Below are 429,856 nucleotides of genomic sequence, written 5' to 3'. Positions count from 1 at the left end.
GCACCGGAAGCGCGGAAAATCGCCATTTGCAGGCCGGCATGGGCTGAATGTCGATTGGTCCTAACCAGCCCGCCGCATGAACGGCTTGGTACGTGAGCACCGGAAGCGCGGAAAATCGCCATTTGCAGGCCGGCATGGGCTGAATGTCGATTGGTCCTAACCAGCCCGCCGCATAAACGGTTTCGGCTTCGGCAGCGGCGCCATGGCGAAGACGGCTTCGTAGAGCCGCGCCATGATGTTCTTGCGGTCGCCCGCATCGAGTTCCGCCCAGGGAATGACGCCGCCGATGCGCGCGGCGATCGTCGAGCCGGAGAGTTTCTGGAACTCGCGGATCAGGAGCGACAGGCGCAGCGTCATCGAGACCTTGCTCGCCAGGTGGAAGAGCCGGCCGTTCTGCCCCTCGAAGAAGACGGGAATGACGTTTGCCTGCGCCGACTGGATGAGCTTTGCCGGGAACATCTTCCACGGCAGGTCTTCCGCGCGGCCGAAAACCTTCTTTGCCGTCGCCACACCGCCCGCCGGGAACACGATCACGGTCGTGCCCTCCTTCAAGAGCCGCACGGCTTCCGCCCGCGTCTTCATGTTGAGCGCAAGCGCCTCCTTGGTTTCCTCGAAGGAGACCGGCAGCGCATAGGGCTGCATTTCCGGCACTTTCAAGAGGTCGTTGTGGATCATCACCTTGAACGGCCGGCCGAGCTGTTCGGCAAGCGCCAGCACCGCGATGCCGTCGCCGATTCCGAACGGGTGGTTGGCGACGATGACGACGGGGCCTTGCGGCAGGTCCGGCGGCGGCCAGGAGCCCTGCACGCGCAGCCGCACATTGATGAGTTCCAGCATGTCGCCGAAAACCCGCGCACTGTGCCCGACGATGGATTTGCGCCAGATGTCATAGAGCCGGGCGTAGCGGTTACGACCGGCGAGACCTTCCATGGAGCGGATGAACCATCGTTTGAGGCGCGGATCGTTTTCGTTGGCGTAGGAGAGTTCCTTGAACCGCACGGTATTCCCCAAAAAGATAATCCCGCACTAGCTAGCACGGGATCATTACAGTTTTCCGACAATCCGCGTAAACGCTCACGCCTTGCCGAGCTTGCGCTTCAGATCCGGGGCCATGGCTTCCAGCGTCAGCGCGGCGATCGCCTCGTCGAGCGACATCGCCGTCTGGTTCTGCGAACCCAGGCGGCGGATGTTGACCGAACGTTCCTCCGCCTCCCGCTTGCCGCAGACCACGATGACCGGAACCTTGCTGACCGAGTGCTCGCGGACCTTGTAGTTGATCTTCTCGTTGCGGAAGTCGGTCTCGACCGTCAGGCCCGCCTCGCGCAGAAGATCCGCCACCTCGCGGCCATAGTCGTCGGCGTCCGAGGTGATGGTCGCGACCACCACCTGCATCGGCGCGATCCACAGCGGCATGTGGCCGGCAAAGTTCTCGATGAGAATGCCGAGGAAGCGCTCCATCGAGCCGCAGATGGCGCGGTGGATCATCACCGGCTGCTTCTTGTCGGAGTTCTGGTCAATGTAGAAGGCGCCGAACCGTTCCGGCAGGTTGAAGTCCACCTGCGTGGTGCCGCACTGCCATTCACGGCCGATGGCGTCCTTCAGCGTATATTCGAACTTCGGCCCGTAGAACGCACCCTCGCCCGGCAGGATGCCGGTCTTGATGTTGTTCGACTGCTGCTGGATCGTGTCCAGCACCTGCTTCATCACGCCCTCGGCCCGATCCCACAAGTCGTCGGAACCGACGCGCTTTTCCGGACGCGTGGAGAGCTTGATCGTCACCTCCTCGAACCCGAAATCCTTGTAGACCGAGAGGATGAGGTCGTTGATGCGCAGGCATTCCGCCGCCATCTGCTCGTCGGTGCAGAAGACATGCGCATCGTCCTGCGTGAAGCCGCGCACGCGCATCAGCCCGTGCAGCGCGCCGGAAGGCTCGTAGCGATGCACGTTGCCGAATTCCGCAAGGCGAACAGGCAGTTCGCGATAGGACTTCAAGCCATGCTTGAAGATCTGCACATGCCCCGGGCAGTTCATCGGCTTCAGCGCGAAGACGCGCTCGTCGTCGGTCTCGTCGCCGGCGACGGTCACCTTGAACATGTTGTCGCGATACCAGCCCCAGTGGCCGGAGGTTTCCCAGAGCGACTTGTCGAGCACCTGCGGCGCATTCACCTCTTCATAGGTGCCGGAAAGACGACGGCGCATATAGGCGACGAGCGTCTGGAACATGCGCCAGCCCTTGCCGTGCCAGAAGACGACGCCCGGCCCTTCCTCCTGGAAATGGAACAGGTCCATTTCGCGGCCGAGCCGGCGATGGTCGCGCTTTTCGGCTTCGGCGAGGATGTGCAGGTAGCTGTCGAGCTCCTCCTGCGTGCGCCAGGCGGTGCCGTAGATGCGCGTCAGCATCGGGTTGTTGCTGTCGCCGCGCCAATAGGCGCCCGCGACCTTCATCAGCTTGAAGGCCGTGCCGATCTGGCCGGTCGCGGCCATGTGCGGGCCACGACACAGGTCGAACCAGTCGCCCTGGTAATAGATCTTGAGGTCCTGCCCCTCGGGGATCGCATCGACCAGCTCGACCTTGTATTTCTCGCCCTTGGCGGCAAAGACGTCCTTGGCCTTGTCGCGCGACCACACTTCCCGGGTGAACGGCTTGTTGCGCTGGATAATCTCCTTCATGCGCTTTTCGATCTTCGGCAGATCGTCCGGCGTGAAGGGCTCGTCCTTGGCGAAGTCGTAATAGAAGCCGTTGTCGATGACCGGACCGATGGTCACCTGCGTGCCCGGCCAAAGCTCCTGCACCGCCTCCGCCATCACATGGGCGGCATCGTGACGGATCAGCTCCAGCGCGCGATCGTCCTCGCGGGTGACGATCTCGATCCGGCCGTTCGAAACGGTCTCCGAGAGATCGCGCAGCTCGCCATCGAGCGCAATCGCAATCGCCTTCTTCGCGAGCGACTTGGAAATCGCTTCGGCAACATCACGCCCGGTCGAGCCCGCGGGATATTCGCGGACGGAACCATCGGGAAACGTGAGGGAAACGGGTGCAGACATCAAAAAATCTCCTATCCAGTCCCGCCAACGAATGCGGGTGGTATGCGAGGGTAATAGCCGGAATGCCGGCGCGTGCGTCGCGCGGTATAAGGGGAAAATGGGGGGATTGGAAGGGGTGGCTGACTTTACGCGCCAGACCTCACTGAGGATGGCGGCTAACCGATAGCCTAATCGTTGATAGTCAGCAGGTTTCCTTGGAAGTATAAGCCCGGCACACACAGATCGACAGACTCACCCTGAATCAACTATGACTAGAGCGCGCCGAGTGCTTCAAACCATACTGGTGGCGAGGCGCGAAGCTATCTTCATCGCGTATCTATCATACTTTAATTGAGGAGGTCGGGAATTGCGTAAGCTCTTGAAGCTGCTTTTTGGTGCCGCGATACCTGCTCCCTGGGATATTTACAGTTTAATAATCACGGCGATGCCGATCATCTCAACGATAGCTGCTGTATCGGCGGGCTATCTTGAGGGAATCCAATGGTCTTGGTTAATCATGATTGCTGCGGTTACATTTGGCGGGACTGGAAATGGGTTATTTCACTACTCGCTTTGGAGGCAACGCCAGAACGCAAATGACAAGTTAGCGTTTTCTTCGGGCAGGATAGCTGCACGGGCTTCGCCAGCAGATACAAGAGAGATCTCTATCGGATTCGAATTGAGAAGCACCTATGACTACCCTCTAGAATGCACAGTTTTAAGGGTCTCCACACGAATTGCTGATCGCGTCCCTCAGAACGAAGCGAAGTTACCCCAAGTATTTGAGATACCACCTCATGGAGTCATGTGGTTCGATGATTGCCTGATCGCCCTGGACGCGCCGCGTGACGGCGCGCTGCAAGGCATAATTAATTTTGAAGTAATTTACGGCAGAAAAGGAGGCCGTAAATACGAATTCTCCACAAAGAAGCTAATCCATATTGGCTTTGATAATGATGGAAAAATAAGCGGGGCGAATTGGACCAACGCCGCATAGGTTGGAAAATATTTCCTCCTTATAGTTGAAAAGCCTCCCATTACCTAGAAGGCGGAACTCTACAGAAAATTCGCACGCCGATTTTCCCCACCCCCAAAACCTCGCATATCCTAAACCTCCTTCCGCCGCCGGACGGATCGCGTGACGTGTCGATGCGGGCGGGAGGAGGCGCTTTCGTTTTCTGCCGGGACGTGCGGCAGGGGCGGAAGAGGCGCGAAACGCTGCGGGAATGCGAATTTCCGTTGTGACAGGCTTCCCCCTTCCCCGGGTTCGTGGGGTCGGTTTGGGTCCGCCATGCAAGCGGTTCTGCCCCGCAAGGCCCCGGCAAGTGCGTGAAAGCGCCTTTCGGATGGCCAAGAGGACGGCAGGCCGCGCAGCGAAGCAGTTTTGCGCCTGAAGGAGACCGGACCGTCTCCGAAGAACGCCTGGGGCCGCGCGAAAGCGATGCCACACATCCCATATCCCGAGGCAACGCTTTCGCGCGGTTCTCCGGACAGTTTTCAAACCCGACGGCACGCCCGCGGGACCCTTTGGCGTGCCCGAAACAGACGGAGAAAGGGCCATGGACGAGGCCAGGGAAAAACTCTCGCAAGAGGAAATCCGCCTTCGCCGCGTCACGCGGCGCCTGCAACCGCTGTTTCGCGATGCGGCGACCCATGCCGGCCATTTCCGCACCTGCCACTTGCCGAAATGCCGGCGCGCCAAGCGCTGCGTCGGCTGCCACCCGGCCGACGAGATCGGCACGACGCATTACAAGCAATTTCCGCCCTGCGTGGTGGACGACGCCACCCAGACCGCGGTCAACCGCGCCACCGAAGAGCTTTTCGACCTCGAACGGCAAGAATTTCTCGCTAGAGGCTACAGTCCCGAGCAGCTCGACCGCTGGAGCGAGGCGGATTCGCGGGCGATGGAAGAGAGCGACGACTGGCCGGACGATCCGCTCTGCCCCGTCAGCCGAGCATCGCCGCGAGGCCGTTGACGGTGTTGGCGTTGCGCAGCGTGCCGATGCCGAGTTTTTTGGTCGTCAGGTGCGAGAGCAGTTTCGTTTCGCTCGGCTTGCCGCGAAAGTCGATCCAGAGGTCGCCGTCAACGAGGGCGAGGCGCAGTTCCGGGGCGGCCAGCGTTTCGAGTTTTTCGAGGGCCGCGGGGCCGAGCGGTTCGCGCATCACGCGCACGCAGACATTGGCGCCGTCATCGCCCGGAAAGGGATTGCCGGCGGCGAGCCGTTTCCAGGCGTCGGCGCGGCGCAGGATGATATCGACATGTTTGCCGAAGGTTTCGCGGAACGCCGTTTCCAGCCGGTTTTCGAGCGTGGCGAGGTCCGCGTGCTGCGCATCGAAGACGAGGTTGCCGGTCGCGACCAGCGTGCGGGGATTGGCAAAGCCAAGCGTCTCGGCCATCGCCTTCAGCTCCGCCATCACGACGCGGCGGCCGGGGCCGAGCACGATCGAGTGCAGGAGGGCGACATGGCTCGTCATGCGCGCCAGAAATCCTGCGGCGCGGCGTGCGCGGCGTGGCGAAAATCCATCGGCACGGTCACGGCCTTGCCCCTTCCCGGCTTTTTGCCACGCGCCACAGCCGCCACGGCGCCCACCAGCGAAACCGCTTCTCCAGTGCCTCCGGCACGGGATCGAACCCATGCGTGCCGCCGGGGCCGCAGCGGGCGACGCGGAACAGCGCCAAAAACCCGCCCTGCCACAGGCCGTGGCGGGCGATCGCCTCATAGCCATATTCCGAGCAGGTCGGCAGGTGACGGCAGCCATGGCCGATAAAGCCGGAGAGCGTGAGCTGGTAGAGCCGGATGAAGCCCATGCCGGCAAGGCGGCCCGGCGTGCGGCGGAACGGCCCCGGCCAGTTGCGGCCCCTATAAGCGAGCCGCGCGCCGGCATGCCGGCAATCCGGGGCGTCGCACACCGCGCCTCACCCTGCCTTTTCCAGCCGCTTCGCCTCGATCTGGCCGATGGCATCCACCACGGCATCGAAGGTCAGCATGGTGGAGGCGTGGCGGGCCTTGTAGTCCTTGACGGGTTTCAGGAAACGCATGTCCTCGAAGCGGCCGTCCGGCCCCTCGCCGTCCGCCTTCAGCATGGCCAGCATTTTTTCGCGCGCGTCGCGGATTTCCGCGCTCGTCGCGCCGATGACGTGGCGCGCCATGATCGAGGAGGACGCCTGGCCGAGCGCGCAGGCCTTCACCTCATGGGCGAAATCGGTGACGCGGTCGCCATCGAGCTTCAGGTAGATCTTGACGCGCGAGCCGCAGAGCTTGGAATGGGCGCCGGCCTCGGCATCCGCATCGGGGAGCGTGCCGATGCGCGGGATATTGCCGGCGAATTCCAGGATGCGGCTGTTGTAGATATCGTCCATCATGGCCCTGTTTTTCGCATTTTTTGCGGAATCTTCAATGATCCGAGGAGATTATTCCGGTGTCGTCGGTAAAAAAGCATGCCGCGTCGCATCACGCCTCTTTCGCAGCCGTCGTTCGATACTATATGATAACTCGTATTGGGGTGAGCGTTTTGCAAGATGCGAGGCGACCACCTGTTGTTTGGGAAACCGTGCCGGACGGTCTAGTGCACTGAGAAGCCGAGACCCGAAAGCCCCGGAGCCCGCCGACGGAACCCAAGCCTGCAGGGTTAGGCGAATGGCCAGTGGCGAGTCCGATATACAGGTCAGGTAGCCTGCAGAAAGGTCATTGGGTCCATGGACGCCATAGTCACCAATTTTCCGCGTGTCGACGATCCGTCTGGCCGCCCCTCGCAGAAAGAGGCGGAGGATGCCGTTCGCGTCCTGCTTCGCTGGGCGGGCGACGATCCGGAGCGCGAGGGGCTGCTCGACACCCCTGCCCGCGTCGCAAAATCCTATCGCGAGCTGTTTTCCGGCTATGACCTCGCCGCCGAGGACGTGCTGGGCCGCACCTTCGAGGAGGTTGCCGGCTATGACGACATGGTGCTGGTGAAGGACATCCCGTTCTTCTCGCATTGCGAACACCATATGGTGCCGATCATCGGCAAGGCGCATGTCGCCTATCTGCCGAATGGCCGGGTGCTGGGTCTGTCGAAGATCGCACGAGTCGTCGAAATCTTCGGCCGCCGCCTGCAGACGCAGGAAACCATGACGGCGCAGATCGCGCGTTCGATCGACGAGACGCTGAACCCGCGTGGGGTGGCCGTGATGATCGAGGCCGAGCATATGTGCATGGCGATGCGCGGCATTCAGAAACAGGGCTCGACAACGCTCACCACCACCTTTACCGGTGCCTTCAAGACCGAACCGACCGAACAGGTGCGGTTCATGACGATGATCCGGAGCTAGGCGACAAGCCGGCTCCGCGCGACGGAGCCGACCGCATGACGATCACCTTCAAATCCCCGTCCAAGGACAAGGCCGAACTCGAAACCGGCCCGGACTTCACGCCGCGCTTCGACGAACACGGCCTGGTGACGGCCGTGGTGACGGACGCGAAGGACGGCGAATTGCTGATGGTCGCCCACATGAACGCGCAATCGCTGGCGCTGACCGTGGAGACCGGCATCGCGCATTACTGGAGCCGCTCGCGCAACTCGCTCTGGAAGAAGGGGGAAACCTCCGGCAACCTCCAGACGGTCGTGGAGCTGCGCACCGATTGCGACCAGGATGCCGTGTGGCTGAAGGTCTCGGTCGCCGGCCATGACGCGACCTGCCACACCGGGCGCCGCTCGTGCTTCTACCGCACGGTTTCGACCGGCCCGGAGGGCGCGGTGCTGACGATTACCGGCGGCGAACCGCAGTTCGATCCGGCGGCGATCTACGGTAAAAATTAAGCATCTGCGCGGATTCCGTTCAGTTCCGGCACGGATTCACCAATTGGCAACCGGTCGGGAGGCCTAATGCACGCCATGGCGGCCGTTATCCCCGCCACGGATCAGGACCATGGAACCCAATCGCTGTAGTGCGTCACGACCGGTTTCCAACGCCGCCCCGCAGGGGACGACGATCCGACGGGCAAGCGCTCGCCTTCCGTTTCGACAGGACGCACACGGGGAACTCCGCAGACGGGTTTTTCTCGCCAAAGTTCCCCGCGTCACAGTCTGCATCTATCCTGTCATTTATTGTGTAGCGGATAGGCCCGAGGCTCTGGAACTGATTGCTTCGGCGCGAATTCCTCTTCGTAACGGAGGCCCGGCATGCTGAACTGGAGTTTCAATCGTAGTCTCGTAACGGCGGATGCATCAGATCCGGGCGGCCCTTCCATGAACGATATGTCTCACATTCCCGCGCCGGCCCAGCCGCGCAAACCCAAGATCGCTCTTGCGCTGGGCGGCGGTGCTGCCCGAGGCTGGGCCCATATCGGCGTGCTGCGGGCGCTCGACGAGGAAGGCATCCCCGTCGGCATGATCGCCGGGACCTCGATCGGCGCTCTGGTCGGCGGCTGCTACCTCGCCGGCAAGCTCGACGAGCTGGAGGCCTTCGCCCGCTCGCTCACCATGCGGCGCATCGCGAGCCTGCTCGATTTCACCATTCGCGGTTCCGGCCTGTTCGGCGGCATGCGGCTGACGAAGCGCATGCAGGAGCATCTGGAAAACCTGTCGATCGAAGACCTCGACCGCCCCTTCGTGGCGGTCGCCACCGAGGTCAACAGCGGCCATGAGGTGTGGATCAACAGCGGCTCGCTGATCACTGCCATCCGCGCCTCCTATGCGCTCCCCGGCATTTTCGAGCCGATCAAGTGCAACAACCGCACGCTGGTCGATGGCGCGCTGGTCAATCCCGTGCCGGTCTCGGTCTGTCGCGCGCATGAGGAGCCGCTGGTCGTCGCCGTCAACCTCAACTACGACCTCTATGGCCGCTCTGCTGTCATCAAGCACAGCGCGAGCCAACAGAAGATCGACGATCACAAGCAGGAAGACAGTGCTGCGCGCCTCGGGCTTACGAGCGTCATGGTGCAGTCCTTCAACATCATTCAGGACCGCATTTCCCGCGCACGCCTTGCCGGAGACCCGCCGGATCTGTCGCTGCATCCCAAGCTGTCGGATATCGGCCTGTCGGAATTCCACCGCGCCGGCGAAGCGATCGACCGCGGCTACCTGGAAGCCAAGGCGCGGATTTTCGAGATCAAGCGCATGCAGGAAGCCGTGCTGATGCGCTGAGCGCGGTCATCAGGCAAAACACGAGCGGGCGGAGCGATTGACATCGGTCCGCCCGAAATCGTTCAGGATCTGGCGATTAGCCGGAAATATAGGCCTTGATGGCCTCCGCTTCGTGCTTGATCGCCCGTATATGGGACTTCACCACGTCGCCGATCGAGATGATGCCGACAAGGCGCCCTTCCTTTTCCACCGGGATATGGCGGGCACGCAGCTTGCTCATCATTTCCATGAGGCCTTCGACGGTCTGGTTCTCGTCGCAGCGATGGACGTTGCCCCACATGATGGAGGAAATGGGTTTGTCCAGGCATTCCGCCCCGTTGCGGGCGACGGCGGCAACGATGTCACGCTCGGTCACGATGCCGGCGATGCGGTCGTTGCGATCGACGATGACGATGGCGCCGATATGGTTTTCATGCAGATAGACGGCAGCCTGCTTGACTGTGAGCTGCGGGCCGCCGGTCACGACGTTGCGGCCTTTTTCGTCCAATATCGTCTTTACATACATGCGTACCTCCCGTGTGCATCATAACGCAGAGAGGCGGGACACCCGCGCAGGGATGCCCTGCCAGTAACCGGCGCGATATCCGCTTCCTCCCGCGTGATACCGCTCCCGTTCCGGTGTGCATGTGCGAACCGGAACACGTCCATGGTGCGCCACGATAGAGGCGATTGCAAGACCGCTAATGGACTATCGTTAATCCCGGCGGCTTTCGGCGACCGCGACGTCGAACAGCGGGAAGAACAGGAAGCCGAACAGGAAGCCGCCGATATGCGCTTCCCAGGCGATCGCGCCGCCAGCAACCGAGCCGAAAATCTGGCCGAAGCCGATCAAAAAGTTCGTCAGGAACCAGATGCCGGAAAAGACCAGCACGGAGCGGTTGGAAAGCGCTTCGGGGATGGTCAGGCGGCGGTTGAGATGGGCGAACTGCCGGCTGATGCGGCCGCTCGGCGAGAAGACGAAGCGCGCCGCCGCTCCCATCAGGCCGGACACCACGCCGGACGCGCCGACGACGAGAATCATCGCCCCCCAATGCAGCGCCGCGTGAAAGGCGACGGCGGCGATGGCGGAGAGGCACCAGAAGAGAAAGAAGCGCCAAAGGCCGATGCGCCGCACGACCGGCGCACCGAAGGCGACCATCCAGAAGGCGTTGAAGATCAGGTGTTCCCAGCTGCCATGCAGCAGCGAATAGGTGATCGGGCTCCACAGCCAGCCGAGATCCTGCTCGGAAAAGGGAATGGAGTAGCGACCGGGAATGAAGGCGAAGTGCAGGAGGACCAGCTCGTCCGCCTGGGCCGAGATCAGATAGGTGCGCACCACATGGATAACGGTGAGCAGGGCCAGGATCGCGACGAGGCTGCCCGGCAGGTTGAATGCCGGCTCCCGCTTGCGGAGGTCCATCCCGCCGCCCTGCACTCCACCGCCGTCATCCGTCATGACCGATCCACCAAATTCATAAAATACGAGTCGCGCTTATACAGAGAAAAGAAAGGCCGTGCAGCTTTCGCTGACGGCCGGTGCCCCCAATCCCCGGGGCTGAAATGATGTGCAGTAAACCATTCCCTCGTGGAGGGATGACCGGATGTTCCCCCAAGCCGGCCGACGATGCAATCGAAAGCATTGGTTAACCTTAACGGCGCTCTGGCACGAAACTCGCTCCTCTTTTCGAAAAACCACCGTACGCACGGCCTTTCGTGCCGGAACGGAACAGAATCGATTGGAAGCGCGCATGCAGACGAAGGCCGTCACGGCACTTTATGATTACTGGACACGGCAGCGGGGCGAGCGCGCCGTGCCGCTGCGCAGCGCCATAGAGCCCGCCGACATTGCGCCCATCCTGCCCGATGTCTTCATTCTGGAACACAACAGGCTGGACGATCCCCGCTTCCGCCTCGCCGGCACGCGTCTTTGTGCGCAGTTCGGGCGGGAGCTCAAGGGGTCCGGCTTCGACAAACTCTTTGCGCCGGACCTGCGCAACCGCGTCGCCCGGATCACGGAAAATGTGATGGCGCATGCGGCACCCGCCGTCATGCAGATCGCGCTCGTCGACGGCAGCCTGGACACGACGGAGGCGGAAGTCGTGCTGTTGCCGCTCGCCACCAAGGGCAAGGCGGCAGACCGCATCATCGGTGCCTTCGCGCCCCTGCCCGGCCAGCGGCAGCCGCTTTCGGCCTTCCGCTATGCGACGCTGGGCGCGCTTTCGGTCATCGACCCGAGCCGGGCGAAGAATCTTGGTGGCAACCGGCCGGCCGTGCCTATGCCCACCTCGATCATGGCGGTCCGGCCGGCCGGCCTCGGCCAGACGATGAGCCGCGTGCTGCATCTGAGGATCTTCGAGGGCGGTCGCCAGGGTGACGATGGGTGAGGCAGAAACGCCGGACCACAACCAGAAACGCCTCTAAGTTGTCGAAATGCACGCGTGTAACGACTTTTCAATGTGTGGGAAAACCTTCTGTTAACCCCGAAAGATTAAGAGTTGGAAAGAGATAAGATCATCAGGCACGCGCGCACATGTATTCATTCCAGCAAGCATCGCCCGCCGTCCGGAAACCGCAGCCCGATCAGCGCAGCTTCCAGCGCGTCTCGGTGAACCTGCCCGGCCGCCTGATGCTGGCCAATCACGAAGAATATGAATGCACGGTGCTCGACATGTCGCCGGGCGATGCCAGCTTCATCTGCTTGGGCCGCCCGCGCATGGGCGAACGCATCATCGCCTATGTCGATCATCTCGGCCGCATCGAGGGCACCGTCGCCGCGCTCAGCGACGCCGGCTTCGCGATCCTGCTCAACGCAACGGACCGCAAGCGCGAAAAGCTGGCGGCACAGCTCACCTGGATCGCCAACAAACACGAGCTGGGCCTGCCGGAAGACCGCCGCCACAACCGCCTGACGCCGCGCAACACCAGCACCGACCTGACGCTCGACGACGGCCGGCGCTATCCCTGCCGCATCATCGACCTTTCGATGTCCGGTGCGGCGGTCGACATCGACGTGCGGCCGGCGCTCGGTACGCCCGTACAGCTCGGCCACATGAAGGGCCGCGTCGTGCGCCATTTCCAGGAAGGCGTCGCCATCGAGTTTTCGTCCGTGCAGTCGAAGGATGCGCTGACCGCATTCCTGTAGCATTTCGGGACGACCACAGGTCGTATTGTACCATGAGGGTCCTGCGGGGCCCTTTGCTGTTTCAGGACGAGACAGCGCGCCCTTCTCAAAAATAATCGCAAAAATATTTTTGGCCGCCAAAAGCGCCTTCAGGCCCCCTCGCACGGCGAAAGGGCCTTTGTAGCCCCGTTGCCCATAGCAATGCCGGCCCTCGTCCGATGTGCTCCAACGGCATCGCTCCCCATGATCGCACCCGATATCGCGTTGATCCCGGTCGGAAATTTCTTTGGAATCAACATATTGCGCTGATCGAACCGGGATCGGTCCAAGCAAAAATTCATTCAAATTTTAATCAAATGCATTTCAAGTACAACTCAAATTCATCTCGAATTTTATTCTTGTTTTATACTTATACCACCTTGATTTGAACTAAGTTATACTTCCGGTTTTCGCGCAAGTTCAAAACATCCCTGTCATTGTGACCTCATCGAACGGGGACACACACAATGAAAAAAACGATCAAGACAGGGACGTTTGCCTTTCTCTTCTCTCTGGCTGCCGCAGGCGCCGCGATGGCGCTGCCGGCCAACATTCCGCTGGCGGGCAGCACCAACCAGCCCATCGGCCACTACGAATTCTGCAAGCAGTACAGCGACGAATGCGGCCCGACCGGCAAGGACAAGGGACCTTTGGCGCTGACGCAGGAAAGCTGGAAGACGATCCTGAACGTCAACTACACGGTCAACACGGACGTGCAGCCGCTGACCGACATGGAGATTTACGGCGTCGAGGAACAGTGGACCTATCCTGACACTGTCGGCGACTGCGAGGACTATGTTCTTCTGAAGCGCAAGCGCCTGATCGAAGCCGGCATTTCGCCGTCGAACCTTCTGATCACCGTCGTGCTCCAGCCGAACGGCGAAGGCCATGCGGTGCTGACCGTGCGCACCGACCGCGGCGACTTCGTGCTCGACAACATGCGCAACAAGGTCCTGCTCTGGTCGCAAACCGAATACCGCTTCCTGAAGCGCCAGTCCTCGGCGAATGCCGGCAAGTGGGTGAAACTGCAAGACGGTCGTGCCGACGCCGTCGGTAGCGTCAAGTAATCCCCGGCGCCAGCGCGGCGCCGCATGACGAGATTGCCCGGCGGCCCCGCCGGGCAATAAAGGGCCCGGTCAGTCCCCCAATCCCCGTCCCGACCATGGCCCTGCGGCCGGTTCTGCTGTCCCGGAACCGGCCGCTTTCTTTTTCAGCACCCCACCCCTGCCCGATCTCAACCGAAAATTAACCCTGTTGGCAGACGCTCCGACAAAGGTCGCCGTCCCTTAAAACCGGCCCCGACCAGGCACAGCGAGGGATGCGAGATGACAGTGGCAGCGACCGGCAGTGACGAACACGCCCCCCTGTTTTCCAACCGCCTGCTGACGCGCCTGACGATTTCCGTCGCGGTTCTTGCCGGCGTGACCGTCGCCATCAGCCTTGCCGGCCGCATGCTCGGCGAACGCATCGCGCTTGCCGGCCATACGGAAAGCGCCCAGCCGGTGGATATCGTCATCGGCCAGGACCAGATCCGGCTTCCCGCCAACACGATCCGCTTCGAGGAACAGCGCCAGACCGGCCGCGCCGAACGGGTCGATCTCTACCTGACCTGGCCCGAAATGAAGGGCTATTCCAATGCCGAGCGCGCAAAATTCAACGATGCCGGCCGCCCCGAAAGCCTGATTTTCCTCAATCTTTCGCAAAGCACCATGTCGAAGGACATGTCCGGCCGGCTCGGACCGATCTATAGCCACCTGTTCGACGACCGGCCCGAGCCCGGTCCGGCGGGCCTGACCCTGCAGCCCCTGAAGGACACGTCCGGTTATGGCGGCGAGGTCTTCTTCACCGGCATGCTCCCGGATGGGTCCGACTATGCAGTGCGCTGCATGATGCCTGCCGACCCGTCGCAATCGACGAGCGCCGACTGCCAGCGGGATATCCACATCGGCCGCGATCTTTCTGTGCTTTATCGTTTTTCGAGCAGACTTTTGCCGCAGTGGCAGGCCATGGAGGCGCGCGTTCGCGACTATCTCGGCCAGTCCTTCATCGAGGACGGCCATCCTTCGTCCGCCCGCCTGAACCGATAAACCCCGTCGATAAAACCCGGCCAATCTCAGAAACCAATGATTCATCATAAACCGATTGGTAACGCTATCCCACTACTGTGCTGGGAACGGTCGTTCCGGGAAGTCCACCTCCGGATCACATGTGCAATCCAAGCATGAAGAGTAGCCTAGTGTCCCGCTCCGTATTCCTCGATTTTCTCCCCCGCTCTTGTCAGGCAATTGCCACTGCGGCGAAAGGTCTGGTGATCGTGGGGATGGTCGCCACCGTAGCCGTCGCGACCCCGGCCGAGGCCAATCCGAAATATTCCGGCATCGTCATCGACGCGAAAACCGGCAAGGTACTCTACAGCGAAGACGCCGACGCACTGCGTTATCCCGCTTCGCTCACCAAGATGATGACGCTGTACCTCACCTTCGAGGCGCTGGAGGCCGGAAAGATCCGCCTCAACACCCGCGTTCCCTTCTCGAAGAATGCTTCCAGCGAGCCGCCGACCAAGCTGGGCGTGGGCACCGGCAATTCCATCACCGTCGAGCAGGCCATGCTCGGCCTCATTACCCGTTCGGCGAATGACGCCTCCACGGCGCTTGCCGAATTCCTCGGCGGCTCGGAAGAGCGTTTTGCCCGCATCATGACGCAGAAGGCGCGTGCGCTCGGCATGACCCGCACTGTCTACCGCAATGCGAACGGCCTTCCCAATACGGCACAGGTGACGACCGCGCGCGACCAGGCCCGCCTCGGCATCGCGCTGCGCCAGCATTTTCCGCAATACTATTCCTATTTCTCGGTGCGCAGCTTCCGCTTCGGCAAGCAGACCATCAACGGCCATAACCGTCTGCTCGGCAGCGTGCGCGGCGTTGACGGTATCAAGACCGGTTACACCCGCGCTTCTGGTTACAATCTCGTGACCTCGGCTGTCGCCGATGGCCGCAGCGTCGTCGGCGTCGTCATCGGCGGCCGTTCGGGTGCAGCCCGCGACCAGCAGATGCGCAAGCTGATCGCCACCTATATGCCGAAGGCCTCGCGCCGCGGCGGTGGCGACCTGATCGCCGAAACCAAGGATGCGCCGACGCTGACCGCCGAAGCCGTGACGAAGAAAACGGCGACCGCGTCGCTCGCCGGCGGCCTCGACCTGCCGGAAAATGGCCCGATCCCGACTTATCGCTACAACGAAGCCCGCATCGAGACGGCCTATGCCGCAACGGCGGACGAAGGCTCGGAAGTCGTCGGCAAGCGGGCGCTCGCCGCCACGCTGAAGATCCAGCGAGACAGCGCCGTTCCGCCGGAAGACTTGACGGAACAGGGCGATACCGGCGGCGACGTCGACAAGCTGACCACCTCCTCCACCGTTGCCGCCGTCGCATCGGAATCCGTGCCCTCGGGCTGGGTGATCCAGATCGGCGCAACGCCGGACCGCGGCCAGGCGCAGGACCTGCTTTCCAAGGCGAAGGACCAGGGCGGCAAGGCGCTCTCCAGCGCGCAGCCCTTCACGGTTGCCGTTAACAGCGGCAGCCAGCAGCTCTACCGCGCCCGCTTCGGCGGCTTCGACGGCCAGGATCGCGCTGCCGCAGCCTGCAAGGTGCTGAAGCGCAAGGGTTTCGCCTGCTGGGCCAGCCAGCAGTAAAGACGATTGGAGCGCGCCAGCGTGTTCGGCGCGTTCTCAAAAGACTACCGCCTTGCGCCCGCAACGGCCACCGGACAGGTTTTGCATACCGGAGGCTGCGGGGCGAAGGCAGGCGGATACCGTGAAGACGGTTCTGCCATCCTCGATTTGGTATTGCGTACGAGGCAGATCATGGCGATGAACGAAAACCAGTTCGATGTCCCCCCGGAAGCGCGCGACGAAAAGCGCAAGTCGCTGAAGGGAACGCTTCACCCGCTGCACGAGGCGGCGATGCGGATCGCGGATATCGGGCTCGGCCGTTCACGCAACAAGACGAAGGATCTCGTCGGCATGCTGCTTGCGCACGGCGCCCGCGCCTGGCGCTCCGGGCAGCCCGCCGCCGGGATTCATCTCCATGTCGGCGTCAGCGGACGTCGCCATCCGGTGCGCCTGCGCATCCGCTGATCGCCCAAATTCCTTAGAGAAGTCCGAGTTCGGCCAGTTCGCGCCGAAGCTCCAGCGGAAGGTCGGCGGTGCCGTCGCCCATGTTCTTCAGATCACGCGGCGCATCGTCATCGGTGAGGTAGCGCCAGCCCTGGAAGGCACGACGCGGCTGGTATTCGGTCTCGATGACCTCCGGTCCCAGCACCAGTTCGCAGCGTGAAATGCCATCCACATCGGTAAAACTCTTCAGGCCGAGTAGCGGCTGGCGCGCTTGCACCTGGCCCTTGATCACCCAATAGAGCGAGCCGCCGTCCAGCAGCTCCTGGTCGCGCTTGGGGATCATGCGCGTGATATGGCTGGAATGCGGCTCCATGCCCGCGGCAATCGCGATCAGCGAGCGTTCGGACACCCATTCGCGCAGATCCTCGATCGAGTCCGCGCCGACACAGAGTTTGATGAGATGCAGGGCCATGGCTCTTTGAACGCTCTTGCGGCGGCCGGGTCAAGGGGCCGCCGCGTCGCACTCCACAGGGAAGAAGCGGGAAGCCTCAGCACTCCACCACGTTGACGGCGAGGCCGCCGGTGGAGGTTTCCTTGTACTTCTCGTTCATGTCGACGCCGGTCTGGCGCATCGTCTCGATACAGGCATCGAGCGGCACGAAATGCACGCCGTCGCCCTTCAGCGCCAGCGACGCCGCAGTCACGGCCTTGACGGCGCCCAGCGCATTGCGCTCGATGCAGGGCACCTGCACGAGGCCGGCAATGGGATCGCAGGTCATGCCGAGATGGTGTTCCAGCGCGATTTCCGCAGCATTCTCCACCTGTTCCGGCGTGCCGCCCATGACGGCGGCAAGGCCGGCGGCGGCCATGGCGGAGGCGGAACCCACCTCCCCCTGACAGCCGACTTCGGCGCCCGAGATCGAGGCATTGTGCTTGATGATGCCGCCGACGGCCGCTGCCGTCAGCAGGTAGTCGCGAATGCCATCCTGGTCGGCATCCTCATGGAAGTGCAGGTAGTAGCGGATCGTGGCGGGCACGACGCCGGCCGCACCATTGGTCGGCGAGGTGACAACGCGGCCGCCGGCCGCATTCTCCTCGTTGACGGCCATGGCGTAGACGGAAAGCCAGTCGTTGGCGAGCAGCGGGTTCGCCTTGTTGGAGCGCCACTCCTCCTGCAGCTTGTCATGGATCGAGCGGGCGCGCCGGCGCACCTTCAGGCCGCCCGGCATGATGCCCTCGTTTTTCAGGCCGCGGTCGATGCAACTCTTCATCGCGCCCCAGATGCGGTCGAGGCCGGAATCCAGCTCCGTGCGCGACATGGTCGCTTCCTCGTTCGCCCGCTTCATCTGGGCTATCGTCATGCCGGAGCGCCCGGCCATTTCCAGCATCTGCTTGGCGGAGGCGAAGGGGAACGGCACCTTCTTGTCGCCCGCCCGCGCCTTGCTGGCGCGCATCTGTTCGAGTTCGGTGTCGGTGACAACGAAGCCGCCGCCGACGGAATAATAGATGCGCTTCAGGAGCAGCCGGTCGTCGCGGTCGTAGGCGGAGAAGGTCATGCCGTTGGCATGGCCCGGCAGCGGGTTCTTCTTGTCGAAGATCAGGTCGGTCTTTGGCTGGAAGGCGTAGCCGGGATGGCCGGGCGGCGTGATGCGGCCGGTGCGCTCCACCTCGCCGATGATGGCGTCCATCCGGTCCGGATCGACCGAATCGGGCCGTTCGCCCATCAGGCCGAGCACGACGGCGCGGTCGGACCCATGGCCGACGCCGGTATAGGCGAGCGAGCCGTGCAGGCTCATGCGGATGGTCGCGACCTGCGCGCCGGCCGGGCGCGGCCAGTCGGACGAGAGGATGAGGTCGAGAAAGCGGTTCGCCGCCGACATCGGCCCCATCGTGTGGGAGCTCGAAGGCCCGATACCAATCTTGAAGACATCAAATACCGAAAGAAACATTCCCGGACTTCTCCTTGCCGCGGCAGGCCACGCTTTGATCCTTGAAGCTACGTTATCATGCGCCGCGCATAAGGCGATCTCCCGACATCGGGTTTTACGTGCGCGACATTGCCTTCAGGATCGGACGATAAAAACAAAAACAGCGCGCCTGGGAGAGCGCGCTGTTTATGTAAGGACGATGGCCCGGTGTTTTCAGATGCCGCCGAAGAGATAGGCGATAACCAGGACTGCGCCAAAACCAAGGACTGCACGGGCGGTGACGCCCCAGCAGGATTTCTGAACAGTGCTTTCCATGATTTCCCCGATTGGAAGAATGTCGCGATGGCGTGTTCGGCCCCGCATGGCGCCCTGTTTAATGAAGATTTCATGAAACCGCAATCGCGAAAAATGGCGAAACCAAGGCTCCGGGCACATAGGAGCCCCGCGCAAATTGCATGACCTGTCGCAAAATCAGACAGTTATCGTTTCGTGCGGGCTTTTGAGGCCGCCGTCATTCCGCCCAAGGTCTAAACAGGCCTGCGGCGGCGCTTGCAAAATGCGCGATCCATGGCAAAACGCTGAGCCATGAGCACACCCGATCTCGTCGCCCTCGCCATCTTCATCCTCCTGTGGACGGGATATTCCTGGATCACGGAACGGGCAAAGCTGTTCGACCGCGTCAGCCTCACAAGGGCGATGAGTTCGCAGCGCGCGGTTTGGATCCGCAATGCCATGCACCGCGACCTGCGCATGATCGACACGCAGATCATGGCCGGCCTGCAGAACGGCACGGCCTTCTTCGCCTCCACCTCGATCTTCGCGCTCGGCGGCTGCTTTGCGCTGCTCGGCGCCACGGAGCAGGTCTTTGCCATTTTCAGCGACCTGCCGCTGGTGTTCCAGGGCAGCCGCGCCGGCTTCGAGCTGAAGGTCGGCGGGCTTGCGGTGATCTTCGGCTACGCCTTCTTCAAGTTCGGCTGGTCCTATCGGCTGTTCAACTATTGCACGATCCTGCTCGGCGCCATCCCGATGAGCGGCGACGTGCACAAGGACCCGGCCGGCGCGGACCTCGCCGCCGACAAGGTGATCCGCATGAACATCCTTGCGGCGAAACATTTCAACATGGGCCTGCGCGCCATCTTCCTGTCGATCGGTTATCTCGGCTGGTTCATCAGCCCCTATCTGTTCATCGCGACGACCTTCGGCATCATCATCGTGCTCGTCCGCCGGCAGTTCTATTCGGAAGCGCGCCTCGCCGTGCTGGAACGCCTGGACTGACAAGGACCTTCCGCCGGCCACCTTTCGGCCATCCGCCCGGCGCAAGCTTGGCGTGACATTCTCCCATGGACCAAAGCAATGCAGCGACCCCGAACCATGACGACGACGGTGATTGACGGCAATTTGGCAGAAAGAGGCGCCGCCACGCGCCGCCTGCCACGCATCCCGTTGATCGACCAGCTCCGCGCCATCGCGCTGATCGCCATGGCGATCTACCATTTCACCTGGGATCTCGGCTTTTTCGGCTATATCGCGCCGGAGACCGCCACGACCGGCGGCTGGAAGATTTTTGCGCGGGTGATCGCCGGCAGCTTCTTGTTCCTCGCCGGTTTCAGCCTCGTGCTCGGTCACGCGCAGGGTTTTCGCCCAAGGGCGTTTTTCATCCGGTTCGCCAAGATCGGGCTGGCGGCGGCAATCATCAGCGTCGCCACCTGGTTCGCCTTCCCCGACACCTTCATCTTCTTCGGCATCCTGCACGCCATCGCGGCCGCGAGCCTTATAGGCCTTCTGTTCGTGCGCCTGCCGGTCGTCGTCACGCTGCTGGTCGCCGCGGCGGCCGTCGCCGCTCCCTTTTACCTGCGCGCACCGCTGTTCGATCATCCGGCGCTCTGGTGGGTCGGGCTCTCGGTCAACGTGCCGCGCTCGAACGACTATGTGCCGCTGCTGCCGTGGCTGGCGCCTGTGCTGCTCGGCATCGCGATGGCCCGGCTTTTCATCGCCAGCCCGCTGCCGGAACGGTTGGCGGGCTATGGCGCTACGACCAAAGTCTGGTGGAAAAGCCTGCTGGAAAAAGCGGGCCGCCACAGTCTCGCCATCTATCTTATTCACCAGCCCGTGCTGATCGCGCTCGTCTACGGCTTTTCCCTCGTGGTGCCGGCGCCTGCGGCCGACCCCGTCGAGAGCTACACCAAGAGCTGCGTCAGCGCCTGCGAGAACGAGCGCGGCGCCGGCTTCTGCCAGAGTTTTTGCGGCTGCACGCTCACCCGGCTGATGGAGCAGAACCTCTTCGCCGACCTGAACCGCGGCGCGATCGACGTGACGAAGGACGAGCGCATCGGCGCGATCTCGTCGCAATGCACGGCAAATGCCGAAACGGAAACCGAGCTGAAGGAATAGGATCATGAATGCCTATCGCATGAAGCCTCTCGCCTTTCCCTGGCCGCCGCTGATCTACGGCGCGGCCATAGCGGCGGCCTTCCTGCTGCAGGCGTGGTTTCCGCTGGCGGTGTCCGACACGAATATCTGGATTGCACGCGCGGCCGGCGGCACGTTGATCGTCACGGCGATCGTGCTGGATGTCTGGGCCATGCGCACGCTGCTCGACAGCCACACGACGATCATGCCGAACCGCTGTTCGACCCATCTCGTGACCTCCGGCCCCTACCGCTTCACACGCAACCCGATCTATCTCGGCTATACGCTGGCGACGGCCGGCATGGGCCTTGCCATGCTCAATCCCTGGTGCCTCGTCACGGCGACCGTTGCCGCCGTCATCACCAGCATCGTGGCGATCAAGCGTGAGGAACTGCACCTGCTCTCGCGCTTCGGCATCGATTTCGAGCGCTATTGCACCGGCACGTCGCGCTGGATCTGAATGGGGATTAAGTGCCGACGCCGATCTCGGCCAGGCGCGTCAGACACGCTTCCTCGACATTGTCGAGTTCGGTCAGCGTTTCCTCGATGTCACGCCGCTTCTGGCGCAACTCCTCGCGCTTTTCACTGACCTTGGCCATCAGCAATTCGAGCTGCCCGACTTCGCCCGGCGGGTCCTTGTAGACGCGGATGATGTCGCGGATTTCCGCAATGGTGAAGCCGATACGGCGCCCGCGCAGGATTTCCTGGATCAGACGACGGTCGGCCGGACGGAAGAGACGCGTGCGGCCACGGCGCTCGGGATGGATCAGCCCCTCGTCCTCGTAGAAGCGCAGGGTACGGGTGGAAACCCCGAATTCGCGCGTCAGCTCGGTTATGGTATAAAACTTGTCCACGCCTGCTCCGATCTCGTCTGAGCGGGCATTTTATTGACTTTTACGTATAAGTCAATTTTTTGCCTATCTTATCGCAAACCACCATGTTGCGAGGCCCAGAAACGCAAAGAACCCGACGATATCGGTGACCGCCGTCACGAAGACGCTGGAGGAGACTGCCGGGTCGGCGCCGGCGCGGTCGAGCAGCATGGGGATCGTAATGCCGGCGAGCGCTGCGGCGCACATGTTGATCAGCATGGCGACCGCGATGACGCCGCCGATATTGATGTCGTGGAACCACAGTGCCGCCACACAGCCGATCACGATACCGAAAGCGACGCCATGAAGCAGGCCGACGCCGGCCTCGCGGCGCACGACGCGCCAGGCATTGTGGATGTCGAGGTCGCGGGTGGCGAGCGCGCGCACCGTTACGGTCATCGTCTGCGAGCCCGCATTGCCGCCCATGCCGGCGACGATCGGCATCAGCACGGCAAGCGCCACGATCTCCTCAATGGTCGCCTCGAACAGCGAAATGACGGAGGCGGCGAGGAAGGCGGTCAACAGGTTGACCAGCAGCCACGGCGCGCGCGAGCGCACGGTCTCGATGGTCTTGTCCGACAGTTCTTCGTCGCCGACGCCGCCGAGGCGCATCAGGTCTTCCTCGGCCTCTTCCTGGATGACGTCGACCACGTCGTCGATGGTCAGCACGCCGACCAGGCGGCCGTTCTCGTCGACGACGGCGGCGGAGAGAAGGTCGTACTGCTCGAAGAGCTGGGCGGCCTCTTCCTGGTCCATCTCGGCCGGAATCGGGTGGTTCGTCTCGCGCATGATCGCTTCGATCTTCGTGTTGCGCGAGGTGCGCAGCACGCGGTCGAGATCGATGGCGCCGAGCAGGCGGAAGGTCGGGTCGATGACGAAGATCTGCGAAAAGCTCTCCGGCAGGTCGGCATCCTCGCGCAGGTAGTCGATCGTCTGGCCGATCGTCCAGAAGGGCGGCACGGCGACGAACTCGGTCTGCATGCGCCGGCCGGCCGTGCTTTCCGGATAGTCGAGCGAGCGGCGGAGCCGAATCCGTTCGGTGAACGGCAGCTTGGAGAGGATTTCCTCCTGGTCCTCCTGGTCGAGGTCTTCCAGAATGTAGACGGCGTCGTCCGAATCCATCTCGCCGAGCGCCGCGGCGATCTGGTCGTTCGGCATGTGCTCGACGATGTCGAGACGGATCGCCTCGTCGACCTCGGTCAGGGCCGCAAGGTCGAAGTCGTCGCCGAGCAGCGAGACGAGCTGGCGGCGTTGTTCGGGCTGGATCGCCTCCAAGAGGTCGCCCATTTCCGATTCATGCAGGCGCGCGACGTGGCGGCGCAGGAAGAGCAGGTCGCGATCGGCAATCGCCGCGCCGACATACATCAGGAAATCCGAGCGGATCGAACCGTCCTCGGCGTAGATGTCCTCGCCGTCGAAGGTACTGTGTTCTGCCTGTCCCTTATGGATGCGGTGGTCGTCGCCGGTGTTTTCCATCGGGCCGCTCCTTGCGTCGGGATCGTCCCACCTGGCGCGCCGGCCGAGCAGAAACGACAGGGATTACGTGCAGGGTTTCCTCGAAGCGCCCCTCGCCGGGGGCGCCGCTCATCATCGTGCTAAAGCAAAGCGCGCGGCCGGTCCATCACCGAAAGCGGCAAAAGCCGGCGTGGCGCAAAAATTTCGCAAGCTGTTGCAATTTCATGAAAATCACACGATTCGCGGCGCCCGGAAGCGGCCCGGGATTTCCCGCCTGCCGCAAACAGGCTAGGGATGGGAGCCGAGAGACAGCCGGAGAAACCATGGCGATCCTTCCCATCCTGCGCTACCCCGATCCGCATCTGCGTTCGCCCTGCCGCAAGGTGGAGCTGTTCGATGCACGGCTGGAGACGCTCGCCGACGATCTCGCCGCCACGATGCGTGCCGCCCCCGGCATCGGCATCACCGCCGCCCACGTCGGCGTGCTCGAACGGCTGACGGTGATCGAGCTCGAAGGACCGGGCTCGCTTCGCGTCTACGTGAACCCGGAAATCGAATGGTTTTCGCCGGAGCTGCAACGCCATACGGAGGGCAGCGTTTCCATGCCCGGCATGACGGACGAGGTGGAGCGCCCTGCCCGCATCCGCCTCACCTATCAGGACCTCGCGGGCGGCACGCACAGCGAGGAAGCCGACGGCCTGCTCTCCGTCTGCCTGCAGCACGAAATCGACCAGCTCGACGGCATTTTCTGGATCGACCGCCTCTCCCGCCTGAAACGCGAACGCCTCGTCAAGAAATACAACAAAAACAAAGGCTGAATCGGACACGGGAAACCGGCGTCGATAGAGTTCGGGCGGGCCTTGAAACGGCCCCAATTGATTCCTTGTCAATGTGCGACAACAAGCCCAGTGTGATGGCTCCAGCAGCCATTGCCACGGGCGCTGTTGTTTGAGGGTTGGTTACCCTGGCCCCAAAAGGAAGGAGGACGTCATGTCTTCCGATGCCAAACTTGCCGCTATTTCCGAAACAGACATGCAGACGATCCAGTCGGTCCTCTTCCGCGCCGGTTACGACCTCGGCTCCGGAATCGGCGACGACTACAAATTTAGCGCCGCCGCACTTCTCTTGATGCAGAAGGTTCGCACCGAAGAGACATCGGCGGTGGCGCTCGAAGCCTATCTCGACGACCGGTTCGGCCGCTCCACCAAATACAAGGTGCTCTTTGCGCCGCTCCTCCCGCGCTACGCGATCCAGGGCTTGCCGGTGGTCGCCAAGGCGCTGATGCGTCCGATCGAAAAGCGCCGCCGCACCAATCTCAAAGAGCTGAAAAGCTGGGAGAACGAAGGCGGGTCGACCAGCGGAGCATAGACATGTCTTCCCGTTTGACGATGTCGATCCTGCTCGTCGTGTTCTCGATCGGCCTCATCTGGTCCTATCGCCCGGACCAAAGCAGATATGAACGACTGAACCCCGCGGCGCTTCGCCAGCCGATTTCCGCGCAACAGGAAAGCGATGACGGAAATGACGGAACGAACGACTGAAACGGAAATTACCTTCGCCCACGCCTTCACGCTGGATTCCCTCGTGGAAGCGTTGCAGGCGGGAACCTATCGCCTCGTCGTCGACGAAGAACTGATCGAAGGCCTCAGCTTCCCGGCCTACAGGCGGGTCGCCACGCATCTGGAAATCCCCGCGATCGCCATCGCCACCGGAAAGCGCCAGTTCCTGCAGGTCACGTCGAAAGAGATCGACGAGGCGCTTGCCGCCGATGCCGGACGACCGCCGGATGGCCCGCGCTTCGTTCCCTGATGGAAGGCGCCAATCAGCAGCAAAGGCCCCAAACAAAAAAGACCCGCCGAAGCGGGTCTCTTTTTTTGGTGCGGTCGAGAAGACTCGAACTTCCACGGGTTGCCCCACAGCGACCTCAACGCTGCGCGTCTACCAATTCCGCCACGACCGCATCGTGGTAGGCGTCGTCTTGCGGCGACGGAGGTGCATGTAGCAAAAGCATTTGGGGTGCACAAGGCTGTGTGACAAGAAAAATGGCGGAAAGCGAAACAATTTCAACAGGTCCTGTGCAAAGCCCCGGAAACCCCTGAAATCCTTGCATGATCGCCCCTATATCTGGCAGAACGGAACGAAAAGGACGGGCCTCATGCAGCGGCAGGACATCTCCATTTCCCTTCTCGCGGTTCCCGGCTCGCCGCCGGTGCGCTGGCGCATCGCGCCGGACCTTGTTCCCTACGATGTCGCCGTCGAAACCATGGAAAAAGAGGCTGCCGCCATCGCCAATGGCGAGGCCGACGAACTCGTCTGGCTGGTCGAACACCCGCCCCTCTACACCGCCGGCACGAGCGCGAACGCCACCGATCTCATGGCGCCGGATCGCTTCCCGGTGTTTTCCACAGGTCGCGGCGGCGAATATACCTATCATGGCCCCGGCCAGCGGGTCGTCTATGTCATGCTCGACCTGAAACGCCGCCGGCAGGACGTGCGCGCCTTCGTGGCGGCGCTGGAGGCGGTGGTGATCGATGCGCTCGATTCGATGAACGTGCGCGGCGAGCGGCGCGAGGATCGCGTCGGTGTCTGGGTGCGCCGGCCGGAGCGCCCGGCCTTGGCCGATGGTTCACCCGCAGAGGACAAGATCGCGGCGATCGGCATCCGGCTGCGCCGCTGGGTGAGTTTTCACGGCTTTTCGCTCAACGTCGATCCCGAGCTCGAACATTTCTCCGGCATCGTGCCCTGCGGCATCCGCGGCTACGGCGTGACGAGCCTCGTCGATCTCGGCCTGCCGGTCATGATGAGCGACGTCGACATGCGCATCCGCGATTCGTTCGAGCGGGTGTTTGGCGAAACCGTTTCAGAAACGGACTGTCAGCCGAGGAGCCTTTCGCAGGCATAGATGATCGCATAGCCGTGCAGCACGATGGCGGCGTAGAGGCCGAAGCCGGCCAGCAGGCGCTGCGGCGCCGTCATCGGATCGAGCGCCCGGCGCGGTTTGACGCCGCCGGCGCCGATCAGGCTCAGCGCGGTGAAGACGGCGAGGCCAGCAGTCAGGAGCTGGAGCGGCAAGCCGATCCGCCAGCCGACCCACAGGATCGCCAGCGTCACGAGGAAACTTGCGACAAGCAGGCCGCGGCGTGTCGAGAAGACCTGGCGCAGCAGCTGGCCGCCGTCGAACCGGTGCATCGGCAGCAGGTTCAGCAGGTTAAAGGCGCCGAGGATCAACAGGAAGACGACCAGCACGCCGCTCGCCGCGTGGCCCGAGGCATCGTGCAACGCCACCAGCGGCGGCACGAGAAAGGCCGACATGCCGGCGCCCATCAGGGCGCAGACCGCCACCTCGAAGGTCGAATTGTAGGGCCGTCCGCCCACGGCGATGCCGCCGAGTAGCGGCACGAAGATCATGCGCACCCGCTGGTGCCCGAAAGCCCGGTAGGCCGCCATGTGGCCGAGCTCGTGCAGCACGATCACCACGGTGAGCATGGTGGACAGCAGCAATCCGCGCGGGCCGAGCCCGAAGAATGGCCAGAGTAATAGTGTCGAAAGCACCGCTAGGCCCACCTGCGTTAGCGGGTGTTCAAGAACCCCGTGCACCTCGCCCTTGCCCGTTGCCAGCCATCGGTCGAGCGCCTTCATTTCCCGGCGCAGCTGGATATAGCGGAACAGCAGAAAGGCGATGCCGCGATAGCGGTCGGTCTGCTCGACGGTGAGCGCCGTGCCGCCCGGAACAGCGCGCAGAAAACGCCGCTCCACATAATTCCGCCAGAAGGAGGCATCGAGCGCGCTGTCTTCGACCACCCGCGTCTCGCAGGCGATGCCGTCGGCATCCGTCGCCTCGCTGACCGAAAGGGTGCGCGTAATCGGATCGCCGCGGCGGTCGGGATAGGAAAAGGTCTGCTTCACGCGGTCACCCGCCAGCCGCTCGCTGGAGACGACCGAGGGATGCCAGTCCGCCTCCGCACCGAGCGGGCTGACAAGGGATGCGATACGGCCGGGCGGCGCGTGGAAGACGCGGGTGAGATGGAGGGTGCGCCTGCCGACCGGTGCTGCGATCAACAGCCAGATCAGCCCGAGATTGATCGTTAGAAGCAGGATCACCGAAAACGATGTCGACATGCCGTCCTCCCCGACCGTCATGGCAGGCAGAAACGACGCTAACGGCAAAGTCCTAACAAATGTTAAGAACCGGCCTCACGCAAAATCCATGATGACCGCATCGACCGCGAGGCTCTCGCCCGGCTTGGCGCGGATCGCGCCGACCGTCAGGTCACGCTCGGCCCGCAGCACGTTTTCCATCTTCATCGCCTCGACGACGGCCAGCGTCTCGCCGGCCTTCACCTCCTGCCCCTCGCTGACGGCGATCGACACGACGAGGCCCGGCATGGGGCAGAGCAGCATCTTCGACGTGTCCGGCGGCAGTTTTTTCGGCATCAGCGCATCGAGTTCGGCAAGGCGCGGCGTGAAGACGCGGGTGCGCACGGAAAGCCCCTGCCAGTCGATACGCAGGCCGTTCGCGAAAGGCCGGAGCTGCGCCGTCACGCGACGTCCGTCGATCGTGCCGCGCCAGACCGGTGCGCCGGGACGCCAGTCGGTGGCGACGGCATCGTCGGCGGTGAGCGAATAATATGTATCGCCGATCTTCACCACCCAGTCCTTGCGCGCCGGCATTGTCGGGCGCAGCCGGTCCCCATGGTTTGCGCGGCGCTCGGCATCGACGAGATGGGCCGACAGCGCGACGCGGGCGAGGATGCCCGCCTCCTCCGCGTCCGGCGCCATGGGCGCAAAACCGTCCGGATATTCCTCGGCGATGAAGCCTGTGGAAAGCCGGCCTTCCCGCCAGCGCGGATGGCGCATCAGGGCCGCGAGGAAGGGCACGTTGTGCTCGATGCCATCGACCGTGAAACCATCCAGCGCATCGCTCATCGCGTCGATTGCCTGAAGCCGCGTCGGCGCCCAGGTGCAGAGCTTGGCGACCATCGGGTCGTAATACATCGAAATCTCGGCGCCTTCGTAGACGCCCGTGTCGTTGCGCACGATCGCCTCGCCGCTCTTGCCCTCAACGGGCGGGCGGTAGCGGGTGAGCCGGCCGATCGAGGGCAGGAAGTTGCGATAGGGGTCCTCCGCGTAGAGCCGGCTTTCCACCGCCCAGCCGTTCAGCGTGATGCCGGCCTGCGCCAGCGCCAGCTTTTCACCGGCGGCGACGCGGATCATCTGCTCCACGAGGTCGATGCCGGTGACGAGTTCGGTCACCGGATGCTCGACCTGCAGGCGCGTGTTCATTTCGAGGAAGTAGAAATTGCGCTGGCGGTCGACGATGAACTCCACCGTGCCGGCGCTCTGGTAGTCGACGGCCTTGGCGAGTGCCACCGACTGCTCGCCCATCGCGCGGCGCGTCGCCGCGTCGAGGAAGGGCGACGGCGCCTCTTCCACGACCTTCTGGTTTCGCCGCTGGATGGAGCACTCACGCTCACCGAGATAGAGCGTCGTGCCATGGGCATCGGCCAGCACCTGGATTTCGATATGGCGCGGATCGACGATGTATTTCTCGATGAACACGCGGTCATCGCCGAAGGAATTCTTCGCTTCCGAGCGGGCCCGCTCGAAGCCGTCGCGCACCTCGGTTTCGTCCCAGGCGATGCGCATGCCCTTGCCGCCACCGCCGGCGGACGCCTTGATCATCACGGGATAGCCGATCTCGCCGGCGATGCGCTCGGCATGCGCGCCATCCTCGATGACACCGAGGAAACCGGGCACGGTCGTGACCTTTGCTGCATTGGCGAATTTCTTCGATTCGATCTTGTCGCCCATGGCGCGGATCGCCTTTGGCTTGGGGCCGATGAAGACGATGCCCTCTGCCTCCAGCGCCTCGCAGAAGCTGGCACGCTCGGAAAGGAAGCCGTAGCCCGGATGCACGGCCTCCGCACCCGTCTCCTTGCAGGCGGCGATGATCTTGTCCGCGACGAGGTAACTGTCAGCGGCCGGCGCCGGGCCGATATGCACGGCTTCGTCCGCCATCTCGACATGCAGCGCGTCACGGTCGGCATCGGAATAGACGGCGACGGTGGCGATGCCCATCCTGCGTGCCGTCTTGATCACGCGGCAGGCGATCTCGCCGCGATTGGCAATCAGGATTTTCTTGAACATGCTTTCCTCCGGCAGTCTCTAAAGCGAGTCTTAGCCACTCAACAGGAAGCGCTCAAGGCACCTCAGTCGAAGGCGATGTCCGCGGTGACCTTGCGGGTCCGGTGCTCGCGCCAGATGATGAAGAGGCCGGAGGCGACGATGACCGCGATGCCGAGCCATTTCGACGGCGTCGGGAAATCGCCGAAGATCGCATAACCGAGCACCGTCGCGGAAATGATCTCGAAATATTGGAAGGGGGCGAGCAGCGAGAGCGGCGCCATGCGGAAGGCGCGCACGACCAGCATATGCGCATAACCCGACAGCGCGCCGAGGATGACGAGCAGCACGAGCGCAAAGGCGGATGCCGGCAGCGACGGCGCGAAATCGGCGATACCGGCCGAATGGCCGGCGAACAGCGCCACGCCCATGAAGATCGTGCCGCCGAAGCCAGCGATCGTCTGCATGGTCAGCGGTGAATCGGCGTCGCCGATGGCGCGGTTCATGAAGAGGTAGATCGAGTAGAGGAAGGCGCAGGCGACCGGCAGCAGCGCGGTCCAGCCGAAGAGCACGAAGCTCGGCTGGATGACGATGAGCGCGCCGCCGAAACCGACCACGATGGCCAGCCAGCGCCGCCAGCCGACCTTGTCGCCCAGGAAGGCCGCGGACATGGCGGTGAGGATGAAGGGCTCGACGAAATAGATCGCGAACACATCGGCAAGCGGCATGTATTTGACGGCCGCGAAGAACAGCAGGCTCGCAGCGCCGTGGATGACGCCGCGCAGCAGGTTCAGCCAGGGGCGTTTCGGCCGCAGCGTGGCGCTGCCGGCGGCCGTGAAGATCAGCGGGATCGTGCAGACGACCTGGAAGAAGAAGCGATAGAAGGTCACCTGCCCAGGCGACATGTCGGCGAAGGTTGCCATGTATTTGGCGATCGCATCCATGCAGGGAAGCAGCAGCATGGCGACCGCCATGAGCATCACGCCCTGCATGGTGCCTCCGCCCGCCTGCTGGTTGGTGCCGGTTGCAGCGTTCATGATGCGACTCCCTCGTTCTCCCCTGCATAGCTCTTTTCCACCGGCAGGCAATGCCGGAAATCCAGCCCCGGAAGGCCGGCGTGCGGGCGGCGCGAAGCGGCGCATTTGAGGTAGAATGCAATCCCGCATTGCCTGTAAACTCGCCTGATAAGAAATGGAGGCCGTGATGACCTTTCCCGGCGAAAACAACACCATCCCCTTCCCCTCGGGCCGCGCCGACGGTGATACGCTCGGCGGGCGGATCTGGCGCGCGCGCGATGCGCTGGCTCTGTCGCTCGAAGGCCTCGCCTCCCGCCTCGGCCTGCCGGAAGACACGGTCAGCGGCTGGGAACGCGACCACGCCGAGCCCGACACCAAGGCGATGTTCATGCTGGCCGGCGTGCTCTCCGTCTCGCCCTCCTGGCTGATCGCGGGCATCGGCGAGGCACCGGCGGACCCCTCCGGCGACGAGCACCTGCATCCGCTGCTGCGCCAGCTCAACGAGGTCCACCGGCTTCACGACCAGACCGGCAAGGCCATCGCCGCGCTGGAGGCGGAGATCGCCAATTTGATCAAAAAAGATCAAGGCTGACTTTTTTCCATTTGCCGCACTTGAGGCCTCGGGCCGGCTCTGCAATGGTCCGCCCGAAAAGAATCCGCATGAGGAGAGACGAAGATGGACGTACGCGCCGCCGTTGCCGTTCAGGCCGGAAAACCGCTGGAAGTCATGACCGTGCAGCTCGACGGCCCGAAGGCCGGCGAAGTGCTGGTCGAGGTCAAGGCCACCGGCATCTGCCACACGGACGAATTCACCCTGTCGGGCGCCGACCCGGAAGGCCTCTTTCCGGCGATCCTCGGCCATGAGGGCGCCGGCATCGTCGTCGATGTCGGGCCGGGCGTCACCTCGCTCAAGAAGGGCGACCACGTCATTCCGCTCTACACGCCGGAATGCCGCGAATGTTACTCCTGCCTGTCGCGCAAGACCAACCTCTGCACGTCCATCCGCGCCACCCAGGGCCAGGGCCTGATGCCCGACGGCACCTCGCGCTTCTCGATCGGCAAGGACAAGATTTTTCATTACATGGGCTGCTCGACCTTCGCGAACTATACGGTGCTGCCGGAGATCGCGCTCGCCAAGGTCAACCCGGACGCGCCCTTCGACAAGATCTGCTACATCGGCTGCGGCGTGACGACCGGCATCGGCGCCGTCATCAACACGGCCAAGGTAGAGGTCGGATCGACGGCGATCGTCTTCGGGCTTGGCGGTATCGGCCTCAACGTGCTGCAGGGCCTGCGCCTTGCCGGCGCCGACATGATCATCGGCGTCGACATCAACAACGACCGCAAGGCCTGGGGCGAGAAGTTCGGCATGACGCATTTCGTCAATCCGAAGGAGGTCGGCGACGATATCGTGCCCTATCTCGTCAACCTGACGAAGCGCAACGGCGACACGATCGGCGGCGCCGACTACACGTTCGACTGCACGGGCAACACCAAGGTGATGCGCCAGGCGCTGGAATCCTCGCATCGCGGCTGGGGCAAGTCGGTGATCATCGGCGTTGCGGGTGCCGGCCAGGAGATCTCCACCCGTCCGTTCCAGCTCGTCACCGGTCGCAACTGGATGGGCACCGCCTTCGGCGGCGCGCGCGGCCGCACCGACGTGCCGAAGATCGTCGAATGGTACATGGAGGGCAAGATCCAGATCGACCCGATGATCACCCACACCATGCCGCTCGAAGACATCAACAAGGGTTTCGACCTGATGCACGAAGGCAAGTCGATCCGCAGCGTTGTGGTATACTGACAAGAACACCGCTTTTGCTGTTCTTGCCTGCCGGGAGTTGCTAGACTTCCGGCAGCATCGTTTCAGGAAGCCACCATGTCGCAGGGCATTGCCGTATCGCTGACCTTTAATGACTGACGCCATGCCCACCATTTACGTTGACGCCGACGCATGCCCGGTGAAGCCGGAAATCCTGAAGGTTGCCGAGCGCCATGGCATGCCGGTGACTTTTGTCGCCAATTCCGGCCTGCGGCCCTCGCGCGATCCCATGGTCAAGAACGTCATCGTTTCCGGCGCTTTCGATGCCGCGGACAACTGGATCGCTGACAATGTCGGCGCGGACGATATCGTGGTGACGGCCGACGTGCCGCTGGCGGTGCGTTGCGTCGAGAAGGGCGCGCATGTGACCGGGCCGACAGGGCGCCTCTTCGACAAGGCGAATATCGGCATGGCGAGCGCCATGCGCGATCTCGGCGCGCACCTGCGCGAGACCGGCGAAAGCAAGGGCTACAACGCCGCTTTTTCGCCGCGCGACCGCTCCGCCTTCCTCGAAACGCTCGACCGCCTCTGCCGCCGGGCGAAAAATGCCAAGGCGGGGCCTGTGGCATGAAGGAAGGGCCTGGACCCAGGATCTACGGGCGCCATGTGCCCTTCTATGTCGGCATCGGCGCCGCCGCCTTCAGCCTGGGCGCGGCACTCTGGCTGAAGCCGGATTTCGCCATCGATATCGGGGCCGTCGCCTTCTTCCTCTGCTACCTGCTGCTGACGGGCTGGCGCGTGCCGCGCCTGACGGCCGCCCATCTCGAACATTACGCGACGGACAGCGACGAGCCGGTGGCGATCATCTTCGCCGTGACCTTCGCGGCCGTCGCCGTCTCGATGGGCTCGCTCTTCGTCGTGCTGAACCGTCCGGCTGCTTCGGGAGCCGAATTCGTCCTCGCCTTCGCCTCCGTGGCGCTCGGCTGGCTCACCATCCACACGATGGCGGCCATGCACTATGCCCATCTCTACTGGCGGCCCGGCAGCACGGAAACCAGCCCCGACGTCGGGAAAAGCCTGGATTTCCCGGGCGATGCCGCGCCCGGCGCCTATGATTTTCTCTATTTCGCCTTCGTGATCGGCATGACGGCGCAGACCTCCGACGTCGCGATCACCTCGACGCCAATGCGAAAGGTCAACCTGCTGCACGCGATCGTCTCCTTCTTCTTCAACACCGTGCTGGTCGCCGCCGCCGTCAATGCGGCCGTGGCGCTCGCCTCCTGACACAACCGGAGTTTCCTGATGAAAGTGCTTTCCCAGAACACTGCCTTCGGCGGCATGCAGGGCGTGTTCGCCCATGATTCCGAAGCCTGCAATTGCGAAATGACCTTCGCGGTCTTCGTGCCGCCGCAGGCGATCCGCGAGCCGCGCCCGGTGCTCTGGTATCTGTCCGGCCTCACTTGCAGCCATGCCAATGTGATGGAAAAGGGCGAATACCGCCGCATGGCCGCCGAGCTCGGCCTCATCATCGTCTGCCCGGATACCAGCCCGCGCGGCAACGACGTGCCCGACGAAATGACCAACTGGCAGATGGGCAAGGGCGCCGGCTTCTACCTCGACGCCACGGAAGCGCCGTGGGCAGAACACTACCAGATGTACAGCTACGTCACGGAGGAACTGCCGAACTTCGCAAGCCAGCACTTCCGTATGGATATGTCGCGCCAGGGCATCTTCGGCCATTCCATGGGCGGCCACGGCGCCATGACGATCGCGCTCCGCAACCCGGAACGCTTCAAGAGCTGCTCGGCCTTCGCGCCGATCGTCGGACCATCGACCGCCGACTGGTCGGCCCCCGCCTTCGAAAAATACCTCGGCACCGACAAGACGACCTGGCGCCAGTATGACGCCTGCGCGCTCGTCGAGGATGGCGCCCGGTTCCCGGAATTCCTGATCGACCAGGGCAAGGCGGACGGTTTTCTGGAAAACGGCCTGCGCCCCTGGCTCTTCGAAGAGGCGATCAAGGGCACCGATATCGGCCTGACGCTGCGCTTGCAGGAGCGTTACGACCACTCCTACTACTTCATCTCGACCTTCATGGACGATCACCTGAAGTGGCATGCCGAACGCCTCGGCTAAGATCATGGTATGGCGGGGGTGCATGGCTGACATGCCACCCCTGCCCTTGCCCTTGCCGTGCGGATCGGCAATATTCCACCCGGTAGACGGCTACCGCCGGACGTTTCGTCCGGTCACGATCGCGGGGACGGCCTCGCTCCTTTGAAACGGAGTGGCACCATGCCCTGGATTCTTCTGACACTCGCCGGCCTTTTTGAAATCGGCTGGGCGATCGGCCTCAAATATACCGACGGCTTCACCAAACCCCTGCCCACGGCGCTCACCGCCGGCTCGATGGTCATTTCCATCGTGCTGCTCGGCCTTGCCGTGAAGACGCTGCCGATCGGCACGGCCTATGCCATCTGGACCGGCATCGGCACGGTCGGCACGGTGATGCTCGGCATCTTCCTTTTTGCCGAACCGGTGACGGCGATCCGCATGGGCTGCATCGCGCTCATCGTCACCGGCATTCTTGGCCTGAAGTTCGCTGCCTAACGCCGGTTGTCGAGGGCGAAAGCGCCCGGGCCTGCTGTCGTCAAATAGAGGAAGACGAAGCAGAACAGCACCGCGGCGTCGCCACGGTTGTTGATCGGGAAGAAGCTGTCCGGCGCATGTTTCATGAAGTAGGCGACGGCCATGAAGCCGCAGAGCACGAAGGCCACCGGCCGCGTGAAGAGCCCGACGAGGATCAGCAGACCGCCGACGACCTCCAGCAGGCCCGCAGCGCCGATGAGGTTCATCAGGTCGCCGAAGGGCTGCTCCGCGGGCGGGAAATTGAAGAATTTTTGCGTGCCATGCTCGATGAAAAGCAATGCTGCCATGATCCTGAGTGCTGCAAGCGCCTGCGGCTGGTAAGCGGAGAACCGATCGAACATGCGTGGACGTCCCTTCCGTTTCAGTCAGAGCGGAATGTTATCGTGTTTCTTCCAGGGATTTTCCAGATTCTTGTTGCGCAGCAAACGCAGGGCGCGCGCGATGCGCTTGCGCGTCGAATGCGGCATGATCACCTCATCGATGTAACCGCGCTCCGCCGCCACGAAGGGCGAGAGGAACCGGTCCTCATACATCTTGGTGTGCGCCGCGATCTTTTCCGGATCGGCGATATCCTTGCGGAAGATGATCTCGACCGCGCCCTTGGCGCCCATCACCGCGATCTGCGCCGTCGGCCAGGCATAGTTGAAGTCGCCGCGCAGGTGTTTTGAGGACATGACGTCGTAAGCGCCGCCATAGGCCTTTCGCGTGATCAGCGTGACCTTCGGCACGGTCGCCTCGGCGAAGGCGAAGAGCAGCTTGGCGCCATGCTTGATGAGCCCACCATATTCCTGCGCCGTGCCCGGCAGGAAGCCCGGCACATCAACGAAGGTGACGACCGGGATACCGAAGCAGTCACAGAAGCGCACGAAGCGCGCTGCCTTGCGGCTGGCGTCCGAATCGAGCACGCCGGCCAGCACCATCGGCTGGTTGGCGACGAAACCGACCGTCGAGCCTTCGATGCGCCCGAAGCCGCAGACGATGTTCTTGGCGAAATTTTCCTGGATCTCGAAGAAATCGCCCTCGTCGACGGTCTTGAGGATCAGTTCCTTGATGTCATAGGGCTTGTTGGCATTGGCCGGGATGAGCGTGTCGAGCGATTCGTCGATCTCCTCGACCGACTGGAAGCACTCGATCTCCGGCACGGGCGACGTATTGGACTGCGGCAGGAAATCGATGAGGCGGCGGACCTGCAACAGCGTATCGACGTCGTTGTCGTAAGCGCCATCGGCGATCGAGGATTTCGTCGTGTGCACGGAGGCGCCGCCGAGTTGCTCGGACGTCACCGTCTCGTTCGTGACGGTCTTCACCACGTCCGGGCCGGTCACGAACATGTAGGACGTGTCGCGCACCATGAAGATGAAGTCGGTCATGGCCGGCGAATAGACGTCGCCGCCGGCGCACGGCCCCATGATCACGGAAATCTGCGGGATGACGCCGGAGGCGAGCACATTGCGCTGGAACACTTCCGCATAACCGCCGAGTGCTGCCACGCCCTCCTGGATGCGCGCGCCACCCGCATCGTAAAGGCCGATGATCGGCGCGCGGTTCTTCAGCGCCATATCCTGGACCTTCATGATCTTCTGGGCATGGGTTTCGGAGAGCGAGCCACCGAAGACCGTAAAATCCTTGGCGAAAACGAAGACGGTGCGGCCGTTGACCGTGCCCCAGCCGGTAACGACGCCGTCGCCGGCAATCTTCGTCTTCTCCATGCCGAAATCGGTCGAGCGGTGCTCGACGAACATGTCGAACTCCTCGAACGAGCCCTCGTCGAGAAACACCTCGAGGCGCTCGCGCGCCGTCAGCTTGCCGCGCTTGTGCTGCGCATCGATGCGCGCCGCACCGCCGCCCATGCGGGCGCGCTCGCGCCGGACTTCGAGCTCGTGGAGAATTTCCTTCATGATGCCTCGGTTCCTCCCGTGTCACCAAGGACTTAGCACGCGGAACCGGGGGCTTTGAAGAGGCGTTCTCCAGATCGATGGTCTATAGGATCAATCGCAGCTGATCGTCTGGGTCACGACGCAGGGCGCGACCTTCTTCGTCGAGCCTTCGGCCAGCGCGCGCGACCGCACCGTCAGCGCCGCCTCGGACGGAATGACGAGCGCGCGCTTCGGCGCGCCGGAATAGGCCTGGACGGAGCGCACCGTCGCCGTGCGACGCTTGCCGCCGGCATATTTGCGGCCCTTGCCGGGCCGCTTGGCATAGGAGGCCTTGCCCGCAGCGACTGGCGCCAGATGGTAGGCGAGCGCCACGCGCTTGGCGATCGCATCGCCGAGCGCCGCCTCGCGGCCTTTACGGGCCGGCATGAAGCTGTTGACCGTCAGCGTTTTGCGCGACGAGGCGCCGCCGCCGAGATCGGCGAGCGTCACCGTGACCTTTGCGGAACTGTGCCCGTCGCTCGCCTGTTTCACGCCGGAAACGCGGATATCCATGGCAGCGCGATCGATCTGCACCGGGCGGCGGGTCGCCTTGGCGGCGCGCTTCAGGTGTTCGCCGGTGCGCTTCAGCACCGTGTTGGGCACGCTGTCGTCGCCGCTCACCACGACCTTGCGGATATCGCGGACGGGATAGCCGTCATCGGCATGGGCGGTGGTGGAAACGAAGAGGCAGGCGGAGAGGAGAGCGCGGACAAGGAACTGCATGAAACTACCGGTATGCGATGTCGGATTTCGGCCGCGTGCCAAAATGGTGCGGAAATCTTAACAAAGTCTTTTCAGCGCGGGATTTCCACAAGCACGGAGGCGGCCACGTCCATCTCCTCGCGGCGCAGTTCGCGGCGGCGGAAGGCTTCGTCGTCCATGCCCCAATGTTCGATCTGCCAGTCCTCGTCGACATGGGCGAGCGACCAGGCCTTGTCGGTGTCGATCACGCCTTCGGCAAGCGCCAGCGCCAGCAGTGCCGAGCCGGTAAGCGTGGTGACCGTGTGCAGGCAGGCCAGCGCCAGCGGATGGCGCCAGGCGGAAAGGGCTGCGGAAAACGCCGCGATCGCCGGCGCCGGCTGTTCCTGATGGATCACGCCTTCGACGAGGATGAAGCGTGCGCCCTTGGCCTCGGCGGCCCAGCGGATGACCGGATCCCAGCCGTCGCGCTGACGCTCGACGAGGCCTTCGGGCGAATCGGCGCGATAGCAGAGAAGGTCCGTGCCGGCGAAACGCACGATCTCCTCGAAGACGGCATCGAAATTGTCGGCAACGCCATCGACGGCGGTGTTGACGAGGCGGGTCACCGGCATCTTCGCCGGATCGATTTCCTCGCCCTGCCCGTCCCACTCCGCCTTCAGGCGATCGGCGATCGGCTGCGCCGGCACCGCGAGCAGTTTCTTGGCCGGCGTGCGCACCGGGCGGCCGTCGAGCAGGATGCGGAAGCCTTCTTCCGCCAAATCGGTGGAAACGTCCTTGTAGAAACGCTTCGGCAGCGGGCGCTTCATCTGGATCTGCGCGCGGCGCACCGGATCGGGGTCGCTCATCGCGTCGGAAAGGTCGCTCAGGATGTCACGCATCGGAAATCTCCAACCAGTCGAGGAGGTCGGCGGGCGTGCGCAGGATATGGTCCGCCCCCGCCTCCACCAGTTCGGGCACGCTGGCATAACCCCAGGCGACGCCCACGGCCTTGGCGCCCGCCGCCTTGGCCATCTGCATATCGTAGATCGCATCGCCGACGACAATGGTCGCCGCCGCATCGATGCCCGCTTCGCTGCAGCATTCCGTCACCATGCCCGGATGCGGCTTGGAGGGGCAATCGTCCGCCGTGCGCGAGACGAAGAAAGTCTTTTCGAAGCCATGCGAGGCGCGGATGAGATCGAGGCCGCGGCGCGACTTGCCGGTGACGGCGCCGAGGATCAGGTCGTCCTGCCGCTCCAGTCGCGCCATCAGGTCGGCGATGCCGGGGAAAAGCGGCTCCTGGAAACCGGGCTCATTGCGCACGCCCCCATAGATCGCCTTGTAATGCGCGGTCATCGCCAGCGCCTCGTCGTCGACATGCGGCTTGCCCTGCATGCGGGCGATCGCGATGTCGAGCGTCAGGCCGATGATCGCCTTGGTCTCGGCAACGTCCGGCCGCGCATAACCGAAATCGGCGAAGGTGCGCGCCATGACCTCATGGATCAGCCCGACGCTGTCCACCAGCGTGCCGTCGCAATCGAAGAGAACGAGCCGCATCAGTCGTCGTCCCCTTCCGCAGCACTCAGGTCGAAACCGAAGAGGTTCCAGGTCTGCACCATGTGCGGCGGCAGCGGCGCGGTGATCTTGAGGCGCCCGCCGGACGGATGCGGAATGTCGATCTGGCGCGCGTGGAGGTGCAGCTTGTTCTGCACGCCGCCTGGGAAGTTCCAGTTGACGTCCGCGTCGAAATATTTCGGGTCACCCAGGATCGGATGACCGATATGGGCGGCGTGCACGCGTAGCTGGTGCGTGCGGCCGGTATAGGGCTCCATCTCCAGCCAGGCGAAGTTCTGCGCGGCCTGCTCGATAATGCGGTAGAAGGACACCGCGTGGTCGGCGCCGTCCTCGCCGTGCTTGGCGATGCGCATGCGGTCGCCGTCGGGCGTCTGCTCCTTGACGAGCCAGGTGGAAATCTTGTCCTCGCGCTTCTTCGGCACGCCCATCACCAGCGACCAGTAGGTCTTCTTGGTGTCGCGCTCGCGGAAGGCGGCAGTGAGTTTTTGCGCGGCGCCGCGCGTGCGGGCGACGACGAGCACGCCGGAGGTGTCGCGGTCGAGGCGGTGCACGAGGCGCGGCTTCTCGCCCTTCTGGCTCGTCCAGGCTTCCAGCATCTGGTCGATGTGCCGGTTGACGCCGGAACCGCCCTGCACGGCGATGCCGGCCGGCTTGTTCAGCACGATGACCTTGTCGTCCTCATGCAGCAGCATGCGCGACAGGAGTTCGCCATCCGGCGAATGCCTGAGGTCGCGACCGGCGATCGGCCCGGACTTCACCTTGGCATCGACTTCCATCGGGGGCACGCGGACCACCTGCCCCGGCTGGATGCGGGTGTCGCTCTTCACGCGCCCGCCATCGACGCGCACCTGGCCGGAGCGCAGCAATTTCTGGAGCTGGCCGAAGCCGAGGCCCGGATAGTGGACCTTGAACCATCGGTCGAGGCGCATGCCCGCCTCGTCGTTGTCCACCTGCCTGTGTTCGATGCCTGCCATCTTCGCCTTCTTTCGTTGCGCCGTGCTTTAGCGCAAGAACGGGCGGAGGGGAACAGCTTAGAAAGCGCGGAAAGTCAGCGTGGTCAGCGAGCGCACGATGCCGGGAATGGAGGCAACGTGGTCGTTGATAAACTTGCCGATCTCTTCCTCGCTGTCGACATAGATCTTCAGGAGCAGATCGTACTCGCCGCTGGTGGAATAAAGCTCCGAGATGAGTTCCGTAGCGTAAAGCGCATCCGCGACCTCGTAGGTCTTGCCCGGAGCGCATTGCAATTGCACGAAAATCGGCTTCATCGGTCCTCCCGCGCCATTGGCGGCATGTTTTTGTCTTGACGCAGTTTCGGGTGCAAAACCGCTTCACACTTTTGCTGAAACCGCTTTGTCCGCCCGATTCCGGCGGCATTCTGCGCCTGTTATGGCGGAATTGCCCCGCCGATGGCAAGGCCGACCGAAAGTCGCACAGACTGTTAAAATTCGATGAAAATACAACCATGAAGTTTTACATGCAGGAAAGGCGCAACTGATAAATTGCACCAACTCAAACCAACCTCGTTGAACGCCATGACTCAGATCGTGACAGTCTCGCCCGCCACCGCCGCCTATGCCTCGCAGGGAATGCGACCGCAGGTGCGTGCGAACACGCTGTTCGAGGAGCGCATCCACCACTGGAGCGAGGACGCCAAGATCCGCGGCGATGCCCGTGTGCTTGCGGTGCTCAACGTCATTCATCCGCCGGCGCTCGCGCTGGCACTCATCACGGCGCCCGGCAGCACGCCGCAGGTGACCGTCGCCGAGGCGCAGCGCCTCTATGGCGAAAACGGATCGCCCCCGCTGCCGGAAACCGTCTGATCCTCCCTCAGAAAAATCAGCCGTCCTCCAATCTTCTTGAAGGCCCCCGCCCCGGGGCCTTTTCTTTGCTCCTTTCCCCCTACGACAAAAAATTGCTCGGCAGCGACGCAGCGCTCTTGCCAAAGCGCAGGCAAGGTCGTTATCTGGGGCCGACCTCGCTGGGAGAAACCGGTCGCCTTTTACTAGGCAAGACCGGTGCCGAAGGAGCAACCGCCCCGGAAACTCTCAGGCAAAAGGACCAGCAAGGTGCCGTCGGAACTCTGGAGAGAAGCGTGAAAACGCTCGCCGAAGGGATAACAATCTCAGGCGAAGGGACAGAGGGGGCTCAGGAGAACGGCGCAGATGCGCCTGGATTGTGAGCCGGCGCCCGGAAGAATCATGGGCGCCCAAAGACTGGGAGGGCGCCTTTTGGACGTATCGTCAGACCTCAAGAAAACCCCGCTTCATGCGCTGAACCTGTCGCTCGGCGCCCGCATGGTGCCGTTCGCCGGCTATGAAATGCCGGTGCAATATGCGGCGGGCGTGATGAAGGAACATCTCCACACCCGCGCGGCGGCCGGCCTGTTCGACGTGTCCCATATGGGCCAGGTCACGGTGCGCGCCCGCTCCGGCGACAATGCGGATGCCGCGCGCGCGCTCGAAACGCTGGTGCCGGTCGATGTGCTCGGCCTTGGCGAAGGCCGCCAGCGCTATGCGCTCTTCACCAATGACGACGGCGGCATTCTCGACGACCTGATGATCGCCAACCGCGGCGACCATTTCTACGTCGTCGTCAACGCCGCCTGCAAGGAGGCGGATTTCGCCCATATGCAGGCGAAGATCGGCGATACCTGCGAGCTGACGCTGCATGACGACCGTGCGCTGGTCGCGCTCCAGGGGCCGCATGCGGAATCGGTGCTCGCCGAGCTCTGGGCCGATATCTCCTCTATGCGCTTCATGGACGTGCGCGCCTGCGACCTGCACGACGCCGACTGCATCGTCTCGCGTTCGGGCTATACCGGCGAGGACGGGTTCGAGATTTCCATTCCGGCAAACCTTGCCGAAGCCGTCTGTCGCCGCCTGCTCGACCATCCAGACGTGCTGCCGATCGGTCTTGGCGCCCGCGATTCGCTGCGCCTCGAAGCCGGCCTCTGCCTCTACGGCAACGACATCGACACCGGCACGACGCCGGTGGAAGCGGCGCTCGAATGGGCGATGCAGAAGGTCCGCCGCAAGGGCGGCGAGCGTGCCGGCGGGTTCCCGGGTGCCGATATCATCCTCAACCAGCTCGAAAACGGCACGGACCGCCGCCGCGTCGGCCTGAAGCCGGAAGGCCGTGCACCCGTGCGCGGCGGCGCCGTGCTCGCCACCGATGCCGAGGGTGAAGACGTCGTCGGCACCGTCACCTCCGGCGGCTTCGGCCCGAATGCCGATGGCCCCGTCGCCATGGGCTACGTCACCAAGGCTGCATCCGCGCCTGGCACCCAGCTTTATGCCGGCGTGCGCGGAAAATTTCTGCCGATCACCGTATCGGCCCTGCCCTTCGTCAAGAACACCTTCAAACGCTGACCAGAAAGGTTCGTCCATGCTGAAATTTACCGAAGAACACGAGTGGCTGAAGATCGAAGCCGGCGTTGCGACCGTGGGCATCACCACGCACGCCGCTGAACAGCTCGGCGACCTCGTCTTCGTCGAACTGCCCGAGGTCGGCTCCACCTTCGAAAAGGGCGGCGATGCGGCCACCGTCGAAAGCGTCAAGGCGGCCTCCGACGTCTATTGTCCACTTGACGGGGAAATCGTCGAAGTCAACGAGGCGATCGTTGCCGATCCCTCCCTCGTCAACAGCGACCCACAGGGTGCCGGCTGGTTCTTCAAGCTGAAACTCGCCAACGCGTCTGATGCCGACGGCCTGCTGGACGAAGCCGCCTACAAGGAGCTTGTCGGCTGATGTCTCTTCCCAAGGATTTCGCCTTTACCGATTACCAGCCCTACGACTTCGCCAACCGTCGCCATATCGGCCCTTCGCCGAAGGAGATGGAAGCCATGCTGGCGGTGATCGGCTATCCCACCCTCGATGCGCTGATCGACGACACCGTGCCGAAATCGATCCGCCAGGAAAAGCCACTCGAATGGGGCGCCGCGATGACCGAGCGCGAGGCGCTCGACAAGCTGCGCGAGACCGCCAACCGCAACAAGAAGCTCGTCTCGCTGATCGGCCAGGGTTATTACGGCACGATCACGCCGCCGGTGATCCAGCGCAACATCCTGGAAAACCCCGCCTGGTACACGGCCTATACGCCCTATCAGCCGGAAATCAGCCAGGGGCGCCTCGAAGCGCTGATCAACTACCAGACCATGGTCTGCGACCTGACCGGCCTCGACGTGGCGAACGCCTCGCTGCTTGATGAAGCGACGGCCGCCGCCGAAGCGATGGCCATGGCGCAGCGCGTGGCGAAATCCAAGGCGAACGCCTTCTTCGTCGACGAGAACTGCCACCCGCAGACGATCGCGCTTTTGAAGACCCGCTCCGAGCCGCTCGGCTGGCAGATCATCGTCGGCGATCCCTTCACCGATCTCGATCCCGTCGACGTCTTCGGCGCGATCTTCCAGTATCCCGGCACCTACGGCCATGTGCGCGATTTCACCGGCCTGATCGCCCGCCTGCACCAGACCGGCGCGATCGCCGTCATGGCGGCCGATCCGCTGGCGCTGGCGCTTTTGAAGTCGCCCGGCGACATGGACGCGGATATTGCCATCGGCTGCACCCAGCGTTTCGGCGTGCCGGTCGGTTATGGCGGGCCGCATGCGGCCTATATGGCCGTCAAAGACGCCTATAAGCGCTCCATGCCCGGCCGCCTCGTCGGCGTCTCCATCGATGCCCGCGGCAACCGCGCCTACCGCCTGTCGCTCCAGACCCGCGAGCAGCACATCCGCCGCGAAAAGGCGACGTCGAACATCTGCACCGCGCAGGTCCTGCTCGCCGTCATGGCCTCGATGTATGCCGTCTTCCATGGTCCGCAGGGCCTGAAGGCGATTTCGCAGAATGTGCACCAGAAGACCGTGCGCCTCGCCATGGGCCTGGAAAAACTCGGCTACACCGTTGAACCGGAAGTCTTCTTCGACACGATCACCGTGCATGTCGGCAAACTCCAGGGCATCATCCTGAAGACCGCCGTCGCCGAAGAGGTGAACCTTCGCAAGATCGGTGACGACCGCATCGGCATCAGCCTCGACGAGCGCTCGCGCCCCGTCACGCTGGAAGCCGTCTGGCGTGCCTTCGGCGGTGATTTCGAAGTGGCGGAGTTCGAGCCGGATTACCGCCTGCCGGAAGACCTGCTGCGCACCAGCGAATACCTGACGCACCCGATCTTCCACATGAACCGGGCGGAAAGCGAGATGACGCGCTACATCCGCCGCCTCTCCGACCGCGACCTCGCGCTCGACCGTTCGATGATCCCGCTCGGCTCCTGCACGATGAAGCTGAACGCGACGGCGGAAATGCTGCCGATCACCTGGCCGGAATTTGCGGAGATCCACCCGTTCGTGCCCGCCGACCAGGCGCAGGGCTACCGCTACCTGATCGAGGACCTGTCGCAGAAACTCTGCGACATTACCGGCTACGACGCCGTCTCCATGCAGCCGAATTCGGGTGCGCAGGGCGAATATGCCGGCCTCCTGACGATCCGCGCCTATCACCTCGCCAATGGCGACACGCATCGCGACGTCTGCCTCATCCCGACCTCCGCGCACGGCACCAACCCGGCATCGGCGCAGATGGTCGGCATGAAGGTCGTCGTCGTGAAAGTGTCCGACAATGGCGACATCGACATGGAGGATTTTCGCGCGAAAGCCGAGCAGCATGCGGACAACCTGTCCTGCTGCATGATCACGTATCCCTCCACGCACGGCGTCTTTGAAGAGAACGTGCGCGAGATCTGCGAGATCGTTCACAAGCACGGCGGCCAGGTCTATATCGATGGTGCCAACATGAACGCCATGGTGGGTCTGGCCCGTCCCGGCGATATCGGCGGCGACGTCAGCCACCTCAACCTGCACAAGACCTTCTGCATCCCGCATGGCGGCGGCGGTCCCGGCATGGGTCCGATCGGCGTCAAGGCGCATCTGGCGCCCTACCTGCCGGCGAACCCGACAACCGGCGAGGCCGGTGCGGTCTCGGCGGCCCCCTTCGGCTCGGCCTCCATCCTGCCGATCTCCTGGAGCTACTGCCTGATGATGGGTGGCGCCGGCCTGACGCAGGCGACGAAGGTGGCGATCCTCAACGCCAACTACATCGCCGCTCGCCTCAAGGGTGCCTATGACGTGCTCTACAAGTCCGCCAAGGGCCGCGTGGCGCATGAATGCATCATCGACACGCGCCCGCTCGTCGACAGCGCGGGCGTGACGGTCGACGACGTCGCCAAGCGCCTCATCGACAGCGGCTTCCACGCGCCGACCATGAGCTGGCCGGTCGCAGGCACCCTGATGATCGAGCCGACCGAATCGGAGACCAAGGCCGAGATCGACCGCTTCTGCGATGCGATGCTGTCGATCCGCGAGGAAGCCCGGGCCATCGAGGAAGGCAAGATGGACCGGGTCAACAACCCGCTGAAGAACGCCCCGCACACGGTGGAAGACCTCGTCGGCGAATGGGACCGCCCCTATTCGCGCGAGCAGGCCTGCTACCCGCCGGGCGCCTTCCGCGTCGACAAATACTGGTCGCCGGTCAACCGCGTCGACAATGTCTACGGCGACCGCAACCTCGTCTGCTCCTGCCCGCCGCTGGAGGACTACGCGCAGGCGGCCGAGTAATCGACCAACCTCTCCACCGTCATGGTCGGGCTTGACCCGACCATCCATCCCGCTGGCACGCCGCGGAAGGTGGATCCTCGCGTCAATCCTCGGGTTTAACCCGAGGACGAGGATGACGAAGGTGGGTGGGGCGAGGTTTGTCCTCAACCTGATGAGCCCCGGCCGATCCATCGGCCGGGGCTTTTTCATTTCGGGCAGGGAGGGAAAGGCTCAGGGCGAGACGGCGACGTCCACCCAGAAGCGGGTAAAACCTTCCGCGAAATCGCGGTAGCCGCTGAGCGTCGAGGGTTTGACCGCATAGGCATTGGCGCCGTTCTCGTAGGCGCTGTTGACGTCGGAGGTGTTCGAGGACGAGGACAGCATGATGACCGGCGTCACCGCCGTGCGCGTGCGCCCGCGCAGCCGCTTGAGCAGATCCATGCCGTTGGTGCCGGGCATGTTGATGTCGAGCAGGATATAATCGAAGGCTTCCGTCGCGAGCCGGTCGCTGGCGACCTCCGCATCGGCGACATGGGTGATCTCGATGGGGCTGCCGGCATCGCTGAAGGCGCGCATCACGAAGCGCACATCCACGGGGTCGTCATCGACGACGATCAGCTTCCTAAGCAGGCTTGCCACGATCGTTCCCCCTTGATTTCACCGGATGTGGAAACGTCACGATGAAGCGTGCGCCCGGAGCATAGCTCGTGTCAAGCGCTATCACGCCATTGTGGCTCTCGACGATCCGGCGCGCCAGCGCGAGGCCGACGCCGGTGCCCTGGTAGACCGATTCGTCACGGTGAAGCCGTTGAAACACCTCGAAAATCCGCCCCACATGCTGCGGGTCGATGCCGATGCCGTCATCCTCCACGACGAAGTCGATGGCGCCGTCATTGTCCCGGCTATAGACGCGAACGACGGGTGCCTCGCCGGGCCGGCAATATTTCAGCGCATTGCCGATGAGGTTCTGCGCCAGCCGCTTCAGAAGCTCCGGATCGCCCTGGATGTCCGGAAGGGCCGCGACCTCGATCCTGCCGCCGCTTTCCTGCACATGGCCTTCCAGCAGCACCAGAGCGTCGCGCACCACATCGGAGAGCGCGACCGGCTTCGGCGCGGTGATGCGATAGGCGATCTGCGAGAATTCGAGCAGGCTGTCGATGATGCGGCGCATGCGCACGGCACTCTTGCGCACATGATCGGCATAGTGCTGCAGTTCCGCGAACTCGCCGCGGTGAAGGTCTTCGGAAATCATCTCGGCGAACATGGAGAGATGGCGCAGCGGCGCCTTCAGGTCATGCGAGACCGTGGCGGTGAACTGGTCGAGCGCCTCGTTCTTGCGGCGCAGCTCGTTCGTCTGCGCCTCCACCTGCTGCTGCTGGCGCTTCGCCTCGGTAATGTCGCGCCCGACGCTGACAACCTCGCTGACGCTTTCCCCGTCGAAGCTCGCGACGGCCGTCCAGTGCATCCACATCTCGTGGCCGTCATGGTTGTCGATGCAGATTTCCAGGGTCTTGATGGGGTGCTCGGGCGTATAGTTCGCGATGTTCATCAGCTCGGCCGTCTGCTCCGGCGCGCAGGCGACGTCCGGCAGATAGCGGCCGATCAGGGCATCGGTCGTCGAGCCGACATGGCTGGCATATTTGTCATTGGCAAAACGCACCATAAGCTTCTTGTCGAAGCGCAGGATCATGTCCGGCAGGATCTGCAACAGCGAGAGATAGTCGCGGCGCTTCTCCTCCAGCGCCGCCTCGGCGCGCTTGAGGTCCGTGACGTCGACGCGCAACGCGACGATATCGCCGGTTTCCGTGACGTGGCTCTCCGAACGCATCCACCGGTCGCCGCCATAGGCAAAGACCGCACCGCCCGAATCAGGCGTGCGGTGATCGCGCAGGCGCGCCTCCACCAGCGCCTCTGCCTCCGGCGTGCCTTCCTCGATATTCGTATAGACGCCTGCCCTGATATTGGCGCGAATGATGCTTTCGAGGCTGGCGCCCACCCGCACATTCTCCTTGGCGGGGCCGCAACGCTCCTTGAAGGTCCGGTTGAACATCATCAGCCGCTCTTCCTGGTCGAAGACGGCAAAGCCTTCCGGCATGGTGTCGAGGGCTGCATCGAAGCGCTGGCCAAGCAGGATCTGCTCGCCATGGCTGCCGCCGGAGAGCAGGCTGCGCAGGAGAAGCGCGTAACAGGAGCCGGTGCCCTCGTCCGGCACGGCGATCACATGCGCGGTCGCATCGAAGAGCGAACCATTGTCGTGGTGGAAGGAAAAGGCGTGTGCATTCTCGCGCCCGGCAGACGCGTAGCGGGCGAGGATCGCGGCGGGGGCCGGCCCGTCGATGACGGCCGATTCGGCGGGCTTCCGGCCATCGCGATTCCAGCCGAAAGTGCGCGCAGCCGCCTCATTGAACGAGACGACACGCGCCTCGGCATCGACGATCAGGGCCGGAAAGGGCAGGTTCTGGTAAAGTGCCGCGGCAAAGCCGGTCATCGCGCGCGTCCCCTCCCTGGCGATCCGCCGGTACCCGATCCGGGTGCCGCGCGTCGGAGACTAGGCAAATCCGGCGGCGAAGGAAAGTCGTGAGGTTTTGCAGTCCTGCACCCCCGGCATTCCGGGTTCAGCCGGCGCGCACCGTGGGCTGGCCGGCGGCAGCAAGCGCTGCAAGGTCGGCGGGCTTCAGCTCGACCGATTCGCCGCAGCCGCAGGCAGACGTCTGGTTCGGGTTGTGGAAGGTGAAGCCGGAACGCAGCGTCGTTACCTCGAAATCCATCTCGGTGCCGAGCAGATAGAGCACGGCTTCCGGCGCGACCCAGACGCGCGCACCGTTGCGCTCGATCAGGTCGTCCTTGGCGTTTGCTTCGGTCACGAGGTCAATGGAATATTCCATGCCCGCGCAACCGCCCTTCTTGATGCCGACGCGTATACCCTTGGCGTCACCGCCGGCATTGTCGACGATCGCCTTGACGCGGTCTGCCGCCGCATCGGTGAGCTTCATAACTGCAAAGGCCATGGGCCGTTTCTCCTTCGCCGACCGGGTTCAAGGCCCGGCGGTTTCCGAATCTAAATCTAGTGACCCCGCGTTAAGGGATCAATACCAGCCAACAGCAACCTGCGCCTCTTCCGACATGCGGTCCGGCGTCCACGGCGGATCGAAGGTCATCCGGACCTCAACGCCGGACACGCCCTCGACCGCGCCGACGGCATTCTCCACCCAGCCGGGCATCTCGCCGGCCACGGGGCAACCGGGCGCCGTCAGCGTCATGTCGATCTTGACCATGCGGTCGTCTTCGATGTCGATCTTGTAGATCAGGCCGAGCTCGAAGATGTCGGCCGGGATTTCCGGGTCGTAGACCGTCTTCAGCGCGGAAATGACGTCGTCGCTGAGGCGCGCCAGTTCGTCGGCCGGGATCGCCGAATGCACGATGCCGTCGCGGACGTCGATCTTGTCTTCCGTTGCGTCGAGGGACATGGGTCCACCTCCTCAGGCAAAAAACTTGCGGGCATGATCAAGCGCATCGGCGAGAGCATCCACCTCGGCGCGCGTATTGTACAGGCCGAACGATGCACGGCATGTGGAGGTGACGCCGAAGCGTTTCAAGAGCGGCTGCGCACAATGGGTGCCGGCACGCACCGCCACACCCGCCCGGTCGATGACCATCGAGACGTCATGCGCGTGGATGCCTTCGAGCTCGAAGGAGAAGATCGAGCCCTTGCCCGGCGCCGTGCCGAAGATCTTGAGCGAATTGATCGCCGAGAGCCGCTCATGCGCATAGTCGCGCAGATCCGCCTCGTGCGTCGAGATTGCCGCGCGGCCGATCTTTTCCATATAGTCGAGCGCATGGCCGAGGCCGATCGCCTGCACGATCGGCGGCGTACCGGCTTCAAAACGGTGCGGCGGGTCGTTGTAGGTGACGATGTCTTCCGTCACGTCGACGATCATCTCGCCGCCGCCCTGGAAGGGACGCATCTCCTTGAGGCGGCCCATCTTGCCGTAGAGCACGCCGATGCCGGAGGGGCCGTAGAGCTTGTGGCCGGTCATCACGTACCAGTCGCAATCGATGTCGCGCACATCGACCGGCATGTGCACGGCGCCCTGCGAGCCATCGACCAGCACCGGAATGCCTCGCTCGCGGGCGATGCGGCAGATTTCCTTGACCGGCACGATCGTGCCGAGCGCATTCGACATATGCGTGATCGCAATGAGCTTGGTGCGCTCCGTCAGGCATTTTTCGAAGTCTTCGATGTGGAACGCACCCGCATCGTCCACCGGCGCCCAGACCAGCTTGGCGCCCTGCCGTTCACGGATGAAATGCCACGGCACGATGTTGGAGTGGTGCTCCATGATCGAGAGCACGATCTCGTCGCCCTCGCCAATCTTCGGCATGCCGTAGCCGTAGGCGACCGTGTTGATCGCCTCGGTCGAGGATTTGGTAAAGATGATCTCGTCGACCGAAGAGGCATTCAGGAAACGGCGCACCTTTTCGCGCGCCGCCTCGTAGGCGTCCGTCGCCGCATTGGACAGGAAATGCAGGCCGCGATGCACGTTTGCATATTCGTTCGAATAGGCATGCGAAATCGCGTCGATCACCGACTGCGGCTTCTGCGCCGAGGCGCCGTTGTCGAGATAGACCAGCGGCTTGCCATAGACCGTCTTCGACAGGATCGGGAAATCCTTGCGGATCGCCTCGACGTCATAGCCTGCTGTGGGCAAAGCGTGTTCCATCTCATTCGTCCTTTATCAGGCGTGCTTTTCGAGCCAGGCGGCGATGACGCCTTCCAGCGCCTCGACCAGCGGCTCGTCTTCCAGCTCCTCGACGATCTCGGCGACGAAGGCGTTGACCAGCATGGCGCGCGCCTTGTTCTCCGGAATGCCGCGGGCCATCAGGTAGAAGAGCTGGACGTGGTCGATGTCGATCACGGTCGCACCATGGCCGCACTGCACGTCGTCGGCGAAGATTTCGAGCTCCGGCTTGGCCGAGAAATCCGCTTCGTCCGACAGGAGCAGCGTGTTGCACGACATCTTCGCGTCGGTCTTCTGGGCATCGGGCGCAACGCGGATCTGACCCTGGAAGACGCCGCGGGCGCGATCGAAGATCACGTTGCGGATGACTTCCGTCGACGTGGTGTTCGGCACGTTATGCCCAACCGTGAAGGTCACGTCGTTGTGCGTCTCGCCGCCGAGCAGGTTGATGCCGCGCAGGATCAGGTCCGAGCCCTCGCCCGCCACCACGACGTGGATTTCCTGCCGAACGAGCTTGCCGCCGGCATTGATGACATAAAGGCGCAGTTTCGCATCGGTGCCGAGCGTGATGCGGATCTGACCGAGATGGGTATCGGCAAGACCCTGGCCCTGGAAGATGATCCAGGTGATTTCCGCGCCGTCGGCAAGCGAAATGTCGCTGACAGACGTCACCAGGGCCGCGTTGTCGCTGACGGCCAGGTAGCGCTCGATGACGGTCGCCTTGGTGTTTGCGCCGAAGGTTGCCGGGAAGCGCGTATGCGTCTGGCCGGCATTCTGGATCGCCTGGATTTCGAGCGGGGCTTCAAGCTCGGTCCCGGCCGGGAAATCGAGCACGAAACCATCGCGCACGAAGGCGCCGTTGATGCGGCCGATCGTGTCGTCGCTGTCGCGGGCGGTCAGGCCTTCCGCGGCGGTGCCGTCGGCGAGCGCATCGGCGAAGGTGCGCAGCGTTACGCCATCGGCGGAAGCGCGGCTATCGGCAACGCCGTTGACGACCGAAAGCACCGTCGAGCCCTCGACCAGCGGGCCGACCTTGGCGGCAGATGCCGCCGGATCGAAGGCCGGCACGGCGCGCAGCAGCGCCTTGAGGTCCGTATAGTGCCAGGCCTCGACGCGGCGCGTCGGAAGGCCGGCATCCTTGAAGTCGCTGATCAGCACGTCGCGGGCCGCGAGCACGGCGCCATCGCCCGGCAGTTCGCCGATCGCATGGTCGTAGGCTTCGCAGAGCGCCGTTTCGGCGACGGACAGCTTCATGCCTGTCTGCATGTTCATGAGATCACTCCTTCACCGTGCTCAGGCAGCAGCATCGATGATGTCGGCATAGCCGTTTGCTTCCAGCTCATGGGCCAGCGTCTTGTCGCCGGACTTGATGACCTGGCCCTTGTAGAGGACGTGGACCGTATCCGGCACGATGTAGTCGAGCAGGCGCTGGTAGTGCGTGATGACGACGACGGCGCGGTCGGGCGAACGCAGCGCGTTTACGCCGTCTGCAACGATCTTCAGCGCGTCGATGTCGAGGCCGGAATCCGTTTCGTCGAGGATGCACAGCTTCGGTTCCAGCAGCGACATCTGCAGGATTTCCGCACGCTTCTTCTCACCGCCGGAGAAGCCGACGTTGAGCGGACGGCGCAGCATTTCCGGCGCGATCTTCAGTTCGGCGGCCGATTCCTTGACGCGGCGCATGAAGTCCGGCGTCGTCAGTTCCGCCTCGCCACGCGCCTTGCGCTGCTCGTTCATCGCGACCTTGAGGAACTGCATGGTGGCGACGCCCGGGATTTCGACCGGGTACTGGAAGGCCAGGAAGATGCCCTTGGCGGCGCGCTCGGACGGGTCGAGTTCCAGGATGCTCTCGCCGTTATAGAGGATCTCGCCCTCGGTGACTTCGTAGTCTTCGCGGCCGGCGAGGATATAGGAGAGCGTCGACTTGCCGGAGCCGTTCGGACCCATGATGGCGGCGACTTCGCCCGCCTTCACGGTGAGGTTCAGGCCGCGGATGATCTCGGTGCCGTCTTCGGCGATGCGGGCGTGCAGATTCTTGATTTCAAGCATGGTTTCTCGGTCCTGCGTTCGGAGCGCTCAAACGCTCCCGTCTTGGTTTCAGAAGCCGAGGAAAAAATGGACCACCGGAAGCATCATGGCGGAGAAACCGCCGAGGCCAAGCCCCACTACCGTGCGTACCGCCAAATTCCGAACATTGGGCGCATACGCTGCCAGTCCACCGCAAACCACGGCATAATACGTCAGATTGACCGGATCCATGTCGTCTTCTCCCGATGAGAACCGCACCGTCTAATATAACGGATCACGCGGGAACTTCATCGAAAGACCTGCCCGGTCGCCCGGCGGAAATCCGCCGGGATATTCCTTACCCGGTCAGCCGACCGAGCCTTCCAGCGAGATGCCGATCAGCTTCTGCGCCTCGACGGCGAATTCCATCGGCAGTTCCTGGATGACTTCCTTGACGAAGCCGTTGACGATCAGCGCGATCGCCGCTTCGGTCGGGATGCCGCGCTGGAGGCAATAGAAGAGCTGGTCTTCCGAGATCTTCGAGGTGGTCGCCTCGTGCTCGAACTGCGCCGTCGCGTTCTTCGCCTCGATATAGGGCACGGTATGCGCGCCGCACTTGTCGCCGATCAGGAGCGAATCGCACTGGGTGAAGTTGCGCGCGTTCTCCGCCTTGCGGTGGGCCGAAACCTGGCCGCGATAGGTGTTGTTGGAGAAGCCGGCGGAAATGCCCTTCGAGACGATGCGGCTCGACGTGTTCTTGCCGAGGTGGATCATCTTGGTGCCGCTGTCGATCTGCTGGTGGCCGTTCGACACGGCGATCGAGTAGAACTCGCCGCGCGAACCATCGCCGCGCAGGATGCAGGACGGGTACTTCCAGGTGATGGCGGAGCCGGTTTCGACCTGCGTCCACGAGATCTTGGAATTCTTGCCCCGGCAATCGCCGCGCTTGGTGACGAAGTTGTAGATGCCGCCCTTGCCGTCCTTGTCGCCCGGATACCAGTTCTGGACGGTGGAATATTTGATCTCGGCATCGTCCAACGCAACGAGCTCGACGACGGCAGCATGCAGCTGGTTTTCGTCGCGCTGCGGCGCGGTGCAGCCTTCGAGGTAGGACACGTAGGCGCCCTCTTCCGCGATGATCAGCGTGCGCTCGAACTGGCCGGTGTTCTTCTCGTTGATGCGGAAGTAGGTCGACAGTTCCATCGGGCAGCGAACGCCCTTCGGCACGAAGACGAAGGAGCCGTCGGTGAAGACAGCCGAGTTCAGCGTCGCGTAGAAATTGTCGGACGTCGGCACGACGGTGCCGAGATACTTCTTCACGAGATCGGGATATTCGCGGATGGCTTCCGAGATCGACATGAAGATCACGCCGGCCTTCTTCAGCTCTTCCTTGAAGGTCGTGACGACCGAGACCGAATCGAACACGGCGTCGACGGCGATCTTCGAGGTCTGCACGCCGGCCAGGATTTCCTGCTCGCGCAGCGGAATGCCGAGTTTTTCGTACATTTTCAGAAGTTCGGGATCGACTTCGTCAATGGACTTCGGGCCGCTCTGGTTCTTCGGAGCCGCGTAATAATAGAGGTCGTTGAAGTCGATCTTGGGATATTCGACGCGCGCCCAGGTCGGCTCTTCGAGCGTCAGCCAGCGCTGATAGGCCGCAAGACGCCATTCGAGCATCCAGTCGGGCTCGCCCTTCTTGGCCGAGATGAAACGGATGATCTCCTCGGAAAGCCCCTTCGGAGCCTTCTCCATTTCGATCGTCGTCTCGAAACCGTATTTGTACTGGTCGACGTCAATCTGACGGACCTGATCGATCGTTTCCTGCACCGCAGGCATATCGTTCTCCAATCTTGCCGGATACAAGGTCCGGCAGTTTGTCAACGTCTGGCGGGACCTCCCGCCGCTTATGTAGGCGCCAAAGGCGGACTTTCCCACCTTTTGGCAAGCGAAAACTTGAGTTTCCGCAAGATTCCCCTCAGGCCGCGCGCCGCCGTGAGACGACACGCGAAAAGGCCGCGAGAAAGCGGTCCACATCCGCCTGCGTAGACCCCGCACCGAGCGACACGCGCAAGGCGCCAAGGGCCGCATCGAAACCCATGGCCGTCAGCACATGGCTCTGCCCGACCTTGCCGGAGGAGCAGGCTGAACCGGCGGAGAGCGCAATACCTTCGAGATCGAAGGCGATCTGCCCCGTTTCCGACTTCAGGCCCGGCAGGCTGAAGAACGAGGTGTTGGCGACACGCTCGATATCCGCGCCGTGGATGATGATGTCGTTGGTCGCCATGCGCATGCCGGCCTCCAGCGCATCGCGCAGGCCGGCGATCCGGGCGTTGCGATCCGCAAAATCGGCAGCGGCAGCACGCGCCGCCGCGGCGAAACCGGCGAGTGCGGCCGGGTTTTCCGTGCCCGAGCGATGCCCCTTCTCCTGCCCGCCGCCGCGGATCAGCGGCACGGGCATCAGCACCTCGCCCCGCGAGACGAGCGCGCCGGCACCCTTCGGGCCGCCGAGCTTGTGCGAGGAGAGGATCAAAAAGTCCGCTTCCAGCGCCTCGATATCGACCGGGATACGGCCAGCGGCCTGCACCGCGTCCACGACGAGCAGTCCGCCATGGCGGTGCACGATTTCGGCCGCCGATTTCACCGGCTGAACGATGCCCGTCTCGTTGTTGACGAGCATGACGGCGACCATCGGCAGGCCCTTTGCCTTGTCGTGGCCTTTAAGAAGCGTTTCCAGCGCGGCGAGATCGACGAGACCGGCAGGCGTCACCGGAATCGAGGTCAGCTTGTCGCGCGAAAATCGTCCGCCTTCGCGGATCGCCGGATGTTCGATCTCCGAATGGTAGAGATGACTGATGGCAAGCGGCGTGCGGCCCATGCGGTAATCGGGCGTCAGGACGAGGTTCGCAGCCTCCGTCGCACCGCTCGTGAAGATCACATGCGCCGGGGCGGCGTGGACCAGGGCGGCGACGTCGCGGCGCGCGGCTTCCACCAGCATGCGCAGCGCCCGGCCCTCGCCATGCACGGAGGACGGATTGCCGACCGTATCGAGCGCAGCAAGAACGGCCTCGCGCGCCGCAGCCGAAAGCGGCGCGGTGGCGTTCCAGTCCAGATATGTGCGCTCCGTCTTCGTCATTCTTTATCCGTACTCGCCGGGCATCTCACAAAGCGGCGTGCATTTTTCTTGAAATTTCCGTCGGGCTTGCCTTATGACACCAATCTCACGGCGCCCGATGCGCCCATACAGTTTCGAATGGTTCTAAACTAGGTTCTAGAAAAGCTGACTGGTTTCGTCAAGACTTCAGTTGACAAGAATCCGTTTTGGAATCCGAACTTGCCGGAGTGAGAATGCCCGAAATCATCTTCAACGGACCCGCCGGTCGCCTCGAAGGCCGTTACCAGCCGTCCAAGCAGAAGAACGCCCCCATCGCCATCGTGTTGCATCCGCACCCGCAGTTCGGCGGCACGATGAACAACCAGATCGTCTACCAGCTCTTCTACATGTTCCAGAAGCGCGGCTTTACGACGCTGCGCTTCAATTTCCGCGGCATCGGCCGCAGCCAGGGCGAATTCGACCATGGCGCGGGCGAACTGTCGGATGCGGCCTCCGCGCTCGACTGGGTGCAGAGCCTGCACCCCGACTCGAAAAGCTGCTGGGTCGCCGGCTATTCCTTCGGCGCCTGGATCGGCATGCAGCTCCTGATGCGCCGCCCGGAGATCGAAGGTTTCATGTCGATCGCCCCGCAGCCGAACATCTACGACTTCTCGTTCCTCGCCCCCTGCCCGTCGTCCGGCCTCATCATCAACGGTGATGCGGACAAGGTGGCACCGGAGAAGGACGTCAACGGCCTCGTCGAAAAACTGAAGACGCAGAAGGGCATCCTGATCACGCACCGCCTGGTGCCAGGTGCCAACCACTTCTTCAACAGCCAGACGGAAACCCTGATGGCGGAGTGCGAAGACTATCTCGACCGCCGCCTCGCTGGCGAACTGACGCCCGAACCGGCCGCCAAGCGCATCCGCTGAGCGGCCGAAAGGTCCCAACACAAGAGCCCGATGGTCCGCCACCGGGCTTTTTTCATGCCGTCAATTTGCCAGCTTGAAAACGTCGAGCACCACGGCCGGCGGCTCCGCCTCGCGCACGCAATCGCGCCCGGCATTCTTGGCGGCGTAGAGTGCATCGTCCGCCCGGCGCATGGCAAAACGCAGCGGCTCGTTCGGGCCGATTTCCGCAACACCGAAGCTTGAGGTGACGCGAAGCGCCTCCGGCAGGCCGGGAACCGGCGACACCGCTCTTGCGGCCCGGAGAGCATGCGCGAAGAGAAGGGCCGCATCCTTGCCGGTGAACGGCAGAAAAATCACGAACTCCTCTCCGCCGATGCGCGCGACGAGGGCGCCCGTCGGCGCCGCCGCCTTCAGCATCTCCCCGAACGCGCGGATCACGGCGTCGCCGCCCTGGTGCCCATAGGTATCGTTTACCGACTTGAAGCGATCGAGGTCGCAAAGAACGATGCTATGCGGCCCTTGCCGTGCGATCAACGCATCGACGCGACTGTCGAAGCCGCGACGGTTCAGGACGCCGGAGAGAACATCGACTTCCGCATTGGCCTTTTCATCCGCCATGATTTCCAGCACCAGCACACATAACAGAACGAGGCCGATAGTGACGATGAGAACGGCTCCGATGCTCTGCGAGTACAGCGCGAACCGGCTGGAAAGGTAGTCACTGGCCACGCTGCCTGACCCGGCATGGACCGCGATCGCAGCCTTCAGCGGAAAATGTACGCTTGTCATGACCAGCAGAACGACGAGCATCCGGTCAACGAAGGCCGCGGCGAGTGCGCGCGACACGGCCCAAGCGCTCATGGCGACCGCGATCGCCAGCGGTGCCTGATACGTCAAAGCATGGACCAGCGTTCCACGCGGCAGATCGTAGATCACGTAGTTGAAAATCACGAAGCCGGAAAAGAGCGCGGCCAGATGCCTACGATTGGCCTGCAAGCCGTAAAGATGACCGATGCCGACCCGAAGCATGAACGCTCCGCCGAGGATCGATGCGAAGGCCAGGACCGTCCAGAGCCTCGGTGGGGGAAAATTGGCAAGAAGAAACTCGAAAACAATGGAAAGCGACGAGACAGCAAAGGTGCCGGCAAACCATCGCGCGGCAATGCGATTGCGGCTCCTGACGGAAACCGCGAGAAAGAAAAAGCAGAAACATTGCGCGATGAAAAAGTTCGCCGCCATCAGGAAGCCCGCGCCACTCATCGGTCACCTTACGCAAGACACATTGGATAAGCATCCCGTGCGGAAAACGCGGAATGGTCCGCCACGATGCTAAGAGGCCGCCGCCAAAAAAGCGTTAATCTTCAAGGGTCGGTTTCTGCAATACGCCGCCGCTGACGGGCGCCTTGACGCCGGTCGTGCCCGGGAAAGTGAGCGGCAGGCCGCGAAGCGAGCGCACGGCGAGATAGGCCCAGGCCTCCGCCTCCATGCTGTCGCCGTTGAGATCGACCGCTTCGGCGACGACAACCTCCGCCCCTTCGACCTCGGCGAGGGCTGCGAGATCGCCCATGATCACCCGGTTCAGCCGGCCGCCGCCGCAGACGACGTAGAGTTTCGGCCGCTCCGGCAGATGGCGGGCGGAGCGCAGGATGGCTGCCGCCGTGACATGGGCCAGCGTGCGCGCACCGTCTTCGAGGCTGGCATCCGCGCCTTCCGGCGGGCGAAAATCGTTGCGGTCGAGCGAGCGGCGCACCGGAGAGGTGAAGAAGGCGTGGCTGAGGTAGCGGTTGGCGAGGTCGGGATCGACACGGCCCTCCGAGGCGATCATGCCGCCCTGGTCATAGGGAATGCCGGCATGAGCCTCGACCCACTGGTCGATCAGCGTGTTGCCGGGGCCGCTGTCGAAGGCGACGATCTCGCCGCCGCTGCCGATGAACGTGATGTTGGAAATACCGCCGATATTGACGAAGACGACCGCCCGGCCGGTGGAACGGGAAAGGCCGGCGGCCAAGGCTGCGTGATAGACGGGAATGAGCGGCGCGCCCTGCCCGCCATGCGCCATGTCGTTCGCCCGCATATCGTAGACGACGGCGATGCCGGTCTCGCGTGCCAAAAGCCCGCCGTCGCCGAGCTGCACCGTCAGGCCTGCATCGGGCCGGTGCAGCACGGTCTGGCCGTGGAAGCCGATGACATCGACATCAAATGCCTTCAGGTTGTTTTCGGCGAGGAAGGCATTGACGGCCTCCGCGTGACGGAGCGTCAGCTCACGCTCGATTTCCGTAAGGTCACCCGGCCGCTCTTCGCGGCTGCCGATCGCCTTGGCGGTCTCCAAGGCACCTTGCAGGCGGCGGCGGAAGGCGGCATCGTAGGGGCGCCCCATGGATGGCCCGCGCTCGACGACGGCCTCGCCATCCGTGCGCAGCAGCGCGACATCGATGCCGTCCAGGCTCGTGCCGCTCATCAGACCGATTGCCGTCCGCAGTGCCGTCATCTCGTGCGCTCCAGAATCACTTTTGGAGTGATTATGCGGTGAAACAGTGATAAACGCCCGGCGGTCCGCCGGAAAATTGCATCCGGCCAAAAAACATCCCGTCCATAGCATTCCCGCCGAGAGAGACAGGCCATGTCCGAATTCAAGTCAGATTTCCTTCGCACGCTGAAAGAGCGCGGTTTCATCCACCAGATCTCCGATGAAACCGGCCTCGACGACCTTCTCGCCAAGGAAACCGTGACCGCCTATATCGGCTTCGACCCGACGGCGCCGAGCCTGCATGCCGGCGGCCTCATCCAGATCATGCTGCTGCACTGGTTCCAGAAGACCGGCCACCGTCCGATCTCGCTGATGGGCGGCGGCACCGGCATGGTCGGCGACCCGTCCTTCAAGGACGATGCGCGCCAGCTGATGACGCCGGAAACCATCAACAGCAACATCGCCAGCATCAAGAAGGTCTTTTCGAGCTACCTGACCTACGGTGATGGTCCGAAGGACGCGCTGATGATCAACAATGCCGACTGGCTGCTCGGCATCAACTATCTCGAATTCCTGCGCGATGTCGGCCGGCATTTTTCCGTCAACCGGATGCTCTCCTTCGACAGCGTGAAGACGCGCCTCGACCGCGAGCAGTCGCTGTCCTTCCTCGAATTCAACTACATGATCCTGCAGGCTTACGATTTCGTCGAGCTCAACAAGCGTTACGACGTGCGCCTGCAGATGGGCGGCTCCGACCAGTGGGGCAACATCATCAACGGCATCGACCTCGGCCACCGCATGGGCACGCCGCAGCTCTACGCGATGACCTCGCCGCTGCTGACGACCGCGTCGGGCGCGAAGATGGGCAAGTCGCTCTCCGGCGCCGTCTGGCTCAACCCGGACATGCTGTCGGCCTATGATTTCTGGCAATACTGGCGCAACACGGAAGACGCCGACGTCTCGCGCTTCCTGAAGCTCTACACGACGCTGCCGATGGACGAGATCGCCCGGCTCTCCGCGCTCGGCGGTGCCGAGATCAACGAGGTGAAGAAGATCCTTGCCACGGAAGTGACGGCGATGCTGCATGGCCGCGAGGCCGCCGAACAGGCCGCCGAAACCGCGCGCAAGACTTTCGAAGAAGGCGCGATTGCCGAGAACCTGCCGACGATCGACGTCACCGCAAGCGAACTCACAGCCGGCATCGGCCTCCTGAACCTCATCGTCAAGGCCGGCCTTGCCGCCTCCAACGGCGAAGCGCGCCGCCACGTCCAGGGCGGCGCGGTGCGCATCAACGACGCCGCGGTTTCCGAAGAGCGCCGCATGATCGGCTCCTCGGACGTCTCCGCCGATGGCGTCGTGAAACTGTCGCTCGGCAAGAAGAAGCACATCCTCATCCGCCCGGCTTGATCGGCCGCGCAGCACCCCAGATCAAGGCCGCCTCCGGGCGGCCTTTTTCATTGGAATTCGAAGATGTTGCGGAAGACGCCGGGCGCGATGATCGACAGCGGGTTGATGGTGAGTTTCGGCTTGTCGAAGGGGCCTGCCAGCTTGAAGGTGATGCCGATGAGGCCGCGGTCGTTGCCGTTGCCGAGGATGATGCCGATGAGCGGCAGCTCGGCGAAGAGCCGGTTGAGGCCATAGGCGGGCATGAAGGTGCCGGTCATGTCGATCCGGCCGTTGGCGTCGCGCACCGTGCCCTGGAAGGTGGCGCCCACCGCCTCGCCTCGTACCACGCCGTTTTCCAGGCTGAGCGAGCCGCCGCCGGTGCGCACCTGCGCAAAGCCGCGGGAGAAGCGCACGGCGCTGACGTCGATTTCGCGGCGCACCGCCTGGTTGAGGCTGCGCCCGTCTTCGCCGGCCGGCGTGGAGACGAGCGAGCGCAGGCGCTCTTCGCCGACGAGCGAGAAATTGCGGATGTCGACGGAGCCGCGCCAGCCGCTGTTGGAGGTTTCCCGCAAGCGGACGTTCAGCAGGCCGCCGCGCATATGGCTGTAGACATCGGCGAAGCGCGCCACAGCGCCGGCGTCGCCGCTGGTGAGCTGGATGGCGTCCGAGCCGCCGTTGCGGGCAAGCTGCGCCACCACGGGCGCGCCGCCGGCCGTCACCGCCGAAAGGTCGACGCCGGAAATGCGGCTGCCTGTCGTGGCATAGCGCAGGCTGACATTGGAAAGGCTTTCGCCATTGAAACCGACGGCCCGCGACAGGTTGGCCTGCACGGTGATGCCCTGCTTGTCGCCACCCCCTTCGCCGCTGCCGGCGTTCTTGAGGCGCGCCAGCACGGAGCGCACGTCGGCAGCCTCGCCGTCCGCCACGACGGAATAGCCGGATTTGCCGCGCTCCAGCTTCAGCCGGAACCGATCGTCGGCCGAAAGTCGGACCGTCGAGAAGTTTGCCGCGTCCAGCCTTGCGCCGCGGAAGGTGAGATCGCCCGCGACATTGAACCCGTCGCCGGCAAAGCGGAAATCGGAAACCCGGGTGACGCCCTCCTTGGTGTCCGCCGTCAGCGTGACCTTGCCGCCGATGCCGGCACCCTTGGTCCAGCCGATCCAGGGAATGGAGACCGCGGCAGCACCCACATCCGCCTCCACCTGGCGCGGCCCGTCGCCGTCCTGCTCCATCCGCATGGCGATCGCGCCATCCAGCACATCCTCCAGGCCCGGCAGCAGCTTGCGCCGGTCCTTGTTGTCGAGCGTGCCGGACAGGATCGTCTTGCGCTTGATCGTGCTCGCCTTGCCGACGGGCTCGAGCAGTTCGAGATCGAGCGTCACGCCGTCTATATCGGCCTTGGCCTTGAGGTCGGCCTGCTTGGGATCGATCGCCAGCAGGCCGTGAAGGCCGGTGACCTCGCGCCCGGCGATCGGCTTGGCGACATCCACGTCGTTGAGGGTGAGCGCGGCAGTCCATTCCGGTGGCGGCGGATTGTGCGAGGAGATGACGCCGAAATGCGCCTTCACCTTCGCCTCGACCTGCCCGCTGAAATCATCCGGCGCAAAACCGGTCGCCGGCAGTGCGCGGATCGGCCGATAGGTCACGAGTTCCGCAATCGCATCGGCATTGCCGGCGACGTCGATGTCCATGTCGGCCATCAGCGGCTTGGTGTAGTTATCCGGCAAAACGAAGGTGCCGCCCTTCAGCGCAACCGAGCGGCCGGACGGGAAATAGGCAGCACCGCCGGTGATCTGGATTTCGGTGCGCGGCCCGCGCAGGCGAAACTTCCCGGACGTATCGCGCAAGGGCGGGATCTCGCCCGCCACGTTCATGCGCGCGCCCTCGATGTCGAAGTCGATCTTGAGCTCGTCCGGACCGAGATGCATCGGCACGCCCGGCAGACGCTCGCGGCCTTCGGCGAGGTAGAATTCGATGCGGCCATTGGTGACGGTGCCGCCAAAGATGTTCTTGATCACCCAGCTTCGCGCGGTCTTGGCCATCCAGAACGGCCAGAACTGCTTGACGGCCGCCGATTCCAGCTCGCTGGCGATCATCACGAAGCTGACTTCCGGCGCACGGTCGCTGAAGCGCATGGCAAGGGAGCCCGCGACATTGCCCTTCTCGCTGGAAACGGCCATCTGCTCGAACAGCAGGTTCTTCGTCTTCGGCAGATAGTAGCCGTTGACCTTGGCGTCGAAGCGGATCGGCGCCTCGGTGGAATCGACCGGCCGGCTGATCGCGTTGCTGAAGACCAGATCGATGGCAAAGCCCTTGTCCGCCCGGTCGGAGACGCGGTCGAGGTCGATGAGGCCGCCGGTGAAGGGGAAATGCGACTGGCCGACGCTCGCATCCGGCGAGGCAAGCTCGATCGATCCCTTGTCGAAATTATAGACGGCCTTGAGGGTGGAGGGGCGCAGCTCCGCCGCGATTCCATCGCCATAGACCGCGCCGGCGGCGACGTTGATGGTCAGGCCCAGCACCGGTTTCGTGCCGGCAATCTCGCGCACGGAATTGACCGAGACATCCGCCGTCGTATCGATGCCGGCATGCACATTGCCGTTGACGTCGTTACCGAGCAGGAATTTTGCCAGCGCCACGTTGCGGATCGAGCCGTCCAGCGTGCGGATCGCCCCTTCCGTGCCCGAGGCGGTGAGGTCGATCTCGCCTTCCGAACCGTCCAGCGAAAAATGACCGTCGATCGACATGGTGCCGTCGCCGTCGCGGGTGAATTGCAGGCTGGCGATGGCGAGCGTGATCGGCTTGCCGTCCGGCCCCTGGAATGTCGCACCGAGGTCGGAGATGCTGACGGTCTGCATGCCGTTGGCGTCGATCAGGCGGTTGACGCCGTCGAGCCGCTCGAAGGTGGTTTCGAGATAGTCCGGCACGTCGGAAATGCGCAGCGCCGCGAGATCGAGCGGCTTGCTCTTGGGCAGCAGCGCCGCGTTGAACATGACGCCGTCGACATCGAGCCGCGAGACGGCAAGGCGGCCGGAGGCAAGCCCCAGCGGATCGAGCACGATGCCAATCGAATCGGTCGTCGCCAGCTCCTTGTCCGATTGCAGCTCGATGATGCGGACGTTTTCCGCCTTAAGTGCAAACCCGTTGAAGCCGGCGAGGCGCAGCACGGTGTGATCGACCGACGCGCGGTAGCGGGGGCCGAGCGCCTGGTTGAGGGCAGCGACGGCGCGGGCATTCAACGTGCTGTCGAAAAGCCCGGTCTCGACCAAGCCGATGAGCACCGCGCCGAGAAACAGCACGAGAGCGACGGTCGCGGCGACGATACGGCAGGCGATGCCCGTGCGGCTTGCCTGCGCCGCATGCAGGACGATGGGTTCGTGCGCCTGCGCGGACGGCAATTCATGCAGCGGAACGATGTCCTGCTTGCGGAACACGACTCTCTCGCCGCGGATATCTCCCATCTCGCGCTTGTTTCCTTTGCCCCTGCGCGCAACCTATCCCACGGAATCGGTGCGCATCGTCCAGTGGCCGTTGGACGATTCTGTCTGCCACTATATATGCGGGAGGCCGGGTCCTTGACTCAAAAAGCCGGCCAAAGAAAGGAAATCCCATGGCAGAACTCGTCCCAGGCGCTGCGGCCCCGGACTTCACCCTCCCGCGTGACGGCGGCGGCACCATTTCGCTCTCCGCATTGCGCGGCCGGCCCGTCGTGCTGTTCTTCTATCCGAAAGATGACACGGAAGCCTGCACGACGGAAGCGAAGGATTTTACCGCCGCCAAGGCGGATTTCGAGGCCGCCGGCGTCGCCCTCGTCGGCCTTTCGCCGGATCCGGTGAAGAAACACGACAAGTTCGTCAAGAAACACGAACTCGACGTGCCGCTCGCCTCCGACGAAAGCCTGGAGACGCTGCAAGCCTATGGCGTGTGGAAGGAAAAGAGCATGTATGGCCGCACCTATATGGGCGTCGAGCGCACGACCGTGCTCGTCGATGCCGAAGGCAAGATTGCGGAAATCTGGCCGAAGGTGAAGGTCAAGGACCATGTCGCGGCCGTGCTCGACGCCGCCAGGAAACTTTAAAACCCCGCATAAGGCATTGGAATGATAAAACTTCCGCATATCGAAAGCCTACGCGGCGGCACCACGGCGGCAATCTCTGCCGCCGATCTCGACCTGAAGACGGAGCTCGCGCAGGAGACCGCGCGCCGCTGGTTCGCCCGTACGCTTTCGATGCGCTCGCCGCGCGATCCGGTGCTGCCCTCGCGGCCCGGCCGGCCGGAAAAGCCGGAGCTCATTCCGCCCAAGCACATGAAGAAGCGCTCGCTGCACACCGAGAAGGGCCGCATCGCGCTGCTCCATGCGCTCGCCCATATCGAGCTCAACGCCGTCGACCTCGCGCTCGACATCGTCGCCCGCTTCACCACCGAGCGCGTGCCGCATTCCTTCTTTGACGGCTGGATGCAGGTGGCCTTCGAGGAGGCGAAACATTTTCGCCTCATCCGCGATCGCCTGCGCGATCTCGGCGCGGACTATGGCGACCTGCCGGCGCATGACGGGCTGTGGCAGGCCGCGCACGACACGCGCAACGACCTGGCGGCCCGCCTCGCCGTGGTGCCGCTGATCCTCGAAGCGCGCGGCCTCGACGTGACGCCGACGCTCCAGGCCAAGATGCGCGAGACCGGCGACGACGCGAGCGCCGACATCCTCGACATCATCTACAACGACGAGAAGGGCCATGTGGCGGTCGGCGCGAAATGGTTCCGCTTCCTCTGCGCCCGCGAGAAGAAGGACCCGTCGGCCACCTTCAAGGAGCTGGTGCGCACCAATTTCCGCGGGCCGCTGAAGCCGCCGTTCAACGACGTGGCGCGCGCCGAGGCCGGCCTCACGCCGTCGTTCTACCGCTCGCTCGTTTCCGTCAGCCAAAGCTGATAATTGGCGCCAAAACGACGCCGGGAAAGGCTTTATTAACCCTAACAATGTGTAATTCCCCGCACGAGACCAGCACAACCGGTCGGGGGTATCAACTGTGGCGGAGCGTCCTGAAAACCGCATCTTCGGAAAGCGCGCGAAGCAGCACGTCGTGATCTTTGCGAGCGGCGACAAGATCCGCCACATGACCATCCGTCCCTGGATGGCCGCCGTCACGTTCTGTTTCGCCGGCATGTTCACCGTCGGCTATCTCGCCGCCACCTCCTATCTCGTGCTGCGCGACGACCTGATCGGCGCCACCATGGCACGCCAGGCGCGCATGCAGCATGACTACGAGGACCGCATTTCCGCCCTCCGCGCGCAGGTCGACCGCGTCACCAGCCGCCAGCTCCTCGACCAGCAGGTCGTGGAGGAGAAGGTGGAGAAGCTGATGCAGCAGCAGTCGGCCCTCTCCGCCCGTCACGGCAAGCTCGACGCGCTTCTGAGCCGCGCCGAAAGCAGCGGCGTGGAGGCAACCGCTCCCCTTACCGAAGAGACGCCGGTGATCGACGGCCGCCGGGCGGACGCCGCCGGCGCCATCGATGCCATCATGGGTGGCGCGGGCGCGGCGCCGCTGAAGACGACGCAACTTGCCTATGCCGCCACCAGCGAATCGGTTGCCGACCGCGCGGACCGCCTGTTTTCGAAGGTCACGCTCTCGCTGAAGGATCTCGAACACGAGCAGATCAACCGCATTCAGTCGCTGACCGCCGGGGCTTCGGAAACCGCCGACGCGATCCAGACCATCCTGCGCCGCACCGGTTTCGATGTCGCCGAGGAAACGGCCGAGAAGCCGGCTACCGATTCGGATCTCGCCATCGGCGGCCCGTTCGTCGAGCCCGTCGCCTTCACCGATCCGTTCGAAGAATCCATAAACGACCTCGACGATGCGCTGGAACGTCTCGATAGCGCCCGCCGCACCGCGCGAAAACTGCCCTTCGGCAACCCCTCGCCCCAAAGCAGCATCACCAGCCGCTTCGGCAATCGCACGGATCCGTTCCTTGGCCGGCTGGCGCTGCATGCCGGCATCGATTTTCGCGCCCGCACCGGCACGGACATCCACGCCACCGGTGCCGGCACGGTCGTGGTCGCCGGCCGCAACGGCGGTTACGGCAACATGGTGGAAATCGACCATGGCGACGGCCTGACGACCCGCTACGCACACCTTTCCCGCGTTCTCGTCAAGGTCGGCGACCATGTGGACGAGGCGGATCCGGTCGGCCTTTCCGGCACGACGGGCCGCTCCACAGGCCCGCACCTGCATTACGAAGTGCGCCGCGACGGCAAGGCCATAGACCCCATGCGCTTCCTCACCGCGGGCATGAAGTTGACCACCTATATGGATTGACGTAACGCAAGGCCGAGGGCTTGCGGATGGCAAAAGCATCCGCCACACAGTTCAAATTGCTTGGTGATTCACCAAATTCGCTGATTTCCTTGACTTTCCGGCACTTTCGGCATATCTGCGCTGCATCCTAGCGGCGTGTCGACCGCTGAAACCCATTGCGTTCGCAAGAACCGGAACGGAAATAGTTTTCCCTTTGACCACTTTTGCTGATCTTGGCCTGAGCCCGAAAGTCCTGTCTGCCGTCACGGATTCGGGCTATACGATCCCGACTCCCATCCAGGCGGGCGCCATTCCGCCGGCTCTGGCACGGCGCGACATCCTCGGAATCGCCCAGACGGGCACCGGCAAGACTGCCTCTTTCGTTCTGCCGATGCTGACGCTTCTGGAAAAAGGCCGCGCCCGGGCACGCATGCCCCGCACGCTCATTCTGGAGCCGACGCGCGAACTCGCAGCGCAGGTTGCGGAAAACTTCGAGAAATACGGCAAGAACCACAAGCTGAATGTCGCGCTGCTCATCGGCGGCGTGTCCTTCGACGAACAGGACCGCAAGCTGGAGCGCGGCGCGGACGTCCTGATCTGCACGCCCGGCCGCCTGCTCGACCACTGCGAGCGCGGCAAGCTTTTGATGACCGGCGTCGAAATCCTCGTCATCGACGAAGCCGACCGGATGCTCGACATGGGCTTCATCCCCGATATCGAGCGCATCGCCAAGCTGATCCCCTTCACGCGCCAGACGCTGTTCTTCTCGGCCACCATGCCGCCGGAAATCCAGAAGCTGGCCGACCGCTTCCTGCAGAACCCGGAGCGCGTCGAAGTCTCGGTCCGCTCCTCGACCGCGACGACCGTGACGCAGCGCCTCGTCGCCACGCACAGCAAGGATTACGAGAAGCGCGCGACGCTGCGCGATCTCATCCGCGCCCAGGAAGACCTGAAGAACGCCATCATCTTCTGCAACCGCAAGGTCGACGTTGCCGACCTCTTCCGTTCGCTCGACCGCCACGGCTTTTCCGTCGGCGCGCTGCACGGCGACATGGACCAGCGCTCGCGCACCACGATGCTGGCCAATTTCAAGGAAAACAAGCTTACCCTCCTCGTGGCATCCGACGTCGCGGCCCGCGGCCTCGACATTCCGGATGTGAGCCACGTCTTCAACTTCGACGTCCCGATCCATGCCGAGGACTATGTCCACCGCATCGGCCGCACCGGCCGGGCTGGCCGCTCGGGCGCCGCTTTCACCCTGGTATCCAAGCGCGACGGTAAGTTCGTCGACGCCATCGAGAAGCTGATCGACCGCAAGGTCGAGTGGCTGAACGGCGGCCTCGATGCCCTGCCGCCGCAGGCCGAAGGCGAGGAGCGTGAACAGCGCTCGCGTGGCGGCCGCGAACGTGGCGGTCGTGATCGCGACCGCTCCCGTGGCCGCAAGGGCGAAGCCCGCGTGACCGAGACACGTCCCGAGGCACGCCCCGCGCCCGGCATTGAGACCAGCGAGACCGAAGAGAAGGTGGAAGCCGTGAAAGCTGAACGCAAGACGGAAGGGCGGCCGCAGACTCCCGCTCGCAACCCGCGGGCCGCGAACCATGCCGCCCCGCGTCCGGCCAACGACGACAACCGTGATCGTCGCAACCGCTACCGCCGCGACGACGATGACGGCCCGACGCCGCTCGGCTTCGGCGACGAGATCCCCGCCTTCATGCTGATCGCCGGCAAGGCCTGATCTCCTAGCATGTCCATTCCAGGCATCGATGTGCCAGGCCTCGGTTGCGGCCTGGCCATTTTGCGTGAGGGTAGGCTCCTGCTCTACCGGCGCCTTCGTGCACCCGAAGCCGGCTCATGGAACATCGTCGGCGGCAAGGTCGACCATATGGAACGCGCCGTCGATTCCGCCCGCCGCGAGGCGGAGGAAGAATCGGGGCTGGCGATCGGCGCCGTCGAGCTTCTCTGCATTTCCGAACAGATCATCGCGGAAGAACGCCAGCACTGGCTGTCGCTCATCTATGTGACGGAGGATTTTGCCGGCGAGCCGCGCGTCATGGAGCCGGAGAAACTGCCGGAATTCGGCTGGTTCGCCCTCGACGCCCTGCCCTCGCCGCTCTCGCGCTTCGCTGCCGATGCGGTGAAGGCGCTACGCAGCCAGATTTAGAACCGCGCCGTAGCACCAATGATGAAGGTGCGGCCGCGGCCGTTCTTGACGCCGCCGTAACTGTCCATCAGGCCGGCATTCGCCTTCATGTAGCTCTCGTCGAAGACGTTCTCGATATTGACGAACACCTTGGCGTTCTCGTTTATCTGCCAGGAGGCATGCGCGTCGAACAGCGTATAGGCGTCGAGTTCGAAGGCCATCTCCTGGTTGATATAGGCCTGCTTGCTCTTGCCGACATAACGCATGCGCCCGCCGACGGTGAGCGCTTCGTCCAGGAAGCGCATGCCGACGTCGATCGTCGCAAAGTCGTCCGGCAGCCGGCCCGTATCGCCGCCGACGCCGGCAGCAGCACCCTCCGGCTGGTTGGTGTCGGCGAGCGTCAGCGAGAAGCCGGCATAATAACGGCCGACATCGTAGCCACCTTCGACCTCAAGCCCCTTCATGACCGTCGTTCCATCGACGTTGACCCAGCGCGCGGCGCCATCCTCGCCGATGTCATAGGTGATGTAGTCGCGGATGCGGTTGTGGAAGTAGCCGACCTTCAGCCAGGCGGTATCGCCGGGCGTGAGCAGATCATCCGTCGTCATGTTGACGCCGAATTCCCAGCCGCGGCTCTTTTCCGGCAAGAGGTTGGGGTTGTTATTGACCGGGTCCGAGGAGCCGTCGAAGCTGTGGCCGCCCGGGTAGAACATCTCGGCCGCCGTCGGCGGGCGCGATGTGTGGGCATAGGTCACGTAGGGCTGCAGCCAGTCGAGCGGGCGCGCGGCAAGGGTGATCTTCGGGTTGACGTCGCCGCCGTCGCGCGACAGTTCTTCCATCGGGCACGGCTGGCCATCGGGCGCGCAACCATTGGTGCCCGGCGCGTCATAGCCGCTGATGCCTTCCAGCGACCAGTAATCGTAGCGCAGGCCGCCGGTCAGGTCGAAAATGCCGTGCGTGATCGTCGCTTCGCTGAAGACGCCGGCCTTGACCAGCGTTCCATCCGGATTGGCGCCGCGCTTGGCGTTCCCCTCATATTTATCGCGGCTGTAAGCTCCGCCATAGGTGAGCTTCAGTTCGGTCTCGTCGCTGAGGTCGAAGCGCATGCGGTTGGAAATGTCGAAGCCGGTCGTTGTGTTGGTGCCCTTGCGGCCGTCAAAGGTGGTGACATTGCCATTGCTGCCGTCGAATTCGAGATCGGTGATGTTGAGATAGGCGTTGATGCTGAGATCGATCAGGTCGCTGCCCGGCTGGTAGGTGTATTTCGCCGTATAGGTCTGGTTCTCGATCTGCCAGTTGTAGCCGGAGCTGCCCGGCAGGAAGTCGTTGCCGTACCAGATGGCGCCGAGCGCAAGCTTGTGATCGGAATCCGGCGAAAGGTTGATCTTGAACAGGCCGGATTTCGGATGCTGGTCGCCGGCAAACGGATAGGTCACGCCGTCGCCATTGTCGTAGGGGCTCTTCTTCGTGTCGCTGAGCGCGCCGACGATGCCGATCTCGCCCTCGCCGCCGACATCGGTGCGCGCTGCGCCCGTCAGCAGGCGAGAATAGTCGAAACCGTTCGTGCCGGCGCGCACCGAGGTCATCACGCCATAGTTGAGGCCGGGCAGCAGCACGTCGTCAACATCGAGCGTGCGAAAATTGGCAGCACCCGCCAGCGTGCCCATGCCCTCGGCACCGGAGACGGCGCCGCGCGTCACGTCGACGCCGACCAGCATGTTCTGCTCGACATAGAGCATGTTGTCGAAGGTGCCGCCGTGGCCGGAGAGGTTACGAAAGGTCTGCGGCACGCCGTCGATCATGCTGTTGACGCGGCCCATGCCTTGCAGGCCGCGGATATTGACGGTGATGCCCGGCTGGTCCGACGGTTCGCGGGTGAAGGTGCCCGGCGCGGAACGCAGCACCTGCGCGACGTCGCCGGCGTAATCCTCCTGGATCTTGACGCGATCGGCCTTCGAAACGGCGGCCGGGATATCGATGATGCCGTCCCCGTCGCTGTCGCCCTCGATGTTGATCTGCTGGAGGTCCGTGGCGGCCGCATCCTGCGCCTTGACGGGTGCCGCGGTGGCCAGGAGCGCAAGCGCCATGGCCGTGCCCGCAAGAAGCGTCGACGCGGAAGAACGATCGTATGTCATGGAAACCTCACCGGACATTTCGTCCACGCAAACTCAGGCGTGAACTGTCCGGTAATGGACAACATGACAATATAAGTCAAGTTTGATTGCGGCGTTTTCCGGGCGGGTTTTTATCGCGCGCGCAACGCCGCCTCGTAGGCCCGACGCACCCAGATCGCCATGACGTCGGGATCGTCGAGCGCCTCGTCGGGAATGGACCAATAGGGCATCTTCACCGGCTTGCCGCTCTTGCCGTCGTAATACCATTGCCGGCTGCCGGCGGCGGCAAAATCCGGCGCGCTTTCCTCGTCGGCCTTCAGCAGTATCTCGTCCTGCACCTCCAGCGCCAGGATGCGGCCCTCGTGATAGATGCCCTTGCCGCCGAACATGCGCTTGATCGTCACCGGCCCCAGCGCTTGGAACATCTCTTCGATCCCGTCACGATCCATGCTCTACCCCTTTAGAACGCCGCCGGCGGCCAGCACCGCCTCCGGCGTGTCGACATCGATATGCGCGGCCTCGCCGATCTCCACGTCGACGATGTCGAGCCCGGCGCTCTCGACGATATGCCGCGCGCCGACATCACCTTCCAGAGCGCGAATGGCGGCAAAGGTCGCGCGCGGCAGCACGACGGGATTGCCACGCTTGCCGCCGGAGACGGCCCGCACGATGGCGTGCCCGCCGGCCGCAGCGAAGGCATCGAGCAGCAGGCGCACATCGGCGCCGGCGACATGCGGCATGTCCGCCAGCATGACCACGACGCCGTCGCAGCCCGGCCCAAGCGCGGAAATGCCGGCGCGAAGAGAGGTCGACATGCCCTGCGCGTGGTCCGGATTGCGCACGATATCGATTCTCAGCCCCGCAAGCTCCGCCTCGATCTCCTCCGCCCGGTGTCCCGTGACGACCAAGACCCGCGCCGGCTTTGCCTCCAGGGCCGCCTCCGTCGAGCGGCGCACCAACGCCTCGCCGTCGAAGGCGGCCAGCAGTTTGTGGCTGCCGTTCATTCGGCTGGCCCGGCCGGCGGCCAACACCAGAGCTGCGACGGAGAGAGGCTGCTCCGGTCCGCGCAGGTCGCGCGGCTGCGGGCGGGTCGGGATTTCCGCGAGAAGGCCGCCGACGCCCATTCCCGTTATCTCCATCGGCCCCGGATTCTCCCCGGCGAAAATACGCGCGAGGATCCAGTCGAAGCCGTTTTCCTTCGGGCTGCGGGCGCAGCCCGGTGCGCCGATCACCGGCACCGTGCCCACGCGGCCGAGAACCAGCAGGTTGCCCGGATCGACCGGCATGCCGACATGGTCGACCACGCCGCCCGCGGCGCGGATCGCGGCCGGGATCACGTCGTTCTGGTCGGTGACGGCGGAGGCGCCGAAGACGAGGACGAGGTCGTTGTCCGCGGCCGAGCGATGGATCGCCTCTGCAAGCACGCCCGCCCGGTGCGGCACCCGCACCTCGCCCGTGAGCCGGCTACCGGACGGCTGCAGGCGCTGTTCGACGAGGCGGCGCGTCTTGTCCATCACCGAGACCTTGAGCGTCGGAAGTTCGGTCGCGACGAGGCCGACGCGGTGCGCGGCGAAGGGTTTGACCTCCAGCGCCCGGCTGGTCGCCATGACGGCCGCGGCCTTTCGTGCAAGATCGCCGGAAACGGCAAGCGGAATGATCTTGATCGTCGCCACCATGTCGCCGGCCGCGACGCTGGCGTGGTCCGGCAGGGTGGCGACGGTGATTGCCGGATCGACCCGGTTGAACCGGTCGATCGCCGCCCGGTCAGCGACAAAAAGCCCGTTTGCCGTCGCATGCAGGTTGATGCGGCCGGTCGCGGGCGGGGTGAAGGTCAGATGATCTGGAGGGATTGCCGCGGCAATCAGCGATGCCGCCTCGTCCTCGCCGATGTCGCCCGTTTCGAGCCGCACGGCGATGACGGTCTCGACACCGGCCGTGGTCAGGGCGTGCCGGTCCTGCGCAGTCACCACATGTCCCTTGTGCAGCGACAGGCCCTCGACCCGCACGCCATGCGCCAGGCGCGCGCCGACAGAATCGGCAACCGGGACTTCGCCGAAAATCATGGCCCGGCCCCGAGCAAGGGCCGGCGGCGCAGATGCGCGACGATATCCGCCAGGATGGCGACGGCGATCTCCGCGGGGCTGGCGGCACCGATATCGAGGCCGATGGGGGCGGAGATGCGGGCGATCGCCGCCTCGCCGTGTCCGAGCGTCGTCAGGCGCTCGATACGCTTGGCATGGGTCTTACGGCTGCCGAGCGCGCCGACATAGAAGCAGCCGGTGGCCAGCGCCTGCGACAGCGGGACATCGTCGATCTTCGGATCATGCGTGACGGCGACGAGCGCCGTATAGGCATCGAGTGGCCGCGCCTTCAGCACATCCTCCGGCCAGTCGGCGACGAGGTCGATGCCGGCAAAACGCTCTTCGGTGGCAAAGGCCGTGCGCGGATCGATGATCGTGATATCGAAACCGGCAATCCTCGCCATCTGCGCCAGCGCCTGGCTGATATGGACCGCGCCGATGACAACGATGCGCGCCGGCGGCAGATGCACGTTGAGGAAGAATTTTCGCTCTTCCGCCTCCACCACGCCGGATTTTCCGGAGCGCAGGGCACTTGCGATCGCTTCGCCGAGCGGTCCCGCAACCGGATCGCCCTCGCGAATGACCCGGTCGCGCCCGTCGCCGAGATCCGTCAGGTGGATGACGGCGCGCCGCGCCGTGCGTTCCGCATTCAGCTTGCGCAGCAGGTAGGGATCCATCAGCCGATACGCTCCACATAGACGCGGATGCGCCCGCCGCAGGAGAGGCCGACGCGCCAGGCGGTCTCGTCGGCGACGCCGAATTCCAGCATGCGCGGCTCGCCCTCGGAAATGACCTCCATCGCCTCGCCGATCACCGCACCCTCGACGCAACCGCCGGACACGGAGCCATGGAAGTTGCCCTCGCCATCGATGACCAGATGGCTGCCGACAGGGCGCGGTGCCGAGCCCCAGGTCTCCACCACGGTGGCGAGCGCCACCATGCGCCCGTCGTCCATCCAGCGTTCCGCGATGGTCAGCGGGTCGAGCATGTCGTTTGCGGTCGCGTCCATTTTCACCTCCTCATACCGCCGGCAGGAAACGCCGCGGGTCGCCGGCACCGCGCGGGGCGGCACCGGAAAGTGCTGCGACCAGATCGGCCATGGCATCCAGATTGTGCACCGGCCGCAGGTCGTCGACATGCGGCAGCATGGCACGCACCCCGCGCGCCCTTGCTTCAAACCCTTCGAAACGTAGCAGCGGGTTGAGCCAGATCAGCCGCCGGCAGGAGCGGTGCAGCCGGTCCATTTCCGTTTCCAGCAGTTGGATGCCCTCGCGCTCCAGCCCATCGGTGATGAGCAGCACGACGGCGCCCTGCCCCAGCACGCGGCGCGACCACAGCCGGTTGAATTCCTTCAGCGTCTCGCCGATGCGCGTGCCGCCGGACCAGTCGCTGACCGTCTGGCTGCACGCCTCAACGGCGAGATCGGGATCGCGATGGCGCATCGCGCGGGTGACGTTGCTGAGCCGCGTGCCGAACAGGAAGGCATGCATGCGGCGGCGATGTTCGGCGAGCGCATGCAGGAAATGCAGGAAGATGCGCGTGTACTGGCTCATGGAGCCGGAAATATCAGCGAGCACGACGAGCGGCGGATGAACCGTCTTCGGTTCGCGATGGCGCGGCAGGATCAGCGCGCCGCCGGTGCGCATGGCGTGGCGCATCGTGGCGCGGGCATCGATCGCCACCGGCCGGGTGGAGCGGCGGAAACGGCGCGTGCGCACCTCGTCCATCGGCAACACGAGGTTGGATATGGCGCGCTTGGCCTCGGCAAGCTCCGCCGCAGTCATCTGCGCGAAATCTGTCCGGCGCAGCACCTCACTGCCGGAAGCGGTGAAGCGGGCGTCGATCTCGATATCCGGCTCGTCGCGAAGGCGCTGCTCCTGCCGTCCGAACAGCGCATCGGACACGCGGGTCTCGCCCGCCTTGCGCTTCTCCCGCTCCTCATGCCGCGTGACGACCGGCGACATCAGCGCGATCATCTTCCCCACGAGGTCGCGCGCACGCCAGAACAGCCGGAAGGCCTCGTCGAAGACGGCGTCGTCCTCATGGCGCTTGACGAGCGTCGCATGCAGCGCAGTATAGAATTCCTCGCGGTCGCCGATGCCGATCGCCTGCACGGCCTCGATGGCGTCCGTCACGGCCGCCGGCCCGATGCGCAGGCCGGCCTTGCGCAGCACGCGGGCGAAAAACACGATATTGTCGGCAAGCCGTCCATCCACGGCATTCGAAACATCGCTTTCCGCCGCCATCACCATCGCTCAGCCCGCCGCCGCCAGACCGGCCTTGACGTCGTCGAGCAGCTTGCGGCCCTCAGCGCCATCGATGCGCGCAATGTCGTCCTGGTATTTGAGCAATGTGCCGAGCGTGTCGGCGACCGTCTCCGGATCGAGCGCCACTCTGTCGAGTTCGGTGAGCGCCGTCGCCCAGTCGATGGTTTCGGCGACACCGGGATTCTTGAAGAGATCGAGTTTGCGCAGCTTCTGCACATAGGCGACGACCTGGCGCGACAGCGTGTCGTTGCAGCCGGGCACCTTGCGGCGGATGATTTCCAGCTCCTGGGCGGCCTGCGGATAATCGACCCAATGATAGAGACAGCGCCGCTTCAAGGCGTCATGCACCTCGCGCGTGCGGTTCGTCGTGATGATGACGATGGGCGGCTCGGCGGCACGGATCGTGCCGAGCTCCGGCACTGTCACCTGGAAATCGGACAGCACTTCCAAGAGGAACGCCTCGAAGGCCTCGTCGGTGCGGTCCAGCTCATCGATCAGGAAAATTGGCGCACGGCCGTCCGGCGCGGAAAGCGCCTGGAGCACCGGGCGGCGGATCAGGTAGCGCTCGGAGAAGATATCGGCCTCGATGCGGCCGCGGTCGGTGGTGCCGGAGGCTTCGGCGAGGCGGATCTCCAGCATCTGCGCCGGGTAGTTCCACTCGTAGACCGCCGAGGAGATATCGAGGCCTTCGTAACATTGCAGGCGGATCAGCGGGCGATCGAGCGAGGCGGCCAGCACCTTGGCGATCTCCGTCTTGCCGACGCCGGCCTCGCCTTCCAGGAACAGCGGCCGCTTCATGCGCAGCGCGAGAAACAGCACGGTGGCGAGCGAGCGCCCGGCGAGATAGTTGCCGGCCGAAAGCATCTCCACGGTTTCGTCGATCGATTGCGGGATGTGTCCGCGCTGGTAAACCACGCCGCTCCTCCGTTCTGGAGGTCGAACTTATAGCGTGTGGTAGCCCCGGTCCATATAGAGAAGCGCCGGTTTGTGCTCGCCGGTGGAAATGCCCATCACCTCGCCGATGAGGATCATGTGCGTCGCCATGACCTTCAATTCGACGAGCCGGCAATCGAAGGCGGCGCGCGCATCCATCAAGACTGGGGCGCCGGTCACCAGTTCTCCCCAATTGCCCATGGCGAAGCGCTTTTCCGACGTCATGGCCGGGTCGCGGCCCGAAAAAGCATTGGCGAGTTCGACTTGGTCGGCGGACAGCGAGTTCAGTGCGAAATGGCCGCTCTTGGAGAAGATCGCATTGTTTGGATTGGAGGCGTTGAGGCAGGCAAGGACCATGGCCGGATTGTCCGACACCGAGCAGGCGGCGGTGATCGTCACGCCGCGCTTCTCGCCCTCGTGCGCCGTCGTCACGATCTGCACATGGCCGGCATAGCGGCTCATCGCATCGCGGTAGAGCGACGGGTCCAGCATCAATCTGTCCAACACGGCATTCTCCTTCAACACAGGAGATACATGGCGAAAGTGAAGAAAAATGTAAGCCCCGTCGTCGAATTTTCCTGTCCTGCCAGAGACAAGCGGGGAATTGCGACGATATTTTCTTTGACCCCGCCGGTGCGGCCCTTACAAAGGGCATCATCGCGATCCATGGATTGAGAATGAAGACCTTTTTCTTCGCCAGCCTCATCGGCGCCTCGGTATTTACGGCCCTGCCGGCGACGGCCGCCGGCCTCACCTTCGCGGTCGTCGCGCCCGCGGACGGGCCGCTTGCGATCCTCGGCCAGCAGGTGCGCGACGGCGCGCGCTTTGCGGCGGAGGCGAATGGCGACACGGTCGTGGAGATCGCGGAAGCCTGCGACGAGACCGACGGCGACGGGATCGCCAAGCAGATCCTGGCCGCGGACGCCGTCGCCGCCGTCGGCTTCCTCTGCACGGAAGGGCTTGCGGCGTCCTTGCCGGCGCTCGCGGAAGCAAAGGTGCCGGCCATCACGCTTTCCGTGCGCTCGGGCATCCTGATGGAAGACGCGCTGAAGAAGAACTGGCCGCTCTTCCGCCTGGCACCCGGCCCGAAGGCGGAGGCCGACAAGGCGGTGGAGGTCATCACTCGCGACTGGAAATCCGAGCCCTTTGCCCTCATCGACGACGGCACGATCCATGCCCGCGAGCTGGTCGAGGCCATCCGGCTGCGGCTGGAGGAGGTCGGCATGAAGGCCGTTTTCGTCGATACCTATCGCCCGGCGCAGGAACAGCAGCTCACCCTCGTGCGCCGCCTTTCCCAGACCGGCGTGACCCATGTCTTCGTCGGCGGCGACCGCACGGACATTGCGGTAATCGCGCGGGATGCAAAGGCGGAAAAGGTGTCGCTGGCGCTGCTCGGTGGCGAGGCGCTGCTGGGTGCCGATCCCAGCGTGCCGATGACCGACGGCGTGGAGGCGATCGCGCTGCCGGACTATGGCGCGCTGCCGGAGGGCGAACCTGTCGCAGCGGCACTGAAGGCGAAGGGCATTTTTGCGGAAGGTTACGTGCTGCCCGCCCACGCCGCCATTACCGCGCTTGCAACCGCGGCTGCTACGGGTCGAGACCTTCCGCAAAAACTCGCCGGCGGCAGTTTCGCGACGGCGATCGGCACGGTCGCTTTTGGCGCGGACCATGAACTCGGCGACAATCCCTATCGCCTGCTTGTCTGGCGCGGGGGTGCCTTTGTGCCGGCCGGGACCGCGCCTGAGAGCGAATAGATGAAGCCTGGCGCGAAAAACAGCATCACCGATGTCGCCGGCCTCAAGGTCGGCAATGCGACGGATCATGACCTGCGCTCCGGCGTCACCGTCGTCGTCTGCGAAGACCCCACCACCGCCGCGGTGCAGGTGCTCGGCGGCGCGCCGGGGACGCGCGAGACCGATCTTCTGGAGCCCCACAACACCGTACAGACGGTTGACGCCATCGTGCTTGCCGGCGGCTCGGCCTTCGGGCTGGATGCCGCGTCCGGCGTGCAGGCGGGCCTGCGCGAGGCGGGGCGCGGCTTTGCCGTCGGACCCTTTCGCGTGCCGATCGTGCCTGCCGCCATCCTGTTCGACCTGATGAACGGCGGCGACAAGGACTGGGGGCGCTACCCGCCCTATCGCGAACTTGGCTATGCGGCGCTCGCTGATGCGGCCGCCGATTTCGAGACCGGCAGCGTTGGCGCCGGCACCGGCGCGCTCACCGCGACCGTCAAGGGCGGTCTCGGCTCGGCCTCCAGCGTGCTGGAGGGTGGCTTCACCATCGGCGCGCTGGTGGCGGTCAATGCGCTGGGCTCCGCGACTATCGGCGATACACGGCATTTCTGGGCGGCGCCCTTCGAAGAAGCCGACGAGTTCGGCGGCCTCGGCATGCCCACGCCCTTCCCCGCAGACGCCCGCATGCCGCGCACCAAACTGTCGCGACGCCCGACGGGCATGGAAAATACCACCATCGCCGTCATCGCCACCGATGCGGTGCTGAGCAAGGCGGAGGCCAAGCGGCTGGCGATCGCCGCCCATGACGGCTTTGCCCGCGCGCTGTGGCCGGCGCACACGCCGCTCGATGGCGACCTCGTCTTCGGGCTCGCCACCGGCAGGAGCGGCCGCACGCCGGCACCGGAGGATTTCATCGCGCTCTGCGCGGCCGCCGCCTCCACCATGGCCCGCGCCATCGCCCGCGGCGTGCACGATGCGGTGCCGATGCCCGGCGATGTCATGCCAAGCTGGTCGATGCGGTAAATTCGCCCGTTGTTCGCCCCTGCCGGGGATGGTATGGCGACGCCAAAATCCGTGCCCCACATCCTTGTCCAAGGAACCTGACATGACCCTTCCCATCCGAATCGCGCCCTCCATCCTCGCCGCCGACTACGCCAAGCTCGGCCAGGAAGTGCGCGACGTCGTCGCGGCCGGGGCGGACTGGATCCACCTCGACATCATGGACGGCCATTTCGTGCCGAACATTTCCTTCGGCCCGGATGTCATCAAGGCGCTGCGCCCGCACACCGACGCCTTCTTCGACTGCCACCTGATGATCGCGCCTGCCGACCCCTATCTCGAAGCCTTTGCCAAGGCCGGCTGCGACAGCATCACGGTGCATGCCGAGGCCGGCCCGCATCTCGACCGCTCGCTGCAGGCGATCAAGGCGCTGGGCAAACGCGCTGGCGTGTCTATCAATCCCGCGACGTCGGAAAGCGTGCTCGACTATCTTCTCGACAAGATCGACCTCATCCTCGTCATGACGGTCAACCCCGGATTCGGCGGCCAGAAATACATTCCGTCGATGCAGGAGAAGCTGCGCCGCGTGCGAAAAATGGTCGGCGACCGGCCGATCGACATCCAGGTCGATGGCGGCATCGCGGTCGATACGATCGCGCTGCCCGCCGCGGCCGGCGCCAATGTCTTCGTCGCCGGCTCCGCCATCTTCAGCGGCGGCCATGTTGACGCCTATCGCAAAACCATCGACACTCTGCGCAGCAATGCGGAGGGTGCGCGGGCGTGACGGTTTTCGGAAGGGCGGCGATCGCGCTGCTCGCCTCCCTGCTGGCTGCGGCCGGCGCATCGGCCGGCGACTTCGCGAGCTACCAGACGCTCGGCTTCTCGCCGGATGGAAAGGTCTTCGCCTACGAGGAATTCGGTGTCCAGGACGGCTCGGGCTTTCCCTATTCCAACCTCTATTTCATCGACACGGAGAAGGATTCCTTTCTCTCCGGCACGCCGATCCGCGTGCGCATCGATGACGAGGAGGCGGACCTCGCCAAGGCGCGCGCCGAAAGCCTCGGCAAGGCGAAAAGCCTGATCGAACAGCACAAGGTGCTCTCCAATCCCGGCGTGCTGGCCGCCTTCAACCCGGTGGGCGAAGTGGGCGTCGATCGCAAGCGCCTCGAATATCTGCAATATGCCATCGAACCCACGCCCGGCGGCAGCTTTGCGCTGGCAATAGACGATATCCCGCTGGAGGTATCGGACCGATGCCGGGACCTCGTGATCGAGGGCGGCAAGGGTTTTCGCCTGAAGCTCGTCACGCGCGACGGTGCGGCGGCCGACGAGGTGCTCCACGAGGACACGCGCGTTCCGGACAGCCGCAACTGCCCCCATTCCTACCAGATCTCCGGCGCCGTGACCTTCAGCCCGCTCGGCGCCGATCCGGTCCATGTCGCGCTGGTGCTCGTGCGCAGCTTCGGCTTCGAGGGCAGCGACGGCCGCTGGATCGCCGTTCCCTTCCGGCCTTGAGCATGGAACTTGCGGCGAGCACGACGGGCGCAGCTTTCCGTGAGCCCACGCCGATCCTGCCCGCCCTGCCGCTGCATCTCGGCGGCGCCGTGGGCTGGGGCCTGCTGATGGCCGCCTGTGCCTATGTCTCGCTTGCGATGCAGGGGCGCGCTGAGACCTTTCACCTCGATACGATCCTCTCCATCTATGCCGCAGGGGGCTTTGCCGCCTGGCTCATCGCGTTGCCGATGGCCCGCCTGCTGACGCGCCGCCGCAACGTCGAGACGCGTTTTGCCGCGCATTTCGCGCTGCTCGGCCTCGGCACCGTCGCCTTGACCGCCTTCTTCTTCGCCATGGATTACCGGCTGTTCTATGCGCAATGGCACCAGCCCTTCGGCACGCGCATCTGGGCCTACCAGTTCGTGTTCACGTCGCTCGGCGCCTGCTACCAGTTTCTCGTCATGGGCCTCGGGCTCTACCTGCCGGCGGGATTGCCGCTGCTTGCGGGCGCCAGCCTGTGGCTCGCGCGATGCATGCCCGCATACATGCGTTGAGCTTGCCGGCCATCTTTGCTAAAGCGGCGGCAACGCCCACCTGAGAAAGTCTTGAGCCGATGATCCCCCGCTATTCCCGACCGGACATGGTCGCCATCTGGTCGCCCGAAACGAAGTTCCGCATCTGGTTCGAGATCGAGGCGCATGCCTGCGACGCGCTGGCGGAGCTGGGCGTCATCCCGAAATCGGCGGCCGAGACCATCTGGGAAAAGGGCGGTAAGGCGGAATTCGACGTCGCCCGCATCGACGAGATCGAAGCCGTCACCAAGCATGACGTCATCGCCTTCCTGACGCATCTTGCCGAATTCGTCGGCCCCGACAGCCGCTTCGTGCACCAGGGCATGACGTCGTCCGACGTGCTCGACACGACCTTCAACATCCAGCTCGTGCGCGCCGCCGATATCCTGCTCGCCGACATGGACCGCGTGCTGGCCGCGCTGAAGGCCCGCGCCTTCGAGCACAAGGACACGATCCGCATCGGCCGCAGCCACGGCATCCATGCCGAGCCCACGACGATGGGCCTGACGCTCGCCCGCTTCTACGCCGAGATGGACCGCAACCGCGCGCGCCTCGTCGCAGCCCGCGCCGAAATCGCCACCGGCGCGATCTCCGGCGCCGTCGGCACCTTCGCCAATATCGATCCGCGCGTCGAAGAGCATGTCTGCGAAAAGCTCGGCCTGACGCCGGAGCCGGTCTCCACGCAGGTCATCCCACGCGACCGTCATGCCATGTTCTTCGCCGTGCTCGGCGTCATCGCCTCGTCGATCGAGAACGTCGCGATCGAGATCCGCCACATGCAGCGCACGGAAGTGCTGGAAGCCGAAGAGTTCTTCTCGCCGGGCCAGAAGGGCTCGTCCGCCATGCCGCACAAGCGCAATCCGGTGCTGACGGAAAACCTGACGGGCCTTGCCCGCCTCGTGCGCATGGCCGTGACGCCGGCGATGGAAAACGTGGCACTCTGGCACGAGCGCGACATTTCCCACTCCAGCGTCGAGCGCGCCATCGGCCCGGATACGACGGTGACGCTCGACTTCGCGCTGAACCGGCTTGCCGGCGTCATCGAGAAGCTGGTGATCTATCCGGACAACATGCTGAAGAATCTCAACAAATTCCGCGGCCTGGTTCATTCGCAGCGCGTTTTGCTTGCCCTTACGCAAGCCGGCGTTTCGCGCGAGGACGCCTACCGCCTCGTGCAGCGCAATGCGATGCGGGTCTGGGAACAGGGCAAGGATTTCCTGGAAGAGCTGCTCGCCGACACGGAGGTGCGCGCCGCCTTGTCCGAAGAGCAGATCCGCGAAAAGTTCGACCTCGGCTACCACACCAAGCATGTCGACACGATCTTCCGCCGCGTCTTCGGCACCGTCTGAAATCGATCCCCAAACGTGCCGGCGAAGCCCCTTCGCCGGCCGGAAACTCTGTATTAGACTTCCCTTGCGTGCAATGCCGCACGCAATCTGGGGGCTGAACATGAAGTTTCTTGCTGCCGCATTCCTTGCCATAGGCTTGAGCCTGTCGTTCGTCGGTACGAGTTCCGCGCAAACGACACCGGAAACGATTCCGCAAGACCAGATCCCACAATCTATAGTCTCTCTACTGAGATCAGACTTCGACATCATCAATGTGGCGCCAATTTCCGAAAGCTACGCCGTCTTCCTCAAAAAAGAGGAACTCGTCATTATCTGCCAAATGGGCTTCAAAGACGACGCTTTCTCGACCGACAAATGCTATCTACTGAGGAAGTAAGGGCCAGAAACGGCGATGGCGCCAATGGCGCCATCGCCCCCCTCTGACGGGCGGCCTTGCGCCCTCCTCCTGGCGCTCGTTCCACCCGCGAACGTTCTATTGCGGCTCGTCGACCACGATCTTGCGGTAGAGATGCCAGGTGGCATGGCCGAGGATCGGCATGACCACGGCAAGGCCGACGAAAAGCGGCACGGTGCCGATGATGAGCAGCGCCGCGACGATCAGGCCCCAGCAGGCGATCGGCACGGGGTTGACCAATGTCGCGCGCAGCGACGTTTCCATCGCCGAGACGGCGCCGACATCCCGGTCGAGCAGCATCGGAAAGGCGATGACGGTCGTCGCCAGCACGACGAGGGCGAAGCAGAAGCCGATGGCATTGCCCGCCAGCATCAGCAGCAGCCCGTTTTCGGAGCTGAAGATGGAGGCGAGGAACAGCGCGAGCGACTGCGGCGGCTCCGGCCCGAACAGGTTGGTGTAGAGGATCTGCGCGAAGACGAGCCAGGCGACGAAAAGCGCCATCAGCATGGCGCCGACGGCAAGGATCGAAGGGAGTGCCGGCGAATGGCGCACCTCCAGCGCATGGCGCCAGGACGTGTCCATCCCGCGCTCGCGCCGCCGGCTGATCTCGTAGAGGCCGATGGCGAAGAAGGGACCGAGCAGCGCGAAACCGGCGATCAGCGGAAAGATCAGCGGCAACAGGTTGGCGCCGGAACTCCAGGTGACCAGCACCACGCCCGAGATCGGATAGATCAGGCTGAGGAAGACATAGTGCGAGGGTTTTGCGCGAAAATCGTCAAAACCGCGCGCCAATGCATCCCACACGTCGGACAGCCCGATCCGGCGGATCGCCGGACGCGCCACCACGCTGTCTGGGCCTGCCATCACATGAAAAGTCGCCATGATCACGCCTCCTTGCCGGTTTGAAACCGTCACGGCCCGTGCGCGCGTGGAGGGCAATCGTCCGCCAGTACGGCCGGCCGTCATTGCATCGAAGATGGCGGATTATACACCCGGGCGGCGATTTGTCCTCCCCTCTTGACTTCAGGACTTCGTGAACGCACATGCGACCGCATGAAAGCGTCAGAAGCAGAAATCCTCATCGTTCCCGGCTACACCAATTCCGGGCCGGAACACTGGCAGAGCCGCTGGCAGAACAAGCTCGGCTCGGCGCGCCGCGTCGAGCAGGCCGAGTGGTCGAAGCCCGTACGGGAAGACTGGGTCCAGCGCGTGGTCGAGGAAGTGGCGGCCGCGACGAAGCCCGTCGTCCTCGTCGCCCATTCGCTCGGCGTCGCCGCCGCCATCCATGCCGCGCCCCATTTCGGTAACAAGGTCGCCGGCGCCTTCCTTGTCGCACCGCCGGATGTCGCCAACCCGGACATCCGCCCGAAACACCTGACGACCTTCGGGCCTTATCCGCGCGAGCCGCTGACCTTCCCGTCGCTGGTGGTCGCGAGCCGCAACGACCCGTTCGGCACCTATGAACATGCCGACGACGTCGCGGCCGCATGGGGCTCGCTGCTGCTCGATGCCGGCGAGGCCGGGCATATCAACACGGAATCCGGCCACGGTCCCTGGCCGGAAGGCACGATGGTCTTTGCGCAGTTCCTGAGCCGCCTCCAGGCCCCCGAATGACGCTTCTATGACGAAGGTGGTATTTCGTCATTAAGAGGAATTTCATAGAAATCCTGCACGCTCTGGCTGTTTAGTTCAAGCAGGCGCCGCGTTTCATGGCCAAACCTTTCGGTTCGACCTCCATTGCCGTGCGAGAAGCGGAGCCCGAGCCGTTTTATCGCCAGCTTTTTGCGCGCTCCGGCTTCGGTTTTGCGGCGCTCGACGCCGACGGCCGCATCATCGATGCGAATGCCAGCCTGCTGCGCGCATTCGGCGTCGCGTCCTTCGCGGATCTCCCGCCTTTCACGGATTGCGTCTCGCCCAAGGATCGCCCGGCCATCGCCTTCGCCATGCGCCCGCACCTCGCCGAACAGGCGCCCTGGGAAGTGCGCCTGCTGCGGGCGGACGGCAGCGAATTCTGGGTGCTCGCCTCCTTCATCGAACCGCCGGCCCTTCCCAGCGAGGCGCTGAGCCCGGCAATGATCGTCCAGACGATCGATGTCGATGAACGCAAGCGCAACGCGCTCGAACTGGCGGAACGGGAAAGCCGCTGGAACCATGCGCTGGAATCCGCCGGCCAGGGTGTCTGGGACCATGATTTCGCGCGCGGCGACCTTTTCTATTCCCGCCAGTGGCGCACCATCCGCGGCCTGCGCCCTGACGATCCGATCGACACCTCGCTCGACACCTGGATCCAGACCGTGCATCCCGACGACCGAGCGCATGTGCTGGCCGAAATCGCCAAGCAGGAAAGCGGCGAAGCATCCTTCAACGTCTTCAGCTACCGCGAACGGCACAAGGACGGGCACTGGATCTGGATCGAGAGCCGTGGTGCGGTCGTCGAATACGGCCCAGACGGCAAGCCGAGCCGTATCGCCGGCACGGACACGGACATCACCGAGCACAAGGAAGCGGAAGAACGGCTCGCGCAGATGTCCCGTCGCCTGGAACTGGCCCTCGATATCTCGCGCATCGGCGTTTTCGAGATCAACCTCAAGACGTCCGACGTGCGCTGGGACGACCGCATGATCGGGATTTACGGCCTGGACGGAGATCCGGATTCCGAGACCTGGGAGCGCGCCCTTCATCCCGACGATCGCCTCAAGGCGACGATGACGGTCGCCGACGGCATCTTCCGCGGCCAGGACTTCGTCAACGAGTTCCGCATCATCCGCGGCGATGGCGAGATCCGTCATGTGCGCGGCCGCGCCGCCCCCTATGTCGACCTCACCGGCGTGCCCCGCCTCATCGGCGCGAACTGGGACGTCACCGACGACGTGCGCCTGCAAGAGGAGCTGAAGCGCGCCAAGACTCTCGCCGAGGCCCGCAACGACGAATTGGAAGCGGCACGGGCGCGCATTGAATATACCGCCCTGCACGACCACCTGACCGGCCTGCCGAACCGCCGCTATCTCGACGCGACCATCCAGGCGGCCGCGAAGGAGGCTCAGGAGACCGGCAGCCGGCTCGCGGTGCTGCATATCGACCTCGACCGCTTCAAGGAAATCAACGACACGCTCGGCCACCTCGCCGGCGACCAGATGCTGGTGCATGCCGCGGGCCTGCTGAACGCATTGAAGGGGCCGGACGATTTTGTCGCGCGCATCGGCGGCGACGAGTTCGTCTTCCTCTCCACCGGCTCCGGTGGGCGCAACCTTGCGACGCTTGCCGAAGCGATCGTCGACGCCATGCGCAAGCCCGTGACCTTCAACGGCCATATCTGCCGCTTCGGCGCTAGCGTCGGCATTGCCAGCCTTTCGGGCGCGGCGATCGATGCCAAGCAGCTGCTCGTCAATGCCGACCTCGCCCTCTACCGCGCCAAGAACCGCGGCCGCAGCCGGCATGAATTCTTCACCAGCGATTTCCAGGCGCAGATCATCGTCAACAAGCAGACGGCCGACGAGATCCTCTCCGGCATCGAGCAGCGGCGCTTCCTGCCCTATTACCAGCCGCAGTTCTGCGCCCGCACGCTCGATATCGTCGGCGTCGAGACGCTGGCCCGCTGGGATCACCCCACACGCGGCATTCTCGCGCCCGATGCCTTCCTGAAGATCGCGGAAGACCTCGACTGCGTGGCGACGATCGACCGCATCGTGCTGGAACAGTCGCTTGCCGATTTTGCGCGATGGGAAACACAGGGGCTGGGCATCGCCAAGATCTCGGCCAATGTCTCGTCGAAACGCCTGCACGACCCGGAGCTTGCCCATTCGCTGCGCACGCTCGACATCCGCCCCAAATCGCTCTCCTTCGAACTGCTGGAATCGATCTTCCTCGACGATTGCGACCGCACGGTGCTGGAGAACCTCGCCGAGATGCGCAGGCTCGGCATCGATATCGAGATCGACGATTTCGGCACCGGCCATGCCTCCATCGTCAGCCTGATGAAGCTGAGCCCCCGGCGCCTCAAGATCGACCGCCAGCTCGTCAAGCCGGTCAGCCGCTCGCCGGGCCAGCGCAAGCTCGTCGCCACCATTGTGGAAATCGGCCGCTCGCTGAACATCGAGGTCGTCGCCGAGGGCGTCGAGACGCCGGCGCATGTCGCCATCATGCGCGATCTCGGCTGCGATATCCTGCAGGGTTACGCGCTCGCCCGCCCCATGCCGGCCGACACCATACCGGATTTCGTGCAGCGGCAGGAATGGCGCGCGCAGGCCGGCACCGTGCGCGACCTGCAGAACGAAGTCCGCCGCGCCGTCATTCGCTAGAAACGAAAAAGCCGCCCGGCATCACCGGACGGCTTTTCCTATAGGTGATTGCAGCCGCTGATCAGCTGGCTTCGACCTGGGCGATAGCGACGGCGAGAAGCTCCAGCATCTGGACGCGGATTTCGTCTTCGCTGCGGGCAACACCGGCAGCGTCGAAATCGGCCTTGATCTTGCGCACGACATCCTCATGGCCGACTTCCTCGAAATCGGCGGCGACGACGTCCCTCGCATAGCTGTCCGCGTCGGCGTCCGTCTTGCCGAGCAGGCCGGCAGCCCAGAGGCCGACGAGCTTGTTGCGGCGTGCCTCGGCCCTGAAGCGCAGCTCCTCGTCCAGCGCGAACTTGGCCTCGAAGGCCTTTTCCCGATCCTGCATGTTGGTCATCCGTGACTCCCGTAGATTCTTTTGCCCGTTGGGTTCCCCGCCCATAAATCAAAACGACGGCAAAAGTGCAACGCGAACTTTCGTGAGTTCGGAAGTTCCGGGAAGGCCGGAAAACGGGGGATCGGGCGAGACGCCGATTGTTAAAGTGCAGCATTTCGTTTATGGGAGCGCAAACGAACGACACCTGCGCGGCCCCCAAGCGCGCCAACAACAGAGAAAAATCCATGAACCGTCGCCGCCGTATTTACGAGGGCAAGGGCAAGATTCTTTATGAAGGCCCTGAGCCAGGCACGCTGATCCAGTTCTTCAAGGACGATGCGACCGCCTTCAACAAGAAGAAACACGATGTGATCGACGGAAAGGGCGTGCTGAACAACCGCATCTCCGAGTTCCTCTTCACGCAGCTCAACAAGATGGGTATTCCGACCCATTTCATCCGCCGCCTCAACATGCGCGAGCAGCTGATCAAGGAAGTCGAGATCATCCCGCTCGAAGTGGTCGTGCGCAACGTCGCCGCCGGCTCACTGTCCAAGCGCCTCGGCATCGAGGAAGGCACGGTCCTTCCGCGCTCCATCATCGAATTTTATTTCAAGGCCGATGCGCTCGAAGACCCGATGGTCTCCGAAGAGCACATCACCGCCTTCGGCTGGGCGAGCCCGCAGGAACTCGACGACATCATGGCGCTCGCCATCCGCGTCAACGACTTCCTATCCGGCCTCTTCCTCGGCGTGGGCATCCAGCTCGTCGATTTCAAGATCGAGTGCGGCCGCCTCTATGAAGGCGACATGATGCGCATCATCATCGCCGACGAGATTTCGCCGGACAGCTGCCGCCTGTGGGACATCGCGACCCAGGAGAAGATGGACAAGGACCGCTTCCGCCGTGATCTCGGCGGGCTACTGGAAGCCTACCAGGAAGTCGCCCGGCGCCTGGGCATCATCAACGAAAACGAGCCCGTGCGCGGCACCGGTCCGGTCCTGGTGAAGTAACCCTTCACCGGCCAGCCGAACATATTTGGTTTGAAGAGGAAGACATGATCAAGGCACGCGTAACGGTGACGCTCAAGAACGGTGTTCTGGACCCGCAGGGCAAGGCGATTGAAGGCGCGCTCGACAGCCTCGGCTTCGAGGGCGTCGGCGCTATCCGCCAGGGCAAGGTTTTCGACCTGGAACTCGCCACCGCCGACCGCGCCAAGGCCGAATCCGACCTCAAGGCGATGTGCGACAAGCTGCTGGCCAACACGGTAATCGAGAATTATACTATCGCCCTCGCCTGACGGTTGAAGGACATAGGCAATGGCAGAGGTCACGAACGAACTGCTCTACGAGGTGCTGAAAAGCATCCATGCCCGAATGGACAAATTGGACACGGGGCTTTCCGACCTTCGTAGCGAGATGATCACGATGCGCGGAGCAATCGTGACCGTGCAGCAGGACGTTCATCACATCTATTCGCGGCTAGAGCGCGTCGACCAGCGCCTCGACCGTATCGAAAACCGCCTCGAACTGCGTGAACTCGCCGAGGCCCAGGCAAGGTTTGAACCACACCCATGAAGTCCGCCGTCGTCCAACTTCCCGGCCTCAACCGTGACCGCGACATGATCGCGGCGCTGACCAAGATTTCCGGCGTAGCACCGGTCACCGTCTGGCAGACGGAAACGGACCTGCCGGATGTCGACCTCATCGTCATCCCGGGCGGCTTCTCCTACGGCGATTACCTGCGCTGCGGCGCGATTGCCGCCCGCATGCCCGTCATGCAGGCGATCAAGGCGAAGGCGGAAGCCGGCGTGAAGGTTCTGGGCGTGTGCAACGGCTTCCAGATCCTGCTCGAAGCGGGCCTGCTGCCCGGCGCGCTGATGCGCAATGCCTCGCTGAAATTCGTCTGCCGCGAAGTGAAGCTGGAAGTGGCGAATGCCGAGACCGACTTCACCCGCGCCTATGACAAGGGCCAGATCATCCGCTGCCCTGTTGCCCACCACGACGGCAACTTCTTTGCCGATGCCGAGACGCTTGCCGCGATCGAAGGCAATGGCCAGGTCGTGTTCCGCTACGCGGAAGGCACCAACCCGAACGGCTCGCTGAACGACATTGCCGGCGTCATCAACGCGAAGGGCAACGTGCTCGGGCTGATGCCGCATCCGGAAAACCTCATCGAGGCCGCGCATGGCGGTTCGGACGGTCGCGGCCTCTTCGCATCGGTGCTCGACGTAATCGCTGCTTAACGCACGCTTGTTATCAAGGGCGCATGTCCATTCCCGAAAGGCTTTTCATGCGCCCTCTTCTCCCAGCCAAGCTTCTCCTGCCGCTTGCCGCTATCGCGGCTCTGGCCGCTTGCCAGACGAAGACCCCGGCGCCGAAGGTCAATGGCGGCGCGCTGCCGACCATGGAGCGCGTGGCGCTTGCCGCAAACAGTTGCTGGTTCAAGTCGGGCGACCCGGCCTTCAAGGCCTATCGCCTCGCGCCGGAGCTGAATTCCTTCTCCGGCCGCCCGCGCATCCTCGTCGTGCACCGCAATTCGCCGGAATCCCGTCCGCTGCTCGTCGTGCAGGCGGAAGGCAACCCGGCAAAGCTCGATGCCTTCGGCCCGATGATGGGAGAAGCCGTCGGCGCGCGCATCGCGAGCGATGTCCAGCGCTGGGCCGGCGGCGGCAAGGGCTGCTGAGCGTTAAAACTCAATCCCAGTAGAACGATTTCCGGACCTCGCGGTGTGCCTCGGTGCGGGTGATGCCGATGTCGCGCAGCTCCTCGTCGGTGAGTTCCAGCAGGGCATGGCGTGTGCGCCGCTTCAGGCAATGGGCGCGCAAGGCGAGCCAGGTGCGATAGGCAATTGCGCGCACGGATTTCCTGGGCTCAAGGCCGGATTCGGCGAAGATTGTATCAATTGTCATTGTCAATTCTCCTGAAAAGCCACTGCAATAGTAGCAATCGATACATTCAAGAGATAATTGACTCTATCGGCGGTGCAATATAAGAATTGCCACCATGACAAATTGGCTTCCCGATCTCCAGGCCTCCGACGGGCCGCTTTATGTCCGCATTGCCGACCAGATCGAGCAGGCAATCAATGCCGGCGCGCTCGCATCGGGCAGCAAGCTGCCGCCGCAGCGCAACCTCGCCTATGATATCGGCGTCACCATCGGCACCGTCAGCCGCGCCTACAGCATGGTGCGCGAACGCGGCCTCGTCAGCGGCGAAGTGGGGCGCGGCACCTATGTGCTGGGCACATCGGAGCACAATCCCTCCCCTGCCGTCGATCCGGTCAGCGCGAGGCTCGCCGGCACGCGCGCGGCCAATGCACCGCCTGGAAAACTGCGCTTCGACACGACCGCGGCGACTGACATCGGGCAATCCGCCGCCGTCACTGATATTCTGGCGGCGATCTGCCGGGAGCAGCCGAACGAGATCGCGAGCTACACCCGCAATTTCCCCCGTCACTGGCTGGAGGCCGGCCAACGCTGGCTCGGCAGCGGCGGCTGGCAGCCCGGCATCGACAGCATCGTGCCGACGCTTGGCGCGCATGCGGGCATCATCGCCGCCGTCTCCGTCATCACCGCGCCCGGCGACCGTATCGTCTTCGAGCACCTCACCTATTCCCAGGTCAGCCGCGGCACCGCCCTGCTCGGCCGCCAGACGGCGCTCGTCGAATCGGATGCCTATGGCGTGATCCCGGACGATTTCGAGCGCGTCTGCGTGCAGCAGCACCCCAAGCTCGCCTTCCTGATGAGCGCCGCGCAGAACCCGACGCTCGCCACCATGCCCGAGGACCGCCGCCGCGCCATCGCGGCCATCGCCAAGCGGCACAATGTCTGGCTGATCGAGGACAATCTCTACGGCGCCACCGTGGACAATGGCATTCCGCTGCTTGCCGAAATCGCACCCGACCGGACCTTCCTCGTCGGCGGCCTTTCGAAAAGCGTGGCTGCCGGTGTGCGCGGCGGCTGGATCGCCTGCCCGCCGCACCTGGCGCAGCGCGTGCGCATTGCCCACAAGATGGTGAGCGGCGGCCTGCCCTTCCTGCTGGCCGAAGTTGCCGCCCGCCTCGTGCTTTCAGGCACGGCCGATGCCATCCGCAGCGCCGTCGCCGACGAGGTGCAGGCGCGCGAGGCCATTGCGCGGGAGATTTTGGCAGGGCTGGACTTCGCGTCGCATCCGCGCGTGCCGTTCCTCTGGCTGAAACTGCCCGATCCCTGGCTTTCCGGCACGTTCCGCCAGGCCGCCTTTGCCGAAGATATCCTCATCGACGACGAGGACGAGTTCAAGGCCGGCCGCTCGGAGAAGACGTTTCACCGCGTCCGCATTGGCTTCTCGCCGCCGGAAAACCGCGAGGATGTCGCGTCCGGCCTGACGCGTCTTCGCCGGCTGCTCGTCCATGGCCCGACGGGTTACGACAGCCTCGCCTGACGGCCTCGTTCGCCTGTGATTGCAGGTCATTTTCCTGTCGCACTGCAAAGCAGCATGAGGTAAAGAGACCGCAAAGCTGCCCTCCACCGACAAGACGAGCGACGATGACCATTTCGAACACCCGCCCGATCACCCCGGAGCTGATTGCCGCCCATGGGCTGAAGCCGGATGAATATGACCGCATCCTCTCGCTGATCGGCCGCGAACCGACCTTCACAGAACTCGGCATTTTCTCCGCCATGTGGAACGAGCACTGCTCGTACAAGTCCTCCAAGCGCTGGCTGCGCACGCTGCCGACCAAGGGTCCGCGCGTCATCCAGGGCCCGGGCGAAAATGCCGGCGTGGTGGATATCGACGATGGCGACTGCGTGGTCTTCAAGATGGAGAGCCACAACCACCCCTCCTATATCGAGCCCTACCAGGGTGCTGCGACCGGCGTCGGCGGCATCCTGCGCGACGTCTTCACCATGGGCGCACGCCCGGTCGCGGCGATGAACGCGCTGCGCTTCGGCGCGCCGGACCATCCGAAGACCCGCCACCTCGTGTCCGGCGTCGTTGCCGGCGTGGGCGGCTACGGCAACTCCTTCGGCGTCCCGACGGTCGGCGGCGAAGTCGAGTTCGACGAGCGCTACAATGGCAATATCCTCGTCAATGCCTTTGCGGCGGGCCTTGCCAAGTCCAACGCGATCTTCCTTTCGGAAGCCAAGGGCGTGGGCCTGCCCGTCGTCTATCTCGGCGCCAAGACCGGCCGTGATGGCGTCGGCGGCGCGACCATGGCCTCCGCCGAATTTGACGAGTCGATCGAGGAAAAGCGCCCGACCGTGCAGGTCGGCGACCCCTTCACCGAAAAGTGCCTGCTGGAAGCCTGCCTCGAACTCATGCAGACCGGCGCTGTCATCGCCATCCAGGACATGGGTGCCGCCGGCCTCACCTGCTCCGCCGTTGAAATGGGCGCCAAGGGCGACCTCGGCATCGAGCTGAACCTCGATCTGGTGCCGGTGCGCGAAGAGCAGATGACTGCCTATGAGATGATGCTGTCGGAAAGCCAGGAGCGCATGCTCATGGTTCTGGAGCCCGCGAAGGAAGAAGTCGCCAAGGCGATCTTCGTCAAGTGGGGCCTCGACTTCGCCATCGTCGGCTACACGACGGACGACCTGCGCTTCCGCATCCTGCACCAGGGCGAGGAAGTCGCCAACCTGCCGATCAAGGACCTGGGCGACCAGGCGCCGGAATATGACCGCCCCTGGCGCGAGCCCGGCAAGCCCTCGCCGCTGCCGGCAAGCCTGGTGGCCGAGCCTGCCGACTACAATGAGGCCGTGCTGAAGCTCGTTGGTTCGCCGAACCAGTCGAGCCGCCGCTGGGTCTACGAGCAGTATGACACGCTGATCCAGGGCAATTCGCTGCAGATCCCCGGCGGCGATGCCGGCGTCGTGCGCGTCGAAGGCCATGCCACCAAGGCGCTCGCCTTCTCCTCCGACGTCACCCCGCGTTATGTCGAGGCCGATCCGTTCGAAGGCGGCAAGCAGGCCGTCGCCGAATGCTGGCGCAACATCACGGCGACCGGCGCCGAGCCGCTGGCCTCAACCGACAACCTCAACTTCGGCAACCCGGAAAAGCCGGAAATCATGGGCCAGTTCGTCAAGGCCATCCAGGGCATCGGCGAAGCCTGCCGCGCGCTCGATTTCCCGATCGTCTCCGGCAATGTCTCGCTCTACAACGAGACGAACGGCATCGCGATCCTGCCGACCCCCACCATTGCCGGCGTCGGCCTGCTGCCGGACTGGTCCACCATGGCCAAGATCGGCGGCGCGAAGGACGGCGACCAGCTGATCCTCATCGGTGTCGACGGCAGCCATCTCGGCCAGTCGGTCTATCTGCGCGACGTGCTCGGCATCGTCGATGGCCCGGCACCGGAAGTCGACCTGCATGCCGAACGCCGCAACGGTGATTTCGTGCGCTCGGCCATCCGCAACGGCCAGGTCACCGCCTGCCACGACATTTCCTCGGGCGGCCTCGTGGTCGCACTTGCCGAAATGGCGATGTCGTCCGGCAAGGGCGCCACGGTGGATCTTTCGGGTTCCAACGGCCCGGCCCATGCGCTGCTCTTCGGCGAAGATCAGGCGCGTTACGTCATCGCCGTCCCGTCCGATCTCGCCAACTTCCTCAGCGCCAATGCCGAGGGTGCGGGCGTGCCGTTCCGCCGTCTCGGCACGGTGGGCGGCGATGCGCTCGTCGTGGAGGGCCGCCTGTCGCTCGCCATTGAGCAATTGCGCAACACCCATGAATCGTGGTTCCCTGACTTCATGGATGGCAACGGCAACGCCGCTGCCGCCGCGGAATAATTATAAGGGAGCAGTACCGATGCCTATGTCACCCGGCGATATCGAAGACATGATCAAGTCCGGCATTCCCGGTGCGAAGGTTGTCATCCGCGATCTTGCCGGCGACGGGGATCACTATGCGGCCGAGGTCGTCGCGGAAGCGTTTCGCGGCAAGACCCGCGTGCAGCAGCACCAGATGGTCTATGACGCCCTGAAGGGCAATATGGGCGGGGTGCTGCATGCGCTCGCCCTCCAGACCTCCATTCCGGAGTAATCCACGATGGCCGGTCTCCTCGATGAACTCGTCTCCGGCGTGGTCGATGCGGCTCTCAAGGAGGTGCTGAAGAAGACCGGCGTGCGCAAGACAACGGCCAAGCGCACGCGCCGCAGGACGACGACGCGCAAGAAGACCTCCGGCGGGCTGCTCAGCGACATCCTCGAAGCGGCGCTGAAGCCGGCGGCGAAGAAGCCGGCCCGGCGCCCGCGCAAGCAGGTAAGCCGCCGTCGCACCGCCGCCAGCCGCTCGCGCCAGCGCGGCCGGTAGGGCGCGACCATCGCGCAACAGCCCAGGAAATCGTAAGGGAGCCCCTTGCGTTTTTTCTGAGGGCCTTCTGGCAATTGTCATCCGAGATTGTTATCTAGGGCGGACGGTTCATCGCATCGGCCCTTGAAGCCGATTTGCCAAGGAATACTGCAATGAGCATCCACGATTTCATCGCAAACGAAGTAAAGAACAACGACGTCGTCGTCTTCATGAAGGGCACGCCGGAATTCCCGCAGTGTGGGTTCTCCGGTCAGGTCGTGCAGATCCTCGACTATGTGGGTGTGGACTACAAGGGCATCAACGTGCTCGCCGACGCCGACATCCGCCAGGGCATCAAGGACTATTCCAACTGGCCGACCATTCCCCAGCTTTATGTGAAGGGTGAGTTCGTCGGCGGTTGCGACATCGTGCGCGAGATGTTCCAGTCGGGCGAATTGCAGTCCCATCTTCAGGAACAGGGTATTTCGATCAAGGGCGCTGCCTGACGCTTAACGGTCCTTCCGGCCGGCCAAGCTTTTAAAGGCGCCGCATTCCCAGCGGCGCCTTCTCTCTTTTATGGAATAAATTCTTATGTCCGGACTATCCCCCGAATCGGCCCAGCGCCTCAAAGGCATGGGCAAGATAGAATTCATTGCGCTCATGGCGCTGCTGATGGCGCTCAATGCTCTCGCCATCGACATCATGCTGCCCGGCCTGCAGGAAATCGGCGCCAGCCTTGGCGTCGAGAACGAGAACCACCGGCAATATGTCATTTCCGCCTACCTGATCGGCTTCGCCTTCGCGCAGCTGCTCTACGGCCCGATATCGGACCGGTTCGGCCGCCGCGCGCCGATGTTCTTCGGCCTCGGCGTCTATGTCGTGTCGTCGCTGGCGGCGATCTTCGTGCCGAGCTTCGCAGCACTGCTGGCGCTGCGCTTCATCCAGGGCATCGGCTCGGCCGCCATGCGCGTCATCACCATCTCCATCGTGCGCGACATTTTCGGCGGCCGCACGATGGCGGAGGTCATGTCGCTGATCATGATGGTCTTCATGGTCGTGCCGGTGCTGGCCCCGGGCACGGGCCAGGTCGTCATGCTGTTTGGCGACTGGCACCTGATCTTCGTCTTCATGGCCGTCATGGCCTCGGTCGTCTGGGCGTGGATGTACTTTCGCCTGCCGGAAACCCTGCATGCCGATGACGTGCGCCCCTTCACGGTGCGCTCGGTGCTGCAAGGTTTCCGCATCGTGCTGACCAACCGCGTGGCGCTCTGCTACACGCTGGCGAGCACCTTCATCTTCGGCGCGCTGTTCGGCTTCATCAACTCCGCACAGCAGATCTATGTCGGCATCTACGGGCTTGGCGTCTGGTTCCCGGTCGCCTTTGCCGGCGTCGCGGCCTTCATGGCGCTGTCGTCCTTCGTCAATGCGCGGCTCGTCGGCCAGTTCGGCATGCGCCGGCTGTCGCATGGTGCATTGCTCGGCTTCCTCGCCGTCAACACGCTGTGGCTGCTTCTGACGCTCGTCTGGGCGCCGCATGTGCCGTTCGCCATCTTCATCGTGCTCTTCGCGCTGTCGATGTTCCAGTTCGGCTGGATCGGCTCGAACTTCAACTCGCTCGCCATGGAGCCGCTCGGCCACGTCGCCGGCACGGCCTCCTCCGTGCTCGGCTTCATGGGCACGGCCGGCGGCACGATCCTCGGCGCGATCATCGGCCAGGCTTTCAACGGTACCGCCCTGCCGCTCGTCATGGGCTTCTTCTCGCTGTCGATCATCGGCCTGATCTTCGTGCTGATCGCCGAACACGGGATGCTGTTCCAGCCGCATAACCAGCCGGTCTGACGAGCTCCATACCTCTCCGCCGTCATGGTCGGGCTAGACCCGACCATCCACGCCGCGGGTGCAGATGGATCCTCGGGTCAAGCCCGAGGATGACGGGAGGAGAAGTTGCAGGCAAAGAAAAGCCCGGCTACCATTGGCAGCCGGGCCTTTTTGTTGGGCCGAAAGCCCCCTCAGTCGACGAAGACCTCGCGGCGCAGCATCTCCCAGCTGTCCTTGTCCGGCGCCACCAGCAGGCCGCCCTCGACATGGTGCGGCTGATAGGGCGAGCCGTCGAAGCGGGCGGCATAGGCGCCGGCTTCCTGGGCGATCAGCGTGCCGGCCAGGTGATCCCAGGGCATCAGCTTGTTGTACATCAGGTAATGCAGGTGGCCGCCGGCGAAGGTGCGGTATTCGTGCGCCGCGCAGCGATAGTTCGAAACGAAGGCCACCTTGGCGAGGTTCGACAGGATGCGGGCGCGCCGCTCGCGATCGAGAAAGCTGGTGGAGGCCATGCCGGTCATGGCTTCGAGCGGTGCCGCACCGCGCGTTTTCAGCTTGACGGCCGGGCGGTGATCGCCGGTCTGCCAGGCGCCGCCGCCCTTTTCCGCCATCACGAAATCGTCGCCCATCGGGTCGTAGATGATGCCGCCGACGGTCTCGCCGCCGGAGACGATCGCCGCCATGACGCCGAAGAGCGGCACGCCGGAGGCGAAGTTGAACGTGCCGTCGATCGGGTCGACGACGATGGCAAGCTCGGCATCGGCCAGTTTCGGCAGCAGCGCCGGATCGGCCGCAACCGATTCCTCGCCGACGAAGAGCACGCCCGGAAACTGCGCAGCGACCTCTTTCTTGATGAAGCGTTCGGCCGCTTCGTCGGCCTCCGTCACCAGGTCGTTGGCGTCCGCCTTGGTGCGGATGTCGCTCTTGGCGAGCGCGCGAAAGCGCGGGCGGATTTCGGCCTCGGCGGCCTGTGCAAGCACCAGCGCCAGGGCATTGATGTCAATCGTCGTCATTCGTGTCTTACCGTTTCGAGGGAGGAGAAATCGAAAAGTTTCGGGTCGAGGAGATGGGACGGGTTGGTGTGGCCGAGTGCCCGCAGCATGGCATCCTTGCGGCCCGGCATGCGCGTCTCGATATCGGCCAGCATCGCCTTCATCGCATTGCGCTGGAGGCCGTCCTGCGAGCCGCAGAGATCGCAGGGAATGATCGGAAACTGCATGGCGGCGGCGAATTTCGCGAGATCCTCCTCCGCCGCATAGGCGAGCGGGCGCAGCACCATGAGGTCGCCTTCGTCATTGAGCAGCTTCGGCGGCATGGCGGCGAGCCGGCCACCGTGGAAGAAGTTCATGAAGAAGGTTTCGAGAATGTCTTCCCGGTGGTGGCCGAGCACCAGCGCATCGCAGCCCTCTTCGCGCGCGATGCGATAGAGATTGCCACGCCGCAGTCGCGAGCACAGCGAACAATAGGTCGCGCCCGCCGGCACCTTCTCCTTCACGATGGAATAGGTGTCGCGGTATTCGATGCGGTGCTTGATGCCGATCGAGGACAGGTATTCCGGCAGGATATGTTTTGGAAAATTCGGCTGGCCCTGGTCGAGATTGCAGGCGATGAGCTCCACCGGCAGCAGGCCGCGCCATTGCAGGTCCATCAACAGCGCCAGCAGGCCATAACTGTCCTTGCCGCCGGAGACGCCAACGAGCCAGCGCTTCTGGCCCTTCAGCATGGAAAAGTCGTCCATCGCCTGGCGCACTTGGCGAAGCAAGCGCTTGCGCAGCTTGTTGAAGGAGACGCTCCTGGGGGCATCCACAAAGAGCGGATGACGGCCGTCGTCCGGTGCGTCGTCGTCGGTATCTGCAAATGCGAGGGTCATGGGTTTGCAATGCCCCGAACGCGGCTCACAATCAAGCCCCGAAGACCGACCAGCCCGTCCGCGCCGCCAGCATTTCCAGCGCCAGCGAGCCGAGCAGCGAGTTGCCGTTGTCGTTCAGCCCCGGCGACCAGACCGCTACCGAGGCCTTGCCCGGTGCCACGGCGAGGATGCCGCCACCCACGCCGCTCTTGCCCGGCAAGCCGACGCGATAGGCGAAGTCGCCGGAACCGTCATAGTGGCCGCAGGTCAGCATCAGCGCGTTGATGCGGCGCGCGCGCATATGCGAGACGACGCGGTGGCCGGTCAGCGGGTTGGTACCGCTGTTGGCGAGGAACAGCCCCGTCTTGGCGAGCTGCCGGCAGCTCATCGCCAGCGCGCATTGATGGAAATAGACGCCGAGCACCAGTTCGGCCGCGTGGTCGAGCTTGCCGAAGGAGCGCATGAAATTGGCGAGCGCGAAATTCCGAAACCCCGTCGCCTGCTCGGACCGCGCCACGGCCTGGTCGATGATGATGTCGTCCTCATCCGCAAGGTAGCGCAGGAATCGCACGATCTCGCCGATCGCCTCCTTCGGCGTATGCCCGGCCAGAATGAGGTCCGTGATGGCGATGGCGCCGGCATTGATGAAGGGATTGCGCGGAATGCCGCCCTCGTGCTCCAGCTGGACGATGGAGTTGAAGGCAGATCCCGAAGGTTCCCGCCCGACCCGCTTCCAGATCGCCTCGCCATGTTTGCCGAGCGCCAGCGTCAGCGTGAAAACCTTGGAAATGCTCTGGATCGAGAAGGCTTCTTCCGCGTCGCCCGCGAGATACGTCGTGCCATCGACGCTGACGACGGCCATGCCGAACTTCTGCGGGTCCACATGCGCAAGCTGCGGAATGTAATTCGCCACCCTGCCCTCGCCACGCCGTGGCGACAGCGTCGCATGGATCTCGTCGACGATAGCCTGCAAATCCGTCATGCCGTTTCCCCCAAAAGAAAAAGCCGCCAATCTCTTGGCGGCTTTTCCAGATTTCGCAAGGTGTCGACCGCGATTAACGCGAGTAGAATTCGACGACCAGGTGCGGTTCCATGACGACGGCGTAGGGCACGTCGGAGAGAACCGGGATGCGGACGAAGGTGGCGACCATCTTGTTGTGATCGACTTCGATATAGTCCGGAACGTCGCGTTCAGCGAGGCCAACGGATTCCAGAACCGTGACGAGCTGCTTGGACTTGTCCTTGACTTCGATGACGTCGCCCGGCTTGCAACGGTAGGAACCGATGTTGACGCGAACGCCGTTGACCTTGACGTGGCCGTGGTTGACGAACTGACGGGCAGCGAAGACCGTCGGGACGAACTTGGCGCGGTACACGATCGCGTCGAGGCGCGATTCGAGCAGGCCGATCAGGTTTTCCGGGGTGTCGCCCTTGCGGCGCTCGGCTTCAGCGAAGATCGCGCGGAACTGCTTCTCGCGGATGTCGCCATAGTAGCCCTTCAGCTTCTGCTTGGCGCGGAGCTGAACACCGAAGTCCGAAAGCTTGGACTTGCGGCGCTGGCCGTGCTGGCCGGGGCCGTATTCGCGGCGGTTGACCGGGGACTTCGGACGGCCCCAGATGTTTTCGCCCATGCGGCGGTCGATTTTGTACTTGGATGCAGCGCGCTTGCTCATCGCATTTCCTCTAGTCTTGTTATTGCCTGCCCGTTGCCGGACCGGCTGAAGGAAACACGCCCTCCTCTGAACCTTTTCGAGGCTCCGACAGGTTTCTCACGATCGCGACCGGAGAATCCACGGGACATGTCAAATGAAACACCGGACATTGCTGCCCGGCGTTGGCGGGTCATTAGGCGGGTTTCACAAATTTGTCAACGCGCGGCGCCCGGAAAATCCGACTATTCCGCCGCATCCTGCCGGGAATCCGTCAGGTCCGGCCCGTTAGCGTCGCCAGGCTTCGTCTCGCAGCCGAGATCCGGGAAGGCGACGATGCGGTGGCCGGCGAGATCGCTGTGCACCACGACCAGCCCCTGTTCCTCGAAATAACCGAGCAAACGCCGCGCACGGCGGGCGGAATGGGTGCCGTAGGCGCGCGCGATCATCGCATCCGAGGGGCAGGCAAGGCCGCGCACGGCGGCTTGCGCGACGAGCAGGAAGACGCCCTGCAGGTCCTCGGTGACGCTGCGGGACAGATCGAGCGCCCTCGCCCAGATTTCCGTTCCCGCCGTCTCGGCATCGACGCCGGATCGCGCGACCGCCATCTTGCGCCGGAAGGCCGGCAGCGAGAGCGGCGCGCCGGGCACGCGGCGGATGCGGCAGCGCACGAGGAAATCCTGGAACAGTTCAGCATCCGCCCTAAAGGCCGCATCGGGATGGCCGAGGATTTCGGCCAGCGTGCGGTCGAGCAGGTCTTCGCGTTCCTCGGCGGTGATTTCAGGCGCCGCAGCCTTCGCCGGCTCCGCCACCGGCTCCGGCCGGGCGCGGGAGAGTTCGGCGAGGATATCCGTCGTCGGCCGCGGCGCCGGCGGTGCGCGGCGAACGAGCGGGCGCGAAAACTCTTCCGGATCGGGCGTGAAGATCAGGTCTTCGACATCCTGGGGTGCGTCCGGCAGCGGCATCAGCTTGGGACTGGTCGAGCGCGCGGAGGTTTCCACGGCGCCGATCTCCACCGGCAGCGGGCGGCGCGACAGCGCCGGCCCGAGCGCCACGAAGGAGCCGCGCGGCAGGTCGCGGAACATTTCCGCCTGCCGGCGGTCAAGGCCGAGCAGGTCGGCGGCGCGTGCCATGTCGATGTCGAGGAAGGTGCGGCCCATCAGGAAGTTAGAGGCCTCGGCCGCGACGTTCTTGGCGAGCTTGGCGAGGCGCTGCGTGGCGATGACACCGGCCAGGCCGCGCTTGCGGCCGCGGCACATCAGGTTGGTCATCGCGCCGAGCGAGAGTTTTCGCGCTTCTTCCGACACTTCACCGCCGGAGGCCGGCGCAAAGAGCTGCGCCTCGTCGACGACGACGAGCACCGGATACCAGAAGTCCCGGTCCGCATCGAAGAGCGCATTGAGGAAGATGCCGGCCGCGCGCATCTGCTCGTCGGCCTCAAGTCCTTCGAGCGAGAGCACGCAGGAGACGCGGTGCTGGCGGATGCGGTTGGCGATGCCGACGAGTTCGGCTTCCGTGCGCTCGCCGTCGACGACGACATGGCCGAATCGGTCCGACAGCGTGACGAAGTCGCCTTCGGGATCGATGATGACCTGCTGCACCCATTGCGCGGACTGTTCGAGCAGGCGGCGCAGCAGATGCGACTTTCCCGAGCCCGAATTGCCCTGCACCAGCAGGCGGGTCGCCAGCAGTTCCTCGATATCGAGCCTGGCCGGTGCACCGCCCTGCACCGTTCCCATGTCGATGCCGACCTTCATGCCATTCCTCGTTTCCGTCCGAAAGACAGCCGCGGTTCTATTGGACCGCGCGCATGGCGGGAGGTCTATCACCGATCCGCGCGATTTGTCCGCAACAACGCGCAAAACCCACAGTTTTGCGGCAGACCCCAGATGAGGGTCAGACGAAGAAATCGACCTTTCCTTCATCGAGGTCGTAACGGGCTCCGACGATCTTCAGCTTACCGGCCTCAAGTTTGCTGGTGATGACGTCGGTGGAAATCCGCAAGCGCTCAACCACGCGCTTGACGTTTTCCCGAACGGAATTGTCCAGCAAATCCCCCTCCAGCCTGGTGGAATGCAGGACGGAGGGCAGGATCGGCGCCACCATGGCTTCGATCGCGCTGTCGTAGTCCGCACCATCCTTCACCGCCGCGACAGCCGCGGCCACCGCACCACAGCGTTCGTGGCCAAGAACCACGACCAGCGGCACGCCGAGATGCTCGACCGCATATTCGATGCTGCCGAGTCCGACCATGTCGACCGTGTTTCCGGCGACGCGCACGATGAACAGGTCGCCCAATCCGCACGCAAACAGCAGTTCCGGCGGAACGCGCGAATCGGAGCATCCCACAAGCACGGCAAAGGGGTGCTGCGCTTCGGCAATTTCCAGCCGGCGCTTGCGGTCGATGTGGAGAACCGGAACACGATCGGCGACGAAATCGTCATTCCCTTTTTTCAAGAGCGCCAGCGCCTCTTCCGGCGAGAGACCGGTCGGCGCGGGCGCATGCGCAACGACCGTATTGTCTGCGGCGGAGGCAGACGCTGCAACGCCGGTGCCGAGCACAGCCGCACCGCAGCAGGCGCCCTTCAGGAAAAGACGCTTCGAAAGTTTCATTTCCATGTGTTCCTCTTCACGGAGCCGATGGCAATAACCGCACATCCCGGACAAAGACGCCAAGATGCCCCTCAACGCCGACATCCCGTAAATTCAGGCGCCTCAACGGTTTGTGCGTGAGTTCGATTCGATTTGCAATCCAAAGCCCTGCATCAGGCGACGGGTGGAGAAATCGGGGTTGCCGGAGGTGAAGACGGCGATGTCCTCGCCCGGCGCCAGCGTTTCGAGCGGCGGAACGAGGCGGCGGGCCTGGCGGGCGATGGCTTCCGCCGGATCAAGCCAGTCAACCGGCCAGGGGGCAAGCTTGCGGAAGAGGTTCGCCATGAAGGGATAATGCGTACAGGCGAGCACGACGATATCCGTCTTGCGGCCGTCCTGTTCGATGAAACATTGCGCGATCTCGGCGCGCACCGAGTCGTCAGCGAGCGTGTCGCCGCGGATATAAGCCTCCGCCATCGGCGCAAGCCGCTCCGAGCCGACGAGGCGCACGTCGCACTGGCTGGCAAAGGACTGGATGAGGTCGCGCGTATAGGCGCGCTTGACCGTGCCCGGGGTGGCGAGCACCGAGACGAGGCCGGAGCGCGTGCGCTCGGCGGCGGGCTTGATGGCGGGCACGGTGCCGACGAAGGGCATGGCCGGAAAGGCGGCGCGCAGATCCGCCCCCACAAGCGTGAAGGCGGTGTTGCAGGCGATGACGCAGATTTCCGGGTCATGTTCTGCGAGCAATCTGTCGAAGAGCGCGATGACATGCGCCTTTAGCGCCGGCTCCTCCCAGGGACCGTAGGGAAACCCGGCATCGTCCGCGACGTAGATAAAGTGCCGCTCGGGCATCAGCACGCGCGCCTCGCGCAGAACGGTCAGCCCGCCGATGCCGCTATCGAAGACGAGGATGGGTTTCGCACTATTCGTCGTCGTCACGGGGCACCTTGGGCCGGCGGTTGCGTGTGCGGTTCGGGTTCGTCGCGCCGCGCGGTGATTCCGGGGTGAAACGGTCGAGGCAGGAGATGATGCCGCGCAGCACCTGGATCTCCGTGCCGGTGAAGGAAGGACGCGTCAGGATGGCGCGCAGGTTCTCCACCAGTTTGGGCTTTTTTTCGGCAGGCCGGAAATAGCCGCGCGCATCGAGCGTCTCCTCGACATGGTCGAACAGGCCCTGCAACTCTTCCTTCTTGGCCGGGCGCTGCGGCAGCGCGTCGAACGGCGTGTCCTCGACGGAGGCAAGGCCGCTCTTCATCCACTCGTAGCTCATCAGCAGCACGGCCTGGGCGAGATTGAGCGAGGCGAAGGCGGGGTTGACCGGGAAAGTCACCAGTTCGTCGGCAAGCGCGATTTCCTCGTTGGTGAGCCCGGTGCGCTCGCGACCGAAAAGGATGCCGGTCTTTTCGCCGGCCCGGAAACGCACGCGCAGGTCATCGGCGGCAACGACGGGGGACCGCACTTCCTTGTAGCCGTAGCGGTCGCGCGCGGTCGTCGCATAGACGAATTCGAGATCGGCGACGGCCGCTTCCAGCGAGGGATAGACCTTGGCCGCCTCGATGACATGGTCGGCCTTGCTGGCGGCGGAGATCGCCTTCTCGCTCGGCCAGCCGTCGCGCGGATTGACCAGGCGCAATTCGGCAAGGCCGAAATTCGCCATGGCGCGTGCCACCATGCCGATGTTTTCGCCCAGTTGCGGATGAACGAGGATGATCGCCGGTCCTTCGGCGATCAGCGTGCGTTCGCTGTTCGTGCCTGCCATACCCATATTTCCCTAGAAAAGTCGGGCTTCACTGGCACAATTGGCTGAAAATGAAAAGCGGCAGCCGCTTATTCCGGGTTTTCCTCTGCCGTGCCGCTTCCGCCATTGGCGCCCTCCTGGGCAATGTCCTGCAACTCCTTCTTAAGCGACGCGGCCTCCTCGAAGCTCGGGCGCTCGATATCGTTGATGACGGCCCGGCCGTCCTCGTCGATGACCTTGAAGACGAGTTTTTCCGGCTCCCAGTCCGCGGCGCGCTCGCCGAAGCAGTGGCTGTTGTCGAAGGTCACCGTGACGTCCTCCGCGCCGCCCGCCGGCTGGCCTTCCGTCACCGTGATGTCCTTGAGCGCGCAGCCGTCCTGGCCGCCGATGATGGGATCGTAGTCGAAGGGCGAGCCGCCGTCGTCATAGGCGGGGTACTTCGCGGCTTCCTTGTACTTGGCCACGAAATCCTTGCTGTAGAGCCGCGTCAGAAAATCCTCGGAAAAGTAGTCGGTATAGGGCGGCGGGGTGTCGCTGTCGGTGCCCATGTCCTGCCAGTTGGTGGTCGCCGCGGACATGATTTCCGAGACCGGCGCCTTGTAGTCGGCCGCCTCGACGGAAACGGGAAGCAGAAGGACGAGCGCAACGAGACCGAAACGCGACATGACATTCTCCATTGGGTGACGGCAGGCCCGGATGGGCGCCGTGAGCGAACTTTCCTGGAACGGAATTTTGGCGAAACTTATTCCGTCCGCCGGCGAAAATAAACCGCCTCATCCGATCGTTGGCTTTGCCTTGCCGGCCTTGAATGCTATAGGGCCAAACGGTTCTTTCAAGTCCACGATCCGGGGCGCCCAGCCCCTACAAAACACGAGGCTCTCCATGGCAAAGATCAAGGTCGCCAACCCCGTCGTCGAGCTCGACGGCGACGAGATGACGCGCATCATCTGGCAGTTCATCAAGGACAAGCTGATCCATCCCTACCTGGACGTCGACCTCGAATATTACGACCTCGGCATGGAAAACCGCGACGCCACCGACGACCAGGTGACGATCGACGCGGCCAACGCCATCAAGAAGCATGGCGTCGGCGTCAAGTGCGCGACGATCACTCCGGACGAAGCCCGCGTCGAGGAATTCAAGCTGAAGAAGATGTGGAAGTCGCCGAACGGCACGATCCGCAACATCCTGGGCGGCGTCATCTTCCGCGAGCCGATCATCTGCAAGAACGTGCCGCGCCTCGTGCCCGGCTGGACCAAGCCGATCATCGTCGGCCGCCACGCCTTCGGCGACCAGTACCGCGCCACCGATTTCAAGTTCCCCGGCAAGGGCAAGCTGACGATGAAGTTCGTCGGCGAGGACGGCAAGGAAATCGAGTACGACGTGTTCGACGCCCCGTCCGCCGGCGTCGCCATGGGCATGTACAACCTCGACGATTCGATCACCGAATTCGCCCGCGCCTCGCTGAACTACGGCCTGCAGCGCAAGGTGCCGGTCTATCTCTCGACCAAGAACACCATCCTGAAAGTCTATGACGGCCGCTTCAAGGACATCTTCCAGGAGGTCTTCGACAAGGAATTCGCCGAAAAGTTCAAGGAAGCGAAGATCTGGTACGAACACCGCCTGATCGACGACATGGTCGCCTCGGCGCTGAAGTGGTCCGGCGGTTACGTCTGGGCCTGCAAGAACTACGACGGCGACGTGCAGTCGGACATCGTGGCCCAGGGCTTCGGCTCGCTGGGTCTCATGACCTCGGTTCTGATGACGCCGGATGGCCAGACGGTGGAAGCGGAAGCCGCGCACGGCACGGTGACGCGCCACTATCGCCAGCACCAGAAGGGCGAGGAAACCTCGACCAACTCGATCGCCTCGATCTTCGCCTGGACGCGCGGCCTCGCGCACCGCGCCAAGCTGGACAACAATGCCGAGCTCGCGCGCTTTGCCGACACGCTGGAAAAGGTCTGCGTCGACACGGTCGAATCCGGCTTCATGACGAAGGACCTGGCGCTGCTCATCGGCCCCGACCAGCCTTGGCTCTCCACCACCGGCTTCCTCGACAAGATCGACGAAAACCTCCGCAAGGCCATGGCGGCCTGAGCCAGACGATCTCCCGAAAGCCCGGCCTCGCGCCGGGCTTTTTCTTTGTCCGCTCTTGCGGCGGCAACCCCGCGCCCTATCCTCCCGTCCACCATTTGTGAGAGGAGAACAGCATGGCCGAGGACCTGATCTTCTATGCCAATCCCATGTCGCGCGCGCGCATTGCCCGCTGGATGCTGGAGGAAGTCGGCGCGCCCTATCGCACGGAATGGCTGACCTTCGACGGATCGATGAAATCGCCCGACTATCTGGCGATCAACCCCATGGGCAAGGTGCCCTGCATCCGCCACGGCAAGACCATCGTGACGGAAGCCGCCGCGATCTGCGCCTATCTCGCCGATGCCTTTCCGGAGGCCGGCCTCGCGCCGCCGACCGACCAGCGCGGCGACTATTACCGCTGGCTGTTCTTCGCCGCCGGGCCGCTGGAGATGGCGGTTTCGATCAAGGCTTTCGGGCTGGAGGTGCCGAAGGAGCGTCACCGCAGCATCGGCTGCGGCAGCTACGAATCGGTGATGGACACCCTCGCCTATGCCGTAACGCAGCATCCCTACATCACCGGCGACAGCTTCACCGCCGCCGATGTCTATGTCGGCGCCCATATCAGCTGGGGCCTCCAGTTCGGCTCGCTGGAGCCCCGGCCGGAATTCAAGGCCTATTGGGACCGGCTGAAGGAACGCCCGGCGAGCAAACGCGCCACCGCCATCGACGACGAGGAAATGCACCGCCAGCTTGCGGCAGCGAAGGCCGGCTAGGGCGGGTTATCACCCGCCCCGCCTTCATCAGACCGGCTGAAGCGGCAGGTGGATTTCCGTCAAGAGTTCGCTTGGCGGCACCTCGCGCGGATTGTTGAGATAGGTCTCGAACATCACCTCGTCGCGGATGGAGCGGCCGGAGGCCGGCAGCCAGGTGGCGTAGAGCCACCGGTAGGCCGCGCCCATATTGGCATACGGCCCCTGGTGGCGCAGCACCGCATAATCGCCGCCTGCAAGCGTTCGGCGAACCAGCGGGGCTTCGGCGGGAACGGCGCCGTCCGCCGTAACGCAGGCGAAGGAGCGCAGCTTGTCCTCCGCCACGAGATCCGGATCGTCGAGAAAGACCCCGACCATGCGCATGTCCGGCCGGAAGATGTTGCGGGAGAACAGCGCGCCGTAAAGCGCCTCGAAGGCCTTGCCGATGCCCATATAGGACCCGGCATGGGGAACGCCGAGCAGCGTCTGTTCAGGTAGGGTGCGGATGGTGATGTCGTACATGCGGGTCGGCTCCTTGCCGCTTTGGGGTTCGAAGGCGCGATGGCTCCCCTCCCGCCGGTAGCGCGCCGGCGGCATGCCATAGGCAGCCGCGAAGGTGCGCGTGAACGACTGGAGATTGCGGTAGCCCCATCGCGCGGCGATGTCCCGTACGGTTTGGTCGGACCGCACCAGGTCTCCCGCGGCCCGGTGCAGACGAAGCCGGCGGACGGTCGCCGCCAGCGTTTCGTTGTGCACGGCCCGGTAGACGCGGTGCCAGTGATGCGCCGAAAGGCAGGCGATCTCCGCCAGCCGGTCGAGGTCGATATCCTCGTCCAGATGATCGTAGATATAGGCGGATACGCGCGACAGACGCTTCTCGTAGCTCGCCCAGATTTCATTCTCGCCCATGCCGCACCTCTTTCGTCGGGACCCATTCAACCAAGCATGCGGCGATTTCACAAATCCTGCGCTTCTGCCTTGCCTTGCAATTTTCACAAGGCTTTGACGTCCGTCATTGCAAAAACGGGCGACTCGGCGTGAGATGCGCTCGCCGGCCAGCCTTTCCCCTTCCACCGGCCTCCTGAGGCGCCCCATGACCGATACCCTGATGCCGAAGCTCGCCAGCGTTTTCGCGGAGGGTTACGGGCCGGCGCGACTGAAGGCGGACGTGCTGTCCGGCCTCACCGTCGCCATCGTCGCGTTGCCGCTGTCCATGGCGATCGCGATTGCCTCCGGCGTCACGCCCGACCGCGGCCTCTATACGGCGATCGTCGGCGGCTTCCTCGTCTCCGCACTCGGCGGCAGCCGCTTCCAGGTGGGCGGACCGGCCGGCGCCTTCATCGTGCTCGTCGCCGCGACGGTCGCGCGACACGGCGTCGAAGGCCTGCTGCTTGCGACATTTCTCTCCGGCATCATTCTCGCGCTCGCCGGCTACCTGCGGCTCGGCAAATTCATCAAGTTCATTCCCTATCCGGTGACGGTCGGCTTCACCGCCGGCATCGCCGTCATCATCTTCGCCAGCCAGATCGGCGAGCTCCTCGGCCTGAAGCTTGGCGGACAGGAGCCGGGACCGATCCTCGAAAAGCTCGCGGCACTCTGGGCGGCGCGGCCGACCTTCAGCCCCGCCGCCTTCGGCGTTGCCGGCGTCACCATCGCCATCATCCTGCTGCTGCGGCGCTTCCGTCCCGCCTGGCCCAATCTCCTCATCGCCGTCGCCATCGCATCCGCGGCAACCGCCCTTCTCTCCTTGCCGGCCGATACGATCGGCACCCGCTTCGGCGGCATTCCGCGCGGCCTGCCGGTTCCGGCGCTGCCGTCCTTCTCGCCGGACCTCGTCATCGCCGTGCTGCCCGATGCGGTCGCCTTCGCGCTGCTTGGCGCCATCGAATCGCTGCTCTCCGCGGTCGTCGCAGACGGCATGACGGGGCGGCGCCACCGCTCCAGCATGGAGCTTATCGCGCAGGGATTCGCCAATATCGGCTCGGCGCTGTTCGGCGGCATCTGCGTGACGGGCACGATCGCCCGCACGGCGACGAATGTGCGTTCCGGCGCCACCAGCCCGGTTTCCGGCATGCTGCATTCGGTTTTCCTGCTGCTCTTCATGCTCGTCGCCGCACCGCTCGCAAGCTACATTCCGCTCGCGGCGCTTGCCGGCGTGCTGGCGGTCGTGTCGTTCAACATGGTCGAACGGCCCGCTATCGCCGCCCTCTTCCGCTCGTCGCGCGGGGATGCTGCGGTGCTCGCCGTCACCTTCCTGCTCGTCGTGTTCCGCGACCTGACGGAAGGCATCGTCGTCGGCTTCCTGCTCGGCGCCGTGCTGTTCATCGACCGCATGGGCAAGGCGGTGAACATCCGCGAGGAGACGGTGCCGCAGATCGTGCGGGCCATCGAAAATGCTGGGGAAGACACCGGCCTGCCGGAGCGGCCCGTCATCGCGAACGATCCGGATACGGTGATCTACCGCATCAGCGGCGTGTTCTTCTTCGGTGCTGCGGCCAGCGTCGGCTCCGTGCTCGACCGCATCGCCGACCAGCGCCGCAACTTCGTGCTCGATTGCGCGGACGTGCCGCTGCTGGATTCGACGGCGGCGAGCGTGATCGAAGGCCTCGTGCGCAAGGCGGAACGCGCCGGCGTGCGCGTGTTCATCACCGGGCTCAAGCCCGACATGCGCCGCATGCTGGAAGCCCACGAGCTGCACCCGCCGCGGGTCACCTTCACCGCCACGGTGGACGCGGCCATGAACGAGATTGCCGCACGTTAGCCGATGGCGATGCCGACGGGGGAAATGACGGGTGCGCGCATGCGCTCCGCGAGATCGGCAAGGCCGGCCGCGGGCACCGCGCGCATGACCTGGTTGCGCCCGCCCGCCTTCGCTGCATAGAGCGCAGAATCGGCCGCCGAATGCAGGCGGTCGAAATCCGTGCCGAAGGTGGCGACATCGGCAAGCCCGATACTGACGGAAACCGCGATGTCGCGGCCCTCGTTGCTGATCGCGAGCGACTCGACCTCGCGCCGCAGCCCTTCCGCGAACTGTTCGGCGCGCGCGATGTCATGCCCCGGCGCGTAAAGCGCGAACTCTTCCCCGCCGAAGCGGCAGAACAGCATGTTCGCCTCCAGCCCGGCGGAAATGCGGGCGGAAAACCGTTTCAGCACGATATCGCCCGCGACATGACCATGCGTGTCGTTGATCGCCTTGAAGCGATCGAGGTCGAAGATCATCAGCGTGCCGGGCGAGCGGTCGGCCAGCCGCTTCTGCATGTCGTCCAGGAAAGAGCCGCGATTGGCGATGCCCGTCAGCGCATCGGTGCGGGACGCCTGGCGATAGAGCGCCTCGCCGCGCTCTTTGATGAGCACCAGCATGGCGACGGCGGCGAGAATCGTGTGGGCGAAAAGCTCCAACGTGAAGACCGCGAACCAGGTGGAATAGGCGGTGCCATGCGCCAGCGGCGCCGGCACAAGCAACGCCATGGGGATGCGCAGCGAATAGATGATGCCGTGCGTCAGGAAAAAGAACGCGGCGATCGTGCGGGTCGGCAGCGGCTCGGCGCGACGCTCGCGCCAGATATCAGCGGCGATCCACAGCGAATAGGCGGTGATGATTACCGAAATCACGACGATGCGGTTGTTGACATCAGCCGTCACCGGCGGCACCAGCAGGTAGATGAGGGACCAGGCAAGCGGCCCGGCCAGCAGCACGACGGGATAGACGCGGCGGCGATCGAAAACGCGAAAACCGGCCCACATGAAAGCGTAGCCGCAGGCTGCAAGCGCGTTGCCGAGACCGACGGTCAGGAGCGGCGGCCCGATTGGGCGCAGTGCGAAGAGCAAGGTGCAGAGCGATCCGATCCACATGGAAAGGCACCAGTACCCGGCCGCTGCCGCATGCCGGCGGTCGGTGAGCCAGACCTGCAGCAGGAAAATCCCGATGACCGTCGTCGCCAGGAAGGTGCAGATCATCAAGGTCGATATGCTGATGACATCTTCAATCAAAACAAACACTCCGCGCGCGGACAGGCTAGGCGGAAACGTTGAAGACTTCGCAAACGAAAACGGCGGGCAAGGCCCGCCGTTCTACCGTCAAAAATGTCTTCGTCAGCCGGCTATGGCACGGGCGACCGCCTCGATCGCTTCGGCCGCCTTCGCGCCGTCCGGTCCGCCGGCCTGCGCCATGTCGGGCCGTCCACCACCGCCCTTGCCGCCGAGCGCCTCGGAGGCGCGGCGCACCAGATCGACCGCGCTGAAGCGGCCGGTCAGGTCGTCCGTCACGGCGACCACGGCGCTCGCCTTGCCGTCCGGCGAAACGCCGACGAAGGTGACCACGCCGGAACCGAGGCTCTTCTTGCCCTCGTCCGCCAGGCTTTTCAGGTCCTTCGGCTCGACGCCGGTGACGACCTTGCCGAGATATTTGACGCCCGCGACCTCGCGCACGCCATCGTCGCCGCCACTCGTGCCGCCGCCGCCAAGCGCCAGCTTCTTCTTCGCCTCGGTCAGTTCACGCTCCAGCTTGCGGCGCTCATCGACCAGCGCCTCGACGCGGGCGAGCACTTCGCCGGGCTGGGCCTTCAGCGTGGTGGCAAGCGCCTTCACGCGTTCGTCCTGCTCGGCGAGATAGGCGCGGGCCGCCTCGCCCGTCAGCGCTTCGAGGCGGCGGATGCCGGAGCCGACGGCGCTGTCTGACAGGATGCGCACGAGGCCGATCTCGCCGGTGGCCGCGACATGCGTGCCGCCGCAGAGCTCGACCGAATAGGGCCGGTTGGCCTTCGCGCCGCGCACGCCGGTGCCCATGGCGACCACGCGCACCTCGTCGCCGTATTTTTCGCCGAACAGCGCCATGGCGCCTTCCGCGATCGCGTCGTCCACCGTCATCAGGCGGGTCGTGACCGGCGAATTCTGCACGATGATCTCGTTGGCCATGTCCTCGATGACGCGCAGTTCCTCCGCCGACATCGGCTTGGGGTGCGAGACGTCGAAGCGCAGGCGTTCAGGCGCGACCAGCGAGCCCTTCTGGGCGACGTGGGTGCCGAGGACTTCGCGCAGCGCCTCATGCAGCAGGTGCGTTGCCGAATGGTTGGCGCGCAGGCGCGAGCGGCGGGCGTGATCGACGGTGAGCGCTACCGCGTCGCCGACCTTCAGCGTGCCGTCCTTGACGGTCGCGACATGGACGAAAACGCCCTCGCCCTTCTTCTGCGTGTCCGACACGTCGAGCTTGGCATTGTCCGCGGAAATGACGCCCGTGTCGCCCATCTGGCCGCCGGATTCCCCGTAGAACGGCGTCTGGTTGACGACGAGCTGCACCTCGTCGCCGGCCGAGGCGGCATCGACCGCCTTGCCATCACGCACGATGGCCTGGACGACGCCTTCGGCGGTCTCGGTGTCGTAGCCGAGGAATTCGGTCGCGCCGAACTTCTCCTTGAGCTCGAACCAGATCGTCTCGGTCGCCTTGTCGCCGGAACCGGCCCAGTGCGAGCGGGCTTCCGCCTTCTGGCGCTCCATCGCATCGGTGAAGCCGGACAGATCGACACCGATCTCGCGGGCGCGCAGCGCGTCCTGCGTCAGGTCGAGCGGGAAGCCATAGGTGTCGTAAAGCTTGAAGGCGGTCTCGCCATCCAGCATGTCGCCCTTGCCGAGCGTGGTCGTTGCGTCGGAAAGCAGCGTCAGGCCACGTTCCAGCGTCGTGCGGAAACGGGTCTCTTCCAGCTTCAGCGTCTCGGAGATCAGCGCTTCGGCGCGCTGGAGTTCCGGATAGGCACGGCCCATCTCGCCGACGAGCGTCGGCAGCAGCTTCCACATCAGCGGGTCCTTGGCACCGAGGAGCTGCGCGTGGCGCATGGCGCGGCGCATGATGCGGCGCAGCACGTAGCCGCGGCCGTCCTTTGCCGGCAGCACGCCGTCGGCGATCAGGAAGGCGGAGGAGCGCAGGTGATCGGCAATGACGCGGTGGCTGGCGCGCGCCTCGCCCTCGGCCTTCACGCCGGTCGCCTCGACGGAGGCGTCGATCAGCGCGCGGAAGAGGTCGATGTCGTAGTTGTCATGCTTGCCCTGAAGGAGAGCCGCGACGCGCTCCAGGCCCATGCCGGTATCGATCGACGGGCGCGGCAGGTCGACGCGCTCTTCCTTGGTGATCTGCTCGAACTGCATGAAGACGAGGTTCCAGATCTCGATGAACCGGTCGCCATCCTCTTCCGGCGAGCCGGGCGGGCCGCCCCAGATATGATCGCCATGGTCGTAGAAAATCTCGGAACAGGGACCGCAGGGGCCGGTATCGCCCATGGCCCAGAAATTGTCGCTGGTCGCGATGCGGATGATGCGGTCGTCGGAAAGGCCGGCGATCTTCTTCCAGAGGCCGAAGGCCTGGTCGTCGGTGTGGTAGACGGTGACGAGCAGGCGGTTCCTGTCGATGCCGAATTCCTTGGTGATCAGGTTCCAGGCAAGCTCGATCGCGCGCTCCTTGAAATAGTCGCCGAAGGAAAAATTGCCGAGCATCTCGAAGAAGGTGTGGTGGCGCGCGGTGTAACCGACATTGTCGAGGTCGTTGTGCTTGCCGCCGGCGCGCACGCATTTCTGCGCGGAGACCGCCGTCGAATAGGGACGCGATTCCAGGCCGGTGAAGACGTTCTTGAACTGCACCATGCCGGCATTGGTGAACATCAGCGTCGGGTCGTTGCGCGGCACGAGCGGGCTGGACGGCACGACCTCGTGTCCGTTCTTTCGGAAATAGTCGAGGAAAGTCGACCGGATTTCATTCACGCCGTTCATATCGCGTCCTTCATCTCTGCACCGTCTGCACCTGAAAACCGGCGCATTACCCACCCAATTGTCCCGCAACGACGGCGCAACCGCCTCGCCGGCTGCTGCCTATTTCCCAAACCGCACCCGATTTGGGAAATAGGCAGCGAATTCAAAATCCTACGGCGTCCTTGCGCGTCCTGTTCGACGCGCGACGCCGCAGAGTGCCCGCCCGGAAGGTCCGTGAAGGCCATCCACCCACGAATTCCGTCGAAACTGCGCGCCTGCCGCCTGTCTTGCGGAAGGCCGGAAACCTTTGGTCGCGCGCGAGAACTGAAGGCTTTTATCGCCCGCCTCGGCACCTGTCCAGACATCAAAAAACCGGCCCTTCACGAAGAAGAGGCCGGTTTTTCGATATTCTTGCGGGCGTTGCGCGGCGATTACATCGCCGCAGCGTCGTCGTCGCTGGAATCGTTCGGATCAGGGCCACCGTTTTCCAGGAAGCGGTCGGCGATGAGGCCGGCATTCTGGCGCAGTGACGTCTCGATCTCGTTGGCAAGATCCGGATTGTCGCGCAGGAACGTCTTGGCGTTCTCGCGGCCCTGGCCGAGGCGCTGGCTGTTATAGGAGAACCAGGAGCCCGACTTTTCGACGATGCCGGCCTTGACGCCGAGGTCGATGAGCTCGCCCGTCTTGGAGACGCCCTCGCCATACATGATGTCGAACTCGACCTGCTTGAAGGGCGGCGCCATCTTGTTCTTGACGACCTTGACGCGGGTCTGGTTGCCGATGACCTCGTCACGCTCCTTGACCGCGCCGATGCGGCGGATGTCGAGGCGGACGGAGGCGTAGAACTTCAGCGCGTTGCCGCCCGTCGTCACCTCCGGCGAACCGTAGACGACGCCGATCTTCATGCGGATCTGGTTGATGAAGATCACCATCGTGTTCGACTTGGAGATCGACGCTGTCAGCTTGCGCAGCGCCTGGCTCATCAGGCGGGCCTGGAGGCCGGGCAGGCTCTCGCCCATCTCGCCTTCGATTTCGGCGCGCGGCGTGAGCGCGGCGACCGAGTCGATCACGAGCACGTCGATTGCGCCGGAGCGCACCAGCGTGTCGGTGATTTCCAGCGCCTGCTCGCCGGTGTCGGGCTGCGAAATCAGGAGGTTTTCCAGATCGACGCCAAGCTTGCGGGCATAGACCGGGTCGAGCGCGTGTTCGGCGTCGACGAAGGCGCAGATGCCGCCCTTCTTCTGGGCTTCCGCAATGGTCTGCAGCGCCAGCGTCGTCTTGCCCGAGCTTTCCGGGCCGTAGATCTCGATGATGCGGCCCTTGGGCAGGCCGCCGACGCCGAGCGCGATGTCGAGGCTCAGCGAACCGGTCGGGATCGTCTCGATCTCGATGACGCTGTCCTTGCCGCCGAGTTTCATGATGGAGCCCTTGCCGAAGGAGCGCTCGATCTGGGAGAGTGCCGCCTCGAGTGCCTTGCTTTTATCCACTGCTTTATCCTCTACGAGCCGCAAAGTGTTCTGTGCCATTCCGTCCACCTTTAGGTTATTGAAGCAAGACAGGCAACGAACCCGCCGATGAAAGCTATGTACACATTTTGTTCTCATTTCGCAAGGTGCATTTATCCTTTTGAATGTTTTTGTGAATCGGGGGCGTGTTCTATTTTCGTTTCGGTGGGATAAAGCCACGCAGGAACAAGGGTATACCCGCCTTGGTGCCGGGCCTTCGGGGCCGAATCGGGCGGGTGCGAAGGAAGACGATGACGGGAAAGACGATACTGGTGATGGGCGGCGCCCATGTGGACAGGCGCGGACGCATTGCCGGCGAGACGACGCCGGGAGCGAGCAATCCCGGCGGCTGGTTCGTGGAAGCGGGCGGCGGCGCCTTCAATGCGGCGCGCAACCTCGCGCGGCTGGGGCATGCGGTGCGGCTCGTCTCGCCGCGCGGCGGCGATGCGGACGGCGATATCGTCGCGGCGGCCGCAGCGGCGGCGGGCATCGAGGACACCCCCTTCACCTTCCTCGACCGGGCGACGCCGAGTTATACCGCGATCATCGAACGCGACGGCAACCTCGTCATCGCGCTCGCCGACATGGACCTCTACCGGCTGTTCTCGCCGCGGCGCTTGCAGCAGCGGGCCATGCGCGAGGCGGTCGCGGCGGCGGGCATGATCCTCACGGATGCCAACCTGCCGGCCGAAACGCTCGGCGCGATGGCGAAGGCCGCGGCGGCCGCCGGCGTGCCGATCGCCGGCATCGCCATCTCGCCGGCCAAGGTCGTGCGGTTCGAACAAACCCTCTCCGCCCTCGCCTTCCTGTTCATGAACGAGGCGGAGGCGCGCACGCTGACGGGGGCTGCACCGGAAAACCCGGCCGACTGGCCGAAGGCCTTGCGCGCCGCAGGCCTTGCCGCGGGCGTGGTGACGCGCGGCGGGCGGGGCGTCATCGCCTTCGATGCGAAGCGCGCGGTCCTGGTCACGCCACCGGAAATCCCGGCGCTCGCCGATGTTACCGGTGCGGGCGATTCGCTGGCCTCCGGTTTCGTCAGCGCCTGGCTTGCCGGGCGCGATCTCGGCGAGGCGCTGCGCCACGGGGCGGCAGCCGCCGCGATCACCGTGCGCTCGCCGCTGGCCGTGGCCGAAGAAATGTCGCAGGCGGCCCTTGCCGCCGCACTTTCTCTTGTGCCCCGGGCCGAATGGATGGCATGAGACTTTCTTGCCGAAAATTCCGCCTGAAAATTCGACCAGATTTCCGCAAGGATCCAGCATGACCAGACCCGCCTCCGCCCTCCTGCCGATGCAGTATTCGGAAGAAGTCGCCGCCGCCAAGGCGCGCGGCGCGCCGATCGTCGCGCTCGAATCGACGATCATCACCCATGGCATGCCCTATCCGGGCAACCTGGACATGGCCCGCAGCGTCGAGCGCATCATCCGCGAGGAAGGCGCCGTACCGGCGACGATCGCCGTCATCGATGGCGTGCTGCATATCGGCCTCGACGATGCGACGCTCGAAACGCTCGCGAAGACCGAAGGCGCCATGAAGCTGTCACGCGCCGACCTCGCCTTCGCGATCGCGGAGCGGCGCACGGGCGCCACCACCGTCGCCGCGACGATGATCGGTGCCGCGCGCGCCGGCATCCGGGTTTTCGCCACCGGCGGCATCGGCGGCGTGCACCGCAAGGCGGAAGAGACCTTCGACATTTCCGCCGACCTCGACGAGCTGTCGCGCACGGGCGTCATCGTCGTGTGCGCCGGCGCCAAGGCGATCCTCGACATTCCGAAGACGCTGGAAGTGCTCGAAACACGCGGCGTACCGGTCGTCACCTATGACAGCCCGGTCTTCCCCGCCTTCTGGTCGCGCGATTCGGGGCTGAAGAGCCCGCTGACGCTGAACAGCCCGGCGGCCATCGCCAATTTCCAGACGGTGCGCGACCAGCTCGGCGTCGACGGCGGCATGCTGATCGCCAATCCGGTGCCGGAAGCCGAGGAAATCCCGCGCGAGGAAATGGAGATCTACATCGCCCGCGCGCTCGACAATGCCGAACGCGACGAGATCGCCGGCAAGGCCGTGACACCCTACCTGCTCGACAGCCTCTTCCGCCTGACCGACGGCCGCAGCCTGAAGACGAACGTCGCGCTGGTGGAGAACAACGCACGACTGGCGGCGGAAATCGCCGTGGCGCTGGTGGATTGACGATCCGGAGGTGGCCGGTTTGCGCCGGCCGCCTCCTCCGCTTTTATCCGACCTGGATCAACCCGCGCGTTTTAACACCCATTGGAAACTGCTCTGCCAGAGCGTGGTCGGGATTTCCTGCTCCAGTGTCTGGACGAGTGCCGCGAGGCTGACGCTGCGCAGCTTTGCGCGCCATGCCTCGTCGGCATCCCACATGACACGGGCAACCGCGCAGGGGCCGGCTTCGCAATAACCTTCGGGACGGCAGGGATTGTTGGCGCGGATATTGCTGCAGGCGAAGGTCCGTTCCTTGCCTTCGACAGCCTCCACGACATCGAGAAAGGTTATTTCCGCGGTCGGGCGGGCAAGGCGATAACCGCCGCTCGGCCCCAGCGTCGATTCGACCAGCTTCGCCTGGGAAAGGCTTTGCAACGCCTTGGAGAGATATTCCTTCGGCAAGCCGTGGAACTCGGCGAGAGCCTTGGTGGAAAGATAACGCCCGTCTGGAAGTCCGGCGAGAATGGCACAACAGTGCAGTGCCCATTCGACTTGGCTCTTGAGGATCATCAAACCCATCCGCGCAATAAGGATATTTATTATCCGTATTCTATGCTTTTTGTAAACGGCGGGGTGAGGAGATTTCTCAGGCGAGGCGCAACGGCAGATTCGTTATCCTGGGCACGGAAGCCCACGAATAGCTAACGAGTAAAATTTGCGTTGAAAGGAGAATGCCGGAAGCCTGAAAGCTCAGGCCTTGCCGATGGTCGGAGTGGAGAGATTCGAACTCCCGACCCTCTGGTCCCAAACCAGATGCGCTACCAGACTGCGCTACACTCCGTCCGTCCCGGCGAAGGGGAGATACACGCATCCGCCGGCTGCCGCAACAGCTAATAGGCGCTTTCGGGCGCTTGTAGCGAGAAATGCGGGGATGGTCTATTGCGCCTTGCGCTGGGATTCCAGGAGTTCATTCTGAACGCGGTTGCCGGCGCGGATGCCGAGGCGTTTGACGGTGCCGCCGTTGAGTTCCAGCACGTAGTCGATCGGTCCCTGCGAATCGATGATCGCTTCGGAAAGCGGCTCGGCGTTTTCCTTGATGGCGCGCACCTTGCCGTCCTTGGCGATGAACAGCATGTCGAGCGGCAGGTAGGTGTTCTTCATCCACATGAAGACCTGCCGGGTTTCGCCGAAGGCGAAGAGCATGCCGTGGTCATCGGCCATTTCGCGTCGGTTCATAAGGCCTTGCTCGCGCTGGCGCGGCGTGACGGCGAGTTCGACCGTGAAGACGTGGCTCTTGCCATCCTTGGTCACGATCGTCAGCGGCTGCTTATCAAAGGTTTCCGCGGCATGGGCTACGAGCGAGAAACAGAAAAAAAGCGCCATGACGGCGCTCGCCAGGCGCGCGAAGCCGAACGTCCGCGCGAGACACACCATCAGTGCGCCCTGTTGCCGGGAACCGGCATGTCCGGGTGGATTTCCGCGGCCATCAGGCCCTTTTCACCATCGCCGAAGCGCACGAGCACGACCTGGCCAGGACGAAGCTCGGTGAGGCCGAAGCGGCGCAGCGTCTCCATGTGGATGAAGATATCCTCGGTGCCCTCGCCGCGCGTCAGGAAGCCGAAGCCCTTGGTGCGGTTGAACCACTTGACCAGCACGCGCTCCAGCCCGCTCGACGGCGTGACCTGGACGTGGGTCTTCACCGGCGGCATTTGCGAGGGATGCACGGCGGTCGACTGGTCCATGGAAAGAATGCGGAAGGCCTGGTAGCCGCGGTCGCGCTTCTGGATCAGCGCGACGACGCGCGTTCCTTCCAGAACCGTCTGGTAGCCATCGCGCCTGAGGCAGGTGACGTGCAGCAGGACATCCTGCATGCCACTGTCCGGCACGATGAAGCCGAAGCCCTTGGCGACGTCGAACCATTTGATGATGCCGGTGATCTCGATCAGATCGACGGCGTCATTGCTCTGGTCATCACGGGTCGTGATTTCCTTTGAAGACACCCTGTCCACCATGACCTGCCAGCCCCTCGTTTACGCGTCACATGAGTTTACGGTTAACTGATTCTTGATAACCAGAATAACATTGTCCCGATGCGAATGCGCAAGCCCCTTTGAAAGTTTTGCCGGCCCTATTGGTAGGCTGCAAGGCTTGCCTGAGGCTGACAAAACCCTACTCTTTCGGACGACCCCACATTCAGAGGATTTTCCAATGCGTTATCTCCACACGATGGTCCGCGTCAAAGACGTCGACCAGTCCCTCAACTTCTACTCGACGCTGTTCGGCCTCAAGGAAGTGCGCCGCTACGAGAACGAAAAGGGCCGCTTCACGCTGATCTTCCTGGCGGCCGCCGAGGATGTCGACGCCGCGCGCGAAAATGCGGCGCCGTGCCTGGAGCTCACCTACAACTGGGACACCGAGGATTATGCCGGCGGGCGCAATTTCGGTCACCTCGCCTATGAGGTCGACGATATCTATGCGCTCTGCCAGAAGCTGATGGACAACGGCATCACCATCAACCGCCCGCCGCGTGAAGGCCACATGGCCTTCGTGCGCTCGCCGGACGGCATTTCCATCGAGATCCTGCAGAAGGGCGAAAACCTGGCGCCAGCCGAGCCCTGGGCCTCGATGGGCAATACCGGCGTCTGGTAGGACCGGCCCGGCAAGTCCTGCGGGACGCAAGCTCCGGGCAAAGCTTGCGTCCTATAGCTTTGTCACAAGACCATCGTTTCGCCGTATTTGGCCGGGATTTCTTGCCTTCCGGTCGATCGCCAGCGAGAGGGGCGCCTTGGCCGATTCCGGCCGGTTTGCTTCCCGTATTGCGTTCTCGGCTCCACACGCTTCGGCCTTTACACTTTTGGCCGAAACGGTAACATCGCGGCAACCGCAGCCTGGCCCTTCGGCTTTTTTCGCTTGCGGTTGCGACTGTTTGAAGAAATGGCCCGATCGGCGGCAAGACCGAGGGCGCGAACGTCGAAAGCGGGGGAAAGCCTTTGCAGGATATGCAGGGAAAGTGGCCAGGCCTGAAGGCGCTGCGGTATGGATTGCTGCTGGCCGTGTCGGTCGCCACGCTCTCGGGCTGCGTTTCCGCAGTCTCCACGGATATGCGCGCGGAAAACAAGGCCGTGCAGGAAAATGAAGAGACGGTCGCCGAGGGCAGCACCGACGACACCACCACGCCGGTGGTGACCGCCGACGCCGCTCAAGGCACGGCGAAGGATCCATCCGTCACGGCCGACGCCGGAGCGACGGCGGGCGGCCAGGTCGCCGGCGAAGAGGCCGGGCGCGACATGGCGGGCCTCGTCATGCAGCAGACCACGCTGAATGCCGGCCAGTCGAGCATCTATGCGAATGGCGGGCAGACGAGCACCGCCTATGCGACGCAGACGTCGGGCACGAATGCCTCCGTCAAGAGCCTCTATGCCGGTTCCGGCGAGGCGCAGGGCGCGGACCAGTCCGGCCGCTTGCCGGTCGAGGACATGCCGCAGGTCGAATCGAACGGGCAGCAGCCGCTCGAAACGCTCGGCGACGAGCAGGCCGAAGTGGTGCTGCCGGACAACGTGCCGATCCCGAAGACCGCGCGCACGGCGCTCGTCGCGGAGGCAGCGGCCGGCAATGCCGCCGATCTCGCCCTCACGACACCCGCGGAAGACAGCGTGACGCTGCCGGAAACGACGGCTCAGGTCGCTCTTGCCGAGACGCAGACGAAGAAGGACCAGCCGCGCAAGACGGTGACGCTCGCCTCGCTCTTCGCCAGCAAGCGCGAAGCGAAAGACCAGTTCGACGGCGATCGTTTTGCCGAGCAGCCGCGCCGTGTCCTCAACCGCGACAGCGCAAATGCGACGCGCAAGGCGTCGCTCGGCACGCTCCCCGGCGTTTCGACCGCCAATGCGCTGTTTTCGACCGATCACTCGGAATCCGAGGAGGTCGAGGACGACGCACCGCAGTTCAAGGAAGTGGCCTCGCTTGCAGGCCTTGCGCGGCTCGCGCCGAACGGGTTGTGGCTGCAAACCGAAAAGGTGAAGACCGGCTGTTTCAAGCCGGAATTGCTGCAGGTGCTGAAGACGATCGAAACGCATTATGACAAGCCGATCATCGTTACCTCGGGCCTGCGCGATCTGAAACGCAACCGCGCGAAACAATCGCTGCATACGCGCTGCGAGGCCGCCGATATCCAGATCGCGGGCGTCACCAAATGGGAGCTTGCGGAATATCTGCGCAGCATGCCCGGTCGCGGCGGCGTGGGCACCTATTGCCACACCGAATCCGTGCATATCGACGTCGGCCCGGAACGCGACTGGAACTGGCGCTGCCGCCGGCGCAAATAGGCTTTCGACCTAAGCTCCTGTAATTGGTGCACTTTCCCGCATCCGAAGCCGCCCCCAGGGCGGCTTTTCATTTTTTTGTCACAACGGCTTTTTCCCGCTTGCGGAAGCCAAAGCGCCCTTCTATAAGACGCCCACCGCACGCGCCCTTCGTCTATCGGTTAGGACGTCAGATTTTCATTCTGAAAAGAGGGGTTCGACTCCCCTAGGGCGTGCCACCTCCCCCACCAAAATCCATACCTTTCTCCATTGAGACCATTTTGCTGTCTCGGTGAATGCATCGGGTTTTAGCTTCGATTATCTCAATTTTTCGGCGCAATAGGATAGCGCTGTCAATCTGAAATCTTGGGGAAGATGCCTTCTGCGGCATAGACACAGTAGAATGAAGACGCGCGCTCGTTCGAAACAAGTCCCGACAGCACTACCAAACCCAACGGAATCATGGATGTGCACAATGGAAAGTTTGGAAGCAGCCATCACAGAAGTCGTAGAAGGAAACATAAATTGCCTCGCTGTCGTTCTGGCCGCTAGCCATCCCGAGCTACAGGATGCGGCTGCGAAAATTCCCCGACTAAAAGTATCCCGCTTCGCGTTAATAAGAGTATTGGAGGAGTGGCGCAGTGGCCACTGCAGTGCTGATGCCGTCCATCAGTGGGCGTCATTTGTACGACGTGGCTATATTTCCGGTAACACCAACGGAGCGCTTCATCCCATTGATATCGCGTACGATGCAGGTGACGAGGAAATGATCGTAGAAATCATCGGAAGGTTCGATGAGATCGGAGATTTAATTGATGGGGACATTGACGATAGTGAGCAGGAAGAAATGTTGAGAATCCTGAAGGCATAGCCAACAGTTTTATATCGCTCGCCGGTCAATCAGACGGCTACGCCGCCTATGACGAGCGCCGCGGTAACTCAATGATTTTATTCGAGTCCTTTACCCCGCGCGTCCCACTTCCCCACCACATCACGTATTCATGACCGCCCGAAGCTTTTCGTGCTCGCTCCGGCGTGGAACGACATATGGTTAAGGATCGTTGAGGATTTACGGCTGCGATCTTACGCGGTCGGGAGAGAGGCCCCGTCGAGTATGGCCCAGCGCTCCGGGGTCTCGATCCGCTCAGTCGCACCGCTCGTCCGGCCCAGCATGCCGGACGAGCGGCTGCGTGTTGCCGACAACGGCAACGGAGCTGAGCCAACGGGCACCGCCGGGAGGGTCAACGGCGGCAACCTCAGGACCTTCAGCAAGGATTATATGGGAAGGCTCCCGCGAAATTGCCAGTCGTCAATTCAACGACGGCGCCCTGCCCTGTGGGTTCCGGTTTCCACCGATGAAAAAGTTGCGATTTTCGCGATTTTCCGTCTTGCGCATCCGGCCGGTCCTGATTAGAAGACGCCCACCGCACGCGCCCTTCGTCTATCGGTTAGGACGTCAGATTTTCATTCTGAAAAGAGGGGTTCGACTCCCCTAGGGCGTGCCACTTTCCCTCCCCGAATACAGTCTCGACCTCTTTGGACCGGCTCGTCGATCGAGCGGGAAAAAAGAGAAAAATCCTGCCTTTAGGGCTTGCGCAAATCAATAGGCCCGACTAGAAGTCGCCCACCGCACGCGCCCTTCGTCTATCGGTTAGGACGTCAGATTTTCATTCTGAAAAGAGGGGTTCGACTCCCCTAGGGCGTGCCACTTCCCCCGTCGAATTCTCCCAAAACACATCCGTCAGAACGCCTTTGCCGCGTCCAGCACGCGGAACTGCATGCGCCGGCTGCCCTGCCAGCTATCGGCCGAAAGCGTGCCCGCGAAGTGCACCGCCTGGCCGCGCTCCTTCATCAGGAACATGCCGAGATCGGCCTCCGCCGCGCGGAACGCCATGGCATCGATCCGCCCGCCATCGGGACCTTCAAGCGCGATGCGCAGGTGGTTGACGCCGACAGGGCGCACATCGCGGACACGGTGTGCCGGCAGCGCGAAGATCGGTTGCGGATGGCCGGAGCCGTAGGGGCCGGCCTGTTCGAGCTGGTCGGCGAGCGCCAGGGTGGCGCCGCTGGCGCTCATCGCGCCGTCGATCTTCAGCGTTTCCACGGCCACGAGATCGCGCACGGTGCGCTCGGCGCGTTCCTCGAAGAAGGTGCGCAGGCGGCCGAGATTGGCCCGCTCCACCGTCAGGCCGGCCGCCATGGCGTGGCCACCGCCCTTCACCAGGATGCCCTCGTCCACAGCGGCGCGCACCATGCGCCCGAGATCGAAGCCGCTGATCGAGCGGCCGGAGCCGGTGCCCTTGCCGGAGGGATCGAAGGCGATGGCGAAGGCGGGACGGCGGAAGCGGTCCTTCAGCCGCGAGGCGAGCAGGCCGACGACGCCTGGATGCCAGCCCTCACGGGCCGTCAGGATCACCGAGGCGCTTTCGCCGGTGCCGTATTCCGCCTGCGCTTCGGCTTCCGCCTCGGCGAGCATGGCGGCTTCCATGGCCTGGCGCTCGCGGTTGAGCTCGTCGAGCTGCTTGGCGATGCGTTCCGCCTCGCCGGGCTCGTCGATGGTCAGCAGGCGGCTGCCCAGCGCCGCATCGCCGATGCGCCCTCCGGCATTGATGCGCGGGCCGACGAGGAAACCGAGATGGTAGGGCGTCACCGGCCCGCCGATGCCCGCCTGCTTCAGGAGCGCCGTCAGGCCGGCATTGCCGAGATGGCGCGCGGCGACGAGCCCCTTCACCACATAGGCGCGGTTGAGCCCCTTCAGCGGAACAACGTCGCAGACCGTGGAGAGCGCCACGAGATCGAGAATGGATAGGAGATCGAAGCCGGCGGCCCGCATATCGCCCCGCGCGCGCAAAACGCGCTGCAAGGCCACCAGCACGAGGAAGACGACGCCGGCGGCGGAGAGGTGCCCCTGCCCCGACAGATCGTCTTCGCGATTGGGATTGACCAGGGCATGGGCTGGCGGCAGGTCCTCGCCGACCTGATGGTGGTCGATCACCACGACATCGATGCCGCGATCGCGCGCGACCGCCAGCGATTCGTGGCTGGTCGAGCCACAATCGACGGTGACGATCAGCTGCGCGCCGCGCTCGATGAGCTGGGCGATGGCGTTGGGATTCGGGCCATAGCCCTCGAAAATGCGGTCGGGAATGTAGATTTCCGCCTGCACGCCGAAATGCACGAGGAAACGGTAGAGCAGTGCCGAGGAGGACGCGCCGTCGACGTCGTAATCGCCGAAGATCGCCACGCGCTCGCCGCGCTCCACGGCGCGCGCCAGCCGCTCCGTCGCCGCCTCGCAGTCCATCAGGCTGTAGGGCTCGGGCATCAGGCGGCGCAGCGTCGGATCGAGGAATTCGAGCGCGGTCTCAAAAGGCACGCCGCGGCCGGCCAGTACGCGCGAGATCAGGTCCGGCAGGCCATGCGTCTGGCTCATCGCCAGCGCGCGGTTTTCCCCCGCCTGGTCGAGCCGCGCCACCCAGCGCTGGCCCGTCGCCGAGCGCTCGACGCCGAGAAAGGCGCGGCTGACGGGATCTGCGTTTTCCAGCATGCTCATGGCCGCTCCTGCCTGCCGACCCCCCTCTGCCCTGCCGGGCATCTCCCCCTTAAGGGGGGAGATTGGATGGGGCGATGTCTTGCCCATCACCAACGATGCGATTTGAGCACAATTCCCGCCGCTTGCCGATCTCCCCCCTTGAGGGGGAGATGCCCGGCAGGGCAGAGGGGGGTAGCGCCAGATCGCGACGGCAGAGAATCAAGCCGTCTTCGGCCGCTCGATGCGGATCACCTGCGGTTCGCCGACGAGATAGCCTTCGCCCTTGATGGAGGCGACCGCCTTGCGGACCGAATCTTCCATCGTCGCATGGGTGACGAGGATGATGGTCTTCGGATCGGTCGATTCGGTCGTGGACTGCGCGCGCTGGACGATCGATTCGAGCGAGATGCCGTTTGCCGCCATGTGCTTGGCGATGCTGGCGAAAACGCCGGTGCGGTCTTCCACCGAGAGGCGGATGAAGTAGCCGCCGTGGTGCTTGCGGATCTGCGCGCGCTTGTAGGGCGCAAGGGACGCGGCCGGGCGGCCGAGCGCCGGGACGGTTTGCGCGCCGGGGCGGCTTTTCGCGATGTCGGCGATGTCGCCGAGCACGGCGGACGCCGTTGCGTTGCCGCCCGCACCGGGGCCGACCATCAACAGCTCGCCGAGAATGTCCGATTCGATTGCAACGGCATTCGTCACGCCATCGACTTGCGCGATGACCGAATCGAGCGGCACCATGGTCGGGTGCACGCGCTGTTCGACACCGGTATCGGTCTTCTGCGCCACGCCGAGCAGCTTGATACGGTAGCCGAGGTCGGCTGCGGCACGGATGTCGTCGATCGAAATGTTGGTAATGCCTTCGAGATAGATATCGTCGGCCGAGATTTTCGTGCCGAAGGCGAGCGTCGTCAGGATCGACAGCTTGTGCGCCGTGTCGTTGCCCTCGATGTCGAAGGCCGGATCCGCTTCCGCATAACCCAGGCGCTGGGCTTCCTTCAGGCAGGCCTCAAAGGACAGGCCTTCCTTCTCCATCTTGGTCAGGATGTAGTTGCAGGTGCCGTTCATGATGCCGTAGACGCGGGAAATCGTGTTGCCAGTGAGCGACTCACGCAGCGCCTTGATGACCGGGATGCCGCCGGCAACAGCCGCCTCGTAGTTGAGGATGCAGCCGTTTTTCTCCGCGATGCCGGCAAGCTCGACGCCATGCGCGGCAAGCAGCGCCTTGTTGGCGGTCACCACATGCACGCCGCGCGACAATGCCGCCTTGACTGCTGAATAGGCCGGATCGCCCGCCCCGCCCATCAACTCGACGAAGACGTCGATCTTCGCCTCGCGGGCGAGCGCGACGGAATCGTCGAACCATTCGATGGCGGAAAGATCGACGCCGCGATCGCGGCCCTTGGTGCGCGCAGTGACGGCGACAATCTCGATCGGCCGGCCGCACGTCGTCGTGAGCATGTCCCTGCGTTCGACGAGAATCTTCGCGAGCGAAGCACCAACGGTGCCCAAGCCCGCAATGCCGATCTTCAGGGCATCAGCCATGGTCATGTCCTAACGTTTTGGAAAAAGCCCTCCGCCTGGCGCGGAGGGCGGATGGTGTCAGCGATGGGCGTTCAGCGAGATGACGTTGTGCATCGTCTCGTCGGCCGTGGAGAGGAACTTCTTGATGTTGCGCGCCGCCTGGCGGATGCGGTGCTCGTTCTCGACCAGCGCGAGGCGAACGTAATCGTCGCCCATCTCGCCGAAGCCGATGCCCGGGGCAACCGCGACGTCGGCCTTCTCGACGAGAAGCTTGGAGAATTCCAGCGAGCCGAGATGGCGGAACTTTTCCGGGATCTTGGCCCAGGCAAACATGGTTGCCGCCGGTGGCGGAACCTCGAAGCCGGCCTTGCCGAAGGTATCGACCATGACGTCGCGGCGGCGCTTGTAGATGCTGCGCACTTCCGCAATGTCCGCACCGTCGCCGTTCAGCGCATGCGTCGCCGCCACCTGGATCGGCGTGAAGGCGCCGTAGTCCAGATAGGATTTCACGCGGGTGAGTGCCGCGATCAGGCGTTCGTTGCCGACGGCAAAGCCCATGCGCCAGCCGGGCATGGAGAAGGTCTTCGACATCGAGGTGAACTCGACGGTGATGTCGATGGCGCCCGGAACTTCCAGCACGGACGGCGGCGGCGCGTCGTCGAAGTAGATTTCCGAATAGGCAAGGTCGGACAGCACGATGATGTCGTGCTTCTTCGCAAACGCGATGACGTCTTTGTAGAAATCGAGCGTCGCGACATGCGCCGTCGGGTTCGACGGATAGTTGATGATCAGCGCGAGCGGCTTCGGGATCGAGTGGCGCACGGCGCGCTCAAGCGGCGGGAAGAAGCTCTCGTCCGGCTCGACCGACATCGAGCGGATCACGCCGCCGGCCATCAGGAAGCCGAAGGCGTGGATCGGATAGGTGGGGTTCGGGCAGAGGATGACGTCGCCAGGCGCAGTGATCGCCTGCGCCATGTTGGCGAAGCCTTCCTTCGAGCCCAGCGTCGCGACGACCTGCGTCTCCGGGTTCAGCTTCACGCCGAAACGGCGGGCGTAATAGGCGGCCTGGGCGCGGCGCAGACCGGGAATGCCCTTGGACGAGGAATAACGATGGGTGCGCGGGTCCTGGACGACTTCGCAGAGCTTGTCGACGATCGCCTTGGGGGTCGGCAGATCGGGATTGCCCATGCCAAGGTCGATGATATCGGCGCCACCCGCTCGCGCGCTTGCTTTCAAACGGTTGACCTGTTCGAAAACATACGGCGGCAGACGCCGGACCTTGTGAAACTCTTCCATCTTTTACCCCGTTGAGCGCGGAGCCCCTCCGGCGGCTCTGCCGGAAGACGCAAAACTCCACGCGAATCAAGTGACCGGATAAGGGCGAAAGCGTTCAAAATGAAGGCGCTTCGCCTGCGCCGGCGGTCCAGGGGACCGCCCATCGCTTTGCTGCCAAACGGCAAGAAAGGCAAGTGCTAATTCGTGCCCTGGATCTCAGAAAGTGTCGCCGCGCCGTGTCCGTCGCGCAGAGCCTGCAATTCGGCGAGCTGGCGACGGTATTCCGCCTCCGAAATCACGCCGGAACTGCGGCGGCGCGACAGTGACGACAGGCGCGCCGAGTAGCTGGCTGCCTCCTCGTCGCTCATCTGCTTCGTCTCGGCGCTGACGATCGCGGTGATGTCCGGATAGACATCGGCGCGGTTGGCGCCGCTGTTGACCGTCGAGGGCGTCTCGCTGGAAGCGCAGGCGGCAAGGACGACCGGCATGGCGGCCATGAGAAAGGCGGCGCTCAAGCGCCTGAATTCGAACGCCATGTGGCAGTATGCTCCTGTCGAAACGACCGGTTCCGTATCTTTCCGTGAAAGGCTGTCAGGCCCTTGTAATCTGTTTCGCAGAGAATGTAAAAATACAAAAGTAACAATAAAATCGGGAGGGAACGATGGCCGAGGACAGCAAAGCGAACGACCGCGATGCAGCCGGAAACAAGCCCGGTTTTCAGCCCTTCGACCCCGCCGCGATCGAACCCTATGTCGTGAAGGACCCCGAGGCGCTGACGGTCAACCTCGCCCGCACCGTCGAGCAGCTCGGCAAGGCGGCGTCGGCCTGGCTGGCGCCGCGCGAAAGCGGCGAGAAGGTCGACACCGTCTCCGAGCCGATGGTTGACATGGTGAAAACCCTCTCCAAAGTCTCGGAATACTGGCTGACGGACCCGCGCCGCACGCTGGAAGCGCAGACCATGCTGCTCGGCAGCTACTTCAACATCTGGTCGCGCACGCTGAGCCGTCTTTCCGGCGAAGAGCCGGACGCCACGCCCGATCCGCACAGCAAGGACAAGCGTTTCAGCGACGAGGACTGGGTGAAGAACCCCTTCTTCGATTTCCTGCGCCAGGCCTATTTCGTGACCTCCGACTGGGCGGAAAAGCTGGTCGCGGACGCCGAGGGTCTCGACGAGCACACGCGCCACAAGGCGGGCTTCTATGTGAAGCAGATCGCCAGCGCGATCTCACCCAGCAATTTCGTCACCACCAATCCGCAGCTCTATCGCGAGACCGTTGCCTCCAATGGCGCCAACCTCGTGCGCGGCATGAAGATGCTGGCGGAGGACATCGCCGCCGGCCGGGGCGACCTGAAGCTGCGCCAGACCGACACGAGCAAGTTCGCCATCGGCGAGAACATGGCGCTGACGCCCGGCAAGGTCCTGGCGCAGAGCGATGTCTGCCAGGTCATCCAGTATGACGCGACGACGGAGACGGTGCTGAAGCGCCCTCTCCTCATCTGCCCGCCGTGGATCAACAAGTTCTACATCCTCGACCTCAACCCGGCGAAATCCTTCATCAAATGGGCCGTCGACCAGGGCCATACGGTCTTCGTCATCTCCTGGGTGAACCCGGACGAACGCCACGCCGCCAAGGACTGGGAGGCCTATGCGCGCGAGGGCATCGGCTTCGCGCTCGACACGATCAAGCAGGCGACCGGCGAGGAAGAGGTCAACGCCATCGGCTACTGCGTCGGCGGCACGCTTCTGGCTGCGACGCTGGCGCTGCACGGGCAGGAGGGCGACAAGCGCATCCGCACCGCGACGCTCTTCACCACGCAGGTCGATTTCACCCATGCCGGCGACCTCAAGGTCTTTGCCGACGAGGAGCAGATCGACCTCATGGAACGCGGCATGAAGGCGACCGGCTATCTCGACGGCTCGAAGATGGCGACCGCCTTCAACATGCTGCGCGCCTCCGAGCTGATCTGGCCCTATTTCGTCAACAATTACCTGAAGGGCCAGGATCCCATGCCCTTCGACCTCCTGTACTGGAATTCAGATTCCACGCGAATGCCTGCCGCCAACCATTCGTTTTACCTCAGGAATTGTTATCTGAACAATACCCTCACAAAGGGCAAGATGGTGCTCGCCGGCAAGACGCTGTCGCTGAAGGACGTCAAGATCCCAATCTACAATCTCGCGACCAAGGAGGACCACATTGCGCCGGCGAAGTCGGTCTTCGTCGGCAGCCAGTTCTTCGGCGGCAAGGTCACCTATGTCATGGCGGGCTCGGGCCATATTGCCGGCGTTGTCAATCCGCCGGACAAGATGAAATATCAATTCTGGACCGGTGGCCCGGTGAAGGGTGCCTTCGAGGAATGGGTCGAGAAGGCAAACGAGACGGCCGGGTCCTGGTGGCCGCACTGGCATGCCTGGATCAAGGCCGAGGACGACCGCATGGTGCCGGCCCGCAAGACCGGCGGCGCGATGAACTCCATCGAGGAAGCCCCCGGCTCCTATGTGCGCGTGCGTGCCTGACGCGACATGAAATTCGACCCGCCGCTCGTCTCCGGCACCCTCGTGCAGCGCTACAAGCGCTTCCTGTTCGACGCCATCCTCGACGACGGATCGGCGATCACCGGCTCCTGCCCCAATACCGGCTCGATGCGCGGCCTCACCGCACCGGGCTCGCGCATCTGGATGTCGCTGAGCGACAGCCCGACGCGAAAACACCGGCATCGGCTGGAACTGGTGGAAGCGGACGACACGATCGTCGGCATCAATACCGGCCTGCCGAACCGCCTCGCCGAAGAAGCGATCCGCGCCGGCCTCGTCGCCGATCTCGGCACCTATCCGGTTCTTGAGCGCGAGAGGAAATACGGCCGTAATTCGCGCATCGACATCCTGCTCTCCGGGGACGGCCGCCCGTCGGCCTATGTCGAGGTGAAGAACGTGCATTTCCGCCGCACGCCCGGCCTTTCGGAATTCCCCGATACAGTGACGGAGCGCGGTGCGAAACATCTCGAAGAGCTCGGCGACATGGCGGAAGCCGGTTTTCGCGCCGTCATGCTCTATCTCATCCAGCGCGAGGATTGTTCGCGCTTCCGCATCTGCGCGGACCTCGATCCGGCCTATGCGACGGGCTTCCGGCGGGCGATCGCGCGCGGCGTCGAGGCCTATGCGGTCAAATGCGCGGTTACATCCCAGCAAATCCATCCTGTCGCAGCGATCGCGATGGACGAACCCGGTGTCGCTGATTTATGACGGTCTCTAAAGATTAGCGAAAGTTCGACCATGGTGACCTATATCGACGCGACCTCCGCGCCGCTGAAGAACACGGGCGTGATCCGCCTCTACGACGCGGAGGCCTTCGCCGGCATGCGCAAGGCCTGCCAGCTCACCGCGCGCTGCCTGGACGAGCTCTATCCGCTGGTGAAGCCGGGTGTCGCCACCGATGTCATCGACCGTTTCGTGTTCGAATTCGGCATGGATCACGGCGCGCTTCCGGCAACGCTGAACTATCGCGGTTATACCAAGTCGAGCTGTACCTCGATCAACCACGTCGTCTGTCACGGTATTCCGAACGACAAGCCGTTGCGCGAAGGCGATGTCGTCAATATCGACGTCACCTTCATCCTGGACGGCTGGCATGGCGATTCGAGCCGCATGTATCCGGTCGGCGAGATCAAGCGCGCCGCCGAACGGCTCCTGGAAGTCACCCATGAATGCCTGATGCGCGGCATCGCCGCCGTGAAGCCGGGCGCGCGCACCGGCGCCATCGGTGAGGCGATCCAGATCTATGCGGAAGTCGAGCGCTGCTCCGTCGTGCGCGATTTCTGCGGCCACGGCGTCGGCCGGCTTTTCCACGATGCGCCGAACATCCTGCATTACGGCCGCGCCAATGAGGGGCCGGAAATGAAGGAGGGCATGATCTTCACCATCGAGCCGATGATCAATCTCGGCCGCCCGCATGTGAAAGTGCTGTCCGACGGCTGGACGGCGGTCACGCGCGACCGCTCGCTCTCCGCCCAATACGAGCACACCGTCGGCGTGACGGCGGACGGCTGCGAGATCTTTACGCTTTCGCCCGGCGGCCTCGACCGCCCCGGCCTTCCGGCATAGGTCGCCCATGGCAGGATCGCGCGGACGAAAGGACACGGCATCCTCCACCACGACGGTGGACGAGCCCGCGACCGCCGACGATCTTTTCGACCCGATAGACGAGCGCGGTCATTTCTATGAGCGCCCTGCCCGCACGACGAACGCCAAGGCGATCCCGGCTGTTGAGGAAAAACACTATCACGGCCACCGCGAGAGGCTGCGCCTGCGCTTCCGCGACAGTGGCGACGGCGCGCTTGCGGACTACGAAATCCTTGAACTTCTGCTGTTCCGCCTCATTCCCCGGCGCGACACAAAGCCGGTGGCGAAGGCGCTACTCGACCGCTTCGGCACGCTTTCCGGCGTATTCGGCGCCACGCCCGCGCTATTGCAGGAGGTGAAGGGCATCGGCGAGGCAGTGGCACTCGACCTCAAGCTCATTTCCGCCGTCGCACAGCGCACGCTGAAAAGCGAGATCCGCAACAAGACCGTGCTCGCCTCCTGGTCCTCCGTCATCCAATATTGCCACGCCGCCATGGCGCACGAGCCGCGCGAACAGTTCCGCATCCTCTTCCTCGACAAGCGCAACACGCTGATCGCCGACGAGGTGCAGGGGCACGGCACGGTCGACCATACGCCGGTCTATCCGCGCGAGGTGGTGCGCCGGGCGCTCGAACTGTCGTCGACGGCGATTATTTTGGTCCATAACCACCCCTCCGGTGACCCGACCCCGTCGCGGGCGGACATCGACATGACGAAGACGATCGTGGAAACGGCGCGCCCGCTTGGTATCACGGTGCATGACCACATCATCATCGGCAAGGATGGGCATGCCAGTCTCAAGGGACTGAGACTTATGTGAAATCCCAAAATCGGGTGAACCGGCTTTCATCCGATTGAAACGGTTCGCTGTCACATTCGGTTGACGTAAAAATGCGAGGCGAAGACAATTGCTGCAACGCAATATGATTCTTCCCGCAAAAGACTGGGGCACCCTCACATGCAGGAATTCGATCTCGTCGTCGTGGGCAGCGGCCCCGCAGGCCGCCGTGGCGCCATCCAGGCCGCCAAGCTCGGGCGCAAGGTTCTCGTCATCGAACAGGGCAAGCGCGTCGGCGGTGTTTCCGTGCACACCGGCACGATCCCGTCGAAGACGCTGCGCGAGACCGCGCTGAACCTCTCCGGCTGGCGCGAGCGCGGCTTTTACGGCCGCTCCTATCGCGTGAAACAGGAAATCAGCGCCGACGACCTGCGGCGCCGCCTGCTCATCACGCTCGACCACGAGGTCGACGTGCTGGAGCACCAGTTCGCGCGCAACCGCGTGCAGCACATCCGCGGCAAGGCGAAGTTCGTCACGCCCGATACGATGGAAATCGCCAAGGACGACGGCGAGACCGTGCATGTGAAGGGCGCCGGCATCATGCTTGCGGTCGGCACCAAGCCCTATCGCCCGAGCAGCATTCCGTTCGACGGCGTCAGCGTGCTCGACAGCGACGAGCTGCTCGACATCCAGAGCCTGCCGCGCTCCATGGCCGTCATCGGGGCCGGCGTTATCGGCATCGAATATGCCACGATCTTCAGCGCGCTCGACACGCAGGTAACGGTTATCGATCCCAAGGCGACGATCCTCGATTTCATCGACAAGGAAATTATCGAGGAGTTCACCCATGATCTGCGCGACCGCAACATGAAGCTGATCCTCGGCCAGAAGGCCGACAAGGTGGAGAAGCTCGAAAACGGCAAGTGCGAGATCACGCTGGACAACGGCCGCCACGTCACCTGCGACATGGTGCTCTATGCCGCCGGCCGCGTCGGCGCGACGGACAGCCTCAACCTTGCTGCAGCCGGCCTCACCGCCGATTCGCGCGGCCGCCTCAGCGTCAATCCGGAGACGTTCCAGACCGAAGTGCCGCATATCTTCGCCGCCGGCGATGTCGTCGGCTTCCCGGCGCTTGCCTCGACCTCGATGGAACAGGGCCGCATCGCCGCCCGCGTCGCCGTTGGCGCGATCGCCAAGGAGCCGCCGAAATATTTCCCCTACGGCATCTATGCCGTGCCGGAAATCTCGACCTGCGGCCTCACCGAGGAAGAGGTCAAGGAACGTGGCATCCCCTATGAATGCGGTATGGCGCGGTTCCGCGAGACCTCGCGCGGCCATATCATGGGCCTCAATTCCGGCCTGCTGAAGATGATCTTCTCGCTGAAGACCCGCCGCCTGCTCGGTGTGCACATCGTCGGCGAAGGCGCCACGGAACTCGTCCATATCGGCCAGGCCGTGCTGAACCTGAAGGGCACCGTCGAATATTTCGTCGAAAACACCTTCAACTACCCGACGCTCGCCGAAGCCTACAAGATCGCCGGCCTTGACGCCTGGAACCGCATGGGCGACCTGTCGCAGACGGCATGAAGATCCTGTCGCTGAACGTCTGGGGCGGTATGCTGCACGCGCCGCTCATCGACTATCTCGTAGCCGTCGATGCCGACGTCTATTGCCTGCAGGAGGTGCCGCGGGCCGTCGCCGCGCGGTCGGACTGGCTCACCTATCGCGACGGCGTGGTGGAACTCCAGCAGCGCGCCAATCTCTACCGGGACATCGACACCGCCCTTTCCGCCCATGACGGCTTCTTCGCGCCGGCCATGCGCGGCGAACTTCTGGACGGCGGCCAGGCCTGCTGGCAGGAATTCGGCCTCGCCACCTTCATCCGGCAGGACATCGCCGTCATCGGCCAGGCGCTCGATTTCGTGCACGGCGCGTTTTCCCCGCACGGTTTCGGCGCCCATCCTCGCGCCCGCAACGCCCACGCCTTCCGCCTCTACGACTACGCGGCCGATCGCGCGTTGTCCGTCGTGCAACTCCACGGCCTGCGGACGGAAGACGGCAAGGGCGATTCTCCCGTCCGCGATGCGCAGGCCGACGCCCTCGTCGCGCTCATCGAGCGCCTGCATCGCAAGGACGAAGGCCTCGTGCTCTGCGGCGACCTCAACCTGCTGCCCGACAGCCGCACCTTCAAGACACTCGAACAGCTCGGCCTCACCGACCTCGTCACGACCCGCGGCTTCACCGACACGCGAACCTCGCTCTACAAGAAGCCCGGCCGCTATGCGGACTACATGCTGGTAAACGCGGAAGTGCCGGTCGCGGAGTTCACGGTCGTGGAAACGCCCGAAGTTTCCGATCATCGGGCGCTGCTTCTCACCTTCGGCTGACGGCAGGTCGGAGGCTTGCCCGCTGCTGCCCTGATCTGTTCCGGCGCACGAGGAATTCAGCAAGAAGAAGATTGGGTATCCAGCATCCCCACGCCAGCGCGCCGGCCACCTCGTCGTAGGACAGGCCGGCCACGACGGAGAGCCCGAGGTAGATGCGAAGTGTCACAGCAGCCATTGTCAGCGCGGCGGAGCGGATCATCCAGCGGCGATGCGCGGCCAGATCTCCCGTCATCGCAAGAACGACGCCGTAGACCGTCGTGCCAACCCAGGCAATGGCTAGGCAAGCAAAGCCAGAGGCTGCAACAGCGCCCGATTCGGTGCCCACCGCCAGAACGAAGCCACCCGCTCCGGAGGCGAGAATTGAAATCGCATATACCCTCCCGAGCGTTCGGTGAAGGGTGATGCGGCGTTGCCGCAACGCCGGCCATAGTTGCACGGGCACGAGAGCAAGCGCGACCGACGCCAGCACGATATGGGCATAGAATGCGAGCGGCCGCAGGTTGGCGTGATAGACGAAGTCGGCCATCGTCACCTCGACGCCTCCGAGGAGAAAGCGAAAGGAGGCAATGGCCACCACGGGACAAAGAATCCAAAGCAGGACGAACCTGCTGATGGCGACAGTTGATTTCAACATGCAGCACACTCCGGCATTGCGGCCGCGCTATTTGCACAGCAGGCGGCGAACGCGTTTTCGACACGGTCATCACTGGCATAATCGAGCGTATTGGCGGGTTTCGTTGTGCTGCGCTTTGTTGCGGAGGCCGCGTGTGGCTGCCCGGTCTACGCGGAAGCATTCTGTCCAAACGCAAAAAGGCCGCCCAACGGGCGGCCTCTTCGTATTCAATGGGGTCGATCCGATTACTCGGCGTCGCCTTCAGCGGCCTTCTTCTTGGCCGGGGCCTTCTTCTTCGGAGCGGCTTCTTCGCCGTCCGTTGCTTCGGCCTTGGCGGCAGCCTTCTTCTTCGGCGCGGCCTTCTTGGTTTCCTTTTCGGAACCCTCTTCGTCTTCAGCCATCAGCTCGTCCTTGGACACGGCCTTGTCCGTCACCTTGATCTCGCTGAGCAGGTGATCGACGACCTTTTCTTCGAAGATCGGCGCGCGCAGCGAGGCGGCGGCACCCGGGGTCTTCTGGAAGTATTCGAGGATCTGCTTTTCCTGGCCCGGGAACTGGCGGAGCTGCTGATAAAGCGACTGCTGCATCTCTTCGTCGGTCACCTGGACGCCGGCCTTTTCGCCGATTTCCGAGAGAACGAGGCCGAGGCGGACGCGGCGTTCGGCAAGCTTGCGGTATTCTTCGCGAGCGGCTTCTTCCGTCGTGTCTTCGTCAGCGAACGTCTTGCCGGACTGCTGGAGGTCCGTGTTGATCTGGCGCCAGATGTTTTCGAATTCGGCGTCGACCAGGCGTTCCGGCGAATCGAACTTGTACATCTCGTCGAGCTGGTCGAGGATCTGACGCTTGACCTTCTGGCGGGTGACCGAGCCGTACTGGCTTTCGATCTGGCCGCGGACGATTTCGCGCAGCTTGTCGGCCGATTCGAGGCCGAGCTTCTTGGCGAGGTCGTCGTTGATTTCGACGTCGGCGGCGGCAGCGACTTCCTTGACGTTGATGTCGAAGGTGGCTTCCTTGCCGGCGAGGTTTTCAGCCGGGTAATCGGCCGGGAAGGTAACGGTGATGACCTTCTCGTCGCCAGCCTTCAGGCCGATGAGCTGCTCTTCGAAACCCGGGATGAAGCGGTTGGAGCCGATGACGAGTTCCGCGTCTTCGTCCTTGCCGCCGTCGAAGGCTTCGCCATCGACCTTGCCGAGGTAATCGATCGTGACGCGGTCGCCGTCGGCGGCCTTGCCCTTCTTGGTTTCGTAGGAACGCGCGCTTTCGGCGATCTTCAGGATCTGCTCGTCGACCTCGGCAGCGTCGACTTCAACGACTTCGCGCGTGACGGCGATGCCGGAAGCGTCCTTCAGCGTGATCGCCGGGATGACTTCGTAGGACAGGGTGAATTCGAAATCGGCTTCGGCGGCAAGGATCTTTTCCGCTTCGGCCTGGTCTTCGGTCATCACGATTTCCGGCTGGGTCGCCGACTTTTCGCCACGCTCGGAAAGGATCGCCGACGGACGGTCGCGGATGATCTCGTTGACGAGCTCAGCCATGATCGACTTGCCGTACATTTTCTTGAGATGGGCGAAGGGGACCTTGCCCGGACGGAAGCCGTTGATGCGGACACGGCCCTTGGCGTCTTCAAGACGCTCGTTCATCTGAGCTTCCATGTCCTTGGCCGGGATAACGACCTTGATTTCGCGCTTCAGCCCTTCAGCGAGCGTTTCGATAACCTGCATGTTCAAACCTTCAATTTCGAGTTGGCGGTGCTCAAACCGGCCTGCCGGTTATGGCGAGCACCCCGCCGGTCCATTTGCCAGCGGTGGCTTTACTGAATTCCGTGGCCTTTTGGCAAGCAAAATGGCGCTCTCAAATGTCCACACCCCGCGGAAACCTCCATTTCCACGGTTCGTGGCTCTGGTGCGGGTAGAGAGACTTGAACTCCCACGCCTTGCGGCACCAGAACCTAAATCTGGCGTGTCTACCAATTTCACCATACCCGCGTCTCAGATACTGCAGTGCCACGGGCGGCATGGCCGCTGCCGTGGCGCCCTCCGAGCGCGGCGTCTCTATATCACCCGTTTCCGGCGGATCAAAGGAAAAATGCGGGCGGCGCGATCCAGCCCGTTCTCGTCAATAGAGCGGTTCGTCATAAATCGGCTCGCCCTTCAGGATGAGCCGGGCGATCTGCGGCGTGCCCTCCTTCGAGACGCGCGCCTCCACCTCCAGTTCCTCCTGGTTGCGGGCATCCTCCAGCACCTTGCCCTCGCCTTCCGGCACATAATAGCGCTCGATGCCGTAGCTAACGAAGATGTTCTCCGGCAGGACATTGTCCACCGACGAATAATATTCGAAGGGCAGCGTGCGCAGCACGACGCTGCCTTCCGCCGGCGCCAGGTCGCCGAAACTCGCCTCGCTCGCCGTCCACAGGCCGTCCGCGCCGGGCTTCAGCCGCACCGACATGCGCACCTGCTGGCTGTCCTTCGGTATCTCGCCCGTCACGATATCCTTCGCGATCGTCGAGATCGGATAGGACAGGATGACATAGTCGCCGCGCAGCAGGTCGCGCGGATCGACGGGCAGTGTCTTCAATTTAATGTCGGCGCCGCTGCGCAGGATCGAGGCGCGGCTTTCGACCATATAGCCGAGCACCGCGGTCTGGAGGGCCGCGGCGACGATGGCGGCGGCAAGCGGGGGCACGCGGAAGAAATTGGATATCGTCATGTTCACGCCTCCACCTTCGTTTCAGCCTTGGAAAACCGTCGCTCCAGCGCGATCACGCCCCAGGCGATCAGCGCCACCACCAGGCCGGAGACGAGGAAGAAGCCGGACGTGCCGATGATCGAGCCGATCGTTTCGGAGGCGAGATAGAGCGTCTCGGCAGCGAAAGCACCGTAGCCGAGATAGCGCACGGCCCCGTTCTCCTTGCCCGAAAGCGCGATGCCGGCAATGGCGGCGACGAGCGTGAGGATGCCGAGGAACAGCCGGTCTGCCACATTGTCGAATTCGGCATGCAGCACGAGAAGGCCGACCATCAGCACCAGGTAGGAATAGAAGGCGGGTGCGGCGCCGGCGCTGCGGGCAAAGGCATGGAGCGGCGACTGCGGCACGGCGGCCAGCAGATAGGCGACCGCGCCGAAGGCGGCAATCGCGATGGCCGTCGTCGGCGTCTCGTATTCGCTATAGATAAAGGCGAGCCAGGTGACGAGCAGCAGATAGGCGAAATGGCGGACCCGCGCGGCGCCGGTATACCGCACCAGCAGGATGATGATGACGGCCATCAGCGGCATCAGCCAGAGCAGCACGGTCTCGTTGGCGCTGTAGGATTGCGTCCAGTCCGCACCGGAAACGACGAAGGCGAGGAAACCCGCGACGGCGGTGACGGCGCCCGAGCGGAAGAGCGCAGCCGCCAGGACCGCGCCGACGAACCAGACGAGCATCGCCTGGAACGTATCGCCGGAGAGATGGTACATCTGCCCGACGAGCGCGATCGCGCCGCCGAAGGCGAGCGTGCCGAACACCAGGAAGGCGGCGGCCAGCCGCTCCGCGCCGCGCGTGATGAGCACCGCGCCGGCCAGATAGGCGCCCCAGATTAGCCCGACGATGCCGACAAGCCGCACGAGGCGCGGAATGGCATCCCAGTTGGCGGCGACCAGCAGCAGGACTGCGGCAGCGACCAGCAATGCCGCAATGATCATCAGCACGCGGCCGAGGCTGAAGGAACTGGGGCGTGAATCGTATTCCTTGAGCAGCCGCCCGACGGTTGGCGCGTCGATCAGGCCCTGCACCTCCCAGAGTTTGAGGTCGCGCTCCAGCCTGCCCCTGTACATGCGTTCCTGCTCCGTTCCAAAAATACCACTCGATCGCGCCGATTCCGGCTCTGTCAACAGGGACGATATAGGTTGCGGAGAAATTCGCAATCGGGGCGAAAACTCGAAAAATGGGCAAATCTTCGCGAGTTACGCCCTTGAATGCGGACCAATGACCACCAAGATTAACGGGAAATAAAGAAATACATGGTAATTCTAGCCCTCAAGAGCCGATCGGCTCGGCGGTTTCGGGCATGCAGCGGGCGCATATCATCCATGCCCATATTGCACTGCACAAAATCGACGGGCGCGGTTATAGTTCAGTCATCGGATCAGAGATGGTCCGGCCCGGAAATCAAGGCGCCGCGTTTCGTAAGGCGACAGAGGACCGGAAGAGCGGATTGGTCGAACGCCTGGCATGATGCCTGAAGACCCGATGTCCGGAAACGGGGATCGACATGGAATTCGGGGCGACGCACTCCTCCTCCCAGCGTCGCTTCGATACGATTGGCAACACTCCTCCTCCCAGTTGCCAGTCACCTTCAATGACGCCCGCTGGATCTCCTCCCCCAGCGGGCGTTATTATTTGCGCCAGACGCATGGCGCACCCTCCCTTTCCCGGCAAAATCCTTCGACGCTGCGTAGATCCGCGCAAAGTTTGCGCAATCCCGCGCGCCTGGCGCCGAACGCATGCAAGCGGCGCACGGGTGCCATTCCGATCGCGCTCTTTTTCACACGGCGGCGCCATCCTATATTCCTCTCATCGGTCGGGCGACGATCTCCTCCTCCCAACGTCCCCGACAGGATCGGCACCCCTCCTCCTCCCAGGTTGCCGATCGAGACCAGAAACGCCCGCCGGATCTCCTCCCCGGCGGGCGTTTCTTTTTGCACTGCACCCAACCAGAGATGCATACCGGCCTTAACCTTTGTGGCCGAAAGCCCGGATTTTGGCCAGAATTTTGCCAAAATTTCTGCTTGACATGCGTAAAACGCATGGGTGCCGTGCTGGAACAGCGCTGTTCTTTTCGGCGGCGCAGCGTATATTCCGTTTCATCAGATCAGGGCGGCGCCAAAGACGAGCGGCCGCCCAGTACGAAGCCCAAGAAAGGGGTAATCACATGAACCTGGCACGCTCTTTTAACAACTGGCGCAAGTATCGTCAGACCGTCAACGAACTCGGCCGCATGTCGGACCGCGAGCTCCGTGACCTCGGCATCGGCCGCAGCGATATCCCGTACATCGCTCGCAAGGCTTCCAACTAAGCCGAACGACCGTTAACGGTCCTTTTTCGAACGCCCTCCGGTTCCCGCCGGAGGGCGTTTTGCTGTGCGAGACTTATTGCGGCGCACAATGTCGCGATTCATCGTCTGCGACACGCCTGCTTTTCTTCTCCGAAAATGCTGAAAATCTCTATCCGCCTGGAATATCGGCACTTTCTGCCTATTCTGCTCGCACCGTTCGCAACTGCCCGATCCGTGATCGTCTTATTGCACAAATGCATAGCAGCTGCATTTTCTTTGCACTGCACATTAACAAGAGTGTCGCGTATATAAGCATCACAAACCGGTTGACAGACGTCCCGGACAACCGCTTCGAGGAGCAAAGACGATGAACCCGATCCGCATTGCAAAGAACTGGATTTCTTACCGCCGCACGATGAACGAACTCGGCAACCTGTCGAACCACACGCTGTCCGACATCGGCCTGACGCGTTACGACATCCGCGACATCGCAGCCCGTTCCTTCCGCTAAGACATCAGCCGAATTTCCGCCGCTGCGGCCGGAATAGGCGACGCGCGAGGAACGCTTCAAACGGCACCATCTGGTGCCGTTTTTGATTCAAGCTTTTGATTTCGGGGTGATGGAAAGCCGCACGCCGCCGTGGTAACGAACCGGCCATGAACAACACCTCCTCCCCAGCCCCCATCCACGTCATCGGCGGCGGTCTTGCCGGCTCCGAAGCCGCCTGGCAGATCGCCGAGCGTGGCGTGCCCGTCATCCTGCATGAAATGCGCGGCGTGCGCGGCACGGATGCCCACAAGACGGACGGCCTTGCCGAGCTCGTCTGTTCCAATTCCTTCCGCTCCGACGACGCGACCAGCAATGCGGTCGGCGTGCTGCATGCCGAAATGCGGCTGGCCAGCTCGCTGATCATGCGCTCGGCCGATGCCAACCAGGTGCCGGCCGGTGGTGCGCTCGCGGTCGATCGCGACGGCTTTTCCGTCGCCGTCACAGCCGCGCTCGAAAGCCACCCGCTGATCACCATCACGCGTGAAGAAGTCACCGGCCTGCCGCCGGAGGAATGGGACCAGGCGATCATCGCGACCGGCCCGCTGACCGCGCCGTCGCTCGCCGCAGCGATCCAGGCGCGCACCGGCGCCGATTCGCTCGCCTTCTTCGATGCCATCGCGCCGATCGTGCACACGGCGAGCATCGACATGGATATCTGCTGGTTCCAGTCGCGCTATGACAAGGTCGGCCCCGGCGGCACGGGCAAGGACTATATCAACTGCCCGATGGACGAGGCGCAATACAATGCCTTCATCGACGCGCTGATCGCCGGCGACACGACGGGCTTCAAGGAATGGGAAGGCACGCCCTATTTCGACGGCTGCCTGCCGATCGAGGTGATGGCGGAGCGCGGCCGCGAGACGCTGCGCCACGGGCCGATGAAGCCGATGGGCCTCACCAATGCGCACAACCCGACCGTCAAGGCCTATGCCGTCGTGCAGCTTCGCCAGGACAATGCGCTCGGCACGCTCTACAACATGGTCGGCTTCCAGACGAAGCTGAAATATGGCGCACAGGCAGAGATCTTCCGCCTGATTCCCGGCCTCGAAAATGCGGAATTCGCCCGGCTCGGCGGCCTGCACCGCAACACCTACATCAACTCGCCGACGCTGCTCGACCGCTCGCTGACGCTGAAGGGCCGCCCGGGCCTGCGCTTCGCCGGCCAGATCACCGGCTGCGAAGGATATGTGGAAAGCGCCAGCATCGGCCTGCTCGCCGGCCGGTTCGCCGCCGCCGAGCGGCTGGGCGAGACGCCCTCGCTGCCGCCGGAAACGACCGCCTTCGGCGCGCTGCTGAACCATATCACCGGTGGCCACATCGTTTCCGACGACGAGCTGGGAAAACGTTCCTTCCAGCCGATGAACGTCAATTTCGGCCTGTTCCCGCCGCTGGAGCCGGGCGCGGTGACCAGGCCCGAAGGCCTGAAGCGCTTTCGCGGCAAGGACAAGGCGATCGCCAAGAAGCACGCGACCGCCGCCCGCGCGCTGGAAGACTGCGCGCGCTGGTTAAGCCTGTGAATTAGTGCGGCTGGCCCGCGGCCTGCGGGTCAACGCTGGCGATACCAGGCATGAAGCTGCCCAGCAGCCACAGCGAGACTTCCGCGGCGTCCCGCTCGTCGCGGAACTCGAAGGTGCCGCCCTCATAGGCGGCATTGGCGAACTTGACATCGAGGCGCTTCGGGCCGGCGCCGTTGACGCGCACCGTGCCAGGTTCGATCAGGTGGCAAGAATAGTGGTGGCCGTGCGCATTCATGCAGCCGGCCTTGCCGTCATGCAGCCGCAGGAAAACCGTGCGGCCGTTGGCCGTGGTAATCATCTCGCGGATCGCCTCGTCGGGAAACGCCCGGCCGAATTCCAGGATCGCCAGGCCGGCATCCTCGCCCGCCAGTTCCTGCTCCTCCTCCCGGCGAAACATCTGACGAAAGACCAGGCCGGCCAAGAGCAGGCTGGCGATGGTGATGGTCCAGAGCATCGGCGCGACTCCTCCGCGAAAAACGTCCTGACGCTGTAGCCGACAAGGCTTGCGCCAGTTTTGCGTCCCATCAATTTTTTAGAAAGGCCCGCGCCGCATCGCCCGCCACATCCACCATTGCCGCCGCCACTGCGCCGGCTGGGGGGAGCGTTCCAACACCGCAGCGCCCGCCTTCTCGGCGGCGTCCAATATATGCGGAACGAGGGCGACGGGCAAAAAGGCGGGGCGATTCGCCGGTGAGACACCGCCTGCGGCCCGTGCCTTGGCCAGATGCTCCCGGCCGAGACCCACGAATGCCTGCACCGCGCGCGTTGCCGCAGCGGCATCACTGCCACCGAGAAGCGCTTCCGGCGTCAGGCCTGTCGCGGCCAGGAGATCGGCCGGCAGATAGACTTGCCCGCGGCGGCGGTGGATCGGCAGCAGCAGGAGCGTTCCGGCCACCGTCTGCGCCACGCCGCCATGGCCCGCCGCATCCGCCGATTTCGGCGCGGTAGCTGGATCGAGGATGAGGCTTGCAAGCTGTATCAGCGCGGAAGCCGTCTCGCCGGCATAGCCTTCGAAGGACGCACGGCTCTCCATCGGGTCATTGTAGACGTCGAAGATGCGCGCCTCGATCATGTCCGTCAGCACGGCGATCGGCAACCGGTGTTCCCTGACGCAGGCCATCAGGCCGGCGGCGAGCGGATTGGCCATGGCGTCGCCGTCGGCCTCGCCCTCCAGCAGGTCGCGCCACCATTGCAGGCGGATTTCGCCGGGAAGCGCCTCGCGCACCACATCGCGCACGCGGGCGATCTCGGCATTGAAGGCATAGAGCGCGGCAAGCGCGCCGCGCTTTTCCACCGGCGCCAGCAGGCAGGCGAGATAGCGATCGCGATCGGTCTCGCGAAGCACCGTCAGGCAGTGCTCGTAATGGGCGTCCGTCTTGTCGGTCACGTCGAAAAAACCGCCTTCCGCGTCACACCGCGATCAGCGCCGCGGCAACCGCCCGGCTTTCCGCCAGCATGACATTGAACGTGCGCACGGCGGCCCCCGTGCTCATCGGATCGGAGCTGATCCGGCGCTCCTTGAGCGCCGCCTTGATATCCGCCGGCAGCGGGCGGATGTCCTTGCCGGTGCCGACGAGCAGCACCTCGATATCGCCCGCCTCGTCCAGCACGCGCTGGAGGTCGGCGACCGTCAGCGCCTCACCCTCCTCCTTGTCCCAGCCGTGGATGCCGGAGGGCAGGCAGAGGATGGAGCCGCGATGCGACATGTCGGCAAAGCGGAAACCGCCATTGCCATATGCGTCGATCGGCGCACGACCGGGGAAGTGCGCCTCGCGGATTTCGATGCCTTTAGCCATTGCTTTCCGTCGCTTCCGTAACCGAAGCCTTACCGCCCTTGCCCGGGCGGTAGCGCTCCGGCTGCAGGCGGAACAGGATGAGGATCGGTCCGGCAATATAGATAGAGGAAATGGTGCCGATCGCCACCCCGAAGAGCAGCGTCAGCGCGAAGGTGCGGATCGCCTCGCCGCCGAACAGCGCAAGCGCCGAAAGCGCGATCAGCGTCGTCGCCGAGGTCAGCACGGTGCGCGACAGCGTGCGGTTGATCGCGTCGTCGATCAGGATCGGCAGCGGCATCTGCTTGAAATTCCGAAGATTTTCGCGGATCCGGTCATAGACGACCATGGTGTCGTTCAAGGAATAGCCGGCGACAGTCAGGAGGGCTGCGACGGCGGTGATGTTGAACTCGATCTTGGCGAGCGCCAGGAAGCCGAGCGTGAAAAACACGTCATGCGCCAGCGCGATGATCGCGCCGATGGCGAAGTGCCACTCGAAGCGGACCCAGATATAGGCGACGAGCGCCAGGAGGCCGACGACGAAGCCGAGCGTCGCGGTGTCGATCAGCTCGCCGGATATTGCCGGGCCGACCACCTCGACGCGGCGGAAGTCGTAATCGTCTTCGAGCTCGCCGCGGGCGATGAGCACGGAGGTCTGCTCGGCATTCTCGCCCTCGCCGGCCGACGTCAGCCGCACCAGCGCGTGGCGCGCATCGCGGTGCTTGGTGACGTTCAGCACGTCGACGCCGGCATCCGTCAGGCGCGCGGCGATATCGTCGGGATCGGCATTGCCCGCCTTCGCCTGCACTTCGAGCGCCGCGCCGCCGGTGAAATCGATACCGGGCTTGAGCTTTCCGGCAATCAGCAGGCCCGCGATGGAGAGCGAGAGCACGGCCGTCAGCAGGAAGACGACGTTGCGTACCGCCATGAAGCGCAGATTGAGGCTGTCGAAGAAGCCGGAGCGCACGCCCTTCGGCAGGTGCGTCGCGTGGCTGCGGTTAAGCCAGGCGCTGACAAGGCGGCGCGTCAGCGTGAAGGTGGTGATGAGCGTTGCCAAAAGGCCGATGCCGACGGCAAGCGCGAAGGCGCGCACTGGCGCCGCCGAGAGCAGGAAGAGCACCGCGATGGCGATGAACATGGTGATGGAGGCATCGAGCACCGTGGCGCGGGCCCGGCGGAAGCCGACCAGCACCGCGCGCGAGAGCTCGCGCCCGCCCTTCACCTCCTCGCGGATACGCTCGAAGATCAGCACGCTGGCATCCACCGTGATGCCGACGGTCAGCACAATGCCGGCGATCATGGAGAGAGACAGCGGCGCGCCGACCAACGCCAGCACGGCGAAGGTGAGGATGACGTTGAAGAACAGCGCCAGCGAGGCGATGACCCCGAGAACGCCATAGAAGAAGGTCATGAAGGCGACGACGGCCCCGACCGCGACGACGAGCGCGGCGGCCATCGTGACCCGCGACGTCGTGCCGAGCGCCGGCTCGATCGAGCGCTCCTCGATGATGGTGAGGGGTGCGGGCAGCGGGCCGCTGGCGATGATGCGCGCGAGGTTTCCCGCACCCTCCGCGTCGAAATCGCCGGAAAGCCGGCCGACGCCATCCGTAATGGCGCCCTGGATGCGCGAGGTCGAGATGATCTGGCCGTCGAGCAGGATGGCGATGGTGCGGCCGCTGTTTTCGCGTGTGAAGGCGGCCAGCCGCTCGGCCGCTTCGCCTCTCAGCACGAATTCGATGAAGGGCTCGCCATTGGCGGCCGGCTGCGCGGAGGCGACATCCGACGCGGTGAAGAGATCGTCCTGCCGGACAAGATAGCCGACTGGCGGCTCGCCGGTGGAGTAGAGCACTTCGGAGCCCGCCGGCGCGCCGTCCTCGATCGCCGTGTTGACCGGCACGCTGTCATCGACCAGCCGCGCGGTGAGCCGCCCGACCTGCGCCAGCATGTCCTTGACGCGCTGCGGGTTGGTGAGGCCCGGCATGGCGACGACGATGCGGTCATGCTCGCCGCGCCCGACGACAAGGGTCGGAATATCGAGGCTCTCGACGCGGCGGCGCACCGCATCGACGGCGCCGAGCGAGGCAGCCCGGACGGAATCGTCGATGGCTGCGGCCGACAGGACGAGGCGGAATACGTTGGTTTCGGGCTCGCTGAGCGTGCCGAGATCGAGACCTGCGAGAGTCGTGCGGGCGGCTTCCAGGCGATCGGCGGCCGTCACGGTCACGTCGATCGTGTCGTCCGCGCCGTTGAGGTCGCTATAGGGAACGCGCGCGGCGCGCAGCGCATTGCCGATCGTTTCCACGGCGGCGCGCAGCCGGTCGGCGGCGATGTCGCTGCGCGAAACCTCCAGCACGAGGCGGGAGCCGCCGGTGAGGTCGATGCCGGGCTCGAGGCGGTGCATCGTCAGCCAGCCCGGCAGAAGAGCGGCCGTGCGCGTGGGCAAAAGGCTGGGCAGAATGACAAGAAGGCTCGCCACGAGGACGAGCCAGAGGGAAACGGTCTTCCAGCGGGCGGATTGCTGCATCGCGGTCTCGCCTACGGCAATTCCAGCAAAAGGGCGGAACGCGGTCCTGCTGGCATTGCGTAAAAACAAAAACAACCCGGCACGGACGCCGGCTGAAAACCAGTCGGGCCGTCCGGCCGGGTTTTTGCCCGGCCAGGCGGCAGGCCAAGTTATTCCTTGACGGGTTCGCCCTTGACGCGAACTTCGCTGATGCCGCTGCGCACGACGCGCACCTTCATGCCCTCGGCGATTTCGACTTCAAGCTCGTGGTCGTCGACGACCTTGGTGACCTTGCCGACGATGCCACCGCCGGTGACGACCTGGTCGCCGCGACGGATGTTCTTCAGAAGCTCTTCGCGACGCTTCATGTTGGCACGCTGCGGGCGGATGATGAGGAAATACATCACCACGAAGATCAGCAGAAACGGCAGGACCGACATGAGAATGTCTGCACCGCCAGCTGCCCCGCCGGGTGCCGTCTGGGCGAAGGCCTCGGTAATGAACATCAGCTACTCCTTGAAATCTTGAATTTGTGCGGCCTGAGGGGCCATTTCGGTTGCCGGAATATAGGCAAGCAGGCCTTGAATGCAACACACGAGACTGAGAAGCCGGCTCTTTTCAAGCGCTTTCCCCCTTTTCGCCACCCGCCGCCCCATGTTACCCGGCAGGGACGCATGAGGAGAGAGAAATTGCAGGAAGACCACGTCAAGCTTTTGCTCGCCGAAATCGGCCGTATCAATGCCGCGCTGGAACGCCTCGCCGGCCCCGCGCCCGCCATCAACGACTGGAACGCCGCCGACGTCTTCGTCTGGTCGCCGGCCCGCCAGCACCTCCAGCCGGTGAAGCGGCCGAACCGCATCGACATCGAGCTCATCCGCGGCGTCGACCATGTGCGCGATATCCTCGTCGACAACACGGTGCGATTCGCCCGCGGCCTGCCGGCCAACAACGTGCTGCTCTGGGGCGCGCGCGGCATGGGCAAGTCGTCGCTGGTGAAGTCGGTGCATGCGCTTGCGGCCAAGGAGACCGGCAGCGGCCTGAAACTCGTCGAGGTGCACCGCGAGGATATTTCGACGCTGCCTGCGCTGATGGAAATCCTGAAGGACGCGCCCGCGCCGATCATCATCTTCTGCGACGACCTCTCCTTCGACCATGACGACACGTCCTACAAGTCGCTGAAGGCGGCGCTGGACGGCGGCGTGGAAGGCCGGCCGGACAATGTGCTGCTCTATGCCACCTCCAACCGCCGGCACCTCCTGCCGCGCGACATGATGGAGAACGAGCAGTCGACGGCGATCAATCCCTCCGAGGCCGTCGAGGAAAAGGTGTCGCTCTCCGACCGCTTCGGCCTCTGGCTCGGCTTCTACAAGTGCAGCCAGACCGAATATCTCGAAATGATCGACGGCTATGCCGGCCATTTCGACCTCGACCTGCCCGCGGAACAGCTCCACGCCGAAGCGCTCGAATGGGCGACGACGCGCGGCTCCCGCTCCGGCCGCGTCGCCTGGCAATATGTGCAGGACCTCGCGGGCCGGCTCGGCAAGCCGCTGGTGAAATGACGGCCGGCCGATGCGCTTCGTCAATCCGATCCCCTTCGTCCGTGATATCGGTCGCTCCCGGGATTTCTACCGCGACAGGCTCGGCCTGAAGGTTCTGGAGGATTTCGGGACCTTCGTGCTCTTCGAGACCGGCTTTGCGATCCACGACGGACGCGCGCTGGAGCAAACGGTCTGGGGAAAGGAAGCGAGCAAAGAAGAGCCCTACGGGCGAAAGAACCTGCTGCTCTATTTCGAGCACGAAGATGTCGATGCAGCGTTCGCCGCCATCGCGCCGCACGTAGAGCTGATACACCCGGTCGAACGGCAGGCCTGGGGGCAGCGTGTGTTCCGGTTTTACGATCCGGACGGGCATGCAATCGAGATCGGCGAGCCGCAGGTGAAATAAGCAAGGCGACGGGACCACCTTGCTTTGATCGGTAAACCTCGCCCCACCCTCTGTCGTCATCCTCGGCCCTGAGCCGAGGATCCACATCCGCGGCGTGGCCGTGGATGGATGGTCGGGTCAGGCCCGACCATGACGGAGGAGAGGTCGAGCGGCTTTATCAGAAACAACAAGGCCCGGTCGAACCGGGCCTTGTTGTTTTTCCTATGGACGACCAACCTATTCCAGGAAGGTCATCGGGTTGACCGGGGTGGCGTTCTTGCGCACCTCGAAGTGGACCTTCGGGCGGGTGGCGTTGCCGCTCATGCCGGACGTGGCGACCGTCTGGCCGCGCTGGATCTTCTGGCCGCGCTGGACGCTCAGGTCGCCGGCATGGCCATAGACCGTGACGGTGCCGTCATCGTGGCGCACGAGAACCGCGTTGCCGAGTTCCTTCAGGCTGCTGCCGGCATAGATGACCACGCCGTTTTCGGCGGCCTTGATCGGCGTGCCTTCCGGAACCGAGATGTCGATGCCGTCGTTGCGGTTGCCTTCGACATTCGCGCCGTAACCGGCGATGACCGCGCCTCGCACCGGCCAGCGATATTTGCCGATGCCGGTGGATTCGGGGGCATCTTCCGTCACGTCCGACTTTTCCGTCGCTTCGGTCACGGAGACGGTCTTCACCGGTGCCTTGTAGGTTTCCGGCTTCTTTTCCGTCGTCTCGACCTTCTTTTCCTTGTTGACCGAAACCGAGGCCGTCGTCGTCTTGTCCGTCGTCGTTTCGGCGCTCGCGCCGCCGGCCGGTATCGTCAGCTTCTGGCCGATGCGGATGGACGCGGTCTCAAGGCCGTTCGCCTTCTTCAGCGCATCAACGGAAACGCCGTTGCTGCGCGCGATCTTGGCAAGCGAGTCGCCCGGCTGCACTTCGTAGCCGGCCTTGCCCTTGCCTTCGCCGGCCTCGGCGACCTTGGAATTCGTCTGGCCGCTTTCCGACTTCACCTTGTCCCGCGTGGAGGTGCCGGGCAGGATGGCGACGTTCTGCTCGCCCTTGCGCTCCGGCGTCGGCAGCTTTTCGCCGACCTTCAGCGTGTGGTCCGTCGAGGCCTTGGCGGCACTTGCCGTCGTGCTAAAGGTCGGGATGACGATCTTCTGGCCGGGCTCGGCATCCGCAGCGCGCTTCAGGCCGTTGGCGGCGAGAATTTCCTTTTCCGGCACACCATAGCGGTTGGCGAGCGTCTTCACGCTTTCGCCCTGGCGCAGCATGACGACCGGTGCGTTCTTCGTCGACCAGCCGGCCTTGCCCTTGACGGTTGACGTCGTGAGCGTGTCGACTTCCTTGACCTTGCGCTCGGGAAGCTCCTGGGCCATCGCGACGTCGCGTTCGGCTTCCTGGCGGGCGCCGGCGGTCGGGTCGTTGAGTTCGCCGCGCTGGACGGTCATCGGCGTCGTGGCGAGCCGCGTGCCGGAGCCGCCGGTGGTGGATGTGTTGATCGGGTCGTAGGAGACCGTGCCCTGATCCGGGAATTCCTGGTTCAGCGCCTGGTCGCGGGTGCCCATCTGGTCGGTTGCGACGACCTGCTGGCCGTTGCCGACCGAGCCGCGCGGCACGACATTGTTGCCGAACAGCGTGCGGCGCGGGACCGAACTCGTCGTGATATTGTCTGAGCCGGAGGAAGAGAAGAGGCCGCCAAAACGGGAGACGTCCGAGCTGCACCCGGTCGCTACGCTTGCCAGCAGGGCGGCGGCCACGAGGCGGGTCGCGGTCCTACCAAAACTCGGCGATACACTCTTACGCATGAGACTACCCAATCGGTACGCTACTTGATGTAGACCGATTAAAGCGCGTTAGAGTTACTGCACGGTTAAGGACGGGCTATCCGCAACAGGTTTTTGATGAATTGATAACCATGGTGCCCCCGCACCATGGCAAAACGAGGGTGAAAAGCCTCAGAAGCCCGTCGCGTACATGCTGTCGGCGCGCGAGATGCGGCCGTTGACGCGGGCGACATTCTCGACATCGGCAGCACTCGGCTGGAAGATCGCCGAGATGGGCGTCGCGCGGCGCGTGGCCCGCTCGCCGAGGACGGCGGCGTTTTCGAGGGCGGCGTCTGGCGCCGTCATGTCGAGGGCGCTTTCATTGTAGGCGATGGCTTGCAGTGCAGCGACGGCCGGCTCGCGTGTTCCGGCATAACGCGCGCTGCGCTGGTCCTGCGCCGGCATGCTGTCGAAATATTCGACATAGGCGCGGTAATAGGCCTTGCGGTCGTCCTTCTCCAGGAAATGACCGAAGGCGGCATATTCGCGCTTTTCGAGTTCTGATGTGTCGAGGTTGTCGCGTTCGGCAGCGGTCAGTGCCGGCAGGCTGGAGGTCGTTTCTTCCCTGGCGACGCTCAGCACGAGCAGCGCATCGACCGTCAGGCCGACATGGGAGGACGGGTCGTAGCTGCCGCCGGCGAGATGCGCGGTCGATCCGGCCTCGGCATTCTCCTCGACAGCCTTGCCCGCAGCCTTGCCTGCGAGATAGGCGAGGCTGTCGCTGGTCGAACTGCTGGTGATCCTGTTCGAGACGTACATTTCCCTCTCCATCGGAACGGCCTCAAAAAACCGGCGTCCTGTGTGGAAACTTCTGCTTCGCTATCGGCCTACGCCCCGAAGCTTGCGCGAAGCTTGCGTTGGTTAACAAAAGGTTAACGCGCTGGAATCGCGACGTGAATCCGTGCGGCGCGCCGAGGCGCATGCGCTGGAAGCCCTGATTTTCCGGGAAAAACGCCACGAGACTCAGCAGGCGGATGCCTGCCAAGCCGTAAAAGCGATGGATGAGAGTTTGATTAGAGCGCCTGCGCCATCTGCGGCACGATCGGCAGATAGGGCACGTCGAAGAGGTCTTCGCGGTCGAAGCGGCTGCCGGTCTTGGTCAGCTTCAGCATGCGGCACTCGGTGTCGCTGACCATGACGGGGGCGATCAGCATGCCGCCGGAAACGAGCTGTTCGGCGAAGAAGCGCGGCAGCGCCTGGAAAGCGGCGGTGACGAGAATGCGGTCGAAGGTGCCCTCGCCCGGCATGCCGTTGCTGCCATCGGCCTGGCGCACGATGACATTGCGGATGCCGGCTTTCTCGATGGACTGCTGTGCATTGGTGGCGAGCGTGCGGTAGCGGTCGACCGTCAGCACGCGCTCCGTCAGGCGGCCCATGACGGCGGCGGTGAAGCCGCTGCCGGTGCCGACTTCGAGGATGCGCTGGCCGGCCTTGAGGCTGAGCAGATGCAGCACGCGCACCGCAAGGTCGATGCCCTCCATGAAGGAGCCGCAGTCGAGCGGCAGGACGCGGCGCGAATAGGCCTCGCCGGCAAACTGCGGCGGCACGAAGAGCGTGCGCGGCGTCTGCTCCACGGCCGTCAGGAGGTCGAGATTATTGATGCCCTGCCCGCGCAGGCGCAACGCGAGCGCGGCGAAACCTTCCTTCTCGATCACCCGTCCCGTGTTCAATCCGCATCCTCGCCGTTGAGCACGCGCTGCACGCGATCGAGCACGGTATAATCCGTGAGGTCGAGTTTCAGCGGCGTGACCGAGATCTTGTGGTTCTTGACCGCGTGGATATCGGTGCCGACGCGGAAATCGCCCTTCCGCTCGCCGAAGCGCAGCCAGTAATAGGGGAAGCCACGGCCATCGGCGCGCTCGTCGATCGTGAGGCCGAAATCGAGCTTGCCCTGGCTCGTCACCTCGACGCCATTGAGTTCGGCGGGGGTGCAGTTGGGGAAGTTCAGGTTGAAGAAGGTCCAGTCCGGCAGTTCGACGTCCATCAGCTGGCGGATGAGTTTTGGCGCGAAGGTTTCGGCCACTTCCCACGGCACGACGCGGCCGCTGGCATGGTGGTAGGCCTGGCTCAGCGCCATCGACTTGATACCCTGCAGCGTGCCCTCGATGGCGCCGGCGATCGTGCCCGAATAGGTCACGTCGTCGGCCATGTTGGCGCCGGCATTGACGCCGGAGAGAACGAGGTCCGGCTTGACGTCCAAAACTTCGCGCACGCCCATGATGACGCAGTCCGTCGGCGTGCCGCGCAGCGCGTAGCGCTTGTCGTCGATCTTGCGCAGGCGCAGCGGCTCGGAGAGCGTCAGCGAGTGGGCAAGGCCGCTCTGGTCGGTCTCGGGCGCCACGACCCAGACGTCGTCCGTCAGTTCCCGGGCGATGCGCTCGAGGGCGGCGAGACCCTCGGCGTGGATGCCGTCGTCATTGGTCAGAAGGATGCGCATCTCGTCTCCGCCCGCCGCCTCAGGCGGCCTTCTCGATCTTCTTCAGGCCGCCCATATAGGGCAGCAGGACGTCGGGCACAGTGACGGTGCCGTCCTCGTTCAGGTAGTTTTCCATGACGGCGATCAGCGCGCGGCCGACCGCCGTGCCCGAGCCGTTCAACGTGTGCACGAACTTCGTCGCCTTGTCGTCCTTGCCGCGATAGCGCGCATTCATGCGGCGCGCCTGGAAATCACCGCAAACCGAAACGGACGAGATCTCGCGGAACGTATCCTGTCCCGGCAGCCAGACTTCCAGATCGTAGGTCTTGCGGGCGCCAAAGCCCATGTCGCCGGTGCACAGCGTCATGACGCGGTAATGCAGGCCGAGGCGCTTGAGGATTTCTTCGGCGCAGGCCGTCATGCGCTCGTGTTCGTCGATCGAGCTGTCCGCATCGGTGATCGAGACGAGTTCGCACTTCATGAACTGGTGCTGGCGCAGCATGCCGCGCGTGTCGCGGCCGGCCGAACCCGCTTCCGAGCGGAAGCACGGCGTCAGCGCGGTGAAGCGCAGCGGCAGCTTGTCTTGGTCGAGGATTTCCTCGCGCACGAGGTTGGTCAGCGAGACTTCCGCCGTCGGGATCAGCCAGCGGCCGTCGGTCGTACGGAACAGGTCTTCGGCAAACTTGGGAAGCTGACCGGTGCCGTACATGGCGTCGTCACGCACCAGCAGCGGCGCATGCACCTCCGTGTAGCCGTGTTCACCCGTGTGCACGTCGATCATGAATTGGCCAAGCGCACGCTCCAGGCGGGCAAGCTGGCCCTTCAGCACGGTGAAGCGCGAGCCAGCGATCTTTGCCGCGGCCTCGAAATCCATCCAGCCGAGCGCCTCGCCGATTTCGTAGTGCTCCAGCGCCTTGTGGTTCCAGCCGGGCTTGGCTCCCCATTGCAGCTTTTCCACATTACCCGTCTCGTCGCTGCCGACCGGCACGTCGTCGAACGGGATGTTGGGAATGCGCGAGAGCTGGTCGGTAAGCTCGGCGGTGACCTGGCGCTCTTCCTCTTCCGCTGCGGGAAGCAGATCCTTGATGGCAGAGACTTCGGCCTTCAGCTTGTCGGCAAGTTCGCCGTTCTTCTGCGCCATCGCCGCGCCGATCTCCTTGGAGGCGGCGTTGCGGCGCGACTGCATGTCCTGCGCCTTCTGGATGACGCTGCGGCGCTTCTCGTCGAGGTCGATCAGCGCCTTTGCGAGGGGGCTTGCGCCGCGCTTCGCCAGGGCGGCGTCGAAGGCGTCGGCATTGTCGCGGATCCATTTGATATCAAGCATTGTCGTTCCAGGCGTTCTTTGGATGAAGGCTCACCCCGCCCGGCAGCGACCTGCGGCAATGCCGCGGGAAAAGCCTCAGTCGGCCTCGCCCGTGGTTGCTGCGACCTCGTTTTCCGCGTCCTGCGCGTTCGAGGCGTTCGCCCGCTGCCGTTCGATGAGTCGGGCCGTATAGATGGAAATCTCGTAGAGAAGGATGGCCGGCAGTGCAAGGCCGATCTGGGAAACCGGATCGGGCGGCGTCAGCACGGCCGCCACCACGAAGGCGATGACGATCGCGTATTTGCGCTTTTCCTTCAGCGTCTGCGACGTGATGAAACCGGCGCGCACCAGCAGCGACGAGATGACCGGAAGCTGGAAGACCAGGCCGAAAGCGAAGATCAGCGACATGATCAGGCTGAGATATTCGGAAACCTTCGGCAGAAGCTGGATGGAGACCTGCCCCTCGCCGCCGCCCTGCTCCATGGCAAGGAAGAACCACATGACCATGGGCGTGAAGAAGAAATAGACCAGTGCGGCGCCGATCAGGAACAGGATCGGCGAGGCGATCAGGAACGGTAGGAAGGCCGAGCGCTCGTTCTTGTAGAGGCCGGGCGCGACGAACTTGTAGACCTGCTGGGCGATCACCGGAAAGGCGATGACGAAGGCGCCGAACATGGCGACCTTGATCTGCGTGAAAAAGAACTCCTGCGGCGCGGTGTAGATCAGCTCCACATTGCGATGCGTCAGCCCCGCCCACTCCACTGCCCATTTGAACGGCAGGACGAGCAGGTTGAAGAGCTGCTTGGCGAAATAGAAGCAGACCAGGAAGGCGACGAAAAAGGCGCCGACCGCCCAGAGCAGGCGCTGGCGGAGCTCGATCAGGTGCTCGATCAGCGGCTGGGGCTTGTCTTCGATATCGCCGCTCATGCCTCGTCCTTCTTGGTCTTTGTCGTCTTGGCCTTGGCGGGAGCGGCCTTTTTGGCCGTGGCAACCTTTGCCGCCGGCTTGGCAGCGGCCTGCGTCTCGGCCTCAACCTTGGCGGCCGCCTTGCGCGGCTTCGTGGTCTTGGCGGCCGTTTCGGCAGGCTTCTTCGCCGCCGTCTTCTTCGTCGGCCCCGCCTTCAGCGGGACGGCAGCCACCGGCTCTGCCGAGGCCGGCTTGTTGGCCTCGGACGGCACGGCGAGCGGCACGCTTTCCGTCGGCGTGCTCGTGGTCGTCGACGATGTAACGGAACTGGCCGACTTCTGCAGGTCCGCCTTGATCTCGTTGCCCATCTGGCGCAGCGGATTGACCGCCTCGCGGATGGTGTTCAGCGGATTGAGCTTCTGTGCTTCGCCGATCGTCTTCTTCACATCTTCGAGATCGGCCTCGCGCAGCGCCTCGTCGAACTGCTGGCGGAAATCGCTCGCCATGCCGCGCATCTTCGACATCATACGGCCGAACGTGCGCAGCATCTGCGGCAGGTCCTTCGGACCGACCACGATGATCAAGACGATCGCGATGACGAGTATTTCGGTCCAGCCGACATCAAGCATTGGGTATTGTCCTCATGGGCCGCGAACCACCGCCCGCGGCCAAACGCCGGTCACTTGACCTCGTCAGCCTTGTGATCGACGGTCTTCGCCTTGTCAGCGGCGGCCGCTTCCTCTTCGGACATGCCCTTCTTGAAATTCTTGATGCCCTTGGCGACATCACCCATCAGTTCCGGAATCTTGCCGCGGCCGAACAGCAGCAGCACAACCACCAGAACGATCAGCCAATGCCAGATGCTGAAAGAACCCATTCCCGTAACTCCCTTTCGAACTCGAACCCCGATGTAAGACGTTCAGGCGTCTTTTTCAAACACTAGTATGTCGCGCTGGTTAGCCGAAAGCGTGACGTCGCGCAATCCGGCCGCCAATTGATCGGCCCTGACGCGCGCCCGAACCGGCCGATCGGTGCCCGGCACGGCGAGATCCAGCAGCTCGACCACGCCGAGAAAGCGCCGCGACAGGATGCGCGCCGGAATGTCGCCGCCGGTTTCCATGACGTGCAGGCCCGACAGGCGCACCGCGACATGCACCTTCTGGCCGTCCGAAAAATCCTTGCCGTCGGCATTGCCGAGCGGCGTTTCGACGACGCCGCCGCGCACATGGCCGGGAAATTCGTTGATTTCGGAGAAGAAAGCGGCTGCAAAAATGTTTTTCGGGCGAAGATAGAGCTCTTCCGCCGTGCCCACCTGCACGAGGCGGCCGTCCTTCAGAAGCGCGATCCGGTCACCCATGCGCATCGCCTCCTCGGCATCATGGGTCACCACGATGGCGCTGGCGCGCGAATGGCGCAAGATCGCCAGCGTGTCCGCGCGGATGGAATCCTTGAGGCGCGAATCGAGGCCGGAGAACGGCTCGTCCATCAGCAGGACCGACGGCCGCGGCGCAAGCGCCCGGGCAAGCGCCACGCGCTGCTGCTCGCCGCCGGACAGGACATGCGGAAATTTCTGGGCATAGTGCGACAGTCCGACGCGGTCGAGCGCCACCAGCGCTTCGGCCTCCGCTTCCATTCGCGGCAGCGCCGTCAGGCCGAAACGAACATTTTCGAGCACCGACATATGCGGGAACAACGCGAAATCCTGGAACATCAGGCCGACGCCGCGCCGCTCGGGCGGCAGGAAGGTGGTCGGGCCGGCGATCTCGCGGTCGTTGAGCAGCACGCGGCCGGCGCTCTGCGCCTCGATGCCGGCGGCGATGCGCAGCAGCGTCGTCTTGCCGGAACCGGAGGGGCCGAGCAGGCAAAGAACTTCGCCGGGTTCCGCCGTCAGCGAAATGCCGCGGATCGTCTGCTTGTTGTGGTAGCTGTGGTGTATATCCTCGAAGGACAGGCGCGCGCCGAACATCACCGCCGATGCCCGTCTCGTCTCGATACCGTTGGAGCCTGACGGGTCCGAAGCCATTTCCGAAGTTTTCCCAGTCCCTTGGCCAGTCACTGGCCTGTCGCCGGCGACCGGTGCTGGCGATAAGCTTCGTCTATTCGTCTTCTTTTCCGCCCGGTGTCAAGAGACCGAGTTCTTCGAGGTCGAGCTGGGTGATCGGGTCCTCGTCTTCCGCCAGTTCGTCCTCGCGAAGCGGCATGGGCACCTGGAAATTGGCGGGGATGCGGCCGGTCAGCAGGCCGGCACCCTTCAGCTCCTCCAGCCCCGGCAGGTCGCGCAGGTCTTCGAGGCCGAAATGATCGAGAAAATCGCGCGTCGTGCCGAAGGTAACCGGGCGTCCCGGCGAGCGACGGCGGCCGCGAAAGCGCACCCAGCCGGCCTCCATCAGCACGTCCAGCGTGCCTTTGGAGGTCTGCACGCCGCGGATATCCTCGATCTCGGCGCGCGTGACCGGCTGGTGATAGGCGATGATCGACAGCACTTCGAGGGCGGCGCGCGACAATTTGCGCAGCTCCGTCTCGTCGGTGCGGATGACGAAGGAGAGATCTGGCGCGGTGCGGAAGGCCCAGTTGTCGTCCATCTGCACGAGATTGACGCCGCGGCCGGCATAAAGCCCCTTCAACTCGCGCATCACATGCAGCACATCGACGCCGCGCGGCAGGCGCTCGGCGATATAGGCCGCGGAGACCGGGCCGGCGGAGGCGAAGACCAGGGCTTCGGCAATGCGCGCGGCCTCATGCAGCCGGCGCGGATCGACGATCGTGCCGCCATCCGCATCGTGCGGTGCGTCGTCCTCGCCTTCGATCACGCTCACGGCCCCCCGTCCTCGTCGCCTTCGGGGTTCGGCCCGCGGCGCAGGTAGATCGGCTGGAAGGCGCCGTCCTGGCGAAGCTCCAGCCGCCCTTCCCGCACCATTTCCAGCGTCGCGGCAAAGGCGCTGGCGATTGCCGTGGTGCGGTCTGCGGGGTCGGTCAGGTAGCGCAGCATGAAATGGTCGAGCGCCGTCCAGTCCTCGAACTCGCCGACCAGCAGCGACAGGATGTCCCGCGCCTCGGCGAGCGACCAGACGGTGCGCTTCTCGATGGTGACCTGCGTGATGGCATGGCGCTGGCGCAGCGAGGCATAGGCGTTGAGCAGGTCGTAGAGCGAGGCCTCGAAGGTCGAGCTCCGTTCGACCGGGATATGTTCCGGCATGCCGCGGGCAAAGACGTCGCGGCCGAGGCGGTTGCGGTTGACGAGCCGGGTCGCTGCATCGCGCATCGCCTCCAGCCGCTTCAGGCGGAAGGCGAGGCTCGCCGCCATTTCCTCGCCCGAAGGACCGTCGTCCTTTGCCTGCCGCGGGATCAGCAGTCGGGATTTGAGATAGGCGAGCCAGGCCGCCATGACGAGGTAGTCGGCCGCAAGCTCGATGCGGATCTTTCGCGCGCGGTCGATGAAGACGAGATATTGCTCTGCGAGCGCCAGCACGGAGATGCGGGTGAGATCCACCTTCTGCGTGCGGGCAAGGTGCAGGAGAAGGTCGAGCGGGCCTTCGAAGCCGGCGAGATCGACGACGAGGCTCTCCTCGGAAAGCCCCCGCTCCTCGCCGCCCTCCTGCCACAGGTCGTCCATCGGCGCATCCGCACCGCGACCCTTCTTCTGTGGCTTCGGCCCCGTTCCCTGCACGTCGCCCCTCTAGCGTTTCAGGCCACCGCGATCATCGCGTTGAACTCTTCGCGCAGCGCCTGCTCGTCCGCCCCATCCGGAGTCGGGAAGCCCGCGCGCACCGCATTCGCCCGCCGCAGGCTGTCGCCCGTGAGCGGCGGCACGTTTTCGGTCACCGCTATCATTTCGTCCATGATGCCATGGCAATGCAACACCATGTCGAGCCCAGCGGCGATGATTCCCCGGCTTCTTGCAGCAATATCGCCTTTCAGCGCGTTCATCGACACGTCGTCGGACATCAGCAGCCCATCGAAGCCGATATGGCCGCGGATGATCTCGCTCACCACCTTGGCCGACGTCGTCGCCGGATTGTCGCCGTCGATGGCGGTGAAGACGATATGGGCGGACATCGCCATCAGCTCGTCCTTCATGCGGCGGAAGGGCACGAAGTCGCAGGCCTCCAGCTCTTCGCGGCTCGCATGCACCACCGGAAGGTCGTGGTGCGAATCGACCATGGTGCGGCCGTGGCCCGGAATGTGCTTCATGATCGGCAGCAGGCCGCCGGCCTTGAGGCCTTCCGCCGCCGCCTTGCCCATCACCGAGACGATCTCCGGTTCCTGGCCGTAGGCGCGGTTGCCGATGACATCGTGCACGCCCGGTACGGCGACGTCGAGCACCGGCAGGCAATCGACATTGATGCCGAGGCGCAGAAGATCGAAGGCATGCAGGCGCGACATCAGCCAGGCGGCGCGCAGCCCCTTTTCCGCATCCGCGCGGTAGATCGCACCAAGCGCCGCGGCATTCGGATATTGTTGCACATGCGGCGGCTTGATGCGCTGGACGCGGCCCCCTTCCTGGTCGATCAGCACCGCGATGTCGCTGCCGCCGCCGATGCAGTCGCGCATCTCGGCCGTCAGGTCGGCCACCTGCGCCGGCTCGCCGATATTGCGGCCGAAGAGGATGAAGCCCCAGGGCCGCTCGCTGCGGAAGAAGGCCTTTTCGTCGGCGGTGAGGCTCAGGCCCTTGCAGCCCGAAAGGAAGGATTTCGATTCGCTCATGTCCGCAATCTTAGAGGTTCGGTTTGGAAAGACGAAGGGTTGCGCCTTCGCGGGAATCAAAGAGGCGCGGACCTGCCGCGCCTCTTCAGAAAATCTCTGCCAGCCTCAGCGGGTGACGAGGCAGCTGCCGCCCGCGCTCTTGTAGCGACTGCAGAGCGAGTTAGCCTCTTCGCGCGAGCCGACGGGGATGCGCACACGGAAGAAGGTGCCCTTGTTGGGGATTTCCGCCTTCTTGATATCCACGCCGCGGCCGCCGATGACGCTCGAGAATTTCGAGGACAGCGAGTTGTAGCTCTTCTGCGCTTCGGCTTCCGAGGGCAGCGAGGCGATCTGGATCACGTAGCTGCCGGGGGCGACGGCAGCAACCTGCGTCTGTTCCGCCGTCTGCTGGGTTTCCGCGGGCTTGGCTTCGGCGGTCTGGGTGCCCGAGACATTGCCGTTTTCGGTGACGGTGCCGACGACGGTGACCGGCTGGTCGATCGGGCGGGTTTCCGGAACCGGCGCGTTGCCGTCCGTCGAGGTATCCGTCGCACCGATCGTCGTCGTCTTCACGGTGCGCACGGGCGCGGTGTCGTCGACCTCAACATCCGCCACTTCGGCGAGCGCAGAGCGCGGCTGGCCTTCGCTTGCCGCCTGCTCGGCGCTGAGCGAGGCATCCGCATCGATCGTGGCATTCGCCGTGGCGACGGCCTCGCCCGAGGCGCTGCCAGTCGTTGCGGTGGCCTTGGCGTCGATATCGGCGGTTTCGACCACGGGCTCGGTGACGGTTTCCTCGCGGGCGACCAGCGTGCCGTCCGGCTTGACGATCATCGTCTTGACCTTGCGCGGCGAGACGAGCGGCTTGTTGCCACCTTCCGCCGTTGCGGTCTGGGGCTCGTCGACGCCCGGCAGCAGACGGTTTTCGTCGTCCGCCTGGATAACCGCTTCAACGCCGTCTTCCGGACCGTCGAACGGCAGGGTTTCCGGCGTCAGCGTGCGCTGCACGACATCGACCGGCTCTTCCGTCGAGGTGACGAGCTGTTCCTGCTGCGGCGTGGCGGCGGCATCGCCGGCCACGCGGTCGTAGACGGCCTTGTCCTGGTTCGGAACGGTCTTGCCGCCCTTTTCCTCCGGCACGATCTTCACCGGGGTCTTGTCTGCAAGGATGACGCGCGGCTCGCCGGAACCGGCGGTGCCGCCGGTAAAGGCGGTCCAGGCGTAGACGCCGCCACCACCGACCAGCACAAGGGCCGCGATGGAGGCGGCGATCAGCAGGCCGCGGCGCGGGCGCGCCTGCTCGTCGTCATACCCGTCGCCGGTATAGAGCGTGCTCGCCTGCCCGGGATCGACCGGGATCGCCATGCGCTCCGGCTGACTCAGCGAGCGGCGGAAATCCTCTTCCAGCGCGCGCTCGAAATCGTCGACATCGTTGATCTGTGCCGTCGGCTGGGCGACAGCTGCGGCAACCGCCCCGGCGGCAACGCCCGCCTGCAGGTCTTCCGTGCGCGCCTTGGTCGACGGCTCGGTGAAGAGCTGCGCCATTTCAGCATCGATGTCGAAATCATAGTCCGGCTGGTAGACCGGCGGCTTTTCCTTCTCGATGACCGGAAGCTGCGGCACGTCGAGTTCGGTCACCGGCGAGACGCCTTCGTCCGTATCGGCAATCATCGCTGGGTCGAAGGGCAGCGCGCCATCGGCCGTCTCGGTGATGACGGGCTGCGGCGCGGTATAGGTGGAGACCGGAACGGCAACGGCGGGTTCGCGGCGCACCGGCGTCACAACCTCGACCGGCCTTGCGACCTCGGCCTTGACCTCTTCCTTCACCGGCTCGTCGTCCAGCGAAAAATCGGAAAGATCCAGGTCGATGTCGGAGAGGTCGAATTCCAGGTTCTCGAAATCGAGGTCCGGCTCGGCGGCGACCGAGGTCGGCATCGCGACCGGCTCCTGGCGGGTCTCGACGACCGGGCTCTGGATGGGTTCGAAGACCGGTTCGCGAACGGTCTCGATGAACGGCGTCCGCGCCGTCTCGGCTACCGGCTGGCGGTGCGCGACGGGCGTCGCGCGGCCGAAGATGGAGGAGAGGCTGCCGGTGGTGCGCGGCGTCGCCGTCACGGCGGCAAGCGAAGAGCGGGTTTCCGGCACGGGATAACGCTCGACCTCGGCCAGCAGCGCATCGCGGTCGTAGTTCTGGCCCGGCTCGACGGATTCGACCCGGTAGTCGGGCTCGGCTTCGAGCGTTGGCTCTTCGGCCTGCCATTGCGTTTCGGCTTCCGCTACTGCACGGGCGCGGTCCTCGCGGTTTTCGAAGGGCATTTCGGCGACGAAATGCGGCTCGTCGCGGGCATAGACCGGTTCGGCATGGAACGGCTCGGCATCCTCGCGGACCGCCTCGTCTGGCATCCAGCCGTCGAAACTCGGCTCGCCATCGGCTTCCACGGTCACCGGCAGCTGCTCGACGAAGGAGGCTTCGGCGCTGTGCTCGCGCGGCGCGCGGTCGTCGGCCAAAAGATCGTCGGCAAAACCGTCGCCGATCGAAAGCTCCAGCTCGCGTTCCAGGTCGAGACCGACATCGTCGAGCGGGTTTTCATCCGCCGCGTGCGGCTGGAAGCCTAGGAAGGCCGGCTGGCGCTCATCGGCGCTGGTGCGCTCGGGAATATAGGTTTCGACGACCGGCTCGCTGCGCTGTTCGAAGCGCGGCTCCAGCCTCTCGACGAATTTCAGGCCCGCATGCGCCGTCGGCTCGGCCTCGACGGCGGGCACGTCTTCGTGCATGGCCGTTTCAAGCTCGTCGGCCAGCAACAAGGCGGGATCGAATTCCAGTTCCGGCTCAGGCTCGGCCGGCCGGACATCGGCAATGAGTTCTTCTTCAACAGGAGTCGGCTCGACCGCCGGCTCTTTAAAAGCGGGCTCGCGATAGTCGACGTCGCTGAGCGTGGCACCGTACTGCGGATCACCAACGATCAGCGCATCCTCGAAAGAGGGCTCGATCGCCTGCTCAGTGACGGACGGCTCTTCGAAGGAAGGCTCGCGGTTACCGATATCGCTCGTTGCGACGTCGCGCGTCGGCACCTCGTCGAGAACGGCACCGCTCTCTTCGGCGGCAGGCTCCGGCGCATCGAAAACGGGCTCGACATGGCGCGGGGCTGCGCGCTCGGCGACGACCGGCTCGACCGCGACGCGGCTCGGCGTGTCATATTGCTCGAAGGCGCGCATCAGCTCGTCCTCGAGGGCGAGCACCGGGTTGTCCCGTCGCGGCACAGTTTGCGCGGCGTCGGCGACCGGTTCGGAGGAAGGCTTGCGGACGTCCTGAAGCGGACGCGGCTCGTAGCCGACGAGACGGGCAAGCTCGGCCAACGGATCGTCGTCCGCCAGGAGATCCGTGTCAGCGGTTCCGCTTCGCGCGAAGTTCTTCTCTGCCATACTGCTTCCCACTCACAAGCTACAAAAACGCGTTTGCCAGCTTATTGTGGGGAAATGGTGACGTTATCGCATTTCGTCCGGGGCGGCCGTGCCTGTAATCGACAGGCCGGACTTAAGAACAGACGCGACAGCATTCACCAGCCCAAGTCTGGCAATACTCAATTCTCTATTTTTATCGTTAACAAACCGTAATTCCGGTTGCTCTTTGCCTTTATTCCAATGCGCATGGAAAGCACTGGCAAGATCATAGAGGTAAAAAGCGATGCGGTGCGGCTCGTGCGCCAGTGCCGCGCCCTCGATGACGCGGGGATATTCTGCCAGCTTTGCGAGAAGCTGCAACTCGCTAGGATCAGCGATCTTGCCCTCGATCGAGGCCGCGAGATCGAGCGAACCGATGTCGAGCCCCGGAAAGGCCTCGGCCGCCTGGCGGAACACCGACATGCAGCGCGCATGGGCATACTGCACGTAGAAGACCGGATTGTCCTTGGACTGCTCCGTCACCTTGGCGAAGTCGAAGTCGAGCGGCTCGCTGTTCTTGCGATAGAGCATCATGAAGCGCACGGAATCGCGGCCGACCTCGTCGACCACGTCGCGCAGCGTGACGAAGTCGCCGGAGCGCTTCGACATCTTGACCGGCTCGCCGTTGCGGAACAGCTTGACGAGCTGGCAGAGCAGCACCGTCAGCTTCGCCTTACCTTCGGAAACGGCACGCGCGACAGCCTCCAGGCGCTTGACGTAACCGCCATGGTCGGCGCCGAGCACATAGATCATCTCGTCGAAGCCGCGGTCGAACTTGTCCTTGAAGTAGGCGACGTCGGCGGCGAAATAGGTATAGGAGCCGTCAGACTTGATCAGCGGGCGGTCGATATCGTCGCCCACTTCCGTCGAACGAAACAGCGTCTGCTCGCGGTCTTCCCAGTCTTCCGGCAGCTGGCCCTTCGGCGGCGGCAGCACGCCCTTGTAGACATGGCCCTTGAAGGTCAGGTCGTTGATCGCCGTGCGGATCGGCGCACCGTTGCCGGCATGCAGCGAGCGTTCGGAATAGAAGACGTCGTGGTGGACGTTCAATGCGGCCAGATCCTCGCGGATCATCGCCATCATCGCGTCGATCGTCCTGTCCTTGACGAGCGGCATCCACTGGTGTTCCGGCATGGCGCGCAGCGTCGTGCCGAACTCTTCCGCCAGCGCCTCGCCGACCGGCTTCAGGTAATCGCCCGGATAGAGGCCCGACGGAATATCGCCGATCGCCTCGCCCAGCGCCTCGCGGTAGCGCAGGAACGCCGAGCGGGCCAGCACGTCGATCTGCGAGCCGGCGTCGTTGATGTAATATTCCTTTGTCACCGCATAGCCGGCAAAGCCCAGCAGGTTGGCGAGCGCGTCACCCACCACGGCACCCCGGCAATGGCCGACATGCATCGGGCCGGTCGGGTTGGCGGAGACATATTCCACATTCACCTTGCGCCCGGTGCCGAGCGAGCCGCGGCCATAGTCCGTGCCCTGCCGGATCATGCCGGCGAGCAGCGCCTGCCAATAGGCGACGGAAAGGCGCACGTTGATGAAGCCCGGCCCGGCGACGGCGACCTCGGCCACCTGCGGGTCCTTCTTCAGCTCTTCGACGATAAGGTCGGCGAGTGCGCGCGGATTGAGGCCGAGCGGCTTTGCCAGCACCATCGCGGCATTGGTCGCCACGTCGCCATGGCTCTGGTCGCGCGGCGGCTCGACGCTGATGCGGCCGAAATCCAGCTCGGCGCGCTTCTCACGGACGATTTCAAGTCCTTCGAGTACGTTTTTGATTCTGTTGTCGAAGTCTGTAAAAAGGTTCATCTCATCCATCCGCGCGAAGCGATCCGTGGGCGGCTGACTATCGCAATTCCGGGGTATGGTCAAACAGCCGGCGGTGCGTGCTGATCGCGTAGTTGTCGGTCATTCCCGCGAGATAATCACCGACATGGCGGGCGCGCGCCGATTCCGGCATGGTCGAAATGCGGTCCACCCAATAGTGCCCCTGCATGAGCTGCGGGTCGTCCATATAGGCGTGATAGAGGTCTGTCAGGATGGACGCCGCGTTGGCGCGCACGCGCATCACCTCCGGGTGGCGATAGATGCGGGAAAACAGCAGGCGCTTGATCTGCTTGTCCGTGACGGCCATCTCGTCGGTGAAGGTCGCAAGCACCCGGCGCGCCTTGCGCACATCCTCGGCACTTTCCGGGCGCTCCTCGCGGATCGCCTGCTGCGCATAGCCGATCACGTCCTCCACCATGGCGGTAATCTGGCGGCGCATGATCTCGTGGGTGAAGCGCGATGCTTCGAGGTCCGGATAGCGCTCGCGCACCTCTCGCATCAGTTTTGCCAGGAACGGCACGTCCTCCAGCATCTCGAAGGTCAGGTAGCCGGAGCGCAGGCCATCGTCGATGTCATGGGTGTTGTAGGCGATATCGTCGGCGATCGCCGCCACCTGCGCCTCCAGGCTGGCATAGCTCGCCAGTTCCAGGTCGTGCACGGCGCAATATTCGAGGATCGGCCGGGGCACGTCGTCGCCGTGCGTGCATTCGCCCGTCGGGCCGATCAACGGTCCATTGTGCTTGACGAGGCCCTCCAGGCTCTCCCAGGTGAGGTTCAGCCCGTCGAAATCGGCATAACGCCGCTCCAGCTTGGTGACGATACGCAGCGATTGCGCATTGTGGTCGAAGCCGCCGAAGGGCTCCAGCACCTCGTGCAGCGCGTCCTCGCCGGTATGGCCGAAGGGCGTGTGGCCGAAATCGTGCACCAGCGCCACCCCCTCGGCGAGATCCTCGTCGAGCTTCAGCGCCCGCGCCAGCGCACGGGCAATCTGCGCCACCTCGATCGTGTGGGTCAGCCGCGTGCGATAATGATCGCCGTCGGCGGCGATGAAGACCTGCGTCTTGTGCTTCAGGCGGCGGAAGGCCGTGGTGTGCACGATACGGTCGCGGTCGCGCTGGAAGTCCGACCGCGTGGGGCTTTCCGGCTCGGGATAAAGCCGCCCGCGGGTCGCCCAGGGGTCGGAGGCATAGATGGCGCGTTGCCCCGCGCCGAAACCCAGCGCATGTCTGTCCAGTGTCATTCGTCACCCGCATTCACGCCGCCCATTGACGCGGCCGCAATGCCTTCATACCTATAGTGTGCACAGCGGCAAGTCCGGCTGCAAGCTGAGCGTGAAATGCAAGCCTTTTCAGGGATTTGCCCAATGCGCTCCGCAGCCGCCCCTGCCGTCGGCGACGAAGTCGCCATCTGTGCGACAGAGCGATTCTCTCCGGATCTTGACCCCGGCAGGAGGCAGACATGAACGACAAGTCCGTAAGTATTTCCGACGCCGCCGCACGGCGCATTGCGTCAATCCTCAATTCCTCACCGGAAAAGCAGGCGTTGCGCGTCTCCGTGGAAGGCGGCGGCTGTTCCGGCTTTTCCTACAAATTCGACCTCGTCGAGGACCAGCAGGACGACGACCTGGTGCTCGAAAAGGACAAGGCCAAGGTGCTGATCGACCAGCTCTCCCTCGTCTACATGGACGGGTCGGAGATCGACTTCATCGACAACCTGCTCGGCCAATCCTTCCAGATCAAGAACCCCAACGCGGTTGCAAGCTGCGGCTGCGGCACCAGCTTCTCGATCTGAACTCACGAATCACAGGACTCCCGCATGCCGATGAAGATTGCCACCTGGAACATCAACGGCGTGCGGGCGCGCATCGACAACTTGGTTGCGTGGCTGAAGGAATCCAATCCCGACATCGTCGCCTTGCAGGAAATCAAGTCGGTCGACGAGGCGTTTCCGCGCGGTGAGATCGAGGCGCTCGGCTATCATGTCGAGACGCACGGCCAGAAGGGTTTCAACGGCGTCGCGCTGCTCTCGAAGATCCGCCCGGGCGAGGTGAACCGCGGCCTGCCCGGTGGCGACGGTGACGAACAGGCGCGCTTCATCGAGGGCGTGTTTTCCGTCGAGGGCGGCGTCATCCGCGTCTGCTCGATCTACCTGCCGAACGGCAACCCGCCGGACGATCCGGTGAAATATCCCTACAAGCTTTCTTGGATGGAACGGCTCATCGCCTTTGCTGAGGACCGGCTGGCGCTCGAAGAGCCGCTCATTCTCGCCGGCGACTACAATGTCATTCCCGAGCCGCACGATTGCTGGGACGTCAAGGTCTGGGAAAAGGACGCGCTCTACCTGCCGCCGACCCGCCAGGCTTTCCGCCGGCTGGAAAATCTCGGCCTGACGGATGCGGTTCGCGCCACGTCGGATGCGGTGCCGCTCTATACGTTCTGGGATTATCAGGCAGGATGCTGGCCGAAGAATTTCGGCATCCGCATCGACCATCTCATGCTGTCGGCCGAAGCCTCGGACCGCCTCGTCTCGACGGCGGTCGAAAAGCATGTGCGCGCCTGGGAAAAGCCGTCCGACCATGTGCCGGTCGTGGCCGTGCTCGATTACGCGGCCTGAGGCAAAAACCTAAAAGGTCTTATTCGTCCGGATTGAAGCGGATGCTCTGCGCGAGCGCTACGCCCTTGCGGCGGTCTTCCTCGCTTGCGACGGAAAAGGCTTCCTCCTGCGTCGCCTGCAGCCAGGCACAGTCCTTCGGCGGGCAGTGATCGAGAGCTGCGGTCATGAAGGCGAGCCCGCGGGCGGCCTGGCCTTCCTGGAAGAGGATGTTGCCGAACAGGCCCATCGCGCCGGCATGGCCGTTGTTGCGCGCCCGGTTCAGCCACTTCTTGGCCTGGTGCACGCTGGCACTGCCGCCCTCACCCGAAAGCATCATGCGACCGAGCTGGAACTGCGCTTCCGGAATGCCGAAGGCCGAGGCTGCCTGGAAATAGAGTTGGCGGGCCTGGGTCATGTCGACCTTCACGGGACTATCCGGAATGCCGCGGCGATAGTAGCTGGCGAGCGCGATCAGCGCATTGGCGAAGTAGCCGGTATCTTCCGAACCCGGCTCGACGCCGGCCTGGGCGATCTCGCTGTAGATCTTGAAAGCTTCGAGGTCGTTCTCCGGCACGCCGTCGCCATCGGCATACATATTGGCAAGCGCCCAGCGCGAGCCGGTATGGCCCTTTTCCGCCGCATAACGATAGGCCTCGATGGCGTCTTCCTTGCGCCCCTTCTTGTAGGAGAAGAAACCGAACTTGAAGAGGTCGAAGGGACCGCTTTCCCTGCTGACGCCGGACTGGGGATCGAATGCGAGGGCCTGTGATGCCGCTCCAAAGGAGAGCGAAAGGCAAAGACCCATTACCACTATTTTCATCGGCGACAACTCGGACTTGGGCATCACTTCTACAATTCCGTGCCCAGCCTGGTTCGCTGTGCCAAACCGGAATCGCACGGGTCTCGTGCGGATTTCCGGCAACTCCGGCGGCAATGACATCGGCTGGCTCATCGTTTCCTTGGGCGCGGTTTCACGCGTCTACTTGTCATTATCGCTGCGCCCCGTTTGTGGCGGGAAATGGACATCTCGTCTCTCGTCTAGGTGTGTAGCAAACTCTGGAAAAAAATGTGTTGCGATTCCGTCACATAATTTGACGCCTCGCTGTGGTTTCCCCAGAGAGGCTTAACCGGAGCAACAAAGTCTTAACCAAGAAAAAAGGCCCGGCGATGACGCCGGGCCTGATTCTGATCTCTTGATGGTCCGCCGATCAGAATTTGACCTTGAGCGAGGTCGAGATGGCGCTGAAGAAATCGGTTCCGAAATCGTATTGGGCATTGCCGCCGACAGTCTGGCCGTCGACGACCTGTGGCCTGGAGCTGCCGCTCGTCAGCAGGCCGACCGCGCCGGCGAGGCGCAATTCGACATTCTCGCTCACATTGTAGGAAACACCGGATCCGAGCGTCCAGGTATCCGTCTGGCTGCCGTAGCCATGGCTGGTGCCGCGGTCCCAGGTCAGGCTCATGGCACCGCTGAGCTTTTCGTTGAACTTGTGGCCGACGCCGCCGGTGACCGTCCAGCCGTCGCGATAGAGCAGGTCGAGCGAGGTGGGCACGTTGCGCGGATCGGTCGTGTCCTTCGCCGTCACCTTGATGATCTGCAGTTGGCTCCAGTCCGTCCACTTGACCGAGCCGAAGACGAGCCAGTCGGGGGCGACGCCGGTCTGGAATTTCAGTTCCAGCGAATCCGGCATGGAGGCAAAGCTCTCCACATTGTATTTCGTGCCGGGAATGAAGCCGCCGCCAGGCACCGGAAGCACCGAATTGCGCAGGTCGATCGTGCCGTCGAGATTATCGAGGTCGACCGCGCTGTTGTAGACCAGGCTGACGCGAAGCGCATAATCCGGAATCTCGTAGGCGACGCCGGTACGCCAGCCCCAGCCGCTGCCTTCGAGATCCAGCCGGCCGACGCCGCTGAGAGGAAGGCCCGTGCCGGAAAGGTCGGCCGTGAGACGCTCCTTGAAGCCGCCCACTTCCTGGTAGAAAGCGCCGCCGATCAGGCGAAGCTGGCCCTGACCGACATCGAACTTATAGGAGCAGGTCGCAGCGTAGTTGTCGCTCTCGATCTTGGTCTCCATATTGTCGTTGGCGCCGGCCCAGTTCGCGCCCGGATTGGTATGGGCGCCCCACGGCTGAGAATAGTCGGCGATGCAGTCGACGTCGTCGAAGATTCTCGCCTTCACGCCGACACGCGGAATCCAGTAGCCCTCGCTGTCGTCGATGCCGTTGTTCGGCCGACCGTTCAGGTCCCCGTTGAGCGGGTTGATGTCGACGACATTGTCGAGTTCGCGCTGCGGCGCGACATAGGTCGTGGCTGCCTCCGCCGCATAATCCGAAGGATCGAACAGAAGGTCGATATTGTAGCCGCCTCGCTCCAGGCCACCGGCCTGAGCCGATGTCGAGGCCAGCAATGCCATTGCGGCCATCACGCCGCGGCCGATCGTTTTCTTACCCATGCAATCCCCCTCACAAAGTCTTGCGCTAACGACAACTGCCTTTGCCGCGCGCCTCTCCGTCCTGACTATCGAAGACGCGCGCTTGCTTGGCAAACCCCAGTTCTCGCCTGTGATTTCCAATGAGTATTTAAGGAATTACGTAAGTTTTTTATGAAGACCCTCAATAACAGCGAGCCCAGGTAGATTTTTTCGGAATCGCGTGGATTTCGACAGATTCGTGGATATTCATTCCAACGCAGCGACGTTCTGTCACATTTCCGACACAGCCGGAATTTTGCAGCCCGCTTACCGAATAGAAAACCGCGCCGGGGTCTCCGGCGCGGTTTTTTCGTCTTCCCGGCAGATTTTAGGGGAATCAGCCTGCTTCGCTGACGCGGCCAAGCGCCACCGCGAGGCTTGCGAGCTGCTGTTCGAGCTCCGCGAAGCGTTCGCGCTCGGCCTCGACCACCTCGGGCTTGGCATTGGCGACGAACTTTTCGTTCGACAGCTTGCCCTCGATGCGGCCGGCTTCAGCCTTTGCCTTGTCGATCGCCTTTTCGAGGCGCGCCTTCTCAGCCGCCAGATCGATCAGGCTGCCGAGCGGCAGGCAGGCGGTCGCCTCGCCGACGACGATCTGCGCGGCACCCTTCGGCGCCGTGTCTTCAAGGCCGATCTCCGAGACGCGGGCGAGACGGCGGATGGCCGAATCGTGCGTTTCGAGGCGCGTCTTCGTCAGGGCATTGGCGCCGACGACCACGAGCGGCGCCGTGGCGCTCGGCGGCACGTTCATTTCGGCGCGGACCGAACGGATGCCGGAGACGAGATCGACCAGCCAGTTGATCTCGTCGGCGGCCGCATCGTCGGCATAGGCCGGCGACGGCCATTCGGCGTGGCAGACCAGGCTATCCCGCGTCTTGCCTTCGCCGGCGGTGTGCGCCCAGAGCTCTTCCGTCATGAAGGGCATGAACGGATGGAGGAGCTTGTAGATCTCTTCCAGGACATAGGCCGCGCAGGCCTGCGATTCCGCCTTCGCCGCCGCATCCTCGCCCATGAAGATCGGCTTCAAGAGTTCGAGATACCAGTCGCAGAACTGGTTCCAGACGAAGCGGTAGAGCGTGCCGGCCGCGTCGTTGAAGCGGTAGGTCTCGATCGCCTCGGTGACGTCGCGCGCCGTGCGGGCGAGTTCCGTCAGGATCCAGCGGTTGATCGTCAGCGACGCCGTTTCCGGCACGAACTTCGGATCGGTCGCGACCCCGTTCATCTCGGCGAAGCGCGTGGCGTTCCAGAGCTTGGTGCCGAAATTGCGGTAGCCGGCAATGCGGGCCGGGTCGAGCTTCACGTCGCGCCCCTGCGCGGCCATGATGGCCAGCGTGAAGCGCAGCGCGTCCGCACCGTATTCGTCGATCAGTTCGAGCGGATCGATGACGTTGCCCTTCGACTTCGACATCTTCTGCCCGTTCTTGTCGCGAACAAGGGCGTGGATGTAGATCGTGTGGAAGGGTTCGATCGGGTTGCCAAGCTCATCCTTCATGAAATGCAGCCCCATCTGCATCATGCGCACGACCCAGAACGGGATGATATCGAACCCTGTAACGAGAACGCTCGTTGGATAATAGCGCTCGAGCGCTGGCGTCTTTTCCGGCCAGCCGAGCGTCGAGAACGGCCACAATGCGGAAGAGAACCAGGTGTCGAGCACATCCTCGTCGCGCGTCAGGATCTCGCCCGGCTGGAAGTTCTCCAGCTTCTCCTCGACCCAGGCCTTCCAGGGGCCTTCATGCGCGATATAGTGCTGGATGGCGGCGTGCAGCGCCTCCTCCTCGCTCTTCTCGACAAAGACCTGGCCGTCAGGGCCATACCAGGCGGGAATCTGGTGACCCCACCAGAGCTGGCGGGAGATGCACCAGGGCTCGATGTTCTCAAGCCAGTTGAAATAGGTCTTTTCCCAGTTCTTGGGCACGAAGTTGGTGCGGCCTTCGCGAACGGAATCCAGTGCGGGACCTGCAAGCGCCTTGTTGTCGACGAACCACTGATCGGTCAGCATCGGCTCGATGACCACGCCGGATCGGTCGCCGAAGGGCTGCATGACCTTCTTGTTCTCGACGTAGGGAATGTCGTTGCCTTCATCGTCCTTGACGGTGACCGCAAGGCCCTCGGCATTGATCGCGTCGATGATGCGCTTGCGCGCCTCGTAACGGTCAAGGCCGCGATATTCGTCGGGAACGAGGTTGATATCATCAACCTCCGACTCGTTCGGCAGGTTGCCGGATTTTGCGATTTCCAGCGCTTGCGCCGCATAGAAGGCATAGGGCTCGCCGTCGGCGCGCATGGCGGCTTGCGTGTCCATCAGCCGGTAGAGCGGGATATTGTTGCGACGGGCGACCTGATAGTCGTTGAAGTCATGTGCGCCAGTGATCTTAACCGCACCGGAACCAAAATCCCGTTCCGGATACTCGTCCGTGATGATCGGGATGAGGCGGCGGTGCGCCTTGGGGCCGACCGGGATCTCGCAGAGCTTTCCGACGATCGGCGCATAGCGCTCGTCCAAGGGATGGACGGCGACGGCGCCATCGCCCAGCATCGTTTCGGGACGCGTGGTGGCAATCGAGATGTAGTCGCGCTCTTCCTGGAAGACGACGTTGCCGTCGGCGTCCTTCTCGACATAGGTATAGGTCTCCCCGCCGGCGAGCGGGTACTTGAAATGCCACATGTGGCCGTTGACTTCGTTGTTCTCGACCTCCATGTCCGAAATCGCCGTTTCGAACTTCGGGTCCCAGTTGACAAGCCGCTTGCCGCGATAGATCAGCCCTTCCTTGTAGAGCGAGACGAAGACTTCGAGCACGGCTTCCGAAAGCCCCTCGTCCATGGTGAAGCGTTCGCGCGACCAGTCACAGGACGCGCCGAGGCGCTTCAGCTGGTTGAAGATCAGGCCGCCGGATTCCGCCTTCCACTCCCAGACCTTCTCGATGAAGGCGTCACGGCCCATCTCGCGCCGGCCGGGCAGCTTCTCGGCGGCGAGCTTGCGTTCGACGACCATCTGAGTCGCGATGCCGGCATGGTCCATGCCCGGCTGCCACAGCACGTCCTTGCCGCGCATGCGCTCGAAGCGGACCATGATGTCCTGCAGCGTGTTGTTGAGCGCGTGGCCCATATGCAGCGAGCCCGTCACGTTCGGCGGCGGGATGACGATGGTGAAGGTCTCGGCGCCCGGTTTTGCGCCTTCGCCGGCGCGAAACGCGTCCGCATCTTCCCATGCCTTGGCAATTCGCGGCTCGACCGCTGCGGAATCATAGTTCTTTTCAAGCATTTTCGTGCGAAGCCCGCTGTTTGTCGTCAGGGTTTTCTAAACCGGATGGCCGGCGTGAAGTCAACAATATCAGAAGAAAAGCCGCGCCGGGGGTCCGGCGCGGCTCAAACCATTTTCAAGGAGAATGGCGGCGTCGGTCAGCGGCGCGGGCCGCGCGCCACCCGTTCGATCTCTTCGCGCACCAGCCGCTCGACCAGCGTCGGCAGATTGTCGTCGAGCCATTCCTGCAGCATCGGGCGCAGCATCTCTTCGGCGATCTCGTCAAAGGAGCGGCGCGGGCCGGCATCCATCGCCTGCGCCAGCGCACCAAAGGACTGCGCCACGCGCTCGCCGACCGCGGGAGAAACGAGAGCGGCGATATCACGGCCTGCCCCGACCGGTTCGGCCACGCGTGTTTCCGCGACCGGCGTCGGCTCGGCATGGGGCGTCACGCTCTCATGCTTTTCGACAAAGGGCTCGCGCTTTTCGACGGCTTCTACCGGCGGCACGAAGCGGCCGGCATTTGCCGTCATGCGGGAAGTCATCACCGGGTTTTCTTCACGCAGCGGCAGCTGCACCGGCTCGATGGAAACGGCTTCAACCTCCGGCTCCCGGTTTGCGACATGCCGCTCGGACGCGGCGCGCACGCGGGCGGCGACATCGGCGAGCGACAAAGCGGGCTGGGCGGCCTGCGCCGGTTCAGCGCGCTGGATCGGCTGGATGGCGGAGGGACGGTGTTCCTCGCTGTGGAACCGCTCGACCACGGCCGGGTGGTCCATCAGGTTGCCGGAATGGCTGTCGGTCGTGATGTGGAAACCCTCGTCGCCATCGGCATCGGGCGCAAGCTCCGGCATGGCTTCGTTGTTCTCGATGATCTTGCGGATGGACGCCAGGATTTCATCCATGGACGGTTCACGCGCTACATTTGGCTGAGCCATTTCTATCCCCGTTCTCTGCGGCGTCCACAGCCTGCCGCTCCCAGCCTGCCGGACATCCCGAAAACCCTAGGCGAGTTCGGTGGCGAACTAAATCGCCGCGAATCATGTGTTACGAGTGATGCACAGATTTGTTTGCCCTGCCAAGGGCGAGGCTTATTCGCTGTCGACGGTTCTCAAGCCGAACCACTTGTCCTTGACGGCCTCGAAATGCACCTCGGACCGGTATTCCGCCACTTCCAGGCCCTGGCTGCGGACAGTCAGGCTGCCCGTGGCGGCGAGCAGCGAATAGCTTGCGACCACAGCGTTCCGCTGCACGGCGGCGAGGTCTTCCTGCGCATCGAGGACGTTCTGCTGGGCGTTGAGCACGTCGAGCGTCGTGCGCTGGCCGACGTTTCGCTCCTCGATGACGCCGTTCAGCGCCTCGTTAGCCGCACCGATTTGCACGCGGATAGCCGCTATGGAAGCGTTTGCCGCCTCGTATTGCGCATGCGCCGAGGCAATCGTGCGCTGGACTTCCATGCGCGCGGAATCCACCAGCAACTGGCTCTCGCCGAGCCGTTCCTTCGCCTGGCGGATCTGGCCGTATTCGGCTCCACCTTGATAGATCGGAACGGTCAAGCGAGCGGATACCGCGCCCCTGAGATTGTCCTGTGGCCCATCTTCCGTATTGACGGACTTGTAGACACTACCCTGCAAGGAAACGCCCGGCAGCATAGCGCCTTCGGCCTCCTTCACATTGAAGCCGGCTGCATCGGCGCCGCGCATGGCGGCAAGGATGTTCGGATTTTCTTGCATGCCCGTCGCCACAGCATTGTCGAGTGAACGCGGCATAGCCTTCTTGGCCGACGACGGCTGCTTGATGCCTTTCGGCGTTTCGCCGACGATCTGCACATAGGCGGCCTCGCTCTGCTTTAGCGACGACACGGCTGCGGTTAGCAGCGCATTGGCGGCAGCAAGTTCGGCTTCCGCGAGGCTGACGTCCGTACGCGTACCCTCTCCGACATTCAGGCGTGCGTTGGCAGCATTAACCTGCTCTTTGAGGAAGGCGATATTCTGTTTGCGGATCGACACGATCGTCTGATCACGCGCGATATTGGCATAAGACTCGACAGCCGCCAGAAGAATGGAAATTTCCTGCGCGCGAAGCGATTCGCGGTTTGCCAGCACATTCGCCTCGGCCGCTTTAACGCGGTAGAGCGTCTGGAAGCCGTCGAAGATCTGCTGGCTGATTGTAATGCCATAACTGGAGGTGACATAATCGCTTTGCCGACTACCGCGCCGACCAAAGATGTTGAGCGTTCCCACATCAAGATTCGTGCGCTGAGCCTCCGCCTCGGCCACACCCGTCACACGCGGACGCATCCCCGCCTTCGCGATCGGCACATTCTCATCAATGGCACGCAGAGCCGCACGGGCTGCATTCAGGTCCGGATTGTTCTCGTAGGCCTTGGCCATCGCACCGGCCAGCGTTTCAGCGGATGCGCCGTACGGCACGGCGTGGAAGGCGGTGGCGAGGGCTAGCGCAAAGGCGGTTCGACGAAGAATGGACACAGTACGAAACTCCGATCCTGGCCAGCCCGGCGCATGAGCTGCCTTTACACAATTCTCACCGGCCGCAGGCCGGGCACGCTTTTGGGCGGCGTCAACCATCCAAGGACGGTGCCGCACCGACCGCGATAATGCCTCTTCGTTCATTCGGGAACAGTCAGCAGGTCCATCGGCAAGGATTTGGTAACGACAATAGGACAGGCCCGTTGCGAAAGTGCAACAAATCGGGCCTGCCCGGGATAAAGCGCCTCAGCGCTCATTCAGAAGACGAATTCCTTCGCCCTGCGGAAGCCCGGCAGCGGCTTGACGGCCGTGTTGAAGACGTTGCGCTCGGAAACCCGGCCGCCTTCCTTGATATAAAGTCGGGCCTGCGAGGCATTGCCGTAGCCCTCGACGACGACCAGGCGACCACCGTCGCGAAGCTGCGCGAAGATCGCATCCGGCACGAATTCGACGGCGCCGTGCACGAAGATCACGTCATAGGGCGCTTCCGGCGCGTAGCCGGCCTCGAGATCGCCGGTGACGACGGCGACATTGTCGTGGCCAAGGCGGGACAGCGTGTCCGTCGCGGTCGCGGCAAGATCCACGTCGCTTTCGAGCGCCACGACGGAACTGCCGAGGCGCGACAGGATCGCGGAGGCATAACCGGTGCCGCAGCCCACTTCGAGCACCACGTCGGTATTGGCGATCTCGGCGAGCTGGATCAGCTTGGCCAGCGGCGACGGCTCCATCAGGTAGCGGCCGGGCACGAGCTGGATGTCGTTGTCGATATAGGCGAGCGGCTTCACCGCCGCGGGCACGAATTCTTCGCGCGCGACGGTCAGGAAGGCGTCGAGCACCTCGTGCGACGTCACGTCCGTCGTACGGATCTGGTTGTCCACCATCTTCGTGCGCGCTGCTTTGTAGTCAATCATCTCTAGCCCTGTGAGTAAGCGGCAGACCGCGGCACGAAGGCCCGGTTGCGATGCCGGATGCGTCGCAATTCTCTTAGTGCGCTTTCGGGCCGGGTGTCCAGTGGCGGCGACGGGTTGCGCGCAAAAACCGCGGCCCGGCCGGTTCGAACCGCGTGCTCCCGGAATATCCAAGGGTTATCATGAATAAATTACTCAACATATTATTGCCTGCTCCCTGCATAATGTCGTATTGAACACTCAGGTTTTACGGATGCCAAGGCAGCCGCACCATGTCCGTTTCTGTTGAATGGGCTTCGCTTGAACTAAGATAAGTAAGAGGAATACGCCGTGCCGAAACGGTCTCGCCTGCTATTCGCGATCTTCCTGATGGCGCTTGCCGCCCCGCACGCCGCCCCGGCGCAGACCCAGGAGACACCATCGGTCCAGACGGACGGCCAGCCGGACACGACGGGCCAGTCCACGGGCGCCGCAACAGGCGGCGCTTCGACGACGGACACGACCGCGCGCCCGACGACGACCGAAGGCACTGCCGACACCGCGACGAACCCAGCGACCGCGACCGATCCGGACGCCATCGCCGCGGAGGAAGAAGCGACCGAACTCGACGCCGTCGATGACGCCGCCGGCGAGCGCCAGGCCGGCCTGCCGCATGACCTTTCCCCCTGGGGCATGTTCATGGCGGCCGATATCGTCGTCAAGGGCGTGATGATCGGCCTTGCCTTCGCCTCCGTCGTCACCTGGACCGTGCTGCTCGTGAAGCTCGCGGAGCTTGGTGCCGCGCAGCGCTCCGCCAGCCGCGCCGTGCGCCGGCTCGTTGCCGCCCGCGGCCTTGCGGATGGCGAAGAGGCGCTCGGCCGCAACCGCGGCGTGGTCGCCCGCATGACGCGTGCGGCGCGCGAGGAAATGGATGCCTCCGAGGCCGTGCTCGATCACGTATCCGACGGCGGCGTGAAGGAGCGCGTCTCCTCGCGCCTCGGCCGCATGGAGGTGCATGCCGGCCGCCGCATCGCCAAGGGCACCGGCCTGCTCGCGACGATCGGCTCGACCGCCCCCTTCGTCGGCCTGTTCGGCACCGTCTGGGGCATCATGAACTCGTTCATCGGCATCTCAAAGGCGCAGACCACCAACCTCGCCATCGTCGCGCCCGGCATCGCCGAGGCCCTGCTGGCGACGGCGATCGGCCTTGTCGCCGCCATTCCCGCCGTGGTGATCTACAACTTCCTGGCGCGCGCCATCACCGGCTACCGCCAGAACCTCGCCGACGCTTCGGCCGCGATCGAACGGCTCGCCAGCCGCGATCTCGACGTGCGCCGCGCCGTGCGTCACGCCGCCCCGCGCAGCGAGCGCGCTAGCGGCTCCGTCGTGAAGATCGGGTGAAGTCATGGCGAGCAAGATCAAGGAAGGCGGCGGCGACGACCTGGAAGAGAACAGCGAAATCAACGTGACGCCGTTCATCGACGTCATGCTGGTGCTGCTCATCATCTTCATGGTGGCGGCACCGCTCGCCACCGTCGATATCAATGTCGACCTGCCCTCCTCCGTCGCCCAGCCGACGCCCCGCGAGGACAAACCTGTCTTCATGACGCTGAAGAAGGACCTCACTGTCTCGATCGGCAATGGCGAGATCGGGCGCGATACCTTCGGCCCGCAGCTCGACGAGGTGACGGACGGCAACAAAGACACGCGCATCCTGCTGCGCGCCGACAAGGCCGTCGACTACGGCAATGTCATGGATGTCATGAACCTGCTGCGCGCCGCCGGCTATGCCAAGATCGCGCTCGTCGGCCTCGAAGGCGCGGCGCCGGCCGCGGCCCAATAAGGGCAAAGGCGCGTCTTCGGGCGCGCCGCCTCCCTCGGCCCTCATCGCTCACTACCGCTGGAAAATATCGATCTTGTGCCGGGAAAGCAGTTGCAGCGACCTGTCCGGTGCGATCCGGTAAGTCTCGACATAACGATCGCCGAAACTGTCACGGAACAGATGTTCGAACGTGCTGCCGATGGGCGCCTTCGTCAGCTTGCTCCGCGGCTGGCCATTATAGGTGATGCTGCCCGGAATGGGCTCTATGGCGTATGCGGCGGAGCTTAATACCGCAAACGTCATCGCCACCGCCGCCAGGGTCTTTATCGTGCGCATCGGGCATTCTCCTGTCTTGTCGATTTCATCAAACTGTAGATGGGGTTGGCGAAGCCTTTGTTCCATCACAGGAGCGCACGATGCAGTTGCCGGGGGGAAAAAATTCACAATCCGCCGGAAGCCCCTTGCGCCCTTTCTAAATTCGTTCTAAACGCCCGGCACCACTCGCTTTATAGCAAAACGGACGGCCTCGTGGCGGAGTGGTGACGCAGAGGACTGCAAATCCTTGCACCCGAGTTCGATTCTCGGCGAGGCCTCCAACTTCCAATTTATCATGGACTTAGATCGCTTTGTTGTGGATACTTACCCTTAAGGTAGGCCACTCCTGGGCTTCTTGCATTTCGACGCCTTATTTTGCTTGGCGGTTACTTGAGCAAGCCACTTTCCTCGGAGCAATCAGACTCCCGACTACCGTGGCACTCACCGGAATAGGTCAATTAAGCAACTGTTTTTATTACAGAAATTTAATCTTGCATTCACTTCTCGTTCATCGGCGCGGACCTAGGCTCTGCTCATCGACAACGAGGAACCACCCCCATGAAAGTCTTCATCCGCACCCTTCTCGCCGCAGTCGCCCTCTCCGTCGCGGCAGTGCCGATGGCGCAGGCCGCCCAGCAATATGGCCATGATCGCAAGCCCGGCTATTCCCAGACCTACAAGAAGAAGGTCGTGGTCAGGAAGAAGGTGAACAGGCGCGCCTGGCACAAGGGCGAGCGTTATTCCGACTGGAAGCGCCGGCCGGCTGTGCGCGACTACCATCGCTACGGCCTGCGCAAGCCCAACCGCGGTCAGCAATGGGTCAAGGTTGACAACGACTACCTGCTGCTGAGCATCGCCACAGGCGTCATCCTCGGGGTCGCTGCGGCCCGCTGAACGACAAACCCCACCGCGGACGATCTGCGGTGGGGTTCTTGCTTGTTACGCCTCAACGGATGAGCAGCGCCGTGCCGTAAAGCCCCAGCGCAAAAACAGTGTGCGCGACCAGATTGAGGATGCGCACCGTATTGGCATTCGGCAGCTTCGACGCTGCGACACCGATACCGAGCCCCGGCTGCAGCAGGAACCACCCGGCGCCGACGGTGACGATGCCGAGGATCCAGGCCGGCAGGAAGGTCGGGACGGCAAACCACGCCTCGCCGACGAGGAGCGCCAAGATCACGCCATAGAGAATGCCGACCGCATAGTGGCTGATCCAGCCGAGCGCCAGCTCGTTGGCATAGGGTGAAGCCTTGCCGATATCGTCATGAAAAACCGTGCCGTTCTTCAGGTGCCAGAACCAGCGGCCGACCGGCGCCCAGTTCGGCCGCGACTGGCGGAACCCCTTCCAGAGAACGATCGCCCAGAGATCCATGAGCACGGTCGCGCCAATGCCGATCACGACGCCCTTCAACAGCAATTCCATATGCTTCCCTCACCCTAAAAAGCCCTGCCGGGGTTTAGAGCAGGTCCGCAGCGTCGATGCAATAAAGAGAGAGGTAACGTCAGCGCGCGTTGCGGCGGGCCTTGCGGGTCGCCCACCAGACGGCCAGGCGGCGGCGCTGGCGGCGGACGAAATGGGAATCGTGCGACAATACGAGAAGGCCGAGCGGCACCATCCAGAATCCGAGGATCGGCAGGAAGCCGAGAATGCCGCCGACGATGAGGAGAACGCCGATCAGGGTGCGCAGCCAGCGCGATTCCGGCAGTTTCATACGAAAACTTCCGATCACGATCTGCCGCGTGCGCGGGTCGATCCCGAAATGCATGTTTGTTTTTCGCGTCGTCATTCGCCGTCCATTCGCTCGAAAGCCCGGTTTTCCGGGGCTCGCCTCCCCTCCAGTTGGAGACTTCTCCACAATCAATCAAGCCTCGTGCATTTTTTTGTCAAAAAGCGCTTGGCAAATCGATCCAGCATTTGTATTACGCGCTCACTCCGCAGCGAGCGGATGATCCCTGGTAGCTCAGCGGTAGAGCATTCGACTGTTAATCGACAGGTCGCCGGTTCGAATCCGGCCCGGGGAGCCAGATTTTGAGGGGCTGCGCTGAAAAGCGCGGCCCTTCTGCTTTTCCGGCATAGACGAAATTTTTCCAGCATAAACCAAATCGAGGAGCCATCCTTTCGCAGGATGTGGCTCCCCGTCAATATCCCGTGCCGCTTTCGCTATCGCACGTTCGTCGGCTGGCGCTTGATGTTCATCTGGAGTTCGTGGCGGCTGGCGAAGCGGCCGAAGAGCAGGAGAAGTTTGCGTTCCTCCGCCTTGTCCAATCCGTTCTTGCGGCAATGTTCGATAACGTCGAGCACATTGCGGGTCTGGCGGGGGCTGAACTGGCGATTGTCGATGTGGTGCGTCATGGTAGGCTCCTCGCTTCGGCATTCGGGCAGAGGAGGAATGCGCCGGGCGGCTTATTGTTCCCGGCGCTTGGTCTTTCAGGGCACCATTCCCGCGCCCGCCTGGCCGGCGCTGCGGGCGAGGCCATAGTCGCGATCCGGCGTCGCGCGGCGAAACGTCTGGCTGCGGTCGCGCGGCCGCATGGCGGCGTCGCCGAGTGGCGTTCCGATCACTCCGTCGGCGTAGGTGCCGGTCGCGATATCGTCGTCATGGTCGACCGGGTTCACCGGAAAAAGTCTGAAAAGCATCCTGATACCTCCAATTTTCCTCCAAACGAACGGGCGCGGTTTCCGTTCCCGCCGATTGCCGGATAGACGCAAAATTAACCATGTTTCCTAACAGCTCGTTAAAGCCCGACGCTTTTCCGGGCGACCTTGCGCCTCTTTGTGATCCGACCTGTCACGATTCACGTCTTGGCGTTCAGGAACATTGACGCTAGCTTACCCTTACGTCGGGTTGGCAGAGGGGCAATCGATGACGAATGATTTGATTTCAGAACAGACATTTTCAGATCGAGACATTTTGACGGCGGCCAATTTCGCCACGCGCGCGAAAGGATTGCCGTTCCGCGCGCAGATGGTGTTGCGCAGCCTGCTCGGCCTGGAAACCGGGGCGCTCGCCATAACGGTGCCAAGCGGCCAGACCTTCGTGATCCGGGGTAAGACGCCTGGCCCGAACGCCGTCGTGAAGCTCAACAACTGGAACCTTGCCTATCGCGCCGTCAGCGGCGGCACGATCGGTGTCGCCGAAAGCTACATGGATGGCGACTGGGAAAGCCCGGACGCCGGCATGTTCCTCGAACTCGTGCTGGTCAATACCAACATCGTTCGCAACTATACGAACGGCCCGCGCGGCCTGTTGCTGCTCGTCGAAAAATTCCGCCACTGGCTGAACGCCAATACGCGCCGCGGCTCGCAGCGCAACATTTCCGCGCATTACGACCTCGGCAACGAGTTCTACTCCCAATGGCTCGACCCGACGATGACCTATTCCTCCGCGCTCTATTCGCGCGGCGCAAACGACCTCACCTCCGCCCAGGTCGCGAAATACCGCGCCCTTGCGGAGGCGACCGGCATCGGCCCGAACGACCATGTGCTGGAGATCGGCTGCGGCTGGGGCGGTTTTGCGGAGTTCGCGGCCAGCGAGATCGGCTGCAAGGTCACGGGCCTGACGATCAGCCGCGAGCAGCTTGCCTTTGCCCGAGAGCGCATGGCGAAGGCCGGCCTTACCGACCGGGTCGAGCTGAAATTCCAGGATTACCGCGACGAGACCGGCACCTATGACCGCATCGTCTCGATCGAAATGTTCGAGGCGGTCGGCGAAAAATACTGGCCGGCCTATTTTTCCAAGCTGAACGAATGCCTGAAGCCCGGCGGGCGCGCCGGCCTGCAGATCATCACCATCCTGCAGGAAGCCTATGAGGAATACCGGTCGAACCCGGATTTCATCCAGAAATACGTCTTCCCCGGCGGCATGCTGCCGACCCGCGAGCACCTGGCATCGCTCGGCCGGCAATTCGGGCTGTCGACGGCCTCCGACATCGGCTTCGGCCACGACTATGCCCGCACGCTTGCCGAATGGCGCCACCGCTTCTGGGCCGCCTGGGAACGTATCGTGCCGCTCGGCTTCGACGAGCGCTTCCGGAAACTCTGGGAATTCTACTTCTACTATTGCGAGGCGGGTTTTCGGGCGCGAAACATCGACGTGCGGCAGGTGGTTTATACGCGTCCGCTCGGCTGACCCGCGCAGGTTAAAAAAAATCCCTCTGGAAGCTCGTTCTCGGGGAACACGATTTCTTGCAAAGCGCCGCTCGGCAGCCGAAAAGACGTTTCCTGATCTAGGTTTATAACGCGAGGCTCGGCTCCCATGGCAATTCTTCCGTCCGTTCTGGATGCAATCGGCAATACGCCGCTGATCCGGCTCAAGGGGGCTTCCGACGCGACGGGCTGCGAGATCCTCGGCAAGGCGGAATTCCTGAACCCCGGCCAGTCGGTCAAGGATCGCGCGGCACTCTATATCATCCGTGCGGCGGAACGCTCCGGGGCGCTGCGTCCCGGCGGCGTGATCGTCGAGGGCACGGCCGGCAATACCGGCATCGGGCTGGCGCTCGTCGCGCAGGCGCTCGGCTACCGCACCGTCATCGTCATCCCGGAAACCCAGAGCCAGGAAAAGAAGGATGCGCTGCGCCTGCTCGGCGCCGAACTCGTCGAGGTCCCGGCCGTTCCCTACAAGAACCCGAACAACTACGTAAAACTCTCCGGCCGTCTTGCCGAGCAGCTTGCGAAAACCGAGCCGAACGGCGCGATCTGGGCCAATCAGTTCGACAATGTCGCCAACCGCGATGCTCATATCGAGACGACGGCGCCGGAAATCTGGCGCGACACGGACGGCAAGGTGGACGGCTTCGTCTCGGCCGTCGGCTCCGGCGGAACACTGGCCGGGGTTGCCGCAGGCCTTCGGGCGAAAAACCCGAACGTCAAGATCGCGCTTGCCGATCCGGATGGCGCGGCACTCTACAACTATTATGCGCATGGCGAACTCAAGGCCGCCGGCAGCTCGATCACCGAAGGCATCGGCCAGGGTCGCATCACGGCGAACCTCGAAGGGTTCACGCCGGATTATTCCTACAACATTCCGGATTCCGAGGCGGTTCCGCTGGTCTTCGACCTGATCGAGAACGAAGGCATCGCGCTTGGCGGCTCGTCGGGCATCAACATTGCCGGCGCGATCCGGCTTGCCAGGGATCTCGGCCCCGGCCACACGATCGTGACGATCCTCTGCGACTATGGTAACCGCTATCAGTCCAAACTCTTCAACGCGGACTTCCTCGATTCGAAGGGCCTGCCCGTTCCGGCATGGCTGACGGCGAAATCGGGGATCAAGGTCCCTTATCAGCCGGTCGAATAGGTCTCATGTCCCTGCCAACCACTGCCCTCTTTCGCGACGATTTTTATCTTTCGACAAACGAGGCGGTGGTGACGGTGGTGCACGAGGATGGCGGCATCGAGCTCGACCAGACCTGTTTCTACGCGACATCCGGCGGCCAGCCGGGCGATACCGGTTTTCTGGAGCGCGCCGACGGTTCCCGCATCGCGCTCGGCCCGGCCGTCAATGGCGGCACGAAAGAAATCATCATCCACCGCCCGCTGGAGGGCGAGACCTCGCCGATCGTCGGCGAGACCGTCGTCGCCCATATCGACTGGGCGCGCCGCTACAAGCTGATGCGCATGCACACGGCCTGCCACCTGCTCTCCGTCGTCTGCCCCTACCCCATCACCGGTGCGGCCGTCGGCGAGGACGACAGCCGGGTCGATTTCGACATGAGCGAGACCATCGACAAGGATGAGGTGACGGCGCGGCTGATGAAGCTCGTTGAAGAAAACCATCCGATCTTCGTGCAATGGATCACCGATGAGGAACTCGCTGCCAATCCCGGCATTGTGAAGTCGAAGAACGTGCGGCCGCCGATGGGCCTCGGCCGCGTCAGCCTCGTCTGCATCGGTGAAAACTCTTCGGTCGACAGCCAGCCCTGCGGCGGCACACATGTCTCGGAGACGCAGGAAGTGGGTGCCATCCACATCGGCAAGATCGAGAAGAAGGGCAAGGAGAACCGCCGGTTCCGCATCCGCTTCGGTGCGCCCGGTTCCGAGGCGTAGCGCTTTCTGGTTTACGCAATTCCGGGCGCAAGACCGCGTTCCGCGCCTTTGCCGGAATTGCCTGAGGAGTAAAAAATGTCCAACGACAAGAGCAGGTTCGTCGTCTCGGCTGACTGGGTGGAAAAGCAGCTCGGCGCGCCGGAATTCCGAATCGTCGATGCCGCCTGGTATCTGCCCGCGCAAAACCGCAACGGCGCCCTCGAATATGCGGCCGGCCACATTCCCGGCGCCGTCTTCTTCGATCAGGACGTGATCGCCGATCATTCGAGCAACCTGCCGCATACCGTGCCCTCGCCGGCCTTCTTCGCCACCGAAGTCGGCAAGCTCGGTATTTCGGATACGGACACGATCGTGGTCTATGACGGCCCCGGCATCTTCACGGCCCCGCGCGTCTGGTGGCTGTTCCGCACGATGGGCGCCAAGAACGTCTTCGTGCTGGATGGCGGCATCGATGGCTGGAAGAAGGAAGGAAGGCCGCTTCAGACCGACCTGCCGGAACCCGCACCCGCCGTCTTCCACACCAACTTCAATCCCTATGCGGTCACGTCCTTCGAGGAGATGCGCGGCATCGTTTCGACCGGCTCCAAGCAGATCGCCGATGCCCGCGGCGCCGGCCGGTTTACCGGCGAGGAAGCGGAACCCCGCGCCGGCATGCGCTCCGGCCATATGCCGGGCGCCAAAAGCCTGCCGTCGGGCACCTTCTCCGTCGATGGCAAGTTGAAGGACCTTACGAGCCTGCGAAAACATTTCGAGGATTCGGGCATCGACCTTTCGAAGCCGGTCGTCACCAGCTGCGGCTCGGGCATCACGGCGGCGATCATCACGCTGGCGCTCACCTCGCTCGGCCATGACAACAACACGCTCTATGACGGCTCCTGGTCGCAATGGGGTGGCCGGGACGATACGCCGGTCGTGACGGGAAAAGACTGATGGCGAAGAAGGCACAGACGGCACCGATCGCCGTCCACATCACCGCGCTCGAAATGACCTCGCCGCCGAAGCAGAGCCTGCCGGTGCCGGTCAACGTGCACACCGCCATCCTCAATGCGCCGGAAATCCCGCTCGCCTTCTACCGCTTCCTCTACCGGCAGGTCGGCAGCCGCTGGCACTGGGTCGACCGGCTGCGCATGACGGACGATACGCTCGCCAAGACGCTGTACGACAAGCGCAACAGCGTCACCGTGCTTTATGTCAACGGCGCGCCGGCCGGGTTCTTCGAGCTGTTGCAGATCGATGAGGACGTGGTCGAGCTGTCGCATTTCGGCCTGTTCGAGCGCGCGCTGGGGCTGGGCATCGGCAAGTGGTTCCTGCTCCAGACGCTCTATGCCGCCTGGTCGCTCGGGCCGAAGCGCGTGACGGTCACCACCAACAATCTCGACCATCCGCGCGCGCTCCAGCTTTACCAGATGTTCGGCTTCTCGCCGGTCGGCACGCGGGATGCCGAGCTTGTTCCGCTCGCTGACGCCGAATTGTTGGCGCTCGCCAAGCGGGATTGTCTGCTGCCGCCGGAGCCGCGTTAATCAATCTGAACGGGAGCTAACAGCCGGTTCAGCTCCCTTTCAGATCGCCTATGGCAATTTCCGTTCAACAGACGATCAAACGAACAGGAAACATTGCCATGCAACGCCGCGCCTTTCTGACCGCGTTCGCCACCGCCCTTGCCGTCCCCGCCTTCTCGGGCCTCGCGCTCGCGCAGGAAACCCCGTCCTCGGAGATCATCCTGCGCCGCCTCGACGCGGCCCCCTCCCGCCGCCTGCGCGAAGAGGAACGGGTGACGGTGCGCGAATTCAAGCGCCGTCCGGACCTGCGCGGTGCCGCCCCCTCGATCAACATCCAGTCGATCAACTTCGCCTTCGCGTCCTCGGATATCCCGCGCTCGGAATACCGCAAGGTCAGCCAGATCGCGCGCGCCATGGAGCAGCTCCTCAAGCGCCGCCGTCGCGCCGTCTTCCTCATCGAAGGCCATACGGATGCCGTGGGCTCGGCCGCGTCCAACCAGGTTTTGTCGGAACGCCGCGCCGAATCGCTGAAGCGGCTGCTCGTGCAGGAATTCGGCATCCCCTACCGCGCGCTCGAAACGGTCGGCTACGGCGAGGACTATCTGCTGGTGCCGACCCAGAACGAGGAATGGCGCAACCGGCGCGTGACGCTGCGCCGCATCGACGAATTCGTGCGCTAATTCAACGCTCCAGAAGCCTCACCGCGGGTGCCCACCGGCATCCGCGGTGATGTTGTTTTTGCGGCCGACTTCGGTGCTGGAAACGACCGGGCAACTATGTCATATGACTGTCACGAGCATTTCCCGAAGGCGATGGAGCCGTGGACGGATCGATCGGCATACAAACGGAATCTTTCGCTCGCATGGACAGCCCCACCCCTGATCTTCGCGATTTGCTTGGCAAGCGGGTGCGCATCCTGCACACCAAGCGGCGCCTCAGCATCCAGAAACGCATCGTCGTCTTCGAGCAGCAGACCTATGTGCTGCATTTCTTCGTGCTGAAATCGACCAAGGACCGTTTCGAGGACGCCGTGGGGCGGCTGGAGGCGGCCGGCATTTCCGCCCAGCATGTCTGCGCCGGCACCGCCTCGTGGGGCGATGCCATCAAGGCCGGCGGCCACTGGCTGGCGCTCTCCTACCTGCCCGGCAAGCCGCTGACCCAGAAGGCGCATCCGGCGGCGCTCGCGGCGCTTGGCCGCACGCTCGCCAAGCTCAACACGATCGAAGGGGCCGCCACCGGCGCGCTCTTCGAACGCCGACGGCCGGTCCTGCCGCATGAGGGTTACCTCGCCCAGTCCGGCGCCCTGCACAGCCCGGAAGAGCGGCGCTGGATCGAGGAGAGCCTCGCGCGCATGCAACGTCTGCCGGCCACCCAGCTTACCCATGGCGACCTCTACGGCAGCAATATCATCGAGCAGGACGAGCATTCGATCGGCCTGATCGACTATGAGCTGATGACCTATGACGTGTCGGGCATCGAGCTTGCCGCAACGATGATGCGCCCGTTCTGTCGGCAGACCACGCAGCGGCGCAGCCTGCTCGACGGTTATCTCGGCACCTGCGCTGCCGACCTGCGCGCGACCTGGCTGGCGCATGCGCCGGACCTCGTCTTCACCGCCGCCACCCGCCTGCTCGCCGCGCGGCGGCAGCGCATCCGTCACCTGAAGATCCGCGACCGGCTTTTCTCCATCGCCGAGGCCGTGCCGTTGGCATCGTTGCGCAAGCGGCTGAAAGACCGGCGCGAGGCCATCGCCAGGAACATCGTGTCCGCCGAGGCGAACGAGGCCTATTACCAGAATATCGCCAAAACCATGGTCGGCCTTTGCCTCGCCGATCCGGCGATCGACCCCGTCCGGCTCCTCGAACAATGCGACAAGGCCTTCCGCAAGGCGACCTGACAGGAATCGGGTGTCGCGAGCGCGGCCAATGATGAAAGATTGCGGCACCTTGCAACCGGAGCCGCCAAAGATGTCCCTTCGTTTCCTGCCCATGCCGACCGAAACCGCGACCGCCTACTGGAGCGGCGGCAAGGATGCCTATGGCATGGTGCCGGAGCGGCATGTCTCCGAAGGCGACGGCGTGCCCTGTCGCCATTGCCTGCGGCTCGTCGGTGCCGGCGAGACCTATCTCGTCCTGGCGCACCGCCCCTTCCCGGCCGTCCAGCCCTATGCGGAAACCGGCCCGGTCTTCCTGCATGCCGAACCCTGCGCCGCCCATGTTCCGCCGGAAGACCTGCCGCCGATGCTGACCAGCCGCGACTATATCGTTCGCGGCTATTCGGCGAGAGACCGCATCCTCTACGGCACCGGCGCCGTGGTGCCGACCGGCGACATTCCCGACTATGCCGCCACGCTGCTGGCGCGCGAGGACGTCGCCTATCTCCACATCCGCTCGGCGCGCAACAATTGCTACCAGTGCCGCATCGAGCGCGCATGAAAAAGGCCCGGATCGCTCCGGGCCTTCTTTTATTGCATGCATGCCGGATCAGGCGACGTTCAGCACTGCTTCCGGGGCGTAGGCCTCGTAGCCGAGCGCCTCGGCGACCGGACGGTTGGTGACGCGGCCCCTGTGCACGTTGAGGCCGGCGCGCAGGTGCCGGTCCTCGGCAATCGCCTTCAGGCCCTTGTCGGCGAGTTGCAGGCCGTAATGCAGCGTCGCATTGTTCAGCGCATGGGCGGAGGTGACCGGCACCGCGCCCGGCATGTTGGCGACGCAATAGTGCACCACGCCGTCGACCTCGTAAGTCGGGTCGGAATGGGTGGTGGCATGCGAGGTCTCGAAGCAGCCGCCCTGGTCGATGGCGACGTCGACGATGACCGCGCCCCTCTTCATGCCCGACAGCATTTCGCGGGTGACGAGTTTCGGCGCCGCGGCACCGGGGATCAGCACGGCGCCGATGACGAGATCGGCGGAGAAGACCTCCTCTTCCAGCGCATCGATCGTCGAATAGCGCGTGTGGATACGGCCGCCGAAAATGTCGTCGAGCTGCCGCAGGCGCGGGATCGAGCGGTCGACGATCGACACGTCCGCGCCGAGACCGGCCGCCATCTTCGCCGCATGCAGGCCGACGACGCCGCCGCCGATGATCGCGACCTTGGCCGGCAGCACGCCCGGCACGCCGCCGAGCAGGATGCCGCGGCCGCCATTGGCCTTCTGCAGCGCGGTGGCGCCTGCCTGGATGGAGAGACGACCGGCAACCTCGGACATGGGTGCGAGCAGCGGCAGGCCGCCGCGCTCGTCCGTCACCGTCTCATAGGCGATGGCGGTGACGCCGGAGGCGAGCAGGCCCTTGGTCTGTTCCGGATCGGGTGCGAGATGCAGGTAGGTGTAGAGAATCTGTCCGTCGCGAAGCTGCGCCCATTCGGAGGGCTGCGGCTCCTTGACCTTCACAACCATGTCGGACTTCTGGAAGATATCCGCGGCGGTGGCCACAATCTTCGCGCCGGCGGCGCGGTAAGTGTCGTCGTCTGCGCCGATGCCGGCGCCGGCCTTGGTCTCGACGAGAACCTCATGGCCATGGGCCACATATTCGCGCACGGCCCCGGGCGTCAGGCCCACCCGATATTCGTGATTCTTGATTTCCTTCGGACAACCGATACGCATGCGCGTTCCTCTCCCAGTGCTGTTCCCGTTCATTGCCGCCGCTTGCCGGCGGGGATCACTATGGAAGCAGAGGACGCGTGCAATGTCCTTGCAAAGCGGGTTTGCGAAACGCGCCATTGTCGAATATTCTGCGAATATCAGCGGAAATTTCGAAGGAAATTCGAATGGCGCATCTGGATGCAATCGATACTGCGATCCTGAGGGTGATTCAACAGAACGGCCGGATCTCCAATGCGGAGCTTGCGGAGCGTGTCGGCCTGTCGCCGTCGGCCTGCTCGCGCCGGCTCGACATTCTGGAAAAATCGGGTGTCATCAACGGCTATCACGCCCGCGTCTCGCCCAAGGCGCTCGACTACAAGATGATCGCCATCGTGCACATCTCGCTTTCCGGCCAGTTCGCCAAGACGCTGAACGAGTTCGAATCGGCCGTGAAACTCTGCCCCAACGTGCTCGTCTGCTACCTGATGTCCGGCGAATACGACTATATCCTGCGCGTCGCCGCCAAGGATCTGGAGGATTACGAGCGCATCCACCGCGACTGGCTGTCGGCGCTGCCCCATGTGGTGAAGATCAATTCGAGCTTTGCGCTGCGCGAGATCATCGACCGGCCGAATGTCGGCATTTAGCTCGCAATGACCCGGTTTCGGCCGGCGTTCTTGGCCGCATAGAGCCGGGCATCGGCGGCCGAAAGCAGGGCGTTCAGCGTCGTGCCGTCGTTGTAGCTGTTGGCGATGCCGATGCTGACCGTCACAGGCACGCCGTCCGGCCGGCGGATTTCCGCTTCCACGGTTCGGCGCAGGGCTTCCGCACGTTCGGCGCCGGCCTGCGGCGAGACATCCTCGCAGATCACCACGAATTCCTCGCCGCCGAAGCGGAAGACGCGGTCGGTGCCGCGCAGTGCGCGTTGCAGGCAGGCGGCTGTCTCCTTCAGCACGCCGTCGCCGGCAAGATGGCCGAAGCGGTCGTTGACGTCCTTGAAATGGTCGGCATCGATGATCATCAGCGCCATCGGCTTGCCGGCCGCCAGCATCGCGGAAAGCAGGCGCGGCGCCTCGAATTCCAGACGGCTGCGGTCGTAGACGCCGGTCAGCGCATCGCGGCCGGAACGGTCCAGCAGGTCCTCGTAACGCTCGCGGAAGGTGAGATCGGCAAAGATATCCGAGATCGGCCGCGGAGAGACGGGAATGGCGGAGATGCGCGAATAGGAGAGATAGATGGTGATCAGCACCGCGTAGGCGCAGGCCGCCATCATCTTGGCGATCCAGCCGCCCCAGAAGACTTCGACCGGCGCGCCGTTGAGGAAATGCAGGGCTGCGAAGAATCCGATCTGGTCGAAGGTCAGCACCACGACGCCGGAGACGAAGAAGCGCATGGCCGTGCTTTTCTTGAACACCCGCCCGAGCCGTTCGTAGAGCAGGATGATCGCCAGCGCATCGATATAGAGCAGCGTCGTGCCCCAGAGCATCAGCCAGCCCATTTCGTCGATGAAGGCGAGGTCCGCGATGCGGCCCGGCACAGCCCCGATCGTCTGGTGATGGCGCAGGAAGAAACCGAGGCCGACCGTCAGGAAATTGCCGGCGAGCAGGCCGTAGATCGGCGCGCGCACGACGGCGGCGTCCTCCTTCACATAAAGAAGGAGAATCATCATCAGCTTGCCGGAAAACAGCACGGAGGAGCCCGGCGAGATGACGCCGAAGGGCAGCTCGATGTAGAAGACGGCCGCGAGATAGGTTTCGAGGAAGTGCATCACGCCGAGTGCGGCAATGAAGACGCCAATGCCGATCTGATGGCGCAGATGCAGGATGCCCACCATGAAGACGAAATAGAATCCGGCCTCGACAAGAAGCAGGATCAGATTTTCAGTACCCATGGGCGATCCGCAGTTTCTTCGCTTCGCCCCGCAGCTAAATACAGGGCAAGAGTCGCAACAAGTCTTTTCCTGCGGATACAGGCAATCGCGCCGGTTCTCCAGCGCGTTCACGTTCTTTTGTGTGACTTTTCACAGAACGAGGCGAGAAATCGCCCGGCGGCGGTCAGACCTGCCGGCTGTCCACGCCATCGTTGAACAGCGAAGGCCCGTGCTGGTCGACGATCTGCTTTGCCTTGCGGAAGGTCGAGGCGACCGTATCGTCCCGCGAGGAGAAGAGATCGGCGCGGATGAAGCTGCGGGTGAAGACCCGGTCGCCGTCCCGCTTCTCGATCCGCCCGGCCAGGCGATACTGCCCGCCTTCCGGAATGGGAGCCGCGACGAGGGTGAGGTCGTTATAGGCTTCGGTTTCCTCCGCGACCTTCGCGGGGGCTGCCGAGTCGCCGCCGCGACCGAAGAGTTTTGAAAAGAACGATGCCATGGCCGATTGCTAACACAGGCCGCCGCGCCCTCCAAGGGGAGAGCGCCGCCAGCCCCTGCCCCTAGATGATGAGGTTTGCGAGAATTTCGTTTTCCGTGATGTCCTGGTAACGCATGCCGGCAGCGTCGAAGGCCTTTTTCAGCGCCGCAAAATTCTCCGGCGCCTTGGTTTCGATGCCGATGAGGATGGAGCCGAAATTGCGGGCGGATTTCTTCAGGTACTCGAAGCGGGCGATGTCATCGTCCGGGCCGAGCATGTTGAGGAAATCCTTGAGCGCGCCGGGGCGCTGGGCAAGGCGCAGGATGAAGTATTTCTTCAGCCCGGCATGGCGCATGGCGCGTTCCTTGACATCCGGCAGGCGCTCGAAATCGAAATTGCCGCCGGAGACGACTGCGACGACCGTCTTGCCTTCCAGCGCCTCGCGGCCGAGTGCATCCAGCGCCGTCAGGGACAGCGCGCCCGCCGGTTCCAGCACCACGCCCTCGACGTTCAGCATGTCGATCATCGTCACGCAGATCGCGTTTTCCGACAGCAGCATGACCTGATCGGCCGAAAACCGGCTGAGGGCTGCGAAATTGAGCGCGCCGATCTGTCCGACCGCGGCCCCGTCGACGAAATTGTCGACCTGGTCGAGCGTCACCACCGCACCGCTTTCGAGGCTGCGCTTGAGGCTCGGCGCACCGGCCGGCTCGCAGAACAGGAAGCCCGACGGGCCGATCCTGTCGGCAAGATAGCCGGTCACGCCCGAGGCAAGGCCACCACCGCCGACGGGCAGCACCACGAGATCCGGCAGCTTGCCATCGGGAAGCTGTGCGACGATTTCCGCCGCCACCGTCGCCTGGCCCTCGATGATATCAGCATGGTCGAAGGGCGGCACCATCAGCGCGCCGGTCGCCTCCGCATGGTCGCGGGCGGCCTTGTAGCACTGGTCGAAGAAGTCGCCGACGAGCTTGATCGTGACGAACTCGCCGCCGAAAATGCGGGTCTTGTCGATCTTCTGCTGCGGCGTCGTCACCGGCATGAAGACCACGCCCGGCACGCCGAAATGGCGGCAGACGAAGGCGAAACCCTGCGCATGGTTGCCGGCCGAGGCGCAGACGAAGCTGCGCGCGCCGTTCTCGTCGGCGAGAACCTTGCGGAAGAAGTTGAACGCCCCCCGGATCTTGTAGGAGCGTACCGGCGAGAGGTCCTCGCGCTTCAGATAGATTTCTGCGCCGTAGCGGGCGGAGAGATGTTCGTTCAGTTGGAGCGGCGTTTCGGGAAACAACCCGCGCAAGGCCTCCATGGCCGCGTCGACGTCGGATGTCATGCTCTGGTCCATATTCGATAGGGATCTGGGTTCGATAGGATTGGGTTCAAAAAGCTGCGTGTCTCGCCTTCAGGACAAGTCTTGCCTTCAGGAAGGACAGATGCAGGGGAAGCCGATCATTCTTCAAACCTTTCCGACGCCGCGCAGCAGAACCGGTCGAAACCAAGGAGGACCGCGTCGGAAGCCATCCTTGAGTTTGGACAATGCAAAGGCTATGGCATATCGACGCGACGGATACCACCCGCCCTGGCCGCCATGGCCTCTTCCCGAGACCAGAACTTGAACGCCACCATCTTCCGATCCGCCATCAACATTGCCGCCATCAGCGGCATCTACCTGTCCGTGGCGATGCTCGTTCCGGCGTTCATCGACGTCTATTACGGCCATCCCGATTCGGAGGTCTTCTTCCTCTCCGCCTTCATGACCGGCGGCCTGTCGCTCGCGACGGCGGCCGCGACGCGCGCCGGCCCACCGCCCTTCAACAAGCGCATGGGCTTCCTCGTCGTCAACATGCTCTGGCTTTCGGGCAGCATCATCGGCGCGATCCCGCTGTGGCTCTCGTCACTGAACCTCACCTTCGCGCAGGCCTTCTTCGAATCGGTCTCGGCGATCAGCACGACCGGCTCCACCGTCATCGTCGGCCTCGACGACGCGCCGCCCGGGGTTCTGATGTGGCGCTCGCTGCTGCATTGGCTCGGTGGCGTCGGGATTCTCGCCCTCGGCCTTTTCATCATGCCCTATCTGCGCGTCGGCGGCATGTCCTTCTTCAAGCTCGAATCGTCCGATACCGCCGACAAGCCCTTCGCCCGCATCGCGAGCTATACCCGCGCCTTCCTCGCCATCTACGTGGCGATCACCCTCATCTGCGCCATAACCTATGCCGCGCTCGGCATGAGCCGCTTCGATGCACTGAACCACGCCATGTCGACCGTCGCGACTGGCGGGCTTTCGACGCACGACGCCTCCTTCGGCTATTTCAAGAGCCTGCCGCTGCTCTGGGCCGCCACCTTCTTCATGACGCTGTCCAGCCTGCCGTTCTCAGTGCTCATCCTCTTCGTCGTGCGCGGGCGCATCGATGCCTGGCGCGATCCGCAGATCCGCGTCTTCCTCGGCTATCTCGTGCTCTTCGCCATTGCCGCAAGCGTGTTCCAGCGGTTGGAAAACGGCGTCGATTTCCATGAGGCGCTGGCGCATTCCTTCTTCACCGTCTCCTCCATCCTGTCCACCACGGGCTTTGCCAGCGACGACTATACGCAATGGGGCCATTTCATCGTGGCGCTCGCCTTTGTCGCGACCTTCATGGGCGGCTGTTCGGGATCGACGGCGGGCGGCCTGAAAGCCTATCGCCTGATCATCCTGTTCAATTTCATTCGCACCGGCCTCTACCGCCTGCTCTATCCGGACGGCATCCATGCCGTGCGCTACGGCTCGATGACGGTCGATGTCGATCTCCAGCGCGGCGTCTTCCTGTTTTTTATCACCTACATCGCGATCTCGGCCATCGGGGCGATCCTGCTGGGTCTGGCGGGCTATGACATATTGACGGCGATTTCGGCTTCAGCCACTTCGCTTTCCAATGTCGGCCCCGGCGTCACTCAGGCGATCGGTCCGGCCGGCACTTTTGCCGGATTCCACGATCCCGCCCTCTACCTCCTCTCTCTCCTGATGCTGCTGGGCCGTCTCGAAATCCTGACCGTGCTCGTCATCCTGACACCACTCTTCTGGAAGAGCTGATCGCGTACCGCCTTTGGCGTTCTTGACTGTTGTCACGCTTCTCCGCATCCTGCCGCCATCCGGCTGGAGGAAGACTGAATGTTTGCGTCGAAGTCCCTGTTGCGTTTGACCTTTATCGCCGCGCTCGCGCCGGCCTTCGCCTTTGCCGGGCCGCTTGCGGATGCGGCCAAGAAGGCGGAGGAGCAGGCCGCCGCCGGCGACACGGTGGGCGCACACAACACGATCCGCGATGCCTTCGGCACCTTCGCCGCCACCCTGCCCTTCACGATCGGCAAGGCCGTCTTCGTTTCCGCCCCGCCGGAAGGCTACGGCATGTATGCGGTGCGCCCCGCCTCCGACTTCAAGGTCGGCGAGGCGCTGATCTCCTATGTCGAGCCCGTCGGCCTCACCTGGCGCCCGGGCGACGGCGGCCTGCTCGAATCGCATTTCACCGTCGACCTCGAACTTCTCGACCCCAAGGGCACGGTGCTTGCCGAGCAGAAGGCCTTCGGCTCCTTCGACTTCAAGGGCAGCGTGCGCAACCAGGAAGTCTTCGCCAAGCTGACCCTCAATCTCAGCGGCCCGCCGGCCGGCGACTACGTGCTGCGCTACCGCTTCCGCGATGCGGCAAGCGGCGCCGTAGCGATCAGCGAACAGCCGTTCAAGATCGTGCCGTAACGAGGTTTTCCACAGGCAGGCAGAGAATTGTGACAAGCTGGAATCCAAGCTTTCCAGCGGCTTGACGGTCAATTATGACAGCGGCATGACAACCCCAGCCAGGTAAGGGGCATCCATGCTTTCGCTGTTTCGCAAACTCATGCCGCGCGAAGACCGCTTCTTCGATTATTTCGAGCAGCATTCCCGCACCGTCGTCGGCGCCGCCGAAGCCCTCCGTTCGGTTCTCGCGGGCGGGCCGGATCTGGAAAAACATTGCGACCGCATCGTCGAACTGGAAAACCAGGCCGACGACATTACCCGCGAGGTGCTGCTCGCCGTGCGCCGCAGCTTCATCACGCCCTTCGACCGCGGCGACATCAAGGACCTGATCCAGTCGATGGACGACGCCATCGACATGATGCACAAGACGGTAAAAACCATCCGGCTCTACGAGCAGACGCAGTTCGAGCCCGGCATGCAGGAGATGGGCGAGACGGTCGTCAAGGCCGCGCATCTGATCGCCGAGGCCATTCCGCTGCTCGACAAGGTCGGCGTACACGCCACGCGCCTCAGCGCGATCGCCGAAGAGGTCACCCGCGTCGAGGGCCGCTCGGACGAGCTGCATGACCAGGGCCTGAAGAACCTCTTCAGGCAATACGGCAAGACCGACCCGATGGCCTATATCATCGGCAGCGAGATCTACGGCGAACTGGAAAAGGTTGTCGACCGCTTCGAGGACGTGGCGAACGAGATCAGCGGTATCGTGATCGAGAACGTCTGATGGAGGCCACCCTCGCTCTACCCCTGCTGGTCGCGCTCGTCGGCATCGCGCTGCTCTTCGACTTCCTGAACGGCCTGCACGATGCGGCGAATTCCATCGCCACCATCGTCTCGACGCGCGTGCTGCGCCCGCAATATGCCGTGATGTGGGCGGCCTTCTTCAACTTCATCGCCTTCCTGTTCTTCGGCCTGCATGTCGCCGAAACGCTCGGCAAGGGCATCATCGATCCCGGCATCGTCAGCCCCCTCGTCATTTTCGCCGCCCTGATGGGCGCGATCATCTGGAATGTCGTCACCTGGATCTTCGGCATTCCGTCGAGCTCTTCGCATGCGCTGATCGGCGGGCTTGTCGGTGCGGGCCTTGCCAAGACCGGCTTCGACGCCGTTGTCTGGAGTGGTCTCATCAAGACGGCGAGCGCCATCTTCCTGTCGCCGGCGATCGGTTTCTTCCTGGCGCTCGTCCTCGTGCTCATCGTTTCCTGGCTCTTCGTGCGCCAGACGCCGTTTGCCGTCGATCGCACGTTTCGCGTCATGCAGTTCATCTCGGCCTCGCTCTATTCGCTCGGCCATGGCGGCAACGATGCGCAGAAGACCATGGGCATCATCGCCGTGCTGCTCTTCTCGCAAGGCTATCTCGGCAGCGAGTTCCACGTCCCCTTCTGGGTCGTCATCAGCTGCCAAGCGGCCATGGCGCTCGGCACCCTGATGGGCGGCTGGCGCATCGTGCACACGATGGGCTCGAAGATCACGCGCCTCAACCCGATGCAGGGTTTCTGCGCCGAAACCGGCGGGGCGATCACCCTCTTTGCCGCCACCTGGCTCGGCATCCCCGTCTCGACGACGCACACGATCACCGGCGCCATCATCGGTGTCGGCGCCGCGCGCCGCGTCTCGGCGGTGCGCTGGGGCCTCGCCTGCAATATCGTCATCGCCTGGATCGTCACGCTGCCCTCGGCGGCCGCGATTTCGGCGCTGTTCTACCTGACATTCAGTGCTATCGGAGGCTAGGCGTTTCGCTGCGGCGATAAGAGACCAGCGATTGACGTTCCGGCACGGTCCATTAAATGAGACTGATGGAACCCGCGCGTTTTTTTCAGAACTGGCATTGGAAAGCTATGAACGACAAGGTTTTTGACACCCTGACCGGCATGTACTTCACGGTCGATGACCCCGATGGCAGCTATGGCACCGGTCAGGTCATCCGTCTTGCCGCCGAGGGGGTCTATTTCGTACGCTTCGACGGCAACGAAGTGACGTTGCCCCTGGAACTCGCCTCCATCGGCGAGATGCTGGAGACCACCGACGAAGAGTTCAAGCTCTGGCGGTTCTTCGACACGATCGAAGAGCGGGACGCGTGGATCGAGTGGCTCGATGCCCCCTCCAAGCCGCGCGTCATCTCGCTGGTGAAGCCGACCAAATAGGCTCCAGCGGCGGAAGCGTTTCCGCTCCCGCCGTTCCCCCGTTTCAGTCGCTTAGAACAGATCCGGCAGGTGCTTGATTGCGTGGACCGGCTGGCCGAAATCCTGGGTCGCCAGGAAATCGAAGCTGTCGGAATGCGTGGCGTTCGACGCATCGTCAAAGGCGGCGGCACGCGCGGCAAGACCGGCGTCGTCGTGGCCGGCATCGGGGGCCGCGAGCTTCTTGAACACGAAGCTGTCGCCGTCCGCCGGCTCGCCCGCCTTGTTCAGGCTGGTGAACTTGAGCTGCAGCTTGTTGAAGAGTTCGGCCGTCTTGCCGGATTCGAAGAAATACTTGTCGGACTTGTCGTAATAATCGCCGAAGGCCTTGAGATTGAACTTGGCCGTGCCGATCACGTCGCCGCTGCCATCCACGGCCTTGAACGTCACCACGTCGCCGGCAATCTTGGTCGAGGTGATGGTCATCTTCTCTGTGCCGAGGGCATAGACCATCTTGAACTTGCTGAAATCGCCGTCCTTCTCGAGGTTCAGGCTGTAGTTGAACTTCGTCTTGAAGCTGTCCGTATATGTGGCATTGATGGCGATGCCGTTCTTCGTCTGCGCGGTGGAATAGGCCAAGGTGCTGTTATAGCCCTCTGCCTTGATTTTTAGCGTCAGGCTCGTCGTGGTCTTGCCCACCTTCATCAGAATGTCGGTGGTGCTGTCGCCGAAGCTGCTATCGACCTCGACGGTCGCCTTCAGCGTGGTCGAGGTCTGGCTGTACTTCGTCACCTTGACCGTAAAATCACCGACGCCGATGGACCCATAGGTCTTCTGGAAATAGGCCTTGGTCAAATATTTTGGAAATTTCATTCACGCCCCCAATGGTATCCCACGTTGAAACATCGGGCGCTAAAAAAGCGAAAGCATTTTTAGCTGGCAAGGGCGCTTCTGTACTTTGCTTGCGTTCCGGCCACCAAGAAAAGCAAGTGTTGCGCGGCCGGCACATTTTCGAATGCCAGCAACGGTGGCAGGATCATAAAGCGCAGAACTCCACCCGTAAAAGTCCAACCGCCCGCCACTGCATCTGCGTCGGCAGGCGAATCAGGTGGCGGTGAAATCGTATACTTGCATCGGGAAAAGTCTGGTGCGGGCGGCGGGGATCGAACCCGCACGGCCAAGGCCGAGAGATTTTAAGTCTCTTGCGTCTACCAGTTTCGCCACGCCCGCATAGCCTGCTTTTCGAAGAGTCAGCACGCTTCGTCAATAGGGCGTTTTGCAAAGGCTTGCATCGGTCGCAAAAAGGGCGCGGCCCTCAAAGGACCGCACCCCCGTTTTTCGGTGACGCTTCAGGAAAACGTCAGGCCGAAAGCTTGCCGGCGATCTTGGCGACGTGGGCGCCCTGGTAGCGGGCGGCTTCGAGTTCGATTTCGGAAGGCTGGCGCGAGCCGTCGCCGCCGGTGATCGTGGAGGCGCCGTAGGGCGAGCCGCCCTTGACTTCTTCCACGCCCATCTGGCCCTGGAAGGCGTAGGGCAGGCCGACGACCACGAGGCCGTGGTGGAGAAGCGTCGGGATGAAGCCGAGGATGGTCGATTCCTGGCCACCGTGCTGGGTGGCCGTCGAGGTGAAGACCGAGCCGACCTTGCCGACCAGCTTGCCGGCCATCCACAGGCCGCCCGTCTGGTCCCAGAAATTGCGCATCTGCGAGGCGACCGTGCCGTAGCGCGTGCCGGCGCCGACGATGATCGCGTCGTAGTCGCCGAGTTCGGCAACCGTGGCGATCTCCGCCTTCTGGTCCGTCTTGTAGTGCGAGGCCTTGGCAACCTCGTCCGACACGAGTTCCGGAACGCGCTTGACGGTCACCTCGGCACCGGCCGATTTTGCGCCTTCGGCCACGGCATAGGCCATGGTCTCGATATGGCCGTAGGCCGAGTAGTAAAGAACCAGTACTTTCGCCATCGTGGTCTCCTCAGGTCGAAGTTGCTTTCCGCTTGATCGCGGCGTCAGCTTGGATGTAGCACTTTGGGGGATCGGCGACAGAAGCCGCACGGTCGACAGACTGTTCACCCGCCATTGACAATGGCGCCCGGCACGGTCGCCATTGCTAAACGAAATCCAGAGAGCGCCCATGAGTTCCAGCCCCATCGCTACCGCCGCCATGCTCGCCATCGGCGACGAGCTTCTCTCCGGACGCACCAAGGACAAGAATATCGGCCAGCTCGCCGACGTGCTTTTCCTCGTCGGCATCGACCTGAAGGAAGTGCGCATCGTCGGCGACGACGAAGAGGCGATCGTCGAGGCGCTGAATGCGCTGCGCGCCCGCTACACCTATGTCTTCACCTCCGGCGGCATCGGCCCGACCCATGACGACATCACGGCGGATGCCATCTCCAAGGCCTTCGGCGTGCCCTGCCTGCACGATCCGCTCGCCATGCAGCTGCTCGGCGCGATGTACGAGCGGCGCGGCGTGGAGTTCAACGAGGCCCGTAAGCGCATGGCCCGCATGCCCGAGGGTGCCGTGCACATCGAAAATCCGGTTTCCACCGCGCCGGGCTTCAACATCGGCAATGTTTATGTGATGGCCGGCGTGCCGCAGGTCTTTACCGCAATGCTGAGCGCCGTCGTGCCGACGCTTGCGGGCGGCGTGCCGATGCTGTCGCGCTCCGTCGCCTCGCCCTTCGGCGAAGGCGATATCGGCAGCGCGCTCGCCGCGATCCAGAAGAACCATCCGGAAACCAGCATCGGCTCCTATCCGCGCTTTTCCGAAAACCGCTTCTCGACGGAGATCGTCATCCGCAGCCGCGAAGAAGCACCGGCGGAAGCTGCCGAACGTGATATACTCCAGATGATCGCCGAAATTGCCGTGGCCAAGGCCGCCTCTTGATCCGGATCAAGGTTTTGCCGCGGCGACAGGCGCAGGTTTCCGACGAACCAGACAGGAGGCCGAAATGACCTACAAGACCATCGTGGCAGTGCTGAGCGCTGCCGATGACGCCGGCAAGGTGACGGACCACGCATTGGCGCTCGCGCGCAAGACCGGCGGCCACGTCATCGGCATCCATGCCGAAGCGCCGGTCGTCGTGACACTGATCGCGCCCATGGAATATCCCGATCCAAATGCCGTGCTGGACCTGCAGGAGCGGGCCCAGCGCCAGTCGCGCGAGGTCGAGCAGGCCTTTCGGTCGCGCTGCGAGCGCGACGACATTTCCTATGAATGGCGGCTTTTTACCGGCACCGCCGGTTATGCCTCCGCCGGCATCATCGACAGCGCCCGCGGTGCCGACATCGTGCTCGCCGGCCAGTTCGATCCGGACATCGACGGCCCATCGCGCGAAGACATCGAGGACCTGCTCTACGAGAGCGGCCGCCCGGTCTATCTCGTCGCCAATGCCCCGGCCGGCCCGGAAACCATCGAGCGCGTGCTTCTGGCCTGGAACGGCTCGCGCGAAGCGGCCCGCGCCGCCTTCGACGCCCTACCCTTCCTGACGGCGGCCAAGGAGGTCGAGATCTTCACCATCGACCCGCCGGAAAATTCCATGCAGTCGCGCGATTTCTGCGGTGCCGAGCTTGCGGCGACGCTCGCCCGCCACGGCATCAAGACGACGGTCGCCTCCGGCTCCTCCGACGGCCATTCTGTGGCGGATGCAATCAACCGCCGGGCGACGGAAATCGATGCCGGCCTCATCGTGATGGGCGCCTACAGCCATTCGCGGCTGCGCCAGCGCCTCTTCGGCGGCGTCACCAGCGCCATGATGCGCGGCGCGCGCGTGCCGACGCTGATGTCGAGGTAGCCCGACTTCGTTGTGGATCGCCCGGCGCCAGGGCCGGGCGGTGATTTCTTTGGGCGGCGAAGTGCTTTAAACAGAGGGAATCTCTGTTTTTCTGCCATCAGGAGCCACTCCCATGTCGTTGCCCGACAAAGCCTTCCCCGTTTCCTGGGACCAGTTCCACCGTGATGCGCGTGCGCTCGCCTGGCGGCTGGCGGATGGCGACCGCGAATGGAAGGCGATCGTCTGTATCACCCGCGGCGGCCTGGTGCCGGCGGCCATCGTCTCGCGCGAGCTCAATATCCGCGTCATCGAGACGGTCTGCGTCGCCTCCTACCACGACTATGTCTCGCAGGGCGAAATGCATGTGCTGAAGGGCATCTCGCCCGAGCTGTCGCAGCAGGGCGGCGAAGGCATCCTCATCGTCGACGACCTGACGGATACCGGCAAGACGGCCGCCGAAGTGCGCGCCATGTTGCCGAAGGCGCATTTCGCCGCCGTCTACGCCAAGCCGAAGGGCCGCCCGCTGGTCGATACCTTCGTCACCGAGGTCAGCCAGGACACCTGGATCTATTTCCCCTGGGACATGGGCTTCACCTACCAGGAGCCGATCGCCAAGGGCGCGCGCGGCTGACCTTTTTGCGAAAGCGGCTTGAAATTGATTCAATGCTGCGCCGCAACAGACTGATTTGACGATTTTTTCGTGAAAAGCCGGCGGATGGGCCAAGCCTGCCCGCCGGCTTAATCTTTCCGCAATGCCTCCAACAGATAGTGCTGATATGGCCCGCCGGCGTGGCGTGCGTCCTTTCGATCCCTTCAGGCGGTAGATGCGCGGTCTGCGAATTCCCACATCCGCATCGGCGACCCTTCTCCTCGCGGCCCTCTTCTCCCCGGGCCAGGCGGTGGCAGAAGATATCCGCACCATGGCGGTCACGGAATTCGTCGAGAACAATGTGCGGCCCTGGCTGAGCGAGCCAGCCATCCTCAATGCCGTCATCGCGCAGAACGCCGCGCATGCGGCGATCGATCAGGCAGGAATCGACGCGCTCGATGCACGCTGGCGCGCCGAGCTCTTCAACGCGGAGCGGCCGATGATCGAGGCCCAGCTGTCCAACGCGCTCTCGCTCACGCTGAAGGGCCGGCAGCGCGCGGCCGAGGGGCTGATCACCGAAATCTTCGTGATGGACAATCGCGGCCTCAATGTCGGCCAGAGCGACATCACCTCCGACTACTGGCAGGGCGACGAGGCCAAGTGGCTGAAGAGCTTTGGCACCGGCGCACTCTACATCGAGGACGCGGAGCGCGACGAGTCCACGCAGCTCATGCAGGCGCAGGCGAGCCTGCCGATCACCGACCCGCACACCGGCGCCATCATCGGCACGATCACCGTCGGCGTGAACCTCGACGCGCTTTGACGCGCACGGCAGAGAATCACTTTATCCACGGATCACAACTCGGCCGGGATCGCTATTCCCTGAAGTCGGGAGACCTTAAAGACCCCTGAATTTTACCTATTATTTTTTTCACTTGTCCACAGTTACGCATGCCGCCGCACCGCCGTTCGGGGTGAACCTGCTGGTTTTGCAGGCTTCGCAGGATGTCCCCATTTTCCACAGGGGCAGGCACAAGATATAGGGTTCAAACTTCCGTCACAAACCAGCCCTTGACGGGAATCGCCCGGATGAGGTTAATGAAATCCAAGTTGCGGCGGCGGCTGGACCGTATTGTTACGAGGTCGGTTCTCATCACGAAATCGCGTTTTCTGCGCATGTGGCCGGGTGGATGATCCGCTCGCCGCATAAGGGTTTTTGCGCCCGATTTCCTGACGCGCCATTGCAGCAGATGGGACTGGAAAAAAGAACCTGTTGATACTATATTTAGTATTTGCAGCCATACTCAGCACAAGATACAGGACACTCGAGATCATCGGGTTTCCCGCACGGACTGGAAGATTTGGGCTGGCTGCAAGAGCATTGCGGCCGGACGGGGATAATTGCGCCCTGTTTTTGAGGCAGGATGCGGCAGCAGAGGACAACGGACAATGCGCATAGAACGTCGTTTCACCAAACCCGGCCAATCGGCCTATGCGGAGATCGAATTCCGCAAGGCCATCAGCGAGATCAAGAACCCGGACGGTTCCATCGTCTTCCGGCTCGCGGATATCGACGTGCCCGCGCAGTTCTCCCAGGTCGCCGCCGATATCCTGGCCCAGAAATATTTCCGCAAGGCCGGCGTGCCCGCGCGCCTGAAGAAGGTCGAGGAAAACGACGTTCCGTCCTTCCTGTGGCGTTCCGTTGCCGATACCGACGCCCTGAAGCTGCTCCCCGAGGGTGAGCGCTACGGCTCGGAAACCGACGCGCGCCAAGTCTTCGACCGCCTCGCCGGCACCTGGACCTATTGGGGCTGGAAGGGCAAGTATTTCGCCTCCGAGGAAGACGCGAGCGCCTTCAAGGACGAGCTTGCCTATATGCTCGCCACGCAGCGCGTTGCGCCCAACAGCCCGCAGTGGTTCAACACCGGGCTGCACTGGGCCTATGGCATCGACGGCCCCGGCCAGGGCCACTTCTATGTCGACCCCTTCACCGGCAAGCTGGTGAAGTCCAAGTCGGCTTACGAACATCCCCAGCCGCATGCCTGCTTCATCCAGTCCGTGGAAGACGATCTCGTCAACGAGAACGGCATCATGGACCTGTGGGTGCGTGAAGCCCGCCTCTTCAAGTACGGCTCCGGCACCGGCTCCAACTTCTCCTATCTGCGCGGCGAAGGCGAAAAGCTTTCGGGCGGCGGCAAGTCCTCCGGCCTGATGAGCTTCCTGAAGATCGGCGACCGCGCGGCCGGCGCCATCAAGTCCGGCGGCACGACGCGCCGCGCGGCCAAGATGGTCGTGGTCGATATCGACCATCCGGATATCGAGGCCTACATCAACTGGAAGGTCAAGGAAGAGCAGAAGGTGGCGGCGCTCGTCACCGGCTCGAAGATCGTCGCCAAGCACCTCAAGGCCATCATGAAGGCCTGCATCAATTGCTCGGCCGATGGCGACCAGTGCTATGACCCGGCGGCAAACCCGGCCCTCAAGCGCGAAATCCGCGCCGCCAAGAAGGACCAGGTTCCGGAAAACTACGTCAAGCGCGTCATCCAGTTCGCCAAGCAGGGCTACAAGGACATCGAGTTCAAGACCTACGACACGGACTGGGATTCGGAAGCCTATCTCACCGTTTCGGGCCAGAACTCCAACAACTCCGTCTCGCTGAAGGACGACTTCCTTCGCGCTGTCGAGAATGACGGCGACTGGAACCTGACCGCCCGCAAGGACGGCCGCGTGATGAAGACGCTGAAGGCCCGCGACCTGTGGGAACAGATTTCGCATGCCGCCTGGGCATCGGCCGATCCGGGCCTGCACTTCAACACGACGATGAACGACTGGCACACCTCGCCGGCCGCGGGCCCGATCCGCGCCTCGAACCCGTGCTCGGAATACATGTTCCTCGACGACACGGCCTGCAACCTCGCCTCGCTGAACCTGCTTCAGTTCAAGGATGCGGCCACCAAGAACATCAACATCGCCGACTACGAACACGCCGTCCGCCTCTGGACCATCGTGCTCGAAGTCTCCGTGATGATGGCGCAGTTCCCGTCGCGCCAGATCGCTGAACGCTCCTACGAATACCGCACGCTCGGCCTCGGCTATGCCAATATCGGCGGCCTGCTGATGTCGTCCGGCATCCCGTATGACTCGACGGAAGGCCGCGCCATTGCCGGTGCGCTGACCGCCATCATGACGGGCGTCTCCTATGCGACCTCGGCCGAAATGGCGAGCGAGCTCGGCCCGTTCCTGAACTTCGCGCCGAACCGCGACAACATGCTGCGCGTCATGCGCAACCATCGCCGCGCGGCTTACGGCGAAACCACCGGCTACGAGCAGCTCTCCGTCAACCCGGTCGCCCTCATCCATGGCGATTGCCCCGACCAGACCCTCGTCATCCACGCCAAGGCTGCCTGGGACAAGGCCGTGGCACTCGGCGAGAAGCACGGCTACCGCAACGCCCAGACGACCGTGATTGCGCCGACCGGCACGATCGGCCTCGTCATGGACTGCGACACGACCGGCATCGAGCCCGACTTCGCGCTGGTGAAGTTCAAGAAGCTCGCCGGCGGCGGCTACTTCAAGATCATCAACCGCGCCGTTCCGGAAGCCCTGCGCACGCTCGGCTATTCGGAAAGCCAGATCGCCGAGATCGAGGCCTATGCCGTCGGCCACGGCAACCTGAACCAGGCGCCGGCCGTCAACCCCGGCTCGCTGAAGGCCAAGGGCTTCACCGACGAGAAGATCGAAGCGGTCAGCGCCGGCCTGAAGGCGGCCTTCGACATCAAGTTCGCCTTCAACCAATGGACGCTCGGCGCCGACTTCCTCAAGGAGACGCTGAAGGTTTCCGACGAGCAGCTCTCCGACATGTCCTTCAACTTGCTGGAGCATATCGGCTTCTCGAAGAAGGACATCGAAGCCGCCAACATCCACGTTTGTGGTGCGATGACGCTGGAAGGCGCGCCGTTCCTGAAGAACGAGCACCTCGCCGTCTTCGATTGCGCCAATCCCTGCGGCAAGATAGGCAAGCGCTACCTGTCGGTCGAAAGCCACATCCGCATGATGGCGGCCGCCCAGCCGTTCATCTCGGGCGCCATCTCCAAGACGATCAACATGCCGAACGAGGCGACCGTCGAGGATTGCAAGAACGCCTACATGCTCTCCTGGAAGCTCGCGCTGAAGGCCAATGCCCTCTACCGCGACGGCTCCAAGCTGTCGCAGCCGCTCAACTCCTCGCTGATCGAGGATGAGGACGACGAGGATGATGCCATCGAGGCCCTGATCGCAGCCCCTGCTGCCGCCCAGGCCGTCACCGTCACGGAAAAGATCGTCGAGCGAATCGTCGAACGCCTGATCCGCGACCGCGAAAAGCTGCCGAACCGCCGCCAGGGCTACACCCAGAAGGCCGTCGTCGGCGGGCACAAGGTGTATCTGCGCACCGGCGAATTCGGCGATGGCCGCCTCGGCGAGATCTTCATCGACATGCACAAGGAAGGCGCCGCCTTCCGTGCCATGATGAACAACTTCGCCATCGCCATCTCGCTCGGTCTCCAGTACGGCGTGCCGCTCGAAGAATATGTGGAGGCCTTCACCTTCACCAAGTTCGAGCCGGCCGGCATGGTGCAGGGCAACGATGCGATCAAGAACGCCACGTCGATCCTCGACTACGTGTTCCGCGAACTCGCCGTCTCCTATCTCGGCCGCCACGACCTCGCCCATGTCGACACATCGGACTTCTCCAACACGGCACTCGGCAAGGGCATCCAGGAAGGCAAGACCAACCTGATCTCCACCGGCTGGACCCGCGGCCACAAGCCGACGCTCGTCCAGGGCGGCCAGGCCGGCGAGCGTGCGCTCGGCGAACCGAAGGGTGCGGCAACCGCAGCGCCCGCCAAGGCATCGTCCGGCAGCAACGTCACCTCGTTTGCCGGCAATGCTGCGCGCAAGCTGGAGCCGGCCGTTGCCATCTCCACCTCCGAAATCGTCGCCTTCAAGCGCGATTACGAGGAGCGCGCCGCCGAAGTCGCGGACGAGGTCGCCGAGGAAGCCGCGGACGGCGCAGTCGAGAGCGTCACCGCCCTCTTCTCCGACAAGGCCGCCGCCGAAGCCGCCAGCGCCAAGGCCGACGCCAAGAAGCTGGAGGCCGAACGCCGCATGCGCTCGATCGCCCAGGGCTACACGGGCAACATGTGCTCCGAGTGCCAGAACTTCACGATGGTCCGCAACGGCACCTGCGAGAAGTGCGACACCTGCGGCGCCACGAGCGGCTGCAGCTGATCACAGCACCCATGACATTTCCTTCCGGGCAGGCAACTGCCCGGAAGGGGTTTTCGGAACAAAGCATAAACTCCACGACGACAGGGAAGCCGAGCAAGACGTGAGCGGAAAAACAAACCGCATCCGGGCAACCCGCCTGACGCTGCTCAGCCGTGGCGCGACCGCGTCCAATCAGCAGCCGCGTTTTTCCTCCGACGAGCCGCTCCTTGCCAAAGAGCTTGAACGTGCAACACGGCTAGCGCGTGCCCTTCCCGCCTTCGAAGACGTGCTGCATGCCCCCGAGATCAGCGCCGCCGAGACGGCAGCGGCCTTCTCATCGAAGCCGACGCTTTGTGAGGCGCTTCGGGATGTCGACTACGGGCGGTGGAACGGGCTGTCGGTTGCCGATGTCGCGGCCGACGATCTCCAGCGCTGGATGGCGGACCCGTCTGCGGCACCGCATGGCGGCGAAAGCTTCGAACAGGTTCGCGAACGCGTGGCCGCTTGGCTGGATGGCCTGCATGGGACGGGGGGGCGCCGATTGGCCGTCACCCATGGCATCGTCCTGAAGATCGTTCTCGCGCATGTTCTCGGCGCACCGCTGACGTCGATCTGGCGTGTCGATGTTGAGCCGCTCGGCTCGCTCTCGCTAACGAGCGATGGCCGGCGCTGGGCCTTGCGGCATTTCGGCCCGGCGGCGTAGCCGTCAGCCCGCCGCGGCCAGGGTCGCAGGATCCTGCCATTCGGCGGCGGCGTGGCCCGGTATATCCACGTCCGTCTCGGCTCCGTCCGACACACGGTCCAGAACCTCACGCCATTGCGACACCAAGCCAAGATAGGTGCGGCTTCCGAACCGTTCGGCGAGCCGATATTGCTGGCGCAGCGTTATGCGCACCGTCGCGCGGCTGAAACGGTCGGACTGGGCGGGAAATTGATCGGGCTCCATCCGTCTTGCCAGTGCGTCCAGCATCGCCTTGCGCAGGAGCGGCAGGTCCGGGCGGGCGAAGCGCTCAAACAGCGCCTGGAACCGGGCATGGGCGTCGATGTCGAATTTCAGGTCCCGGCCGAGCGTATCCATCACGGGATTGGCCGGATGGAGATAACCGAGCGGTACGTGATATTTCGGGATCGGGGTGTTGGCCGAATGGGTGCGGCCCGACCGCAGCAGATGCGGCAAGAGGTGCGTGTGCGGCCCGGCGGGCGAGACGCCGCCGGTCTCCGGCCCGCCGATCTTCTGGAAAACCTCGATGCGGCCGATCCGGGTCAGCGCGACCCGGTGGGGATGGGCCGCCATGAGCGCGGCGCTCACCGGATTGCCGGGCTCGAAGAGGCTGCGCCCGGCATGGGCGCGCAACAGGGCGATCAGGTCCGCATCCCCCGTGCGGATGCAGAAGTCGCATTGCGGCAGCGCCAGCCCGATATCGAACAGCACCGCCTTCCTTTCGGCGGGGCGCACCGCCTCCGCGTCGGCGCCGAGCTCCGTCAGAACCTTGCGCCCCTCCATCGCCGAATCCCTTTCGGGCAGGCAGAGCGCCACACCGTGGCTCCAGCGCTGCGGCTTGGCGCTGAGCGTCTCATAGGCGACCGGAACGACCTGCTCGACCATGTCGGCGTTCAGTCGCATGGCGCCGCGCGATGTCGCGCGCACGAACATCGTCGGCGCGTCGGCCTCCAGATATTCGCCCCAATCCTGGTGGAACTCGGCGACGGCGCCGAAGGAGCCCATGCTCCACCCTGCCCTCGCGTCGACGAGGTGGTCTATCAAGACATCCCGGAGATCCGCCATGGTCGTTTCATCCTTCATCCGTGATTTGCGTGCGCCGGCGGAAACACCCGCCGGCGCACCCGGCCGTCAGGCGGCCTTCAACAGGTCCCCATGCGGGTCGAGTACGAATTTCGTGGCCGCTCCCTGGTCGAAACTCTCGTAGCCCTGCACGGCATCGTCGAGCGCAATGATCTTCGCGTTGACGATGTCGGCGATCGGCAGCCGGTCGTGCAGGATCGCCTGCATGAGCTGCCGGTTGTACTTCAGCACCGGCGTCTGGCCCGTGTGGAAGGACTGCGCCTTCGCCCAGCCGAGACCGAAACGCAGCGACAGGCTGCCGACCTTTGCAGCACTATCGACCGCGCCCGGGTCCTCTGTGACATAGAGGCCCGGAATGCCGATGGAGCCGGCTGCCCGCGTGATCTCCATCATCTGGTTCAGCACGATGGCCGGCTGCTCGCCGCCCGCATGGCCGCGCGCCTCGAAGCCGACGGCATCGATGGCGCTGTCGACCTCGTCGGTGCCGACCACCTCGGCGATCATGTCGCCCAGCCGGTCGCTCTTGGAAAGGTCGATCGGCTCGAAGCCGACCCTTGCGGCATGTGCCAGGCGATCCTTGTTGAAATCGCCGATCATCACGACCGCAGCACCGAGAATGCGGGCGGAGGCGGCGGCGGCAAGCCCGACCGGGCCGGCACCGGCCACATAGACCGTGGAGCCGACGCCGACGCCCGCGCGCACCGCGCCGTGAAAGCCTGTCGGCAGGATGTCAGACAGCATGGTGAGGTCGCGGATCTTCGCCATCGCCTTGTCGCGATCGGGGAATTTCAGGAGGTTGAAATCCGCATAGGGGATAGTGACGTAGCGCGCCTGGCCGCCGATCCAGCCGCCCATGTCGACATAGCCGTAAGCGCCGCCGGCGCGCGACGGGTTCACCGTCAGGCAGACGCCGGTATCCTGCGACTTGCAGCAGCGGCAGCGCCCGCAGGCGACATTGAACGGCACGGACACGATATCGCCGACCTGCAGCATCTCGACGTCGATGCCCTTCTCGATGACCTCGCCGGTGATCTCGTGGCCCAGCACGAGGCCGGGCATGGCCGTGGTGCGGCCGCGCACCATGTGCTGGTCGGAGCCGCAGATATTGGTGGAAATCACCTTGAGTATCACGCCGTGCTCGATGCGCCGGCCATCCGGCGCCTCCAGCTTCGGGTCGTCGATGTCGCGCACTTCCACCTTGCCGGGGCGCATGTAGACGACGCCTCTGTTCCTGCTCATATCCGTCTCCTCCTCAGTTGAACGCCTTTCCGGCCCGCAGATGCGCGGGCAAGATCTGGTCGGAACGCAGACGCGCATCGCCAGAGGGCGGATGCGGACCGCGTCTTTCGACGAAAGGATGGAAAAGAGGAGGAACAGGGCGGCCCGAACGAGACGCCTATTCGCCTCTCGATCGCCCACCGCAATCGGTCGAGTCTTGGGTTCAAGGCTGGTTTCCGGGCTCCAGAACCGTCCTTCCGGACACTCTCGGCGCCTTCCCAGCCTGCTTGGCCAGTGGCATTTGCCGAGATTTTGGTTCCGCTACCGTTGCGGGGGCAGCGCCGGTTTTCGACCGGCTTCCCAATTATCCATCCCGACAAAGCCGAGATGGCACCCTGAACAGGCCCAACAAACCACGCGCAGGACGAAATGACCTTCGGGAATACGACATCCTCGATAGAAGCAACGACACGGCCCGGCCTTGCGGCCGGGCCACGCGTTGTTACTGCGCCGCCCGGCGCAGTTCGGCGGCGGCTGCCACCATGTTGACGAGGGCGGGCTTGACCTCCTCCCACTTGCGGGTCTTCAGGCCGCAATCCGGGTTGATCCAGAGCTGGCGATCCTGAAGGCGCTCGCGGGCGAGCGACAGGAGATCGGTCATCTCTTTCACCTCCGGCACCCGCGGCGAGTGGATGTCGTAGACGCCCGGGCCGATCTCGTTCGGATATTCGAAGTTCCGGAAGGCGTCGAGCAGTTCCATCTTCGAGCGCGACGTCTCGATGGAGATGACGTCGGCATCCATGGCGGCGATCGTGGAGATGATGTCGTTGAACTCCGAATAGCACATGTGGGTGTGGATCTGGGTGCCATCCGCCACGCCGCTTGCGCAAAGGCGGAAGCATTCGACGGCCCAGTCGAGATAATGCTGCCAGTCCTTGTGGCGGAGCGGCAGGCCTTCGCGAAGCGCCGCCTCGTCGATCTGGATCAGCTTCGCGCCGGCCTTTTCGAGATCGACCACCTCGTCGCGGATGGCGAGGGCGATCTGGCGGCATGTCGCGCTGCGGGCGATGTCGTCACGCACGAAGGACCAGTTGAGGATCGTCACCGGGCCGGTCAGCATGCCCTTCACCGGCTTGTCGGTGAGGGACTGCGAATAGTGCCACCAGCGCACCGTCATCGGGTTCGGCCGCGAGACGTCGCCGAAGATGATCGGCGGGCGGACATAGCGCGAGCCGTAGCTTTGCACCCAGGCATGCTGCGTGAAGGCGAAGCCGGACAGCTGCTCGCCGAAATATTGCACCATGTCGTTGCGCTCGAATTCGCCGTGCACGAGCACGTCGAGGCCGATCTCCTCCTGCCAGCGGATGGCGGTTTCCGTTTCCCTTTGCAGGAAGGCTTCGTAGTCCGCATAGCTCAGGGTGCCCTTGGCATGGGCGGAGCGCGCCTTGCGGACGTCGCTCGTCTGCGGGAACGAGCCGATCGTCGTCGTCGGGAACAGCGGCAGCGTGATCGCCTCCGACTGGATCCGGCGGCGTGCGTCGAAAGCGCTCGCGCGCGTCTTCATGCCCGCGTCGATGCCGGCAATGCGGCCCTGCACCAGAGGGTCGGTCACCTTCGGCGATGCGGCACGGGCGGCGATGGCCCGCGAGGCGTCGTCCAGGGCTTGCCGAACGGCATCCCTGCCCTGCGCCAGGCCCTTGCCGAGCGTGGCAAGCTCGCCGAGCTTCTGCGTCGCGAAGGCAAGCCAGGTCTTGAGGTCCGCGTCGAGCGCCGTTTCGAGATCGAGGTCGATCGGCACATGCAGCAGCGAGCACGAGGCGGCGATTTCGACCGCCCCGGCGCCGCGGGCGGACATGACCGGGGTTAGCCGGTCGAAGACGGATGCGAGGTCCGCCCGCCAGATGTTGCGCCCGTCGATCACGCCGAGCGACAGGACCTGATCCGCACGCACGGCCTGAGCGACCGCGTCGAGTTGCTCCGGCGCGCGCGCCAGATCCACATGAAGGCCGGCGACCGGCAGGGCGGCAACAGCCGAAAGATTGTCCGCCAGCGCGCCAAAATAGGTCGTCAGCATCAGCTTCAGTCCGGGCGCGGCCCTGGCGAAGCCTTCATAGGCGAGTTTGAAGGCATGACGCTCGCCCTCGGTGAGGTCGAGCGCGAGGATCGGTTCGTCGACCTGAACCCAGTCCGCGCCTGCCTCGGCCAAACGGCGGAACAGTTCCTCGTAGACCGGCAGAAGCCTTGCCAGGAGGTCAAACGGCTTGAAGGTGGATGGCCGCGCCTTCGCGAGCTTGAGGAAGGTGACCGGGCCGAGCACGACCGGGCGCGTGTGGATGCCGAGCGCCTTGGCCTCCAGGAAGTGGGCGACCGGCTTCTGCGTGGTGAGGCGGAAGGCCTGATCCTCGGAGACCTCAGGCACCATGTAGTGGTAGTTCGTGTCAAACCATTTGGTCATTTCGAGCGCGGGAACGCCGTGGCCGTGATGCGCATGGCCACAATCGGCAGGACCATCGCCCTGGCTACCGCGCGCCATGGCGAAATAGAGCGAAAGCGGCACGTCGCCGCCATCCCAGCCATAGGCGGCGGGAATGGCGCCGACCATCACGGCGGTATCCAGCACATGGTCGTAGAAGGAGAAATCGTTGGAGGGAATCCGCGTGATGCCCTGGTCGCGCTGAAGCGCCCAGTTTTCGGCGCGCAGCTTTTTCGCCGTTTCGAGGAGGTCGGTCTCCGTGAGCTTGCCGGACCAGAAGCCTTCGAGCGCGAACTTCAGTTCACGATGGCGGCCGATGCGCGGGAAGCCGAGGGAGGCGACCGGGAGAGTTTGTTTGGACATTGTCATACCCCATTGGTTTGTGGGGGCATGGGTTGAGCGGACGCGTGCAGGCTCTGCCGTTGCCGGCGAGATGCAGCAACCACCGGGACACCCCGCCCGTGGACGTTCTGTTGTCTTGGCAGGTCTCCTGGCTCACGGGTCGTCGCCGCTGTCCGTCTTCCCAAGGCTTTCGCCTCAGTGACATTGTTGGACAGCAACTCGCCGCTCACAGTTGCGGGGGCAGCCCCGGCTTTGCCGACGGATCGACGCACCGGATTCCCTCTTAGCCCTGGGACGGACGGACGACCCAGGGAACCACGACGACGCGACTTGGCGTGATATCGCCGGCAATGTCAAGACATATAAAGAAATCTTTATGTCTTTATTTGTCGCCCGGCTTAACGCAGCGTGCAGTCCTCGCCCATGATGTCATTGCAGCGTCGGGATGTGCGGGGTACATGCAAACCTCCCGTTACGGGAATCGACCTCCCGCGAATCCCGTGATGCAGAAGGAACAGTCGATGCCGATAGTGCCGCGCCGGGGACCGATTGCCCTTGCCTACCGTGTCCTCGTCCTGCCGGGCGTCATCGCCTATCTCTTCGCCGTCAGCATCGTCGTGCTTGCCGGGGACCGGTTCTGGCTTGTTGACCTGCTGACCTTTGCCTGGCCCTATATCGTCGCCACCGGCGCGCTGCTCGTCGTTGCGGCCGTCGTGACGCGGCGCCTGAAGGCGATCGTGATCGCGCTTGCCGGGCTCGCCATCGCCCTCATACCGGCGGCCGACGTGCCGACTGCGCGCGCCTCTGCCGCGACGAGCGGCCTGAAGGTGCTGACCGCCAATCTCTACGTGCGCAACCGCGAGGACCCGGCTGTCTTCATCGACCTGCTGCGCCGGGAAAAGCCCGACATCGTCGTGCTGGAGGAGACGACGGCACGCTGGGAGCAGGCGCTTTCCGCCTCAGGCCTGTTCGCCTATGAAAGCAGCGTCGACACCCGCATCCGCGACAGCCTGAAGGTTTTCTCCACGCTGCCGATCCGGGCGGAGACCGAGCTGAAGCGCGCCTTCACCGAGGAGCGCGCCTACAAGCAGCCGCTCCGCCTCGAGCTCGACATGGGCGGCAAGCCGATCTTCCTCTATGCCTTCCACCCGGAGACGCCGCGCCGGCTCTGGCAATGGCGCGACCGCAACGACTATCTCTCGGCCGCCGCCGACGCCGTGAAGGGCGATCTCGAAAAAGCGCCGGTCATCGTCGCCGGCGACTGGAACACGCCGACCTGGTCGCCCTTCTTCCGCAATTTTTTAAAGCAGGCCGGCCTTGCCTCCACGGCGGGCGGCTGGTTGCAGCCCGTCACGCGCTTCAGCCTGAAACTCGATGCGCTTGCCTATATCGGCGCCTCGATCGACCATGTCGCCGTCTCGCCGGATATTTCCGTGCGCGCGCGCCGCGTCGGCCCGTCTTTCGGCTCGAACCACCTGCCCGTCATTGCCGAACTCACCCTGCCTGAGACCTGATGGCCTCTCGTCTCGACGGGAAAATGCCCTATCTTGGAAGAAAGCAACACGGGAGATGACGATGCCGACCGAGAAGGACAGCCCGAAGACCTCGCTGGAAGCCGAGCGCGCCCGGCAGAAGGACAAGGATGCCAAGACCGAGCAGGACGATTATCTGGAAGAGGCGCTCGAAGAGACCTTTCCGGCAAGCGACCCGATCGCGCCCGGCGACGTGAAGGACCACGCGAAGTGAGGCAGCGATGAGCGCCCGCTTCCTGTTCACCGGCCCGGAGAACGCCCCGACCACCGTGCTTCTCGCGCATGGCAGCGGCGCGCCGATGGATTCGCCGGCGATGACCGCCGCGGCCACGGCGCTCGCGGCGGAAGGCCTGCGCGTCGCACGCTTCGAGTTTTCCTACATGGCCGCCCGGCGCAACGAGGGCAGCCGCCGGCCACCGCCGAAGGCCGAGACGCTGAACCCGGAATTTCTCGACGCCATCGCAGAGCTCGCGGCGAAGGGGCCGCTCGTCATCGGCGGCAAGTCGATGGGCGGACGCGTCGCCAGCATGGTGGCGGACGATCTTTTTGCTGAGGGCCGCATCGCCGGCCTGCTCTGCCTCGGCTATCCGTTCCATCCGCCGGAAAAACCCGCACAGCTGCGCACCGCCCACCTGATGGGCCTGAAGACGCCGGCCCTCATCTGCCAGGGCAGCCGCGATCCCTTCGGCACGAAGGACGAGGTGCCGGGTTACGGACTGCCGGACAGCATCCGCGTGCTCTGGCTGGAAGACGGCGACCACGACCTCAAGCCGCGCAAGAGCATCTCCGGCTTCTCCGCCGCCGACCACCTCGCCACCATGGCGAAGACGGTGAAGGCCTGGACGCAGACGCTCGGCTAAGCCTGTTCCATGCGGAACAGCGCGCAACACGGTCCCATGCGATTGTTCAGTCACTGGATGGAACGAACCATCCCAACCGAACCAGAAGGGACCCCACAATGCGCAACTTCATTCTCGCCGCCGCAGTCGCTCTTACCGCCGTCGCTTCCTTCGCCGCCCCTTCGCAGGCCGGCTACTACAGCTACGACTACCAGCCCTATTGCGTCATCAAGAAGATCAAGAGCTACGACTACTACGGCAACCTGATCATCAAACGCGTCCGCGTCTGCCACTGAGCGCTGCCCCGATCTGGGGTCGATTGGAGTGCGGCTGCCGCCGGCAGACGGTCTCACGGACGTGATGAAGCCCGGATGCGATCCTCGCATCCGGGCTTCTCTCTTTTGAAAATCAGTTGTTGTCGACCTGGCCAGCCCAGCTCTGTGTGTTGGTCTCGCCATTCAGGAACGGCAGAGCGGTGCTGACGAGCGCCGGGGCCGCGAACGTCTCGTAGTGGGTCAGGCCCGGCAGGATGGCGAGGCGGTTCTTCGCCATGTTCTCCCGCATCCAGCCGGCATCCCGCAATCCCCCGCCGAGCTTCTGGTAGAATTCGACGATGTGTTCCGGGCGGATCATGTCGCTGTCACCGAAGATCAGCATGACCGGCATGGACAGTTTCGCCACCGCATCGGAGGCGTCGTAGTCCCCGCGCATCGCCGCACCCATGGCATCGAGCAGTTTCGGGAATTCCGAGACATCCGGCGCGACGGCGGCGTAGGATTTGTACATCGGCGTTTCCTTCATCATCTCGGCCATGGCGCCGGAAACTGCCGCCTGCTGCGGCAGCATTTCCGGGAAGAAGCCGTTCCGGGCAAAGGGCGCGGAAGCGATGACGAGGCGGCGCACCTTGTCCGGCGCCTGCGCCGCCATCTGCAATGCGACGCCGCCGCCGAAGGAATAGCCGAGCACGTCGACCTTGTCGTAGCCCAGCTTTTCCACCAGCTCGGCCATGTCCGCGCCGATTGCCGGGATATCGATCGGCCGGTTGCCGAGCGGCGTGCGGCCGTGGCCCTGGAGATCGACGCCGATCACCTGGCGCTTGTCCTGCAAAGTTTTCAGGTTGGCGCCGAACATCTCGATCTGGCCGAGGCCGCCATGCAGCAGCAACAGCGGCTCGCCCTCGCCGCGGATCTCGTAGTAATAGTTGATGCCGTTCACCTCCAGATGGCCCGCCTTGTCCGGCACGCCGGCCTCGCCCTGCAAGGGGTTTTCCTTGATCTCCTCGGCCAGAACGGCGGCCGCCGGCACGAAGGCGGCAAGGGCGGCGGTCACCAGGGTGATGATGGTCATTTTCGGCATGTCTCTCTCCTCGGGGTTCTGACCGGCAGGCCCGCCGGTTCCATGCCTCAAGGACGACGGCCCCATGCCCGCGCCGACAGGGCGGCGTGAAATTTTTTGCAAGAAGCCTGATAAACCGAATCAAGCGGCTGCCGGATTGAATCCGGTGTCGCCCGCAATCAATTGAAAAGAATGGGCTATCAACGATAGTCCGCCACCACCGGCACGGAAGGGAACATTAACCGGCGCGTGCGAACATTAGCGCAAAACCAGATACGTCCGGGCAGGCCATGGCACACAGCTTTTCCTACACGCATTACGATCTCGACATGCAGCGCGGCGGCACGACGATCGAGATCACGCTCTCGGCGGTCGCCAATGTGCGCCTGATGAGCCACGCCAATTTCGACCTGTTCAAGAATGCCCGCCAGCACAAGTTCTTGGGCGGCGTCGCCAAACAATCGCCGATCCGGCTGAAGATACCGGAAAACGGCCATTGGCATGTGGTGGTCGATATGGAGGGGCATACGGGCAAGGCGGAATCGTCGATCAAGATCGTGCCGCTGGCACCGCAGAAGCCGGCGCCGCGCTTCAACGCCGCCTCTTAGCTTCGTTCTTTCCGCAGCTTCGCCCACCATTCCAGCCGCTTGCGCAATTCCCGCTCGAAGCCGCGCTCCGGCGGGTCGTAGAAGGTCCGGCGGCCCATCTTTTCCGGAAAATAGTCCTGGCCGGAAAAGGCGTCCGGCTCGTCGTGGTCGTAGCGATAACCGTCGCCGTAGCCCTCGCCCTTCATCAGCTTGGTCGGCGCGTTGAGGATGTGTTTGGGCGGCAGCAGCGAGCCGTTTTCCTTTGCCGCGCGCATCGCCGATTTGTAGGCGGTATAGACGGCGTTGGATTTAGGCGCCGTCGCGATGTAGATGCAGGCCTGCGCCAGCGCCAGTTCCCCCTCCGGCGAGCCGAGGAAGTCATAGGCGTCCTTCGCCGCATTGCAAACGACGAGCGCCTGCGGATCGGCGAGACCAATATCCTCGACGGCCATGCGCACCATGCGGCGGCAGAGGAACAACGGGTCCTCGCCAGCGTCCAGCATACGCGTCAGGTAATAGAGCGAGGCATCCGGGTCCGAGCCGCGCACCGCCTTGTGCAGGGCGGAAATGAGATTGTAATGGCCGTCCTGCGACTTGTCGTAGACCGGTGCCCGGCGCTGCACGATGCGAAAGAGATCGTCCTGGCCGAAGGTTTCGTCGGCGCGCGCCGCACGCCAGACTTCCTCGGCCAGCGTCAGCACCGCCCGCCCGTCGCCATCCGCCATGCGCAGCAGCGACATGCGCGCTTCCTCGTCGAGCGGCAGCGGCTTGCCCTCGCTCGCCTCGGCGCGCTTCAGAAGTTCCTCCAGGCTGGTTTCGTCATGCGGCTTGAAGGTCAGCACGCGGGCGCGGGAGAGAAGAGCGGCGTTGAGCTCGAAGGACGGGTTTTCCGTGGTGGCGCCGACGAGCACGATCGTGCCGTCCTCCATGACCGGCAGGAAACTGTCCTGCTGGGCGCGGTTGAAGCGGTGGATCTCGTCGACGAAGAGCAGCGTCTGGCGCCCGCCCATGCGGCGCGCGCGGGCGGCATCGAACAGCTTCTTGAGCTCGGCGACACCGGAGAAGATCGCCGACGTCTGCTCGAAGGCGAGACCGGTTTCGCCGGAGAGAAGGCGCGCCACCGTCGTCTTGCCGGTGCCGGGCGGCCCCCAGAAGATCATCGAGCCGAGCGAGCCCGCCTCGATCATGCGCGACAGCACGCCGTCCGGACCGGTCAGGTGTTCCTGGCCGGAGACTTCGCCGAGCGTGCGAGGGCGCAGGCGATCGGCAAGAGGCCGCTTCGCCGCCATGTCCTCCGGTTCACGCGGGGCGAAGAGGTCGCTCATCGGAAGAACTGGCGGATGCGCTGGCCGTCACGCTCGATTTCGACGCGCCAGATGGACGGGTCCTCGTTGACGAGGGAGGCGAGATTCTCGGTCGAGGCGACCTGTGTGCCGTTCAACTCGATGATGATGTCGCGCGGCTGGAGGCCGATGCGCGCGGCCGGCGAGCCGCGGTTGATCTCCGTCACGACGACGCCGGTCGTCGCCCGGTTGGTCGGCATGCGCAGCTCCTCGGCGACGCGCGGCGAAAGATTGGCGACCACGGCGCCGGAGAAGGGATTGCGGCCTTCGATCAGCCGTTCGTCGCGCGGCGTCGTTTCCGGCGCGCGGTCGAGCGAGAGCGTCAGCTCCTCTTCCTTGCCGTTGTTGACGACCGTGATTCGCGCCGTGCCACCGATGCCGACGGTGGTGAGGCGATAGCCGAGCGCATCGGGATGCTCGACGGAGACGCCGTTGACGGCGGTGACGACCTCGCCCGCCTTCATGCCGGCCTTTTCCGCCGGGCTGCCAGCCTGCACCTGCGAGATCAGCGCGCCGCGCGCCCGCTCCAGGCCGAGCGCCTCGGCGACTTCGGACGTCACCGCCTCGAAGGTCGCGCCGATGAACGGGCGATCGAAGCTGGCGCTGCCGTTTTCGGCGCTGGCGACGAAGGTTTTTACCAGATTGGCCGGGATGGCGAAGCCGACGCCGTTCGAGCCGCCGCCGCGCGAGAAGATCGCGGTGTTGATGCCGATCAGCTCGCCGTTCATGTTGATCAGGCCGCCGCCGGAATTACCGGGATTGATCGCGGCATCCGTCTGGATGAAGAAGCCGAAATCGCCGGAGCGCACCTGGTTGCGCGCGAGCGCCGAGACGATGCCGCTCGTCACCGTCTGGCCGACGCCGAACGGGTTGCCGATGGCGAGCACCAGGTCGCCGACTTGCACCGCGTCGCTGTCGCCGAGCGGCAGCGCCGTGAAATCGGCATCCGCCTTGATCTTCAGCACCGCGAGGTCGACGCGCTCGTCCTTCAGCACCACCGTGCTTTCATATTCGCGGCCATCCGCCAGCGCGATCTTGATGTCGCTGGCGCCCTCGATCACATGGTTGTTCGTCACCACGATGCCCTTGGAGCCGACGATGACGCCCGAGCCGAGCGACGACTGCTTTTCGCTGCGGTTCGGCATGCGCTGGCCGAAGAACTCCTCGAAGAAGGGATCACCTTCGAAGATCGAGCGGCGCTCGACGACACGCTCGGCATAGACATTCACGACGGCATTCTCGACCTGCTTGACGAGCGGCGCGAAGGAGAGTTGCATTTCCGTGCGCGACTGCGGCACGGTGCGCTCCTCGGCGGTTGCGGGCGTGACCAACGCGAGCGCAACGACGAGCGGGGCGGCAAGCAGGATGCGGACTTTCGGCATGGACGAGTCTCCTTCGTGTCTGCGCCACGATCAGATAGGATTTCGCAGGAAAAAAGGCAAACTGCGCCGCGTCGGACCGAATGATCGACGTCACGCGCAACGCACGAAAAAGTGGTCGCCGGAAATCTTTTGCGGCCGTTGAAACAACACGAGCCTTGTTTACGTAGGAACCAGGGAAAGCAACCAACAGATCGAGCCCCCGCCATGTCCTTCTACCGCCCGCCCCGCGTCCCCGCCTCGCAGATCACGCCCGAACACTGTTTCCTCAGCCGCCGCTCCTTTCTCGCCGCAGCGGCGGGTGGTGCGCTGGCGGCTGCGGGCTCGGCCGCTTTCGCAGCGCCTCTGACCGCGTCCAAAAGCCAGTATATGGTCGACGAGACGCTGACGCCCGAAAAGGACGTGACCAGCTACAACAATTTCTACGAATTCGGCACGGGCAAGGGCGACCCGGTGGCCAATGCGACGGACTTCAAGCCGACGCCCTGGACGGTGAAGGTCGACGGCCTTGTCGGCAAGCCGAAGGAATTCGGGCTGGAAGAGCTGCTGGCCCTGCCGCTCGAAGAGCGCGTCTACCGCATGCGCTGCGTCGAAGCCTGGTCGATGGTGATCCCCTGGATCGGTTTTCCGCTTGCCGCCCTCCTCGACAAGGTGGAACCGCTGGGCGACGCGAAATACGTCGCCTTCGAGACGGTCGTGCGGCCAGAGGAAATGCCGGGCCAGTCCGGCTTCTTCCAGCCGCTGCCCTGGCCCTATGTCGAGGGCTTGCGTCTCGACGAGGCGCGCCATCCGCTGGCGATCCTCGCCGTCGGCGTCTACGGCAAGACGCTGCCCAACCAGAACGGCGCGCCGATCCGCCTCGTCGTGCCGTGGAAATATGGCTTCAAGGGCATCAAGTCGATCGTCCGGATCACCCTCACCGACAAGCAGCCACCCTCCACCTGGAACCTCTCCGCCTCGAACGAATACGGCTTCTATGCCAACGTCAATCCGGAGGTCGACCACCCGCGCTGGAGCCAGGCAAGCGAGAACCGCATCGGCGAAGGCGGCTTCTTCGGCGCGAACCGCCGCCCGACGCTGCCCTTCAACGGCTATGCCGAGGAGGTCGCAGGCCTCTATTCCGGCATGGACCTTCGGGCGAATTTCTGATGGCCGGCCTGCCCGCCCTGCCCCGCAAATATCATGCGGCGTCGATCTGGCTGCTCTATGCCATAGGCCTCCTGCCGGCGGCCTATGGCTTCTATCTCGGCGCGACCGGCCGCCTGCCCGGCAATCCGGTCAAGGAGTTCGAACACCTGCTCGGCCTGTGGGCGCTGCGTTTCCTCGTCTTAACGCTCGCCATCTCGCCGATCCGCGATCTCTTCAGCATCAACTGGGTGCGCTATAGGCGGGCGCTCGGGCTGCTCGCCTTCTGGTACGTGCTGATGCACTTCCTGACCTATATGGTGCTCGACCAATACCTGAATTTCGCAGCTATCATCACCGACATCGCCAAACGGCCGTTCATCACCATCGGCATGGCGGCCTTCGTGATGCTGATCCCGCTGGCGCTGACCTCGAACAATTGGTCCATCCGAAAACTCGGGCCGCGCTGGGTCAGGCTGCATAAGCTCGTCTACGTGATTGCGGCCTGCGGCGCGCTGCACTTCGCCATGGCAGTGAAGGTCGTGGGGCCGGAGCAATGGCTCTATATCGTCCTCGTCCTCTTGCTTCTCGCCTATCGATTGATACGGCCGATGCTGCGCGGGAAGAAACGGGCAAGGCCGCAGGCGACCAGCGTTCGCGGGCAGGAACGCTCGGCCTAGCCGAGGCCATTCATTATACGACGAAGAGCTTCGGTCCTGCCTGCGGCGATCCCTCAGCAACGCTGCTGACGACCCGGTTTCGGCCATTGCTTTTGGCGAGATAAAGCAGCCTGTCGGCGCGGCTGATCGCATCATGGATGCTATGGTCGCCAGCCGCGGTTACGGCCACGCCGAAGCTGGCGGTGATCGAGCGGTCGATGCCGATGCCGCTCAGGTCACGCTCTGACAGCGCGATGCGGACAGTGTTCGCGAGCGTATGGGCGTCCTGCAAGCGGCAGTTCGGCAGGTGTGCGATGAACTCTTCGCCGCCGAAGCGCGCCACGGCAACGCCCGGCCAGGAGAGCGTGCGCAGCAGGGCGGCAACCTCCCGAATGGCCTCGTCGCCGGCGGCATGCCCGAATCGGTCGTTGATCGACTTGAACCAGTCGATGTCGGCGACGATGATGGCGGCCTCACCCTTTGCGGCGCGCGCATTCTGGCCGATGAACTGTTCGAAGCCACGGCGATTGAGAAGGCCGGTCAGCGGGTCTTCCTCCGCCGCCTTCCGGTGCCCCTCGACGATGCGCAGCGCGACCGATGCAAGCGCCGTCAGGGCCATCAGCAGCGCGCCGATGGTTGCCGTGATCTGCATGACGAAGGCGTAGGACGAGCCGATGAATTCGTCCATCGCCAGCGTGCCGGCCATGATGAAGAAGACGATCGTGCGCACGGAGGTCTCCAGCACCACGAACCCCACTGCGCCGAACAATGCGCGATCGATCCAGCTGCTCGACCGGCGCCACGAGGATGCCATTGCGACCAGCAGCAGGGCGCAGCAGGCGACATCACTGATGAAGAGCTCGAAGCGCAGGCTCTCTGCGGCGAGAACCGCGTAGCCGATGCCGGCATAGGCGAGCGCGGCCATGGCAAGGCGGGCGCCCACAAGGCGGGGCGCGTCGAAGTGGGTGACGAGAGCGTGGCCGTAGAGGAGGAAGGCGCTGAGGAAAGCGGCATCCGCCGTCAGCGCCACCACGAAGACCGGCGCGACGGCTTGCAGAAGCGGCGCGAGGAAGCCGATCGCGGCACAGAGATAACCCGCGCCCCAGAACAAGGCGGCGCGATTGCCGAAGCGCGCCACGACAAGAAATGCGACGCCAAACAGGGTGAGAACCATCGGCAGCAGGTATGCGAAATTCTCGGCCATCACTCAAACTCGATTAAACTCCGCCAGAACTTTAAATCGCGGGGCTAAAGACAATCCGTAGGAATATGCTTTCCAGAATGTTTCCTCCGGATTTTCACGGTGCGCCAGGCGTTAACCGCCATCGCCGCGCCTACCACCAATGAGATATTCTGGACGACGGATGGATAGCTGGCGCGAAAGAACCACGCGATCCATCCTGCCGCGATGGAAACGCTCGAAAACCAGCGCACCTTCTGGAACACCTGGAACGCCGACAACCGGGAAGACCGGATCAGCGAGGTCTCGCGGCGCCAGGCGGAAGTCGTCACCGGCTGGCTCGACGAGCAGCCGGGCCGCAATCTCGATATTCTGGAAGTCGGCTGCGGCACGGGCTGGTTCTGTCCGCAGCTCTCCCGATATGGCCGGGTCATCGGCACGGACCTTTCGGACGACGTGCTGCGACGGGCGCAGGCGCGCTGGCCCGGTGTCGGCTTCATCACCGGGGATTTCGCGACGATGCCGTTTGCGGATGCCAGCTTCGACGTCATCGTCAGCCTGGAAGTGCTCTCCCATGTCGCCGATCAGGAAGCCTTCGTCGCCCGCATCGCCCAGCTTCTGCGCCCCGGCGGCCTGCTGCTGCTTGCCACGCAGAACAGGACCGTGCTCAGCACCCATTGCAAGATACCGCCGCCTGCCCCCGGACAGCTGCGGAACTGGGTAGACCGGTGGCAGCTCGACGCGTTGCTCCGGCCGCATTTCAATGTGGAAAACCTCGTCTCGGTCACGCCCATCGCCCATAAGGGCTTTCGCCACATCCTCGCCGGCAGAAGGCTGAACGCCCTTCTGGGGCCTGCGGTGGGCCATGCGTGGCGCACCATCATGGAACGGCGCGACTGGGGCTGGACGCTGATGGCGCGGGCGCGAAAGCCGAAATAGCCGCAAAGAAAAAGGCCGGGGACATGCCCCGGCCTTTTTATTCAATCCCGTAAACCGGCGATCAGGCTGCTTCGGCCTGCGCTTCGGCTTCCGTGCGGGCGAGGTCCTTCGCGCCCTTTGCGGAAGCGTCGCGGTCAACGAATTCGATGACGGCGAGCGGAGCATTGTCGCCACGACGGTAGCCAGCCTTCATGATGCGAAGGTAGCCGCCGTTGCGGGTGGCGTAACGGGTTGCGATGGCGTCGAACAGCTTGGCGACGACGGCAACGTCACGGATCTGCGAGATCGCCTGGCGACGAGCGTGCAGGTCGCCGCGCTTGCCGAGGGTGACGAGCTTTTCGACGATCGGGCGAATTTCCTTCGCCTTCGGCAGCGTGGTGACGATCTGCTCATGTTCGATGAGCGAGGCAGCCATGTTGGCGAACATCGCCTTGCGGTGGCTGGCAGTACGGTTGAGTTTGCGGCCCGAATTCTGGTGGCGCATCTCGGTTCTCCTTCACATGCAGGCTGAAAACCTGCCGTTTGATGGTTAATATTGGTCTTCGTAACGCTTTGCGAGATCTTCGATGTTCTCAGGCGGCCATGCCGGCACTTCCATGCCGAGGTGCAGGCCCATGGAAGCGAGAACTTCCTTGATTTCGTTCAGCGACTTGCGACCAAAATTCGGGGTGCGAAGCATTTCGGCTTCGGTCTTCTGAATGAGATCGCCAATGTAGACGATGTTGTCGTTCTTCAGGCAGTTCGCCGAACGGACGGAAAGTTCCAGTTCGTCGACCTTCTTGAGGAGCGCCGGGTTGAAGGCGAGCTCGGTGACCGACTCTTCTTCGGCTTCCTTCTGCGGCTCGTCGAAGTTGACGAAGACCGAGAGCTGGTCCTGAAGAATGCGGGCCGCGAACGCGATCGCATCTTCGCCGGTGACGGAGCCGTCGGTCTCGATGGACATCGTCAGCTTGTCATAGTCGAGAACCTGGCCTTCGCGGGTGTTTTCCACCTTGTAGGACACTTTCTTGACCGGCGAGTAGAGGCTGTCGACCGGGATGAGGCCGATCGGCGCGTCTTCGGAACGGTTGCGGTCGGCGGGCACATAGCCCTTGCCGTTGTTGACCGTGAACTCCATGCGGATTTCGGCGCCCTCGTCGAGGGTGCAGATGACATGGTTGGGGTTCAGGATCTCGATGTCGCCGACCGTCTGGATGTCACCAGCCGTTACGACGCCCGGACCCTGCTTGCGCACGACCATACGCTTGGAATCGTCGCCATCCATCTTGATGGCGATTTCCTTGATGTTGAGCACGATATCGGTCACGTCTTCGCGGACACCCGGGATCGACGAGAACTCGTGCAGCACGCCGTCGATCTGCACGGCGGTAACAGCCGCACCGCGCAGCGACGACAGGAGAACGCGACGCAGCGCGTTGCCGAGCGTCAGGCCAAAGCCCCGCTCCAGCGGCTCGGCAACAAGGCTTGCCTTGGTGCGGCCGGAGGAGGAGAACTCCACCTTGTTCGGCTTGATCAGTTCCTGCCAGTTTTTCTGGATCATATGTTTTGCCTTCCGTTCGCCGCCACCATCCAATCGTGACGGCCGAGCCCTGAAGATCCGCGAAAGCCGGAAACCGGCTTCCGCAGCAATTCGAATGCGATGATCAGACGCGGCGCTTCTTGCGCGGGCGGCAACCGTTGTGCGGGATCGGGGTCACGTCGCGGATCGACGTGATCATGAAGCCGGCAGCCTGGAGGGCGCGCAGAGCCGATTCACGGCCGGAACCCGGACCGCAGACTTCGACTTCCAGCGACTTCATGCCATGTTCCTGGGCCTTCTTGGCGCAGTCTTCAGCAGCGATCTGGGCAGCGAACGGGGTCGACTTGCGCGAACCCTTGAAGCCCTTTGCACCGGCCGACGACCAGGCAATGGCGTTGCCCTGTGCATCGGTGATGGTGATCATCGTGTTGTTGAACGAAGAATTGACGTGAGCAACACCCGAGGTGATGTTCTTGCGTTCGCGACGGCGAACGCGTGCGGCTTCCTTGGCCATGGGTAGTCCTTTCGTTGATCTCGACACCGCCGTAGTTCCAGCGGCTCCACCGGGCGGGGGCTTGGCCCCTGCCCTGAATAAAATTTGCACACCGGCCCGAGGGCGTCGCGTGCGGCGATATCGTCACTGCCGTAGTGCCAGCAGCTCCACCGACCGGGACAAAGGCTTGGCGCCAAGCCCCGCTCGAAACTCAAAAGAGGCCGGCGCGACGCGCCAGCCTCCTGTTCCCCGTTTCCGGGAAATTACTTCTTCTTGCCTGCGATGGCCTTCGCCGGGCCCTTGCGGGTACGGGCGTTGGTGTGCGTGCGCTGACCGCGGACCGGAAGGCCACGACGGTGACGCAGACCACGGTAGCAACCGAGGTCCATGAGACGCTTGATGTTCATCGAGGTCTCGCGACGCAGGTCGCCTTCGACCTGGTAGTCGCGGTCGATGGCTTCGCGGATCTGCAGGATTTCTGCGTCCGTCAGCTGGTGAACGCGACGATCAGCCGGGATACCGACCTTCTCGATGATTTCCTGTGCAAACTTCGGGCCGATCCCGTGAATGTAACGCAGCGCGATGACAACGCGCTTCGCAGTCGGGATGTTGACGCCAGCGATACGTGCCACGCCTGTTCTCCTTGCTTCCAGTTGCCATCCGGCAAGTGGTCTTCTTCATTTGAAGCGGCTCCAAAGCCGCGTCGCTCAGTTGATGTCCGTGACACGTCGAAAACGACCGCACCCGGACTTCGTTCTTGGAAGTCCGCGCCGATCGCAATGGTATGTCGCGAGTTGGCGCTGTCATAAGGGGGAATCGGCTAAAAAGTCAACTCCCCGGCAGATCCTTTTTCGGATTCCAGGCTGCAAAGCAACCGCTTCACACTTTTCCCGGAATTGCTCCTATCAGGCGTTCTCCAGGATTCCGGCAATCTCTGCCGTCACAACGTCGACATTGGCCATGCCGTCGACCGTCTGGAGCTTGCCGGTCGATGCGTAGTAGTTCGACAGCGGCGCGGTCTTTTCGCGGTATTCCGTCAAGCGGCGCTTGAAAGCTTCCGGGTTGTCGTCGGAGCGAACCGTGCCGCCTGCGGCGACCGTTTCGGCCACGCGATTCTCCATGCGCTTGACCAGCGCATCCTCGTCGACCTTCAGCTCGATGACGGCGTCGAGCGCGATGCCCTTGCCGGCGAGGATCCGGTCGAGGGCTTCGGCCTGCGGAACCGTGCGCGGGTAACCGTCGAGGATGAAGCCCTTGGCACAGTCGGCCGAATCGATTCGGTCGGACACGATCTCGTTGACGATGGCGTCGGAGACGAGCTGGCCGGCGTCCATGACGGCCTTCGCGCGTTTGCCGACATCCGTGCCGGCGGCAACGGCCGCCCGCAGCATGTCACCCGTGGAAAGCTGCGGAATACCGTGCCTCTCCGTCAGGAGCTTGGCTTGCGTTCCCTTGCCAGCGCCCGGCGGCCCCAGAAAAATCAGTCTCATCGTCCCCTCTTTCCTCCACGCAGCTTCGACTTCTTGATCAGCCCCTCATACTGCTGAGCAATCAGGTGACCCTGAATCTGTGCTACAGTATCAAGGGTCACGCTGACAACAATCAAAAGCGACGTACCACCAAGGTAGAACGGCACACCTGTCTGAGCGATGAGAATTTCGGGAAGAATGCAGACGAACATCAGGTAGGCCGCGCCGATCACCGTGATGCGGGTCAGCACGTAGTCGATGTATTCCGCGGTGCGTTCGCCCGGACGGATGCCCGGAATGAAGCCGCCGTGCTTCTTCAGATTGTCGGCCGTATCCTTCGGATTGAAGACGATAGCCGTGTAGAAGAAGGCGAAGAAGGCGATCATGCCCGCGTAGAGCAGCATGTAGAGCGGCTGGCCATGGCCGAGGGCTGCGATGATGGCGGTCGCCCAGGTCGGCAGCTCGGCGGTGTTCGAGAAGCCTGCAAGCGTTGCCGGCAGCAGCAGCAGCGAGGATGCGAAGATCGCCGGGATGACGCCTGCGGTGTTGAGCTTCAGCGGCAGGTGCGACGTATCGCCCTGGAACATGCGGTTGCCCACCTGTCGCTTCGGATACTGGATCAGAAGCCGGCGCTGGGCGCGTTCCACGAAGACGATGAGCGCGATGACGACCACGGCCATGACGACCACGGCGAGAATCACGCCGATCGACAGAGCGCCGGTGCGGCCGAGTTCGAGGGTTCCGGCGAGTGCGCCCGGAAGGGCAGCGACGATGCCGGCGAAGATGATCAGCGAAATGCCGTTGCCAATGCCGCGCGAGGTGATCTGCTCACCGAGCCACATCAGGAACATCGTGCCGCCGAGCAGCGAGATGACGGTGGAGATGCGGAAGAACCAGCCCGGATCGTTGACCAGCCCTGCCCCGCTTTCCAGGCCCACCGCGATGCCATAGGCCTGCAGCGTGCCGAGCAGCACCGTGCCGTAGCGGGTGTACTGGTTGATGATCTTGCGGCCCTGTTCGCCTTCCTTCTTCAGCTGTTCCAGCGAGGGAACGACCGAGGTCATCAGCTGCACGATGATCGACGCGGAAATGTACGGCATGATGCCGAGCGCGAAGATCGCCATACGCTCGACGGCGCCGCCGGAGAACATGTTGAAGAGGCCGAGAATGCCGCTGGACTGGCCCTGGAAGGCCTGGGCGAAGGCATCGGGATTGAGGCCCGGCAATGGGATATAGGTGCCGAGGCGATAGACGAGCAGCGCGCCCAGCGTGAACCAGAGACGCTTCTTCAGATCTTCCGCCTTGGCGAAAGTCGAGAAGTTGAGATTAGAGGCAAGTTGTTCCGCTGCCGAAGCCATGCATTTCTCCGCGAAGCCGATCCGGCGGCGGGGAGCCCGGCCAGGTCCGGAATGGCTGATCCGTTTGGCACAGGCGCCCGGCCCTCCTCGGACCGTTTGCTCATGCTGAAATTCGTCGTGCCCGTCTGCCGTTGCGGCAAACTCGGCGGATGGAGCCTAAACCGGTTGAAACGCGGATTGTCAAGCAATCCCGGCCTCACCCTGGTTTTAAATTCCGGACAACAGCGGGATGGGGTTCCCGGCCGTCGTTGTGAGGCTCACATATGGGAGCAAAATCGCCCGGTGTGAAGCACACCGGGCGAAGATTTCGTCGAATTATTCAGCGGTTTCCGCAGCTGCGAGAAGCAGCTTGATCGAGCCGCCGGCCTTTTCGATCTTCTCGATGGCGGGCTTGGAGGCGCCGGCGACTTCGAAGGTCACCTTGGCCGTCAGTTCGCCGTCGGCGAGGATGCGAACGCCGTCCTTGACGCGGCGGATGACACCGGCGGCCTTGAGAGCGGCTGCGTCAACCGTTGCCTTGCCGTCAAGCTTGCCGGCGTCGATGGCGACCTGGATACGGCCCAGCGACACGATGGCGAAGTCGGACGAGAAGATGTTGTTGAAGCCGCGCTTCGGCAGGCGACGGTAGATGGGCATCTGACCGCCTTCGAAGCCGTTGATGGCCACACCCGAACGTGCCTTCTGACCCTTCACACCGCGGCCGCCGGTCTTGCCGGAGCCCGAACCGATACCGCGACCTACGCGCTTACGGTTCTTGGTAGAGCCTTCGTTGTCCTTGATTTCATTGAGCTTCATGATCTATCCCCTCACTTCTCGTCGACGACGCGGACGAGGTGCTGGACGGCACGGATCATGCCACGGACAGACGGAGTGTCTTCCAGCGTGCGAACCCGATGCATCTTGTTAAGGCCCAGGCCGACGAGCGTTGCACGCTGTACGGCCGGACGGCGGATGGGGCTGCCGATCTGCTCGACAGTCACCGTCTTCGTTGCGGTTTCTTTCTTAGCCATTGTTCAAACTCCCTTATTCTTCGGAAGCGACGCCGGCGGACGCACGACGGGCCTGCAGCGTGGCATACTTCATGCCGCGCTGTGCCGCGATGTCCTTCGGGTGCATCTGGCTCTTGAGGGCGTCGAAGGTCGCACGGATCATGTTGTACGGGTTCGACGAACCGGTCGACTTGGCAACGACGTCGTGAACGCCGAGCGTTTCGAACACGGCGCGCATCGGGCCACCGGCGATGATACCGGTACCGGCCTTGGCCGAGCGAAGCAGAACCTTGCCGGCGCCATGGCGGCCGTGCACGTCGTGGTGCAGCGTGCGGCCCGAGCGCAGCGGTACGAAGATGAGGTCGCGCTTGGCGGCTTCGGTGGCCTTCCGGATGGCTTCCGGAACTTCACGAGCCTTGCCATGGCCGAAGCCGACGCGGCCCTTCTGGTCGCCGACGACGACGAGAGCTGCGAAACCGAAACGACGGCCGCCCTTGACGACCTTCGCGACGCGGTTGATCGCGACGAGCTTGTCGACAAACTCGCTGTCGCGCTCTTCGCGGTTCTGGCGGTCATCGCGACCGCGCTTTTCCTGTGCCATTGTCCTTTTCCTTTTTCTTTTCCGGGTGCAATCGGCAGATTGACGAAAGTCGCCCCCATTCAGGGAATGGAAGCGACCAATACCCAACTGAGCTGACCGGCAGGCGCTTTACGCGCCCAGCCGAAAGATCAGAAGCTAAGACCACCTTCACGCGCAGCTTCGGCAAGAGCCTTGATGCGGCCGTGATAGATGAAGGCGCCACGGTCGAAAACGACCTCCTTGACGCCGGCCTTGGCGGCACGCTCAGCGATGAGCTTGCCGACGGCAGCGGCTGCTGCCGTGTCGGCGCCCGTCTTCAAGGACGAGCGCAGATCGGTGTCGAGCGTGGAGGCGGACGCAAGCGTCGTGCCGGCCACGTCATCGATGACCTGTACGTAGATGTTCTTCGACGAGCGATGAACCGACAGGCGCGGACGGCCGTTGGCGACCGCCTTGATGGAACGGCGCACGCGGTTGGCGCGGCGCACGAGAGCTTCTTTCCTGCTAGCCATTTCGCGTGATCCTTACTTCTTCTTGCCTTCTTTGCGGACGATCCGCTCTTCGGCATACTTGACGCCCTTGCCCTTGTAGGGCTCGGGGCCACGGTATTCGCGGATTTCCGCTGCGACCTGGCCGACCTGCTGCTTGTTGATGCCGGAGATGATGATTTCCGTCGGCTTCGGCACAGCGATCGAGATGCCTTCCGGCGTCTGGTAGACCACGTCGTGGCTGAAGCCGAGTGCGAGCTGCAGGTTCTTGCCCTGCAGCGACGCGCGGTAGCCGACGCCGTTGATTTCGAGCTTGCGCTCGTAGCCGTCCTTCACACCCTTGAAGATGTTCTCGACCATCGTGCGGGACATGCCCCACTTGGAACGAGCATCCTTGGACGTGTTGATCGGCTGAACGACAACTGCGTTGTCTTCGAGCTTCACCGAAACTTCGTCGTTTGCGACGAAGAACAGTTCGCCCTTCGGGCCCTTCGCGGTGACCGTCTGACCATCGACGGTCGCGGTGACACCAGCGGGAACCGGAACGGGCTTCTTACCGATACGAGACATTGTTTTATCCTGTCTGTTCGTTATGGAGATCCTTGCTCAGTCTTAGAAGACCGAGCAAAGAATCTCGCCACCAACGTTCTGTTCGCGTGCCTGGTGATCGGCCATCACACCCTTCGGGGTCGAAAGGATGGTGATGCCGAGGCCGTTCGCGACCTGCGGAATGGACTTGACCGAGACATAGACCCGGCGGCCCGGCTTGGAGACGCGGTCGATCTTGCGGATCACGGACGCGCCTTCGTAGTACTTGAGTTCGATGTTCAGCTCGGCCTTGCCGTTGCCGAATTCGACTTCCGAATATCCGCGGATGTAACCTTCGGACTGAAGGACGTCCAGAACGCGGGCACGCAGCTTGGAAGCCGGCGTCGAAACGCTGGACTTGCGGCGTGCGGCGCCGTTGCGGATGCGGGTGAGCATATCGCCCAGAGGATCAGTCATAGACATGTGCCCGTCTCCTTACCAGCTCGACTTGACAATGCCCGGCACCTTGCCGGAATTGCCCAGTTCACGAAGCGCAATACGCGACATTCCGAGTTTGCGATAAAAGGCGCGCGGACGGCCCGTTACTTCGCAGCGGTTGCGGATGCGGGTCTTGGAACCATTGCGCGGAAGTTCGGCAAGCTTCAAGGTCGCCTTGAAGCGCTCTTCGATCGGAAGAGCCTGGTTCTGGATGATGGCCTTCAGGCGGGCACGCTTAGCGGCCTGGCTGGCAACCAGTTTGCGGCGGCGCTTGTTCTTTTCAACTGCGCTCGTTTTCGCCATAACAGTTATCCTTCTTTACGCTTGTCGTTACGGATCAGGCGCGGAACGGGAAGTTGAACTCTTTCAGAAGAGCCCGTGCTTCGTCGTCCGTCTTTGCCGTCGTGCAAACGATGATGTCCATGCCCCACATCTGATCAACCTTGTCGTAGTTGATCTCCGGGAACACAATGTGCTCCTTGATACCCATGGCGAAGTTGCCACGGCCATCGAAGGACTTCGGGTTCAGACCACGGAAGTCGCGTACACGGGGCAGCGCGATGTTCACGAGGCGATCCAGAAATTCATACATGCGGGCGCCGCGCAGCGTGACCTTCGCGCCGATGGGCATGCCTTCGCGCAGCTTGAAGCCGGCGATGGAGTTGCGGGCGCGCGTGATGACCGGCTTCTGGCCGGCAATCGCTGCGAGGTCGCCAGCCGCTACGGACGGCTTCTTCGAATCGCCCGTCGATTCACCAACACCCATGTTGATGACGACCTTGTCGAGACGCGGGATCTGCATCTCGTTGGCGAAGGAGAACTGCTCCTGAAGCGCCTTGCGGATACGCTCGACGTATTCCTTCTTGAGGCGCGGCTCATACTTGGTGTCAGCCATCGATCGACACTCCCGAACGCTTTGCTACACGAACCTTCTTGTCGCCCTCGACCTTGAAACCGACGCGGGTCGGCTTGCCGTCCTTGGGGTCGGCGATCGCGATGTTCGACAGGTGGATCGAAGCTTCCTTGGTGATGATGCCGGCTTCCTGGGTCTGGGACTGACGCTGGTGACGCTTCACCAGGTTGATACCCTTGACGACCGCACGGTCTTCCTTCGGCATGACCTGAACAACTTCACCGGTACGGCCCTTGTCCTTGCCGGTGAGTACGACGACCTTGTCGCCCTTACGAATCTTCTGCATAGCCATCGCTCCTTAGAGTACTTCCGGAGCCAGCGAGATGATCTTCATGTGGTTCTTTGCGCGAAGTTCGCGCGGAACCGGTCCGAAGATACGGGTGCCGATGGGCTCTTTCTTATTGTCGATCAGGACGGCTGCGTTGTTGTCGAAACGGATAACGCTACCATCGGGGCGGCGGATGTCCTTGGCGGTGCGAACGACAACCGCCTTCATCACGTCACCCTTCTTCACGCGGCCGCGCGGGATGGCTTCCTTGATCGAGACGACGATAATGTCGCCGACCGAAGCGTACTTACGCTTGGAGCCGCCCAGCACCTTGATGCACATGACACGACGTGCGCCGGAATTATCCGCGACGTCGAGGTTAGTCTGCATCTGAATCATGTCAGGTCGCCTTCTTGTTTTACCGGACCGGTTGGGTGTTAGCCCCCTGTTCCAGCTTATGGAAATACGTGTTTTCGCGCGGGATGGTCTTTTGTCAGGGTGGTTTCCACTAATCGGCGAGCCGATGGGACCTTCCGTGCGCTCAAAGCAAAAGACGCTCGTGATTCCGAGCGTCCTTGCGCTGCTTCATACAGGTTTTCGCGCCGAACACAAGGGCCCGGCGCAAATTCCGATGTTTTTAGGCGTGGGCCGATACGACGGTCCAGCGCTTGTCCTTGGAGATGGGTGCGCATTCCTCGATGGAAACGACGTCACCGACCTTGTACTGGTTGTTTTCGTCATGCGCCTTGTACTTCTTGGACCGGCGAACGGTCTTCTGAAGCAGCGGGTGGGCAAAGCGGCGCTCGACGCGAACGACAACGGTCTTTTCGTTCTTGTCACTGACTACAGTGCCCTGCAGAATGCGTTTCGGCATCGTTTTCGGTCCTTAGGCCTTGGCTTCTGCCGCCTTCTGGCGGGCAATGGTCTTGACGCGCGCGATGTCCTTGCGGACTTCGTTGATGCGCGAGGTCTTCTCGAGCTGGCCAGTCGCCTTCTGGAAGCGCAGGTTGAACTGCTCCTTCTTCAGCTTGGCAAGCTCATCGTTGAGCTGGTCGGCGCTAAGCGCGCGAACGTCTACGGCTTTCATCCTACTCGCTCCTTACTCTGCAATGCGCTGTACGAAGCGCGTCTTGACCGAGAGCTTGGCCGAGCCGAGACGAAGCGCCTCGCGGGCGATCTCCTCGGAGACACCGTCGATCTCGAACATCATACGACCAGGCTTGACCTTGGCCGCCCAGTATTCGACCGAGCCCTTACCCTTACCCATGCGGACTTCGGTAGGCTTGGCGGTGACCGGCACGTCGGGGAACACACGGATCCACACACGGCCGGCACGCTTCATGTAACGCGTGATCGCGCGGCGGGCCGCTTCGATCTCGCGAGCGTTAACGCGATTCGGTTCCTGAGCCTTCAAGCCGAACTCGCCGAAAGCGAGGTCGGAGCCGCCCTTGGCGACACCCTTGATGCGGCCCTTGAACTGCTTGCGATACTTGGTACGCTTTGGCTGCAACATTTTTTTACTTCTCCGATATTGGCTGCCAAACGCGACTGTTACGCGTTTTCACGACGACGGTCGCCACGATCGCCGCGTTCACGGCTGGCGGGACCCTGGCTGTCACTTTCGCTTGCGCGACGCTCCGAAGCCATCGGGTCGTGTTCAAGGATTTCGCCCTTGAAGATCCAGACCTTGATGCCGCAGATGCCGAATGCGGTTTCGGCTTCAGCCGTACCGTAGTCGATGTCCGCACGCAGCGTGTGAAGCGGAACGCGACCTTCGCGGTACCATTCCGTACGGGCGATTTCCGCGCCGCCGAGACGGCCTGCGCAGGTGATCTTGATGCCTTCGGCGCCAAGACGCATCGCGGACTGAACAGCGCGCTTCATCGCACGGCGGAAAGCCACGCGGCGCTCGAGCTGCTGGGCGATCGACTGGGCAACGAGGGTTGCGTCGACTTCCGGCTTGCGCACTTCAACGATGTTGAGGTGCGTTTCCGAGTTCGTCATCGCGGCAAGCTTCTTGCGAAGCTTCTCGATGTCTGCACCCTTCTTGCCGATGATCAGACCCGGGCGAGCCGAGTGGATCGTGACGCGGCACTTCTTGTGCGGACGCTCGATGACGACCTTGGCGATGCCGGCCTGCTTCAGCTCTTCCATGACGAAAGCGCGGATCTTCAGGTCTTCGTGGAGCAGCTGGCCGTATTCGGCATTGTCGGCGAACCAACGGCTGTCCCAGGTGCGGTTGATGCCGAGGCGGAAACCGATTGGATTAATCTTCTGGCCCATTATGCGGCCTCCCCTTTGGCTTCGACTTCACGGACGACGATCGTGAGATGCGAGAAAGGCTTCTCGATCCGCGATGCGCGGCCGCGGCCACGAGCGTGGAAACGCTTCATGACGATCGACTTGCCGACATACGCTTCCGCGACGATCAGCGAGTCCACGTCGAGGTCGTGGTTGTTTTCTGCGTTGGCGATAGCGGATTCCAGCGTCTTCTTGACGGTCTCGGCGCTACGCTTGCGCGAGAATTCAAGTTCGGCGAGCGCCCGGTCGACCTTCTTGCCGCGGATCAGCGCAGCAAGCAGGTTGAGCTTCTGGGGGCTGACGCGGATCGTGCGCGCGATGGCCTGCGCCTCGTTATCCTTCAGCCGACGTTCGGCTTTAGCCTTGCCCATCGTTACTTCCTCTTCGCCTTCTTGTCCGCGCCGTGACCGTAATAGGTCCGGGTCGGAGCGAATTCACCAAACTTGTGGCCAACCATGTCTTCGTTGACGGCCACCGGGATATGCTTGCTGCCGTTGTAGACGCCGAAGGTGAGACCGACGAACTGCGGCAGGATCGTGGAGCGACGGCTCCAGATCTTGATCACTTCGCTGCGACCGCCTTCACGAACCTTCTCAGCCTTCTTGAGAAGATAGCCGTCAACAAACGGGCCTTTCCATACTGAACGAGCCATTCCTGACTACCTCTCTTACTTCTTCTTCAAGTGGCGCGAGCGCATGATGAACTTGTCGGTCGACTTGTTCGAGCGGGTACGCTTGCCCTTGGTGGGCTTGCCCCACGGGGATACCGGGTGACGACCACCGGAGGTGCGGCCTTCACCACCGCCGTGCGGGTGGTCGACCGGGTTCATGACGACGCCGCGGTTGTGCGGGGTCTTGCCGCGCCAACGCGTGCGACCAGCCTTGCCGTCGTTGATGTTGCCGTGATCCGGGTTGGATACGGCGCCGATCGTGGCGAGGCAGGACGAGTGAACCAGGCGCTGTTCGCCCGAGTTCAGGCGAAGGATCGCCATGCCCTGGTCGCGGCCGACGAGCTGAACGAAGGTGCCAGCGGAACGGGCGATCTGGCCGCCCTTGCCCGGCTTCATCTCGACGTTGTGAACGATCGAGCCAACCGGGATGTACTGCAGCGGCATGGTGTTGCCGGGCTTGACGTCAACGGCCTTGTCGGACGCGATGACCTTGTCGCCGGCTGCCAGGCGCTGCGGTGCCAGGATATAGGCCTGCTCGCCGTCAGCATAGTCGATCAGCGCGATGAACGCGGTGCGGTTCGGGTCGTATTCCAGACGCGCGACCGTGCCTTCGACGTCGAACTTGCGACGCTTGAAGTCGACGAGACGGTAGGTACGCTTGTGACCGCCGCCGATGAAGCGGGCAGTGATGCGACCCAGGTTGTTACGGCCGCCGCTCTTGGAGAGACCTTCGGTCAGAGCCTTTACGGGCTTGCCCTTGTAAAGGCCCGACCGGTCGACGATGACCAGCTGGCGCTGGCTCGGAGTGGTCGGGTTGTAGCTTTTCAATGCCATTTTTCTGTTTCCTCTTTAGCCGAGTGCCCGATTAGAGCCCGGTGGAGACGTCGATGGACTGACCGTCAGCGAGCGTGACGATAGCCTTCTTGACATCTCCCTGCCGGCCGGCGAAGCCGCGGAAACGCTTGATCTTGCCCTTGCGGACGAGCGTGTTCACAGCCGTGACCTTGACGCCGAAGAGTGCTTCCACTGCAGCCTTGATTTCAGGCTTGGAAGCGCGCTTGGCAACGTTGAAGACGACCTGGTTGTTTTCGGATACCAGCGTCGACTTTTCGGTGATCGAAGGAGATACGATCACATCGTAGTGGCGAAGATCCGTCATTTGAACCGCTCCTCGAGGGCTTCTACAGCAGCCTTGGAGAGCACGAGCTTGCCGCGGCGCAGGATGTCGTAAACATTGATACCCTGGATCGGAAGAACATCCACGTTCGGGATGTTGCGGGCTGCGAGCTTGAAGTTGCCGTCAAGTTCCGAGCCGCCGATGATGAGGGCATTGGTGAGGCCGAGCGAGGCGAATACGCCGGCGAGAGCCTTCGTCTTTGCTTCGGCAGCAACCAGATCGTCGATGATGATCAGGTTTTCAGCCTTCAGCTTTGCCGAGAGCGCATGGCGCAGGCCGAGCGCGCGAACCTGCTTGGGCAGGTCGTGGGCATGGCTGCGGACAACCGGGCCGTGGGCCTTGCCGCCGCCGCGGAACTGCGGTGCACGAGCCGAATGGTGACGAGCGCGGCCCGTACCCTTCTGCTTGTACATCTTGGCGCCCGTGCGGGAAACCTCGGCGCGGGTCAGCGACTTGTGGCTGCCCTGCTGCTTCTTGGCGAGCTGCCAGCGGACGACGCGGGCAATGATGTCTTCGCGCGGCTCGAGGCCGAAAATCGCGTCGGAGAGGGAGACCTTGCCGGCGTCCTTCCCCTCGAGGGTCGTGACTTTGAGATCCATGATCAGGCTCCCTTACTTGACTGCGGCGCGCACGGCGGCCGGACGCGGCGCGTCGGACGGGGTGCCGGACTTGACGGCGTCACGAACGACGATCCAGGCACCCTTGGAGCCCGGGACTGCGCCCTTAACGAGGATGAGACCACGCTCTTCGTCGGTCGAGACGACTTCGAGGTTCTGGGTGGTGACGCGCGTCTGGCCCATGTGACCAGCCATGCGCTTGCCCTTCCAGACCTTGCCCGGGTCCTGGTTGTTACCCGTCGAACCGTGCGAACGGTGCGAGACGGACACGCCGTGCGTTGCACGAAGACCACCGAAGTTGTGGCGCTTCATGGCACCGGCGAAACCCTTACCGATCGTGGTGCCGGTAACGTCGACGAGCTGACCTGCGACAAAGTGGCTCGCGGTCAGTTCCGCGCCGATGTCGATGAGGTTGTCTTCCGAAACGCGGAACTCGACGAGCTTGGCCTTCGGCTCGACGCTTGCAGCGGCGAACTGGCCGCGCAGTGCCTTTGCCGTGTTCTTCACCTTGGAGGTGCCGGCGCCGAGCTGGACGGCCGTGTAGCCGTTCTTGTCCTGCGTGCGCTGGGCCACGACCTGGACGTTGTCCAGTCGCAATACTGTTACAGGGATATGCTCACCTGCGTCATTATAGACGCGAGTCATCCCTACTTTCTGTGCAATCACACCTGAACGCATGGTTCAATCCTCTTAGAAGTCCTGTCGGGGTATTCCCAAAACGAGGGAGCCCCTTCATGCCTCTTGGTTTAAGGATTCCACTCGGGCCTCGAAGGCCGTCGGGTTTCCCGTTTTTAGAAGACGTCGGCTAATGCCACGTACCTTCCTTGTTATTTCGGCTTACGCCGGACTTAGAGCTTGATCTCTACGTCTACACCGGCCGCAAGGTCGAGCTTCATGAGAGCGTCAACGGTCTGCGGGGTCGGATCTACAATGTCGAGCAGGCGCTTGTGCGTGCGCATCTCGAACTGTTCGCGGCTCTTCTTGTCGACGTGGGGCGACCGGTTGACCGTGAACTTTTCAATACGGGTCGGGAGCGGAACGGGGCCGCGGACGCTTGCGCCGGTGCGCTTTGCCGTCGACACGATCTCGCGCGTGGAGGCATCAAGGATCCGGTGGTCAAACGCCTTGAGGCGGATGCGGATGTTCTGGCCGTTCATACGACTTTTCCTTAGTTCGTTATCCGCGCGATTCTCTTGGGAATACGCGCTTTTTGATTCTGGCGGTTCCATAAAGGAACGCACACGAAAACACAATTGCCGAAAGGCCAGTCCGCTAAATTTTCAAAGACCGGAGGGGCAGGGTTGACCCCCTGCCCTTCCTTTTTCAGCGGCCTAGGGCCTTAACGTCTTACTCGACGATCGAAGCAACGATGCCGGCGCCGACGGTGCGGCCGCCTTCGCGGATGGCGAAGCGCAGCTTTTCTTCCATCGCGATCGGAACGATCAGCTCGACGGCAACCGTGACGTTGTCGCCCGGCATGACCATTTCCGTGCCTTCCGGCAGCGAAACAATGCCCGTCACGTCCGTCGTGCGGAAGTAGAACTGCGGACGGTAGTTCGTGAAGAACGGCGTATGACGGCCGCCTTCTTCCTTCGTCAGGATGTAGGCTTCTGCCATGAACTTCTTGTGCGGCTTGACCGAACCCGGCTTGCACAGGATCTGGCCACGCTCGACGCCGTCACGGTTCACACCGCGAACGAGAGCGCCGATGTTGTCGCCGGCCTGGCCCTGGTCGAGCAGCTTGCGGAACATTTCAACGCCGGTAACCGTCGTCTTCGAGGTCGGGCGGATGCCGACGATCTCGACTTCTTCGCCGACCTTGACGATGCCGCGCTCGACGCGACCCGTCACAACCGTACCGCGGCCCGAGATCGAGAACACGTCTTCGATCGGCATCAGGAACGGCTGGTCGATCGGACGCTCCGGCGTCGGGATGTAGGCGTCGACAGCTGCCATCAGCTCGCGGATCGCGTCTTCACCGATCTTCTTGTCCGAATCTTCGAGAGCGGCCAGAGCCGAACCCTTGACGATCGGAATGTCGTCGCCCGGGAAGTCGTAGGACGACAGCAGTTCGCGCACTTCAAGCTCGACGAGCTCGAGGAGTTCGGCGTCGTCGACCTGGTCGACCTTGTTGAGGAACACGACGATCGCCGGAACGCCAACCTGGCGGGCGAGCAGGATGTGCTCGCGGGTCTGCGGCATCGGGCCGTCAGCAGCCGAGCAGACCAGGATTGCGCCGTCCATCTGGGCAGCACCGGTGATCATGTTCTTGACGTAGTCGGCGTGGCCGGGGCAGTCGACGTGGGCGTAGTGGCGGGCCGGCGTCTCGTATTCGACGTGCGCCGTCGAGATGGTGATGCCACGAGCCTTTTCTTCCGGAGCGGCGTCGATCTGGTCATACGCCTTGTATTCGCCGAAATACTTCGTGATCGCGGCCGTCAGCGACGTCTTGCCATGGTCGACGTGGCCGATCGTGCCGATGTTTACGTGAGGCTTGTTGCGCTCAAACTTGCTCTTTGCCATTTCCGGCTCTCCGTTCCTTGTCCCGCGAAGGGAAATTCATACAATTTTCTTAGGGGCGTACCCCGGTCACTTCTGACCGGAGTACTTTGCCTGGATTTCCTGCGCGACGTTCGAGGGAACCGGCGCATAGTGATCGAAGGTCATCGTGTACTGGGCGCGGCCCTGCGACATCGAGCGCAGGTTGTCCACGTACTTGAACATGTTGGCCAGCGGCACGTTGGCGGAGATCACGACGGCGACGCCGCGCGATTCCTGGCCCTGGATCTGGCCACGACGGGAGTTCAGGTCGCCGATGACGTCGCCGACATAGTCTTCCGGCGTGACGACTTCGACCTTCATCATCGGTTCCAGCAGCTGGGCGCCGGCTTCACGCGACGCTTCACGGAAGCAGGCACGCGATGCGATTTCGAAGGCGAGGACCGAGGAGTCGACATCGTGGAAGGCGCCGTCGATGAGCGTCGCCTTGACGCCGAGCATCGGGAAGCCTGCGAGCGGACCCGAGGACAGAACGCTTTCGATACCCTTCTGAACGCCCGGGATATATTCCTTCGGAACAGAACCGCCGACGATCTTGGACTCGAACAGGAAGTCTTCGCCTTCCGGGTTCGGTTCGAAAACGAGCTTCACGCGGGCGAACTGGCCGGTACCACCGGTCTGCTTCTTGTGCGTGTAGTCCTTCTCGGTCTTGCGCGTGATGGTCTCGCGGTAGGCAACCTGCGGGGCGCCGACATTGGCTTCGACCTTGAACTCGCGACGCATGCGGTCGACGATGATGTCGAGGTGAAGTTCACCCATGCCTGCGATGATCGTCTGGCCCGACTCTTCGTCGGTCTTGACGCGGAAGGACGGGTCTTCGGCGGCCAGGCGGTTGAGCGCGAGGCCCATCTTTTCCTGGTCGTTCTTGGTCTTCGGCTCGATCGCGATCTGGATGACCGGCTCGGGGAATTCCATGCGCTCGAGGATGACCGGCTTCAGGGGATCGCAGAGCGTGTCGCCCGTCGTGGTGTCCTTGAGGCCGGCGAGAGCAACGATGTCGCCGGCAAAGGCTTCTTCGATGTCTTCACGCGAGTTGGAATGCATCTGGAGCATACGGCCGACGCGCTCGCGCTTTTCCTTGACCGTGTTCATGACCGACGTGCCCTTTTCGAGCTTGCCGGAATAGATGCGGGCGAAGGTGAGCGAACCGACGAAGGGGTCGTTCATGATCTTGAACGCAAGCATGGAAAGCGGCTCGGCGTCGTCAGCGTGACGCTCGATTTCGGCTTCCGTCTTGACGTCGATGCCCTTGATCGCCGGGATGTCTGCCGGGGACGGCAGGTAATCGACGACGGCGTCGAGCAGCGGCTGGACGCCCTTGTTCTTGAACGCGGTACCGCAGAACATCGGGTGGAACTTCACGTCGATGGTGCCGCGGCGAACGAGCGCACGGATCTGTTCGTTGTCCGGGTAGTTGCCTTCGAGATAGGCTTCCATCGCGGCTTCGTCGATTTCGACGACGGTCTCGATGAGCTTCTCACGGTATTCTTCGGCCTGGGCCTTCATGTCTTCCGGGATTTCGACGACGTCCCACTGGGCGCCGAGCGATTCATCGCGCCAGACGAGAGCGTTCATCTCGATCAGGTCGACGACGCCCTTGAACTCGGTCTCGGCGCCGATCGGCAGCTGCATGACGACCGGGATCGCACCGAGGCGCGACTTGATCATGGACACCGAGCGGTAGAAGTCCGCGCCGGTCTTGTCCATCTTGTTGCAGAAGATCATGCGCGGAACGTTGTACTTCTCAGCCTGACGCCAGACGGTTTCCGTCTGCGGCTCTACACCGGCGTTGGCATCGAGAAGGGCGATCGCACCGTCGAGAACGCGCAGCGAACGCTCGACTTCGATGGTGAAGTCGACGTGGCCGGGGGTGTCGATGATGTTGAAACGGCGGGTCTTGCCGTCACGGCCCTTCCAGTAGGTCGTGGTGGCAGCGGACGTGATCGTGATGCCGCGTTCCTGCTCCTGCTCCATCCAGTCCATCGTAGCGGCGCCGTCATGGACTTCGCCGATCTTGTGGGACTTGCCGGTGTAGTAAAGGATACGCTCGGTCGTCGTCGTCTTGCCGGCGTCGATATGCGCCATGATACCGAAATTTCGGTAGTCTTCGATTTTATATTCGCGAGCCATCTGGGACTCCTTTCGAGACGTCTAGTTTCGGTTACCAGCGGTAGTGCGAGAAGGCACGGTTGGCGTCAGCCATCTTGTGCGTGTCTTCGCGCTTCTTGACGGCGCTGCCGCGATTGTTCGCTGCGTCCATGAGTTCGCCGGAGAGGCGCTCGACCATGGTCGTTTCGTTACGCTTGCGGGCAGCTGCGATCAGCCAACGGATTGCGAGAGCCTGGCGGCGCTCCGGACGAACGTCGACCGGAACCTGGTAGGTCGCACCACCAACGCGGCGCGAACGCACTTCGACATGCGGCGCAACGTTGTCCAGAGCCGAATGGAACACCGTGACCGGGTCCGCTTTAGCCTTGCCCTGAACGACATCGAAGGCGCCGTAAACGATCGTTTCGGCGACGGACTTCTTGCCGTCCAGCATGATGGCATTCATGAACTTGGTGACTACGAGATCGCCGAACTTCGGGTCCGGGTTGATCTCGCGCTTTTCTGCTCTATGGCGACGGGACATACTTTTTGTCTCTCAAACTTGTAACTGATCTGACCAGCGAAATGGCGCCGGTTGACTTATTATTTCGGACGCTTCGCGCCGTACTTGGAGCGGCGCTGCTTGCGGTTCTTGACGCCCTGGGTGTCGAGAACGCCGCGGATGATGTGGTAACGAACGCCCGGCAAGTCCTTTACGCGGCCGCCACGGATCATGACGACGGAGTGTTCCTGCAGGTTGTGGCCTTCGCCCGGAATGTAGCCAATGACTTCGAAGCCATTGGTCAGGCGGATCTTGGCGACCTTACGCAGAGCCGAGTTCGGCTTCTTCGGGGTCGTCGTGTAGACGCGGGTGCAAACGCCGCGCTTCTGGGGGTTTTCCTGCAGAGCAGGAACCTTGTTGCGCTTTACCGACGCCTGGCGCGGCTTGCGGATCAACTGGTTTACGGTAGGCATTTAACCATCCCTTGCAAATCTAGTCTCGTTTACCCTTGCGGGCGGATACATGGCCACACGCGTGTTCATGCGCAATAAAAGGCCGATCCGCTTTTGCGGATGACCTTCATAGGCAGAGGACGCGATAACCGCGTCATGCGTGCAGCATTCATGTTCTCAACGTGCGTCGAGCCCTGTTTGAGGCGAACTCCAGAACGAGTCGTTCCGAACCAGCCAGCCTCACATAGGCTCTGATAGCGGGCGGTCTACTGATTAAAGGGCGAAAGGTCAAGGGGCGGCGCGAAAGAATCCTGCCCGGGAATGCCTGCTTTGCCTGAGAAGCAGGGCTTTCAGGGTGCGCCCCTGCCCTCTTCGCGGTGATTTTCAGACAACCAGCCTTCGCCGATCTGCATTAAGAAAGCATGAAGAAGGAATCAACCGGAAGAGTCGCTCCGCGCCAATTACATCCACCGATTCTCTACCAGTAAGGCTTTTGACGGGATCGTGATTTTTGCGATTGGGTCCGACCGCCCTACCCTTTATAGAGCTTGCATCATTTCATCCCGAAAGGAGCCTGCCATGGCCAGTGCCGACAACGACAACAATACGCTCGACGACCCGATGGTCTTCATCATCATCGGCAAGGCCTATGAGCGCGACGGCGACGAGGGCATCGACATCCATGTCATGCTGCGCGCGCCGGACGACGACAGCGCCGTGCGCGAGGCGCTGAACGCCCTTTCGGAGGAAGGCTTCCTCGAAGCCGACCTCGACCAGATCGGCACGCTGAACGACGTGCCGGACGAGGAGCCGCATGCATCGGCCTATCGCGGCGCGCTCGAAGGGGAAGTGGCGATCATCCGTTTCGCGTGACGCCGCGCCCCCGCCAGCCGGATTGCTCCCCTTGGCAGAGGCGCGTCGCCCGCCTCTGCCGGCAGCACCGGGTAGTAGGCTCCTATCCGTTCAGGTGAGGTTCTACGCCCTATTGGCGGCTTATCAGCCCCCGGCGGCTCGGGCATGGTGGTCGACATGGTCGCTCAGCCTGTCCGGCCTGGCCTCACGGGGGAAAAGATGACCGTTTCCGATACAGCGACAGCGGTTGGCGAGAAAAACGACTATTACGACAAGAGCTATTTCGACAAGACGTTCGAACACCAGCGCTATGCGGCTTACTTCGATCGCCTGAAGTTCGAGAAATTCGTCGGTCCGTCGGACCGCGTGATCGATTTCGGCTGCGGTGGCGGCTACATCCTTTCCAGCCTCGATGTCAAAGAGCGCGTTGGTGTCGAGGTCAACGAGGCGGCCGCCGCGGCAGCCCGCAAGAACGGCATCCGGGTCTTCGGCAGCCTTGATCAGATCGAGGACGGCTGGGCCGACACCATCATTTCTCACCATGCCCTTGAGCATGTCGACGATCCGCTCGGCATGGTGCGGCAGATGTTCACCAAGCTCCGCAAGGGCGGCAAGGTCGTGCTCGTGACGCCGAACGAGTCCTTCAAGATAGGCTACCGCGAGGACGAGCCGAACTTCCACCTTTTCACCTGGTCGCCCAGCAACCTCGGCAACCTGCTGAAGCGTGCCGGGTTCACCGGGATCGCCGCGGCGCCGGTCCACCACCGCTGGCCGCGCTACTGGTGGATCGTCGGCCCGATCGTCGGCAAGCGAATGATGAACCTCATCTGCATCGCCTATGGCCGGGTGATGACGGGCGTCAGCCAGGTCAGGGCCATCGGCTACAAGCCCTAGGCGCCGCCCCGTCTCACATAAACAAAAAGCCGCCCGAAACGCTCGGGCGGCTTTTTCATCTTTAAAAGAACGACAGCTTATTCGGCTGCGGCGTTCTCGCCGCCGGCGAGGTCCGCCAGCATCGGGGTTGCAACACCTGCACCCGTCGACTTGCGGCGCTCGTCGAGGATCATCTCGTCGCGAGCCGTCGCGATGCGGCGGATCTGGGTCATGGTGCCACCCGTACCGGCCGGGATGAGGCGGCCGACGATGACGTTTTCCTTGAGACCCTGCAGGCCGTCGGTCTTGCCGGCGATCGCAGCTTCCGTGAGAACCTTGGTGGTCTCCTGGAAAGATGCGGCCGAGATGAACGACGGGGTCTGCAGCGACGCCTTGGTGATGCCGAGGAGGACCGGATCGCCGTAAGCCGGCTTTTTGCCTTCCTCGATCAGGCCGTCGTTGACGTCTTCGAGCTCGATACGGTCGACGTTGTCGCCGACGATGTAGGTCGAGTCGCCGGCATCCGTGATCTCGACCTTCTGCAGCATCTGGCGAACGATCACCTCGATGTGCTTGTCGTTGATCACAACGCCCTGCAGACGGTAGACTTCCTGGATTTCGTTCACGAGGTAGGAAGCGAGTGCTTCCACGCCCTTGATCGCCAGGATGTCATGCGGCGCCGGGTTGCCGTCGAGGATGTAGTCACCCTTTTCGATGTAGTCGCCGTCCTGAAGGTGGAAGGGCTTGCCCTTCGGGATCAGGTACTCGACCGGCTCGACACCGTCTTCCGCCGGCTCGATCATCACGCGACGCTTGTTCTTGTAGTCGCGGCCGAAGCGAACCGTACCATCGATCTCAGCGATGATGGCGTGGTCCTTCGGACGACGGGCTTCGAACAGTTCGGCAACGCGCGGCAGACCACCGGTGATGTCCTTGGTCTTGGCGCTTTCCAGCGGCGAGCGGGCAAGAACGTCACCCTGGGAGACCTTCTGGCCCGGTTCGACCGACAGGATCGCGTCGACCGAGAGCAGGAAGCGGGCTTCGCCACCGCGGGACAGCTTGGCAACGGCGCCATTCTTGTCCTTGATGATGATGGCAGGCTTCAGGTCCGTACCGCGCGGCGTCGAGCGCCAGTCGATGACCGAACGCTTGGTGATGCCGGTGGATTCGTCCGTCGATTCCAGAACCGAGATACCGTCGACCACGTCTTCGAAGTGAACGGTGCCCTCGACTTCCGTCATCATCGGACGGGTGTAGGGGTCCCACTCGGCGAGACGCTGGCCGCGCTTCACCTTGTCGGCATCGTCGACGAAGATCTTCGAACCGTAGGCGACGCGCTGCGAGGAGCGTTCCACGCCGCGCTCGTCGAGGATCTGGATCGCCATGTTGCGGCCCATCGCGACGAGAACGCCTTCGGAGTTCCGCAGCATGTTGCGGTTCTTGATCTGCACCGTGCCTTCATACGACGCTTCCAGGAACGACTGGTCGACCACGGTCGCCGTGCCGCCCAAGTGGAAGGTACGCATGGTGAGCTGGGTGCCCGGTTCACCGATCGACTGAGCCGCGATGACGCCGACGGCTTCGCCCATGTTGACGGGCGTGCCGCGTGCAAGGTCGCGACCGTAGCAGACGCCGCAGACGCCGGTCTGGATTTCGCAGGTCAGCGCCGAGCGGATGCGGATCGACTGGATACCAGCCTTTTCGATCTGGACGACGTCGGCCTCGAGGATCATCCGGCCCGCATCGACGATGCGCTCACCCGTGACCGGGTGATCGATATCGTCCAGCGCGGTACGGCCGAGCACGCGGGTGCCGATCGAAGCCACGACCTGGCCGGCATCGACGATCGCCGTCATCGTGAGGCCCGTTTCCGTGCCGCAGTCGACATGCGTGACGATGCAATCCTGCGCGACGTCGACGAGACGGCGGGTCAGGTAACCGGAGTTCGCGGTCTTCAAGGCGGTGTCTGCCAGACCCTTACGGGCACCGTGCGTCGAGTTGAAGTACTCGTTAACGGTCAGGCCTTCCTTGAAGTTCGAGATGATCGGCGTTTCGATGATCTCGCCCGACGGCTTGGCCATGAGGCCGCGCATGCCGCCCAGCTGACGCATCTGGCTCGGAGAACCACGGGCGCCGGAGTGCGACATCATGTAGATGGCGTTCATCGGCTTCTGGCGACCGGTCGCGGGGTCGAACTCGACGGCCTTGATGCGGGCCATCATGTCTTCCGCAACCTTCTCGGTGGCCTTGCCCCAGGCATCGACGACCTTGTTGTACTTTTCGCCCTGGGTGATCAGGCCGTCATTGTACTGCTGCTCGTATTCCTTGACCAGGTTTTCGGTATCACCGACGATCTTCACCTTGGTTTCCGGAATGACCATGTCGTCCTTGCCGAACGAAATGCCGGCGCGGCAGGCGTGGACGAAGCCGAGCTGCATGATGCGGTCGCAGAAGATGACCGTGTCTTTCTGGCCGCAGTGACGGTAGACCGAGTCGATCATCTTGGAGATGTTCTTCTTGGTCATTTCCTGGTTGCAGATGTCGAACGGAATGTTGCCGTTCTTCGGCAGCAGTTCGCCGATGATCATGCGGCCGGGCGTCGTTTCGAAGATCTTGGTGTAGGGCTTGCCTTCACCGTCGACCGACTTGTAGCGGCCCTTGATCTTGGCATGCAGCGTGACGACCTTGTTTTCCAGAGCGTGGTGCAGCTCGCCCATGTCGGAGAAGGCCATGCCTTCGCCCGGCTCGTTCTGGTTCTGGATCGACAGATAGTAGAGACCGAGAACCATGTCCTGCGAAGGAACGATGATCGGTGCACCGTTTGCCGGATGCAGGATGTTGTTCGTCGACATCATGAGCACGCGCGCTTCAAGCTGGGCTTCCAGCGAAAGCGGAACGTGAACAGCCATCTGGTCGCCGTCGAAGTCGGCGTTGAAAGCCGTGCAGACGAGCGGGTGCAGCTGGATGGCCTTGCCTTCGACCAGCGTGGGTTCGAAAGCCTGGATGCCCAGGCGGTGCAGCGTCGGTGCGCGGTTCAAGAGAACCGGATGTTCGCGGATGACCTCGTCGAGGATATCCCAGACTTCCGGCTTTTCCTTTTCAACGAGCTTCTTGGCCTGCTTGACGGTCGAGGAGTAACCCTTGGCGTCGAGGCGGGCGTAGATGAACGGCTTGAACAGTTCGAGCGCCATCTTCTTCGGCAGGCCGCACTGGTGCAGCTTGAGTTCCGGACCGGTCACGATGACCGAACGGCCGGAATAGTCGACGCGCTTGCCGAGAAGGTTCTGGCGGAAGCGGCCCTGCTTGCCCTTGAGCATGTCGGACAGCGACTTCAGCGGACGCTTGTTGGCACCCGTGATGACGCGGCCGCGGCGGCCGTTGTCGAACAGGGCGTCAACCGATTCCTGAAGCATGCGCTTCTCGTTGCGGATGATGATGCCCGGTGCGCGAAGCTCGATGAGGCGCTTCAGACGGTTGTTGCGGTTGATGACGCGGCGGTACAGATCGTTCAGGTCCGACGTCGCGAAGCGGCCGCCGTCCAGCGGAACCAGCGGACGCAGGTCCGGCGGGATCACCGGGACGACCTTCATGATCATCCATTCCGGACGGTTCCCGGATTCCATGAAGTTCTCGACGATCTTCAGGCGCTTCATCAGCTTCTTCTGCTTCAGATCCGAGGTGGTCTCGGCCAGATCCGAACGCAGATCGCCAGCGATCTTCTCGAGGTTCATCGAGGCGAGCATCTCGTAGATGGCCTCGGCGCCGATCATCGCCGTGAACTGGTCTTCACCATATTCATCGACGGCGATCATGTATTCTTCTTCGGAAAGAAGCTGGTTTTCCTTGAGCGCGGTCAGGCCCGGCTCGGTCACGATGTAGTTCTCGAAATAGAGAACGCGCTCGACATCCTTCAGCGTCATGTCGAGCAAAGTCGAGATGCGCGAGGGAAGCGACTTCAGGAACCAGATGTGGGCGACGGGCGCGGCGAGCTCGATATGGCCCATGCGCTCGCGGCGAACGCGCGACAGCGTGACTTCGACGCCGCACTTTTCGCAGATGATGCCCTTGTACTTCATGCGCTTGTACTTGCCGCACAGGCACTCGTAGTCCTTGATCGGGCCGAAGATGCGCGCGCAGAACAGACCGTCGCGTTCCGGCTTGAACGTGCGGTAGTTGATCGTTTCCGGCTTCTTGATCTCACCGTAAGACCAGGAAAGAATCTTTTCCGGAGAAGCGATCGAGATCCGGATGGAATCGAACGTCTGCGCAGGCACCTGCGGGTTGAAAAGGTTCATGACCTCTTGGTTCATGCCTATCTCCTTCGTGGGCCATTGGCCCTCTGCTTAGCAAGCGATTGCGGCGATACCCGGGTGCCGCAAGGCTGCTTGAAACGGATGAGCCGCCCCTGCCCGAGCGGGCGGGGCGGAAACGGTGCGCGCCCTGAAGGCGCGCACCCGATCATGATTATTCCGCGGCGTCCGGAAGCTGGCCGGCTTCGTTGGCTGCGTCGAGCTTGGAGTTCTCGAGTTCGACCGACAGGCCGAGCGAGCGCATTTCCTTGACGAGAACGTTGAAGCTCTCCGGAATGCCCGCTTCGAACGTGTCGTCGCCACGAACGATCGCCTCGTACACCTTGGTGCGGCCCGCGACGTCGTCCGACTTCACGGTCAGCATTTCCTGCAGCGTATAGGCGGCGCCGTAGGCTTCGAGCGCCCAGACCTCCATTTCCCCGAAGCGCTGGCCGCCGAACTGCGCCTTGCCGCCCAGCGGCTGCTGGGTAACGAGCGAGTACGGGCCGATCGAACGGGCGTGGATCTTGTCGTCCACAAGGTGGTTCAGCTTCAGCATGTAGATGTAGCCGACGGTCACCTGGCGGTCGAACTGGTCGCCGGTCCGGCCGTCATAGAGCGTCGACTGGCCGGTGACCTTGAGGCCTGCCTGTTCGAGCATCTCGTTGACGTCCTTCTCGACGGCGCCGTCGAAGACCGGGGTCGCGATCGACACACCACGACGGGTCTGTTCCGCAAGGCGGACGATGGACTCGTCGTCATACTGCTTGATCGGCTCGCCCTTCGGGCCGGAACCGATGACGCTGTCGATGACATCGCGCAGCGGCTGGATTTCGGCACCTGCCTTGTAGGCGTCGAGCATCGCGCCGATCTGCTTGCCCATGCCGGCGCAAGCCCAACCGAGATGCGTCTCCAGGATCTGGCCGACGTTCATGCGCGAAGGCACGCCCAGCGGGTTCAGAACGACGTCGACATGCGTGCCGTCTTCCAGGAACGGCATGTCCTCGATCGGAACGATGCGCGAAACCACACCCTTGTTGCCGTGACGGCCGGCCATCTTGTCGCCCGGCTGGATCTTGCGCTTCACAGCGACGAAGACCTTGACCATCTTCATGACGCCCGGGGGCATTTCGTCGCCGCGCTGGACCTTTTCGACCTTGTCCATGAAGCGCTGTTCAAGGCGCGACTTGGATTCGTCGTACTGGCCGCGGAGCGCTTCGATCTCGCCCTGAACCTTCTCGTCCTCGACGGCGAACATCCACCACTGCGAGCGGGGATATTCGGAGACGACGGCGTTCGAAAGCTCGGTGCCCTTCTTGAAGCTCTTCGGGCCGGCAACGGCGACGTTGCCGCGCAGCATGTCGATCAGGCGGCCGTAGACGTTACGGTCGAGGATCGCCTGCTCGTCGTCACGGTCCTTCGCCAGACGCTCGATCTCTTCGCGCTCGATCGCCATCGCACGTTCGTCCTTCTCCACGCCATGGCGGTTGAAGACGCGAACTTCGACGACGGTGCCGAAGGTGCCGGGCGGCATGCGCATGGAGGTGTCGCGCACGTCGGAAGCCTTTTCGCCGAAGATGGCGCGCAGAAGCTTTTCTTCCGGCGTCATCGGGCTTTCGCCCTTCGGCGTGATCTTGCCGACGAGGATATCGCCCGGCTGAACTTCCGCACCGATGTACACGATACCGGCTTCGTCGAGGTTCTTCAGCGCTTCTTCCGAGACGTTCGGAATGTCGCGCGTGATTTCTTCCGGACCGAGCTTGGTGTCGCGGGCCATGACTTCGAACTCCTCGATATGGATCGAGGTGAAGACGTCATCGCGCACGATGCGTTCGGACAGGAGGATCGAGTCCTCGTAGTTGTAGCCGTTCCAAGGCATGAACGCGACGAGCGCGTTGCGGCCGAGTGCCAGGTCGCCGAGGTCGGTCGACGGACCGTCCGCGATGATGTCGCCCTTGTTCAGAACGTCGCCGACGGTAACCAGCGGGCGCTGGTTGACGCAGGTGTTCTGGTTGGAGCGCTGGAACTTCTGCAGGCGGTAGATATCGACGCCGGACTTCGACGGATCGAGGTCTTCGGTGGCGCGGATAACGATACGGGTCGCGTCGACCTGGTCGACGACGCCGCCGCGGCGGGCCGCGATGGCAGCGCCCGAGTCACGGGCAACGACCGGTTCCATGCCCGTGCCGACGAACGGGGCTTCGGCCCTGAGGAGCGGCACGGCCTGGCGCTGCATGTTCGAGCCCATGAGCGCGCGGTTCGCGTCGTCGTTCTCAAGGAACGGGATGAGCGCGGCTGCGACCGAAACGAGCTGCTTCGGCGAAACGTCCATTAGGTTGACCGTGTCGCGCGGCGCGAGCATCACTTCGCCCGAATGACGGCAGACGACGAATTCTTCCACGAACGAACCGTCCGAGGTGAGTTCCGAGTTTGCCTGGGCGACGTAGTACTTCGCTTCTTCCATGGCCGAGAGGTAGACCACTTCGGTCGTGACCTTGCCGTCCGTGATCTTGCGGTACGGGCTTTCGATGAAGCCGTACTTGTTGACGCGGGCGAAGGTTGCGAGCGAGTTGATCAGACCGATGTTCGGGCCTTCCGGCGTTTCGATCGGGCAGATACGGCCGTAGTGGGTCGGGTGAACGTCGCGGACTTCGAAGCCGGCGCGCTCACGGGTCAGACCACCCGGGCCAAGAGCCGAAAGACGGCGCTTGTGGGTGATTTCCGAAAGCGGGTTCACCTGGTCCATGAACTGGGAGAGCTGCGAGGAACCGAAGAATTCGCGAACCGCGGCAGCAGCCGGCTTCGCGTTGATCAGGTCCTGCGGCATCACCGTGTCGATCTCGATCGAGGACATGCGTTCCTTGATCGCGCGCTCCATGCGGAGCAGGCCGAGACGGTACTGGTTCTCCATCAATTCGCCGACCGAACGAACACGGCGGTTGCCGAGGTTGTCGATGTCGTCGATCTCGCCCTTGCCGTCGCGCAGTTCGACCAGCATCCGGACCACGGCCAGGATGTCGTCCTTGCGCAGCGTACGGACCGTGTCGGCGACGTCGAGGTCGAGGCGCATGTTCATCTTCACGCGGCCGACGGCGGAGAGGTCGTAACGCTCCGCATCGAAGAACAGCGTGTTGAACATGGCTTCGGCCGAATCCATCGTCGGCGGTTCACCCGGGCGCATGACGCGGTAGATGTCGAACAGCGCGTCCTGGCGGTTCTCGTTCTTGTCCACGGCGAGCGTCGAGCGGATGTAGGCGCCGACGTTGATGTGGTCGATGTCGAGGACCGGGATCTCGTCGAAACCGGCCGACAGGATGACCGGGAGGGTCTTCTCGTCGATTTCGTCGCCGGCTTCGAGGTAGATCTCACCCGTCGAGAAGTTGACGATGTCTTCGGCGAGGTAGTTGCCGTAGAGCTCGTCATCGGTCGCCTTGAGGGCCTTGAGGCCCTTTTCGGAGAGCGTCTTCAGGAGGCGCGGGGTCAGCTTCTTGCCGATTTCCACGACGACTTCGCCGGTGTCGGCGTCCACCATGTCCGAGACGGCCTTCTGGCCTTTCAGCGCGTCCGGATTGAAGGGCACGCGCCAGCCTTCGCCGTCGCGCTGGTAGAACGACTTCGTGTAGAAGGTCGACAGGATTTCTTCACCGTCCATGCCGAGTGCCATGAGCAGCGACGTGACGGGGATCTTGCGGCGGCGGTCGATGCGCGCATGCACGATGTCCTTGGCGTCGAACTCGATGTCGAGCCAGGAACCGCGGTACGGGATGACGCGGGCAGCGAAGAGCAGCTTGCCGGAAGAATGGCTCTTGCCCTTGTCGTGGTCGAAGAACACGCCCGGGGAACGGTGCATCTGGGAGACGATGACGCGCTCGGTGCCGTTGACGATGAACGTACCGTTGTCGGTCATGAGCGGCATGTCGCCCATGTAGACGTTCTGTTCCTTGATGTCCTTGATCGACTTCGCGCCGGTATCCTCGTCGATATCGAACACGATGAGGCGCAGCGTCACCTTGAGGGGCGCTGCATAGGTCAGGTCACGCTGGCGGCATTCCTCGACGTCGAACTTCGGCTGTTCGAACTCGTAGGAGACGAATTCGAGCATGGAAGCGCCGGAGAAGTCGGTGATCGGGAAGACCGACTTGAAAACGGACTGGAGGCCCTCGTCCGGACGACCGCCGGCGGGCTCTTCAACCATCAGAAACTGGTCGTAAGATGCCTTCTGAACCTCGATGAGGTTCGGCATGACTGCGACTTCAGGGATTTTACCAAAAAACTTGCGTACGCGCCTACGACCGTTAAACGAAAGGGTCTGAGCCATCGTCGCTCCTTCAAAATTTGCATCCGGGCCTGCAACGGACGGGGTTCGCTGGCCAGTCGATCCCGTCTATCATGGGTTTGTTCAATCTCGTCTTGCCGCCTAAGCCACGGGCCGGATTGCCCGATCGCCTGGGTAGAAGACCATCCTCTTGAAGAACCCATTACCCAAAAGCCGGTTTTCGCGGCTTTTGGGTAATCAGTTCGGAGGAATCATCAATGGGAGAGGGTTTTCACCCTCCCCCATCGCATTCCGGTATTACTTAACGTCGACCTTGGCGCCGGCGTCCTCAAGCTTCTTCTTGAGGTCGGCAGCTTCGCCCTTCGACACGGCTTCCTTGACAGCCTTCGGAGCGCCTTCGACGAGGTCCTTGGCTTCCTTGAGGCCGAGGCCGGTGATGGCGCGGACTTCCTTGATGACGTTGATCTTGTTGGCGCCGGCCTCAACGAGGATGACGTCGAACTCGGTCTTTTCTTCTTCGACCACAGCAGCAGCAGCGCCACCGCCAGCAGCAGCGACGGCTACCGGTGCAGCAGCCGAAACGCCCCACTTCTCTTCGAGCAGCTTGGAAAGCTCAGCAGCTTCCAGAACGGTCAGCGAGGAGAGGTCTTCTACGATCTTTGCGAGATCAGCCATTGTCATAGTTCCTTATATTCGGTTCGAACTGGTTAGTTTGATTTACAGCGAAAAACCGCCTCAAGCGGCTTCGTCCTTCTTGGCGTAGGCGGCGAACACACGAGCAAGCTGGCTTGCCGGTGCTGCAACGACCGTGGCGACGCGCGTAGCCGGGGCTGCAAGCAGGCCCAGGAGCTTTGCACGAAGCTCGTCGAGCGAAGGCAGGGTCGCAAGCGACTTGACTGCATCAGCGTCGAGTGTGGTCGCACCCATGGCACCACCGAGAACAACGAGCTTGTCGTTGGTCTTGGCGAAATCCATGGCTACCTTGGGAGCAATCATCGGATCATTTGCGTAAGCAATGAGCGTCTGACCCTGGAAGAGATCAGACATCCCTTCCGACTCCGTACCCTGAAGGGCAATTTTGGCCAGGCGGTTCTTCGCGACCTTGACGGTACCGCCCGCTGCACGCATCTTCGTACGAAGATCGTTCATCTGTGCGACGGTGATACCGGCGTAGCGGGCCACGACAACCGAACCGGAAGCCTTGAAGACTTCGTTCAGCTCCGTGACGAATTCGCGTTTTTCCGCTCTTTCCACTGTGCCTATCTCCAGTTGACAGGACCGTGACTTCTCACGGGACCTGCCGGGTTTACCTTTGCCGCCAGGGATCCGCTTCAAAAGGGATCCCGAGCGACGCTCGAGGATCCTGTCCCCCCGCGCTCGACCGGATGGCCGCGACACAAGGTAAGGTAGGTTCGAACCGAATTTCGGCGTCATCCGACGCGGAAGAAATCCAGGTCTCACCCCGTCTCATGCAGGCTAAAGTGATTAAGGGATAACCACCTGCAATCTCGGACAGGAGTTCCGGGTTGCCCCGGAAATCCCCGGCCAGACAAGGCCGGGAATTCTGTTGCGGTTCGGCCGGAGCCGAGCCGTAAATTAGGCGACGGTTGCCGGGTCGATCTTGACGCCCGGGCCCATCGTCGAAGAGATGGCTACGCGCTTGACGTAGTTGCCCTTGGCGCCCGTCGGCTTGGCCTTGATGACCGCGTCGGCGAATGCCTTGATGTTCTCTTCCAGAGCCTTGGCGTCGAAGGAAGCCTTGCCGATGCCGGCGTGGATGATACCAGCCTTCTCGACGCGGAACTCGACAGCACCGCCCTTGGATGCCTTGACGGCGCCGGTGACGTCCATGGTCACGGTGCCGACCTTCGGGTTCGGCATCATGCCGCGCGGGCCGAGGACCTTACCGAGGCGACCGACGAGCGGCATCATGTCCGGGGTCGCGATGCAGCGATCGAAATCGATCTTGCCGCCCTGGACGATTTCGACGAGGTCCTCGGCGCCGACGATGTCTGCACCGGCAGCCTTGGCTTCGTCAGCCTTGGCGCCACGTGCGAAGACGGCGACGCGAACGTCACGGCCCGTGCCGTTCGGCAGGTTGACCACGCCGCGGACCATCTGGTCTGCGTGACGCGGGTCGACGCCGAGGTTCATGGCGACTTCGATGGTTTCGTCGAACTTGGCGACGGCACGCTCCTTGACGAGAGCGATGGCGTCGGAGAGGGCGACGAGCTTGGTCGGGTCGATGCCTTCACGGATCTTCTGGAGACGCTTTGCTACCTTGGCCATGATCAACCTACCACTTCCAGGCCCATGGCGCGGGCGGAGCCCTCAACCATTGCCATCGCGCCTTCGATATCGGCGGCGTTGAGATCCTTCATCTTGGCTTCGGCGATCGACTTGATCTGAGCCTTGGTGAGCTTGCCGACGGTGGCACCCTTGCCCGGGGTCTTCGAACCGGAGGTGATCTTGGCTTCCTTCTTGAGGAAGTAGGTCACCGGGGGCTGCTTCATCACAAATGTGAAGGACTTGTCCTGGTAATAGGTGATGACGACCGGAATCGGCATGCCCTTTTCCATTTCCTGCGTAGCCGCGTTGAACGACTTGCAGAATTCCATGATGTTAATGCCACGCTGACCAAGCGCCGGGCCGATCGGCGGGGACGGGTTTGCCGATCCTGCCTTGACCTGAAGCTTGAGCTGGCCTGCAACTTTCTTAGCCATTTCTCTCTGCCTTTCAGAATGCGACCGGTTTCCCGGTCCATGATGCCGATCCGAAGACCGGCGGCTGCGGTTGCGTGGTGCGGATTTCTGGCGCCCGGCTTATAAGGCGACTGTCCTTCCACGCGATCGGCGGAAATCTCCGCCACCAACCCTCTGACGAGGGCCGGATTTCACACAAGCAGCGCCCCGAAGGACGCCGCCGAAATCAGATTTTCTCGACCTGGGCGTATTCCAGCTCGACCGGGGTGGCGCGACCGAAGATCGACACTTCCACCTTGAGGCGCGAACGCTCCTCGTCGACGTCCTGAACGATGCCGTTGAACGACGCGAACGGACCGTCGGAAACGCGAACCTGCTCGCCGATCTCGAAGGAGACCGAGGGCTTCGGACGATCGACACCGTCCTGGACCTGCGACAGGATGCGATCCGCTTCGGAATCAGGGATCGGAACCGGCTTGTTGTCGGAACCGAGGAAACCCGTGACCTTCGGCGTATTCTTGATGAGGTGATATGCCTCGTCCGTCAGGTTCGCCCGCACCATCACGTAGCCCGGGAAGAACTTGCGCTCCGAATCGACCTTGCGGCCGCGACGCACCTCGACGACCTTTTCGGTCGGCACGATGATCTTCTCGAACAGATGCTCAAGGCCCTTCTGACGCGCCTTGTTCTCGATGTCCTCGGCGACCTTCTTTTCGAAATTCGAATAAGCGTGGACGATGTACCAACGCGCAGCCATGTTCATCTCCAACCAATCAAGCGCTAGCGCTGAGGACGAGGCCGATCAGCCAGCCCATCAACTGGTCAGCAGCAAAGAAGAACACTGCCGCAAGGAAGACCATGACAAAAACCATGATGGTCGAGATCATCGTCTCGCGCCGCGAGGGCCAAGTCACTTTCGCCGTCTCGGAGCGTACCTGCTGCAGAAACGCAATCGGATTCGTTTTCGATGCCATTGAATGTCCACGCCATTACGGCGCGTAAAGCTGAACTATCAGCCCCACGCACCGCGTGTCTGTTTTGCCCTACATAAAGCCCGATTCCCTTTTTAACAAGAGGCAACCGGGCTTTTCGCGAATTTAGACGGTCGAACGCCGTCGCGCCATCCCCTCCCCGTCGCTGCAAGTCGTCCGCGCTGTCCGGTTTGGAATGGCAGGGGCAGCAGGGCTCGAACCTGCGACCTGCGGTTTTGGAGACCGCCGCTCTACCAACTGAGCTATACCCCTAGATGCTTGCCGCTCCTGAACGAAACGCCCGTCGCCGGCAAGGCATGGCGTCTTTACGGCGCACGGATCGACTTGGCAAGCCCGAAGACGAGATTTTTTCACAGTTTAACAACGCAGCGCACCGCCTGCCGCACCTCACCAGGCGAAACGGAGGCGCGCCCGGATGGTTCCGGTCAGGCGGGCCTCCTGCCGCCGCACGGAGGCGCCGAGATCGAGCCCGTCGAAGACCTGCTGCTCGATGCCGAATTCCGTCCCGATCCGGCGATCGCCGCTCACGGCCGTGCCGGCTGCAACGAAGGAGGTTCCGGTCGGCAGCGCCTGGAGCTGCGCCTTCTGCACCATGCGCACCGAGCCGCGATAGCCATGCCGCACATTCGCATCGGCCGACACGGACGGCGTGACCACCACGTCGAAGGAGGGCGACGCCATCCAGCGGCGCGAGACGCCGGCGCTGGCGGAGACGCGCCCCGTCAGAGGGTTGTAGCCCGCCGTCGCGATGCGCTCGCTGCCGGAACGCCCCTGCCCGCGCAGTTCCGCCCAGAGCCTTGCATTGTCGCGCGTATCGCGTATCCGGCCGGTGGAGGACGTGGTGATGGAGACATCGACCCCGGCGCTCATCTCGGCAGCGGTCGCGGCCTTGGCGCCCATGCGCAGGCGATAGGCATAGCTGGAGAGTTTCGCCGGCGACCATATCAAAAGAGAATCATCAGCCTGGGCTTCGGCTGCCGGGAGAATCAAAAGAATCGTCGAAACAGCGAGCGCTGCGCGCGCCGCGCGTGCAAATGCGTTCATGGGAGTGCGGGCCTGTTTCCGGTTACCGTGATGCGCGCGGCACGACCTCGTGTCCGCCACACGCAGAGGCGCCTCCGCAAGATGCCGGATCGAAACGATCCACCGGCGCCGGACCCGGGCGTACGGCGCCCTGGCCGTGTCGCTCGAAGCGACGTGGCAAACCTACCCCCTGGTGCCCGCCGTCTCCATCCCCAGAACTGGCGAGTTATGCCCGGCGGCTAAAACAGCCCGCGCAAAAGAAAAAGCCCCGCGGTTTCCCGCGGGGCTCTCAATCAGGTCAAAGACCCGAAATTACTCGACGATCGAAGCAACGATGCCGGCGCCGACGGTGCGGCCGCCTTCGCGGATCGCGAAGCGCAGCTTTTCTTCCATCGCGATCGGAACGATCAGCTCGACGGCAACCGTGACGTTGTCGCCCGGCATGACCATTTCCGTGCCTTCCGGCAGCGAAACAATGCCCGTCACGTCCGTCGTGCGGAAGTAGAACTGCGGACGGTAGTTCGTGAAGAACGGCGTATGACGGCCGCCTTCTTCCTTCGTCAGGATGTAGGCTTCTGCCATGAACTTCTTGTGCGGCTTGACCGAACCCGGCTTGCACAGGATCTGGCCACGCTCGACGCCGTCACGGTTCACACCGCGAACGAGAGCGCCGATGTTGTCGCCGGCCTGGCCCTGGTCGAGCAGCTTGCGGAACATTTCAACGCCGGTAACCGTCGTCTTCGAGGTCGGGCGGATGCCGACGATCTCGACTTCTTCGCCGACCTTGACGATGCCGCGCTCGACGCGACCCGTCACAACCGTACCGCGGCCCGAGATCGAGAACACGTCTTCGATCGGCATCAGGAACGGCTGGTCGATCGGACGCTCCGGCGTCGGGATGTAGGCGTCGACAGCTGCCATCAGCTCGCGGATCGCGTCTTCACCGATCTTCTTGTCCGAATCTTCGAGAGCGGCCAGAGCCGAACCCTTGACGATCGGAATGTCGTCGCCCGGGAAGTCGTAGGACGACAGCAGTTCGCGCACTTCAAGCTCGACGAGCTCGAGGAGTTCGGCGTCGTCGACCTGGTCGACCTTGTTGAGGAACACGACGATCGCCGGAACGCCAACCTGGCGGGCGAGCAGGATGTGCTCGCGGGTCTGCGGCATCGGGCCGTCAGCAGCCGAGCAGACCAGGATTGCGCCGTCCATCTGGGCAGCACCGGTGATCATGTTCTTGACGTAGTCGGCGTGGCCGGGGCAGTCGACGTGGGCGTAGTGGCGGGCCGGCGTCTCGTATTCGACGTGCGCCGTCGAGATGGTGATGCCACGAGCCTTTTCTTCCGGAGCGGCGTCGATCTGGTCATACGCCTTGTATTCGCCGAAATACTTCGTGATCGCGGCCGTCAGCGACGTCTTGCCATGGTCGACGTGGCCGATCGTGCCGATGTTTACGTGAGGCTTGTTGCGCTCAAACTTGCTCTTTGCCATCTCTTTATTTCCTACTGAACGAAAGTTGGGCTAACCGGCCCGTCCGGTTTGGCAGGCGTTTAAGGCTTTCGCAACGAATGCGCAAGCGCTAAATGCACGGTAAAATCTGCCGGAAACGGGCTTGGGTGAGCCGGATAGCGGATAGATCGTGACGCGGAATCGCTTTTTCAAGGCAGGGCCTTAGGCCGCATGCCCGTTGCCCGTCCGATGCGGCGCGGGTCCGATTCGCTCCGGGGCCGCCTCCCGCCTGCGATCCGCGGAGCGACCTACCCAGCGTTACAACGACTACGCCGAACGGATGCGGCAAATATCCCCTTGCTTAGGTACGCCCCTGCATAGCGCGCGCTAAAGTTGACCGCTTATTTTCCAATCAGCGGGAGGACATAATGGCGATGATCTGGGGCGAAACTCTCGAAGTTGTCAGAGCCAAAGGCAAGAATATTAAAGGCACGGACGAAGCCGACGACCTGAAGGGCGGCGAAAATAACGATACCATCCGAGGCCTGGATGGCGACGATGTCTTGAAGGGTAAAGGTGGAAACGACGTCATCGACGGCGGCAAGGGCGACGACAAACTCAGGGGCGATGCCGGCAACGACACGCTGGCCGGCGGCGCTGGCGGGGACAAGGTCGAAGGAGGCGCAGGCAAAGATGTTGTATCGGGCAATGCCGGAAACGACAAACTGTTCGGCGACAAGGGAGCCGACACTCTTTTGGGCGGAAGCGGCGATGACGCTCTCAGGGGCGGTCAGGGCAACGATGTGCTATCCGGCGGCAACGGTGTCGATACCTTCGTGTTCGGCAAGAAGGAAGGCAATGACGTGATCCGCGATTTCAAAGACGGAACGGATTTGATCGACCTGCGCGGGCAGACTTTTGAGGTCATCGAAAACAAAAGCGGCTCCGCGGTGCTCGAACTCTCGGGCGGCGGCACCGTAACGCTAAAAGGCATCGACATGAACGATGTGGACCCAGACTGGTTTCTCTAGGCAGAAGCCGCGCATTCAGCTGGGAGGTCTTCATGCAAGTCCGTTTGCCTTCCGCCTTGAAAAGAGCCCCTCCCCGTCGCGCCTGTCGCATCATCGGCTTTTTGGCGATGATCGCGACAACACCGATCCTTGCGCAGGATTTCGATGCGAGTGGACCTACAGGCCCGCGGTCAGGCCAGGAAGACGCCCAGAAGGAAATCAACCGGCTGCACGCCATCATCCGGGAACTCGAAAGCGAGATTTCCAAACTGCGCAACGAGACCACGGAGAAACAGACTTCGGCCGGCAAGAGCGACCTGATCGGCACCTGGCTCGGCAACGTCTCCTGCGGCCGGCGCCAGTTCACCATCACCTTTTCCGTCGACGAACAGTTCGGCCGGGTCGGCAAGGGAAAATGGGCCTATAGCGGTGCAGCACGCGGAACGGACGAGGCGCAGATCAGCCCGATGGCGACGGAGGACGGCCCGAATTCCTACGCCCTCGTCACCGCGCGGTCGGACACCTACGACTATGTCGTCCAGATCGACGGAAACACCATCACCGGCAAGGCCAACAACCAGAAATGCCAGATCTACCTGGAGCGCGGGTAGGCATCGAGTCGGCGCGCAATCATTATAAAAGACGGGAAAATACTGGAGCGGGTAGCGGGAATCGAACCCGCGTATTCAGCTTGGAAGGCTGCTGCTCTACCATTGAGCTATACCCGCGGGGGTCTTGATCCATCTGACAGAATGGTGGAGGGAGTTGGATTTGAACCAACGTAGGCTGAGCCAACGGATTTACAGTCCGTCCCCTTTAACCACTCGGGCATCCCTCCATATTCCGTCGGGATCAAGCGACCAGTTCGACCGGCGGGCAGTGCCTCGCGGCGGTGCCTTCGATCTGGCGGGGTATATGACGGGCGCAATTCATCCTGTCAACAAGACGTCACGGAAAAAATTACGAAAATCGCATCGTCCCCAGGCTGCGGCCGGGCCGCGCCATTTGCGCGCCGCCCCTCCCCAGCCTATAAGACCGCATGAGCAAAGACGATACCGGCGGCAAGTCCGCGAAAGACACCCATTACGCAAATCTGCGCCGGGCGCACCGCGACCAGCGGCGCGAGCGCGGCGAAATCCCGACGCCGAAGGACGACCGGCGCCGCAAGCCCGCCGACGGCTGGAAGGCGCCGGCGCTTGCCCCCGACCAGGTCCATCTCTACGGCCTGCACACGGTGCGCGCGGCCCTCGACAATCCCGAGCGGAAGATCATCAAGCTTTCGGTGAGCCTGAACGCGGCCCAGCGGCTGGAGCTGCCGGATTTCTCCACCCTGCCCTACCCGGTCGAGACCGTGCTTCCCTCCGATCTCGACAAGGTGCTCGGCCCGGAAGCCATCCACCAGGGCGTGATGCTCGAAACGCGGCCGCTGCCGGCGCGCCGGCTGGAGGCGCTGAAGGACAGCCCGCTTTTGCTGGTGCTCGACCAGGTAACGGACCCGCACAATGTCGGCGCCATCATGCGCTCCGCCGTCGCCTTCGATGCCGGCGCCGTCATCACGACGCAGCGTCACTCGCCGACCGAATCGGGCGTGTTGGCCAAGACGGCCTCCGGTGCGCTGGAGCTCATTCCCTATATCCAGGTCACCAACCTGGCGGATGCGCTGGACGAGCTGCACAAGCTCGGCTTCCTGACGATCGGCCTCGATTCGGAAGGTCCGGAACCCCTTGAAGGCGCACTGTCCGGCGAACGCATCGCGCTGGTCATGGGCTCGGAGGGCAAGGGGTTGCGCCAGAAGACGCGCGCCACCTGCAAGGTGCTCGCCCGCCTCGACATGCCCGGCGCGATCAAATCGCTCAACGTCTCGAACGCGGCAGCGATCGCGCTCTACGCCACGCAGCGCCATCTCCTGAGCTGAACGATCATCCGGCACAAAAAGGCCCGCCGGTTTCCACCGGCGGGCCTTTGCGTTGATAATGCGTTGATAAATGGTGTGTCAGCTGGCGAGCCGCAGGTTGGCGCGGCCGGAAATCGTGCGCTCGGCTTCGGAGATCGCCTCGATCTTCGAATCGGGGCTGAGGTTCAGGCCTTCGGCGCGGACGATCTCGATATCCGTGACGCCGAGGAAGCCGAGCACGGTCTTCAGGTAGCTTTCCTGGTGATCCATCACGGCCGCCGGGCCGGCGCTGTAGTGCCCGCCGCGCGTGGAGACGATGATCACCTTCTTGCCCCCTGCAAGGCCCTTCGGACCCTCTGCGCTGTAGCTGAAGGTCTTTCCGCTGACGGCGATGCGGTCGATCCAGGCCTTGAGCTGGCTCGGCAGGGAGAAATTGTACATCGGCACGCCGAGGATGATCGTGTCGGCGGCGAGGAATTCTTCGAGCACGGCAGCACTCTCGGCGACATCGGCGGCGATCTGCGCGTCGACGTCTTCCGGCTTGGCGCTGGCGGCCATCAGGTGGGCGCCGGAAAGATGCGGCAGCGGGTTGGTGACGAGGTCACGATAGGTAATGGCGGCATCCGGCTGTTCGGCCTTGATCTGGGCGGCGACGGCGGCCGTCAGGCGGCGGGATACGGAATGATCTCCGAGAATGCCGGAGTCGATGTGGAGGACGTTCATGGTTCAGCACCTTTGTTTCGGTTGGGTGCAAAACATATGTTCTGAAAACAATCGCGTGATTAGACGGCAAAAATCCAATTGACCGTTTCAAATAGGAAACAATAATAGGGGCGATCACCGGAGATGGCATCATGCAGGACCTGAACGACCTCGCGCTCTACGCCGCCGTTGTGCGGCACAAGGGGTTTACGGCGGCCGCGAACGCGCTCTCGGTGCCGAAGTCGAAGATCAGCAAGCGCATCGCCGCGCTTGAGGAGCAGCTCGGCGTGCGCCTGATCGAACGCTCCACCCGCAAGCTCGCCGTCACCGATGTCGGCCAATCCTTCTACGAGCGCTGCGAGGCGGTGCTGTCGGGCGTCGAGGCGGCGGAAGCCGTCGTCGCCGTCGCAAAGGCCGAGCCTGCCGGCACCGTGCGCATGTCGATGCCGCCGGGCTTCGCACCGATGGTCGCCGACGTGCTGCCGAGTTTCATGAAGCGCTATCCGCAGGTGCGCCTCTCCATTCTCACCACCGGCCGCCCGGTCGATCTCATCGAGGAGCGCATCGACGTCGCACTGCGCGTGCGCGACGGCTACGACACCGACCAGTCGCTGGTGGTGCGCCGCTTCGGCGGCACGCGGCGCTATCTCGCGGCGAGCCCGCGGTTCCTGGAGCGCCACGGACCGATTGATTTCGACACGATCGCCCGCATGCCGACGCTGTCCATGCAGGAGAACTCGCCGCGCGCCATCTGGACGCTCATCCATGCCAACGGCGACGTGCGCGACATCTCCCATTCGCCGGTGCTGCTCTGCTCGGATTTCAGCGTTCTGGAGCGCGCGACGATCGAGGGCGTCGGTCTCGGCATGCTGCCGGACATGCTGGTGGAGCGCGGTTTTCGCAGCGGCGTGCTGACGCCGGTGCTGCCGGAATGGTCGAGCGCCGAATCGACCGTGCACGCCGTCTTCACCTCCCGCCACGGCATGCTGCCAGCCGTGCGCGCACTCATCGACCACCTCGCGGAAAACCTGCCCCGCTCCATGCTGCGCTGCCAGGAAATCGTGCCAAGAGCCGCCACCGACAGCAACTGGTCGATCTGACCCCGGCCTTTTTGCTTTACAGCCGCGGAAAATATGCTAACTCCCTCGCAGAGTGCCCTTATAGCTCAGTTGGTAGAGCACCTGATTTGTAATCAGGGGGTCCCGGGTTCGAGTCCTGGTGGGGGCACCAACACCTTGTCTCATGTGAGACCAAGCGGTTCAATTGAAGTCGGACATTGACCTCAAGCCATTGAAATCCCAGAGTTCCCGCTTAAATCCTTGTCTCAACCGGTTCAGCTTGTCCATTCAAGCTTAGACCGATCTGCGGTATCCGGTCACGGTATCGCGGATTTTGGATGCGGAGTCATACCGTAAATGCGCCTATCTGACACCTCTGTTCGAAAAGCCAAGCTGGCTGAAAAGCCCTACAAAATCAGCGATGAGGCGGGCCTCTACGTGCCGTGAACCCAAATGGTTCCAAGCTCTGGCGGATGGATTACCAGTTTCAGAAGAAGCGGAAGACGCTGGCCATCGGCGCATACCCGGCGATCTCCCTCGCCGATGCCCATAAGCAACGGGATACAGCTCGTGAGGCACTTCAGCGCGGCGAAGACCCCAGCACGTTGAAGAAACTCGACAAACTGCGGAAGACCGAAGACGCAGCGAACACGTTCGAGGTTATTGCTGACGAGTATGTGGCAAAACGGACAAAAGAGGGTGTCGCCCAAGCGACCCTCGACAAGTTGAAGTGGATCCTGGAACAGCATGCAAAGCCGCTGCGCAAGCGTCCGATCGCGGCAATCTCCGCGATTGAGATCCTCTCTATCCTTCAGGAAATGGATAAGAGCGACCGCCGCGAGACGGCAAAACGGTTTCGATCAACGCTAGGTCGGGTTTTCCGTTATGCCGCTGCTACCGGGCGCGCCACACAGGATCCGACCGCTTTGCTGAAGGACGCGGTCACGGCGCCGACGGTCAAAAGCCACGCTGCCATTACCGACGAAAAGCAGTTCGGCGCGCTAATGGCATGTATCGACGACTACGACGGCGCGCTGCCTGTCCGTTATGCTCTGGAGTTCATCGCCCTCGTCGCCTGTCGACCCGGGGAGCTCCGCAAAGCCGAGTGGCAGGAGTTCGATATGGTAAAACGGACATGGACGATTTCCTTCTCGTTATGTGGGAACATATGCTGAGACCATCGGCATCTTTCAGCGTTCGCATTCCAACCGGCATCGTCTCATGCTGGAAATTCACCACGCTCCATCTTGAAAGTCAACTATTTGTTGATTATCCTCACGTCAATTGAACGGAGTGAGACAACGATGATCGACGCTGCACCAACCGAGGAGAACGTTTGAATCCAGAATGAGCGATGCGACAAGCATCATTGTGCCACGAAACATCTTCAAAGCAGGCTGGAATGATAGGCATGGACTCGGCAGGGAAATCAGGGAATTCGGTTTGGAAAGACATGTGTTCGACTCCTCATTTGCTATGGTCTGACTATGGCATAACGGACAGATATAATCAACTGTTTGTTGATTTCTAAATGCCCAAAATCTCGCAAATCATCGACGATTGTGCAGGCCGATTTAGCGCCGTTGCAGCCCGTTCCCGTGCGGCCCTCTTGCGAAGCTTGTCTTTCTCAGTCTGCAAGTGCTGGCTAGCCTTGCGTGCTGCTTTGGCGCATTCCGTGCAGGCCTTTGAGGCAACATAGCGCATAGCCCCTGGATGAGCTGAGCACGGGGCGCCCTCATAGAAGCGTATACCAGCGGCCTTTGCGGCTGAGCGATTGCTAGAGTCTCTCATTTCACAGTCCCCTTTAGCAGGTTGATTTGGTGCCCGATCAACATGGCATAACGGACGCATTTATTCAACTGTCTATTGAATATATAGACACGTGGTTTTGGGCTTAACGGACACATAGCGCGCATGGGCTGAGTGGTAGGCATGGCATAACGGACATGTGAACTGCAGGGCATAACGGACACATTGATCAATCAACATGGCGTTGAAAATGGGGTGGAATATGAGCGGTTGCTTGAATGGCATAACGGACAGATCGGCTTCGGGTCCTTCCTGGGCATAACGGACACCGCGGGGGCGCTGAGACCCCGGTGCGTGACAATTTCCAGTTCAATTTCGAGTTGAAGTTGGGATAAACAGCGCAAGACAACCGTAAACTTGGCGCCGAAGTGTCCTTGTGTTGCCGATTATCCCTTTGGTTTTATTGACGAACAACGCAAGCAACAGAAAACAACAGGAATATGGGAGACTTGTCATTTGAGGGTTTGGAGGGGTCAGCCCCACGGTATGGCATAACGGACACCGTTACGGGTATGGTACGACCGCCCTACGACAAAGGTTACGGAATCCCGGTTGTTTCTGTTGTTTCTGTTGCCGAGGAGTCTAACCTATTGAATCTAAAAATCTTCAACGGCAACACAAGGCGGCAACAGAACGGTTGGCTTGTGTTGCTTGTGTTGCCGCTCTGTTGCCAGCGAACCGTATGACTTCAACACGCTGTTGACAAAATTGTCTCGAAACGACATATTTACCGGCATCCACAGTGGCCATTTAATGAAGGCCCGGTGCACACCGATCAGCATACAATAAACTGGTCACATGATGATCAAACGCTGACCAATTTATTGTATGTTACCTTGATGCCAATATCTGAACCGTGTCCGAATGGTTTAAGTGTTGCTGGAACCATGTTTCGTAATCGGGGAAACATACCGGCAAGCTTGGTGAACTATGGATACACCTCAACCTGATGGGAGCGCCATGATGGCGTTCTTGGAGCGGTCTGTGGACCGCGATGGAGTCGACGATGAACCTGAAGTTCGTCGGAGACCGTTGGTTGGGTGTGTCGGCCATAGTCGCTGCCGCAGCCTTCTTCCTGGTCTCCATTTGCTTAGCAATTCTGTCGCTTGATCCAGCAAAGTTTGTGGTCGATTTCCACGGGCTGCGCGTGGAATATGAAGCGCGTCCGATCGATCGGAAAATCGACGGGGAACCTGCTGATAAAATTTCAACGCAGGATAAGGCGGATGACTGATAAACCTCGCCTCTCTAATGGGACCTGGGCCGGCATGATCGCCATGGACCTGCGTTGCATCGTCTTCTGCGGCCCGTGTGAGCGAGAGGTAGAGATCGACATGACGAAGTTTCCGCCCGACGGCAATGCGATCGGGCGGAGGTTCAAATGTGATTTCTGCGACACGCTCTGTTACCCGATCATCAGCCCCCGTAGCGCTGAGCGAGCCCGTCCGCGGGAACGACCCCGGCCCGTGCAACGACTCGACAATCCGGAATAATTCAACTAGAACGAAAAGAGAACGAAGATCTGCACATGACGCGCCCTGTTTCCCTTTTCATGATTATGCCGCCCCGCGATTTCAATGAAGATGTCGTCGAGAAGTCGCCCTACCTCGAGCACCACTTACAGCAGACTTCCCTGGCTACGACTTCAAGGTCGTGGATTTGCGTGAGGTCAAGCCGGTTGGGCCGGAACTCAGCATGCGTTTCGGAAACGGGCTGAAGTTTTCTGCGATCCCACTGATGGGGCGCACCAGCTCTGGGCCAGATGATGGCGGCTATATATGCGATATGCCCTCGCGCAGCCTGGTGGATGACATCGTGCAGGAATGCCAGTCGTTCGACTTCGAGAACACGAAGCTGCGGATCGCTTCTTAGGGCTGCTCGCCCTTGGCTTTCTGACGGTTGCCCCAGTGCCAATGGGCACAGATACGGCATTCATACACAGCGGCAGTCGGAAGCCGGGTCTGAACGCTTTCCATGGCTTGGCGAGCCTCGTCTTCGGAGAAGTAGGCGACCTTCTCCGTGCATTGACGCATCTTTCGATACCAGGAATTGGGACCTGAGCCGGTCATATGCTGGTGATCATCTCGTATTGGCGATCAAGGCGGTCGAGCTCCGCCCAGCTATTTGCTTCTTTCGCACGCCGCCAATCGGCGCGCCACTGCCACATTGCGAGGGCCGACCAGAATTCACGATCCTTCGCTCGCTCGTCGGCCTCCCCGATGCGTTTGAAAAAGTAGCGTCTGTCGATTAGCATCGCACTCTTCAACCTCAATGATGCGACCACTCTTGCGCGTATGCTAGTTTCCCATGGTTGATTGCCCAGAGAATTGCGTAGCGATGGATGTCCTTGAACGGCGACTGGCCGCCCTCAATGTTCTGGTAGCCGCGCAGTGTTAAGCCGATCGCATCAGCGATATGAGCTTGCGTGATGCCGAGCGTATGACGCAGAGCCTTCTTTACCGCCCGGCGGTAGGCGCGTTTGATGTCGTCGTGGCGTCCGTGGCTACACCCAAGACCTCGTAGGGGTTCGTCATTGATCATTCCTCATGTTGATAACACACACTACCATCATCGTAGAATAAATTCAACTTTCTGTTGATTATGCCAAATTCAGCATCTCGCTCTTGACAACGTATGCCAAATCCTACATATTTCATGTGCCTGCTTAGAAAGAGCCGGCCTCCTCTCGTGTAGCAAACGAAAGGAGTTCCACAGCAAAGGAACCGGACCAATGACCTTACGAAAAACAACCTCGACTCGAAAAGGAAATCAGTCACATGAACAAAGTAAACTTCGTTGGCTCTTCTCTGGAAGCAATTAAAGAATTTCCAGAAGAAGTGCGGCAAGAAATTGGTTTTGCAATTTATACGGCCGAATGTGGTTCACGGGCCATCAACGTAACCCCGATGCTGGGCTTTAACGGGGCCGGCGTGCTGGAAGTGATCTCAAATTTCAACAGAGATACTTACAGAGCGGTGTACACGGTCCGGTTTGGAGAAACTATCTACGTTCTCCACGCGTTTAAAAAGAAATCGGTTCGGGGGCGGGCTACGCCAAAACACGAACTGGATTTGATCAGGCAACGCCTCAGCCAGGCTGAACAAGATTATTTAGAAACGATTCAACGGAAAACGGTGCGAAGAAATGGTCGACAACAAACTTGACGACGTGAAAATCGTCGAAGGTTCGGGCGACATTTTTGCAGACCTTGGAATCCAATTGGATTCCAAGGATCGGCTCAAAATCGATATCGCTCGCAACATTTCGGCTCGGATCAATCAACGCAAGCTTACCCAAAAGGAAGCTGCTGCCATCCTGAAAACGGATCAGGCTCGGATCTCTAAGATTACTCGTGGCAAACTCGATGAGTTCACGATTGATCGCTTGGTCAACTATCTCACTGAGCTGGGCATCGACATCGATGTTCGCCTCAGTGACTCTGAAGGCCCGCGCGGGAGTGTAACCGTAGCCGCATTTGGCTGAGTTCTCATTCCCGCACCATCAACATTTTGTTGATTTTATATTCCGAGATCATCATGCTCGCTCGGAATATTGAAGATCGGTTCCAGCGGGCCACCGATCGAACCATCTCTCCGATAGGCCCGCTGCTTCCCATAAGCCCCTACCCTCACACCGACCGGCGTCCACTCCTTGATGAGCTTCATGGCTTTCCCCAAGGTCCTAGACATGGTCTCGTTGTACTGGTCGCGCGGCTTCGCGAGGCATTCGACCCATATCTGCATGAGGGACACTTCGTTTCGGCGAACTGATGTCGATCGAATCAACGTTGCAGACGATCAGCCAAAAGCGCCTGCCGCCCGTCGGGTCTCGCAGGTATTCCGCGTCATTCGTTGAGCCGATGAAAATACACTGGCGCTTGAAGAGCTTTCCGCGCTTGTCATAGGCAAGGCGGACCTTGTCGTGGTCGGCAGAAAAAAGAGCCTTGATCGCCTGGATTTCCGCCTTGCCGAAGCCGGAGAGTTCCGGGATTTCGAGGATCCATGCACCCTGCATTTTCTCGACGAGTTGCTTGCGATCGTGCAGGTCGCCCTCGAGCTCAACGAACCAGTTCTTCGCCAGCGTCTTGATGAAGGTGGATTTCCGCTTGCCCTGGAGGCCTTCGAGAATCACCACGAAGCCCAATATTATACTTGCCGTACCCATCTGGCGAAACGGAGCTGTCTAAGCTATGACTAGGCACGAACAGTTTTGCTGGGGAGCGGAAGACATGGCTTTGGCAGGAGTAAACTTGGATGCTTTGATTCCAAGGGAGGATTTCGCTGCCGCGTCAGCACCATCTAAAGGAACCCCGACCGGTACAATCAGTTTTGGCCTGTTAAAAGACGACTTTTTTGCTCAAAGCTTGCGAAAGCCAGACTTTCAACGGGAGACTTCGAATTGGACTCCTCAAAAAATAGTCGAGCTTATAGCTGCTTTCCTAGATGGGGACCTAATCCCGGCAATTATTCTTTGGCGATCTGGGCAATATGTATTTGTGATTGACGGCGCACATCGCGTCAGTGCTTTGCTCTCTTGGATATATGATGACTATGGAGATCGCTCGCGTTCATTGAATTTTTTTCAGAACCAAATTCCCGAGGAGCAACTGAAGCTTGCTGAACAAACTAGAAGGCTGGTCGATGAACAAATTGGCACCTATGCTTCATACTTGGACGCAAATCGTACTCCTTTTTTGACGGACAAGATGAAGGAACGACTTGGAATGATGAATTCCAACTCGTTTATCGCTCAGTGGGTTCCGGCCGTCGATGCCGCAGGCGCTGAGAACTCCTTCTTCAAGATAAACCAAGCGCCAACGCCGGTTGATCCGGTCGAGAAACGCATCTTGCGTTCACGCAGTTCAGCAGTGGCTATTGCCACACGCGCAATTAACCGAGGGGGAACGGGACACAGTTATTGGGAGCGCTTCCCCAAAGAAACTCAGGAAAAAATCGTGGAGGCAGGAAAAGCCATTCACGATGCATTGTATTTGCCCCCGATGGGCGGCTTGCCAATCAAAACTTCTGACGTTCCCGTCGGTGGGCGGGGTTACAGCTCTTTGCCGTTCGTTTTCGATCTCGTCAGCCTAGTAAACAACATCGGACCTAAAGACCCGCTGCCAAAGGATGACGAAGGCAACCAAACCGTAAGCTTCATAAACGAGGTCCGAAAAAGAGTAGAAAGAATTACGACAAGCCAGCCCCAAAGCCTTGGGCTTCATCCGCTGGTATATTTTTATACAAGAGGCGGCGCGTTCCAGCCTATAGCCTTTCTCGCCGTAATGCAGGTGATAAACAGGTTAATTGATCGCAATAAGTTGGATGACTTCATAAAAGTGCGTCGTACATTCGAAGAATTCTTGGTTACCTATAAAGAAGCCTTTACCCTCATCGTGAAACGCCAAGGTGCTGGGCACAGAAGCCGCCCGGCTTTAGAAACTTTCCTAGAGACTTCGATGCAGGGACTTTTTGACGGAAAGAAAAGTGCAGAAATCATCGAAAGCTTGTCTAGCGACAACAGATTTAGCTTTTTCGCCACTCCAGCACCTATTCGAAGCGCTGAAACGAATTCCTCAGGCCGATTTAATCGACAGGTTAAGACCGCGACGTTTGTATCTGAACTGCTGCAAAATGGGGTTAGGTGCGGAATATGCGGCGGCCTCCTGCATCGAAACTCCATACAAACGGATCACATTAAACGCAGGGAAGATGGAGGTGATGCGAATCCAGGCAACGCGCAACTGTCTCACCCCTATTGCAATAGCGGCTTCAAGGCTTGATAGGTGGAATAACGGCGTTGATAGCTAGGTCGAACGATTTATCATCATGCTCTGCACCGAGCATCCGAGCGGTTTCCTTAAACCGCTCGGATTGCTCTTTATCCGTCATCTTCGAAGAGCCAGCCTTGCCGTTCTTCGCCCGATTTTTCTTCGATAGGGATGGTCGGGACTCGGACGATTGTCCGTTGTCTTGACCGATATTTGCTTGGCTTTTCGATGCCATAGGGCTTACCCCCTTGCACTAGTCGTTTCATAGGTGAGCCGCTTGCCAACTACCCCGTCAAGGATCAAGCCAGCGCGGGCCTCGTCGTTCACGCCGTGGCCAACGCGGCGGTTGTGGCGGAAATCGAACTCAGCAAGATAGCGATGCAGGTGCTTTTCGGCGCAATGTTGATAGGTGCCCCGCATACCGCGCTTGAAGACCGAGAAATAGTTCTCGATGGTGTTGGAGTGAATGGCCTTGTCGCCTTCGTAGCGGACGTATTCCTTCGCTGAATGCTTGGTTGACTGATGGTCAGAGAAGGTCTTGCCGACAACCTCATAGAGGCGGCTTTCATCGGTGTAGAGTACGCTTTCCACAGCCACGTTCTGACTAACAAGTTCCGCCACGTTTTCTTTGTTCGCCTGCGCGACATGGAAGGTGCGAACGTTGCCGCCGCGCTCGATAAGGCCAAGGATAGCGCGCTTATGTGACGGTCCAGATTTTCCTCCCTTGGTGAAGGGCTTGCCAGTGGTGGTGGCGGTCGGACTTGGGCCGGACTTCTTGCCGTAATAGGTTTCATCTGCTTCGACGGTCTTTCCTGCACCGCCAATCGGCCCAAGCTTGCCTTCGCGCATTGCCTCGCGGATGCGATGTGACATGAACCACGCGGTCTTCAGGGTGACACCCAAGGTGCGGTGAAGCTGGTTGGAGCTAATGCCCTTCTTGGAAGAAGCAATGAGGAAGATTGCCTGAAGCCACAGGTGAAGTTTGACATGGCTACTTTCGAAGATGGTGCCGACCTTTACGGTGAAGGGCTTACGGCACTGATAGCACTTATAGGTGCCGATGCGGGTGCTGTTACCCTTCATTGCGCTGATACGCTCGACACCGCCGCAATGCGGGCAAACCGGGCCATTCGGCCAAACGCGCTTTTCAACAAAACGGTAGGCTACGGCTTCATCGTGAAAGTGGCGGTCTGAAAGAATGGACATTAGCCTAACTCCTTGTGATTATTTTGTATCACAAGGATTTGGGTACGGCAAGTATAATATTAGGCCACGAAGTCGAACTTGTGACCCGGTTCGAACACGCGCGTGACGCCGCCGATCATCATCATTCTCGCGATGGCGCGGGTGTAGGCGGTGTCGGGCGCGCCCAGGTATTTGACAAAGAGCTGCTCCATGCGCGGGATGCCATCCCATTTCAGATCGCGCAGGAAGTCCCTTACCGGATGGAAGGCGCGCTTGGCGGCCGCGAGATCAATCGCCGACTTCAGGTCCCGGTCCGTCACCTTCATGCCGTATCCGGGCTTCCCCTTCCCGTGCGGCGCCTCGATCATTGCCCTCACCATATTGTCGTGCCGGTCCGTCCACATGTCGCCATTGAAGCGATCCAGCACCTCGACCCGAGGAATGATCTTCATGTTCGATCGAATGGGATGCCGCGACACCGGCTCCTGGATGAAATCGTTGAGCTCCACGACGCCCTTCAGGCGCGGGTCGTTTTGGATGATGATGGCGAGGTTGGGAAGGGTCGGCTTGATGAGGCCCGCGCTGTCGGTCTCCAGGTCAGTCAACCATTCCGCCTTCGAACTTTCTTTCGGCGTGTCGTCGAACAGGTCGTCGAACTCGCTTTTGACCGCAGATTTTGGTGTATTCGCCATATCGTCGGAGTCGTCGACGTCGTCGAAAATGGCCTCAAGGTCATACTGCGCCGCGCGCATCTGGTCGACCATCGTCTTCAAAACCGAACAGGTCTTCCAGATTCGTCATTTGGCGAAATTCTCCATGAGGTTGATGAGGCCACCGTAGCCGAGTTGGATTTCAAATTCAACAAACAGTTGACATAATCAACCCGCCGTGTTTTATTCTGCCCAACGTTACCGATGACGGAAGCGTCCAACCCTGAACGGAGACATCCATGAGCCTCGAAGCTGCAATCGAGAAACTGAACGGCAACATCGAAAACGGTCGTCACCGCCGTAGCCCTTGTAGATGTCGTAGATATCATCTCCACCTGCCATAAGGAGTTGAACGCCGATGTGCCCCGACTTCTGCAACGCGGCGAGATCTTCCAATTCAACACCGCCGTTGAAGGTTACCCTTCTCTCCTCGTTTTCGCTGTCTGAGTCCGCTCTGAAAATCCAGTTGATTTCCGTGATGGTGCCGGAGATGATACCGTTCTCATTCGTAAACGTGCCGGTATAATTAACTGTCGTGGAATTGAGAGCATTCGGGTCCGTGCCTGCCACCGAGAACGTGACCATACCGGTCGAAAATACGACGTTCTGGTAATTCGAGAGCAAGAACAGGGATAGCTCAGCGTTTGACTTGATCACGGCCATAGTAATTCCTCCAACGCGCTTCAACCCCAGCGCTACTAGCTTTGACACAAAACGGCACACGGTTGGGAAGTCAATCCGGACGGTATTATTGGTGTTTTCCGTTAATCGAACGACTAATATACCCGTCTCATTCTGAGACACATTCGGCCCACTTCAGCACAGTTGTCATAAATAAACACACGGTTTATTTATCTACTTAAAGTGTATTTCACCTATTTAGGGTTTTTTTCTTGATTTCCCCCTAATTTGTTGACATCGCGCCGAAGTCCTTATTTATATCTTCAACATCGAGTTGAATTAATTGAGGACCCCGATGATCGCGAAAGCCAGTGAGACTGCACCGCGCGTAATTCGCGACAAGGATTTCGCCATCCGCATCGAGAAGGCCTGCGAGAACCACGCGCACGCGCCATCCGGACACGGCCGCCAGAGATGGCTGCGCGATGAGCTCTTGGCTAAGTTCAACGAAAAGGTCAGCCCGGAAGCGGTGCGCAAATGGTTTGCTGGCGAGGCCCGCCCGCGTCCAAAAATCATGGCGAAGGTCGCACAAGCGCTCGAGGTCGATGAAGCCTGGCTGTCGTTGGGCATAACACCCACGCAGACAGTTCGCGAGAAGAAGCGGCAAAACGCCATGGCTCACGGCGCCGTCAACTTTATCGCCGGCCTCTTCCAGCTCTCAGGGGGCAACATCGCCTTCCCCGACACCGCCGACAAGGGATTTGATTTCCAGGCGATCGTGGGCGGCAAATCGTACCTTGTGGAAGTGAAGTATGCCCCGAAGATTGACAAGGTGAAACTCGCGCTGAATAGCCGAGCGGACCAGGATCGCCTCGTTCTGCTCGTCGCCGGCAGCGGCCTCGCTCTGAGCAATTTCGACATCTATCGGATCGACGGCGACGTCTTGCAAAAGCACGGGCACGCACGGGGTGGATTTACTGAACTCGATCTTGATTTCCAGCGCGGTGTCTTCCACGTCGGGGACGACAAGCTTCCGATAATCAAAGACTTCAGCAAGTTGTCTGGCCGCTGATCGACCTACGGTATCAAACTACGGTATCGCCCAAGATCGACGTTCTGAATTCTGACTATTTTGCGATACGTTACCGGATTTAAAGCGGGTCCTGGTGGGGGCACCATTTTCCTGAAGTTTTTAATTTTATTTCAGGCCGCTAGATTGCTTTAGATTGCATCCATTCCACCTATTGGCCACGCTGACGCTCGGCAAGAAACTCTCCTGCCTGCTCTTTAAACAATCGACCTCAGCTATAAGATTGTTGAACCGCGCCCTGTCGGGGCGCGGTTCTTTCGACTAATCAATGGAATTGATCATCGGGCCTTCAAGCCCTCGGCTGTTCCAGAGCAAGTAAGCGCTTGTCGAGTTCCGTCGCTTTGGCAATCAGATGTGGTACAAGCCGTTCATACATAACGCCTTCGGCAACCGGCGTTGCTAAGGAAACGACGATTTCCTCAACGTTGCCATCAACATCCTCGAAGACAGTTTCGTTCGTGCGCCAGTGAACAAGGCGCGGATCCACTTCCGCAACCTCTTCCGCGATCAGCCCGTAGTAGGACCACTGAGGATTGTCGCCGGCGCACTTCGAACGATACCAAACAGGGCGCAGCTTGGTGATCAGATCGCTATTCGCTTTGTCCAGGTCCTCGACATCGGTCTTGTACTTGGCCGACGAGGTGGAGCGCCCAAGAACGTTACCCGCCGTGACAGTAACGTTCGCGGATGACGCCGTAGTGTTTGCATATACGCCACCGCTCGGCACAACGAGCGAGGTTGCATTGCCGTTGGTGCGGATACGAACACCCGCACCCGCTGCGCCACGCAAATCAAGCTCGCCGGAATTCGAGTGGACGTTGCCGCCCACATTGATGCCGATGTTATCAGCGTCGATATTGCCAGCCGGAGGCGTTCCACCACCGCTCATGTAAGCAGGCGCAAAGACGTTCGACGTCGTGCCGCTGATCGACAACGGAGCCGAGCGCGCAATGGCGTTGACACCTCCGCCGATGCAGATGTCAGCCAGTGTACCCGCCGTACGTTCCAGACGGACACCGTAACCCGTCGAACCGTAGATTGCGGCGTTGTCCACCGAAACATAGCGGATCGAACCGGAGCCCGAATTACGCATTTTGACAAGTGACGTAAGGCCCGAGTTGCCGGTCACTCCGTTGATGACGATGGCGGACACAGCGGCAGCGCCCGTGTTCTCAATCGACACGCCTGCGTCGGCCGCGCTGGACGGAACGCCAATAACGTCACTAATATTCACCATGCTGATAGCGCCGACCGCCGCTTTGATCCGGACGGGTACTGCATCTTCCGTCGTCTTCACGCCGGAAACACGGATTTCCGTCATGGACGCAGCATTGCCGTTGCCGATCAGGACGACGGTTTCCGGACCATACGTGGTGCCGTCAGCGTCGATATCTTCGATGACGTGGCGGCTGCCACCAGCCAGCCAGATCAACGAGCTGCCCGCTCCGGGCGCTGCGCCATAGTTCCAAACTGCGGACACTTGCTTAGCCGTGAAGTCATTGCCCGCCGCCTTGATAATGGTATGCGTTCCCCACCCGCGAATATCTTCGACGGAGCAACCGAGGTGCTCCAGCATATCGATGAGGATGCCCGTGCGCGCGCCCTGCTCGTCGGGGTGCTGTTCGAACTGAACGCCCGTGATGCGGACGGCATCGCCTGCGGCTTCGAGGGCGGTGTAACCCTGCCCCTTCAGGTCGAAGATCGTACGGCGTGTGCCTGCACCGCGCAGATGGATGCCACGCGGAATGGTAATCTTGCCGTCAATATAGTAGCTGCCGACATCAAGTTCGAAAATGCCTTCGCGGTCCTGCCCCTGATAGATGGACAGCGCCTTGTTGAGCGCCGCCGTCACCAGTGCGCTTGAGGCCGTTGCGCCCACAGGGAACACGCCAAACCACGCCGCATGTACGATCTTGCTGTCTTCGCCAATCTCGCCGTCAATGCGGAGCTTGTAGTTGCCCGCGCCGCGGAAGGAATGCTGCTTGGGAGAGTCGATGCGATTGGTGATGGTAATCGTCTGGCCAGAACCCGTCGTCACCGCGCCGCCTGGCAGGAAGAAGATCGGTACGTCAATCGTCATCGTGCTGAGGGCATAGACGCCCTCGGGAAAGACGACATAACCGACATCCGCGGCCATGGCGGCGAAGGCCGTGTTATTGTTCGTCGTGCCGTCGCCGACGCCACTATAGTCGAGAAGAGACTTGATCAAGGGCATGTTTTAAAGTCCTTTACAAACGTGCCGAGGCACTATTGCTTCCAAATTCCAAGAGCGAGCGACGTTTGAAGATTGGTCGCTCTTAGACGCGAAAACCCACTTGCTGGCTTTTCCAGCCCAAGGTCTGATCGCTCATGAAATTTACAGCCGCCTGATGAGGCGGGGACGTTCATGCTCCGATTTTTAATGACGGGTTGAAAATTGGAGCGACGGACGAATCTCACAGGAGGGATCGTCAATAGATCGCCAAGATGTAGGTAACGCGCGTTTCAGTGCACTGCATCGGGCTAATCGCGAGCTCATTTATCGGGGCCGGGCCGAGCCACATGAGTGGGCCACCTTGCTATGGATTTTCCCCGCTGGATCTTCCTATCCCACCCGTCTTTAGGGTTCTGATGTATAACGCCGGGGCATCCATCCGAGTGCTTGCGCGGAACGAAACTCTTTAAGAGAGCGCTGTGAATTTGTTCGGCCGGCCTGCCAAACCAATCACCTTGTTGGTCGATCTTTAGAATCGCGGTCGACGCCAATTTGACGTTCGCTCCGCAACGTAAAAACGAAACTATGATTGAAAGTTGTCCTCCAACACCGCTATGCACCTGCTCCATCCTCACCTAGAAATCCGTGTGAGGCCACGCAAAGGAGAGCGCGATGGGCAATTGGAGGCCGACGGGAGGGAAGGATACGCTTCTGGATGCCCGGCTGAATACGGGGAGCTGGAACGGGAAGCCGATCTACATTCATGTTACATCGCAGGAAGGGCATACCGGCATCGATACGGCCGGCAAGATCAATGCCACGCCGAAGAAGGACCGGAGAGGACCGGCGGCCAAGAAAGGCATATATCTCAATCCGGTCCAGCAGACGCTTTGCCCGAGCGAAGCCTTCACCCTGCTTTTCTTCGAGGAAGAGAAATATCGCAACAGCGCGACCCATTGCTTCGTTTTTTCATTCCTGAAGCAACCAGGCGCCAGCTCCTTCAAGGAAGATGACATATCCAACGGCAGTTGGGTTAAGGAGCTGATCTACTTCGACAACATCACCTATTCGCAAATCGACATCCTGTATAAAGGCCCAAATCCCTTTGCCGCCCTGCGGCTCCAAAATCACCCGAACCCCAAGGTTCAAGCGGCATTCGGCTGACGCTTTGCGGGGTTTCTTGCCGCGCCGGGCGGACTGGCCTATAGGCGTTCATGACAAGGCCGGTATGCCCTAAGGGCTGGCAGCGGCGCGGCAGCATTTTGCGGAGGTATGGACGTGGCGGCAGGCAAAGACGCGGTTTCGAAGGTAACGGTCGAAAAGCGCATCGACGGAAAGTACTTCTTCACGCTCACCTTCCGCGGCGTCACCTATCCGGTCAAGGGTCCGTTCGCCAATCCGATGCTGGCGGCTGCCGCCGGCCAGGCCACGCTCAAGGCGATGGAAGCGCGGGCCGGAGCGCCCAAGGCCTGACGGGCACGCCCGTTACAACGAGACTGTCATATTTTTCAGATGCGCATGCCGTAAAGGCATGCGACAAAGACCGGCCCTGCGCGCCTGGCGCGCTCAGGGCTTCTCTAAAGGATGCGGATAGGCGGCATGGCGCGTAATTTCAATTCCCTCTCCTTCGTCGCCTCGCAGGCGCCCGAAGCGCAGGAAGCGCGCGATGAGCTGGTGTCGATCTATGGCAATGCCGATCCGGAGGAGTCCGATGTCATCGTGGCGCTCGGCGGCGATGGTTTCATGCTGCAGACGCTGCACACCACGATGAACACCGGCAAGCGGGTCTATGGCATGAACCGCGGCTCCATCGGCTTCCTGATGAACCGCTACGACCCTAAGGACCTGCTGGACCGTATCGAGGGTGCTGCGGAAAATGCCTTCCGGCCGCTGGAGATGATCACCAACGATGCGAGCGGCCTGGAGCGCCGGGCGCTGGCGATCAACGAGGTCTACCTGTTTCGCCAGTCCTACCAGGCGGCGAAGCTGCGGGTCAGCGTCGACGGGCGGGTGCGGCTGGAGGAGTTGATCTGCGACGGGCTGCTGCTGGCGACGCCGGCCGGCTCCACGGCCTACAACCTTTCCGCCCATGGCCCCATCCTGCCGCTGGAGGCGCCGCTGCTGGCGCTCACGCCCGTCAGCCCCTTCCGGCCCCGCCGCTGGCGCGGTGCGCTGCTGCCCAACAAGGTGACGGTCGACATCCAGGTGCTGGAGGCGGAGAAGCGGCCGGTCAATGCGGTCGCCGACAATACCGAGGTGAAATCCGTGACCTCGGTGCGCATCGCCGAATCGGCCGGCCTTTCCGCGCGCATCCTGTCCGATCCGGATCATTCCTGGTCCGACCGGATTCTTGCCGAACAGTTCGATTATTGACACTGTCACCCAGCTTCGGGACAGGAGTTTTGCCATGACGCGGCACGCACTTGCCACCGCCCTCACCCTGCTGTTTCTCGCCGGAGCGCCCGCCTGGGCGGAAGGCGAGCCGCCGGTCGCGGAAACCATAACCTTCGTCGTCAGCACCGGTTTCTGGGAAGAGCCGGTCGAGGACGCGGGCGAGGAAGCCGCCAAGCAGGACACCGCCGTTGCGGCAAAACCGGCCGAGATGCGCCGCGGCTACTACAAGCTGATCGCCGTGCGCCAGCCGGACGGCACGGCCGAGGTCCATCTCCAGCAAATCGAGGCGACCGCTACCGGCCCGAAGATCGCGTCCTCGACGGTACTGGAAGAGTTTTCAGCGATGAAGCCCTATGTGACGGACATCCGGCCGGAAAATTCGACAGGGATCACCACCCAGCCGGGCCTGTTTGCCACCGTCTACCTGAAGACCGACCCGAAGGCCGCCGAGCCGGAAAGCTGGACGGTGCTGATCGACGATCTCGGCGACATCAAGATCGAGCGGGCCACCAACTGAAAACGGGCGCCGAGGCACCGGCTTATTGTGATGATGACCTCTCCTCCCCACCGTCATCCTCGGGCTTGACCCGAGGATACACGCCCCATGGCACACCCTGAATTTGTGATGTGGATTCTCGGGTCAAGCCCGAGGATGACGTGGGTGGTTTTGGCGACCAAAAAAACGGGCGCCGAGGCGCCCGTTCTTATCTCATTTTCCGAAGTGCTTAGTTCAGGTCGTCCACGACGGCGTCGGCGCCGCCGTTCACGCGGTGGGCAAGGGCTGCTTCCATGAACTCGTTGAGTTCGCCGTCGAGCACATCCGAAGGCGCGGTGCTTTCGACGCCGGTGCGCAGGTCCTTGACCAACTGGTAGGGCTGCAGCACGTAGGAGCGGATCTGGTGGCCCCAGCCGATATCCGACTTAGACGCGGCTTCGGCGTTGGCGGCCTCTTCGCGCTTCTTCAGCTCGGCTTCGTACATGCGGGCACGCAGCATGTCCCACGCCTTGGCGCGGTTCTTGTGCTGCGAGCGCTCCTGCTGGCAGGCCACCACGATGCCGGTCGGGATGTGCGTGATGCGCACGGCCGAATCGGTCGTGTTGACGTGCTGGCCGCCGGCGCCCGACGAACGATAGGTGTCGATGCGGCAGTCGCTCTCGTTGATCTCGATGACGATCGAATCGTCGATGACAGGATAGACCCAGATCGACGAGAACGAGGTGTGGCGGCGCGCATTGCTGTCATAGGGCGAGATGCGGACCAGGCGGTGCACGCCCGATTCGGTCTTCAGCCAGCCATAGGCATTGTGGCCCTTGACGAGCAGCGTCGCGGACTTGATGCCCGCCTCTTCGCCGTCATGGACCTCCAACAGCTCCACCTTGTAACCCGAACGCTCCGCCCAGCGCGTGTACATGCGCAAGAGCATGTTCGCCCAGTCCTGGCTTTCCGTGCCGCCGGCGCCGGAATGCACTTCGAGATAGGTGTCGTTGCCGTCGGCCTCGCCGGAGAGCATGGCTTCGACCTGCTTGCGCGCGGCCTCGTTGCGGACAGCCTTGAGCGTGTCTTCGGCTTCCTTGACGATCGCCGCGTCGCCCTCTTCCTCACCGAGTTCGATGAGTTCGATATTGTCCTTGAGCTGCTGCTCGATGAGCTTCACGGCATTGATGCCTTCGTCCAGCTGCTGGCGCTCGCGCATCAGCTTCTGGGCTTCCTGGGCATCGTTCCAGAGGTTGGGGTCCTCTGCCTTGTTGTTCAACCAGTCCAGTCGTCTTACCGCCTGATCCCAGTCAAAGATGCCTCCTCAGCAGGCTTATGGCCTGCTTGATTTCGTCGACGACGTTCTCGATTTCCGCGCGCATGTCCGCCTTCTTCTTCGATGCTAATTCGGTGGCCGTGAAATAGAGAGGGCGGGCGCGGATGTAAAGCCCCGCGCCCGCCCCGCAAATGGATCAGCCTATGATCAGAACAGGCCGCCGCTGCCGCCGGTCACCGCCTGGTTGGCCTGCGGCGAGTTCTTCAGGATCTCTTCGGGGCTCGCGAATTCCTCGCCGCCGATGACCGAGAAGACGTCGGCCGGGCCGGTGCCGGGCTTGAAGGCTTCCATGATCGTGTCCGGCTGGCCTTCGGAGGCCTGCATGCCGGTCTTGCGGTTGACCGCGATGAACTGCATGCCTTCCGGCACAATGAACTTCGTCGGGCGCGTGCCTTCGAGGGCCGCGGTCATGAATTCGTTGAAGATCGGCGCCGAGAGCGAGCCGCCGGTGGCACCACGGCCGAGCGGTGCCGGATTGTCGAAGCCAATATAGAGGCCGGCGACGAGGTCCGGCGTGTAGCCGACGAACCAAGCGTCCTTCTCGTCGTTGGTCGTGCCGGTCTTGCCGGCCGTCGGGCGATCGAGCTTGATCTTGCCGGCGGCGGTGCCGCGCGTGACGACGCCTTCCATCATCGAGGTGATCTGGTAGGCGGTCATCGGGTCGAGCACCTGCTCGCGGTTATCGACCAGCGTCGGCTCGTCCTGCTTTTCCCAGTCGTTGGCGTTGCAGTTCTCGCAGGTGCGCTCTTCGTGGCGGAAGATCGTCTTGCCGTAGCGGTCCTGGATACGGTCGATCAGCGAGGGCTTGATCTGCTTGCCGCCATTGGCGAGCACGGAATAGGCCGAGACCATGCGCAGCACGGTCGTCTCGCCGGAGCCGAGCGACATGGAAAGCACCGGATACATCTTGTCGTAGATGCCGAAGCGCTCGGCATATTCGGCAACGAGGTTCATGCCCATGTCGTTGGCGAGCCGCACGGTCATCAGGTTGCGCGAGCGCTCGATGCCGAGGCGCAGCGTGGAGGGGCCGGCGGCGCCCCCACCGTAGTTCTGCGGGCGCCAGACCTGGCCGCCGGCGACGATCTCGATCGGCGCGTCCATGATGACGGATGCGGGCGTATAGCCGTTGTCGAGCGCCGCAGCGTAGACGAAGGGCTTGAAGGACGAGCCCGGCTGGCGCATCGCCTGCGTCGCGCGGTTGAACTCCGACTGCGCATAGGAGAAGCCGCCGACCATGGCGAGCACGCGGCCGGTATGCGGGTCCATAGCGACGAGGCCGCCCTGCACCTTCGGCGGCTGGCGCAGGCGATAGCTGCCGCCTTCCGTCGGCTCGACATAGACAACGTCGCCCACAGTGAAGACGCCGGCCGGCGATTTCGCCGTCTTGCGGTCGCCCTTGGCCGAACGATAGGCCCATTTCATGTTGTCCGCTTCGATGCGGCCGGTCACGCGCTCCTCGACGACCTTGCCGGAAGCGTCCTTGCTCGGCTGAAGGCCGATATCGGCGCCGCCATCGTCGACGGCCAACACGACCGCGAGCTTCCATTCCGGCACGTCGGCAAAAGCATCCACCTTGGCAAGCTCGATGCCCCAGTCCCCGCCGATCTCGATCGTCTTGATCGGGCCATGGAAGCCACGGCGCTCGTCATAGGTCAGGAGGCCATGCTGCAAAGCCTTGCGGGCAGCGACCTGGATGCGCGGATCGAGCGAGGTGCGCACCGAGAGACCACCCTCGTACAGCGCATTGTCGCCGTAGCGCTCGATGATCTGGCGGCGGACTTCTTCCGAGAAATATTCGGAGGCGAAGAGATAGGAACCACGGTGACGCGGCGTGACGCCGAGCGGCTGGGCCTTGGCTTCCGCGCCGTCGCTCTGGGTGACGTAGCCGTTCTCGACCATGCGGTCGATGACCCAGTTGCGGCGCTCGATGGCGGCCTCGGTGCGGCGGAAGGGATGGTAGTTCGACGGCCCCTTCGGTAGGGCCGCGAGATAAGCGGTCTCGGCGATGGTGAGCTCGGTGACGGACTTATCGAAATAGGTAAGTGCGGCGCCGGCAATGCCGTAGGAATTCAGGCCGAAGAAGATCTCGTTCAGGTAGAGTTCGAGGATGCGGTCCTTCGAATAGGCCTGCTCGATGCGGAAGGAGAGGATGGCTTCCTTGACCTTGCGGTCGATCGTCTGGTCGGAGGAGAGCAGGAAGTTCTTGGCAACCTGCTGGGTGATCGTCGAAGCGCCGACCGGGCGGCGGCCCGAGCCCATGTTCTGAACGTTCACGACGATGGCACGGAAAAGGCCCGTCACGTCGACCCCGGGATGCTGGTAGAAGTTCTTGTCTTCGGCCGACAGGAAGGCTGCCTTCACGCGATCCGGGATGGCCTGGATCGGCAGGTAGAGGCGGCGTTCGCGGGCATATTCGGCCATCAGCGCGCCGTTGCCGGCATGCATGCGCGTCGTCACCGGCGGCGCATAGCTGTTCAACACCTCATAATCGGGAAGATCCTTGGTGACACTTCCGAGATAGAGCGCGACCACAGCCGCCAGGCCGAGGAAGAAGACGGCGCCAATCCCGAAGAAATATCCAATCAGTCTGATCATGAGCCAGTTACCGATGCCTTATGTCTTAAATTTCATCGGGCAGACCCGCTGCCCGGCCTTGCGCCGCTCAGTCTTCCAGTCGAAGACGAGTCGCCCCCATTTTCTCGCTCCCGTCTAGCGATCGGAATGTGAGGAAAATAGGGCTTACAGCATGCATCCCGGCTTCGCCACCGCACAATGGCGGCTTCTGTCACTTTTCCGGCACAGGCACACTAACACGTTCCCTGCCCGCGCGCCTGCGGCATCGCGCGAAAAGCTTAACCGCCGTTGGCAACGACGGTCGTGCGGTACTCTTCCACCGCCTTGGCGACGAGGCCCGCGACCTTCTTCTGCCAGGCCGGATCGACGAGCAGTTTTTCGTCGTCCTTGTTCGACATGAAGCCGAGTTCCAGCAGGATCGACGGCACGTCGGGCGCGGTCAGCACGCGGAAGCCGGCGTGGCGGTGCGGGTTGTTGATCAGCAGCACCTCGTTCTTGAAGTTGCCGACGATGCTCTGAGCGAGATTGATGGAAAAGGCCTGCGTCTCGCGCCGCGTCAGGTCGAGCAGGATATCGGCGACCTCGGCCGGCTCGTCGACGAAGGAGATGCCGGCGATCTGGTCGGAAAGGTTTTCGCGCTCGGCGAGGCTCGCTGCGAGGCTGTCGGAGGCCTTGTCGGAGATCGTATAGACCGTCGCGCCGCGGATATCCTTCTGCCGCAGCGTATCGGCATGGATGGAGATCAGCAGGTTCGCCCCCTCGCCGCGGGCAAGCTGCACGCGCTGCGAAAGCGAGAGGAACTCGTCCTTGTCGCGCGTCAGGATCGCGCGGGTGCCCGGCAGCTTGTTGAGCGCCTCGGCAAGTTCGCGGGCGAAGGCGAGCGTGACGTGCTTCTCCTCCGTCTTGGTGACGCCGCCGCGCGCTCCATTGTCGATGCCGCCATGTCCGGCGTCGACCGCGATCACGAACGGGCCTTCCGCCTTGCTGCCGGGCAGCATGACGGGCGCCTGCTCGCTGGACGCGGTCGCGGACGCCTCCTGCCAGCTCTGCTTTTCCATGTTCGCCTGGAAGACCTGGTCGGTGACGATCGCCGTGTCGACGACCAGCCGGTAGCTTGCCGCCCCCTGCTCTTCCTGTACCTCGGCCAGCACCACGCCGATCGGCCGCGAGGCGGTCAGCACGATGCGCGAGCGGCCGGCGGCCATGGTGCCGTAGCGGATGTCGGAAAAGATGCCGCGCGCCTCCAGCTCCTCCGCCTTGATGCCGAAATCGGTTTCCGGCAGGTCGATCAGCACGCGGTAGGGATTGGAGACGTAGTGAACCTTGAACTCCGGCTTGCGGTCGAAATCGATGACGAGGCGGGTGCGCGCATCGTCGCCGGCTATGCGCGCGGCAAAGGCGAGCAGCGGCGCGGCCGAAGCGGACACGGCAAGCGCCGGCGTGACGATCGCGGCACAGAGAAAGACGGCGATCAGGCCGGCAAAAAAGCGGAACGAATGTTCAGTCAGGACGCGTAGCATCACCCGGACAGCCCTCAAACGCGTGGAGACCGCGCGATGCGGTGCAGGACAAGGCCCATAGATGCCCTCTTATGGTTAACGAAAGCTTGGCACGCCGAGAGACCGGCGGACGAAGGGGCCAAGATCACCGCAAATCCATCAAGATTATGACGCTTTTGGCTTTTCCCTTGCCATTGTGACATATCCGCCATAAAAGCAAAGTCAGGGAAAAAGATCAGACGGGATAGAATCGCCTTGAGCAGGCAGCCACTCCTTCGGGACTTGGCGCCGAACCGGGCTTTCATCCGCCGTCATACCCACTTTTTCCCGGCCGATAAGATCGCGTAAGCCGGCGGTGGCCGGAACAGTCAAGGTGGATTTCCACCAAACGCCCTTACCCAAGGGCAACTTCATCGGACCTTTCAAGGTCTATGGCACTGGCATTCTCGTTGGACGTTGATGTTGTCACAGCGGATTTTCTCAGAGGGTAACAGGCACCGGGACGCTCGCGTACCGACCTCCCTCCGTCCGCTAACCCCTCACCGGGGCCTGACGGGAACTTACATATTCGGCGCAGCCCTCTCCTCTCCCGGCACCTCCCTTTCAGGGAACGGTTCGCCGCCAGGATCGCGCATGCGCCGAGGAGCACAATTTACATGGCAGAGAAAATGCTTATCGACGCGTCTCACGCTGAGGAGACGCGCGTCGTTGTCGTACGCGGAAACCGCATAGAAGAATTCGACTTCGAATCCGAACACAAGAAGCAGATCCGCGGCAATATCTACCTTGCCAAGGTCACGCGGGTAGAACCGTCGTTGCAGGCGGCCTTCGTCGATTACGGCGGCAACCGCCACGGCTTCCTGGCCTTCGCCGAAATCCACCCGGATTATTACCAGATCCCGCTTGCTGATCGCCAGGCCCTGCTCAGGGCCGAGGCCGAAGAGCACCGTCGCGACGACGATATCGAGCAGGTCGAGACCGGAACCGACCTTTCCGATGATTCGGAAACGGAAACCACCGAGGCTGAAACCACCGAGACCGAAGCCGTCGTCGAAGCCGCTCCGGTCGAGGTTGCCGCCGAAGCCGAGGTCGTCGAGGCTGTCGCCGCTCTTGAAGAAGCTCCGGCCGAAAAGCCGAAAAAGCCGCGCCGCACCCGCAAGGCCAAGGCAAAGACCGAGGATGCGCCGGCAACCGAAGAGGCCGCCGCCCCCGCGGAAAGCACTGACGACGAGACGCCCGGCGGCGCGATGGCCATGGCCGTCGATGCCGACGAAATCTCCGAGCCCTCCGACCGCAAGCGCGGCCGTCGCCGTCGCGATGACGACGACGATGATGACGACGGTCATCCCGGCGAGGAAAAGGAAGTCATCGAATCCGTCGGCGCCGAAGACGCGATGGAAGAGGTTCCGGACCGCGTGCAGCGCAAGCCGCGCAAGCAGTACCGCATCCAGGAAGTCATCAAGCGCCGCCAGATCCTGCTTGTGCAGGTCGCCAAGGAAGAGCGCGGCAACAAGGGCGCTGCTCTCACCACCTACCTGTCGCTGGCCGGCCGCTACTCGGTTCTCATGCCGAACACGGCGCGCGGCGGCGGCATTTCCCGCAAGATCACCAACCTGCAGGACCGCAAGCGCCTGAAGGAAATCGCCCGCAGCCTGGAAGTTCCGCAGGGCATGGGCGTCATCCTGCGCACTGCCGGTGCCAACCGCACCAAGGTCGAGGTCAAGCGCGACTTCGAATATCTGATGCGCCTGTGGGAGAACGTCCGCACGCTGACGCTCGCCTCCACGGCCCCCTGCCTCGTCTATGAGGAAGGCTCGCTCATCAAGCGCTCGATCCGCGACCTTTATAACAAGGACATCAGCGAGATCGTCGTTGCCGGCGAGGAAGGCTACAAGGAAGCCAAGGGCTTCATGAAGATGCTGATGCCGAGCCACGCGAAGGTCGTCCAGCCTTACCGCGACGTGCATCCGATTTTTTCACGCTCGGGCATTGAGGCCCAGCTTGACCGTATGTTGCAGCCGCAGGTGACGCTGAAGTCCGGCGGTTACATCATCATCAACCAGACCGAGGCGCTCGTCTCGATCGACGTCAACTCCGGCCGTTCGACGCGCGAACACTCCATCGAGGAGACCGCGCTCCAGACGAACCTGGAAGCCGCCGAGGAAGTGGCGCGCCAGCTGCGCCTGCGCGACCTAGCGGGCCTAGTCGTCATCGACTTCATCGACATGGAGGAGAAGCGCAACAACCGCTCCGTCGAGAAGCGCCTCAAGGACCACCTCAAGAACGACCGCGCGCGCATCCAGGTCGGCCGCATCTCGCATTTCGGCCTGCTCGAAATGTCGCGCCAGCGCATCCGCGCGTCCGTTCTCGAATCGACCATGCAGACCTGCCCGCACTGCAACGGCACGGGCCATATCCGCTCGCAGTCGTCGGTGGCGCTGCATGTGCTGCGCGGCATCGAGGAATATCTCCTCAAGAACACCACGCACAACATCTCCGTGCGCACGACGCCGGACATCGCGCTCTACCTGCTCAACCACAAGCGCGGCACGATCATCGATTATGAAAACCGCTTCGGCGTGCAGATCATCATCGAGGCGGATGCCCATGTCGGCGCGCAGCATTTTGCGATCGACCGCGGCGAAGCTGTCGAAAACCCGGTCAAGATCGAGCAGATCCTGCATTTCGAGCCCGAGCCGGAAGACGACGACGTCGTGATCGAGGAGGAGATCGACGAGGAAGACGAGGAAGAAGCACGCCCGGCCGCGGCCGCGCAGGCGTCTGCCCCGACCGCGTCGTCCGCCGCCGCTTCCGATGATGGCCGCAAGCGCAAGCGCCGCCGCCGTCGTCGCGGTCGCCGTGAAAATGGCGAAGGCACCGACACCGCCTCCTTCGGCGGCGAACAGGCCGGCGACGAAGACGTTCTCGACGACGAGGATGCCGAGGGTGACGAAGGTGTGGATGCCGCCGATGCGGACGCCCAGGCCGGCGAAACCTCCGAGCAGCGCCGCAAGCGCCGCCGTCGTGGCAAGCGCGGCGGTCGCCGCAACCGTCCCGAGGATGGTTCGGTCGAAGCCGGTGCTGAAGATGGCGAAACCGACGACGCCGATGGCGATGCGGACGAAGCCGATGAAGTGACGAGCGTCGAGGTGGACGTGGCCGAAGTGGCTGTCGTCGCTGAAGAAGCGCCGGTCGAGGCTGTCGCAGAAGAGGCGCCCGTCAAGCCGAAGCGTGCCCGCCGCAGCCGTGCCAAGGCAACCGAGGAAGCCGTCACGGACGAGGCTGCCCGCACGGCAATCGAGGCACAGCCCGAAGCAGCACCTGCCAAGGCAGTCGAAGAGGACGTCGCTCCGGTCGAACCGGAAGTCGAGGTGGCCTCGGCCGATCTCGAAGAGCCGGCAAAGCCCGTGCGCGCCAACCGTGACCTCTCGAAGATTGCCTCCGAACCGGTGGTCAAGTCTTCGACGGCCAAGGAAAGCACGCCGGACGACGATCCGGACAAGCCCAAGAAGGGCGGCTGGTGGCAGCGCCGCGGCTTCTTCTAAGAAGCGCCCTATCTCAAGAAATCCGAAGGCCCGGCATCGTCCGGGCCTTTTTCTTGCCCGTTGGAATCGGGTGGTTCCCTGCCTGCCCATCTGCGACACCCGCGATCGTCAGAAACCAGCAAGGGAGAAACCCATGACCCGCCTTACCGACAAGGTCGCCATCATCACCGGCGCAAGTTCCGGCATCGGCCGGGCAGCCGCGCTGCTTTTCGCTGAGCAAGGCGCAAAGCTCGTGCTATCGGCCCGCGGGCGCGAACGGCTGGAAGAAGTCGCCGGCGAGATCCGTTCCAGCGGCGGCGCGGTCGTCACCGTTGCCGGCGATGTCAGCGAAGAAGCACATCACCGGGCGCTGGTCGATGCGGCGCAGCGTGAATTCGGCGGCCTCGACATCGCCTTCAACAATGCCGGCACCACCGGGCCGGTCGGGGCGCTGCCTGATCTCGCCATGGCGGACTGGCAAGACGTGCTCGGCGTCAACCTTACCAGCGGCTTCCTGGCGGCCAAATACCAGCTGCCGGCCATGGAAGCGCGCGGCGGCGGCGCCATCGTCTTCACCTCGACCTTCGTCGGCTACACGGCGGGCTTTCCGGGGCTCGCAGCCTATGCGGCATCGAAGTCGGGCCTGATCGGCCTCGTTCAGGTGCTCGCCTCCGAATACGGTCCGAAGGGCATTCGCGTGAACGCGCTGCTGCCGGGCGCCACGGATACGCCGATGGGGCGCGAGGTGGCGAATACGCCGGAAGCGCGTCAATTCATTGCCGGGTTGAACGCCTTCAAGCGCATCGCCGCCCCGGAGGAAATCGCGCAGGCCGCACTTTTCCTGTGCTCGGACGCCTCCAGCTTCACCACCGGAACGGCCATGCTCGTCGACGGTGGCGTGTCGATCAACCGGGTCTGAGAAAGCGATTCACCTGGCTGCGAGATTGAGTCCGCTCCCGGCCGCAAGACCCTGACGCGGAACCGTTTTCCGCTCTTAGGCCAGCCAACGCGCGAGGCGGTCGACCGCCTCGTTCATCTCTTCGAAGGAGCCGGCATAGGAGAAGCGCATCGTGTGCTGGCCGTCCTTCGGGTCGAAGTCGATGCCGGGCGTCGCCGCAACATCGGTTTCGGCCAGCATGCGGCGCGCAAACGCCATGCTGTCATTGGTGAAGCGGCTGACATCGACATAGGCGTAGAAGGCGCCGTCCATCGGCGAGGCGATGGAGAAGCCGAGTTCCGGCAGGCGCTTGACCAGGAAATCGCGGTTCACCCGGTAGGCATCGCGATAGACGTTGAGTTCCGCCTCGGCGCCGAGTGCGGCTTCCGCTGCGATCTGCGACAGTTCGGGCGCGGAAATGTAGAGGCTCTGGGCGATGCGCTCGACCGGGCGCACCAGCGCCTCCGGCAGCACCATCCAGCCGATGCGCCAGCCGGTCATGCAATAATATTTCGAGAACGAGTTGATGATCACCGCCTCGTCGCCGAATTCCAGCGCCGTCGCCTCTTCGCCGACGAAGGTGAGGCCGTGATAGATCTCGTCCGAGATGAAGGCGATGCCGTTGTCGCGGCAATAGGCGGAGAGCGCCGCCAGATTGGCGCGGCCGGTCACCGTACCGGTCGGGTTCGCCGGGCTTGCCAGCAACACGCCATCGATACGGCCATGGGCTTGCAGGGCTTCGGGCGTCAGCGTGAAGCCATTGTCCGCATCGACCTCGATCTCCACCGTCTCGATGCCGAGCGCCGCCAGGATGTTGCGGTAGGCCGGATAGCCCGGACGCGCGATGGCGACGCGGTCGCCGGCATCGAAGAGCGCCAGGAAGGCCAGGTTGAAGCCGGCCGAGGAGCCGGTGGTGATGGCGATTCGGCCCGGATCGACGGAAACGCCATGATGGCTCCTGTAAAAATCCGAAATGGCGCGGCGCAGTGACAGCAGGCCCAGCGCATCCGTATAGCCGATGCGCCCCACATCGAGCGCCCGGCGGGCCGCTTCACGCGCCGCTTCCGGCGCCGGATGCACTGGCTGGCCGACCGCCATGGAGATCACCGGGCGTCCGGCGGCGCGCCGCTTCGTCGCCTCGGCGAGCACGTCCATGGCGTGGAAGGGTTCGACGGCGCCGCGCGACGAGAGTTTCATGAGCCTGCCTTCCAATTCTGAGATCGTGCCTGTGTGCCGCAACACGCCCATATTCACAATCCCGCGAGGGCCGAAAATCCGCCGCTTTTGCCCTATCGTTTGCGCTTTGCCGGCCATAAGGTCGTTGAAAGCACCCACGTCCGCATTGACGCGCGGGTGCCGCCAATGGCACTCATCGGCGCATCACGACGAGGACAGCACAGACATGACATTCAAGACGAAGCTCGCGGCCACCGTCGCTCTCGCACTCGCGGTCGCAGCCCCCCTTCCCGCGCTCGCCCTCGACGATGCGCAGAAGAAGGAGATCGGCGAATTCATCAAGGAATACCTCGTCGAGAACCCGGAAATCCTGGTGGAAGTGCAGGAAGCCCTGCAGAAGAAGCAGGAAGCCCAGCAGCAGGCCAAGGCGCAAGGCGCGATCACCGACAACGAGAAGGCGATCTTCTCCTCGCCCTATGACATTGCGCTCGGCAACCCGCAGGGCGACGTCACGATCGTCGAGTTCTTCGACTACAACTGTGGCTACTGCAAGCGCGCGCTCTCCGACATGGACGCGATCCTGAAGGAGGACAAGAACGTCCGCTTCGTGCTGAAGGAACTGCCGATCCTCGGCCCCGATTCGCTGGCCGCCCACAAGGTGAGTGCTGCCGTGCGCGATCTTTCGCCGGAAAAGTACGGCGAATTCCACCGCACGCTGCTTGGCGGCGAAGGCCGGGCGACGGAGGAAAGCGCCATCGCGCTTGCCGCCGGCATGGGCCTTTCCGAGGCGGATATCCGCAAGACCATGGCCGAGAAGCCGCATGACGACGCGGTGCGCGAAGCCTATTCGCTGGCAAACGACCTCGGCATCACCGGCACGCCGTCCTACGTTCTCGGCAACGAGATGGTATTCGGCGCGGTCGGCGCGGACGACCTGCGGGCAAAAATCGCCAATGTGCGCGCCTGCGGCAAGGCGAGCTGCTGACGGACGCCATCTTCTTGCCACGCTCACCGTATTCAGCCTGTGCTGCTTGTGGACATCGCCTCTTTCGACCGGCAAAGCCCCTGCCCTTGGGGCTTTCCCTGCGGGAACCGCCGGTCTATAGGTAATCCTCTATCCAGCATGCGGAATTGCGAATGGCTTCACCCCTTTTTGTGCTCAACGGCCCCAACCTGAACGCACTCGGCAAGCGCGAGCCCGGTATCTATGGCGGGCATACGCTCGCCGATATCGAAGCGCTCTGCACGGCCGAGGGCGAGAAGCTGGGCTTTGCCGTGGATTTCCGCCAGTCCAATCACGAAGGTGACCTGGTCGACTGGATCCATGAGGCCGGCGACACGGCCGTCGGTATCGCCATCAATGCCGGTGCCTATACCCACACCTCGATCGCGCTGCATGACGCCATCCGCGCCATCAAGATCCCGGTGGTCGAGCTGCACCTTTCCAATGTGCATGCCCGCGAAGAATTCCGCCACAAATCGATGATCGCGCCCGCTGTGAAGGGCGTCATCTGCGGTTTCGGGGCGCACAGCTACATCCTCGCGCTCCACGCGCTTTCGTCCATCACGAAATAAGAAAAAACAGAGGCTCACTTCCATGGCTGACAAGAAACACGGCATCGATCAGGGTCTGATCCGCGATCTCGCCAACATCCTCAACGAGACGGACCTGACAGAGATCGAAGTGGAGCAGGACGACCTGCGCATCCGCGTCTCGCGTGCCGGCACCCCGCAATATGTCCAGGCGCCGATCGCAGCTCCGGCCGCCTATGCTGCGCCAGCGGCAGCGGCAGCCGCCCCGGTCGTCGTCGACGCGCGCAACAACAAGAACGCCGTCACGGCCCCGATGGTCGGCACCGCTTACCTCTCGCCCGCCCCGGGCTCGCGCCCCTTCATCGAGGTCGGCGCGACGGTCAAGGAAGGCCAGACCATCCTCATCATCGAAGCCATGAAGACGATGAACCAGATCCCGGCGCCGCGCTCGGGCAAGGTCACCGAAATCCTCGTGCAGGATTCGAGCCCGGTCGAGTACGGCGAACCGCTCATCGTCATCGAATAAGGTGGCTCAGATGATCTCCAAAGTCCTCATTGCCAACCGCGGCGAGATCGCGCTCCGGGTCCTTCGGGCCTGCAAGGAGTTGGGCATCGCCACGGTTGCCGTGCATTCGACGGCGGATGCCGACGCCATGCATGTCCGCCTTGCCGATGAGAGCGTGTGCATCGGCCCGCCGCCGTCACGCGAAAGCTACCTCAACATCCACCAGATCGTCGCCGCCTGCGAGATCACCGGCGCCGACGCCGTGCATCCGGGCTACGGCTTCCTGTCGGAAAACGCCAAGTTCGCGGAAATTCTTGACGCGCACGGCATCACCTTCATCGGCCCGACCGCGGAACATATCCGCATCATGGGCGACAAGATCACCGCCAAGAAGACGGCGGAGGCGCTCGGCATCCCGGTCGTTCCGGGCTCCGAAGGCGAGGTGAAGCCGGAGAACGCGCTGGAAATCGCCCGCCAGATCGGCTTCCCCGTGCTCATCAAGGCAACCGCCGGCGGCGGCGGCCGCGGCATGAAGGTCGCCAAGAACGAGGACGATCTCGAGGAAGCCGTCTCGACGGCCCGTTCCGAGGCGCTCGCCGCCTTCGGCAACGATGCCGTCTACATGGAAAAGTATCTCGGCAAGCCGCGCCACATCGAAATCCAGGTCGTCGGCGACGGCATGGGCAATGCGGTGCATCTGGGTGAACGCGACTGCTCCTTGCAGCGCCGCCACCAGAAGGTCTGGGAAGAGGCGAACTCCCCGGCCCTCAATGTCGAACAGCGCATGAAGATCGGCCAGATCTGCGCCGACGCCATGATGAAGCTGAAATATCGCGGTGCCGGCACGGTAGAGTTCCTCTACGAGAACGGCGAGTTCTACTTCATCGAAATGAACACCCGCCTCCAGGTGGAGCACCCGATCACCGAAGCGATCACCGGCATCGACCTCGTGCACGAGCAGATTCGCGTCGCCTCCGGTGCCGGCCTCTCGGTGCGCCAGGAAGACATCGTCTTCTCCGGCCATGCCATCGAATGCCGCATCAATGCGGAAGACCCGCGCACCTTCGTGCCCTCGCCAGGCACGATCACGCATTTCCATGCGCCGGGCGGCCTTGGCGTGCGCGTCGATTCGGGCGCCTATCAGGGCTACAAGATCCCGCCCTATTACGACAGCCTGATCGGCAAGCTCATCGTGCACGGCCGCACCCGCGTGGAATGCATGATGCGCCTGCGCCGCGTTCTGGACGAGTTCGTCATCGACGGCATCAAGACGACGCTGCCGCTGTTCCAGGACCTGATCGGCAACCAGGACATCGCCAACGGCGATTACGACATCCATTGGCTGGAGAATTATCTGGCCGATAAGACCGACGCCTGAGGGGCGTCGGTTATGGCAGGGCGTCGCGGACGGCACCCGGAAATCACGCCGGAACTGCTTTTGCGCGCCTATTCCATCGGGCTCTTCCCGATGGCCGATTCGGCGGACGACCCGGAGCTCTTCTGGGTCGAGCCGGACATGCGGGGCGTCATTCCGCTCGATGAGTTCCACGTCTCGCGCAGCCTTGCGAAAACCATCCGCAAAAACCCGTTCGACATCCGCTTCGACACCGCCTTCGACGCGGTGATGGCCGCCTGCGCCGAAGCCGCACCCGATCGGCCGTCGACCTGGATCAACGCAAAGATCCGCTCGCTCTACGGAACACTGCACCGCATGGGCCATGCCCATTCGGTGGAGGCATGGGAGGGCGATCGCCTCATCGGCGGCCTCTACGGCGTCTCGCTGGGCGCGGCCTTCTTCGGCGAGAGCATGTTCTCCCGCCGCACCGACGCCTCGAAAATCTGCCTCGTGCATCTGGTGGAGCGGCTGAAAGCCCGCGGCTTCCGACTGCTCGACACGCAGTTCACCACCGAGCACCTGAAGTCGTTCGGCGCAGTCGACGTGCCGAAGATCGAATACGAAGACATGCTGGCGAACGCGCTGGCGTCACCACATCTGCCGTTTTAGCATTCTTGGGAAAATCGAAGCCTACTCGGTCTTCGTCTCTGCATCTTCCGGCGGCGGTACGTCGGACTTGGCCTTGCACTCGATGAGCCAGACGTCATAGACGGGGTGCTCGACGGCGTTGAGGCCGGGGCTGTCGGCGAACATCCAGCCGGTGAAGATGCGACGGATCTTGCGGTCGAGGGTGATTTCGTCGACCTCGACGAAGGTGGTGACCTTCTGCGCCTCGGTGTCGTCGCGGCTGTAGCAGACCTTCGGCGTCACCTGGAGCGCGCCGAACTGCACCGTCTCGCCGATATAGACGTCGAAATTGGTGATGCGGCCGGTTATCTTGTCGATGCCGGAGAAGACGGCGACCGGGTTTTCCACCCGCGCGGCCTGGGACAGGGCGGGTGTCGCGACGACGCCGACGGCCGCAAGCGCGACCGAAACGAACCGCCGTCCGGCGTTTGCCCGAAAAAACCCGAATGTCATGAATGCCGTCTCCTGCGATCTGCACCGGTTTTCGCCGGCCGCTTGGAGCTACCGGCGAATTGTGGCCAAATCGGTATCAGTTGCCCGGCGTCCAGGCATCGTAGTCGCCCGTCACGCGCGGACGCTCGCCGGCAACGGCGATCGAGCCCGGCGGGCGATAGGCCTGCGCGCTGCCGGTCCCGTTCGGGCGGTGCGGCTTTTCCCATTCGCGCGCCTTGTAGGTCTCGTCGGCGGGGGAAACATCCGTGCGGTGGTGCATCCAGCCGTGCCAGCCCGGCGGGATGGCGGAGGCTTCGGCATAACCTTTGTAGATCACCCAGCGGCGCGTGCGGCCTTCGGAATCCTTGGCCGTGCCCTGATAGTAGATATTGCCCAATTCGTCTTCGCCGACCTTGGTGCCGAAGCGCCAGGTGTGAAAACGGGTGCCGATCGTCTGACCGTTCCACCAGGTGAAAATCTGCGTGAGGAGGTTCATGGGTTGGCATCCTTGGCAGGGCCATGCCGGAAGCGCGGCCCGCGACTGAATATTCTTCCGCTTATGGCGCGCGGGCGCCGGAATGTCCAGCGATTCCCACGCCTTCGCACACGCCTTTTCGCCGCACTCAGGCGCCGAGCGGCTTCTCGTAGACATGCAGCGGCACGCCCGAAACGTCGTCCGCCGTGTGTTTCGACTCGCCGACCTTGGCAAAGCCGTGCGCGTAGTAGAAGGCGATCGCCGCATCGTTGCGCGGATCGACTTCGAGGATCATCGCATTGGCATCGGGAAAGCAGGTTTCCAGCTCGGCGAACATGTCGCGGCCGATGCCCTGCCGCTGGTAGCGCGGCAGCACGTAGAGCTGGTGCAGCAGCACGGTCTTCGGCCGTTCCTTCCACATGGCCGCAAAGCCCATGCCGGCAAGTTCCTTGCCGTTGTCGGCCACGACGAATTCCGCGTCCTTGCGCTCCAGCCGGCTTTTCAGCGCCGGCACGGCATGCCAGCGCGCGGTGATCTGGCTTACCTTGTCGGCACCGTAGAGGGCGTCATAGGTCGCGTGCCACGTCTCGGCCAGCAGCGCGCTGACCTTGACCAGATCGCCCTCGGACGCCGTGCGGACGAAGAACACGGGATCAGTCCTCCAGGCCGAGCTTGGCCTTGACGAGGGCCTGCACGGCCTGCGGATTGGCCTTGCCGCCCGTCGCCTTCATCACCTGGCCGACGAACCAGCCGGCAAGCGTCGGCTTGGCCAGAACCTTGGCCACCTGGTCCGGGTTGGCGGCAATGATCTCGTCGACCGCCTTCTCGATGGCGCCGGTGTCCGTCACCTGCTTCATGCCGCGCGTCTCGACGATCTCGGCCGGGTTGCCGCCTTCGGTCCAGACGATCTCGAAGAGGTCCTTGGCGATCTTGCCGGAGATGGTGCCGTCCTTGATGAGATCGATGATGCCGCCGAGCTGGTCGGGCGAAACCGGAGTCTCTTCAATGGCTTTGCCGTCCTTGTTCAAGGCGCCCAGCAAGTCGTTGATCACCCAGTTGGCGGCAATCTTGCCGTCGCGGCCGGCGGCAACGGCCTCGTAATAGTCAGCAATCGCCTTTTCGGAGACCAGCACCGAGGCGTCGTAGACGGAAAGGCCCAGATCCTTGACGAAGCGAATCTTCTTGTCGTCCGGCAGTTCCGGCAGGTCGGCCAGCAGCTTGCCGACGAATTCGTTGTCGAATTCCAGCGGCAGCAGGTCCGGATCGGGGAAGTAGCGGTAGTCGTGCGCGTCTTCCTTCGAGCGCATCGAGCGCGTCTCGCCCTTGCCGGGATCGAAGAGACGGGTTTCCTGATCGATCGAACCGCCATCCTCCAGAATACCGATCTGACGGCGGGCTTCGTATTCGATCGCCTGGCCGATGAAGCGGATGGAGTTGACGTTCTTGATCTCGCAGCGCGTGCCAAAACCTTCGCCCGGGCGGCGCACGGAGACGTTGACGTCAGCGCGCATCGAGCCCTCGTCCATGTTGCCGTCGCAGGTGCCGAGATAGCGCACGATGGAGCGCAGCTTCGTCATATAGGCCTTGGCCTCGTCGGACGAGCGCATGTCCGGCTTCGAGACGATCTCCATCAGCGCCACGCCCGAACGGTTGAGGTCGACATAGGACATGGTCGGATGCTGGTCGTGCATCGACTTGCCGGCGTCCTGCTCCAGATGCAGGCGCTCGATGCCGATTTCGATATCCTCGAAATTGCCCTGGCGGTCGGGGCCGAGCGAGATGACGATCTTGCCCTCGCCGACGATCGGGTCCTTGAACTGCGAGATCTGGTAGCCCTGCGGCAGGTCCGGATAGAAGTAGTTCTTGCGGTCGAAGATCGAGCGATGGTTGATCTGCGCCTTGAGGCCGAGGCCAGTGCGCACGGCTTGGCGCACGCATTCCTCGTTGATGACCGGCAGCATGCCGGGCATGGCGGCATCGACGAGCGAAACGTTGGCATTCGGCGCCTTGCCGAACTCGGTGGAGGCACCGGAAAACAGCTTGGAATTGGAGAGAACCTGCGCGTGCACCTCCATGCCGATGATGACTTCCCAATCGCCGGTGGCGCCGGGAATGAAGCGTTTCGGATCGGGGGTGCGGACGTCGACGAGGGTCATGGCAGGCTCTTGGCTCGGGTGTCTTCGGTTGCTGTCTCGGTAGAACATATGGGCAGGCCGCGCAAGGTTTTCAGCGGGTGCGGCGCGCCGTCGTTAGCCAAGCCGCAAGGATGATCGGCTAAAGACAGGCGATGGGCACGGCAACAACGCTTCTGATCATTTTCCTTCTCGTGAACGTCGTGACGTTCTGCGTCTTCTGGTGGGACAAGGAGGCCGCGCGGGATGGCCATTGGCGTGTTTCCGAAGCGCGGCTGCTGCAATTCGCGTTTATCGGCGGCAGCCTCGGCGCCTTTGCCGCGCAACGGTTGCTGCGGCACAAGACGCGCAAGGAGCCGTTTCGCACGCAGTTGATGGCAATCCTGATCCTGCACGCGGCGCTGATCCCGGTGACGCTAATCTTCGGTCCTTCCCTTTACCAGATGCTGCGCGCCGGCTGAGATCACCCTCTCGTCGACAAGGTTGACATGCGGCGCATTTCGTAACTATTATTGTTACATGAAAAGAAACAGCCGCCTTTCCGCCGTGCTTCACGCACTCATGCACATGGCCGAGCGCGACGCGCCGATGACCTCGGACGATCTCGCGCTTTGCCTCGATACCAACGCCGTCGTCGTGCGGCGCACCATGGCCGGGCTTCGCGATGCCGGCATCGTGCAATCCGGCCGCGGCCATGGCGGCGGCTGGCACTTTGCCAGGCCGCTTGCCGAGATCTCGCTGCTCGACATCTACAATGCGCTCGGCGAACCGATCGTCTTCCAGATCGGCCCGGCGACGGAAATGCCGGGCTGCGTGGTCGAGCAATCCGTCAACCGGGTAATCGGCGATGCGCTGAAGGATGCGGAAGCAATCCTGATGGCGCGCTTTGCCGGCACGACGCTTGCCGATCTCGCCGCCGACTTTCGGGTGGCGGTAAAACACTGCCGGGCCGATACGGGCTGACGGCAGCCAACTCCAAAGACCCGCATCGAACGACCGGTACCCGCCGGGCGAACGATGCCGCACGTTCCATGAAAGGATCTACCATGACCGAAGATGCCATCATCATCGGCGGGGGCTTTGCCGGCCTTTCCGCTGCCATGCAGCTCGCCCGCGCCCGCCGCCGCATCACCATTCTCGACACCGGCGAACCGCGCAACCGCTTCTCCCCGCATTCCCATGGCTTCCTCGCGCAGGATGGCCGGCCGGGGCGCGATATTCTGGCGGATGCCCGCCGCCAGCTTGCCGCCTACGAGACCGTCACCTTCCGCGACGCGCCGGCCGAAAAGCTGGAGGGCGAGATCGACGGCTTTTCCATCCTCACCGGCGATGGCGGGCGGATCGACGCCCGGCGCGTTCTGCTCGCCACCGGCTTCGAGGACCAGCTGCCGGATGTGCCCGGCCTTGCCGAGCGCTGGGGCAAGACGGTGCTGCATTGCCCCTATTGCCACGGCTACGAGGTCGGCGGCGGGCCGGTCGGCGTGCTGGCCCGCACGGCGGATGCCGCGCGCTTCGCGGCGCTTGTCGCCGATTGGGGCGGCGTGACGCTCTTCACCAACGGGACGCCGGAGCCGGACGACGCGACCCTCGCCTTGCTGGAGCAGCGCGCCGTAAAGCTGCGGCCGGGCCGCGTCACGGCCATCGCGGATGGGCCGAACGGCATGCTCTCCGTCGAGACCGGGCCGGGCATTCCGACGCTGGTCAAGGCGCTCTTCGTCATGCCGGAAGCGCGGGTGCGCAGCGCGATCCCCGGCGATCGCGGCCTCACGCTGAAGGAAACGCCGGTCGGCAAGATCATCCAGACGGACGAGACCGGCCAGACGTCTCTCCCCGGGCTTTATGCCGCCGGCGACATCGCGCTCGGCCCGGGAAACATCACGCTTGCCGCCGCCGATGGCGTGAAGACGGGTGTTATGCTGCACCACTCGCTGATCTGGCCGACGCATTGACGTTCGCGAATGTCGCGGTTATTTCGGGACATCCGGCTAAATCGGATTCCACCTTTTCAAGGCGGGATCCGATTTAGGAATGTTCGTTGAGCATGTCGTTCTCGCAAAACCGCAAACACTTTTGCGCGACATGCTTGTGGAGTTTTGATGTCTAACTCGTCAGAGACCTGCTGAGGACCCTGCCCGCTCATCAATGCGCGCAGGGTCAGAAAAAACGATGAACCCTGCCACCCCGTGGGTGGCGGAACGTTTTTTCGCGTTCATTCGAACGCCAGACGGATTTCTCAAGACAATGGACATTTCCCGCGCCGAACAGCGCATTCTCCACCTGCTCGCCCAGGGCGGCAGGATCGACATCGAAAAAGACGAAAACCGCAAGATCGTGAGCGTCGCCTGCATTACGCGGGACGGCTGGCGCGCCAGCGGGCTCGATATCGAGCTCTTCCGCAAGCTGAAGCGCCGGCGCAGCATCGCGTCCTCCGGCGGCAGGCCCTACCGCATCACGCAGCGGGGGCTGGAGTTGGTGCGCTCGCAACTGGACAACCAATAAGAAGGGGCGGGAGGCGCGGCGAAAGCCCCGCCTCCCCCCTCAAAACCCGTCCGGCCCGTAGCCGATCGGCGCATCCTCGACGAGCTGCCGGCGCAGGCCGATCGATTCCACGTCCCTGTCGAGACGCTCGGAATAATCGACGGAAAGCCAGCTAACGGAATAGCCATGCTTCTGGAAGAACCCCACGGCCGCCGTGTTGCGCGCATGGGTCTGGAGGCGTGCCGCCTCGAAGTCGGCGGCGATGATTTCCGCCTCCATGACCGCGAGCAACGCTGCGCCAACACCCTTCTTCTGATGGAGCGGATCGACCCATAGGTCGGTGATCTCGTCGTCGAAAGATTCGCGTGAGGCCCAGCCGGCAAGTCCGCCGTCGAACTCGGCGACGCTCACCCGCAGCCAATGGCGGCCGAGGAACTGCTGGAAGGCATTGCGGGCGTGGTCGCGCCGCACCTGAAGGTCGGCGACACCGACGACGGCCTGTTCCCAGGCCCGAACGCCGATTTCGACGATGGCCGGAACATCCTCCTCACGGGCGTTGCGAACGGTGATCATACCGCCATCAAAGCATTGCGCCCCGCCCTTGGCGAGAGAGCCAAAGGTCTATCCACGGAGATGATGGGGAGCGTTGTCGCAAAACGGAACCGCCCGGCCTTGCCGGCCGGGCGCTCCCTTACTTGTCGCGGAGCTGGACGATATCGTTCATCAGACCCGCCGTCCCGTTGTGGATGGTCAGGCGCTCCACCTTTCCGGCGATGGCTTCAAGGGCTTCGAGCTCCTTCAGCCGCAGCATGACCGGGTTTTCCGCCATCACCTTTGCCGTGTTGAGCAGCGAACGGGTGGCGTTCGTTTCCTCGCGGCGGCGGATGATGTTGGCTTCGGCCTGCTTTTCCGCCGCGACGACCTGGTTGAGGAGGTCGCGCATCTCGCCCGGCAGGATCACGTCCTTGAGCTCGATGGCCGAGACCTCGATCCCGATCGCCGCCATGTCGGCGCGCACCTTCTCGGCGGCCTCCGCGTTGACCGTCACCTTGCGCTCAAGGATCTGGTCGAGCGTCAGCGTGCCGAGCGTCTGGCGGAAGGCGAACTGCAGCGCCCGGTACAGGGCATCCGCAAAGTCCTTCACCTCCGAGACCGCCTTCAGCGGGTCGGCGACGCGGTATTCGGCGGAAATGTTCACCCGGATCGTGACCTTGTCCCGGGTCAGCAGTTCCTGACCGGTCACGTCGAGCGACTGGCGCTTGAGGTCGACCACGCGCACTTGGATCGTCTTGCCGACGTTCCAGAAGGCGTGCATGCCCGGCTCCAGCGTGCGCTGGTGCATCCCGTCGACGAAGAGCAGGCCGACCTGACCATCGTTGACGATGAAGGCCGTCGTCAGCTCCGTGCGGCGGGCGCGCGTCAGCCGGCGCATCAGCTCCGGATCGATGTCGAGCCGATCCTTGAGATCGACGCGCGTCTCGGTCCACGGACCTGCCGCGTTCCACACCACGAGCTTCTGGTTCGGCGCGAGCACCGAAAAGAGCTCGCCGTCGCGCTCGACGACCGCCACATCGCGGCTTGCCGTCCGGAAGACCGTCAGTTCGCGGGTTGCCACCACCGGGAGCGTGTCGAACAACGGCTTCTCATAGGCGGAAGTGAAGGCCGGGCGGTTCACGTCGTGGCGCTCCAGCTCGAGCATGCCGCGGCGGTTCGGCAGGGCGTGTTCGCCCGGTCCGAAAATGCCGAGCACCTCTCCCCTGTAGAGGGCGAGCACGCGTTCGTTGGCCTTCACGAGGACGCGCTGGCGCCCCAAAATCATATCGAGAAACGTCGTCATTGTTCTTGCTCCTTCGGGTCATACGCTACGTCACGAACCGATCTTCCTTTCGTTGATGATGTCGTTTGGCATCGGCAAGTTGTCTTGTCAGTTCCCAGAGAAACCCTGATCGCCCGGGGAACCCGCGGGCGGGGCATGCGAAGAGTGATCCGAGGACCGGATGGCGGCCATCGGCGGTGGGCTTTCGGGAGAGGACCGCGCGGCCTTTCGGCGGGCTCGGGAGCGTCACGCTCCCTCGCTGGCCGGAAGGCGGCTTGGCCGTCACCGCGAACCGGACCGCAAACGTCCGGCGTCGGGCTTTCCGGGTTCCCCGGTCCGCCGTCCGCAGTCCGGTCCCCGGACCGGATATCGAGACAGCTTGGAAGGCTGTTTGGAGAAGGATTCGAACCTTCCACAGTCAGAGTAACAGTCTGATGCTCTACCACTGAGCTATCCAATGGAGCAGACAACGGGAATCGAACCCGCGACCTCCGGAGGAATGTCCGGCGCTCTACCGCTGAGCTAGGTCCGCAAACCAGTCTTCATGGTGCGGCATCCGTACACGACGACGGCAGGGCCGCCTCGCGCGGGAGGAGCGTGAAACTCCATCCGTTGACATCCGCACCGGCTGAACGACCGGGAGGGCGCGTTTATTCTCGACTTATGCGGGGATCAAGCGAAAAAAGCGCAGGCACGCCTCTCGTAACGGCAGGTGTTGCCGTTACGACACGTTTTGGCGATGACCGAGGTAGAGGGCGAAGTGCCCCTTACCACCACTTGTTCGGCGTGAAGCGGCCGGCGGCCTTTTCGATGACATGGGCGGTCTTGAAGAGGATTTCTTCCTCGAAGGGCTTGCCGATCAGCTGGAGGCTGAGGGGCAGGCCCTTGTGGTCGAGACCGGCGGGGACGGAGAGGCCCGGCAGGCCCGCCATGTTCACCGTCACGGTGAAGATGTCCTGGAGATACATCTTCACCGGATCGGAGGCGAGATCCTCGTCGGCGATGCCGAAGGCCGAGGACGGGGTGGCGGGGGTGAGGATCGCGTCGACGCCGGCGTTGAAGGCGAGTTCGAAGTCGCGCTTGATCAGCGTGCGAACCTTCTGGGCCTGGAGGTAATAGGCGTCGTAGTAGCCGGCCGACAGGACGTAGGTGCCGATCATGATGCGGCGCTTGACCTCGGTGCCGAAGCCGGCCGCGCGCGTCTTCTCGTACATGTCGACGATGTCCTTGCCGTCGACGCGCAGGCCGTAGCGCACGCCGTCGTAGCGGGCGAGGTTCGACGAGGCTTCCGCGGGCGCCACGATGTAATAGGCCGGGAGCGCGTATTTCGTGTGCGGCAGGGAAATGTCGACGATCTCGGCGCCGGCATCCTTCAGCCAGGCGATACCCTGCTGCCAGAGCGCCTCGATCTCCTCCGGCATGCCATCGACGCGGTATTCACGCGGGATGCCGATGCGCATGCCCTTCAGCGACTGGCCGAGCGCGGCTTCGTAATCCGGCACCGGCAGGTCCACAGAGGTCGTATCCTTGGCGTCAACGCTGGCCATGGACTTCAAGAGGACCGCAGCATCGCGCACGTCGCGGGCGATCGGGCCGGCCTGGTCGAGCGATGAGGCGAAGGCGACGATGCCCCAGCGCGAGCAGCGGCCATAGGTCGGCTTGATGCCAACGGTGCCGGTGAAGGCGGCGGGCTGGCGGATCGAGCCGCCGGTATCCGTTGCGGTGGCGCCGGCGCAGAGAAACGCGGCGACGGCTGCGGCAGAACCGCCCGACGAGCCGCCGGGCACGAGATCGAGGTTGGAGCCCGTGGCGCGCCACGGGTTCTTGACCGGGCCGTAATAGGACGACTCGTTGGAGGAGCCCATGGCGAACTCGTCCATGTTCAGCTTGCCGAGCATGACGGCGCCGTCGTTCCAGAGGTTCTGGGTGACGGTCGATTCGTATTTCGGCGCAAAACCGTCGAGGATGTGGCTGCAGGCCTGCGTGTGCACGCCTTCGGTGGCGAACAGGTCCTTGATGCCGAGCGGGATGCCTTCCAGCGCGCCGGCCTTGCCTTCGGCGATGCGGCCGTCGGAGGCCTTGGCCATGTCGCGCGCCTTTTCCGGCGTGACGGTGACATAGGCATTGATTGCCGGGTTCGCCGCCTCGATCGCGCCGAGATAGGCGTCCGTCAGCTCGACGGCGGTGATCTCCTTGGCGCCGAGCTTTTCGCGGGCTTCGGCAATGGTCAGGCGGGTCAGATCGGTCATGGTGCGGTCACTTCAGGTCAGGCAGCGAGAAGCTGCTTTTGGTAAAATATGGAAAACGGTGAAGCCGGATAGTCGAGCACGGGGCCGCAGCGGGTAAAGCCGGCCTTCTCGTAGATCGCCCAGGCCGCCGGATGCTGGTCGCCGGTTTCGAGCACGAGCGTCGTCAGCTCCTCGCGTTCGGCGACGCTAAGGATTTCGCCGAGGATGCGACGGCCGATGCCCTGCCCCTGCCAGGCCGGCCGGGTGAACATGCGCTTCACCTCGCCTGTGGTCTCGGAATGGCGCTTCAGCGCGCCGCAGCCGACGACGGTGTCGCCGTCGCGGGCGATCCAGACCGTGACGGTCGGCTCGGCCATCTGCTCGACGGTGAGGTGGTAGCAGGCCTCGGGCGGCGACAGCGCGAGCAGGACCGTGTTCAGCTCCGCGATCAGCGTGCGAACCTCATCCTGCAACGGGCTTTCGACGGCGATGGTGACGGCCAAGGATTACTCCACAACCTTCGGAACCTGGAAGAAATTGCGGTCGGTGGCCGGCGCGTTGGCGACGATATCATCGGCCTTGCTGCCGTCGTTGACGACGTCTTCGCGCTTGCGCATCACCATCGGCGTGACGGAGGTCATCGGCTCGACGCCCTCGACATTCACTTCGGAAAGCTGCTCGACGAAGCCGAGGATGCCGTTCAGCTCGCCCGTCATGCGGTTTGCCTCTTCCTCGCTGACGGCAATGCGGGCAAGGCGCGCGACGCGCTTCACGGTGGCTAGATCTACGGACATGATAAGCTCCGGTGGGAAATTTCCTACCCGCTATAATGACCAAGCCCAAGGGGCGCAACGGGGGAATGGCCCCTTCCACGCCCCCTCGCCCGTTTTCCGGCAGCTCAACGCGAGACGACGCTGCCCACGCCCGGCACCTCGATCTTGGCCGATGCGCCGTCCATCGCCTGCACGAAGAGGTCGGCCGTCTGGTCGATGATGCCGAAGGAACCGTAGTGGCAGGGAATGACGGTGTCGAACTTGAAGAAGCGCTGGCAGGCGAGCGCCGCCACGGCACCGCCCATGGTGAAACGGTCGCCGATCGGCACGAGGCCGATTTCCGGCTGGTGCAGTTCCTGGATCAGCGCCATGTCGGAGAAGATGTCCGTGTCGCCCATGTGGTAGAGCGTGGGATCGTTCTCGAAATGCAGGACGAGGCCGTTGGCGCTGCCGAGCGAATGGGAAACGCCGTCCTCGGTGATCTGCGCGGAGGAATGCAGCGCGTTAACGAAGGTGGTGGAGAAGCCGTCGAAATGCACGGTGCCGCCGGTATTGCCCATTTCGAGCTTCTCGACGCCCTTGTTGCCGAGCCAGGAGGCGAGGTCGGCATTTGCCAGCACCGTCGCGCCGGTTTCCCGGGCGATCTGGATGGTGTCGCCGACATGGTCGCCGTGGCCGTGGGTGAGCAGCACATGGGTGAGGCCGGCGACGGCGTCCTTGCGGGTCGATTCGTCAAAGGCGGGGTTGCCGGTGAAGAAGGGGTCGATGAGGATCTTGGCTTTCGCCGTTTCGATGCGGAAGGCGGAATGGCCGAGCCAGGTAATCTTCATGGAGGGTCTCCTGTTTGAATGCTTGCAGAATATAGGCCCGGCGATTGTCGTTTCCATCCGCCGCGCGATCGTTATAAGCGTGGCTTTCGAGATGGAGCAATGTCCTCGCAAGGAGCCCACCATGGCCGACGACGATTATATCTACGACGAAGTGACAGGCGAATGGCGCCCGGCGTCCGAGATCGCGGCGGAGAAGGCGGCGGGCAACGTGGTGCGCGATGCCAGCGGCACCGTGCTTGCGGATGGCGATTCGGTCGTGCTGATCAAGGACCTGAAGGTGAAGGGCGCCGGGCAGACGCTGAAACAGGGCACCGTCATCAAGACGATCCGCCTCACGGAAAACCCGGAAGAGATCGACTGCCGGCACGATGCCATCAAGGGTCTGGTGCTGCGCACCGAATTCGTCCGCAAGCGCTGAGAAGGGTCTGGCCATGGCGACGCTGACACTGGAAGAACTGGCAGGCATCCTCGCCCCCGGCCAGCCGATCGCCGGCCTCGACCTCGGCACCAAGACCATCGGCCTTTCGGTTTCCGATCTCGGCCGCAGGCTCGCCACGCCGCGGCCGGTGCTGAAGCGCGTGAAATTCACCCAGGATGCCGAAGTGCTGCTGGCGTTCGCCGCCAAGGAGAAGGTCGTCGCCTTCGTCATCGGCCTGCCGGTGAACATGGACGGAAGCGCCGGCCCGCGCGTCCAGGCGACGCGCGCCTTCGTGCGATCCATGGCCGACAAGACCGAAATTCCCTTCGTCTACTGGGACGAGCGGCTGTCGACGGTGGCGGCGGAGCGCACGCTGATCGAGATGGATGTGTCGCGCAAGAAGCGGGCCGAACGCATCGATTCGGCCGCCGCCTCCTTCATCCTTCAGGGCGCGCTCGACAGGCTTTCGTCGCTGGCAAGGGCGTCAGAAGACGACTGACGGCGAGCCTGCCACCAGGCCCAGATCTTCTTGCGGCGGCGGAAGGCGATGAGGCCGAGCACCAGGAAACTGTCGAAGATGATGGCGCGCAGCACGAGGGGCGGCAGGTCTTTCGGCGGTATGCCGAGGATGTGGCCGTAGATCTGGAACACCAGGTCATGCGCATCGCGCGTCAGCATGAAGACGCCGAAATTCATGTCGTAGTAGGAGAGCCCGTACCAGCTGCCCAGAAGCGCGATCGGGCCGGCCCACAGGAACAGGAACCACTTCATGCCGCCCTCCTCTTCATCACGAGAAGGTCGCCGGCCGCGAAGATGATCTCGCTCACCGCCACGCCCGCGACAAGCACGAGAAGCGGCACGGCAATATCCACCGCCACGAAACAAAACAGGGTCGTCATGACCGAAATCCGGGCCGTTCTGGCCATACTCAGCACTCGCTCACATGGTTAACACCAGGTAAACGCCACCTTCACCCGTTAACCCTGATCGCGCAACGTAAACCCTTCATTAAGGTTAATATCCACACGGTCGCCGGCGCGCGAATGCCTTGCCAGACCAGCCAAGGCATGGAATGAGCGGAGATCATTCCTCTGCCGATCCGGTTCCATGCTCCCCATCTTCGAAAGCATCCTCCCCGTCTTCCTGCTCGTCGTGCTGGGAACGCTGCTCAAGCGCTGGCGGTTGATCGACCGCGACATGTGGAACGGGCTCGAACAGCTCGGCTTCTTCGTGCTGTTCCCCTGCCTGCTGTTCACGACACTCGCCAATGCGGAGTTTTCCGGTATCGCCGCCGGAAGCGTGGCGCTCGGCTCCATCGGCTCGGTGACGCTCATCGCCCTGCTTCTGGCCATTTGCTGGCCGCTCTTTCGCGCGGCGAATGTCTCGGGGCCGGCCTATACCTCGATCTTCCAGACCTCGACGCGCTGGAATGCCTTCATCGCATTGGCGATTGCCGAAAAGCTCTACGGCCCGCAGAGCCTTGCGCTCGTCGCGCTGGTGGCGACGCTGATCATCATCCCGATCAATTTCTACAATATCGGCATTCTCGTCTGGTTTGGCGGCGGCACGCGCAGCCTCAAAACCTTCCTGCACAAGATCGTGACCAATCCCATGATCATCGGCTCCGTGCTCGGCGTCGCCGTTAATCTCGCGGGAATCCGGATCTACGACCCGCTGATGCAGGCGGCCGAACAGGTCGCGGACGCCTCCCTCAGCCTCGGCCTTATCATGGTCGGCGCCGGGCTGAAGCTCGCCGATGCGCTGAGACCGCGCCCGCTGGCAATGTTACCGGTTGTGCTGAAGCTGATCTTCATGCCGCTGGTGATGACGGGGGCCGCCTATGCGCTCGGCATGCGTGGCGAGCCGCTGTTGACGATCGCCATGGGCGCCAGCGTGCCCACCGCGATGAACGGCTATGTGCTGGCCAAGCAGATGGGTGGCGACGCGCCGCTCTACGCCGCCGTCGCGACGCTTCAGACGATCGCGTCGTTCTTCACCATTCCGATGGTGCTGGCGGCAACGGCCTATCTCGCCGGCGGATAGAGCAGGTCGACGATGTAAGCCGAATCGAAGCGCGAATCGAGCATGCCGTAGGTCGAGCGCCAGCCGGAAGCGAGGCGCGTTTCCAAGAAGGCATCGGCGATGCGGCCGGCACCGGCGCGGTAGAGTTCGGCCGCCGCCGAGGCAAGCGCCAACTGCTCGACGAGCATGCGGGCGGCCCCCTCGTCGCGCTCGCAGAGCGACAATGCCGCGCGCAGCACGTCCACCGTCTTCTTGCCGGCCGAACCGAGGTCGCGGGCGAGCCCGGCGAAGAGCATTTCGAACAGGTCCCTGCCCCGGCCGATGACGCGCATCAGGTCGAGCGCCATCACATTGCCCGAGCCTTCCCAGATCGCGTTGACCGGCGCCTCGCGGTAGTGCCGGGCGATCGGGCGCTCCTCGACGTAGCCGCTGCCGCCGATGCATTCCATCGCCTCGTAGATCAGCGCGGGCGCGATCTTGCAGCACCAGTATTTCGTCACCGGCGTCATGATGCGGGCGTAAGCGGCGTCTTCCGCACTGTCGCGCGCCTTGTCGAAGGCTTCGGCGAGGCGCAGCGAAAGCGCGGTCGCGGCGGCGACATCGAGCGCCATGTCGGCGAGCACGCGCGTCATGATCGGCTGGGCGACGAGCGGCTTGCCGAAGGCATTGCGGCCGCGGGTGTGGTGCACGGCCTCGGCGAGCGAGGCGCGCATGATGCCGGAGGAGGCCAGCGCGCAATCGAGCCGCGTCAACGTCACCATGTCGAGGATGGTGCGGATGCCGGCATCGGGCGTGCCGAGCAGGAAGCCAAAGGTTTCGGAGAACTCGACCTCGGAGGAGGCATTCGAGCGGTTGCCGATCTTGTTCTTCAGGCGCTGGAAGCGCAGCCCGTTGGTCGAACCGTCCTCAAGCAGGCGCGGCACGAGGAAGCAGCCGACGCCCTCGCGGGTCTGCGCCAGCATCACGAAACCGTCGCTCATCGGCGCGGACATGAACCACTTGTGGCCGGTGAGCCGGTAGATGCCCTCGCCGAGGCGTTCGGCGGTCGAGGTGTTGGCGCGCACATCCGTGCCGCCCTGCTTTTCCGTCATGCCCATGCCGATGGTGACGGCGGTCTTCTGCATGGCGGGCTTGTTGGTCGAATCGTATTTCCGCGACAGGATCTTTCGACCCCATTCGCGCTGCACCTGCGGCGAGGTGGAGAGGGCGGCGACCGACGCGCTGGTCATGGTCAGCGGGCAGAGATGGCCGCATTCGAGCTGGGCCGTCAGATAGAAGCGCACGGCACGCGCCCGGTGCGCCCTGCCCTGCTCGTCCGGCACGTTCTCCCACAGCGAGGAATGCAGGCCGGTCGCCATGGAGCGGCGCATCAGGGCGTGCCAGGCCGGGTGGAAATCGACGACATCGAGGCGCTCGCCGCGCGGCCCGTGCGTGCGCAGTTGCGGCGGGCTCTCGTTCGCCATGCGCGCGAGTTCCTGGGCTTCCGGCGAGGTCACATAGCGGCCGATCGTGTCGAACTCGTCGCGCAAGCCCTTCGGCATCGCGTCCGTGGCGTCGACCAAAAGCGGGTCGGAACGATAGGCGTTGATGCCCGACCAGAGCGGCGGCTGGTTGAGATCGGCGAATTTCTGTTCGGTGCGGGTGTCGCGAGTCATGAGCGGGTTCTAGCCCAAGTCGCGGCGGGGCGAAACGGGGCGTTATGGCCTGTGGCACCTCGACGCTCACAAAAGCGTGGGAATGCATGACGGCCGCCCCTCTCAGCCTTGCCGCGGCGGAACCGACACTCTATAGACCCCGCGTATCCACGACAGTTGAGGCGGAGTTTTATGGACTTCTTTCCGCATCGCCACCTTCTCGGCATCAAGGGTTTGACTGAGCAGGACATCACCCTGCTGCTCGACCGCGCCGACGAGGCGGTCAAAATCTCCCGGCAGCGGGAGAAGAAAACGTCGACGCTGCGCGGCCTGACGCAGATCAACCTGTTCTTCGAAGCCTCCACGCGCACGCAATCCTCCTTCGAGCTCGCCGGAAAACGCCTCGGCGCCGACGTGATGAACATGTCCGTCGGCAATTCATCGGTGAAAAAAGGCGAAACGCTGATCGACACGGCGATGACGCTGAACGCCATGCACCCGGACGTGCTGGTGGTGCGCCACTCGTCGGCCGGTGCCGCCGCCCTTCTCGCGCAAAAAGTATCCTGCGCGGTGGTCAATGCCGGCGACGGCCAGCACGAGCACCCAACACAGGCGCTGCTCGACGCGCTGACGATTCGCCGTGCGAAAGGCAAGCTTTCGCGTATCATCGTGGCGATCTGCGGCGACGTGCTGCATTCGCGTGTCGCCCGGTCGAACATCCTGCTGCTCAACGCCATGGGGGCGCGCGTGCGCGTCGTTGCCCCCGCCACGCTGCTGCCTTCGGGCATCGCCGACATGGGCGCCGAGGTCTACCACTCCATGGCGGAAGGCCTGAAGGATGCCGACGTCGTGATGATGCTGCGCCTGCAGCGCGAGCGCATGTCCGGCGCCTTCGTGCCGTCGGTGCGGGAATATTTCCACTATTACGGCCTTGATGCGGAAAAGCTGAAGGCGGCGAAGGATGATGCGCTCGTCATGCATCCCGGCCCGATGAACCGCGGCGTCGAGATCGCCTCGGAGATTGCCGACGGACCGCAGAGCGTCATCGAGCAGCAGGTCGAGATGGGCGTCGCCGTGCGCATGGCCGTGATGGAAACGCTTCTTCTTTCGCAGAACCAGGGACCCCGCGCATGAGCCGCACGACCGTCCTCAAGAACGTCCGCATCCTGGACCCCTCGCGCAACGTCGATGAAAACGGCTCGATCGTCATCGTCAACGGCAAGATTGCCGGGATCGGCAGCGGCGCGCAGAACCAGGGCGCGCCGGAAGGTGCCGAGATCGTCGACGGCAAGGGCCTGATCGCCGCTCCCGGCCTCGTCGATGCCCGCGTTTTCGTCGGCGAACCCGGCGGCGAACACCGCGAGACGATCGAATCCGCTTCGCGCGCGGCGGCGGCCGGCGGTGTGACGACCTTCATCACCATGCCCGACACAGACCCGGTGATCGACGATATCGCGCTGGTCGAGTTCGTGCTGAAGAACGCCCGCGACAAGGCGATCGTCAACATCCACCCGGCCGCTGCCCTCACCAAGGGACTGAAAGGCGAGGAGATGACCGAGTTCGGCCTGCTCCAGGCCGCCGGCGCCGTCGCCTTCACCAATGGCCGCAACCCGATGCACAATGCGCAGGTGCTGCGCCGTGCCATGACCTATGCCCGTGAATTCGGCGGCGTGATCGCGCTCGAAACCCGCGACAAGTATCTCGGCGCCGGCGGCGTGATGAACGAGGGGCTGCTGGCAAGCTGGCTCGGCCTTTCGGGAAGCCCGCGCGAGGCGGAACTGATCCCGCTCGAACGGGACCTGCGCATCGCCGGCCTCACCCGCGGCGCCTACCATGCCGCGCAGATTTCGGTGCCGGAATCGGCGGAAGCCGTGAAGATCGCCCGCGAGCGCGGCGCGAACGTCACCTGCGGCATCTCGATCAACCACCTGACGCTGAACGAGAACGACATCGGCGAATACCGCACGTTCTTCAAGCTCTCGCCGCCATTGCGCGGCGAGGACGACCGCAAGGCCATGGTCGATGCGCTCGCCCGGGGCGAGGTCGACATCATCGTCTCCGCGCACGACCCGCAGGACGTCGACACCAAGCGCCTGCCCTTTGCCGATGCCGCGGACGGCGCGATCGGGCTCGAAACCATGCTAGCGGCGGCGCTGCGGCTGCATCACAGCGGCGAAGTCCCGCTGATGCGCCTCATCGATGCGCTCTCCACGCGCCCGGCAAAAATCTTCGGCCTCGATGCCGGTACGCTGGCGCCGGGGGCACGCGCCGATATCGTGCTGATCGACCCGGACGAGCCCTGGCTTGCCACCAAGGACACCTTCGTCTCGCGCTCGAAGAACACGCCTTTCGAAGATGCCCGCTTTACGGGACGCGCGGTTAGCACCTATGTTGCCGGCAAACGGGTGCATTCGCTGGCTTAGGCGTTTGCCCCCTTCGCCCGCCGGAAGGGACAATTCCGGCGGCGGCATATCAAGGCATGGTTTCGGGGGAAAACTGACGTGTCCGACATCTTTACCTGGCAGCTCGGCGCCCTGCCGACGCTTGCCGCGCTCGCCTTCGGCTATCTTCTCGGCTCCATTCCGTTTGGCCTGATCCTCACCCGCATGGCGGGGCTGGGCGACGTGCGCCAGATCGGCTCCGGCAATATCGGCGCGACCAACGTTTTACGCACCGGCAACAAGAAGCTCGCCGCCGCGACCCTGCTGCTCGACGCGCTGAAGGGCACGGCCGCGGCCGCCATCGCCTCGCGCTGGGGGCTCGACGCCGGTATCGCCGCGGGCTTTGCCGCCTTCCTCGGCCATCTCTTTCCCGTCTGGCTCGGCTTCAAGGGCGGCAAGGGTGTGGCGACCTATGTTGGCGTGCTGCTCGGTCTCGTGCCGGTCATGCTTGCCGTCTTCGCCGCGGTGTGGATCGGCCTAGCCTATCTCACCCGCTATTCTTCGCTTTCAGCCCTAGTTGCAACTGCCGTATCTCCGGTTGTATTGTGGTTTCTCGGTCACGAGAAGGTGGCGCTGCTCTTTCTCGTGCTCACCATCATCACATGGTGGAAACACCGGGCCAATATCAGCCGCCTGATGAGCGGCACCGAAAGCAAGATCGGCAGCAAGGGATAGCCATGCACGACCGCAGCGCAAGGACACGGGGAATTGCGCTGACGGAAAGACAGAGGATCGCCTGGTTGCGCCTTATCCGCAGCGACAATGTCGGGCCGGTCACCTTTCGCGAACTCATCAACCATTTCGGCAGCGCCGAGACCGCGCTGGACATGCTGCCGGAACTCTCCCGCCGCGGCGGTGCGTCGCGCGTGATCCGCGTCGCAAGCCAGTCCGAGGCGGAGCGCGAGCTGGACCTCGCCGAGCGGCATGGCGCCACCTTCGTCGGCATCGGCGAGCCGGATTATCCGCCGCTGCTGCGCCAGATCGTCGGCGCCCCGCCGCTTCTTGCCGTCAAGGGCAACCTGAACGTCGCGTCGGCACCGGCCGTCGGCATCGTCGGCGCACGCAACGCCTCGATTTCCGGCATGAAGTTCGCCGGCCTGCTGGCGCGTGAGATCGGCCGGGCCGGCTATTCCATCGTCTCGGGTCTTGCGCGCGGCATCGATACCGCCGCCCATTGCGCCAGCCTCGACACCGGCACGATCGCCGCCATGGCCGGCGGGCTCGACAAGCCCTACCCGCCGGAAAATATCGGCCTGCTCGGCGAAATGACCAATGGGCAGGGCCTTGCCATCAGCGAAATGCCCTTCGGCTGGGAGCCCCGCGCACGCGACTTCCCGCGCCGCAACCGGTTGATCGCCGGCATGGCGCTCGGGCTGGTGGTGGTGGAGGCGGCGGTGCGCTCCGGCTCGCTGATCACCGCGCGCAACGCCGCGGATTTCGGCCGGCTGGTCTTTGCGGTGCCGGGCTCGCCGCTCGACATGCGCTGCGAGGGCACGAACGGCCTGCTGAAGGACGGCGCGACCATCACCACCACGGCCGACGACGTGCTGGAAAGCCTGCGGCCCCTCTCGGAGCCCGACCTCTTCACCCCGCGACCGCATGCCGGCGAGCCGCCGGAGGACACACCACCGGCACTTCGCCTGCCGCCAAGCGACGGCGAGCGCGAGCGGATCGCCGAAGCGCTGAGCCAGGTGCCGGCCGAGATCGACGAGGTCATCCGCCATACCGGCATCGCGGCGGCGACCGTCTACCTCGTGCTCCTAGAACTTGACCTTGCCGGCCGGCTTCAGCGGCATGGCAATGGCGGGGTCTCGCTGACCCCGGAGTGACAGCGGCCGTATGCCGGCCAGGATGTCCCCCGCCTCCACATAGGCCATCTCGATGAAATAGCGCAGCATATCCGCGCCTTCATTGTTCGCGACGGTCCGTAACTCGGCCAGCATCTGGCGGGTGTAAGCGATGTTCTCCTCTGCCGTGTGAGGTGGGAGAGCGGGCTTTGAAGGTTTCGAGTTCATGGCTTATCCGTTGTGCCAATGATTCAGAATCACCGTTAGGTTGTAATTCCTATGCCTAGGAAACGATACAACGATTATTTATAATTGCAAGAATTGATTGATCGCGCATCGGTTGTATCGCGTTGCATCCCACTTATTTCACCCCTACCTCTTGACCGGAACGCTTTGTCTGTTCATGTCGAGACACGACTTTCCGGCGCATTGCGCCCGTTTCGCCGGCACCCAACCGCGCGGCACCCGGTACTCAGAGAAAAATGACGATGAATGTTGTAGTTGTGGAATCGCCTGCCAAAGCCAAGACGATCAACAAGTATCTCGGCCCCGGTTACACCGTGCTCGCCTCCTTTGGCCATGTGCGCGACCTGCCGGCCAAGGACGGCTCCGTGCGTCCGGACGAAGACTTCGAGATGACCTGGGAAGTGGACAGCGCTTCCGCCAAGCGTATGAAAGACATCGCCGATGCGGTGAAATCCTCCGACGGCCTCATTCTCGCGACCGACCCGGATCGCGAGGGTGAAGCGATCTCCTGGCACGTTCTCGACGTCTTGAAGAAGAAGCGCGTCCTCGGCGACAAGCCGGTGCAGCGCGTCGTCTTCAACGCCATCACCAAGTCGGCCGTGCTCGAAGCCATGCGCAACCCGCGCGATATCGACATCGCGCTGGTGGATGCCTATCTCGCCCGCCGTGCGCTCGACTATCTCGTGGGCTTCAACCTGTCGCCGGTGCTGTGGCGCAAGCTGCCGGGCGCACGCTCGGCCGGCCGCGTGCAGTCGGTGGCGCTGCGCCTCGTCTGCGATCGGGAATCCGAGATCGAACGTTTCGTCTCGGAAGAATACTGGAACCTCTCCGCCCTGCTGAAGACGCCGCGCGGCGACGAGTTCGAGGCCCGCCTCTCCTCGGCCGAGGGCAAGCGCCTCCAGGCTAAATCCATCAACAATGGCGAAGAGGCGAACCGCCTCAAGGCGCTGCTCGAAGGCGCGACCTACCGGGTCGAGAGCGTCGAAGCCAAGCCGATGAAGCGCAACCCTTCGCCGCCGTTTACGACCTCTACCCTGCAGCAGGCCGCCTCCTCGAAGCTCGGCTTCTCCGCATCGCGCACCATGCAGGTCGCCCAGAAGCTCTATGAAGGCATCGATATCGGCGGCGAGACCGTCGGTCTCATTACCTATATGCGTACCGACGGCGTGCAGATGGCGCCCGAGGCGATCGATGCCGCGCGCCAGGCGGTGGCAGAACAGTTTGGCGCGCGCTACGTGCCGGATAAGCCCCGCCTCTACTCCACCAAGGCGAAGAATGCCCAGGAAGCCCACGAGGCGATCCGCCCGACCTCCTTCGACCGCACGCCGGATCAGGTGAAGCGTTATCTCGATCCGGACCAGCTCCGGCTCTACGATCTCGTCTGGAAGCGCGGCATCGCCAGCCAGATGGCATCCGCCGAAATCGAGCGCACGACGGTCGAGATCGAGGCGGACAATGGCGGCCGCAAGGCCGGCCTGCGCGCCACCGGCTCGGTCATCCGCTTCGACGGCTTCATCGCCGCCTATACCGACCAGAAGGAAGACGGCGAGCAGTCGGACGACGGTGACGACGACGGCCGCCTGCCGGAGATCAACGCCCAGGAGGCGGTCGCCAAGCAGAAGGTGAACGCCACCCAGCACTTCACCGAGCCGCCGCCGCGCTACTCCGAAGCCTCGCTCATCAAGAAGATGGAAGAGCTTGGCATCGGCCGCCCGTCCACCTACGCCGCGACGCTCGCGACGCTGCGCGACCGCGAATATATCCTCATCGACAAGCGCAAGCTGATTCCGGAAACCAAGGGCCGCCTCGTCACAGCCTTCCTGGAAAGCTTTTTCACGCGCTATGTCGAATATGACTTCACCGCGGATCTCGAAGAAAAGCTCGACAAGATCTCGGCCGGCGAACTCGACTGGAAGCAGGTTCTTCGCGATTTCTGGAAGGACTTCTTCGCCCAGATCGAGGACACGAAGGAACTGCGCGTCACCAACGTGCTCGATGCGCTGAACGAGGAGCTGGCACCGCTGGTCTTCCCGAAGCGCGAGGACGGCAGCGATCCGCGCATCTGCCAGGTCTGCGGCACGGGAAAACTCTCATTGAAGCTCGGCAAGTTCGGCGCCTTCGTCGGCTGCTCGAACTATCCGGAATGCAACTTCACCCGCCAGCTTTCCGCCGACAACGGTTCCGATGCGGAGGCGAGTGCCTCCAACGAGCCGCAGAGCCTCGGCAAGGACCCGCATACGGGCGAGGAAATCACCCTGCGCTCCGGCCGCTTCGGCCCCTATGTGCAGCGTGGCGACGGCAAGGAGGCGAAGCGGTCGAGCCTGCCCAAGGGCTGGACGCCGGCAAGCATCGACCACGAGAAAGCGCTCGCACTCCTCTCGCTGCCGCGCGATATCGGCCAGCATCCGGAAACCGGCAAGATGATTTCCGCCGGCATCGGCCGCTACGGGCCGTTCCTGCTGCATGATGGCGGCTACGCCAATCTCGAAACCGTCGAGGACGTGTTCTCGGTCGGCCTCAACCGCGCCGTCACCGTCATCGCCGACAAGGCGTCGAAGGGTCCGGGCGGTCGCTCGCGCGGCACGCCGGCGGCGCTGAAGACGCTCGGCGACCATCCGGATGGCGGTCCCATCACCGTGCGGGATGGCAAATACGGCCCCTATGTCAACTGGGGCAAGGTCAATGCCACCCTGCCGAAGGGCAAGGCGGCCGACAGCGTGACCATGGAGGAAGCGCTGGTGCTGATCGCCGAAAAGGCTGGCAAGACGCCCGTCAAGGGCGGCAAGGCCAAGGCGACGAAGGCAGCGAAATCCGACGACGCCAAGGCGGCAAAGCCGAAGGCTAAGGCGAAACCCAAAACCGCAGCCAGCAAGACCGCGGCCAGCAAGACCGCAGCCAAGGCGAAGAAGGCCTGACGACATGACGAGGGAACCACGCAGCCCGGCAGGACAATCCAAGCGGCCCGGCCGCGCGGGTCGTGACGTGCCGCCGACGGACAATATCCCAATCATCCACGGCGTCCTGCCGCCGCGCGACGTGCTGCTGCGCTTCATCGCGGAGAACCCCGAACAGGCCTCCAAGCGCGAGATCGCCAAGGCCTTCGGGCTGAAGGGTGAGACGCGCGTGGAGCTGAAGGCGCTGCTCAAATCCTTCGAGGAAGACGGGCTCCTGGAAAAGCGCCGCAAGTCCCTCGTGCGCCCCGGCGCGCTGCCGCCGGTCGCCGTGCTCGACATCACCACGCGCGACGTGGACGGCGAGTTGATCGGCCGCCCCGCGGAATGGCTGGACGATGCGGGCGTGGCGCCTGCCGTGGCGATCCGCCAGTCCACCGTCGGAAGCAAGGGCAAGGCGCCCGTCGCCGGCCTCGGCGACCGCGTGCTCGCCAAGATCTTCCCGGCGAAGGAACGCGGCGGGCCGGCCTATACGGCGCGCATCATCAAGGTGCTCGACAAGCGCAAGAATTCCGGCATGGGCGTGTTCCGCGCCGCGCAAGCGGGCAGCGGCGGGCGCATCATGCCGATCGATCGCCGCGGCGAGGAAATGGAAGTCGACGCCGAGTTCACGGCGGGCGCCAAGGACGGCGACCTCGTGGAGATCGATGTCGTGCGCATGGGACGCTTCGGCCTGGCGAAGGCGCAGATCAAGAGCGTCGTCGGCTCGGTCGCGTCCGAAAAGGCGATCTCGATGATCGCCATCCACGCCCACGGCATTCCGCATGTCTTTCCCGATGCCGTGATCCGCGAGGCGGAGGACGCCGGTGCGGCCACCATGTCGCACCGCGAGGACTGGCGCAGCCTCCCCCTCATCACCATCGACCCGCATGACGCCAAGGACCATGACGACGCGGTCTATGCCGAGCCGGATACCTCTCCCGACAATCCGGGCGGCGTGATCGTCACCGTCGCCATCGCCGATGTCAGCTATTACGTCCGGCCGAAATCCGCGCTCGACCGTGAAGCGCAGAAGCGCGGCAACTCGGTCTATTTCCCGGACCGCGTCGTGCCGATGCTGCCGGAGCGCATCTCCAACGATCTCTGCTCGCTGAAGGAAGGCGTCGACCGTCCTGCGCTTGCCGTGCGCATGGTCTTCTCGCATGAAGGCCGCAAGGCGAGCCACACCTTCCACCGCATCATGATGAAGAGTGCGGCGAAACTCTCCTACCAGCAGGCGCAGGCGGCCATCGACGGCGCGCCGGACGACAAGACCGGACCGATCCTCGACACCATCCTGAAGCCGCTCTGGGAAGCCTACCGCATCATGACGGTCGGGCGGAACCGCCGCCAGCCGCTCGAACTCGACATGCCCGAGCGCAAGATCCTGCTGAAGCCGGATGGCACGGTGGACCGTGTCCATGTGCCGCCGCGGCTCGATGCGCACAAGCTCATCGAAGAGATGATGATCCAGGCGAATGTCGCGGCCGCCGAGACGCTGGAGAAGAAGAAGCAGGTCCTGATCTACCGCGTGCACGACGCGCCCTCGCTTGCCAAGCAGGAGGTGCTGCGCGAGTTCCTGCAGACGCTCGACATCTCGCTCGTCAAGGGCGGCAGCATGCGCTCCAACCATTTCAACGGCGTGCTTGCCAAGGCCCAGGACAAGCCGTTCCAGCAGATGGTCAACGAGATGGTGCTGCGCTCGCAGAGCCAGGCGATCTACAGCCCGGAAAATATCGGCCATTTCGGCCTGAACCTGATGAAATACGCCCATTTCACCTCGCCGATCCGCCGCTATGCGGACCTGATCGTGCATCGGGCGCTGGTGGGCTCGCTCGGGCTTGGCGAAGGCGGCATCACGCCGGACGAGGAAGCGGTGCTCGACGACATCGCGGCGGAAATCTCGACCTTCGAGCGCCGCGCCATGGCGGCCGAGCGCGACACGGTCGACCGGCTGATCGCCCATCACCTTGCCGGCCGTATCGGCGAGGAATTCGACGGCCGCGTCTCGGGTGTCACCAAGGCGGGACTATTTGTCACCCTGCCGGAGTATGGCGCCGACGGCTTCGTGCCTATATCTTTGCTGGGACGCGATTACTTTATCTACGACGAGGCCCATCAGGCGCTGTCCGGCGAAAAAACTGGGCTTGGCTACCGCCTCGGGGATATGGTGCGCGTGAGGCTCGCGGAAGCGGTGCCGCTTGCCGGTTCGCTCCGGTTCGACATGTTGAGCGAGGGACGCAAGATGCCGACGGCAGTGCGCTCCTTCCACAAGTCGGGCCGGCGCAAGGGCAGCGAACCGCGGCGCCAGCCGGGCACCCGCCCTCCCCGCGGGAGACGCTAGGCCGGTGAAGACCGCCGGCAGGAAGGACTAGACCATGCAGGCGAACGAGACCAGCAGCACGCTGCAATTCGGCGACACCGCGAGCACCGCACCGGCGGAGCGCCCGCTCGGCCGCGCCATCAAGCGCGGCATGCTGAACCGCTGCCCGGCCTGCGGCACCGGCCGCCTCTTCCGCTCGTTCCTGAAGCCGGTCGACAACTGTGCGGCCTGCGGCGAGGACTATACCCACCAGCGCGCCGACGACCTGCCGCCCTATCTCGTCATCACCATCGTCGGCCATATCGTCGTCGGCGGCTATATGATGACCGACCTCGTCTGGCCGCTCTCCACCTGGCAGCATCTCGCCATCTGGACACCGATCACCCTCATCCTGGCGCTTCTCATGATGCAGCCCATCAAGGGCGGCACGATCGGCCTGCAATGGGCGCTGAAGATGCACGGCTTCAACGACAAGCCCGTCGAGGCGGAGGCCGCTCCAGCCTATGGCGACCGGACGGCATGACATCTGTCCGGCCTGTCGATGCAGCCTCGATCCTGCTTCTCGACCGGTCGGGGGCCGGCGTGCGCGTGCTCGTCGGCCGACGCAGCAGCAAACATGTCTTCATGCCCGACGTCTACGTCTTCCCCGGCGGCCGGCGCGACGCCGGCGATCGCCTGGTCTCCATCGCCAACCCGCTGAACCCGCTTGCCAACGAGCGGCTCGCGCTGAAGGCCGGCACGCGCTGTTCCAATTCGCGGCTGCGCGCGCTCGGCGTGGCGGCGGTCCGCGAACTCTACGAAGAGGCCGGCATTCCAGTCGGCGCACCGCTCGCCGAGCCTGCGGAAGGCGTGCTTCCCTTCCGGCCCGACCTTTCCCATCTGCGCTTCCTCGCCCGCGCCATCACGCCCGCCGGCATGGTGCGGCGCTTCGACACACGCTTCTTCACGCTCTTTGCCGACGAGGCGGGCGTCGATCCGGCGGGCGCCAAGGCCAGCCATGAGCTGGAAGACCTGCGCTGGGTAGATATTTTTGACCACAAGGGCATCGACATGCCCGACATAACCGTATTGATCCTTGAAGAGCTGAAAAAAAGCATTCAGGAAGACAAGTCTCTGCCCTTCGGAAGGCCCGCGCCGCTGTTCTACGCCCAGCGCGGGCGTCACCTACGGGATATTCTTTGAGGATCGATCGCATATGACGCAGCCGCAATCCGGCACCTCCGGCCCGGTGGAGAGCATCCACTGGAGGTCTCTCATTGCAGCCGTCGCCGCCATTTCCGCAGTCGGCATCGCCATCGGCCTCGGCCTGCCGCTACTGTCCATCATCATGGAAAAGCGCGGCATCTCGTCCACGATGATCGGCATCAACTCCGCCATGGCCGGTGTCGCCGCCATGGCCGCAGCGCCCTTCACCACACGGCTTGCCCATGCCTGGGGCACGTCGACGACGATGCTGCTTGCCATCCTGCTTTCCGCCATCAGCGGCCTCGGCTTCTACTACATCGAGAATTTCTGGCTGTGGTTCCCGCTGCGCCTGGTCTTCCACGGCGCGATCACCACGCTCTTCATCCTCTCGGAATTCTGGATCAACGCCGCGGCCCCGCCCCGCCGGCGCGGCCTGGTGCTCGGCATCTACGCGACCGTGCTGTCGCTCGGCTTCGCCACCGGCCCCCTGCTCTTCTCCATCCTCGGCAGCGACGGCGTGCTGCCGTTTGCAGTCGGCGCGGCGATCATCCTGCTTGCGGCGATCCCGATCTACATCGCCCGCGCCGAAAGCCCGATCATCGACGAGAAGCCGGAACTGCATTTCATGCGCTACGTGCTGCTCGTGCCGACGGCGACGGCCGCGGTCTTCATTTTTGGCGCGGTCGAAGTGGGCGGCCTTTCGCTCTTTCCCATCTACGCCACCCGGGCCGGCTTCAGCGAGCCGCAGGCGGCCCTGCTGCTCACCGTCATGGGCATCGGTAACATGGCGTTCCAGATCCCGCTCGGCATGCTCTCCGACCGCATGAAGGACCGCAGGAGCCTCCTGACGATCATGGCCGTCATCGGCCTCGTCGGCGCGCTCTCGCTGCCGCTGGTGTCGCAGAACTGGGTGCTGATGGCCGTGGTGCTGCTGGTGTGGGGCGGCTGCGTCGCCGGCCTCTATACGGTCGGCCTCAGCCATCTCGGCTCGCGACTCGTCGGTGCGGACCTCGCGGCCGCCAATGCCGCCTTCATCTTCTGTTATGCGGTCGGCACGGTGGTGGGTCCGCAGGCGATTGGCGCGGCGATGGACGTCTCCGGCAATGACGGTTTTGCCTGGGCGATCGTGTCCTTCTTCGGCTTTTACCTGGTACTTTCACTGGCCCGGATCGTTTTCCGACCGAAACGGGCTTGACTTTTCGGGCGCGATTTGTAGTTTCCGCCCAGATTTAAGCCGTGGAGCAGACTGGCTGTCCGCGGCTTCGTTTTTCATAAAGGCAGGACGACCATGGCCAAGGCTACCACCATCAAGATCAAGCTGCTGTCGACGGCCGACACCGGTTTCTTCTACGTAACGACGAAGAACAGCCGTACGATGACGGACAAGATGACCAAGACGAAGTACGACCCGGTCGTGAAAAAGCACGTCGAATTCAAGGAAACCAAGATCAAGTAATCTTGGCAACCCTTTTGGTTCGCAAAGGCGCTGGGCGGAAACGTCCGGCGCCTTTCCTTTTGGGCCGGGTCGCTGCAAGCTATCTGGAGATTCGCGAATCAAAAACGCCGCTCCCTTGACGGGAGCGGCGCTGAACGGGGGTCGGCCAGATACGACGACGGCACGAGGATTCCGTTTGTGTCGTAACCAGCCGACCGACCCCACGACCCAGGAGATGCGGCGGACCTAGCATCATGGGGTAACCGGTTGTGCGGGCTTGTTTGCCGCCCATGAGTTGAACATCGCGCGAAAAAGAAAAAAAATCAACGAATTCTTAACGCTCCCCTCGCCGCTCCTTGTCTCATAGTTAACCGCGGCGCCGACGCTTGTCTCATTGGGTTCCAGTTACGTTATGGATCACAACAACGGCGGGTCCACGTTACGTCAACCATAGCGCGAACCACCCACAACCCTGATAAAATGCCGCGAAGCCACACGGTTAGATTGCAGCAAGCACAACCCGTTGATAAGGCTGACCAAAAATAAATAGTAGGATTTATAGCGAAAATTCGCCGCAGGCATGAGCCGCAGGGGTCCGAAATCCGTCTTCCGGCTGCCTTCGGAAACCGCCCGGACTTCAAGGCAAATGGCCGGAGTGCAATCTGGCCTGTGGACAACCTATCGCCAGATGCCGGCGAACCACCCGAATCAGGCGGCGGCAGCCACGACGCGATTCCGTCCGGAGCGTTTGGCCTCGTAGAGCGCGGCATCGGCGCGCTTCAGCAATGTTTCCGGGCTATCGCCCGACGGCAGCGCGGAAGCAAGGCCGAGCGAGGCGGTGATCGGCAGAAAGACATCCGTGCCGGGAATGCGGAAGGGCTCGCGCTCGACGATCGTGCGAAGGCGTTCCGCCACGCCCGCCGCCATCTCGGCCGACGTGTCGGGCATCACCAAAACGAACTCCTCGCCGCCGTATCGGCAGGCAAGATCGGCGCCGCGCACGGCGGAGCGCACGCGGTTGGCGAATTCGCGCAGCACGGCATCGCCGGCATCGTGGCCATAGGTATCGTTGACGAGCTTGAAGCGGTCGATATCGGTGATGCAGACCGAAAGCGGGCGGCCGCGCGCCGTGGCGCGGTCGATCAACAGCTTCATGTGGTTGTCGAGGTAGCGGCGGTTGTGCAGGCCCGTGAGGCCGTCCGTCACGGCCAGCTCGATCGTCTGGCGCACACTAGCGCGCAGGCGGTCGTTGCAGCGCTTGCGGCGGATCTGGGTGAGGCTGCGGGCGATCAGCTCGTTCGGGTCGATCGGCCGCATCAGGTAGTCCGTCACGCCGAGATCGAGCGCGCGCACGATCAGGTCGTCATGGCCCTGCTCGGCGATCAGCAGGAGCGGCAGGAAGCGCGTGCGCTCCAGCGAGCGAAGCTGCGAGCAAAGGCGCAGCGGATCGTAGTCGTCGAAATTGGCGTTGACGATCACCAGTTCGTAATTGCTCTCGGCCGCCTGGAAGAGCGCCGCCTGCGGATCGGACGTGCAGGTGACATCGGCGATCGGTTTCAGCGCACGCGAAATGCGCTCCTGCGAGCTCGCGCGGCTGTCGACGAGCAGCACATCGCCTGCCTCGTCGCCCATGACGTTGTACAGCCCCTCCTCCATGGAGATGGCGCGGGCGGTCGCCGCGCGCATGCGCAGCTCGTCCGTCAGCGTCTTCAGCCGCACCAGGCTCTTCACCCGCGACATGAGCTGGAGGTCGTTGACCGGCTTGGTCAGGAAATCGTCGGCGCCGGCCTTCAGGCCGCGCACGCGGTCCGACGGCTGGTCGAGTGCCGTCACCATGACGACCGGGATATGCGACGTGCGCGGATTGGCCTTCAGCCGCTCGCAGACCTCGAAACCGTCGATGCCGGGCATCATGATGTCGAGCAGGATGAGATCGACCTGCGTGCGCTCGCAGATCGACAGCGCTTCGTAACCGTTGTCGGCCGTCAGCACGTCGAAATATTCCGCGAGCAGCCGCGCTTCGAGCAGCTTCACGTTGGCCGGAATGTCATCGACGACGAGGATGCGTGCTGTCATGGCCCTGGTCTCTACCTCATGCGTCGCCGAGATAGGTCTTGATGGTTTCGATGAATTTCGGAACGGAGATGGGTTTCGAGACGTAAGCCTCGCAGCCGCCCTGCCGGATGCGCTCCTCGTCGCCCTTCATCGCGAAGGCGGTAACGGCGATCACGGGGATGACATGCAGCTCGTCGTCCTCCTTCAGCCACTTGGTGACTTCGAGGCCAGAAACCTCCGGAAGCTGGATGTCCATCAGGATCAGGTCCGGGCGGTATTTGCGCGCGAGATCAAGGGCTTCCATGCCATTCCTGGTCTGGATGGTGGTGTAGCCGGACGCCTCGATGAGGTCCCGGAAGAGCTTCATGTTCAGCTCGTTGTCCTCGACAATCATCACTTGCTTGGGCATTGTGCGTCCCTGTTCCTCTCACCGGCCTTGCAACCCTCCGGAAGATCGATAAGTTGCGGCAAAGCCGAAATCACCCAGCCTGACCGTTGCCACGTTAGCGGCACTTGGTTGATTAAAAGGTAAATTTCCCAAGGGAAAACGATGAAAAGCCAAAAAGATACACCCGCGACGGCGGAGGCGGAAGCAACCGCTGTCGCCATCCTCGGCTGGATCGCCGGCGAGCCGGAATTGCTCTCGCGTTTCCTCGCGCTGACTGGCGTCGCGCCCACGGAAGTGCGCAACGCCATCAACGATCCCGGCTTTCTCGCCGGCCTCGTCGATTTCCTGATGGGACACGAGCCGACGCTGCTCGACTTCAGCGCGGCGACGGGCATCACGCCGGAGACGGTCGTGCGCGCCCACGCGATCCTCTCCGGACCATATGGCGACACCGATTTCTGAGGGAATAAACCGGGTGTGCGACACCGCGCGTCCAGCCTGTGCGTCGTCATGCTTTCAGCCCCGGTTCCTCTTGAGACTCGCCAACTTACGCAGTAATGTCGCGATGTTCAACATTTGTTCCATTCATGAGCACCGCCGCACAGCGTTTTCCGGGCTTCTGTCGTGACTGCCTTTCCGGGCAGCCGGCCGATCTGCGCCGTTGCCGCGCCTGCGGCAGCCCCCGTCTCGTCTATCATGACGAACTTTACGACCTGACGCTCGCCCATATCGACTGCGACGCCTTCTATGCCTCGATCGAGAAACGCGACAATCCGGAGCTTGCCGACAAGCCGGTGATCATCGGCGGCGGCAAACGCGGCGTCGTCTCGACCGCCTGCTACGTCGCGCGCATCCACGGCGTGCGATCGGCCATGCCGATGTTCAAGGCGCTGGAGGCCTGCCCGAACGCCGTCGTCATCAGCCCCAACATGGAGAAATATGTGCGGGTCGGGCGCGAGGTGCGCACCATGATGCAGGAGCTGACGCCACTCGTGCAGCCGCTTTCCATCGACGAGGCCTTCCTGGAATTGCGCGGCACGGAGCGCCTGCACCACGATCCGCCGGCCCGGGTGCTCGCGCGCTTTGCCGAGCGCGTCGAGAAGGAGATCGGCATCACCATCTCGATCGGCCTCTCCTACTGCAAGTTCCTCGCCAAGGTCGCCTCGGACATGCGCAAGCCGCGCGGCTTTTCCGTCATCGGCGAGGCAGAGGCGCTCGACTTCCTGCGGGACAAGTCCGTGCGCCTGATCTGGGGCGTCGGCAAGGCCTTTGCCGAGACGCTGGAGCGCGACGGCATCCGCACCGTCGGCCAGCTCCAGACAATGGAGGAAACCGACCTGATGCGCCGCTATGGCGTCATGGGCAAGCGCCTCTTCAATCTGTCGCGCGGACAGGACGACCGCGAGGTTCATCCGAACGACGCCGCCAAGAGCGTTTCGGCCGAGACCACCTTCTTCGACGACATTGCGGGTTATGACGAACTCGTCACGCATCTGCGCCGCCTGAGCGAGAAGGTCGCCTCGCGGCTCCGGAAATCCGGCATTGCCGGCTATACGGTCGTGCTCAAACTGAAGACCGCCGATTTCAAGGGCCGCACGCGCAACCGCAAGCTCGAAGACCCGACCATGCTCGCCGACCGGATTTTCCGCACGGGCCTCGACTTGCTGCGCAAGGAAGTGGACGGCACGAAGTACCGGCTGATCGGCATCGGCGTCACCGAGCTTGCCGATCCCGGCCGCGCGGACCCGCCGGATCTCGTCGATCCCGCCGCCAGCCGCCGTGCTGCGGCGGAAGCCGCGATGAACACGCTGCGCGACAAGTTCGGCAAGGCGAGCGTCGAAACCGGCTATACGTTCGGCAAATCCGGCCCCGAACGCTTTCACGAAAAGTTGACCTTCAAATCCGCCGCGAAAACCGACACCCCCACCGAATAAATCCCGAAGAACCAGCGTTCTGCATTGCATCGGGTTGGCACAGATCGGGGGATCGCCAGCTGCATCAAGCCTTCTTTAAACTGGATGCACTAAGCTCCCCTTCGGTTTGTATTGCGTACGGATGGGTTACATGAAGTTTCGCCTCGCTACTGGCATGAGCATATTGGGCCTGATGCTGAGCTGCGCCACGGCGCTCGGCGGAACGCTCGAAGGTCCCCTCCAGATCATGGTGTCGAAGGACCTGCAGGAACTGAAGATCTATGATGGCGGCGTGATCGTCGCCACATCGCGCGTCTCCACCGGCAAGGCCGGCCATTCGACGCCGACCGGCATCTTCTCCATCCTGGAAAAGAAGCGCACGCACTTTTCCAACCTCTATGACAGCGCGCCGATGCCCTTCATGCAGCGGCTGACCTGGTCCGGCATCGCGCTGCACGCCTCCAACAGCGTGCCCTCCTACCCCGCCTCGCATGGCTGCGTGCGCCTGCCGAACGATTTCGCCAAGACGCTGTTCAGCGTCACGCGGCGCGGCGGCCATGTGTTGATCACCGACCGCGAGATCGCCCCGCAGCGCATCGTGCATGCCACACTCTTCAAGCCCGTCGTCGTCGTGCCGGATACGCCGCTCCTGTCGGAAGCAGGCCTACGCCCGTCGCTCATCGAGGCCGGCAACAAGAGCGTCGAGGTGGCGATGACCGATCCGAAGCCGGAGATCGTCACGCCCATCGTGCAGAAGACCGAGCAGGACCCGATCCGCATCCTCGTCACGCGGCGCGGCGAGCGTGAAATGCTGGTGGATCTCCAGCGGCTGCTGACCTCGCTCGGCTACGACGCCGGCATTCCGGACGGCCTGCACGGCAAGCAGACCGTCACCGCCATCCGCGCCTTCCAGCTCGCTGAGGGCCTGACGGAAGACGGCGTGATCTCGCCGGAGCTGGTCGCCGCCGTCTACGCCAAGGCCGGCAAGGGCACGCCGCCGAACGGCCAGATCCTCGTGCGCCAGAAATTCAAGCCGCTGATCGAGGAGCCGATCACCATCCGCAATCCGGAAATCGCGCTCGGCACCCATTTCCTCATCGCCCGCGAGGTCGATGCCGACAAGGGCAAGGCGGAATGGTACGGCGTGAGCATGGACAACCAGCTCCCGCAGGGCACGCTGAAACGCCTTGGCATCACCACCGAGGTCGACGCTGCCGCGCCTGACGCGCTGACGAAAACCCTTGACCGCCTCGACATTCCGGAAGACATGCGCAACCGCATTTCCGGCCTGATGGGCGAAGGCGCTTCGCTGTCGATCTCCGACACGGGCCTCGGCCCCGAAACCGGCGACGGCACGGACTTCATCACGGTCACCCGCAAGGTGCAGAAGGCGGATGCCTCGATCGTGCAGGGCGGCAAGAAGAAGAAAAAGAAGAAGGTCTCGTCGGTCACCGTCGTCAACTAACCCGCGACGCCTGCCACCGCGTAGGGCCACCGGGAACCGGTGGCTCTTTTCGGGCGATTATTCGCCGAGGCGCTTCAACAGTTCCTCATAATCGCCTTCGGCCGTCGCCAGCCACGCTGTGTCGCCAGCGGCGCGCAGGCGCTCGATCCTGCTTTGCATGAAGGATTTGGCATCGTCCATGCGGCCGAGTTCGTAGGCGAGCACGCCGCGCTGGAACAGCATGTCCTGTATGGTTTCGAGGTCGTCCTCGGCCTCTGCGATCTCCAGGACGCGGATGAGGTATGGCTCCGCCTCCTGCTTGCGGCCCATGGCATGCAGATTTTGCGCGAGGTTCGTGAGCACGGTTTTCAGCTTCGGATGGCTCTTGCCGAAAAGCCGCTCGCCGCGCGACAGCACATCCTTGTTGAGTGCCAGCGCTTCCTCGTAGCGCGTCGCCTCGTGCAATTGGAAGGCCCGCTTCTCCCGCACGCCGGCGCGCTGATCATCGCTATATCCGGGGTAGACGTCGGCAAGCAGTGCCGCCTTGCCATATTGCTCGGCGGAAAGCGCGTGGCTGGCGCTGTTGCCGGGAATTGTCGCATAGGCGCCCAGCAGTTCCGCATGAACATAGCGGTCCATCAGCCGCCGGCCAAGCGGACGATCATCACCCTCGCTCAAGGTTGCCAGTTCCTCCAGGGCCGCAATGCCGTCTTCATAGCCGAGAAGCGCCGAGCGTACCGTGACGCGGCCCATCATGGAGAGGATCTCCCGCCGCTCATCGAGAAGCTCCCGCTTTTCACCGACATAGCTGCGGAGCGCCTTCAGTTCGGCCATGGCATCCGTGCCGCTGAACTGGACCTCTTCATCGTCGAGCCGACTGCTCATCAAGGCAACCCGTTCGCGCAGCTGGGCATCATCGGTCGGCGCGCCCAGCGCCTCGATGGTGATGGTGGTGCGATCGGCCATGGCGATGGACGGGAGGCCGGCGACGGCGAACAGGCAGCACAAGACAGCAGTTCGTAATCGCATCCGTTTCCCCGGCTGCCTGTTCGTCGGCAACAGGTCAGGAATTTGTGGCCCGGACCCCGAAGGTCAAGGGTGGGCCTGCCGCTTCCACGCCCGTAAACAAAAATTTCACAAACGTCGTCAGGCCGGCCGGGCGAGAAGGCCCGTCGCGAGAGCCTTGAACGCTTCGACCGCTTTGGGAAGCACCGCCTTCGGCTCGTCGCTCGCCGCGATCCAAAGCGCAGCGTTGAACGCCATGCTGCTGAGGAGACGGGCGGCGGCCTCGCCGTTCACGGGCTTGAGCATGCCCTCCCCGATCAGCTTTTCCACTTTCGCCTGCGTGACTTGCAGGCATTCGCTCTGGCTCGGCCACTGCGAGGGATCTCCCAGCACGGCGGGCCCGTCGAGTAGCACGATGCGCTGCACCTCGGGATCGAGCGCCATCTCGATATAGGCCGCCCCTTCCGCAAGCAGGCCACCCCAATCGTCTCCCGTGCGCTCCCCGATCTCCTTGGCGCGCATCGCCATGTCGGAATCGATCTGATGGACGACCGCGGCCAAAAGCCCGCGCTTGTCTCCGAAAATGTTGTAGAGAGCGCCCCGCGTCAGCCCGACATCGGCGGTCAATTCGTCCATGGAGGCGGCGGAATAGCCCTTCTTGCCGAAGGCACGGCGCGCGGCACCGATCAGCTTGACGCGGTTTTCCTCCATCATCTCGATGCGCCGATTCACGATTTCATCCTTATTTTTGATATACGGACCGTATATGAACTTGACATCGGCGCCATGCGCGCCAAATTTCATATACGCAACGTATGCGAAATTACAGCGGCTGTGAAGCGACACTGCTCTGCCCAGCCGCCCTCACAAAGAGAAAGAGAGACCGAAGTGACCCAACGCGAAGCAATTTATCCGGCTGGCCGGCACGCCCTCTATGACGAACATGAATATTCGGCGGCCATCAAATCCGGCGATCTCCTGTTCGTTTCCGGACAGGTCGGCAGCCGGGCAGACGGCACGCCCGAACCCGATTTCGCACAGCAAGTGCGCCTTGCCTTCGAAAACCTCAAGGCCACGCTGGCGGCAGCGGGCGCCACGCTTGACGACATCGTCGACGTGACGTCGTTCCACACGGATCCCGAAAAGCAGTTCGATACGATCCTGGCCATCAAGCACGAGGTCTTCAACACGAAGCCCTACCCGAACTGGACCGCCATCGGCGTCAACTGGCTTGCCGGTTTCGACTTCGAGATCAAGGTCATCGCCCGCATCCCGACGGCGAAATAACTAGACCAGCTCCACATCCAGCACGCCCGGTGCGGAGCGCATGGCGGCAGCGATTTCGGGGGAGATGCGGAAACGCTCGTTGAGCTCGACCTCGATTTCGCGCTGGCCATTGTCCTTGATGACGATGAACGAGACCAGGCCGTCGCCCTTGGTGTTCAAGTGGGCGGCGATGGAGCGCAGCGGGCCGGAATCGCGCACATAGACGCGCAGCGCCTTCTGGGTCTGAAGCGATTCTTCCTCCAGCGAGCGCAGCGTCTGGATGCGCAGGCCGATGCCTTCCGGACGTTCTTCTGCCTGCACGGTCATCACCAGCGATTTGCCGGCCTCCAGCAGGTCGCGGTACTGGTTCAGCATTTCCGAAAACAGCACCGCCTCGAACTGGCCGGACGAATCGGAGAAGGCGACGATGCCCATCTTGTTGCCGGTGCGGGTCTTGCGCTCCTGCTTGGAGGTCACCGTGCCGGCAAGGCGGCCGGCGGTGGCGCCGCGTTTCACGGCGATGGCGAAGTCGGCAAAGGTCTGCACCCGCATCTTGGACAGGATTGGCGCATAGGTGTCGAGCGGGTGGGCCGACAGGAAGAAGCCGAGCACCTGGAACTCGCGGTGCAGCTTTTCGGAGGCAAGCCACGGCGTGTAGGACGGCAGCGTGATCACCTCCGGCCCGGTCGCAGCCCCCATGCCGAAAATGTCGCCCTGCCCGCTGTTCTTGTCCTCCTGCGCGCGCTGCGCGTAGCCAAGCATGCGGTCGAGGCCGGCGACCATGGCGGCGCGGTCATGGCCGAAACAATCGAAGGCGCCGGCGACGATCAGGCTTTCGAAGACGCGGCGGTTGACGAATTTCGGATCGATGCGCAGGCAGAAGTCTTCCAGGCTTGCAAACGGCTTGTCGCCGCGCACCTGCACGATGTGCTGCACAGCCGCCTCGCCCACGCCCTTGATGGCCGCGAGCGCATAGTAGATGCGGTTCTCGCCGGTCTCGAAATGGGCAAACGAGGTCTGCACCGACGGCGGAATGACCGCGATCGCCAGACGTCCCGCATCCTGGCGGAAATCGTTCAGCTTGTCCGTGTTGGACATATCGTAGGTCATCGACGCGGCCAAAAACTCGACCGGGTAATGCGCCTTCAGATAGGCCGTCTGGTAGGAAACGATGGCGTAGGCGGCGGCGTGCGACTTGTTGAAGCCGTAGTTGGCGAACTTGGCCAAGAGGTCGAAGATCAGGTCGGACTGCGGCTTCGACACGCCGTTCTTCACGGCGCCGTCGACGAAGCGGGCGCGCTGCTTGTCCATCTCCTCCTTGATCTTCTTGCCCATGGCGCGGCGCAGAAGATCGGCTTCGCCGAGCGAATAGCCGGACAGGACCTGGGCGATCTGCATCACCTGTTCCTGGTAGACGATAACGCCCTGCGTCTCTTTCAGCAGATGGTCGATCATCGGATGAATCGACTCGATCTCCTCCTCGCCGTGTTTGCGGGCGTTGTAGACCGGGATATTCTCCATCGGGCCCGGGCGGTAGAGCGCCACGAGCGCGATGATGTCCTCGATGCAGTCGGGCCGCATGCCGATCAGCGCCTTGCGCATGCCGGCACTTTCCACCTGGAACACGCCGACCGTCTCGCCGCGCGACAGCATCTCGTAGGTCGGCTGGTCGTCGAGCGGCAGGCTTTCGAGCTTCACCTCGACATCGAGCTTGCGGATAAAATCGACCGCCGTCTTCAGGACGGTCAGCGTCTTCAGGCCGAGGAAGTCGAACTTGACGAGGCCGGCCTGTTCCACCCATTTCATGTTGAACTGGGTGACCGGCATGTCGGAGCGCGGGTCGCGGTACATCGGCACGAGCTGCGACAGCGGCCGGTCGCCGATCACGATGCCGGCGGCGTGCGTCGAGGCGTGGCGGTAGAGGCCCTCGATCTTCTGGGCGATGTCGAGCAGGCGCGCGACGACCGGCTCCTTCTCCGCCTCTTCCTGCAACTTCGGCTCCTCCTCGATCGCCTTGGAGAGCGGCGTCGGGTTGGCCGGGTTGTTCGGCACGAGCTTGCAGATCTTGTCGACCTGGCCGTAGGGCATTTCCAGCACGCGGCCGACGTCGCGTAGCGCCGCGCGCGCCTGTAGCGAACCGAAGGTGATGATCTGCGCCACCTGCTCGCGGCCGTATTTCTGCTGCACGTACCGTATCACCTCTTCACGGCGGTCCTGGCAGAAGTCGATGTCGAAGTCGGGCATCGAGACGCGTTCCGGGTTGAGGAAGCGTTCGAAGAGCAAGGAAAACCGCAGCGGATCGACGTCGGTGATCGTCAGCGCATAGGCGACGAGCGAACCAGCACCCGAGCCGCGGCCGGGTCCGACGGGAATGTTCTGCTGCTTGGCCCATTTGATGAAGTCGGCAACGATGAGGAAGTAGCCGGGAAACTTCATGCGCTCGATGACGCTGAGCTCGAAATCCAGCCGCTCGCGATAATCCTGCTCGGTATAACCGGGCGTCAGGCCGAGCAGCTCCATGCGGCTTTCGAGGCCTTCCACGGACTGGCGGCGCAATTCTGCCGATTCGGCGCGATCCGCCTCCTCCGGATCGTCCGTCGCGCCCGTGAAGCGCGGCAGGATGGGGCTGCACGTCTTCAACACGAAGGAGCAGCGCCGGGCGATCTCGACGGTGTTCTCCAGGGCCTCCGGCAGGTCGGCAAAGAGCTTTGCCATTTCCTTGCGGCTCTTCAGATAGTGGTCGGGCGACAGGCGGAAACGGTTGTCGTCCGAAACCATGGCATTGTGCGCCACCGCCATCAGCGCGTCATGCGCATCATAGTCATCGGGCGCCGGGAAGAACGGCTCGTTGGTCGCGACCAGCGGCACGTCTTCTGCATAGGCAAGCTCGACCATGCGGCGCTCGTGCTGCTTGTCGTAGCGCCCGTGGCGTTGCAGCTCGATATAGAGCCGGTCGCCGAAGACGCGTTTCAGCGCGTGAAGACGCGCGCGCCCCACCGCCGGCTGGCCGGCGAGGATGGCCATGTCGACCGGCCCGCCATGGGCGCCGGTGAGCGCGATCAGCCCGTCCATGCCCGCTTCCAGCCAGCTATAGGCGATGCGGATCGACTGGTTGCCCTCGCCGCCGAGATAGGCGCGGCTGACGATCTCGACGAGACGCGCATAACCGGCATCGGTGGCGGCAAGGAGCACGATCGACGGGAGCTTCACGAGCTGCGCCTGCCCGCCGCGCCGCTCGCCGTCGCCCTCGTCTTCCATGTCGATCGACAGCTGGCAGCCGATCAGCGGCTGGATGCCGTCGCCGATCGCCTTCTGCGAAAACTCCAGCGCCGCGAACAGGTTGTTCGTGTCGGTGATGGCGATCGCCGGCTGCTGGTCGGACGTCGCCTTGCCGATGATCTTCTTGATCGGCAAGGCGCCTTCGAGCAGCGAAAAGGCCGAATGCACGCGCAGATGCACGAATTGCGGCGTCTTCGCCACCGTGCCGCCATCCGTCTTCCGAGCTTCGTCCGCCATGCGTATCTTCCTTCCGGTCAAGGCAGGAAGCTTAAGCGGATTCGCACCGGTCTCGTCCAGAAGGTTATTGCCGTTACACCCGATTTCCACGCGCGAGCACGCGTGGGCGAGATGCGATCGGCTTCAAAGAATGAAATGCGGCCGTCAGATTCCGAAGAGGATGACGGAGAAGGTGGCGACGAACATGGCCATGGAGGTGAATGCAGCAAGATCACGAAGAAAATCGGTCATTGTGGCTCCCTTTCCTTTTATGTTTTCACTTTGTTCTATTCTTGTTCTCGTGTCAACAGCTTTCCACAGGCCCTCTGGACCGGCGTTCGAAGGCGCAATATGGTCGCCTCGCTCACATGGAGGAAAAGAGATGAAGTCGTTGATTGCCGCCCTTCTGCTTTCGGCCAGCCTGGCTGCCCCTGCCGCTGCGGCGGATTTCCCGGCCGAGCGCATCATGGCCATGGCAAGCGGCGACTGGAACAAGGACGGCACGCCGGATCTCGCCGTGGTGGCAACGCCGGGCGACGACAGCGGAGACGACAACGGGCTCTACATCTACGTCGCCAAGCCGGAGGAAAACCGGCTGACGCTGGCGCTTGCCCTGCCCAGGACGGTCTGGGGCAACCTGACCATGTTCGGCCAGGAGCCGGAGCTGGCGGCGCTCGCCAATGGCTCCTTCACGCTCACCACGAAAAACGATTCGATCGGCCGCGACCGTTGGCGCCAGACGCTGACGATCGCCCACCGCAATTTCGATTTCATCGTCGCGGGCTACACCTATTCGTCCTACGACACGCTCGACACGGACGCCGTCAGCGATTGCGACCTCAACGTCCTAACCGGCAAGGGCAAGGCGCTCGGCCAGCCCATCACCGGCAAGGCGCAATTCGTGCTGCTGAAGGACTGGAACGACGAGATCGCCCGCTCGATCTGCGGGCTGGACAATTAATCAAGGCCGGAAGGCTAAATCAGGCGAGCTCGCGCACGAGGCCGTCCTCGATCGTCACGCGGCGATCCATCAGGCCGGCGAGCTCGTGGTTGTGCGTGGCGATGAGCGCCGCGAGGCCGGACTGGCGGGCGAGCGCTTCCAGCGCCTCGAAGACGTAGCCGGCGGTTTCCGGGTCGAGGTTGCCGGTCGGCTCGTCGGCCAGCAGCAGCAGCGGCGCATTGGCGACGGCACGCGCGATGGCGACGCGCTGCTGCTCGCCGCCGGAGAGTTCCGACGGGCGGTGCTCGGCGCGATGGCCGATGCGCATATAGTCGAGCAGCTGGGCGGCGCGTTCGCGCGCCTCCGCCTTGGTGAGGCCGCCGATGAGCTGCGGCATCATGATATTTTCCAGCGCGCTGAATTCCGGCAGCAGATGGTGGAACTGGTAGACGAAGCCAATCTCGTTGCGGCGGATCGTCGTGCGCTCCTCGTCGGCAAGCTCGGCGCAGGAATGGCCGTTGACGAAGACCTCGCCGACATCCGGCTTTTCAAGCAGGCCGGCAATGTGCAAGAGGGTCGACTTGCCGGTGCCGGAGGGCGCCACGAGTGCGACGGTCTCGCCGCTCTTCAGCGTAAAATCGGCGCCCTTGAGGATCGTCAGCAGGGTTTCGCCCTGGCCGTAGTGCCGTTCGATGCCCCTGAGTTCCAGTGCGTTGCGCGCGTTCATGGCGTTCTGTTCCTATTCGTACCGCAGGGCCTGGACGGGATCGAGCTTGGAGGCGCGCCAGGCGGGGAAGATGGTCGCGAGGAACGAAAGCGCCAGCGCCATGACGATGACCGTGACCGTCTCGCCGGCATTCATGTCGGCCGGAAGCTGGCTCAGGAAGTAGAGTTCCGGGTTGAACAGCGTCGTGCCTGAAATCCACGAGAAGAACTGGCGGATCGATTCAACATTGAGGCAGACGACGACGCCGAGCGCGACGCCGGCAAAGGTGCCGACCGTGCCGATCGCCGCCCCCGTCATGAAGAAGATGCGCATGATGGCGCCGGACGTGGCCCCCATGGTGCGCAGGATCGCGATGTCGCTGCCCTTGTCCTTCACCAGCATGATGAGGCCGGAGATGATGTTGAGCGCGGCAACGAGCACGATCAGCGTCAGGATCATGAACATGACGTTGCGCTCGACCTGAAGTGCGGAGAAGAAGGTGCGGTTGCGCTGGCGCCAGTCGGTTATGTAGATCTGCCGTCCGGCCGCCGCCTCGATCGGCTGACGCAGTTCATCGACCGCATCGGGGTTGGTGACGAAAAGCTCGATCGACTGCACGATGCCTTCTGCGTTGAAATAGAGCTGCGCTTCTTCAAGCGGCATGTAGATGATAGAGGCGTCATATTCCGACATGCCGATCTCGAAGATCGCCGAGACCGTGTAGGTCTTGACGCGCGGGTTGACGCCGAGCGGCGTCACGTCGCCTTCGGGTGCGACGAGCGTGATCTGGCCACCGGCGCTCAGGCCGAGCTGTTCGGCCATGCGCGAGCCGATCGCCACGCCGCTGCCGGAGGCAAAGCCGACGAGGTCGCCTTCCTTGAAATTGTCCGAGACGGCCTTCATCTTCGCCAGATCGTCGGCGCGGATGCCGCGCACCAGCGCGCCGGTGCCCGCCCCGGCGGTGCCGGAGGCTAGCGTCTGGCCCTCGACGAGCGGGATTGCCATGGTGACGCCCGCAACAGCGGAAAGCCGCTCGGCGAGTGCGGCATAGTCGTTCAGCGGCGTATCGATCGGCTGGATGATCATGTGGCCGTTGATGCCGAGGATGCGCGAGATCAGCTCCGTGCGAAAGCCGTTCATGACGGCCATGACGATGATGAGCGTGGCGACGCCCAGCATGATGCCGATGAAGGAGAAGCCGGCGATGACCGAGATGAAGGCTTCCTTGCGCCGGGAGCGCAGGTAGCGCCAGGCGACCATCCGCTCGAAAGCGGAGAACGGGCGGTTTTTCTTGTAGGCTTGAGCCCCGGTTGCAGATGCACCGCTCGCTGCGTCAGCCATGGTCCCTCCCGTTGCCCCGGCGCCGGCACGCCGCATCAATTACCGGACGTCAGGCGGTTGATCGCCGCCTCGATGGTCAGCGTCTCGCGCGCACCGGTCTTGCGGTCCTTGATCTCGACTTCGCCATTGGCGACGCCGCGCGGGCCGGCAATGACCTGCACCGGTGCGCCGATGAGGTCGGCCGTCGCGAACTTGGCGCCTGCCCGCTCGTCCTTGTCGTCATAGAGCACGTCGACGCCGGCCTTCAGCAGTTCGGCGTAGATCTTTTCGCAGGCCGCGTCGCAGGCGTCGTCGCCGGACTTCATGTTGATGACGATCGCCTCGAAGGGGGCGACAGCCTTCGGCCAGATGATGCCGTTCTCGTCATGGGAGGCTTCGATGATCGCCGGAACGAGGCGCGTCGGGCCGATGCCGTAGGAGCCCATGTGTACGATGTGCTCCTTGCCGTCCGGCCCCTGCACCTTGGCGCCCATGGCTTCGGAATATTTCGTGCCGAAATAGAAGATGTGGCCGACCTCGATGCCGCGGGCGGACAGCCGCTCGCCTTCCGCAACCGCCTCGAAAGCGGCCGCGTCGTGCATTTCGGAGGTCGCGGCGTAGCGCGAGGTCCACTTGTCGAAGATCGCCTTGAGGCCTGCAACATCCTCGAAGTTGGTGTCTTCGGCCGGGACGTCGAAGTTCAGGAAGTCCTTGTGGCAGAAGACTTCCGATTCGCCCGTATCGGCGAGGATGATGAATTCGTGGCTGAGATCGCCGCCGATCGGGCCGGTATCGGCGCGCATCGGAATGGCGCGCAGGCCCATGCGCGAGAAGGTGCGGAGATAGGCCGAGAACATGCGGTTATAGGCGTGCACCGCGCCTTCACGGTTGAGATCGAAGGAATAGGCGTCCTTCATCAGGAACTCGCGCGAGCGCATGGTGCCGAAGCGCGGGCGGATCTCGTCGCGGAACTTCAGCTGGATATGGTAGAGGTTGAGCGGCAGGTCCTTGTAGGACTTCACATAGGACCGGAAGACGTCGGTGATCATCTCCTCGTTCGTCGGGCCGTAGAGCATGGGGCGCTCCTGGCGGTCCTTGATGCGCAGCATCTCCTTGCCATAGGCGTCGTAGCGGCCGCTTTCCTGCCAGAGTTCGGCGGATTGCAGCGTCGGCATCAAAAGCTCGACGGCGCCGGCGCGGTTCTGCTCCTCGCGGATGATGGCGTTGACCTTGTCGAGGACGCGCTTGCCCAGCGGCAGCCAGGTATAGATGCCCTGGGACTGTTGCTTGACCATGCCCGCACGCAGCATCAGCCGGTGCGAGACGATCTCGGCCTCCTTGGGGTTTTCCTTGAGGATGGGCAGGAAGAAGCGGGAAAGGCGCATATCGGGTTCCGGACTGACTGATCCGCCCTATTCGGGGAATCGGGCAAAATGACGTTGATTTTGATGCGTTCATAAACGCTTCGCCGGAGGAAGGGAACCCGGCAGGCCCAGCCCGTGCATTGAGTCGGCGCACTGTCCACCGTCACCGACGGATGCGACAAATGTGGCGGAAAAATGGGGGCGTCAATAACAGAAATTGCGTGCAGGTTGTCAATGGAAAAATTTTATTCCAGTGTAGCAAAAATGCAAAAAAAGCGGATGACAACGCCTAAGCTTTGGGCTAGTTTCAGGCCACAAAACAGGCAGGAAGTACAAATTCTTGCCATTTCGCGGTCAAGTCTTGGGAGGATCAGATCTTTGGCGCGCGTAGACGCTGCCACCGCACAACGGATAAAGATCACGCGATACCTGTAAAACAAGGCTTTCAGCCTTGTTTTTTTTTGCCTTTTGCCAAGCCGGCCCTCCCTCTGGCGAGCCCGCCCGCCGGGTCCGTGCGTCAAAGCCGCACACCTCCCCGCTCCTGCGACACTCCGCCTCACGCGGGGTAAAGCCAGCCGTGCCACGATGCGCTCTGCAGGGTGCTTATGCGCCGTTTTTTCGGGGTTTTTGCCGGTCATTATGACAGGGGGCAAAGAAAGACTTTTCCAGCGCTCCCCGGAGGGGCTGGAAAATCATGCTTCCGGCCGTCGTGACACCGTTAACCTTTGTGGCGGGCGCCTATTTAAAATCCGGCATGAATTGCGGGATGGAGTCGATGCCGTAGCCCAGCCGCACCGACAGGAAGTACCAACAGCCGTAGACCACGGCGGAAACGATCGTCGTGATCAGCATCACGCGGCCGCCCCGAAAACGTGCCGGCGCGCTTTCCACCGTGCCGGGCACCACCTCCTCGGCTTCGGCCTGCGTCTTCAGCCCGAAGGGCAGCACGGCAAAGAGCGTCATCCACCAGACGATGAAATAGACGGCGAAGTAGGAAAACCACTGCATGGATGAGACCCTCGTGCGATAGCCGGTCTTTTACGCCGGTCGCAGGTGAAGTTCAAACGGCATGAGGGCGGCGTGCTGTCACACCTCTTCGAGCTCGACCAGCGTGCCGAAAAAATCCTTGGGATGCAGGAAGAGCACCGGTTTGCCATGGGCGCCGATCTTCGGATTGCCGTCGCCCAGCACACGCGCGCCGCGCGCCACCAGCCGGTCGCGGGCAGCGAGAATGTCATCCACCTCATAGCAGATATGGTGCATGCCGCCGGCGGGGGATTTTTCGAGGAAGGCGTTGATCGGCGAGGCCCCGCCGAGCGGCTCCAGCAGTTCCACCTTGGTGTTCGGCAGCTCGACGAAGACCACCGTCACGCCATGCTCGGGCAGCGCTTGTGGCGGGGAGACTTTTGCGCCGAGCGTATCGCGGTAGGTCGCCACGGCCGCGGCCATGTCCGGCACGGCGATGGCGATGTGGTTGACTTTGCCGAGCATGGGGTCCTCTTCATCCGTACAGGCAGCAAGACAATCATACGGGGCCGAAGAGTGAACCGGCGACGTTGCGGCCCGCCGATCTCCCCCCTTGAGGGGGAGATGCCCGGCAGGGCAGAGGGGGGTAAATCCCATCCACCGCCAGCCGTTTTCGATGCCGCACCGTCGTACCCCCCTCTGTCGGCTTCGCCGACATCTCCCCCTCAAGGGGGGAGATCATTAGGAGTTTGCCGCGCTCTTACAACGGTCCGTCACACCTTCGTCAAAAACACCGTGACCACAGGCTTCTTGCCCCAGATCTCGTTTGCCGTGGAGCGCACGGCGCGGCGCACGGCTTCGCGCACCATCTCGAGGTCCTTGCGGCGGGCGCGCGGGATGCTTTCGACGGCGCCGAGCACGGCGTCGTAGAGTGTGTCGCCCATGTCCTCGCCCTCGTCGTCGAACTGCGGCAGGCCGAAGGGTTCGACCTCGGGATCAGCCATGAAATCGAAGCGGTTGTCGAGCAGGATGCTGACAGCGACGTGGCCGACGAAGGCGAGCTTGCGGCGGTCGCCGATGCCCATTTCCTCGTAGTCGCCGATGAGGTTGCCATCCTTGAAGATGCGGCCGAAGGGGGCGTGGTCGATGACCTCGGGCACGCCGGGGGCGAGCTTCAGGACATCGCCATTGCGCACGCGCGGCACCTGCGCGATGCCGGACTGTTCGGCAAGCTGGGCGTGCGCCGTCAGGTGCGCTGCCTCGCCGTGCACGGGCACAACCATTTTGGGGCGCGTCCAGCCGTACATCTGCTGCAATTCATGCCGGCGCGGGTGGCCGGAGACGTGCACCAGCGCCTCGCTGTCCGTGATGACGTTGATGCCCTGGTCGACCAGGCCGTTCTTGATGTCGTTGATCGCCTTCTCGTTGCCGGGAATGGCGCGCGAGGAGAAGATGATCGTGTCGCCATCGGTAAAGGCGACGTTGCGCATCTCGTCGCGGGCAATCTTGGCGAGCGCCGCACGGGGCTCGCCCTGGCTACCGGTCAGGATGACGACGACCTTGTCGCGCGGGATGTAGCCGAACTCGTCTTCCGCGATGAAGGGTTTCAGGCCTTCCATCAGGCCGATGTCGCGGGCGACCTCTGTCACGCGCTTCATGGAACTGCCGAGCAGCAGCACCTCGCGGCCGGCGGCTTCGGCGGCCTGCGCGATCGAGCGGATGCGGCCGACATTGGACGAGAAGGTGGTGATGCCCACCCTGCCCTCGGCGCTCTCGATGATCTTGGTGAGGCTTTCCGAGACCTCGCGCTCGGAGGGCGAGACGCCGTCGCGAAGGGCATTGGTGCTGTCGCAGATCAGCGCCAGCACGCCTTCGTCGCCGAGCTTGCGGAAGCGCGTCTCGTCGGTGAGCGGTCCGAGCGACGGGTCGAGGTCGATCTTCCAGTCGCCGGTGTGGATGACGGTGCCGAGCGGTGTTTTGATCGCCAGCGACATCGGCTCGGGAATGGAGTGGTTGACGCCGATCGCCTCGATCTCGAACGGCCCGACATTGATGCGGTCGCCCTCCTTGAAAATGGTGATCGGGATTTCCGTGCGGCTTTTCTCGTAATTGCGCTTGGCTTCCAGCATGCCGGCGGTGAACGGCGAGGCATAGACCGGTACGTTGAGGCCCGGCCACAGCTCGTTCAGCGCGCCGTAATGGTCCTCGTGCGCATGGGTGATGATGATGCCCTTGAGCTTCTCGCGCTCCTTGGCGAGGAAGCGGATATCGGGCAGCACCAGATCGACGCCCGGCAGGTCCGGCCCCGGAAAGGTGACGCCGCAATCGACCATGATCCACTGGCGGCTGGCCTTCGGGCCGTAGCCGTAAAGCGCGAGGTTCATGCCGATTTCGCCGACGCCGCCCAGCGGCAGGAATACCAGTTCGTCTTCTTTTGCCATCGGCTTCAAAAATTCCTATCCAAAAAACACATCGCCGGCCGCGATCAGTCGCGTGCCGCCGTCATCCATCTCCAGTTTCAGGAGACCTGTATCATCAATTCCGGAAAAGCGCCCGGAAATAGAACGGTCGGGAAGGTTGACCGTTATGTTTTCCCCGATGCCGCCGGCGACCTTTTTCCAGCGTTCCATGATGGCCGAAATCCCTCGTCCGGCGTTCCACAGCGACAGGGTTTCCGCCATCGACTGGAAGAGATAGGCGAACAATTCGTCAGGGGAAGTGGAAGCGCCGAAATCACGCAAAGTGGCGACCGGATAGAGGCCCGCATCGGGCGCCACGGCGACATTGATGCCGATGCCGATGACCAGTCCATGCCGGCCATCGGGCAGCGTCTCGCCCTCGATCAGGATGCCGCAGACTTTTCGACGGTCGACGAGAATGTCGTTCGGCCATTTGACCAGCACATCCGGCGCGTCGAGCGGCATGATGCGGCTGACGGCGGCCTGCACGGCGACGGCGACGGCGAGCGGCAGGGAGCCGAGCCGGTCCATCGGCGCCGGGTCGATCAGCATCAGCGAGGCGTAGAGATTGCCGGGCTCGGAAAACCAGGCCCGCCCGCGCCGGCCGCGCCCGCCCGTCTGGCGTTCCGCGGTGATCCAGAGACCGGAAAGCGCGCCCTTTCGGGCGCGCTCCAGGCATTCCGTATTGGTCGAGCCCACTTCCGCGAGCGCCTCGTGCCGGAAGTCGTCGAGCGACATCGGCCAAGGATTTTCGGACCCGCTCAAAAGAAGGTCCGCGCCGCGGCTTCGGCAGCAGCACCGATCGGGCCGCCGATCAGCACATAGCCGACGACGAACAGGCCGGAGAGGCCGAAGACCAGTTTCAGTTCGCCGGCGGTGCGGGCGAACTCGCCGGTCGCCTCGTCGAACCACATGACCTTGATGATGCGCAGGTAGTAGTAGGCGCCGACGACCGAGGCGAGCACGCCGATGATGGCGAGCGCGTAGAGATGCGCTTCGATCGCCGCCATGAAGACGAAGTATTTCGCGAAGAAGCCTGCCATCGGCGGGATGCCGGCGAGCGAGAACATCAGGATCGTCAGGACCGTCGCCATGAAGGGGTTGGTCGTGGAAAGGCCGGCGAGATCGTCGATGTTCTCGACATTGCCGCCTTCCTTGCGGCGCATGGCGAGGATGCAGGCGAAGGTGCCGAGCGTCATGACCATGTAGATCAGCATGTAGAGTGCGACGCCGCGAACGCCGGCCATGGAGCCGGCGGCAAGGCCGACCAGCGCATAGCCCATATGGCCGATCGAGGAATAGGCCATCAGGCGCTTGATGTTGCGCTGGCCGATGGCGGCAAACGAGCCGAGCAGCATGGAGGCGATCGAGATGAAGACGATGACCTGCTGCCAGTCGGCGACGACCGGCTCGAAGGCCTCGATGACGATGCGCACCAGCATGGCCATGGCGGCGACCTTGGGGGCGGCGGCGAAGAAGGCCGTGACGGGGGTCGGCGCACCTTCATAGACGTCCGGCGTCCACATGTGGAACGGCACGGCCGAGATCTTGAAGGCAAGGCCGGCGAGGATGAAGACCAGGCCGAAGACGAGGCCGAGCGAACGGCCTTCGGCGGTCAGCGCTGCCGCGATTTCCTGGAAGCCGATATGGCCGGTGAAGCCGTAGACCAGCGACATGCCGTAAAGCAGCATGCCGGAGGAGAGCGCGCCGAGCACGAAATATTTCAGACCGGCTTCCGTCGAGCGCAGGCTGTCGCGGTTGATCGCGGCGACGACGTAGAGCGCCAGCGACTGGAGTTCCAGCGCGAGGTAGAGCGACAGCAGGCTGTTGGCGGAGATCATCAGCAGCATGCCGAGCGTCGACAGCACGATGAGCACCGGAAACTCGAAGCGGTCGAGCTGTTCGGAGCGGGCATGGCCGACGGTCATCACCATGGCGGTGATGGAGCCGATCAGCGCCAGCACCTTCATGAACTTGGCGAAGGCATCGGAGACGAAGGCGCCGCCATAGGCCTGGCCCTCGCCCGTGGCGAGCACCAGCCAGAGGCCGGAGATGATCAGAAGCGCGACGGCAAGCCCGATGACGGTGGTGCCCGAGCGTTCGCCGGAGAAGACACCGATCATCAGCAGGGCGAGTGCGCCGACGGCAAGAATGATCTCCGGGAGCGAGAGCTGAAGGCTGGCGAGGATAGTATCAGCAGTCATGTCTTGGGTCCCGTCGTCAGTTCGCCGAAAGCGCAACAGGTTGCGCCGCCTGCAGAGCCGCGGAGTAGTTATTGAGCAGCGCGTCGACCGAAGCCGCCGTCGCATCGAACACCGGCGCCGGATAGACGCCATAGAAGATCGTGAGGATCACGAGCGGGTAGAGCAGCAGCTTTTCGCGCAGATCGAGGTCGAGCAGCGACTTCAGGCTTTCCTTCTCCAGCGCACCGAAGATCACGCGGCGATAGAGCCAGAGCGCATAGGAGGCCGAGAGGATGACGCCCGTCGTGGCGAAGAAGGCGACCCAGGTGTTGGCGCGGAAGACGCCGACCAGCGTCATGATCTCGCCGACGAAGCCGGAGGTGCCGGGAAGGCCGACATTCGCCATGGTGAGGATCATGAAGGCGACGGCGTATTTCGGCATGTTGTTGACGAGGCCGCCGTAAGCCGAGATCTCGCGGGTGTGCAGCCGGTCATAGACGACGCCGACGCAGAGGAAGAGCGCGCCGGAGACGATGCCGTGCGAGAGCATCTGGAAGATGGCGCCCTGGAGACCCTGCGCATTCGCCGCGAAGATGCCCATGGTGACGTAGCCCATGTGGGCGACCGACGAATAGGCGATCAGCTTCTTGATGTCGTCCTGCATCAGCGCCACCAGCGAGGTGTAGATGATGGCGATGACCGACAGCGCGAAGACGAAGGGCGCGAAATAGTCCGAGGCCAGCGGGAACATGGCAAGCGAGAATCGGATGAAACCGTAGCCGCCGAGCTTCAAGAGCACGCCTGCCAGGATGACCGAGCCCGCCGTCGGCGCCTGGACGTGTGCGTCCGGAAGCCAGGTATGCACCGGCCACATCGGCATCTTCACCGCGAAAGATGCGAAGAAGGCGAGCCACAGCCAGGTCTGCATCTGGGCCGGGAAGTTGTAGGCGAGCAGTTCGGTGATGTCGGTCGTGCCGGCCTGCCAGTACATCGCCATGATGGCGAGCAGCATCAGCACCGAGCCGAGCAGCGTGTAGAGGAAGAACTTGTAGGAGGCGTAGACGCGATCCTTGCCGCCCCACACGCCGATGATGATGAACATCGGAATGAGGCCGGCTTCGAAGAAGACGTAGAACAGAACGATATCGAGCGACACGAAGACGCCGACCATGAACACTTCCAGGAGCAGGAAGGCGATCATGTATTCGCGCAGGCGCTTTTCGACCGAATGCCAGCTTGCAAGCACGCAGAAGGGCATCAGGAAGGTCGACAGGATGACGAACAGCATGGAGATGCCGTCGACGCCGAGATGGTAGGAAATGCCGGTGCCGAGCCATTCGGCCTTCTCGACCATCTGGAAGCCCGGATTGGCATTGTCGAAGCCGATCCAGATGAAGAGCGAGAGGACGAAGGTGAAGACCGTCGTCAGAAGCGCGACATTCAGGATGTTGCGGCGGCCATAGGGGCTATCCTCGCGGGTCAGCAGCAGAAGCGCCACGCCGACGAGCGGGAGGAATGTGACCGCTGAAAGAATGGGCCAATCGGTCATCAGAGGGAGCTCCCGAGCATCATCCAGGTGACGAGTGCTGCAATACCCAGCAGCATCGCGAATGCGTAGTGATAGAGGTAACCGGTCTGGAGGCGCACGACGCGATCCGTGACGTCCATGACGCGGGCGGCGATGCCGTTCGGGCCGAGGCCGTCGATGACGGTGCCGTCACCCTTCTTCCAGAGGAACTTGCCGATCCGCATGGCGGGACGGACGAAGAGGAAGTCGTAGAGTTCGTCGAAGTACCACTTGTTGAGCAGGAACTGGTAGAGGCCGCGATGCTGCTCGGCGAGGTATTTCGGCGTTTCCGGCGAGCGGATGTACATGTACCAGGCGGTGACGAAGCCGAGCGCCATGGCGGCGAACGGGCTCCACTTCACCCACAGTGGAACGTGGTGGTACTCGTTGACCAGCTCGTTCTCAGGCAGCGTGAACAGGGCGCCCTGCCAGAACTCGCCATAGTGATGGCCGTAGAAATACTCGACGAAGATCACGCCCGCGACGACCGCACCGGCGGCGAGCAGGTAGAGCGGGATCAGCATCACGGCCGGGGATTCATGGACGTGGTGCATGACATCCGCGGACGCGCGCGGCTTGCCGAAGAAGGTCATGAACGCAAGGCGCCAGGAATAGAAGCTGGTGAAGAGGGCTGCGATGACCAGGAGCACGAAGGCGAAGCCGGCGACGGGGCTGTGCGAGGCGAAGGCCGATTCGATGATCGCGTCCTTCGAGAAGAAGCCGGCGAAACCGATGATCGTGCCCGGGATGCCGACGCCGGTCAGCGCCAGCGTGCCGATCGTCATCATCCAGAACGTGATCGGGATGTGTTTGCGCAGGCCGCCCATGTAGCGCATGTCCTGCTCGCCATCGACGGCGTGGATGACGGAGCCGGCGCCCAAGAACAGCAGTGCCTTGAAGAAGGCGTGCGTGAAGAGGTGGAAGATCGCCGCACCGTAAGCACCAATGCCGAGCGCCACGAACATGTATCCGAGCTGCGAGCAGGTCGAATAGGCGATGACGCGCTTGATGTCGTTCTGCACGAGGCCGACGGTCGCCGCGAAGAAGGCAGTGATCGCGCCGATCAGCGTCACGACCATCAGAGCGGTGTGCGACAGTTCGAACAGCGGCGACATGCGGGCGACGAGGAACACGCCGGCGGTGACCATGGTCGCGGCATGGATGAGGGCCGAAACCGGGGTCGGGCCTTCCATGGCGTCCGGCAGCCAGGTGTGCAGCAGGAACTGCGCCGACTTGCCCATCGCGCCCATGAACAGCAGCAGGCAGGTGGCGGTCAGCGCATGCGACTTGTCGAGCGTCATGCCGAAGAGGTTGATGACGGGCGCGGTGGCATCCGCGGCACCTTCAGCCGGCAGGTAGGTCGCGGCGGTGGCGAAGATCGTCTCGAAATTGATCGAGCCGAACAGCACGAAGACCGAGAAGATGCCGAGCGCAAAGCCGAAGTCGCCGACGCGGTTGACGATGAAGGCCTTCATCGCGGCGGCGCAGGCGGACGGCTTCTTGTACCAGAAGCCGATCAGCAGGTAGGACGCGAGGCCCACACCTTCCCAGCCGAAGAACATCTGGAGAAGGTTGTCCGACGTCACCAGCATGAGCATGGCGAAGGTGAAGAGCGACAGGTACGCGAAGAAGCGCGGCCGATGCGGGTCGTGGTGCATGTAGCCGATCGAATAGACGTGCACGAGCGTCGAGACCGAATTGACGACGACGAGCATGACGGCCGTCAGCGTATCGACGCGGAACGCCCATTCGACATCGAAGCCGCCGGACTGGATCCAGCGCAGCACGCTGACCTTGATCATCTCCGTCTCGCCCATGGCGACGTCGAGGAAGACGATCCACGACAGGACTGCCGCCAGGATCATGAAGCCGGAGGTGACATATTCGGACGCCTTGGCGCCGATAGCATTGCCGCCGATGCCGGCGATCAGGAAGCCGGTCAAAGGAAGGAAGACGATTGCCTTGATGATGGTATCCATGACCCGATCAGCCCTTCATCATATTGACGTCTTCGACGGCGATCGAACCGCGGTTGCGGTAGAAGACGACGAGTATTGCAAGACCGATGGCCGCTTCCGCAGCCGCGACGGTCAGAATGAACAGTGCGAAGACCTGGCCGACGATATCGTTCAGGAAGGCCGAGAACGCGACCATGTTGATGTTGACCGCAAGCAGGATGAGCTCGATCGACATCAGGATGACGATGACGTTCTTCCGGTTGAGGAAGATGCCGAAGACGCCGAGGGTGAAGAGGATGGCGCTGACGGTGAGATAGTGGGAAATACCGATTTCCATTTTGCTTTTCCTTGGTCCCGCGCTGCCTCAGATGCCCTGGCCGGGCTTCACCTTGACGACCTCGACGGCGGTTTCCGGCGTGCGGGCAACCTGCTGCGAGATGTTCTGGCGTTTGATGTGTGGCTTGTGGCGCAGCGTCAGCACGATCGCGCCGATCATGGCGACGAGCAGCACGAGGCCGGCGATCTGGAAGAAATAGACGTAGTGCGTGTAGAGCACGTCGCCGAGCGCTGCCGTGTTCGTCCGTTCGGAGACCGGCGGGATCGGCATCGAGATGTTCTTGGCGATCTCCGGCGCAAAGGTCGAGCCGCCGACGACGATGATCAGCTCGGCCGCAAGAATGAGCCCGATCAGCGCGCCGACCGGCGCATATTCCAGCGCCCCTGCCCGCAATTCGGCAAAGTCGATGTCGAGCATCATCACGACGAAGAGGAAGAGAACCGCGACCGCGCCGACATAGACGACCAGCAGGATCATCGCCAGGAATTCGGCGCCCGTCAGCAGGAACAGGCCTGCCGAATTGAAGAAGGTGAGGATCAGGAACAGCACGGAATAGACCGGATTCCTGGACGAGATCACCATGAAGGCGGACGCCACCGCCACGAAGGCGAAGAGATAGAAGAATAGAGCCTGGAGACCCATTTTGGTGCCTTTTCGTCTTCCCCGGAGAAGGTCCCCCTTCCCCGTCGAAGCCTGACGACCACTCGTCAGGCACTTACGTTCATCTTGCCTTTCCGCCGATCAGCGGTAAGGCGAATCCATGCCGATGTTGCGGGCGATTTCCCGCTCCCAGCGATCGCCGTTTTCGAGCAGCTTCTGCTTGTCGTAGTAGAGCTCCTCGCGCGTCTCGGTCGCGAACTCGAAGTTCGGTCCCTCGACGATGGCGTCGACCGGGCAGGCTTCCTGGCAGAAGCCGCAATAAATGCACTTCACCATGTCGATATCGTAACGCACCGTGCGGCGCGTGCCGTCGTTGCGGCGCGGCCCCGCCTCGATGGTGATCGCCTGGGCAGGACAGATCGCCTCGCACAGCTTGCAGGCGATGCAGCGTTCCTCACCGTTCGGGTAACGGCGCAGCGCATGCTCGCCGCGGAAGCGCGGAGAGACCGGGCCCTTTTCGAAGGGATAGTTCACCGTCGCCTTCGGGCGGAAGAAGTAGCGCATCGACAGGAAGAACGCGCCGACGAATTCCTTGAGGAACAGCGAATTTACGGCTTGCGAAAGACTAGCCATTTCAAGCTCCAATGCTGCTGAGGGTCGGGGCGGTCCTCATGCGGACCAGCCCGTGAGCTTCAGCACGAATGCAACGATGACCACCATGGCGAGCGAGATCGGAAGGAAGACCTTCCAGCCCAGACGCATGAGCTGGTCGTAGCGGTAGCGCGGCACGAAGGCCTTCACCATCGCGAACATGAAGAAGACGAAGGAGGCCTTGAGCACGAACCAGATGATGCCCGGGACCCAATTCAGGAACCAGACGTCGACCGGGGGCAGCCAGCCGCCGAGGAAGAGGATCGTCGTCAGCGCGCACATGAGGCAGATGGCGGCATATTCGCCGAGCATGAACATCATGTACGGGGTGGAGCCGTATTCGACCATGAAGCCGGCGACGAGTTCGGATTCGGCTTCCGGCAGGTCGAAGGGCGGGCGGTTCGTCTCGGCCAGCGCCGAGATGAAGAACACCACGAACATCGGGAACAGCGCCAGCCAGTGCCAATCCAGGAATGAACCCGGCAGGCCGATCATCGTGCCGACGCCGTCACGCTGCGAGTTGACGATGTCCGTCAGGTTCAGCGAGCCGACGCAGAGCAGCACGGTGACGATGACGAAGCCGATCGAGACTTCGTAGGACACCATCTGTGCGGCGGAGCGCAGCGCACCGAGGAACGGATACTTCGAGTTCGAAGCCCAGCCGCCCATGATGATACCGTACACTTCGAGCGAGGAGATCGCGAAGATGTAGAGGATGCCGACATTGATGTTGGCGATGACCCAGCCGTCGTTCAGCGGCACGACCGCCCAGGTGGCGAGCGCCAGCGTCACCGAGACGAGCGGGGCCAGAAGGAAGATCACCTTGTTGGCGGTCGCCGGAATGACCGGCTCCTTGAAGACGAACTTCAGAAGGTCGGCGAAGGACTGGAAGAGACCCCAGGGGCCGACGACGTTCGGGCCGCGGCGCAGCTGAACGGCGGCCCAGATCTTGCGGTCGGCGAGAAGCACGTAGGCGATGAAGACCAGCAGCGCGACCAGCAGCAGGAGCGACTGGGCCACCATGATCAGGCCAGGCCAAACGTAGGTCGAAATGAAAGCGTCCATAACGTCTTATTCCTTCGCGCTCATTCCGCCGCGGCTTTGAAATTGTTGCGGGCCAGCGCCGAGCACTCGGCCATGACCGCGGAGGCGCGCGCTATCGGGTTCGTCAAATAGAAGTCTTTGATCGGAGACGCAAACCCGGAATTCGCCATCGTCCCGCCTTTTTTCGCAAGTGCGGAAAGATCGGCGATTTCGCCCGTCGCAATCTCGTCGACTGCGGCAAAATGCGGGTGTGCGGCGTGGAGTTTTGCGCGCAACTGGACCAGCGAATCGAACGGCAGCTTCTTGCCCAGCACGTCGGAAAGCGCGCGCAGGATCGCCCAGTCCTCGCGGGCGTCGCCCGGCGCGAAGCCGGCGCGGTTGCCCACCTGGACGCGGCCTTCGGTGTTGACCCAGGTGCCCGACTTCTCGGTGTAGGTCGCGCCCGGCAGGATGACGTCGGCGACATGCGCCGCGTTGTCGCCGTGCGAGCCGATATAGACCGTGAAGGCGGTCTTCCTGGCAAAGTCCATTTCGTCGGCGCCGAGCAGGAAGAGCACGTCCGTGCCATCAAGCATGTCGGCTGCGACCTTGCCGCCCTCGCCCGGCACGAAGCCGAGATCGAGGCCGCCGACGCGGGACGCCGCGGTGTGGAGAACGGCGAGGCCGTTCCAGTCCGCCTTCACCGCGCCGACGCTTTCGGCGAGCTTGGTGACGGCCGAGAGGACGGCGAGGCCATCGGCACGCGACAGCGCACCCTGGCCGACGATGATCATCGGGCGCTGGGCCTTCTTGAGCTTGGCAGCAAACTTGACCGAACCGTCGATGAGGCCGGAGAGCGTGTCCGTGCCGGCGCCGAGATATTCGTAGCCGTAGCGCAGCTCGCCCTGTTCGCCGATCACGCCGATCGGGAAATTGTCCATCCGCCAGCGCTTGCGGATGCGGGCGTTGAGCACGGCCGCCTCGAAGCGCGGGTTGGATCCGACGATCAGCAGCGCATCGGCCTCTTCGATGCCTTCGATGGTCGGGTTGAACAGGTAGCTGGCGCGGCCGAGCGACGGGTCGAGCGTGGAACCGTCCTGGCGGCAGTCGATGTTGGTCGAGCCGAGCGCGGTCATCAGCTCGCGCAGCGCGAACATTTCCTCGACGGAGGCGAGATCACCGGCAATGGCGCCGATGCGATCACCGGACGTGCCGGCAACGGCGGTCTTGATGGCACCGAAAGCCTCTGCCCAGGTGGCGGGCTGGAGACGGCCGTCCTTGCGAACGTACGGACGGTCGAGGCGCTGGGTCTTCAGGCCGTCCCAGATGAAGCGGGTCTTGTCGGAGATCCACTCTTCGTTGATCTCTTCGTTGACGCGCGGCAGGATGCGCATGACTTCGCGGCCGCGGGTATCGACGCGGATCGCCGAGCCGACGGCGTCCATGACGTCGATCGATTCGGTCTTGTTCAGTTCCCACGGACGGGCCGTGAAGGCGAAGGGCTTGGAGGTGAGCGCGCCGACCGGGCAGAGGTCGACCACGTTGCCCTGAAGCTCGGAGGTCATCGCCTGTTCGAGATAGGTGGTGATCTCGGCGTCCTCACCGCGGCCGATCAGGCCGAGCTCGGTGATGCCGGCGACTTCCGTCGTGAAACGAACGCAGCGCGTGCAGTGGATGCAGCGGTTCATGATCGTCTTGACGAGCGGGCCGATATACTTGTCCTCGACCGCGCGCTTGTTTTCCTGGTAGCGCGAACTGTCGATGCCGAAGGCCATCGCCTGGTCCTGCAGGTCGCATTCGCCGCCCTGGTCGCAGATCGGGCAGTCGAGCGGGTGGTTGATGAGCAGGAACTCCATCACCCCTTCGCGCGCCTTCTTGACCATCGGCGTGGTGGTGAAGACTTCCGGCGGCTCGCCGTTCGGGCCGGGGCGCAGGTCGCGCACGCTCATGGCGCAGGAGGCCGCCGGCTTCGGCGGGCCGCCCTTCACCTCGACGAGGCACATGCGGCAGTTGCCGGCAACCGACAGCCGCTCGTGGAAACAGAAGCGCGGAACTTCGGCGCCCGCATCCTCGCACGCCTGAAGCAGCGTGAAGTGATCCGGCACTTCGATTTCTTTTCCGTCGACTTTCAGCTTTGCCATATCTCAATTCCCGCTTTTGACGCAGTCGCTGCGTCTTGCCAGCGCCATTCTCTCCAGCCGTTGTTTTGGGCGCTCTGCCCGTCCCGCCGGCCTTTGTTCCATTTCGCCAGTTCCGGTGGGCTTAGCCCCTGCCCTTCACCAGCGCCTTTGCCTGCTCCACCCAGCGATCGCGAGCAATGCGCCCGGCGAACCCGAGTTCGGCTTCAATCCTCGCCACATCCTCGGCCTTCAGGGCCGCGATGTCGGCGTAACGCCGGAAGCCCATGCCGTTCAGCACCTGCTCCAGCTTCGGCCCGATGCCCGAAATCGCTTTCAGGTCATCGGCCTTGGCGGCTTTCGCGGCCGGCGCCTTGCGCGCGGGCTTCGCTTCCACCGTCTTCGGCGTCGCGCTTTCGCGCGCCACCTCGATCTTCGGTTCGGCCTTCGCCACCGGCTCAGCCACCGCCTTCGCCACCGGCTCAGCCACCACCACGCTCAGCACCGGCTTCGCCTTGACCGGCTCGACCGTTTCCGCCGTGGCATCTGCCGCCTCGTCGAGCGCCACCCTGGCGCGCTCCGTCGCGGTCTTCATCATGCCCAGCATCAGCCCGGCCATCTGGCCGGCGATACCGAAACCGATCGCCGTCGTGGCGGCCATTGCCGCCACCGGATGGGCCATCAGCGGATGCAGCGGCACGCCCGGCATCTCCTTCAGCCACGGCGCCAGACCGAAAGGGTCGTCGCCGGCGACTGGCGCCGGCTGAACTCTGGTTGCATTCGCATCCTGTCCTGCCGGCTTCGTCATCGCCTTTACTCCGCTGCTTCAAGCACGGCGCCATGCGCCGTGGCGTTTGCCGTATACTTGTCGATGCGCGCCTCGATCTCCGGACGGAAGTTGCGGATGAGGCCCTGGATCGGCCAGGCAGCCGCATCGCCGAGCGCGCAGATCGTGTGACCTTCGATCTGCTTCGTCACGTCGAACAGCATGTCGATTTCGCGCTTCTGGGCATTGCCCGTGACCATGCGCTGCATGACGCGCATCATCCAGCCGGTGCCTTCGCGGCACGGCGTGCACTGGCCGCAGCTCTCGTGCTTGAAGAAGGCCGAGATGCGCCAGATCGCCTTGATGATGTCCGTCGAGCGATCCATGATGATCATGCCGCCGGTGCCGAAGGAGGACTTCACCTCGCGCAGGCCGTCGAAGTCGAGCGTGACATTCATCATGTCCTCGCCCTTGACGACCGGGCAGGACGCGCCGCCCGGAATGACGGCGAGAAGATTGTCCCAGCCGCCGCGGATGCCGCCGCCGTGCTTTTCAACCATCTCCTTGAAGGAGATGCCCATGGCCTCCTCGACCGTGCAGGGCCGGTTGACGTGGCCGGACATCATGAACAGCTTGGTGCCGACATTGTTCGGGCGGCCGAACGAGGAGAACCAGGCCGCGCCGCGGCGCAGGATCGTCGGCGTGACGGCGATCGATTCAACGTTGTTGACCGTGGTCGGGCAACCGTAGAGGCCCATATTCGCCGGGAACGGCGGCTTCAGGCGCGGCTGGCCCTTCTTGCCTTCCAGGCTTTCCAGCAGCGCGGTTTCTTCGCCGCAGATATAGGCGCCGGCGCCGTGGTGGACGTAGATGTCGATGTCGTAGCCGAGCTTGTTGTTCTTGCCGAGCAGGCCGGCGTCATAGCACTCGTCGATGGCCGCCTGGAGCGCCTCGCGCTCGCGGATGAACTCACCGCGCACATAGATGTAGGCAGCGTTGGCGCCCATGGCGAAGGAGGCGACGACGCAGCCTTCGATCAGCGTGTGCGGATCGTGGCGCAGGATGTCGCGGTCCTTGCAGGTGCCGGGCTCAGATTCGTCGGCATTGACGACGAGGTAGTGCGGACGGCCATCGGATTCCTTCGGCATGAAGGACCACTTGAGACCGGTCGGGAAGCCGGCGCCGCCGCGGCCGCGCAGGCCGGAGGCCTTGACCTCGTTGATGATCCAGTCGCGGCCCTTTTCGAGCAGCTCCTTGGTGCCGTCCCAATGGCCGCGGGCCATGGCGCCCTTCAGCGACTTGTCCTTCGTGCCGTAGATATTGGTGAAGATGCGATCCTGGTCTTTAAGCATGGTTCACCTCTTTACCGCGGCTTCTTGCCGAACACGCGGATGTATTCCGCTTCACCGCCCTTTGCGAGCGCCTCGGCCTGCCTGACCCAGTCGTCGCGTTCGATGCGGCCCTTGAAATTCAGATAGGAATCGACCCAGGCGCGCTCTTCCAGCTTCCAGGAGGAAACCTGCGCGAAGGTGAAGATGCCGAGTTCGTGCAGGATGCCCTCGATCTTCGGGCCAACGCCCGAGATGAGCTTCAGGTCGTCCACGGTCACGGGGCGCGCGATGCCGGCCGGACGGTCCTTGTCTTCGAGCGACGGCTTACCGGCCGCAGCAGCCGGCTGCTTGGCTTCATTGTCGCCGCCCTCGGCGCGCGTGTCGCCCGTCGCTTTGGTGTTGGCGGCCGCTTCCGCCTTGGCGGTTGCCGGCGTCTTCAGCTTGGGATCGGTCTCCACCGCATCGGTCGTCGGCTTTGCGGCATTCGACGGGGGAACGCTGACGCTGTCGCCTTCGGTCTTCTTGGCGCGGGTCGTCACCTTCCTGGCGGCCGGTTCCGGCTCGTTGAGGCTGGTGAGGCCGCCCACCGGGGCGGAAAAGATGCGGTCAACCTGCGGGCCGGTCTCCACGGTGGAGCCCTTGCCGGCATCGAACCGGTCGATGATGTGTTCGAGCTGCGTCGCGGTCAGGTCTTCAAAGCTGTCCTTGAAGATCATGATCATCGGCGCATTGACGCAGGCGCCCAGACATTCGACCTCTTCCCAGGAGAGCGTGCCGCTCTCGTTGAGATGGTGAGGTTCGGCGTGGATGCGCTTCTTGCAGACGTTGATGAGGTCTTCCGCGCCGCGCAGCATGCAGGGCGTCGTGCCGCAGACCTGGACATGGGCGCGCGTGCCGACCGGCCCGAGCTGGAACTGTGTATAGAAGGTCGCGACTTCGAGCACTCGGATATAGGCCATGCCGAGCATGTCGGCGATGGCTTCGATCGAGGCCTTGGTGACCCAGCCGTCCTGCTCCTGCGCGCGCATCAGAAGCGGGATGACCGCCGATTGCTCGCGGCCCTTCGGATACTTCTTGATCGTTGCCTTGGCCCAGCTTGCATTCTCCTTGGTGAAGGCGAAGCTCGCGGGTTGGACATTGTCTTCGGCTAGTCGACGAACGGACATTCTGTAACGCCTTGTCTCAGTTAATCTGCCTGCACTGCGTTTGCGCCGTGTTGACGAATTCGCAGGCGTAGGCCGACTTCTCTTTCTGCATAAATACGACATAGCGGCTGCCGTTCGGCGCCGCGGCCTTGATCTCGTAACCCTGGTCCACCAGTTCGCCCATCGTGGCAGACGACACGCTGCCTTCCGCATCCTGCGCCTGCGCAGCGAAAGCGGTCACCAGCAAGAGGGCGATGGCGGCGGCCAGTCTCGGCATCAGCGGTCAACCTCGCCGAACACGATGTCGAGGGAGCCCAGGATCGCCGAGACGTCGGCGAGCTGGTGCCCGCGACAGATGAAATCCATCGCCTGGAGGTGGGCATAGCCCGGGGCGCGGATCTTGCAGCGATAGGGCTTGTTGGTGCCGTCGGCGACGAGATAGACGCCGAACTCGCCCTTCGGCGCCTCGACGGCTGCGTAAACTTCGCCGGCCGGGACGTGATAGCCCTCGGTGTAGAGCTTGAAGTGGTGGATGAGCGCTTCCATCGAACGCTTCATTTGGCCACGCTTCGGCGGCACCATCTTGCCGTCGACCGAGGAGACCGGGCCGACCTTGGCGTCGCCGAGCAGGCGGTTGACGCACTGGCGCATGATCTTCGCCGATTCGCGCATCTCGATCATGCGGATGACGTAACGGTCGTAGCAGTCGCCGTTCTTGCCGATCGGAATGTCGAAGTCGAAATCGGAATAGCACTCGTAGGGCTGGGAACGGCGCAGGTCCCAGGCAGCGCCCGAGCCGCGCACCATGACGCCGGAAAAACCCCAGGCCCAGCAATCTTCCAGCTTCACGACGCCGATGTCGACGTTGCGCTGCTTGAAGATGCGGTTGCCGGTCAAGAGTTCGTCGATATCGTCGACGGTCTTCAGGAACGGGTCGATCCACTTGCCGATGTCTTCCACCAGCTCGTGCGGCAGGTCCTGGTGCACGCCGCCCGGACGGATATAGGCCGAGTGCATGCGGGCACCACAGGCGCGCTCGTAGAACACCATCAGCTTTTCGCGCTCTTCGAAACCCCAGAGCGGCGGCGTCAGCGCGCCGACGTCCATGGCCTGCGTGGTGACGTTCAAGAGATGCGAGAGGATGCGGCCGATTTCGGAATAGAGCACGCGGATGATCTGGCCGCGGATCGGAACCTCGGTGCCCGTCAGGCGCTCGACGGCGAGCGCGAAGGCATGCTCCTGGTTCATCGGCGCCACGTAGTCGAGGCGGTCGAAATAGGGCACGGCCTGGAGATAGGTCTTCGTCTCGATGAGCTTTTCGGTGCCGCGATGCAGCAGGCCGATATGCGGATCGACGCGCTCGACGATTTCGCCGTCCAGCTCGAGAACCAGACGAAGAACCCCGTGCGCCGCAGGATGCTGCGGGCCGAAGTTGATGTTGAAATTGCGAACGTTGTGCTCAGACATTGCTAGGCCATTTCTTGAAGCTGACGATCCAAAGCAGAATGAAGGCAAAAGGCGGGAAAATTCCGAGGATTCCAACCCAGTTCGGAATGCCCGAGCGTGGGAGCAGTCGCCACAATGCAAAAACGTTGACAATGCAGACGACCACGATCAGCCAGTGAAATACGCTGAATGCCCCCATGACCGCGCCCTACTCCTACTGCTTGGCTTTTTCGTCGCCCGGCAGCACGTAATCGGTGCCTTCCCAGGGAGAGAGAAAATCGAAGTTGCGGAATTCCTGCTTCAGTTCGACAGGCTCGTACACGACACGCTTGACCTCGTCGTCGTAACGCACTTCCACGAAGCCGGTGGTCGGGAAATCCTTGCGCAGCGGGTGCCCCTCGAAACCGTAGTCGGTGAGGATGCGGCGCAGGTCCGGATGGCCGGTGAAGAGGATGCCGTACATGTCGTAGGCTTCGCGCTCGAACCAGTCGGCACCCGGATAGACCGGGAAAGCGGAGGGAACGGGAACGTCCTCGCCAGTCGCGACCTTGATGCGGATGCGCTGGTTCTGGCGCGGCGACAGCAGGTGGTAGACCACGTCGAAGCGCTCGGCGCGCGCCGGCCAGTCGACGCCGCAGACATCGATGAGGTTGACGAACCCGCACTGCACGTCATCACGCAGGAAGGTCAGAAGATCGAGGATGCGTGCCGCGTCCGTCTTCAGGGTGAGTTCGCCATAGGCGATATCCGAAGACGCGACGAGTTGGCCTGCCGCTTCGCCGATATAGGAGGACAGCTCCTGGAGGGCTTCGCTCATGTGTCAGTCCCCTGCCCTTATCGCTCGATCGTACCGGTCCGGCGGATCTTCTTCTGCAGCAGGAGCACGCCGTAGAGGAGCGCTTCTGCCGTGGGAGGACAGCCTGGTACGTAGATATCGACCGGCACCACGCGGTCACAGCCGCGCACCACCGAATAGGAATAATGATAGTAGCCGCCGCCGTTGGCGCAGGAGCCCATCGAGATGACGTAACGCGGTTCCGGCATCTGGTCGTAGACCTTGCGGAGCGCGGGCGCCATCTTGTTGGTCAGCGTGCCGGCGACGATCATGACGTCGGACTGGCGCGGAGAGGCGCGCGGCGCGAAGCCGAAACGCTCGACGTCGTAACGCGGCATGGAGAGCTGCATCATCTCGACGGCGCAGCAGGCAAGACCGAAGGTCATCCACATCAGCGAGCCGGTGCGCGCCCAGGTGATGAGCTCGTCGGTCGAGGTGACGAGGAAACCCTTGTCGGCGAGTTCGTTGTTGATCTCGCCGAAGAAGGCGTCGTTGCTGCCGATCGGCTTGCCGGTCGAGGGATCGATGATCCCCTTCGGCTGCTGCGCGACGAGCGTGGTGGATGCTACTCCCATTCGAGTGCTCCCTTCTTCCATTCGTAGATGAAGCCGATGGTCAGGACACCGAGGAAGACCATCATCGACCAGAAGCCGAACCAGCCCATGTCGCCGAAGGAGACGGCCCAGGGGAAGAGGAAGGCCACTTCGAGGTCGAAGATGATGAAGAGGATCGACACCAGATAGAAGCGGATGTCGAATTTCATGCGCGCATCGTCGAACGCATTGAAGCCGCACTCGTAAGCGGAAAGCTTTTCCGAATCGGGGGCCTTGTATGCGACGGCAAAGGGCGCGACCAGCAGTGCAATGCCGATCACGAGCGCGATACCGATGAAGATGGCGATCGGGATATAGGAACCGAGAAGTTCAGTCATTGGCGTCCATCCTGCCTGCTGCTGGCGCCGGGAAGACGCCTGTTGGTCGGTGACCTGCAAGCCGAGAAAGTATGTTGCAACGCCACGTCGTTAGCGCAGTGAGAGCAACCGCGCAAGGCTTTGTCCGGCTTTCGCCGCAATCATTGTGTTGTTTTCCCGACCGCCCGGAAAGGCAGGTGGCAAAGCCATTTAAATCGTTACGATTTCATGACGGGCGGCATTCCGGGCGTTTCGCCGCAGGTGCGAAGAGAAATCACTTCGCACGCCCTGCCCCACCTCGAATTGGCATCGGGATCGAGTATCGGAATCACGCCAAACGGAAGCTCGAGGTGCGTCAATCTGCACCAGCAAGACGAAGTCCGATTATCAGCGAAGAACCACGCGAAGCATCGTTCCGCCGATTCGATCGAATCGCATGAAGTGCCGTGTGAAGAAACGGCACCAGATATATGGAGGAAAAGGGAAAATGGCGCGAGTGACGGGGCTCGAACCCGCGACCTCCGGCGTGACAGGCCGGCACTCTAACCGACTGAGCTACACCCGCGCATTGTGACCTTGCGGTCCCGACTGTTTCGTCCGGCCTTTCGAGTGGCGCGAGTGACGGGGCTCGAACCCGCGACCTCCGGCGTGACAGGCCGGCACTCTAACCGACTGAGCTACACCCGCATTCCTCGAAAGCGTCCGGATGACGAAGCACCCGTCCCGAGCGGCCCAGAGCCGTTCGATGAGCGGCTAACTAAGGGGTTCGCCTTTGGGTGTCAAGCAGGTTTCACGACAAAAGAATGACGCGCCCTGAAATGTTTCCACACCCTTCTGTATCACCATGGGGACATTCAAAAAATGCAAAAAACTTTTCGATTGCCTCTTGCGGTTTGATCCGGTTCCGCATAGATCACGGCCACCAACGCGGCGGGCGATTAGCTCAGTTGGTAGAGCGCCTCGTTTACACCGAGGATGTCGGCGGTTCGAGTCCGTCATCGCCCACCACTTCTTCCCTCCCCCCGATTCCCTTGTTTTGCGCGTCATTTCAACGCGCCGGCGACACGGATTCTCTCGATCAGAGCCGTTCGCGCACCACGCGCAGCCAGTTCTTCAACGGCTGCGGCAGGAAGGTACGCAGGCCCGGGCGCAGGCCTCGCGGCAGCGACCAGCCGTCCATGGGAAGCGGAGCGGCAAGCGGCGGCGGGTTCGCCTGGATGTCCCGCAGCACCGAAGCATAATGCGCCGCCATGCGGTCGACGGTGAAGGCCCCGGCAACCTTTCGCCGCGCGCCGATGGAAAGGGCGAGCAGACGCGCGCGGTCCTTGTCCAGGCTGCGGATGAGGCCGGCGGCCTTCGCCGGATCGCCGACCGGAAACAGCAGGCCGTCCCGCCCATCCTCGACGATCATGTCCGTGACGCCGCGCAGCGCCGAGGCGACCGGCACGCATCCGGCCGCCATGGCCTCCACCAGCGCCATCGGCAGCCCTTCGTAGCGCGACGGCATGAGGAAGACGTCGTGCGCCGCCAGCATATCCGGCACCGCTTCGGCCGCGACGGCACCGGCATAGACGATGCGCGGCGCCATGCCAGGCATGGCGGCCTTGAGCCGCGCGAGATCCGGGCCGTCGCCGGCAATGGTCAGGGTCACCGAGGCCGGCAGCCGGGAAAGAATCTCCGGCAGCCACAAGACACCCTTCGAGGCATCCTCGATTCGTCCGAGGAACAGCAGGCGCAGCCCCTCCCCGATCGGCCGAGGCAGCCGGTCGGCCTGGGGATAGGCATCCGTCGAGATGGCATTGGCGATGACGGCGGTGCGCTCGGCCGGGAAATGATGGCGCTTCACCAGATCGTCGCGGCAGCGTCGCGAGACGCAGACAGTGGCATGGACATGCGGCCGGATCGCGTGGGCGGCGGCATAGGTGCCGGGCGTGATGTTGTGCACGACCATCAGGCGCAGGATTTTCGGCGAGAGATAACGCACGATATTGGTCTGCACCCGGTCGCTGAGCACATTGACGATGATGCCGTCGAACCCTTCCGCGACGATCGCCCGTTCAAGCTCTCGTGCAGCACTTTTCCCGTCGCCCGGTGGCGTTTCGACGAGCGTGCCGAAGGCCGCTTCGTGCTCCAGCCCTGGTTGAAGGCTCCAGCCACCATGGGACAGACCGACCCAGCGCAGGTCGATCCCGTGCGGCGCGAGGCCGCCGCGCAGGTGCCTGAACACGGTGTAGGTGCCGCCCATATGCGGCAGGACGAAATAGGCGATCTTCATGGTCGGTCCCTCGACGCCCATTGTCCCGACGGATCGCCAGCGGAAAAGCTGGGTCTTGGAAAGCCGCCCCGGCCCTTCGCAGGAGACGCCCAGGCGCCTACCTCTTTTGGTGGAGGCGGGACGTCGAATGGCCTTGTTTTCCGTGTCGGGGCGCGGCGCGATAGTTTGGCGTCCTGGCGGCCCTCGCCCATTTTTTGAATGCCCGGACATCCGGGGCGCCACTCGATAGCGGTGGACAAATTTCATGAAGATCGGCCTGCTCGGACAGTTCGGGTCCGGAAACTCGGGCAATGACGGCTCGCTGGAGGCGATGCTGGTCTTCCTGCACCGGGCCTGCCCGGAGGCCGGCCTGCTGTGCATCTGCTCCGACCCCGCGGTGATCGGCGAACGTTTTGCGCTGGAGGCGGTCGGCATCCGCGGCGCGTCCTTCTCCCGTCCGTTTTTCCGCGCCCTCGATGCCCGGCTCGGGCGCATCCCCGGCCGGATCGCGGGCCTCGTCTCGATGCTGCGGACGGCCGGACGAATCGATGTGCTGGTGGTGCCCGGCACCGGCATCCTCGACGATTTCCAGGAAACGGCGTTCGGATGGCCCTTCATCGTCTATGGCTGGTGCCTTGCCGCCCGGCTGCGCGGCGCGCGCATAGCCTTCGTCAGCATCGGCGCCGGGCCGATCCACGGCAGGCTCAGCCGCTGGTTCCTGAAATCGGCGGTGCGTTTGGCCGATTACCGTTCCTACCGCGACGACTACTCGCTGCGTTATGTGCAGGGCCTCGGCATCGACACCTCATCCGACCACCGATTTCCCGACATCGCCTTCGGCTTGCGCAAACCAGCCCGCCCTATCGCGACGGAACGGCCGACGACGATCGGCATCGGCGTCATGCATTACCGCGGGTGGCAGCGCGACCATGTCGGCGCAGAGGCGATCTACCGGACCTATCTGGACAAGATGCTGCGCGTGGTGCGCGGGCTGCTCGACGAGGGCTACGACGTGCGTCTCTTCATGGGCGACATATCGGACGAAACGACTCTCGACGATATACGCATCGCTTTCGCCGGAAGCGGCGGCGGTCGTTTGTCAGCGGCGCGGACCACCTCGCTGCACGCCGTGATGGAAGAAATCCAGAAGGTCGATATCGCCATCGTCTCGCGCTACAGCAACCTGCTCTGCGCGCTGAAACTCGGCCGGCCGACACTCTCGCTCGGCTATGCGGAGAAGAATGACGAGCTGATGGCCGAATTCGGCCGGATCCCGTTCTGCCAGCATATAGAGACATTCGACGCGGACCTGCTCTTGAGGCAGGTCCGGATCGTCCTCGGCGACCTGCATGCCGCAGGCAAGGCGATCGCCCGGCGCAATGCGATGATCCGTTCCGCGCTTGCCAAGCAGCAGGACCTGCTTCTCGCTCGCGTGCTGGTCGATCGCTGAATGCACAATGATTCGGCAGGGTCTGCCCTAGCGCTGGACGACGACGTCGCCTTCTTCCAGCGCGAGGCTCACCCGCAGGATGTCGCCGGCCATCACCGGATCGGTCTGGCCGACCTCGACTTCTTTATATTGGCCATCGAGCAACCGAATGGCGGAAAAGCGGAAAGCGGCCTGCCGGCTGCCGTCCTTCTTTTGCAGGGCGATGCCGGCCTCGGCCATGGCCTGGACGCTGTAGGCCATCTTGCGGCGAAGGCGCAGGATATCGATGTTCACCTCGCGCAGTTCCGCCGCAACGTCCCCGCGGCGCTGTCCGCGCATGGAGACCAGCCGGCCGTCGATCGCGGTCAGGTTCTGGCGCGCGCGGGCGAGGAAGGAGCCGAACTCCAGCACGTCGCGGTTGGTCGCGGATATTTCGCGCTGTTTCTCGCGAAGCTGGGTCTTGGACGTAATGCCGCGATCCACCATGGTGCGGGCCTGCTTTACGTCCTCGTCCAGCAGGGCGAGTTCGCCATCACGCAGCTTGCCGCTGCGCTCCAGCGTGTCGATCTCCTCGACATAACTTTTCTTCTGGACCTCCAGGCTTTCGAGCTCGGTGGCGAGCGTCGCGCGGCGAAGCTCGAACAGCGTGCGCTCGGACTGCACGACCTGCTGGACGATGCGCGGATCGGGCGTGCCGAGCTCTTCGCGGGCCACATAGCTGAAGTCCCGTTCGTTCAGTTCCGCTTCGAGGCGCGCCCGCTTCACATCCTGCGCCAGAAGCTGCATGCCGAGATCGGCATATTCCTGCCGCAGGCCGGCGAGCTGCACGCCGGCATTTTCCCCCTGCGCCAGCGCCTCCTTCTGCCCGCCGCCGAGCGCGAACAGTTCGAGCGCGATCATGCCGGGACGGAACTCGTAGCGGCCGGGCTTCTGGACTTCGCCGACGATGAAGACGGGGGCATAGGCTTCCACTACGACAGATGCGGAAAGATTGGCGATATGCACCTTCAGCCCCGCATCGATCGTTTCGCGGACCTCGTCGATGCTCTTGCCGGCAGCCGTGATGTTGCCGAGCAGCGGATAGCCGATCGTGCCGTCCGTGCCGATGGGAAAGGACCCGCTCAATCCGAGGTCGCCGTAAACCGTGATGCGCAGCACGTCGCCGCTGGCCAGCCGATAGCGCTGGTCCTCCGCGCCTGCCGCCGCAATCGCCTGGGCGAGGAACAGCAGGCACGCCAGAAGCGCCAGCCAAAGCATACTCGGCGGTGGCCGATGCTGTTTGCGTGTTAGGGCCTGGACTTTTGCCATGACGTTTCGAGCCTCACATCCCGACGATCGACGGCGTGTCGATGGGGTTTTCGCTACGTTTTCCGGCGTCGGCCGCGGACCGATGGTGGTCCGTGACGAGAGACACGACGTTGCGGCGGCTTGCCGCGTTGTTGATGATGAGCCCGCCGACCACGATGCCGGCCGTCTTGAGGGTGCGCAGCGCCCGCACCGTGCGCACGGAATCGCTGCCGGCCGGAACGACGAGCACTGTCGTATCGGCAAGCGAGGAGACGAGCAGCGCGCTGGAACCGTTCGACAGCGCCGTCGAGTCGACGATCACGACGTCATAGGTCTGCCGGAGGGTACAGAGCAGGCGCGCAAAACCCTTGTGGCCGAGAATATGTTCGGCGGGCACATCGACCCTGCCGGCGCAGATCAGGTCGAGGCCGGACGCCCCGTCGCGGCGGATGAGCTCGTCGATCGGCACGTCCTCGGATGCCGCAACCGTATCCACCGTGCGCAGCGGCAGGACGCTGAATTCGTCGGCAATGCCGGGGGCCGTGAGATTGGTGTCCATGATGACGGTGCGCAGCCCCGTGGCGGCCAGCGAGCGGGCAAGACAGGAGGCGACGAGTGTCTTGCCCTCGCCGGGGCCTGCCGATGTCACGGAAACCACCAGCACGTTGCCCGACCGGGCGGAAAGCCGCAGACGGCCCTGCACATCGGCCACGGCCTGGGCGAAGGGCGAAAGGGAATCACGGATGATGCCCGCGACATTGGAGCGCTGCTGCGGAGAAAGCTCCGGGATGCGGCCGATGATTGGGCTCCCAAGGTTGCTTTCGGCCGGATCGGGACGACGCCGGAAGCTTGCGCGCAGTTCCAGGAGAAGGGTCGAGAACGCGCCGCCGCCAAGGCCGAACATCAGCCCGCCCAGCAGCCAGGCCGAAAGATCCGGGCTCGACGGCGTGCCGGACGGCATGGCGCGCGAAATGATGCGCGCCTCCGCCATGGCAATGCCGTCCTGTTCGATCGTCTGCTTGTAGCGCGTCAGGTAGCTCTCGTAGATCGCCCGGTTGGCGCTCGCCTCGCGGTCAAGCTGGTCGGCCTGGACGATCGATTCGTTGGCCGTCGACATTTCCGTCTGGAGCTGTTTCAGGCTGGCCTCAAGGCCGGACTGCTGGCGCCGGGTGACCTCGATCTCGTTGCGCAGGCTGCCGACGATCTGCTCCACCTCGACGTCGATCTGCGCCTGGATCGTGGCGAGCTGCGATTTCAGGTCGGGGATCTGCGGGTTCTTCACCGCGCCGCTCTCGCTGATTGCCGCAAGCAGGCGCTTGAGGCGTGCTTCCTCGGTGCGAAGCTGCTGGATCGCCGGGGAGTTGAGGACCTCCGACAGGGCGAGACCGCCCTTTCCTTCCGACGCGTCGATTGCGGTGGCAAGCCGCGCAACCGAGCCGGCAAGCTGGGCGCGCAGCCGGGCCAATTCCGCATTCAGCCCGGCGATCTGCTGCGACAGCAGGGTCGTGCCGTTCGACTTGACGATGCCGGATTTTTCGCGGAACGAGGTCGCCGTATGCTCCGAGCGTTCCAGGTCGCTGCGCAGGCTGACAAGGCGCGTGCCGAGCCAGTCGCTGACGCGCCGTGTTGCCGTCGTCTGGAGATCGACCTGGTAGTTGATGTAGGTTTCCGCATAGGCGTTGGCGACGTCGGCGGTGAACTGCGGCTCCGTGCCGCTGAAGGCGACGTAGATCGTGTAGGAGCGGCCGTCATTCGTGACGCGCACGCCGGAGGTCAGCTTGTCGATGAGCACGCGCCTGTCGGCGATCACGCGGGTGGCGTGGCCGGGCGACGCCTGGGCGGTGCCGCTTTCCGCCGTCAGGACGAAACCCTTGGCGACATCGACGCCCGAGGCCTGCAGATAGGCCAGGACCCTTTCGGCCATCGAGCGCGACGAGATGATATCGACCTCGGTGCGCAGCACCGGGCTTTCCTGCGGCAGCGATGAAATGACGGATTCGGTCGGCAGGGCCTGAAATTTGCGCGCATCGAGCGCCAGCACCGCCTCGGCCCGGTAGCGCGACGGCTGGTCCTGATAGCCGACGGCGGCAGCCCCCATGCCCACGGCAACGCAGAAGAGGATCAGCCACCGGCGCTCGACGATGACCGAAAGCACCCTGGGAATCGCAGACTCCTCCGGGCCGGCCTGATTTTCGGACCAGATCATGACGGACTTCCTGTTGCGGAGCGGGCTTACGCCCTGCTGTTCTGAAGCGTCTCGTCCGTCAGGATTTCGCCGACCTTGCAGGCGACTTCCGTGCGGTTGGTGGCGCCGAGCTTCTTCATGATGTTGCGAATGTGCACTTTGACCGTGCTTTCGCAGAGGTTGAGTTCGCGGGCGATCATCTTGTTCGCCTTGCCGCGGCGCAGCGCCTCGGCGACGGCGGCCTGGCGCACCGTGAAGGCGGAACCGCAGATCTTGCGCGAGGCGTAGCTGCCGAGCAGGCCGCGCATCGCCAGCACGCTGCTGGCCGGCACGAACTGCCCGCCGGCGATGGCAAGCCCGATCGCCTCGATGCAGACGTCGATATCGACCGTGCTTGGAATGAGCCCGTGCACGCCGAGATCGATGACCTGCAAGACGTGTTCGATGGCATGATTGTCCGAAAGCACGACGACCGGCACCGGCTCCAGCGTCGTCACGAGCTGGGTGATCTCGTCGCGAAGCCCGGGATCGGTGATGTCGTTGCTGCCGATGTTGAGAAGGGCGGCGCGCAGCGTGCCGAGCGAGCCCTTGCGCTGCTGCCAGCTCGCCAGGCCCGAGAAGGTGAAGATGCTGATGCCGATCTGGTGGGAATCGAGGCTGTTGGCCAGACATTCACGATCGAGGTTACGCTTGTCGAAGATCGCGACGTAGTCGTTGACAGCATAACGCTGCGAGTGCCGTTCCATCTGATCCCTGAAGTCGACACGAATGTCGCTGCTGGTCAGTCCTGCCGTCCGGAAAATATCAATCGATTCCCTGTCGGAATCCATCTCGTCGTCTCTTACCATGATACCCCTCACTAGATTCCTGGTCAAAATTACGAGTTAGCGACTGTCTCCGCATCTACTTGAACCCCGGCGATCTGCATCGCCTTCTATGCGAGGGCCATCTTGCGTACCGTGAAGGCTTCCGCGAAAAGCGAAGGCGAACGGCATTCCATTCCACGCATGCGGGCCAAACCCCGAAAGACATCCTCGTGGAACCAATCCTTGGACCTCTGCGTGGCGAAGTGCTCCATGAGCAGGTCGATCTTTCGATCGATCACGCCGGGCAACAGGGGTACGTAGGCATTGCGTTCCGTGATGTCCCCGTCCCATTTCGGGATCTCATATTCTAAGACGAAGTGGTCCCTGAATATATTCATTGTTAACTTATTTAGCTCTCGATGATCTTGATGCGCATCGCGCCGGCTATGGGTAAAAATGACGTCCGGCTCTACTCTTTCGCGCAAATCCAGCAGGAAAGCCTTGATTTCGCGGCTCTGGCTCGGGAAGTAGCTGTCCTCGAAACCGCACACCTCGACCGTGGCAGAGGCAGCACCTTCGAGGAAGGCCGCCGCCGAGCGCCGCGTCTCGGCCGCACGCTCCGTGGTGGCGCTCATGACGCACCAGTGGACCTCCAGCTTCACGCCCGCGGCGATCAGGCCGAGGATCGTGCCGCCGGCACCGATCTCGATATCGTCGGCATGCGCGCCCAGGCACAGGATGCGCAACCGGTGGCCGGCAGACGCCATGGGCAGCGCTTTCATGACCGGCCCGCCACGCGAAGGTTCGATACGCGCTCGCCCGGAACCTGGCGGACCCACGGCATCTCGCCGCGTTCGACCATTTCCTCCAGCATCTGCCAGTCGCGCAGCGTATCCATCGAGCGCCAGAAGCCCTCGTGTTTGTAGGCCATCAGCATGTCGTCCGCGATCAGCCGCAGGAAGGGTTCGAGAACCAGTTCCTCGCCTTCGCGCATATAGTCGAAGATCTCGCGGCGCATCAGGAAGTAGCCGCCGTTGATCCAGATTTCAGAAGTCTCGGACGAGCGGAACTCGCGTACCCGGCCGGTCTCGTCGATATCGGCGATGTGGTAGGTCAGCGGCGGGCGCACGGCCAGGAAGCAGGCGATCTTGCCGCTTGCCTCGAAGCGGGCGACCATGTCGTCGAGATCGACGTCGGTGAGGCCGTCGCTGTAGTTGGCGAGGAACATGCGCTCGCCCTTCACCTGCTCGCGCACCGCCCAGAGGCGTTCGCCGATATTGCGCCAGATGCCGGTGTCGATCAGCGCGATGCGCCATTGCTGCTGCGCGTCGCCCAGAAGCTCCACCCTGCCCTCACCGGAGACGACGCAGTCCGAAAAGGTCTGCGGCCGGCAGTTCAGGAAGAAGTCCTTGATGACGTTCGACTTGTAGCCGAGGCACAGGGTGAAATCGTCATGGCCGTAGGAGGCGTAATATTGCATGACATGGCGCAGGATCGGCTGGGCGCCGAGCGGGATCATCGGCTTGGGTATGCTTTCCGAATAGTCCCGGATGCGCGTGCCACGGCCGCCGCAGAAAAGCACCACCTTCATGACAGCACCTCCAGCGGATCGAGCACACTGACTTCGGGGATCGGCACGATGAACTTCGCGCCCCATTCGCCGACATGGCGCATCTGGCCGATGATTTCGGCCTTCAGGTTCCAGGGCAGGATGAGAATGTAGTCCGGCCGATGCGTGTCGATCGCCTCGACGGGCAGGATGGGTATGTGCATGCCCGGCGTGTAGCGGCCGTGCTTGTAGGGATTGCGGTCGACCGTGAAATCCAGGAAATCCGTGCCGATGCCGCAATAGTTCAACAGCGTGTTGCCCTTGCCCGGCGCGCCGTAGCCGCAGATGCGGCCGCCGCGCTCCTTCACACTGATGAGGTAGTAGAGCAGGTTGCGTTTGGCCTGCCGCGCCCGGATGGAGAAGGACGTATAGGCCTCCACGTCGTGCAGGCCGGCGCGGCGCTCCTGCCCCAGCAGGCCGGCGACATTCGGGCTGATCACCCCGCAGCGGCCCGCATGGCCGAGATAGACCCGCAGCGAACCGCCATGGGTCGGCAATTCCTCGACGTCGAAGATCTCCAGGCCGTGCACCCTTGCGGCGATCTGCACCGTGAACAGCGAAAAATACGAGAAATGCTCGTGGTAGATCTGGTCGAACTGGTTTTCCGCAATCAGCGTCGCGACATGCGGGAATTCGATGGTCACGACGCCCTGCGGCTTCAGAATGCGCTTCATGCCCGCCAGGAAGTCGTTGATGTCGGGCACCTGCGCCAGCACGTTGTTGGCGACGATCAGGTCGGCCTTCTGGCCGGCTGCGGCCATCTCGCCGGCAAGACGCTTGCCGAAGAAGGCGACCCGCGTCGGGATGCCCCGGGCGATTGCGGCGTCGGCGACGTTTCTCGCCGGCTCGACGCCGAGCACGGGAATGTCGCGCGCCACGAAATGCTGCAGGAGGTAACCGTCATTGCTTGCGAGCTCCACGACGAAGCTGTGCCTGTCGAGGGCGAAGCGGTTGATCACCTCTTCGCAATAGCGCTCCGCATGCGCCACCCAGCTCGTGGAGTAGGAAGAGAAGTAGGCATACTCCTCGAAGATGCTTTCTGGGCTGACGAACTCTTCCAGCTGGACGAGCAGGCAGGCCTCGCAGACCCGCGCATGCAGCGGATAATAGGCCTCCATCAGCCCAAGTTCGCTTTCCTGCCGGAAACTTTCGCATGGCGGTGACATGCCGAGGTCGACGACGGTGTGTTTCAGGGTAGCGCCGCACAGCCGGCACGCCGGGCGAAGCGACAAATTGTGTGAATTCGAGAGCGAATGGCCGGCCTGCAAGTTCATGGCAACGCCTCCAACAGTGATTTTCGGTCCTCAAGCCCTTCGGGGACCGTTTCTCGACGTGTTGGCAGAGTAAGCGCAGCCTAAAAACCCTTCGATACTACTATATGAACATTCTACCCTGACCGAAAGGCGTAGCACTCTGAAACGCGTGTAAGCGAACCTTAACCAAGCCTAAACCGCACGTACCGGTCTACCCCGGAAACCCCACTTGGCAGGCGCTCCGCATCGGGCAGGATGGCGCCGGAAAAGGGGAGAATCACATGCTTTTCACCAGGACCGATCTCGATGGCGTCTGGCTGATCGAAGCCTCTCCCGTCCGCGACGAGCGCGGTTCCTTCGCCCGGACCTTCTGCGCCGACGAGATGCAGCACTGTGGGCTCGAAACCCGTTTCGTCCAGCACAGCCTCTCCCGCTCGACGCAAAAACACACGCTTCGCGGCCTGCACTTCCAGAACGAGCCGCACCAGGAGGTGAAGCTGGTATCGTGCCTCGCGGGTGCGATCTGGGACGTGGCAGTCGACCTGCGCCCGCAATCGCCCACTTACGGCCGCTGGACGGCGGCGGAACTCAGCGCGGAAAACATGCGCCAGTTCTACATTCCCCAAGGCTTTGCCCACGGCTTCCTGTCGCTGACGGAGGACGCGGCGGTCGGCTACCTCATTTCGACGCGCTACGCGCCCGACGCAGCCTCCGGCGCCCGTTACGACGATCCCGCTTTCTCGATCGACTGGCCGGCGAAGCCGGCCGTGGTCTCGGACAAGGACAGGACCTGGCCGCTCCTGAATCACGTCTGACGGTTAACGGAATCCTCCACTTCGCCGAGCAGTCCGCATTGCTTCAGTCGGTCGGCGGCGTAGGCGATATCCGCGAACGGCAGGCCGGAGCGGCTGGCAATATCGAGCAGGCAATGGCCGCCATCCGCCAGGTTCAGCACCCAGAGATAGGCCATGGTGATGTCGGAGGTCGTCTTGTGCCCTCCGGTCGCCGAATAGAGCCCCCGCCGACCGAGTTGCGGCTCCCCCTTCGGGGAGAGGTTGAGCGGCACCCAGTCAGTTTCGAGTATGTCGATGATATCCGTGATCATCCGGAAGGAGGATGCGAGATGGTCCGGCCGTACGAGATCCAGGTTGTCGGCGGAGGTATGATATTCGGGGAAGGTGCCGAAGGCGCTGCGCTGGAGAAGGCCGACCGGCAGGTTGAAGCCCGGCGAGCAGAATTGCCGCTCGTCATAACCGTATGGGCTGAAATCGAGCATCGTCACCTTTCGTCCAGCACAGCGCACGCTTTCCATGACGCGGTCGATCGTCGCGTCGCCGCGGCGGCTGCGCTTGTAGACCGGCCCGCCGGCGTTGCCGATGCAGGAGACGACGAGGCCGTGGTCGATGCGGGCAAGCCTGTCCTCGTTGCCGGCAAGCCAGCAGAGCGCCCCGATCGTGCCCGGCGCGAAGAGGAAGCGATAGCCGTAGCGGTTGCGCCTCCCGGCAAGCATCCTTGCGAGGAGGGCCAATACGGCGAGGCCGGAGCAATTGTCGTTGGCAAGCGAGGGGTGGCAGATATGGGCGGTGAGCAGCACCTCACGCTCCGTCGTGCCCGGCAGGAAGACCTCGCCATAGGTGAGCGAACCGTCGGCAAGGGTGGCGTCGATGAAGACGTCGTAGTCGCCTTCCTCCAGCGCAAGATAGTCGCGATGGCGCATGCAAAAGCCCCAGTCCCGGCGGTAATAGCTGGTCCTGTAGGGGATCAGGTCGGGCTGGTCCGGCAGCGTGTGGAGATGCGCCCGCAGTTCCGAGAGCGGCATGCGGCGGGCGACGGGCTCGCTGTAGCTGACGAGGTGGAGGTTGGATTGGGCGAAATCCACCACGACCCTGCCGCTCGCCGTGCGGATATGGGCGTTTCGCACGCTCCATTCCTGCGGCACCGTCCAGTCGAAGACCGGCGTGCCGGAGGGCACTTCCCTCACGGCGATGTCGACATGCTCCGACAGGATCTCGAGCGTCTCGCGAACGCCTGCGCCGGTGATGCTGCGGCAGATCGGGAACAGCCGCGAGACCAGGGCATGAAGCTCACCGCCGAGATCGGCAGGCCCCTCCCGCACCATGCCGCCGTCGACCCTCGGAACCTCGTTCATCGCGCGGCCTCAGGCATGCGCCTGTCGCAACGCCGCCGGGCTTTCGACCGTCGGCAGCCAGCGCAGATCCGGGTCGATCGTGTTGCTGCGCAGGAGGTCGCGGATATGGCTGATGCGCTGGTAGCGCGGCCCTTCGAACTCCTCCATGCTCAGCCCGCCGCTGCCATAGGCGGCGTAGAGCTGGCGGGCGCCGGCCACCACGTCCCATTGCGGGCGGAAGGCCGGAAGCGTCCGCGCGATCTTGCCGAAATCGACCCGGTAGGAACGCGGATCGGGGCCCGCCTCGCTGGCATATTCCAGCCGGCAGCCCGGCACGGTTTCGGCCACCACGTCGGCGATGTCGCGGATGCGGTAGTTGTGCGCGGTCTGGCCGACATTGAAGGCCTGGTTGAAGACGACGTCCCGGGGCGCCTCCAGCGCCGCCAGGAAGGCGCGGGAAATGTCCTCGACATGCACGATCGGCCGCCAGGGCGTGCCGTCCGATTTCAGCAGGATGAGGCTCTTGGTGACTGCCCAGGCGACGAGATTGTTCAGCACGATATCGAAGCGCAGCATGGGCGACAGGCCGTAGGCCGTCGCCGGCCTGAGGAAGACGGGGCAGAAGTTGCGATCCGCAAGCGCGCCGATATCCCCCTCCGCCCGGACCTTGGAAATGCCATAGGCCGAGACCGGATTGAGCGGCGCGTCCTCGTTGACGAGGTCGTCCCCGGCAAGGCCGTAATTGCTGCACGAGGAGGCGAAGAGAAAGCGGCTGACGCCGGCCTCTCGCGCCGCGCGCGCGACCCGCACGCTGCCCTTGTGGTTAATATCGTAGGTGACGTCCGGATCGAGATTGCTCAGCGGATCGTTCGACAGCGCCGCCAGGTGGACGACCGCGTCGAAACCTTCCAAGTCCCTCGCGGAAATGTCGCGCACGTCCTTCAGGACGGAGGGAACCTCGGTCATCGGGCCGCCGGGCGCATAGGAGCAGCGGCGGTAGAGCCGGCTATCATAGCCGTGCACGTCGTGCCCCGCCTTCAAGAGGATCGGCACCATGACGGCGCCGATATAGCCCTGGTGTCCCGTGACAAGCACCTTCATATCCGGATCTCCCCATAAGTGATTGTAGAGGGATGCTAAAACGGTGCGCAGCGGAGCACGATTGATGACAAAGACGGCGCTGCGCACCGGAAGGAGGCACTGGGTTACAAAGCCTACTTCTTTTGGACAGGGTCAGGCGGTCCGGGCCGCCACCACCGGTTCCTCGATATTCGGCAAGCTGTTGTAGCGGCGGAAGACGACGTCGGACGGACGCCCGACGAGGTAGTTCTCGATGCCGTGTTCGAGGGCCAGATGATAGACGCCGAGCGCGCCGTCGAAGGCCGCGATGGTCTGGTCTATCTCGTCGTCGCCATGGGTGTAGCTCACCACCAGCGACGGCGCGAGCACGCCGCGGCGGATGGTCTCCTGCAGCAACAGCGTCCGGAAGGCCTGCGAGGGCGTGCCCTCTCGTCCCCGCGTGGCATAGGTCAGGCAGGCGGGATGCCCCGCGACGGAGACGAAGCGCTGGAGGCCGTGATGCACGATCGCCTGCTCGATGCCGGCCTTCAGCCTCAGCCCCTGGCGGCGCAGGCGCGAGATGACCGGCTCCTGCGCATAGACATGCATCGTCGCGATCGCCGCCGCCATGGCATGGGTCTCGGCGCCGTGGGTTGTCGACAGCAGGAAGACGCGCGGCCGTTCCACCTGCTCGATGCCGCCGAGCTCCATGAGCTCGCGCCGACCGGCGAGCGCGGAGATGGCGAACCCGTTGCCAAGCGCCTTGCCGAAGCAGGAAAGATCCGGCCGCAGCCCGTAATATTCCTGCGCACCGCCCCTCGCCCAGCGGAAGCCGGTGATCATCTCGTCGAGAATGAACAGTGCGCCGTTCTGGTGGCACAGCTCCTGAAGATCATGAAGATAGCCCTCCGCGGGATCGTCGCCGCGCGAGGCCTCCAGAATGAAGGCGGCGATCTTGCCCGGATGGCGGGCGAACAGGTCGCGCGCGTCGTCGAGATCGTTGTAGCGAAAGCCGAGCGTCAGGTTGCGCACGGCCTCGGGAATGCCGGAATTCATCTCCGTCGTCCCGATGAACCAGTCGTCGGTGGAGAAGAACGGATGGTCCTGGCAGCGCGCAATGTAGTCCCGGCCAGTCGCCGCCCGCGCGAGGCGCACCGCCGCCGAGGTCGCATCCGACCCGTCCTTGCAGAATTTCACCATGTCCGCGCCGGGGACCATCTGGAGGAAGGCCGAGGCGCACTCGACCTCGATACGCGCCGGCCGGGTGAAATTGCAGCCGAGCTCCAGTTGATGTGCCACGGCATCGAGGACGGGAGCATAGGCATGGCCGAGGCCGACCGCGCGGTTGCCCATGCCGTATTCGATATAGGCGTTTCCATCGACGTCGAAGACATGGCAGCCATGGCCTTCGACGATGAAACCGGGGGACAGCACCGGATACTGGTCGTCCCCCTTGGCATAGGTATGGGCGCCGCCGGGGATGACCCAATGGGCACGCCGGCGGAGCCTGTCGGAATTTGCGAAGTCCTGAATGAAGCCGTCCATGGAACTCTCCCGTTCGGTCCTTCAATGCACTATCGGCGCTTCAGCGCCGGGTGCATCCGCACTCTTGGGGGAAAGCGACCTGACCGAAAGGCGTAGGATCAATCGAGATTCAGTTCAGGGCATGCCGAAAATGGTGAGTTTCCGTGATCCGGAGCGCAGCGCACTTTCGGTACGTGAGCACCGGAAGCGCGGAAAATCGCCGTTTGCAGGCCGGCATGGGCTGAATGTCGATTGGTCCTGGGGCTCAGTCGAACAGTTCGTTCAGCTTGAAGATCACTTCCGTTCGGTTGCGCACCTTCAGCTTCTTCATGATGTTGCGGATATGAACCTTGACCGTGCTTTCCTGCAGGTCGAGTTCATAGGCGATGATCTTGTTGGCCTTGCCGAGCTTGAGCATCGCGATGACATCTTCTTCCCGGTAGGTGAAGATCTCGGCGCGCTTGCGCTCCTGCTGGTCGGCGACGGACATCAGCCGGCGCAGTTCCGGCAGGCTTTCGGTGGAGATGAAGATGCCGCCCGAAAGTGCCAACGAGATCGCCTTGACGCAGACGGCGATGCCGACGGCCGAGGGAATGAAGCCCCTGACGCCGAGTTCGAGCGCGGTCAGCACCTGCCGCAGGTCATGGCTGTCGGAAAGGATGATGACCGGCAGGTCGGGGAAGCGCGTGAGGAGCGTTCGGATCTCCTCCTCGATGCGCGGCTCGGTGACATCGTGGCTGCCGACATTGATCAGCACGCCGCTCGATGCTTCGGCATATTTCGCCATCCAAGTCTCGATGGAGTTGAAAAGCACGATCGTCATATCGAGACCGTGCGATACAAGGCTTTGTGACAGGCATTCCCGGTCGAGGGCGCGCTCATCGATGATATCGAGGACCCGCGTACTTCCAAACGCACTCTTCGCCGCGTTGGCTGACTTGTAAGCTGCCGACCGGACTGCGCCATTCGAAGGCTTCCGGTAGCTCCATCCGTTTATTCCCGCGATTTCGGCCACAGCAAAATTCTCCGGACTCTACAATTTACCTAAAGAGAACTGTCCCCTGCCAGTTAAGCGCCGACCAAGTAAAACAACTTCCAGATGCCGCAACATCCGAAGACGCTACGTAAAACAATATTCATTTTCGGTAGGCACTGCATTCTGTTAGCTTTAAATTATATCAAAAAAATAGCTGAGAACAGATTCGGAAAATACGTAGAAAAGGGGCTATACAATCGCTTAACGTGCGTATATACTGATCACAGTTCTCTATAGTTGTACCGAACGCTCCCTATGTCTGCAGTGTCCCCGAGATCGCATTCATGAGTTCGAGCCGACCCTCCTCACGCACTCCGTCGGGACTGGATGACGTGGGCGCGAGATCCGTCGCGGGCGTCGTCGCGATCGGCGCATCGGCCGGAGGGCTCGACGCTTGCCGGACCCTTCTCGACGCCATGCCGTCGGGCGGCGGCAACGCCTACATCCTCGTCCAGCATCTCGACCCGGCGCGCGAAAGCATGCTGGTGGGCCTGCTCTCGGGCCATACCCCGATGACGGTGATCGAGGCCGCGGACGGCCAGCGGCTGGAGCCGGACCATCTCTTCATCATTCCGCCCGGCCGCTACATCGCCGTCAATGCCGGCACGATCCGGCTGAGCACGCCGTCGGAGCGCAACGGCATGCGCATGCCCTACGATTTCCTGCTGCATTCGCTGGCGACGGAATACGGGCCGCGCGCGACCGCGGTGGTGCTTTCCGGCACCGGGACGGACGGCAGTCTCGGCGTCCGATTCATCCGCGAGGCGGGCGGCCGGGTCTATGTGCAGGATCCGGACGAGGCCAGCTACGAGGGCATGCCGAACAGCGTGATCGATTCCGGCATGGCCGACCAGATCATGCCGCTCTCGGCCATCGGCCAGGCCCTGCACGGCGCGCCCTCCCCGGCGATCGCGCAGGACAAGGAGCACGTCTCCAAGCAGGCGACCATGGAGGCGATCCTTACCCTCCTGCGCCAGTCGACCGGCAAGGATTTTTCGCTCTACAAGCAGGGCACGCTCTACCGGCGGCTGGAACGGCGCATGGCCATGGCCGGCATCCCCTCCTCCGACCGGGCGCGCTATCTCGGCATCCTCGAAGAAAACCCGTTCGAGCTCTCCCAGCTCGCCACCGACATCCTCATCAATGTCACGAGCTTCTTCCGCGATCCCGAGATCTTCGATCGCCTGCGCTCCACGATCGTGCCCCAGCTCCTCCGCCATCACCCGCCCGAGCTGACGCTGCGGCTGTGGGTTGCCGGATGCAGCACCGGCGAGGAAGCCTATTCGCTGGCGATGCTCGTGCAGGAATGCATCGCGGACGCGAAGTCCGACATCAAGTTGCAGGTCTTCGCCTCCGATGCCGACGAGGAGGCCATAGCCTTCGCCCGCGAGGGCAACTATCCGAAGATGATCGAGGCCGACGTCTCGCAGGAGCGCCTGGAGCGTTTCTTCATCGCGGAGGAATACGGCTACCGCGTGGGTCCGGAGCTGCGCGCCTCGGTGATCTTTGCGGTGCAGAACATCCTCACCGACCCGCCCTTCTCCAATATCGACCTCATCTCCTGCCGCAATCTTCTCATCTATCTCGGGCCGGAAGCGCAGGCCAAGGTCATCGCGCTCTGCCATTTTGCGCTCAACGAAAACGGCATCCTGCTGCTCGGCAGCACGGAGACGGTCGGCAGCGGGGCGAGCCGCTTCGACATCGTCGACAAGGCCGCGAAGATCTTCCGGCGCCAGGGCCAGCGCGGCCGCTACGGCTTCGCCATCAACGCCTTCGACACCGTGCGGGCGCGCGCGCAGCAGGGTCAGGCGCAGTTCCCGAACCGCCAGGCGGCGCTTGCCGACCTCAGCCGCCGCACGATCCTCGACGCCTATGCGCCCGCCACCGTGCTGATCAACCGGAAATACGAATATCTCTATTCGCTCGGCCCCGTGCAGCGCTACCTGCGCATCGCGCCCGGCTATCCGACCCAGGATCTCTTCACGATCACCCCGCGCAGCATTCACACGAAACTGCGCTCGGCGCTGCACCGTGCCTTGCAGGAAAAGGTGCGCACCGTCGCCGCCGGCCTCTACCACGATGCGGACGACACCCTGTCGCGCTACGATATCGTCGTGCAGCCCGTCGCCAGCGACGGCGAGGACCTGTTTCTCGTCAGCTTCTTCGATGTGGCGCGGGAAGCGCCGGCCACCGCCACCACGAACCTGCCGGACGATCCCCGGTCTCGCGCGCTGGAACGCGAACTGGCCGCCACCCGGACGGAACTCCAGGCCGCGATCCGCGACCTGGAAAACGCCGCCGAGGAGCAGAAGGCGATCAATGCGGAGACGCTTTCGCTCAACGAGGAATACCAATCCGCAAACGAGGAGCTTCTCACCTCGAAGGAGGAACTCCAGTCGCTGAACGAGGAGCTCACCGCGCTCAACATCCAGCTCCAGGAAGCGCTGGAGCGGCAGCGCGCCACGGCGAACGACCTGGAAAACGTGCTTTACAGCACCGACGTCGCGACGATCTTCCTCGATCTGGAATTGCGCATCCGCTACTTCACGCCGGCGACGCGCGCGATCTTCAACGTGCTCGTCGGCGATATCGGCCGGCCGCTCGGCGACCTCAATTCCCGCGTGCCGGATTCGACGCTGCTCAGCGACGCCGCCGCCGTACTGAAGGGCAGCACCGGCAAGGAGCGCGAGGTGAGAACCACCAGCGGCACCTGGTATCTGCGCCGAATCATGCCCTACCGGACCCAGGAGGGAGACACGGAAGGCGTTGTCATCACCTTCGCCGACATCACCACCCAGCACCATGCCACCGATGCGCTCGACCGGGCCAAACACACGGCAGAGCGAGCCAATGCGGCAAAATCCCGCTTCCTCGCAACCGCAAGCCACGACCTGCGCCAGCCCCTGCAATCGCTGGTGCTGCTCCAGGGCCTGCTGGAGAAATCGGTCGAGGGCGAAAAGGCGCAGCGGCTGGTACGGAGTTTTCGCGATACGCTCGGCTCGATGTCGGCTATGCTCAATGCCCTGCTCGACATCAACCAGATCGAGGCCGGCACCGTCTATCCGCGGATCGTGACCTGCAGCGTCAACGACGTGCTCGAACGGCTGCACGAGGAATTCAGCTACAGCGCGATAGAGAAGGACCTGTCGCTCCACTTCGTTCCCTGCACGCTGCCGATCCGGACAGACCCGCGCCTGCTGGAACAGATCGTGCGCAACCTTCTGGCCAATGCCGTCAAATACACCAAAAAGGGCAGGATCCTGCTCGGGTGCCGGCGCCATGGCGATGCGCTGGCCATTGAGGTCTGGGATAGCGGCGTCGGCATTCCTTCCCACGAGCTCCAGTCGATTTTCGACGAGTACCACCAGGCCTATAACGAAACGACCGAGGACGAGCTTGGTCTTGGGCTCGGCCTGTCGATCGTGCGGCGCCTCAGCCTTTTGCTCGGCCACAAGGTCCAGGTCCGCTCCGTGCCTGGCAAGGGCTCGGTCTTCTCGATCCATGTGGCGCTCGGCCGCGAGGACCCGCACAGGGACAAGCCCGCCTTCATCAGCGAAAGCCCTCCGCCGCCCCCGGTGCGCGGCACCGTCCTTGTCGTGGAGGACGACCCGAAGGTCCGCAGCCTCATCGAGATTGCGCTGCGTGACGAACAGCACCTCGTCCATGTGGCGGAGAATGGCGAGACCGCGATCGAGCTTGTGGCGAGCGGCGCGGTCGTGCCGACGCTCATCCTGGCCGACAACAACCTGCCGCACGACAAGAACGGCATCGAGGTGACAAAACACCTTCGCTCCATCCTCGGCGACGATGTTCCCGCGATCGTGCTGACCGGCGATATCTCGGCGGAGACATTGCGCCTTCTCTCGGCCGAAGACTGCCTGCATATGCCGAAGCCGGTGAGCCTCGACGATCTCTTGAAAGCGATCCAGCTGCTGCTGCGCTCGAATGCGGGGCTCGACGACGACCGGCCCGACGCGCCGCCCCCGTCCCTGTCCGATGGACCGGAGATCTTTATCGTCGACGATGACCGCATGATGCGCGAGGTGCTGCGCGAGACGTTCGAAGCCCATCAACGGCCTGTGCGGACCTTCGCGAGCGGCGAGGCCTTTCTCACCGCCTTCGACGACAAGGAACCGGGGTGCGTGCTGATGGATGTCAACCTGCCGGGCATGAGCGGTCTCAAGGTGCTGGAAACCCTGCGCGGCAAGGGCATTACATTGCCGATCATCATGATCACCGGCGCCGGCGACGTCGCTACGGCCGTGCAGGCCATGAAGGCCGGCGCCTCCGATTTCATCGAAAAGCCCATCGGCCCGTCCGACCTGCTGGCCTCCGTGGCCGCGGCGCTGGAGCGCAATCGCGACGTCGGCAAGCGCGGCGTGTGGCAGCGGCTGGCGAAGGACCGCCTGGCGGCGCTGACCGGGCGGCAGCGGGAAATTCTCGAACGGGTGCTGGCCGGTCAGTCCAGCAAGGTGATCGCCCAGGATCTGGATCTCAGCCAGCGCACCGTCGAGGCGCACCGCGCCGCGATCATGAAGCGCATGGGCGCCGGCTCGCTGCCGGCGCTCGCCCGCCTGATGGCGGCGGCGGAAGGCGGCGGTGCAGGTTGAGCCTTACGGATGGTGCTGCTTGACCAGGCTGTTGCGGCCCGATGTCCTCCAGCGATGATAGAGTTCCTCGATGCCGGCGCGGAGCGCGATCTTGTGCGACCAGCCGAGCCGGTGAAGGCGGGAACTGTCCAGAAGCTTGCGGGGTGCGCCATCCGGCTTGAAGGCATCGAAGACGATGCGGCCGCGAAAATCGATGACGTCGGCGATCAGGAATGCGAGCTCGCCGATGCTGATCTCCTCGCCCGAGCCGATATTGATGAGCTTGGGGCTTTCATATCCCTTCATCAGGAATACGCAGGCGTCCGCGAGGTCGTCGACATGCAGGAACTCCCGCTTCGGCGTGCCCGTGCCCCAGACGACGACGCTGTCGCGATGGCTGACCCGTGCATCGTGCATCTTGCGGATCAGCGCCGGGATGACATGCGAATGGTCGAGGTCGAAATTGTCGTTCTGGCCGTAGAGGTTCGTCGGCATCACCGAAATGAAGCGACAGCCATGCTGCTCGGCATAGGCGCTGGCGAGCTTTATGCCGGCGATCTTGGCGATGGCATAGGCCTCGTTGGTCGGCTCCAGGCTGCCGGTCAGCAAGGCGTCCTCGGTGATCGGCTGCTCGGCATGTTTGGGGTAGATGCAGCTCGATCCGAGGCAAAGCAGCTTTTCGACGCCGAGTTCGGAGGCCGTCTTGATGATGTTGAGGAGGATGAGGGCGTTTTCAGCTAGAAACTCCGCCGGATAGCGCGCATTGGCGCCGATGCCGCCGACCCGGGCGGCGGCGATGAAGATCGCCTCCGGCCGCGCCTTGCGCATCCAGGCCTCCGTATCGGACTGGCGCGTCAGGTCGAGGTCCTCGCGCGTCACCGTCTGGATGTCGCAGCGCTCCCGTTTCAGCCGACGCATCAGCGCCGAGCCGACCATTCCGGAATGCCCGGCCACCCAGACCCGCTTGCCACGCAGGTCGTAGGATACCGTGTCGTCTTCAGCCGTGGAGATCATTTCGCCCCTCCTCCTTGGTGATCACCCGCAGGTCCGATTCGACCATCTCCGAGACGAGCTCGCCGAAGGTCACCGTCTGGCGCCAGCCGAGCCGCTCGCGCGCCTTGCTCGCATCGCCAAGCAGGATATCGACCTCCGCGGGGCGGAAATAACGGGGGTCGATCTGGATGAGCGGCTTGCCGCTCTTGCGCTCGTAGCCGACCTCGTCGACGCCCACGCCGTCCCATTCGATGGATTTTCCCACCACATCGAAGGCGCACTCGACGAATTCCCGCACGGTATGGGCCTCTCCCGTGGCCAGCACATAGTCATCCGGCACGTCCTGCTGCACGATCCGCCACATGCCCTCCACATAGTCGCGTGCATGCCCCCAGTCGCGCTTGGCATCGAGATTGCCGAGATAGAGCTTGTCCTGCAGCCCCCATTCGATCGCAGCGACCGCCCGTGTGATCTTGCGGGTGACGAAGGTTTCGCCCCTGCGCGGACTTTCATGATTGAAGAGAATGCCGTTCGAGGCGTGGAAGCCATAGGCCTCGCGATAGTTGACCGTCATCCAGTAGGCGTAGAGTTTCGCGGCGGCATAGGGGCTGCGCGGATGGAACGGCGTGCCCTCCCGTTGCGGCGTTTCCTTGATGCCGCCGAAGAGTTCCGAGGTCGATGCCTGGTAGAAGCGGCATTGTTCGCCGACCTTTAGAAGCCGCATGGCCTCCAGAAGCCGCAGCGTGCCGAGCGCGTCGGTATTCGCGGTATATTCCGGCGTCTCGAAACTCACCTGCACATGGCTCTGGGCGCCGAGATTGTAGATCTCGTCCGGCTGGACCTCCTGGATCACCCGGCAGAGGTTCGTCGCATCGGTTAGGTCGCCGAAATGCAGGTGGAAGCGCACCCCAGGTGACCGCGGATCGACATAAAGGTGATCGATGCGGGCCGTATTGAAGGAGGACGAGCGGCGCTTGAGGCCGTGCACCCGATATCCCTTGGAAAGCAGAAGCTCGGTCAGGTAGGAGCCGTCCTGGCCCGTCACGCCGATGATCAAGGCTGTTTTTTCAGGCATTGTCGCTCTCGCAGGAGGGGCATGCGGGCACAATTCTTCGCTGCCCGTCGTCTCGTGAGTTAGCGATGACGCGGTCCGCGCGGCAAGGTGGCCGTTCGGGGGACGGGGATCGTCCCGCTTTCTCCGGATCGGACGAGGCCGCACCTCCGCCCGACGAAGGTCTAGCCACCCTCGTCGGAAGGCGTAGGCCGGGTGCGGGGGCAAGATACCCCCTAGCGCCTTTGGAGAACTTGCCGCCCGTCCGCGTATTGCAGGATCGTAACCCGCAGGAATTGTGATCCCGGGGGGCTCATGCGGACGATCTTCGTCAATCGATATTTCCATCCCGACCAGTCGGCGACGAGCCGCATGGTATCGGCGCTCGCTTTCGGCCTGGCGCGGCAGGGCGGCGAGGTCGCGGTCGTCGCGAGCCGCACCCGCCATGACCAGGCCGACGTTCCCCTCGCCGGGCGGGAAACCTGCTCCGGCGTGGATGTCGTCAGGCTCTCCACCTCGCGCTTCGGCCGCAGCACCCTGCCCGGCCGCGCCATCGACTACCTCTCCTTCCACCTCGCGGCCTTCGGCTGGCTCATCCGCAATGTCCGGCGCGGCGACGTGGTGGTCGTCTGCACCGATCCGCCGCTGATCTCGCTCGGCTGCGCGCTGCCCATCCGGCTACGCGGCGGCGAGATGGTCAACTGGGTCATGGACCTGTTTCCCGAAACCGCCATCGAGCTCGGCCTTTTCAGCAAGGCGCCCGTGCTCGGGCGGCTCGCCGCCTGGCTGCGCGACCGGTCGGTCGCCCGCGCGCGCCTGACGATCTGCCCGACGGAGCGGATGGCGGATTACCTGCTCGCACGCGGCGCCCCTGTGGATCGCATGCGCGTGTTGCACCATTGGTCCGATGCTGCCGAGATCCGCCCTGTCCCGCGCGACGAAAACCCCCTTCGCGCCGCCTGGGACTACACCCGGAAATTCGTCGTCGGTTATTCGGGCAATTTTGGCCGCGCCCATGAATTCGCCACGCTGATCGAGGCGGCGACCCTTTTGCGAGACCGGCAGGACATCCGCTTCCTGATGGTCGGCGGCGGCCACAAGCTCGCCTCAGTGCAGGGCGCCGTGCGCGAACGCGGCCTCGCCAATGTCACCTTCAAGCCGCTGCAACCGGCCGAACAGCTTGCCGAGAGCCTCGGCGTGCCGGATCTGCACGTCGTATCGCTGCTGCCGCGCCTCGAACATTGCATCATCCCGAGCAAGTTCTACGGCATCCTCGCCGCCGGCAGGCCAACGCTCTTCATCGGCGATCCGAAAGGCAGCGTCGCGGCCGTCATCGATGCCGAGGGCTGCGGGGTGAACATCGGGATCGGCGAGGCCGAAAGGCTCGCCCGCACGATCGCCGAACTGGCGGCATCGCCGGAAAGGGTCGTCGCGATGGGCGAGACCGCGAGGGCCGTGCTCGAAGCCGACTATGCCTATGACCGCGCGCTCGCCACCTGGCGCGGGCTGCTGCGGGATCTGGCTGAAGCCGCGCCGGTACCCGCCCGCACCGTCCTGCTGGAGCAGGAGACGTCATGACCGACACCGTCGTCGTCAGCCAGCTCGGCGCCCGCATGCACTATGCCGTCGCCCGCATCCTGGCGAAGGAAGGCCGGCTCGGCCATTTCTTCACCGATATCTGCGGCACCAAGAGTTGGCCCGCCCTGCTCCACCGGTTGCCCCAGTCGATGCTGCCGCGGCCGGTGCGGCGGCTGGTCGGGCGGGTGCCGAATGGCGTTCCGCCGGAACTCATCACGGACTTTCCGCTCTTCGGCGTGCGCTCCGCCATCCGGCGCCTGCGCATGGAGGACCAGGCGGGGGAAATGTCGCATGCCGTCTGGGCCGGCAGCCGCTTCTCGACGCTTGTCGCAGCCCGGGGCTTTCACAACGCCGCCGGCCTCTATGCCTATAGCGGCGATGCGCTGGAACAGATGCGCGCCGCCAAGAAGCAGGGCCTCTGGGTCGCCGTCGAGCAGATGGTGGCGCCCCGCGCGGTGCTGGAAGCCATCCTCGCCGAGGAGATGGGACGTTTTCCCGACTGGGCCGGCCCACCGGCGAAGAACCCCCATGCCGAAACCTTCGCGGCGCGCGAACGCGCCGAATGGGCGCTGGCGGACTGCATCGTCTGCCCGTCCGATTTCGTCCGCGACCATGTCATCGCCGAGGGCGGGCCGGCGGAACGCTGCGTCGTCGTACCCTACGGCGTCGACGCGAAGGACCGTTCCGACCCTACGCCCCGCGCACCCGGCCCGCTGCACGTCCTGACGATCGGCGAGGTGGGCCTGCGCAAGGGCTCGCCCTATGTGCTGCAGGCCGCCGAACGCCTCGGCACCGCCGTGCGCATGCGCATGGCCGGCCCCCACCGGCTGCCCGAGCCGGTCCGCCGGCGGATGAGCCGGTCGATCGAGCTCAGGGGCATCGTGCCGCGCGCCGAGATCGCCGGGGAGTATCGCTGGGCGGATGTCTTCCTGCTGCCCTCGCTCTGCGAGGGATCGGCCACCGTCATCTACGAGGCGCTGGCCTCCGGCCTTCCGGTCATCACCACCTACAGCACGGGAAGCGTCGTGCGGCATGGCGTCGAGGGCCTGATCGTGCCGGAGCGCGACCCGCAGGCGATCGTCGACGCCGTACGCTACCTCGCCGACAACGAGGACGTCCGCGCGACCATGTCGGCCAACGCACGTCGCACGGCGGCCAGCCACACCGTCGACAAATACGGCGCGCGCCTTCTCGACGTGCTGTCCCGGCTGCACGGCCCCCATGGCGACGAGCCATGAAAATCGTCCATGTCATCACCACCATGGATCCGGACAAGGGAGGCCCGCAGGCGGTCGTGATGCGGCTTGCGGCGGCCCAGGCCAACCTCGGCCATTCGGTGCATGTGGTGAGCCAGGCGGACACGCAGACGCTCGGCCATGTCGCGCGGCTCGGCGAGGCCATTCCCGGCTTCCAGCACATCGTCTGGCACGCCGTGCCGCCGGGAAGGCTGGAAGAGGTGCTCTGCCGCAAGGCGCGGCCGCTTCTGGCGCGCATCCTCGCCGATGCCCATCAGGTGCATCTGCACGGCGTCTGGGAGCCGATTCTCGTTTTCGCCGCCGCCATCGCCGCGCGCAACGGCGTGCCCTATTGCGTATGCCCGGCCGGCATGCTCGACACCTGGAGCCTTGCGCAAAAGCCTTGGAAGAAACGCCTGGCGCTGGCGCTTGGCTGCCGCCGGATGCTCGACCATGCGGCCTTCATCCATGCCCTCAACCGCGACGAGGCGGAGCTGATGCGGCCGCTCGGCCTGAAGGCGCCGGCCGAGATCATTCCGAATGGCGTCTTCATCGAGGAATTCGAACACCTCCCCTCCGCCAAGACCTTTCCCACGCTGATCGGCCTGCCGGCAGAACGGCGCTTCGTGCTGTTCCTCTCCCGCCTGCACTACAAGAAGGGTCTCGACCTTCTGGCCGACGCCTTCCAGCGGGTTGCGCAGGAATGCCCGGATGTTGACCTCGTCGTGGCGGGGCCGGATGGCGGCGCGGAGGACGACTTCCGCGATCTCGTGCGCCGCTTCGGGCTCGAAAGGCGGGTCTTCATGGTCGGCCCGCTCTATGGCGAGACGAAGCTGCAAGCCTTCGTTTCCGCCGCCTGCTTCTGCCTGCCCAGCCGGCAGGAGGGGTTCAGCGTGGCGATCACCGAGGCGCTCGCCTGCGGCACGCCGGTCGTCATCACCCGTGCCTGCCATTTTCCCGAAGTGGCCGTTGCCGGCGCCGGCGCGGTCGTGGCGCTCGATGCGACGGATGTCGCGAGCGCCCTGGTCGAAACGCTCTCGAATGCACCGGCAGCCCGCGCCATGGGGCAGAACGGTCGCCGGCTGGTCTTCGAGAACTATACCTGGCCGCGCATCGCCCAACTGACGATCGGCCTCTACGAAGCCTATGCGCCGGCAACCGAGAATGTCGGGCTTCCCACCACCTGACGGCTAACCGACCTGCCGGCGGCTGGCGACGGCGCGCGCCGGATTGCCGGCATAGACCGTCCACGGTTCCAGCGCCCGGACCGCGACACCACGCGCACCCAGAACCGCCCCCTCGCCCACCTCCATGCCCGGGCCGACGAAGGCCTCCGCGGCGATCCAGGCGTTGCGGCGCAACACGATCGGCCGCGCCACCAGCGGAAAGGCCGGCTGCTGGATATCGTGCGTGCCCGTGCACAGATGCGCGCGCTGCGACACGATCGCCAGCGCCTCCAGCGTCACGGGCGCGACGTTGTAGCAGATCACGCCCGGTCCCATCGAGGCATTCGGCCCCATGGTGAGGTTGCCCGGCCACCAGATGACCGTGCTGCCATGCACGATCGCCGTCGGATCGAGCTTGGCGCCGAAGAGGCGGAGCAAGAGGTTGCGCCAGGGATGGAAGGGCGACGGCGTCCACGCCGCAAGGCACCGCCAGGCGATGAGCCAGGCAAGCCGCATCAGCCGGAAGCGCAGCGCGAAGGTCGGCCCGCCGAGCAGCGGTGCGGCAAGGCCCAACGTGTCGAAGGCCGGATCGTCATAACGGGATTTCATGGATGGACGGGCCTCCCTGTCATCGGCGGAACGCAATGGGTTTCAACGCCGCGCCCGCTGGCCGCAACGGTCGGCATCCCCGGACGAGCAACCGCCAGGAGGCGGGGGCCTCGCATCTCCCGCTCCCGGCGGCGGTCGCAGGCAAGGGGTACTGCCCACAACCCCGTACGGACGAGCCTGATCAAACGGGCAGGCCTTCCTCCCGCCGCCGCAGTTCCTCCGTCTTGATGACGATCATGTATTCGTAGGCGGCGAGCAGCCGGCAGTAATGGTAGCCTTCCCAGCCGTCCCTGAACCCGCCGCGCAGGATATACATGTAGAGGAAACGCGCGGCCGGGCGGAACGGCAGGCGCATCGACAGTTCCTTCATGGCGCGGCGCCGCACCTCCGGCACCGCGCTCAGCAGGTCGCGCCAGGGCACGCGTTTCTCGCGCAGGCTGATCACCGTCTCGCGCGCCTCCGAAGAGGAATAGCGGTTGTGCTTGTCGTACCAGGCGTTGAGGCCCTTGTTGAAACTGTAGTGGATGAAATGCGCGTTGAGCCGCCCCTCCGGTCCCTCGGGCAAGCAGCGCGAATGGGCATCGCGCTCGTAGCGCACCCGATCCGGCCGCACGAGGCGGGTGATCCAGGTGGGGTAGAGGCTGCTGTGCTTGATCCAGCGCCCCATGAACATGTTCTTGTAGCGGATGCGGAAGGAGCTTTCGGGGCGCACCGGATCGCGGGCGATCGCCAGCATCTCGTCGCGCAGGTCCGGCGGTGTCACCTCGTCGGCGTCCGGCGTATAGACCCAAGGATATTTGTAGGTGATCTCCTTCAGCCCGTAGGTGCGCTGGTGCGATTCGGTATCGTGCACCCGCTGGTAGACCCGGGCGCCCGCCGCCTTTGCGATCTCCACCGTCCTGTCGGTGCTGTAGGAATCGAGCACGACGATATCGTCGCACCAGTCCAGCGAGGCCAGGCAGGCGGGGAGATTTCTCTCCTCGTTCAACGTCATGATCAGTACGGAAATCGACATCGGCCGCCCTCCCCCGTTACATCTGCAGCTTAATTGAGGGACGGGCGGCGCGATGGACCCGCCGGCGCGTGGCGGACTCGGCGGCGAGCACGAATGCGGTATGGGCGATCGCGACGAAGACGAGACCAATCACCATCACAGGCCCCGGAAGATTGAACACCAGGCCAAGATAGCCGACGCCGCCGCACAGGAACGACACCAGGACGATGACATAGCTGGTGGCCGCGGGCGAAAATCCGGTATCGATCAGCAGGTGATGCAGGTGCCGGCGATCCGCCGACATGGGACTGCGGTGATCAAGCATGCGGCGCACCATCAGGCTCAGCGTATCGACCACCGGAATGATCACCAGCCAGAGCAGGCTCTGGAAGGCGAGCCCCTCCGCGCCATTCGACAGGCACAGGATCAGGTAGGCGATGATCCCGCCCAGCGCCGTGCTGCCGGCATCGCCCAGATAGACCGAGGCGCGGGCGCGCCAGGGGCTGCGCAGGTTGAAGATGAGAAAGCCGCCGATCGCCGCAAGCAGGAGGGCGACCGGAACGACGAGCCCCTCGGCACCCGCGTGCAGCGACAGGAGGAGGATCCACACCAGCGCGGCAACGGCGCTGCCGCCGGCAAGCCCGTCGACGCCGTCCAGCATGTTCCAGGCGTTGATCAGCCCGACGATGAAGGCGACGGAGAGCACGAGAAGGCCGATGGGGCCGAAGACGATCCCCAGTTCCAGCAGGTCGCCGAACGACACCTGCCCCAGCCCTTCCGCGGAGATCAGCGTGATCGCGATCAGCACCTGCGCCCCGAAGCGGAAGCGGGCGGGCAGTGCGAACCGATCATCCGCGACGCCGAGCCCGACGATCAGCAGCGTCGCCGCCCAGAAGCCCGGCCCGCAAGCCATCGGGCCTGAAGCGAGCAGGCTGATGCCGGCGAACGCCAGGAAGATCGCGATGCCGCCGCACAGCGGTATGGCACCCTCATGGATCTTCCGGTGATCCGGCAGATCCATGAGGTGAAGGGGAACTGACAATGAACGCAACAGGACGACGAAAAAGGCGCTCAACGCAAGAGACGCCGAGCTTTCGAGCAGCAAGAAAATCATATGACGCCCCTGCAATCGCCGCGATGCCCTGACCTGGAGCGATCAGGTTGCATGGACGATGATGCAAGCATAGCGATAGAAATGCGGGGCCGACATTTGAGCAAAAGGTCAAGGGACCCTCGTCGAAGCGCAGGAATCCACCCGCAGGGGTACACACGCCTACTCCCTTTCCGCGCCCTTCTCCTCCCTTTGGACAGGTTTCACACGGCACCGCGTTGTTTTGGCGCGCCGATTCGCGGCTTGACATCCGTCGATGAAAATGGAACATAAAGAGAACAAATGGAGGTACCGATGCAAACCGATGCCGTCGAACGTGCCCTTGCCGAAGTCGCCGCCTGCCGGGCGCTGCGCGAAAAGCAGCAGGCCCACCGGGCCGAGTTCCAGCGCAAGCTGGAGGCGGTCGCCAAGCCCCTTTACGTGCTGAAGAGCAAGCGCCAGCTGGAGCTCCGGCTTCAATGATGCGCGCGGATCGACGGCAAAAACAGGTTTTTCGCGAGGAAGCGCTGGAAATCCTCGCCTTTCACAACGGCAATGCGCTGGAAGCCTTGCGAACGATGATCGCCGAGCGCGACGCCGTCGAGGAACGGCTTGCCATCGCGACGCTGATCATGGCGCGCGGAAACGACGAGGCATGGCGGCCTTCGTGACGACAACGTTTCAGGCCGTCAGCCGAATGCGATCTCCCAGGCAGCACTTCCCACGATGCCGGCAATGAACGCCGTAATCCACGGCAGGAAAGGTTTGAGGCGAGTAAACGGGGACACGGCGCCAATCGGCTCTCCTTGCGGCTCTGCATTCGGCGTGGCGGCGGCAGGCGTCTTGGCCTTGGTTTCGGCGCCGTGGAGACGCTTGCGGAACAATCGCAGCGCTTTCGGATCGTCCAGTTCGGTGATCTCTTTTTTCGCCACCGCGTAGAGTTTCGGCTCCAGTTCACGCAGTTCACCAGCCGCCAGCCGCTTTTCCAGCTCGGCAAGCGCCAGCTGGATATCGTTGAACGGGATGTCGAACAGGTCGTCGAGCCGGAACCGCCACCACCGCACGCGCATCAGGCGGGCGATCGTCTCTTCGTCGAAACGGTGCCGGATGATGCGCGCGGGGATGCCGCCAACGATCGCATAGGGAGGAACATCGCGCGAGACGACGGAGCCCGCCGCAATGATGGCGCCATCGCCCACGTTCACGCCGGGCAGGATGATCGCGTTGGCGCCGATCCAGACGTCGCTGCCGACGATCGTGCGCTGTGGCACTTGCTTGGGCGGGCTGGTGAACTGCCGCATCGCCTCGGACGGAATCCACTGGCCGTCTCCCCACTGGAAGGAATGCGTCGAGAGCCAGTCGGTCGGATGGTTGCTGTCGCCGATCACCGCACCGGGGGCGATCGAACAATATCGCCCGATATGCGCCGTTTGCCCGGAAATCCGCACGTTGTCCCGCAGGAAGGTATAGGCGCCGATCATTCCGCGCGAAGAGATATCGCCGGCAAGCCAGACCGGGCTTTCAACAAGAAGGTGGCCCTTGTGCCAGATTTTCGCGCGGTGGACATGAATGTTGGCAATGCCGAAGCTTTCGAGCGGACGCCGTCCCTCTCCTGCATTGTCATCGCGATAAGCAGCAGCGTTCAGGCCGTGCATGTCCATCATTCTCGATCCTCGCTGGGACGTGAACCCGCCCCGCACCTTAGAATTCCTGCTGGCAAAGCCAACAGCAAAATGCCGCCCGAACCCCTATCGCCGCCTTCACCGCGTCGCAAGCAGCGCCACATAGGCGATGACCGTCAGCAGCAGGCCGCGGAAGGCGAAGCCGACGAAACGGTATTTGTCGCTGGCGATCGCGGCGATGGCGTCGGCGTTCTGCATGTATTGCTCGAAGAGATAGTCGATATCGCGGGTCTCGGCGGCCTTGCGGAACCCCTCGCGATGGTGGGGCCAGGCGCCCCAGAAGAGCGATGTCGCCTTGTCGACGCGGCGCGGCAGCACGACGAGGATCGCCGAGACCATGGAAAAGACCAGGGCGAAGGCAAGAAGGCCGGAAAAGACGATCGTGGAAAGGTCGGCGTCCGCATAACGCGACCAGGTGAACACGGCGCGGCTTTCCGTGGAGGTGACGAGCAGCGCCAGCATGAAGGTGAAGATATAGGCGGCCTTCTGGTCGGAAATCTTCACCTGGTCATAGAACACGTCGTTGATGCGGCGGATATGGTCGAAATGTTCGACCGCGATGCCCTCTGCGCCGCCCATTGCCCGTTCCAGAATGCTTTGCCGATCTTCCACCGCCGCCATGTCGCTTTCGTCCCCGTTTTTCCTCGTGATAGCCGAGAGGTTTTGGAAAGCAACGGCATGCGTGCGGCGCCGCTTGACTTTTTTGAGGGGATGTCGAGTGCTGGCGCCATGCGAAGCCTCGTCCCGCCCTCCCGTCTTACCCTGCCGCGCCCTGCCCGGAGCACCGGCGCATGAAGACGGGACTGCGCTTTTCGCACCGATGGTCGCGCCGCAGCAAGCGCCTCGCGGTGCTCACCTTCGCGGTCATCGTGCTGGTTTCCGCGCTGCCGCAGCTTCCGGGCTGGTCGCTCGCGGACCTGCGTGCCTTCGACTACTTTTCCACCCTCGACGATCCCCGTCCGCCGGCCGCAAGCCCGGTCATCGTGGCGATCGACGAACCGTCGCTGGCCGAGATCAACGCGCAATGGCCCTGGCCGCGCGAATTGCACGCCCGGCTGGTCGAAAGCCTGCGCAAGGCCGGTGCCACGGCAATCGGCCTCGACATCATCTTCGCCGAGCCGTCCAATCCGGCCTCCGATGCGGCGCTCGCCAAGGCGCTCGGGCCGGATGTGGTGCTTGCCGGCGACGAGAGCGTCATCGTCACGCCGCAGGCCGAGCAGTTCCTGCGCACCACCCCGCTGCCGGCCTTTTCGCAAGCGGGCGCCGTGACCGGCATCGCCTCCATCACGCTCGGCGGCGACGGGGTCTTTCGCGACCTGCCGCGCTACGAGGATGGCTTTGCGCTGGCGCTTGCCCGCATCGCCGGCAAGGCGGCGGTCTCGCCCGTGGGCAAGCTGCTGCAATCCTTCGGTCCCTCGCGCAGCTACCCAACCGTCTCCTACTACCAGGCGCTCGACCCGGAAAACATGCTGCCGAAGGATATGTTCAAGGGCCGCGTGGTCATCGTCGGCCTCAGCCTGCAGAATGCGCCCGTCATCAATTCCGGTGGCGCCGACGCCTTCGCGACACCCTATACGGTGCATACCGGCCGGCTGGTGGCGGGGGCGGAAATCCAGGCGACGATTTTCGACAACCTCACCACGGGTGCGGCGATCACCCGCGCCGGCACACCGCTCGCCATCACGTCCGTCGCCCTTGCGGCGCTTTTTTCAGCCGCGCTCGTGCGGCGCGCGACGCGCTGGCAGACGGTCGTGCTCAGCATGTTCGCCACGGCGGTGCTGGGGCTGTTAAGCTTCGCGCTAATCCGCGAGGCGACGCTTTTCGTCTCGCCGATCGGCCCCACCGTCGCGCTGCTCCTGGTCGCTGCCGGCCAGACAGCACTCGACTATGCGGAGGAGCGGCGGCGGCGCCGCGAGATCGTGCGCGCCTTCTCGCAATATCTCTCGCCCGCCCTCGTCGAGCGGCTCGCCCGCGATCCCTCGCAGCTGAAACTCGGTGGCGAGCGGCGCACGCTCTCCATCCTGTTTTGCGACGTGCGCGGTTTCACCACCATCGCCGAGACGATGAAGGACGACCCGGAACAGCTGACCACGCTGATCAACCGGCTGCTGACGCCGCTGTCCGACATCGTGCTGAAACATGGCGGCACCATCGACAAATATATCGGCGACTGCGTGATGGCCTTCTGGAACGCGCCGCTCGACGACGAGCACCATGCCCGGCACGCGGTCGCCGCCGCGCTCGACATGCTCGACGCGATGGCGACGCTGAATGCCAAGCTGAAGGCGGAAGCGGCGGCGAGCGGCACGCCCTATCACGCCTTGCGCATCGGCATCGGCATCAATACCGGCGACTGCGTGGTCGGAAACATGGGCTCGTCGCAGCGCTTCGACTATTCGGTGCTGGGCGACGCCGTGAACCTCGCCTCGCGCCTGGAGGGCGCGTCAAAGGCCTATGGCGTGCCGCTGCTCATCGGCGAGCGCACGGCGACGCTTGCCGCGACGGATTTCGCCGTGCTGGAACTCGACCGCATCACGGTAAAGGGCCGCACTGGTGCCGCGCCCGTCTTCACCGCCCTGCGCAGCCTGCCGGATGCTGCGAGGGCCCAGCATGCCCGCTTCATCGAGGACAAATATGCCGGACGGCTGACGGCCGACGACGCGACCTTCGATGTGCTGAGCGAGGCAAGCCCGTCGCTGGCGCCCTATTACGCCACCATCCGGTCCGAACATTTCGCCGGCGGCGCCTAGGACCAATCGACATTCAGCTCAGGCCGTGGCGAAAATGGTGGTTTTGCGTGACCCGGAGCGCAGCGTACTCAATGTACGTGAGCACCGGAAGCACGCAAAAGCGCCATTTGCAGACCGGCATGGGCTGAATGTCGATTGGTCCTAAGGGTTCAGGCGTTTTGCTTGGGATGCGACGGAGCGAATTCGGCGACGAGCTCGTGTTTTTCGCCCGGATAGGTCAGCCGCACATGGGTTATATAGACGCCGCCGCTCCAGGTGCGCCGCTCGACGACCAGACAGGCCGTGCCCGGGGCGATCGCCAGCAGGTCTGCGGCACGGGCATCGGCGCCGACGGCACGGATGCGGTGTTCGGCGGCACTCCACGGCACGCGGCTGATCAGCCAGGCGCCGGGCGCGGTATCGTCAAAGGTTTCGGCCGCGGCCTCCGGCACGGCGACAAGGTTGATCAGTCGATCCTCCAGGCAGAACGGCTGGGCGCCGGCGAAATGCAGCGCGGAAATCTCCGTCAGCGGCGCGGGCTCCGGCAGGTCCATCAGGCGTCGATCGGCCGCTTTTGCCGAGCGGTCGAGGCGCGTGCGCTTCTCGTAACGATAGCGCAGCCCGAGTGATTCGACTTCGAGGCGGATGTCGTGGATCTCCAGCACGGCCGATTGCGCATGCGGATGGGTGACATAGCTGCCGGATTTGCGCCGCCGCTCGATGAGGCCGCGCTTGACCAGCTCGGTGATCGCCTTGTTCACGGTCATGCGCGAACATTGGTATTGCTCGGTCAGCTCGTGCTCGAAGGGAATGCGGTGGCCCGGCGGCCATTCGCCCGAAAGGATCTTGCCTTCCACTTCCTCCAGGATGCGGCGATGCAGCGGCGGCTCCTTGGCCTCGGTCCGTGTCTTCTCCTGGTCGATGGAAATGGTCGCCTCCGCGCTAGAGCATTTCCAGCCGAAGCGGCATCGCTTCGGCGTCGGATAATGCGGCAAAAACAAAAAACCTGGAGCATTTCCGGTGAACCGGAGTTCACCGGAAATGCTCCAACCGGGCGCAATCGCCCGGTGGGACAAGTCATAGGAAAGGCAGGGCCGCCTTACAATACGCCCTCAGGCGTCCGTGAGCGCCCGCATCGTCGCGGTGAAGCGCCGGCCGATTTTTTCGCGCGCCGCATGGCGGCCGCCCTCGACCTGCTTGCGCCCGTTCACCCAGACGCAATCGACCTCGGCACCGTTGGCAAAAATCCAGCCGTCGAGCAGCGCGTCGCCTGCGAGATCGAGGCCGTGGCGGGCCTTGACGCTGACGAAGTCTGCCGCGTTACCGGCAGTGATGCCCGCTTCGACGCCCAGCGCCGCGGCACCGCCGACCAGCGCACTGTCGAACAGCGCCCGGCCCGTCGAGCCGCCGGGGGCGGCGAGCACGTTGCGGGCGCGGTGGGCGAGACGCTCGGAATATTCCAGCTGGCGCAGTTCGTCCGGCAGGCCGATCAGTACGTTGGAATCCGAGCCGACGCCGAATCGGCCGCCGGCGGCGAAAAAGTCCGCCGGGAAGATGCCGTCGCCGAGATTGGCTTCGGTGATCGGGCAGAGGCCGGCAATCGCGCCCACTTCCGCCATGCCGCGCGTCTCGCTGTCCGTCATGTGCGTGGCGTGGATGAAGCACCAGCGGCCGTCGACGGCCTGGTTGTCGAGCAGCCATTCCACCGGGCGGCGGCCGGACCAGGCGATGCTGTCTTCCACTTCCTTCACCTGCTCGGCGATGTGGATGTGGATCGGCTTGTCGCCGGCCATGGTGACGACGGCGGAAAGCTCCTCCGGTGTCACCGCGCGCAGGCTGTGCGGCGCGACGCCGGTGATGCCGCCGGGCAGTACATCCGTAAGCGCGCGGCAACGCTCCAGCAGCGGGGCGTAGGAGTCCTGGTCGTTGATGAAACGGCGCTGCCCCTCACCCGGCGCCGTGCCGCCGAAGCCGGCATGGGCATAGAAGACGGGCAGCAGCGTCAGCGCGATGCCGGTTTCGGACGCCGCCGACGCAATGCGAACGGCCATCTCGGCGATGTCGCCATAATGCCCGCCATCCTTGTCGTGGTGCAGGTAGTGGAACTCGCCGACGCGGGTAAAGCCCGCCTCCAGCATCTCGACATAGAGCTGGGCAGCCACCGCCTCGACATCATCCGGCGTCATGGACAGCGCGAAGCGATACATGACGTTGCGCCAGCTCCAGAAGCTGTCGCTGCCCGGCCCGCGCGTTTCGGCAAGGCCGGCCATGCCGCGCTGGAAGGCGTGGCTGTGCAGGTTCGGCATGCCGGCGACGACAGTGTCGTGGCGCTCGTCACCCGCTTTCGCGGCGGCGTCCGTTTCGAGGCGCGCGATGCGGCCGCCTTCGATATGGAGACGCACATCCTTCGCCCAACCGCCCGTAAGCAACGCCTGCCTTGCATGAATGACGGCCATGCCGCTCCCTCCCTCTTCCGGTGTATCTTCGACGCCGATCCGCAAATTCGCTCTTGCGTCCTCTGCGATTATGTATATACATTATCTTCATCACAGGGAAGAGGCAATCATGGTATCAGCAGCGGAAAAGGACACGGTGCGCGTCTGGCGCAATGCCCGGCTGGCGACGCTCAACGAGAGCCTGCCCGGCCTCGGCATCGTCGAAGATGGCACTATTGCCGTGCGCGACGGCCGCATCGCCTTTGTGGGTCCTGAAGCCGATCTGCCCGCCGAATTCTCCGCCGCGGAAACCATCGATTGCGAAGGCCGGTGGATCACGCCGGGCCTCATCGACTGCCACACCCATCTCGTGCATGCCGGCGACCGCGCCCATGAATTCGAGCTGCGTCTTGCCGGCGCCTCCTATGAGGAGATCGCGCGCGCCGGTGGCGGCATCGTCTCCTCGGTCAAGGCGCTGCGCGCTGCCAGCGAAGACGATCTCGTGCGCCAGACGCTGCCCCGCCTCGACGCGCTGATTGCCGAGGGCGTGACGACCGTCGAGCTGAAATCCGGCTACGGCCTCGATACCGAAAACGAACTCAAGTCGCTGCGCGCCGCCCGCCGCGTTGCCGAACAGCGCGACGTGACCGTGCGTACCACCTTCCTCGGCGCCCACGCGCTGCCGCCGGAAATGAACGGCGACAAGGCGGCCTATATCGACAAAGTGGTCAACGAGATGCTGCCGGCCATCGCGGCGGAAGGCCTTGCCGATGCCGTGGACGGTTTTTGCGAGGGCATCGCCTTCTCGCCGGCGGAAATGACGAAGGTCTTCGACGCCGCCAAGGGCTTCGGCCTGCCGGTCAAGCTGCACGCCGACCAGCTTTCGAACCTCAATGGCGCAGCCCTTGCCGCCTCCTACGGCGCGCTTTCGGCCGACCATCTCGAATATACCGACGATGCCGGTGCCGCCGCCATAGCGCAGGCTGGCACGGTCGCCGTCATCCTGCCGGGCGCCTTCTACTTCATCCGCGAGACGAAGAAGCCGCCGGTCGAGCTCTTCCGCAAGCATGGCGTGAAAATGGCCGTCGCGACGGATTCCAATCCCGGCACCTCGCCGCTGACCTCGCTTCTCCTCACCATGAACATGGCCGCCACCCTCTTCGGCATGACCGTCACGGAATGCATTGCCGGCACCACCCGCGAAGCCGCACGCGCGCTGGGCCTGGTCGATGAAGTGGGGACGCTCGAAGCCGGAAAGTGGGCCGATTTCGTCCTCTGGGACATCGGCCGGCCGGCGGAACTGGTCTACCGCATGGGCTTCAACCCCATGTTTGCCCGTATCCGCAGCGGACATTAGGTCAATTCGCAGCAGGTCAATTCGAAGGCCGGGCTGCATCGAGGAATGCAAAATGACAATCACGCTTCATCCGGGCTCCGTGCCCCTCAAAACTCTTGAATCCATCTACTGGACCGGCACTTCCGCCCGTCTCGACCCGTCCTTCGACGCCGGCATTGAAAAGGCGGCCGCCCGCATTGCCGAAATCGCCGGCGGCGACGAGCCGGTCTACGGCATCAATACCGGCTTCGGCAAACTCGCTTCCATCAAGATCGCGGCGGCCGATGTCGCCACGCTCCAGCGCAACCTGATCCTGTCGCATTGCTGCGGCGTCGGCAAACCTCTGTCCGAAAACATCGTGCGCCTCATCATGGCGCTGAAGCTGATCTCGCTCGGCCGCGGCGCCTCCGGCGTGCGCCTCGATATCGTCCGCCTGCTGGAAACCATGCAGGAAAAGGGCGTCATCCCGGTCATCCCGGAACAGGGTTCCGTTGGCGCCTCCGGCGACCTCGCGCCCCTCGCCCATATGGCGGCCGTGATGATCGGCGAAGGCGAAGCCATTTATGGCGGCGAACGTCTCCCCGGCGGCGCGGCCCTCGCAAAGGCCGGCCTGAAACCCGTCGTGCTTGCCGCCAAGGAGGGCCTCGCCCTCATCAACGGCACGCAGGTCTCCACCGCCCTGGCGCTCGCCGGCCTCTTCCGGGCGCACCGTGCCGCCCAGGCGGCCCTCGTCACCGGCGCGCTGTCCACCGATGCCGCCATGGGCTCCTCCGCGCCGTTCCATCCGGACATCCATACGCTGCGCGGCCACAAGGGCCAGATCGATGCCGCCGCATCGCTGCGGGCGCTGCTCGCCGGCTCCGTCATCCGCGAGAGCCACATTACCGGCGACGAGCGCGTGCAGGACCCCTATTGCATTCGCTGCCAGCCGCAGGTCGACGGCGCCTGCCTCGATGTCCTGCGCTCGGCCGCCCGCACGCTCGAAATCGAAGCCAATGCGGTCACCGACAACCCGCTGGTGCTGTCCGACAACAGCGTCATTTCGGGCGGCAACTTCCACGCCGAACCCGTCGCCTTCGCCGCCGACCAGATCGCGATTGCGGTCTGCGAGATCGGCGCGATTTCGCAGCGGCGCATCGCGTTGCTCGTCGACCCTGCCCTTTCCTTCGGCCTGCCGGCCTTCCTCGCCAAGAAGCCGGGGCTCAATTCCGGGCTGATGATCGCGGAAGTCACCTCGGCCGCGCTGATGAGCGAAAACAAGCAGATGGCGCATCCGGCCTCGGTCGATTCGACGCCGACCTCCGCCAACCAGGAAGACCACGTCTCCATGGCCTGCCACGGCGCCCGCCGCCTGCTGCGCATGACGGAAAATCTTTCCGCCATCATCGGCATCGAGGCGCTGACGGCGGCCCAGGGCATCGAATTCCGCGCGCCGCTCGTCACCAGCCCGGAATTGCAGAAGGTCGTGGCAACGCTGCGCACCGTGGTCGCGACGCTGGAAGAGGACCGCTACATGGCGCCGGATCTCGCCGCCGCCAGCAGCTTCGTCTCCTCGGGTGCGCTCGGCGCCTCCGTTTCCAAGGGCCTCCTGCCGGTTCTGGAGGTCTGACATGGCGGTTTTCGAAACCCATCAGGGCACCTCGCCCGTAATCCTCGCCTTCCCGCATACCGGCACGGACGTGCCGGCCGACATATGGGAACGCCTGAACGACAACGGCCACATCCTCGCCGATACGGACTGGCACATCGAACGTCTCTATGACGGCCTGCTGCCGAACGTCACAACGGTGCGCGCCACCTTCCACCGCTACGTCATCGACGCCAACCGGGACCCTGAAGGCGTCAGCCTCTATCCCGGCCAGAACACGACGGGCCTCGTTCCGGAAACGGATTTCGACGGCAAGCCGATCTGGAAGGACGGCGAGGCGCCGACCGAGGCGGACATCGCCTTCCGACTCGCCAATTTTCACGCGCCCTATCATGCGGCCCTTGCCGCCGAGATCGAGCGCGTCAAGGCGATCCATGGCGTGGCGATCCTCTATGATTGCCACTCGATCCGCTCGCTGATCCCCTTCCTGTTCGAAGGCCGGTTGCCGGATTTCAACGTCGGCACGGATATGGGCCGCACCTGCGACAAGGCGATCGAGGCGGCAACGTTCGAAGCCTGCGCTAAGGCCGAGGGCTATACCAGCATCCTCAACGGCCGCTTCAAGGGCGGCTGGACGACGCGCCATTACGGCAGGCCGGAAACCGGCGTGCACGCCATCCAGATGGAACTCGCCCAAGTGAGCCATCTTGCCACGGAAGCCCCGCCCTTCGCCCTCGACGAGGAGAAGGCCGCGCGGCTGCGCATTGTTCTGACAGAGATCCTGAACCGTCTCGAGGCGCTTGCCTCCACCCTTCCACGCTGATCCCGGGAGACCCAGCCAATGACCGACAATCCCCGCCACAACATCCGCGAAATCCGCGCTGCCCGCGGCACCGAACTCACCGCCAAGAGCTGGATGACGGAAGCGCCGCTGCGCATGCTGATGAACAATCTCGACCCCGACGTCGCGGAAAACCCGCATGAACTGGTCGTCTATGGCGGCATCGGCCGCGCCGCCCGCACCTGGGCCGATTTCGACAAGATCGTCGCCTCGCTGCGCGATCTGGAAGAAAACGAGACGCTGATCGTGCAGTCCGGCAAGCCCGTCGGCATTTTCCGCACGCACAAGGATGCGCCGCGCGTGCTGATCGCCAATTCCAACCTCGTGCCGCACTGGGCCAACTGGGACCATTTCAACGAGCTGGATAAGAAGGGCCTTGCCATGTACGGCCAGATGACGGCCGGCTCGTGGATCTATATCGGCAGCCAGGGCATCGTTCAGGGCACCTATGAAACCTTCGTCGAAGCCGGCCGCCAGCATTACAATGGCGACCTCAAGGGCAAGTGGGTGCTGACCGGCGGCCTCGGCGGCATGGGCGGCGCCCAGCCGCTCGCCGCCGTCATGGCTGGCGCCTCGTGCCTTGCCGTCGAGTGCAACCCCGATTCGATCGATTTCCGTCTGCGTACCCGTTACATCGACGAAAAAGCCGACACGCTCGACGAAGCGCTCGCAATGATCGATCGCTGGACGAAGGCCGGTGAAGCCAAGTCGGTCGGTCTGCTCGGCAACGCCGCCGAAATCCTGCCGGAAATGGTCCGCCGCGGCATCCGCCCCGACATGGTCACCGACCAGACCTCGGCGCACGACCCGATCAACGGCTACCTGCCGAAGGGCTGGACGATGGCGCAGTGGAAGGAAAAGCGCGAAAGCGACCCGAAGGCCGTCGAAAAGGCCGCCCGCGCCTCCATGCGCGAGCATGTCGAAGCGATGATCGCCTTCCAGGACATGGGCATCCCGACCTTCGACTACGGCAACAACATCCGCCAGGTCGCCAAGGAAGAGGGCCTCGAAAACGCCTTCGCCTTCCCGGGCTTCGTTCCGGCCTATATCCGCCCGCTGTTCTGCCGCGGCATCGGTCCCTTCCGTTGGGCTGCCCTCTCGGGCGATCCGGAGGACATCCGCAAGACCGACGCCAAGGTCAAGGAACTGCTGCCCGACAACAAGCACCTGCACAACTGGCTCGACATGGCCGCCGAGCGCATCGCCTTCCAGGGCCTGCCGGCGCGCATCTGCTGGGTCGGCCTCGGTGATCGCCACCGCCTCGGCCTCGCCTTCAACGAGATGGTCAAGAACGGCGAACTGAGCGCACCCATCGTCATCGGCCGCGACCACCTCGATTCGGGCTCCGTCGCCTCGCCGAACCGCGAGACGGAATCGATGAAGGACGGCTCGGACGCCGTGTCCGACTGGCCGCTGCTGAATGCCCTGCTCAACACCGCCTCCGGCGCGACCTGGGTTTCGCTGCACCATGGCGGCGGCGTCGGCATGGGCTTCTCGCAGCATTCGGGCGTCGTCATCTGCGCCGACGGCACGGATGCGGCAGCCGAACGCCTCGGCCGCGTGCTGTGGAACGACCCGGCGACGGGCGTCATGCGCCATGCGGATGCCGGCTACGACATCGCGCTCGATTGCGCGAAGGAAAAGGGCCTGCGCCTGCCCGGCATCCTCGGAAATTGAGGATGCGGCTTCTGCGCAACGTCGAACATCGCCGCATGCCGTGGAAGAACGGCGGCGGCGAGACGGTCGAGGTGATCGTCCATCCGGAAGGTGCCGATCTTTCGGAGTTTGGCTGGCGCGTCAGCATGGCGACGGTGGCGAGCGACGGGCCGTTTTCGGTCTTTCCAGGCATCGACCGCACGCTGGCGGTGCTTTCGGGGGACGGGATGGCGCTGTCCATCGAGGGCATTGGCGAGAAGCTGCTGACGCCACAATCGACGCCCCTCGCCTTCCCGGCCGATGCGCCCACCACGGCGCGCCTCACCGGCGGCCCGATCACCGACCTCAACGTCATGACCCGTCGTGGCGTTTTCGAGCACAAGCTGGCGCGGCACGTCGCGGAAGGTTCGCTGAGCCTTCCGGAAACCTCCGGCGAACGCCTGCTGCTGGCGCTCGAACCGCTCGGCGTTTCCACCGCTGACGGTCTCATCGGGCTCCAGCCGCTGGATGCCCTGGTGCTCGATGGCTCGGAGCGTGCCGAGGTGGTCTCGGCCGGCGAAAGTGCGGCCTTCTATCTGGTAGAAATCACTCCGGCCTGAGCCATAGGCGGAAGCGATTTCCTTGTCCGCGTTCCAGCGGAATGCTACCTCCCGACACAATCAATCTGTCGGGAGACTTTTTCATGAGACATCGCAAATTCGGCCGCACGGGTTTTACCACCACGGATATCGGCTTCGGCGCCTGGCAGATCGGCGGCGCCTGGGGTGACGTCAGCGAGGCGGATGGCCGCGCCGCCCTCCATGCAGCACTCGACGCCGGCATGAGCTTCATCGACACCGCCGACGTCTATGGCGACGGCCGCTCGGAAAAGATCATCGCCGACGTGCTGAAGGAACGCGGCGGCCAGCGCCCGATGGTGGCGACCAAGGCCGGCCGCCGGCTCTCGCCGCATGTCGCCGATGGCTACAACAAAGAGAACCTCGAAGGCTTCATCGATCGCAGCCTGAAGAACCTCGGCGTCGAGCGCCTCGACCTCGTGCAGCTGCATTGCCCGCCGGCGGAGGTCTACTACCGCCCCGAAGTCTTCCAGGCGCTGGAGGAGATCAAGGCCGCCGGCAAGATCGCCAACTACGGCGTCAGCGTCGAGAAGGTCGAGGAAGCGCTGAAGGCGATCGAGTTCCCGGGCGTCGTCAGCGTGCAGATCATCTACAACATGTTCCGCCAGCGCCCGGCGCAGCTCTTCTTCAAGGAAGCCGCCCGCCGCCATGTCGCGATCATCGCCCGCGTGCCGCTGGCAAGCGGCCTGCTCTCGGGCAAGATCACCCGCGAGACGGCTTTTGCTGCGGACGACCACCGCAACTTCAACCGCCACGGCGAATCCTTCGATGTCGGCGAGACCTTTGCCGGCGTGCCCTTCGAGACCGGCTTGCAGGCCGTCGAGGAAATCCGCGCGCTGGTGCCTGCCGGCACGACCATGGCCGCCTTCGCGCTGCGCTGGATCCTGATGGCGGATGCCGTCAGCGTCGTCATCCCCGGCGCGCGCAATGCCGAGCAGGCGCAGGCGAACGCCAAGGCTGCGGGCCTGCCCGCCATTCCGGAAGACGTGATGGAAGCGACGCGCGAGGTCTACTACCGCCTCGTCGCCCCGCATGTGCACCAGCGCTGGTAGCGATTGCGCGACATCGATGCCGGCCTTCTGGCCGGCGTCGGTGACGAAATCCGCCCCGTCAATGCAGGCCGCAAAACCGGAGTCGGAACAGGCGGTTGGTCCGGTTTTCGAAGAGATTGAGTCATCTTCCGGCGCGCCCCTTGCGCACCCCCTGCCCGTGTGATCCAACCGCCGGGGTTGGGGCCTGGAGGAATGACGATGATGGAAGAATGTTTTCGCTGGTATGGCCCGAAGGATCCGGTGACCCTCGACCATATCCGGCAGGCCGGCGCGACCGGCATCGTCTCCGCACTCCACCACATCTATGACGGTTCGGCCTGGCCGCTGGACGACATCCTCTCCCACAAAGCGGCGATCGAGGCCGCAGGCCTCACCTGGTCGGTGGTCGAGAGCATTCCGGTGCACAATTCGATCAAGATCGCCGGCCCCGAACGCAGCAAATATATCGGCGCCTACAAGGATACGATCCGGGCGCTCGCCAAAGCCGGCATCAGGACGATCTGTTATAACTTCATGCCCGTCTGCGACTGGACGCGCACCGACCTGCTCTACCGCATGCCCTCCACCGGCTATGCGCTGCGCTTCGACGCCGTCGATTTCGCCGCCTACGACCTGCTGGTGCTGCGCCGGAAGGATGCGGAAAAGGATTATACGCCCGCGGCCATTCGCACCGCGAAGGACCGGCTGATCTCGCTCAATGACGATCAGGTGGCAACGATCGAGCGCAACCTCATCGCCGGCCTGCCGGCGACCGAGCGCAGCTATGATCGCGACGGCTTCCGCAAGGCGCTGGAAGAGTACCAGGGCATCGACGCCGAGGCGCTGCGCGCCAACCTCACGGCTTTCCTGCGCGAGATCGTGCCGGTGGCGGAAGAGGTCGGCGCGCGGCTGTGCATCCACCCGGACGATCCGCCGTTTTCGCTGTTCGGCCTGCCGCGTGTCGTCTCCAACGCCGAAGATGCCCGCGCGATCCTTGCCGCGGCACCGAGCCCCGCGAATGGCCTCACCTTCTGCACTGGCTCCTATGGTGTCAGGGCGGACAACGACCTGCCGGCCATGGTGCGCGAGTTCGGCGCGAACATCCATTTCGCCCACCTGCGCAACGTCACCCGAGAGCCGGACGGGTCTTTCCACGAGGCCGACCATCTCGATGGCTCGACCGACATGGTGGAGGTCGTCGTGGCGCTTCTGGAGGAGCAGGCGCGGCGCAAGGCGGAAGGTCGTGCCGACTGGCGCATCCCCATGCGCCCCGACCATGGCCACCTGCTCGCCGACGATATCGGCAAGGCGCGCATCAACCCCGGCTACTCGCTGATCGGCCGGCTGAAGGGGCTGGCGGAACTGCGCGGGGTCATGCGCGGCGTCTCCCGTTTCATAGCCGCGTGAACATAAACTGAAATGATAGCGACTATCAGGGCTATCTATTTCGTTTATGCACGGCGCCGCGTTACCGTTCCCTTGGTCACAATCAGAACAGGGGAACGACCATGAAAAAAATGCTGCTCGCGCTGGCTCTTGCAGGCTCCACCCTCCTTTCCGCCCAGGCTTCCGCGCAAACGCTGAAGATCGGCACGGAAGGCGCTTACCCGCCCTTCAATTTCCAGGATTCTGCCGGCAATCTTGACGGCTTCGACGTGCAGATCGGCCTTGCGCTCTGCGAGAAGATGAAGGTCGAATGCGAAGTCGTCGCGCAGGATTGGGACGGCATCATTCCCGGCCTCGTCGCCAAGAAATACGACATGATCATCGCCTCGATGTTCATCACCGAGGAGCGCAAGAAGCAGGTTTCCTTCACGGATCCCTACTATCTCGCCGCCATGACGCATGCCGCGCCGAAGGGCGCCGGCCTCACCGATTTCACCAATGAAGGCATGAAGGGCAAGACGATCGGCGCCCAGTCCGGCACCACGCAGGCGGATTACGTTGCGGCCGTCTATCCGGATGCGGACATCAAGCTCTATCCGACGCAGGACGAAGTTAACCTCGACATGGCGAACGGCCGCCTCGACCTGCAGGTCGGCGACATGATCCCGCTGCTCGACTGGGTCACCAAGAACGACGACGGCAAGGCCTGCTGCGAGTTGGTCGGCACGCCGATCACCGATCCGAAATTCGTTGGCGAGGGCGTGGGCATCGCGGTGCGCCAGGACGACAACGATCTTCGCGAGAAGCTGAACGCTGCCCTGAAGGCCATCCGCGAGGACGGCACTTACAAGAAGATCAACGACAAGTATTTCTCCATCGACATCTACACGATGAAATAATGGATTGGGAGGCGGCTTCGGCCGCCTTGGCTTCATGACAAAGTCTGCCCAACCTCTCCTCCGTCATGGTCGGGCCTGACCCGACCATCCACAGCCGCGGGTGCCGCGTGGATCCTCGGGTTAAATCCGAGGATGACGGCAGTGGGTGGGTGATGGTTGTCACCAAAGCGAGGCGGCTTCGGCCGTCTCTTTCGTTTGCGCTATCAAGGCTCGAAGCGGGGCGACCGCCCGATGGCCGATCCATCGATGGGCCGGGTGAAAAACGCTTCGGCTTCTCCCTCGTCATCAAGACTGACCAGAAATGGATGGGGATCGAACGCCCGTCTGGGGCGGAATTCCATGCGTGCGTTGACGCCTTCTGCCAGCAAGTCATCGAGATATGACCCCGCGAGCCCGCTGGTGCTAAACCGTTCCCACATATGGCAATTTCCCCTTCGTTCGACCGGCAAAATGCGCCTGCGGGCTTTTTGGTTCCGGTAAAAACGAGCCACTGCCGTCGAAAAGCGTGCGCCATCGACCAGGGGTAGTCATTTATCCAGCAGGGGTTGTGAAACCGGACCTCCGCCTCGGCTCTTGCCTTTTCCCATTCCGCCGTCCTAGCTACGTGCATGCCCACAAACCGCCTTGAACGCTTCGCCCACAATCTCGACTGGAACCTCCTGCGCACCTTCGTGGTCGTGGTGGAGGAAGGCAGCATCACGCGGGCGGCGAACCGGCTTTTGCTGCAACAGCCGGCCGTCAGCATGGCGCTGAAGCGGCTGGAACAATCGGTCGGCCATCGGCTGATCGACCGCAGCCCCGGCCGTTTCGAGCTGACGGAGGCCGGCGAGCGGCTGCATGCGCTCTGCCACGACATCTTTACCGCCATCGTGCGGCTGCCGGAGGCGATGCAGCCCTCCAGCGAGGATATTGCCGGCCATATCACCATCCATTCGGTGAGCCACGCCATGAACCCCGCCTGGGACCGGGCCATCGCCGATTTCTTCCGGCTGCATCCGCGCGTCACCGTCGGCGTGACGGTCGAGACGACCACCGACGTCATCCGCTCGGTGGAGCGCGGCGTGGCGACCCTCGGGCTTTCCGACGGCATCATTCCGGAGGGGCTGGAAAAGGTGCCTTTCTGCTACGAGCGTTATGCGCTCTATTGCGGCCGCGGGCACCGGCTGTTCGGCGCGCTCGATGCGCGGCTGGAGGACCTGCGCGGCGAACCCTATGTCTCCTTCCTCGCCGATGTGCTGGGCGGGCCGCATATGGGGCCGGTAACGGCCGTGCGCGCCGTCGGCTCCTTCGGCCAGCAGGTGCGCGCGCTCGCCTTCAACGTGGAGGAGGTGCTGCGCCTCGTGGTGGCCAATGCGGGCATCGGCATGCTGCCGGCGCACCTCACCGGCGTGGCCCTGACGGCGGGCGAACTCTGGCAGCTTCCGCCCTATGACGACCTGCCGGTGGCCGAAACCTTCCGCATCACCAATCCCGGTTCGGCGCTCAATCCGGCCGAGCGCGCCTTCCTCACCCACATGGCCGAGGTGCCGCCGTGGCGCTGGGGCGAGCCGCATCAATCCGGCTGATATCCACCTTCACCTCTATAAATTTGAAGAATGTCGAAAGCTTGCTTAGGCCTGTCCCTGCAACGACAGTGGAGGCGGCCATGCAGACGTTCGACATCGCAATCATCGGCGGCGGCATTGCCGGCATATCGCTCGCCTATTTCCTCAGCCCGCACCGCTCCGTCGTCGTGCTGGAGCGCGAAGGCGCGCTCGGCTATCACAGCACCGGCCGCTCGGCCGCCGAATTCACGCTGCGCGACAATCCGCCCCTCGTGAACGCGCTCGCCCGCGCCAGCCATGCTTTCCTCACGCAGCCGCCGGACGATTTTGCCGCTGTGCCGCTGCTCATCGACCGGGGCAGCATCATTCTCGGCACGGAGGGCAAGGAAGCGCTGGTGCGTGCCCGTTTCGAGGCAGCGAAGGCGCTCGGTGTGGCCGTGGAATGGCTCGATGCGGCGGCCATGCTCGCCCGCGCGCCGATGCTCGACCCCGCCTATGCCACTGCGGCCTATTTCGACCCGGATTACTGGGATATCGAGGTGGACGCGCTGTTGCAGGCCTATGCCCGCCACGCGCGGCGCCACGGCGCACAGATAATCGAAAGTCGTTCCTTCGCCGGCGCCCGGCGGGTCGGCGGAAGCTGGCTGATCGAGACCGATGACGAAACAATCGCCGCCGGAACGCTGGTCAATGCGGCCGGCGGCTGGGCCGATACGGTCGCGGGGCTTTGCGGCGTGGCACCGGCCGGCATCGTGCCGCATCGCCGCACGGCGGTCACCGTTGATCTGCCCGAGGGCATTGACGCGAACCGCCTGCCGGAGATCAACGAGGTCGAAGACATCTTCTACTTCAAGCCCGAGGGCGGCCGCCTGCTCGCCTCGCCCGCTGACGAGACGCCCTGCGAACCGGCGGACGTGCAGCCGGAGGAGCTCGACGTCGCCTATGCCGCCCACTATATCGAGGAAGCGACGACCTTGAGCGTGCGCCGCGTCTTCAAGAGCTGGGCCGGCATGCGCAGTTTTTCTGCGGACCGGCTGCCGGTGATCGGCCCCGCCAAGGATGAACCGAGCTTCTTCTGGCTCGCCGGACAGGGCGGATACGGCATCCTCACCTCGCCCGCCCTCGGCAGCCTCGCAGCCGCCCTCCTCACCGGAGACCCGGTGCCAGCACTGCTGGCCCGTGAGGGCATAACGGCGGAGACCTTCAGCCCCGCCCGCTTCCCCTGAAACGAAACGGGCGCCTCAAAGGCGCCCGTTCCGGTATCAAGCTTCGGTTGCCGGCGTGGTTGCCGAGCCCGGCGCCCGTGTCGCGTCGCGATCCTTCCACCAGCGGCTGAGGAAGAGCAGGATCGGACCGCCGATATAGATCGACGAGGTCGTCGCGACCACGACGCCAAACAGCATCGGCCAGGCGAACGGCTTGACCGTATCGCCACCCCAGATCGCCATCGGCAGCAGCGAGGCCGCCACGGCAACCGAGGTGAAGATGCATCGCATGACCACCTGGTTGATCGACAGGTCGATGAGGTCGGAGAACGGCATCGACTTGTACTTGCGCATGTTCTCGCGCATGCGGTCGTACACCACCACCTTGTCGTTCACCGAGTAACCGATCAGCGTCAGCACGGCGGCGATGGCCGTCAGGTTGAAGTCGATCTGCATCAGCGAGAAGAAACCGATCATCTTGGTGATGTCCAGGATCAGCGTCGCGATGGCGCCCACGGCAAAGTGCCATTCGAAGCGCCACCAGATGTAGATCAGGATCGCCAGCATGCCGAGCGCGACGGCGAGGAAGCCGGAACGCGCAAGCTCCGTGCTGACCGTCGGGCCGACCACTTCCGTGCGCTCGAAGTTCGCATCGGCGATCACCGCCGCAACGCCGTCGCGGACCTGCTGGAGGGCAGCCGACTGCGCCTCTTCGCCGCCCGGCTGGCGCTGCACGCGCACGAGCACCGAGGTGCCCTGGCCGAATTCCTGCAGCGCCACTTCGCCGAGGTTCAGGCTCTCCATCTTCTCGCGAACGACGGCGAGGTCTATCGGCGTCTTGGAGGTCGCCTCGACCTGGATACCGCCGACGAAGTCGATGCCGTAGTTGAGACCCGGCGTGAAGAACAGGATGACCGAGCTCGTCGAGATGAAGGCCGACATGGCGATGGCGATGTAGCGGCCGCGCATGAAGGAGAAGGTCGGGATGCTCGGCACCGCGCCGAACAGCGAATGGATGTCGATCTTCTTCATCTTGCTGCGGATGACCACCTCGCGCATCAGCAGGCGCACGAAGGTGATCGAGGTGAACATCGAGATCGCGAGACCGATGATCATGGTGATGGCGAAGCCGCGCACCGGGCCGGAGCCGAACATGAAGAGCAGGATCATGCCGACCATGGTCGTCATGTTGCCGTCGACGATGGTGGCATAGGCCTTGTTGAAGCCGACATCGAGCGCCTTCATGGCGCCGGCGCCCGCCGCCGTTTCTTCACGGATACGGGCGTTGATGAGGATGTTGGCGTCCACCGCCATGCCGATGCCCAGGATGATGCCGGCGATGCCGGGCAAGGTCAGTGTCGAGCCCAAGAGGCCGAGCAGGCCGATCGTCAGCACGGTGTGCAGCACGAGGCCGAGATTGGCGATGAGGCCCCAGGAGCCGTAGAGCACCTGCATCAGCACCACGACGGCGAGAAGGCCGGCAAAACCGGTATAGAGGCCCATGCGGATCGAGTCGGAGCCGAGGTTCGGACCGACGGTGCGCTCCTCGATGATGGTGAGCGGCGCCGGCAGCGCGCCGGAGCGCAGCAGCGCCGAAAGCACGGTCGCTTCCTGCGGGTTGAAGTTGCCGGAGATCTGGCCCTGGCCGCCGATGATCGGCTCGCGGATGACGGGCGCCGTCAAGACCTTGCCGTCGAGAACGATGGCGAAAGGCTTGCCGACATTCGCCTGGGTGATTTCCGCGAACTGGCGGGCACCGGTCGAATCGAAGCTGAACGAGACGATCGGTTCGTTCGTGCGCTGGTCGAAGCCGGCCTTGGCGTCCGCAAGACGGTCGCCCGAGATCGCCACGCGCTCTTCCACGGCATATTTGTTCGGGTCGTTGGCGCCGGGCAGGATCATGACGCCGCGCGGCGCGACGCTGTTCGGGTCCACGGTCTGGTCGACCATGTGGAAGCTCATCTGCGCGGTCGAGCCGAGCAGCTGGCGCAGGCGCGTCGGGTCCTGGAGGCCCGGCAGCTGCACGAGGATGCGGTCGCCGCCGACGCGCTGGATGAGCGGTTCGGCAACGCCGACCTGGTCGACGCGGCGACGGATGATTTCAAGGCTCTGCTCGACGGCGGCCGACATGCGCTCGTTGATGCCGGCTTCCGTCAGCGCCACGGTGATGACGGTGCCGGAGGTCTCGACATCGATGTCGGAGGAGCCGGTGCCGAAGCCGAGCGACGTGGTCGGCGCGGCGAGCTTGCGCACTTCCGGCAGGACCTTGTCGAGCGCGGCCTGGTCGGCCAGCGTGATCGTCAGCGTCGTGCCGCTGAGGCGGGCGGCCGAGGCGCGCTCGCCGGCGGTGCGAAGGATACCGCGCGCATCGTTCAGGAGCACGTCCATGCGCGCCTTGCGAAGTGCGGCGGAATCGACTTCCAGCACGAGATGCGAGCCGCCCTTCAGGTCGAGGCCGAGGGTGACGGGCTTGGCGGGCAGGAATCGCCCGAACGTCGCCTGCTGTTCAGTCGTCAGCACGTTGGGTACGGCCGCGAGCACCCCGAACAGGATGATCACGGTGTACAACAACAATGCCCATTTGGAGGTTTTCATGGGGTTGTTCCACTTAAACTGACGGACGGGCGCGACAGAATCAGTCGGCGCCGTCCGCTGGGATCGGAATTTCAATCGAATGGCGCGGCGTCAGAAACGCCAAAGGGCCTCAGGCGGCAAAAGCCGGAGGCGCGCGGCTGCGGAACGCCGCATGGCCGGACAGAGCCGGCGCAGCATCATCGACAGCAAAGAATGCCCCTGACGAGGCGATTTCAAAGGGATAGAGCAGCAGGCCGGCACTCGGAACGATCGCCTTGCCGGCCGCGTCACCCTCGGGAAGCCCGGTCTTCGCCTTGGCAACCCGCCGTTCCGCATGGCCGCTCGCCGGAAACCACAGCTCGTCGCCCGTGGTGGAGAGCGGCGATGGTGCCACGCCGCCTTCGGCGGCTGCACGCTGCGGATGGCCTGCGGTGGCAGCGTTCTGCGGCAGCGAGAACTGCGAGAGGAACAGGGTGAAGAGCAGCACGAGGAAGCCGACGGGCGCAAAACCCCGCTCCCACATGGTCGCTTCTTTTCCGGTCCTGTTCGTCATGCCGTCCGTTTCGTGCCCGTCCGTCTGGTCAACGCGGGGCGCCGTGCAAAGCAGCGGTGCCGATGGTGCGCCAAGAACCACTTACCATCCGCCAAGTCAAGTTCTGGGCATTGACGCTTCGTTTATGGACAGACGTTTCAGCCCTCACAATTCATGGATCACCACATCCGGGCAGGCTTCGCGCGCGAGATCGCGCAGGTGCTGGTGGTGCGTCAGGTAGATCACCTGCCCGCCCGTCGCCATGGCGCCCATCACCTTGAGCGCATTCAGCGCGCGCCGGTCGTCGAAGGTCTCCATGATGTCGTCGGCGATGAAGGGCACGATCTCGCGGCTGGCGGCGATCTCGTGATACCCCGCGACGCGTAGCGCCAGATAAAGCTGGAAGCGCGTGCCCTTGGAAAGGTCTTTCGCCAGCTTCGAGCCGCCGGCGGCGGCATTGACCACGAGGAACTCGCTGTCCTTTTCCAAAACCGTCGAGAGCCCGGAATATTCGCCGCCCGTGATGTCCCGAAAGGTCTTCGAGGCGCGCTCCATCATCGCGCTGCGATGGCGCTCGCGATAGAGCCGCAGCGCCTGCTCGGCCGCCAGGACGCCGGCGCGGGTCGCGAGGTAACGCCGGGATTTTTCCGCAAGCTCGATCAGCGCCGTGCGCCGCCGCTCCTCCAGCACCGCAGCCTCGTCGCTGCCGGCGATCTTGGCCAGCGCCTCCTCCGCCCGCGCCCGCGCCAGATGATGCTCCTGTACCGCGCGGTCGAGCTCTTCCAGCCGCACGGCGAGGTCGCCCTTCTCTGCGGCAAGCTGGTCGTCGTCGACCGCCGAAAGCCACGCCTCCGCCTCGTCGACCGTCCCGGCGCGCATCTGCTGCATGAGATCGCGCCCGGCATCCTCGATGCGCCCCAGAATGTCGTCGCGCTTGCGATAGGCTTCGAGCAGCTGATCCGCCTCCGCGAGACTGTCGCAGCCGAGGAAGGCGTAGATTTCGGAAAGCCGCGACGTCAGCACCGCATGGCGCTCGTCCAGCACCTTCTCCTCGTCATCGAGGCGGAGCAGCGCCTTGTCGATCGCCTCGCGCCGGTCATGCACCGCGTTGGCCGCGGCGAGCCGCCGGGAAAGGCCGGCCACGGCTGCGAGCGGGTCCTCGGCATCGAACGGCTCCGAAAGCCGCTCGGCAAGACGGCGCGCATGGCTGCCGTAGTCCTGCTGGTCGCGGCGCATGCCGGTAATGCGGTGATCGAACTCGCGCCGCCGCTCGACATTCTGGGCGAGCGCCTGCAAGGCGGGGAGTGCTGCGGCAAGCCGTTCCGGCTCGGCCGGCGCCTGCTCCGTGGCGAGCCAGGTGCCGGCGATCCCGCGGTCCCAGGTCTCCTGCCATGCGGCCAGGGCCGCGGCGGTTTCCTCCACCGCCTTCCGGCGCGCCTCCGCATCCGTCCTGGCGCGGGCAAGATGCTCCGCGACGGCGAGCCGTTGCGTACGCGCCGATTTCAGCGCCTCCAGCCGGTCTTCCGCAAGGAACAGCACCTCGTCGAGCGGCGTGCCGGTGGGGATTTCGCTGCCCAGGAGGGCGAAGAGCCGGGCCTGCACATCTCGTGCGTCGTTCTCCACGAGGTCGGCTTCGATGGTCTGCCGCGCGAGATCGCCGAGCTTTTCCAGCGCTACCACGCGCCGCTCCAGCCAGGCCGTCACCTCCGCCAGCGTGGTCTCGTCGGGGAGGTCGAAGCGGCGGGCAAGCGAAGATATCTCTGCCGCGACCGCCGCCCTCTCCTGCTCCAGACGCTGCGCTTCGCCGCCGAGCGCATCAAGCCGCGCCCCACCTTCCGCCGCCGTGCGTTCGAGCACCCGCAGTTCCGACAGGCGGTCGGCGTTGCGCAGGCGCGTCTCTCCGGCGCGGTCATCGTCGCGCATGGCGCGCTCGAACTCGGTCGCGGTATCGGCGTCGAGCGCGGCGCGGTGTCTTTGCCAGGCGGCGTCCCGCATCGTCCGCAAGCGGCCGGCATGCTCCTCCCCCGCCGCACCGGTCGCCTTTTGAAGCGCATCGAGCGTCGCCCGGGCGGAAGCGACCTCCAGCTCCAGCGCCGCGACCTGCTCCTGCTGCCGGCGCGAGGCCTCGGATGCTGCGTCGTATCGCTTGCGCAGGGCTTCGAATTCCGAAGGTGCCGGGATGGACAACCCCTCCAGCGCCTTGGCCGTGCCGGACCACGGCGCCAGACGCGCTGTCGCGCCATCGGCGTCTTGTCGGGCAAGGGCGGTGAGCCGCCGGGCCTCGCGGAGACGGGCCAGAAGATCGCTGGTGCGGGCGGCGCGCAGGATGGCACCGAGGGTGGCTGCGAGTTCCTCTTCCTTGGCCGCGTCCGCATCGGAAACGGCGCCCGCCTTGCTGCCAAGCGAAGCCAATGTCCGTTCCGCCTCGGTCTGCTCGCGACGGGCGGTTTCGGAGCGTTCGACAAGCGCCGTTCGCCGCGACAGCAGGGCCGTGAGTTTTTCGCCGAGGCCGGGCGGCAGCAGGATGTCCGCCGGCTCTGTATCCGGCGGCAGGCCGAGCGCGGCGATGCTCGCGCCGATCGTGGCTATGACGCGGTCGCGCTCGGCCTCGCGGGCAGAGAGGTCCATCACCGCGGTGCGGAAGCGGGCTTCGAGCCCGGAGCCGGCGAGTGCGGCAATGTCCGCATCCGCCGCGAGCACGGCCTCGTCTTCGTTAAGCCCGTCGCGCTCGTCCTCATAACGTTCGCGCTCGCCCGTGACCCGCTCGGCCCGCGCGGCGATTTCCGTCGCCTCGCGCGCCAGTTCGCCCGTGAGAGACCGCCAGGTGGCCGGTGGCGACGTGCCGAGGTCGTAGGCGCCGAGTTCCGTTCGCAGCGCCCGCAGGCGCCGGAGATAGGGCAGCGCGGAGAGGCTGCGCTCGATCTGCGCCAGCGCGGTACGCACTTCGGCACGAGCGGCCGTCGCCTCCTCGTGGTGGCGGGTGGCGGTGTCGCGGTCGCGCACCAGCGCGCCGTAGTCGCGGGCGGCAATGTCGAGCGCCTTGCGCTCGGCCGCCAGCGCCTCGATCTCGGCCTTCAGCGTGGAGAGGCCATGTTTGCGGCCGGAGGGGCGGTAGAATTCGTCGGCTTCGGCCTTCAGCGCGGCTAGGCCGGTCGCCATGTCGGAAAGGCCTGAGCTGGCGGAAAACAGCATGGAGCCGAGTTCGCCTTCGCTCTTCAGAATGTCCTCGCCGCCCTTTTCGATGCTCTCGTCGTCGAGCGAGAACATGGTGCGGTAGGCGTTGCGGTCCATGCCGCCGAGCACGCTGGCAAAGAGCGTGTCCGGCAGCGGACGGTCATCGGCGGCGACGAGCGAGGCCTGGTTGCGCTTGAGGCGATAGGCCTCGTGGCGCTCGGCGCCGACGGAAAACTGTCCGCCGACGCGCATCAGCGCATAGGGGTGCAGGAAGCCGTAGGTGCTTGTCCGCTCGATGCCGAAGAGCAGGTCGAGATAGGCGGAAAACAGCGTGGACTTGCCGGCCTCGTTGGGGCCGTGCACGAGGTGGAAATCCGGTTTGCCCGGCCGCGCGGCGCCGAAATCGAGGCTGCGGTCGGTGAATTTTCCATAGCGGACGAGGTCGAGGCGATCGAGGCGCATGCGCTCACACCCTCCCGTTTTCGCCGCCGAGGCGGGCGATCACGGCATCGGAGCCCTGCAAAGCGAGGTCGGACAAGAGCGCCTCTTCCGCCGCCTCGTCCGGTGCCAGCAGGCTGCGCGCTTCCTTCGGCAGTTGACGCAGGATGTCGGCGAGCGTCTCGCGCAGCTCTTCGCGATAGGCATGGTTCTGCACCACATCCTCATGCATCAGGCGCGACAGTTCGGTGAGCGGGCCGGCATCGGCACCGGCGGTCGCGAGCGGCACGGAAACGGCGAGTTCCACGGCCTCGATCCAGCATTCGCCGAGCGAGGACGCGATGTTCTGCAATTCGGCGGTGAGCAGGTCCTCGTCCCGGCGCAGGCGCCAGGCGAGCGGCGTGGCGCCCGTGAGCGCCAGGCGCGCGACGAGATGGGCGCCCTCTGCGGCCGCCCGCGCCTCTCCCAGCACGGCCTCGACGCGGTCGAGCATGCCGGGCCACTCGTCTATACCGGTGAGATCGACGGACAGCCGTTCGAAGACCGCGACGGCCACCCGGTGTTCCTCGCAGGTGATCGTGCCGTCCTCGGCGATCGTCGCGAGTGTCACGCCCTTCGGCCCGCCCTCGTTGATGTCGCGGCCCTGCGGATTGCCGGGCATGACGATCCACGGCTTTTCCAGATGCACGCGGCGCTGGTGGATATGGCCGAGCGCCCAATAGTCGAAACCGTGCGCGGAAAGATCGGCGATGCCGACGGGGGCGTAGGGATCGTGGCGGCTGGCACCGGCGAGGCTGGTGTGCATGAGACCGATATTGACGGCATCCGGCACCGGCGCGCGGAAGGTCGGCAACAGCGAGGCGGGCGCGTGCGGCTGGGCGAAGCTGACGCCATGCACATGGATTTCGCGGCCGCTTTCGAGCGTGCCGGCCTTCACCGGTTTTCCGCGGCCGTCGAAGACGTGCACGTTCGGCGGGAAGGTCAGTTCGCGGGTGATCTGCGACTGTGCATCGTGGTTGCCGCGGATGAGGAAGACGCCGATGCCGGCCGCCTCCAGCCGCCGCATCTGTCCCATCAGGAACAGCGCCGTCGCCATGGAGGTCTGCGAGCCGTCATAAAGGTCGCCGGCGACGATGACGGCGTCGACACGTTCGGAAATCGCGAGGTCTACAATGCGCTCCAGCGCCTTGCGCGTCGCGCCGCGCACGAGATCGCCGAGTTCGGCATTGCGCAGCGCGAGCGAGGTGAGCGGCGAATCGAGGTGGAGGTCGGCCGTGTGAATGAAGCGGAAAGGCATGGCCGGACAATCGCCTCAGGCCCCTTTCCGGTCAATGCTTGCAGCAACGCCGGCCGGGTTATGCAGGAAAGAAATCACCCTCCCCTGAAAAAGCCAGAGAAGAGAGGCGAAAAACGCATGTTGCCTGACCGTTCGCATTTACAGTCATCGTTCAATATCTATGATCAAATTATCCGAAAAACTTCACGATCATTTGACATGGTCCCTCATAATACCTATATTCCACCTCATGACTAGCACGATAGAAATCTCCCAGGGCATGTTCAAACTCTATCATCAGGTCAGCCGCCTGGTGAACGAGTGCATGATGGACGAAGGCGTGTCGCTCGCCCGCAGCAAGTTCCTGCTTTTGCTGGAATGTCAGGGCCCGCAGCGCTCGACAGACATTGCCTGCGCGCTCGGTTTCGCACCGCGCACGGTGACGGAAGCAATCGACGGGCTCGAGCGTGACAAGCTGGTGAAGCGCGAGCCGGACCCGAAGGACCGCCGCGCCAAGATCGTCTCCATTACGGATATGGGCCGGACCGTTATTTCGGCCGCCCAGCAGCCGCAGCACAAGATGATCGAGGCGATCTTCGCCGTCCTCACGGAAGAGCAGAAGCAGCAGCTGAAGGAAATCATCCGCTGCCTCAGCGAGAAGACCGATGAGCTGCAGCGCAGCCGGAACCAGCACGAGGCCGGCGACACTCCCCCCATCCGCCCCTTGCAGGCCGTCGGCTAAGCCGGACGGCAACCAAACCAAAAAGGCCGGGATCGCGAGATCCCGGCCTTTTCGTTTGCCTTTTCACAGGCAGGGTCCGGTGCCTCCCCCGCACGAGGAGGCACCGGAAAACCGTTACTTACATGGCGTTCATCGGGCCGATGCCGAAGAACAGCGTCTCGCCGGAAGAGTCGTCGACGCCGTCATTGTCGGTCACGACATAGCCGTTGCCGGCGGCGTCGATGGTGAAACCTTCGACCTTGTCGACGACGTAGCCGTTGGTGGCACCCTTCAGGTCGGGGATGAGGTCACGAACCTCTTCCTTCTTGACGACCGGCAGTTCGCCGCCGATCTTGCCCGGCTTCAGGTCGGCAAGCGCCACGCGGTAGAGCTTCTTCAGCTTGGCAGCCTGGCCGATCTGGTTGTCACGCTCGATGATGTAAGCGTAGTCGCCGTTCGCCGTGATTTCGGAAAGACCGACCCAGCCGGCTTCCGTCGTTTCGAGCGGGTAGCGCACGGCGCCCCATTCCTTCGACGAGGGCTTGTAGGAGACGAGCTTCACAAAGCCCTTCTCGTCATCGCCCCATTCGCGCTGCACGGCCATCCAGAGCGTCAGGTCGTCGCCTTCGCCGACGCTGGTGATGCCTTCGAAGCCGAAACGCTTCTCGCCGGCGCGCAGCTCGGCGGGGATGGCGATTTCCTTCTCGATGGCGCCCTTCTCGTTCACATGGATGATGGCGTGGCTGTAGAGCTTGTCGGCGTCGCCTTCGGAAGCGAGCCAGAAGCCACCTTCACCATCCGGCACCAGGCCTTCGATGTCGAGCTTCTGGGCGGCAGCGCCGGCGCGCGTGATGCGCAGCGCGTCGGTGATCTTGGCCGGCTTCGCGGTGGCGTCGATCGTGAAGATCGTCGGCTGCGAGGCGTAGACCGAGTCGTTGACGGCGTAGAGATGGCCAGCCTGGTCCTTGACCGGAGCGAGACCCGAGAGAGCGCCGAAGCCGATCAGTTCGCCATCCTTTTCGGTAGAGACGATCTGCGGATAGGCCGCTTCGCCTTCCGCACGCTCGAAGATCATGACGTGCGAGCGGGCAAGGCCGTCCTCGACGAGGTCGGTCTCGTTGGCGGTCACGAAGAGGTTGCGGCTCGGAATGGCGACGGCGCCTTCCGGACCGATGCCCGACGGCAGGAGCTGGAGAAGCTCGGGCTCGGCACCGGTGTCCTTGTAGACGCCGACGATCGAGGCGCGCTCGGCCAGCACGAAGAACAGGTTGTCGTCGCCGAACTTGGCGGCTTCCATGCCTTCCGGCTCGATGCCCTTCTTGTTGCGCGCGTCCGGATAGTGGCCGATCTTGGCAATCTCGCGCTCGAGGCCCGCGCCGTTCTCGTAGAGGACCTTGCCGGTCTTGTCGAAGATGGTGAAGCCGCGTGCGCCACCCTTCCAGTCGCCTTCATTGGCAACGACGAAACGGTTGTCGTCCAGCCACTTCACGGCGTCGGGCTCGCGGGCGACATCCTTCATCTCGCCGGTGAACTTGAGGGCGCCGTCCTTCTTGGTGTCGATGCCTTCCAGGTTGACGGTGCCGGCGGAGAAGTGGGTCTTCACGGTGCCGGTCTTGCCGTCGATGATGGCGATGTAGTTGTTTTCCTGGAGCGTGAGGGCAATCTCATCCAGGCTGTTGAAGGCGACGAATTCCGGCTCCGGATCGTCACCGGCGACGTCGGCAAGGCCGGTCAGCGTGACGTGCTTGATCGAACCGCAATCGACGACGCCGTCCTTCAGCGACAGGATGACGAGATCGCCGGCCGGCATCTGCGGGATGTCGCCGTCATTGACCTCTTCGTCGCGCTCGTTCTCGATGGCGATCGCGGCGAGCGTCTTGTCCTTGTTGAGTGCGATCGAGTCCGGCTGGCCGCCGAGGTCGCAGGTCGTGTCGATGGCCTTCGAGGCGAGATCGACCTGGGCGAGGATGCCCGACGGCTTGACGAAGCTTTCGCGCGTGTTGATGGCGACGAGCGCCTTGCCGGCCGCGATGGTGACCGAGGTCGGCTCGCCTTCGAAGGCCAGCGAACCGCCGGCCTTCGGGGCCTTGGCGTCGGTGATGTCGATGAAGCCGATCGCCTTGTTCGGGCTGTCGGAATAGACGAGCGTGTTGCCGTCTTCGGACGCTGTAATGATTTCCGAAGAGGTCGGCGTCGCCTTGTCCTTGCCTTCTGGCAGGTTGTCGGCAACGGCAAAGGATGCAATGCGATTGAATACAGGCTCGGCGCTGGCGGCAGAAGCTACCGATGCGGCGAGGACGGCTGCGAGCGCAGCAGTGATCGAACGGGTTTTCATGAAATCCTCCGGGATCCGGTCAAAAGGAACCCGGCGGTTCTGAGGCTTTCGTGTTACAGGCCGATGACAATTCAACGACGGCCGCACACCTCCACCCGGAAATAAAAAGGGGCCCGGAAGAACCGGGCCCCGACCCTGAAACTCAGGATTGGCGGCGGAGTGGATAACCGCTCTCTGCCCTGCAGCGCCAAGCGCCCCCAAGGGCGCGCCCCGGGCGCAGCAGAACTCTGGATGCCGCATCATGTCTGCCCGCACCTGTACGGATGCGAGGATCATGCAGCGGCATCGGATCAGCCGTTAACGGCGTCCTTCAGCCCCTTGCCGGCCGAGAACTTCGGCACGTTGCGTGCCGGGATCTCGATCTCGGCGCCAGTCGAAAGGTTGCGGCCCTTCGAAGCTTCACGACGCGATACGGAGAAATTGCCGAAACCGACCAGACGAACGTCGCCGCCGTTCTTGAGTTCGCCCTGGATCGTCTCGAAAACGGCGTCGACAGCAGATGCTGCGTCCGTCTTGGACAGGCCCGACTTCTCAGCCACTGCGGATACGAGTTCATTCTTGTTCATGTTTCCACCCCTTTCTTACGGTTTGAAACGACTCATACAAGTCGGGGGCAGAATACGCATCGCCCCTCGCCTCGCAAGAAAATTTCGTCGCAATCCCCTGAGAATCCGGGGTTTACACACGCTTTTCAACGAAAAAGACCGGCCCGAGGGCCGGTCTTTCCAGTTTCGCGCCAAAATACCGGATGCTTCACCCGGCGTTAAGGCTCAGTGCGCGATGGCGCCAAGGCCGTCTTCAGTCGATTCGACAGCCGGAACCTTGGTATCCTCGACGGTCCCGTCCCACTCGATCGGCTCGGGCCGGCGAATGAGCGCATGCTTGATCACCTCGCCCATGCGGGAGACCGGAACGATCTCCATGTTGTTCTTCACGTTGTCCGGAATGTCGGCCAGGTCCTTGGCGTTCTCTTCCGGGATCAGCACCTTCTTGATGCCGCCGCGAAGCGCTGCGAGCAGCTTTTCCTTCAGGCCTCCGATCGGCAGCACCCTGCCGCGCAGCGTCACTTCGCCCGTCATCGCGATATCCTTCGAGACCGGGATGCCGGTCATGATGGAAACGATGGCGGTCGCCATGGCGATGCCGGCCGACGGACCGTCCTTCGGCGTCGCACCTTCCGGCACGTGCACATGGATGTCGGTCTTGTCGAAGCGCGGCGGCTCGATGCCGAAATCGACGGCGCGCGAGCGGACGTAGGACGCCGCTGCCGAGATCGATTCCTTCATCACGTCCTTCAGGTTGCCGGTCACCGTCATGCGGCCCTTGCCACCGGGAAGGCTGACGCCTTCGATGGTGAGCAGCTCGCCGCCGACTTCCGTCCAGGCAAGACCCGTGACGACGCCGACCTGGTCCTCGCCCTCGGCTTCGCCGTGGCGGAAGCGCGGAACGCCGAGGAAGTCGTGGATGTTCTCCGCCGTGACCTCGACCTTCGCCGACTTGCCCTTGATGATCTCGGTGACCGCCTTGCGGCCGAGCTTCATCAGTTCGCGTTCCAGGTTACGCACGCCCGCCTCGCGGGTGTACTGCTGGACGACCGCCATCAACGCGCCGTCGGTGACCGAGAATTCCTTCGGCTGCAGCGCGTGGTCGCGGATCGCCTTGGGCAGCAGGTGCCGCTTGGCGATTTCCAGCTTTTCCTCTTCCGTGTAGCCGGCGATGCGGATCACTTCCATGCGGTCCATCAGGGGTGCTGGAATGTTCAGCGTGTTCGCCGTCGTCACGAACATGACGTTGGACAGGTCGTATTCGACTTCCAGGTAGTGGTCCATGAAGGTCGAATTCTGTTCCGGATCGAGCACCTCAAGCAGAGCCGACGACGGATCGCCACGGAAATCCATGCCCATCTTGTCGATTTCGTCGAGCAGGAAGAGCGGGTTGGACTTCTTCGCCTTCTTCATCGACTGGATGACCTTGCCGGGCATCGAGCCGATATAGGTGCGGCGGTGGCCGCGGATCTCGGCCTCGTCACGCACGCCGCCAAGCGCCATGCGGACATATTCGCGGCCGGTCGCCTTGGCGATCGATTTCGCAAGCGAAGTCTTGCCGACGCCCGGAGGGCCGACGAGGCACAGGATCGGGCCTTTGATCTTGGTCGAGCGGGCCTGCACGGCGAGATATTCGACGATGCGTTCCTTGACCTTGTCGAGGCCGAAATGATCCTCTTCGAGGACCTTTTCCGCAGCGTTGAGGTCGGTCTTGACCTTCGACCGCTTGTTCCACGGAATGCCGGTCAGCCAGTCGAGATAGTTGCGCACGACGGTGGCTTCCGCCGACATCGGGCTCATCTGGCGCAGCTTCTTCATCTCGGCATCCGCCTTTTCGCGGGCCTCCTTGGAGAGCTTGGCCTTGGCGATCTTTTCTTCCAGTTCGGCCATCTCGTCGCGGCCGTCCTCGCCGTCGCCGAGTTCCTTCTGGATCGCCTTCATCTGTTCGTTCAGGTAGTACTCGCGCTGGGTCTTCTCCATCTGGCGCTTGACACGCGAGCGGATGCGCTTTTCGACCTGGAGAACCGAGATCTCGCCTTCCATGAAGCCGAGCGCCTTTTCAAGCCGCAGCTTGACGCTCGTCGTCTCCAGCATTTCCTGCTTTTCGACGATCTTGATGGAGAGGTGCGAGGCGACGGTATCGGCGAGCTTCGAGTAGTCCTCGATCTGGCTCGCGGCACCAACGACTTCGGGCGAAATCTTCTTGTTGAGCTTCACGTAGTTCTCGAACTCGGAGACGACCGAGCGCGACAGCGCTTCGATCTCCACCGGGTCCTCGTCGGGCTCGACCAGCACATGGGCCATCGCCTCGTAGAATTCGTCGCGTTCGGTGTAGCCGTCGATCTCAGCGCGCGCACGGCCTTCGACCAGCACCTTGACGGTGCCGTCGGGCAGTTTCAGCAGCTGGAGCACGTTGGCGACGGTGCCGATGCGGTAAATAGCGTCGACTTCCGGATCGTCATCAGAGGCGTTGATCTGGGTGGCAAGCATGATCTGCTTGTCGGTGCCCATCACCTCTTCGAGCGCGCGGATCGACTTCTCGCGGCCGACGAACAACGGAACGATCATGTGCGGGAACACCACGATGTCGCGCAGGGGCAGGACCGGGAAGGCCGTCGATTCGTGCGGCGCAGACGTCTTTTTCGTCATGTCATTTCCTTTCAAACGTCCCGTTTCCGGGAACCAGTCCAATCGGCGCTTGGGGGCGCCGGGCCGGCGTTCTTTTCCATCCACAAGTGGCGTTCGGTTAACGCTTTTTCAAGCCCGGCTACGGAGTGCCCCACCCCGCACCAGGCCAGACGAACCAACGGAAGGAAGTGTAGTCTTCCGCGCTGTCGCGGAACTTGCGGCCTTCCCCCGGCAATGCGCCGGAGCATACGCGAGATACAGAATCAAAGTCTTTCATATTCGCTTGGCCCGCGACGTTTCGCAACGTCTTATAAGGCCGGCAGGCACTACATCATGCCCCGTCCGGGGCCTAGCGACCAGTCACGAAATGTCACGAGTTGACCCGGAAACGAAAAGACCCGCCGTGGCGGGTCTTTCCTCTCAGTGATTTGCGTCGATCAGGCCGAGACGTTGGCCTTCTCGTCGGAGCGCTCCGAGTAGATGTAGAGCGGGCGGGCCGAACCCTTGACCACCTCGTCGGAGATGACGACCTCGCGCACGCCTTCCAGCGTCGGCAGTTCGAACATCGTGTCGAGCAGGATCTTCTCCATGATCGAGCGCAGGCCGCGGGCACCGGTCTTGCGCACGATCGCCTTCTTGGCGATCTCGCGCAGCGCGTCCTCGTGGAAGGTCAGTTCGACGTCTTCCATCTCGAACAGGCGCTGGTACTGCTTGATCAGCGCGTTCTTCGGCTCGGACAGGATCTGGATCAGCGCATCCTCGTCGAGGTCTTCCAGCGTCGCCAGGACGGGCAGACGGCCGATGAATTCCGGGATGAGGCCGAACTTCACCAGGTCTTCCGGCTCCAGTTCGCGCAGAACCTCGCCGACGCGGCGATCTTCCGGCGAGCGCACCGTCGCGCCGAAGCCGATCGAGGTCTTCTCGCCGCGAGCGGAGATGATCTTGTCGAGGCCGGCAAAGGCGCCGCCGCAGATGAACAGGATGTTCGTCGTGTCGACCTGCAGGAATTCCTGCTGCGGATGCTTGCGGCCGCCCTGCGGGGGTACCGAAGCGACCGTGCCTTCCATGATCTTCAGAAGCGCCTGCTGCACGCCCTCGCCCGAAACGTCACGGGTGATGGACGGGTTGTCGGACTTGCGCGAAATCTTGTCGACTTCGTCGATATAAACGATGCCGCGCTGCGCACGCTCGACATTGTAGTCGGCCGCCTGAAGAAGCTTCAGGATGATGTTTTCCACGTCCTCGCCGACGTAACCGGCTTCGGTCAGCGTCGTGGCGTCGGCCATGGTGAAGGGCACGTCGATGATGCGGGCGAGCGTCTGGGCGAGATAGGTCTTGCCGCAGCCCGTCGGGCCGACCAGCATGATGTTCGACTTCGCCAGTTCCACGTCCGAGCCCTTGGCGGCATGCGCCAGGCGCTTGTAGTGGTTGTGCACCGCCACCGACAGGATGCGTTTGGCCTGCTGCTGGCCGATGACATATTCGTCGAGGACCTTGATGATGTCCTGGGGCGTCGGAACGCCGTCACGGGACTTGACCATCGAGGTCTTGTTCTCTTCGCGGATGATGTCCATGCACAATTCGACGCATTCATCGCAGATGAAGACGGTCGGTCCGGCAATCAGCTTGCGGACTTCGTGCTGGCTCTTTCCGCAGAAAGAGCAATACAGGGTATTCTTGGAGTCGCCGCCGTTGCTGCCGCTGACCTTGCTCATATCACTTTCCTTCCAGCACGCCGTTCATCTCCCGGAAGATGGCCGGACCACTCACACCGCCTTGCCGGAAGCGCTTTCGCGTCCTCCAAAGGCTCCAGGGGCACTGACCGGGCCGGGCGCAAGCCCGCCAACCGGTCGCAACGCATTCCCCGTTTAAACACCGAATGCTAAGCTGTCACAAATCAACATAGCATTAACGGCCAATATTACCGGCTTTGCTGCGCGGATAAAGCCCCGCGATCATTACAAATCGCACGATTGCGTTCATCCGCGCATTAAGCCAAGATCTGCGCGCGCCTTGCGCGTCAACTTGGCCGCAACCAAACCGTGACTTTCCCTTAGATAGTCACACAAGGCCGCGTCGTCCACTGATTCGCCCGTTTGCCGCTGTATCCACTTCATGCCCCGTGAGGCGAGATACGGCGCGGGCCGGCATCCGGGCTGCTCGCGCAGGATATCGAAGGCAAGCTCCGACACCTTGAACGTGACCCCCGGCAGTTCCGCCTCGCTCCATCCGGCGATGGCGAAAACCTTGCCACCGACCTTCCAGACATGCGCCCCGCCCCATTGCACGACATGGGTCGTGGCCGGGAGCGAAGCGCAAAAGGCGTTGTATTCGTCGAGCGTCATGGGTCGCGCAGTCCCCGACCCCGATGTTACGACGCGTCCACGCCCTCGATTGCCTCGCGGCTGGTGATGACGCGGTCGACCACACCCCAGTCCTTCGCCTCGTCGGCCGTCATGAAATGGTCGCGGTCGAGCGTCCGTTCCACTTCCTCATAGGTGCGGCCGCAGTGCTTGACGTAAATCTCATTGAGCCGACGCTTCATCTTGATGATGTCTTTTGCATGGCGCTCGATGTCGGACGCCTGGCCGGAGAAGCCGCCGGACGGCTGGTGAACCATGATGCGGGCGTTCGGCGTGGCGAAGCGCATGTCCTTGTGGCCGGCGGCCAGGAGCAGCGAGCCCATGGACGCGGCCTGGCCGATGCAGAGCGTCGACACGGCCGGGCGAATGAACTGCATCGTATCGTAGATCGCCATGCCGGACGTGACGACGCCGCCCGGCGAATTGATGTAGAGCGCGATCTCCTTCTTCGGGTTTTCGGCCTCGAGGAAGAGGAGCTGCGCGCAGACGAGCGTGGCGATGTGATCTTCGACGGGACCCGTCAGGAAGATGATACGCTCCTTGAGGAGACGCGAATAGATGTCGTAGGAACGCTCGCCGCGGTTGGTCTGCTCGACGACCATCGGCACCAGAGCCATGGCGGTATCTACGGGATTTCTCATATCAATCCTTCATCGGTGTGGCCCTGAAACCCTTCGCAAACGTTGGGAATCAGCAAGTTTCTTCTTCCCTACATAGAGTGTCAGGGTATCTGACTTCAAGACGGACGCGCGTTTTGCGGCGCTCTATGCCAGAATGGGGTTAACTGGCGCGACGCGGGAAAGCGATTTCCACAGATGCAGCGCCGACAGGGTGAAGGAAGGATGAATCCGGCCGGTCACCCTGCCCGCATTTCCCGGCGCCCCGCGCCCGCATTCCGACGGATGGAGACAGTCATGACGACACGATCTATCGCAGCCCTCGGGCTCCTTCTCGCAACCACCACCGGCGCATTCGCCCAGCAGGCCTCCGATACGGTCTCGCCGGAGCGCGCGACCGGCTTTTCCGCAGCCAAGGTCGTGACCGCGAAGGCGCATATGGTGGCCGCCGCGCATCCGCTCGCGGCCGAGGCCGGCGAAAAGGTCCTTGCCGCCGGCGGCAGCGCCATCGACGCCATGATCGCCGTCCAGACGGTGCTCGGCCTCGTCGAGCCGCAATCCTCCGGCCTCGGCGGCGGCGCCTTCCTCGTCTATTACGATGCCGGCACGAAGCGCATCACCACGCTCGACGGCCGCGAGACCGCGCCGATGGAGGCGACGCCAAAACTCTTCCTGGATGAGACGGGCCAGCCCCTCAAATTCTTCGATGCCGTCGTCGGCGGCCGCTCCGTCGGTACGCCCGGCACCGTCATGCTGATGCAGGAGGCGCACAACCGCTGGGGCCGCACGCCCTGGAAGGACCTCTTCGCCCCGGCCGAAAAGATCGCCCGCGACGGTTTTGCCGTCTCGCCGCGCCTCGCCAGCCTGATTGCCGCGGAAGGCGACAAGCTGAAGACCTTCGAATCGACGACGTCCTACTTTTTCGGTGCCGACGGCGCGCCGCTGAAGGCCGGCACGATCCTGAAAAACCCGGCCTATGCCGAAACGCTCTCCGCCATCGCGGCTGGCGGGGCGCCCGCTTTCTATACGGGCGCCATAGCCGAGGCGATCGTCGATACGGTGCGCATGTCCGGCAAGAATGCCGGCGTGCTGGCGCTTGCAGACCTTGCCAACTACCAGGTCAAGGAGCGGCGGCCCGTCTGCGTCTCCTACCGCGCGCTCGACATCTGCGGCATGGGGCCACCCTCTTCCGGCGCGGTCGCCATCGGCCAGATGCTCGGCCTGCTGGAGAATTTCGACCTTAAGGCGCTCGGCAAGGACAATCCGGAAAGCTGGCGGCTGATCGGCGACGCCCAGCGTCTCGCCTTTGCCGACCGCGAACGCTTTCTTGCCGACACCGATTTCGTGCCTTCGCCGATCAAAGGGCTTCTCGAAAAAACCTATCTCGGCGAACGGGCCAAGCTGCTTGACGGCGACAAGGCGCTGGGCGAGGATGCAGTTACATCCGGCAAGCCGGAATGGGACCACGCCTTCAACTTCGGCCGCGATGCCGCGATCGAACTGCCCTCCACCAGCCATTTCGTCATCGTCGACAAGGATGGCAATGTCGTCTCGATGACCACGACCATCGAAAACGGTTTCGGCTCCCGCCTGATGACCAACGGCTTCCTGCTCAACAACGAACTGACCGACTTCTCCTTCAAGACGCATGACGAGGGCATGCCCGTCGCCAACCGCGTCGAGCCCGGCAAACGCCCCCGCTCCTCCATGTCGCCGACCATCGTCATGAAGGACGGCAAGCCGCTGCTCGCCATCGGCTCGCCCGGCGGCAGCCAGATCATCGGCTATGTCGCGCAGGCGCTCGTCGCCTATATCGACTGGGGCATGGATGTCGGCGCCATCGTCGCCATGCCGCACGCCATCAACCGCTTCGGCCCCTACGACCTCGAAGCCGGCACCGATGCCGAAAAACTCGCCGAACCGCTGAAAGCCCTCGGCTACGAGGTCAAGATCGGCGACATGAACTCCGGCCTCCACGCCATCGAACTCACCGCCGACGGCCTGAAGGGCGCGGCCGACCCGCGGCGCGAGGGGGTTGCCGTGGGACAGTAGGGTCAGACGAGACGGATCGGGCCGGGATAGGATGCCAGACGCCGGTCGGCGGTGAGCAGCAGCAGACCTTCGGTTCGCGCCTGGGCGACCAGCATGCGATCGAATGGATCGTTGTGAATGCTCGGAAGGCCTGCCACCGCGATCGCGTGGGCGGCATTGATCGTCAATTCCTCGTAGCCGCTTTGGACAAGGGCGTGCCGGAAAAGAGACGCATCCACGGAGAAATCGGGCCGGTTCAAAGTCTGCTTGATCGCGACTTCCCAAAGGCTCGCGACGCTGAAGACCAGGACATTGTCCTGATCGGCCATCATCGTGACGGCCTCCGCGCTCAGGCGCTCAGGCCCTTCGGCGGCCCAGATCAAAAGATGGGTGTCGATCAGCAGCTTCATTTATCGCCCTGAAACATCTTCTCGATCTCTTCCTGACCCATCGTGTCGAAATCGTCCGGGGCCTTCAGCTGTCCCCGAAGGAATCCGAAGCGGCTCGGAGCGGTCTTCTCGATGGGTTCCTCCAATGGCACCACCCGCACCATCGGTTTCCCCGCCTTGGCAATAACGAAGGATTCGCCTTCCGCGGCCTGTTCGACGAGGCGCGAAAGATGGGTCTTGGCTTCATGAATGTTCACGACGCGCATCGTCACCTCCAATAGACTTAGTTTAGTAAACTTAGTCCACTGCCGCCCGAAAATCAAATTCCAGTTTTCCGCGGCACCGGAATGCGCTACCGATCCCCCATGACAACGCTCCCCTTCCCCTTTCTCTCCATCGATCCCGCCAGCCGTCGCGTCTCGCTCGACGCGCGCGATCCCGCTTTCTATCGTGATCCGAATCCGGTCTATGCCGCGCTGCATGCGCACTGTCCCACCTTCTACTGGGAAGAGCGAAAACGCTGGTATTTCACCGGCTATGACCATGTGAACGGCCTGCTACGCGACCGCCGTTTCGGGCGGCAGATCCTGCATGTGGCGACGCGGGAGGAGCTGGGACTGCCGGAGCCGCAGGATCATGTGCAGCATTTCGATGCGGCGGAGGCGTGGTCGCTTTTGGAGCTGGAGCCGCCGGAGCACACGCGGCTGCGCACGCTCGTCAACCGCGCCTTCGTCTCGCGCACGATCGAGCGGCTGACGCCGGAGATCGCCGCGCTTTGCCACCAGGCGATCGATCGTTTCGAGAAGGACGGCAAGGTCG

419 protein-coding genes, 17 tRNA genes, 2 pseudogenes and 3 riboswitches (1 of these 441 running past the window's edge) are annotated in these 429,856 nt (G+C 63.4%); of the genes and pseudogenes, 184 read left to right on the top strand and 254 right to left on the bottom strand.

Features of this window, described 5'->3' with window-relative positions; genetic code table 11:
- Positions 1-156 precede the first annotated feature (156 nt).
- Entirely contained in the window at positions 157-999 is an 843-nt protein-coding gene (locus AC1RWL_RS21175) for a lysophospholipid acyltransferase family protein (protein ID WP_256115826.1), read from the bottom strand.
- A 75-nt stretch (positions 1,000-1,074) separates the two neighbouring features.
- The gene (gene thrS / locus AC1RWL_RS21170) at positions 1,075-3,045 is read right to left on the bottom strand and encodes a threonine--tRNA ligase (protein ID WP_493097066.1); all 1,971 of its coding nucleotides are present in this window, start codon (positions 3,043-3,045) and stop codon (positions 1,075-1,077) included.
- A gap of 346 nt (positions 3,046-3,391) precedes the next feature.
- On the opposite strand from thrS, the gene AC1RWL_RS21165 reads away from it, so the two are divergent.
- Positions 3,392-4,021: a hypothetical protein gene (locus AC1RWL_RS21165; RefSeq protein ID WP_493097065.1), complete on the top strand. Its 630-nt coding sequence runs from the start codon at positions 3,392-3,394 to the stop codon at positions 4,019-4,021.
- Between the two features lie 562 nt (positions 4,022-4,583).
- On the top strand, positions 4,584-5,000 hold the full coding sequence (locus AC1RWL_RS21160; RefSeq protein ID WP_493097064.1) for a hypothetical protein: 417 nt from the start codon (positions 4,584-4,586) through the stop codon (positions 4,998-5,000).
- On the opposite strand, the gene AC1RWL_RS21155 is transcribed toward AC1RWL_RS21160, so the two are convergent.
- From AC1RWL_RS21155 to AC1RWL_RS21145, 3 genes are read right to left on the bottom strand one after another with little or no spacing between them, the layout of a single operon-like run.
- Positions 4,972-5,499: a DUF1697 domain-containing protein gene (locus AC1RWL_RS21155; protein WP_493097063.1), complete on the bottom strand. Its 528-nt coding sequence runs from the start codon at positions 5,497-5,499 to the stop codon at positions 4,972-4,974. The genes AC1RWL_RS21160 and AC1RWL_RS21155 overlap by 29 nt on opposite strands.
- 58 nt (positions 5,500-5,557) lie before the next feature.
- Positions 5,558-5,935 carry a membrane protein insertion efficiency factor YidD gene (yidD, locus tag AC1RWL_RS21150; RefSeq protein ID WP_493097062.1) on the bottom strand — a complete coding sequence of 126 codons (378 nt, stop codon included), beginning with the start codon at positions 5,933-5,935 and terminating at the stop codon, positions 5,558-5,560.
- A gap of 6 nt (positions 5,936-5,941) precedes the next feature.
- Entirely contained in the window at positions 5,942-6,388 is a 447-nt protein-coding gene (locus AC1RWL_RS21145; protein WP_493097061.1) for an iron-sulfur cluster assembly scaffold protein, read from the bottom strand.
- A gap of 333 nt (positions 6,389-6,721) precedes the next feature.
- Here AC1RWL_RS21145 and folE point away from each other — a divergent pair, with 333 nt between their 5' ends.
- From folE to AC1RWL_RS21130, 3 genes are all read left to right on the top strand, one after another.
- Positions 6,722-7,333, top strand: a complete 612-nt coding sequence (folE, locus tag AC1RWL_RS21140; RefSeq protein ID WP_256115818.1) for a GTP cyclohydrolase I FolE — start codon at positions 6,722-6,724, stop codon at positions 7,331-7,333.
- Positions 7,334-7,368: 35 nt separating this feature from the next.
- A complete protein-coding gene (gene hisI / locus AC1RWL_RS21135) occupies positions 7,369-7,821 on the top strand; it encodes a phosphoribosyl-AMP cyclohydrolase (protein WP_493097060.1) in 453 nt (150 codons plus the stop codon).
- 363 nt (positions 7,822-8,184) lie between these two features.
- The gene (locus AC1RWL_RS21130; protein WP_256115816.1) at positions 8,185-9,147 is read left to right on the top strand and encodes a patatin-like phospholipase family protein; all 963 of its coding nucleotides are present in this window, start codon (positions 8,185-8,187) and stop codon (positions 9,145-9,147) included.
- Between the two features lie 76 nt (positions 9,148-9,223).
- Here AC1RWL_RS21130 and AC1RWL_RS21125 read toward each other — a convergent pair whose 3' ends face one another.
- Positions 9,224-9,652: a CBS domain-containing protein gene (locus AC1RWL_RS21125; protein WP_256115814.1), complete on the bottom strand. Its 429-nt coding sequence runs from the start codon at positions 9,650-9,652 to the stop codon at positions 9,224-9,226.
- 189 nt (positions 9,653-9,841) lie between these two features.
- Positions 9,842-10,582 (bottom strand): rhomboid family intramembrane serine protease, encoded by a 741-nt coding sequence (locus AC1RWL_RS21120; RefSeq protein WP_493097059.1) that lies wholly within the window; start codon positions 10,580-10,582, stop codon positions 9,842-9,844.
- 292 nt (positions 10,583-10,874) lie between these two features.
- Here AC1RWL_RS21120 and AC1RWL_RS21115 point away from each other — a divergent pair, with 292 nt between their 5' ends.
- The 6 genes from AC1RWL_RS21115 (at position 10,875) to AC1RWL_RS21090 (ending at position 16,418) form a co-directional block, all read left to right on the top strand.
- Positions 10,875-11,510 (top strand): PAS domain-containing protein, encoded by a 636-nt coding sequence (locus AC1RWL_RS21115; protein ID WP_435268406.1) that lies wholly within the window; start codon positions 10,875-10,877, stop codon positions 11,508-11,510.
- Positions 11,511-11,656: 146 nt separating this feature from the next.
- A complete protein-coding gene (locus AC1RWL_RS21110) occupies positions 11,657-12,268 on the top strand; it encodes a PilZ domain-containing protein (protein WP_256115811.1) in 612 nt (203 codons plus the stop codon).
- 485 nt (positions 12,269-12,753) lie between these two features.
- Positions 12,754-13,353 carry a transglutaminase-like cysteine peptidase gene (locus AC1RWL_RS21105; protein ID WP_256115810.1) on the top strand — a complete coding sequence of 200 codons (600 nt, stop codon included), beginning with the start codon at positions 12,754-12,756 and terminating at the stop codon, positions 13,351-13,353.
- Between the two features lie 258 nt (positions 13,354-13,611).
- Positions 13,612-14,373 carry a hypothetical protein gene (locus tag AC1RWL_RS21100; protein WP_493097058.1) on the top strand — a complete coding sequence of 254 codons (762 nt, stop codon included), beginning with the start codon at positions 13,612-13,614 and terminating at the stop codon, positions 14,371-14,373.
- A gap of 134 nt (positions 14,374-14,507) precedes the next feature.
- Positions 14,508-15,974, top strand: a complete 1,467-nt coding sequence (locus AC1RWL_RS21095; RefSeq protein WP_256115807.1) for a D-alanyl-D-alanine carboxypeptidase — start codon at positions 14,508-14,510, stop codon at positions 15,972-15,974.
- A 171-nt stretch (positions 15,975-16,145) separates the two neighbouring features.
- Positions 16,146-16,418, top strand: a complete 273-nt coding sequence (locus AC1RWL_RS21090) for a hypothetical protein (protein WP_256116179.1) — start codon at positions 16,146-16,148, stop codon at positions 16,416-16,418.
- A gap of 13 nt (positions 16,419-16,431) precedes the next feature.
- Here the strand turns inward: AC1RWL_RS21090 and AC1RWL_RS21085 are convergent, their stop codons facing one another.
- Entirely contained in the window at positions 16,432-16,869 is a 438-nt protein-coding gene (locus AC1RWL_RS21085; protein ID WP_256115806.1) for a DUF1489 family protein, read from the bottom strand.
- Positions 16,870-16,945: 76 nt separating this feature from the next.
- A complete protein-coding gene (locus tag AC1RWL_RS21080; protein ID WP_493097057.1) occupies positions 16,946-18,346 on the bottom strand; it encodes an L-serine ammonia-lyase in 1,401 nt (466 codons plus the stop codon).
- Positions 18,347-18,910: 564 nt separating this feature from the next.
- Between AC1RWL_RS21080 and AC1RWL_RS21075 the strand changes: the two genes are divergently transcribed.
- The 3 genes from AC1RWL_RS21075 to AC1RWL_RS21065 all read left to right on the top strand — a co-directional run bounded on the left by AC1RWL_RS21075 (position 18,911) and on the right by AC1RWL_RS21065 (position 21,194).
- Positions 18,911-19,600 (top strand): DUF599 domain-containing protein, encoded by a 690-nt coding sequence (locus tag AC1RWL_RS21075; RefSeq protein ID WP_256115804.1) that lies wholly within the window; start codon positions 18,911-18,913, stop codon positions 19,598-19,600.
- Between the two features lie 78 nt (positions 19,601-19,678).
- Positions 19,679-20,716 carry an acetyltransferase domain-containing protein gene (locus tag AC1RWL_RS21070; protein WP_493097056.1) on the top strand — a complete coding sequence of 346 codons (1,038 nt, stop codon included), beginning with the start codon at positions 19,679-19,681 and terminating at the stop codon, positions 20,714-20,716.
- A 4-nt stretch (positions 20,717-20,720) separates the two neighbouring features.
- Positions 20,721-21,194 (top strand): methyltransferase family protein, encoded by a 474-nt coding sequence (locus tag AC1RWL_RS21065; RefSeq protein WP_493097055.1) that lies wholly within the window; start codon positions 20,721-20,723, stop codon positions 21,192-21,194.
- 7 nt (positions 21,195-21,201) lie between these two features.
- On the opposite strand, the gene AC1RWL_RS21060 is transcribed toward AC1RWL_RS21065, so the two are convergent.
- On the bottom strand, positions 21,202-21,588 hold the full coding sequence (locus AC1RWL_RS21060; protein ID WP_256115801.1) for a MerR family transcriptional regulator: 387 nt from the start codon (positions 21,586-21,588) through the stop codon (positions 21,202-21,204).
- 63 nt (positions 21,589-21,651) lie between these two features.
- Positions 21,652-23,082, bottom strand: coding sequence for a magnesium transporter (gene mgtE / locus AC1RWL_RS21055; RefSeq protein WP_435268400.1), 1,431 nt, complete (start codon positions 23,080-23,082; stop codon positions 21,652-21,654).
- 67 nt (positions 23,083-23,149) lie between these two features.
- Here mgtE and AC1RWL_RS21050 point away from each other — a divergent pair, with 67 nt between their 5' ends.
- From AC1RWL_RS21050 to AC1RWL_RS21030, 5 genes are all read left to right on the top strand, one after another.
- A complete protein-coding gene (locus AC1RWL_RS21050) occupies positions 23,150-23,353 on the top strand; it encodes a hypothetical protein (protein WP_493158468.1) in 204 nt (67 codons plus the stop codon).
- 31 nt (positions 23,354-23,384) lie between these two features.
- The gene (locus AC1RWL_RS21045; protein WP_493097054.1) at positions 23,385-23,879 is read left to right on the top strand and encodes a peptide deformylase; all 495 of its coding nucleotides are present in this window, start codon (positions 23,385-23,387) and stop codon (positions 23,877-23,879) included.
- A 172-nt stretch (positions 23,880-24,051) separates the two neighbouring features.
- Positions 24,052-24,429: a hypothetical protein gene (locus AC1RWL_RS21040; protein ID WP_493097053.1), complete on the top strand. Its 378-nt coding sequence runs from the start codon at positions 24,052-24,054 to the stop codon at positions 24,427-24,429.
- A gap of 2 nt (positions 24,430-24,431) precedes the next feature.
- A complete protein-coding gene (locus tag AC1RWL_RS21035) occupies positions 24,432-24,602 on the top strand; it encodes a hypothetical protein (protein ID WP_435268397.1) in 171 nt (56 codons plus the stop codon).
- Positions 24,583-24,870, top strand: coding sequence for a hypothetical protein (locus tag AC1RWL_RS21030; RefSeq protein ID WP_439616834.1), 288 nt, complete (start codon positions 24,583-24,585; stop codon positions 24,868-24,870). The genes AC1RWL_RS21035 and AC1RWL_RS21030 overlap by 20 nt, the downstream gene beginning before the upstream one ends.
- Before the next feature lie 66 nt (positions 24,871-24,936).
- Here the strand turns inward: AC1RWL_RS21030 and AC1RWL_RS21025 are convergent.
- Positions 24,937-25,021: transfer RNA gene (locus tag AC1RWL_RS21025), tRNA-Leu, on the bottom strand.
- A 195-nt stretch (positions 25,022-25,216) separates the two neighbouring features.
- Here AC1RWL_RS21025 and lipB point away from each other — a divergent pair.
- Entirely contained in the window at positions 25,217-25,963 is a 747-nt protein-coding gene (gene lipB, locus AC1RWL_RS21020; RefSeq protein ID WP_493097052.1) for a lipoyl(octanoyl) transferase LipB, read from the top strand.
- Here the strand turns inward: lipB and AC1RWL_RS21015 are convergent.
- The 4 genes and pseudogenes from AC1RWL_RS21015 to AC1RWL_RS21000 all read right to left on the bottom strand — a co-directional run bounded on the left by AC1RWL_RS21015 (position 25,936) and on the right by AC1RWL_RS21000 (position 30,221).
- Positions 25,936-27,180, bottom strand: coding sequence for a zinc metalloprotease (locus AC1RWL_RS21015; RefSeq protein ID WP_493097051.1), 1,245 nt, complete (start codon positions 27,178-27,180; stop codon positions 25,936-25,938). The genes lipB and AC1RWL_RS21015 overlap by 28 nt on opposite strands.
- Positions 27,181-27,255: 75 nt before the next feature.
- Positions 27,256-27,753 (bottom strand): annotated as a pseudogene (locus AC1RWL_RS21010) (biotin/lipoyl-containing protein); the annotation flags it as partial.
- A gap of 168 nt (positions 27,754-27,921) precedes the next feature.
- A pseudogene (locus AC1RWL_RS21005) lies at positions 27,922-29,208 on the bottom strand (acetyl-CoA carboxylase biotin carboxylase subunit); the annotation flags it as partial.
- 62 nt (positions 29,209-29,270) lie between these two features.
- A complete protein-coding gene (locus AC1RWL_RS21000) occupies positions 29,271-30,221 on the bottom strand; it encodes a DMT family transporter (protein ID WP_493097050.1) in 951 nt (316 codons plus the stop codon).
- Positions 30,222-30,387: 166 nt separating this feature from the next.
- Between AC1RWL_RS21000 and AC1RWL_RS20995 the strand changes: the two genes are divergently transcribed.
- The 6 genes from AC1RWL_RS20995 (at position 30,388) to AC1RWL_RS20970 (ending at position 34,572) form a co-directional block, all read left to right on the top strand.
- Complete coding sequence (locus AC1RWL_RS20995; protein WP_435268391.1) at positions 30,388-30,792, top strand: helix-turn-helix domain-containing protein; 405 nt, start codon at positions 30,388-30,390, stop codon at positions 30,790-30,792.
- A gap of 84 nt (positions 30,793-30,876) precedes the next feature.
- Positions 30,877-32,004, top strand: a complete 1,128-nt coding sequence (locus AC1RWL_RS20990; RefSeq protein WP_439616839.1) for an S-(hydroxymethyl)glutathione dehydrogenase/class III alcohol dehydrogenase — start codon at positions 30,877-30,879, stop codon at positions 32,002-32,004.
- Positions 32,005-32,125: 121 nt separating this feature from the next.
- The gene (locus tag AC1RWL_RS20985; RefSeq protein ID WP_493097049.1) at positions 32,126-32,593 is read left to right on the top strand and encodes a YaiI/YqxD family protein; all 468 of its coding nucleotides are present in this window, start codon (positions 32,126-32,128) and stop codon (positions 32,591-32,593) included.
- Positions 32,590-33,246 carry a DUF1345 domain-containing protein gene (locus AC1RWL_RS20980; RefSeq protein WP_493097048.1) on the top strand — a complete coding sequence of 219 codons (657 nt, stop codon included), beginning with the start codon at positions 32,590-32,592 and terminating at the stop codon, positions 33,244-33,246. Before AC1RWL_RS20985 ends, AC1RWL_RS20980 begins: the two co-directional genes overlap by 4 nt.
- 18 nt (positions 33,247-33,264) lie before the next feature.
- Positions 33,265-34,098 (top strand): S-formylglutathione hydrolase, encoded by an 834-nt coding sequence (fghA, locus tag AC1RWL_RS20975; protein ID WP_493097047.1) that lies wholly within the window; start codon positions 33,265-33,267, stop codon positions 34,096-34,098.
- Positions 34,099-34,257: 159 nt separating this feature from the next.
- Complete coding sequence (locus tag AC1RWL_RS20970; RefSeq protein ID WP_435265503.1) at positions 34,258-34,572, top strand: DMT family transporter; 315 nt, start codon at positions 34,258-34,260, stop codon at positions 34,570-34,572.
- Here AC1RWL_RS20970 and AC1RWL_RS20965 read toward each other — a convergent pair.
- The 7 genes from AC1RWL_RS20965 to AC1RWL_RS20935 all read right to left on the bottom strand — a co-directional run bounded on the left by AC1RWL_RS20965 (position 34,569) and on the right by AC1RWL_RS20935 (position 40,051).
- Positions 34,569-34,952, bottom strand: coding sequence for a DoxX family protein (locus tag AC1RWL_RS20965; RefSeq protein ID WP_493097046.1), 384 nt, complete (start codon positions 34,950-34,952; stop codon positions 34,569-34,571). The two genes, AC1RWL_RS20970 and AC1RWL_RS20965, sit on opposite strands and share 4 nt — an antisense overlap.
- A 24-nt stretch (positions 34,953-34,976) precedes the next feature.
- Positions 34,977-36,509 carry an acyl-CoA carboxylase subunit beta gene (locus AC1RWL_RS20960; RefSeq protein ID WP_493097045.1) on the bottom strand — a complete coding sequence of 511 codons (1,533 nt, stop codon included), beginning with the start codon at positions 36,507-36,509 and terminating at the stop codon, positions 34,977-34,979.
- Positions 36,510-36,599: 90 nt separating this feature from the next.
- Positions 36,600-37,250 carry a hypothetical protein gene (locus AC1RWL_RS20955; RefSeq protein ID WP_493097044.1) on the bottom strand — a complete coding sequence of 217 codons (651 nt, stop codon included), beginning with the start codon at positions 37,248-37,250 and terminating at the stop codon, positions 36,600-36,602.
- 71 nt (positions 37,251-37,321) lie between these two features.
- Positions 37,322-38,107, bottom strand: coding sequence for an ATP12 family chaperone protein (locus AC1RWL_RS20950; protein WP_493097043.1), 786 nt, complete (start codon positions 38,105-38,107; stop codon positions 37,322-37,324).
- Positions 38,100-38,765 (bottom strand): HAD-IA family hydrolase, encoded by a 666-nt coding sequence (locus AC1RWL_RS20945; RefSeq protein WP_493097042.1) that lies wholly within the window; start codon positions 38,763-38,765, stop codon positions 38,100-38,102. The genes AC1RWL_RS20950 and AC1RWL_RS20945 overlap by 8 nt, the downstream gene beginning before the upstream one ends.
- Positions 38,765-39,757 (bottom strand): RluA family pseudouridine synthase, encoded by a 993-nt coding sequence (locus AC1RWL_RS20940; protein WP_256115779.1) that lies wholly within the window; start codon positions 39,755-39,757, stop codon positions 38,765-38,767. Before AC1RWL_RS20940 ends, AC1RWL_RS20945 begins: the two co-directional genes overlap by 1 nt.
- A gap of 57 nt (positions 39,758-39,814) precedes the next feature.
- Entirely contained in the window at positions 39,815-40,051 is a 237-nt protein-coding gene (locus tag AC1RWL_RS20935; RefSeq protein WP_256115778.1) for an Lrp/AsnC ligand binding domain-containing protein, read from the bottom strand.
- A gap of 267 nt (positions 40,052-40,318) precedes the next feature.
- Between AC1RWL_RS20935 and AC1RWL_RS20930 the strand changes: the two genes are divergently transcribed.
- From AC1RWL_RS20930 to gcvP, 4 genes are all read left to right on the top strand, one after another.
- On the top strand, positions 40,319-40,606 hold the full coding sequence (locus AC1RWL_RS20930) for a hypothetical protein (protein WP_439616847.1): 288 nt from the start codon (positions 40,319-40,321) through the stop codon (positions 40,604-40,606).
- A gap of 149 nt (positions 40,607-40,755) precedes the next feature.
- A riboswitch (glycine riboswitch) is annotated at positions 40,756-40,857 on the top strand.
- 127 nt (positions 40,858-40,984) lie between these two features.
- Entirely contained in the window at positions 40,985-42,154 is a 1,170-nt protein-coding gene (gcvT, locus tag AC1RWL_RS20925) for a glycine cleavage system aminomethyltransferase GcvT (RefSeq protein ID WP_493097041.1), read from the top strand.
- Between the two features lie 16 nt (positions 42,155-42,170).
- Positions 42,171-42,533: a glycine cleavage system protein GcvH gene (gene gcvH / locus AC1RWL_RS20920; RefSeq protein ID WP_493097040.1), complete on the top strand. Its 363-nt coding sequence runs from the start codon at positions 42,171-42,173 to the stop codon at positions 42,531-42,533.
- Entirely contained in the window at positions 42,533-45,394 is a 2,862-nt protein-coding gene (gcvP, locus tag AC1RWL_RS20915; protein WP_493097039.1) for an aminomethyl-transferring glycine dehydrogenase, read from the top strand. Before gcvH ends, gcvP begins: the two co-directional genes overlap by 1 nt.
- A 210-nt stretch (positions 45,395-45,604) precedes the next feature.
- Here the strand turns inward: gcvP and AC1RWL_RS20910 are convergent, their stop codons facing one another.
- The 10 genes from AC1RWL_RS20910 to AC1RWL_RS20865 form a co-directional block, all read right to left on the bottom strand.
- Entirely contained in the window at positions 45,605-46,012 is a 408-nt protein-coding gene (locus AC1RWL_RS20910; protein WP_256115770.1) for a response regulator, read from the bottom strand.
- Positions 45,996-47,861, bottom strand: a complete 1,866-nt coding sequence (locus tag AC1RWL_RS20905) for a PAS domain-containing sensor histidine kinase (RefSeq protein ID WP_493097038.1) — start codon at positions 47,859-47,861, stop codon at positions 45,996-45,998. The genes AC1RWL_RS20910 and AC1RWL_RS20905 overlap by 17 nt, the downstream gene beginning before the upstream one ends.
- A 127-nt stretch (positions 47,862-47,988) precedes the next feature.
- Positions 47,989-48,381: a Fe-S cluster assembly scaffold SufA gene (gene sufA, locus AC1RWL_RS20900; RefSeq protein WP_256115768.1), complete on the bottom strand. Its 393-nt coding sequence runs from the start codon at positions 48,379-48,381 to the stop codon at positions 47,989-47,991.
- Between the two features lie 78 nt (positions 48,382-48,459).
- A complete protein-coding gene (locus AC1RWL_RS20895; RefSeq protein ID WP_256115767.1) occupies positions 48,460-48,840 on the bottom strand; it encodes an SUF system Fe-S cluster assembly protein in 381 nt (126 codons plus the stop codon).
- A 12-nt stretch (positions 48,841-48,852) separates the two neighbouring features.
- Positions 48,853-50,094 (bottom strand): cysteine desulfurase, encoded by a 1,242-nt coding sequence (locus AC1RWL_RS20890; protein ID WP_493097037.1) that lies wholly within the window; start codon positions 50,092-50,094, stop codon positions 48,853-48,855.
- 15 nt (positions 50,095-50,109) lie between these two features.
- Positions 50,110-51,384 carry a Fe-S cluster assembly protein SufD gene (gene sufD, locus AC1RWL_RS20885; RefSeq protein ID WP_435265492.1) on the bottom strand — a complete coding sequence of 425 codons (1,275 nt, stop codon included), beginning with the start codon at positions 51,382-51,384 and terminating at the stop codon, positions 50,110-50,112.
- Between the two features lie 21 nt (positions 51,385-51,405).
- Positions 51,406-52,161: a Fe-S cluster assembly ATPase SufC gene (gene sufC / locus AC1RWL_RS20880; RefSeq protein ID WP_256115762.1), complete on the bottom strand. Its 756-nt coding sequence runs from the start codon at positions 52,159-52,161 to the stop codon at positions 51,406-51,408.
- A gap of 48 nt (positions 52,162-52,209) precedes the next feature.
- Positions 52,210-52,371, bottom strand: coding sequence for a hypothetical protein (locus tag AC1RWL_RS20875; protein WP_256115760.1), 162 nt, complete (start codon positions 52,369-52,371; stop codon positions 52,210-52,212).
- 114 nt (positions 52,372-52,485) lie between these two features.
- Positions 52,486-53,955, bottom strand: coding sequence for a Fe-S cluster assembly protein SufB (gene sufB / locus AC1RWL_RS20870; protein WP_256115759.1), 1,470 nt, complete (start codon positions 53,953-53,955; stop codon positions 52,486-52,488).
- Positions 53,956-54,094: 139 nt separating this feature from the next.
- Entirely contained in the window at positions 54,095-55,252 is a 1,158-nt protein-coding gene (locus tag AC1RWL_RS20865) for a cysteine desulfurase family protein (RefSeq protein ID WP_493097036.1), read from the bottom strand.
- Between the two features lie 212 nt (positions 55,253-55,464).
- Here AC1RWL_RS20865 and AC1RWL_RS20860 point away from each other — a divergent pair, with 212 nt between their 5' ends.
- The gene (locus AC1RWL_RS20860) at positions 55,465-56,142 is read left to right on the top strand and encodes an alpha/beta hydrolase (protein ID WP_256115757.1); all 678 of its coding nucleotides are present in this window, start codon (positions 55,465-55,467) and stop codon (positions 56,140-56,142) included.
- A 60-nt stretch (positions 56,143-56,202) separates the two neighbouring features.
- Here AC1RWL_RS20860 and AC1RWL_RS20855 read toward each other — a convergent pair whose 3' ends face one another.
- Together AC1RWL_RS20855 and AC1RWL_RS20850 are read right to left on the bottom strand one after the other, a co-directional pair.
- Positions 56,203-57,381, bottom strand: coding sequence for a GGDEF domain-containing protein (locus AC1RWL_RS20855; RefSeq protein WP_493097035.1), 1,179 nt, complete (start codon positions 57,379-57,381; stop codon positions 56,203-56,205).
- A 94-nt stretch (positions 57,382-57,475) separates the two neighbouring features.
- Positions 57,476-58,609, bottom strand: a complete 1,134-nt coding sequence (locus AC1RWL_RS20850; protein ID WP_493097034.1) for an anhydro-N-acetylmuramic acid kinase — start codon at positions 58,607-58,609, stop codon at positions 57,476-57,478.
- 132 nt (positions 58,610-58,741) lie between these two features.
- Between AC1RWL_RS20850 and tyrS the strand changes: the two genes are divergently transcribed.
- A complete protein-coding gene (gene tyrS / locus AC1RWL_RS20845; protein WP_493097033.1) occupies positions 58,742-59,995 on the top strand; it encodes a tyrosine--tRNA ligase in 1,254 nt (417 codons plus the stop codon).
- A gap of 47 nt (positions 59,996-60,042) precedes the next feature.
- On the opposite strand, the gene AC1RWL_RS20840 is transcribed toward tyrS, so the two are convergent.
- A complete protein-coding gene (locus AC1RWL_RS20840) occupies positions 60,043-63,435 on the bottom strand; it encodes a YhdP family protein (protein WP_493097032.1) in 3,393 nt (1,130 codons plus the stop codon).
- 149 nt (positions 63,436-63,584) lie between these two features.
- Here AC1RWL_RS20840 and AC1RWL_RS20835 point away from each other — a divergent pair, with 149 nt between their 5' ends.
- From AC1RWL_RS20835 to AC1RWL_RS20815, 5 genes are all read left to right on the top strand, one after another.
- A complete protein-coding gene (locus AC1RWL_RS20835) occupies positions 63,585-64,052 on the top strand; it encodes a peroxiredoxin (protein WP_493097031.1) in 468 nt (155 codons plus the stop codon).
- Positions 64,053-64,073: 21 nt separating this feature from the next.
- Positions 64,074-64,901 (top strand): ferritin-like domain-containing protein, encoded by an 828-nt coding sequence (locus AC1RWL_RS20830; protein WP_493097030.1) that lies wholly within the window; start codon positions 64,074-64,076, stop codon positions 64,899-64,901.
- Between the two features lie 97 nt (positions 64,902-64,998).
- Positions 64,999-66,288, top strand: coding sequence for a M23 family metallopeptidase (locus tag AC1RWL_RS20825; protein ID WP_493097029.1), 1,290 nt, complete (start codon positions 64,999-65,001; stop codon positions 66,286-66,288).
- A gap of 193 nt (positions 66,289-66,481) precedes the next feature.
- Entirely contained in the window at positions 66,482-68,002 is a 1,521-nt protein-coding gene (locus AC1RWL_RS20820; protein ID WP_435265482.1) for a DEAD/DEAH box helicase, read from the top strand.
- Between the two features lie 9 nt (positions 68,003-68,011).
- Entirely contained in the window at positions 68,012-68,428 is a 417-nt protein-coding gene (locus AC1RWL_RS20815; protein WP_493097028.1) for an NUDIX domain-containing protein, read from the top strand.
- Here AC1RWL_RS20815 and AC1RWL_RS20810 read toward each other — a convergent pair.
- From AC1RWL_RS20810 to AC1RWL_RS20775, 8 genes are all read right to left on the bottom strand, one after another.
- On the bottom strand, positions 68,425-70,542 hold the full coding sequence (locus AC1RWL_RS20810) for a TonB-dependent receptor domain-containing protein (RefSeq protein WP_493097027.1): 2,118 nt from the start codon (positions 70,540-70,542) through the stop codon (positions 68,425-68,427). The two genes, AC1RWL_RS20815 and AC1RWL_RS20810, sit on opposite strands and share 4 nt — an antisense overlap.
- Positions 70,543-70,652: 110 nt before the next feature.
- On the bottom strand, positions 70,653-70,970 hold the full coding sequence (locus tag AC1RWL_RS20805) for a TfoX/Sxy family protein (RefSeq protein WP_493097026.1): 318 nt from the start codon (positions 70,968-70,970) through the stop codon (positions 70,653-70,655).
- A gap of 3 nt (positions 70,971-70,973) precedes the next feature.
- Entirely contained in the window at positions 70,974-72,584 is a 1,611-nt protein-coding gene (locus AC1RWL_RS20800) for an NTP transferase domain-containing protein (RefSeq protein WP_493097025.1), read from the bottom strand.
- Positions 72,581-73,279: an XdhC family protein gene (locus AC1RWL_RS20795; protein WP_493097024.1), complete on the bottom strand. Its 699-nt coding sequence runs from the start codon at positions 73,277-73,279 to the stop codon at positions 72,581-72,583. Before AC1RWL_RS20795 ends, AC1RWL_RS20800 begins: the two co-directional genes overlap by 4 nt.
- A complete protein-coding gene (locus AC1RWL_RS20790) occupies positions 73,279-73,611 on the bottom strand; it encodes an XdhC family protein (RefSeq protein ID WP_439627533.1) in 333 nt (110 codons plus the stop codon). Before AC1RWL_RS20790 ends, AC1RWL_RS20795 begins: the two co-directional genes overlap by 1 nt.
- A gap of 10 nt (positions 73,612-73,621) precedes the next feature.
- On the bottom strand, positions 73,622-74,848 hold the full coding sequence (locus tag AC1RWL_RS20785) for a vWA domain-containing protein (protein ID WP_493097023.1): 1,227 nt from the start codon (positions 74,846-74,848) through the stop codon (positions 73,622-73,624).
- A 9-nt stretch (positions 74,849-74,857) separates the two neighbouring features.
- Entirely contained in the window at positions 74,858-75,733 is an 876-nt protein-coding gene (locus AC1RWL_RS20780; RefSeq protein WP_493097088.1) for an AAA family ATPase, read from the bottom strand.
- A gap of 78 nt (positions 75,734-75,811) precedes the next feature.
- Positions 75,812-76,294: a flavin reductase family protein gene (locus AC1RWL_RS20775; protein WP_256116177.1), complete on the bottom strand. Its 483-nt coding sequence runs from the start codon at positions 76,292-76,294 to the stop codon at positions 75,812-75,814.
- Positions 76,295-76,479: 185 nt separating this feature from the next.
- Here AC1RWL_RS20775 and AC1RWL_RS20770 point away from each other — a divergent pair, with 185 nt between their 5' ends.
- The 7 genes from AC1RWL_RS20770 (at position 76,480) to AC1RWL_RS20740 (ending at position 82,325) form a co-directional block, all read left to right on the top strand.
- Complete coding sequence (locus AC1RWL_RS20770; RefSeq protein ID WP_493097022.1) at positions 76,480-77,556, top strand: ABC transporter substrate-binding protein; 1,077 nt, start codon at positions 76,480-76,482, stop codon at positions 77,554-77,556.
- Positions 77,557-78,558, top strand: coding sequence for a P1 family peptidase (locus AC1RWL_RS20765; RefSeq protein ID WP_493097021.1), 1,002 nt, complete (start codon positions 77,557-77,559; stop codon positions 78,556-78,558).
- An 82-nt stretch (positions 78,559-78,640) separates the two neighbouring features.
- The gene (gene rpe, locus AC1RWL_RS20760; RefSeq protein WP_256115738.1) at positions 78,641-79,318 is read left to right on the top strand and encodes a ribulose-phosphate 3-epimerase; all 678 of its coding nucleotides are present in this window, start codon (positions 78,641-78,643) and stop codon (positions 79,316-79,318) included.
- The gene (locus AC1RWL_RS20755) at positions 79,315-80,049 is read left to right on the top strand and encodes a DUF2259 domain-containing protein (RefSeq protein WP_493097020.1); all 735 of its coding nucleotides are present in this window, start codon (positions 79,315-79,317) and stop codon (positions 80,047-80,049) included. Before rpe ends, AC1RWL_RS20755 begins: the two co-directional genes overlap by 4 nt.
- A 2-nt stretch (positions 80,050-80,051) precedes the next feature.
- A complete protein-coding gene (locus AC1RWL_RS20750) occupies positions 80,052-80,582 on the top strand; it encodes a hypothetical protein (RefSeq protein ID WP_493097019.1) in 531 nt (176 codons plus the stop codon).
- Positions 80,583-80,641: 59 nt separating this feature from the next.
- The gene (gene purB, locus AC1RWL_RS20745; RefSeq protein WP_493097018.1) at positions 80,642-81,949 is read left to right on the top strand and encodes an adenylosuccinate lyase; all 1,308 of its coding nucleotides are present in this window, start codon (positions 80,642-80,644) and stop codon (positions 81,947-81,949) included.
- Positions 81,950-82,022: 73 nt separating this feature from the next.
- Positions 82,023-82,325: a hypothetical protein gene (locus tag AC1RWL_RS20740; RefSeq protein ID WP_493158466.1), complete on the top strand. Its 303-nt coding sequence runs from the start codon at positions 82,023-82,025 to the stop codon at positions 82,323-82,325.
- A gap of 96 nt (positions 82,326-82,421) precedes the next feature.
- Here AC1RWL_RS20740 and AC1RWL_RS20735 read toward each other — a convergent pair whose 3' ends face one another.
- The gene (locus tag AC1RWL_RS20735) at positions 82,422-83,225 is read right to left on the bottom strand and encodes a DUF2189 domain-containing protein (protein ID WP_256115733.1); all 804 of its coding nucleotides are present in this window, start codon (positions 83,223-83,225) and stop codon (positions 82,422-82,424) included.
- Positions 83,226-83,396: 171 nt separating this feature from the next.
- Between AC1RWL_RS20735 and AC1RWL_RS20730 the strand changes: the two genes are divergently transcribed.
- Together AC1RWL_RS20730 and AC1RWL_RS20725 are read left to right on the top strand one after the other, a co-directional pair.
- Positions 83,397-83,957 carry an RBBP9/YdeN family alpha/beta hydrolase gene (locus AC1RWL_RS20730; RefSeq protein ID WP_493097016.1) on the top strand — a complete coding sequence of 187 codons (561 nt, stop codon included), beginning with the start codon at positions 83,397-83,399 and terminating at the stop codon, positions 83,955-83,957.
- A 95-nt stretch (positions 83,958-84,052) separates the two neighbouring features.
- Complete coding sequence (locus tag AC1RWL_RS20725; RefSeq protein WP_493097015.1) at positions 84,053-86,641, top strand: sensor domain-containing protein; 2,589 nt, start codon at positions 84,053-84,055, stop codon at positions 86,639-86,641.
- Positions 86,642-86,702: 61 nt separating this feature from the next.
- Here AC1RWL_RS20725 and AC1RWL_RS20720 read toward each other — a convergent pair whose 3' ends face one another.
- Positions 86,703-87,023, bottom strand: a complete 321-nt coding sequence (locus tag AC1RWL_RS20720) for a DUF1476 domain-containing protein (protein ID WP_319321611.1) — start codon at positions 87,021-87,023, stop codon at positions 86,703-86,705.
- Between the two features lie 224 nt (positions 87,024-87,247).
- On the opposite strand from AC1RWL_RS20720, the gene purC reads away from it, so the two are divergent.
- The 5 genes from purC to AC1RWL_RS20695 are packed head-to-tail and all read left to right on the top strand — an operon-like array spanning position 87,248 to position 89,684.
- On the top strand, positions 87,248-88,012 hold the full coding sequence (gene purC, locus AC1RWL_RS20715; RefSeq protein ID WP_256115728.1) for a phosphoribosylaminoimidazolesuccinocarboxamide synthase: 765 nt from the start codon (positions 87,248-87,250) through the stop codon (positions 88,010-88,012).
- A 44-nt stretch (positions 88,013-88,056) separates the two neighbouring features.
- Complete coding sequence (gene purS / locus AC1RWL_RS20710; RefSeq protein ID WP_493097014.1) at positions 88,057-88,299, top strand: phosphoribosylformylglycinamidine synthase subunit PurS; 243 nt, start codon at positions 88,057-88,059, stop codon at positions 88,297-88,299.
- Positions 88,300-88,318: 19 nt separating this feature from the next.
- Positions 88,319-88,576, top strand: coding sequence for a hypothetical protein (locus AC1RWL_RS20705; RefSeq protein ID WP_256115725.1), 258 nt, complete (start codon positions 88,319-88,321; stop codon positions 88,574-88,576).
- Positions 88,573-89,244 (top strand): phosphoribosylformylglycinamidine synthase subunit PurQ, encoded by a 672-nt coding sequence (gene purQ / locus AC1RWL_RS20700; protein WP_319321620.1) that lies wholly within the window; start codon positions 88,573-88,575, stop codon positions 89,242-89,244. The genes AC1RWL_RS20705 and purQ overlap by 4 nt, the downstream gene beginning before the upstream one ends.
- 47 nt (positions 89,245-89,291) lie before the next feature.
- Positions 89,292-89,684 carry a hypothetical protein gene (locus tag AC1RWL_RS20695; RefSeq protein ID WP_493097013.1) on the top strand — a complete coding sequence of 131 codons (393 nt, stop codon included), beginning with the start codon at positions 89,292-89,294 and terminating at the stop codon, positions 89,682-89,684.
- Positions 89,685-89,694: 10 nt separating this feature from the next.
- On the opposite strand, the gene AC1RWL_RS20690 is transcribed toward AC1RWL_RS20695, so the two are convergent.
- Positions 89,695-89,910 carry a DUF1127 domain-containing protein gene (locus AC1RWL_RS20690; protein ID WP_493097012.1) on the bottom strand — a complete coding sequence of 72 codons (216 nt, stop codon included), beginning with the start codon at positions 89,908-89,910 and terminating at the stop codon, positions 89,695-89,697.
- Positions 89,911-90,004: 94 nt separating this feature from the next.
- Here AC1RWL_RS20690 and AC1RWL_RS20685 point away from each other — a divergent pair, with 94 nt between their 5' ends.
- The 6 genes from AC1RWL_RS20685 (at position 90,005) to AC1RWL_RS20660 (ending at position 96,106) form a co-directional block, all read left to right on the top strand.
- A complete protein-coding gene (locus AC1RWL_RS20685) occupies positions 90,005-91,423 on the top strand; it encodes an aminotransferase-like domain-containing protein (RefSeq protein WP_493097011.1) in 1,419 nt (472 codons plus the stop codon).
- A 104-nt stretch (positions 91,424-91,527) separates the two neighbouring features.
- Complete coding sequence (gene purL / locus AC1RWL_RS20680) at positions 91,528-93,765, top strand: phosphoribosylformylglycinamidine synthase subunit PurL (RefSeq protein ID WP_493097010.1); 2,238 nt, start codon at positions 91,528-91,530, stop codon at positions 93,763-93,765.
- Positions 93,766-93,784: 19 nt separating this feature from the next.
- Positions 93,785-94,018: a BolA/IbaG family iron-sulfur metabolism protein gene (locus tag AC1RWL_RS20675; protein ID WP_256115719.1), complete on the top strand. Its 234-nt coding sequence runs from the start codon at positions 93,785-93,787 to the stop codon at positions 94,016-94,018.
- 6 nt (positions 94,019-94,024) lie between these two features.
- A complete protein-coding gene (locus AC1RWL_RS20670; RefSeq protein WP_493097009.1) occupies positions 94,025-94,288 on the top strand; it encodes a hypothetical protein in 264 nt (87 codons plus the stop codon).
- Positions 94,289-94,440: 152 nt separating this feature from the next.
- The gene (grxD, locus tag AC1RWL_RS20665) at positions 94,441-94,773 is read left to right on the top strand and encodes a Grx4 family monothiol glutaredoxin (RefSeq protein ID WP_256115717.1); all 333 of its coding nucleotides are present in this window, start codon (positions 94,441-94,443) and stop codon (positions 94,771-94,773) included.
- Positions 94,774-94,900: 127 nt separating this feature from the next.
- Entirely contained in the window at positions 94,901-96,106 is a 1,206-nt protein-coding gene (locus AC1RWL_RS20660; protein WP_493097087.1) for a multidrug effflux MFS transporter, read from the top strand.
- 170 nt (positions 96,107-96,276) lie between these two features.
- On the opposite strand, the gene AC1RWL_RS20655 is transcribed toward AC1RWL_RS20660, so the two are convergent.
- The 9 genes from AC1RWL_RS20655 to AC1RWL_RS20615 all read right to left on the bottom strand — a co-directional run bounded on the left by AC1RWL_RS20655 (position 96,277) and on the right by AC1RWL_RS20615 (position 104,578).
- Positions 96,277-97,098 carry an inositol monophosphatase family protein gene (locus AC1RWL_RS20655; protein ID WP_435265461.1) on the bottom strand — a complete coding sequence of 274 codons (822 nt, stop codon included), beginning with the start codon at positions 97,096-97,098 and terminating at the stop codon, positions 96,277-96,279.
- Positions 97,095-97,955: a tRNA 2-thiocytidine(32) synthetase TtcA gene (gene ttcA, locus AC1RWL_RS20650; RefSeq protein ID WP_493097008.1), complete on the bottom strand. Its 861-nt coding sequence runs from the start codon at positions 97,953-97,955 to the stop codon at positions 97,095-97,097. Before ttcA ends, AC1RWL_RS20655 begins: the two co-directional genes overlap by 4 nt.
- 31 nt (positions 97,956-97,986) lie before the next feature.
- The gene (locus AC1RWL_RS20645; protein ID WP_256115714.1) at positions 97,987-98,916 is read right to left on the bottom strand and encodes a glutaminase; all 930 of its coding nucleotides are present in this window, start codon (positions 98,914-98,916) and stop codon (positions 97,987-97,989) included.
- A 73-nt stretch (positions 98,917-98,989) separates the two neighbouring features.
- On the bottom strand, positions 98,990-99,607 hold the full coding sequence (gene rpsD / locus AC1RWL_RS20640) for a 30S ribosomal protein S4 (protein ID WP_256115713.1): 618 nt from the start codon (positions 99,605-99,607) through the stop codon (positions 98,990-98,992).
- Positions 99,608-99,828: 221 nt separating this feature from the next.
- On the bottom strand, positions 99,829-101,340 hold the full coding sequence (locus AC1RWL_RS20635; protein WP_493097007.1) for an ATP-binding protein: 1,512 nt from the start codon (positions 101,338-101,340) through the stop codon (positions 99,829-99,831).
- A 139-nt stretch (positions 101,341-101,479) separates the two neighbouring features.
- On the bottom strand, positions 101,480-102,202 hold the full coding sequence (locus tag AC1RWL_RS20630) for a carbonic anhydrase (protein ID WP_493097006.1): 723 nt from the start codon (positions 102,200-102,202) through the stop codon (positions 101,480-101,482).
- Between the two features lie 96 nt (positions 102,203-102,298).
- On the bottom strand, positions 102,299-103,114 hold the full coding sequence (gene murI, locus AC1RWL_RS20625; protein ID WP_493097005.1) for a glutamate racemase: 816 nt from the start codon (positions 103,112-103,114) through the stop codon (positions 102,299-102,301).
- Complete coding sequence (locus AC1RWL_RS20620) at positions 103,098-103,934, bottom strand: RNA methyltransferase (protein WP_439616886.1); 837 nt, start codon at positions 103,932-103,934, stop codon at positions 103,098-103,100. The genes murI and AC1RWL_RS20620 overlap by 17 nt, the downstream gene beginning before the upstream one ends.
- Positions 103,935-104,002: 68 nt before the next feature.
- Positions 104,003-104,578, bottom strand: a complete 576-nt coding sequence (locus AC1RWL_RS20615) for a hypothetical protein (RefSeq protein ID WP_493097004.1) — start codon at positions 104,576-104,578, stop codon at positions 104,003-104,005.
- A gap of 217 nt (positions 104,579-104,795) precedes the next feature.
- Between AC1RWL_RS20615 and AC1RWL_RS20610 the strand changes: the two genes are divergently transcribed.
- The gene (locus AC1RWL_RS20610; RefSeq protein WP_319321644.1) at positions 104,796-106,010 is read left to right on the top strand and encodes an NADP-dependent isocitrate dehydrogenase; all 1,215 of its coding nucleotides are present in this window, start codon (positions 104,796-104,798) and stop codon (positions 106,008-106,010) included.
- A gap of 113 nt (positions 106,011-106,123) precedes the next feature.
- Complete coding sequence (locus AC1RWL_RS20605) at positions 106,124-106,762, top strand: glutathione S-transferase family protein (RefSeq protein ID WP_493097003.1); 639 nt, start codon at positions 106,124-106,126, stop codon at positions 106,760-106,762.
- A 27-nt stretch (positions 106,763-106,789) separates the two neighbouring features.
- Here the strand turns inward: AC1RWL_RS20605 and AC1RWL_RS20600 are convergent, their stop codons facing one another.
- Positions 106,790-107,647, bottom strand: a complete 858-nt coding sequence (locus AC1RWL_RS20600) for an AraC family transcriptional regulator (protein ID WP_493097002.1) — start codon at positions 107,645-107,647, stop codon at positions 106,790-106,792.
- Between the two features lie 184 nt (positions 107,648-107,831).
- On the opposite strand from AC1RWL_RS20600, the gene AC1RWL_RS20595 reads away from it, so the two are divergent.
- Positions 107,832-109,499, top strand: a complete 1,668-nt coding sequence (locus tag AC1RWL_RS20595) for a SulP family inorganic anion transporter (protein WP_439616890.1) — start codon at positions 107,832-107,834, stop codon at positions 109,497-109,499.
- Here AC1RWL_RS20595 and AC1RWL_RS20590 read toward each other — a convergent pair.
- From AC1RWL_RS20590 to recA, 3 genes are all read right to left on the bottom strand, one after another.
- Positions 109,496-110,728 (bottom strand): GGDEF domain-containing protein, encoded by a 1,233-nt coding sequence (locus AC1RWL_RS20590; RefSeq protein WP_493097001.1) that lies wholly within the window; start codon positions 110,726-110,728, stop codon positions 109,496-109,498. The two genes, AC1RWL_RS20595 and AC1RWL_RS20590, sit on opposite strands and share 4 nt — an antisense overlap.
- A 102-nt stretch (positions 110,729-110,830) precedes the next feature.
- A complete protein-coding gene (gene alaS, locus AC1RWL_RS20585; protein WP_493097000.1) occupies positions 110,831-113,494 on the bottom strand; it encodes an alanine--tRNA ligase in 2,664 nt (887 codons plus the stop codon).
- Positions 113,495-113,904: 410 nt separating this feature from the next.
- On the bottom strand, positions 113,905-114,999 hold the full coding sequence (gene recA / locus AC1RWL_RS20580; protein WP_435265447.1) for a recombinase RecA: 1,095 nt from the start codon (positions 114,997-114,999) through the stop codon (positions 113,905-113,907).
- A 230-nt stretch (positions 115,000-115,229) separates the two neighbouring features.
- Here recA and AC1RWL_RS20575 point away from each other — a divergent pair, with 230 nt between their 5' ends.
- Positions 115,230-116,177: a carbohydrate kinase family protein gene (locus AC1RWL_RS20575; RefSeq protein WP_493096999.1), complete on the top strand. Its 948-nt coding sequence runs from the start codon at positions 115,230-115,232 to the stop codon at positions 116,175-116,177.
- 58 nt (positions 116,178-116,235) lie between these two features.
- Positions 116,236-117,162: a pseudouridine-5'-phosphate glycosidase gene (locus AC1RWL_RS20570; RefSeq protein ID WP_493096998.1), complete on the top strand. Its 927-nt coding sequence runs from the start codon at positions 116,236-116,238 to the stop codon at positions 117,160-117,162.
- 57 nt (positions 117,163-117,219) lie between these two features.
- Here the strand turns inward: AC1RWL_RS20570 and AC1RWL_RS20565 are convergent, their stop codons facing one another.
- From AC1RWL_RS20565 to AC1RWL_RS20550, 4 genes are all read right to left on the bottom strand, one after another.
- On the bottom strand, positions 117,220-117,708 hold the full coding sequence (locus tag AC1RWL_RS20565) for an RrF2 family transcriptional regulator (protein WP_492649484.1): 489 nt from the start codon (positions 117,706-117,708) through the stop codon (positions 117,220-117,222).
- Positions 117,709-117,902: 194 nt separating this feature from the next.
- Positions 117,903-117,979: transfer RNA gene (locus AC1RWL_RS20560), tRNA-Pro, on the bottom strand.
- Between the two features lie 95 nt (positions 117,980-118,074).
- Positions 118,075-118,521, bottom strand: coding sequence for a DUF192 domain-containing protein (locus AC1RWL_RS20555; RefSeq protein ID WP_493096997.1), 447 nt, complete (start codon positions 118,519-118,521; stop codon positions 118,075-118,077).
- Positions 118,522-118,571: 50 nt separating this feature from the next.
- Entirely contained in the window at positions 118,572-119,150 is a 579-nt protein-coding gene (locus AC1RWL_RS20550) for a cold-shock protein (protein ID WP_493096996.1), read from the bottom strand.
- 196 nt (positions 119,151-119,346) lie between these two features.
- On the opposite strand from AC1RWL_RS20550, the gene gloA reads away from it, so the two are divergent.
- The 6 genes from gloA (at position 119,347) to AC1RWL_RS20520 (ending at position 123,147) form a co-directional block, all read left to right on the top strand.
- Positions 119,347-119,787, top strand: coding sequence for a lactoylglutathione lyase (gene gloA, locus AC1RWL_RS20545; protein ID WP_493096995.1), 441 nt, complete (start codon positions 119,347-119,349; stop codon positions 119,785-119,787).
- Positions 119,788-120,137: 350 nt separating this feature from the next.
- Positions 120,138-121,463 (top strand): YcbK family protein, encoded by a 1,326-nt coding sequence (locus AC1RWL_RS20540; protein ID WP_493097086.1) that lies wholly within the window; start codon positions 120,138-120,140, stop codon positions 121,461-121,463.
- 140 nt (positions 121,464-121,603) lie between these two features.
- Positions 121,604-121,678 (top strand) — tRNA-Glu (locus AC1RWL_RS20535).
- A gap of 236 nt (positions 121,679-121,914) precedes the next feature.
- Complete coding sequence (locus AC1RWL_RS20530) at positions 121,915-122,310, top strand: hypothetical protein (protein WP_493096994.1); 396 nt, start codon at positions 121,915-121,917, stop codon at positions 122,308-122,310.
- A 559-nt stretch (positions 122,311-122,869) separates the two neighbouring features.
- Positions 122,870-122,944, top strand: a tRNA-Glu gene (locus AC1RWL_RS20525).
- A 128-nt stretch (positions 122,945-123,072) separates the two neighbouring features.
- Positions 123,073-123,147 (top strand) — tRNA-Glu (locus AC1RWL_RS20520).
- A gap of 33 nt (positions 123,148-123,180) precedes the next feature.
- Here the strand turns inward: AC1RWL_RS20520 and recJ are convergent.
- From recJ to AC1RWL_RS20500, 4 genes are all read right to left on the bottom strand, one after another.
- The gene (recJ, locus tag AC1RWL_RS20515; RefSeq protein WP_493096196.1) at positions 123,181-124,989 is read right to left on the bottom strand and encodes a single-stranded-DNA-specific exonuclease RecJ; all 1,809 of its coding nucleotides are present in this window, start codon (positions 124,987-124,989) and stop codon (positions 123,181-123,183) included.
- Between the two features lie 198 nt (positions 124,990-125,187).
- Entirely contained in the window at positions 125,188-126,510 is a 1,323-nt protein-coding gene (locus AC1RWL_RS20510; RefSeq protein WP_439628539.1) for a homoserine dehydrogenase, read from the bottom strand.
- 57 nt (positions 126,511-126,567) lie between these two features.
- Positions 126,568-127,785, bottom strand: a complete 1,218-nt coding sequence (locus tag AC1RWL_RS20505; protein WP_256116021.1) for an LL-diaminopimelate aminotransferase — start codon at positions 127,783-127,785, stop codon at positions 126,568-126,570.
- 176 nt (positions 127,786-127,961) lie between these two features.
- Complete coding sequence (locus AC1RWL_RS20500; RefSeq protein ID WP_493158464.1) at positions 127,962-128,279, bottom strand: SHOCT domain-containing protein; 318 nt, start codon at positions 128,277-128,279, stop codon at positions 127,962-127,964.
- A 146-nt stretch (positions 128,280-128,425) separates the two neighbouring features.
- Between AC1RWL_RS20500 and AC1RWL_RS20495 the strand changes: the two genes are divergently transcribed.
- The 6 genes from AC1RWL_RS20495 to AC1RWL_RS20470 all read left to right on the top strand — a co-directional run bounded on the left by AC1RWL_RS20495 (position 128,426) and on the right by AC1RWL_RS20470 (position 135,049).
- A complete protein-coding gene (locus AC1RWL_RS20495) occupies positions 128,426-130,282 on the top strand; it encodes a PHA/PHB synthase family protein (RefSeq protein WP_256116023.1) in 1,857 nt (618 codons plus the stop codon).
- Between the two features lie 6 nt (positions 130,283-130,288).
- Positions 130,289-131,008: a DNA/RNA nuclease SfsA gene (gene sfsA, locus AC1RWL_RS20490; protein WP_493096197.1), complete on the top strand. Its 720-nt coding sequence runs from the start codon at positions 130,289-130,291 to the stop codon at positions 131,006-131,008.
- A gap of 30 nt (positions 131,009-131,038) precedes the next feature.
- Positions 131,039-131,866, top strand: coding sequence for a type I methionyl aminopeptidase (map, locus tag AC1RWL_RS20485; protein WP_256116025.1), 828 nt, complete (start codon positions 131,039-131,041; stop codon positions 131,864-131,866).
- Between the two features lie 7 nt (positions 131,867-131,873).
- Complete coding sequence (radC, locus tag AC1RWL_RS20480) at positions 131,874-132,704, top strand: RadC family protein (protein ID WP_493096198.1); 831 nt, start codon at positions 131,874-131,876, stop codon at positions 132,702-132,704.
- A 138-nt stretch (positions 132,705-132,842) separates the two neighbouring features.
- Complete coding sequence (gene sthA / locus AC1RWL_RS20475; RefSeq protein ID WP_493096199.1) at positions 132,843-134,249, top strand: Si-specific NAD(P)(+) transhydrogenase; 1,407 nt, start codon at positions 132,843-132,845, stop codon at positions 134,247-134,249.
- Positions 134,246-135,049 (top strand): endonuclease/exonuclease/phosphatase family protein, encoded by an 804-nt coding sequence (locus AC1RWL_RS20470; RefSeq protein WP_493096200.1) that lies wholly within the window; start codon positions 134,246-134,248, stop codon positions 135,047-135,049. The genes sthA and AC1RWL_RS20470 overlap by 4 nt, the downstream gene beginning before the upstream one ends.
- Here AC1RWL_RS20470 and AC1RWL_RS20465 read toward each other — a convergent pair.
- The 5 genes from AC1RWL_RS20465 to AC1RWL_RS20445 all read right to left on the bottom strand — a co-directional run bounded on the left by AC1RWL_RS20465 (position 135,036) and on the right by AC1RWL_RS20445 (position 139,474).
- A complete protein-coding gene (locus tag AC1RWL_RS20465) occupies positions 135,036-135,683 on the bottom strand; it encodes a DUF2306 domain-containing protein (RefSeq protein WP_493096201.1) in 648 nt (215 codons plus the stop codon). The genes AC1RWL_RS20470 and AC1RWL_RS20465 overlap by 14 nt on opposite strands.
- A 224-nt stretch (positions 135,684-135,907) precedes the next feature.
- Positions 135,908-137,383, bottom strand: a complete 1,476-nt coding sequence (tig, locus tag AC1RWL_RS20460) for a trigger factor (protein WP_435265431.1) — start codon at positions 137,381-137,383, stop codon at positions 135,908-135,910.
- Positions 137,384-137,562: 179 nt separating this feature from the next.
- Positions 137,563-137,647: transfer RNA gene (locus tag AC1RWL_RS20455), tRNA-Leu, on the bottom strand.
- A 130-nt stretch (positions 137,648-137,777) separates the two neighbouring features.
- Positions 137,778-138,368 carry a GDYXXLXY domain-containing protein gene (locus tag AC1RWL_RS20450; RefSeq protein WP_493096202.1) on the bottom strand — a complete coding sequence of 197 codons (591 nt, stop codon included), beginning with the start codon at positions 138,366-138,368 and terminating at the stop codon, positions 137,778-137,780.
- A gap of 2 nt (positions 138,369-138,370) precedes the next feature.
- Positions 138,371-139,474 (bottom strand): DUF2157 domain-containing protein, encoded by a 1,104-nt coding sequence (locus tag AC1RWL_RS20445; RefSeq protein ID WP_493096203.1) that lies wholly within the window; start codon positions 139,472-139,474, stop codon positions 138,371-138,373.
- 1,097 nt (positions 139,475-140,571) lie between these two features.
- Between AC1RWL_RS20445 and AC1RWL_RS20440 the strand changes: the two genes are divergently transcribed.
- The 3 genes from AC1RWL_RS20440 to trmFO all read left to right on the top strand — a co-directional run bounded on the left by AC1RWL_RS20440 (position 140,572) and on the right by trmFO (position 142,761).
- Entirely contained in the window at positions 140,572-140,715 is a 144-nt protein-coding gene (locus tag AC1RWL_RS20440; protein WP_256116034.1) for a DUF1127 domain-containing protein, read from the top strand.
- A 346-nt stretch (positions 140,716-141,061) separates the two neighbouring features.
- Positions 141,062-141,205, top strand: coding sequence for a DUF1127 domain-containing protein (locus tag AC1RWL_RS20435; RefSeq protein ID WP_023511883.1), 144 nt, complete (start codon positions 141,062-141,064; stop codon positions 141,203-141,205).
- 146 nt (positions 141,206-141,351) lie between these two features.
- Positions 141,352-142,761, top strand: coding sequence for a methylenetetrahydrofolate--tRNA-(uracil(54)-C(5))-methyltransferase (FADH(2)-oxidizing) TrmFO (trmFO, locus tag AC1RWL_RS20430; protein WP_493096204.1), 1,410 nt, complete (start codon positions 141,352-141,354; stop codon positions 142,759-142,761).
- 1 nt (position 142,762) lies between these two features.
- Here the strand turns inward: trmFO and AC1RWL_RS20425 are convergent, their stop codons facing one another.
- The 5 genes from AC1RWL_RS20425 to yajC all read right to left on the bottom strand — a co-directional run bounded on the left by AC1RWL_RS20425 (position 142,763) and on the right by yajC (position 147,542).
- Positions 142,763-143,215 carry a hypothetical protein gene (locus AC1RWL_RS20425; protein WP_439628557.1) on the bottom strand — a complete coding sequence of 151 codons (453 nt, stop codon included), beginning with the start codon at positions 143,213-143,215 and terminating at the stop codon, positions 142,763-142,765.
- Between the two features lie 78 nt (positions 143,216-143,293).
- Positions 143,294-144,148 (bottom strand): phytoene/squalene synthase family protein, encoded by an 855-nt coding sequence (locus AC1RWL_RS20420; RefSeq protein WP_493096205.1) that lies wholly within the window; start codon positions 144,146-144,148, stop codon positions 143,294-143,296.
- A 22-nt stretch (positions 144,149-144,170) separates the two neighbouring features.
- The gene (locus AC1RWL_RS20415) at positions 144,171-144,557 is read right to left on the bottom strand and encodes an Mth938-like domain-containing protein (protein WP_256116040.1); all 387 of its coding nucleotides are present in this window, start codon (positions 144,555-144,557) and stop codon (positions 144,171-144,173) included.
- Positions 144,550-147,057, bottom strand: a complete 2,508-nt coding sequence (gene secD / locus AC1RWL_RS20410) for a protein translocase subunit SecD (RefSeq protein ID WP_493096206.1) — start codon at positions 147,055-147,057, stop codon at positions 144,550-144,552. Before secD (AC1RWL_RS20410) ends, AC1RWL_RS20415 begins: the two co-directional genes overlap by 8 nt.
- A gap of 149 nt (positions 147,058-147,206) precedes the next feature.
- The gene (yajC, locus tag AC1RWL_RS20405; protein WP_256116042.1) at positions 147,207-147,542 is read right to left on the bottom strand and encodes a preprotein translocase subunit YajC; all 336 of its coding nucleotides are present in this window, start codon (positions 147,540-147,542) and stop codon (positions 147,207-147,209) included.
- A gap of 183 nt (positions 147,543-147,725) precedes the next feature.
- Here yajC and AC1RWL_RS20400 point away from each other — a divergent pair, with 183 nt between their 5' ends.
- The gene (locus AC1RWL_RS20400) at positions 147,726-148,595 is read left to right on the top strand and encodes an ATP-binding protein (RefSeq protein ID WP_435265425.1); all 870 of its coding nucleotides are present in this window, start codon (positions 147,726-147,728) and stop codon (positions 148,593-148,595) included.
- 10 nt (positions 148,596-148,605) lie between these two features.
- Positions 148,606-148,980, top strand: coding sequence for a VOC family protein (locus AC1RWL_RS20395; protein ID WP_493096207.1), 375 nt, complete (start codon positions 148,606-148,608; stop codon positions 148,978-148,980).
- 216 nt (positions 148,981-149,196) lie between these two features.
- Here the strand turns inward: AC1RWL_RS20395 and AC1RWL_RS20390 are convergent, their stop codons facing one another.
- From AC1RWL_RS20390 to AC1RWL_RS20320, 15 genes are all read right to left on the bottom strand, one after another.
- Entirely contained in the window at positions 149,197-150,756 is a 1,560-nt protein-coding gene (locus tag AC1RWL_RS20390) for a peptidoglycan DD-metalloendopeptidase family protein (RefSeq protein WP_493096208.1), read from the bottom strand.
- Positions 150,757-150,906: 150 nt separating this feature from the next.
- Positions 150,907-151,533, bottom strand: a complete 627-nt coding sequence (locus AC1RWL_RS20385; protein ID WP_256116046.1) for a hypothetical protein — start codon at positions 151,531-151,533, stop codon at positions 150,907-150,909.
- A 254-nt stretch (positions 151,534-151,787) separates the two neighbouring features.
- Entirely contained in the window at positions 151,788-152,444 is a 657-nt protein-coding gene (locus AC1RWL_RS20380) for a protein-L-isoaspartate(D-aspartate) O-methyltransferase (RefSeq protein WP_319318981.1), read from the bottom strand.
- On the bottom strand, positions 152,441-153,211 hold the full coding sequence (gene surE / locus AC1RWL_RS20375) for a 5'/3'-nucleotidase SurE (RefSeq protein WP_493096209.1): 771 nt from the start codon (positions 153,209-153,211) through the stop codon (positions 152,441-152,443). The genes AC1RWL_RS20380 and surE overlap by 4 nt, the downstream gene beginning before the upstream one ends.
- Before the next feature lie 19 nt (positions 153,212-153,230).
- Positions 153,231-154,514 (bottom strand): serine--tRNA ligase, encoded by a 1,284-nt coding sequence (gene serS, locus AC1RWL_RS20370; protein ID WP_435265420.1) that lies wholly within the window; start codon positions 154,512-154,514, stop codon positions 153,231-153,233.
- A 75-nt stretch (positions 154,515-154,589) separates the two neighbouring features.
- The gene (tatC, locus tag AC1RWL_RS20365; RefSeq protein WP_493096210.1) at positions 154,590-155,420 is read right to left on the bottom strand and encodes a twin-arginine translocase subunit TatC; all 831 of its coding nucleotides are present in this window, start codon (positions 155,418-155,420) and stop codon (positions 154,590-154,592) included.
- Positions 155,417-156,028 carry a Sec-independent protein translocase protein TatB gene (gene tatB / locus AC1RWL_RS20360; RefSeq protein ID WP_493096211.1) on the bottom strand — a complete coding sequence of 204 codons (612 nt, stop codon included), beginning with the start codon at positions 156,026-156,028 and terminating at the stop codon, positions 155,417-155,419. Before tatB ends, tatC begins: the two co-directional genes overlap by 4 nt.
- A gap of 50 nt (positions 156,029-156,078) precedes the next feature.
- Positions 156,079-156,276, bottom strand: coding sequence for a twin-arginine translocase TatA/TatE family subunit (locus AC1RWL_RS20355; RefSeq protein WP_256116053.1), 198 nt, complete (start codon positions 156,274-156,276; stop codon positions 156,079-156,081).
- Between the two features lie 42 nt (positions 156,277-156,318).
- Positions 156,319-157,422, bottom strand: a complete 1,104-nt coding sequence (locus AC1RWL_RS20350) for an ABC transporter ATP-binding protein (RefSeq protein WP_493096212.1) — start codon at positions 157,420-157,422, stop codon at positions 156,319-156,321.
- Positions 157,423-157,495: 73 nt separating this feature from the next.
- Entirely contained in the window at positions 157,496-158,209 is a 714-nt protein-coding gene (gene scpB / locus AC1RWL_RS20345) for an SMC-Scp complex subunit ScpB (protein ID WP_439618715.1), read from the bottom strand.
- A 2-nt stretch (positions 158,210-158,211) separates the two neighbouring features.
- Positions 158,212-159,012, bottom strand: a complete 801-nt coding sequence (locus tag AC1RWL_RS20340; protein ID WP_256116054.1) for a segregation and condensation protein A — start codon at positions 159,010-159,012, stop codon at positions 158,212-158,214.
- Positions 159,013-159,083: 71 nt separating this feature from the next.
- Entirely contained in the window at positions 159,084-160,103 is a 1,020-nt protein-coding gene (gene nagZ, locus AC1RWL_RS20335) for a beta-N-acetylhexosaminidase (protein ID WP_493096213.1), read from the bottom strand.
- Positions 160,104-160,208: 105 nt separating this feature from the next.
- Positions 160,209-163,502, bottom strand: coding sequence for an SPOR domain-containing protein (locus AC1RWL_RS20330; RefSeq protein WP_493096214.1), 3,294 nt, complete (start codon positions 163,500-163,502; stop codon positions 160,209-160,211).
- A gap of 63 nt (positions 163,503-163,565) precedes the next feature.
- Positions 163,566-165,326 (bottom strand): arginine--tRNA ligase, encoded by a 1,761-nt coding sequence (argS, locus tag AC1RWL_RS20325; protein ID WP_493096215.1) that lies wholly within the window; start codon positions 165,324-165,326, stop codon positions 163,566-163,568.
- Between the two features lie 37 nt (positions 165,327-165,363).
- Entirely contained in the window at positions 165,364-166,584 is a 1,221-nt protein-coding gene (locus AC1RWL_RS20320; protein WP_493096216.1) for a deoxyguanosinetriphosphate triphosphohydrolase, read from the bottom strand.
- 218 nt (positions 166,585-166,802) lie between these two features.
- On the opposite strand from AC1RWL_RS20320, the gene erpA reads away from it, so the two are divergent.
- Positions 166,803-167,135, top strand: a complete 333-nt coding sequence (erpA, locus tag AC1RWL_RS20315; protein WP_327506890.1) for an iron-sulfur cluster insertion protein ErpA — start codon at positions 166,803-166,805, stop codon at positions 167,133-167,135.
- A 30-nt stretch (positions 167,136-167,165) separates the two neighbouring features.
- Entirely contained in the window at positions 167,166-167,957 is a 792-nt protein-coding gene (xth, locus tag AC1RWL_RS20310; protein WP_493096380.1) for an exodeoxyribonuclease III, read from the top strand.
- A 19-nt stretch (positions 167,958-167,976) separates the two neighbouring features.
- On the opposite strand, the gene exoR is transcribed toward xth, so the two are convergent.
- From exoR to AC1RWL_RS20280, 6 genes are all read right to left on the bottom strand, one after another.
- On the bottom strand, positions 167,977-168,780 hold the full coding sequence (gene exoR, locus AC1RWL_RS20305; protein WP_435265411.1) for an exopolysaccharide production regulator ExoR: 804 nt from the start codon (positions 168,778-168,780) through the stop codon (positions 167,977-167,979).
- A gap of 364 nt (positions 168,781-169,144) precedes the next feature.
- The gene (locus tag AC1RWL_RS20300; RefSeq protein WP_493096217.1) at positions 169,145-170,389 is read right to left on the bottom strand and encodes an OmpP1/FadL family transporter; all 1,245 of its coding nucleotides are present in this window, start codon (positions 170,387-170,389) and stop codon (positions 169,145-169,147) included.
- A 355-nt stretch (positions 170,390-170,744) separates the two neighbouring features.
- Complete coding sequence (locus AC1RWL_RS20295; protein WP_493096218.1) at positions 170,745-173,672, bottom strand: valine--tRNA ligase; 2,928 nt, start codon at positions 173,670-173,672, stop codon at positions 170,745-170,747.
- Positions 173,673-173,809: 137 nt separating this feature from the next.
- A complete protein-coding gene (locus AC1RWL_RS20290; RefSeq protein ID WP_493096219.1) occupies positions 173,810-174,589 on the bottom strand; it encodes a PopZ family protein in 780 nt (259 codons plus the stop codon).
- A 153-nt stretch (positions 174,590-174,742) separates the two neighbouring features.
- Complete coding sequence (locus AC1RWL_RS20285; RefSeq protein WP_493096220.1) at positions 174,743-176,140, bottom strand: TolC family outer membrane protein; 1,398 nt, start codon at positions 176,138-176,140, stop codon at positions 174,743-174,745.
- 257 nt (positions 176,141-176,397) lie between these two features.
- On the bottom strand, positions 176,398-177,048 hold the full coding sequence (locus AC1RWL_RS20280; RefSeq protein WP_256116198.1) for a protein-L-isoaspartate O-methyltransferase family protein: 651 nt from the start codon (positions 177,046-177,048) through the stop codon (positions 176,398-176,400).
- A gap of 369 nt (positions 177,049-177,417) precedes the next feature.
- On the opposite strand from AC1RWL_RS20280, the gene exbB reads away from it, so the two are divergent.
- Both exbB and exbD read left to right on the top strand, forming a co-directional pair.
- Positions 177,418-178,428 carry a tonB-system energizer ExbB gene (gene exbB, locus AC1RWL_RS20275; protein WP_493096381.1) on the top strand — a complete coding sequence of 337 codons (1,011 nt, stop codon included), beginning with the start codon at positions 177,418-177,420 and terminating at the stop codon, positions 178,426-178,428.
- Between the two features lie 4 nt (positions 178,429-178,432).
- Positions 178,433-178,870: a TonB system transport protein ExbD gene (exbD, locus tag AC1RWL_RS20270; protein WP_435265406.1), complete on the top strand. Its 438-nt coding sequence runs from the start codon at positions 178,433-178,435 to the stop codon at positions 178,868-178,870.
- 51 nt (positions 178,871-178,921) lie between these two features.
- Here exbD and AC1RWL_RS20265 read toward each other — a convergent pair whose 3' ends face one another.
- Positions 178,922-179,185 carry a hypothetical protein gene (locus AC1RWL_RS20265; RefSeq protein ID WP_439628592.1) on the bottom strand — a complete coding sequence of 88 codons (264 nt, stop codon included), beginning with the start codon at positions 179,183-179,185 and terminating at the stop codon, positions 178,922-178,924.
- 186 nt (positions 179,186-179,371) lie between these two features.
- On the opposite strand from AC1RWL_RS20265, the gene AC1RWL_RS20260 reads away from it, so the two are divergent.
- Both AC1RWL_RS20260 and AC1RWL_RS20255 read left to right on the top strand, forming a co-directional pair.
- Positions 179,372-179,445 (top strand) — tRNA-Cys (locus AC1RWL_RS20260).
- A 277-nt stretch (positions 179,446-179,722) separates the two neighbouring features.
- Entirely contained in the window at positions 179,723-180,058 is a 336-nt protein-coding gene (locus AC1RWL_RS20255; RefSeq protein ID WP_493096221.1) for an RcnB family protein, read from the top strand.
- A 52-nt stretch (positions 180,059-180,110) separates the two neighbouring features.
- On the opposite strand, the gene AC1RWL_RS20250 is transcribed toward AC1RWL_RS20255, so the two are convergent.
- Together AC1RWL_RS20250 and AC1RWL_RS20245 are read right to left on the bottom strand one after the other, a co-directional pair.
- Complete coding sequence (locus AC1RWL_RS20250; RefSeq protein WP_493096222.1) at positions 180,111-180,587, bottom strand: DUF2938 domain-containing protein; 477 nt, start codon at positions 180,585-180,587, stop codon at positions 180,111-180,113.
- A gap of 79 nt (positions 180,588-180,666) precedes the next feature.
- A complete protein-coding gene (locus AC1RWL_RS20245; RefSeq protein WP_493158461.1) occupies positions 180,667-180,930 on the bottom strand; it encodes a hypothetical protein in 264 nt (87 codons plus the stop codon).
- 184 nt (positions 180,931-181,114) lie between these two features.
- Here AC1RWL_RS20245 and AC1RWL_RS20240 point away from each other — a divergent pair.
- A tRNA-Asn gene (locus AC1RWL_RS20240) sits at positions 181,115-181,189 on the top strand.
- Between the two features lie 136 nt (positions 181,190-181,325).
- On the opposite strand, the gene AC1RWL_RS20235 is transcribed toward AC1RWL_RS20240, so the two are convergent.
- The gene (locus AC1RWL_RS20235; protein ID WP_256116100.1) at positions 181,326-181,517 is read right to left on the bottom strand and encodes a hypothetical protein; all 192 of its coding nucleotides are present in this window, start codon (positions 181,515-181,517) and stop codon (positions 181,326-181,328) included.
- 75 nt (positions 181,518-181,592) lie between these two features.
- Positions 181,593-181,802, bottom strand: a complete 210-nt coding sequence (locus AC1RWL_RS20230) for a hypothetical protein (protein ID WP_493096223.1) — start codon at positions 181,800-181,802, stop codon at positions 181,593-181,595.
- Positions 181,803-182,028: 226 nt separating this feature from the next.
- Between AC1RWL_RS20230 and AC1RWL_RS20225 the strand changes: the two genes are divergently transcribed.
- From AC1RWL_RS20225 to AC1RWL_RS20190, 8 genes are all read left to right on the top strand, one after another.
- Entirely contained in the window at positions 182,029-183,294 is a 1,266-nt protein-coding gene (locus tag AC1RWL_RS20225; protein ID WP_256116102.1) for an SAM-dependent methyltransferase, read from the top strand.
- A 126-nt stretch (positions 183,295-183,420) separates the two neighbouring features.
- A complete protein-coding gene (locus AC1RWL_RS20220) occupies positions 183,421-184,461 on the top strand; it encodes a cysteine synthase A (RefSeq protein WP_493096224.1) in 1,041 nt (346 codons plus the stop codon).
- An 11-nt stretch (positions 184,462-184,472) separates the two neighbouring features.
- Complete coding sequence (locus AC1RWL_RS20215) at positions 184,473-185,210, top strand: alanyl-tRNA editing protein (protein ID WP_493096382.1); 738 nt, start codon at positions 184,473-184,475, stop codon at positions 185,208-185,210.
- 75 nt (positions 185,211-185,285) lie between these two features.
- Positions 185,286-186,140, top strand: coding sequence for a 3-mercaptopyruvate sulfurtransferase (gene sseA / locus AC1RWL_RS20210; RefSeq protein WP_493096225.1), 855 nt, complete (start codon positions 185,286-185,288; stop codon positions 186,138-186,140).
- Positions 186,140-186,730: a GNAT family N-acetyltransferase gene (locus AC1RWL_RS20205; RefSeq protein WP_493096226.1), complete on the top strand. Its 591-nt coding sequence runs from the start codon at positions 186,140-186,142 to the stop codon at positions 186,728-186,730. The genes sseA and AC1RWL_RS20205 overlap by 1 nt, the downstream gene beginning before the upstream one ends.
- Positions 186,731-186,828: 98 nt before the next feature.
- Positions 186,829-187,389 carry an OmpA family protein gene (locus AC1RWL_RS20200; protein ID WP_256116106.1) on the top strand — a complete coding sequence of 187 codons (561 nt, stop codon included), beginning with the start codon at positions 186,829-186,831 and terminating at the stop codon, positions 187,387-187,389.
- A gap of 182 nt (positions 187,390-187,571) precedes the next feature.
- The gene (locus tag AC1RWL_RS20195; RefSeq protein ID WP_493096227.1) at positions 187,572-188,606 is read left to right on the top strand and encodes a phosphotransferase enzyme family protein; all 1,035 of its coding nucleotides are present in this window, start codon (positions 187,572-187,574) and stop codon (positions 188,604-188,606) included.
- A gap of 70 nt (positions 188,607-188,676) precedes the next feature.
- A complete protein-coding gene (locus tag AC1RWL_RS20190) occupies positions 188,677-189,144 on the top strand; it encodes a DUF1203 domain-containing protein (protein ID WP_493096228.1) in 468 nt (155 codons plus the stop codon).
- Between the two features lie 48 nt (positions 189,145-189,192).
- On the opposite strand, the gene ald is transcribed toward AC1RWL_RS20190, so the two are convergent.
- Positions 189,193-190,311, bottom strand: a complete 1,119-nt coding sequence (gene ald, locus AC1RWL_RS20185; protein WP_435265398.1) for an alanine dehydrogenase — start codon at positions 190,309-190,311, stop codon at positions 189,193-189,195.
- Between the two features lie 164 nt (positions 190,312-190,475).
- On the opposite strand from ald, the gene AC1RWL_RS20180 reads away from it, so the two are divergent.
- Complete coding sequence (locus AC1RWL_RS20180) at positions 190,476-190,937, top strand: Lrp/AsnC family transcriptional regulator (RefSeq protein WP_256116110.1); 462 nt, start codon at positions 190,476-190,478, stop codon at positions 190,935-190,937.
- Here AC1RWL_RS20180 and AC1RWL_RS20175 read toward each other — a convergent pair.
- The 3 genes from AC1RWL_RS20175 to ilvA form a co-directional block, all read right to left on the bottom strand.
- Positions 190,934-192,181 carry a GGDEF domain-containing protein gene (locus tag AC1RWL_RS20175; protein ID WP_439628612.1) on the bottom strand — a complete coding sequence of 416 codons (1,248 nt, stop codon included), beginning with the start codon at positions 192,179-192,181 and terminating at the stop codon, positions 190,934-190,936. The two genes, AC1RWL_RS20180 and AC1RWL_RS20175, sit on opposite strands and share 4 nt — an antisense overlap.
- A 163-nt stretch (positions 192,182-192,344) precedes the next feature.
- The gene (locus tag AC1RWL_RS20170) at positions 192,345-192,659 is read right to left on the bottom strand and encodes an HlyU family transcriptional regulator (protein WP_256116112.1); all 315 of its coding nucleotides are present in this window, start codon (positions 192,657-192,659) and stop codon (positions 192,345-192,347) included.
- 61 nt (positions 192,660-192,720) lie between these two features.
- Positions 192,721-193,968: a threonine ammonia-lyase gene (gene ilvA, locus AC1RWL_RS20165; protein WP_493096229.1), complete on the bottom strand. Its 1,248-nt coding sequence runs from the start codon at positions 193,966-193,968 to the stop codon at positions 192,721-192,723.
- A 279-nt stretch (positions 193,969-194,247) separates the two neighbouring features.
- On the opposite strand from ilvA, the gene AC1RWL_RS20160 reads away from it, so the two are divergent.
- From AC1RWL_RS20160 to AC1RWL_RS20140, 5 genes are all read left to right on the top strand, one after another.
- Entirely contained in the window at positions 194,248-195,702 is a 1,455-nt protein-coding gene (locus AC1RWL_RS20160; RefSeq protein ID WP_493096230.1) for a TrkH family potassium uptake protein, read from the top strand.
- A gap of 78 nt (positions 195,703-195,780) precedes the next feature.
- The gene (locus AC1RWL_RS20155; RefSeq protein WP_319319162.1) at positions 195,781-196,359 is read left to right on the top strand and encodes a hypothetical protein; all 579 of its coding nucleotides are present in this window, start codon (positions 195,781-195,783) and stop codon (positions 196,357-196,359) included.
- Between the two features lie 115 nt (positions 196,360-196,474).
- On the top strand, positions 196,475-197,119 hold the full coding sequence (locus tag AC1RWL_RS20150; RefSeq protein ID WP_493096231.1) for a DUF47 domain-containing protein: 645 nt from the start codon (positions 196,475-196,477) through the stop codon (positions 197,117-197,119).
- The gene (locus AC1RWL_RS20145) at positions 197,119-198,126 is read left to right on the top strand and encodes an inorganic phosphate transporter (protein WP_493096232.1); all 1,008 of its coding nucleotides are present in this window, start codon (positions 197,119-197,121) and stop codon (positions 198,124-198,126) included. The genes AC1RWL_RS20150 and AC1RWL_RS20145 overlap by 1 nt, the downstream gene beginning before the upstream one ends.
- Before the next feature lie 107 nt (positions 198,127-198,233).
- A complete protein-coding gene (locus AC1RWL_RS20140) occupies positions 198,234-198,539 on the top strand; it encodes a hypothetical protein (RefSeq protein ID WP_435265395.1) in 306 nt (101 codons plus the stop codon).
- Positions 198,540-198,590: 51 nt separating this feature from the next.
- On the opposite strand, the gene AC1RWL_RS20135 is transcribed toward AC1RWL_RS20140, so the two are convergent.
- The 3 genes from AC1RWL_RS20135 to wrbA all read right to left on the bottom strand — a co-directional run bounded on the left by AC1RWL_RS20135 (position 198,591) and on the right by wrbA (position 200,475).
- A complete protein-coding gene (locus AC1RWL_RS20135; protein ID WP_493096233.1) occupies positions 198,591-199,388 on the bottom strand; it encodes a hypothetical protein in 798 nt (265 codons plus the stop codon).
- A gap of 272 nt (positions 199,389-199,660) precedes the next feature.
- Positions 199,661-199,745: transfer RNA gene (locus AC1RWL_RS20130), tRNA-Leu, on the bottom strand.
- Positions 199,746-199,875: 130 nt separating this feature from the next.
- On the bottom strand, positions 199,876-200,475 hold the full coding sequence (wrbA, locus tag AC1RWL_RS20125) for an NAD(P)H:quinone oxidoreductase (protein WP_492649690.1): 600 nt from the start codon (positions 200,473-200,475) through the stop codon (positions 199,876-199,878).
- 169 nt (positions 200,476-200,644) lie between these two features.
- On the opposite strand from wrbA, the gene AC1RWL_RS20120 reads away from it, so the two are divergent.
- The 6 genes from AC1RWL_RS20120 to AC1RWL_RS20095 all read left to right on the top strand — a co-directional run bounded on the left by AC1RWL_RS20120 (position 200,645) and on the right by AC1RWL_RS20095 (position 208,825).
- Positions 200,645-201,400, top strand: coding sequence for a competence/damage-inducible protein A (locus AC1RWL_RS20120; protein WP_492649689.1), 756 nt, complete (start codon positions 200,645-200,647; stop codon positions 201,398-201,400).
- Between the two features lie 64 nt (positions 201,401-201,464).
- A complete protein-coding gene (locus AC1RWL_RS20115; RefSeq protein WP_256116124.1) occupies positions 201,465-202,307 on the top strand; it encodes a universal stress protein in 843 nt (280 codons plus the stop codon).
- A 112-nt stretch (positions 202,308-202,419) separates the two neighbouring features.
- A complete protein-coding gene (gene gpt, locus AC1RWL_RS20110; protein WP_256116125.1) occupies positions 202,420-202,917 on the top strand; it encodes a xanthine phosphoribosyltransferase in 498 nt (165 codons plus the stop codon).
- A gap of 268 nt (positions 202,918-203,185) precedes the next feature.
- Complete coding sequence (locus tag AC1RWL_RS20105; protein ID WP_493096234.1) at positions 203,186-203,698, top strand: hypothetical protein; 513 nt, start codon at positions 203,186-203,188, stop codon at positions 203,696-203,698.
- 626 nt (positions 203,699-204,324) lie between these two features.
- A complete protein-coding gene (locus AC1RWL_RS20100; protein ID WP_493096235.1) occupies positions 204,325-208,143 on the top strand; it encodes a vitamin B12-dependent ribonucleotide reductase in 3,819 nt (1,272 codons plus the stop codon).
- A gap of 100 nt (positions 208,144-208,243) precedes the next feature.
- The gene (locus AC1RWL_RS20095; protein ID WP_493096236.1) at positions 208,244-208,825 is read left to right on the top strand and encodes a histidine phosphatase family protein; all 582 of its coding nucleotides are present in this window, start codon (positions 208,244-208,246) and stop codon (positions 208,823-208,825) included.
- Between the two features lie 3 nt (positions 208,826-208,828).
- On the opposite strand, the gene AC1RWL_RS20090 is transcribed toward AC1RWL_RS20095, so the two are convergent.
- The 3 genes from AC1RWL_RS20090 to metE form a co-directional block, all read right to left on the bottom strand.
- Positions 208,829-209,926 (bottom strand): DUF6925 family protein, encoded by a 1,098-nt coding sequence (locus tag AC1RWL_RS20090; RefSeq protein ID WP_493158459.1) that lies wholly within the window; start codon positions 209,924-209,926, stop codon positions 208,829-208,831.
- Positions 209,927-209,974: 48 nt separating this feature from the next.
- The gene (gene fdhA, locus AC1RWL_RS20085; protein ID WP_435265387.1) at positions 209,975-211,165 is read right to left on the bottom strand and encodes a formaldehyde dehydrogenase, glutathione-independent; all 1,191 of its coding nucleotides are present in this window, start codon (positions 211,163-211,165) and stop codon (positions 209,975-209,977) included.
- A 189-nt stretch (positions 211,166-211,354) separates the two neighbouring features.
- Positions 211,355-211,557: riboswitch (cobalamin riboswitch) on the bottom strand.
- 89 nt (positions 211,558-211,646) lie between these two features.
- Entirely contained in the window at positions 211,647-213,980 is a 2,334-nt protein-coding gene (metE, locus tag AC1RWL_RS20080; protein ID WP_493096238.1) for a 5-methyltetrahydropteroyltriglutamate--homocysteine S-methyltransferase, read from the bottom strand.
- Between the two features lie 100 nt (positions 213,981-214,080).
- Positions 214,081-214,294: riboswitch (cobalamin riboswitch) on the bottom strand.
- A 168-nt stretch (positions 214,295-214,462) separates the two neighbouring features.
- On the opposite strand from metE, the gene AC1RWL_RS20075 reads away from it, so the two are divergent.
- From AC1RWL_RS20075 to AC1RWL_RS20060, 4 genes are all read left to right on the top strand, one after another.
- Complete coding sequence (locus AC1RWL_RS20075) at positions 214,463-215,473, top strand: endonuclease/exonuclease/phosphatase family protein (RefSeq protein WP_493158457.1); 1,011 nt, start codon at positions 214,463-214,465, stop codon at positions 215,471-215,473.
- Between the two features lie 55 nt (positions 215,474-215,528).
- Entirely contained in the window at positions 215,529-215,705 is a 177-nt protein-coding gene (locus AC1RWL_RS20070; protein ID WP_493158456.1) for a hypothetical protein, read from the top strand.
- 7 nt (positions 215,706-215,712) lie between these two features.
- On the top strand, positions 215,713-216,351 hold the full coding sequence (locus tag AC1RWL_RS20065; RefSeq protein WP_493096240.1) for an alpha/beta hydrolase family protein: 639 nt from the start codon (positions 215,713-215,715) through the stop codon (positions 216,349-216,351).
- Between the two features lie 98 nt (positions 216,352-216,449).
- Positions 216,450-216,626 (top strand): hypothetical protein, encoded by a 177-nt coding sequence (locus tag AC1RWL_RS20060; RefSeq protein WP_256116135.1) that lies wholly within the window; start codon positions 216,450-216,452, stop codon positions 216,624-216,626.
- Positions 216,627-216,738: 112 nt separating this feature from the next.
- On the opposite strand, the gene AC1RWL_RS20055 is transcribed toward AC1RWL_RS20060, so the two are convergent.
- The gene (locus tag AC1RWL_RS20055; RefSeq protein ID WP_493096241.1) at positions 216,739-217,686 is read right to left on the bottom strand and encodes an alpha/beta fold hydrolase; all 948 of its coding nucleotides are present in this window, start codon (positions 217,684-217,686) and stop codon (positions 216,739-216,741) included.
- Positions 217,687-217,955: 269 nt separating this feature from the next.
- On the opposite strand from AC1RWL_RS20055, the gene AC1RWL_RS20050 reads away from it, so the two are divergent.
- On the top strand, positions 217,956-218,273 hold the full coding sequence (locus tag AC1RWL_RS20050) for a DUF1883 domain-containing protein (protein ID WP_256116137.1): 318 nt from the start codon (positions 217,956-217,958) through the stop codon (positions 218,271-218,273).
- Here the strand turns inward: AC1RWL_RS20050 and AC1RWL_RS20045 are convergent.
- Both AC1RWL_RS20045 and AC1RWL_RS20040 read right to left on the bottom strand, forming a co-directional pair.
- Entirely contained in the window at positions 218,270-219,577 is a 1,308-nt protein-coding gene (locus tag AC1RWL_RS20045; protein WP_439628677.1) for a replication-associated recombination protein A, read from the bottom strand. The genes AC1RWL_RS20050 and AC1RWL_RS20045 overlap by 4 nt on opposite strands.
- Positions 219,574-220,977 (bottom strand): DegQ family serine endoprotease, encoded by a 1,404-nt coding sequence (locus AC1RWL_RS20040; protein WP_256116139.1) that lies wholly within the window; start codon positions 220,975-220,977, stop codon positions 219,574-219,576. Before AC1RWL_RS20040 ends, AC1RWL_RS20045 begins: the two co-directional genes overlap by 4 nt.
- 204 nt (positions 220,978-221,181) lie before the next feature.
- Between AC1RWL_RS20040 and msrP the strand changes: the two genes are divergently transcribed.
- Both msrP and msrQ read left to right on the top strand, forming a co-directional pair.
- Positions 221,182-222,123, top strand: a complete 942-nt coding sequence (gene msrP, locus AC1RWL_RS20035; protein ID WP_492649679.1) for a protein-methionine-sulfoxide reductase catalytic subunit MsrP — start codon at positions 221,182-221,184, stop codon at positions 222,121-222,123.
- Positions 222,123-222,779, top strand: coding sequence for a protein-methionine-sulfoxide reductase heme-binding subunit MsrQ (gene msrQ, locus AC1RWL_RS20030; protein WP_493096242.1), 657 nt, complete (start codon positions 222,123-222,125; stop codon positions 222,777-222,779). Before msrP ends, msrQ begins: the two co-directional genes overlap by 1 nt.
- Before the next feature lie 13 nt (positions 222,780-222,792).
- Here msrQ and AC1RWL_RS20025 read toward each other — a convergent pair whose 3' ends face one another.
- Complete coding sequence (locus tag AC1RWL_RS20025) at positions 222,793-223,962, bottom strand: GGDEF domain-containing protein (RefSeq protein ID WP_493096243.1); 1,170 nt, start codon at positions 223,960-223,962, stop codon at positions 222,793-222,795.
- Positions 223,963-224,166: 204 nt separating this feature from the next.
- On the opposite strand from AC1RWL_RS20025, the gene AC1RWL_RS20020 reads away from it, so the two are divergent.
- A complete protein-coding gene (locus AC1RWL_RS20020; protein ID WP_493096244.1) occupies positions 224,167-224,877 on the top strand; it encodes a class I SAM-dependent methyltransferase in 711 nt (236 codons plus the stop codon).
- Between the two features lie 61 nt (positions 224,878-224,938).
- Here the strand turns inward: AC1RWL_RS20020 and rplQ are convergent, their stop codons facing one another.
- The 31 genes from rplQ to rpsL all read right to left on the bottom strand — a co-directional run bounded on the left by rplQ (position 224,939) and on the right by rpsL (position 244,367).
- Positions 224,939-225,361 carry a 50S ribosomal protein L17 gene (gene rplQ, locus AC1RWL_RS20015; protein WP_256116144.1) on the bottom strand — a complete coding sequence of 141 codons (423 nt, stop codon included), beginning with the start codon at positions 225,359-225,361 and terminating at the stop codon, positions 224,939-224,941.
- Between the two features lie 45 nt (positions 225,362-225,406).
- Positions 225,407-226,417 carry a DNA-directed RNA polymerase subunit alpha gene (locus AC1RWL_RS20010; RefSeq protein WP_256116145.1) on the bottom strand — a complete coding sequence of 337 codons (1,011 nt, stop codon included), beginning with the start codon at positions 226,415-226,417 and terminating at the stop codon, positions 225,407-225,409.
- Positions 226,418-226,520: 103 nt separating this feature from the next.
- Positions 226,521-226,910 carry a 30S ribosomal protein S11 gene (rpsK, locus tag AC1RWL_RS20005; RefSeq protein WP_023513823.1) on the bottom strand — a complete coding sequence of 130 codons (390 nt, stop codon included), beginning with the start codon at positions 226,908-226,910 and terminating at the stop codon, positions 226,521-226,523.
- A 242-nt stretch (positions 226,911-227,152) separates the two neighbouring features.
- On the bottom strand, positions 227,153-227,521 hold the full coding sequence (rpsM, locus tag AC1RWL_RS20000; RefSeq protein ID WP_064329867.1) for a 30S ribosomal protein S13: 369 nt from the start codon (positions 227,519-227,521) through the stop codon (positions 227,153-227,155).
- A 273-nt stretch (positions 227,522-227,794) separates the two neighbouring features.
- On the bottom strand, positions 227,795-228,379 hold the full coding sequence (locus AC1RWL_RS19995; protein ID WP_493096245.1) for an adenylate kinase: 585 nt from the start codon (positions 228,377-228,379) through the stop codon (positions 227,795-227,797).
- Complete coding sequence (gene secY, locus AC1RWL_RS19990; RefSeq protein ID WP_256116147.1) at positions 228,376-229,716, bottom strand: preprotein translocase subunit SecY; 1,341 nt, start codon at positions 229,714-229,716, stop codon at positions 228,376-228,378. Before secY ends, AC1RWL_RS19995 begins: the two co-directional genes overlap by 4 nt.
- 315 nt (positions 229,717-230,031) lie before the next feature.
- A complete protein-coding gene (gene rplO / locus AC1RWL_RS19985) occupies positions 230,032-230,511 on the bottom strand; it encodes a 50S ribosomal protein L15 (RefSeq protein ID WP_493096246.1) in 480 nt (159 codons plus the stop codon).
- Positions 230,512-230,522: 11 nt separating this feature from the next.
- On the bottom strand, positions 230,523-230,726 hold the full coding sequence (rpmD, locus tag AC1RWL_RS19980) for a 50S ribosomal protein L30 (protein ID WP_256116149.1): 204 nt from the start codon (positions 230,724-230,726) through the stop codon (positions 230,523-230,525).
- Between the two features lie 13 nt (positions 230,727-230,739).
- Positions 230,740-231,306, bottom strand: a complete 567-nt coding sequence (rpsE, locus tag AC1RWL_RS19975; RefSeq protein WP_023515494.1) for a 30S ribosomal protein S5 — start codon at positions 231,304-231,306, stop codon at positions 230,740-230,742.
- 128 nt (positions 231,307-231,434) lie between these two features.
- Entirely contained in the window at positions 231,435-231,797 is a 363-nt protein-coding gene (gene rplR, locus AC1RWL_RS19970; RefSeq protein ID WP_256116151.1) for a 50S ribosomal protein L18, read from the bottom strand.
- A gap of 12 nt (positions 231,798-231,809) precedes the next feature.
- Complete coding sequence (gene rplF / locus AC1RWL_RS19965) at positions 231,810-232,343, bottom strand: 50S ribosomal protein L6 (RefSeq protein ID WP_256116152.1); 534 nt, start codon at positions 232,341-232,343, stop codon at positions 231,810-231,812.
- 42 nt (positions 232,344-232,385) lie between these two features.
- Complete coding sequence (rpsH, locus tag AC1RWL_RS19960) at positions 232,386-232,784, bottom strand: 30S ribosomal protein S8 (protein WP_256116153.1); 399 nt, start codon at positions 232,782-232,784, stop codon at positions 232,386-232,388.
- 12 nt (positions 232,785-232,796) lie between these two features.
- Positions 232,797-233,102, bottom strand: a complete 306-nt coding sequence (rpsN, locus tag AC1RWL_RS19955; protein WP_256116154.1) for a 30S ribosomal protein S14 — start codon at positions 233,100-233,102, stop codon at positions 232,797-232,799.
- A gap of 34 nt (positions 233,103-233,136) precedes the next feature.
- The gene (gene rplE / locus AC1RWL_RS19950; protein WP_256116155.1) at positions 233,137-233,694 is read right to left on the bottom strand and encodes a 50S ribosomal protein L5; all 558 of its coding nucleotides are present in this window, start codon (positions 233,692-233,694) and stop codon (positions 233,137-233,139) included.
- The gene (gene rplX / locus AC1RWL_RS19945) at positions 233,687-233,998 is read right to left on the bottom strand and encodes a 50S ribosomal protein L24 (protein WP_069059026.1); all 312 of its coding nucleotides are present in this window, start codon (positions 233,996-233,998) and stop codon (positions 233,687-233,689) included. Before rplX ends, rplE begins: the two co-directional genes overlap by 8 nt.
- Positions 233,999-234,010: 12 nt before the next feature.
- On the bottom strand, positions 234,011-234,379 hold the full coding sequence (gene rplN, locus AC1RWL_RS19940) for a 50S ribosomal protein L14 (protein ID WP_018328276.1): 369 nt from the start codon (positions 234,377-234,379) through the stop codon (positions 234,011-234,013).
- 238 nt (positions 234,380-234,617) lie between these two features.
- Complete coding sequence (gene rpsQ / locus AC1RWL_RS19935; RefSeq protein ID WP_256116156.1) at positions 234,618-234,854, bottom strand: 30S ribosomal protein S17; 237 nt, start codon at positions 234,852-234,854, stop codon at positions 234,618-234,620.
- Between the two features lie 12 nt (positions 234,855-234,866).
- Positions 234,867-235,067 carry a 50S ribosomal protein L29 gene (gene rpmC / locus AC1RWL_RS19930; RefSeq protein WP_069059028.1) on the bottom strand — a complete coding sequence of 67 codons (201 nt, stop codon included), beginning with the start codon at positions 235,065-235,067 and terminating at the stop codon, positions 234,867-234,869.
- A gap of 12 nt (positions 235,068-235,079) precedes the next feature.
- On the bottom strand, positions 235,080-235,493 hold the full coding sequence (gene rplP / locus AC1RWL_RS19925) for a 50S ribosomal protein L16 (RefSeq protein WP_117372290.1): 414 nt from the start codon (positions 235,491-235,493) through the stop codon (positions 235,080-235,082).
- Positions 235,494-235,531: 38 nt separating this feature from the next.
- Positions 235,532-236,263 carry a 30S ribosomal protein S3 gene (gene rpsC / locus AC1RWL_RS19920; protein WP_256116157.1) on the bottom strand — a complete coding sequence of 244 codons (732 nt, stop codon included), beginning with the start codon at positions 236,261-236,263 and terminating at the stop codon, positions 235,532-235,534.
- Positions 236,263-236,652: a 50S ribosomal protein L22 gene (rplV, locus tag AC1RWL_RS19915; protein WP_117372288.1), complete on the bottom strand. Its 390-nt coding sequence runs from the start codon at positions 236,650-236,652 to the stop codon at positions 236,263-236,265. The genes rpsC and rplV overlap by 1 nt, the downstream gene beginning before the upstream one ends.
- Before the next feature lie 2 nt (positions 236,653-236,654).
- Positions 236,655-236,933, bottom strand: a complete 279-nt coding sequence (rpsS, locus tag AC1RWL_RS19910; protein WP_023517272.1) for a 30S ribosomal protein S19 — start codon at positions 236,931-236,933, stop codon at positions 236,655-236,657.
- A gap of 15 nt (positions 236,934-236,948) precedes the next feature.
- The gene (gene rplB, locus AC1RWL_RS19905; RefSeq protein WP_256116159.1) at positions 236,949-237,785 is read right to left on the bottom strand and encodes a 50S ribosomal protein L2; all 837 of its coding nucleotides are present in this window, start codon (positions 237,783-237,785) and stop codon (positions 236,949-236,951) included.
- Positions 237,786-237,816: 31 nt separating this feature from the next.
- Positions 237,817-238,110 carry a 50S ribosomal protein L23 gene (locus AC1RWL_RS19900; RefSeq protein WP_256116160.1) on the bottom strand — a complete coding sequence of 98 codons (294 nt, stop codon included), beginning with the start codon at positions 238,108-238,110 and terminating at the stop codon, positions 237,817-237,819.
- On the bottom strand, positions 238,107-238,727 hold the full coding sequence (gene rplD, locus AC1RWL_RS19895) for a 50S ribosomal protein L4 (protein WP_256116161.1): 621 nt from the start codon (positions 238,725-238,727) through the stop codon (positions 238,107-238,109). Before rplD ends, AC1RWL_RS19900 begins: the two co-directional genes overlap by 4 nt.
- 12 nt (positions 238,728-238,739) lie before the next feature.
- Positions 238,740-239,423 (bottom strand): 50S ribosomal protein L3, encoded by a 684-nt coding sequence (gene rplC, locus AC1RWL_RS19890; RefSeq protein WP_256116162.1) that lies wholly within the window; start codon positions 239,421-239,423, stop codon positions 238,740-238,742.
- A gap of 170 nt (positions 239,424-239,593) precedes the next feature.
- Positions 239,594-239,902 (bottom strand): 30S ribosomal protein S10, encoded by a 309-nt coding sequence (gene rpsJ, locus AC1RWL_RS19885; RefSeq protein ID WP_003507767.1) that lies wholly within the window; start codon positions 239,900-239,902, stop codon positions 239,594-239,596.
- 190 nt (positions 239,903-240,092) lie between these two features.
- On the bottom strand, positions 240,093-241,268 hold the full coding sequence (gene tuf / locus AC1RWL_RS19880) for an elongation factor Tu (RefSeq protein ID WP_435265371.1): 1,176 nt from the start codon (positions 241,266-241,268) through the stop codon (positions 240,093-240,095).
- A 66-nt stretch (positions 241,269-241,334) separates the two neighbouring features.
- Positions 241,335-243,434, bottom strand: a complete 2,100-nt coding sequence (fusA, locus tag AC1RWL_RS19875) for an elongation factor G (protein WP_435265374.1) — start codon at positions 243,432-243,434, stop codon at positions 241,335-241,337.
- Between the two features lie 31 nt (positions 243,435-243,465).
- Entirely contained in the window at positions 243,466-243,936 is a 471-nt protein-coding gene (gene rpsG, locus AC1RWL_RS19870) for a 30S ribosomal protein S7 (RefSeq protein ID WP_256121541.1), read from the bottom strand.
- Between the two features lie 59 nt (positions 243,937-243,995).
- Complete coding sequence (gene rpsL / locus AC1RWL_RS19865; protein ID WP_022719193.1) at positions 243,996-244,367, bottom strand: 30S ribosomal protein S12; 372 nt, start codon at positions 244,365-244,367, stop codon at positions 243,996-243,998.
- 558 nt (positions 244,368-244,925) lie between these two features.
- Between rpsL and AC1RWL_RS19860 the strand changes: the two genes are divergently transcribed.
- Both AC1RWL_RS19860 and AC1RWL_RS19855 read left to right on the top strand, forming a co-directional pair.
- Positions 244,926-245,219, top strand: a complete 294-nt coding sequence (locus tag AC1RWL_RS19860) for a transcriptional regulator (protein WP_256121540.1) — start codon at positions 244,926-244,928, stop codon at positions 245,217-245,219.
- Positions 245,220-245,417: 198 nt separating this feature from the next.
- Positions 245,418-246,092 (top strand): class I SAM-dependent methyltransferase, encoded by a 675-nt coding sequence (locus AC1RWL_RS19855; protein ID WP_256121539.1) that lies wholly within the window; start codon positions 245,418-245,420, stop codon positions 246,090-246,092.
- A gap of 77 nt (positions 246,093-246,169) precedes the next feature.
- Here AC1RWL_RS19855 and rpoC read toward each other — a convergent pair whose 3' ends face one another.
- The 11 genes from rpoC to tuf (AC1RWL_RS19800) form a co-directional block, all read right to left on the bottom strand.
- Positions 246,170-250,381 carry a DNA-directed RNA polymerase subunit beta' gene (gene rpoC, locus AC1RWL_RS19850; RefSeq protein ID WP_256121538.1) on the bottom strand — a complete coding sequence of 1,404 codons (4,212 nt, stop codon included), beginning with the start codon at positions 250,379-250,381 and terminating at the stop codon, positions 246,170-246,172.
- Positions 250,382-250,535: 154 nt separating this feature from the next.
- Positions 250,536-254,678 (bottom strand): DNA-directed RNA polymerase subunit beta, encoded by a 4,143-nt coding sequence (gene rpoB, locus AC1RWL_RS19845; protein WP_435265373.1) that lies wholly within the window; start codon positions 254,676-254,678, stop codon positions 250,536-250,538.
- Between the two features lie 255 nt (positions 254,679-254,933).
- Positions 254,934-255,311 (bottom strand): 50S ribosomal protein L7/L12, encoded by a 378-nt coding sequence (gene rplL, locus AC1RWL_RS19840; protein WP_256121536.1) that lies wholly within the window; start codon positions 255,309-255,311, stop codon positions 254,934-254,936.
- A 60-nt stretch (positions 255,312-255,371) separates the two neighbouring features.
- Positions 255,372-255,890: a 50S ribosomal protein L10 gene (rplJ, locus tag AC1RWL_RS19835; RefSeq protein ID WP_256121535.1), complete on the bottom strand. Its 519-nt coding sequence runs from the start codon at positions 255,888-255,890 to the stop codon at positions 255,372-255,374.
- 342 nt (positions 255,891-256,232) lie between these two features.
- Positions 256,233-256,925, bottom strand: a complete 693-nt coding sequence (gene rplA / locus AC1RWL_RS19830; RefSeq protein ID WP_256121534.1) for a 50S ribosomal protein L1 — start codon at positions 256,923-256,925, stop codon at positions 256,233-256,235.
- A 2-nt stretch (positions 256,926-256,927) separates the two neighbouring features.
- Entirely contained in the window at positions 256,928-257,359 is a 432-nt protein-coding gene (rplK, locus tag AC1RWL_RS19825; protein ID WP_023517311.1) for a 50S ribosomal protein L11, read from the bottom strand.
- Positions 257,360-257,564: 205 nt separating this feature from the next.
- The gene (nusG, locus tag AC1RWL_RS19820; protein ID WP_256121533.1) at positions 257,565-258,095 is read right to left on the bottom strand and encodes a transcription termination/antitermination protein NusG; all 531 of its coding nucleotides are present in this window, start codon (positions 258,093-258,095) and stop codon (positions 257,565-257,567) included.
- A gap of 16 nt (positions 258,096-258,111) precedes the next feature.
- Positions 258,112-258,312: a preprotein translocase subunit SecE gene (secE, locus tag AC1RWL_RS19815; RefSeq protein ID WP_256121532.1), complete on the bottom strand. Its 201-nt coding sequence runs from the start codon at positions 258,310-258,312 to the stop codon at positions 258,112-258,114.
- 194 nt (positions 258,313-258,506) lie between these two features.
- Positions 258,507-258,582, bottom strand: a tRNA-Trp gene (locus tag AC1RWL_RS19810).
- 135 nt (positions 258,583-258,717) lie between these two features.
- On the bottom strand, positions 258,718-259,374 hold the full coding sequence (locus AC1RWL_RS19805; RefSeq protein ID WP_493158453.1) for a hypothetical protein: 657 nt from the start codon (positions 259,372-259,374) through the stop codon (positions 258,718-258,720).
- A 291-nt stretch (positions 259,375-259,665) separates the two neighbouring features.
- On the bottom strand, positions 259,666-260,841 hold the full coding sequence (gene tuf, locus AC1RWL_RS19800) for an elongation factor Tu (RefSeq protein ID WP_435265371.1): 1,176 nt from the start codon (positions 260,839-260,841) through the stop codon (positions 259,666-259,668).
- 386 nt (positions 260,842-261,227) lie between these two features.
- Here tuf (AC1RWL_RS19800) and AC1RWL_RS19795 point away from each other — a divergent pair, with 386 nt between their 5' ends.
- Positions 261,228-261,830, top strand: a complete 603-nt coding sequence (locus AC1RWL_RS19795; RefSeq protein WP_493096248.1) for a calcium-binding protein — start codon at positions 261,228-261,230, stop codon at positions 261,828-261,830.
- 107 nt (positions 261,831-261,937) lie between these two features.
- Positions 261,938-262,420: a hypothetical protein gene (locus AC1RWL_RS19790; protein ID WP_493096249.1), complete on the top strand. Its 483-nt coding sequence runs from the start codon at positions 261,938-261,940 to the stop codon at positions 262,418-262,420.
- A gap of 43 nt (positions 262,421-262,463) precedes the next feature.
- On the opposite strand, the gene AC1RWL_RS19785 is transcribed toward AC1RWL_RS19790, so the two are convergent.
- A tRNA-Gly gene (locus AC1RWL_RS19785) sits at positions 262,464-262,537 on the bottom strand.
- Positions 262,538-262,562: 25 nt separating this feature from the next.
- Positions 262,563-262,647 (bottom strand) — tRNA-Tyr (locus AC1RWL_RS19780).
- A gap of 201 nt (positions 262,648-262,848) precedes the next feature.
- Here AC1RWL_RS19780 and rlmB point away from each other — a divergent pair.
- Positions 262,849-263,724 carry a 23S rRNA (guanosine(2251)-2'-O)-methyltransferase RlmB gene (gene rlmB / locus AC1RWL_RS19775; RefSeq protein ID WP_493096250.1) on the top strand — a complete coding sequence of 292 codons (876 nt, stop codon included), beginning with the start codon at positions 262,849-262,851 and terminating at the stop codon, positions 263,722-263,724.
- A 78-nt stretch (positions 263,725-263,802) separates the two neighbouring features.
- Here rlmB and AC1RWL_RS19770 read toward each other — a convergent pair whose 3' ends face one another.
- The gene (locus tag AC1RWL_RS19770) at positions 263,803-264,426 is read right to left on the bottom strand and encodes an FMN-dependent NADH-azoreductase (RefSeq protein WP_493096251.1); all 624 of its coding nucleotides are present in this window, start codon (positions 264,424-264,426) and stop codon (positions 263,803-263,805) included.
- 131 nt (positions 264,427-264,557) lie between these two features.
- Between AC1RWL_RS19770 and AC1RWL_RS19765 the strand changes: the two genes are divergently transcribed.
- The 5 genes from AC1RWL_RS19765 to AC1RWL_RS19745 all read left to right on the top strand — a co-directional run bounded on the left by AC1RWL_RS19765 (position 264,558) and on the right by AC1RWL_RS19745 (position 269,144).
- Positions 264,558-265,505 (top strand): LysR family transcriptional regulator, encoded by a 948-nt coding sequence (locus tag AC1RWL_RS19765; protein ID WP_493096252.1) that lies wholly within the window; start codon positions 264,558-264,560, stop codon positions 265,503-265,505.
- 54 nt (positions 265,506-265,559) lie between these two features.
- A tRNA-Thr gene (locus tag AC1RWL_RS19760) sits at positions 265,560-265,635 on the top strand.
- A 271-nt stretch (positions 265,636-265,906) separates the two neighbouring features.
- A complete protein-coding gene (locus AC1RWL_RS19755; protein WP_493096253.1) occupies positions 265,907-266,638 on the top strand; it encodes a tyrosine-type recombinase/integrase in 732 nt (243 codons plus the stop codon).
- A 1,640-nt stretch (positions 266,639-268,278) separates the two neighbouring features.
- The gene (locus AC1RWL_RS19750) at positions 268,279-268,506 is read left to right on the top strand and encodes a hypothetical protein (RefSeq protein ID WP_493096254.1); all 228 of its coding nucleotides are present in this window, start codon (positions 268,279-268,281) and stop codon (positions 268,504-268,506) included.
- A gap of 419 nt (positions 268,507-268,925) precedes the next feature.
- Positions 268,926-269,144 (top strand): hypothetical protein, encoded by a 219-nt coding sequence (locus tag AC1RWL_RS19745; RefSeq protein ID WP_493158451.1) that lies wholly within the window; start codon positions 268,926-268,928, stop codon positions 269,142-269,144.
- Between the two features lie 193 nt (positions 269,145-269,337).
- On the opposite strand, the gene AC1RWL_RS19740 is transcribed toward AC1RWL_RS19745, so the two are convergent.
- Both AC1RWL_RS19740 and AC1RWL_RS19735 read right to left on the bottom strand, forming a co-directional pair.
- Complete coding sequence (locus AC1RWL_RS19740) at positions 269,338-269,526, bottom strand: hypothetical protein (RefSeq protein ID WP_493096256.1); 189 nt, start codon at positions 269,524-269,526, stop codon at positions 269,338-269,340.
- Positions 269,527-269,540: 14 nt separating this feature from the next.
- Positions 269,541-269,813 carry a hypothetical protein gene (locus AC1RWL_RS19735; RefSeq protein WP_493096257.1) on the bottom strand — a complete coding sequence of 91 codons (273 nt, stop codon included), beginning with the start codon at positions 269,811-269,813 and terminating at the stop codon, positions 269,541-269,543.
- A 236-nt stretch (positions 269,814-270,049) separates the two neighbouring features.
- On the opposite strand from AC1RWL_RS19735, the gene AC1RWL_RS19730 reads away from it, so the two are divergent.
- A complete protein-coding gene (locus AC1RWL_RS19730) occupies positions 270,050-270,436 on the top strand; it encodes a type II toxin-antitoxin system RelE/ParE family toxin (protein ID WP_493096258.1) in 387 nt (128 codons plus the stop codon).
- Complete coding sequence (locus AC1RWL_RS19725) at positions 270,417-270,755, top strand: helix-turn-helix domain-containing protein (protein WP_493096259.1); 339 nt, start codon at positions 270,417-270,419, stop codon at positions 270,753-270,755. Before AC1RWL_RS19730 ends, AC1RWL_RS19725 begins: the two co-directional genes overlap by 20 nt.
- Positions 270,756-270,790: 35 nt before the next feature.
- Here AC1RWL_RS19725 and AC1RWL_RS19720 read toward each other — a convergent pair whose 3' ends face one another.
- Together AC1RWL_RS19720 and AC1RWL_RS19715 are read right to left on the bottom strand one after the other, a co-directional pair.
- Complete coding sequence (locus tag AC1RWL_RS19720; RefSeq protein WP_493096260.1) at positions 270,791-270,937, bottom strand: hypothetical protein; 147 nt, start codon at positions 270,935-270,937, stop codon at positions 270,791-270,793.
- 16 nt (positions 270,938-270,953) lie between these two features.
- Positions 270,954-271,406: a VapE domain-containing protein gene (locus tag AC1RWL_RS19715; protein ID WP_493096261.1), complete on the bottom strand. Its 453-nt coding sequence runs from the start codon at positions 271,404-271,406 to the stop codon at positions 270,954-270,956.
- A 94-nt stretch (positions 271,407-271,500) separates the two neighbouring features.
- Between AC1RWL_RS19715 and AC1RWL_RS19710 the strand changes: the two genes are divergently transcribed.
- Positions 271,501-273,051, top strand: a complete 1,551-nt coding sequence (locus AC1RWL_RS19710) for a GmrSD restriction endonuclease domain-containing protein (RefSeq protein WP_493096262.1) — start codon at positions 271,501-271,503, stop codon at positions 273,049-273,051.
- Here AC1RWL_RS19710 and AC1RWL_RS19705 read toward each other — a convergent pair.
- From AC1RWL_RS19705 to AC1RWL_RS19690, 4 genes are all read right to left on the bottom strand, one after another.
- Positions 273,041-273,274 carry a hypothetical protein gene (locus AC1RWL_RS19705; protein ID WP_493096263.1) on the bottom strand — a complete coding sequence of 78 codons (234 nt, stop codon included), beginning with the start codon at positions 273,272-273,274 and terminating at the stop codon, positions 273,041-273,043. The genes AC1RWL_RS19710 and AC1RWL_RS19705 overlap by 11 nt on opposite strands.
- 5 nt (positions 273,275-273,279) lie before the next feature.
- A complete protein-coding gene (locus tag AC1RWL_RS19700) occupies positions 273,280-274,245 on the bottom strand; it encodes an IS1595 family transposase (RefSeq protein WP_493096264.1) in 966 nt (321 codons plus the stop codon).
- Between the two features lie 59 nt (positions 274,246-274,304).
- The gene (locus tag AC1RWL_RS19695) at positions 274,305-274,988 is read right to left on the bottom strand and encodes a VapE domain-containing protein (protein ID WP_493096383.1); all 684 of its coding nucleotides are present in this window, start codon (positions 274,986-274,988) and stop codon (positions 274,305-274,307) included.
- Between the two features lie 144 nt (positions 274,989-275,132).
- Positions 275,133-275,597 carry a hypothetical protein gene (locus AC1RWL_RS19690; RefSeq protein ID WP_493096265.1) on the bottom strand — a complete coding sequence of 155 codons (465 nt, stop codon included), beginning with the start codon at positions 275,595-275,597 and terminating at the stop codon, positions 275,133-275,135.
- A gap of 313 nt (positions 275,598-275,910) precedes the next feature.
- Between AC1RWL_RS19690 and AC1RWL_RS19685 the strand changes: the two genes are divergently transcribed.
- Entirely contained in the window at positions 275,911-276,627 is a 717-nt protein-coding gene (locus AC1RWL_RS19685) for a helix-turn-helix domain-containing protein (RefSeq protein WP_493096266.1), read from the top strand.
- 307 nt (positions 276,628-276,934) lie between these two features.
- Here AC1RWL_RS19685 and AC1RWL_RS19680 read toward each other — a convergent pair whose 3' ends face one another.
- A complete protein-coding gene (locus AC1RWL_RS19680) occupies positions 276,935-278,860 on the bottom strand; it encodes a tail fiber domain-containing protein (RefSeq protein WP_493096267.1) in 1,926 nt (641 codons plus the stop codon).
- Positions 278,861-279,511: 651 nt separating this feature from the next.
- On the opposite strand from AC1RWL_RS19680, the gene AC1RWL_RS19675 reads away from it, so the two are divergent.
- The 4 genes from AC1RWL_RS19675 (at position 279,512) to AC1RWL_RS19660 (ending at position 281,750) form a co-directional block, all read left to right on the top strand.
- Positions 279,512-280,003: a hypothetical protein gene (locus tag AC1RWL_RS19675; protein ID WP_493096268.1), complete on the top strand. Its 492-nt coding sequence runs from the start codon at positions 279,512-279,514 to the stop codon at positions 280,001-280,003.
- Between the two features lie 114 nt (positions 280,004-280,117).
- Positions 280,118-280,312 carry a hypothetical protein gene (locus AC1RWL_RS19670; RefSeq protein WP_493096269.1) on the top strand — a complete coding sequence of 65 codons (195 nt, stop codon included), beginning with the start codon at positions 280,118-280,120 and terminating at the stop codon, positions 280,310-280,312.
- A 126-nt stretch (positions 280,313-280,438) separates the two neighbouring features.
- Positions 280,439-281,212: an NAD kinase gene (locus AC1RWL_RS19665; protein ID WP_492649666.1), complete on the top strand. Its 774-nt coding sequence runs from the start codon at positions 280,439-280,441 to the stop codon at positions 281,210-281,212.
- Between the two features lie 34 nt (positions 281,213-281,246).
- A complete protein-coding gene (locus AC1RWL_RS19660; RefSeq protein WP_493096270.1) occupies positions 281,247-281,750 on the top strand; it encodes a hypothetical protein in 504 nt (167 codons plus the stop codon).
- A gap of 208 nt (positions 281,751-281,958) precedes the next feature.
- On the opposite strand, the gene prfB is transcribed toward AC1RWL_RS19660, so the two are convergent.
- The 3 genes from prfB to AC1RWL_RS19645 all read right to left on the bottom strand — a co-directional run bounded on the left by prfB (position 281,959) and on the right by AC1RWL_RS19645 (position 287,138).
- Positions 281,959-283,090, bottom strand: a protein-coding gene (gene prfB, locus AC1RWL_RS19655; RefSeq protein ID WP_256119064.1) for a peptide chain release factor 2 whose coding sequence is annotated in 2 segments (ribosomal slippage) — positions 281,959-283,020 and positions 283,022-283,090 — 1,131 coding nt in all. Because the reading frame shifts where the segments join, the coding sequence is not laid out codon by codon here.
- Between the two features lie 101 nt (positions 283,091-283,191).
- The gene (locus tag AC1RWL_RS19650) at positions 283,192-285,639 is read right to left on the bottom strand and encodes a penicillin-binding protein 1A (protein ID WP_493096271.1); all 2,448 of its coding nucleotides are present in this window, start codon (positions 285,637-285,639) and stop codon (positions 283,192-283,194) included.
- A 257-nt stretch (positions 285,640-285,896) separates the two neighbouring features.
- Complete coding sequence (locus AC1RWL_RS19645; RefSeq protein ID WP_493096384.1) at positions 285,897-287,138, bottom strand: N-acetylmuramoyl-L-alanine amidase; 1,242 nt, start codon at positions 287,136-287,138, stop codon at positions 285,897-285,899.
- Between the two features lie 635 nt (positions 287,139-287,773).
- Between AC1RWL_RS19645 and AC1RWL_RS19640 the strand changes: the two genes are divergently transcribed.
- On the top strand, positions 287,774-290,662 hold the full coding sequence (locus tag AC1RWL_RS19640; RefSeq protein ID WP_493096272.1) for an Rne/Rng family ribonuclease: 2,889 nt from the start codon (positions 287,774-287,776) through the stop codon (positions 290,660-290,662).
- A 133-nt stretch (positions 290,663-290,795) separates the two neighbouring features.
- On the top strand, positions 290,796-291,560 hold the full coding sequence (locus AC1RWL_RS19635; protein WP_493096273.1) for an SDR family oxidoreductase: 765 nt from the start codon (positions 290,796-290,798) through the stop codon (positions 291,558-291,560).
- Positions 291,561-291,635: 75 nt separating this feature from the next.
- Here AC1RWL_RS19635 and AC1RWL_RS19630 read toward each other — a convergent pair whose 3' ends face one another.
- Positions 291,636-292,775 carry a pyridoxal phosphate-dependent aminotransferase gene (locus AC1RWL_RS19630; RefSeq protein ID WP_493096274.1) on the bottom strand — a complete coding sequence of 380 codons (1,140 nt, stop codon included), beginning with the start codon at positions 292,773-292,775 and terminating at the stop codon, positions 291,636-291,638.
- Between the two features lie 205 nt (positions 292,776-292,980).
- On the opposite strand from AC1RWL_RS19630, the gene AC1RWL_RS19625 reads away from it, so the two are divergent.
- The 5 genes from AC1RWL_RS19625 (at position 292,981) to aat (ending at position 296,797) form a co-directional block, all read left to right on the top strand.
- Entirely contained in the window at positions 292,981-293,739 is a 759-nt protein-coding gene (locus AC1RWL_RS19625; protein ID WP_435265355.1) for a DsbA family protein, read from the top strand.
- Positions 293,740-293,891: 152 nt separating this feature from the next.
- Entirely contained in the window at positions 293,892-294,329 is a 438-nt protein-coding gene (gene aroQ, locus AC1RWL_RS19620; RefSeq protein WP_256119057.1) for a type II 3-dehydroquinate dehydratase, read from the top strand.
- A 22-nt stretch (positions 294,330-294,351) separates the two neighbouring features.
- Positions 294,352-294,813: an acetyl-CoA carboxylase biotin carboxyl carrier protein gene (gene accB, locus AC1RWL_RS19615; RefSeq protein WP_256119056.1), complete on the top strand. Its 462-nt coding sequence runs from the start codon at positions 294,352-294,354 to the stop codon at positions 294,811-294,813.
- Between the two features lie 10 nt (positions 294,814-294,823).
- Positions 294,824-296,170, top strand: a complete 1,347-nt coding sequence (gene accC, locus AC1RWL_RS19610; RefSeq protein WP_256119055.1) for an acetyl-CoA carboxylase biotin carboxylase subunit — start codon at positions 294,824-294,826, stop codon at positions 296,168-296,170.
- Positions 296,171-296,182: 12 nt separating this feature from the next.
- Positions 296,183-296,797 (top strand): leucyl/phenylalanyl-tRNA--protein transferase, encoded by a 615-nt coding sequence (gene aat / locus AC1RWL_RS19605; RefSeq protein WP_493096275.1) that lies wholly within the window; start codon positions 296,183-296,185, stop codon positions 296,795-296,797.
- A 21-nt stretch (positions 296,798-296,818) separates the two neighbouring features.
- On the opposite strand, the gene AC1RWL_RS19600 is transcribed toward aat, so the two are convergent.
- The 4 genes from AC1RWL_RS19600 to gatB all read right to left on the bottom strand — a co-directional run bounded on the left by AC1RWL_RS19600 (position 296,819) and on the right by gatB (position 299,878).
- A complete protein-coding gene (locus tag AC1RWL_RS19600; RefSeq protein ID WP_493096276.1) occupies positions 296,819-297,268 on the bottom strand; it encodes a DUF2155 domain-containing protein in 450 nt (149 codons plus the stop codon).
- Positions 297,269-297,344: 76 nt separating this feature from the next.
- Entirely contained in the window at positions 297,345-297,743 is a 399-nt protein-coding gene (locus AC1RWL_RS19595; RefSeq protein ID WP_493096277.1) for an NADH:ubiquinone oxidoreductase subunit NDUFA12, read from the bottom strand.
- A 127-nt stretch (positions 297,744-297,870) separates the two neighbouring features.
- Positions 297,871-298,371, bottom strand: coding sequence for a GNAT family N-acetyltransferase (locus AC1RWL_RS19590; RefSeq protein ID WP_493096278.1), 501 nt, complete (start codon positions 298,369-298,371; stop codon positions 297,871-297,873).
- Between the two features lie 4 nt (positions 298,372-298,375).
- A complete protein-coding gene (gene gatB / locus AC1RWL_RS19585; protein ID WP_439617098.1) occupies positions 298,376-299,878 on the bottom strand; it encodes an Asp-tRNA(Asn)/Glu-tRNA(Gln) amidotransferase subunit GatB in 1,503 nt (500 codons plus the stop codon).
- A gap of 131 nt (positions 299,879-300,009) precedes the next feature.
- Between gatB and AC1RWL_RS19580 the strand changes: the two genes are divergently transcribed.
- From AC1RWL_RS19580 to AC1RWL_RS19565, 4 genes are all read left to right on the top strand, one after another.
- The gene (locus AC1RWL_RS19580) at positions 300,010-300,315 is read left to right on the top strand and encodes a DUF1294 domain-containing protein (RefSeq protein ID WP_493096279.1); all 306 of its coding nucleotides are present in this window, start codon (positions 300,010-300,012) and stop codon (positions 300,313-300,315) included.
- Between the two features lie 58 nt (positions 300,316-300,373).
- Positions 300,374-300,817: an RrF2 family transcriptional regulator gene (locus AC1RWL_RS19575; protein ID WP_493096280.1), complete on the top strand. Its 444-nt coding sequence runs from the start codon at positions 300,374-300,376 to the stop codon at positions 300,815-300,817.
- A gap of 83 nt (positions 300,818-300,900) precedes the next feature.
- The gene (locus AC1RWL_RS19570; protein ID WP_493096281.1) at positions 300,901-301,803 is read left to right on the top strand and encodes an NAD(P)/FAD-dependent oxidoreductase; all 903 of its coding nucleotides are present in this window, start codon (positions 300,901-300,903) and stop codon (positions 301,801-301,803) included.
- A gap of 292 nt (positions 301,804-302,095) precedes the next feature.
- Positions 302,096-302,353 carry a YjhX family toxin gene (locus tag AC1RWL_RS19565; protein WP_256119045.1) on the top strand — a complete coding sequence of 86 codons (258 nt, stop codon included), beginning with the start codon at positions 302,096-302,098 and terminating at the stop codon, positions 302,351-302,353.
- A 39-nt stretch (positions 302,354-302,392) separates the two neighbouring features.
- Here the strand turns inward: AC1RWL_RS19565 and AC1RWL_RS19560 are convergent, their stop codons facing one another.
- The 7 genes from AC1RWL_RS19560 to AC1RWL_RS19530 all read right to left on the bottom strand — a co-directional run bounded on the left by AC1RWL_RS19560 (position 302,393) and on the right by AC1RWL_RS19530 (position 307,979).
- Positions 302,393-302,905, bottom strand: coding sequence for a GNAT family N-acetyltransferase (locus tag AC1RWL_RS19560; RefSeq protein WP_493096282.1), 513 nt, complete (start codon positions 302,903-302,905; stop codon positions 302,393-302,395).
- A gap of 118 nt (positions 302,906-303,023) precedes the next feature.
- Complete coding sequence (locus AC1RWL_RS19555) at positions 303,024-304,169, bottom strand: slipin family protein (protein ID WP_493096283.1); 1,146 nt, start codon at positions 304,167-304,169, stop codon at positions 303,024-303,026.
- A 437-nt stretch (positions 304,170-304,606) separates the two neighbouring features.
- Positions 304,607-304,680: transfer RNA gene (locus tag AC1RWL_RS19550), tRNA-OTHER, on the bottom strand.
- A 235-nt stretch (positions 304,681-304,915) separates the two neighbouring features.
- Positions 304,916-306,397, bottom strand: coding sequence for an Asp-tRNA(Asn)/Glu-tRNA(Gln) amidotransferase subunit GatA (gatA, locus tag AC1RWL_RS19545; protein WP_493096284.1), 1,482 nt, complete (start codon positions 306,395-306,397; stop codon positions 304,916-304,918).
- 17 nt (positions 306,398-306,414) lie between these two features.
- Positions 306,415-306,879 carry a GNAT family N-acetyltransferase gene (locus tag AC1RWL_RS19540; protein ID WP_493096285.1) on the bottom strand — a complete coding sequence of 155 codons (465 nt, stop codon included), beginning with the start codon at positions 306,877-306,879 and terminating at the stop codon, positions 306,415-306,417.
- A 3-nt stretch (positions 306,880-306,882) separates the two neighbouring features.
- Positions 306,883-307,170, bottom strand: coding sequence for an Asp-tRNA(Asn)/Glu-tRNA(Gln) amidotransferase subunit GatC (gene gatC / locus AC1RWL_RS19535; RefSeq protein WP_256119040.1), 288 nt, complete (start codon positions 307,168-307,170; stop codon positions 306,883-306,885).
- Between the two features lie 104 nt (positions 307,171-307,274).
- A complete protein-coding gene (locus tag AC1RWL_RS19530; RefSeq protein WP_439628031.1) occupies positions 307,275-307,979 on the bottom strand; it encodes a metal-dependent hydrolase in 705 nt (234 codons plus the stop codon).
- A 121-nt stretch (positions 307,980-308,100) separates the two neighbouring features.
- On the opposite strand from AC1RWL_RS19530, the gene AC1RWL_RS19525 reads away from it, so the two are divergent.
- Complete coding sequence (locus AC1RWL_RS19525) at positions 308,101-308,397, top strand: alkylphosphonate utilization protein (RefSeq protein ID WP_256119037.1); 297 nt, start codon at positions 308,101-308,103, stop codon at positions 308,395-308,397.
- Between the two features lie 13 nt (positions 308,398-308,410).
- A complete protein-coding gene (ruvX, locus tag AC1RWL_RS19520) occupies positions 308,411-308,896 on the top strand; it encodes a Holliday junction resolvase RuvX (protein WP_493096286.1) in 486 nt (161 codons plus the stop codon).
- Here ruvX and AC1RWL_RS19515 read toward each other — a convergent pair.
- Both AC1RWL_RS19515 and AC1RWL_RS19510 read right to left on the bottom strand, forming a co-directional pair.
- Positions 308,842-309,168, bottom strand: a complete 327-nt coding sequence (locus AC1RWL_RS19515; RefSeq protein WP_493096287.1) for a DUF6105 family protein — start codon at positions 309,166-309,168, stop codon at positions 308,842-308,844. The two genes, ruvX and AC1RWL_RS19515, sit on opposite strands and share 55 nt — an antisense overlap.
- Positions 309,165-309,296: a hypothetical protein gene (locus tag AC1RWL_RS19510; RefSeq protein WP_256119034.1), complete on the bottom strand. Its 132-nt coding sequence runs from the start codon at positions 309,294-309,296 to the stop codon at positions 309,165-309,167. The genes AC1RWL_RS19515 and AC1RWL_RS19510 overlap by 4 nt, the downstream gene beginning before the upstream one ends.
- A gap of 208 nt (positions 309,297-309,504) precedes the next feature.
- Between AC1RWL_RS19510 and AC1RWL_RS19505 the strand changes: the two genes are divergently transcribed.
- The gene (locus tag AC1RWL_RS19505) at positions 309,505-310,440 is read left to right on the top strand and encodes an AEC family transporter (protein WP_493096288.1); all 936 of its coding nucleotides are present in this window, start codon (positions 309,505-309,507) and stop codon (positions 310,438-310,440) included.
- Here AC1RWL_RS19505 and AC1RWL_RS19500 read toward each other — a convergent pair.
- The gene (locus AC1RWL_RS19500) at positions 310,422-312,074 is read right to left on the bottom strand and encodes an acyl-CoA dehydrogenase family protein (RefSeq protein WP_439617087.1); all 1,653 of its coding nucleotides are present in this window, start codon (positions 312,072-312,074) and stop codon (positions 310,422-310,424) included. The genes AC1RWL_RS19505 and AC1RWL_RS19500 overlap by 19 nt on opposite strands.
- A gap of 171 nt (positions 312,075-312,245) precedes the next feature.
- On the opposite strand from AC1RWL_RS19500, the gene AC1RWL_RS19495 reads away from it, so the two are divergent.
- From AC1RWL_RS19495 to dprA, 4 genes are all read left to right on the top strand, one after another.
- Positions 312,246-313,187 carry an aspartate carbamoyltransferase catalytic subunit gene (locus tag AC1RWL_RS19495; protein WP_435265339.1) on the top strand — a complete coding sequence of 314 codons (942 nt, stop codon included), beginning with the start codon at positions 312,246-312,248 and terminating at the stop codon, positions 313,185-313,187.
- Entirely contained in the window at positions 313,184-314,476 is a 1,293-nt protein-coding gene (locus tag AC1RWL_RS19490) for a dihydroorotase (protein WP_493096289.1), read from the top strand. The genes AC1RWL_RS19495 and AC1RWL_RS19490 overlap by 4 nt, the downstream gene beginning before the upstream one ends.
- A gap of 87 nt (positions 314,477-314,563) precedes the next feature.
- A complete protein-coding gene (plsY, locus tag AC1RWL_RS19485) occupies positions 314,564-315,169 on the top strand; it encodes a glycerol-3-phosphate 1-O-acyltransferase PlsY (protein WP_439617126.1) in 606 nt (201 codons plus the stop codon).
- Positions 315,170-315,171: 2 nt separating this feature from the next.
- The gene (gene dprA / locus AC1RWL_RS19480) at positions 315,172-316,323 is read left to right on the top strand and encodes a DNA-processing protein DprA (RefSeq protein ID WP_493096290.1); all 1,152 of its coding nucleotides are present in this window, start codon (positions 315,172-315,174) and stop codon (positions 316,321-316,323) included.
- On the opposite strand, the gene AC1RWL_RS19475 is transcribed toward dprA, so the two are convergent.
- The gene (locus AC1RWL_RS19475) at positions 316,255-316,509 is read right to left on the bottom strand and encodes a hypothetical protein (protein ID WP_256119028.1); all 255 of its coding nucleotides are present in this window, start codon (positions 316,507-316,509) and stop codon (positions 316,255-316,257) included. The two genes, dprA and AC1RWL_RS19475, sit on opposite strands and share 69 nt — an antisense overlap.
- 260 nt (positions 316,510-316,769) lie before the next feature.
- On the opposite strand from AC1RWL_RS19475, the gene topA reads away from it, so the two are divergent.
- From topA to rpmG, 6 genes are all read left to right on the top strand, one after another.
- Entirely contained in the window at positions 316,770-319,442 is a 2,673-nt protein-coding gene (topA, locus tag AC1RWL_RS19470) for a type I DNA topoisomerase (protein WP_493096291.1), read from the top strand.
- A 4-nt stretch (positions 319,443-319,446) separates the two neighbouring features.
- Positions 319,447-321,801, top strand: a complete 2,355-nt coding sequence (rnr, locus tag AC1RWL_RS19465) for a ribonuclease R (protein WP_493096292.1) — start codon at positions 319,447-319,449, stop codon at positions 321,799-321,801.
- A 34-nt stretch (positions 321,802-321,835) separates the two neighbouring features.
- Entirely contained in the window at positions 321,836-322,303 is a 468-nt protein-coding gene (locus tag AC1RWL_RS19460; RefSeq protein ID WP_439617081.1) for a DUF983 domain-containing protein, read from the top strand.
- Positions 322,300-322,962, top strand: coding sequence for an NUDIX hydrolase (locus AC1RWL_RS19455; protein ID WP_493096293.1), 663 nt, complete (start codon positions 322,300-322,302; stop codon positions 322,960-322,962). The genes AC1RWL_RS19460 and AC1RWL_RS19455 overlap by 4 nt, the downstream gene beginning before the upstream one ends.
- A 13-nt stretch (positions 322,963-322,975) precedes the next feature.
- On the top strand, positions 322,976-324,160 hold the full coding sequence (locus AC1RWL_RS19450; RefSeq protein WP_256119023.1) for an MFS transporter: 1,185 nt from the start codon (positions 322,976-322,978) through the stop codon (positions 324,158-324,160).
- Positions 324,161-324,253: 93 nt separating this feature from the next.
- Positions 324,254-324,421, top strand: a complete 168-nt coding sequence (rpmG, locus tag AC1RWL_RS19445) for a 50S ribosomal protein L33 (RefSeq protein WP_023512792.1) — start codon at positions 324,254-324,256, stop codon at positions 324,419-324,421.
- Positions 324,422-325,108: 687 nt separating this feature from the next.
- Here rpmG and AC1RWL_RS19440 read toward each other — a convergent pair.
- Positions 325,109-326,476 carry a PleD family two-component system response regulator gene (locus AC1RWL_RS19440; protein WP_493096294.1) on the bottom strand — a complete coding sequence of 456 codons (1,368 nt, stop codon included), beginning with the start codon at positions 326,474-326,476 and terminating at the stop codon, positions 325,109-325,111.
- Between the two features lie 16 nt (positions 326,477-326,492).
- Positions 326,493-326,864 (bottom strand): response regulator, encoded by a 372-nt coding sequence (locus AC1RWL_RS19435; RefSeq protein WP_010065708.1) that lies wholly within the window; start codon positions 326,862-326,864, stop codon positions 326,493-326,495.
- A gap of 141 nt (positions 326,865-327,005) precedes the next feature.
- Between AC1RWL_RS19435 and AC1RWL_RS19430 the strand changes: the two genes are divergently transcribed.
- The 3 genes from AC1RWL_RS19430 to AC1RWL_RS19420 all read left to right on the top strand — a co-directional run bounded on the left by AC1RWL_RS19430 (position 327,006) and on the right by AC1RWL_RS19420 (position 330,221).
- Complete coding sequence (locus AC1RWL_RS19430; RefSeq protein WP_439617078.1) at positions 327,006-327,305, top strand: DUF3572 domain-containing protein; 300 nt, start codon at positions 327,006-327,008, stop codon at positions 327,303-327,305.
- 125 nt (positions 327,306-327,430) lie between these two features.
- The gene (locus tag AC1RWL_RS19425; protein WP_493096295.1) at positions 327,431-328,777 is read left to right on the top strand and encodes a DNA polymerase IV; all 1,347 of its coding nucleotides are present in this window, start codon (positions 327,431-327,433) and stop codon (positions 328,775-328,777) included.
- 130 nt (positions 328,778-328,907) lie between these two features.
- Positions 328,908-330,221 carry a L,D-transpeptidase family protein gene (locus tag AC1RWL_RS19420; RefSeq protein WP_493096296.1) on the top strand — a complete coding sequence of 438 codons (1,314 nt, stop codon included), beginning with the start codon at positions 328,908-328,910 and terminating at the stop codon, positions 330,219-330,221.
- A 57-nt stretch (positions 330,222-330,278) separates the two neighbouring features.
- Here AC1RWL_RS19420 and AC1RWL_RS19415 read toward each other — a convergent pair whose 3' ends face one another.
- Both AC1RWL_RS19415 and AC1RWL_RS19410 read right to left on the bottom strand, forming a co-directional pair.
- Positions 330,279-331,208 (bottom strand): tetratricopeptide repeat protein, encoded by a 930-nt coding sequence (locus AC1RWL_RS19415; RefSeq protein ID WP_493158448.1) that lies wholly within the window; start codon positions 331,206-331,208, stop codon positions 330,279-330,281.
- Between the two features lie 138 nt (positions 331,209-331,346).
- Positions 331,347-331,919, bottom strand: coding sequence for a TetR/AcrR family transcriptional regulator (locus AC1RWL_RS19410; protein ID WP_493096385.1), 573 nt, complete (start codon positions 331,917-331,919; stop codon positions 331,347-331,349).
- 174 nt (positions 331,920-332,093) lie between these two features.
- Between AC1RWL_RS19410 and AC1RWL_RS19405 the strand changes: the two genes are divergently transcribed.
- The gene (locus AC1RWL_RS19405) at positions 332,094-332,492 is read left to right on the top strand and encodes a RidA family protein (protein WP_493096298.1); all 399 of its coding nucleotides are present in this window, start codon (positions 332,094-332,096) and stop codon (positions 332,490-332,492) included.
- Here AC1RWL_RS19405 and dnaE read toward each other — a convergent pair whose 3' ends face one another.
- Positions 332,493-335,987 carry a DNA polymerase III subunit alpha gene (gene dnaE, locus AC1RWL_RS19400; RefSeq protein WP_493096299.1) on the bottom strand — a complete coding sequence of 1,165 codons (3,495 nt, stop codon included), beginning with the start codon at positions 335,985-335,987 and terminating at the stop codon, positions 332,493-332,495.
- A 361-nt stretch (positions 335,988-336,348) separates the two neighbouring features.
- Between dnaE and AC1RWL_RS19395 the strand changes: the two genes are divergently transcribed.
- Positions 336,349-336,927: a hypothetical protein gene (locus AC1RWL_RS19395; RefSeq protein ID WP_493096300.1), complete on the top strand. Its 579-nt coding sequence runs from the start codon at positions 336,349-336,351 to the stop codon at positions 336,925-336,927.
- Positions 336,928-336,946: 19 nt separating this feature from the next.
- Here AC1RWL_RS19395 and AC1RWL_RS19390 read toward each other — a convergent pair whose 3' ends face one another.
- From AC1RWL_RS19390 to AC1RWL_RS19270, 25 genes are all read right to left on the bottom strand, one after another.
- Positions 336,947-337,633 (bottom strand): ABC transporter ATP-binding protein, encoded by a 687-nt coding sequence (locus AC1RWL_RS19390; protein ID WP_256119014.1) that lies wholly within the window; start codon positions 337,631-337,633, stop codon positions 336,947-336,949.
- Between the two features lie 12 nt (positions 337,634-337,645).
- A complete protein-coding gene (locus AC1RWL_RS19385; protein ID WP_435265324.1) occupies positions 337,646-338,953 on the bottom strand; it encodes a lipoprotein-releasing ABC transporter permease subunit in 1,308 nt (435 codons plus the stop codon).
- Between the two features lie 35 nt (positions 338,954-338,988).
- Positions 338,989-340,317: a proline--tRNA ligase gene (proS, locus tag AC1RWL_RS19380; protein WP_493096301.1), complete on the bottom strand. Its 1,329-nt coding sequence runs from the start codon at positions 340,315-340,317 to the stop codon at positions 338,989-338,991.
- Between the two features lie 717 nt (positions 340,318-341,034).
- Positions 341,035-341,304 (bottom strand): DUF1467 family protein, encoded by a 270-nt coding sequence (locus AC1RWL_RS19375; RefSeq protein WP_493096302.1) that lies wholly within the window; start codon positions 341,302-341,304, stop codon positions 341,035-341,037.
- Positions 341,305-341,382: 78 nt separating this feature from the next.
- Positions 341,383-341,787, bottom strand: coding sequence for a methylmalonyl-CoA epimerase (gene mce / locus AC1RWL_RS19370; RefSeq protein ID WP_493096303.1), 405 nt, complete (start codon positions 341,785-341,787; stop codon positions 341,383-341,385).
- 248 nt (positions 341,788-342,035) lie between these two features.
- Positions 342,036-343,703, bottom strand: coding sequence for a ribonuclease J (locus AC1RWL_RS19365; protein WP_493096304.1), 1,668 nt, complete (start codon positions 343,701-343,703; stop codon positions 342,036-342,038).
- A 15-nt stretch (positions 343,704-343,718) separates the two neighbouring features.
- Entirely contained in the window at positions 343,719-344,459 is a 741-nt protein-coding gene (locus AC1RWL_RS19360) for a biotin--[acetyl-CoA-carboxylase] ligase (RefSeq protein ID WP_493096305.1), read from the bottom strand.
- Positions 344,460-344,482: 23 nt separating this feature from the next.
- On the bottom strand, positions 344,483-345,925 hold the full coding sequence (gene nuoN, locus AC1RWL_RS19355) for an NADH-quinone oxidoreductase subunit NuoN (RefSeq protein WP_256119006.1): 1,443 nt from the start codon (positions 345,923-345,925) through the stop codon (positions 344,483-344,485).
- Positions 345,926-345,941: 16 nt separating this feature from the next.
- On the bottom strand, positions 345,942-347,453 hold the full coding sequence (locus tag AC1RWL_RS19350) for an NADH-quinone oxidoreductase subunit M (RefSeq protein WP_435265320.1): 1,512 nt from the start codon (positions 347,451-347,453) through the stop codon (positions 345,942-345,944).
- Positions 347,453-349,450 carry an NADH-quinone oxidoreductase subunit L gene (nuoL, locus tag AC1RWL_RS19345; protein WP_493096306.1) on the bottom strand — a complete coding sequence of 666 codons (1,998 nt, stop codon included), beginning with the start codon at positions 349,448-349,450 and terminating at the stop codon, positions 347,453-347,455. Before nuoL ends, AC1RWL_RS19350 begins: the two co-directional genes overlap by 1 nt.
- A gap of 7 nt (positions 349,451-349,457) precedes the next feature.
- The gene (nuoK, locus tag AC1RWL_RS19340) at positions 349,458-349,766 is read right to left on the bottom strand and encodes an NADH-quinone oxidoreductase subunit NuoK (RefSeq protein WP_160860343.1); all 309 of its coding nucleotides are present in this window, start codon (positions 349,764-349,766) and stop codon (positions 349,458-349,460) included.
- A gap of 27 nt (positions 349,767-349,793) precedes the next feature.
- A complete protein-coding gene (locus AC1RWL_RS19335) occupies positions 349,794-350,408 on the bottom strand; it encodes an NADH-quinone oxidoreductase subunit J (RefSeq protein WP_435265318.1) in 615 nt (204 codons plus the stop codon).
- 99 nt (positions 350,409-350,507) lie between these two features.
- Entirely contained in the window at positions 350,508-350,999 is a 492-nt protein-coding gene (nuoI, locus tag AC1RWL_RS19330) for an NADH-quinone oxidoreductase subunit NuoI (protein WP_256119002.1), read from the bottom strand.
- A gap of 36 nt (positions 351,000-351,035) precedes the next feature.
- A complete protein-coding gene (gene nuoH / locus AC1RWL_RS19325) occupies positions 351,036-352,082 on the bottom strand; it encodes an NADH-quinone oxidoreductase subunit NuoH (RefSeq protein WP_069059114.1) in 1,047 nt (348 codons plus the stop codon).
- 20 nt (positions 352,083-352,102) lie between these two features.
- Positions 352,103-354,181: an NADH-quinone oxidoreductase subunit NuoG gene (nuoG, locus tag AC1RWL_RS19320; protein ID WP_493096307.1), complete on the bottom strand. Its 2,079-nt coding sequence runs from the start codon at positions 354,179-354,181 to the stop codon at positions 352,103-352,105.
- Positions 354,182-354,302: 121 nt separating this feature from the next.
- Positions 354,303-354,965, bottom strand: a complete 663-nt coding sequence (locus tag AC1RWL_RS19315) for a helix-hairpin-helix domain-containing protein (RefSeq protein ID WP_493096308.1) — start codon at positions 354,963-354,965, stop codon at positions 354,303-354,305.
- A 5-nt stretch (positions 354,966-354,970) separates the two neighbouring features.
- Positions 354,971-356,275 carry an NADH-quinone oxidoreductase subunit NuoF gene (gene nuoF, locus AC1RWL_RS19310; protein ID WP_256118998.1) on the bottom strand — a complete coding sequence of 435 codons (1,305 nt, stop codon included), beginning with the start codon at positions 356,273-356,275 and terminating at the stop codon, positions 354,971-354,973.
- A gap of 11 nt (positions 356,276-356,286) precedes the next feature.
- Positions 356,287-357,420: an NADH-quinone oxidoreductase subunit E gene (locus AC1RWL_RS19305; protein ID WP_493096309.1), complete on the bottom strand. Its 1,134-nt coding sequence runs from the start codon at positions 357,418-357,420 to the stop codon at positions 356,287-356,289.
- A gap of 16 nt (positions 357,421-357,436) precedes the next feature.
- Positions 357,437-357,676, bottom strand: coding sequence for a hypothetical protein (locus AC1RWL_RS19300; RefSeq protein WP_493096310.1), 240 nt, complete (start codon positions 357,674-357,676; stop codon positions 357,437-357,439).
- Positions 357,676-358,866 (bottom strand): NADH-quinone oxidoreductase subunit D, encoded by a 1,191-nt coding sequence (locus AC1RWL_RS19295; protein ID WP_256118995.1) that lies wholly within the window; start codon positions 358,864-358,866, stop codon positions 357,676-357,678. The genes AC1RWL_RS19300 and AC1RWL_RS19295 overlap by 1 nt, the downstream gene beginning before the upstream one ends.
- Positions 358,867-359,059: 193 nt before the next feature.
- The gene (locus tag AC1RWL_RS19290) at positions 359,060-359,662 is read right to left on the bottom strand and encodes an NADH-quinone oxidoreductase subunit C (protein ID WP_256118994.1); all 603 of its coding nucleotides are present in this window, start codon (positions 359,660-359,662) and stop codon (positions 359,060-359,062) included.
- Between the two features lie 17 nt (positions 359,663-359,679).
- Positions 359,680-360,255, bottom strand: coding sequence for a NuoB/complex I 20 kDa subunit family protein (locus AC1RWL_RS19285; protein ID WP_256118993.1), 576 nt, complete (start codon positions 360,253-360,255; stop codon positions 359,680-359,682).
- A complete protein-coding gene (locus tag AC1RWL_RS19280; protein ID WP_119258712.1) occupies positions 360,246-360,611 on the bottom strand; it encodes an NADH-quinone oxidoreductase subunit A in 366 nt (121 codons plus the stop codon). Before AC1RWL_RS19280 ends, AC1RWL_RS19285 begins: the two co-directional genes overlap by 10 nt.
- A 467-nt stretch (positions 360,612-361,078) precedes the next feature.
- A tRNA-Asp gene (locus AC1RWL_RS19275) sits at positions 361,079-361,155 on the bottom strand.
- 45 nt (positions 361,156-361,200) lie between these two features.
- Positions 361,201-361,277 (bottom strand) — tRNA-Asp (locus tag AC1RWL_RS19270).
- Positions 361,278-361,522: 245 nt separating this feature from the next.
- Between AC1RWL_RS19270 and AC1RWL_RS19265 the strand changes: the two genes are divergently transcribed.
- A tRNA-Val gene (locus AC1RWL_RS19265) sits at positions 361,523-361,598 on the top strand.
- A gap of 70 nt (positions 361,599-361,668) precedes the next feature.
- Here the strand turns inward: AC1RWL_RS19265 and AC1RWL_RS19260 are convergent.
- Positions 361,669-362,865, bottom strand: coding sequence for a glycosyltransferase family 4 protein (locus tag AC1RWL_RS19260; RefSeq protein ID WP_493096311.1), 1,197 nt, complete (start codon positions 362,863-362,865; stop codon positions 361,669-361,671).
- A gap of 244 nt (positions 362,866-363,109) precedes the next feature.
- Between AC1RWL_RS19260 and AC1RWL_RS19255 the strand changes: the two genes are divergently transcribed.
- Positions 363,110-364,294, top strand: coding sequence for a polysaccharide pyruvyl transferase family protein (locus AC1RWL_RS19255; protein WP_493096312.1), 1,185 nt, complete (start codon positions 363,110-363,112; stop codon positions 364,292-364,294).
- A gap of 27 nt (positions 364,295-364,321) precedes the next feature.
- Here AC1RWL_RS19255 and AC1RWL_RS19250 read toward each other — a convergent pair whose 3' ends face one another.
- The 6 genes from AC1RWL_RS19250 to AC1RWL_RS19225 form a co-directional block, all read right to left on the bottom strand.
- Complete coding sequence (locus tag AC1RWL_RS19250; protein WP_493096313.1) at positions 364,322-365,530, bottom strand: polysaccharide biosynthesis/export family protein; 1,209 nt, start codon at positions 365,528-365,530, stop codon at positions 364,322-364,324.
- Positions 365,531-365,594: 64 nt separating this feature from the next.
- Positions 365,595-367,766, bottom strand: coding sequence for a GumC family protein (locus AC1RWL_RS19245; protein ID WP_493096314.1), 2,172 nt, complete (start codon positions 367,764-367,766; stop codon positions 365,595-365,597).
- A gap of 26 nt (positions 367,767-367,792) precedes the next feature.
- Positions 367,793-368,593 (bottom strand): response regulator transcription factor, encoded by an 801-nt coding sequence (locus AC1RWL_RS19240; protein ID WP_439617061.1) that lies wholly within the window; start codon positions 368,591-368,593, stop codon positions 367,793-367,795.
- Between the two features lie 86 nt (positions 368,594-368,679).
- On the bottom strand, positions 368,680-369,333 hold the full coding sequence (locus AC1RWL_RS19235; RefSeq protein ID WP_435265306.1) for a PIG-L deacetylase family protein: 654 nt from the start codon (positions 369,331-369,333) through the stop codon (positions 368,680-368,682).
- On the bottom strand, positions 369,330-370,142 hold the full coding sequence (locus tag AC1RWL_RS19230) for a glucose-1-phosphate cytidylyltransferase (protein ID WP_256118985.1): 813 nt from the start codon (positions 370,140-370,142) through the stop codon (positions 369,330-369,332). The genes AC1RWL_RS19235 and AC1RWL_RS19230 overlap by 4 nt, the downstream gene beginning before the upstream one ends.
- Positions 370,139-371,434, bottom strand: coding sequence for a methyltransferase domain-containing protein (locus AC1RWL_RS19225; RefSeq protein WP_493096315.1), 1,296 nt, complete (start codon positions 371,432-371,434; stop codon positions 370,139-370,141). Before AC1RWL_RS19225 ends, AC1RWL_RS19230 begins: the two co-directional genes overlap by 4 nt.
- 260 nt (positions 371,435-371,694) lie before the next feature.
- Between AC1RWL_RS19225 and rfbC the strand changes: the two genes are divergently transcribed.
- Complete coding sequence (rfbC, locus tag AC1RWL_RS19220; RefSeq protein WP_493096316.1) at positions 371,695-372,228, top strand: dTDP-4-dehydrorhamnose 3,5-epimerase; 534 nt, start codon at positions 371,695-371,697, stop codon at positions 372,226-372,228.
- On the opposite strand, the gene AC1RWL_RS19215 is transcribed toward rfbC, so the two are convergent.
- The 4 genes from AC1RWL_RS19215 to AC1RWL_RS19200 form a co-directional block, all read right to left on the bottom strand.
- Complete coding sequence (locus AC1RWL_RS19215) at positions 372,219-373,562, bottom strand: DUF4910 domain-containing protein (protein ID WP_493096317.1); 1,344 nt, start codon at positions 373,560-373,562, stop codon at positions 372,219-372,221. The two genes, rfbC and AC1RWL_RS19215, sit on opposite strands and share 10 nt — an antisense overlap.
- 9 nt (positions 373,563-373,571) lie before the next feature.
- Positions 373,572-374,642, bottom strand: coding sequence for an NAD-dependent epimerase/dehydratase family protein (locus tag AC1RWL_RS19210; protein ID WP_493096318.1), 1,071 nt, complete (start codon positions 374,640-374,642; stop codon positions 373,572-373,574).
- A 132-nt stretch (positions 374,643-374,774) separates the two neighbouring features.
- The gene (locus AC1RWL_RS19205; protein WP_493096319.1) at positions 374,775-376,145 is read right to left on the bottom strand and encodes a glutamate-1-semialdehyde 2,1-aminomutase; all 1,371 of its coding nucleotides are present in this window, start codon (positions 376,143-376,145) and stop codon (positions 374,775-374,777) included.
- A gap of 244 nt (positions 376,146-376,389) precedes the next feature.
- A complete protein-coding gene (locus AC1RWL_RS19200) occupies positions 376,390-376,947 on the bottom strand; it encodes a response regulator transcription factor (RefSeq protein WP_256118979.1) in 558 nt (185 codons plus the stop codon).
- Positions 376,948-377,492: 545 nt separating this feature from the next.
- Between AC1RWL_RS19200 and AC1RWL_RS19195 the strand changes: the two genes are divergently transcribed.
- On the top strand, positions 377,493-381,770 hold the full coding sequence (locus tag AC1RWL_RS19195; protein WP_493096320.1) for a chemotaxis protein CheB: 4,278 nt from the start codon (positions 377,493-377,495) through the stop codon (positions 381,768-381,770).
- 3 nt (positions 381,771-381,773) lie between these two features.
- Here the strand turns inward: AC1RWL_RS19195 and AC1RWL_RS19190 are convergent, their stop codons facing one another.
- Together AC1RWL_RS19190 and gmd are read right to left on the bottom strand one after the other, a co-directional pair.
- Positions 381,774-382,763, bottom strand: a complete 990-nt coding sequence (locus AC1RWL_RS19190; RefSeq protein WP_305112021.1) for a GDP-L-fucose synthase family protein — start codon at positions 382,761-382,763, stop codon at positions 381,774-381,776.
- Positions 382,747-383,817, bottom strand: a complete 1,071-nt coding sequence (gmd, locus tag AC1RWL_RS19185) for a GDP-mannose 4,6-dehydratase (RefSeq protein WP_256118977.1) — start codon at positions 383,815-383,817, stop codon at positions 382,747-382,749. Before gmd ends, AC1RWL_RS19190 begins: the two co-directional genes overlap by 17 nt.
- 291 nt (positions 383,818-384,108) lie before the next feature.
- Between gmd and AC1RWL_RS19180 the strand changes: the two genes are divergently transcribed.
- From AC1RWL_RS19180 to AC1RWL_RS19170, 3 genes are read left to right on the top strand one after another with little or no spacing between them, the layout of a single operon-like run.
- Positions 384,109-385,371 carry a glycosyltransferase family 4 protein gene (locus AC1RWL_RS19180; RefSeq protein ID WP_493096321.1) on the top strand — a complete coding sequence of 421 codons (1,263 nt, stop codon included), beginning with the start codon at positions 384,109-384,111 and terminating at the stop codon, positions 385,369-385,371.
- A complete protein-coding gene (locus AC1RWL_RS19175) occupies positions 385,368-386,609 on the top strand; it encodes a glycosyltransferase family 4 protein (protein WP_492649020.1) in 1,242 nt (413 codons plus the stop codon). Before AC1RWL_RS19180 ends, AC1RWL_RS19175 begins: the two co-directional genes overlap by 4 nt.
- Positions 386,606-387,793, top strand: a complete 1,188-nt coding sequence (locus AC1RWL_RS19170; RefSeq protein WP_493096322.1) for a glycosyltransferase — start codon at positions 386,606-386,608, stop codon at positions 387,791-387,793. The genes AC1RWL_RS19175 and AC1RWL_RS19170 overlap by 4 nt, the downstream gene beginning before the upstream one ends.
- 3 nt (positions 387,794-387,796) lie before the next feature.
- On the opposite strand, the gene AC1RWL_RS19165 is transcribed toward AC1RWL_RS19170, so the two are convergent.
- From AC1RWL_RS19165 to AC1RWL_RS19155, 3 genes are all read right to left on the bottom strand, one after another.
- Positions 387,797-388,381 carry a putative colanic acid biosynthesis acetyltransferase gene (locus AC1RWL_RS19165; RefSeq protein WP_439617049.1) on the bottom strand — a complete coding sequence of 195 codons (585 nt, stop codon included), beginning with the start codon at positions 388,379-388,381 and terminating at the stop codon, positions 387,797-387,799.
- 181 nt (positions 388,382-388,562) lie between these two features.
- Positions 388,563-389,396: a glycosyltransferase family 2 protein gene (locus tag AC1RWL_RS19160; protein WP_493096323.1), complete on the bottom strand. Its 834-nt coding sequence runs from the start codon at positions 389,394-389,396 to the stop codon at positions 388,563-388,565.
- Between the two features lie 16 nt (positions 389,397-389,412).
- Positions 389,413-390,396, bottom strand: a complete 984-nt coding sequence (locus AC1RWL_RS19155; RefSeq protein ID WP_493158445.1) for an MraY family glycosyltransferase — start codon at positions 390,394-390,396, stop codon at positions 389,413-389,415.
- A gap of 384 nt (positions 390,397-390,780) precedes the next feature.
- On the opposite strand from AC1RWL_RS19155, the gene AC1RWL_RS19150 reads away from it, so the two are divergent.
- Positions 390,781-390,948, top strand: a complete 168-nt coding sequence (locus tag AC1RWL_RS19150; RefSeq protein WP_256118970.1) for a hypothetical protein — start codon at positions 390,781-390,783, stop codon at positions 390,946-390,948.
- Positions 390,948-391,136 (top strand): hypothetical protein, encoded by a 189-nt coding sequence (locus AC1RWL_RS19145; protein ID WP_493158443.1) that lies wholly within the window; start codon positions 390,948-390,950, stop codon positions 391,134-391,136. Before AC1RWL_RS19150 ends, AC1RWL_RS19145 begins: the two co-directional genes overlap by 1 nt.
- An 18-nt stretch (positions 391,137-391,154) precedes the next feature.
- Here the strand turns inward: AC1RWL_RS19145 and AC1RWL_RS19140 are convergent, their stop codons facing one another.
- Both AC1RWL_RS19140 and AC1RWL_RS19135 read right to left on the bottom strand, forming a co-directional pair.
- Positions 391,155-392,129, bottom strand: a complete 975-nt coding sequence (locus AC1RWL_RS19140) for a CatB-related O-acetyltransferase (protein ID WP_493096325.1) — start codon at positions 392,127-392,129, stop codon at positions 391,155-391,157.
- A 96-nt stretch (positions 392,130-392,225) separates the two neighbouring features.
- Positions 392,226-392,726, bottom strand: coding sequence for a Pycsar system effector family protein (locus AC1RWL_RS19135; protein ID WP_493096386.1), 501 nt, complete (start codon positions 392,724-392,726; stop codon positions 392,226-392,228).
- Positions 392,727-392,938: 212 nt separating this feature from the next.
- Between AC1RWL_RS19135 and AC1RWL_RS19130 the strand changes: the two genes are divergently transcribed.
- Positions 392,939-394,897, top strand: coding sequence for a CHASE2 domain-containing protein (locus tag AC1RWL_RS19130; protein WP_493096326.1), 1,959 nt, complete (start codon positions 392,939-392,941; stop codon positions 394,895-394,897).
- Positions 394,898-395,046: 149 nt separating this feature from the next.
- On the opposite strand, the gene hutC is transcribed toward AC1RWL_RS19130, so the two are convergent.
- Together hutC and AC1RWL_RS19120 are read right to left on the bottom strand one after the other, a co-directional pair.
- A complete protein-coding gene (gene hutC, locus AC1RWL_RS19125; protein ID WP_493096387.1) occupies positions 395,047-395,805 on the bottom strand; it encodes a histidine utilization transcriptional repressor HutC in 759 nt (252 codons plus the stop codon).
- A 183-nt stretch (positions 395,806-395,988) separates the two neighbouring features.
- Entirely contained in the window at positions 395,989-397,332 is a 1,344-nt protein-coding gene (locus tag AC1RWL_RS19120) for a formimidoylglutamate deiminase (RefSeq protein ID WP_493096327.1), read from the bottom strand.
- A 109-nt stretch (positions 397,333-397,441) separates the two neighbouring features.
- Here AC1RWL_RS19120 and hutI point away from each other — a divergent pair, with 109 nt between their 5' ends.
- From hutI to AC1RWL_RS19080, 8 genes are all read left to right on the top strand, one after another.
- Positions 397,442-398,668, top strand: coding sequence for an imidazolonepropionase (gene hutI, locus AC1RWL_RS19115; RefSeq protein WP_493096328.1), 1,227 nt, complete (start codon positions 397,442-397,444; stop codon positions 398,666-398,668).
- Between the two features lie 52 nt (positions 398,669-398,720).
- Positions 398,721-400,256: a histidine ammonia-lyase gene (gene hutH / locus AC1RWL_RS19110; RefSeq protein ID WP_493096329.1), complete on the top strand. Its 1,536-nt coding sequence runs from the start codon at positions 398,721-398,723 to the stop codon at positions 400,254-400,256.
- A gap of 1 nt (position 400,257) precedes the next feature.
- A complete protein-coding gene (hutG, locus tag AC1RWL_RS19105; protein ID WP_493096330.1) occupies positions 400,258-401,058 on the top strand; it encodes an N-formylglutamate deformylase in 801 nt (266 codons plus the stop codon).
- A gap of 18 nt (positions 401,059-401,076) precedes the next feature.
- On the top strand, positions 401,077-402,753 hold the full coding sequence (gene hutU / locus AC1RWL_RS19100; RefSeq protein WP_493096331.1) for a urocanate hydratase: 1,677 nt from the start codon (positions 401,077-401,079) through the stop codon (positions 402,751-402,753).
- Positions 402,754-402,755: 2 nt separating this feature from the next.
- Positions 402,756-403,331, top strand: coding sequence for a HutD/Ves family protein (locus tag AC1RWL_RS19095; protein ID WP_493096332.1), 576 nt, complete (start codon positions 402,756-402,758; stop codon positions 403,329-403,331).
- An 83-nt stretch (positions 403,332-403,414) separates the two neighbouring features.
- Positions 403,415-404,401: an aldo/keto reductase gene (locus tag AC1RWL_RS19090; RefSeq protein WP_493096333.1), complete on the top strand. Its 987-nt coding sequence runs from the start codon at positions 403,415-403,417 to the stop codon at positions 404,399-404,401.
- Positions 404,402-404,602: 201 nt separating this feature from the next.
- A complete protein-coding gene (gene uxuA, locus AC1RWL_RS19085; protein ID WP_493096388.1) occupies positions 404,603-405,787 on the top strand; it encodes a mannonate dehydratase in 1,185 nt (394 codons plus the stop codon).
- Between the two features lie 101 nt (positions 405,788-405,888).
- On the top strand, positions 405,889-406,665 hold the full coding sequence (locus AC1RWL_RS19080) for an ABC transporter substrate-binding protein (RefSeq protein ID WP_435265282.1): 777 nt from the start codon (positions 405,889-405,891) through the stop codon (positions 406,663-406,665).
- 203 nt (positions 406,666-406,868) lie between these two features.
- Here the strand turns inward: AC1RWL_RS19080 and AC1RWL_RS19075 are convergent, their stop codons facing one another.
- The gene (locus tag AC1RWL_RS19075) at positions 406,869-407,084 is read right to left on the bottom strand and encodes a hypothetical protein (protein WP_493096334.1); all 216 of its coding nucleotides are present in this window, start codon (positions 407,082-407,084) and stop codon (positions 406,869-406,871) included.
- Positions 407,085-407,273: 189 nt separating this feature from the next.
- Here AC1RWL_RS19075 and AC1RWL_RS19070 point away from each other — a divergent pair, with 189 nt between their 5' ends.
- Both AC1RWL_RS19070 and AC1RWL_RS19065 read left to right on the top strand, forming a co-directional pair.
- Positions 407,274-408,230, top strand: coding sequence for a LysR family transcriptional regulator (locus tag AC1RWL_RS19070; protein ID WP_492649004.1), 957 nt, complete (start codon positions 407,274-407,276; stop codon positions 408,228-408,230).
- A gap of 80 nt (positions 408,231-408,310) precedes the next feature.
- On the top strand, positions 408,311-409,435 hold the full coding sequence (locus tag AC1RWL_RS19065; protein WP_493096335.1) for an NAD(P)/FAD-dependent oxidoreductase: 1,125 nt from the start codon (positions 408,311-408,313) through the stop codon (positions 409,433-409,435).
- A gap of 36 nt (positions 409,436-409,471) precedes the next feature.
- Here the strand turns inward: AC1RWL_RS19065 and secD (AC1RWL_RS19060) are convergent, their stop codons facing one another.
- From secD (AC1RWL_RS19060) to AC1RWL_RS19045, 4 genes are all read right to left on the bottom strand, one after another.
- Positions 409,472-412,009 (bottom strand): protein translocase subunit SecD, encoded by a 2,538-nt coding sequence (gene secD / locus AC1RWL_RS19060; RefSeq protein ID WP_493096336.1) that lies wholly within the window; start codon positions 412,007-412,009, stop codon positions 409,472-409,474.
- A gap of 109 nt (positions 412,010-412,118) precedes the next feature.
- Positions 412,119-412,541, bottom strand: coding sequence for a hypothetical protein (locus AC1RWL_RS19055; protein ID WP_493096337.1), 423 nt, complete (start codon positions 412,539-412,541; stop codon positions 412,119-412,121).
- A 144-nt stretch (positions 412,542-412,685) separates the two neighbouring features.
- Complete coding sequence (locus AC1RWL_RS19050; protein WP_493096338.1) at positions 412,686-416,156, bottom strand: ATP-binding protein; 3,471 nt, start codon at positions 416,154-416,156, stop codon at positions 412,686-412,688.
- A gap of 4 nt (positions 416,157-416,160) precedes the next feature.
- Positions 416,161-417,429, bottom strand: a complete 1,269-nt coding sequence (locus tag AC1RWL_RS19045) for a metallophosphoesterase family protein (RefSeq protein ID WP_493096339.1) — start codon at positions 417,427-417,429, stop codon at positions 416,161-416,163.
- Between the two features lie 229 nt (positions 417,430-417,658).
- Here AC1RWL_RS19045 and AC1RWL_RS19040 point away from each other — a divergent pair, with 229 nt between their 5' ends.
- The gene (locus tag AC1RWL_RS19040) at positions 417,659-418,150 is read left to right on the top strand and encodes a MarR family winged helix-turn-helix transcriptional regulator (RefSeq protein ID WP_369431685.1); all 492 of its coding nucleotides are present in this window, start codon (positions 417,659-417,661) and stop codon (positions 418,148-418,150) included.
- 118 nt (positions 418,151-418,268) lie between these two features.
- Here the strand turns inward: AC1RWL_RS19040 and AC1RWL_RS19035 are convergent, their stop codons facing one another.
- The 6 genes from AC1RWL_RS19035 to AC1RWL_RS19010 form a co-directional block, all read right to left on the bottom strand.
- Positions 418,269-420,464, bottom strand: coding sequence for an esterase-like activity of phytase family protein (locus AC1RWL_RS19035; RefSeq protein WP_493096340.1), 2,196 nt, complete (start codon positions 420,462-420,464; stop codon positions 418,269-418,271).
- Positions 420,465-420,754: 290 nt separating this feature from the next.
- A complete protein-coding gene (hupB, locus tag AC1RWL_RS19030; protein ID WP_023516583.1) occupies positions 420,755-421,030 on the bottom strand; it encodes a DNA-binding protein HupB in 276 nt (91 codons plus the stop codon).
- 204 nt (positions 421,031-421,234) lie between these two features.
- The gene (lon, locus tag AC1RWL_RS19025; protein WP_493096341.1) at positions 421,235-423,658 is read right to left on the bottom strand and encodes an endopeptidase La; all 2,424 of its coding nucleotides are present in this window, start codon (positions 423,656-423,658) and stop codon (positions 421,235-421,237) included.
- Between the two features lie 416 nt (positions 423,659-424,074).
- On the bottom strand, positions 424,075-425,352 hold the full coding sequence (clpX, locus tag AC1RWL_RS19020; protein WP_256118946.1) for an ATP-dependent Clp protease ATP-binding subunit ClpX: 1,278 nt from the start codon (positions 425,350-425,352) through the stop codon (positions 424,075-424,077).
- A 264-nt stretch (positions 425,353-425,616) separates the two neighbouring features.
- Positions 425,617-425,982 carry an MmcQ/YjbR family DNA-binding protein gene (locus AC1RWL_RS19015; protein WP_256118945.1) on the bottom strand — a complete coding sequence of 122 codons (366 nt, stop codon included), beginning with the start codon at positions 425,980-425,982 and terminating at the stop codon, positions 425,617-425,619.
- 26 nt (positions 425,983-426,008) lie between these two features.
- A complete protein-coding gene (locus AC1RWL_RS19010) occupies positions 426,009-426,641 on the bottom strand; it encodes an ATP-dependent Clp protease proteolytic subunit (protein WP_256118944.1) in 633 nt (210 codons plus the stop codon).
- A 273-nt stretch (positions 426,642-426,914) separates the two neighbouring features.
- Between AC1RWL_RS19010 and ggt the strand changes: the two genes are divergently transcribed.
- Positions 426,915-428,669, top strand: a complete 1,755-nt coding sequence (ggt, locus tag AC1RWL_RS19005) for a gamma-glutamyltransferase (RefSeq protein ID WP_493096342.1) — start codon at positions 426,915-426,917, stop codon at positions 428,667-428,669.
- Positions 428,670-428,671: 2 nt separating this feature from the next.
- Here the strand turns inward: ggt and AC1RWL_RS19000 are convergent, their stop codons facing one another.
- On the bottom strand, positions 428,672-429,058 hold the full coding sequence (locus tag AC1RWL_RS19000; protein ID WP_493096343.1) for a type II toxin-antitoxin system VapC family toxin: 387 nt from the start codon (positions 429,056-429,058) through the stop codon (positions 428,672-428,674).
- Positions 429,055-429,303, bottom strand: a complete 249-nt coding sequence (locus tag AC1RWL_RS18995) for a type II toxin-antitoxin system Phd/YefM family antitoxin (RefSeq protein WP_493096344.1) — start codon at positions 429,301-429,303, stop codon at positions 429,055-429,057. The genes AC1RWL_RS19000 and AC1RWL_RS18995 overlap by 4 nt, the downstream gene beginning before the upstream one ends.
- A gap of 99 nt (positions 429,304-429,402) precedes the next feature.
- On the opposite strand from AC1RWL_RS18995, the gene AC1RWL_RS18990 reads away from it, so the two are divergent.
- On the top strand, positions 429,403-429,856 hold the start of the coding sequence (locus AC1RWL_RS18990) for a cytochrome P450 (RefSeq protein WP_493096345.1). Its footprint extends 797 nt past the window's final position; 454 of the gene's 1,251 nt are visible here — the first part of the coding sequence; its start codon is at positions 429,403-429,405; its stop codon lies beyond the right edge, outside the window.

Source organism: Shinella sp. GW821-FHT10F02 (assembly GCF_058809275.1).
Note: the sequence above shows the minus strand (reverse complement) of the source record. Positions and strands in the feature narration are given on the sequence as shown.

What these genes read in the sequence shown, in the direction of transcription:
- AC1RWL_RS19695 (WP_493096383.1), bottom strand. Translation starts at nt 274,988, where the DNA reads ATGGTCGACCAGATGCGCGCGGCGCAGTATGACCTTGAGGCCATTTTC.
- AC1RWL_RS20620 (WP_439616886.1), bottom strand. Translation starts at nt 103,934, where the DNA reads ATGGCAGGCACGAACAGCGAACGCACGCTGATCGCCGAAGGACCGGCG.
- AC1RWL_RS19090 (WP_493096333.1), top strand. Translation starts at nt 403,415, where the DNA reads ATGAGACATCGCAAATTCGGCCGCACGGGTTTTACCACCACGGATATC.
- AC1RWL_RS20470 (WP_493096200.1), top strand. Translation starts at nt 134,246, where the DNA reads ATGAAGATCCTGTCGCTGAACGTCTGGGGCGGTATGCTGCACGCGCCG.
- AC1RWL_RS19240 (WP_439617061.1), bottom strand. Translation starts at nt 368,593, where the DNA reads ATGGTAAGAGACGACGAGATGGATTCCGACAGGGAATCGATTGATATT.
- wrbA (WP_492649690.1), bottom strand. Translation starts at nt 200,475, where the DNA reads ATGGCGAAAGTACTGGTTCTTTACTACTCGGCCTACGGCCATATCGAG.
- AC1RWL_RS21095 (WP_256115807.1), top strand. Translation starts at nt 14,508, where the DNA reads ATGAAGAGTAGCCTAGTGTCCCGCTCCGTATTCCTCGATTTTCTCCCC.
- AC1RWL_RS21065 (WP_493097055.1), top strand. Translation starts at nt 20,721, where the DNA reads ATGAATGCCTATCGCATGAAGCCTCTCGCCTTTCCCTGGCCGCCGCTG.
- recJ (WP_493096196.1), bottom strand. Translation starts at nt 124,989, where the DNA reads ATGAGCATGCTGGAAAACGCAGATCCCGTCAGCCGCGCCTTTCTCGGC.
- AC1RWL_RS19510 (WP_256119034.1), bottom strand. Translation starts at nt 309,296, where the DNA reads ATGACGACCCTGTTTTGTTTCGTGGCGGTGGATATTGCCGTGCCGCTT.
- msrQ (WP_493096242.1), top strand. Translation starts at nt 222,123, where the DNA reads ATGGCCGGCCTGCCCGCCCTGCCCCGCAAATATCATGCGGCGTCGATC.
- grxD (WP_256115717.1), top strand. Translation starts at nt 94,441, where the DNA reads ATGAGCATCCACGATTTCATCGCAAACGAAGTAAAGAACAACGACGTC.
- AC1RWL_RS20415 (WP_256116040.1), bottom strand. Translation starts at nt 144,557, where the DNA reads ATGGCTAAAGGCATCGAAATCCGCGAGGCGCACTTCCCCGGTCGTGCG.
- AC1RWL_RS20615 (WP_493097004.1), bottom strand. Translation starts at nt 104,578, where the DNA reads ATGTCGCGTTTCGGTCTCGTTGCGCTCGTCCTTCTGCTTCCCGTTTCC.
- metE (WP_493096238.1), bottom strand. Translation starts at nt 213,980, where the DNA reads ATGTCCAAACAAACTCTCCCGGTCGCCTCCCTCGGCTTCCCGCGCATC.
- rpsL (WP_022719193.1), bottom strand. Translation starts at nt 244,367, where the DNA reads ATGCCTACCGTAAACCAGTTGATCCGCAAGCCGCGCCAGGCGTCGGTA.
- AC1RWL_RS19360 (WP_493096305.1), bottom strand. Translation starts at nt 344,459, where the DNA reads ATGTCGCTCGACGACTTCCGGCACGAGGCGCTCGCGGAAGTGGGCTCG.
- AC1RWL_RS19010 (WP_256118944.1), bottom strand. Translation starts at nt 426,641, where the DNA reads ATGAGAAATCCCGTAGATACCGCCATGGCTCTGGTGCCGATGGTCGTC.
- AC1RWL_RS19450 (WP_256119023.1), top strand. Translation starts at nt 322,976, where the DNA reads ATGACGCAGCCGCAATCCGGCACCTCCGGCCCGGTGGAGAGCATCCAC.
- AC1RWL_RS21125 (WP_256115814.1), bottom strand. Translation starts at nt 9,652, where the DNA reads ATGTATGTAAAGACGATATTGGACGAAAAAGGCCGCAACGTCGTGACC.
- AC1RWL_RS20945 (WP_493097042.1), bottom strand. Translation starts at nt 38,765, where the DNA reads ATGCGGCTCGTTCTCTTCGATTGCGACGGCACGCTGGTGGACAGCGTC.
- exbB (WP_493096381.1), top strand. Translation starts at nt 177,418, where the DNA reads ATGGCGCTTGCCGCCCCGCACGCCGCCCCGGCGCAGACCCAGGAGACA.
- AC1RWL_RS20990 (WP_439616839.1), top strand. Translation starts at nt 30,877, where the DNA reads ATGGACGTACGCGCCGCCGTTGCCGTTCAGGCCGGAAAACCGCTGGAA.
- AC1RWL_RS19235 (WP_435265306.1), bottom strand. Translation starts at nt 369,333, where the DNA reads ATGAAAGCGCTGCCCATGGCGTCTGCCGGCCACCGGTTGCGCATCCTG.
- AC1RWL_RS20765 (WP_493097021.1), top strand. Translation starts at nt 77,557, where the DNA reads ATGAAGCCTGGCGCGAAAAACAGCATCACCGATGTCGCCGGCCTCAAG.
- tuf (WP_435265371.1), bottom strand. Translation starts at nt 260,841, where the DNA reads ATGGCAAAGAGCAAGTTTGAGCGCAACAAGCCTCACGTAAACATCGGC.
- rplR (WP_256116151.1), bottom strand. Translation starts at nt 231,797, where the DNA reads ATGGCTAGCAGGAAAGAAGCTCTCGTGCGCCGCGCCAACCGCGTGCGC.
- AC1RWL_RS19410 (WP_493096385.1), bottom strand. Translation starts at nt 331,919, where the DNA reads ATGATGGAGGAAAACCGCGTCAAGCTGATCGGTGCCGCGCGCCGTGCC.
- ttcA (WP_493097008.1), bottom strand. Translation starts at nt 97,955, where the DNA reads ATGACCCTCGCATTTGCAGATACCGACGACGACGCACCGGACGACGGC.
- tyrS (WP_493097033.1), top strand. Translation starts at nt 58,742, where the DNA reads ATGTCCGAATTCAAGTCAGATTTCCTTCGCACGCTGAAAGAGCGCGGT.
- rplA (WP_256121534.1), bottom strand. Translation starts at nt 256,925, where the DNA reads ATGGCCAAGGTAGCAAAGCGTCTCCAGAAGATCCGTGAAGGCATCGAC.
- AC1RWL_RS19645 (WP_493096384.1), bottom strand. Translation starts at nt 287,138, where the DNA reads ATGCTACGCGTCCTGACTGAACATTCGTTCCGCTTTTTTGCCGGCCTG.
- rplC (WP_256116162.1), bottom strand. Translation starts at nt 239,423, where the DNA reads ATGCGTTCAGGTGTGATTGCACAGAAAGTAGGGATGACTCGCGTCTAT.
- clpX (WP_256118946.1), bottom strand. Translation starts at nt 425,352, where the DNA reads ATGAGCAAGGTCAGCGGCAGCAACGGCGGCGACTCCAAGAATACCCTG.
- secE (WP_256121532.1), bottom strand. Translation starts at nt 258,312, where the DNA reads ATGGCATCGAAAACGAATCCGATTGCGTTTCTGCAGCAGGTACGCTCC.
- AC1RWL_RS20180 (WP_256116110.1), top strand. Translation starts at nt 190,476, where the DNA reads ATGGCGCATCTGGATGCAATCGATACTGCGATCCTGAGGGTGATTCAA.
- AC1RWL_RS19440 (WP_493096294.1), bottom strand. Translation starts at nt 326,476, where the DNA reads ATGACAGCACGCATCCTCGTCGTCGATGACATTCCGGCCAACGTGAAG.
- gcvT (WP_493097041.1), top strand. Translation starts at nt 40,985, where the DNA reads ATGGGCGCCCAAAGACTGGGAGGGCGCCTTTTGGACGTATCGTCAGAC.
- AC1RWL_RS20170 (WP_256116112.1), bottom strand. Translation starts at nt 192,659, where the DNA reads ATGGCATCGTTCTTTTCAAAACTCTTCGGTCGCGGCGGCGACTCGGCA.
- surE (WP_493096209.1), bottom strand. Translation starts at nt 153,211, where the DNA reads ATGCGCATCCTTCTGACCAATGACGACGGCATCCACGCCGAGGGTCTC.
- hutI (WP_493096328.1), top strand. Translation starts at nt 397,442, where the DNA reads ATGGTATCAGCAGCGGAAAAGGACACGGTGCGCGTCTGGCGCAATGCC.
- AC1RWL_RS20930 (WP_439616847.1), top strand. Translation starts at nt 40,319, where the DNA reads ATGACTCAGATCGTGACAGTCTCGCCCGCCACCGCCGCCTATGCCTCG.
- mce (WP_493096303.1), bottom strand. Translation starts at nt 341,787, where the DNA reads ATGCTCGGCAAAGTCAACCACATCGCCATCGCCGTGCCGGACATGGCC.
- AC1RWL_RS20540 (WP_493097086.1), top strand. Translation starts at nt 120,138, where the DNA reads ATGCAGGGAAAGTGGCCAGGCCTGAAGGCGCTGCGGTATGGATTGCTG.
- AC1RWL_RS19180 (WP_493096321.1), top strand. Translation starts at nt 384,109, where the DNA reads ATGCGGACGATCTTCGTCAATCGATATTTCCATCCCGACCAGTCGGCG.
- AC1RWL_RS20940 (WP_256115779.1), bottom strand. Translation starts at nt 39,757, where the DNA reads ATGGCAGGCATCGAACACAGGCAGGTGGACAACGACGAGGCGGGCATG.
- purB (WP_493097018.1), top strand. Translation starts at nt 80,642, where the DNA reads ATGATCCCCCGCTATTCCCGACCGGACATGGTCGCCATCTGGTCGCCC.
- rlmB (WP_493096250.1), top strand. Translation starts at nt 262,849, where the DNA reads ATGAGCAAAGACGATACCGGCGGCAAGTCCGCGAAAGACACCCATTAC.
- recA (WP_435265447.1), bottom strand. Translation starts at nt 114,999, where the DNA reads ATGGCACAGAACACTTTGCGGCTCGTAGAGGATAAAGCAGTGGATAAA.
- AC1RWL_RS19805 (WP_493158453.1), bottom strand. Translation starts at nt 259,374, where the DNA reads ATGAACGCATTTGCACGCGCGGCGCGCGCAGCGCTCGCTGTTTCGACG.
- accB (WP_256119056.1), top strand. Translation starts at nt 294,352, where the DNA reads ATGGCTGACAAGAAACACGGCATCGATCAGGGTCTGATCCGCGATCTC.
- rplB (WP_256116159.1), bottom strand. Translation starts at nt 237,785, where the DNA reads ATGGCATTGAAAAGCTACAACCCGACCACTCCGAGCCAGCGCCAGCTG.
- AC1RWL_RS20550 (WP_493096996.1), bottom strand. Translation starts at nt 119,150, where the DNA reads ATGGTGGACAGGGTGTCTTCAAAGGAAATCACGACCCGTGATGACCAG.
- AC1RWL_RS20815 (WP_493097028.1), top strand. Translation starts at nt 68,012, where the DNA reads ATGTCCATTCCAGGCATCGATGTGCCAGGCCTCGGTTGCGGCCTGGCC.
- AC1RWL_RS20830 (WP_493097030.1), top strand. Translation starts at nt 64,074, where the DNA reads ATGATAAAACTTCCGCATATCGAAAGCCTACGCGGCGGCACCACGGCG.
- AC1RWL_RS19515 (WP_493096287.1), bottom strand. Translation starts at nt 309,168, where the DNA reads ATGAAGTGGTTCCTGTTCCTGTGGGCCGGCCCGATCGCGCTTCTGGGC.
- AC1RWL_RS20220 (WP_493096224.1), top strand. Translation starts at nt 183,421, where the DNA reads ATGGCAATTCTTCCGTCCGTTCTGGATGCAATCGGCAATACGCCGCTG.
- AC1RWL_RS19300 (WP_493096310.1), bottom strand. Translation starts at nt 357,676, where the DNA reads ATGCCGAGACTGGCCGCCGCCATCGCCCTCTTGCTGGTGACCGCTTTC.
- fdhA (WP_435265387.1), bottom strand. Translation starts at nt 211,165, where the DNA reads ATGAGCAGGAACAGAGGCGTCGTCTACATGCGCCCCGGCAAGGTGGAA.
- AC1RWL_RS19555 (WP_493096283.1), bottom strand. Translation starts at nt 304,169, where the DNA reads ATGACGACGTTTCTCGATATGATTTTGGGGCGCCAGCGCGTCCTCGTG.
- nuoI (WP_256119002.1), bottom strand. Translation starts at nt 350,999, where the DNA reads ATGGCTAGTCTTTCGCAAGCCGTAAATTCGCTGTTCCTCAAGGAATTC.
- AC1RWL_RS20805 (WP_493097026.1), bottom strand. Translation starts at nt 70,970, where the DNA reads ATGGATCGTGACGGGATCGAAGAGATGTTCCAAGCGCTGGGGCCGGTG.
- nuoK (WP_160860343.1), bottom strand. Translation starts at nt 349,766, where the DNA reads ATGGAAATCGGTATTTCCCACTATCTCACCGTCAGCGCCATCCTCTTC.
- gcvP (WP_493097039.1), top strand. Translation starts at nt 42,533, where the DNA reads ATGTCTCTTCCCAAGGATTTCGCCTTTACCGATTACCAGCCCTACGAC.
- AC1RWL_RS20965 (WP_493097046.1), bottom strand. Translation starts at nt 34,952, where the DNA reads ATGTTCGATCGGTTCTCCGCTTACCAGCCGCAGGCGCTTGCAGCACTC.
- AC1RWL_RS19390 (WP_256119014.1), bottom strand. Translation starts at nt 337,633, where the DNA reads ATGAACGCGCGCAACGCACTGGAACTCAGGGGCATCGAACGGCACTAC.
- rpmG (WP_023512792.1), top strand. Translation starts at nt 324,254, where the DNA reads ATGGCCAAGGCTACCACCATCAAGATCAAGCTGCTGTCGACGGCCGAC.
- AC1RWL_RS21115 (WP_435268406.1), top strand. Translation starts at nt 10,875, where the DNA reads ATGCAGACGAAGGCCGTCACGGCACTTTATGATTACTGGACACGGCAG.
- rpmD (WP_256116149.1), bottom strand. Translation starts at nt 230,726, where the DNA reads ATGGCTAAGAAAGAAACCGCAACGAAGACGGTGACTGTCGAGCAGATC.
- AC1RWL_RS19690 (WP_493096265.1), bottom strand. Translation starts at nt 275,597, where the DNA reads ATGGCCGTGATCAAGTCAAACGCTGAGCTATCCCTGTTCTTGCTCTCG.
- AC1RWL_RS19430 (WP_439617078.1), top strand. Translation starts at nt 327,006, where the DNA reads ATGAAAAGCCAAAAAGATACACCCGCGACGGCGGAGGCGGAAGCAACC.
- serS (WP_435265420.1), bottom strand. Translation starts at nt 154,514, where the DNA reads ATGCTTGATATCAAATGGATCCGCGACAATGCCGACGCCTTCGACGCC.
- AC1RWL_RS19650 (WP_493096271.1), bottom strand. Translation starts at nt 285,639, where the DNA reads ATGATCAGACTGATTGGATATTTCTTCGGGATTGGCGCCGTCTTCTTC.
- AC1RWL_RS20895 (WP_256115767.1), bottom strand. Translation starts at nt 48,840, where the DNA reads ATGTCCCTCGACGCAACGGAAGACAAGATCGACGTCCGCGACGGCATC.
- AC1RWL_RS19860 (WP_256121540.1), top strand. Translation starts at nt 244,926, where the DNA reads ATGGCCAGTGCCGACAACGACAACAATACGCTCGACGACCCGATGGTC.
- AC1RWL_RS19155 (WP_493158445.1), bottom strand. Translation starts at nt 390,396, where the DNA reads ATGGATCTGCCGGATCACCGGAAGATCCATGAGGGTGCCATACCGCTG.
- AC1RWL_RS19080 (WP_435265282.1), top strand. Translation starts at nt 405,889, where the DNA reads ATGAAAAAAATGCTGCTCGCGCTGGCTCTTGCAGGCTCCACCCTCCTT.
- AC1RWL_RS19855 (WP_256121539.1), top strand. Translation starts at nt 245,418, where the DNA reads ATGACCGTTTCCGATACAGCGACAGCGGTTGGCGAGAAAAACGACTAT.
- proS (WP_493096301.1), bottom strand. Translation starts at nt 340,317, where the DNA reads ATGCGCCTTTCCCGCTTCTTCCTGCCCATCCTCAAGGAAAACCCCAAG.
- rplE (WP_256116155.1), bottom strand. Translation starts at nt 233,694, where the DNA reads ATGGCTGACACCAAGTATGAGCCGCGCCTCAAGAAGGAATACGTCGAG.
- rfbC (WP_493096316.1), top strand. Translation starts at nt 371,695, where the DNA reads ATGCTTTTCACCAGGACCGATCTCGATGGCGTCTGGCTGATCGAAGCC.
- AC1RWL_RS20555 (WP_493096997.1), bottom strand. Translation starts at nt 118,521, where the DNA reads ATGGCGCTTTTTTTCTGTTTCTCGCTCGTAGCCCATGCCGCGGAAACC.
- rpsC (WP_256116157.1), bottom strand. Translation starts at nt 236,263, where the DNA reads ATGGGCCAGAAGATTAATCCAATCGGTTTCCGCCTCGGCATCAACCGC.
- AC1RWL_RS20565 (WP_492649484.1), bottom strand. Translation starts at nt 117,708, where the DNA reads ATGATCCTCAAGAGCCAAGTCGAATGGGCACTGCACTGTTGTGCCATT.
- AC1RWL_RS20075 (WP_493158457.1), top strand. Translation starts at nt 214,463, where the DNA reads ATGCAGAAGGAACAGTCGATGCCGATAGTGCCGCGCCGGGGACCGATT.
- sufD (WP_435265492.1), bottom strand. Translation starts at nt 51,384, where the DNA reads ATGAACATGCAGACAGGCATGAAGCTGTCCGTCGCCGAAACGGCGCTC.
- AC1RWL_RS21100 (WP_493097058.1), top strand. Translation starts at nt 13,612, where the DNA reads ATGACAGTGGCAGCGACCGGCAGTGACGAACACGCCCCCCTGTTTTCC.
- tatB (WP_493096211.1), bottom strand. Translation starts at nt 156,028, where the DNA reads ATGCTTGATGTCGGCTGGACCGAAATACTCGTCATCGCGATCGTCTTG.
- AC1RWL_RS20100 (WP_493096235.1), top strand. Translation starts at nt 204,325, where the DNA reads ATGCGCATAGAACGTCGTTTCACCAAACCCGGCCAATCGGCCTATGCG.
- AC1RWL_RS20225 (WP_256116102.1), top strand. Translation starts at nt 182,029, where the DNA reads ATGACGAATGATTTGATTTCAGAACAGACATTTTCAGATCGAGACATT.
- xth (WP_493096380.1), top strand. Translation starts at nt 167,166, where the DNA reads ATGAAGATTGCCACCTGGAACATCAACGGCGTGCGGGCGCGCATCGAC.
- AC1RWL_RS19665 (WP_492649666.1), top strand. Translation starts at nt 280,439, where the DNA reads ATGGCGCGTAATTTCAATTCCCTCTCCTTCGTCGCCTCGCAGGCGCCC.
- AC1RWL_RS19595 (WP_493096277.1), bottom strand. Translation starts at nt 297,743, where the DNA reads ATGAACCTCCTCACGCAGATTTTCACCTGGTGGAACGGTCAGACGATC.
- AC1RWL_RS20255 (WP_493096221.1), top strand. Translation starts at nt 179,723, where the DNA reads ATGAAAGTCTTCATCCGCACCCTTCTCGCCGCAGTCGCCCTCTCCGTC.
- AC1RWL_RS20775 (WP_256116177.1), bottom strand. Translation starts at nt 76,294, where the DNA reads ATGCTGGACCCGTCGCTCTACCGCGATGCGATGAGCCGCTATGCCGGC.
- AC1RWL_RS21130 (WP_256115816.1), top strand. Translation starts at nt 8,185, where the DNA reads ATGCTGAACTGGAGTTTCAATCGTAGTCTCGTAACGGCGGATGCATCA.
- AC1RWL_RS20705 (WP_256115725.1), top strand. Translation starts at nt 88,319, where the DNA reads ATGGCAGAGGTCACGAACGAACTGCTCTACGAGGTGCTGAAAAGCATC.
- AC1RWL_RS19740 (WP_493096256.1), bottom strand. Translation starts at nt 269,526, where the DNA reads ATGCTAATCGACAGACGCTACTTTTTCAAACGCATCGGGGAGGCCGAC.
- AC1RWL_RS19455 (WP_493096293.1), top strand. Translation starts at nt 322,300, where the DNA reads ATGACATCTGTCCGGCCTGTCGATGCAGCCTCGATCCTGCTTCTCGAC.
- AC1RWL_RS20340 (WP_256116054.1), bottom strand. Translation starts at nt 159,012, where the DNA reads ATGGACGACCTGTGGCAGGAGGGCGGCGAGGAGCGGGGGCTTTCCGAG.
- AC1RWL_RS19640 (WP_493096272.1), top strand. Translation starts at nt 287,774, where the DNA reads ATGGCAGAGAAAATGCTTATCGACGCGTCTCACGCTGAGGAGACGCGC.
- AC1RWL_RS20890 (WP_493097037.1), bottom strand. Translation starts at nt 50,094, where the DNA reads ATGGAACACGCTTTGCCCACAGCAGGCTATGACGTCGAGGCGATCCGC.
- AC1RWL_RS21040 (WP_493097053.1), top strand. Translation starts at nt 24,052, where the DNA reads ATGTCTTCCGATGCCAAACTTGCCGCTATTTCCGAAACAGACATGCAG.
- rpsJ (WP_003507767.1), bottom strand. Translation starts at nt 239,902, where the DNA reads ATGAACGGCCAGAACATCCGCATCCGCCTCAAGGCGTTTGACCACCGG.
- AC1RWL_RS20750 (WP_493097019.1), top strand. Translation starts at nt 80,052, where the DNA reads ATGGAACTTGCGGCGAGCACGACGGGCGCAGCTTTCCGTGAGCCCACG.
- AC1RWL_RS19495 (WP_435265339.1), top strand. Translation starts at nt 312,246, where the DNA reads ATGGACTTCTTTCCGCATCGCCACCTTCTCGGCATCAAGGGTTTGACT.
- AC1RWL_RS19315 (WP_493096308.1), bottom strand. Translation starts at nt 354,965, where the DNA reads ATGACGAAGCCGGCAGGACAGGATGCGAATGCAACCAGAGTTCAGCCG.
- AC1RWL_RS19490 (WP_493096289.1), top strand. Translation starts at nt 313,184, where the DNA reads ATGAGCCGCACGACCGTCCTCAAGAACGTCCGCATCCTGGACCCCTCG.
- AC1RWL_RS19685 (WP_493096266.1), top strand. Translation starts at nt 275,911, where the DNA reads ATGATCGCGAAAGCCAGTGAGACTGCACCGCGCGTAATTCGCGACAAG.
- AC1RWL_RS21015 (WP_493097051.1), bottom strand. Translation starts at nt 27,180, where the DNA reads ATGTCGACATCGTTTTCGGTGATCCTGCTTCTAACGATCAATCTCGGG.
- rpsQ (WP_256116156.1), bottom strand. Translation starts at nt 234,854, where the DNA reads ATGCCGAAACGCATTCTGCAGGGCACTGTAGTCAGTGACAAGAACGAA.
- AC1RWL_RS19795 (WP_493096248.1), top strand. Translation starts at nt 261,228, where the DNA reads ATGGCGATGATCTGGGGCGAAACTCTCGAAGTTGTCAGAGCCAAAGGC.
- rplP (WP_117372290.1), bottom strand. Translation starts at nt 235,493, where the DNA reads ATGTTGCAGCCAAAGCGTACCAAGTATCGCAAGCAGTTCAAGGGCCGC.
- argS (WP_493096215.1), bottom strand. Translation starts at nt 165,326, where the DNA reads ATGAACCTTTTTACAGACTTCGACAACAGAATCAAAAACGTACTCGAA.
- AC1RWL_RS19200 (WP_256118979.1), bottom strand. Translation starts at nt 376,947, where the DNA reads ATGACGATCGTGCTTTTCAACTCCATCGAGACTTGGATGGCGAAATAT.
- sfsA (WP_493096197.1), top strand. Translation starts at nt 130,289, where the DNA reads ATGAAATTCGACCCGCCGCTCGTCTCCGGCACCCTCGTGCAGCGCTAC.
- AC1RWL_RS20970 (WP_435265503.1), top strand. Translation starts at nt 34,258, where the DNA reads ATGCCCTGGATTCTTCTGACACTCGCCGGCCTTTTTGAAATCGGCTGG.
- AC1RWL_RS20235 (WP_256116100.1), bottom strand. Translation starts at nt 181,517, where the DNA reads ATGACGCACCACATCGACAATCGCCAGTTCAGCCCCCGCCAGACCCGC.
- AC1RWL_RS20175 (WP_439628612.1), bottom strand. Translation starts at nt 192,181, where the DNA reads ATGGGTACTGAAAATCTGATCCTGCTTCTTGTCGAGGCCGGATTCTAT.
- AC1RWL_RS19305 (WP_493096309.1), bottom strand. Translation starts at nt 357,420, where the DNA reads ATGTCCGTTCGTCGACTAGCCGAAGACAATGTCCAACCCGCGAGCTTC.
- AC1RWL_RS19700 (WP_493096264.1), bottom strand. Translation starts at nt 274,245, where the DNA reads ATGTCCATTCTTTCAGACCGCCACTTTCACGATGAAGCCGTAGCCTAC.
- AC1RWL_RS21145 (WP_493097061.1), bottom strand. Translation starts at nt 6,388, where the DNA reads ATGATGGACGATATCTACAACAGCCGCATCCTGGAATTCGCCGGCAAT.
- ald (WP_435265398.1), bottom strand. Translation starts at nt 190,311, where the DNA reads ATGCGTATCGGTTGTCCGAAGGAAATCAAGAATCACGAATATCGGGTG.
- AC1RWL_RS20790 (WP_439627533.1), bottom strand. Translation starts at nt 73,611, where the DNA reads ATGGACGCGACCGCAAACGACATGCTCGACCCGCTGACCATCGCGGAA.
- AC1RWL_RS20875 (WP_256115760.1), bottom strand. Translation starts at nt 52,371, where the DNA reads ATGGATCCGGTCAATCTGACGTATTATGCCGTGGTTTGCGGTGGACTG.
- nuoN (WP_256119006.1), bottom strand. Translation starts at nt 345,925, where the DNA reads ATGACTGCTGATACTATCCTCGCCAGCCTTCAGCTCTCGCTCCCGGAG.
- AC1RWL_RS19600 (WP_493096276.1), bottom strand. Translation starts at nt 297,268, where the DNA reads ATGACATTCGGGTTTTTTCGGGCAAACGCCGGACGGCGGTTCGTTTCG.
- map (WP_256116025.1), top strand. Translation starts at nt 131,039, where the DNA reads ATGGTGACCTATATCGACGCGACCTCCGCGCCGCTGAAGAACACGGGC.
- AC1RWL_RS20860 (WP_256115757.1), top strand. Translation starts at nt 55,465, where the DNA reads ATGCCCGAAATCATCTTCAACGGACCCGCCGGTCGCCTCGAAGGCCGT.
- AC1RWL_RS19065 (WP_493096335.1), top strand. Translation starts at nt 408,311, where the DNA reads ATGCAGACGTTCGACATCGCAATCATCGGCGGCGGCATTGCCGGCATA.
- AC1RWL_RS20155 (WP_319319162.1), top strand. Translation starts at nt 195,781, where the DNA reads ATGTTTGCGTCGAAGTCCCTGTTGCGTTTGACCTTTATCGCCGCGCTC.
- accC (WP_256119055.1), top strand. Translation starts at nt 294,824, where the DNA reads ATGATCTCCAAAGTCCTCATTGCCAACCGCGGCGAGATCGCGCTCCGG.
- gpt (WP_256116125.1), top strand. Translation starts at nt 202,420, where the DNA reads ATGTCGTTGCCCGACAAAGCCTTCCCCGTTTCCTGGGACCAGTTCCAC.
- AC1RWL_RS20290 (WP_493096219.1), bottom strand. Translation starts at nt 174,589, where the DNA reads ATGGCTCAGCCAAATGTAGCGCGTGAACCGTCCATGGATGAAATCCTG.
- hutH (WP_493096329.1), top strand. Translation starts at nt 398,721, where the DNA reads ATGACAATCACGCTTCATCCGGGCTCCGTGCCCCTCAAAACTCTTGAA.
- trmFO (WP_493096204.1), top strand. Translation starts at nt 141,352, where the DNA reads ATGAACAACACCTCCTCCCCAGCCCCCATCCACGTCATCGGCGGCGGT.
- AC1RWL_RS19015 (WP_256118945.1), bottom strand. Translation starts at nt 425,982, where the DNA reads ATGACGCTCGACGAATACAACGCCTTTTGCGCTTCGCTCCCGGCCACG.
- lipB (WP_493097052.1), top strand. Translation starts at nt 25,217, where the DNA reads ATGCAGCGGCAGGACATCTCCATTTCCCTTCTCGCGGTTCCCGGCTCG.
- AC1RWL_RS20190 (WP_493096228.1), top strand. Translation starts at nt 188,677, where the DNA reads ATGTCCCTTCGTTTCCTGCCCATGCCGACCGAAACCGCGACCGCCTAC.
- AC1RWL_RS19575 (WP_493096280.1), top strand. Translation starts at nt 300,374, where the DNA reads ATGAAAAGAAACAGCCGCCTTTCCGCCGTGCTTCACGCACTCATGCAC.
- AC1RWL_RS21075 (WP_256115804.1), top strand. Translation starts at nt 18,911, where the DNA reads ATGAGCACACCCGATCTCGTCGCCCTCGCCATCTTCATCCTCCTGTGG.
- nuoH (WP_069059114.1), bottom strand. Translation starts at nt 352,082, where the DNA reads ATGGACGCTTTCATTTCGACCTACGTTTGGCCTGGCCTGATCATGGTG.
- AC1RWL_RS20670 (WP_493097009.1), top strand. Translation starts at nt 94,025, where the DNA reads ATGGCCGGTCTCCTCGATGAACTCGTCTCCGGCGTGGTCGATGCGGCT.
- rplO (WP_493096246.1), bottom strand. Translation starts at nt 230,511, where the DNA reads ATGAAGCTCAATGAAATCAAGGACAACGAAGGCTCTACCAAGAACCGT.
- AC1RWL_RS20610 (WP_319321644.1), top strand. Translation starts at nt 104,796, where the DNA reads ATGGCAAAGATCAAGGTCGCCAACCCCGTCGTCGAGCTCGACGGCGAC.
- AC1RWL_RS20065 (WP_493096240.1), top strand. Translation starts at nt 215,713, where the DNA reads ATGAGCGCCCGCTTCCTGTTCACCGGCCCGGAGAACGCCCCGACCACC.
- rplQ (WP_256116144.1), bottom strand. Translation starts at nt 225,361, where the DNA reads ATGCGCCACCAGAATTCGGGCCGCAAACTCAACCGTACTGCCAGCCAC.
- AC1RWL_RS20725 (WP_493097015.1), top strand. Translation starts at nt 84,053, where the DNA reads ATGGCCAAACCTTTCGGTTCGACCTCCATTGCCGTGCGAGAAGCGGAG.
- rpsG (WP_256121541.1), bottom strand. Translation starts at nt 243,936, where the DNA reads ATGTCCCGTCGCCATAGAGCAGAAAAGCGCGAGATCAACCCGGACCCG.
- AC1RWL_RS20055 (WP_493096241.1), bottom strand. Translation starts at nt 217,686, where the DNA reads ATGCCGAAAATGACCATCATCACCCTGGTGACCGCCGCCCTTGCCGCC.
- AC1RWL_RS20050 (WP_256116137.1), top strand. Translation starts at nt 217,956, where the DNA reads ATGGCACACAGCTTTTCCTACACGCATTACGATCTCGACATGCAGCGC.
- AC1RWL_RS19040 (WP_369431685.1), top strand. Translation starts at nt 417,659, where the DNA reads ATGACTAGCACGATAGAAATCTCCCAGGGCATGTTCAAACTCTATCAT.
- AC1RWL_RS19425 (WP_493096295.1), top strand. Translation starts at nt 327,431, where the DNA reads ATGAGCACCGCCGCACAGCGTTTTCCGGGCTTCTGTCGTGACTGCCTT.
- AC1RWL_RS20020 (WP_493096244.1), top strand. Translation starts at nt 224,167, where the DNA reads ATGGAAACGCTCGAAAACCAGCGCACCTTCTGGAACACCTGGAACGCC.
- AC1RWL_RS19705 (WP_493096263.1), bottom strand. Translation starts at nt 273,274, where the DNA reads ATGGCATCGAAAAGCCAAGCAAATATCGGTCAAGACAACGGACAATCG.
- AC1RWL_RS20980 (WP_493097048.1), top strand. Translation starts at nt 32,590, where the DNA reads ATGAAGGAAGGGCCTGGACCCAGGATCTACGGGCGCCATGTGCCCTTC.
- AC1RWL_RS21085 (WP_256115806.1), bottom strand. Translation starts at nt 16,869, where the DNA reads ATGGCCCTGCATCTCATCAAACTCTGTGTCGGCGCGGACTCGATCGAG.
- gcvH (WP_493097040.1), top strand. Translation starts at nt 42,171, where the DNA reads ATGCTGAAATTTACCGAAGAACACGAGTGGCTGAAGATCGAAGCCGGC.
- AC1RWL_RS19175 (WP_492649020.1), top strand. Translation starts at nt 385,368, where the DNA reads ATGACCGACACCGTCGTCGTCAGCCAGCTCGGCGCCCGCATGCACTAT.
- erpA (WP_327506890.1), top strand. Translation starts at nt 166,803, where the DNA reads ATGAACGACAAGTCCGTAAGTATTTCCGACGCCGCCGCACGGCGCATT.
- nagZ (WP_493096213.1), bottom strand. Translation starts at nt 160,103, where the DNA reads ATGAGCGAATCGAAATCCTTCCTTTCGGGCTGCAAGGGCCTGAGCCTC.
- AC1RWL_RS20195 (WP_493096227.1), top strand. Translation starts at nt 187,572, where the DNA reads ATGGACAGCCCCACCCCTGATCTTCGCGATTTGCTTGGCAAGCGGGTG.
- purQ (WP_319321620.1), top strand. Translation starts at nt 88,573, where the DNA reads ATGAAGTCCGCCGTCGTCCAACTTCCCGGCCTCAACCGTGACCGCGAC.
- AC1RWL_RS20530 (WP_493096994.1), top strand. Translation starts at nt 121,915, where the DNA reads ATGGAAAGTTTGGAAGCAGCCATCACAGAAGTCGTAGAAGGAAACATA.
- AC1RWL_RS20785 (WP_493097023.1), bottom strand. Translation starts at nt 74,848, where the DNA reads ATGGCGGCGGAAAGCGATGTTTCGAATGCCGTGGATGGACGGCTTGCC.
- AC1RWL_RS19145 (WP_493158443.1), top strand. Translation starts at nt 390,948, where the DNA reads ATGCGCGCGGATCGACGGCAAAAACAGGTTTTTCGCGAGGAAGCGCTG.
- nuoF (WP_256118998.1), bottom strand. Translation starts at nt 356,275, where the DNA reads ATGCTTAAAGACCAGGATCGCATCTTCACCAATATCTACGGCACGAAG.
- AC1RWL_RS20770 (WP_493097022.1), top strand. Translation starts at nt 76,480, where the DNA reads ATGAAGACCTTTTTCTTCGCCAGCCTCATCGGCGCCTCGGTATTTACG.
- AC1RWL_RS19675 (WP_493096268.1), top strand. Translation starts at nt 279,512, where the DNA reads ATGGGCAATTGGAGGCCGACGGGAGGGAAGGATACGCTTCTGGATGCC.
- AC1RWL_RS20575 (WP_493096999.1), top strand. Translation starts at nt 115,230, where the DNA reads ATGACGGGAAAGACGATACTGGTGATGGGCGGCGCCCATGTGGACAGG.
- AC1RWL_RS20630 (WP_493097006.1), bottom strand. Translation starts at nt 102,202, where the DNA reads ATGGAAATGAAACTTTCGAAGCGTCTTTTCCTGAAGGGCGCCTGCTGC.
- AC1RWL_RS20045 (WP_439628677.1), bottom strand. Translation starts at nt 219,577, where the DNA reads ATGAGCGACCTCTTCGCCCCGCGTGAACCGGAGGACATGGCGGCGAAG.
- AC1RWL_RS19435 (WP_010065708.1), bottom strand. Translation starts at nt 326,864, where the DNA reads ATGCCCAAGCAAGTGATGATTGTCGAGGACAACGAGCTGAACATGAAG.
- exoR (WP_435265411.1), bottom strand. Translation starts at nt 168,780, where the DNA reads ATGCCCAAGTCCGAGTTGTCGCCGATGAAAATAGTGGTAATGGGTCTT.
- AC1RWL_RS19130 (WP_493096326.1), top strand. Translation starts at nt 392,939, where the DNA reads ATGAAGACGGGACTGCGCTTTTCGCACCGATGGTCGCGCCGCAGCAAG.
- AC1RWL_RS19475 (WP_256119028.1), bottom strand. Translation starts at nt 316,509, where the DNA reads ATGAACTCGAAACCTTCAAAGCCCGCTCTCCCACCTCACACGGCAGAG.
- tuf (WP_435265371.1), bottom strand. Translation starts at nt 241,268, where the DNA reads ATGGCAAAGAGCAAGTTTGAGCGCAACAAGCCTCACGTAAACATCGGC.
- sthA (WP_493096199.1), top strand. Translation starts at nt 132,843, where the DNA reads ATGCAGGAATTCGATCTCGTCGTCGTGGGCAGCGGCCCCGCAGGCCGC.
- hutU (WP_493096331.1), top strand. Translation starts at nt 401,077, where the DNA reads ATGACCGACAATCCCCGCCACAACATCCGCGAAATCCGCGCTGCCCGC.
- AC1RWL_RS19460 (WP_439617081.1), top strand. Translation starts at nt 321,836, where the DNA reads ATGCAGGCGAACGAGACCAGCAGCACGCTGCAATTCGGCGACACCGCG.
- AC1RWL_RS19250 (WP_493096313.1), bottom strand. Translation starts at nt 365,530, where the DNA reads ATGCTTTGGCTGGCGCTTCTGGCGTGCCTGCTGTTCCTCGCCCAGGCG.
- secY (WP_256116147.1), bottom strand. Translation starts at nt 229,716, where the DNA reads ATGGCTTCGGCAGCGGAACAACTTGCCTCTAATCTCAACTTCTCGACT.
- gmd (WP_256118977.1), bottom strand. Translation starts at nt 383,817, where the DNA reads ATGCCTGAAAAAACAGCCTTGATCATCGGCGTGACGGGCCAGGACGGC.
- AC1RWL_RS19375 (WP_493096302.1), bottom strand. Translation starts at nt 341,304, where the DNA reads ATGCAGTGGTTTTCCTACTTCGCCGTCTATTTCATCGTCTGGTGGATG.
- aroQ (WP_256119057.1), top strand. Translation starts at nt 293,892, where the DNA reads ATGGCTTCACCCCTTTTTGTGCTCAACGGCCCCAACCTGAACGCACTC.
- ggt (WP_493096342.1), top strand. Translation starts at nt 426,915, where the DNA reads ATGACGACACGATCTATCGCAGCCCTCGGGCTCCTTCTCGCAACCACC.
- AC1RWL_RS20390 (WP_493096208.1), bottom strand. Translation starts at nt 150,756, where the DNA reads ATGCGTAAGAGTGTATCGCCGAGTTTTGGTAGGACCGCGACCCGCCTC.
- radC (WP_493096198.1), top strand. Translation starts at nt 131,874, where the DNA reads ATGGCAGGATCGCGCGGACGAAAGGACACGGCATCCTCCACCACGACG.
- rpsS (WP_023517272.1), bottom strand. Translation starts at nt 236,933, where the DNA reads ATGGCTCGTTCAGTATGGAAAGGCCCGTTTGTTGACGGCTATCTTCTC.
- AC1RWL_RS19290 (WP_256118994.1), bottom strand. Translation starts at nt 359,662, where the DNA reads ATGAGCGAAGCCCTCCAGGAGCTGTCCTCCTATATCGGCGAAGCGGCA.
- rpmC (WP_069059028.1), bottom strand. Translation starts at nt 235,067, where the DNA reads ATGAAAGCCGTAGACGTTCGCGCGCTTAGCGCCGACCAGCTCAACGAT.
- AC1RWL_RS20295 (WP_493096218.1), bottom strand. Translation starts at nt 173,672, where the DNA reads ATGCTTGAAAAGAACTATGATTCCGCAGCGGTCGAGCCGCGAATTGCC.
- AC1RWL_RS20145 (WP_493096232.1), top strand. Translation starts at nt 197,119, where the DNA reads ATGGAGGCCACCCTCGCTCTACCCCTGCTGGTCGCGCTCGTCGGCATC.
- AC1RWL_RS20395 (WP_493096207.1), top strand. Translation starts at nt 148,606, where the DNA reads ATGCGCTTCGTCAATCCGATCCCCTTCGTCCGTGATATCGGTCGCTCC.
- alaS (WP_493097000.1), bottom strand. Translation starts at nt 113,494, where the DNA reads ATGAACGGCGTGAATGAAATCCGGTCGACTTTCCTCGACTATTTCCGA.
- lon (WP_493096341.1), bottom strand. Translation starts at nt 423,658, where the DNA reads ATGACGAAAAAGACGTCTGCGCCGCACGAATCGACGGCCTTCCCGGTC.
- rpsD (WP_256115713.1), bottom strand. Translation starts at nt 99,607, where the DNA reads ATGAGCAAGCGCGCTGCATCCAAGTACAAAATCGACCGCCGCATGGGC.
- AC1RWL_RS19350 (WP_435265320.1), bottom strand. Translation starts at nt 347,453, where the DNA reads ATGACCGATTGGCCCATTCTTTCAGCGGTCACATTCCTCCCGCTCGTC.
- AC1RWL_RS19140 (WP_493096325.1), bottom strand. Translation starts at nt 392,129, where the DNA reads ATGATGGACATGCACGGCCTGAACGCTGCTGCTTATCGCGATGACAAT.
- AC1RWL_RS19000 (WP_493096343.1), bottom strand. Translation starts at nt 429,058, where the DNA reads ATGAAGCTGCTGATCGACACCCATCTTTTGATCTGGGCCGCCGAAGGG.
- mgtE (WP_435268400.1), bottom strand. Translation starts at nt 23,082, where the DNA reads ATGGAAAACACCGGCGACGACCACCGCATCCATAAGGGACAGGCAGAA.
- AC1RWL_RS19900 (WP_256116160.1), bottom strand. Translation starts at nt 238,110, where the DNA reads ATGACGGATCTTCGCCACTACGATGTGATCGTATCTCCTTCGATCACC.
- AC1RWL_RS21045 (WP_493097054.1), top strand. Translation starts at nt 23,385, where the DNA reads ATGGCGATCCTTCCCATCCTGCGCTACCCCGATCCGCATCTGCGTTCG.
- AC1RWL_RS19790 (WP_493096249.1), top strand. Translation starts at nt 261,938, where the DNA reads ATGATCGCGACAACACCGATCCTTGCGCAGGATTTCGATGCGAGTGGA.
- tig (WP_435265431.1), bottom strand. Translation starts at nt 137,383, where the DNA reads ATGCAGGTTATCGAAACGCTCGCTGAAGGGCTGAAGCGCGAAATCAAG.
- AC1RWL_RS21030 (WP_439616834.1), top strand. Translation starts at nt 24,583, where the DNA reads ATGACGGAACGAACGACTGAAACGGAAATTACCTTCGCCCACGCCTTC.
- AC1RWL_RS19045 (WP_493096339.1), bottom strand. Translation starts at nt 417,429, where the DNA reads ATGCCTTTCCGCTTCATTCACACGGCCGACCTCCACCTCGATTCGCCG.
- nusG (WP_256121533.1), bottom strand. Translation starts at nt 258,095, where the DNA reads ATGGCTGCGCGTTGGTACATCGTCCACGCTTATTCGAATTTCGAAAAG.
- aat (WP_493096275.1), top strand. Translation starts at nt 296,183, where the DNA reads ATGGCAGGGCGTCGCGGACGGCACCCGGAAATCACGCCGGAACTGCTT.
- tatC (WP_493096210.1), bottom strand. Translation starts at nt 155,420, where the DNA reads ATGAGCGGCGATATCGAAGACAAGCCCCAGCCGCTGATCGAGCACCTG.
- AC1RWL_RS20115 (WP_256116124.1), top strand. Translation starts at nt 201,465, where the DNA reads ATGACCTACAAGACCATCGTGGCAGTGCTGAGCGCTGCCGATGACGCC.
- AC1RWL_RS19720 (WP_493096260.1), bottom strand. Translation starts at nt 270,937, where the DNA reads ATGAAGCTCATCAAGGAGTGGACGCCGGTCGGTGTGAGGGTAGGGGCT.
- AC1RWL_RS19710 (WP_493096262.1), top strand. Translation starts at nt 271,501, where the DNA reads ATGGCTTTGGCAGGAGTAAACTTGGATGCTTTGATTCCAAGGGAGGAT.
- folE (WP_256115818.1), top strand. Translation starts at nt 6,722, where the DNA reads ATGGACGCCATAGTCACCAATTTTCCGCGTGTCGACGATCCGTCTGGC.
- sufB (WP_256115759.1), bottom strand. Translation starts at nt 53,955, where the DNA reads ATGCCTGCGGTGCAGGAAACGATCGATCAGGTCCGTCAGATTGACGTC.
- rplV (WP_117372288.1), bottom strand. Translation starts at nt 236,652, where the DNA reads ATGGGCAAGGCTAAAGCCGAACGTCGGCTGAAGGATAACGAGGCGCAG.
- ruvX (WP_493096286.1), top strand. Translation starts at nt 308,411, where the DNA reads ATGGCGACGCTGACACTGGAAGAACTGGCAGGCATCCTCGCCCCCGGC.
- AC1RWL_RS19225 (WP_493096315.1), bottom strand. Translation starts at nt 371,434, where the DNA reads ATGAACTTGCAGGCCGGCCATTCGCTCTCGAATTCACACAATTTGTCG.
- AC1RWL_RS20330 (WP_493096214.1), bottom strand. Translation starts at nt 163,502, where the DNA reads ATGGCAGAGAAGAACTTCGCGCGAAGCGGAACCGCTGACACGGATCTC.
- rpsE (WP_023515494.1), bottom strand. Translation starts at nt 231,306, where the DNA reads ATGGCACAGGAAAAGCGCGGTCGCGATGACCGCCAGAACCGCGAAGAG.
- AC1RWL_RS20795 (WP_493097024.1), bottom strand. Translation starts at nt 73,279, where the DNA reads ATGGATCCCTACCTGCTGCGCAAGCTGAATGCGGAACGCACGGCGCGG.
- hutG (WP_493096330.1), top strand. Translation starts at nt 400,258, where the DNA reads ATGGCGGTTTTCGAAACCCATCAGGGCACCTCGCCCGTAATCCTCGCC.
- AC1RWL_RS19335 (WP_435265318.1), bottom strand. Translation starts at nt 350,408, where the DNA reads ATGGGTCTCCAGGCTCTATTCTTCTATCTCTTCGCCTTCGTGGCGGTG.
- AC1RWL_RS20800 (WP_493097025.1), bottom strand. Translation starts at nt 72,584, where the DNA reads ATGATTTTCGGCGAAGTCCCGGTTGCCGATTCTGTCGGCGCGCGCCTG.
- AC1RWL_RS19205 (WP_493096319.1), bottom strand. Translation starts at nt 376,145, where the DNA reads ATGGACGGCTTCATTCAGGACTTCGCAAATTCCGACAGGCTCCGCCGG.
- AC1RWL_RS21120 (WP_493097059.1), bottom strand. Translation starts at nt 10,582, where the DNA reads ATGACGGATGACGGCGGTGGAGTGCAGGGCGGCGGGATGGACCTCCGC.
- AC1RWL_RS20835 (WP_493097031.1), top strand. Translation starts at nt 63,585, where the DNA reads ATGGCAGAACTCGTCCCAGGCGCTGCGGCCCCGGACTTCACCCTCCCG.
- AC1RWL_RS21000 (WP_493097050.1), bottom strand. Translation starts at nt 30,221, where the DNA reads ATGAACGCTGCAACCGGCACCAACCAGCAGGCGGGCGGAGGCACCATG.
- rnr (WP_493096292.1), top strand. Translation starts at nt 319,447, where the DNA reads ATGACGAGGGAACCACGCAGCCCGGCAGGACAATCCAAGCGGCCCGGC.
- AC1RWL_RS20570 (WP_493096998.1), top strand. Translation starts at nt 116,236, where the DNA reads ATGACCAGACCCGCCTCCGCCCTCCTGCCGATGCAGTATTCGGAAGAA.
- secD (WP_493096206.1), bottom strand. Translation starts at nt 147,057, where the DNA reads ATGCAGCAATCCGCCCGCTGGAAGACCGTTTCCCTCTGGCTCGTCCTC.
- AC1RWL_RS19260 (WP_493096311.1), bottom strand. Translation starts at nt 362,865, where the DNA reads ATGAAGATCGCCTATTTCGTCCTGCCGCATATGGGCGGCACCTACACC.
- AC1RWL_RS19050 (WP_493096338.1), bottom strand. Translation starts at nt 416,156, where the DNA reads ATGCGCCTCGATCGCCTCGACCTCGTCCGCTATGGAAAATTCACCGAC.
- AC1RWL_RS19120 (WP_493096327.1), bottom strand. Translation starts at nt 397,332, where the DNA reads ATGGCCGTCATTCATGCAAGGCAGGCGTTGCTTACGGGCGGTTGGGCG.
- AC1RWL_RS20205 (WP_493096226.1), top strand. Translation starts at nt 186,140, where the DNA reads ATGGCGAAGAAGGCACAGACGGCACCGATCGCCGTCCACATCACCGCG.
- hisI (WP_493097060.1), top strand. Translation starts at nt 7,369, where the DNA reads ATGACGATCACCTTCAAATCCCCGTCCAAGGACAAGGCCGAACTCGAA.
- rpsH (WP_256116153.1), bottom strand. Translation starts at nt 232,784, where the DNA reads ATGTCTATGACTGATCCTCTGGGCGATATGCTCACCCGCATCCGCAAC.
- AC1RWL_RS20810 (WP_493097027.1), bottom strand. Translation starts at nt 70,542, where the DNA reads ATGACATACGATCGTTCTTCCGCGTCGACGCTTCTTGCGGGCACGGCC.
- AC1RWL_RS19625 (WP_435265355.1), top strand. Translation starts at nt 292,981, where the DNA reads ATGACATTCAAGACGAAGCTCGCGGCCACCGTCGCTCTCGCACTCGCG.
- AC1RWL_RS21070 (WP_493097056.1), top strand. Translation starts at nt 19,679, where the DNA reads ATGCAGCGACCCCGAACCATGACGACGACGGTGATTGACGGCAATTTG.
- AC1RWL_RS19095 (WP_493096332.1), top strand. Translation starts at nt 402,756, where the DNA reads ATGCGGCTTCTGCGCAACGTCGAACATCGCCGCATGCCGTGGAAGAAC.
- AC1RWL_RS20025 (WP_493096243.1), bottom strand. Translation starts at nt 223,962, where the DNA reads ATGGCCGAGAATTTCGCATACCTGCTGCCGATGGTTCTCACCCTGTTT.
- nuoG (WP_493096307.1), bottom strand. Translation starts at nt 354,181, where the DNA reads ATGGCAAAGCTGAAAGTCGACGGAAAAGAAATCGAAGTGCCGGATCAC.
- AC1RWL_RS21080 (WP_493097057.1), bottom strand. Translation starts at nt 18,346, where the DNA reads ATGTTTCTTTCGGTATTTGATGTCTTCAAGATTGGTATCGGGCCTTCG.
- AC1RWL_RS20230 (WP_493096223.1), bottom strand. Translation starts at nt 181,802, where the DNA reads ATGCTTTTCAGACTTTTTCCGGTGAACCCGGTCGACCATGACGACGAT.
- AC1RWL_RS20120 (WP_492649689.1), top strand. Translation starts at nt 200,645, where the DNA reads ATGAGTTCCAGCCCCATCGCTACCGCCGCCATGCTCGCCATCGGCGAC.
- AC1RWL_RS20140 (WP_435265395.1), top strand. Translation starts at nt 198,234, where the DNA reads ATGAACGACAAGGTTTTTGACACCCTGACCGGCATGTACTTCACGGTC.
- AC1RWL_RS19630 (WP_493096274.1), bottom strand. Translation starts at nt 292,775, where the DNA reads ATGAAACTCTCGTCGCGCGGCGCCGTCGAACCCTTCCACGCCATGGAC.
- AC1RWL_RS20935 (WP_256115778.1), bottom strand. Translation starts at nt 40,051, where the DNA reads ATGAAGCCGATTTTCGTGCAATTGCAATGCGCTCCGGGCAAGACCTAC.
- AC1RWL_RS19385 (WP_435265324.1), bottom strand. Translation starts at nt 338,953, where the DNA reads ATGGCTGACGCAGCGAGCGGTGCATCTGCAACCGGGGCTCAAGCCTAC.
- AC1RWL_RS19635 (WP_493096273.1), top strand. Translation starts at nt 290,796, where the DNA reads ATGACCCGCCTTACCGACAAGGTCGCCATCATCACCGGCGCAAGTTCC.
- AC1RWL_RS20070 (WP_493158456.1), top strand. Translation starts at nt 215,529, where the DNA reads ATGACGATGCCGACCGAGAAGGACAGCCCGAAGACCTCGCTGGAAGCC.
- AC1RWL_RS20690 (WP_493097012.1), bottom strand. Translation starts at nt 89,910, where the DNA reads ATGACAATTGATACAATCTTCGCCGAATCCGGCCTTGAGCCCAGGAAA.
- purS (WP_493097014.1), top strand. Translation starts at nt 88,057, where the DNA reads ATGATCAAGGCACGCGTAACGGTGACGCTCAAGAACGGTGTTCTGGAC.
- AC1RWL_RS20355 (WP_256116053.1), bottom strand. Translation starts at nt 156,276, where the DNA reads ATGGGTTCTTTCAGCATCTGGCATTGGCTGATCGTTCTGGTGGTTGTG.
- dnaE (WP_493096299.1), bottom strand. Translation starts at nt 335,987, where the DNA reads ATGGCGGACGAAGCTCGGAAGACGGATGGCGGCACGGTGGCGAAGACG.
- AC1RWL_RS19770 (WP_493096251.1), bottom strand. Translation starts at nt 264,426, where the DNA reads ATGAACGTCCTCCACATCGACTCCGGCATTCTCGGAGATCATTCCGTA.
- AC1RWL_RS19420 (WP_493096296.1), top strand. Translation starts at nt 328,908, where the DNA reads ATGAAGTTTCGCCTCGCTACTGGCATGAGCATATTGGGCCTGATGCTG.
- AC1RWL_RS20600 (WP_493097002.1), bottom strand. Translation starts at nt 107,647, where the DNA reads ATGGGCGAGAATGAAATCTGGGCGAGCTACGAGAAGCGTCTGTCGCGC.
- AC1RWL_RS19500 (WP_439617087.1), bottom strand. Translation starts at nt 312,074, where the DNA reads ATGACTCGCGACACCCGCACCGAACAGAAATTCGCCGATCTCAACCAG.
- AC1RWL_RS19150 (WP_256118970.1), top strand. Translation starts at nt 390,781, where the DNA reads ATGCAAACCGATGCCGTCGAACGTGCCCTTGCCGAAGTCGCCGCCTGC.
- AC1RWL_RS20985 (WP_493097049.1), top strand. Translation starts at nt 32,126, where the DNA reads ATGCCCACCATTTACGTTGACGCCGACGCATGCCCGGTGAAGCCGGAA.
- AC1RWL_RS20440 (WP_256116034.1), top strand. Translation starts at nt 140,572, where the DNA reads ATGAACCTGGCACGCTCTTTTAACAACTGGCGCAAGTATCGTCAGACC.
- AC1RWL_RS19035 (WP_493096340.1), bottom strand. Translation starts at nt 420,464, where the DNA reads ATGAAAACCCGTTCGATCACTGCTGCGCTCGCAGCCGTCCTCGCCGCA.
- AC1RWL_RS20060 (WP_256116135.1), top strand. Translation starts at nt 216,450, where the DNA reads ATGCGCAACTTCATTCTCGCCGCCGCAGTCGCTCTTACCGCCGTCGCT.
- AC1RWL_RS19750 (WP_493096254.1), top strand. Translation starts at nt 268,279, where the DNA reads ATGAACCTGAAGTTCGTCGGAGACCGTTGGTTGGGTGTGTCGGCCATA.
- rpoB (WP_435265373.1), bottom strand. Translation starts at nt 254,678, where the DNA reads ATGGCTCAGACCCTTTCGTTTAACGGTCGTAGGCGCGTACGCAAGTTT.
- AC1RWL_RS20450 (WP_493096202.1), bottom strand. Translation starts at nt 138,368, where the DNA reads ATGACGATATCCAATTTCTTCCGCGTGCCCCCGCTTGCCGCCGCCATC.
- AC1RWL_RS20465 (WP_493096201.1), bottom strand. Translation starts at nt 135,683, where the DNA reads ATGTTGAAATCAACTGTCGCCATCAGCAGGTTCGTCCTGCTTTGGATT.
- AC1RWL_RS20250 (WP_493096222.1), bottom strand. Translation starts at nt 180,587, where the DNA reads ATGGAATTGCTGTTGAAGGGCGTCGTGATCGGCATTGGCGCGACCGTG.
- AC1RWL_RS20645 (WP_256115714.1), bottom strand. Translation starts at nt 98,916, where the DNA reads ATGACGGATTTGCAGGCTATCGTCGACGAGATCCATGCGACGCTGTCG.
- AC1RWL_RS20960 (WP_493097045.1), bottom strand. Translation starts at nt 36,509, where the DNA reads ATGAAGGAAATTCTCCACGAGCTCGAAGTCCGGCGCGAGCGCGCCCGC.
- purC (WP_256115728.1), top strand. Translation starts at nt 87,248, where the DNA reads ATGAACCGTCGCCGCCGTATTTACGAGGGCAAGGGCAAGATTCTTTAT.
- AC1RWL_RS19730 (WP_493096258.1), top strand. Translation starts at nt 270,050, where the DNA reads ATGAACAAAGTAAACTTCGTTGGCTCTTCTCTGGAAGCAATTAAAGAA.
- AC1RWL_RS20320 (WP_493096216.1), bottom strand. Translation starts at nt 166,584, where the DNA reads ATGACACTGGACAGACATGCGCTGGGTTTCGGCGCGGGGCAACGCGCC.
- gatA (WP_493096284.1), bottom strand. Translation starts at nt 306,397, where the DNA reads ATGACCGATCTGACCCGCCTGACCATTGCCGAAGCCCGCGAAAAGCTC.
- AC1RWL_RS21110 (WP_256115811.1), top strand. Translation starts at nt 11,657, where the DNA reads ATGTATTCATTCCAGCAAGCATCGCCCGCCGTCCGGAAACCGCAGCCC.
- AC1RWL_RS20510 (WP_439628539.1), bottom strand. Translation starts at nt 126,510, where the DNA reads ATGGCTGATGCCCTGAAGATCGGCATTGCGGGCTTGGGCACCGTTGGT.
- rplK (WP_023517311.1), bottom strand. Translation starts at nt 257,359, where the DNA reads ATGGCTAAGAAAGTTGCAGGCCAGCTCAAGCTTCAGGTCAAGGCAGGA.
- AC1RWL_RS20350 (WP_493096212.1), bottom strand. Translation starts at nt 157,422, where the DNA reads ATGGCTTCGGACCCGTCAGGCTCCAACGGTATCGAGACGAGACGGGCA.
- sseA (WP_493096225.1), top strand. Translation starts at nt 185,286, where the DNA reads ATGTCCAACGACAAGAGCAGGTTCGTCGTCTCGGCTGACTGGGTGGAA.
- fusA (WP_435265374.1), bottom strand. Translation starts at nt 243,434, where the DNA reads ATGGCTCGCGAATATAAAATCGAAGACTACCGAAATTTCGGTATCATG.
- yajC (WP_256116042.1), bottom strand. Translation starts at nt 147,542, where the DNA reads ATGTTCATTACCGAGGCCTTCGCCCAGACGGCACCCGGCGGGGCAGCT.
- thrS (WP_493097066.1), bottom strand. Translation starts at nt 3,045, where the DNA reads ATGTCTGCACCCGTTTCCCTCACGTTTCCCGATGGTTCCGTCCGCGAA.
- AC1RWL_RS20435 (WP_023511883.1), top strand. Translation starts at nt 141,062, where the DNA reads ATGAACCCGATCCGCATTGCAAAGAACTGGATTTCTTACCGCCGCACG.
- rpsK (WP_023513823.1), bottom strand. Translation starts at nt 226,910, where the DNA reads ATGGCCAAGGAAGCCGCACGCGTTCGCCGTCGCGAACGCAAGAACATC.
- AC1RWL_RS19280 (WP_119258712.1), bottom strand. Translation starts at nt 360,611, where the DNA reads ATGACTGAACTTCTCGGTTCCTATATCCCGATCGCCATCTTCATCGGT.
- AC1RWL_RS20730 (WP_493097016.1), top strand. Translation starts at nt 83,397, where the DNA reads ATGAAAGCGTCAGAAGCAGAAATCCTCATCGTTCCCGGCTACACCAAT.
- AC1RWL_RS19135 (WP_493096386.1), bottom strand. Translation starts at nt 392,726, where the DNA reads ATGGGCGGCGCAGAGGGCATCGCGGTCGAACATTTCGACCATATCCGC.
- AC1RWL_RS21035 (WP_435268397.1), top strand. Translation starts at nt 24,432, where the DNA reads ATGTCTTCCCGTTTGACGATGTCGATCCTGCTCGTCGTGTTCTCGATC.
- AC1RWL_RS21160 (WP_493097064.1), top strand. Translation starts at nt 4,584, where the DNA reads ATGGACGAGGCCAGGGAAAAACTCTCGCAAGAGGAAATCCGCCTTCGC.
- AC1RWL_RS20135 (WP_493096233.1), bottom strand. Translation starts at nt 199,388, where the DNA reads ATGAAATTTCCAAAATATTTGACCAAGGCCTATTTCCAGAAGACCTAT.
- AC1RWL_RS20905 (WP_493097038.1), bottom strand. Translation starts at nt 47,861, where the DNA reads ATGACCGGCTTTGCCGCGGCACTTTACCAGAACCTGCCCTTTCCGGCC.
- AC1RWL_RS19525 (WP_256119037.1), top strand. Translation starts at nt 308,101, where the DNA reads ATGGCCGACGACGATTATATCTACGACGAAGTGACAGGCGAATGGCGC.
- dprA (WP_493096290.1), top strand. Translation starts at nt 315,172, where the DNA reads ATGCACGACCGCAGCGCAAGGACACGGGGAATTGCGCTGACGGAAAGA.
- AC1RWL_RS20695 (WP_493097013.1), top strand. Translation starts at nt 89,292, where the DNA reads ATGCGCCCTCTTCTCCCAGCCAAGCTTCTCCTGCCGCTTGCCGCTATC.
- AC1RWL_RS21105 (WP_256115810.1), top strand. Translation starts at nt 12,754, where the DNA reads ATGAAAAAAACGATCAAGACAGGGACGTTTGCCTTTCTCTTCTCTCTG.
- hupB (WP_023516583.1), bottom strand. Translation starts at nt 421,030, where the DNA reads ATGAACAAGAATGAACTCGTATCCGCAGTGGCTGAGAAGTCGGGCCTG.
- AC1RWL_RS20595 (WP_439616890.1), top strand. Translation starts at nt 107,832, where the DNA reads ATGACCGATACCCTGATGCCGAAGCTCGCCAGCGTTTTCGCGGAGGGT.
- AC1RWL_RS19160 (WP_493096323.1), bottom strand. Translation starts at nt 389,396, where the DNA reads ATGTCGATTTCCGTACTGATCATGACGTTGAACGAGGAGAGAAATCTC.
- AC1RWL_RS19285 (WP_256118993.1), bottom strand. Translation starts at nt 360,255, where the DNA reads ATGGGAGTAGCATCCACCACGCTCGTCGCGCAGCAGCCGAAGGGGATC.
- AC1RWL_RS19245 (WP_493096314.1), bottom strand. Translation starts at nt 367,766, where the DNA reads ATGATCTGGTCCGAAAATCAGGCCGGCCCGGAGGAGTCTGCGATTCCC.
- AC1RWL_RS20735 (WP_256115733.1), bottom strand. Translation starts at nt 83,225, where the DNA reads ATGGCGACTTTTCATGTGATGGCAGGCCCAGACAGCGTGGTGGCGCGT.
- AC1RWL_RS19055 (WP_493096337.1), bottom strand. Translation starts at nt 412,541, where the DNA reads ATGACGAACAGGACCGGAAAAGAAGCGACCATGTGGGAGCGGGGTTTT.
- gloA (WP_493096995.1), top strand. Translation starts at nt 119,347, where the DNA reads ATGCGTTATCTCCACACGATGGTCCGCGTCAAAGACGTCGACCAGTCC.
- rplD (WP_256116161.1), bottom strand. Translation starts at nt 238,727, where the DNA reads ATGGATCTCAAAGTCACGACCCTCGAGGGGAAGGACGCCGGCAAGGTC.
- AC1RWL_RS20950 (WP_493097043.1), bottom strand. Translation starts at nt 38,107, where the DNA reads ATGCGTGACATCCTGAGCGACCTTTCCGACGCGATGAGCGACCCCGAT.
- rplF (WP_256116152.1), bottom strand. Translation starts at nt 232,343, where the DNA reads ATGTCTCGTATCGGTAAGAAGCCCGTTCCGGTTCCCGCTGGTGTCACC.
- AC1RWL_RS19295 (WP_256118995.1), bottom strand. Translation starts at nt 358,866, where the DNA reads ATGTCTGAGCACAACGTTCGCAATTTCAACATCAACTTCGGCCCGCAG.
- AC1RWL_RS20655 (WP_435265461.1), bottom strand. Translation starts at nt 97,098, where the DNA reads ATGACGACGATTGACATCAATGCCCTGGCGCTGGTGCTTGCACAGGCC.
- AC1RWL_RS20660 (WP_493097087.1), top strand. Translation starts at nt 94,901, where the DNA reads ATGGGCAAGATAGAATTCATTGCGCTCATGGCGCTGCTGATGGCGCTC.
- AC1RWL_RS19580 (WP_493096279.1), top strand. Translation starts at nt 300,010, where the DNA reads ATGGGCACGGCAACAACGCTTCTGATCATTTTCCTTCTCGTGAACGTC.
- secD (WP_493096336.1), bottom strand. Translation starts at nt 412,009, where the DNA reads ATGAAAACCTCCAAATGGGCATTGTTGTTGTACACCGTGATCATCCTG.
- AC1RWL_RS20605 (WP_493097003.1), top strand. Translation starts at nt 106,124, where the DNA reads ATGGCCGAGGACCTGATCTTCTATGCCAATCCCATGTCGCGCGCGCGC.
- msrP (WP_492649679.1), top strand. Translation starts at nt 221,182, where the DNA reads ATGTCCTTCTACCGCCCGCCCCGCGTCCCCGCCTCGCAGATCACGCCC.
- AC1RWL_RS19070 (WP_492649004.1), top strand. Translation starts at nt 407,274, where the DNA reads ATGCCCACAAACCGCCTTGAACGCTTCGCCCACAATCTCGACTGGAAC.
- AC1RWL_RS21090 (WP_256116179.1), top strand. Translation starts at nt 16,146, where the DNA reads ATGGCGATGAACGAAAACCAGTTCGATGTCCCCCCGGAAGCGCGCGAC.
- AC1RWL_RS20780 (WP_493097088.1), bottom strand. Translation starts at nt 75,733, where the DNA reads ATGCTTTCGGCCGGCAACTATCTCGCCGGGCGCTCGCTCGCCACCGTG.
- AC1RWL_RS20720 (WP_319321611.1), bottom strand. Translation starts at nt 87,023, where the DNA reads ATGACCAACATGCAGGATCGGGAAAAGGCCTTCGAGGCCAAGTTCGCG.
- sufA (WP_256115768.1), bottom strand. Translation starts at nt 48,381, where the DNA reads ATGGCCTTTGCAGTTATGAAGCTCACCGATGCGGCGGCAGACCGCGTC.
- AC1RWL_RS20245 (WP_493158461.1), bottom strand. Translation starts at nt 180,930, where the DNA reads ATGCATTTCGGGATCGACCCGCGCACGCGGCAGATCGTGATCGGAAGT.
- rpe (WP_256115738.1), top strand. Translation starts at nt 78,641, where the DNA reads ATGACCCTTCCCATCCGAATCGCGCCCTCCATCCTCGCCGCCGACTAC.
- rpoC (WP_256121538.1), bottom strand. Translation starts at nt 250,381, where the DNA reads ATGAACCAAGAGGTCATGAACCTTTTCAACCCGCAGGTGCCTGCGCAG.
- AC1RWL_RS20385 (WP_256116046.1), bottom strand. Translation starts at nt 151,533, where the DNA reads ATGTACGTCTCGAACAGGATCACCAGCAGTTCGACCAGCGACAGCCTC.
- AC1RWL_RS20955 (WP_493097044.1), bottom strand. Translation starts at nt 37,250, where the DNA reads ATGCAGTTCCTTGTCCGCGCTCTCCTCTCCGCCTGCCTCTTCGTTTCC.
- gatC (WP_256119040.1), bottom strand. Translation starts at nt 307,170, where the DNA reads ATGTCCGTAGATCTAGCCACCGTGAAGCGCGTCGCGCGCCTTGCCCGC.
- AC1RWL_RS20865 (WP_493097036.1), bottom strand. Translation starts at nt 55,252, where the DNA reads ATGACGAAGACGGAGCGCACATATCTGGACTGGAACGCCACCGCGCCG.
- AC1RWL_RS21155 (WP_493097063.1), bottom strand. Translation starts at nt 5,499, where the DNA reads ATGACGAGCCATGTCGCCCTCCTGCACTCGATCGTGCTCGGCCCCGGC.
- AC1RWL_RS20850 (WP_493097034.1), bottom strand. Translation starts at nt 58,609, where the DNA reads ATGACGGCACTGCGGACGGCAATCGGTCTGATGAGCGGCACGAGCCTG.
- AC1RWL_RS19660 (WP_493096270.1), top strand. Translation starts at nt 281,247, where the DNA reads ATGACGCGGCACGCACTTGCCACCGCCCTCACCCTGCTGTTTCTCGCC.
- ilvA (WP_493096229.1), bottom strand. Translation starts at nt 193,968, where the DNA reads ATGACATCCGACGTCGACGCGGCCATGGAGGCCTTGCGCGGGTTGTTT.
- AC1RWL_RS19505 (WP_493096288.1), top strand. Translation starts at nt 309,505, where the DNA reads ATGCTCCCCATCTTCGAAAGCATCCTCCCCGTCTTCCTGCTCGTCGTG.
- exbD (WP_435265406.1), top strand. Translation starts at nt 178,433, where the DNA reads ATGGCGAGCAAGATCAAGGAAGGCGGCGGCGACGACCTGGAAGAGAAC.
- rplN (WP_018328276.1), bottom strand. Translation starts at nt 234,379, where the DNA reads ATGATTCAGATGCAGACTAACCTCGACGTCGCGGATAATTCCGGCGCA.
- rplL (WP_256121536.1), bottom strand. Translation starts at nt 255,311, where the DNA reads ATGGCTGATCTCGCAAAGATCGTAGAAGACCTCTCCTCGCTGACCGTT.
- AC1RWL_RS20090 (WP_493158459.1), bottom strand. Translation starts at nt 209,926, where the DNA reads ATGAAGGATGAAACGACCATGGCGGATCTCCGGGATGTCTTGATAGAC.
- AC1RWL_RS20300 (WP_493096217.1), bottom strand. Translation starts at nt 170,389, where the DNA reads ATGGGTAAGAAAACGATCGGCCGCGGCGTGATGGCCGCAATGGCATTG.
- AC1RWL_RS19395 (WP_493096300.1), top strand. Translation starts at nt 336,349, where the DNA reads ATGAAGTCGTTGATTGCCGCCCTTCTGCTTTCGGCCAGCCTGGCTGCC.
- AC1RWL_RS19230 (WP_256118985.1), bottom strand. Translation starts at nt 370,142, where the DNA reads ATGAAGGTGGTGCTTTTCTGCGGCGGCCGTGGCACGCGCATCCGGGAC.
- AC1RWL_RS19365 (WP_493096304.1), bottom strand. Translation starts at nt 343,703, where the DNA reads ATGGCAAAAGAAGACGAACTGGTATTCCTGCCGCTGGGCGGCGTCGGC.
- topA (WP_493096291.1), top strand. Translation starts at nt 316,770, where the DNA reads ATGAATGTTGTAGTTGTGGAATCGCCTGCCAAAGCCAAGACGATCAAC.
- AC1RWL_RS20425 (WP_439628557.1), bottom strand. Translation starts at nt 143,215, where the DNA reads ATGCTCTGGACCATCACCATCGCCAGCCTGCTCTTGGCCGGCCTGGTC.
- AC1RWL_RS20995 (WP_435268391.1), top strand. Translation starts at nt 30,388, where the DNA reads ATGACCTTTCCCGGCGAAAACAACACCATCCCCTTCCCCTCGGGCCGC.
- AC1RWL_RS20265 (WP_439628592.1), bottom strand. Translation starts at nt 179,185, where the DNA reads ATGCGCACGATAAAGACCCTGGCGGCGGTGGCGATGACGTTTGCGGTA.
- AC1RWL_RS20840 (WP_493097032.1), bottom strand. Translation starts at nt 63,435, where the DNA reads ATGGGAGATATCCGCGGCGAGAGAGTCGTGTTCCGCAAGCAGGACATC.
- AC1RWL_RS19165 (WP_439617049.1), bottom strand. Translation starts at nt 388,381, where the DNA reads ATGAAATCCCGTTATGACGATCCGGCCTTCGACACGTTGGGCCTTGCC.
- AC1RWL_RS19735 (WP_493096257.1), bottom strand. Translation starts at nt 269,813, where the DNA reads ATGATCAATGACGAACCCCTACGAGGTCTTGGGTGTAGCCACGGACGC.
- AC1RWL_RS20495 (WP_256116023.1), top strand. Translation starts at nt 128,426, where the DNA reads ATGGCCGAGGACAGCAAAGCGAACGACCGCGATGCAGCCGGAAACAAG.
- AC1RWL_RS20040 (WP_256116139.1), bottom strand. Translation starts at nt 220,977, where the DNA reads ATGCCGAAAGTCCGCATCCTGCTTGCCGCCCCGCTCGTCGTTGCGCTC.
- nuoL (WP_493096306.1), bottom strand. Translation starts at nt 349,450, where the DNA reads ATGGATACCATCATCAAGGCAATCGTCTTCCTTCCTTTGACCGGCTTC.
- AC1RWL_RS20685 (WP_493097011.1), top strand. Translation starts at nt 90,005, where the DNA reads ATGACAAATTGGCTTCCCGATCTCCAGGCCTCCGACGGGCCGCTTTAT.
- sufC (WP_256115762.1), bottom strand. Translation starts at nt 52,161, where the DNA reads ATGCTTGAAATCAAGAATCTGCACGCCCGCATCGCCGAAGACGGCACC.
- AC1RWL_RS20010 (WP_256116145.1), bottom strand. Translation starts at nt 226,417, where the DNA reads ATGATCCAGAAAAACTGGCAGGAACTGATCAAGCCGAACAAGGTGGAG.
- AC1RWL_RS20635 (WP_493097007.1), bottom strand. Translation starts at nt 101,340, where the DNA reads ATGAAGGTCGGCATCGACATGGGAACGGTGCAGGGCGGTGCACCGGCC.
- AC1RWL_RS19190 (WP_305112021.1), bottom strand. Translation starts at nt 382,763, where the DNA reads ATGATCTCCACGGCTGAAGACGACACGGTATCCTACGACCTGCGTGGC.
- AC1RWL_RS19075 (WP_493096334.1), bottom strand. Translation starts at nt 407,084, where the DNA reads ATGTGGGAACGGTTTAGCACCAGCGGGCTCGCGGGGTCATATCTCGAT.
- AC1RWL_RS19170 (WP_493096322.1), top strand. Translation starts at nt 386,606, where the DNA reads ATGAAAATCGTCCATGTCATCACCACCATGGATCCGGACAAGGGAGGC.
- AC1RWL_RS19570 (WP_493096281.1), top strand. Translation starts at nt 300,901, where the DNA reads ATGACCGAAGATGCCATCATCATCGGCGGGGGCTTTGCCGGCCTTTCC.
- rplX (WP_069059026.1), bottom strand. Translation starts at nt 233,998, where the DNA reads ATGCAGAAGATTCGTAAGGGCGACAAGGTCGTCGTACTCACCGGCAAG.
- AC1RWL_RS19560 (WP_493096282.1), bottom strand. Translation starts at nt 302,905, where the DNA reads ATGATCACCGTTCGCAACGCCCGTGAGGAGGATGTTCCGGCCATCGTC.
- AC1RWL_RS19680 (WP_493096267.1), bottom strand. Translation starts at nt 278,860, where the DNA reads ATGCCCTTGATCAAGTCTCTTCTCGACTATAGTGGCGTCGGCGACGGC.
- AC1RWL_RS19215 (WP_493096317.1), bottom strand. Translation starts at nt 373,562, where the DNA reads ATGAACGAGGTTCCGAGGGTCGACGGCGGCATGGTGCGGGAGGGGCCT.
- purL (WP_493097010.1), top strand. Translation starts at nt 91,528, where the DNA reads ATGACCATTTCGAACACCCGCCCGATCACCCCGGAGCTGATTGCCGCC.
- AC1RWL_RS20505 (WP_256116021.1), bottom strand. Translation starts at nt 127,785, where the DNA reads ATGGAAGAGTTTCACAAGGTCCGGCGTCTGCCGCCGTATGTTTTCGAA.
- AC1RWL_RS20200 (WP_256116106.1), top strand. Translation starts at nt 186,829, where the DNA reads ATGCAACGCCGCGCCTTTCTGACCGCGTTCGCCACCGCCCTTGCCGTC.
- AC1RWL_RS20150 (WP_493096231.1), top strand. Translation starts at nt 196,475, where the DNA reads ATGCTTTCGCTGTTTCGCAAACTCATGCCGCGCGAAGACCGCTTCTTC.
- AC1RWL_RS18995 (WP_493096344.1), bottom strand. Translation starts at nt 429,303, where the DNA reads ATGCGCGTCGTGAACATTCATGAAGCCAAGACCCATCTTTCGCGCCTC.
- gatB (WP_439617098.1), bottom strand. Translation starts at nt 299,878, where the DNA reads ATGACCCTCGTCGACGTCCGCACCCCCGATCCGAAACGCTTCATTCCC.
- AC1RWL_RS19530 (WP_439628031.1), bottom strand. Translation starts at nt 307,979, where the DNA reads ATGAAGATTACCTGGCTCGGCCATTCCGCCTTCCGCATCGAAACGGCG.
- AC1RWL_RS19995 (WP_493096245.1), bottom strand. Translation starts at nt 228,379, where the DNA reads ATGAGACTGATTTTTCTGGGGCCGCCGGGCGCTGGCAAGGGAACGCAA.
- rpsN (WP_256116154.1), bottom strand. Translation starts at nt 233,102, where the DNA reads ATGGCGAAAACGAGCGCAGTTGAAAAGAACAAGCGCCGCCGCAAACTG.
- AC1RWL_RS19725 (WP_493096259.1), top strand. Translation starts at nt 270,417, where the DNA reads ATGGTCGACAACAAACTTGACGACGTGAAAATCGTCGAAGGTTCGGGC.
- AC1RWL_RS19210 (WP_493096318.1), bottom strand. Translation starts at nt 374,642, where the DNA reads ATGAAGGTGCTTGTCACGGGACACCAGGGCTATATCGGCGCCGTCATG.
- AC1RWL_RS19565 (WP_256119045.1), top strand. Translation starts at nt 302,096, where the DNA reads ATGGACATTTCCCGCGCCGAACAGCGCATTCTCCACCTGCTCGCCCAG.
- uxuA (WP_493096388.1), top strand. Translation starts at nt 404,603, where the DNA reads ATGGAAGAATGTTTTCGCTGGTATGGCCCGAAGGATCCGGTGACCCTC.
- AC1RWL_RS19255 (WP_493096312.1), top strand. Translation starts at nt 363,110, where the DNA reads ATGAAGATCGGCCTGCTCGGACAGTTCGGGTCCGGAAACTCGGGCAAT.
- fghA (WP_493097047.1), top strand. Translation starts at nt 33,265, where the DNA reads ATGAAAGTGCTTTCCCAGAACACTGCCTTCGGCGGCATGCAGGGCGTG.
- AC1RWL_RS20445 (WP_493096203.1), bottom strand. Translation starts at nt 139,474, where the DNA reads ATGTACAGGGGCAGGCTGGAGCGCGACCTCAAACTCTGGGAGGTGCAG.
- AC1RWL_RS20855 (WP_493097035.1), bottom strand. Translation starts at nt 57,381, where the DNA reads ATGAGTGGCGCGGGCTTCCTGATGGCGGCGAACTTTTTCATCGCGCAA.
- AC1RWL_RS20675 (WP_256115719.1), top strand. Translation starts at nt 93,785, where the DNA reads ATGCCTATGTCACCCGGCGATATCGAAGACATGATCAAGTCCGGCATT.
- AC1RWL_RS20740 (WP_493158466.1), top strand. Translation starts at nt 82,023, where the DNA reads ATGCCGCACGCAATCTGGGGGCTGAACATGAAGTTTCTTGCTGCCGCA.
- AC1RWL_RS19765 (WP_493096252.1), top strand. Translation starts at nt 264,558, where the DNA reads ATGCAGGACCTGAACGACCTCGCGCTCTACGCCGCCGTTGTGCGGCAC.